Origin of the sequence: Acinetobacter sp. AR_0276 (genome assembly GCF_003000705.1) — a bacterium.
Classification (GTDB): domain Bacteria; phylum Pseudomonadota; class Gammaproteobacteria; order Pseudomonadales; family Moraxellaceae; genus Acinetobacter; species Acinetobacter nosocomialis.
On record NZ_PSQO01000004.1, the window covers coordinates 1,614,450 to 2,075,822 of the forward strand.

Sequence of the window (461,373 nt, forward strand, 5' to 3'; positions counted from 1 at the left end):
GGTTCAATTCATCTACTGGATAATCTTTGCTATGAGACAAATCAAGAATTAAGGTACGGGCCTGAATAAGAGGCTCAAATACCCGCCTCTTTGCATAAATTAAGGTAAGTAAAGCAGCTGCTAACGATATGCTAGAAATAAGCAAAGTAAGAAAGAATTTCTTTTTTGCCAAATAGTTTTCTTGAGATGCAATCAAGACACTTTTATTAAGTAGAAAATTTTGTAAATCAATAACTGTTGTAAATTTATCAACGATTTGGTCTGTAAGTTCAGTTCCATTTAAATGGTAAGCCTCATGCTTCTGGCTTTCTTCTAAAAGTTGACCAACAATAGGCACACCTTTATCTAAAAATTCAGTTTTAACTCTTGCATAAAGGCGATGATATTCAGGAGTCTTGGCCTGCTCAGACTGTAGCGTATCTACAAGTGCCCATAAGTAACGGGCTTGCTGTTGAGTCTGTAAAGAACGCGCCCGATTATCATTAGGAATCGTTTCTTTAAACGTCACTGGCGCAATAACATTAGATGCGGTACGACCGGCCTGATCACGCATGTCAGTTAAAACCACAATCAAAGTAAAATAGTTATTAATTTGGCTATCTTTACTTTTTAGCTGCAACATAAGCTTTTGCAAAATTTCCCGACAACTATCCCAAGCACCAAACATACCCAAAATGGCATTATCAAATTGCACAGAGGTTCTTGCCTGTTCAGGTGTTGCGGCATAATAGTCGACTACAGTCCGCGCCTGTTTCAAATCATCTTTAAATTTAGTATCTAAAATACGTGCTAAATCGGAATAACCCTCTTCTTCTAAAATACGAATAGTTTCATTAATTTGCTGATCGACAGTAAGCCGATACTCTAATAACTTCTTCTGATTTTTTAAAAAGTCGGCAGCGTTACTCGACATTAATTTATTTGCTGGCGCACGTTCTTTAGATACTTTATTTGCAACTTCAGCAATCGACTTTAAGCTTTTGATTTCAACCAACGCTTGTTTAGTTTTTAAATATTCTTGATAACTGCTGACAATAAGAGGCACAGCCATAAACAGTAAGGACAGAATAATGACCAACATAAAGAAAAATAGTCGATTACTGATATGTTCTGAACGTAATCCTGACATTTCTAGCTGGTACTCCGTAAATGCCCTACCATCATCACTACTATAAAATGAAGTAATTAACCCGCATCCTAGCACTTTAATGAGCAGAAGTTCAGCAACAAAGTTTGAATAACGCAATATAGGTCTTCATCGTTTGTATTTCATGAAAATCTGATCGAAAGAGCAAATGATGGCTATAGCAAAACTCCATTTTACAGCTGAAGTAAATTTCGCAATTCTATAGTTAACTTCTTTTTCCTCTTGGATGCCTCTCCCAGCATCCGAAACCCAGCTTAGAGCTGGGTTCTTTTTTATACAAACCAAAAAGAAGAAATTTCATGTAATTTTTTTAATAAATGTTAATGTTTTCTTATAGATAAAAAAAAGCTCAACCTTGGGGAAAGCTGAGCTCGTAAAGTCTGATGTGATAACACATCGTATCTGGGAAAGTACTACCAACTATAAAAATGTTAGATAGTGAACTTTGCAATTGAATTGTGTGACTTATCTCTAATTTTGTAAAGTTGATTAAATTGATCAGAATTAATTTTTTAATCGTTTTTTTGATTTAAAAATGTTTTTTTTTAGCCTTATTCAATTATATAATTATTTTAAATAGATAGATTATTTAGATAAACTTATCAAAATAATGATAACTATTCCTCAAAATATATGAAAATTGAAACAAGAATAATATTCGAACGACTATTTATTAAACGAATCGACAAATTTATGAACGTTAAATCCGATCAATAAAATCATTTTTTCCAATTATAAATGTAATTATTTTGAAACTATTTAAAGCCAAATCCTTATGAATCTTAAGGTTTAGCTTCTTGTTAATGTTCATTTTTTTAGCAGGTTGACATAAGACACTCTGATTGTTTATTTTTTAAACATTTTTAACATAAGTGTCAAATTTCCTTAACATTACGTTTCATCTATTATTGACTTCATAAATTGTTACAATACAATGACCCCAGCTTTATCTCTTGTTAATGCTGGAAATGATTATGAAAAAACTTGGTTTAGCCACTGCTGTATTATTAGCCATGACCGGTGCTCATGCTTATCAATTTGAAGTTCAAGGTCAATCTGAATATGTTGACACAACTGCAAACGATAAGAACTACACTGGTGACGTTGCTGGTACATTCTATTTGAAAAATGTTGATACAGCTAAGGGTCCTTTAGCTGAAGCAGCTTTCTTAAACCAAGCTTCTAGCGTGTCTTTAGGTTACAGCTATCAACAATATGACCAAAACAACGGTTTAAACTACCGTGTAGGTACATACGGCGTTAAAGGTGAGGCTTACGTTCCAACTCCTTATCTTCCTGTATACGCTAGCGCTACTTATAACCACACTGACGTTGACGGTAAAAACGCGATTTCTCGTGATGACCAAGGCGACCGTTATGCTTTAGAAGTTGGTGCAATGTTGTTACCTAACTTCTTGATGGCTGTTGGTTATACAAGCGTAGCTAACCAATTTGCTTTAGATAACTTCGGTATCATGAGCAACGGTATCTACTCTGCTGTTAACCAAACTGCTGCAATCCAAAACGATCAAGATGCTGTTACAGCTCGTGCTAAATATGTAGGTCCAATCGACGGAACTAACATGGCAATCGGTTTTGAAGCTGCTGGTGCTTTCGGTCAAGAAAACCAATACGGTTTAAAAACTGACCTTTACTTAACTCCTAAGTTAAGCGTTGGTGCTGCATTCATCGGTAACGACGGCGTAGCAAACATCAAAGGTAATGACCTTGGTGAATTCCGCCAAGCTTGGGGTGGTAACGTAAACTACTTCATCACTCCTGCTCTTGCAGTTGGTGCGTCTTACATGAAAGCTGACGTTAAAAAGTCTAGCTACGACACACAAACTATCGGCTTAAATGCTAAATTCCGTTTCTAATTTAATTTAGAAATTGAATTAAAAAAAAGGACTCAATTGAGTCCTTTTTTATGGCTATTAACTACGTACGATATTTAAGAAATGTAAATGACGTTCGTACTGATCAATAATATCCTGAATCAAATCTTCCTGCGTCCAGTCCATTACATCGTAGTTCTGCCCACCCTCTCTCAAAAATACTTCGGCTTGGAAATATTGACCATCTTCTGCTTCCGTACGACCAATTAAAAAACTTGGTGGTACTGTTTCACGTGAAACAACTTTATAAATAAAATTAATTTCATGATGATGATCGACTCGAAGCTGCATACCATCTTCAACTTCACTAATTGAAACTTCAAGATGACGACGTCTAAACTCATGCTGAATATTTTCAAAAGCACGTGAAACCTGCTTTTCAATATATTGCTTCACCTCTTCTTCACTATGAGGATAGTGCATGATCAAACCTAATCGTTGTTGCCAACTTCTCGGGTTATGAATAGCACGTGGGGTAATACGAGCTTCCTGAATTGCTTGCATTTTCGTGACATCAAGATGCAAAGCTTTTATTAACCCCCAACTCATCAAGAGCATGACTACAGTAAACGGCAACGCACTCATAATAATTGAAGACTGCAGTGCAGCAAGACCGCCAACCAAGAGTAAAATAATAGCCAGCACAGCCATCAATACTGTCCAGAACAGGCGCTGCCAAGTTGGTGAATTTTCAGTTTTTGCTGTTAAGTAGTCAGTAACGAGTGCTCCCGAGTCTGCTGAAGTCACAAAAAATAAAACCACTAAAATAGTAGCCAGAATATTCATGACACCTGACCATGGCAAGTGCCCTAAAAACTCAAATAGAGCAACTGAAGAGTCTTGCTGGACAGCCTGAATGAGAGTGGTTTGATGTTCATGGATAATGCTAAATAACGCGGCATTTCCTAAAAAGCCCATCCAAATGATGGTAAAGCCTGTCGGAATAAGAAGAACACCTACAATAAACTCTCGAATGGTACGACCACGGGAAACCCTTGCGATAAACATACCCACAAATGGTGACCATGAAATCCACCAAGCCCAATATAAAATGGTCCATCCCCCAATCCATCCATTTGGCTGATAAGCATATAAATTGAATGTCATGGTGAAAAGGTTAGATATATATTGCCCAGTATTTTGAATAGTGGTCTGAAGTAAATAAATACTAGGGCCAGCGATAAAAACAAATACTAATAATATTAAAGCTAAGACTAAGTTTAGCTCTGATAAGCGTTTAACCCCTTTATCTAAACCTAAGAACACAGATAATGAGGCTAAAATACTCACAAAAATAATAAGTAGAACTTGAATATTGGTACTTTGCTCGACACCAAATAAATAATGTAAACCAGAGTTAATTTGGGTGACACCAAATCCGAGAGAAGTCGCTACACCAAATACCGTACCAATGGTCGCAAATATATCGATACTGTCGCCCCACGGCCCATAAATCTTTTTACCAATGAGGGGGTAAAGGGCTGAGCGGGTCTTTAACGGTAAATTATGACGATAAGCAAAATAAGCTAATGCTAAACCGACCACAGCATAAATTGCCCATGCGTGTAAGCCCCAGTGGAAAAAAGTCACACGTAGAGCTTGCTGAGCTGCATCAATTGTCTGCGCATCTCCACTTGGTGGATTTACATAGTGCATGACAGGTTCAGCAACACCGAAGAACATTAAGCCAATACCCATACCGGCAGTAAACAGCATGGCAAACCATGAACCATTACTATATTCAGGCTGGCTATGGTCAGGACCTAATTTAATCCGACCTATCGCAGAACAGGCAATATAAATGAGTAAAATAAGAAAGAATGCAACTGATAGAACATAGAACCAGCTAAATGAATCGGTGATCCACTGCTTTAACTGTTGCGTTAAAAGTTCAAAAGAACTCGGAGCGATCACGACAACTGCTAGGAACAAAGCAATAATAATGACCGTACCCAAAAAGACATTGGGATTAACATTTGCGAACCAACTCGTTTGTTTGGAAGGCATAAATCCTCCATGTTATTTTAATGAAAAGTGACAGGCATGAAGCCAATAAAGACATTCAGGAATGAACAAAGTTATATCTTTCAATAGAGAAAGCCGATCATACTGTAAACAAACTTAATTAATATTGCAGTTACAAAGGTGTAAATAAATTAAAACACCTCGTTCTTTATTTATCAGAATTCTTTTTAGGAGCGTGTGAAATATACTGTAAAGCGATCAAACGCGTAACAATTAATGCCAAATACATAACACCACAAAACATTTGTAACATCGCTAGAACACGTGCTGGTGGACTAAGGGGCATGAGGTCAGACAACCCTGTCGCTGACTGCAAACTAAAGCTTAAAAATAATAAATCTAGCCAAGTTTGTAAGTGATAAACATGGTTTGGATTTTGGAAGCTATTTGGAATTAACAACTGACAAATGTTGTATAAAAAAGCAAATCCCCAAGCAATTAAGGTAAAAACAGCTGCTGCTGCAAACAGCTCATCTCGTGTCAAATATCGGTCAGCAAACATATAACGAAATAACCCATAAGCTGCCGAGAAGTAAGCTAAAGCTTCACAGCTGTGAGCAAAAATCTGGATAGTTAAATTGCTGTAGCCTAATAAAATAAACACTGACGATATAATTGCGCCACTTACAAAGGTAAGTCCTAAAAAGGTAAACATAGGTGTTTGACGAATCACTTTAGCAATAATGAGTAAAGCAAGTACTCCTAATGCCCAAGTTAAGGTTCTATAAACCTCATTATCAAAAGTCAGCATAGCCAGAATAAGTAAAATAAATTGCACAAACAGCAACCATGCAGAAGGCAATAATCGAAAGCTCGCCCAGAACTCGATAATAGATCGCATTTAATTATTTTCCATTTTTTCATTATGTTTTGAATTATAGAAAATCATACTGTACAAAAAATAGGATAAACAAGTTGTTCTTTATTAAGGAGCTTCTTTTCAATAACCTTTAGGAGAAAATCAAAAAAGCCCCGTAGGGCTTTTTATGACATGTTTAATATATTTTGATTAGTGGTCTGATGCACCAGAAGCACCAATACCTGTCATTGAACGTACATATTGTGCGTCGAAAGCAGCACGTTCTTTTTTCGCACGTGCTGAGTTATCAGTCACTGAGAAGAACCAACAGCAAAGGAACGACAATGGCATCGCAAACAATGCAGGACCATTGAACGGGTTAATTGGTGTATCTGAGATTTTTAAAGTATCAACCCATACCGCTTTAGATAAGATGATCAGTACAACAGCTGTTACCAAACCAACCACTCCACCAATCACAGCGCCACGTGTGGTTAAACCTTTCCAGAACATTGAAAGAACAAGTACCGGGAAGTTCGCACAACAAGCCACAGAGAACGCTAAACCTACCATGAATGCTACGTTTTGCTTTTCAAACAAAATACCCAAGATCATGGCAAAAACTGCTAAACCAAGCGTCGCGATTTTTGACATACGAAGTTCAGAAGCAGGAGTCGTTTGACCCTTTTTAAATACGTTAGCGTATAAGTCGTGTGAAATTGCAGATGCACCTGAAAGTGTTAAACCAGCAACAACAGCAAGAATCGTTGCGAACGCTACTGCTGAAATGAAGCCCATGAACAAGTCACCGCCTAAAGCGTCACTTAAATGCACAGCTGCCATGTTGTTACCGCCAACCAGCTCAAGCTTTCCTGTCATTGCCATTTTCGCAACATCAAGGAATTGCGGGTTGTTTGATACAAAAAGGATCGCACCGAAACCAATAATGAAAGTTAAAAGGTAGAAGTAACCAATAAAACCTGTTGCAACGACTACCGATTTACGTGCTTCTTTTGCGTCTTTTACAGTGAAGAAACGCATAAGAATGTGTGGAAGACCCGCTGTACCAAACATGAGTGCTAAACCAAGAGACAAGGCATCAATTGGGTTTGCAGCAAGTTTACCAGGACCCATAATTTTTGCAGCGTCGGCAAGGCTTATGTTATGGACTTTACTGAACACTTCAATAGATTGGGTGAACATATTGCTGAAACTGAAACCTACAGCTTTCATGACCATAAATGCCATAAAGGTTGCACCGCTCAGTAACATGACCGCTTTAATGATTTGTACCCATGTGGTTGCCAACATGCCACCAAAAATTACGTATGCCATCATTAATAGACCAACGATGACTACAGCAATGTTGTAGTTCAAACCAAATAGCAATTTAATCAGCTGACCTGCACCCACCATTTGCGCAATTAAATAAAATGCAACAACTACAAGTGAGCTAAAAGCAGCTAAAGTACGAACTGGTTTTTCTTCAAGACGGAATGACACTACGTCGGAAAGGTTATATTTACCGAGGTTACGTAAACGCTCTGCTACCAAGAATAAAACGATTGGCCAACCGACCATGAATCCCAGAGAATAAAGTAAGCCATCAAAACCAGAGCTAAACACCATTGCAGAAATACCAAGGAATGACGCCGCTGACATAAAGTCACCCGCAATTGCCAAACCATTTTGGAAACCACTAATTCCGCCACCAGCCGTATAGAAATCTTGTGCTGATTGAGTTTGTTTTGCAGCCCATTTAGTAATGAACAATGTGAAACCAACAAAGATGACAAACATGATGATGGCATGCCAGTTGGTTGCTTGCTGCTCAGCTTCACCTAAATCCGGGCCTGCCATAGCAACAGTTGAATATAGCGATGCTGCCGCCAATAAGGCTTTCGCTTTTAATGAATTCCATTTCATATTAGTGTAATCCTTTCTCGTGCGTGATGGCCTCGACTTCCTTCAACGCTTCTTCACTCAACTGATCAAGGGTGTTATTCGCGATGTAGGAATACACGCCACAAAGTACGAAAGATAAAATGATAATTCCTATTCCAAGAGGAATCCCCCATGTCGTTACACCGCCACTAAATGAACTCATCAAGAATTCTTTGTTGTAGCCTACAAGTAGCATAAAGCCCACGTAGAGAATTAACATGATGATGGTGAGGGTCCAACTTAATGCACTTTTTGTCTTGACCATTTTTTGAAACTTTGGATTACGTAGAATCTGTTCCACTTGGCTTTGATCCATAACCAAACTCCTTACATAGTGCCCAACCTTGGTCACTTTTTTTTAATGTATTTTTTCATTATTAAAGTTAGCAAGATTACCTCTAAGTCGTAACTTAGACTTTGGTCGTTAAAATTTAATCAATTTATAGCTTTGTATCGGCATAGGTTATGATAGACACACGGTTTCACTTATGTAGGTCATATGAACAGCTGGCTGATTATTGGGGTGCTCACTCTTTATATTGCGCTTTTATTTGTCTGTGCTTTTTTTGGTGAGAAGCATGCCAGTCGTCTTGGCACCCGTGGCCGCATGTTTTTATTTAGTTTAACTTTAGGTGTCTATTGCTCATCATGGACATTTTATGGGGCAACCGGTGCAGCCGTACGTGAAGGTGTCATCTTCTTGCCTATTTATTTAGGCCCACTGTTATTTGTCTGGTTTGGTTATGATATCTGGCGGCGTTTAGGTCGAGTACGGCAACACCATGCGATTTCGTCAATCGCTGACTTCGTCGCAGCGCGCTATGGTAAAAGTGGTGTACTCGCCTCTCTAGTCACTATTCTGGCGGTTATCGCGATTATCCCCTACCTCGCGTTACAGCTCCGTGCAATCGCTTTAAGTACCTCGGTCATTATGGAGCAAAGCTCGCATATTCATACGACGACCAACAGTGTGTTATTGCTCACCAGTGTGCTTGCGATTTTAGCCATGATTTTTGGTACACGACAGATCGCAAATACGGAACAGCATGGCGGCCTCATGCTTGCAGTTGCATTTGAGTCATTTGTGAAGTTATTTGCCTTACTTTGCGTCGCTTTATTTTTTATTTTTGAATCACCAGCTAACCTCAGCCAAATGACCTCTGATGTAAACCAGACTTTTCAGGAGGTTCAGCTCTTTGGTGTACCTGAAACTTTCTGGATTCAAACTTTACTGGCAGGCTTAGCCATTATTTGTTTACCACGCCAGTTTCACGTGGCGGTGGTCGAGCTACGCGATGAAAAGCATATTCGCGGTGCCCGTAAATGGTTCGCGGTTTATCTCATTTTAACTATTTTAGCTATTATCCCAATTGCAAGCTGGGCTTTGCATGCCGCGCCGAAATTCCTAACTGTACCCGATGTGGCTGTACTGTCACTGCCGTTAAGTTACAACCAAGAATGGCTCGCTTTACTGGCCTTTTTAGGTGGCTTTTCAGCTTCGACAGGTATGTTACTGGTTTCATCAGTTGCATTGTCTATCATGCTCAGTAACGACTTGATTATGCCTGCCTTATGGCGTTTTAAATTGCTGTCGCGTCATGATAAACATTTACCTAAAGTTCTGAAGTTCAGCCGTCGTATCAGTATTGTCGCAGTGATGCTACTTGGCTTTTTATTTTTCCATTTCTTTAATGATATTAACCAGCTTTCAGTTTTTGGTTTATTGGCGTTTAGTGCTGTAGCGCAGTTTGCTCCGGCACTGATTGGTGGTTTGTACTGGCGTGGCGGAAGCCGCCAAGGTGTCTATGCAGGTCTGATTGTTGGATTTTTAATGTGGAGTTATACCTTACTCTTTCCAACAATTTTGCGTAGCTTGCCTGAAGCCTATCAGGATGCTGCTCAAAGTATTTTGCTTTTTGGTCCTTTTGGCATTAATGCCTTACGTCCGGAATCTTTATTTGGTTTTGAGTCATTTGCACCTTTAACTCACGGTGTCATTTGGTCACTTGGTTTAAATATTGTTTTATATATCTGGATTTCAAAAATTTATCGACCAAGTGTGGCAGAACAAATTCAGGCAGAAAGCTTCTTCTACTATGAAACTAAGCCTTTACCATCACCGCACACATCTACTGATTTAACCTATCTTCCTCATGACGCGGCCCGTTTAAAAGTAGGTGATTTATTTGCCTTGGCAAAAAGAATTACAGGTGAGCAACCCACTACACAAGCGTTCGAGAACTTTTGTGAGCAAAATCATCTCACACTCAATCCAAATACAATTGCCAATGGTATGTGGTGGCGTTTTACCGAGCAATATCTGGCCGGTATTATCGGTGCTGCTTCTGCACGTACTTTGCTCACGACAGCCATGATTAATAACGGCCTTGCTTTGGGTCAAGTCGCTAATATTTTAGACCAAGCATCTCAGTGGCAACGTTTTAATCAAAATCTGCTTATGACCATGATTGACCACATGACCCAAGGGGTAAGTGTGGTCGATAAAAATATGTGTCTAGTCGCGTGGAACAACCAATATTTAAAACTATTTGGTTATCCAAAAGACCTTGTTTATGTCGGCTGCCCAATTGCCGACCTGATTCGTTATAACGCTGAACGCGGCGAATGTGGCCCCGGTTCAGTCGAAGAGCATGTACGCAAACGTCTTCACTGGATGAAAGTCGGCAGCGCCCACGAGTTTGAACGTATCCGTAAAGACGGCCGCGTTATTCAAATGCGAGGTAATCCAATTTCAGGCGGTGGTTTCGTCACGACATTTGCCGATATTACGGCCTTCCGTGCGAACGAAGCAGTACTTGAAGCTCGCGTAAAAGATCGGACTCAACAGCTTGCTGATGCCTTAACTGAACAACAGCTTGCACGTGAGCAAGCTGATATGGCCAATATGTCCAAGAGCCGATTTATTGCTGCGGCAAGTCACGATCTATTACAGCCTATGCATGCTGCTCGTCTGTTTAGTACTGTTCTTGAGCAAAGCATTTCGACTGAAGAAGACCGCCAAACCTTACAACAACTTGACCGAGCACTCTATGGTGCAGAAAGTATGTTGTCTGCCCTACTCGATATTGCACGTTTGGAAGGCGGCACCATACAACCAAAAAGACAACCTTATCCGTTGCATGATTTACTCAGTGACCTTGAGTTGCAGTTTAAATCGATTGCCGCTCAGCGGAATATTTCACTAAAAGTCCACGATGTATCTTTCTGGATCGATACTGACCCGCAGTGGATTCGTCGTATTATTCAAAACTTTGTTAGCAATGCCCTACGCTATACCGCCAAAGGTCGAGTGGTAGTAGGCGTACTTCGTTCTGCACAGCAATCTGGTCATATTCGAATTGGGGTTTGGGATACTGGACCTGGTATTGCTGAAGAACAACGAATTAAGCTATTCCAAGAGTTTGAACGTTGCGGGCATTTATCACCTTGGGGTGAACAAGGTTTAGGATTAGGTCTCGCCATCGTACAACGTATGACAGGTTTGCTAAATTACCCTGTTCATGTTTACTCGGAGTTGGGCAAAGGCTCATGCTTTATGATTGAGGTGCCTATTGTCGAGCCACCAAAAGTAGCAACACCAACTGTACAGGCCGTGCCTTTAAAAACAAAAGCCTATCGTATTTTGTGCCTAGACAATGATGAAACGATTCTGGAAGGTATGAGTAGTTTATTAGGCCGATGGGGTTATCAAGTTTTTAAAGCCACTGAACCTGAGCAAGCTCTAGACATTATTCAAAAAGAGAATATTCAGGTTTGGCTCATTGACCAGCACTTGAATAACAATCAGCTTGGCGTTGATTTTATTAATCAAAATCGTCAAGAAGATGTTCCAGTTGCCTTAATTACAGCGGACTCCCACCCCGAGTTACCACAGCAATTAAAAGAACTAAATATAGTTCTACTTAAAAAACCACTAAAACCGGCCTCATTAAGAGCTTGGTTATCTGGTCTTAAAATTGCTAGTACGACAGACTAATCATTTATCGCTTCCCAACTTTTGATAAGTTTGGGGAGCGATGCTTGGCAAAAATGTTTAACTAAATTTAAGCCAATAGGCAGAACTGCTCAAAATGCCTACTTTTACCCAATAAATTATTGACCAAAATTTCCAAAGATTCTTTTTCTATGGCAAAGCTCACCTTTTTTGTAAGTGAACACTTGTACACTTAGTTACAATTTAATAAGTTATTGTTTTTATAATTATTTATTTGCTAAAAATCACCATATACGACTTTAGTCGTATTCTACTTGCATTCTGCATGACACATAAATATTCAAAACGCATTTTATTCGTCTGACGATTTATTTGAACTTATTTTGCCTGATCGCACCCCTGCTCATGAATTAACGCAAAGGACCACTGCCATGAATATTTCTGATAACAGCCCGCAAGGCCAACTTTCTTCTCAACAGTTTTATCGCCAATACAGTGCCAATGCCTTACTTCCAGAGTTAGATTGGCAAAGTATTTTTCCGCACAGCAAGCTGAGCGAAGCACATATCAAAGCTCTTAATACAATTTATCAGTGTGCTGTGCCCCTCGCACTTAATGTATTTCATGATTTAAATTTTGATGTATTTGCACCTGCTGCTTATCATCCGCAAGGTTTGGGCTTATTTGACAAGTTAGCGCAACAAGAAGAGAACTTCTTAAAAGTCCTCACTGCTGAAAGTGAAAATCTTGATCATGACACACGCCATCAAATCTGGAGCATGTTACTCCGCGGTGGTGCTGTTCTGGTTTTCAAGGCTTGGCTTGGCCATGTCAAACTCGGAGAAAACCAGTTAGATATGACTCAGCTTGATGAACTTTCTGACTTGCTCTTTATTAAGACACCTCCACATCAACTTGCTGAGCGTTTGCATGTAGATGAAAAAGCAAAACTTGACCATATCTTCTTAATGTATGGCAATGATATTTTTCTTGATCGGTTCAACAGCCTAGAAACCGCAGCTCTCTTTGTTGATTTAGGTGTTTATGATGCGGCGTTCTTAAGCTTGCGTGATGACCGCGTGGCTGAATATTTAAAAAGCAAAGGCTACGTAACTCAAGAACAAATTGATGATTTGCAATGTGCTCTTAACCCACTTTACTGCGACAGCCTAACACCTAAGCAAGATTGCCTTGCTTAAGTGGAACATATAAAAAAGACCTCAATGGAGGTCTTTTTTATTTTAGATTTTTTTATCTTCAATATTTAATGCGCTGATTGCCAATACAGCCTGTGTACGATTTTGTACGCCTAATTTTCTAAAAATAGCGGTTACGTGCGCTTTAATGGTGGCTTCTGAAACATCAAGCTCGTAAGCGATCTGTTTATTCAACAAACCTTCCGCAACCATCATCAAAACACGGAATTGTTGAGGCGTTAACGACTGAATACGTTCAGCCAAAGCAGTTTCATCTGCCGCTCTAGGGTCAAGATTAATATTTGATGGAAGGTTTGGTGGTAACCAGATTTCGCCATCTAGAACTTGACGAATCGCTTCACCAATATGACTTGGATGAGCAGATTTAGGAATATAACCCATTGCACCATGTGCAATCGCACGTTGAATAATTGACGCTTCTTCGTGTGCAGAAACCACAATAATTGGAATAGAGGGATATTGTGCTCTTACATAGACCAGAGCAGAAAAGCCTGAAGCACCTGGTAAGTTTAAATCAAGTAATACCAGATCAGGTTCTGCCCCATTTTCCAAACGCTCATAAAACTCATCAACCGAAGCTGTTTCATGAATTTGTGCCTGTGGCAGGCTATAACGTACTGCTTGAATCAAAGCATGACGAAACAAAGGATGATCATCAACGATTAAAATATTCATAAGCGATTAAAGTAATCTTGAGCATAAGTATGGCCTATTGTAACCCTACTATTTAGATGAAAGATATGCTCATCTTATCCATTTTTATGCAAAATGTTGTTAAATACAGACCTTTGCTTCGTTTTTCCGTTGTTTTTTACCTTTTAATCAAAATTAATCTATTTTTTATATAAGCTTCATTTTTATTCTAAAAAAGATATCACCAATAATTATATAAAATAAAAACAATTGCTTAACTTACTATTAAATTATAAAAATCAACTATTCGGGTTTTATATTTAAAACTGATAAGGTTGACCAATTTCGTTATTTTACAGTTTGCCGTCATTGTTGATTAATAAGTCCAATGTTGTTTTTTAGGCTTAGGAACCAAATCATGACTGGTATCGCATCATCAAAACCTTTAAATATTGTTGCTGTTTCTGGTGGCTTAAATACCCCATCTAAAACCGAAAGTCTGGTTCAGGCCATTCTTGATGAGTTATCTGAAGCAATTGATATTCAAGTTCACTTTATTAAATTAAGTGAAATCGGACCATTATTAGGCGGTGCATTTTATCGAAATCAACTTCCGCAACGTGTACAAGATGACCTTGCTGCAGTTGAAGCAGCAGATGCCTTGATTGTGGGTACACCTGTCTACCGTGCCTCTTTTACCGGTCTTTTCAAACACTTCTTTGACTTCGTTGAACAAACTGCATTAGTCGATGTACCTGTACTTTTAGCTGCGTCAGGTGGTAGTGATCGCCATGCTCTGGTACTCGAACACCAACTTCGCCCATTGTTCAGCTTCTTCCAAGCACAAACTTTACCAATTGGCGTATACGCAACAGATCGTGACTTTACTCCTGAATATACAGTGAAAAGTGAGCAACTAGCTGACCGTATTACACTGGCCGTAGCGCGTGCATTGCCAATTCTAGAATGGGCGCCAGCAAAAGGTAAACGTGCTGAGGTGGTTAAACCTAAATCTCAGCAAGCGAATCAAGAGCTTGGTATTAATAAGCAAATTGAGCAAGAAGAAGTATTACCTTCAGCAGCTGTACCAAACCTTGATGCAGCAGAATCTCGTTTGCATCACAAGTCCGGTAAATCATTAACGCATGTTGCCTAAGCGCAATATAGCTAAATAAAAATAACGAATGGGGAGAGAGCACCATGACGCAATTACAACAACCAATTAAATTTGCTTATTGGGTACCAAACGTAAGCGGTGGCCTTGTAGTGAGTAACATCGAACAGCGTACAGACTGGAGTTATGACTACAATGTTCGACTTGCACAGGCTGCCGAAAACAATGGTTTTGAATATGCGCTCACTCAAATTCGTTTTACGGCGGGCTATGGGGCAGAAAACCAGCATGAGTCTGTGAGTTTCAGTCATGCATTACTTGCAAAAACTGAGAAACTTAAAGTGATTGCGGCGATTCTGCCCGGCCCTTGGAAACCGGCACTTGCAGCTAAACAGCTGGCTACGATTGATTATCTAACCGAAGGCCGCATTGCTATTAATGTGGTAAGTGGTTGGTTTAGAGGCGAGTTTGATGCGATTGGTGAAGAGTGGCCTGAGCATGATGAGCGTTATGTCCGCTCTGAAGAGTTTATTCGCACGCTAAAAGGAATCTGGACCACAGATAACTATAGTTTCGATGGTAAGTATTACCAATTCCAGAACTACACACTTAAGCCAAAACCTCTGCAAAAACCACATATTGAAGTCTTTCAGGGCGGCAGTTCACGTGCAGCAAGAGATATGGCGTCTCGTGTATCCGACTGGTATTTCACCAATGGTAATACTGTAGAAGAAATTCAAAAACAAGTCGAAGATATTCGCACCAAAGCAAAAGCCAATAATCACCATGTCAAAATTGGGGTAAATGCGTTCATTATTGCCAGAGATACCGAAGAAGAAGCTAAAGCAGTACTTCAAGAAATTATTGATAAAGCCAATACTGAAGCAGTCAATGCATTTGGCGATGCAACTCGTGAAGCGGGTGCGGCTTCACCAGAACAAGAAGGCAACTGGGCAAAATCAACTTTTGAAGATTTAGTTCAATATAACGATGGCTTTAAAACCAATTTAATTGGTACACCTCAGCAAATTGCAGAGCGTATTGTGGCGCTTAAAAATGTAGGTGTCGATTTGGTTCTTTCCGGTTTCTTACACTTTATTGAAGAGGTGGAATATTTCGGAGAAAAGGTTCTGCCGCTTGTTCGTCAGCTAGAACTTCAACAGGAAAAGGAGGTAGAAATCCCAGCTAAATCAGCCTAAAAAACTCCAGTTAAACAGCGCAAGATAATAAAAACAACAAATTAAAATAAAGTTTTATTGGCTCCAAGACTCGGCTTGGAGCTTTTATTTTTTAAGATTTCTCAACTTCTCGAACGACTGTTTCAACCGAATATCGGCACCATTTTGAAAGAACCTCAATAAATTCATTTAATGCTGCAGGTTCAAAATGACTGACAATCATATAACAAGCATTGCCCATGACTTTAAAGCATTCATCGATTTGTTCGTATTGCTTCACTAAATTTTCAATTTCTTCAAAAGCGCGTTGTTCATTTAAATGCAAATGAATAAATTGTTTATACGAATAGTGAACGGCAATGGTGTAGTTTTTGATAACTCCTGCATCCATCAACTGGGCTATTCGAGCACCCACAGCCTGCCCCGTCCGGTGAACACGCTGCCCGATTTCTTTATTTGTCAGACGAGAATCTTGTTTGAGCAATGCAATAATTTTTAGATCAATCGGGTCTAATTCAATATTCATTTTTCATGGCGAAAGAAAACTAGCGTTAATGCTTTCATAGGACTATAGCCGATTTTGCGGGCAGAGAATAACCTTGTTTTATCTTATAAAAACAAGAGTGTTCTCATGAAACAAGCACTGTTAGTTATCGATGTTCAAAATGATTATTTTAAAAATGGCAAAATGGAATTGGTTGGGCCAGATCAAGCGCTCGATAAAATAAAGCAGCTTGAACAATATTTTAACGAGAAAAATTTACCAATCATTTATGTACAACATATTAACCCACCACAAGCGAGTTTCTTCCAAGAAAATACAGATGGGGTTTTACTTCATCCTGAACTTAGTGTCGGTAGTGATTCATTAATCGTGACAAAGCATTATCCAAATAGTTTTTTAGAGACCAATTTAGAAGAACTTTTAAAAGCGCATCAAATTGAGCAACTCGTGATTACAGGCATGATGACACATATGTGTATTGACTCAGGGACACGTGCGGCTAAAGAACTGGGTTATCAACCCATCTTAATTGCAGATGCAACAGCAACTCGTGATTTAAGCTATGCTGGAAAGACTGCAAAAGCTGAAGATGTACAAACTGCTTTTTTAACTGCGCTGAGTACTTTCGCAAATGTACAAAATACTGCTGACTTTTTAGCAAACGCTTAATAAAGCTTAATAAAAAAGCCCCAAATGGGGCTTTTCTTAGAGATTATTTTTGTCTATCGGGATAAACCGTTGCAATTAACTGCTCTACTACAGCAGGTTCAGCTAAGGTTGAGGTATCGCCCAAACTATCAAGCTCGTTTGCCGCAATTTTTCTTAAAATACGGCGCATGATTTTGCCAGAGCGCGTTTTAGGTAATGCTGGTGCCCAATGCAATGCATCTGGTGAAGCTACTGGCCCAAGTACTTTACGTACCCAGTTAATTAACTCTTTACGCAGCTCTTCCGATTCTGGAACACCCGCCTGTAAGGTCACGAAAGTACAAATACCTTGTCCTTTAATATCATGCGGCATACCTACCACGGCTGCTTCTGCTACTGATTCATGCGAAACAAGAGCACTTTCAATTTCAGCCGTACCTAGACGGTGGCCTGAAACGTTTAAGACATCGTCAACACGACCTGTAATCCAGTAATAACCATCTTCATCACGGCGGGCGCCATCACCTGTAAAATAAGTATTTTTGAAGGTTGAGAAATACGCCTCAATAAAGCGGTCTGGGTCCCCCCAAATGGTACGCATCTGACCTGGCCATGAATCTTTAATCACAAGGTTACCTTCAGCTGCACCTTCTAACTCGTTACCTTCACCATCTACAATGGCTGGTTGAATACCAAATAAAGGACGCGTTGCCGAACCTGGTTTTAAAGCTGTTGCACCCGGTAATGGCGCAATCAAAATACCACCTGTCTCAGTTTGCCACCATGTATCAACAATCGGGCAACGGCCTTCGCCAACAACATTGTAGTACCAGTTCCAAGCCTCTGGGTTAATAGGTTCACCAACCGAACCAAGTAAACGTAAACTGCTACGATTACTTTCACGTACATACGAATCACCTTCTCGCATCATGGCACGAATCGCAGTTGGCGCTGTATACAAGATAGAAACTTTATGTTTATCGACCACATGACCAAGACGTGCCCATGTTGGATATTGAGGTACACCTTCGAACATTAAGGTGGTCGTACCATTTGCCAACGGACCATAAATCAGATAACTATGCCCTGTAATCCAACCAATATCGGCTGTACACCAATACACATCGTCTTGTTTTAAATCGAAGACTTCTTTGAAAGTACTGGTTACATAGACCAGATAACCGCCTGTGGTATGCAACACACCTTTGGGTTTACCTGTTGAGCCTGAGGTATAAAGAATAAATAAAGGGTCTTCTGCCTTCATTGGTTCTGGAGGACAGTCAGCATCCACCTCCATAATAATAAGGTGATACCACAAATCACGGCCTGGCTTCATTTCGATTGGATTTGCATTACGGTAAACCACAATCACATTTTCAACACATTCGGTACCCGGCAATGCTAAAGCCAAATCGACATTTTCTTTAAGTGGTAACAGCTTACCGGCACGTAGGCTTGAGTCTGCGGTAATTACAAGTTTAGCTTGGCTGTCTTCAATACGGCTTGCCAAAGAGTCTGGCGAGAAGCCACCAAATACCACACAGTGAACTGCACCAATACGGGCACAGGCTAACATGGCAATTGCAGCCTCAGTCACCATTGGCATATACAGCACAACGCGGTCACCTTTACCAATGCCATATTTCTTCAAAACGTTGGCAAAGCGGCAGACTTCATCGTGTAATTCTTTATAAGAAACGATTTTATGACGAGAAGGATGGTCACCTTCCCAAATAATGGCAGGTTTATGTGGATGTTCTTTAAGATGCCTGTCCAAACAGTTTGCTGACACGTTCAACTCACCATCAGCAAACCACTCAATTTTGAAATTGTCTTTGTCAAAACTGGTATTTTTAACTTGGGTAAATGGCTTTATCCAATCGACAATTTTAGCTTGCTCTGCCCAGAATTCATCTGGGTTTTCGATAGAGTGTTGATAACGTTTAAAGTAGTCTGCTTCAACAGTACGAGCTGTTTTTTTAAATTCATCTGGTACTGGATAGATCTCATTCATACGCAACTTCCTTGATCTTGTGCATCCCATCTCGAGACTGTGGCTATTATTTTACTGGATCTTATTTGTATGCCTTTTCAGTATGATGACTCTCTCAAAGTCAAAACAATCCGACTTTGGTCATATATTAATCACTTACTCAAACATACGAAATTGTGAACATTTTTATAAAATTAAGTTGATTTAAAACATTTGTCTATAGCTTTTACTTTTATAATTTTTTTAAGTTTTGATGGTTTTGACCATCAACAAAGTTTATTTTAGCTTTTAGAAGCAGTGCAGGAATAAAATAAGATGTTTGCCGAAACTCCCTCTTCACGACCACCAGAGCTTCCGTTTAAAGATAATATTCTAGTTAATTTATTAACCAAGTTTAATATTTGACTAATATATAGTTTATAAATTCAATAAGAATTTTCTTATAGATTTTTAATTAAATAATATAATTTTCAGAATTTTATAAAAATATATAATTTTTATTTTAAATATAACGAAATCCAAATAAAACCCTAATACCCCTTATTAAATAAATTTATTTAATACAAAGAAATTCTGTTAAAAATTTATTCTTATATTCAAATCTGTAAGTATTAATATTATCTAAACTATAACCTCTTAAGGATTTATCAAGTAAAATTTTTAGGGAAATAGTATGAGGTCGGATTATTGGTATATGAAATATAAATTTATTATATTTATAGATAGTAATATTAGATATATATGCACCATAAGTTCCTTTAAACCACAAACTTAATAAAGCCTTCCATATTATATTTGAAGAGCAAACTTGAAAATTCTCATTAAATCTATCAAAAACTTGTAATGGATAACTATTTATCTCTTCAAACATATTTATAGGGTATAAATTTGGGGAGCGTTGATGTTTTGACACATGTTTAAACCCATATTTTTTTTTATCAGTTTCTATGCTATAGTTCTCTAATAAAGCTTTATGAAATGGCAGTTTTAGATTTTTAAATGTATTAATTTCTTTACTCATATCTTCTAGTTGAGGTGAATTACGTACAGAAGTTTCAATAGACGGCTCAGCATCACCATCCCAAATAAAAACCCCTAAACTTCCACTGCTTACTTTAGCAAATATTTTTGAAGTTTTTACAACTCTATTTAATGGTGCTCCATTCACATATTTAAATCCCATTACAACTGGAATAATTCGTGCGTGATATTGTTTTTTGTATAAATCAAATGTTACTAGCATTTTACGCAAATCTTTTTGAGTGGCATCTTCATCTTTTAAGTCCATATTTGAATCATTATAGATATCCAAAAAAATAATATCGTAATTATTAGATAATCTCTTTTTTAAAGGATCTACTGTAAATTCAACAGTTGTAAGTAACTTATTGGTTATCCCTCTAAGTAAAGCTATTTTTGCATTTTGTTCTGTGACACTTATTCCGTTGTGAACTGGCTCATCAAATACACTATAGCCAATAATAGCAGGGTGAGAATCTATACTCTTCACCCATGATACTAAGTTTGCTCTAGCGCCTGGATCATTTTGTGTTCCTACAATTACTTTTAAACCAGCACTTTTAGCGTTATCGAGCATATTTTGGACATTTCCGTCATTGTCCCAACCCTGAATATGCATACCTGAATAGTGCTGTAATACATTGAACCCTAGAGATTTAATATATAAAAACTCTGATAAATCATAAGCTGTAGCAACATACAACATTCTAATTATTTTTGTATTTACTTCAGGTTCATCTACGGTTGAGACTGTTTTTTCCCATATACCAACACGGGAGGTACTCTTCCTTGAATGAATTTTCCAACCTCCGATTAATCGCTGACCTTTAGTTCTTAGATTCTTAGTTACATAATATGTTTTATCAGGAGTACTATAAATATCTTTACCTGTGGCAAAAGCTGCATTTAAAGCATTCGTATTGTCAAAATTTGGATTATTAGCTTTTGCTCCAAAAGCTTCAGGTCTAACAAAATTTTCTCTACTAGTATTTATTTTAAGGTTAATTTGAGCATTTTGCCTGAAAGTAGCACTTAGAACATTTGCGTTTATTTGGTCGTAATAATCCATACTAAGTTATCATCTTTTAGGTATAATTTATATTATGTATTTCCTCAATCATAAAGTTAAGAGTCAATATTGTACTAATTCCGTTAGTAATATACTTCTTTGATACAAAGTATTCTGTTTTTTCTACCTTCATAGTTAGTTTAGGAAAAAAATACTATACAAGTGGCGTTTTAAACGCTTTTAAATTCATCTGGTACTGGATAGATCTCATTCATACGCAACTTCCTTGATCTTGTGCATCCCATCTCGAGACTGTGGCTATTATTTTACTGGATCTTATTTGTATGCCTTTTCAGTATGATGACTCTCTCAAAGTCAAAACAATCCGACTTTGGTCATATATTAATCACTTACTCAAACATACGAAATTGTGAACATTTTTATAAAATTAAGTTGATTTAAAACATTTGTCTATAGCTTTTACTTTTATAATTTTTTTAAGTTTTGATGGTTTTGACCATCAACAAAGTTTATTTTAGCTTTTAGAAGCAGTGCAGGAATAAAATAAGATGTTTGCCGAAACTCCCTCTTCACGACCACCAGAGCTTCCGTTTAAAGATAGTCCTTTTTCAATTCGTGGTCGCTTTAACCGCATGAGTTATTTGGGTGGTTATGGCCTAATTTATTTAGTCACCCTCATAGGTTATTTCATTTTGGCCTCATTTCTTGGAAGTTTTCAGCTTTCAAGTAATCTATTTAATTTTGAGTTTTACAGTTCTCTTTCTGGCGTAAGTGCTTTAGTGGTCTGGGCTTTTTGGCTATTTTTGATCTACCTCAATATTATTCTGGTCGTTCGGCGCTTACACGATTTAAATAAAAGTGGCTGGATGGGCCTGCTGTTATTTATTCCGGTGGTTCAGTTCTTTTTTATGATCTATTTATTACTTGCTTCTGGTACTGCAGGCCCAAATCAGTATGGCCCTGTTCGGCCTTCAACCTTTATCGAGAAACTGATGGCTTGGCTTATTTTAATCGCTATTTTAATTAGCCTTATTTCTACCGCAGGCTTTTTTTACTACTTCTCTGGTACCGATACTATCCAAACCCCAACACAAATTTTACAAAAAGGAACGCAATACTTTTAATTAAAAAACACTTTATTATTTAGATGAACTCATTATAGTAGGCGCACATTTTATCTCCTACTATGATGAAAGCTAAAAAAGCTTTCATGAATTTATTTAATTAGAGACTTGTCGTGGCTGATGAACAAAAATCCTTAACGGATGTTGCAAAAAATACAGGCGAACTTTTGCAAGAAGCAGGTACTAAAACCACTCAAACGGTTTTAGCACATACCGAGAAATATCATGATGCCTATACTACTATCGACAAAATCGTAGATAGTTTTTGGGAACGTGTACCTTATATCTGCATTGCGATTACCGTTTTTATTATTTTTTGGCTACTGACCAAATTATTTAAATTCTTTGTGCGTAAGACTTTAGAAAATCGTTCTTATACTCGCCAAAATTTGGTTCTTGTTTTAAACCGTGTCGGTAGTACAGCAATCTTATTCTTTGGTTTCTTAATTGCTTTAGTCATTATGATTCCAGGGTTTACGCCAGGCCAACTCATGAGTGCATTGGGTATTGGTTCGGTCGCAATTGGTTTTGCATTTAAAGATATTTTCCAAAACCTGCTTTCAGGTATTTTGATTTTATTGAGCGAGCCATTCCGTATTGGCGATTCGATTGTAGTGAATTCACTTGAAGGAACTGTAGAAGATATTCAGATTCGTGCAACGTTCCTGCGCTCACCGGATGGCCGTCGTATCGTTATTCCAAATGCAACCGTTTATACGAGTGCTTTAACGGTAAATACGGCTTACCATCAACGTCGCTGTGAGTTCGTAGTCGGTATTGGTTATGATGACGATGAGCAAAAAGCGAAACAAATTATTTTAGATATTCTCAACAATGACCGTAATGTACTCAGCCAACCTGCTTTCTCGGTTAACGTGACAGCTCTAGCAGACTTCTCGGTTAACCTTACGGTACGTTGGTGGATTAATACCACTGAGACAGATATTTCGTCATCTACAAGCACTATTCAAGCTGAAGTAAAACAAGCCTTCAATGCAAATGGCATTAATATTCCTTACCCTATTCAGGAATTAAAAATGGCCGCTAATCATTCGCCATTGAATGCTGAGAACTCAGCTAAATAAACGCCCTAAAATATAAGAAATAGACGTTTCGGTTCTTAAAATACGGTTGCCTAAGCTCATCGCTTGGCAGCCGTTTTTTATGAGTAAATCAACTTCATAAGGAATAAATCCCCCTTCCGGCCCAACCACTACACTACAAGCATGGCTAATATTAATTGGCATACGTTGCTCGGCATAAGGGTGAGCCACGTAGGCAGGAGATTCTTCTGAAATTAGGGTTGGCAAAACGTCTTCAACAAAAGGTTTAAAACGTTTATACATTTGAATTTCAGGAACAATTGTGTCGCCTGCTTGCTCAAGTCCAAGCGTAACGTATTGATCAATTTGCTGTAAAAATGGCGTTTGCCAATAGCTTTTATCAACGCGATAACTATGAATTAGGCTTATCTTTTCAACACCTAAAGTCACACTATCCATAATTAAACGGCGTAAAACTTTTGGTCTTGGCAAAGCCACAATTAAATGAGCTGGAAGTTTTGCTGGTACTGCTTCTTCACGAATAGGCCGTATACGGACTTCGTGCTCATTCATTGAAACAATTTCAGTGATATAACGGACGCCGTTGCGAATACCAACTTTTAGGTTCTGGCCGACCGTGATATCAAGATGTTCACGCAAATGCTGTAATTGACGTTTTGAATGGATAGACCATGTATCCGATTGAACATCTTCAGGCTCTAGTAAAACAATATTCATGATTTTTCGGCCAGATAGCGATTAATCACCCCAATATGTTTTTGTAATGAACCTTGATTACGATGCAATACTTTATGCGCCTGTGCCACTAGCTGTTCAGTCGCCTCAGGTTCTGCCAGACACGCTAGCCAGATATCAACGACCTGCTGTGCATCTTGAGCGATAAGCACAGCATTTTCATCAATAAATTCATCAACAATCGTTTGAAAGTTAAAGTAACGGGGTCCAACCACTGTAGGTACATTTAAAACCATCGGTTCTAAAATATTATGTCCGCCACCCGGCTCATTTAAAGAACCACCTACAAAGCACACCTGACTTAAGGCATACCATAACCAAAGCTCACCCATGCTGTCGGCTAAATAAACCTGTGTGCTCGCATGGATACTCTGTCCCATACTTCTACGATGCGTAACTAAATTTAAATTTTGGCAAATTTCAAATACTTCGTCGAAACGTTCAGGATGACGAGGCACCACAATACACACCAACTCACGGTCTGAATTTAAATGAGGCGCAAGTGCTTCTAAAATTTGTTGTTCTTCAGGTGCATGTGTACTGGCAATCGTCACAACCTGACGGTTTTCCAAATACCACTGCTGATGCAATTGGGCAGCTTGCTTAATAAAAGCCTCAGGTGCATGAATATCAAATTTAATATTTCCAACAACCTGACTTTTATGCTCGTCTAAACCAAGCTCGACATAACGCTGACGGGTTGCACTATCTTGCGCTAATACCCAATCGATTTGCTTTAACATACCAGCAGTTAAACTTGAGACTTTACTATAACTCTTTGCTGACTTTTCAGATAAACGAGCATTAAGTAATAAGCATGGTACATGCTGTAATTTGGCTTGATCAATTAAATTGGGCCAAAGCTCAGTTTCAACTAATGCTAAAAGTCTCGGTTTGTATGATTCGAAAAATTGTTTTAAAAGAGGCTTTTGATCTACAGGCAAATAAACTGCTTGGAATAAATCTAAATATGGCTCTTTTAAAAAAAGTGACTTAGCGCGTGCCTGACCGGTTTTTGTAGTATTGGTCACTAAAACTGGCTGCCCAAGTTTGAGATAGTGCTCAATAAGTGGCTGCGCAGCATTGGTTTCTCCAACTGAAACCGCATGAAACCAGATGGCTTTTACATTTTTCGGATCTTCAAACGGCCCAAATCGTTCCAGACATTCCTGATGATATAATTCCAGACTTTCTGCACGTCTTTTTATTCGCCAACGATAAAAAGGTTTTAATAAATGGAGTGCTGTGTTGTACCAAAATGGGGTCGCCAAGCGGTTTGCCTCAAATAGTCAAAATTTAAAAACTGGGGAAAATATAACATAGATAAAAAAAATGGCAGAGTTTCGATACCTAAACTCTACCATATACAAGAAAAGTCATTGACTGAACTCACAAAAGAGCAAGTTCAGCACATAGTAAATCTAAATAAAATAATGATTTTAAGAAGCTTCTAAAGCAGGATAGTCCGTATAACCTTCAGCGCCTTTAGCATATAAAGTCGTTGGTTGAAGCTCATTTAATGGTAGACCATGCTCTAAACGTTGTAATAGATCAGGGTTAGCAATATAAGCCTTACCAAAAGATACAGCATCTGCCTGACCTTCACGCAAAATACGTTTTGCTGACTCTGGTGTCAGGTTTTCATTGGCAATCCACACGCCATTAAATTTTTGACGTAATTGTGGACCGATACTATCGGCTGCTTCATATTCACGAGAGAAAATGAAAGCAACATTACGTTGACTTAATTGTTCAACCACATAACCGAATGTCGCTAGCGGATTTTCATCACCCATATCATGAGAGTCGCCACGCGGTGCAATATGTACACCTACTCGGCCAGCGCCCCACACTTCAATAAATGCATCAACCACTTCCAATAACAAGCGGGCGCGGTTTTCAACTGGACCGCCATACTCATCATCACGTTGGTTGGTATTACTTTGAAGGAACTGGTCAATTAAATAACCATTTGCAGCGTGTAATTCAACACCATCAAAACCTGCTACTTTAGCTAGTTCTGCTGAATGTTTATATTGAGCAACAACTTCTTTAATTTCTTCAATCGAAAGCGCACGTGGTTTTACATATGGGCGTTTAGGGCGTAATAAACTCACTTCACCGGCAGGTTGAATTGCACTTGGAGCAACAGGAATATCACCATCCAAGAGTTCAGGATCGGAAATACGACCCACATGCCAAAGTTGAACTACAATTTTTGAACCTTGTGCATGAACTGCTTCAATAATCTTATTCCACGCTTGTGCCTGCTCTTGTGACCATAGTCCAGGGGTATCTGCATAACCCACAGTTTTTGAACCAATCACTGTTGCTTCAGTGAGAATGAGACCAGCATTTGCACGTTGCTGATAATATTCCACCATTAAGTCGTTTGGAACACGACTTTCTCCACTACGTGCACGTGTTAATGGGGCCATTACCAGTCGATTTTTAATTTCAAAATCACCAACTGTTAAGGGAGTATTGAGTTCAGCCATGATCGCCTCGACTTACACTTTATTTGTTTTAAAGTGTTTGTTTTAAATGTTCGATATATTGCTGAATCAAAGCTTCGTTACGTGAAAAATAAGACCATTGTCCATATTTTTGGACCTGAATGAGACCAGCCTGCTGTAATACAGACAAATGATTGGACATTGTAGACTGAGCTACTTTACCCAAACGTTCAATATGACCTGCGCAAACCCCTTTTTCAAAACTACCACCACATTCTTCTACCGGTAAATAATGCGCAGGTTCCTTTAACCATTGCAGAATCTGCCGACGAAGAGGATTGGCTAGGGCTTTGCTAATTGCATCAATATCCATAGGCTCAACACGTCTTTTAAACGAACAAAGCTTTGTTCAGCATTTCGAAAACATAATATCGCATTTTTTCGATATTCATATCCATTTTTTTCGATATTCATATCGTATTTTTCCGATTAACTTCCGATCACTGAACTGCTTTGCCGTTTTAATCGCTAAAAATTTAATAGTTTAAAAGAACTAAAAGTTCAAAAGACTCTTATAACCCCTGCTTTAAACTCGCTTCAATGAAGCGATCAAGATCACCGTCAAGAACTGCACCAGTATTTGAGTTTTCAACACCTGTACGTAAGTCCTTAATACGAGAGTCATCAAGTACATAAGAACGAATTTGGCTACCCCAACCAATATCAGACTTCGAGTCTTCAAGTGCTTGAGCTGCTTCATTACGTTTTTGCATTTCTAGTTCATACAATTTTGCACGTAACTGTTTCCATGCATGATCACGGTTCGCATGTTGTGAACGTTGGTTCTGACATGCAACCACAATACCTGATGGAATGTGCGTCAAACGAACTGCTGAATCTGTTTTGTTAATGTGCTGACCACCTGCACCAGATGCACGGTAAGTATCGGTACGAACATCAGAAGGATTAATATCGATTTCGATATTGTCATCAACTTCTGGTGAAATAAATACCGCAGAGAATGAAGTATGACGACGGTTACCACTGTCAAATGGTGACTTACGCACTAAACGGTGTACACCAGATTCTGTACGTAACCAGCCATATGCATATTCACCTTCAACGCGAATCGTTGCAGATTTGATACCTGCTACATCACCATCAGATACTTCCATAAGTTCTGCTTTAAAACCGTGACGTTCAATCCAGCGCATATACATACGTAATAACATTGAAGCCCAATCTTGTGCTTCTGTACCGCCTGAACCTGCTTGAATCTCGACATAGCAAGGATTCGGATCCATTGGGTTGCTAAACATACGGCGGAATTCAAGTTTTGCTAATTCTTCTTCGGCAGCGCCAAGCTCAGATTGTACATCTACCAGCAAGCTTTCATCATCAGCTTCAACAGCTAAATCCAGCATTGCTTTTGCATCTTCAAGCTGTGTAGATAAACCATCTAAAACGTTAATAACGTTTTCTAGTTCGCCCTTTTCTTTTGCCATTGCCTGAGCACGGTTTTGATCATTCCAGATCGCAGGGTCTTCTAACTCACGTAAAACTTCTTCTAAACGTTCTTTTTTCAGATCGTAGTCAAAGATACCCCCGTAGTGTTTGGCTACGATCAGTTAAGTCTTTCAATTGGTTTAGATAAGGATTAATTTCCACGCGAGTGTTCCCATAAAAACAGATAAACAGTCGAATATTTTATCATAGCTATGGTTATCTTCGAACCTGCTTTAATTTATAACTGTCATTTCAATTTATAAATTTTTTAATTTTCTTTCAGAAGATTTTAAGCTTTATTCGTAACATCCCCATACAAAATTGGGTACTTTTCCAGCATTTTTGAATTTCTACACAAAATCTCCTCAATTTTAATAAAATAAAACATTATGTTTTTATGTTTTAAAATCAATATCTTAAATTAAATATAGTTACAGAAAAAGCACATGGTTACAGTCCGGTTACTTGCCCAAGATTGACGGTAAATGTTTTTGCTCTAGACTAAAAGTTGTAACAAAACATTTATAAAATCGTTTTTAGAGGGGAGAGATTCCATGAAAAAACTAGCAATTGCATCAGCTCTTTTATCTGCACTTGCAGTAAGTGGCGCAGCAAACGCTTACCAAGCTGAAGTTGGTGGTTCTTACACTTATCTTGATCCAGATAACGGCAGCAGCGTAAGTAAATTTGGTGTTGATGGGACTTATTATTTCAACCCTGTTCAAACACGTAATGCACCGCTTGCTGAAGCAGCATTCTTAAACCGTGCAAGCAACGTTAACGCACACGTTAACTATGGCGATAACAGCGGTACTAAAGATACTCAATATGGCGTAGGCGTTGAATACTATGTTCCTAACACTGACTTCTACCTTAGCGGTGATGTAGGCAGAAATGAACGTGAAATCGACAACACAAACTACGACCAAAAAGTTACAACTTATGCTGCAGAAGTAGGTTACTTACCAGCACCAGGTTTGTTACTTGCTTTGGGTGTTAAAGGTTATGATGAAAAAGACGGTAAAGACGGCGCAGATCCTACCGTTCGTGCGAAATACGTAACTCAAGTTGGTCAACATGACGTAAACCTTGAAGCGTATGGCGCGTTTGGTGACCTTGACGAATATAAAGTTCGTGGTGACTACTACATCGATAAAACTTTAAGTTTAGGTGTGGACTACTACAACAATGACTTAACTGATAAAGACGAATGGGGCATTAATGCTAAAAAATTCTTAAATCAGCAAGTAAGTCTTGAAGGTCGTATTGGTTTCGGTGATAACGACAACACTTATGGTGTTCGTGCAGCATACCGCTTCTAATCTTACCTAGATTTAAAAAATCCGCTCAATTGAGCGGATTTTTTTATTGATTTAAATGCACAATTCGTAGCTGTAAGCTCACATTGCCATTAAAAACGTTACGGTCTATTTCATAAACTAAATGTACATGGTCACGCATTGGATCAAACTCGAAGCGGCCGGCTGCGTTAAAAGCAATCGCATCGAAACTGTATTGATCTATCGCTAGTCTAAGTTTCAGGTGTGTCTCTTTGAGCCAACGGAAATCGATAACTTTAAAATGTCCCTCAAATTGAGGCAGTGGAAATTTTTGTCCCCAGGGCCCTAACTGCTCAATCCAGTTCAAGGTATCTAACTGCAAAGCAGAGACAGGTAACTCACCATCAGTCCATAATGTCGCTTGAAAGATTGATTCATCCATCGCAGCGACACAATCATTAAATACTGTCTTAAAAGCTTCAAAGTTTTCTTTACGAATCGTAAGGCCGGCTGCCGCAGCATGTCCACCAAAATGGCTGACCAACTCAGGATGTTGTTCAGCAACTTGCTCAATAGTATCTCGAATGTGAACACCATCGATTGAACGTGCTGAGCCCTTAATATGAACGCCATCCTCATCGGGTGCAAAAACAATCGTTGGCCGATGGAATTGCTCTTTCAAACGCCCCGCGACAATCCCGATGACACCTTGGTGCCAGTTTTCTTCAAACAGAACAAGCGCTGCTGGAATATCTTGCTGTGAAAGCTGCAAATTATCTAAAGCCGATAAAGCTTGTTGCTTCATCTCCCCTTCAACTTGGCGGCGGTCTATATTTAGCTGATTTAATTGTTGAGCAATTGGATAAGCAGTTTCCATCGAATCTGCTAATAAACACTCGATCCCAATGCGCATGCTCTCCATGCGCCCTGCTGCATTAATGCGTGGTCCAAGCACAAAACCTAAGTCTTGCGCACGTATTGAAGTTGCTTCCCGACCAGCAATATCGAGTAAAGCTAAAATCCCTACTCGACACTGATGCTGCTGAATACGTTTTACACCGGCATCAACCAAAATACGGTTGTTATAATCCAAAACAGCAACATCGGCATAAGTTCCCAAAGCGACTAAATCTAAATATTGAGTCACTTTACTTGTGCTTTTGCCTTGTCTATTGCGTAGACTCGCCAAATTGGCAAGTACATAAAAAGCAACGCCAACACCGGCAAGCGCCTTACTTGGAAACTCACATCCTAATTGGTTCGGGTTTACTACCGCCTCAGCAAGCGGGGTTTCTTTGGTCGTTAAATGATGATCGGTAATAATTACTTGCATGCCTAAGGCATGTGCTGCATCAACACCAGCATGGCTGGAAATTCCATTATCTACCGTAATTAATAGATCGGGTTTATAAGTTTGATAAGCAAGCTCAGCAATGGCTGGAGTAAGGCCATAACCATATTTGAAACGATCTGGTACCAGATAGTCGACTTGTGCTCCCATATCGCGAAGCACGAGCATCATTAAAGCAGTGCTAGTTGCACCATCAGCATCATAGTCTCCTACAATGACAATTTTTTTCTGCTCATCGATGGCTTGGTCCATTAATGCGACAGCAGCGTCCAACCCTTTGAGCTCTGGAGCAAGCAGGTTCTTAAGTTTTAGCTCTAATTCTTGTTCAGATTGCACCCCACGTCTTGCCAAAATCTCGGCAATAAACGGAGGCACGCCCTGAAACTGTTCAGGGCGCGTCAATAAAGGTCTTTGTTTAATTTGTATTTTTGTCATTTAAGGCATCAGTCGGTGCAATGTCCATTGACCGTCGATTTTTTCATAACTCAAGCGGTCATGTAAACGATTTGGTCGTCCTTGCCAGAATTCATAATAGTCCGGTTGCAGACGATATCCGCCCCAGAACTCTGGCTTATCGAGTACTTCACGGCTTTGAACTTGTTGTTGCAAGTCTTGAAAACGCTGTTGCAACAACTCTCGGCTTTCTATCTTACCGCTTTGAGGTGTACTGATATGAGCTGCGATCTGGCTATCACGTGGACGCTTATGATAATAGTCGGTAGATTCCTGTTCAGGAATTTTGACGACATGACCACCCACTCGTACCTGACGCTCTAAGCTAGGCCAATAAAATAACAGTTCAGCATATGGATTTTCTGCCAAATCTGCCCCTTTCTGGCTGTCATAGTTGGTATAGAAATCATAACCTGCTTCTGTCGCACCGCGTAACAAGACAGTTCTGACATGCGGACGACCGCTAGCGTTCGCAGTTGCTAAAGACATCGCATATGGTTCGTGCAAGTTGGCGGCTAAGGCATGATTAAACCAACCTAAGAATTGTTCGTGCGGATTACTCGCGACTTGTGTTTCGTACAATTCACCTTGTTCATAGCTTAAACGTAATTCACTTAAGTCTTTAATGACATCACTCATGCCATACACCTTATGCAACTTGCGCTTGTGAACGGACTGCATTTGCTAAATGTTCAGCCAAAGCATTCACTTCTTGTTCGTCATCACCTTCAACCATGACACGAATGACTGGCTCAGTTCCAGACTTACGAACTAAAATACGTCCACGTCCTTTAAGCTGTTCTTCTGCTTTATTGAACTCAGTCACTAATGCTGGAATAGAGTATGGATCAAGCATTTGTTCTAAACGTATATTTACAAGCACTTGTGGGAATAATTTAAAGTCCTGAACCAATTCATGAAGCGCTTTATTTTGCTCAACCATTACAGTTAACACTTGAAGTGCTGCAATAATCGCATCACCTGTTGTGCTCTTATCTAACGTTAAAATATGTCCAGATGGTTCTCCACCTGTGACCCATCCATTTTCATCTAATGCTTGTAATACATAGCGGTCGCCAACTTTTGCACGAACAAAGCCAACGTTTGCTTTTTCAAGTGCAATTTCAAGCGCCATATTACTCATGACAGTACCAACAATACCTACTGGCTTGTTTTTCGCTTGAGTCGCCAAAATATATAAGATGTGGTCACCATCAATTAAGTTCCCAAACTTATCAACCATCACGACACGGTCGGCATCGCCATCAAAGGCAATTCCTAGATCAGCTTCTTGCTCAACTACTGCTTTTTGTAAACTTTCTGGGTGAGTCGAACCACAGTTTTCATTAATATTTAAACCATCTGGTTCGTTGTACAGAGCAACAACTTTGGCACCTAACTCACGGAAAACTGATGGACCAACGCTATAAGCTGCACCATGTGCACAATCCACAACAATTTTTAAATTATTTAAATCGAAGTGATATGGAAATGTAGACTTACAAAATTCAATGTAACGACCATTTGCATCATTTACACGAACACTTTTACCTAAGTTCGCAGTATCATCAATAAATAACTCTTTTTCTAATTCTTTATTAATTTCTTCCTGTAATGAATCTGGTAATTTTTTACCTTCACTTGAGAAAAATTTAATTCCATTATCAAAATAAGGATTATGTGATGCAGAAATAACAATACCTGCATGCGCATGTAAAGCACGGGTAAGATGTGCAATAGCCGGTGTCGGCAATGGTCCAAGTAAGTGAACATATACGCCAGCAGCGTTTAATCCCGCCTGCAAAGCAGACTCTAAAATATAGCCAGATAAACGTGTATCTTTTCCTAATACCACAAGCGGTTTATTTTTTGGACTCGTTCGTTTTAATACCTTCCCTGCGGCGAACCCGAGTTTTAAAGCAAACTCTGGTGTAATCGGCATTTGCCCAAATTTTCCACGAATACCATCCGTTCCAAAATAACTCATAGCTTATCTCATTTTACGCCACTTCAGCCGTGGCTCATTTCATATATGGCTATTCTGCCATATCTATTTTCATCAGATTTACTTTACACCAAAAACAAAAAGCCGTCAGTGTACTGACGGCTTTCTTATTTGATTTGGTTACTAAAATCTAACCAACACGATAGTTCGGAGCTTCTTTAGTAATCGTTACATCATGAACATGTGACTCTGACATACCCGCTGAAGTAATTTTCACAAATTTTGCATTTTGGCGAAGGTCTTCAATTACTGATGAACCTGTATAACCCATAGATGAACGTAAACCACCCATCATTTGATGAACGATGTTACCCATTGGGCCTTTATATGGAACACGACCTTCAATTCCTTCTGGTACTAACTTTTCAGCACCTGCTTTTGAATCCTGGAAGTAGCGGTCAGCAGAACCTGTCGCTCCAGCCATTGCACCTAATGAGCCCATACCACGATATGCTTTGTAGTAACGGCCTTGGAAGAATTCAACCTCACCAGGCGCTTCTTCAGTACCCGCTAGAAGTGAACCAACCATGATTGTGCTTGCACCCGCACCGATCGCTTTTGCCATATCGCCAGAGAAACGGATACCGCCATCTGCGATTAGAGGAATTTGATCTTTCAGTGCATTAGCAACGCTGTCAATCGCAGAAATTTGTGGCATACCAATACCTGCCACAATACGTGTCGTACAGATAGAACCAGGACCAATACCTACTTTTACAGCATCTGCGCCTGCATCTAATAATGCCAATGCAGCATCACCAGTTGCAATATTACCGCCAATCACTTGGACTTGAGGGAAGTTTTGTTTTACCCAACGTACACGTTCAATAACACCAGCAGAGTGGCCGTGTGCTGTATCAACAACAATGACGTCAACACCAGCTTCAACCAATGCTTCTACACGACTTGGTGTTTCAACGCCTGTACCTACCGCAGCACCAACACGTAAACGACCAAGATCATCTTTACAACTATTTGGATAACTCTCAGCTTTACGGAAGTCAGTTACCGTAATTAAACCTTTAAGTTCGTTGTTTTCGCCAACGACCAAAACTTTTTCAATGCGATGCTTTTGCAATAATGCTTGAATATTTTCTTTAGACTCGCCTTCACGCACAGTCACCAAACGATCTTGGCCTGTCATGATGTTGCTAACAGGTTGTTCCAAGTTAGTTTCAAAACGTGTATCACGGCCTGTCACAATACCAACAACCTTGCCGTCTTTAACAACAGGTACACCGCTAATGTTATTAGCGCTGGTAATTGCAATAAGTTCACGTACTGTGGTTTCTGGGGTTACAGTGATTGGATCTTTCACCATACCCGCTTCGAATTTTTTCACACGGCGTACTTCTGCAGCTTGAGCAGCAATATCCATGTTTTTGTGCAAAATCCCGATACCACCATTTTGCGCCATTGCAATCGCCATACGTGACTCAGTCACCGTATCCATTGCAGCTGAAACTAATGGGATATTTAAATGAATGCCGCGAGTTAAACGTGTCTTTAAAGAGACATCTTTTGGGAGAACAGTAGAGTAGGCAGGAAGTAATAAGACATCATCGAAGGTTAGCGCTTCTTGAACGATGGTCAGCATAACAATCTCACTGGTAAATTCCGTGAGCTATTATAAACAAATTTCAATGCAATTTTCATATTATCTTTGCCTTTTTCAGCAATAGATATTTACCTACTCTAAATATTTCTCACTTATTATCGTGTTAGCTCATATTTAACTCACCTGATCATAATCATGATCATTTTCTGAATCTGCTGGGCTTACCTCAATCAAAGGAATCAATTGGTGCGCCAAGCGTGCTTTATTACACTGTTCATCTGCAATCTGTACTTCTTTACAGGTAGAACTACGCACAGCATAAATAGAACAACCTACCTCTTTACCAATTTCACCTGTTAAAGCCTGACATCGTGGCTGAGCTTGATTGGTTCCACGCATACACGAATAAACGGGTGTTAAAGGTTCAACGAGATGTTCATCCATTAACTCGGCCTCAGCCCAATAAAATGAAACCCGAAAATGTGCACAACACGCCCCACAGCGTAGGCACTCATCTGGAGTCGCAACTTGAGATAACATTTTTATTCAAATTCTCGTCATCAAAAATTTTTTCTATCGCGCAAAATCCTAAAAAAATTTCAAATTGGACTCAAGATATTGAAGATAACTTTTTATGTCGGACAGCTAAAAATTTGCTCAGTCATTAAATCTACGCCGCATGGTAAGGTCTCAATCCAGTCTAAAAACTGATTAATTATTTCTTTACCAATAAATGGAGTACCATGCTGAGGTACAATCATCTCAATATCCATTTGACGGACCATGTTGACCCATAAACGAATAACTTTATTGGAGCACATATAGCGCTGATGAAAAGCCTTCATTTTCATCACATGGGCATCAAAATCTTTGAGAGGCTGACTTGCATCCTCCACAATAGAAGCCCCCATATCACCAGAAAATAAAATCTTGGCAACTGGATCATAAAACTGAAAATTACCTACCGAATGTAGGAAATGGGCCGGAACCATGACAAGCTTTGATTCGCCTAGTTGAATCACTTGACCACGATCTGGTAGCTCAATCAGACGATCTTCCCAATTTCCTTTCATACGCTCACTCATAAATGATGAATTTAAGTGAGGTAAAAATCGTGCCCACAATTTAGAGGCCACCACCTTAGCATCGGTATAAACCAGCCAACGAGGCATTGAAGTAATAATATCTGGGTCCTGATGTGAAGCGATTACATAGTCCAAATTTTTAAGACGAGTATATTTATTAAGTTCCATCGTCAATGGAACATAGGTCAAGTCACCACCTGGGTCAATAACGGCTGCTCGTTCATGATCAATAATTAAAAATTGATTGGCTTGTATGCCTTCCCCTTTGACCAAACTGGTAAAACTAATACATTTATGTACGCCATTATCAAATAATATCTGTGATGTTGTTTTTTCAAACCCCATACAATTCCCCAAAAAAATTTTAAATATTAGATATTTTTATATCCCTACTAAAATAAAGGGATTCTAAAATGCTTGCAATGAATTAATTGATATTTCTCATAATATTTTAAAATAGATTTTACTTTTCTTATTCTAGAAATGAATCATCAAGAAATTGAGTAATCCTCTAACATTTCTTAAATAAGCTATATCGTAAAGTTTAACTTCTTCAAAGCTCAAAAAAACGCACTCTTCATGAATGCGTTTTTATACAAATTGAAAATAACTTAGAAGAAATAATGCTGTACTAGCGTAGAAACACCTACAACGAAGAAAATAGCTGCACCAATTTTATGAATCAGTGAGATAGAGAGACGTTCAGCTAATTTATTACCAATAAATACAGCTGGTGCATTGGCAATCATCATACCTAATGTTGTACCTAGCATCACCCAGAAAATACTGTCATAGCGTGCAGCTAAAGCGACTGTCGCAATTTGGGTTTTATCACCAATTTCTGCTAAGAAAAATAAAATAAAGGTTGCCCCAAAAACACCAAATTTTTGCCATTTATTAATACTATCGGTTTCATCATCGAGCTTATCCGGAATAAGCATCCAGAATGCCATACCAATGAAACCAACAGCGAGTACCCAGACTAAAATTTCAGGGCTTAGAACTGTGGTAATCCATTGCCCAAGCACAGCAGAAATACCATGATTAATAAGTGTTGCTAAAAGAATCGCAATTAAAATAGGAATTGGCTTACGGAAACGCGCAGATAGTAAAAGTGCCAACAATTGAGTTTTATCGCCCATTTCAGCGAGGGCAACAATCGAGGTAGAAATCAGAAATTCTTGCATGTCGGTTCTCTGGCTAGCATAAATGCCTATGACCTACCCCTCCTGCTAGCCAAATATCATAAAATGATTGCAGAGTGGTAAATCAAAGGTCTTGCCAACTCAGAAACGATGAGACGTTTAAGCTATGATGACCATGTTCTGTTGAACAATTATGTTGACCATCACCTATTCACCTTTGCTGTGAATAGCGGCTACTCCCCAATGAAGTATGCGTTTATTATATTCAAGTCACTCGATTTTTCAAACTTTCAAGTAACAAATTTTATCCACGCCCACACGACTAATCGTGCAATACCTAATATCACTGCAAAATAAGCACTTATATGAATAAAACCAATAGGGCTACTGCTCGTTCCAGCCTGATATTCAAAGGGCAAAATCAAAGTAGCAACAAACACCTCAAAACCCATCACCACATAAGTCATCCATTCCCATGGGAAGTGTAAAATACTGACCCATAATCCCATCAATAAAAACACAATCAATAGTAAGGGCAACATAATTTTCAGAAAACCTAACATTTACTACTTCTCCTTTATGTAATAACGAGAAATTTCTCCTCACTCTCGATAAATCCTGCTTAATCTGTAGATTAACCTAAAAATTAAGTCAAATAGACATTAAAACAAAACCCCGCCGAAGCGAGGTTTAGTATGTTCTTTCAAAGCATTAGATTAATAAAGTACGAATATCTTTAAGAAGTTTCGTAAGTTTATTTGTAAAGCGAGCTGCATCCGCACCATTAATTACGCGGTGGTCATAAGACAATGACAACGGCAACATTAAGCGTGGATCAAAGTCTTTACCATTCCATACAGGCTGCATCGTTGCAGGTGAAATACCCAAAATTGCAACTTGTGGCCAGTTAACTAGTGGGGTAAATGCTGTACCGCCAATTGAACCTAAGCTTGTAATCGTGAAGTTAGCACCTTGTAAATCTTTCGGTGTTAATTTCTTATCACGCGCTTTTTTACTGAGCTCACCCAATTCAACAGCAATTTGCTTAATTGATTTTTGGTCAGGATTACGTAGTACAGGTACTGTCAAACCATCTGGAGTTGCAACCGCAATACCCATATGGATTTCATTACGGAGCAATACAGATTTCTGATCATCTGCTAAGTGACCCGCGAAATAAGGCTCTTCTTTCAACAAGTGTGCTACAGCTTTTGCAATAAATGCCAAAATTGTTAGGCTTACACCTTGTTTCTTAAAGCCGTCTTTCAACTCACCACGCCAAGCTTCTAGCTCAGTAATATCCGCAAGGTCAAACTGAGTTACTTGTGGAATGTAGTTATTTAAAGACAACTGCGGAATTGATACTTGCTGCAAACGCGTCAGTACTTTTTCTTCCACGCCACCAAATGCAGTAAAGTCAGGAAGCTTTGGTAAACCCGAAACTGCTGGTGCAGCCGCAGCAACTGGTGCCGCTTGTGGTGCCGTTAAACGACTCTTCACATAAGCAAAGATATCTTCTTTAACAACACGGCCATGCTCACCAGAAGTTTTAACTTGTGACAAAATCACGCCAAGTTCACGAGCAAGCTTACGAACAGCAGGACCTGCATATACTTTAGCGTTTTCTGCTTCTTGCTCTTTCGTTAACTTATCAGTGCCAGATGTAGGCGCCGCAGGTGCAGACTGTGTTGTAGCAGGAGCAGCTGCTTTAGGTGCTGCTGCCTGTGGAGCTGGGGCTGCTTCTGCTTTTGCCGCTGGTGCAGCAGCAGGTGCTTGGCCTTCAGCTTCAATTGTTGCAAGCAATATACCTTGTGAAACTTGTTGGCCTGCTTGCAAGTGAATTGCTTTTACAACACCAGCAACGGTACTTGGAACTTCCACAGTTGCTTTATCAGATTCAACCACAACAAGGCTTTGGTCTACATCAACTTTATCGCCAACTTGTACTAAGATTTCAGCAACAACTGCTTTATCTACGCCCAAGTCAGGAACATTGATATCAACTGGACCAGATTGAGTAGCAGCTGCCGCAACAGTTTCTTGCTTTGTAGCAACTGGTTCAGCGGCTGCAGCTGGAGCTGGTGTAGTAGCAGGAGCTTCTGCTTGTGCACTTGATGCAGCTGCTGTTTTCACTTGAATAAGAACAACACCTTCTTTAACGGTATCGCCTTCTTTCACTTGAATACTTTCTACAGTACCAGCAACGCTACTTGGAACTTCCACAGTTGCTTTATCTGACTCTACAACAACAATACTTTGTTCAACATCGATCTGGTCACCCACTTTAACGAGGATTTCACCAACCAATGCTTTTTCAACGCCAATGTCAGGTACAGTCACTTCAACAGTAGAAGTTGATGTAGAGGCAGCAGGTTGAGTTGAAGCTTGAGTTTGCTGTGCAGGTGCTGGAGCAGCTGGTTTTTCAGCCGCAGGAGCTGGTGTTGGTTCCGGAGCTGCTTGTGCCGCACCTTCTGCTTCGATCTCAATCAAAGCAACACCTTCAGTCACATCATCACCTTGATTAATCAAGATGCTTTTTACGACACCTGCTGAAGTGCTAGGCACTTCAACAGTTGCTTTATCAGACTCAAGCACAACGATACTGTCGTCAACTTCAACACGGTCGCCAACTTTTACTAAAATTTCAGCGACGTTTGCTTTATCTACACCAATATCAGGGGTCTTAATTTGCATGCTTAGTTCCCCTCACCTGTTTGCGTTTCATTGTATTCAGCAACTGGCTGAACTTCCGGATGTGCTTGTGGAGCCCATGCAACCGGACGGTCAGTATCTAACTCAAAGTTAGAAATTGCATCTTTCACTAAACGTGCGTCTACTTCACCTTCGTCAGCTAATTTTTTCAAAGTAGCAACAACAATGTGTGCAGCATCAACACCAAAGAAACTACGTAAGTTCGCGCGTGTATCTGAACGGCCGTAACCATCTGTACCTAATGCAACAAATGGGCGACCATCTGGAAGATAGGCACGGATTTGTTCGCTATAAGCACGCATATGGTCGGTAGCAGAAACTACGATACCTTCCGTACCACGTAATTGTTTAGATACCCAAGATTCTTTAACTTCTTCAGCAAGTGGGTGTAGGCGGTTGTATTCTTCACATGCCATACCATCACGTGCTAACTCATTGAAGCTTGTTACACTCCAAACGTTTGAATGGATTTGGTATTCATCACGTAAGATTTTCGCAGCTTTAATCACTTCGCGAAGGATTACACCTGAACCAAGTAACTGGACAGTTGCTTTTTCATCTTTCTCGAATAAATACATACCACGTTTAATGCCTTCTTCAACGCCCTCTGGCATTTCAGGATGCTCGTAGTTCTCATTCATTACTGTTAAGTAATAGAACACACGCTCTTGGTTCACATACATACGTTGTAAACCATCATGTACGATTACCGCTAACTCATAACCAAAACATGGGTCATAAGACACGCAGTTTGGAATCGTGTTTGCCAAGATATGTGAATGACCGTCTTGGTGCTGTAAACCTTCACCGTTCAATGTCGTACGGCCTGCAGTCGCGCCTAACAAGAAACCTTGAGCTTGTGCGTCACCCGCAGCCCATGCAATATCACCAATACGTTGGAAACCAAACATTGAGTAATACATGTACATTGGAATCATTGGCAAGTTATTAGTTGAATAACTTGTCGCTAACGCAGCCCATGCACTCATCGCACCTGCTTCGTTAATCCCTTCTTGTAACATGTGACCGTCTTTTGCTTCACGGTAATGCATTAACTGTTCTTGGTCTTCTGGCGTGTATTTTTGGCCGTGAGCAGCATAAATACCAAGCTGACGGAACATACCTTCTAAACCAAAAGTACGTGCTTCATCTGGAACGATTGGCACTACGCGGTCTTTAATCGCTTTTTCTTTAAGTAAAGCAGCAATTAAACGAACCATCACCATAGTAGTTGATTGCTCTTTGCCACCCGAACCTTTCAACACTGCATCAAATACAGATAATTCAGGAATCGCTAAAGATTCACTCTCACGACGACGTGCAGGCAGGTATCCACCTAAAGCTTCACGACGTGCTTTCATATATTTCATTTCTGGAGAGTTTTCACTTGGGCGATAGAATGGAAGCTCTTCTAATTGCTCATCTGAAAATGGAAGATTGAAACGGTCACGTACATATCTTAAAGAGTCAATTTGCATCTTTTTGATTTGGTGAGTTTTGTTTACCGCTTCAATTTCTTCAGACAAACCATAACCTTTAATGGTTTTCGCCAAGATCACTGTTGGTTGGCCTTTTGCTTTCATCGCTTCTGCATATGCAGCAAAAACTTTGTAAGGGTCATGACCACCACGGTTTAACGCATCAATATCTTCATCACTTAAATCTTTTACAAGTTCCGCAGCTTCTGGGTACTTACCAAAGAATTTTTCACGTGTATACGCGCCACCTTTTACTTGATAACGCTGATAGTCACCATCAACAGCTTCTTCCATACGTGCTTTTAATGCACCGCTTGTATCTTTAGCAAGTAGTGGATCCCAATGACGGCCCCATACTACTTTAATGACACGCCAGCCTGCGCCACGGAAGATCGATTCAAGTTCTTGAATAATTTTACCGTTACCACGCACAGGTCCATCTAGACGCTGTAAGTTACAGTTCACTACCCAAATTAAGTTATCAAGCTTCTCACGACCAGCAAGTGAGATCGCACCTAAGCTTTCTGGCTCATCCATCTCGCCATCGCCGAGGTATGCCCAAACTTTACGATCTTCTTCTTTGATCAGGCCACGGTTCATCAAATATTTTTGAATGTGCGCTTGATAAATCGACATGATTGGACCAAGACCCATTGATACAGTTGGGAACTGCCAATAGTCCGGCATTAAATACGGATGTGGATAGCTTGGTAAACCGTTACCGCCAACTTCACGGCGGAAATTACTTAACTGTTCTTCAGTTAAACGTCCTTCAAGGAATGAACGTGCATAAATACCAGGAGCACAGTGTCCTTGGTAATAAATCATATCTCCGCCAAAGTTATCGCTGTTTGCGCGGAAGAAATGGTTAAAACCTACGTCATATAATGTTGCACTTGATGCGAAGCTCGCCAAGTGACCACCTAAATCATCACCTGTTTTATTCGCGCGAAGTACCATTGCTAAGGCATTCCAACGAATCAATGCACGAATACGGCGTTCCATATCTTGGTCGCCTGGCATTGCAGGTTGTTCTTCAACAGAAATTGTATTTAAGTAAGGTGTATTGAGACGTTGAATTGGAACATGCTTAGCAATTGCTTGTTGGTAAAGTTTTTCCAACAAGAATGCCGCTCGCTCAGTTCCCATATGTTGTAAAACTGAATCGAATGCATCTTGCCATTCTTGGGTTTCTTGTGCGTCGGAGTCACCGTAAAACGCCATAATTCACCTGTTCCTTGTTCTCTAATCTACTTTGTATTTTTACCACGTTTTGCCCCTCTCAAGTTATTGCCACGGGTGAATGTGAGGGGGCTCTATTATTTTCTGAATGAATAGTCATTGACCGAGCAGTAAACAAAATAACAAAAAAACGCCAATATTGGCGTTTTTTTATACGATCATTGCGTTAAGAAAGGTTTATGTTCATTTCAGATTCATAAATTTAATAACCTTGAACTTTTATGAAACTCTATTAAGGCAACATTGCTAAGTAAGTTGATGGATTCTTACGTTGACCATCTTTAACTACTTCATAATGTAAATGCGGTCCTGTACAACGACCTGTACAGCCCACGTTAGCAATATGATCACCAGCAGAAACCTGGTCACCTACACGAACTAATAAACGTGAAGCGTGTGCATAGCGTGTTAAATAACCATTACCGTGGTTGATTTCAACATATTGTCCATAACCTGTACCCCAACCTGATTTAGTTACAATACCAGGACCAGTTGCATAGATCGGTGTACCACTTGGTGCCGACATGTCTAAACCACCATGATGCTCTGCACGACCACCCATGGTACGGCCACCAAAGTTAGAAGAAACACGTACGCTATCTGGAAGAGGATGAGAAACTAACCAAGAATAAGGATTTGAAGAAGAGGCATTAAAAGAATTTTTTGCAGTCGTATGACCATATTTTTTGGCCAGTGAGTCATTATTGAGCTCAACTGTTTTAGGACGTAAAGTGACTGAAACTTTAGCACTCGCCGGAAGATCTAAATCATCAGGATGTGTATATGAACCTTGAGATAATGTTTTTGATAACTGTTCCAATCGATCTGAATCAGTAGATTGGTTAATATTTTGATAATCTGCAAAAGCAACCGATGCAGCCGAAGCGGCAAGTGAAAACGCTAATAAAATACGACGCGTGTGCATAAAAACCTCTTGAAACTGTTCTTACTCAAGTTCCTTATGATCTCTTCCTTGATATCAGTTGAAATGAACGCTTAAGATTAGGACAAGAAATCATTCGAGAACGATCAATGTCTAAACCCGATAACGTTTTTCAACAATCCGGAAAACACATAAAAACAGGAAACCTTACGTTTCTAACAACGCAAGTCGCGCAATGGCAAAGACTTACGAAAATAATCCAACCCTTATTGCCCCAACCGGAACAATGGCAGGTTGTGTGTTATCAAAATGGCACTTTAATTATTACTGGTGAAAATCAGGCAATGATTAGTCAACTCAGCTATTTACAGAGCCAATATATATCTAAATTATCTCAACTCGAAGGACTAAAAGACCTACAAAGAATTCAAGTTCGCTTAAGAAATAAAACTATTCCTACAGCGCCCCCATCTGAGCCTTCTAAATCCATCCCCCCGGAAACACAAGAAATGTTACGTAGTGCTGCCGACTTCGTGAGCGACCCTAAGCTTAGCCAAGCTTTACTACGTTTGGCAAGCAATAAAAAATGATGAGCTTTCTATTCCTTAATTAGAATCGTTCTTATTATGTGATTAAAATCACAGTTTTTATTGTTACATTATAACATAGCCAAATAAAGACAATGACTTATGTCACACTCACGTATGGAATTGGACAGTCTTTCTCGTCATTAAATGTTACAATTTCATAATTACTCGGATCACTTTGAACATTGCGTAATAGCTGATTATTTAAAGCATGTCCTGATTTATAGCCATCGAACTTGGCAATAATTTGATGACCAAGTAAATACAAATCACCTACTGCATCTAAAATTTTGTGACGAACAAACTCATCGGCAAATCGTAGGCCTTCTTCGTTCACAACACCTGTATCATCTACACCAATGGCATTGTCTAGACTTGCCCCTAAAGCTAAATTATTTGCTTTGAGGTAATCTAAATCCTTCATAAAACCAAAAGTACGTGCCTCACTGACTTCATACACAAAGGTTTCAGTAGAAAAATCGATAGTCGCAGATTGATATTCTTTTGCAAAGGCAGGATGATCAAAATCAATCGTAAAGTTGAGTTGAAAACCATTATGTGGTCTAAAAATCGCTTTTTTATCATCAATTAAAGCTTCAACTGGCTTTAATATTCTTATAAATTTTTTCGGTGCATCTTGTTCACGCAAGCCACCTTGCATTAACAAATAAATAAATGGTCCAGCACTACCATCCATAATGGGGACTTCAGATGCTGACACTTCCACGATTAAATTATCAATTCCTAAACCGGCAATCGCACTCATGACATGCTCAATTGTCCCTACCTTAATATCACCAGTGACAAGGTTTGAACACATAAATGCTTCTTGAATGAGCAATGCATTGGCAGGAATATCGACAGGTGGATCCAAATCGATACGGCGAAATACAATACCTCCATCCACGGTATGTGGAATGAAATTGATCATCACTTTTTGACCGCTATGAAGACCTATTCCACTCGCTTTTACCACACGACTGAGAGTACGTTGTTTCACCATGCTTTGTAACTTCTTTTTTAAAACCGCTATACGTTAGCATATTTAGTCATTGATCAAAAATAAAAAAAGGCAGTGTTTATACACTGCCTTTTAATAGATTGAACGCTATATTACTTACGTTGCTGATTTTTCAAGTAATCTTGAATGCTCATTGGAGAAGAACGCGGTGATGAACTTGGTGCATTATTCACATCATTTTCAGCATTTTGACGCTTATTAATTGCTGGAACGTCATCTTCATCTACAGATTGTGCAGATTGAGTTGCTGTATGACTTACAGTATTACGCTTTCTTGGTTCTGCATCAGCGGCATTACGTGTTAAACCAGTTGCAATCACAGTTACACGTAATTCATCACGCGCATCTGGGTCAAATACTGTACCGTAGAAAATCTCGCCTTCATCAAGGTCAACAATTTGGTTAACCACATCAGTAATGATTTCAGTTTCACGTAACGTGATGTCATCACCACCTGTAATGTTAATTAACACGCCTTTTGCATTAATAATATTCACATTATCAAGTAGTGGACTACGGATGGCTTGTTCAGCAGCTTGACGAGCACGGTCTTCACCACGGCCTAAACCAGCACCCATCATTGCATAACCGCGGGTACTCATTGCAGTTTTCAAATCGGCGAAGTCAAGGTTAATGTGACCACGGTTAACCACAAGGTCAAAGATACTACGCACAGCGTTTAACAATACATCATCTGCCTTTTTATAGGCATCTTTCATTGAAATATCACCATACACGCTTAATAAGCGTTGGTTAGGAATAATAATCAATGAATCAACATGTGCTTCAAGCGCTTCAATACCACGCTCAGCAGATTTTTGACGACGACGACCTTCAAAGTTAAATGGCGTTGTTACAACACCAACAGTCAAAATCCCCATTTCTTTAGCAACTTCGGCAACAACCGGAGCTGCACCAGTACCTGTACCACCACCCATACCAGCGGTTACAAATACCATGTCAGTTCCTTCAAGGTGCTGACGAATAATTTCACGGCTTTCTTCTGCGGCAACCTGACCTACTTCAGGGTTAGCACCAGCACCTAGACCACGTGTACTTTGCTCACCTAACTGAATTTTGAAAGGGGCATTCATACAGTCAAGTGCTTGTTTATCTGTATTGGCACAAACGAATTTAACACCCTGAATATCAGACTGTACCATGTGCTGAACGGCATTACCGCCACCGCCACCTACACCAAATACAGTGAAACGGGCTTGACCGTTGCCATCGTTTAGTTCATCTTCTATAAATTCAAATGAGGCCATGACCTTTAGGGTTCCTAATACATTATGGCAGTCACTTCAGCCCGTATACTGCCTTGATTTTCAAAAATAACTAATTTTAAGAATGCTGTGCAATACAAACCTTGTCAAGTACAGTGGTTTTCTCTTACAACTTCCTAACAATTCTACCAATAAATCCATACATCCTAAAAAATGGCTTTAAGTTTGCTATTAAACGCATTCCAGCCATTCACCATTCGTTCCCATACCGAACGGTCATTCCCCTCTTCAGGTTCCTCAACAGCTTCTTGTAATTCGCTTTGGCTAAACATAAGCAAACCAGCTGCTGTCGCATACATTGATCGGCGTAATGCAGCCTGATGCTGATCATCAGCATACACCTGTAATGGTGGATTACCTAAATGAGCAGACACACCCAGCATACGACGAGCCAAACTCACCATACCTTCGATTTGACAAGCATCGCCTGTCAACACTACACCATGATACAGGCCATGGATTGCACCGCTTTGTTCGAGTTCTTCGCGAATCTGGCTAAAAATCTCTTCATAACGCGCAATAATAATTTCTGATAACTCAATACGACTAATCGTTTGAGGGCCATCAATACCCTGAACTTGAATCATATGGTCAGGCTTAACAGCACTTAGATCAACACAGCCATGCAGAATTTTAATGCGTTCAGCTTCTTCAGTAGTTGTTTGCAACACAGCAGCAATGTCACGTGTCACATGCTCACCACCACGTTGTAATGTACGTGCTAAAGCCAAACGGCCATCTAAATAAACTGCTAGGTTGGTAATACCTGCACCGATATCAACAAGACAGACACCATATTCTTTTTCATCTTTCAGCAAACTTGCTTCAGCCGTAGCCAAGCAAGAAACTACCATTTTCTCAACACCAATGTTCGCACCTTTCATAGCACGATCAAGGTTTTGCATAGTGGCAATCGGCATCATCATGAGCTGATAATGACCAGTCATGCTGTGAGCAGTCATATTGATTGGGTTTTGGACCCATTCTGCAGAATCACCTAACTCAAACCCGAGTGGCACTGCACTCGCTAGATAGTAGTCTGAAGTCACATGACTTGCTTTTGCTAACTCTAATGCACGGACAACTTCATTGGTTGTAATCACATGTGCTGGGTTAGCAACAGGTGTGCGTCCAGAAGCATAGAAACTTTGCAACTCGGTACTCGGAATAGAGACCCACGCACTATGAATGCGACATTCGGCCATATTTTCCGCTTCAGCAACGGCGTTTTTAATCGCAGCAATGACTTTATCGAGACTTACAATTTTTCCTTTGTTCATGCCTCGATTGCGAGCAGTTGCCATACCGATAACCTGAATGTTATCCGGCGCATGAATTTTTCCAATCAAAACTGAAACTTTATGCGTCCCAATGTCAATCGCAACAACTGAGGGAACAGCTTCACTCATCACTCATACCATTTCTTTGTTGTCTAATACCAGGCAAATTGCCTATTTTAAAGCCACGTATTATGGCTTTGCTTTTGCACCACCTGCAATGCTTGTGTCATCACTCGTTACAACAAACTGACCATTCACAATTTTAGGTGGGGTTGCATTCTTCCATTGAATAGATAATCCATTACGATATCGCAAATCAATGGCTGAGATTTTCGTCCACACAGGTTTTAGGTCAGATTGTGCCAAATGACTTAAACGTTGCAATTTATTCATTGTTTGATCTTGGTCAACAATAATTCGTAAACCAGAATCAAACTGCATAAACCAAGTCATTCGCTCTGTTAGATATAACTCTTTTAAACGCAAATTAACAGGATGGAATAACTGATTAATTTCATTATAGCGTCGCATCATCATTTTAGACTGGCTTACCGGACCATGTAACAGCGGAAGCTCAGGATGAAGTCTCGGTTCTGCCTCACTAAATACGTCACCACCATCGCTTAATAAGCGACCTGTTCCCCAACGGGCGATCGCATGTCGAGGCATCACACGAACACGAATACCATTTGGCCAGGCACGAGATACGACAACTCGGTCTACCCATGAAATTTCTAATGCTTTATCACGAATCTGCTCTAAGTCAGACGTAAAGTAATTATCTTTTACAATCGGCTGCACATATCGCATCACTTGCTGATTCTCAACCGGAGTTGTTGAACCTACCACCTCAAGCTTTGCGACAGTTGCATCAGTAATAACTTTATATAGACCGTAAATTCCGACCGCCAAGACTAAAAAGGCAATAACCAACAGCACCCATCCGCCAGCATTGGCAAGCTTTTGCTTGCGCGTAGGCGGTTTTTCATGAATGGAGGTAATCGCCGCACGTTTACGGCGCATGGAAGCCGGAAGTTGTGCCATATTTAAGCCGTACCTTCCAATGTTTGCTCAAGAATTGCAACACACAATTCATCAAAGCTATAGCCCACGGCTTTAGCAGCTTTTGGCACAAGTGAATGGCTGGTCATACCCGGCACAGTATTTACTTCTAGAAGCCAGAAATTACCTTGCTCATCCTGCATTGCATCAATACGGCCCCAACCTTCTGCACCTACAGCCTGAAAAGCGCGTAAGCATAAGGCTTGTAGTTTTTTCTCTTCGGTTTCGCTAAGACCGCAAGGAATGCCATATTCGACATCATTGCGTTGATATTTTGCTTCATAATCATAAAAAGCAACATCTGCTGGTGGCTGCAAACGAATAACAGGTAACGGCTGGCCATTTAAGAATGAAATCGTAAATTCGCGTCCCGTAATCCATTTTTCTGCCATGACAACAGCGTCGTGCTGAGTTGCCTTTTCAATTGCTGCTGCAAAGTCTTCAGCTTTTTCAACCTTACTCATGCCTACACTTGAACCCTCATGTACAGGCTTGATAATGACAGGTAAACCTAATTCAGCAATGACTGAGTCTAGATCTGTTTCTTTAGTAATAATGCGATACGGTGCAGTTGGTAAATCACTACCTTGCCAGATTTGCTTGGTTTTGACCTTATCCATGCCTATTGCAGAACCTTGTACACCCGTTCCTGTATAAGGGATGTTCAACCACTCAAGCACACCTTGGATTTGACCGTCTTCGCCACCACGACCATGCAATACAATAAATGCACGGTCATAGTTTACAAGTTCAGTCACGCTACGGTCTTGCGGATCAAATGCCTCAGCCTGAACACCTGAACGTAACAAAGCGTCCAGAACTGCCTGACCACTATCTAAAGACACAGCACGCTCAGCCGATTTTCCACCAAGTAACACAGCAACTTTGCCGAATTTTGTAGCATTTGACACGTTTAAATCCTTAACCCGATAATTCAATACTTTTTGTTTATTTCACATACAAATGGTGCTGTGCAAGTTCTACTGAAATTGCTCCAACGTTACCTGCACCTTGCGTTAATAACAAGTCATTTGGTTGTAACACATTTTGCATGATGTTTTGCAAATTACCTTCAACCGGATCAATTAAAATCGGCTCAACCTGACCACGCAAGCGAATACTACGCGCCAAAGTACGGCTATCTGCGCCAACAATTGGTTTTTCTCCAGCCGGATAAACTTCTAGTAATAATAATTGGTCGACTTGAGATAAAACTTCAATAAAGTCATCAAAACAATCACGAGTACGAGAGTAACGGTGTGGTTGGAAAAGCATCACTAAACGACGGTCAGGATGGCTTTGACGAGCAGCTTTAATCGTAGCTTCCACTTCTTTAGGGTGATGTCCATAGTCATCGACTAATTTCACATTACCTTCACCAAGCTCAAATTCACCTTGTACTTGGAAGCGACGTCCAACACCACTAAAGCCTTTTAATGCACGGCTAATTGCTTCATCGGAAACACCTTCATCAGTTGCAACACCAATCGCAGCCAAAGCATTTAAAACATTATGTAAACCAGGCTGATTAATGGTTAAACGCAACGGCTCACGGCCTTTACGCAATACCGTAAAGTGCGAACGCATGCCATCTTGTTCTACATCAATTGCACGGATGTCATTATCTTCGTTAAAACCATAAGTAATAACTGGACGACCTACACGCGGCAAAATCTCACGAATATTTGCGTCATCACCACAAACTACAGCTAAGCCATAGAATGGCAAATTATGAAGGAACTGTACGAAAGTATCTTTTAATTTATCAAAACTGCCTTCATAGGTGTCCATATGGTCAGCATCGATGTTGGTAACAATCGCTGCCATTGGCTGCAAATAAAGGAAAGATGCATCCGATTCGTCAGCCTCAGCAACAATAAAACGGCTTTCACCAAGTGCCGCATTTACGCCTGTACTGTTAAGTAAACCACCGATCACATAAGTTGGATCAAGATTTTCTTCAGCCAACATTGTAGTTAATAAACTCGTTGTCGTGGTTTTACCGTGTGTGCCTGCTACCGCAATACCATGACGGTAACGCATAAGCTCACCGAGCATTTCTGCACGGCGTACGATTGGGGTACGTTGCTCAATTGCGGCTTTCACTTCCGGGTTTTCTGGATCAATAGCCGTTGACACAACAAGCACATTGGCGTTCTTAATATTTTCTGCTTCGTGTCCAATATAGACCTTAATGCCATTTTCTTCTAATTGTTGCGTGGTTTTTGAAGCTTTAATATCTGAACCGGAAATTTTATATCCTTGGTTAGCTAACACCTCAGCAATACCACACATACCTGCACCGCCAATACCCACAAAATGAATATGTTTGATACGGCGCATTTCAGGCACTTTAATCAATTTTTTTGCTTGGTTTGCAGCTGTTGTTGGAGACATAGTAAATCCGATTACATTTTTTGAATAAGATCAACCACATGCTGAGTTGCATTTGGTTGGGCATGTTGACGCGCTTTCACTGCCATTTCTGTAAGCAATTGGCGGTTCATCAACGTAGTAAACAATTGATTTAAAACTTCTGGTGTCATGGTCGATTGCTGGCAAATTTTTGCAGCTCCGACATCGGCCAGAAATTTGGCATTTGCTGTTTGGTGGTCATCTACCGCGATTGGAAGCGGCACAAAAACTGCTGCAACTCCAGCGGTAGCAACTTCTGTCACAGTTAAAGCGCCCGCACGGCAAATAATCAGGTCTGCTTCGCTATAGGCTTTTGCCATATCTTCAATAAAAGGCAAAACCTGTACAGTTAAATTTGCTGGCGCATCTGCGTACAAAGCTTGAGTTGCCTCAACCTGTTGCTGACCACATTGATGGAAAATATTCAGTGGCACTTGAAGTTGTTTTAATGCCGGAGGTAAACGTTCATTAAGTGCTTTTGCACCTAAAGACCCACCCACAATTAAAATATTTAACGGCTTACCCGCTTGCTCACGCTCATCGTAGCGCCATTTGGGGCTTAAAATATCTGTAATTTCGCGGCGTACCGGATTTCCGGTAGTGACCACTTTTTCGCTCGCAGGAAAAGTATTTGGGAATGCTTCGCATACTACTTTAGCTACACGTGACAACTGTGCATTGGTAAAACCGGCAACTGCATTTTGCTCATGAATGAGAACAGGAATACCTAATAAGCGAGCAGCCAGACCACCCGGTCCTGCAACATAGCCACCAAAGCCAGCTACTGCATCAACTTTAAGCTGTTTCATATAGCGCATCGCGCTAAAAGTTGCTTTTAAAATTTTAAAAGGCGCAGCAAGTTTACGGATGACCCCGTTGCCACGTACACCTTGAATATCAATTTGATATATTGGAATATTTTGATCTTTTAATAACCGATTTTCCATACCTGTTGGCGTGGCTAACCATGAAACTTGACAACCTTGCTGTTGAAGTTGTTTGGCTACGGCGAGGGCTGGAAAAACATGTCCACCAGTACCGGCAGCCATCATCATGACATGTTTAGGTTTGCTTTGCTGTGAATCTGTCACGGTCTAATTCTTCAACTCAAAAAACAATGGAAATTGTCATCTATTTTTGTAGCCGTTTATTTTAATCCTAAAGCTTCATTAACGAAAAGCGAATTTCACTCGTTTATAACAGAAAGATGTGCTTTTTTGAAAATATGCCTACAAAGCGCTAGCGTATTTCATATTGTGGTTTTATTAATTGATATATTTTTAGGTGATTTCCCAGCATTCGCTTAGGAAATCACTCAAACTGGATTATTGAGCAGGACGACCCGCTTCTAATACGTCGAATAGATCATCGGCAATTGATGTACCAAATTGAGCATCAATTTCACGAATACAGGTTGGGCTAGTCACATTAATTTCAGTCACATAATTACCAATCACATCAAGCCCAACAAATACCAATCCTTTTTCACGTAAGAAAGGCCCGATTTTCGCTGCAATGAATTTGTCATTTTCAGTAAGTGGACGCGCTTGGCCTAAACCACCTGCTGCCAAGTTACCGCGCACTTCACCATTTTGTGGAATACGAGCTAGACAGTACGGAACAGGTTCACCATTCACCATTAGAATTCGTTTATCCCCTTCTACAATTTCAGGAATATAACGCTGAGCCATAATTGGACGAGTGCCTAATTCTGTCAACATTTCCAATGTAGAACCAATATTTACACCGTCTTGGTATAAACGGAAAATACCCATCCCGCCCATACCATCAAGTGGCTTAACAATCACATCGCCATGTTCTTTAATAAATTCACGAATCAGGCTCTGCTGTGATGTCACAAGTGTAGGCACTTGTAGCTCTGGAAACTGCGTAGCAAAAAGTTTTTCATTGCAATCACGCAGTGATTGAGGCTTATTAATAATCCATGCGCCTTCACGCTCAGCTTGCTCAAGCACATAAGTCGTGTAGACAAAGTTCATGTCAAAAGGCGGATCTTTACGCATGAGTACAACATCATAAGCCGCGATTGATTCTTTTTTCTTTTCGCCTAACTCATAATAATGGCTGTAATCTTCAAAAACTTTTAACGGAGAGATGAGACCGTAAGCCTTACCTTGATCGATATATAAATCTTGTTGTAATGCATAACCTAACTCATGTCCACGACGGCTCGCCGCCCACAACATTGCCATGGTTGAATCCTTTTTCAGATTTACGGTTTCAATCGGATCCATGACGACAAGTACACGCATGCTCAAGCTCTTCTTAAAATTTAAATTAGCATGAGTATAGCTGAGATTTTTCACTCGTTTTTCTTAATTTTAGTAAAACCTTATCGGTTATTTCTTTATCTTGAATTCAGATAAACTCAGTTAAACTAAGGTCATAAAATATTATTTTTTAAAGGCTAAAGATGAAACTTTATCGCTATTTAACAGGCCCTGATGACTCTGCTTTTTGCGCACGAGTGACTAAAGCGCTCAATCATGGCTGGGAATTATATGAAGCACCAACCATGACCTTTAATGGTACTCAAGTGATTGTGGGCCAAGCAATTTGCAAAACGATTGATAAAAACTATGATCCAGAAATGGATATTGTAGATGTGCTCAAAAACAATGCTTAACTCTAAGGGTGTTTTTTAATAATGAAGCACCCTCTTCAAACCTCTATTCATAAATAAAACTAATCATTTCAATCAAGCAATTATTCGTCACATAAATTATATTTTTAAAATCAACAATTAAAAATCTATCACGATAATTTTATAAGCAATAGTTCTTTTATTCTAAACAATTAAATGATTATAATTATCATTTATACTTTTATTTTTGTTAATTGACTTTATTTTTATGTTAAAAATTTCTATATCATCTCCCCAAATTAAAAGCTCGTTCCCACTTAGCCTACTCAGTTTAATGATCTTGAATATTCAAGGTGCCTACGCAGAGGAATTAGCGGACTCATCTTCAAAAGTTGCAGCAGTCATGCCAACTATAAAAATTGAAGCGATGAGTGAACTCGATCCCATCAAAAGTTATATCGACTATGACAAAGCCAATGTCACACGTAATGGTTTAGACAAAAAAGATATTCCGCAAACTATTGATACTATCGATGTTCAAAAATATAAAATTTATGGATCAAATGATTTAAGCGTCATGCTGCAAGGTACACCAGGCGTATCAACCAGTTACGATATGCGCGGCGATGGGATCACGATTCGTGGTTTTGGTGCAGACACAGGCGATATTTACCGCGACGGTATACGTGAAAGCGGACAAGTACGCCGCAGTACAGCCAATATTGAACGTATTGAAATTTTAAAAGGCCCTGCTTCAGTTTTGTATGGTCGTAGCGCTGGTGGTGGGGTTGTAAATATGGTGAGTAAGTTTGCCAATTTTGACTCTAAAAGTTCAGTTGGCGCATATGCGGGTTCATACGATAATTACGGAACAACGGCTGACATCAACCAAGTACTTAACGACAATTTAGCAATACGTTTGACTGGAGAATATGGCGAGGCAGGCAGCTTCCGCTCAGGTATCAAAAATAAAATTGAGATGCTCTCTCCAAGCTTTACCTATAAAAATGACGATGGAACACTCACTTGGACCACACAATATACCTATGACAAATTAGGTCGAGTTCCTGACCGTGGGCCAACGCGTGAAAATCTACCTGCAGGTACATCTATCAAAACAGGATTTGCTCAAGATGGCGATTATGTTGATGATATTTTGCAAGTGGTCCGCACCGATGTAAATTATGAATATGCACCTGACTGGAACTTCCACTGGGCAGCGAGTTACCGTCAAGCAGAACAGAACTTTGACCACTTTTATTTTGGGACTTATTGTGGGTTAGATGGCAAAGATTTAAAAGGCAAAACCTGTACAACAAAAAAAGGCTATATCAATCAAATTTACTATTGGCAACAAACTAGCAATAAGACCACAACCAATACCTTTGATATTAAGGGCAAATTCAAAACAGGCTCGCTTGAGCACCAAATTATGGTCGGTACAGACTGGACCTATGAGCAACGAGAACCACGTCTAGCCAATAAGACTCAAAACGGTTCAGCCATTTATGGTTACGTTAATCCGCTCACTGGTGAACGTGAATATAGTCGTGGCAATGGCCCTCTTTTAATTAGCCAACATAACTACAATGAAGGTACCACTTATGGTGTATTTGTTCAGGATTTAATTGGTCTAAATGACCAACTTAAACTCATGATGGGCCTACGTTATGATTACTTTGACTTTTCAACTACCAATAAACTTAATAATGATCATCGTAATGTAAAAGACAGTAGTCTTAGTCCAAATGTGGGTTTAGTCTGGCAACCCGTTCCAGAACATAGCTTTTATACGTCTTACTCTAAGAGTTTTGCACCATTTGGCGGACAAATGGGTGTTAACCAAGTTACTGGGAGCACCGATGTCACAAAAATGGATAAAGAGCCTCAATATAATGAGCAATATGAAGTGGGTGTAAAAAGTGAATGGTTAGATAATCGGTTAAATACTCAATTTTCTGTCTTTGATATTCGTAAAAATAATATTCGCTATAAACCAAACCCAGACAGTGAGCCCGATGTATGGGCAACTGCGGGTCAACATCAATCTCGTGGTCTCGAATTTAGCTTTATTGGGCGTGTACTTGATAATGTCTTTGTTCGCGGTGGGTATGGCTACACAGATGCAAAAGTAAAAGAAGACAAGCAAAATCCTGATCGTGAAGGCAACTATTTAGCAAACACATCTAAGAACACAGGTAATTTATTTGTTCGTTATTTACCAACCGAGCAGTGGTATACCGAAGTGGGCGTAACCTATGTCGGTTCTTATTATCCAAATATTAATAATCAAGTAAAAATGGAAGGCTTCAATCGTGTCGATGCAGCAATTGGCTATAGTGCCGACCCGTGGAATGTCACACTTGCAGTAAATAACCTAACCAATAAAGAGTACTGGCGTTCAGACAGCATGCCAGGCACACCACGTAATGTGTTATTGCGTTTAAATTATCAGTTCTAAGTAAAAATATTAAAAAGGCATACCCCTATTTTAGAGGTATGCCTTTTTATTTTTAGATGCCGTATTTTTCACGGTAAGCTTGCATATTAGCTAGTGCTTCTTTTTCGCCTTTCGCTTCTAAATAATCCATTAAGTCCTTCATAGTAATCAGTGCATGCACAGGAATTTCTAATTCTTTTTGAACTTCCTGAATTGCAGAAAGTTCACCTTGACCACGTTCTTGACGATCTAGCGCAACCAAAACACCCGCAATAGTTGCACCGGCATTTTTCAAAATCGTTACCACTTCGCGAATCGCTGTACCTGCGGTAATTACGTCATCAATAATCCAGACTTTTTTACCTTCAACCGCAGCACCAACTAAAACACCACCTTCGCCATGATCTTTCGCTTCTTTACGGTTAAAGCCCCATGGCACGCTCTTGTTATGTGTTTGCGACAAAGCAACAGCAGTCGCAGCTACAAATGGAATACCTTTATAAGCTGGTCCAAAAATCACATCAACATTTTCGCATTGTGTTAATTTATCGGCATAGCCTTGCGCTAAAAGAGATAAAGCTTCACCATCGTTGAGTAGGCCTGCATTAAAAAAATAAGGACTCACGCGTCCAGATTTTAAAGTAAACTCACCAAATTTAAGCACACCGCGTGATAATGCGAGTTCGATAAATGCTTGCGGGTGAAATGACACAGGCGTTGTCATGAGGTGCTCCAAATTCACAATTGAGGTTAAATTTTCGCATGATACCAAAGGATCAGTATCCAAGTGATGTAAAAATTCTTCGAGTCGTTTCCATTAACGTAAATGGCTTACGTTCTTCAGTGACGAAAGGCTTACTTGAATGGTTAGAACAATCCGATGCCGATGTCGTATGCATGCAGGAAAGCCGCATTACCCATGAACAATGGACTGAGAAATTTAGACCCGAGGGATGGCATACCCATCTCTTTCCAGCAGAGCGTGCAGGCTACGCAGGTACTGCAATTTATAGCCGCTTACCCTTTGTCTCTATTAAAGATGGTTTAGGGTTTGAATTGGCCGATAGTCAAGGCCGCTTCATTTCTGCCGAATTCGATTTAGGTTTGTCACATCCCGTACATATTGCATCATTATACTTACCTTCGGGCTCAAGTGGTGAAGAAGCGCAGGCACGTAAAGATTTATTTTTGGGTGAATACGCAAAAATCTTAAAACAATGGCGTGATGAGAATAAGTCCATCATTATTTGTGGCGATTACAACATCGTTCATAAACGGATTGATATTAAAAACTGGTCGGGCAACCAAAAGTCGTCTGGCTGTTTACCACATGAGCGTGCATGGCTTGACCATATTTATGATGAACTTGGCTATGTAGACACCTTCCGTGTGGTAAGAACAGAAGCCGAATTGTACTCATGGTGGTCAAATCGCGGACAAGCACGTGCGAAAAATGTAGGTTGGCGTATTGACTACCAAGCATGTTCACCGGACTGGAAAGCGCGCACTGTAAATGCATGGGTCTATAAAGATCAATGGTTTAGTGACCATGCTCCAGTTATTATCGACTATAAAATTCAAGAATAAGTGAACATATGTTCACTTACATTGTCGTTTTTGCTTACAACACATGTCGCTTTTGAGTATTTTTCTTACACATGTTTAACGGCATTATAGCCCCACGGCACAGGGAAGCAGTCAGGATGACGCAAAAGGATAGGACGCCGTAGGAAGATAAAATAAACTTAAGATAAGTTTATTTGCAAGGATGTGACAATGGACGTTGAAATGAGACCCGCATGATCAGGATGATTAAATGCGGGTTTTCTCTTTTATATCTCTTATTTTTTGCGCTAAGTTCTTTTAGTTTTCTAGATTCTTCTTATTGAGTTCATTATTACCTTGTCTTATGACAATAACATGACATTCTTTATTGTTTTAATCATTATTTTTCATTTGTTTTAAAAGTATCGGTATAAAGTAGTGCCCAAATGCATTTTGGGTTAGGCTGTGTGTTCTCTCTTTTTGACATGGTCCGATAAAATGTTAAAAATTTATGGTATTAAAAACTGTAACTCGATGAAAAAAGCATTTGATGCTTTACAAGCAAAAGGTTTGAGCTACGAATTTCACGATTATAAAAAACAAGGGATTGATGCCGATACCTTGAAAATCTGGTTAAAAGAAATTGGACAAGATACGGTGCTCAACAAGAAAGGTACTACGTGGAAAAAACTATCTGAAGAAGAACAAACGCGTGCTTTAAGCAGTGAAGATCATCTTATTGAAGCGCTAATTGCTCAGCCAAGCTTAATCAAACGACCAGTTCTACAGACCTCTAAAGGGTTTCTTGTAGGCTTTGATGAAACAGCCTATCAAAACTTAAGCGCATAAAAAAACGAGCCTAATGGCTCGTTTTTTTATTTAGGCTTTTAGTTCGCACGAATCCAAGTTTGGTTACGGCCCAATGCTGAAACACCAATATAGCCACGTAATTTAAGCTTCTTACCACCCTCAGCCAACTCACCTTTTAATTTGTAAGTTTTGCCAGATTTAGGGTCTAAAATTGTACCGTTTTCATAACTGGTACCACCTACATTTTTTAGATTATGTACAATGGTCACACCTTTAAGCGGTTTGTTTTTATACGGACCTTCACATTTTGTACAAGAGTTTTCTTCACCTGGTGTCAAAATGCTTTGAATGGTTGCAGTTAAGGTTCCATCCTTCTGTTCCGTAAACTTTACTACGGCTTTGGGCTTATTGGTTTGGTCATCAATCGTTTTCCATACCGTTCCGTTTAGTGGGTCAGCCGCATTGGCAAATGCAGCCATACCAACAAGTCCTAAAGCTAAAGCAATCTTTTTCATTTTTGTAATATCCTTGGGTCTTTCAAGACTTCAGTATTCAAAACTCGCAACGATATTGCAATTTTTGAATGTGACTGTTTCGTGTAACCTTGTAACCTTGAAAAATAAAATTTATAGGGAAACAAGTTATTAACATAAGCGGATACTATATGAATATACCAAACGTTTTAAAATATTATTTAACAGAAACATTTCTTAAAACAGCAATTCGCAAACCAAGTCAGTTGAATTTACCTCCAACTGCTTTACGCCCTATGCTTGAACAACTTTGCCGAGCATTTCCAAAACAAAAAAATGTAAGTGTTCGTCCGATCCGACTTGCTGGTGTAAAAGGTGAGGAAATTAAAGCTCAGGATTCAGCAACCCAGCTTATTTTTCATATTCACGGCGGCGCTTTTTTTCTGGGCAGTGTAAAAACCCATCATGCATTTATGACGGATTTAGCTGCCCGCACCCAAATGCAAATCATTCATGTGGACTATCCACTTGCACCGGAACATCCATATCCTGAAGCGATCGAAGCATTATATGACGTATATCAATCATTATTAGTTCAAGGTATTCAGCCCAAAGATATTATTTTATCGGGCGATTCATGCGGGGCTAATTTAGCTTTGGCACTTTGCTTGCGTTTAAAAGAACAACCCGAACTCATGCCAAGCGGTCTAATTTTATTGTCACCTTTCTTAGATTTAACCTTAACCAGTGAATCTTTAAGATTTAACCAAAAACATGATGCCTTGCTTTCTCTTGAAGCTCTGCAAATAGGTATTCAACATTATATTGGCAACCATATTGCAGCAGATGACCCACGTGTTTCGCCTATTTTTGATAACTTAGAAGGTTTGCCACCGACTTTAGTACAGGTGGGTTCTAAAGAAATTTTATTAGACGATGCAAAACGCTTTAGAGAAAAAGCTGAAGAAGCAGGTGTCAAAGTACATTTTAAACTTTATACAGGCATGTGGCATAACTTCCAGATGTTTAATGCTTGGTTCGACGAAGCAAAACATGCGATGGCAGATATTGCCGAATTTGCTCATGAACTTGATAAAACTTAATTAAAATGAATGAAGTGATGAGTTTGAAATACCTCTCACTTCATCTTATTTATAAAAACTTTAATCTTAAGGTTTAATGAGTGAATCATGGTATGTTTAGGTTATGAATCATTCAAACTCCCCCATTTTAGGATGATCTGAAGAAGAGATATCACTATTTAGGAGTTCCTTTATTATTATGAAAATTCGTTTAATCACTCATCCTATAAATAAAATAAAACAGGTGATTCTCGAATTCATCCATAACAATCATATTATTAATTGGACCCCGTTACAAAAAAGTGCACTGATGCTGACCCTCGCCTGTGCAATGAATTTCAGTTGGATTTTATGGAAAGGCTATATCTTAATAACGCCTAGTGTCTGGCAATGGTCAAATTTACCTTTAGTCGAATCACAGCTCTGGCTCAACTTATTGACCTTATTTTTATTAGCTTTGCTGATTATTCCGTGTTACCGCTATAAAGACCAAGACTGGGCTCAAAAAATTGTTCCTCTTATTAGCGTGCAAGCCTTTATGCTCATGCTGTGTCACGATGGTTATTTAATAGGAAGTATCAGCCCAGCCACAATGGTCGGTTATGTAGGTACGATTGGCGTAGGTTTAGTTTTATTTGAAAGAAAAATTGTTTATAGCGCTTTTATACCAGCAACAATTATTTTAGCCGTGTGTACTTATTTAAGTATGAATGGGGTTATACCCTACGCTCCACTATTTAACTTCACGGCTATCCGACATGCTCAAACCAATCCATTTTGGTTAGGGAGTATGCTTTTTTTTATTATGCCGATTTTAGTGGCGTGCTTTATTTTATTTGAAATTCTACTAACTCAATGGCGCCAAAGAGAAACTTATATTCAACGCTTAAGCCAGATCGACCCATTAACTAATGTATTAAATAGACGCAGTTTAAATGCTCATCTTGAAACACTGCACGAGCAACAATTCGATTATGCTTTAGTCCTTCTCGACATAGACCATTTTAAAAAAATTAATGATGTATATGGACATCATCAGGGCGATCAGGTCCTGATTAAAATTGCTCAATGTCTTTCTGAAAATTTACGTAATGAAGACATCATTGGTCGATTTGGTGGAGAAGAATTCATTTTATTACTCCCTCATACCGACATTATTCAAGCGGAAAAAATTGCGGAACGTTGCCGACTTGCCTTACAAGGGTTATCTATTTTCAATAATCAGAATATTCAGATTCATGTGAGTGCAAGCTTTGGAATTAGTAGCTCTGCTTTTGCAAACGATCCCTACATTGTGATTCGACAGGCCGATGAGGCACTTTATGCGGTAAAAGCTTCAGGGCGTAATCAAGTCCGCACTTTTCAACAAATACCACATATAAAATCAATTTGACTATTTAGCTTTCGATAAGCTTGCAAGCTGTTGCAAAAGCTCTTGCTTACTAAAGGCACCTGTTAAACGCAAAGAACGAATTTCTTGTTGTTGCTTATTTAAAAAGAGATACGTTGGTGGTCCAAGAATATTCCACTGCTTGAGTAGAGCTTCATGTGACTGATCATAATGGCTCAAATCAAGCTTAATGAGGTAGTAAGGCGCAAGAGCTGACTGAACTTCTGGTGCTTTTAAAATACGATGTTCAATAGGCTGACAAGCCACACACCAGTCTGCATAGACATCAACGACAATAGCCCGATCAGCAGGCGCTGCTGCTAAAATTTTCTGAAAGTCTGCGGCTGTAGTTGCAACATGCCATTCAGCCATATGGTCGGAACTTTGCAAACTTCGATTTTGAAAATGCTGATACTGGTTATAAGCAACAAAGGGCGTTACCAATAAAAGTAGTAAGGCATATAGCCACTGTAACTGCCCTTTTTTCCAAAAGAACTGATACAGCGCATAAATAATAAAAGCCAGCCCTAGCAATAAACTAAGCACTTGCATGCCCCAATCTGGCAATAAAGGGCGAATAAAATAAAGACTTAATCCTAACATCAGAAAAGCAAAAATTACTTTAATCTGATGCATCCAGTCACCTGCTTTAGGTAAGAACTTTGCACCTAAAACACTGGCAATGAGTAAAGGAATTCCCATCCCAAAACCTAGACAGAATAAAAGCAAAGCACCTTGCCATTGGTTCTGGGTTTGAGAAATAAATAATAAGGTTCCAGCTAAAGGTGCAGTCATACATGGACCAACCAAGAGCGCAGAAACTACACCCATGACCCCGGCACCAACCAAAGTACCACCTTGTTGCATAGACTGAATACGATCAAGCCGATTTAACCACGTTTGCGGTAAACGAAGCTCAAACAATCCAAATAGATTCAGCGCAAAAACTACAAACAGTAAACTAAACGCGATAAGCGTAGCAGGCTGTTGTAACCAGCGTTGGAAATTTAGCCCTGCTGAAGAAGCAATTAAACCTAGACCTGCATAAACCAATGCCATACTACACACAAAGGTAAGTGCAATGGTCCAAGCCTTTAAACCCTTATGCTCTCGAATAATCAGTGAGGTTAAAATTGGCAACATTGGTAAAGAACATGGCGTAAATGCAAGCAGCATGCCTAAACCTAAAAACAATAAAACACCATACCAAAGTGAGTGTTCAATTAATTTAGCTGACCAAATCTGGTCTTGTGCAATTTGGGGAGCGGCCGCTTCAGCTTTATTTTCTGAACTTGTCTGATCTTCTAAAGGTTCTTGAGATACTGGTTTATTTGCCAAATCTAATAAGCGTTTCTGTGCTGTTCCTGCTTGATTTTGTACACCAACCAGACCATCTGCATCGGTTTGAAACTCAATAGTTTGTGGGGGATAACAAATACGGTCTTTGGCACAGCCTTGCCAAGTTACAGTGTAGTGCTCTGAAGGTTTAGTCTTAATCTGAAAGTTGACTTGATGGTAATAAACCTGACTTTGCCCATAGTTCTCATCATATTGAGAAACGGCTTTAGGCAAATTTAAAGCTAAAGGTTGATTACCCTGCTGGACAGTAAATTTATGCTGATACAAATAATAATTTGGCTGAATCTGCCACGATAACTTTGCGGTATGCGATTGTGGCGATTCAACCGAAAATGAAAAAGCCTGTTCGGGTGAAAGTAGCTTATCTTCTGCAAAAACAAACTGGCTCAATACAAAACTAGCAGCTGCTAGAAAATAAATAATTCCCTGAGAAATAAGCTTTTTCATTAACATCAATTCAAGTTGGTTTTATCAAAATAAGAATGCCATGCCCAAGCCACCATGGTAGCCTTTATCTTGACCCTCTAAATCGACACCTACACTTGCATCAAGTTGAGTACGTTTATTAACTGCATACACTAAGCCTGTACCTAAACCATATTGGTAGTCTTGGCTTTCAGCTTTACGGTAAACAAATTCAGAATAGCCAGAAAGTTTGCCAGCAATTTTATAATTGATTGTTGGAATAGCTGTTACAGCCCAGTTGCTGTTTTGCACTTCGTAACGCATCGTAATTGCAGTATTGATTAAATCATTATACTGATAAGCCACTGCTGAACTTAAACTATAAATATCGTCATGTTCAGTAAACTCATCATTACCCGTTGCAATAAGCGCTTGAGCCAACACAGCCATTGTTAAATTTTCATCATTTAAATCAATCGCTTTTTTTAAGCCGATGCTTACATCACCTAAACCAGAGGTATCTGTCTTTTTACCAGCGCGCTTGGTTTGAGTCCAACCCGGACCTTGCCAACCCAATTGTAATTCTAAGTCTTTCGCCAAACCTGTACGGAATAACATATCGCCATGTACAGTTACGGTTTTTTCTTTCACGCCATCAACAGTTGCTTCTGTATAAGTTGCACTTGGCAAACCTTGTTCCCAAGCTAACTGCCCCACTGGAGTGATACCTGTTCCGAAGCCCGAACCTGGACGGTCAAACGAGAACTCTGCGGCAAAACTACTTCCTGCGGCAACAGTGGTCAGAGCAAAAGTTAAAATTTGAAATGTTCTCATTCTATATTCCAATCAAGTAGTTAGTTCTTTTGACATTTTTGCTCCATGATGGCGCAATAACTCTAGTGTTTCACGCTCTTCTTGAAGCGCTTCTGACCAATCTATTTCATCAAAATCACAATCAAAGAACAACTGACTGATTGAAGATAAAATGGTGAGTCCTTCTTCATCACGTGTGTTTGGATCAACTTTTTCATCAAGTAAACGTTGAACCGCTGGTGCGCATGCCGAACTTGCTGCATCCCATAGTGGACCATAAAATTCTTCTGCATCCCAAAGATGAACATTTGCCTTTGCCTGAATTAAGGCTTCAAGGATATCGAGATAAACTTGTAATGCTTGATCTTTTTCTTCTTTTGATAAGGGAGTGCCTGCTTCATACGCTTCCGAAACATCTTCCCACCATTTAAAAATTCCATCACAAATAATTGATACAGGTGGCCCTTGTTCCGGATCAATGAAATTCGGATCAAGCCCCTCAGCAAGTAATTTTTGTACTTGCGTAAGTTCTAATTCTTCTATGGCTTTAATTAAAGCCTGCTGCTGGGTGGTTAACATGACCATCTCTCAAAAATATATTAGGGCTATTATGCCTAATCTCTGATGAAGATTTTAGAGGTCAATGCTATTGCATTGCAAACCAAAAGTTGTGAAGAGTTTTTATCCGTCTTTTTTATTTTTCATAAAAAAAGCCCCGAAGGGCTTTTTAGCAATTTTTAAACTTCATCATCAATGAATTCTGGTTGACCACCTCTCGGGTGTTCCTTTTTCTCAAAAGTATGTTCAAGGCTACGTTTTAGTTTTTCAATCGCACCGTGAATTGAGGCATCAATATTTCCTGCTTTATGGTGCACTGCCACTGGTTTCAAGCCAGCAGGACGTGCTTCGATCATACAATGGATATCTTTATCGCCACCTTTGTCCCCATTTTCATCACTAAAATGAACCGAGAAATGTGTAATACGTTCGCTATGACGTTGGAATTCTTGAGTAAGTTCTGCACGTACATAAGTAATTAAACGTTCACTATTATGGATGTTTTTATCTGTGCGGATTTCAATATTCATAAATACCATCCTCTCTTTCTTACTGTGGATCTTTTCTATGCAAAACTTTTTTATGTTGGCATGTTTTAAGCATGCATGAACTGACTTTAATTGTACATTTTGATGGTGTAATGGTTTGTTATCTCCTGACTTAAACGTACTGCTTTTAATTTATTTTGAAGATCTTCATACCTTCAATATCAGTCCATCTATAAAAATATGCAAGCTGATTTTTTAAATTTTTATGAAAAATTGAACAAAAGGAGAGCAATTGTGACCGAATCTTATCTATCTGGAGCAGAACTCATTGAGCAGATTCAAAAGTCTCCTTATTCACGTGATTTAATCGGTTATCACGGACAGCCTCCAGAGGTGAAATGGCCCAACAATGCTAAGATTGCCGTGCAATTTGTGTTGAATTATGAAGAAGGTGGCGAAAAGCATATTGAACACGGCGACGCAGGTTCGGAGCAATTTTTATCAGAAATTATTGGTGCTGCAAGCTATCCAGCTAAGCATATGTCGATGGACTCTATGTACGAATATGGTTCACGTGCTGGTTTTTGGCGCATCCATAGTGAGTTCCAACGGCGCAAGCTTCCTATGACTATCTTCGGCGTTGCCATGGCGCTGGCCCGTAACCCTTATATTGTCGAAGCAATTAAAGAAGCTGATTATGATGTCGTTTCTCATGGCTACCGCTGGCTTCACTATCAAGATACCGACATTGAAGTCGAAAAACAGCACATGGAACAAGCCTTATCAGTTTTAGAAAACTTGTTTGGAAATAAGACTATAGGTTGGTATACCGGACGTGATAGTCCTAATACCCGTCATTTACTCGCAGAGTTTTCACAAATACAATACGACTCTGATTATTATGGTGATGATCTGCCTTTTTGGACCACACTGACCGATACGGCTGGTGCATCACGTCCTCATCTCATTATTCCTTATACGCTCGAATGTAACGACATGAAATTCTGCTCACCGGGCGGATTTAATAGCTCAGAGCAGTTTTTCCAATATTTAAAAGATAGTTTTGATGTTCTGTATGCAGAAGGTGAAACTGCACCAAAAATGATGTCTATTGGAATGCACTGCCGTATTTTAGGGCGTCCGGGTCGTTTTAAAGCCTTACAAAGATTCCTCGACTATATTCAAATGCACGATCGTGTCTGGGTGTGTCGTCGTCAGGATATTGCAGAATATTGGTTTAAAAATCACATAACTCGTTAGTTGGTTATTAATTTTCCAAATTCATTAGTGAAAGATTAACCACTCTTGGCACTGTTATTGCTAAAACTCTATATCATGATAACGAGTTTAGGAATAACAGTGTTTTTAGCCGAGTTTAATCAAGCCCCATCCGAGCAACTCAAGACTCTGTTAAACAACTGCGTCCATATTCCTGCTTGGGCCGAAAAAATTATTTCAGAACGTCCCTACTCTTCAACATCAGTTCTTTTAGGGTATGCAGAACAATTAAGCCACACATGGTCATGGCAAGAAATTCAGGCCGCTTTAGCAACCCATCCAAAAATTGGGGAACGACAGGCAAAAAAACAACTCAATGCAAAAGAGCAAGATTTTTCAGTTAAAGAACAAGCTGGTATCTCGTTGGATGAGCAAACACAACAAGCTCTGCTGCAAGGTAATCTTGAGTATGAACAGAAGTTTGGTTTTATTTTTTTAATTAAAGCAGCCGGCCTCAGTAGCGAAGATATTTTAAAAAAACTCCATCAACGTCTTCAAAACAACTTAGCTATAGAAAAAGTCATTGTACATGAGCAACTCGCAGCAATTGCTCTATTACGTCTATCACAGGAAGTACAAACATGATCAGCACTCATATTTTAGATACGAATTTAGGTAAACCGGCTGCACAGGTCGAAGTGAAATTGTTTCATGCAGCAACTCACGAACTAATTGCGACCGCAACCACTAATCAAGATGGGCGAGTGAGTGATTTTGAAATAAACGACTTGAGTGAAGGTGCTTATCAACTTGAATTTGAAATTGCTCCTTATTTTGCCTCGCAAGAAGTCAAAACTTTTTTCCCGCGTGTTTGTATTCAATTTTTTATAGAAGACATCAATCAGCATTATCACATTCCATTACTAATCAGCCCCTTTGCCTACTCCACTTATCGCGGCAGCTAATTCAAATATAAATAGGAGAAAAATATGAATCATCGACAAAAGAATGCGATTTCTCCAGAGCATGAATATTTAGGAATTTCAAAAAGTTTTGCTTATGGCTTACAGCATGTACTTACCATGTATGGCGGCATTGTAGCACCGCCACTTATTATTGGAATGGCAGCTGGTTTAAGCTCGGCACAAGTCGGAATGCTCATTGCAGCAGCGCTATTTGTGGGCGGATTGGCAACTCTCATACAAACCATGGGAACAAAATATCTAGGCGCAAAACTACCTTTAGTTCAGGGGGTGTCTTTTGCAGGTGTGGCGACCATGGTTGCCATTATCACCACAGGCGGTGGTCTACCTGCAGTTTACGGGGCAGTCATTGTAGCCTCTCTAGTTGGGCTTTGCCTTGCGCCCTACTTTTCAAAAATCATTCGTTTTTTCCCACCTGTTGTAACCGGATGCGTCATCACGATTATTGGGCTATCTCTATTACCTGTTGCAATTCGTTGGATGATGGGTGGTAACGAGAAAGCACCCAACTGGGGAAGTGTAGAAAATATTTCTTTGGCACTACTGACCTTAGGTATTGTGATTATTCTGAATATGCTACCTCAAGCCGGTATTCGTCGCTTATCCATATTATTGGCGATCACGGCTGGTAGTATATTGGCCTACTTCATGGGTTTTGGTGATTTTAGTCACGTGAGCTCAGGTGCATGGCTGCAATTCCCTCATCTATTTGCATTTGGTTTACCGACTTTTGAGCTCAGTGCGATCTTATCGATGCTGATTGTTACCTTAGTAATTATGACGGAAACCACTGCTGACATTATTGCGGTCGGAGACATTGTAGGAACTGAAGTCGATTCAAAACGTATTGCCAATGGCGTTCGTGCAGATATGTTCTCGAGTGCTATTGCACCTATTTTTGGTTCATTCATGCAAAGTGCTTTTGCACAAAATGTAGGATTGGTAGCAATTACAGGGATTAAGAGCCGTTTTGTCGTAGCGGCTGGTGGGGTTATTCTCATCATTTTAGGTCTATTGCCTGTTATGGGTCGCCTTATTGCAGCAATTCCTATGCCTGTACTTGGTGGTGCAGGTCTGGTCTTGTTTGGATCAGTTGCAGCGAGCGGAATCCGTACTTTGGCAAAAATTAATTATAACGATCAGAAAAATTTGATTATTGTCGCGACTGCTTTATCAGCAGGGATGATTCCTATTATTAACCATGAATTCTATGCTCACTTTCCAGTTTGGGTACAAACTTTGTTCCATTCGGGTATTAGTTCAACTTGTATCTTTGCTATCTTATTGAATTTGTTATTTAATCATTTACCTTCATTTCGTAGCTCATCTGCCCCTCAATTGAGCCAAACCATAAATACACGAAATACACATTAATGAATTCGTTTTTAGCGCCCCACTTCGGTGGGCTTTTTTTTAACCGTTGATCAAATTTGGCTTCATTTTTGCTTAAGACCCTGTATCCTTAGCGTGCTTTATTTGGGGGGAGATCATTTAAATGCAATTAAAGCAACTTGCGGCTACTTGTGCCTTGTTATCTGCAACAGCCATGGTTCAGGCAAAACCAATTTGGCAAGATTTTAGTGTGACTGGTCTTTATGGTGAAAACTATGAAGTTGTAGACGCAAAAGAAACTACCATCACTTTGGAATATGCAGCAAAAGTTAAATATGCTGATGTGTTCTTCTTCATGGACCGTATGCGCGGTGAAGATGATCATAAAAGTACATATTTTGAGTTATCACCACGTTTAAGCTTAGGTGAAATATCTGGCAAAAAATTGGCTTATGGCCCAATTAAAGATGTGCTCATTAGTACCACTTGGGAAAGTAATAGCGAAAACGGCAACAATTTCGATAACTTCTTATATGGTTTTGCTGTTGATTTAGATATTCCATATTTTAAATATGCGAATTTAAATTTCTACCGTGCAAACAACGAGAAAACTGATGACGATTATCAAATGACATTCGTCTATGGAATTCCATTTAATATTGCATCTGAAGAATTCTTGGTTGATGGTTTCCTAGATTGGTCAACTGCTGAAGGTGACCATGCCAGTGAGTTGAACTGGACAACTCAATGGAAATGGAATGTAGGTAAACACATTTCTCCTGACACACGCCTGTACCTTGGTATTGAGCACTCTGTGTGGAATAATAAATTTGGTCTACAAGGCCGAGACGAAAATAACGTCAGTGCTTTGGTTAAATACCACTTCTAAAATTTTTATTTAGAAGCATAAAACAGCAAGGAAAAATTCCTTGCTGTTTTTGTTTTAGTCGAGTGGATTACCGACAATATTACTAATAATACCCTGCATAATATGTCCGCCTTGTTCACGGCGTAATTCTGCATACCAAGCTTGGGTAACCGTTTCATCTTTCATATGGGTTACATCACAACGTTTGCGTGCACGAAGCACCAATTCATTGGCACGTTCATTACGTTTGTTTTGATAGCGGCGTAAAGCATCTTCTAGTCCCAAAGTATTAATTTGCAAAGAGCGCGCTAAATAAATCGCATCTTCCATGGCTTGGCAACCGCCCTGTCCAATATCAGGTGTGGTGCTATGAGCGGCATCACCTAAAATCACCACGCGACCTTTATAAAATTGGCTAAACGGTTCAATATCATGTATTTCTACCCGATTGGTCTTTTGCGGGTCTAAGCGTTCAATGAGCTGCTGTACAGGCTGGCACCAATCAGCAAAATATTGTTTTAAAAGTTTTTTATATTCATTCCGATTATTCTCTAAGCCTGCTGGCAAAGGCACATCTAAAAAGAAATAAAAACGTCCATCGGCAACTGGCATCAGAGATGCACGTTTACCCTCTCCTACATAAGTCGTCCATTGCTGAGCTGGCGCTAAATCTTCGGATATTTCAACCAGACCATTCCAGTTCACATAACCTGCATAACGGCGCTGTACCTGCTGACCTAACACATAGGCACGAGTCATTGAATGCGTACCATCAGCCCCAATCAGTAAGTCGGCTTGTGTTGAACTACCATCTGCAAAATGCACTTCGACATAATCAGCTTTATCCTCAAGGCTTACCATTTTTTTGCCTAAATAAATCTGATCTCGACCAAACTCATCCATCAGCATATTTTGTAAATCGGCACGTGCGACCGGATAAGGGCGTTGTCCCACTTCTTCAATTAATGGCCGTAAACTGAATTGTGTCATCACGTCTCCAGTTAAACCATCTACATAGGCCAAGTCATCCATTTGCCCACCAAGTTTGGCGATTTTCTCGGTTAATCCCAGATAATTTAGACATTTCACACCATTCGACCACAGCGAAATTGCAGCGCCGACTGGAAGAATCTTTTCAGTTTGCTCAAAAATACGAACTTGGTGACCAAATTTCTTTAATGCAATGCCTGTGGTTAGACCTCCCATTCCCGCACCAATAATCACCACATTCATAACACGCTCCTATAGATATTCACCTATAGGGTGCTTATGCTAAAAACATGCCATCGTTCAAAATTTATTGAGCTTTTCCACCAAACTGGCATGCACCATGCTTATATATTTAAGTATAGAACTGGTCTCAACACGCTCAGTGTGAGTGCAGTTTTAAATGAAAAATCATGTTTTTAACAAGAAATACGGATACTCCATTATGGCAACATTGCACGCTCCAGCTTTTGAACTTCCTGAGATTTTGAATACTAAAACTAATTTGGCGGATGCCCGAATTGGTGCACAAGTGATTGAGTGTTCAGATGATTTCTTTGCAGAAGCAAAGCGTATGCTGCAATTTGAAGCACCTATTTTTGTTGAAGATAAATTCGATGATAACGGCAAATGGATGGACGGTTGGGAGACCCGCCGTAAGCGTCATGCAGGCTATGACTGGTGTATTGTGAAGTTAGGGGTAAGTGGAAAAATCAGTGCACTTGATATCGACACCACGTTTTTCACAGGAAATTATCCTGCATCTGCCTCATTGGAAGCATGTTATGCACCAAATGGTGACCTTACAGGGGCAAAATGGCAGAGTATTTTGGAAAATACCGAGCTAGGACCGAGTCAACATCATATTTTTATGGTCAATAATGATGCAATTTTCACGCATATACGCCTCAATATTTTCCCAGATGGTGGTGTCGCCCGTTTACGCGTTTATGGGGATGTTCATATTCAGGTGTCTGATACAGAGCAAACACTCGATTTATTGGCTCTTGAAAATGGCGGTCGCGTAATTGCCTATAGCGATGCGCACTTTGGACACCCGCGTAATTTGATTAACCCAGGCCGTGGCGTCAATATGGGCGATGGATGGGAAACCAAACGCCGCCGCGCACCAGGTTATGACTGGTGTATTCTTGCGTTGGGTAAAAGCGGAAAAATTGAAAAAATTGAAATTGATACGGCACACTTTAAAGGGAACTTTCCTGCCCAAGTATCGATACAAGCGGTCTACCTTGAAAATGCAACCGATGCACAGTTAATTCCACAAAGTATGTTTTGGTCTTATTTACTAGAAGCCCAACCTATGCAAATGGACCATATTCATGAATATGTGAATGAGATTTTACAGCATGAAAAAATCTCACATATCCGTATTAACATGATTCCGGATGGTGGCATTAGTCGTGTCCGTTTATGGGGGAAAATTGCCAAGTCATGATCATAGATACTGTTCAGATTCAGCCCTTAACTATTGAGAACTTTCAGCCCTTCGGAGAAGTTATTTGTTGTGATGGGCATGATTTTTTTCATATTAATGATGCCCACACCGAACGCTACCATGCGCTCGTTGAAACTGAAATTGAGGGTGAAGCAAAAGCAGGGATCAGTATTTTCCGTAACATCAAGGCCAGTGTCTTGCCTATGGAAATTTCCATGCTAGAGCGACATCCGAAAGGTTCTCAAGCATTTATTCCATTACAGCAACAAAAGTTTTTAATTATTGTCGCACCCGCTTTAGATGAAAATACTCCCGATATTTCCAAGCTCTGTGCTTTCATCTCGAATGGTAAGCAAAGTATTAATTATCGGGTAGGCACATGGCATCACCCTTTGCTTACCTTTGAGACACCCAGTGATTTTGTAGTAATAGATCGAATTGGAGGGGGTGCAAATTGCGATGTTTTTCAATTTCCACAACCTATAGAAGTTAGGTTTTAAATAAAGAATAATTTATACAGACTTGTCTGTTTAAGTCTGGTTATTTAAATACTGCATACTATTGTGTAATTAAAATAAAAAATCCCCGCCTATTGTGCGGGGATTTTTTTTAATTCTTTTTAAACCGTGATATCAGCTAAGTTACCCTTTTGCTCAAGCCACTGCTTACGATCTGCTGCACGTTTTTTCGCAAGGAGCTTGTCGAGTAAACCTGCTGTTAAATGTGCATCATCTAGATCGAGCTGAACCAAACGACGGGTGTTCGGATCCATGGTTGTTTCACGTAGTTGAATTGCATTCATCTCGCCCAATCCTTTGAATCGGGTAATTTGCGGATTCTTATTACCTTTAACATTTTTTAAAATGGTTTCAAGCTCTTCATCATCTAGCGCGTAATGAACATCTTTACCAATGTCGATACGGAACAATGGCGGCATTGCTACAAATAAATGACCTTCTTCAACCAATGCTGGAAAGTGTTTAACGAATAAAGCACAAAGCAGAGTCGCAATGTGCAGACCGTCTGAGTCGGCATCGGCCAAAATACAGATTTTGCCATAGCGCAGTTCTGACAAATCATCACTGCCCGGGTCTACACCAATCGCAATCGCAATATCGTGAACTTCTTGAGAAGCAAGTACTTCATCAGAAGAAACCTCCCATGTATTTAAGATTTTTCCACGAATTGGCATGATAGCCTGAAAGTTCTTGTCGCGCGCCTGTTTGGCACTACCACCAGCCGAGTCACCCTCGACAATGAATAACTCACTTTCTTCGCGTGTTTGGCCCACGCAGTCTGCCAATTTACCCGGTAAAGCCGGACCAGAAACAATCTTTTTACGCTCAACTTTTTTCGCAGCTTTTAAACGTCGACCTGCTTTAGAAATTGCCATTTCGGCAAGTTGCATAGCAATTTCAGCATGTTGGTTGAGCCAGAGTGCAAACGCATCTTTAGCAATATTTAAAACAATATTGGCAGCTTCACGACTCGAAAGACGCTCTTTGGTTTGACCAGAGAACTGTGGTTCTTGGAACTTAAGCGATAAAATGTAATTCACGCCATCCCAAACATCTTCAGCCGAAAGTTTAAGATTACGTGGTAATAAATTACGTAACTCACAGAATTCACGTAACGCTTCGGTCACCCCAGAACGTAAACCGTTTACATGCGTACCGCCTTGTGCGGTCGGAATCAAGTTGACGTAACTTTCTTGAACCTGCTCACCGCCTTCTACATTCCAGCAAATTGCAAACTCACAGGCTGCGCGGTCTGCTTGCCCACTACTTACAAATGCAGGGTTTGGCAAAATTTCGCGGTCTTGCAATTCATCCATCAAATAATCGACAAGGCCATTTTCAAATTGCCATTCGATTTTTTCATCATTAATTTGATCGATATAAGTGATTTTTAAACCAGCTGCTAAAACAGCTTTGGCTTTTAAATTATGTTTAAGTGCTTTTAAAGCAAATTTTGGACTATCAAAATATTTAGCTTCAGGCCAGAAACGTACCGTAGTTCCTGTCGCACGTTTTGGTGCTTTACCTTCTAACACCGCTAAAGGAGCAACAGGTTCACCTTGCTCAAATGCCATCTGGTATAAATTACCCTGACGCTGAACTTCTACCTCAACACGTGTAGATAAAGCGTTTACAACCGAAATCCCGACACCATGTAAACCACCTGAAAACTGATAGTTATCAGTACTAAACTTACCACCAGCATGCAGCTTGGTTAAAATGATTTCGATACCTCTTTGGCCATATTCAGGATGAATATCAACTGGCATACCACGGCCATTATCTTCAACTGACAATGAACCATCTTTATAAACCGTGACACAGATTTTGTCGGCATGACCGGCTAATGCTTCATCGACAGCATTATCAATAACTTCTTGGGCTAAATGGTTAGGACGAGAAGTATCGGTATACATCCCCGGACGACGACGAACAGGGTCTAAACCGGAAAGAACTTCAAGCGATTGAGCCGTATATTGTGTCACGTTGTACGTTTTCCTTATTTGATGGTGTGCGCAAAGAATTCGATCACTAAGGGTAATTTTTCTTCAAAATCTTCCATGGCATGATTGCCATGAGCATCCGTCAAAATCAATGAGGATGGTGTTGCAGCACTATAATAGCGTTGTGCTTGACGATAATCCAAAATTTCGTCGCCTTGTTGCAATAAGACGAGTATTTTGTCAGCATTTTCAGGTTGTTTCAGTTCCAGTTGTTCTAACTGTCGTAACTGAACATGATCAATTGACCATAGATCATTCACCTTATAAGGCATGCTTTCAACTTGAAATAACTCATCAAACAGCTTCCATGGTTGCATAGCAGGGTTAATCAGTACAGCCGGAACATTATATTTCGCGACAAAATATGTCGCAAAAAATCCACCAAGACTACTGCCGACTAAAGCTACCTTTTCTAAAGACTGAATCATTTCTGAAACTTGTGCTACGACCTGATCTGGAGATCTATTTAAATCTGGCAAATGCACATTTATGCCCAATTCGCTACAATATTGCTTAAGGCTCAGCCCTTTAATCGAAGAAGAGCTGCTATTAAAGCCATGGAGGTAGATAATATTCATATATTTCCCTCTTAAATTGAGAATAAACTCACATTTTTGTTCTCAGTTTGTATATAAAAACCCTATTGTCAGACAAGAAAAACGTCTCAACTTACCATTCATCAGTATTTTAAAAACATGTGTTATTTAAACTACTAAGATGGAAACGTTAGCTGCCGTTCATAAAAAGTACAGCTTAAAACGTCGGTTATAACGTAAATGGGGAAAAGATATGCCGAGCTTAACACCGTTACATGAAACTTATTGTAAATGGGATCGTACGCCACCAAGTCAGGCCGACGTACTAGAAGGTTTAGCTCAACTGTTCAGCACCAGCTTAAATGGTGTACATGAATTAATACAAGTCATTAATATTGAAGTGTTAAAAAATGCTTTTGGTATTAGTGCTCAAAATGCTAATAATTTTCAAAAACGCCCATCTGTGCAAAAGGTCTACCAGTTTTCCTATGGTGCCTTACAAAAATATGGTCGTTATTTTTTAGCGCCGGGTTTACGTCGTATTATTGAAAAGTTTCCGACCCTTCATGAAAAGCCGTTAACACCCGCACTTCATTTTTTGGTGGGTATTTTAAATGGTATCTTCGGAGACTATCTGCTTAAGCAACATAGTCCACTTGCCTTGCCGATGGTGCTATATGATCACTACGGTGCAATACAACAAGGCGAACTTGCAGGGCGTATCGTAATTTTAGTTCATGGTTTGTGTATGAACCATCTTACTTGGTCAAATGCACACTATGGTGGCATTGGTGAGCGTCTGTTAGCACAGCGTGACCATAACACCATGCTATATTTAAATTACAACACAGGTCGCCGCATTTCAGCCAATGGGCGCAGTTTTTCAAACTTATTAGAAGATTTAGTACAGCGCAATCCAAGAATTACTAGTATTGATTTAATTGGTCACAGTATGGGTGGCCTGGTTTCCCGTAGCGCACTGTTTTACGGTAAACAAAATATGTACCAATGGATTCATATGGTCGAAAACCTCGTCTGTATTGGTTCTCCACACCATGGTGCAGTACTTGAGCGTTTTGGATTTGCTATACAAGATAAGCTCGGAGCTTTTCCATTTGTTGGATTACTGGGTCAGCTAGTTAATATCCGTAGTAATGGCATTTTAGACTTACGTCATGGTAGCGTTCGTGATGATGACTGGGAATATATGGATGCCCGTATTGGCATGATGGATGACAACCGTGCGCCGGCTCCACTACCCTCCCATATCAATACCTTTTTAGTGGCAGGAACACTCGAGTTTGAAAAGGTGCGTAATAAAGCGCTTACCGTGATTGGTGATTACTTAGTGAGTGTGAAAAGCGCACTGGGCGAACACCCAAATCCACGTTTTCAGCTTAAAGTTCCAGACTCACATAAAGCGGTGTTTTATGGCTTAAATCACTTTGAAATTCAGTATCACTCAAGTGTTGCCGAACAGATTACTCGCTGGTTATATCCTCATGTGAATGATTATGTGCAAGACGGTATTCAAACCCATATTATTGATATGCCGAACTATACGCTTGAAGATTTAGAAGGAATTGTAGAGACGTAAAAAAAAGCCCAACTTATGTTGGGCTTTTTACACTAATTAGCTTTTGTAGCAGGAAGAACCCCTATTGTCTCACATCCTAAAGTAGATGAAATACACTTTAAATTACTATTAAAAATAGTTTTTATAGATTGAGTTTTTCCTGTTTTATAAGATTTTATATTTGCTAAATAAATATATTGCCCTTTTTTTGAATCATATGTTAATTGATCTCCTTGTAAGATATCGGTCGACTTACTTTTATCCTCACTATCTGAATTCAAAACTGGTACTTCAATAAAATTATTATTTATCAAATTATAAAAATATGCATTTGCAGTGAAATTCTTATATGGTTCTTTCACATAATCTATATTACTATTTTCCCGAATCCTAAAAGCCACAATATTTTTATCATTATATAACAATGTAAAGTCAACATCAGATTTTAAAGGAACTTTACTTTCAAAAATATTGTAAACCGCTTTCCGATTTAAAATTTGAACTCCATATTTTTTTAAAGAATATTTAATCTCTTTTTTAGTTTTATTGATATTACCAAAGTCTACTAATTTAATTTTTAAATTAGGATTTACAACTGTATATTTATTATAAGAATCTATATATTCTATAGGTGAATTTATTTGGGTAGAATCTTGTAAATAATCATTCCATTCGCTATTTTCTTTTGCATAACAAATATTGAAAGAAATACTGCAAGCTATCATCGCTGCAAAAGAATTTAAAACTTTCATAAGTACCTCAAAATTAATATGGTAAATTTGCATTTATAAATAGGATTGGGTCAATTCTTCCATCTAACCCATCCCTAATAATGGAGCGCTTCTGGCTTCAAAATGAAGATGAGCACCTTTGAAGGTGTTAGTTAACTTATTCATATTATCTATTATAGTATTTTAACTAATTAACTCTTCAGTATCGTTTATTTTATAACAGAATATGCATCATTTAGATCATGCTCACTATTACTATATATGGTTTTCTCATCTAACCGTGGTGATTTATGATCTGCAGCATTTGAGGAAATACATATGTTGAAAAACAATAAAAAACCAATTCTCATTATATGGCATCTATAAAATCAATACTATTATTTTAAAATTCTAATAAAATATTAAAATTAAATAAGCCTAAAAGTAAGTTAGACTTATTTAATACAAATAAAAATATTTAATAAAGATAAAATAATAACTATTATTTATCCTTAAAGAAAAAGTTTTTTCTACCATCTATAACATAATGGGAATAAAGGTAATAATTTCCTTTTCTAAAGATAATTTTTCCAAATTTCTCATGGCTGTTAGCATCAAACAAGTATAGATCTTTATTTTTTTCTTCCACCTTACATGAATAAGTTTTATCCATTTGAAAACCAAAAATAGAGAAAATACACTTTTCTGATGTTAGTGTTAAAATTACTTCCCTAGTTGCAACATTATCTCCTAGAAGTTTTTCTGAGCCATAATAATGATAGGTACCATTCCAATTATCGCTATATGCAAAAGTATTACTAGAGATCACTATCAGCAATAGTAAATATAATACCTTCATATTACTTCCTCAAAAGATCTAATAAGTTTGCATTATTATATTGTATATTTTTAACAACTTTACATTCTCCTTTGCTTTCTATCAAAAAATCAATAAATTCACCATGTGTAGGCGTATCAAATTTAACAGTAACTATATTGTTAGTCGCTTGCAATATATTAAATTCCCCTAAATCATCTTGAGAATTATTTAATATATTAAAATCTATATTACACACTCCATTTGATTTACCTCTACATTTATAATCATTTAACAGCATAGTAGTTAGTTGATTATTAAAAAATTTAGAGATAGTTTTTTTATCAGCACTCTCAACAATTTTATTTCCATTTACAGGAAAAGTTTTATATAAGTTTGTAATTAAACTTTTTGAGTCTTTAAAACATTTCTCATCATTATTTGCACTTACGCAACCAGATAATATTCCTAAAGAAATAAGCACAAATATTTTAAGTTGCATTTAACACCTCTAATTAACATCACTGAATTCTAAAGTATCTATAATTAACTTTATCCTTATAGATAACTTGACTTTTTTGTCTAAAATCTGAAATCCACTGTGTACCATCATAACCTGCAATATGCCCATATTGATGACTAGCAGTTTTAGTAATTATGTAAATATCACCTTTTTGTGGATGATCAAAAGCAGGAGTAACCTCTTTATAACCATTTTTTATTAAAGTTGGGCCCCAATCTGATGCGGGAACAGGATGTCCAGTTGTATCTGCACCAGCAGCCTCAAGAGCTATTCGTACATATTTTGCACACTTCCCTTGGCTTTTTGATTCCGCCCTTTTTCTTAATGTTTTTGCAAAAATATCCATATCAAGATTTGTTTTTTTGTTACTTTGACTAATTTGTTCATAAGCACACGTAAAATCCGTAGCTTTATTTTCTTGCTTCATACCATCATTATAGTGTTTTTCTATTTCTCTCTGTACTTCCCACACCTTGGTCGAGCCATTTTTAATACCTTGGTTGACAATTTTCTTGCCATTCCTTTTAAATTCCCCATCCTCTTTCATAAAAATAGGATTTTGATAATATGGACTTTCTAAAAATTTTACAGAAGTTACTTCTGCATCTTTAGGCGCCGCATAAACAATATCGTCATTCCCTAATCTATTTTCTCTAACATTCTTAGGATAATTTACCCATAAATATAATCCAGTTAGAGTCTTAATCTTTGTATGAGCCGAACTTAATTGATAAAATTTTTCTACATAATCTAATTGCTGTATTGCTGTCATTTTTGCTAAATCAGATCTTTTAACTTTTAAATCAATTGCAGCACCTTTACCAAATTGTATGAGTCCAACATAACCACCGTCGGCACTATCTGTTAAATTCTTTCTTGTAAAAGTACCAACTTTGGGGCTGAATGTACCGGTAGTTTCTAAATGCATAACAGCCATTAATTGGCTTGCCATATTCTCTGAATCATTAGGCCACAAATTTTGTGCTATTTTTATAACTCTTTTCCTAAATTCACAACTAACTTTAGATCCCCAAGCCAAATTATATTGCTTACAAATACATGGTGAAGTTGCATTAGTAGCAACTTTCATTGGTTTTCCTGACTCTTTTGTATATTCATCAGTTATATCTTTTGACTCTATTCTTTTTTGAGGTTTATCTGAGGTATTTTTATTATTATTTTCATGTGAATTTACTTTCTGAGTAGAAGATGATTTATTATTTTCATGCTTAGATTGTTTGTTATCAGGACTTTTCTTAGAATCACTTGATGCACCTTTATATGGAATTTTAATAATTTGTCCGACATCTATATGATCAGGATTTTTTAATTTATTTAAATGTACAATTTCACTAACTTTACAATTAAATCGATGAGAAATTGAAGATAAGTTTTCTCCTTTTTTTACTTTATGCGTTAAATATCTATAATTACCAGGTTTATTCGTTGATTTTGCTAAGGTAATATTATCTAATAGTATTTTTGATGATGTTACTCTTACTATCTCCTTCTTATAAATAACAGTGTGTCTAACTTTTTCTTTCAAATCACCTGTTATAATATTTTTTAAATATACATAAAGAGTATCGCCTACATCTCTACTTATCATTACTGTTAAGCCATTACTATTTGTCATTCCAGAAGCAATAGTTGTGCCCTTTTCATTCTTAATAACATGATATAAATTAGGTATATTATTACCAGTAAATAATTCAACAAACCTAAACTGAATTAAACCTTTCTTATTCATTTCCTCTCCCCCTAATTAGAATTATTATTTAAATTAGAATCATTGTTGGTTTCATAGTCATCAAAATCCTCAAACTCTTCTGTTTCTTTATGCCATTTATCAGCACTATATCCCACTAAAACCTTCATTTTGTCAGGCGTACTACTCTTGAATCTTTCTGTTCTTCCTAATTCATCTAAATTCCCTTGCGTAACTCTTTGATTTTCAAAAATTGCACTATATTTAATACTTTCGAAATCACTCCATTGAAAAATCTTATACAAATCAATTCTATTACTATAATCAAAAGAACTAGGTAACTCAGGAACCTCATAAGAAACCTTTGCCCCACCCGTAAATAAATGCTGCCCAGCTTTACTTTCAAACTTACCGCCTGTTGTTGAAAATACGCCATTGGCATTAATTTTGAGCTGTGACCCACCTGCCGTTAATACAATTTCTTTTGGACTGGTAAGCTCGATTTTTTCTTCAGTAGAAATGAGCTTAATGACTTTCTTGGCAATTGCTTCAATAGCATCATCTTGTGCTTGTAGTTCGAGCTTTCCTTTTGCTGCATAAGCACGCAAACCCTTTTGAGCAGCGAACAAACTGATTTTGTCTTGTGCATGCCCAATAATATTTTTCTGTGCACTCAAATTAATTGAACCGCTAGCACTTTCGGCAATATCTTGCGACGCTTGCAAAATAATATTTTCAGGTGTTGTCAAAGCAATGCCATTTGGCGATGCTAATAACATAAGCGCTTGTCTAAAGATTTTGCCTTGTTCTTGCTGTTTAGTATCGGAACTACTTTCTAAACCTTGGGTATAACCCTCCATAAAGCCTTGTAAAGAACTCAATGCTTTAGAAGGTGATACTTCCAATTTACTGCCTTTACTAAAAGTTCCGCATACACTCATTAGGTCAAAGTCCTTAGTCTCGACATTCGCTAAGACTTTTCCGACCTCTTTAATACTCTCAAATGGATTTTTATGAATGCGATCTTTAATGCTTGCAAGCTTACCTTTAACGATGTCGGCACCATGTTCTTCAACGTTTTCGATGAATGCTTTTAAGTTTTCCACCGCATCTTTGGCATCGCTAAAGAAAGCATTAAATTCATCTACAACGCCTTTTGCGTTTCCGCCTAGAGCACCAATATCCTCAATAAAGCCGCCACAGCTTTTGAGTGCATGAATAGGGTCGTTATTAATGCCTTCCTTAAACAGATTTACCGTACTATTTAATGCTTGTCCTGTGGTTTTTAGCTCAAGCGACTGGATGAATTTGGGTAAGCGATTAATCACGTTTAAAGCATCAGTTTGTTGCTTGGCTGCAACTTCACTGAGCATTTTCATGCTTTCATAGCCTTGTGAAAGTAAAGATTGTGCTTGTGCAGCCTCTAAATGATCTGCAATCGCTTGCTCTTGTGCATAGGTACTAATGAGCATGCCTTTACCCGCACGCACAGCTCCCCAAGCATCTGTTCTGAGTTCAAAGCCTTCACCTCGGCCTTGGCTCGTCTCTTGTTCTTTTGGATGGCTTAAATTACCCAAATTCAGCTGTGTTGCTGCATGACTACTTTGGAGTTGAGTACTGATTTGTCCGGTTGTGTCATCAAAGCGTAATTGGTTGAAGCCACTGCCATTGATTTCTTGACTGCGAATCCCGCTCAATTTTTTAGTCGCAGGAAGTTGCCCTTTTACATCGAACTTGGTGGGTGAGCGCTGCGCTTCATGGATGCGCCCAGTCACAAATGGACGGTCAATATTGCCGTCAAAGAAGTCAATGACAACCACTTCTCCAATACGTGGTAAGAAACGTGCGCCATAGCCTTCTCCTGCCCAAGGAGTCAGTACATCCACCCAAGCCGAGTCGGTATCATTGTCATTGCTACCTGCACCACCGTCATGGCCATGATCATCACTACGGGTAAATAGAAAACGTACCTTAATGCGTCCCCACTCATCGACATGAATGGTTTCTCCCTCTGGTCCCACGACTTTCGCTCGTTGTGGGTAGGCAATGGGGCGGTGCTGTTCTGGATTATATTCAGGCGCAGTTTTGATTTGACGGCGTATTAGAGTCAGCTCATTACCTTGACGTTCGATGTCATCATAACCATGTTGATCCCAACGACTTTGGGTTAATAACTGGCTAACTTGCTGATGTAAATCTTTAGGTAAGTTATTTTGGTTATAGAAATTTTTAGCAATGATCAAGAACTCTTGATCTGCCCCTTCATGCTGATCAATTTCAGGGTGCTCGCGTAGATTAAACCAATACCCGACTTGGCTATCGCGGACACTACTATAGGCTTTAAAGTATTTAGCCCGACTCGCATGCATATCGGTGAAGTGTTGATTTAGTTTTTCTAATTGACTACTGCCTGAAGCGGTTGCCTGATCTTCCCCTTTTAAATCTTGCATCCAAGCCGGGCTTACGTGCCATGCTTGTTCAAGACTTAAAGTGGCTGAGTCGAAGTTGTCTGAATGTGTATGTGTAGTAACAACCGAACCATTACCCTCTTCTTGTGCAAGGGCATCGGGTTGCCAGCGCTGCACATGTACCGCGGTTGGTTGTAAACTCCGCACTGCAACAAAGCCAGTAATACTATCTTGATATTCGGTTGCGCTACTTCTGTGATAGCGAATACTACGACGCTCTAAAGCCTGATACTGGCTATTGTCATCAATTAATCTTAGTTTTTGAGTTTGTATTGGCGCAGTAAAATGCGGAACAAAAAGCTCTGTTTCATCAATGAGCCAACTAATACCTTCACTTCGCCATAAGCGTGTAAGAAAGTCATAGTCAGACTCATTATGCTGCATAGTAAAAGGTCGAATATCATAGTTTTGACCTAAGCCACTCAAGTCAAGACTTAAACTCGCAGCAAACAGTGGACTTTTTTCTTGCCACTCTTTAAATAAAACTTCGGTAATTTCTACGATACTTTTATTCATAAAAACACGACTATTACGGCGTTTGTGCCATAAATTTGTCGCATCTTCTATAGTCAGCTTATAAAGCGTTAAAGCACCATCACTTTGTCCATAACTGGCTTCAGTCACAATACCTGTGGTTCGGAACAATTGGCCCGAATCTGTGACCTGATCAACAGCGACCTGAACGCCAATAAATTGCTTCAATGCAATTTGGGCATTGGTTGAAAGGCAGATCAATTCCGCCACTAGGCCACCATTCAACTGATGTTGACCTTCTATACGTTGTAAGAATATTTGGTTATTGAGTAGTTCATTAGAAAATTGTACATGGATAGCACGTTTCTGAGCATTTAGCCCTATTTTTTCCAAGACACTAAATATATTAAAAACCATTTTTTTATAATCATTAGGATATACAAACGGCTGCACTTTATAAAAAACAGAACTATCTGTCTACAAAATTATGCGTTATTTCTATCAATTTTTCTTATATTTTCACTTGTTCGAATATGATTAAAAAAAGCCCAACTTAAGTTGGGCTTTTTTTAATCATATTAAATTCACTTTTTAGCAGTCTTAAATGCCGGATAAAAACGGAATAACTGCCATAAACAAACCAGTAAAAGTAAAAGGAAATAAACCAAAGACCATACTGGTAAAGACTGACCTAAAAAAGTCCAGTCAATTGCAGCACACTCACCTGAACCAGAAAGCACTTCTTGTAAAACTGCTTTCATGGGTAATGCATCGATTAAATAATTTAAACCTGGTCCACAACTTGGTACTTGGTCTGGTGGTAAATGCTGTAACCAAACATGACGGCCTGCCACGCCCACTGACCATAAAATTGCAATGCCTGCTAAAAATGCATAGAAGCGTTTAATCGCATTAGAAACTGGGTTATGCAAAAATGCAATGAGCGCCACAAACCCCATTGCCATTAAGCCAACACGTTGAAAAATACAGAGCGGACATGGCTCTAACCCTTTTACATGTTCCAAATATAACGCAAAAGACATGCCGACAATGCTTGCCAGTACAAGCAGTCCACTCACCAAACGGTAACTTAATCGCATGTAAAACCTCATTTTTATCTATATTGTTCAAGATATTGATCAAAACTGATCTGACTATCTTGTTCAAGTTGTTCTTGCTGCTGTAAAGATTGTGCAGCCAATTGTTCAAAATATTGCAAAGTCTCTGCACTGATTTCATGCTTTTCATAACTTTCAGCATGCATCTGTGCCATATGACTGCCAAAGCTCCAGGTTCCACCATGCTTTAACGTGTCATCAATCACATGCGCAGATAGTGTTTCATCTACTTCATCAATACGTTCTTGCATCACGGTCAAAGCCGAGCTGTACAGATCTGTCGCATAGGTCTGATCGAGTAACTTGGCACAGTCCTGCATATTAGAAATGTGCTGACGTGCCCAATCTTCAATATGGTAAGACCCGTTTAAATCAGTAATCGTCGCATTTGGCGCTCGGCCACGATTGACCACTTCTGTCTGGTTCTTCTCAATCAAATCTTGCTCGGGACATAACAACTCAGGGCTATCACTGAGCAAGCAATAAAGCGCCAGAGCCTCAAGAAAACCAGCTGTTGTTTCATTTACACCAATTGGTGAATATGGATTTACATCCACTGCACGAAGTTCAACATAACCCACTCCTCGATTTTTCAAGGCTTGAGACGGTGTTTCTCCCGCGTGCGGGACCTGTTTTGGACGCACGAGACTGTAATATTCATTCTCGATCTGTAAAACATGATCATTAATTTGCAACGGTTCACCAGAGGCATCATTTAACCCTAAACGGCTAAATGGCGGGTAAGGAGAATGTACTGCTTTTTGTAAACCAGCCAGATAACCAGATAAGTTGTTGTAATGGATACCTAAACTTTTTTGTGCCGAGTTCTGGTAGCCTAAACGTCCCATCCGTAATGCTGTAGCATACGGTAAATAGTATGACCCTTTGATTAAAGGCAACAAATGATGTTCATGTCCGGTCAAGAAACAACGACAAACCGATGGACTCGCCCCGACTAAGAACATAACCAGTGGCGTTAAACGAATAAAGTTACGAATAAGCCCAAAATAACGGTGGCTACGATAATCTTGCAGACTGAGTGCTTTTAATTTTTCGTCAGTTTCATGTTCCTGCAAGGCAGAAAAAAGTGAATCAGGGAAAGATAAATTATAGTGGACGCCCGAAATGGTCTGCATACGGCGACCATAACGAATACCCAAACCACGGCGATAAAGTGTCTTAAAACGACCAATATTAGAAGTACCGTATTGAGCTAATCGAATTCGTTCTTCATTGTCATCTAGCATACATGGCATAGACAAGGGCCAAAGCTTTTCACCATTTTCTAAATGACGATGCACAACGGCATGAATATCGGTGAGCTCATGTAGGGCATCCTCAATGGTTGGCTGTGGTGAGGTAATAAACTCCATTAACGCTTCAGAATAATCTGTGGTGATTTTCGGATGTGTTAAAGCTGAACCTAATGCCTTTGGATGTAACTCTTGTGATAAGAACCCATTACTTTGCATACGTAGGCTTTCACGTTCTATTCCACGTAACATGCCTTGTAGTAGCGACGAATCCACCCAAGCAGGAATAACTGATTGAGATGGTGTAGTGGGTTGACTCATGCATTTGCTCGCTTATAAAAGATCACTATATACAAAATCGTGACATGATATGGATATTGATATGATCACATCATTTCGGTTTGGCAATTTTTATCACAATCTTGTTATTTAAGACACGAAAGAATTGTGATTTTATTGAAGAATAATTGCTAAAGAGTTGTCAATATCATGAACGATCAAGACATTTTAAACTTCTGGTTTTCACCTGAACACCGTTCACTTTGGTTTGCAAAAAGTGATGATTTTGACAAAAAAATCCGTGATCAATTTGCAGATGTTCATCGGCAGGCAACTCGAGCAGAACTTTGGTCTTGGCGGAAAACCCCAGAAGGTCGTCTTGCAGAGATTATTGTGCTAGATCAGTTTTCTCGCAACATTTATCGTGATCAACCTGAATCTTTTGCATATGACAGCCTCGCTTTAGCTCTGTCACAAGAAGCAATTAGCTTACAACTCGATGCACAGCTTAATCCTGACCAGCGCTCATTTTTGTATATGCCATTTATGCATAGTGAATCAAAATTGATCCATGAGTTTGCTTTAAAATTATTTCAACGCCTCGGCAATGAAATTAATTTAAGCTTTGAGAAAAAGCATAAAGTGATTATTGATCGCTTTGGACGTTATCCTCATCGCAATGCCATCCTTGGACGTGTTTCAACACCAGAGGAAACCGAATTTTTACTAGAACCGAACAGTAGTTTTTAAGACTTCTCTTTTTTAATGCTGAGTCATCCATTCTTCCATGCTCAGCTGGGAGTTCACCATGAAATATCTCTCTCTTTGTTTAGCTTTAGGCACTGCCTTAACTCTAAGTGCTTGTTCAACTATACCAAGCAAACCAAAAACCTTCGATCAGCTTGGCCAGTTTTCAGCCTATCCGTTAAATGCTCAAACGTTTCGAATCAGTTTCCAAGCTGACTCAAACATGAGCTATGGAACAGCTGAAGAAATTACTTTAGTGAAATCAGCACAAACGACCGTACAAAAAGGCTTCCGCTTTTTTAAAGTACAAAATGACCCAAGTAATCAAAGCCAAAAACCACCTCGTCAGGCTGTGGTTTATCCAGCTGCACCGAGTTTTTATCCGTATGGTTATGGGCGTCGTTATCCGGGTTTCTGGCATGATCCGTTCTATGATTTCCCACAAGTGGTCAATATCGACCCTGTTCAAGTGTCGTATACTATTGAATGTTATCGGGATCAAAAGCAGGCCCCTCAAGACGCTTTTGATGCAACGTTAATTCTCAAATCCATCGGACAAAAATATGGCTTAAGTCCGACAGGAGAGTTGTTACCACCGCCTGAACCGCCAGTAAAACAAAAATGAATAGGATGACTGTATGAATATGGCAGAAGAAGTACACCATGCACCCAATCTGAAGCGCAGCAAATATTTCGCTACCATGGCGCTTGTTATTGTAGTAGTGCTGTGGATTGGGTTATTGATTGCCAATCGCTTTCTGCCTGAGTATACAAACTTAATTCATATTTTGATGTTAGGTGCGGAAGCTGGCGTAGTGGGTGGACTAGCAGACTGGTATGCGATTACCGTTTTGTTTCGAAACCCATTTGGTAAGCTTCCTATCCCTAAATTTTTGCGGGATCATACCGAAATTATTCCGCGCAATAAGGCCCGTATTGCAGAGTCAATGGGCCGCTTTGTGCAGGAAAACTTTCTGTCACCTCAAGTGGTAGAGCGAAGCTTAGAAAAAACTGACCTAAGCCTTGCCATTGGTCAATGGCTAGCAAGCCCACAAAACAATACGCAAGTGGTACAGCTTATTCAGCAAACTGTACCTAAAGTTTTTGAATTTGTGAGCCAAGAACAAATTGCCAATTTCGTGCAAAACAACAGTGTGCAATGGGTGCGTAACACTCAAGTCAATAAACTTGCGAGTGAAATGCTGCGTGCAGTATTGGAGAATGATTTCCACCAAGATGTATTGCAGCGTGGTCTCGATATCGCGCATGAGTGGGTGGTACAAAACCCAGATAAAACTCGTGAATTAACCCGAAAAATGTTTAAAGCACTGGGTGTCTGGTCACTTGCAAAAGGTGCAAGCTGGATTGGTATTGATGTTCAGCAGCGCACCATCGATTCATTGGTGGAAAAAGTAGAATCCATGCTGGCCGACCACGAGCACCCATGGCGACAGGAAATTGAAACTATTGCCCATTCGCTTATGCTGGAGCTAGCAAATCCTGATAGTGTTGCCAGTCAACGTTTAAATAGCGGTAAAGATGCGCTACTAGATAGCCCTCAAGTTCTAAATTTCATTAGTGGTGCTGTCACTATTTTGTGTGATGCCATTAAAGAAGATTTAATGAAAGAAGACTCTGGTATTGCAATGAACCTCAGAGCTGCCATTCAGCAGTTGGGTGAAAACCTTGTCCAAAATGTAAAAGTTCGTGAAGTTCTCAACAAAGAAATGACAGGACTTGCCATGAACTTTACGGACCAATATAGCCATAAAATCATACGCTATGTGAGTGAGCGCATTCATGAATGGGACTCACGTGAAATGATTGGAAAAATTGAAAACGAAGTCGGTGGTGACTTACACATGATTCGTGTCAACGGTGTTGTGGTCGGTGCATTTATCGGTTTAACTCTAGGTGTAATTCGCGCAGCGATTGAATCGATTTTATAACGTTAATAATTATCTTAAGAGAATAACATGCTACAGCTTCAGTCAAAATTGCCCGCACAAGGGGTAACTATTTTTAGTACCATGACGGCAATGGCACAGCGCTTAGGTGCACTTAACCTTTCACAAGGTTTCCCGGATTTTCCTGCACCGCCTGCTTTGCTCGAAGCTTTAGCTCAGGCAACTTTGGCTGGACATAACCAGTACCCACCTGGTGATGGCATTCTCGCGCTACGTGAACAGCTCGCTTTACAGTTTCAGCAGCGTGATCAAATTCAACTTGACCCTATCACAGAAATCACAATCACCCCTGGCGCGACCATAGCAATTTTCTGTGCCATACAAGCCTGCATCAATGCAGGTGATGAAGTCATTATTTTTGATCCGAGTTATGACAGCTATGGACCTTCTGTCGAGTTAGCAGGCGGTAAAGCTGTTCGTATTGCTCTACAAGCACCTGACTTTAAAGTGAACTGGCAACAAGTTAAAGATTTGATTAACGATAAAACCCGTATGATTGTGGTGAATACACCCCACAATCCAACTGGCACCATTTGGGAAAAACAGGACTGGTTAGAACTTATTGAACTGATTCAAGATAAAAATATTTTGGTTTTATCCGACGAAGTCTATGAACACTTAGTTTTTGATGGTCAACAGCACTTTAGCGCGTTGCATTTTCCAGAGCTTAGAGAACGTAGTTTTGTGATTGGCTCTTTTGGAAAAACCTTTCATGTGACAGGCTGGAAAACCGGTTACTGTGTTGCTGCACCTGAATTAATGCGTCTATTCCGGCAAATTTATCAATATGCAAATTTCTGTGGTACGACCCCTTGTCAGATTGCGCTTGCGCAATATATGCAGCAACATCCAGAACATATTCAGGAACTTTCACAGTTTTATCAGACTAAACGAGATCGTTTTAATCAGGCAATTCACAATAGTCGTTTTTTATTTAAACCATCTCAAGGGACTTATTTCCAAAACCTTGATTACAGTCAGATTAGACCCGACTTAAACGATGTTGAAATGTGCCAGTTTCTTGCCGAGCAACATAAAATTGTGGCTATTCCTGTTTCAGTGTTTTACCAACAAGCACCTGAGTCTTTACGCCTGATTCGTTTCTGCTTTGCTAAAAATGATGAAACATTGCAAAAAGCAGGAGAAATCTTGAATGAATGTTAATAAATTTAGAAACTTAGCATAGTAAAACACTACAAGAAATTTCAACTAAATATGCTAAGTTGAATGTCCGCCCCGCTCATCAAAGAGATGGGCGATGGAGAACACATGCCACCAAGACAGTCTTTAATACATCAGCAAAATCTATGGAAAACATTTTTTGTTTTCTTATTGCCGCTCATTGCTACCAATATCTTGCAAAATTTATCTGGCACCATTAATACCATCTTCGTTGGACAAATGATGGGTGTCGATGCAATTGCCGCAGTCTCTGTTTTTTTCCCTATTTTATTCTTGCTGCTCGCTTTTATTATCGGAATTTCGACAGGTACCACCGTGTTAGTAGGGCAAGCATGGGGTGCTCAAAATATTGAAAAAGTTCAAAGTGTGGTGGGTTCTACTCTTTTTATGACCATCATTGGTGGAATCATTACAGCGATTATTGGTGTATTTTTTGCCCATGATATTTTAGAGCTTTTAGGCACTGATCCAAAGGTAATGCATCTGTCTTTACCTTATGTGCAATGGATGCTCGCAGGTAGCCCACTTCTATTTGTTTATATTATCTATACCTCAATTTTACGTGGTGTAGGTGACAGCACTACCCCTTTACTGGCGCTGGCTTTAACCAGTGTAATTGGTTTAGTGATTACACCGATCTTACTTAAAGGTTATTTTGGTTTACCCGCTCTAGGGATTATTGCTCCAGCAATCGCAACAATTACGGGTTATGTAGCTATCTTAATTTTTCTTGCGATTTATCTAAATAAGAAAAAGCACCCACTTCGACCGAACCGCCAACTTTTGCAGCATATCCGCCACAACCCAGAATTGAGCAAAATTATTTTACGTCTGGGTGTGCCAACTGGTATTCAAATGATTACCACCTCTATGGCGGGACTCGTGATTGTAGGTTTAGTTAACCGCTTTGGTGCTCATGCCACAGCTGCCTATGGTGCCGTGAACCAAGTACTCAACTATATTCAGTTCCCTGCTTTGTCTATCTCAATTGCTGCTTCAATTTTTGCAGCTCAAGCAATTGGTGCAGGTAAGTCAGACTTAGTCGCACGTGTTACCCGCACAGCTTTAGGCATGAACTTTTTATTCACAGGTGTGTTAATTGCACTTGGCTATCTATTTTCAAAATATTTGATGGCCTTATTCATTACCGACCCAACTGTGGTGGTATTAGGACAGCAGCTCTTATTTATTGTACTTTGGGCAATTTTATTTTTTGGTGCAGGTGCTATTTTTGCATCAATCATGCGGGCCAGCGGTACAGTTACCGTCCCAATGCTGTTAAATATCTCGGCTATTTTGTTAATTGAAATCCCATGCGCTTACTGGTTTAGCTCAATGTGGGGGCTTAAAGGAATCTGGATTGCTTATGCCTTGGCATTTGTGAGCCTTTGTATCGTTCAAGGCTTGTATTACCAGTTTATCTGGAAGAAAAAGAAGATCAAAGTTCTTATTTAAAACAGCTTAAGCCTTATAAAAAAGCCATCAATTGATGGCTTTTTTAATTTAAATCTTATTTCATCCATTTGGTTACCACGGTTGAAGCACGTTGATATCCAGTTGGGAACAAACGCTGAAGTGCATCAAGAAATTTTGCATCACTACCAATCAATAAACGACGTTTATTTTTCAAAACGGCATCTAGAATTTGACGAGCTGCTTCTTCTGGTGGAGTACGTAGGAATTTATCAAAGTTTTGAATAGATTTAGCTGGGTCCATACCCAAACTACTCAAACTGTCATTCATTTTTGCAGCTTTAGCAATATTGGTGCGAATGCCTCCCGGATGTACACATAGCGAACTTACGCCACATTTTTCAATGTCTAACTCTTGGCGTAACGATTCGGTAAATCCACGCACCGCAAATTTGGTTGCATTATAGCCAGACTGAGTTGGCTGAGCTGTTAAACCAAATAAGCTCGAAATGTTAATAATGTGCCCATCTTGAGTTTGCTTAATGAACGGTAAAAATTCTTTGGTACCGTAAACCACGCCCCAAAAATTAATTCCAACAATCCACTCTAAATCTTCGTAGCTTGCGCCTTCTACAGTTGAACCTAAAGCGACACCAGCATTGTTAAAAATGAGATTAACAGAGCCATGATCTTGAACGGTTTCCTGTGCCCACTGCTTTACCGCTTCACGATCAGAAACATCCAACTTTTTAGTTGTTACAGTAATATTACTGTACGGTTTTAATAGCTCAACAGTTTTCTCTAAACCCTTTTCATTAATATCACTTAATGAAAGATGGCAGCCTTGTTTCGCCAACAGAATTGCTAATTGTTGCCCAATGCCAGAACCTGCACCTGTGATTGCAGCGACTTTGTTTTTAAAATTTTTCATTGTCCATCCTTTGTTTTTCGATTTGCACAACCGGTTCATTGCATGTGCACTTTAGACTCTTTTAATATAATTTTGACAATATTCATTGTCAATATAGTACACTGTAATTTCAGATAGATTGGCACAATTCTGCTGACGGCTTTATCATAAGCCTCAAACTTGCTGAAAAACCGAAAAATCAGGAAACCATTTATTTATGGCGACAAACGACTCAACCAATAAAAAGAAAACAAAAACTGCGGGTAAAGAACGCCAGTTCAAAGGATTATCTCTTTCTGAGCGTAAAGAGGCACGCCGCGAAAAACTCATTGAAGCCGGTATTGCGACTTATGGAACCCTTGGCTTTTTTTCAGTGACGGTAAAAGATGTCTGCCAAGAAGCAAAACTCACTGAACGTTATTTTTATGAATCATTTAAAAAGAGTGAGGATTTATTCCAAACTATCTTTTTAAAAATGATTGAAGAATTACAGCAAAACTTAATGCAAGCTGTGATTAAGGCTGCACCAGATCCAGAAAAAATGGTCGATGCAGGGTTGAGAGCGCTACTGACAACCTTAAAAGATGACCCTCGTTTAGCTCGTATCGTCTATGTGGATGCCGTTTTGGTTCAGGAATTACATAATCAGGCCACCATTCAGGAAACCCTTGCCCAGTTTGACCGTATGATTCAAGCGTTCGTTATGCTGACCATGCCGCAAATACAGCACAAGGAAAATGAGCTCTCTTTAATTGCAACGGGCTTAAACGGATATGTGACTCAAATTGCGATTCGATGGGTCATGGGTGGCTTTGAGCAGTCTCTTGAACAAGTTTTAACAGCCTGCCGTATCGTTTTCTTGTCTTTGTTGGCACAAGTTTCAAAATAATATTAAAGTTTTTTGACACTGCTTTCAGGCTAAAAACCTAGCAGGAAGCAAACTGTTAACATATTGAATGGCTTTAAGAAAATTTATGCATCCCTGTCATCATTCGGTCATGTGCTTGCCGTATTTTTGTCACAAATTATTGCTAAATTCGATTTTATAGACTTTTCTGCAATGAAATTGTCATAATTAATCTTTGTAATAAGCCTGTCATAACTACAAAACGGTTCACCGTTAAAATCTACAAGGTATTACGCTGTGAAAGATGACTATATTTTAATTGTCGATGATGAGCTTCCTATTCGTGAAATGATCCATACTTCTTTGGATATGGCAGGCTTTCAATGTTTACAGGCTGAAGATGCCAAACAGGCCCATCAAATTATCGTCGACCAACGTCCAGCACTTATCTTGCTTGATTGGATGTTACCTGGAGGCGTAAGTGGTGTGGATTTATGCCGCCGCTTAAAACGCGATGAAAACCTAGCAGAAATTCCAGTCATTATGCTGACTGCGCGCGGTGAGGAAGACCACAAAGTACAAGGTCTAGATGCCGGTGCAGACGATTATATGACTAAGCCATTTTCAACACGTGAACTGGTTTCTCGTATTAAAGCTGTTTTACGCCGTGCAAATGCGCTAAGCGGTGAAAAAACCATTGATGCCAATGGTTTAATTCTTGATCCTGTAAGCCAACGCGTGAGCTTTGGTAACAGCATTTTAGATATGGGGCCAACAGAATATCGCTTGCTTGCATTTTTTATGACCCATCCAGAACGTGCATATACACGTGCCCAGTTGCTCGATCAGGTGTGGGGCGGTAATGTATACATCGAAGACCGTACCATCGATGTACATATCCGTCGTTTGCGTAAAGTGTTAGAACCTTTTGGTGTTGACCGATTTGTTCAAACCGTACGTGGTACAGGTTATCGTTTCTCTACACGTGCAGATTTAGCCGCAGGTTAACCAAAATTTATGTATGAACCTTACCCCGTCCCTGAACAGGTACGTGAACAAAAGCTTTCCCGTTACAGTAGTTTGTGGACGTTTGCTAAACAAGATTTACGACTTTTATTATTTTTCCTGATTATTGCAGGTTTAGTCGGTTTAGGGGTTGGGTATTTCTGGAGCTGTATTTTTATCGCTTTCGTGGTGTTTTTTGCGCTCCAGTTACGTTCTTTATATTTGGTGAATGACTGGATTGCCAACAATCCTTACGATGTTCCTCCCAACCTAAGTGGTATTTGGGGGGCATTATTATTTAATGTGTATCGTGCTCAGCGTCAGGAACGAATTGTTCAGGCCGAAATGGTTGGGCTAATTGACCGTGCCCAATCTTCTTTAGTTGCCCTAGCTGAGGCAGTTGTTTTAATTGATGATCAACATCAAATCGAATGGTGGAACCCAGCCGCAGAGCGTTTACTGGGAATTAGTCCACTTGACCGTGGTCGCAACTTATTAACTATTTTGCGTCAGCCTACTTTTATTGAATATTTTAACAATATTGATCAAGCGCCCGATGGGATTAAACTCCATTCTAATCTTGATGATGACCGTTATGTACAGGTTAAGCTCACACGGTTCGGTGGAGAAAGTCGCTTACTTGTAGCTTACGACGTAACGCGTATGCACAACCTTGAGCAAATGCGTAAAGACTTCGTCGATAATATTTCGCATGAGCTTCGCACCCCCTTAACTGTACTGAGCGGCTATATCGAAACATTTACCGACCAAGAAGATATCAGCCCACGCTGGAAACGTGCATTTGACCAAATGCAATCACAAACAAAACGTATGAATGCGTTAGTGAATGATTTATTGCTGTTATCAAATTTAGAAAACAACAAAAAAATTGCAAAAAATCAGATTATTGAAATGCCGAGCTTAATGAATCAACTGTTTGATGATGCTCAGGCCTACAATGCCGATTATGGCCACACACTCAATTTGCATATTGATAGCCACTGTGACCTGATTGGTTCCGACATGGAAATTGCCAGCGCATTTAGTAATTTAATTACCAATGCCATTAAATACACACCCAAAGGTGGAACCATTACCATTGGCTGGCATGATGACGGTGAACATGCTTACTTTAGCGTACAAGATACCGGTATCGGGATTAACCCGAAACATTTACCGCGTCTGACCGAACGCTTTTATCGCGTAGATAGTGACCGTAGTCGCCAAACAGGTGGAACGGGTTTAGGCCTTGCGATTGTAAAACATGTACTGATGCAGCACGGTGCTTATTTAGATGTGCAATCTAAAGAAAATGAAGGGTCAACCTTTACCGCAGTTTTTCCAAAAGAAAGACTATATAACATGACCTAAAGTTGCCTTCTCACATATAAAAAGCCGACTCTTGAAAAGTCGGCTTTTTTGTCACATTTCAAACTATTTATTTAAAATTAAAGCAATAAGATTTAGTCTGATTTTTCTCTATAACATTTAAAAAGTTGGTGGCAAAAGTACTACTCTGACGCAGTGCATCGCGATGATCTCCCCCATCAATTGTTTGATAAATAGTTGGCTTTTTTGATTTGCATAGCTGTTGGTAATAAGCATATGTCCCTCTCGGGTCAACCAAATGATCTTTAGAACCTTGTACGATCATTAATGGTACGGTAGGCACCATATTTTCAATGGACTGTTGCTTCAGATAAGTCAAAAGAGGTCTTAAATCTGCATTAGCTTTAAATATACTAGAAGGAGATTTCTTCAAGTCAGATTGAAGTTCAGATAAACAGCGGCTACGTGCTTGCGTTAGCACAGTGTTCATTTCGGGACTAACTAAATTTTCAGGGACAATACTTGGTTCTGCTGCTTGCGCTCCCAATAACACAATCGGGAAGAAAGCTGCCACGCTAGGTTCTGGGTTTGGATTAGTTTTTACATACTCTGCAATGCCTTCATATTGATAGCCACCTGGCGCAAGCGCAATCGCTCCTTTTAAATCTAGTTCAGGTGCATCTTTTTGCCCATAAGCCGCCACGGCAATAGCAGCAGCTCCGCCTTGGCTATGGCCCATCACTAGCCATTGTTTATTAAAATCTTTTGGCTTAACTGCATGTAACGCTCGTACGGCATCTACCACCGTGTGCAGTTGGCTCTTGGCATTCATATAAGGATGTGCACCTAGCGTACCTAATCCCTGATAATCGGGTGCAACGACCGCATAGCCGCGTGCAAGCCAAGAATCTAAAGCTTTGGAAGCAACTTCTTGATAAGAATGAACAGGGCCACCTACATAGTCACCAGAAGGTGCACAGGTGTCAGCAACTCCGGTCGTGCCATGCGCCCAAGCCAGTATAGGCCAGCCATTTTTTGGAGGCGTTCCTTTTGGTAATAAAATAAATGCTGAGGCAACGATAGGTTCACCATTCACACCTCGACTACGATAATTGACCAGCAAACGTTGATCTGCATGAGGAAATAAACTCGTCACATCTTGTTGTTCGATGGACAGTATAGAACCCGGTTTTTCACTCACTATTTGCTTACTCAAATTTGTCATTGGAGTAGCCATAGCAGAACCGGATGCCAAACAAATACTGCTCAATAAAAATTTTAATAAAGAATTACTTTTTCTAATCAAGGGATTACTCCTCTACTTTCTAATCATCATTTCAAATTGAACTTATAAAGAATATGCCCCTATTGCATATAACGAACCCAACAAGAGGCAAATGAAAGAACTCACATACCAAAATAGATCACTATTTCCACTAAATCTAGCCTTTAACCATGGAAATGCCAAACCACGCAAAATAAATGGAATGGCAACTAGAGAAATAATCATTTTTTCAAATGGTAAATTCATAAAACGAGTTGCTGCGCAAAAAGCATAAAAAGAAAAAATACAAAGAATAAAACCTACAGCTATAGCCATAAAATTTGGGTACCAATGCCCTTTTTCGACCATCTGAACAATACTTTTCCCAGCCCCCAAAAACCGAAAACCATTTGCTCCCCAAAACACACAAATAAAATGAAGTAACGCGGCCACAAAAGTCAAAACCGAAGCAAAATATAGGCTAATGATAGGAGTTGGGGACATTTTATTCTCTTAGTAAGTATTTATAATGAGTTGAAAATTTATTTACTGATAAACATTATATTTAAAAATATAGTTAATTATAAAAATGTGTATAAAAAAAGAGAGCAGATGCTCTCTTTTTTATATTATTTATGAGTTAAATCGTGTGGCCCATACGTTCGCCCATCACAACAACTGACTCGGCTTTAAAACGTTTTTCCCACTCGATTTTATCTTTTTCAAATAAAATAATAGCAGTAGAACCCAAATAAAAACGACCAAGCTCCGCACCTTTCTCTAGCTTCAACTGATGATGTTGTAATTCGATACGACCCGATGGTTTTACTTTACCTGTTGCTACAGTTTCAATACCTGCAACAATCATAGCGCCGACCAAAACAACGGCCATACGACCAAGCTCAGTATCAAACAAGCAAACCATACGCTCATTACGGGCAAATAAACCCGGTACATTTTCAGCAGTCACCTGATTTACTGAAAATAACTCACCCGGTACATATAAAGTTTCAGTTAATGTGCCTGAAAATGGCATATGAACACGGTGATAATCGCGTGGAGACAAATAAACCGTTGCAAACTCACCTTCTTGGAAAGGTTGAGCAAGTTGTGGGTCACCAATTAATTTTTCTACAGAGAAACTTTGGCCTTTTGCCTGAAAAACTTCGCCAGCAGTAATTTTACCAATTTGTGAAATTGCGCCATCTGCTGGTGAAACAATACTATCTGGGTTTTCATCAACCAGTCGTACGCCATCTTTCAATGCACGAGTAAAGAAATCATTAAAAGATTTATATTTAAGTGCATTGCCTTGTTCAGCAATCGACAAGTCAATACCGTATTTGGTTTTAAATGCATGAATAACCGCAGCTTTTAATACCGGATTTTCACTTGCAGCAACTTTACCCACCACACGGCTTAACTGATGCTGAGGAACAAGATTTTGTGCCTTAATAAATAATTCTTTTTTTAAGCGAGATGTAAAACTCAAGACGGCGATTCTCCAGTAATGATAGGACTATCGAGGCGATTGCCCCATTCACTCCACGCACCATCATAGGCTTTTGCTTCCCAACCCAAAAGTCTAGCCAAAATATAGGCCAAACCAGAACGGTGATGTGACTGGCAGTATACGACTACAGGTTGTTTTAAATCGAACCCAAGTTGTTCAAGACGCTGCCGCGTGCGTTCAAGCGGATGCAATTTTAGATGATTTTGTCGATTAAGTGCAGTACTCCATTCAAAATGGAGTGCATTTGGGATGTGACCACCGCGTCGCGCTGCTAAACGAACACCGCTGTACTCATCAATCGTTCTGCAATCCCACAATTGAATGCTTTCTTGTTCAACCTGTTTACGTAATTCTTCATAGTTCACTCGGAACTGTGCAGCATGTGATAAATCAATCTGGATTAAATCATCAACTCGAGGCAGTTCTTCAACCTCAGCTGTAGTCGGTAAACCTGCCCCAAGCCATGCATGAATACCGCCATTAATTAAACTCGTACGTGTAAATCCTAAGCAATGCAAATTCCAGATTAAACGTCCTGCCCATGCTCCACCTTCATCATCGTAGACCACCACATGGTGATTTGGTGAAATATTTAATTTTTCAATGAGGGCTTGTAAACCTGCTTCATCTGGCAAAATACCAGTGGCTTCTTCATGCTGAACGACCAACCATTTAGGCTGTAAATGAATTGCATGTGGAATATGGAGCTGCTCATAAACTGATGCACGGCTCAAATCTACAATACGGATATATTCATTGCCTAAATAAGGCACTAACTCTTCTGCTTCTATTAATAAATCGAGTTTAAAATCAGGGAGTGTCATCGTCATGGTTACTTTTTATACCAGCTTAATTTCATCTTAGCATAAGCTTATATCTATCAAACTCTGATTTTCTGCTACCGTTTAGCAGAAAATCAGATATAAACATTCACAAGCGTTAAGTAGCTGCCAAACTGTCAGACTACATTGTGATTAAACAGCTTCATCAAGTTCTTCAATTTGGAAAACCTGACGTAAATAAGCCAAGAACGTATCGTTATCAGTCATGGTTTTGCCAGGGCTATCCGAAATTTTGGCAACCGACTGACCATTACACTCAACCAGTTTCAATACAATATTGAGCGGTGTTTGGCCCATGTCATTGGTCAAATTCGTACCAATACCGAAACTCACCTGAAAACGGTCTTTGAAATATTGATGTAGCTCCCAAGCCTTTGGCAAATTAAGGCCATCACTAAAAGTCAACATTTTGGTTTTGGTGTCAATTTTTAATTTACGGTAGTGCGCATAAGCCTTATCACCCCATTCATATGGGTCACCACTGTCATGACGTAAGCCATCAAATAGTTTGGCAAAATACAGGTCAAAATCACGTAAGAAAGCGTCCATACCAACAACGTCGGTCAAAGCGATTCCCAAGTCTCCACGATATTCTTGAACCCATGTTTCTAAAGCAGCTTTTTGAAAATCACGTAAACGGACATCAAGCGCCTGAAACGCCTGCAAGAATTCATGTGCCATGGTTCCAATTGGCGTGATATTTAATTCTTTAGCCAGCAAAACATTACTTGTTCCACGGAATACATTTGGCACAGTTTTATGAAATGCAGCAACTACATGTTTTTGCCATTCAAAACTATAGCGACGGCGTGTACCAAAATCAGAAACTAAAAATGGAGGGTCATTCGGCTGTTGAGATTTTTCGTACTGCTGAATCAATTCAAGCTTTGCTTGTAAACGTCGTTCGCCTTCCGCCCAAACTTCGTCTGTTTTAATGCGGCTAAAATATAATTCATTTACAATCGCTAAAACAAAAATCTCAAACATCATGGCCTGAACCATTGGCCCTTCAATCCGAATATCTAGTCGACCTTCATTATCAATACTGGCCTGAATAAAACGTCGTTTAAGTTGGAATAATTCTAAATAATCGACAAAGTCGCTTTTAATAAAGCGTAATTTTCTTAAATATTGTAATTCGTCTTCTTTATATTTGAGATTACATAAATGGTCGAGTTGCTCGTTTAAGCCATCCAAAATATCCACTAATGGATAAACAGTATCTTCTAAATTTCTGCAACGAAAATGGTAGACACTATGTGTTTGCGGGAATTTATGCAAAACCACTTGTAGCATCGTAAATTTGTACAAGTCTGTATCAAGTAAAGAATGGATAATTGGAGACATAGTCAATGATTATTCGCTTGCTTCTTAGCATTAAAGCATATTTTTATAGATGAATTATGAGCTTTTATACCATTGTTGCAACTCCATGAAATTTCCTTTTAAAAATCATTTAAATTAATTTCTGCTAAACTGCATCAATTCAAATAATTGCAGAAACTCTCTCTAACAATGCGCGCTTTAATACAACGAGTTCTTGAAGCTAAAGTGGTGGTAGACGGTGAAACGACCGGTGAAATCCAGAATGGCTTATTGGTTTTTTTAGGAATTGGCCGAGACGATACTTTAGCCATAGGTCAAAAGCTTATCGATAAGATTTTGAAATATCGTATTTTTGATGATGAGCAAGGCAAAATGGGCTGGAATGTATCTCAAGCAAATGGCGGAGTCCTGCTTGTCTCTCAGTTCACGCTCATGGCACAAACCCAAAAAGGCTTACGTCCAGACTTTGGTCCAGCCATGCCACCGAGCGACGCAAAAGCACTCTATGAACAGTTGGTTGAATATACCCGTTCACAGTTTGAAAATGTTCAAACAGGTATTTTTGCTGCTGATATGAAAGTACACCTCATTAATGATGGACCAGTTACTTTCAATTTAGAAGTTGAAGCATAGATATAAAAAAACTCCCGATCGGGAGTTTTTTTTTTAAGTCCTAACGACCAGTCTTTTCTTTAATAAAGGCACGCGCCTGACGTACTTTATCTTTTACTGGTTTAGGTAATTTTGGTGGAATCAATTTAGCTGCCTGGTTAAACCAAACAAGTAGGCTGAAATCGCCTTCCATTTTGATACTACCCTCTTGCATACCCGTCATGAATGCAGTTGGGTCGCCTTTGAGTAAGGTTTTTACACCTTGTTTACTATCTGCAAACTGCAAAATAAAGTCAGCTTTTTCAGGTGAGCCAGCGACTGTATCGATATGGCCATGATTAATAATAATTTGGCGAGCCACACCTAAATCAGTACCAATTTGAATGCGGAATGCGCGGTCATGCACTAGCTCAATAAACTTAGGACTTGTACGTGCCAACTGTTTCATACGCAGTGCCAAACCTGCTACCAATAAATCTAACGGGTCTGTACTGACATCAACAAGTGGTAACTTGACTACAGGTATAGAAGAAAGTTTCATGAACATTCACGCCTATTGTATTTTTATGAAAACCTTGGGGCAAAACTCAGCAAGGGCTCCCCATTGCCTGTTTTGTGCATCGACTGATGATATTCTAATTGGCAACGCAATCTATATATGAAACGTCAACAGACCAGCCTATCGTAGCATAACTGGCTATTTTTTAATAAATGCTTTGTATAATAAAAATCATGTTTTCGTAAATAAAAAAGGCATGCTGTGCATACCTTTTTACCGTTAGATAACAATTTAATTATCGGCTAGAACATTGCTGCTGATCATCTTCATATACTGGCGTATGTTCTATATATTGGCGATTTGCCAAAGCCTTCTGTGCCTGTTTATCCTCACGTAATAAAATAAATGTGACCATTACCATCGCTAGACTTAGTGCAGTTAAATAACTATATGTGACTGGCATTTCAAAAGTGACTTGAACTCCAAAACGGACCACTTCCAATAGCCCCCAAAAAAACATCCCTGCAAGCATAAAACCAAGCCAACGACGGTAAGGAGAAAAGAACACAGCAACAAGCGCGACAGCAATTAAGCTGAGTCCGGCGATAGCGGCAAAATTCGCTGTTACCATAGAAACCTCCGTCTTAATGAAAACGTCTAAAAACATTCGGTCTGAACACCAGACCTCATTCCAAAAACAACTTTAATTCATGATTTGTGTTGAAGCTTAGAAAGCATTATGGATGTTTTTTTTTAGAAAAAAAGACCTGTTATTTGTCGAAGCGACATACTTTGTCGCAACATTCTTTTGTCATTACATTTTTGCAAATTTAAAAAAGTTCTACTTCCTATATGGCGTCAATTCTGGCGTGTCATTACAAAAAACTATGCTGTTTTTTTTGCCTCAAAATAAGTTTTTTTCAGTTTTTTTTATTGCCTTTTTTCTGTGCATCATTTTGTCATAACTTGCTTGTTTTTATGACTATTCTGCATAAAAAAAGCGCTACTCTTGAGCAGCGCTTAATGATTGTTCAGTATTATTTAGGCACGGCTTAAATCTTTGTCATGCATACCGAGTAAATACAAGACACCATCTAACCCAACGCTTGAAATCGCCTGATTGGCATTTTGACGAACAAGCGGTTTAGCACGATATGCCACGCCAAGACCCGCAATCGCAAGCATCGGTAAATCATTTGCGCCATCGCCGACAGCCATTGCCTGTTCTAGTGAAATACCAAGTTTGTTGGCAAGCTCACGCAGCAACTCTGCTTTACGCGCACCATCAACAATTACACCTTTTACTTCACCTGTTACAACGCCATCTTGTACATCTAAAACGTTGGCATGAACTTCATCAATACCTAATTTAGCTTGTAAATATTCAGCAAAATACTGGAAACCACCAGATAAAATTGCCGTTTTATATCCAAGTGCTTTTAAAGTCGAAATAAGGCGTTCCGCACCTTCAGTAATGGTCAAACGCTCAGCGATTTTAGGTAAAACAGATGCATCAAGACCCTTTAATAATGCAACACGTGCACGGAAACTTTGTTGGAAGTCCAACTCACCTTGCATTGCTCTTTCAGTAATTTCAGCAACTTGCGCGCCTACCCCTGCTTCAAGCGCCAATTCATCAATCACTTCTTGTTCAATTAAAGTTGAATCCATATCGAAACACACTAAACGGCGATTACGTCGATAAGCGTTGTCTTCTTGAACAGCAACATCAATATTTAATTCGCTTGAAAGAAGTAAACAAGCAGCACGCATCGCTTGTGCATCTAAAGTTGGACCACTGCTTAAACCAAACTGTACGCAAGCACGACGAGGCAAGGTACTGTCTTTTTCAAGGTCTACACGGCCCGATAAACGGGTGACAGTTTCAATGTTAAAGCCTTGTGTAGACACAATTTGTGTAACTGCTTGTAAATGTGCAGCAGTCAGTTCAGGCGCTAAAGCAGTGACGATATAACGGGTTCGTCCACCTTCGCTTACCCATTGATCGTATTCTGTGCCCGAGATTGGTTTAAAGCGCACTGTTAAGCCAATATCATGTGCTAAAATCAAAATCTCTTTCATTGCCAACGCTGTCGCAGTTTCATTTTCAGAGGCGACCACGATGCCCAATGTCAGTTGATTATGAATAACGGCCTGACCTACATCCAGTATTTGCAATGAATGTACGGATAGTACTTGCATTAATCGGGTAAACTGGTTTGGTTGGTCCGGTCCTAAAAAGGATATAAGAATGATTTCTCGCATGAATTGACTCTAGTCTGAGTGACAACTATTGTAAGAATCATAATCGAATTTCAATATAATTGCCTTGGAAGTTTAACTTGATTGCGCCTAGACAAGGGCTATTTGCTAGCCTACTGATCATTAGTTTTGCATTGCATACCTTTTTATTGGTGATTGCAACGACACACCAGCTCAATGAAAACCGTGCGAGTCAAGGTCAGCTCATGACCAGTCAACTCGTAGCAGACAGCTTATCTGAGCTTGAGCCTGCCAATACGGTATCTTTGGCGCTTATTGCCAATCGCTATGCGACCAATCCAAGTGTGGCATCTATCCGTATTCTTGATGCCAATAAACAAGTTTTGGCAACAAGCGGCATGTCAAAAACTCGCGAAGGTGAAATTTTTGTTCGTGATGCTCTTCAAAACGAGAAGAAAGTCGGTTCTATTGAAATTACGCTTATTCAACCAAGTATTGGGGAAATTCTTCGTACCCAATGGCTTGCGATTTTAGCTTCACTGTTCCTACATATTTTATTATGGCTTGCTTACCGTGCTATCGCTCGTCCAACCCGTAGCGAATACTTGGCCCGTATTAACGAAGAAAATCGTTTAAAACATGAGATTCAAGAGTTAACTCAAGCACTCGCACTAGAAAAGCAAAATACAGTGACCTTGGTCGCACAAGCTCAGCAGCAAGCTAAAGCTAAACCACTGGTTCGTACACAACCAGAAAAAAGCGCTGAGTCTCCAGATCAAGATACCTTGGCACTTAATATTCAGTTTTATGACCCTAAACAGTTGTTAAGTAGCGTTAACCAGTCTGTTTCTGTTCCTTACTTTAAACTTTGTCAGCTCTTTTTAAATAAAAGTATTGAGCTATGCACGAAGCATTATCATTTAAAGTCTACAGATATTGAGGTAGTAGATGAGTTCCATGCCGAAGGCGCAACACTCGCAATCTCAACTTCACATGCACACGCTGTAGAGTGCCTACTTATGGTAGGTACAGTGTTCCAATTACTGTCAGACGTTTTATATAAGCGTTACCGTGAAGATAAACGCTTTGCACTGCAAACCCGTAGTGCCGTGTGTCATGCTGTAGAAGCAATGCAAATTGATGCTAAAGAAGCTGCTCAGCGTTTAGCACAACATCTTCATGCGAAAGAGTCTGCACTTTATCTTGATAATGATCAGCTTAAAGCGATTCAAGACAGCTATCAGCTTGTTGCTATGCCAAACCCAAGTAATGTCATGACTCGCCATGCATTTATGATTAACGGCATGAATGCTGAATGTGCAGAGCTTGCGCAAAATATTCGAACTGAAATTTTGATGGGCAAAAAATCAATTCCACAAAATGATAGCCCAAGTAGTGCAGCTTCTTAAAAGTCATTGTGCGCATTTAAACCTAGCCAAAAGGCTAGGTTTTTTTTATTTAAATTCATGGTATTTAGTTTAAATAATTTTATTCTCTTATGATTTATTCAGATAAATAAATCCAGATCTATTATGTCTCGTTATAAATTTGGATAAATCAGAATCATAGGCAAAATTCTATAAACAGCGTAAACTATGCGAAATTTATTCAATAGAAATTGTCTTACGACAAAAAAAGGTGAAAGCGAATGCCGCTGAGTCGTGTTGAAGATCTTGTCGCCGATATTCGTGCAGGCAAAATGGTTATTTTGATGGATGACGAAGATCGCGAAAATGAAGGTGATCTTGTCATGGCAGCAACGCATGTTCGTCCTGAAGATATTAACTTCATGATTACACATGCACGTGGTCTAGTTTGCCTAACGTTAAGCCGTGAGCGCTGTAAACAGTTAAATCTTCCTTTGATGGTTGATCAAAATGGCGCTCAGCATAGTACAAACTTTACGTTATCGATCGAAGCAGCTGAAGGTATTACAACGGGTATTTCAGCAGCAGAGCGTGCACATACAATTCAAACGGCTGTTGCAGCGCATGCAAAACCAAGCGATATCGTACAACCGGGCCACATTTTCCCACTCATGGCTCAGCCAGGTGGTGTATTACACCGCGCAGGTCATACCGAAGCAGGCTGTGATTTAACACGTCTAGCGGGCTTTGAACCTGCATCTGTCATTTGTGAAATCATCAATGAAGATGGCACAATGGCACGCCGTGCAGATTTAGAAATTTTTGCCGAGAAGCATGGCCTAAAAATTGGTACAATTGCCGACTTAATTCACTACCGTATGACGAATGAGCAAACTGTAGAACGTCTGGATCAAAAAACGATTCAAACAGAATACGGATCATTTGAGCTCTATCGCTATCGCGAGATCGGTAACCCGGACATTCATTTGGCTTTAGTTAAAGGCGAGCCAAAAGAAGGTGTTACAACGGTACGTGTACACGGTTTCAGCCCAATTCGTGATTTGCTTAAGCTGAATAAGGCTGACGGCGAACCTGCTTGGAATCTTGACCGTGCACTACAGACAATCGCAGCAAGTGACCGCGGCGTTTTAGTCTGGATCGGACAAGATCATTTGCAAGACTTGGGACCAGCGTTGGATGATTTAAACAAGCCAAAACCGGTGAAATCCAATGCAGCACTTTCACATCAATATCAAACGATTGGTGTAGGTGCTCAAATTTTGCGTGATTTAGGTGTTGAAAAAATGAAGCTTCTGAGCTCACCATTACGTTTCAATGCCTTATCTGGCTTTAATTTAGAAGTAGTGGAATATGTCACTGCTGATCAAATCACAACGAAATAATCGAGGTTGCTATGGCAATTCGCCGTATTGAAGGTTTATTACATCTCGCAAGCGAAGGTCGTTATGCGATTTTAGTGGGTCGTTTCAACAGCTTTGTTGTTGAACACTTATTGGAAGGCGCGATCGACACATTAAAACGTCACGGCGTAAATGAAGATAACATTACTGTTATTCACGCTCCTGGCGCTTGGGAACTCCCGATCGTTGCTAAAAAATTAGCTACATCAAACCAGTTTGACGCCATCATTGCTCTTGGTGCAGTGATTCGCGGTAGCACACCTCACTTTGACTTTGTTGCTGGTGAATGTGCAAAAGGTTTAGGTGTAGTTGCGTTAGAAAGCAGCTTGCCTGTTATCAATGGTGTATTAACTACTGACAGCATCGAGCAAGCAATCGAACGCTCAGGTACAAAAGCAGGAAACAAAGGTAGCGAAGCTGCTTTAACTGCAATTGAAATGGTTAATTTATTAAAGGCAATTTAAAGCATGTCTCAAACACTGCAAGCCGCTTATGCAGCAAAACGTAAAGCACGTCGTTTTGCTGTACAAGGTATTTATGAATGGCAAATGAGTCACAACCCTGTACACGAAATTGAAGCACGTACCCGTGCTGAAAATGCAATGCACAAGGTCGACTTAAGCTATTATCACGAACTACTTACTCAAGTCATCGCTCAGCACGAAGACCTTGATGCGTTACTTATTCCGGTACTTGACCGTGAAATTGACGCACTTGATGGTGTAGAGCTTGCGACTTTACGTTTAGGTGCTTACGAGTTACGTGATCATTTAGAAATTCCATATCGTGTGGTACTTGATGAAGCAATCGAACTCGCTAAACATTTTGGCGGAGCAGACAGTCATAAATACATCAATGGTGTATTAGACCGCCTAAGTTCGACACTGCGTAGCGCAGAAAAACAACAAGCAAACTAATAGGCTTGGTGTTCTATGGCTGAGTTTTCAATTATTGACCAGTACTTTAATCGGCAGTCAAACTCCGATGTCGCGCTTGGTATTGGTGATGACTCAGCCTTAATTACTCCTCCTCCAAATCAACAACTGGTGATCTGTGCAGATACACTTGTTGCTGGACGTCATTTCCCTCTTGAAACCTCACCTCATGCGATTGGCTGGAAAAGTGTTGCTGTAAATCTTTCAGATATTGCTGCAATGGGTGCCAAACCGCACAGTATCTTACTAGCAATCAGCTTGCCTCAAGTTGACCATGAATGGCTTAAAGGGTTTAGTCAGGGAATCTATGACTGTTGTAATCAATTTGGTGTTGCCTTAATTGGTGGAGATACCACTCAAGGCCCACATCTCACCATTACCGTTACCGCAATGGGCTGGATTGAAACCGGAAAAGCCGTGTTACGTTCAGGCGCAAAAGTTGGTGATTATGTTTGTGTGAGCGGTCAGGTGGGCGATGCAGCCTACGGTTTACAGCACTTGGGCCATCCTCTACAGCAAAGACTCGACTATCCGACACCACGCTGTCAGCTTGGACAAGAGCTAAAAGGCCTTGCCTCTAGCATGATTGATGTGTCAGATGGCTTAGCGCAAGATTTAGGACATATTTTAAAAGCATCCAAGGTTGGAGCCCGACTCGTCTTGGAAGAATTACCTGTTGACCCTGTATTGCAACAACTAAAAGAACAACAACGTTGGCAGTATGCACTTGCAGGTGGTGATGACTACGAATTATGTTTTACAATAACACCGCAAAATTATGGAAAACTTTTGCAAAAACAACTGGACGTTAAGATTACAATGATCGGACAGATCGTTGAGCAAACAAAACTAACTTTTGAGCATTTGGGTTCAGATTACCCATTGCAAATTCATGGATACCAACACTTTGCATAAACCGCCGATTCATTTTAAGAACATGTCTTGGTTCAACCGCTGCATCGTTTTCTGTGGGGTTGGTTTTGGATCTGGTCTCGCTCCTAAAGCACCCGGTACTTTTGGTTCTGCTTTTGCCTTACTTTTCATTCCTATCTGGTTATCTCTCGGATTTACCTTAAGTTTAATCGCTATTCTCATCATGTCCTTGGTGGGAATTTATATTTGTGGTCAAACGGCAAAAGTCCTTGATGTTCATGATGATGGGCGAATTGTTTGGGATGAATTTGCAGGACAATCAATTACTCTTCTGCCTTTAATATTTTTTAATATAATGTCGTTACAATGGGCACTAATTGGTTTTTGCTTATTCCGCCTGTTTGATGTTTGGAAACCTTGGCCAATCCGTGTTGCCGACCAGAAAGTTGCTGGCGGTTTCGGAATTATGCTGGATGACATCATTGCAGGGCTTTGGGCGGCACTCTGTATCATCATATTTATTACTTTCTGGGGCGTAACGCCATTTAAGTAGGTTTACTCATGTCAACTACCGTCATTATCCTAGCTGCAGGCAAAGGAACGCGAATGCGTTCACAACTACCTAAAGTATTGCAACCTTTAGCTGGTCGCCCACTCCTAGGACATGTTATTAAGACAGCAAAACAACTATTAGCAAAAAATATCATTACCATTTATGGACATGGCGGCGATCACGTAAAACAGACGTTTGCACAAGAAAACATTCAATGGGTTGAACAAGCAGAACAATTAGGTACAGGTCATGCTGTACAAATGACTTTACCAGTACTTCCTAAAGACGGTATTTCATTAATTTTATACGGTGATGTTCCTTTAGTCCGTCAAACAACGCTAGAGCAACTTGTTGAAGTATCAAGTAAAACCGGTATTGGGATGATTACTTTACATGTCGATAACCCAACAGGTTATGGCCGTATTGTTCGCCAAGACGGAAAAATTCAAGCGATTGTTGAACATAAAGATGCAACTGATGCTCAGCGCCAAATTCAAGAAATCAACACAGGTATTTACTGTGTAAGCAATGCAAAACTTCATGAATGGTTACCTAAGCTTTCTAATGAAAACGCGCAAGGCGAATACTATTTAACTGACATCGTTGCGATGGCAGTTGCAGATGGCTTAGAAATTGCCTCTATTCAACCAGAACTTGCTTTTGAAGTTGAAGGGGTTAATGACCGCTTACAACTTGCGGCACTTGAGCGCGATTTTCAGCAACAGCAAGCAAAAGAACTTATGCAACAAGGCGTAACTTTTGCCGACCCTGCTCGTTTCGATTTACGTGGTTCTGTGAAAGTTGGACACGATGTCCGTATTGACGTAAATGTCATTATTGAAGGTGACTGTGAACTCGGTGACTTTGTAGAAATCGGTGCTGGTTGTATTTTGAAAAATACAAAAATTGCAGCGGGAACCAAAGTTCAGCCTTATAGTGTTTTTGATGGTGCAATTGTTGGTGAAAACACCCAAATTGGCCCATTTGCACGCTTACGCCCAGGCGCTAAATTGGCAAACGAAGTACACATTGGTAACTTCGTTGAAGTCAAAAACACAACCATTGGTCTTGGCAGTAAAGCCAATCATTTCACTTACTTAGGTGATGCCGAGATCGGTGCCGATTCAAATATTGGGGCAGGTACAATTACCTGCAATTATGATGGTGCAAATAAACACAAAACCACTATTGGCGATGCAGTCTTTATCGGTTCTAATAGCTCGCTGGTTGCGCCTGTGACTATTGGAAATGGAGCAACAGTCGGTGCGGGTTCTGTGATTACGAAAGATGTGGCTGAACAAAGTCTCTCCTTTGAACGTGCTCAACAAATTTCTAAGGCAAATTATCAACGTCCCCAAAAGCGTGAAAAATAAGAGGATTGAATTATGTGTGGTATCGTCGGAGGCGTTGCAGAGCGTTGTGTAACCGAAATTTTAATTGAAGGTTTAAAACGTCTTGAATATCGCGGTTATGATTCAGCAGGCGTTGCTGTACTGAATAATGAAGAAGTTTTACGTGAGCGTCGTGTAGGTAAGGTGATTAATCTTGCCGATGCAGTTGCTGATCAGCAGCTCACTGGGGTAGTTGGTATTGCTCATACACGTTGGGCAACACATGGTAAACCAACTGAAAATAATGCTCACCCGCACATGTCGGGTAAAGTGGCAGTCGTTCACAACGGTATTATCGAAAACTATCAAGAGCTTAAAGATGACCTTCAAGCTTTAGGATATGTATTTACCTCTCAAACAGATACAGAAGTTGTCGCTCACTTAGTTGCAGAAGCACTAAAAAGCACTGACAGCTTACTTGAAGCAGTACAATCTGTTGTTCCTCAGCTTAAAGGTGCATATGCACTGGGTATTATTCATAGCGATTACCCAGATGAGTTAATCACTGTACGCGAAGGTTCACCACTGGTGATTGGTGTAGGTATTGGTGAGAACTTTATTAGTTCAGACCAACTTGCGCTTTTACCTGTGACTAACCGTTTTATGTATTTAGAAGAAGGTGATATTGCTCGCCTGACTCGTACTTCAATTGAAGTATTTGCAAACGGTGAACTTGTTGAACGTCCAGTGAAAGAGCTTGACGCAACGGTAAGCAATGCTTCAAAAGGTGAATACAAGCACTACATGCTCAAAGAGATTTATGAGCAACCAGAAGCAATTAAACAAACAATTTCTCAAGCACTGGATGGCAACAGCTTACGCGAAGACTTCTTGCAAAATGCTGAAGCAGACTTTAGCAAAGTTCAAAGCGTACAGATTATTGCATGTGGTACAAGCTATCACTCAGGCATGATCGCGAAATATTGGTTTGAACAACTGATTGGCGTGCCTTGCCAAGTTGAAATCGCAAGTGAATTCCGCTATCGCACACCTGTGATTGTTGAAAATACACTCTATATCTGTATTTCTCAATCAGGTGAAACAGCCGATACTTTAGCTGCATTACGTGAAACTCAAAAACGTGCCAAAGCAAACAATATCGATATTCAAACTTTGACTATCTGTAACGTTGCGACGTCTTCAATGGTACGTGAAACTGATCACCACTTATTGACCCTTGCTGGGCCCGAAATTGGTGTTGCATCAACTAAAGCGTTCACGACTCAGCTTGCTGCACTTATGCTACTCGTCTTAAAAATTGGACAAGTAAAACAGCGTATTAGCAATGTCATGGTTGAAGAGATTGCTCGTGAATTGTGGCACAGCCCGAAAGTAATTCTTGATACGCTTAAGAATGATGCTGAAATTTTACGTTTATCAGAATTGTTTGTTGAAAAACAACACTGTTTATTCTTAGGCCGTGGCACACACTATCCAATCGCTTTGGAAGGTGCGTTAAAGCTTAAAGAAATTTCATATATTCACGCAGAAGGTTATGCGGCTGGTGAGTTAAAACATGGGCCATTGGCACTTGTTGATACTGAAATGCCAATCGTGATTCTTGCGCCAAATGACGAAATGCTTGATAAGCTTAAGTCGAATATGGAAGAAGTTCAGGCGCGTGGCGGTGAATTATTCGTATTCGCTGATGAAAATAGCGGCGTAGTTGAAAAAGATCGTCAACACGTTGTACAAATTCCGGCAGTAAACGAATGGCTCGCTCCAATCATTTATAGCGTACCAGTTCAGTTGTTGTCTTATCACGTTGCTGTATTACGTGGTACAGACGTTGACCAGCCACGTAACTTGGCGAAATCAGTAACTGTAGAGTAATTCAAAAAAGATCATTATTAAGGCATCACTTGCTTTAATAACTGATTGATTAAGCCCGATATGTAACGCATATCGGGCTTTTTTATTGCGTTCATACCAAAACATAACGGACACTCCCCTAGGCCCCTATGTCACAACGGACTTTTTACTTTTGCGCTGATTTAAAGCTTGAGACATCATTGCGACACAGAGATAAAGGAGCTAAGCGAACTTAGCCCATTTCAGTTTTGTTGCAGTGTTGAATGCTGCTAAACAAGTTAGGGGCAAAGTCCTGTGGGAGAACAGGACTTTGCAAACTGGTGTGTTTTAAACGTTGCATGGTTTGAGGTGAATACACCTGTGCAAGCTGTTGGCAAACACAATTACAACTGGCTTGCATGTGTTCACCTGATAAACAAATTCTTTTAAATTCCTGCTGAGCATTGGCATCATCATTGGTAATACTGTAAGCACCGACCACAAGGTTTAAAATCAATATAAATTTATGAAATTTCATATTATTCTCATGAATATTTATATCCTTAACGGCTTTGTTGCACAAAGCTATTCTTGAAGGCTTCTTCAGTAATATAATTTCCAGATGAAGAAGCCTACACCTAAAATCTATCGTACAACCAATTGGTCCTCGTATAACCAAGCTTTAATCAAGCGAGGAAATATTTCAATCTGGTTTGATCCTAAGACGCAATGGTATGCACAACCACAAGGCAAGCAAGGACGAAATCAAACTTATTCCGATACAGCGATTCAATGCTGTTTAATGATCAAATCTCTATTCCGTCTTTCTTTACGTATGGTTACTGGCTTTGTTCAAAGCCTGATTAAACTCTGTGGCTTGAATTGGACAGTACCAGATTACTCCACCCTTTGTAGACGACAAAAGCATATTGATATTGCGATAAGCTATCAGAAAAGTCATGATGGGTTACACCTACTTGTCGACTCTACGGGTTTAAAGTTTTTAGGTGAAGGCGAATGGAAGCGTAAAAAACATCAGCCTGAATACCGTCGGCAATGGCGTAAACTGCATATTGGTATAGATGCTGAAACACTGCAAATACGTGCCGTTCAGCTTACTACAAATAATGTCAGTGATTCACAAGTACTAGGTGATTTACTGGATCAAATTCCACTAGATGAGCGAATAGATTCTGTCTATACCGATGGCGCGTACGACACGAAGTGCTGCAGAAAAGTGATTTCAGATCGTCAAGCACATGCAGTAATTCCACCCAGAAAGAATGCCAAGCCCTGGAAAGATTCTAAAATAAGTTCAATAGAACGAAATGAGTTACTTCAAACGGTTAAACATTTAGGCAGAACCCTATGGAAAAAATGGTCGGGTTATCACCGTCGTAGTTTGGTGGAAACCAAGATGCATTGCATCAAATTATTAGGTGATAGGCTGACGGCAAGACATTTTCAAAGTCAGGTCAATGAAATTCATGCGCGTGTGGCAGTTCTGAATAGATTTACGGAATTAGGTAGACCTCGCACCCAAGTTGTGTCTTAAATTTGAATGGATTGGGGAGAACTCAGCTTTTGAATGTTTATGCAACAAAGCCAAGAAAAAGTAACGTCCGCAACTTCCAACGGGTCTGAACTGGTCCAAATAATATGGTTCCCTTCATTTGGACTTTCAGAACTTAAATGATATTGATTGAGCTGCCGAATTAATTGCGCTGTTACAGCTTCGGAAGGCTCAATAATTTGAATATCACGCCCTACAATTTCCTGAATCGTGTCTGAGACAAATGGATAGTGCGTGCATCCTAAAATAATCGTATCGACTTTTTGCTCGACCAACGGTGCCAAAATATTTTTTAAATAATCCTTAACCTCCGCGGTATGGGCTTTGCCCGTTTCAATTTTTTCAGCCAAACCAATACACGGCACCAAAGACACTTTAATATCTTGCGCATACGTTTCAATTAAACTTTTTAAGTTTTTGCCCTTCACCGTGGTTGCCGTTGCCAAAACAGCAATATGCTTGCTCATGGTCATGGCCACAGCAGGTTTTACCGCTGGTTCTATCGCAATAAGTGGCACATTAATTTGCGCTCTAATGGTTTCAACCGCTACAGCTGTCATAGTATTACAAGCAATCACGATCGCTTTGCATTTACCTTGAGCAACTAGGTTTGAAATTAAATGCGTGGTTCGTGAAACAATCCAGTCGCTTTCTCTGTCTCCATAAGGGACATATTTCGAGTCGGCGAAATAGATAATGTCTTCATTCGGAAGAGCCTGCCGAATATGCTTAAAGAGAGACAACCCACCTAAACCAGAGTCAATCATTCCAATCGGGTTGTTATTGTTATTCATGGTTTGTCCTGCATTTCATATATTTAGAAAAATTCTTTCATGGTTGCCAAGTCTGTTAGCACAACTTTGGGTTGAATGGTTTTTAATTTTTCGGCCGATGTATAACCCCAACCTACCGCAGCAAAATCAATGCCTGCTTTATGTGCAGCTTCGCCATCGGTGGTTTGGTCGCCGACATAAATGGCATGGTTTTTACTTACATCCAAAATGTTGAGAACACGCGTTATCCGCTTCGCTTTGCCAAATATAGACGAGCCGCCATCAATATGACTAAAAAGCTCACAGAGTTCTTTACCCAGTACATTTTGACAGTTTTCTTTAGAGTTTGAAGTAATAATTGCGAGCGTATATCCACGCTTATGCAGTTCAATTAAGTGGTCCCGCATACCTTCAAACAAATGAATTTCTTCATCTCTTTCTTTCATTAACTGAATAAAATCTTTCGCAATCCAAGGCAGTTTCCACCGAGAGACATTCATCTCTTTCATAATTTCTCTAGGCGTAAGTTGTTTGTAGTACTCGACTTCGTGAAGGCTTACCGATTTGAACTTATACTTTGCGGAAAGTTGATTTAAAACGCTTAGAAAAAAATGAAAGGAGTCAGCTAAAGTGCCATCTAAATCAAAAATAATCGCTTGATATTGTTTTAGGTTTTTTTCCATTTCTAGTTTCGAAAATATATTTTTTATTATTATATTATGTTTTCTATTGGTTTTTAAATCAGGCCCAACGAGGACCTGACCTAAATTTCAAATTTTATTTTAAGCTGCCGCTTTTTGTTCCTTTATCCAATTTTTAATACGGGCATCAAGTATATTTAAAGGCAGTGTTCCTGCATTTAAAACCATGTCATGGAAGGCTTTGATATCAAAACGATCTCCAAGCTCCTGTTTGGCGAGCTCTCGTAGCTCTAAAATTTTGAGTTGGCCCATCTTGTAAGCTAATGCTTGGGCAGGAATAGCAATATAGCGGTCTGCCTCTGCCTGAATATCTGGTTCATCTAAAGCAGAATGTTCTCGCATAAAATCAATCATTTGCTGACGCGTCCATTTTTTATAATGTACGCCAGTGTCAACCACTAGACGACAGGCACGGAACAACTCACTCGATAGTCTTCCATAGTCTGAAAGTGGGTCTTTATAGAAACCAACATCTTTACCCAATTGCTCTGCGTAAAGTGCCCATCCTTCTATATAGGCAGTATGGTTAGGCTGCTTTCGGAACATCGGCAAATTTGGCAGGTTTTGGGCAATATCAATCTGCATATGGTGGCCGGGAATTGCCTCATGGTAAGCAGTCGCTTCCATTGATATTTTAGAACGTTCAGAGAAGTCCCCCGTATTTACATACACTTGTCCGGGACGTGAACCATCAGGTGTTCCTTGGTGATACTCCGCTCCTGCCGCTTCTTTTTCTCGATATTGCTCTACAGGTAAAACTTCGACTTTATTTTTAGGTAATAAACCAAACAGCTTCGGCAACTCCGGTTGCATTTGGGCAATATACCCGCGATAAATCTCTAAAATTTCTTCACGAGATTTTGGGAAAACAGCAGGATTTGTTTTTAAAGATTGTTGGAAACTTTTTAAGTCATTGAAACCTTGTGCTTTGGCAATTTTCAGCATTTCCGCTTCTATACGCGCAACTTCTTTTAACCCGAGCTGATGAATAGTTTCAGGGCTTTCCGAGGTGGTTGTATTGTTTTCTACATAAAAACGATAGAGCTCGTCACCGTTTGGCAAGCTCCATATACCCTCATGTTGTCGTCCATGGGGTAAGTAATCTTTCTGAATAAATGCCCCAAGTTTTTGATAAGCGGGTCGAACATTCTGATCTATGGCCTGTAGGATTTCACGGCTTAAACGCTCTTGTTCTGCTTTAGAAATATTATTTGGAAATTGCTTTAATGGAGAAGCAAATACACTGTCTTTCCCTGCTGGAGCTGCAATGCTATTAATTTGCTTTGCCACCTTTTCAATTAAATATTTCGGTGGCATCAACCCGTCTTTTTGCCCTTGTTTCGCTAACTGAATACCGTGATCAAGAATAAGAGGAATTTGTTTTAAACGAGCAATATAGTCTTGATATTGCTTAGTATTATTAAATGGAATCGAACTAATAAATCCCGGAAATTGTAAATGCAGCCCCCACATTTGATTGAAAGGCATCTCATACAATTTCAAATCATAACTTTTAAGTGTCTCTTTTAACTGATAAATCATTAAATCTTTATTTAATTGATCAGTTGCTGAAAAACCTGTGCTATCGATTGCTTCAAAACGTTTTAAAAAATTTTGAGTAGTTTTTTTATCTTTCTCAATCTGATTTTTTGAAGACTCGGTCCATCGATCGTTGTAGCGTAAATCGCCTAAAGTCGTTGCAGTTTCAGGGTTATTTTTCAAAGTATATTCCCATTGTTCTTGTAAAAGCTGATTTAAAGCTTTCACCCGAACAGAGACATTAGTGTTTTGCTTAGATTGTGATTTTTCGATGGTATTTGTATTTATTTCGGGGGTTGTAGCATTAGACGAATGAGACATCCAAAATAAAACACTGATACAAGCAAAATGTAAGGTTCTGTTTTTCATTTAATTATCCAAACATATTTAACGAAGTTTAAAATATAGACAAAACAAATTACGTGCCAAGCAGCCTATAAAATAGTGTAAAAATCGAGTATTTTTTTAACTCAATGATTTTATAAATTAATTTTCTTTTTAATTAAATTATTTATAGTTGCTATCTATATTCCCTATTTGACTTTAATTTACCAGAAAGTCAAAAAAAGCGCACATGAGCGATCTCAGTGCACTTTTTCATTTCTACATTAAAAACTTTTTCTTAAGAAAATAAATATTGATAAACAATATACGCAGCCAGTTTTGCTGTTCGATTGTCCAAATCAAATTTTGGATTGCACTCGGCAATATCTAGAAGTTTGATTTTGCCAGTCTCTTGAATATGCTTAAAAATTACTTCAAAAGTAGCTAAATCAATTCCTTTTACGGCTGGCGCACTGACCCCCGGTGCAACCGCAGCCGCGAAGACATCTAAATCAATCGTAACGTACAAGCAGTCTACTTTTTCAATAAAAGCGTCAACCGCCGCGAGCACGTTTGGTAGGTTAAAAATATTAACCTCATGATCGCGTAAATATGAACAATTTAACGCATCGGCTGTATCAAACAAAACTTTAGTATTGGCATGGTTAGCAACCCCAATACATAAATAATTAAATTGTTTTTGATGCTGTTCTGAAAGACGAGCTGCCTGTAAAAAAGGTGTTCCAGAGGTGGCATGCTCTGCTTCACGCAAATCAAAATGGGCATCAAAATTAATAATGCCTATTTTTTTATCTGGCGCGTGGGCTTGTACATATTGGAACAGACCACTAAAGCTACCAAATGCAACTTCATGTCCACCGCCCAACACAATCGGCTTTAAACCATTTTGTAGGCTGTTTGCGACTTGTTCAGCTAACTCGCTTTGTGCTTGCTCTAAATTCTCATATTCGCAAGTCACTGTACCCAAATCGACCAGGCTCACTGGGCGATGAATCGGTAAGTTAGCCAGTTGTGTACGAATCGCATCTGGCGCATCGGCAGCACCAACTCGGCCTTTGTTACGTTTCACGCCTTCATCAGAGCTAAAACCAATCAGGGCAAATTCGGCATGTTGATTTTTGTTCACAATATGGTGAATACGTTGATGTGCCTCACCATCGCCATCATGACGGCCTTGCCATTTAAATGTGTGATTCATATGCCACCGTCTAAAAAATAACTTCTTGTCCATGCTGAACGACTCGCTTAGGCAAATCTCCGCCAAGCCAGTAAACAATTTCAGATGGATGTTCAATATCCCAAGCTACAAAGTCAGCGACTTTACCCTGCTCCAAACTGCCGTGTGTTTGCTCTAAACCGAGCGCTTGTGCAGCATGAATGGTGACACCCGCTAAAGCTTGCTCAGGTGTTAAACGGAATAACGTACTGCCCATATTCAGCATTAAACGTACAGAAAGTGCTGGAGATGTACCCGGATTTAAATCACTCGACAGCGCAATACGCACGCCATGCTTAATCAGACTTTCAATTGGTGGGTATTGTGTTTCACGCAATAAATAAAAGGCACCCGGCAATAACACAGCAACCGTACCCGACTCTGCCATGGCTTTGACATCATCTTCGGTCATATACTCTAAATGGTCAGCCGACAAAGCATGATAACGTGCTGCCAAGCTTGAGCCGCCTAGTGATGAAAGCTGTTCAGCATGAAGCTTAACGGGTAGACCCAATGATTGTGCCGTTTTAAAAACACGTTCGACCTGAGCGGGTGAAAAGGCTAAATGCTCGCAAAACGCATCTACTGCATCGACTAAACCTTCAGCATGTAGTTTAGGCAACATTTCTGTACAGATATGCTCGATATAAGCATCGCTTTGATCTTTGTACTCTGGCGGTAACGCATGGGCAGCCAAACAGGTACTTTTGACCGTCATCGGTAATTTTTCACCAATTTGACGGATTACACGCAGCATTTTGCGCTCGTTTTCGTAATTGAGTCCGTAGCCAGACTTAATTTCAATGGTGGTGACACCGTCTTGCTGCATACAGCGAATACGTTTAAGTGCCGAATTTAATAATTGTTCTTCACTTGCTTCACGGGTTGCACGCACTGTGCTAGCAATGCCGCCACCACTTGCTGCAATTTCAGCATAGCTCACGCCTTGTAAGCGCTTTTCAAACTCAACACTACGGTTGCCACCAAAAACACTATGCGTATGACAGTCGATGAAACCTGGAGTCACCCAAGCACCATTTAAGTCAACTGTTTCGGAATAAGTGTCGGTAGGAAGTTGTTGTTGTTTTCCAATCCAGTGGATGAGATGCCCTTCGGTAACAATTGCAGCATCTTCGATATAAGAATATTGCCCATTTTGCATGGTCGCAATATGGCAGTTTTGCCAAAGTTTTTTCATTAGCCTATCCTCGAAACTGCCCAACAGTAAAACTATTGGGCAGTTGATTTGTTAGCTTTCCATTTCTATATTTTGCTGGACAGGCTCACTTTCCTTTCCCAAGCTTTGCTCTGGTTTTACCCAAATGCGATACGCAATGGTTAAGAGAGCAAGCCAAGTGATTCCTACATAAATTGCAGGACGCGAGTCTGGGAAGTAGCCCATCATGACTAAAATGAACACCATAAAACCGATTGCAAAAGCAGGTGCATATGGCCAGCCAAATACAGGGAAATCTAGTGCCTTAATTTCAGCAGTAGATAATTTACGGCGCATCGCCACTTGCGAAAGCAAGATCATGAGCCATACCCAAACAGTTGCAAACGTTGCAATTGAAGCAATGATGACAAATACATTTTCAGGAATCAGGTAGTTCAGCACCACACCAATTAACAGCACGCCAGCCATAACCACAACAGTCATCCAAGGCACACCATTACGTGAAAGTTTCTTAAACACTTGCGGTGCTTGACCACGATTTGCCATACCGTACAACATACGGCCTGCACCAAATACATCACTATTAATTGCTGAAATTGCTGCTGTCACCACCACAATATTTAAAATATTTGCAGCAGATTTAATGCCTAAGTTTTCAAAAATTTGTACAAACGGGCTGCCTTGGCTACCAATCTGGTTCCATGGGAAAATCGACATAAGTACAAAAATAGTGAGTACATAGAACAGTAAGATACGGACTGGAACGGCATTAATTGCTTTTGGTAGAGTCGTTTTCGGGTCTTGTGACTCACCTGCGGTTAAACCAATAATTTCGATCCCGCCAAAAGCGAATACCACTACAGATAAACATGCCACTAAACCTGCAATACCATGCGGCATGAAACCATCATAAATCCATAGGTTTTGAAGCCCTGGTACAACATTGCTGTGGTCAACATGGAAACCGTAGAACATTAAACCCAAGCCACCTAAAATCATGGCAACAATGGCACTGACTTTCACAATAGAAAGCCAAAATTCGAGTTCACCAAACACTTTTACATGAATAAGGTTAATTGCGCCTAGGAACATGATGAGAGACAAAATCCAGATCCACCGTGGTACATCGGGATACCAGAACCCCATATAAATACCAAATGCAGTGACATCGGCAATTGCAACAATCACCATCTCAAAAACATAGGTCCAACCTGTGGTAAAACCCGCCAATGGACCAATGTACTGAGATGCATAGTGGCTGAATGAGCCAGAGACAGGGTTATGGACAGCCATCTCACCCAGTGCGCGCATAACGATATAAATTGCAATCCCTGCAACGATATACGCGAGTAATACTGAAGGCCCTGCCATTTTGATGGCAGTCGCCGAACCATAGAAAAGCCCAGTTCCAATTGCTGAGCCCAATGCCAAGAAACGAATATGGCGGGTGTTCAAACCCCGCTGTAGTGTGGAGTTTTGTGACATTTTAATCTCCAATCCTTGAGGAAATTTAGTTGGATTCGGCCACTCCATGTGACCGTTTTATCAATCACACTTCAGATAAACTAGGGAGTAGTTTTGGAATGAGTAACTCGTTTAGGCAACCACTCGCAAGCAATTCGCTAGCCTGTTCGATATCAGGAGCAAAGAAACGATCTTCACTGTAGTAAGGAACTTGATCGCGCAAGATTTTACGAGCTTGTTCAAGTTTAGGCGAGCTTTTTAAACCTTCACGGAAGTCTAAACCCTGACAAGCGCCTAACCATTCAACAGCTAAAATGCCACGAACGTTGTCAGCCATGTACCAAAGACGCTTACCGGCATTCGGAGCCATCGATACGTGGTCTTCCTGATTGGCAGAAGTTGGTAAGCTATCGACACTTGCAGGATGCGCAAGTGCTTTATTATCGCTCGCAAGTGCAGCAGCTGTCACTTGTGCAATCATAAAGCCTGAGTTAACACCGCCATTTGCAACCAAGAATGGTGGAAGTTGTGACATGTGGCGGTCCATCATCATCGAAATACGACGTTCAGACAGTGAACCAATTTCAGCGATCGCCAATGCTAAATTATCTGCCGCCATTGCAACAGGCTCTGCGTGGAAGTTACCACCAGAAATCACGTCACCTTGTTCAGCAAAAACAAGCGGGTTATCCGATACAGCATTTGCTTCAATTTCTAATACTTCAGCAGCCTGACGGATTTGGGTTAAACATGCACCCATGACCTGTGGCTGGCAACGTAAAGAGTATGGGTCTTGAACTTTGCTACAGTCTTCATGTGAATGTGCAATTTCACTTGAGTCTGTTAATAGGTCACGATAAGCCGCAGCTACATCAATTTGACCACGTTGGCCACGTACTTCGTGAATACGCGCATCAAATGGTGCACGTGAACCCAACATTGCTTCAACACTTAAGCCACCACAAACCGTTGCAGCAGCAAACAAGTCTTCAGCTTCAAACAAGCCACGTAACGCATAAGCAGTTGACACTTGTGTACCGTTTAAAAGTGCCAAACCTTCTTTAGCAGCTAAAGAAATTGGTTCTAAACCTGCAACTTTTAAAGCTTCAACAGCTGTTAACCATTCACCCTTATAACGTGCCTTACCTTCACCAAGTAAAACTAAAGACATGTGTGCAAGTGGTGCCAAGTCACCTGAAGCACCTACTGAACCTTTAAGTGGAATGTGTGGGTAAACTTCGGCATTAATTAAAGCCAACAAAGCATCAATTACTTTACGACGGATACCTGAGAAACCACGCGCCAAGCTATTTGCTTTTAACAGAATAATTAAACGAACCATTGCATCATCAAGTGCTTCACCTACACCTGCTGCATGTGACAGAACCAATGAACGTTGTAACTTTTCTAAATCTTCAGGAGCAATTTTGGTTGACGCGAGTAAGCCAAAGCCTGTGTTAATACCGTAAGCTGTACGCCCTTCATTTACAATTTTCTCAACGCAAGCCACACTTGCATCAATTGCAGATGAGGCACTTTCATCCAATTTAACTTTGATCGGGTTGAGGTACGCTTGACGTAAATCGGCTAAGGTCAGTTTTCCCGGTTGGATAAGTAATTCCATGTTGGCTTCCTAATTTTTTGCACTATATTCTGCTGAGACGGTGCTTTTCACAATTGCAAAAAGCACCGCTAGTTCTTCCATGTATTTTTATTGCGTGATCATTGGCAAGTGTAAGCCTTGCTCTTTGGCACAGTTAATCGCAATTTCATAACCTGCATCGGCATGACGCATAACACCTGTTGCAGGGTCATTGGTCAATACGCGAGCAATACGTGCAGCAGCTTCATCTGTACCATCACACACAATCACAACGCCTGAGTGTTGAGAGAAGCCCATACCTACACCACCACCGTGATGTAAAGACACCCAAGTTGCGCCGCCTGCTGTATTGAGCAACGCGTTTAATAAAGGCCAGTCTGATACTGCGTCTGAACCGTCTTGCATTGCTTCAGTTTCACGGTTAGGACTTGCAACCGAACCTGAGTCTAAGTGGTCACGACCAATCACAACTGGTGCAGACAATTCACCGCTACGAACCATTTCGTTAAATGCCAAACCAAGTTTTGCACGTAAGCCTAAACCAACCCAGCAAATACGCGCTGGTAAGCCTTGGAAGCTAATGCGTTCACGAGCCATGTCTAACCAGTGATGTAAATGTTCATCATCAGGAATTAACTCTTTAACTTTGGCATCTGTTTTATAAATGTCTTCTGGGTCACCAGAAAGCGCTGCCCAACGGAATGGACCAATACCGCGGCAGAACAATGGACGGATATAAGCAGGTACGAAGCCTGGGAAATCAAAAGCGTTTGCTACGCCTTCATCTTTCGCCATTTGACGAATGTTATTACCATAGTCAAATGTTGGAACACCCATTTTCTGGAAATCAAGCATTGCTTGTACGTGTTTTGCCATCGACTGTTTTGCTGCTTTTACAACAGCTTCCGGTTCAGTTTTCGCACGTTCACGATATTCGTCCCAAGTCCAACCTACTGGTAAATAACCATTGAGTGGATCGTGTGCACTTGTCTGGTCAGTCACCATGTCTGGACGTACACCACGGCGAACAAGCTCAGGTAAAATTTCAGCAGCATTACCATGAAGCGCAATTGAAATTGCTTTGCCTTCTTTTGTATAGCGGTTAATACGCGCTAAAGCGTCGTCTAAATCAGTTGCTTGTTCGTCTACATAACGAGTACGTAAACGGAAATCGATACTTGCTTGTTGGCATTCAATGTTTAAAGAGCATGCACCTGCAAGTGTTGCAGCTAAAGGCTGAGCACCACCCATACCACCTAAACCGGCAGTAAGAACCCAACGACCTTTTAAGTCACCGTTGTAGTGTTGGCGGCCTGCTTCAACGAAAGTTTCATATGTACCTTGTACAATGCCTTGGCTACCAATGTAGATCCATGAACCTGCTGTCATTTGACCGTACATTGCAAGTGCTTTTGCGTCTAACTCGTTGAAGTGTTCCCAGTTTGCCCAGTGTGGTACAAGGTTTGAGTTTGCAATTAAAACGCGTGGTGCATCTTTATGAGTTTTAAAGACACCAACTGGTTTGCCTGATTGAACCAATAAAGTTTCGTCAGTTTCAAGATTTTTTAGCGTATCTACAATTTTGTCGAAACATTCCCAGTTTCGTGCTGCACGACCAATACCACCGTATACAACTAACTCTTTCGGGTTTTCTGCAACGTCCGGATCAAGGTTATTCATCAACATACGCAATGGGGCTTCAGTTAACCAACTCTTAGCCGTTAATTCAGTGCCGCGTGGTGCACGAATTTCTACATCACGAAATTTTGTTGTCGTTGTTGTCACAGTCGGACTCCTTCCTTTGAGCTTACATCAGCAGAACATCACTTGTTTCTGCATTTGTATAGTAATGTATTAACTTGTATATACATCCATATACTACACAAATATTTTTCGGCGTGAAGAGGGTGACTCATATTTTTTTAATAAAATTGAATAAGCTTTTGAATTAAATTAATTTATTTTTATATCTAGCATAAAAAAAGCACATATCCTCTAATAAGACATGTGCTTTTTAAGACGTAAATGATGTCTTTTTATCGTTGAATTAACTCAATGACATAGCAGCTTTTAAGTTGTTTTTTGGGAAAATTGATTGATGTGACACCAGATTTTTTCTCAATTTTTAGTGTCTCATGAGCAGCAATCTGAACGGAATGATCATCCACATTTACTTGTGTTTCACTACCCTGATTAAAAATAAAAATCAGATCTGCCGAACTTATAAATGCATGCTCCGCTGCATCATTCAACCACTGAAAACGGGCATGAAACTTTGCAGGATCATAAATTAAATTTAAATCTCGAATTGCACCGTTGACCAGTTCACTTTGAACCTGACTCTCACCATGAAAAGCAAAAATATCGCCTTGGTTTAGCGTTTTGGCAGGAAGCTCATCGACATGCAGTACTATGCCCTGTCCATCGAGTACGCTAATAATGCGCTGCTTATTGGGAAATAACGAAAATGGTCCGGAAGTGGTCACATCTGCCATCGAAATGCGCCAATCGAAATCGGCTTCACCTTGGCTTCTGGCAATTTCTAAAGTGAAACCCGCACCGTTTTTCCAAAGCATTTTTGTATATTGATCCGCCCTGATCAATTCAATCATGGATTAAATTTCCCTTCGAGATAATAACGACTACCCGGATAAATCAGACGTGCACTTGAAATGAGCTGTTTGTTTGACCATGTACGGCGACGGATCAATAAACACGGTTCAGCTTTAGTAATCTTCAACCATTTACACTCTTGAGCAGATGCTAAAACCGCCTCAACAATGTGTTCACCTTCCGTCACTGGCGCTTTCGCCATGAGATAAGCATTCGGCGTAATGGTTTTAAAATCTTGTTCTAAATAATCTGGAATCAGCGCTGCATCGACTAAACGATCTTCGACCTGAACAGGTACATCATTTTCATAATGCACAATAATCGAGTGAAATAATCTTTGACCTTCGCGAGTTTGCATTAACACGCTTTGCTCTGCATTTGCATAAATTTGTTCTAAGACTAAAACTTCAGCGTGGTGCTTATGGTTTCGTGCAATAATCTCATCGGCGATATTATTAATTTGAAAAAGTGCAGTTCTGCCTTGCCCTTCAGCAACGAAAGAACCAACGCCCTGAATTCGAACGAGCAAACCCTCAGTCGTTAATTCACGTAGCGCACGGTTTACCGTCATACGGCTACAACCGAGTTGATTAACCAGTTCACTTTCCGAAGGAATTTTTTTATTTACAGCCCAAGTACCTTCATAAATCTTTTGTGAAATCAGCTGTTTTACGCGTTGATATAAAGGAACTGGACTATCAGCTTCAATCGAAAGCTCAGTATGTTCTTGTTTTGATGTTCTGGGCATAACAAATACTCAAAAAGGCAGCAGGCAAAAAGGTATTTTAGTTGACATGCTATGTATATACAACCACATACAACATGTTAATTTATGAATTAAATATATTTTAATAAGTCTAAAAAACAAACATAGTTCGGTAAAAGCTAATTTAAAGTTTTATGTAGAAAAATTCAAATATATAAAGGCTTTATCAATATTTATTTAATAGTTATTTCTGCTATGCCTGTGCTCAATTCAAGTAAGTAAATTTCTGGTTTACGAAATGCTGCTTAAAATTTTTATTTAAAATAACTGATCGATAGTATTCTTCTGCCACACAGTATATTAATAAAGCTGGAAGCACACCGAATGCGTAATTATAAAATAGATATTCTTCGAGGAATGTCTATCCTTTTGGTTCTTTTACACCATTTTAATATTCCTTATAAACTTAAAGATACATGGTTAGGTTTTGATTTTTTAGGTGAAGCATTTAGCACGGTCATCGCAAGAAATGGAAATTATGGCGTCACTATGTTTTTTGTGATTTCGGGTTTTTTAATTACCCATCACACTTTAAAACGAGAAAAACAATTTTCCGCAATTAACCTCAAGCATTTTTTATCCGACGGGCAGCGCGTATTTTGCCGTGTTTGGTATTACTCATTTTAGGGGTAAGCATACTTGGTTCATTTGACTTAAAACCCTTTATGAACCAAGCTCCGAATGGCATTGAGGTTTCCTATCCCTTAACCATATTTGCAGCTTTAACCTTCTGGATGAATATCCTGATTATTAAATTCGGTTGGGTAAACTACGCCTTGGGCGTGTTGTGGTCACTCTCTGTGGAAGAAGTTTTCTATTTTGTTTTTCCATTATTGTGCTTGCTTACGCGTAGTAATAAGGTCTTTATTGCTGTATTGATTGGGGTAATTATTTACGGGCCTTATTTTAGATCTCTACATTTTGGAGAAGAAAGCGGAGCTTATTTATATCATTATTTTTCGAGTTTTGATGGCATAGCAGTTGGTTGTTTAACTGCCATTTTTTCTCATAAATATCAGCCAAATTGGCACTATAAAAAACTTCTTTCATGGCTAATCATTTTAAGTATGACCGCTCTATATTTATATGCTCCAATTAAAGAAGTCAGCACATGGGGTATTAGCTTATTTGCTTTTGCCACAGGCTTACTGATTTTGTGTTTTCAGCATCCTTCCGAAACACAGGCGCATAACCTATTGACCAAGGTGATGGTCTGGTTGGGGCAACGAAGTTACGAAACTTATTTGTTTCATCTGGTTGTGCTGGGCCTTATGAAGGTTGCTTTTGTTCCGGCTCAAACCGACGCTAGCATTAAAATTATGCTTTTAATTGGTTATCTAGTTCTAACTTTTGTTATTAGCGCAGCAATTGAAAAATATTATTCCACCCCGCTTAACAGCTATATTCGAAAGATTTTTATTAAAGATAAATCATAAAAATAAGCCCCTTTAAAATAGGGGCTTTTGTTTTATTAAGCGATCAACATAGTTTCATCATCTTGCTTAAAAGGGTTCGACCAGTTCTGCCAAGCTTGTGGTCCTAAAGCCATTTCTTCATCACTTAATAAACAACGGTCTAAGCGTTCTATTAAAGCTTGCTCATCCATTTGCATACCAATTAAAACCAATTCCTGACGCGCATCACCTGTGCGAGCGTCCCAGTTTTTCTTAATTTGTTCAATACTGGCGAGGTCACTCGGCCAATCTTCTTCTGAAACAGCAGCCCACCAATAACCTGCTAAACCGTGTCGAGCCATTGCACCCGCTTGCGACCATGAATAAGCCAAGTTAGGGTCAGCAGCCAACCAGAAAAAGCCTTTAGAACGCACGACACCTGGCCATTCAGCCTGCACCAAATCATAAAAACGTTCTGGATGGAAAGGTCGACGTGCGCGGTAAACAAAGCTACTAATACCATACTCTTCAGTCTCTGGCGTATGCTCGCCACGTAACTCTTTTAACCAGCCCGGTGCTTGCGCGGCTTCATCAAAATCAAATAGCTGTGTATTTAAGATTTTATCTAAGGCAATTTTTCCAAATTGAGCAATTTCAATTCGAGCACGCGGGTTTAGAGTTTTTAAAATGGCGATAAGCTGGTCTTGCTGCGCCTGATCAATCAAATCAATTTTATTCAGCACAATCACATCACAAAACTCAATCTGATCAATAAGCAAATCGACCACAGTTCTCTCATCTTGCTCGCCTAATGACTCTCCGCGTTGTTGCAGTGAGTCAACTGAACTGTAGTCTTTAAGAAAGTTAAAAGCATCGACTACCGTGACCATAGTGTCGAGTCGAGCAAACTCATTGAGAGAGTTTCCATTTTCATCTTCAAAGGTAAAAGTTTCTGCTACTGGTAATGGTTCTGAAATACCCGTTGACTCAATCACCAATTGGTCAAAGCGCCCTTCATCGGCTAAGCGTCTCACCTCAACCAGTAAATCTTCTCGTAGCGTGCAACAGATACAGCCGTTACTCATTTCAACCAGCTTTTCATCTGTTCTTGAAAGCTCTGCCCCACCTTCACGTACCAATGCTGCATCAATATTTACCTCAGACATATCATTAACAATCACGGCAATACGGCGGCCTTCACGATTATTTAAAATATGGTTGAGTAATGTGGTCTTTCCTGCACCCAAAAAGCCAGATAAAACGGTAACAGGAAGCTTGGCAAATGAGTTGGCGATTGCAGTGTGCATGGCTTGATCTCTTTGAATAATATTTAAACTGATCATGGCTGGCCAATTAAATATGGCCAGATCACAGGCGTAACCTATTTCTAAACCCTATTAATGTTATGTTATAACATAACTGTTGATCAAGTTTTTATTCCAGTTTTATCTAAGCCAATTTACTTAGTCTTTGAAAAAATTGCTTTTATAGTCACTGACAAATCGAGGTTCTATAGTGATGGTCAGGTCCCCATGAACGGAATCCTTGGCTATCAATATGAATTTGTCCCGAGGCATAAACACCAAGCCCCATGTTAAGTGCTTGTCCTTTGGTTTCCCAGAACTGACAAAGTTTAGTTTTGGTTTGTTGAATATTGAACTGGTCTAAGTCGCTAGGCTGTTCTGGTCCAATTCGAAAATCAAGCGCTGCATTAAAGACATGTCGGGAAGCATCTGCCCCACCTGCACAGCGGTTTAAAGATAAAGCTCGATAGGCCGATGTCACTTCAAAATCGTTAATTACACCATCGTCAACCAATGCTTTTAAGATACTAAGCGTTGGTACAATATTAGACCAAATCTCGCGTGGTGGCACGGCATAAGGCTCCACTCCACATTTTTGCCAGTCACGAGCTGAACGCAATAACTCATAATCTGAAACTAAATTGGCAAGCCCTTTTTGCTTAAGAAATTGCTTATAAGCTTGTACAGACTGCGCATGATCTGCGGTTGCAATCCAGGCAATATAATCTTCGGGTTGTTGTTTTATTCTTACTACCGTTTTAGATGGCTGAGGCAAAGAGTGAGGATGTTTAGAAACGGTTGGCTTAGGTGTTTGAGTGGTACACGCAGTCAGAGAAAGTAAGATTAAACCTAAATAGGAATATTTCATAAATATGTTGTTCCTCCCTCAACATCGGGAGCCTTAGTTATTCATTCAACAAATGTTATAATATAACAATTATAAAGTCCTTTAATTTCTGTTGTAAATTTTAAAAATAAAAAAAGGGCGTATGCGATACGTCCCTTTTCGTTCCTAATTAAGGTCTAATTACACATCTGCTTCTAAAGCATGTACAGGCTGCTCAGCTTTTAACTTACGGCGTTTAAACTGATAAGCCACCATCAAACACAAAATCCATCCCGGAATCATCATAACCGCCACACGCATATCTGGTGTTAGCGACATGACAACTAAAATTCCAAGCATAAACGCCATGCAAAGGTAGTTGCTAAATGGATACATAAAGCTTGGGAATTTAGTGGTTTGACCTTGGCGCGTCATGAATTTACGGAATTTTAAATGTGTCCATGAAATTACGACCCAGTTAATCACAATTGCCGCAACCACAAGCATCATGAGTAAGCCAAACGCTTTTTCTGGGAAAATGTAATTTAACAACACACATAAAATAGTGACTGCCGCAGAAAGGATCACTGCATTGGTTGGAATACCGCGTTTATTAATACGAGCAAATACTTTTGGTGCATTTCCTTGCTGAGCAAGGCCGAGCAACATACGGCTACTGCAATAACTTGTGCCGTTATAGACCGAAACCGCAGCAGTCAAAATCACGAAGTTGAGTAAAGTTGCAACACCTTGGCTGTCTAAAGAAGCAAACACCATTACAAAAGGGCTGCCACCTTGTGCCATTTGATTCCAAGGAAATAATGAGAATAAAACAAGAAGCGTCGCAATATAGAAAATCAAAATACGATAGATAATCTGGTTTACCGCTTTAGGTAAAGTTTTATCTGGGTCTCGTGCTTCTGCCGCAGTAATACCAAAAAGCTCGATACCACCAAAAGCAAAAATAATGACCGCCATTGCCATGACCAAACCTTTAATCCCAAATGGGAAGAAACCACCCAATGCCCAAAGGTTTGAAATGCTGGCCTGTGGCCCTGCTGTACCGGTTGCAAGTAAATACGAGCCGAAACCGATCATAGCTAAAATAGCTAAGATTTTGACAATGGAAAACCAAAACTCCATTTCGCCAAAAAACTTAACATGCAGTAAATTAATACCATTAATGAGAATAAAGAACGTTAGAGCGGATGCCCACGTTGGGATTTGCGGCCACCAATATTGAATATAAAGACCAATTGCACTTAACTCTGCCATACATACCAGTACGTTGAGTACCCAGTAGTTCCATCCTGACATGAAGCCTGCAAAAGGTCCCCAATATTTATAAGCAAAATGACTAAAAGAACCACTTACTGGCTCTTCGACCACCATTTCACCGAGCTGGCGCATCATTAAAAAAGCAATAAATCCGGCAATCGCATAACCCAAGATTACCGATGGACCTGCCAATTTAATCGATTGTGATATACCAAGAAACAGCCCTGTACCAATCGCTCCACCCAATGCAATCAGCTGGATGTGACGATTACTCAAACCGTGTTTCAGGTTTCCTTGCTCTTGTGTTGACATATGATTATTCTCATCCTTGTAACGTAATTTTTTTCCAATAAATTACGTATATCATAAATTGATCAGATTTTCATAGGGATTGATGAAAAAATAATTGCGTTACTTTTCTCACAACCGCGCATGAAAACAGAAAATGCAAGAAATAACAATTATTATGCAATGTGTAATCAAATTATGTATTGCGTAATTTGATGAATTCAGTATTATAAGAACCATGAAGTAATTGGTTGTTCTCGGTCTCTATCAAACTCATAAGTAAAAAATGACCTGAATAAAGGTTAAAACTTACTGAGTAGCTCAGTCCCTAGACCGAACTTTTATTTGTATAAGACGCGAGATGAAGACAAGGAAGCGAAAATGGAACAAAAACTAAACTCTTTTATTGAAGTTTCACCTCAATCTGATTTCACTATTCATAATTTGCCTTATGGTATTTTTAGTAGAACAGCCGAAGGCGAGCGTCAGGTCGGTGTAGCTATCGGTGATTGGGTGATTGATCTCGCTGCTCTTGAAAAGCATGGTCTTTTAAAACTTTCAGATCAAGACACATACTTTAATCAATCTACACTCAATAAATTTATTGAATCTGGCAAAGCCAACTGGTCTGAAGTTCGTAAAACGCTACAGTCTCTTCTTTCAGTTGAAAACTCAACGCTTCAAGAAAATGAAGCATTACGTCAGGAAGTTTTAGTTAAGCAAGACAGCGTGACTTTACATTTGCCTGTCCAAGTTCCTGGCTATACCGATTTTTATTCTTCTAAAGAACATGCAACTAATGTGGGCTGTATGTTCCGTGACCCTAAAAATGCTTTGCTTCCAAACTGGAGCGAGTTGCCCGTTGGTTATAACGGCCGTGCTAGCTCTGTTGTCGTCAGCGGAACTCACGTCGTACGTCCTTCTGGTCAGATTAAGCTTCCAAATGAAGAACGTCCGGTTTTCTCAGCAACTCGCAAACTCGATTTTGAACTTGAGACTGCATTTATTGTGGGCAAACCAACTCAATTAGGCCAGCCAATTGCAATTGAAGATGCATGGGATCATATTTTTGGCATGGTTTTGCTAAATGACTGGTCAGCACGCGATATCCAGCAATGGGAATATGTTCCACTTGGACCTTTCAACGCTAAAACATTTGCAAGCTCGATTTCACCTTGGGTGGTTACACTTGAAGCACTTGAGCCATTTAAAGTTGAAGGGCCAAAACAAGAACCGAAGCCTCTCGCTTACTTACAAGAAAATATAGCGAATAGTTACGACATTAATTTGAGTGTTGAAATTCAAAGCCCAAATTCAGCACAAACTGATGTGATCTGTAAAACCAATTTCAAATATATGTATTGGTCTATGGCTCAGCAGCTGACTCACCACACGATTGCTGGTTGTAACGTTCAGGTCGGCGATTTAATGGGTTCAGGTACTATTTCAGGTTCTACACCTGACTCTTATGGTAGCTTGCTTGAGCTGACGTGGAACACCACCAAACCGTTAACACTTGCGAATGGTGAAACTCGTGGTTTCTTACAAGATGGGGATACGCTCATTATGAAAGGACACTGTGAGAAAAATGGTATTCGTGTTGGCTTTGGTGAAGTTCGAAATACGGTACTTCCTGCATTAGCTTTTGATTTTGCAGAAACTTCGGAGCCAGACTATGAAGCTGTATAGTTACTTTCGTAGCTCTGCAGCTTACAGAGTACGGATTGGCCTCAATCTTAAAAATCTCGCTTATGAAACTGTACCAGTTCATTTGGTTAAAAACGAGCAGCAAAGTGAAGACTATTTAAAGTTAAATCGCAGTGCCTTAGTGCCAACTTTAGTAGATGGCGATTTAACTTTGTCACAGTCATTAAGTATTTTGGAATATCTAGATGAACAATATCCGGAAACCAAATTACTCCCAAATGATGTGAAAGAGAGAGCCAAAATCCGTGCTTTTGCACAGGCAATCGCTTGTGATATTCATCCGTTAAATAACTTACGTGTGCTGAAATATTTAAAAAATGACTTAAATGTTTCGGACGAACAAAAAAATTATTGGTATCAGCACTGGATTCTTGAAGGCTTTCAAACGCTTGAACAGCAACTTCAAGATTCAAATGGACAATTTTGCTTTGGGCACGAAGCAACGATTGCCGATTGCTGCCTCATTCCACAGGTCTATAACGCGAAACGCTTCAAAATCGATTTATCTGCGTTTCCAAAAATTGAATCAATTTATCAACATTGTTTGTCTATCCCAGCCTTCTATAACGCGGCGCCAGAACAACAACCAGATTGGGAATAGTAAAAGGAGTTTCAACATGACATTTGCCATTAAAAAAATACATCACGTTGCATATCGCTGTAAGGATGCGAAAGAAACTGTTGAGTGGTATAAAAAAATGCTCAACATGGACTTTATCTTAGCTTTTGCTGAAGACCATGTACCTTCAACGAAAGCCTTTGATCCTTATATGCATTTATTCCTAGATGCTGGTCAGGGCAATGTGTTGGCATTTTTTGAATTACCAACCCAACCAGAAATGGGCCGAGATGAAAACACGCCTCAATGGGTACAACATATTGCCTTTGAAGTTGAAGATTTAAATGCCCTTTTAGCTGCCAAAAAACATTTGGAAGACAACGGCGTTAAAGTGCTAGGTATTACCAACCATGGTATCTTCCATTCAATTTATTTCTTTGACCCAAATGGCCATCGTTTAGAACTGACTTATAACGATGTACATGCTGAAGAGAAAATTGCAAAAATTACTGAAGAAATGAAAACTGAAATGTTAGATGAATGGAGCAAAACCAAACGTGCGCCACACCATACTCATTTCTTGCATGAAGAAGAATTAGGCGCATAATTCTTTCAAAGCAATCGTTTTAAAAGTCGGCATTGGTGGGAATAGTTTGAATGAACTGTTCTATATCAATGCCGATTTATATTGTTTAAATCTACTAAACTTCTATCAATTTACGCTATAAATGAAAGATGAAGGTGTTTGTAAGAATTGTTGATTATTAAACATGTGAATTTCGCTAATAGAAAAAGGTGATTTCTATTTTTCTATAGGCTCAGGCATGATGTAAATCGCATCAATTCCAATTTATGTTTATACGTAACTGTTTAACTGCTGAAGTAAATCAATTAAGGGTATTTAAATGATTGAAGAAAAAATATCTGGGGGGGTTCAATCACTTGAAGTTGGCTTATCCGTACTAAATGCCCTTTTAGAGCACAATCAACCGATTATTCTCAAAGACTTATCGAGTAAGCTTGAGATGCATCCTGCCAAAGTACACCGTTATTTGGTGAGCTTAATTCGCATGGATTACGCCAAACAGCTTGAAGACGGTCAATATGCTCTAGGCGATCAGGCATGGCGTTTAGGCTTAAACTGCATTCAGCACAGTGACACTTTACAGTTGGTACAACATCTAATTTACGACCTACAAAGCAAAATTGGCTGTGGCATTCAAATTAGTAAGTGGTCGCCAAAAGGCCCTGTGGTGGTTCAATCTATTGAATCTAATCACCCTATTTCGATTGTGACCAAAGTCGGTTCAATTATGCCTTTAGTCAATTCTGCTGCAGGACGTTTATTTGCTTCTTACCTTCCGGAGCATTTTATTCGTCCATTACTAGAAGCTGAATGGCAAAAACATCAAGAACTTGGGCTAAACATTGCACCACATAATTGGGAAGAGTTTTTAGAACTTAAAGAGACGATTCGCCAGCAACAAATGTCTGCGGCTAAAGGTGATTTACTTACGGGTATTAACGCTGTAGGTCTGCCGGTATTTAACTCAAACCAAGGGATTGAGTTTTGTATTGTGGCGCTTGATAGCGAAATGTTTTTACCCGTTGACCCACAAAGTAAAATTATTGAAACACTTAAAAATGAGATTAATTCGATTAATCAATACATTAAAAGCCGCTAAATCAATAGCTATAAAAAAACCAAGAGCATTGCTCTTGGTTTTTTTAGATTAGAGACAAAGCAAAACTTATTTTGCTTCGAGAACACCACGGCGGATTTGGTCACGTTCAATCGATTCAAACAATGCCTTGAAGTTACCTTCACCAAAACCATCGTCATCTTTACGTTGAATAAATTCGAAGAAAACTGGCCCAATCATATTTTGAGAGAAGATTTGCAATAAAAGCTTCTTCTGACCATCTTTAGTATTACCATCAAGCAAAATACCGCGCTGTTTTAATTCATCAGTCGGTTCGCCATGCTCAGGTAAGCGATCTTCCAACATTTCATAATACGTGTTTGGCGGTGGAGTCATAAATTGCAGACCCAAGCCTTTTAACTTATCCCAAGTCGAAATTAAGTCATCACAAATAAATGCAATATGCTGAATACCTTCGCCATTAAAATCAGCTAAGAATTCTGCAATTTGGCCGTTACCTTTGTCTAAATCTTCATTTAAAGGAATACGGATCATGCCATCTGGAGCAGTTAATGCTTTAGATGTTAAACCTGTATATTCACCTTTAATGTCGAAGTAACGAATTTCTTGGAAGTTAAAAATCTTCTCGTAGAAGTTCGCCCAGTACTCCATACGGCCTTTGTAGACGTTATGAGTTAAGTGGTCAATTTCTTTTAAGCCCGCACCTTCAGGGTTACGCTGGGTATCATCAAAGAAAATAAAGTCATTTTCATAAATGTCGCGGTCAACTAAGAAGATTGGCATGCCACCAATACCTTTAATTGCCGGAATGTTAAGCTCCATTGGCCCAACATTCGAATACATTGGTTCTGCACCAAGTTCAACAGCCTTTTTAAAAGCTTTTGCCGCATCACGAGTTTTGAATCCCATTGCGCAAGCAGATGGACCATGCTCATTAAAAAAGAATGAAGCATAAGATTCTGGCTGATAATTCAGGATAATATTGATATTTCCTTGACGCCATAAGTACGCTTTTTTCGATTTATGCTTGGCTACTTTTGAAAAGCCGATTGTTTCAAAAATTGGATCTAATTCATTTTCTTTTGAAACAAACTCAATAAATGCAAAACCGCATAGTTCTAATGGGTTCTCTAAAATATCCATCTAGTTTCCCTCTGGTAATTACCTGATCCGTTTACTTCTCATGCTGATCTGGTCAGCTCCTTTCTCTATAGAATACGTATTTGCTGGGAGAGTGTTTGAACCGTCAAAATGCCTTAGCCCAACGCATCCTATGAGAAAAAAACCAATAACTAAAACGAAGATTGAATGAGCGCAAAGCCGATGATTAATTTCCCTTCTATATGGTCTTTGTTTTCCATACACACTGTCCTTTCTTATCTAAAAGTACGATTGAGATTTTTCAATAATCCTTTAAAAATCGTCTTTTCCTAAAGTCATTCCTAGATTTATGGAGGCCAACATCCTTGTTGGTCCTCCAATGGCCATTTACCTTAAAACAGATGCTACTAAAAACAATTAAATTATGCAATACATAATTTAATTATGAATTGTGTAATTTATTAATCAAATTACGCCATTTGTTTGTACTTGTTTTAGATTTCATATTTTATAAATCATTGGGTACACTCACATGGCTTTTAAAGTTCTAATGACGGAAAACCCATGCTTTTAATCAGTGCCTGTTTAATTGGGGAGCCTGTACGCTACGATGGGCGCTCTTGCTTGCACACAACGCTTCAGCAGTTATTTTTAAATAAAAAAGCCCATGCACTTTGCCCAGAGTTATTAGGTGGATTTAGCACCCCTCGTCTACCCGCAGAAATTGTGGGAGGAACAGGTCAAGATGTACTTGATGGCAACGCAAAAATCGCGGATTCATCTGGTTTAGATGTAACTGAGCTATATTTAAAAGGCGCCTACCGTACTTTAGAAATTGCACGGCAAATACAAGCAACTTGCGTGGTTTTAAAAGAAAATAGTCCGTCTTGCGGTAGCCAAAAAATTTATAACGGTACTTTTCAAGGTGAGAGAATTACAGGTGTGGGGATTACCACAGCACTGTTACAGCGCCATGGCTTTAAAGTAATTTCTGAAAATGAGATTGAAGAATGGTTAGCAACACATCCTCTTTAAGGTTGTGTTGATTTACCTAATCAAAAACCTCTTAATTGCTTTCTAAAACGGAAACAGAAAGCACTCAATACACAAGCTACTAAATAGCTTATGGCTGCCATACTCCAAAAACCATAAATTCCCATTGCAGAAATCGAGTGACTCCCCCAATGCAGCCCTTTATAAGCCATCCACCAACCACCACCCAATCCGAAACATAGCACCATGACTAAAAAAATCAGCATGGGTAAAATCGACACATCCCAACAACGCAGCAAAGAGGTTAGTAAAGACATTAAGCCATCTAGAAAATGAGACATGCAGACAATCAACAGCAGTGATGCTGCCAAAATCTGTACAGCCAAATCATCTGAATAGAACGTGACAATTAAGTCCCGCTCCAACCATAAACACAGGGACAGACTGCCACTCACTGCCATAATTACCCATATACTTTGTCTGGCAATTTTGTTTGCTTCGTCCATGTTCCCACTGCCCATAGACCTCGACACCAAAATGCTATAAGCCGAGGCAATTGAGGAAGGAAAAATAAACATGAAGCCGCCCGTACTCGCGACAATTTGATGGGCTGCAGACACCACACTCCCGAAAGGCAAAATTAAAATAGCAACCGAACAAAATGCAACAACATCCATCAACGCCATGATCGCGGTAGGTATCCCTATTTTTAAAATCATACGCAGACTTTGTCGGCTATCTTCAACCGACCACTCTGGATGTTCAATAAAGATGTATCCTTTCTCCAAGAAAAACAGGTAATAAACAGCCAACATAAACCACCGAACAATAATAGTGGCTAATAAAGCTCCTATCGCACCGAGTGGCGGAATTGAAAATGAAGCAACACCATAAATCAAAAGATAGGACAAAATAATTTTAAGAATGAAGAAAAGACTATCTGATAATAAAACCTTGTGCGCATTTTCAGTGACCTGAGACAAAGCTGTAAATAAACGCATCACTAAATGCGCAGGTAAAATAAATACCAAAGCCCAAATACAGTTTTTAGTAATTGAAACGACATGTTCAGACGCACCAAATAATTTTGGTAAATCACGGAATACGTAAAGCAGGCCAATACTGATCAATGCCGAACATAACATTAGCCAAATGCCTTGAATAAAAATCTGACGTATACGCGGTAAATCATGGCAACCATAGGCTTCTGAAAGCTTGAGTATCACACCTTGCAGAATTCCCATCCCAATGACATAAATCACTGTATATAAAGATAAGGTTACCGATAATGCGGCGACATGGTCATTGCTAAAATGCCCTACATACGCAATATCAACCAATCCACTTAAAACTACAATTAAATTGCTAGAAAGCATGGGTATAAATAATTTAAAAATCTGGTTCATCAAAAAAAGCCTTATCTTTTTCTTTGCGATTTATGTTGATATTCACGTTATTTTTAATGCATCAATTCAAAGCAAAAGACATACCAGTTCTAAATTCAGCTCTTCCTAAAATGTTCTTTAAATAAAAAAGCCAAACTATTCGTTTGGCCTTTTTTAATGTGTGTTGTATACAGTTATTCCTGTTTGTGTTTACTTGCCCAATAAGTCGCTAGTGCAGGCCCAGAAATATTGTGCCAAAGACTGAAAATCGCGCTTGGTACGGCAGTAATCGGGGAAGCCGCAAAATGCACTGCTGCAAGCGCTACGCCTAAGCCTGAGTTTTGCATACCGACTTCTACCGCAATTGCTTTACTGTCTGCATAAGGCAATTTAAAGAAACGCGCTGCGGTAAAACCTAATAAATAACCCAGCCCGTTATGTAATACCACTACCGCCAAAATGAGCAAACCCGACTGTAAAATAGCTGCTTTACTGCCGCCAATAATGGCTGCCACAATCGCAACAATTGCAATCACCGAAACTAAAGGCATGACTTGAATATAAGATTCGACCTGACGTTTAAGCCAAGTTCGTAAAATCAGACCAATCACAATCGGAAGTAGCACCACCTGCAAAATTGAAATAAACATCGAAGCTGCATCAATCTTTAACCATTGGCTGGCAAGCAGATAGAAAATTGCAGGCGTTAATACAGGAGCTAAAAGTGTTGATACCGATGTACAAGCGACCGATAAAGCCACATTGCCTTTAGCCATATAGGTAATCACGTTTGAAGCTGTTCCGCCTGGGCAACAACCTACCAAAATAACGCCGACTGCAATTTCAGGAGGCAAATTAAATAATTTACACAGAACAAATGCCAAACCGGGCATCACCACAAACTGTGCTACTACCCCAATTAATACCGCTTTAGGGCTTTGTAAAACCCCTTTAAAGTCATCAACGGTCATGGTCATTCCCATGCCGAGCATAATAATGCCCAAGATCCATGGAATATAAGCTTTAAGCCAGACAAAAAACTCAGGTTGCCAGAGTGCCAATGCCGCAAAAACGATGACCCATAAAGCAAACGTTTTCTGAACAAAGTGAGTAAAACGTAATAATGCAGACATGCTGTTCATCCATATCAAATTGCAATTAAAGCCCAAACAACATGGACACTATCTCTAGCATTCACTCAACAAATCAGTTGATTGAATACGGACAACGCCTTGCTGCTGCATGGCTTGCCATGCCTGCTCTAAAGAGCCATTGAGATTAATGCCTTTACAGGCATCTTCAATCACTAAAGTTTTAAAGCCTAGTTGAATGGCATCTAAAGCAGTCCATACGACACAAAAGTCTGTAGCTATACCGACCACATAAACCGTATCAATGCCGCGCTCTTTTAAGTAACCCGTTAAACCCGTCATGGTGGTGTGGTCTGCTTCCACAAAAGCCGAGTAACTATCAATATGAGCATGAAAACCTTTTCGGATAATCAGTTGAGCTGACGGGATATTTAAATCCGGATGAAACTCGGCATCATGCGTGCCTTGTACACAATGCTTAGGCCAAAGCACTTGTGATCCATAGTCAAGTTCAATGGTTTCAAATGGCTGCTTACCCGAGTGGTTAGCTGCAAAAGAAATATGATTATCTGGATGCCAGTCTTGTGTAAGAATTACATTTTCAAAACAACCCGCCAATTGGTTAATAGTTGGAATAATTGTATCGGCGTCGGCAACTGCTAAGTTCCCACCTGGCGTAAAACCATTTTGTACATCAACTACGACTAAAGCCGCATTTTGTGGTTGTTTATTCATTTTCATGCCATCTTAAGTCCCATTCGGGAGAAATATGCATTTTATCTTGCCATAAAAAAGACAGTGTTAAGTAGAAACTGGAAGAATTGCACCATATTGTCATCTTTACTGTCTTTTACTTGAAATGATCAAATTGGCATTCTATGTTTCGCTCAAGTTTACATAGGGTTTATCAGTTAAGCATATTGTTCTTATGCGTCTGATCAGTCATAATTTGCATAATTGTCATTCAACAATCTGTTATTGTTAGAACTGGACAATCAAAATACTGCAACCATCCCACATTTTGTTTTTCTTACCTCAGATTCGGATGGATAAATAGGATATTTTTTAAAATGACTCAGCAAGCACAGACCATTCAAGGCTCAATCGTCGCAATTGTCACTCCCATGTTGAAAGATGGCGATGTAGATTGGAAGGGTCTTGAGAAGCTGGTTGAGTGGCACATAGAACAAGGTACAAACAGTATTGTAGCCGTCGGTACAACCGGCGAAGCCTCAACATTGAGCATGGAAGAGCACACACAGGTTATTAAAGAAATTATTCGTGTAGCCAATAAACGTATTCCAATTATTGCCGGTACTGGTGCAAACTCAACCCGTGAAGCAATCGAATTAACTAAAGCTGCTAAAGACCTCGGTGCTGATGCAGCTTTACTTGTAACGCCATACTATAACAAACCAACCCAAGAAGGCCTTTACCAGCACTACAAGGCAGTTGCTGAAGCTGTTGAATTACCTCTTATTCTCTATAACGTACCTGGTCGTACAGGCGTAGACTTGTCAAACGATACAGCAGTACGTTTAGCAGAGATTCCTAACATTGTGGGTATTAAAGACGCTACAGGTGACGTACCTCGTGGTAAAGCCTTAATTGAAGCTTTAAACGGCAAAATGGCTGTTTACTCAGGTGACGATGAAACTGCATGGGAACTTATGCTTCTTGGCGCAGACGGTAATATCTCGGTTACTGCAAATATTGCACCTAAGGCAATGAGTGAAGTATGCGCGGTTGCAATTGCTAAAGATGAGCCACAAGCGAAGACGCTTAACAATAAGATTGCAAATTTACACAATATTCTATTTTGCGAATCAAACCCAATTCCTGTGAAATGGGCACTACATGAGATGGGACTGATTGATACTGGTATTCGTTTACCACTCACTCCTCTCGCTGAGCAATATCGCGAACCTCTCCGCAATGCCCTAAAAGATGCGGGAATTATTTAATAAGAGCAATTTATGATGCAATTACGTCTTGGTTTAGTCCTTGCAGTTTCAGCCTTAAGTTTAGCTGGCTGTGGTCGCTTCGCACTCAATAATCACTCTTTAGATTATAAAAAAGCAAAGCAACTCGCCCCGCTTGAGTACCCTGCCGATGCAACTGTACGACCAGCGACTCCTTTGTATCCTGCACCAACAGTAGACCAGCTCGCTATCGATCATGCGCCGAAGTTTGAAAACAAGCGTGGCAACCGTTTTGCATTGCCACGCCCTGAACAAACCCAAGCTGATACAGCAGATACATCTGCTCAATCAGGTAGCGCGCTTAGTCGCCCTCAACTTGTAACAGATGGTAATAAGAATCCACTGTTAAAAATTGATGGAAGTACTGCCGAGATTTGGCAATACACCAAAGCAACCTTAAGCACGTTAAATTACAATATTATCGCTCAAGGCAGTAATCAAGCGACGATTAAAGTAAATGACAAAACTTATGTGCTTAAACTGACTGGTGTTGGCTCTAGTCATAGCCTTGCTCTCTTTAATCCAGACAACACTTTTGCAAGCCCTGATGTTGCTGCGGAAGTGTTAAACCAGATTTACCAAAATTGGCCAGCCTAGTCGTTTACTAGGCATTTTTTTTTAAAAGGTTCCCTCATGTTAAAACAAACCTTGCTCTATACTGGTAAAGCAAAATCTGTATATGAAACAGACAATGCCGACCATCTGATTTTAGTCTTTCGTGATGATGCCTCTGCGTTCAATGGCGAAAAAATCGAACAACTAGATCGTAAAGGCAAGGTGAACAACCGTTTTAACGCCTTCATCATGGAAAAGCTTGCTGAAGCGGGTATCGAAACGCATTTTGAAAAATTGCTTTCTCCGACTGAAGTTCTTGTTAAAAAACTTCAAATGATTCCTGTTGAATGTGTAATCCGTAACTACGCAGCTGGTTCTTTATGCCGTCGTTTAGGTGTAGAAGAAGGTAAAGAGCTTACTCCTCCTACATTTGAATTGTTCTACAAAGATGATGGCCTAGGCGATCCAATGGTTAACGAATCTCAAGCGATTGCTTTAGGTTGGGCGACTGCTGAACAGTTAGAACAAATGAAGGTGTTAACTTATAAAGTAAATGATGTATTAAAAGCATTATTTGCTGAAGGCAACATGATTTTGGTGGACTTCAAACTTGAATTTGGTGTTTTCCATGACCGTATCGTACTTGGTGATGAATTCTCTCCAGACGGTTGCCGTTTATGGGATAAAGACACTAAGAAGAAACTCGACAAAGACCGTTTCCGTCAAGGTTTAGGCGGTGTTGTTGAAGCTTATGAAGAAGTTGCTGCTCGTTTAGGCGTAGATTTATCTGACATCTAATTCGTCAGCTTCATTAAAAAAACCGGGCATTTCAGCTCGGTTTTTTTATTTCCAGCACCCAAGAATTTAAGGAAAGTAGACAGATTTGTATATTTAATTAAATTATGACTTGCACAATCTAAAAACAAAGCACTAAAATCTAAAAAAACATTAATTGCATCACAATAATTAAATTTAAAGTATGGTGAATCCAATGAAACTATTTAAGCCTGAAAAGAAATTAATGAATCACTCGATACATTTTGGTGAAAACCCATTAGTGATTTTATCTAATTTTAGCGATTCTGCTTTGAAACAAGGTTGGAGCCAAGCTGAAGTAGAAACCGTTATTTCTGAAGCTTCTCAAGGTGACTATATGAAGCTCATACGTACATTGAGAACATATACATTACTTTAATTCTCTGCGTTGCTATAAGCGCTCAATCTCAAACCTAACTAGTTTATAGAGAACGCTCGCCTTTCACTCGGGCGGTAAATAGTCTTGCCATACGATACTCTCAATCTCTTTTTATACTTAATGGTCTTATCTGGTTAATTACGTTCATCCGTATATTATTTTGCTTACTGCCGTACCCTTCAATTTATAAAAAGACACATAAAGCTGGTAGGAATAAACTGGATTTATCCCGAATGCTGCCTTAACAATGAATAAAAATAATAAGTAAAAAAATATTTATTCAGTGAGGAGCAAATCTGATGGATCATGAAATAGAGGAAAAAAAGGTCGAGCAAACCTTAAGCTGGCGTGAAAAAATGGCAGTAGAAGAACACGAGAAACTGTCACCCCGTTTAGTCTATGAAATTATCCGCCGTGATGGTGCGGAAGAACTGGATCGCCCGACAGCTGCACTGATCTTTTCAGGAATTGCTGCTGGTTTGGTCATTAGTTTCTCATTTGTATTTAAAGCGATTATTGCTTCTTATATCCCAACTGATGCCATCTGGACCGATTTAATCACCAATTTTGGTTATACCATTGGGTTCCTGATTGCTATTTTGGGCCACATGCAACTCTTTACCGAAAATACCATTACTACAGTTGTGCCCTTATTTAAACCTTTTAGTTTGGACAAATTACGAGCTGTGGGGCGTTTATGGGGAATTGTGATTCTATGCAATATCATTGGAACAGCTTTGGCGAGTTTATTTTTCCTGACCACAGACCTGTTTACTCCAGACATTGATAAAGCACTAGATGAGCTGGCGCATCATGTTGCATCTTTTTCTGCAATCCAGAACCTGCTTAAAGGGGTTATGTCGGGACTTTTAATTGCCGCATTGGTGTGGATGCTGCCTTCGGTCAGCAATAAATTCCTAGTCATCTTTTTCATGACTTATCTGATAGGACTAGGCGACTTTACCCACGTTGTGGTTGGTTCTACCGAAATGTCCTATCTGGTCTGGCAAGGAGAGGCTTCTATTGGCGAATATCTATTTAATTTTCTAATTCCAACTACTATTGGAAACATTATTGGTGGTACAGGTGTGTTTACCCTACTAATTTACGGTCACGTCACTGAAGAATTGGATTAGCAAGAAGCAATAGAGAACTATTGCTCCTGCTGCCATCGGCGTTGCTGGAGGCGCTCACCTTCAACTTCACGCTTGTTTCTCGCCGACTCATAAAGTTTAGTTCCCTTCAACTCAGGTGGTAAGTAGTCTTGCAGCACAAAGTGCTCTGGGTAGTCATGAGGATAGAGATAATTAATTCCATAACCTTGCTGTTTCATCAGTTTGGTCGGTGCATTTCTCAAGTGTAAAGGCACTGGTAAATTTGCCGTTTTCTCAGCAAGTTCTAAGGCCTTATTAATCGCCAAATAAGTACTGTTACTTTTCGCGCTGGTTGCTAGGTAAACCGCGGTTTGACCCAAAATAATTCGCGCCTCAGGCATTCCAACTGCCTGTACAGAACGGAAACATTCACCAGCAAGCAATAGCGCATTTGGATTCGAATTTCCAATATCTTCTGAGGCAGCAATCAGCATACGTCTTGCAATAAAAACCGGATCTTCCCCGCCTTTGAGCATACGAGCCATCCAGTACAGAGCAGCATCTGGATCACTACCACGAATCGATTTAATAAAAGCAGAAACGAGGTCGTAATGCTGTTCACCCGATTTGTCATAACGCGCAATATTTTGCTGAGCGACTTTTACAACCACAGCATTGGTAATGGTATTTTCAACTTCTGGCTCTAAAGTACTTGCAATTAAGTCTAGTAAATTTAGTGCTTTACGGGCATCACCTGCTGCAAACTGTAAAAGAGCATCATACTCTTCAATATGAATGTAGCGTTCTTTTAAGAATTTATCGTTTTGAAGTGCATTGTTAAGTAAAGTCTGAATTGCCTCACTGTCTAAACTGTTTAAGGTATAGACCTGACAGCGCGATAAAAGTGCACTATTGACTTCAAAAGACGGGTTTTCAGTGGTCGCACCTATTAAGGTGATTTTTCCTTTTTCCACGGCACCTAATAATGCATCTTGCTGTGATTTATTAAAGCGATGGATTTCGTCAATAAAAACTACAGGTGTGAGTAAATCACCACTTTCCGCAATCACTTCACGTAATTCTTTTACGCCCGTATTCAGCGCAGATAAGCTCACAAACGGACGATCTATTGCCTGAGCTAAAAGCAAAGCAATTGTCGTTTTACCGACGCCTGGAGGCCCCCAAAAAATAATAGAAGGCAAATGTCCCTGATCAATCATTTGACGTAAGGGTGCATGTTCACCTAACAAATGATCTTGCCCAATAATTTCAGACAAGTCTCTCGGGCGCAGGCGTTCAGGAAGTGGAATATGGGTGTCTGACATCTCAAATAGCTTTATCGTCTTTTCACTATAGTCTATTGTGTCTCACAGAAATCTACAATTTGAATCTATGAGACCCATCCTTTATTTATAGGCTAACTCAAGGCCTTAAGAGAGTTTCTTACTCAGCTTGAGTAAGCGAGCATTGGGGCCATCTTCAATTATCCAAATTGAACCGTCTTGTGCTTCATGTAACCCACGAATACGTTGCTTCATCTCTAATCTTTGCACTTCTTTTACGGGCTTATGCTCTAAATCTACAACTACAATGGCTTGTGAAGACAACCCACCAATTAAGGCTTTATTTTGCCATGCCGGAAATTGTTGCCCGCGATAAATAATTAAGCTCGACGGTGAGATTACAGGAGTCCAGTCTATCTCGGGTGCTTTAAACTCTGGGCGAGTGTTATGGTCTGGAATAGGCTGACCTGAATAATGGTCGCCATTTGAAACAACCGGATACCCATAGTTTTCACCTTTGGTAATAATATTAAGCTCATCACCACCTTTAGGCCCCATCTCAACCACCCATAGCTGTCCTTGGCGGTCAAAGGCCATGCCTAATGGGTTACGATGTCCAAGTGACCATATTTCAGCAGTGACACCGCCTTGCTTATAAAAAGGGTTACCTACAGCTGCTGAACCGTCATCATTTAAACGTAGAATTTTACCCAAATTACTTTTCATGTCTTGGGCAGGGTCAAACTTTTGGCGCTCACCTGAACTGATCCAAAGCTTACCATCTGCGCCAAAAAGCATACGATGCCCATAATGACCCTGTCCTGAAACTTTAGGTACTTGCTGCCAAATCTGCTTTATATGGTTAAGTTTTGGCTGATTAGGGTTAGATAAATCTAATTTTGCACGTGAAATCACCGCACCAGATCCACCCTGCCCTTTGGCCGCAAAACTGAGATATATCCAGTGATTTTTGGCAAAATCTGGATGCAAAGCGACATCTCCTAAACCACCTTGGCCACCATAGTTCACTGCTGGAACACCCTGAACATCTTGTACTTGTTTATTTTGGGGATTAAAAATTTTTAATTTACCTTGCCGTTCAGTGACTAATAAACGTTGGTCCGGCAAAGTGGTAATTGCCCAAGGCTCATTAAAATGTGCGACTGCCTCGACCTGATAAACTTGTTTGGCACCACTAGTTTGCTCTGTTTTTGCAGTTGTATTTTGTTCAGGACTTTTTGAATTAGTATTGTTAGAACCACAAGCCATTAACAAGAAAAAGCTACTACATAATAAGGGGGCTGCTAGTCGTTTCATCATTTTTATCTCCTTCTCTTTTATTTTTTATATAACGGAGATAGTTAAAAAATTTACGATAAAAATGTTACTTTATTATACGCTGTAATTAAAAATGCCCATCGGGAGCGTATTAACGCACCCAACGCACTACATAATCTTCTAAGTCATCTTCATGTACATCGGTTTCAGGAATACATCGTCCTGCAACCGACTTTTTCGCCTTAACCACGCTTTGTCTCGTACCCGTATTTAAATAGTGCCAAGAAGGTAAATTCTTGCCTTCATTCAAACGTTTATAGGCACAGCTCGATGGTAACCAGTGTATGGTTTTTAAACTTTCCGGCGTCAACTGTAAACAGTCAGGAACTTGCTGCTGACGATTTGAATAGTCTGAACAACGTCCGGTAGAGCAATCCAGCAATTTACACGCTACCTTGGTGTAAGCTACTTCATGGGTATCTTCATCTTCTAGCTTGACCAGACAACATAAACCACACCCATCACACAAAGCTTCCCACTCAGGCGGTGTAAGCTGCTCAAGCGTATAATTTTTCCAAAACAATGGACGAAGTGAGGTCTCGGTAGACATAGGTTTTAACAGCTATATACATAAAGCAAACTCAGATTATAGCATTGAAGTAATCTCTGCTTAAGGAAAGAAACCGTATTTTTAGCATCACAAAATGATTGTTTAATATACATTTCAACCACATAAACGACACATTCCGTGTAAAAAACACGCTATATAGTAAAAACACAATGAAAAATAAGGAGGACAGCATATGTTCCGTTGGGCAATAATTTTTGCAGTGATTGCACTCATTGCCAGTCTATTAGGGTTTGGTGGTGTTGCAGGGTTATCTAAAGACTTTGCCGTGATTTTATTAGTTGTGGCTGTAATTCTCGCTGTTATTGGTTTTATTTCGCGAGGCCGAACCTAATTTAATTATGACCATATAAAAAAGAAGGAACCTGTTCCTTCTTTTTTATTGCCCAAATGTTTCTATGTTTTTCTTTTGATGTAGATTTTTACATAGTTATTTATATAGCTTTTATTTTTTATGCTTTAATCAAGTGTATTTAAACCAAGTTAAATTTCAGGATTAATGTCATGAGTACAGCAATTAAAACCCGTGAAATTCAATACACTGCACCAGATGGCAGCCATTTAATTGGTTACTTTGCAGCTCCAGAAAGTGAGCCCCCTGTACCCGGTGTCATTATTGGTCCTGAGTGGTGGGGACGTAACGAATACACTGAACAACGTGCGCGTGAACTTGCTGAACACGGCTATGCTGCACTTGCAATTGATATGTATGGCGATAAAAAAGTGACGACGACTGCTGCTCAAGCTTACGAATGGATGATGCAGACATTTGAAGAGTTAGACACAGTGACTGATCGTGCTAGTGCTGGGCTTCAAACTTTGGCTGCTCAACCAGAAGTAAATAGTGAAAAACTTGCAGCAGTAGGTTTTTGCTATGGCGGCAAAGTGGTACTCGATTTAGCTCGCTCAGGTGCTCCCCTCAAAGCAACAGCGACATTCCATGGTACATTAACTCCTAAGGCACCTGCTCAAAAAGGCAACATTCAAGGTGAAGTTTTGGTTCTACATGGTGAACTAGACAGCATGGTCACCTTAGAAGATGTTGCTAATTTTGAAAAAGAGATGCAAGCTGCTGAGGTTAAACATGAGGTAGTGGTTTTAAAGGATGCTAAACATGGCTTTAGTAACCCGCTTGCAGATGAAAGAGCTAAAGCGAACGGCGTAGATCTTGGCTACAACAGCGAAGCGGAAAAACAAGGCCTTGCTAAAATGTACGCTTTATTAGAACGTACTTTAAAATAAAAGAAGCAAATTTGGAGCAAATGGTTCTTTTTTCGCATTTGCTCCCTTAAATCTTTATGACTTTGCAATATTTTTCCTGTATTTTTTAAACCATACTTCAATAACTATACTCCCGTTGAGCTAGAGCAAAGCCTAGTCTTATTTCCCGCACTCGGGGTTTAATGGAATAACATGAGAGGATACAACAATGACTGACAAGAAATGTCCGTATTGCAATTTTGATGAATATGACATCATTGATAAGAATGAATTTGCTGTAATTTTACCTGACCCAAATCCGTTGTCTAAAGGCCACTGTGTAGTGACTCCACTGCGCCATGTAAGTTCGTTTTTTGACATTACCTCTAAAGAGCATGAAAGCTTACTGACACTTCTTGAAATTGCCCGTCATGAAACACAGCTTCGTCATCAACCAGCTGGTTTCCATATTGGCTTTAATGATGGTGAAGTGTTTGGACAAACTTCTGACCATTTCCATATTCATGTCATTCCTTACTATAAAAACCAACCGTTGAAACTTGATCAACGTTGGGGCGTAAAAGAGGATTAATCCTTTTTTATGCTTGAAGCAGAGACTACTCGTTTTAAAGTAGTCTCTGTTTTAACAGGCTCGTTCTGATTGCTTGCTTTAAACAAAACTTAACCCAAATTTCAGCTATAATTTAACCCTTACTTTTCTTCTATAGCTGTTCATGCCTGAATTTTCTTTTTCTGATGCCCTCTTAAACTGGTTCGATCAACATGGTCGTCATGATTTGCCTTGGCAAGTCGCAGATGATCCATACAAAGTCTGGGTTTCTGAAATTATGTTACAGCAAACTCAGGTAAAAACAGTTCTGCAATATTTTGATCGCTTTATGGAGCGCTTCCCAACTGTAGAAGCTTTAGGCCATGCAACTTGGGATGAAGTAGCCCCTTTTTGGGCAGGTCTTGGCTATTACGCTCGTGCACGCAATTTGCATAAAGCTGCCAGACTTGTAGCACAGCAAGGCAAATTTCCTGAAACCCTAGAAGAATGGATTGCACTACCCGGCATTGGTCGCTCGACCGCAGGCGCGCTTATGTCTTTAGGTTTACGTCAGTACGGCGTGATTATGGATGGCAATGTGAAACGCGTTTTAGCTCGTTTCTTTGCCATTGAGGATGACTTAAGCAAGCCACAACACGAACGTGAAATGTGGAAACTCGCTGAAGAGCTATGCCCAACCCAACGCAACCATGACTACACACAAGCGATTATGGACTTGGGTGCAACCATCTGCACACCTAAAAAGCCTCTTTGTTTATATTGTCCAATGCAATCTCATTGTCAGGCTTATCAGCAAGGTTTAGAACAAGAATTACCTTTTAAAAAACCGAAAAAAACACCGCCTGTTAAAACGGCAGATGTTCTTATTATTCAGTGCGAAGATGAATGGTTCTGGCAGCAACGCCAAGCTCATGGTCTATGGGGCGGTTTATTTTGTTTACCTATTTTAGAAAATGAACATGAACGCTTAAAATTAAGTCAGCAATTTAAACTACAACCTCAAGCACAAACCTTTCAGATCAGTCATAGCTTTACTCACTTCACATGGTTACTTAATGCTCATGTGTTCCACGTGGAACCTGATCAGAAAGAACATCTGGCGATTGAACTTGAAGGCCAATGGCTGAGTCCGGAACAAGCTGTCGCTAAAGGTGTTCCAACTGCTATGAAAAAATTGATCTCGACAAGCCGTTCATGACATAGTGAGCAAAATAATTTTGATATGGCTGTGACAGGGAGTATTTTGTGCGACGTTTAGTTTCCCATCTCTCACTTGGTTTTCTCATTATTCTATTAGCAGCCTGTGCCAGTGCGCCTAAAAAGCCTGCTCCGCTTTCACCAGCCCAAGTTAGCAAACTCAAGAGTATGCAGCTTCCAAGTCGGCTTCCTGTTCCGGTAAAAGGTGTCGATCGAGATGAGTTAAAAGACACATGGGGCGCTGCTCGGAGTCAGGGTCGTAGCCACGAAGGAATTGATATTTTGGCTCCACGTGGAACCAAAGTGTACAGTACAACCGAAGGGCTGGTGGCAGATCTTCGTAATAATAACCTCGGTGGCAAAGTCATCTGGATTTTAGGCCCGGCAGGAACATGGCATTATTATGCTCATCTTGATGGACATAAACGTGGCTTAAACGTGGGTGACTATGTCAAAAAGGGCGATCTGATTGGCTATGTCGGCAATACGGGAAATGCACGTTATACTTCACCTCATCTTCATTATGGTTTTTACTTAGATGGTAAAGGTCGTGGTGCTGTTAATCCTTATTCATATTTACGCTAGGAACATTTTATGTCGGAAGCGCTGATCAATCGCTTAGTAGAGTTTGCCGAGTCTGGCAACCAGCAAAAGATCATTCTAAATGGCAATAGCTATCAAGGCTGGATCATGGAAATCAGCGATGATGCCCTACTGATCAGTACCGGTTTTTCAGATAAAGTCGGCAAAGATTTTTGGCTAAAGTTTGAAGACTTAACCCAAGCCGAACTATATTATTGGGATACTCGCCCAAATGAATGGGTACCATTCAAACTCTAAAATACTAAGATAAATATAAGGAGCATCATCATGAAAATTCAACGCTGCGGATGGTGTTCCAACGATCCACTCTATATTGCTTACCATGATGAAGAATGGGGCAAACCAGAACACAACGAAGCCCGATTATTTGAAATGCTCTGTCTTGAAGGGCAACAAGCAGGTCTATCTTGGATTACCGTACTCAAAAAAAGAGAAAGCTACCGCCAGCACTTTTTTAATCATCCTATTGCTGACATTGCCGCATTTACGGATGACTTTTTAGAAAAAAAACTATCCGATGCAGGCTTAATTCGTCACTTAGGCAAACTCAAAGCCATTCGCGATAATGCGATTGCTTGGCAAGCCCTTAAAGCCCAAGTTGGTGATGTTCCTGCATGGCTTTGGCAGTTTGTAGATGCCACTCCTCAGCACAATGATGTTATAGATTATCGTAAGGCCCCTGCTCAAACTGAGCTCAGTGTAAAGCTATCTAAAACGCTTAAAAAAAATGGTTTCAAATTTGTTGGTCCAACCACCTGCTATGCGTTTATGCAGGCAGTGGGTATGGTCAATGATCATGAAAACGATTGTCAATTTAAAGCTTCATAACCCACCAGAACGGTTCAAATCCGCTTAAGGAGTTTCCGATGAGCAATAATACGATTCAGGCTTATGCAGCAATGCAGGCAGGTGAAAAACTGGTTCCTTACCAATTTGATGCAGGTGAATTACAACCACATCAGGTTGAAGTAAAAGTTGAATACTGTGGTTTGTGTCATTCCGATATTTCAGTTCTGAACAATGAGTGGCGCTCAACCGTCTACCCCGTAGTTGCAGGCCATGAAATTATTGGAAGAATTGTAGCTTTGGGTTCAGAAGCCAAAGGTTTACAAATTGGGCAACGTGTTGGTATTGGCTGGACTGCTGAAAGTTGCCAAGCGTGTGATGAATGTATTGGCGGTCAGCAAGTTCTTTGTACGGGCGAAAATGTCGCAACAATCGTGGGTCATGCAGGTGGCTTTGCCGATAAAGTCCGTGCAGGCTGGCAATGGGCCATTCCCCTTCCAGATGATTTAGATGCTGAAAGTGCTGGTCCCCTACTTTGCGGCGGAATTACCGTTTTTGACCCACTCCTCAAACACAAAATACAAGCAACGCATCATGTGGGTGTGATTGGTATTGGCGGTTTAGGTCATATCGCCATTAAGCTACTCAAAGCTTGGGGCTGTGAAATCACTGCTTTTAGTTCTAACCCAGATAAAACTGAAGAACTCAAAGCAATGGGAGCCGACCATGTAGTAAATAGCCGCGATACAGAAGCGGTAAAAGCTCAAAAAGGTAAATTTGATTTATTGCTGAGTACCGTAAATGTGACTTTAAATTGGCGAGCTTTTATTTCTACGTTAGCACCAAACGGTTCGTTGCACTTCTTAGGGCTGACTTTAGAACCTGTTCCTGTTTCTGTCGGCTCACTTATTGATGGTGCCAAATCAGTAACAGGCTCACCTACTGGTTCACCTGCTGCTCTACGCCAACTTTTAAAGTTTGCCGCACGCAAAAAAATTGCCCCTCAAATTGAGCTATTTCCAATGTCACAGCTCAATGAAGCAATTGAACGTCTACACTCAGGTCAGGCACGCTACCGTATTGTGCTTAAAGCAGACTTTGCAGAATAAAACTAACTCACTGTTTTCATCTGTTGTCGCGACCAGTCTGCCAAGCTCATAATTGCTTGGCGGACATCGGCAGTTAACTCATGGCCTGCGTTTAAACGAATGAAATGTCGATAGCGTTCATCCTCACCAAAAACATGACCCGGTACCACCGTAATTCCCTGAGCTTGAGCAGTGTAATAGAGCGCTAAACTATCTACACTCTTAGGTAACTGTATCCATAATGCATATCCGCCTTCGGGCTGGCTCAATGCAATTGGTATACCTTCAAAAGCTTTTAAAATACAGCTACGGTATTCTTCGACTTGTCGCATCAAGTTGGGTCTTAACTGCTCTAAATGCTCTCGATAACCACGACTATAAATAAAATCAGCTAGACCTAACTGCAAGGGTGTATTCACGCCAATATTACTTACCAGCAGTTCAAGTTTTAAATGTTCTAGCTTTGTTGTTAAACAAAACCACCCTACCCGATATGCGCTCGACAAGGACTTAGAAACCGAACCACACCAAACCACATAACCTTCACGGTCCCAATATCGAATGGGTAATGGCCGCTCACTACTGTAGCCACATTCACCAAAAATATCGTCTTCAATAATAAAACACTGATACTTTGCAGCTAACTCAGCAATCTTCTGTTTCTCTGCATTACTAAAACAATATCCCAATGGATTTTGATAGTTGGCTGTCATTAAGCAAACCTTCACCAAACCTTGCTGCATTAAAGACTCTAAGCGCTCAAGATCAATGCCACGATGATCTGCCGGAATCTCAACAATTTGTCGTTTTAAACTTGCTAATAACTGTAAATGACCATTGTAGGTGGGTGTAGGTATAAGAATACTATCGCCCACTTCAGTGAGTTTCTGAATTATTAAAGACAAAGCCGGCATACAGCCATTGGTAATAAAAATATCTTCCGGAGCGATATAAATACCATCTTCACGCCAATGATCAGATAGCGCTTTTCTTAATTGTTCATGGCCTTGTTTATTACAATAAAGAAAATCTTGAGGCTGACAATTTTTTAAAGCACGTTGAATAGAACGACGTAACCCCTCTACAGGAATAAAGTGGGGCGTTAACTGAATCGATCCTAAAGGTACAAGGTGGCTTTGTAAGGCAGCTTCCTGAATTTGGTTATGCAGTTCCAGATTTGAGACATGCCGAGGCAAAGATAAGAAATCCGGACTATCCGGAATAGGGCTAGATGGGGTGCGAGCAACCACAAAATAACCTGACTTCGGCTTTACATAAATAAGCCCCCTCGCCTCAAGCAATTCATAGCAACTTTTTGCGGTACTTAAGCTAATACCATGTTGACGGGCAAAATCTCGTAAGGAAATAAGCCTCTGATGAGGTTTCAGTTCATCTTGATAAATACGGTGTGCTAACTGATTGGCAAGAACCTGATATTGGAAAGTCATTCTGTGCTGCTTTTTTAAAAATTTCTGTATCTGTATTGATTTATAGAACACCTTTAGGCTATGGAAATCAACTCAAAGAGTAGCAAACTAATGAAATTAAAAGCTATATTGTTATTTACTATTGTTTTAGCAGGTTGCCAACCACAGCCCAAAAATGAGCAGCACAGACACACGATTTGCCAAAGTTTGATTGAAGGTTATTTAAAAATGACCAACCAACAAGACTATAAAATGGAACAGCGAACTGATGACGAGACCAGTGCGATTTCTCATTATCAATATAAACGAAATAGCTCAAATGAAGTTGTCATGGTGAATTCAGTTTATTCGAACTTATATTTTAGCTGCCGAGACCAGCAAAAAAGCTATTTTCTTTCCCAACATTCAGCAGAAGGACAAACAATTCCCATTTTAGAAGTTCATTTTCCAAGTGATATCTATGGAACTTTTAGAGACAGGTTTTAAAACCATCTTTTAACTGTTCTGCCAAAAACTCAATAAATAAGCGTATTCGTTTTGGTAGATGCTCTTGTTGATAATACACAGCATGGATGCTTTGATATTGATGTTCAATTTGATCTTCAAATAATGTAATCAATCTCCCTTCTTCCATATCTTTCCAAATTTCAAATTCAGATAGCCGTGCAATACCATGTCCTCTAATCGTCAGCTGGCGCACAGTCTCACCACTAGAAGCTTTAATGTTTGCTTGTGCGAAAAAATATTCGTCACCGATTTTAATTGGCCAGCTATTGATATATGTCGGTCTGGTAAAACCAATCAAATCATGCTGCTTAAGTTCTTCAGGTTGTGTTGGTGTTCCCTTAAAAGCTAGATAGTCAGGACTTGCCACAATATATAAACGGCTCTTACATACCAATTTGGCGTGCAGACTAGAGTCATTAAGCTCCCCAAATCGAAATGCGACATCGGTTTTATGCTGAAGTAAGTCAATCACCTGATCATTACTATTTAACTCGATTTCAATATCGGGATAGCACGCACGAAACTTATGCATTAATGGTGCAATCACGTGCAAAACAAACGGTGTGGCGGAATCAACACGAATAAGGCCAGCAGTCCCCTGATCAGACTTTTGTAGTTCTTCTTCGGCCGCATTCAGTTCATTTAAAATTTTTCGAGCCTTCGTAAGGAACTGTTGCCCTTCTTGAGTGAGTTTTAGTTTACGCGTTGTTCGTTCTAACAATGTTACATCTAACTTCGCTTCCAAACGTGTTAAAGATCGACTCACCCCTGAAGGTGTTTGCTTTAAATGTTCTGCTGCCGCCACAAATGAACCTGTATCAACAATTGTGATAAAGGCAATAAGTTCTTCAATTGTTGATTTCATGGTTTATTCTATTATTGACTAAACTTCAAAGATATTTTGCTTATTCATCTATTTTTTCGCAACAATAAAAAAAGCAAAATGCATCTCAAGTTAAACAATTATTTAATTCCAGGTGAATACATGAATATCCCACGTTTTGGTCTAGGAACTTTCCGCCTTAAAGAACAAGCTGTGATTGATTCTGTTAAAAATGCGCTAGATGTCGGTTATCGTGCAATTGATACTGCTCAAATTTATGAAAATGAAGCAGCAATTGGTCAAGCGATTGCTGAAAGTGGCGTATCACGTCAGGACTTATTTTTAACTACAAAAATCTGGGTAGATAATTTTGCCCAAGAGAAGTTTATTCCAAGCTTAAAAGAGAGCTTACAAAAGCTTCGTACTGACCATGTCGATTTAACTTTGATTCACTGGCCAGCACCGGACTTAGGCGTTTCGATTCCTGAAGTCATGCAGCTTTTACTTGAAGCAAAACAACAAGGCTTAACCAAACAAATTGGTATTTCGAACTTTAATATTGCACTTACTCAACAAGCAATTGACACAATTGGTGTAGAGCATATTGCAACAAATCAGATTGAGCTGAGTCCTTATCTTCAAAACCATAAACTTGTAAATTTCTTACAAGAGAAGAATATTGATGTCACTTCATACATGACGCTTGCATACGGCAAAGTGCTTCACGATCCTGTTTTAGCTGAAATTGCGGCAGCAAATAAAGCGTCAACAGCACAAATTGCACTGGCATGGGCATTGCAACGTGGTTTTGCAGTTATTCCATCTTCGACTAAACGTGAAAACCTGATTAGCAACTTAAAAGCACAGGATATCGAGTTAACTTCAGCTGAAATGCAAATGATTGCTGAGCTCGACCGTAATGGCCGTGAAGTTAGCCCAGAGCCATGGGCACCTGTTTGGGACTAAACTCATGAACACTCAATCAAATACGGCGTTCTCGTTATTGGCCTTGGCAATTGGTGCCTTTGCCATTGGTACCACGGAATTTTCTCCAATGGGATTGCTACCGAATATCGCTCATGATTTAGGTATTTCAATTCCAACAGCCGGAATGTTAATTACAGGCTATGCACTTGGTGTAATGCTCGGTGCCCCCTTCATGACCCTATGGTTTGGTGGTTTTGCACGACGTAATGCGCTTATTTTTTTGATGGCGATCTTTACGGTGGGTAACCTGATTGCAGCGTTTTCACCAAGCTATATGAGCTTATTAGGTGCACGTCTCATTACAAGCCTGAACCACGGTGCCTTTTTCGGGATTGGCTCTGTTGTGGCAGCGAGTATTGTACCTGCGCACAAACAAGCCAGTGCTGTAGCAACCATGTTTATGGGTTTAACCATTGCCAATATTGGTGGTGTACCTTTGGCAACATGGGTTGGGCAAAATATTGGCTGGCGTATGTCTTTCCTTGCAATCTCCGTGCTCGGCGTTATTACTATGCTCGCTTTATGGAAAGCACTACCGCAAGGTATGGTTGCCCAAAAACCTAATGTAAAGGCCGAGTTGAAGGTATTAACGCGTACTCCTGTGGTGCTTGCATTACTCACAACCGTACTTGGTGCAGGAGCAATGTTTACGCTCTATACCTATATTGCGCCAAGTTTGACTGAGTTTACCCATGCTTCACCGACCTTCATTACGTTCATGTTAGTGTTGATTGGTGTCGGTTTCTCGATTGGTAACCATTTAGGTGGCCGTTTTGCAGACTTGTCCATCAACAAAACTCTGATTGGTTTCTTGGTGCTGTTGATCGTGATGATGGTGACTTTCCCAATTCTTGCCCAAAGCCAGATTGGAGCAGCCATTGCGTTGGTGATTTGGGGTGCAGCAACCTTTGCTTTAGTACCGCCCTTACAAATGCGTGTCATGTCAGTGGCTCACGAAGCTCCAGGGCTTGCCTCTTCAGTAAATATCGGTGCGTTTAACCTAGGTAACGCAGTCGGTGCCGCCGCAGGTGCGTTAGTACTCGATTTAGGTTGGGGTTATAGCGCAGTATCATTTGCTGGTGCATTATTGGCGGGGTTAGGTTTGTTACTGGTTCTATTCCAAATCAAACGTGAAAGCAGCCCGACACAAGCTTTGCAACAGTGTTCAGATTAATAAAAAAAGCGCCTGATCTCAGGCGCTTTTTTTCACTTACTTATTTTAAAATATCGGGTAATTTAGGTTGCTCATAAATCGGGTTCATTACTTCCCGCTTCATTTTAAGCAGCATCTGATAAGGTTGCTGTTGAACAAACATATTTACGAAGCTTAAAGGAATTGAACCTGCAGGATCAGCATAACCACTCGTGGTTACTTTAACTTTGTTATTCGCTAATTTCTGGAACGTCCATTCACCTTCATAACGGGTTAAACGAACCACATCAGGTTGAGTCGGATAGTTACTATTAATCGCTGTGTTCTTAATCGTAATAACACCATTAGCAGCTTTACTCATTTTTCCTTTAACGACTACATCGCGATCTTTTAGGGGAAAAGGAAAATCTAATACCATATATAAAGTAAATTCACCCTTCTTCTCATCTTGAGAGAGCATTTCAACTTTACCCATATAAGGAACCCATTGCGCTGCGCGATTTACATCTAAAATTACTGCAACAGCACGCTCAATGGGTACATCAAAGGTTGTTTCAGCTTTGTATTGAAAGACTGGATTATCGGCCTTTTGATAGGTCCAGACTTTAATATGATTACGGTCTAGACTGAGTTTAGCCTTGTCTGTAGGGGCAGCCCCTACACAGAGGCTGCTTAAGCAAAGAAGAGTGGTTAAAGCAATTTGTTTTTTATTCATGTTCTGCTCTATCTTGTTTTTCTCGCCACATATAGGACGTGTACAGATGGTTTACACCTGTACGTCGTTCAACCCTAACACATCTTTCATGTCGTATTTGTGCGCTTCACGACCTACAACCCATGCAGCAGCTCGTACTGCGCCAGCAGCAAAGTTCATACGGTTAGTGGCTTTATGAGTCACTTCAACGCGCTCACCCTCACCAATAAACATGACAGTATGTTCACCAACAATATCGCCACCACGGATGGTCTCAAACCCAATGGTTTGGCGATCACGTGGACCGGTATGCCCTTCACGACCATAAACAGCAACTTCTTTTAAGTTACGGCCTAAAGTATCAGCAATCGCCTCACCCATCATGAGTGCTGTACCAGATGGTGCATCTACTTTATGACGGTGATGAGCCTCAATCACTTCAATATCTACTGTATCGCCAAATACTTTTGCTGCAAGCTCAAGTAACTTGATTGATACATTTACGCCAACAGAATAGTTTGCCGCATATACAACAGGTATGTGTTTTGCCGTTTCATCAAGCTCAGCTTTTTGTTCATCGGACATACCCGTTGTTCCAATCACTATAGCTACCCCAGCTTCACGACATAACTTTAGGTGCTCAGATGTCGCAGCAGGAGTCGAAAAGTCAATTACAACGTCACAGTCTTTAAGAACCTCAGCCAAGCTTCCGGTAAGCTTCACTCCAATTGAACCAATTCCTGCAAGTTCACCAGCATCAGCACCGATTAAAGTACTTTCTGGGCGTACAACAGCAGCTCCCAATTGATAACCTGCTTGTTGAACTGCCTGAATAAGTATACGACCCATACGGCCGCCTGCACCCAAAATACCAATGCGTGGAGCTGCTGACATAATCCTTCCCAATCTTGTGTTTTACGTAATTGGCTTACTATATCAAAACTCTTTGCTCACAATAAAAAGTAAAAAATATTTTTTAAGATGAACCGAAATTTAAACAGTTTTCACAAAAGTTAAAGAATTGATCTGCACACTACTGAGCCACGAATGAAAAAAAGATGACTATAAGGAGTTCAGCATGCATTCGAAAATTATGGGCTTAATAGCCGTTATGGGGATGATGAGTTCAGTGGCATTTGCAGAACCTGCAATCCAACCTGGGGACACACTAGAAAGCTTATCTAAAGCACGCATTACCACAAATGTAAATTCTCAGGCAGCAACACCTACACCTCAAAAAAGTCTGGCAAGCAATACTAATGCTGAAGTTAAAGTCGAGGATATCGACCCGATCATTGAAGAAAAAACCGCAGAAGTAGAAACAGTAAAAGTAGCTGTACAACCAGTGACTCAAGCTACTGTCGAGGCTGTAGTAGCTCCAGTTGCATCAAACGAACTTATTGTAAGTGTTGACGATATTGATGTCGCTCATCCTACAGAGTAATCGCTAGTCATTTTCTTTTAAGCAGAATAACAATAATAAGATAAATCAGCGCAATAAAAAGGCGGATATTTTTGAATATCCGCCTTCTTTTTAATTTCTGATCTAATCAATCATTAATCAAATAAGCGATCAAAGAATGATTTTTTCTTTGGTGAAGAGGCACTGTCTTCGCCATCAAAAGATGCTTGTAATTCTTTAAGCAATTCACGTTGACGAGAGGTTAAGTTGACTGGTGTTTCTACCACGATACGGCAAAGTAGATCACCCACCATACTGCTACGTACAGGGCGCACACCTTTACCACGTAAACGGAATAATTTACCTGTTTGAGTACCCTCAGGAATCTTCAAGCTAACGCGGCCTTCCAACGTTGGGATTTCAATTTCTTTACCAAGTGCAGCATCCGCAATGCTTACTGGTACGTCCATATATAAATCGGCGCCATCACGTTGGAAAATTTCGTGTTCACGAACCACCACTTCAACGTATAAGTCACCAGCTTGACCATCACGGATCGCCTCGCCTTTACCACTTAAACGAACGCGGTCACCGTTGTCGACACCCGCTGGAATAGTGACTTCTAATGTTTGCTGACGATCAGCTACACCTGAACCATGACATGCATGGCATGGGTTCTTAATAATTTTGCCTTGGCCACGACATGTGCCGCAAGTTTGTTGTACAGAGAAGAAACCTTGCTGCATACGCACTTGTCCTGAACCATGACAAGTTTTACAAGTTTCCACATCTTTTGGATTTTTAGAGCCTTTACCATCACACACGTCACATGGTGCCGGAGCAGTAAAGGTAATTGTTTTCTTAACCCCTTTTACAGCTTCCTCAAGGGTAAGTTCCATTACATAGCGTAAATCTGAACCGCGACGTTGGCGTTGCTGACGTCCGCCGCCACCAAACGCTCCACCAAAGATATCACCGAACTGGCTAAAAATATCTTCTGCACTGAAACCGCCAAAGCCACCACCAGCGCCACCAAAGCCACCTTCAAACGCATTATGTCCCATACGGTCATACATGCTGCGTTTTTCGCTGTCCGATAAAATCTCATAAGCTTCTGAAGCTTCTTTAAATTTTTCTTCAGCCTCGGCATTGTCAGGGTTTCTGTCAGGATGATATTTCATCGCCAATTTACGATAGGCTTTTTTGATCTCATCATCACTTGCGGTTTTTGAAACGCCTAAAACCTCATAATAATCACGTTTAGCCATGTTTGGCGGTGCTCCTCACGGAAATTTTATCAATACTCTATTGCCGACTAAATGGGGGGCTTTAGCCGAATTTACAAGGGGAAAACTTTCAAAAAACAGATATATTAAAAAACTGCCTTATTTTTTAAATATTTAGACAAGCCTTTTAACCATGCATTTAATAAAAATAACCAAGCAATAGCGCTAAAAACAACACCAGCAACTGTTGATGCCGTTACCCAAAGGTTACTGTTCCATGCAAAAAAGAAAAGAGGAATAAACCAAACAACAGCAAAAACTGACATGAAGAGGAATAGAATACCATTGCGCATAATCCAGAGCGCATGAGCATGAATCCAAACTTCCGCATCATCCACAACAGCTACTTTACGAGCGACCAGATAAGCAAAGGCCGCAAAAATAACCGTAAACAATGCAAGAAACATGAACGCATAAGAAATCACAATATAACGGCGATGCTGTTCGATATGGTCTTGCCCCATCTGTATTTCACCTCAATTCACTGCACTGTGCCTATTTTTTATGCAGTGAAATAATCCTGTATTTTTTGTGTAAAGACAGGTGCTACTATATTGGAGTTTTCAATATTTCGCACCTTTATTCACAAAAAATTTATGTATTTTATGCTGTTTTTTTCACCTTAAACCACGCAGCATACAATGCAGGCAGGAAAAATAATGTCAGCAAGGTGGCTACAATCAGTCCACCCATAATTGCAACGGCCATTGGACCGAAGAAAATACTTCGTGAAAGTGGGATCATTGCTAATACCGCTGCCAAGGCTGTCAGAATAATTGGACGGAAACGGCGTACGGTTGCGTCAATAATCGCTTCCCATGTTGGATGCCCTGCTTGCCGGTCTTGTTCAATCTGATCAATCAGAATGAGTGAGTTACGCATAATCATTCCGGATAAAGCAATGGTTCCCAGCATAGCCACAAAACCAAATGGCTTATTAAATAAAAGTAAGAACAAAACTACTCCAATTAAACCTAATGGTGCAGTCAAAAATACAATAGTTGCTCTCGATAGACTCTTAAGCTGAATCATGAGTAATGTCATGACCACTGCCAAAAATAATGGCATACCAGCATTGACCGAACTTTGTCCTCGTGCTGACTCTTCGACAGTTCCCCCCACTTCAATGAGGTAACCACTTGGTAACTCAGCACGTAACTTATCCATTGATTCGGCTAACTCGCCAACAACAGTCGCTGGCTGTAATTTGGTACGAATATCTGCACGTACGGTAATTGTTGGTAAGCGGTTACGATGCCAGATCAGGCCATCTTCAAATCTATATTCAATTTTAGCAATCTGAGCTAAAGGCACTGTCGTACCATTTGCAGTTGGGACTGCTAAACTTGCAAGAGAAGCGACTTCAACACGCTCAGCTTGATCACCACGTAAACGGATTTCGATCAGCTCACGCTTTTCACGATACTGTTCAATCGCACTACCTGTAATTGAAGCATTCAGGAAGTTTGCCAAATCCACACTTGAGACACCCATTTGTCGAGCACGATCTTGATCAATCTGAATCGCAATGATTTTGCTCGGCTCACCCCAGTCCAAATGTACATTGGTAGTATTTGGGTTTTCACCAATCACCTTCGCAACCTGCTGTGCTTCTTTACGTACCAGATTGAGATCTTCACCTGACACACGATACTGCAATGGATAACCTACAGGCGGACCATTTTCCAGTAATGACACACGGGTACGAACTTGTGGGAGCAACTGTTTAATTTGAGTTTCTAGCGAGCGACGAATTTCATCACGGTCATCAAGTGAGGTCGCTAAAACAACAAACTGTGCAAAGCTCGCTTGTGGTAATTGCTGGTCTAACGGTAAATAAAAACGTGGTGAGCCTGTACCCACATAGGCCACATAGTTATCAATACCTTTTTGTTTAGACAGGAACTGTTCAACCTTTTTCACCGCTTGTTCTGTAGCAGTTAAAGAAGCGCCTTCTTCAAGTTTTAGATCAACTAAAATTTCGGTACGGTTTGATGGCGGGAAAAACTGCTGAGGAACCATTTTAAACATCAGTACAGAGAGCACGAATATCCCAACCGTTGTCGCAATTACAGTCTTACGATAGGTCACACAAAACTCGACCATTTTCCTAAAACGTAAATAGAAACTAGATTGATAAGGATCGTAATGATGGTCCTGTGAAATCTCGATCGTTTGTGGTTGCGGTTTTTTCGTTAATCTTGCCCATAAACGAACATACCAAGGAGCTTGATGCCCAGTCTTGGTAAAATCAGGCAGTAGTTTTTCACCCAAATAAGGCACAAATAAAACTGCAGCAACCCAAGACACCAATAAGGCAATGGTCACCACCTGAAAGATTGAACGTGTATATTCACCCGTACTGGACTGTGCCGTAGCGATAGGTAAAAAACCTGCCGCGGTAATCAATGTTCCTGTCAGCATTGGAAAGGCCGTTGTTTTCCATGCAAATCCAGCAGCCTTAATTCGGCTATAGCCCTGTTCCATCTTAATTGCCATCATCTCGACTGCAATAATGGCGTCATCAACCAGTAGACCTAAAGCTAAAATCAGAGCACCGAGAGAAATTTTATGTAACCCGACATCGAATACATTCATGCCGGCAAAAGTCATTGCTAAAACTAAAGGAATGGAAAAAGCGACTACCAATCCGGTACGGAAACCTAAAGAGAAAAAGCTCACTAACAAGACAATAATGATTGCTTCAGCGAGTACTTTTACAAATTCATGAATACTACGTTGTACTGCTACAGGTTGATCAGATACCTTCTGTAGTTTCATGCCTAAAGGTAAGGTTTTTTGGAGCTGGGCAAATTCGGACTCTAGATTTTTGCCCAAGGCAATAATATCCCCGCCTTTACGCATAGACACGGCGAGACCAATACCATTTTCCCCCATAAAACGCATACGTGGCTGAGCCGGTTGACTAAAACCACGGTAGACATCAGCAACATCACCAAGCTGGATGGTTTTATTGCCGACTAATAAAGGAATTTTTTTAATTTCATCAACGCTGTTTAAATGCCCACTTACACGTATTTGAATACGGTCTGTACCGGTTTCAAAGAAACCTGCGCTTGCCATACTATTTTGCTTTTGTAAGGCTTCTTGAATTGCAGAAAGAGGAATACCGAGTTGGACTGCTTTTGTATTTGAAATCTCAATCCAGATTTTTTGATCTTGTAAGCCAATCAATTCAACTTTACTAACATCCTTGACTCTTTGTAGTTGTAATTGCAAACGATCTGCATATTCTTTGAGAAGTGCATAGTCAAAGTCTTTGCCTGTCAGTACATAAATATTACCGAAAGTATCCCCGAACTCATCATTGAAAAAAGGACCCTGTACACCACTTGGCAGTTCAGTACGAATGTCATTAACCTTTTTACGAACGTTGTACCAAACATCAGGAATTTGTGCAGAAGTGAGCGAGTCCTTAGCAACAAATGTAACCATCGACTCACCTGGACGGGAGTAGGCCATAATCTTTTCATACTGCCCAGTTGTCATCAGTTCCTTTTCAATACGATCAGTCACTAACGTTGAAACTTCTTTGGCAGTCGCTCCAGGCCAGAATGTTTTGACAACCATCACTTTAAAGGTAAATGGCGGATCTTCACTTTGAGATAATTTGGAATAGGAAATTGCACCGATAATGGCAAGCAACAACATAAAATAAAGGACGATACCTTTATTGTTCAGTGCCCATTCCGAGAGATTGAATTTCATGGCTTTGTTGCCCCCTGAATTTTCACCGCGCGGTTTTCACGGTCAATCGGATGGATCTTCTGCTTATCACGTAGTAAATGGACACCACCAATCACAACCCAATCATTTGGTGTTAACCCCGTTAATACAGGCACACTGTCTCGGCCATAAGCTCCCACGGTTACAGGTACTTTGCGTAAAGTTTGATTTGCATTTACGACCCATACATAGGGCTGATTATCTGTGGCAGAAACACTCGAAAGTGGCACACTCATGACATTGGTTTGAGTCGAGCTAAAAAATACCCGAGCACTTTGTCCAAGCTGAATAGCAGATTGGCCTTCTTTGAGTGCTACTTTGACTGTAAAAGTACGAGACTGGTCAGCCGCTGGAGAAACTTCACGTACATATCCGGCAAATTTTTCATTCGGTTTAGACCACAAGGTAATCCAAGCTGCTTGACCAACCTTGATCTCGGTAACTGCTTGTTCTGGTACGCCTATAACCACTTCACGTTCGCCATCAATAGCCAATTGATAAGCTGCTTGTCCTGCTGAAACGACTTGTCCAATTTCAATATTACGCGCGGTAATCACTCCGTTTTTATTAGAAATAAGTTGGTTATAACCAGTTTGATTTGCAGAAACTTCATAGTTAGAGCGGGCTTGTTGTAACGCTGCTTGCGCTGCGTCGTATTGATTTTTTACCGTATCAAATTGTGAACGGCTAACTGCATTTACAGGTAATAATTGTTGGAAACGTTTAAGTTCATCTGATGCTGTTTTCGCTGCTGCCTGTGCATTTTGTAATTGAGCTTTGGCCGCATTTAATTGTAACTGTGCATCTGCTACATCGAGTTTCGCTAAAACTTGTCCAACTTTAACTCGGTCACCTACATCGACATAGCGAGCCGTAACTTGTCCACCTACTCGAAATGCCAAGGCAGTTTGTTGTCGAGCCTGTACATCTCCTGCATAGCTTTTTAATTCGTTTAGTGTGGTCGAAGGCTGCGTTACCATCACGTAGGGTATTTCTTCTGTTTTGGGTGCCTCTTTACTACACCCCATTAATGTGACCGTGCAAACAATCACCATACTCATGATGAGAGGTTTTAACAGATTCATATCTTATCGCTCTTATTCAAACTGATTTTTAAGGCACAATATGCTTGCATCATAGTTTGTTTGTTTTTTAATTAATATACCCATGGGTACATTAATTAAAAAAAACTTATAAATATTTATTTTTTTAATCTTTTATTAGAGGGTTTTGTGCAAACAGTTAATCAAAGTGGTCGCCCCAAAGATCTAGAAAAGCGTGCTCGTATCCTACAAGCTGCTAAAGCTATTTTTTTAAAATCTGGTTATCACAGTACCAGCATGAACCAGATTGCGCAGGAAGCAGGCGTTACCAAACTTACGGTTTATAACCACTTTCAAGACAAAGCCAATCTATTTATCTGTGCGATTACGGAAACATGTGAAGAGACACTCGGCACTAAACAATTTGAATTAGATGCTTCCGTAGACTTTTATCAAGCACTTTTTAGTGTGTGTTCACGCGCCTTACAAATTATTTATTCACCTGAGGCACTAAAACTTGAACATGTATTATTTGAACTCGCAGCGGAACAAAGCCCATTAGCTGAACAATTTTTTACGGCATCTCATACTCGCCTGCAAAATGAGTTAGCTGCGTTCTTCCAAAAGGCAGCCGAATTAGGCTTTATTCAATCCGATGATCCGATTTATCAAACAGAACTTCTTTTAACTTTATTGCTTGGTGTACGCCACCATAAGGTTTTACTTGGAATTATTACTGTACCCAATGCTCAAGAACTAAATCAGATTATTCGAGATGCTCTTGACTTATTTTTCCTCAAATATCGGAATTAAACCAAAGTCCGATTGCCAAAATTTGCATCAGGTGCATGCCATCTTTTGAAGCGTTATAAGCGATTTAAATGTTATTTTTTAAGCAAAAATTCACATTTTCTTACGCTCAAAGCTTGGAATGTTCGTTAATCGCGCTATATTCGATAAGAATAAGAACAGGAGAAAATAGCATGGTTCAGCAAATCGATGCGCCACTGCGTGAGGATGTCCGCTTACTTGGCAATTTGTTAGGTGAAACCCTAAAACAACATGCAGGACAAGAACTGTTTAATCAGATCGAGCAAATCCGTGCTCTTGCCAAAGGTGCACGTGATGGTCAAGCTGAAGCCGAAAAGCAATTAGAACAATTATTTTTAGAACTGCCCGATGAAGAGCTATTACCTCTTACCCGCGCTTTCTCTCATTTTCTGAATTTTGCCAATATTGCCGAGCAATATCATGTGGTACGTAGCCGCAGACAGGCAGAGTTTGATTCGGAGGCTAATTCTCCAAATCCACTTGTTCACTTATTTCAAAAGTTTAAAGATAAAAGTATTTCGACAGAAAAACTATTCCAGCAAATTTGTGATCTTAAGATCGAATTGGTACTTACAGCACACCCAACCGAAGTAAGCCGTCGTACCCTCATTCAAAAATATGACGATATTAATGCTTGTCTTTCACAACTCGATCAGCAAAAACTTACTCCACGCGAACGTCAAAATGCGCTTGCCAACTTAAAACAACAAATTAGTTCAGCTTGGCAGACAGATGAAATCAGACAGCACCGCCCGACTCCTGTCGATGAAGCAAAATGGGGCTTTGCAACCATTGAGCAAACGCTTTGGAATGCCGTACCTAAGTTTATTCGTGAATTAAATGAGTTAGTTCAAGACAATTGCCAACAAAACTTACCACTCAATATTGCACCAGTCCGCTTCGCATCTTGGATGGGCGGCGACCGTGATGGTAACCCGAACGTTACTCATCAAATCACTCAAGAAGTATTATGGTTATCACGCTGGCAAGCTGCCGACCTTTACCTAAGAGATATTGAGAATTTACGTTGGGAGCTTTCAATTCAGGCTTGTTCTGAAGAGATGATCCAAGCGATTGGTAGTCCACACCCAGAACCTTATCGCGAGTATTTACGTGCAACACGAGAGCGTTTAAAAGCAACTCGTCATTGGTTAGCCCAGCGCCTACAAGGTTTAGAAGCAGACGATAGCAATGTCATTAAAAGTAAAGATGAGCTATTACAACCATTATTACTGTGCTATCGCTCTTTAATTGATAGTAATCTGCCTGAAATCGCAAATGGTCAACTTCTCGACTTTATCTACCGTGTGAACTGTTTTGGTATTGAACTACTTAAACTTGATATTCGCCAAGAATCGGGCCGTCATCGCCAAGCCATTTCAGCCATTACCGAATACTTAGGTTTGGGTAATTTTGAGTCATGGACTGAACAAGCCCGTCAAAACTTCCTGATTCAGGAGCTCCAAAGCAAACGTCCGTTGCTACCGAAATATATTAATGAGCCTGAAGGTAGTTTGATTGGCCACCCAGATGTAGAGGAAGTATTTGCAACTATGCGTACTTTGGCAGACCAACCACCAGAGTCGTTAGGGGCTTATATTATTTCGATGGCTGAATATCCGAGTGATGTTTTAGCTGTATTGTTATTGCAAAAAGAAGCCGGTATTCAGCATCCTTTACGTGTGGTGCCTCTATTTGAAACTTTAAAAGATTTAGATGGCGCTGCAACTACCATGAATACGCTGTTCAATATGCATTGGTATAAGCAGCACATTCAGGGCAAACACGAAGTGATGATCGGTTACTCCGACTCAGCAAAAGATGCTGGCTTCATGTCTGCTAACTGGGCACAATACCGTGCTCAAGAAGAGCTGACTGCAATTGCTAGTAAACACGGCGTACAGTTGACTCTGTTCCACGGTCGTGGCGGCTCAATTAGCCGTGGTGGTGCTCCAACTCAACAGGCACTATTCTCACAACCGCCAGGTTCAATCTCTGGTGCAATTCGTGTAACAGAACAAGGTGAAATGATCCGCTTCAAATTCGGTCTAGAAGGTATTGCCATGCAAAACCTTGAAATCTATACCGCAGCAACACTTGAAGCGACATTATTGCCACCACCAGAGCCTAAGGCCGAATGGCGTGAACTCATGAACCGTATGACAGATCATTCCGTGAAGGTTTATCGTCAAACAGTGCGTGAAAACCCACATTTTGTGAAGTATTTACGTACCGTCACGCCTGAGCTTGAGTTACAAATGTTGCCACTAGGCTCGCGTCCGGCAAAACGTAAAGTGAGTGGTGGCATCGAATCTTTACGTGCTATTCCATGGGTATTTGCGTGGACTCAAATCCGCTTGATGTTACCAGCATGGTTAGGTACAGGCGCTGCCATTAATGAAGTAATTGCCGATCAGCAAAAAGCAACACTTGATGAAATGCTCCAGCAATGGCCTTATTTCCAAACGCTCATTGATATGTTGGAAATGGTATTGTCTAAAGCCGATGCCAACATTGCACTCTACTACGAGTCTCATTTAACTGAAGATGAAGATTTAAAAGTGCTCGGTAACCAATTACGTCAGCGCTTAAAAGATGCTGTTGAAACGTTACTTAAATTGAAAGATGAATCAAAGCTTCTTAGCAATAACGAGGTTCTGGATCAATCTATGCAGGTCCGTAAACCATATTTACTTCCTTTGCATCTTTTACAAGCTGAACTCATGAAACGCCGCCGTGATTATCTCGCGGAGCGTCAGGCAGAACATACCCCTGTTGACCATGCACTGATGGTGAGTATTGCAGGTATTGCTGCTGGTTTACGTAATACGGGCTAAGCTGTTTTTACCAATTGTTTGACAAAGCAGTACATCGGTGATGTGCTGCTTTTTACTTGCAAAGTTCCCCATTTTTTATAAATTTTCCACGATTTATTATTTTTTTAAATATTTTTTAAAAATCATAAAATTAATTTTTATAATAAAAAAATAACTAATTCCTTATATTTAGAATTCTTTAAATTATACCAATCGTTAAAAAATAATTACTTTTCACTCACATACTGCTCTCTAGAGATTAAATGCATTCCCAAGAAAGAGTATCATTGCACCAATTAAAGAATAACGAGCTCATTTTATGTCCAACTGGTTTCCAAAATGGCAGCCTTACCAAGGTGATGTTGACCATCGACCGGTCTCTACCAATGAATATCTCCCCCCAGTTCAAAGTGCCATTTTAGGCATCCAACATGCATTTGCCATGTTCGGAGCCACCGTTTTAGCACCATTACTCATGGGCTTTAATCCTAACCTTGCTATTTTAATGTCTGGTATCTGTACCATCCTGTTCTTCTTAATTACAGGTGGACGTGTTCCAAGTTATTTAGGATCGAGTTTTGCCTTTATTGGTGTTGTTGCAGCAGCTACGGGGCATATCACAGGTTCAGGGGCCAATCCAAATCTTTCAATTGCGTTAGGCGGAATCGTAGCCTGCGGTATCTTTTATGCACTCATCGGTTTTATTGTGATGCTTACTGGTACACGCTGGATTGAAAAACTCATGCCACCTGTGGTGACTGGTGCAATCGTGATGATTATTGGTCTAAACCTTGCACCTGTCACCATTAAAGGTGTTGCAGGCCAACCCTTTGAAATGTGGATGGCTTTAATTACCGTACTTTGTATGGGCAGTATTGCGGTCTTTACGCGTGGTTTATTACAACGTTTACTTCTATTAGTTGGTTTAATTTTGGCTTATGCAATTTATGCCATCACGACTAATGGGTTAGGTTTAGGTAAACCAATCGATTTTAGCCAGATCTCACAGGCTGCATGGTTCGGTATTCCAAGCTTTTCACATCCTACTTTTGATACCAAGGCTATTTTAATTATCGCGCCGGTTGCACTCATTTTAGTGGCAGAAAACTTGGGCCATATTAAAGCAGTAGGTGCAATGACTGGTGAAAACCTGACGCCACAATTAGGCAAAGCATTTGTTGCAGATGGTTTAGCGACTACACTTTCTGGTAGTGTTGGCGCACCAGGCATGACCACTTACGGTGAAAACATTGGTGTGATGGCGGTTACTCGTGTGTACTCAACGATTGTATTTGTGATTGCAGGTATCTTCGCTATTTTCTTAGGGCTATCCCCAAAATTTGGTGCTGTCATTAGCACTATTCCCAGTGCAGTCCTCACAGGTGCATCTATTGTGGTATTTGGTTTAATTACCATTGCTGGTACAAAAATCTGGATCGAAAACAAAGTTGATTTTTCTAACAATAAAAATCTGATTGTGGCTTCAGTAACCATTATTTTGGGTGCTGGTAATTTTGAATTATTGTTCGGTAATTTCAATTTAGGCGGTATTGGCACCGCAACATTTGCAGCCATTATTCTAAACTGGTTGTTTAGTTTAAAAGATAAAACTTAAATTCAAAAAGGCAGCGTAAGCTGCCTTTTTTCATTGCGATTTAGTATGATGAATTTTTGCATTTCAATACGTTCCTATCATGCGTTTTGATTTTTTTGATTTACAGCTAGTTCTTCATATTGTCTCGACTGGTAGTCTAACCAAAGGTGCTGACCGTTCTGCAATTTCACTTCAAGCAGCGAGTGAGCGTATAAAAAAACTCGAACAGTATTTTGAAACACCCTTATTTATTCGCCAAACCACAGGCGTAGAACTCACCACAGCTGGACATGCATTTGTAGAGCATGCTCGTCAGCTTTTAGCTCAAAAAGATCAACTCGAACAAGAAATGCAGCGCTTTAAGTCTTCTACAACTCAAGCATTAACACTTTGGTGTAACTCTTCTGCTCAAAGCGAATATTTGCCTCCGTTATTACCGCAATATCTGGTGCTTCATCCCGAAATGAGTATCGATTTGCACGAAGCAGAAAGTTCAGAAATTGTAGATGCATTAACCCAAGGAATTGCGAGCCTTGGCTTGGTCTCAAGCTTTTTTGATACTCGACATTTGCAAACAAAAGAATTTGCGAGTGATCCTTTAGTTTTGATTTGTCCTGCTACACATGAGTTAGCTCAATATCAAAAGCTAAATTTGGTAGAGGCTTTAAGCTATGGTTTTATTGGCCTTAAAGCCCATCACTCTTTGCAACAGTCCATTGAAACTCAAGCGAAATTAGTAGGATTTAACATACAGTACCGTTTACGCTTACCTAACTTTAGTGCAATTGCTGAGGTTGTTGCCAAAGGCGTGGGTATTGCGATTATGCCTGCCCGTGCGGCGCAGCGCTTGCAATCGGACTATGATTTTCATTCCATCCAATTACTCGGCGCATGGGCAAACCGAAAACTACTTTTGGCAACACAAAATTTCAGCCAACTGTCTAGTAGTTATAAGCAATTTGCAGATTTCCTATTAGAGCATCGCCCTTAGAAATTTGGCTTAGTGCAAAATCATATAAAGTCCTAATGACACTAAACCTATAAAAAAGATACGGCGAAATAACTGCTCATTGAGTCGATAACGAATTCTTTTACCGATCCACATTCCAACGAGTGCCGCCAACAAAGCAGCAAAAGATAAACGATAGTCCAGTGTTACTCCCGACATCGGGTTATGATGTAAAAACACTGCAAGGCAAATGGTAGAGACGGTAAATGTTAATCCCAAGGCTTGTACCAGTTCGTCACGTTTTAAATGTAAAGACTGCAAATATGGCACGATAGGAATAATAATAACGCCTGTTGCTACTGTCACTGCCCCACCAATATATCCAATAATCGGCGATAACCAGCGCTCATGTTTACCTAAGTGTGGAAGTTTCTTGACACATAATCCATAAAGCCCATATAAGGCCAACATACTTCCTAATAAAATCTCACTACTGTGCCCATGGCTTTGACTTAAAGTCGGCAAAAAGCTCCATATTGAACCAGCAACAATGCCTATAAGCAAAGTCCAGAAACGGCGAATAAAAGTCCAAACATGCCCCTCAGCAAAAAGTTGCCAGACATTGGTGACCATTGAAGGAACAATGAGTAGGGATGCTGCCTGAAAAGGACTCATTGCGATGGTAAGTAAGCCCATTGAGACCGCGGGCAATCCTAAGCCGATCATGCCTTTAATCATGCCCGCAAAGACAAATACCATCATAATAATAGCTAGAAATGTCACTGTTTATCTCCGATTCCCTACATGGTTATGCTACGGAAAAAACAGGTTTTGCCCTATTCTTGTTTTTTGGAGTAGGCCTCAATTAGAAGTTGAGGCTGTTTTATATTTTTCTTCTAAAACATTGCTAAAAATGCTTTCAATCATCCAAACCCGATACAAACTATTAAATACATAACTTTGCCCATCAATACGCAACTCTAAAACTGGTAAATCAGGCTGATGTTTATTCTTGCAAAGCGCATCATTTTGCTCCAAAACAGACGGTACATCCTGTTCGGTTAAATGCTCAATGCCAAGTTGTTGCTGTAACTGTTGGAAATGCTTCTGGAAAGATGGATCTTTTCCTTTAGTCCAAACGGCCTGCAAAATAGTAAAAATTGCATCGAGTTGCTGATTTTCTGGCACACTATAAAAAAGCTTTGCCATCTCAAGCGTACTTTCTTCTGTAGGGCGGCAAAAAGGAGTAAAAGCCACTTCAGTACGTTTAGAAACACGGGTTGCCAAGCTCCAGTCAAACCAGTCTCTGCCCCGATAACTCAGCGGATAGACTTTTAACTGAATATCATAATAGTCTGCGAGTTCTTCTTTAATATATGCAAGAAGTAACCAGCTCATTGGATCTTCTAAAGCAATAAATACATCAAGCTCAGGGTGAAGAGCCTGAATTTCATTAAGTGCTTCAGCATCATTAATCAAATGTTCACGCCATTCGATATGATTAATTAAAAAAATCGGAATACCTGTCAGTAACTTTTGTTGTTTTAAACGACGGGTTAGACGTAATAAATCATCCACTGCGTGATATTTACGTCCACCAAACTCAAAATACGCTGCCTGTACAGGCTCATCTGTAAAAATACGTTCTGGGAAGTGCTGTGGCATCTGATGCTTCACCGCCATGGCATGTAAAGTACGTAACTTTCCATATTGCTGTTGCCAAAGCATGTGAAAGATATCTTCAAGTAAATGGAAGAAGTTCTGACCTTGTAATGGGGTTCTTTTTAGTATGACAGCGGCTTGTTTTAAAGCTTCTTGGCTTGGGATTTCTGGGAACTCATCAAAAGCAAATCGATGCTGATTTGCTAAAATCTTGGCATCATTTAAACAATAATGCTGCCACTCCTCATGCGTCATGCTGTTTGGAGGTTCAGAAGCTGTATGAGAAATAATAATTTTTAAAGGTTTAAGCTCATCACTTAAAATTTCATCAAGCTGAGACAATTGCTGAACAGCCAGATAGCTATACACATCATCAAGTCGTAAATAAATACTTAAACCATTTTCCGTGGGTAACACCGCTTGACGAGAAGGCTTTTGGTAAAACCAGCTCGATCGGATAGGGTCAAACCAACGGCGTAGCAATGACATGAGTAGTGCCTCTAAAAATAAATCCTAAGCGAGATCAAAAGTTATTTTGATCATAGTGCAAGGTGAAACAGTAGTCGAGATGGAAAAATGACTACCTAAGTTCGCGCAGAAAATATGTCATGTTATTTCGCGAATTTCTGCGTAGGTGAAGATTTTATCACCATTTTATGGCAAACCCATAGAATGATCTGAAAACACCTTTTTCTACAAGCGGATTTTTTTTACCAGACATAAAAAATGCACCCTTAACATGATAACAATTCATCGTGTTAATGGGTGCATGTTTCCTACTCAATTATTAAAATTGAATATTTTATAGAACGCGTACCGCTCCTTTTGCTGCACTTGTGGTATGCATTGCATAAACTTTTAACGCTTTTGATACCTTACGTTTACGTTCTTCCTTCGGATGCCAACCTTTCGCTTCCTGAACTGTACGACGGTGTGCCAAAGTCGCATCATCAATATTCAAGTGAATGGTACGGTTTGGAATATCAATTTCGATGGTATCGCCATCTTCAACTAAACCAATTGCACCGCCTTCAGCAGCTTCTGGCGAAACGTGACCAATTGAAAGACCTGATGAACCACCAGAGAAACGACCATCTGTAACCAAGGCACAGTCTTTTCCTAAACCTTTAGATTTAAGATAGCTGGTTGGATAAAGCATTTCTTGCATGCCTGGACCACCACGTGGACCTTCGTAGCGAATAACAACAACATCGCCAGCTTTAATCTCATTGCCTAAAATTGCTTCTACAGCTGCATCTTGGCTCTCAAAAACGCGTGCTGTACCAGTGAATTTTAAAATAGATTCATCTACACCCGCAGTTTTTACGATACAACCATCAAGTGCGATGTTGCCGTATAAAACAGCTAAACCACCATCTTTAGAAAATGCATGTTCTGCATTACGAATTACGCCCTTTTCACGGTCGCCATCTAAAGTTGAGTAGTAACGGTTTTGTGAGAATGCAACTTGAGTCGGAACACCACCCGGAGATGAACGATAGAACTCATAAACCTCTGCATTTTCAGTACGGATAATATCCCACTTATCTAACGCATCTTTTAATGTTTTCTCATGTACAGTTGGTACAGATACATCAAGTAGATTCGCACGATCAAGCTCGCCTAAAATGGCCATGATACCGCCTGCACGATGTACATCTTCCATATGTACGTCTTGTTTTGCTGGCGCTACTTTTGAAAGTACTGGTACTCGACGTGACAATTCATCAATATCGTCCATTGTAAAATCAACTTCAGCTTCATTTGCCGCAGCTAATAAATGAAGAACTGTATTGGTTGAACCGCCCATTGCAATATCAAGTGTCATCGCATTTTTAAAGGCAGCTTTAGTGGCAATTGAACGAGGCAAAATACTTGCATCTTCTTGTTCGTAATAGCGCTTAGCCAATTCAACAATAAGCTGACCTGCTTTTAAGAATAATTTTTTACGGTTTGCATGCGTTGCAACGATAGAACCATTGCCCGGTAAAGATAAACCTAAAGCTTCGGTTAAACAGTTCATTGAGTTTGCAGTAAACATACCTGAACATGAACCACAAGTTGGGCATGCTGAACGTTCAAACTCTGCAACTTCTTCGTCGGTGTAACTATCATCAGCAGCAACAACCATCGCATCTACAAGGTCAATGGCCTTTTCATCACCACGGAATTTAACCTTACCTGCTTCCATTGGTCCGCCAGACACAAACACCACAGGAATATTTAGACGCATCGCAGCCATCAACATTCCCGGAGTAATTTTGTCACAGTTCGAAATACATACCATCGCATCGGCGCAATGAGCATTCACCATATATTCAACTGAATCCGCAATTAAATCACGTGATGGTAATGAATAAAGCATGCCGTCATGCCCCATCGCGATACCATCATCCACCGCAATTGTATTGAACTCTTTAGCAACACCACCTGCTGCCTGAATTTCTGCTGCGACAAGCTGCCCTAAATCTTTTAGATGGACATGGCCCGGAACAAATTGAGTAAATGAATTGACCACTGCAATAATTGGTTTGCCGAAATCTTCATCTTTCATTCCTGTTGCACGCCATAAGCCACGTGCGCCAGCCATATTTCTTCCGTGTGTCGATGTTTTTGAACGATAGTCAGGCATTTGTATTTCCAACAAGTTGTGCTTGAGTGAAATGACTTCCACTCTGGCTGAATGATACTGATATAGCGTTAGATCAGTCGGAATATTGACTCATCATCATAATTTGATCATTCTCCATTCTATAGAAGCAAATAATATAGGGAAAGCCAAGAACGATAATACTCAGTCAATATTTAGCAAAACTTACATGAATAATTTTTTATTTTTTTATAACCTTTTTTTATCAATAAAATTTTTTCAATAATTTTTTGTTCACTATTTAAAAACTAAAATGCTCAATCGCCATGAGTTTAGGGCTTCAAACGTTTTTCACGTATACTACTCATAAACTCTTTTTGGATTGCATTTGTGAAAATTATTTTTGCTGGCACCCCCGAATTTGCTGCAACAGCATTGGCGGCTTTATTAAAAACTTCCCATGAAATTATCGCGGTTTATACTCAACCAGACCGTAAAGCAGGCCGTGGACAAAAACTAACACCGTCTCCTGTCAAACAGCTTGCACTGGAACATAATATTCCTGTTTATCAACCGCTTCACTTCAAAGCTTCAACTGAAGAAGGCTTGGCTGCTCAACAAGAACTGGCTGCTTTAGGCGCTGATGTCATGGTGGTTGCAGCATATGGTTTAATTCTTCCACAAGCTGTGCTCGATACACCTAAATATGGCTGTTTAAATATTCACGGCTCGCTATTACCACGTTGGCGTGGTGCAGCGCCAATTCAACGCGCGATTGCAACAGGTGATGAAGAAACCGGCATTACCATCATGCAAATGGCGGCAGGTTTAGATACAGGCGATATGATGTATAAAACCTATTGTCCGATCACTACCGAAGATACTTCTGCGACTTTACATGACAAGTTAGCAGCACAAGGAGCAACAGCAATTTGTGCGGTACTCGAGTCAGAAGAAACTCTGCAAAAATATTTGGCAGAACGCGAAGTCCAAGACGAAAGCTTAACGGTCTATGCTCATAAACTCGTGAAGTCAGAAGCTCGTATTGATTGGTCTATGAATGCAGTTCAAGTAGATCGCAATATCCGTGCATTCAACCCTTGGCCAGTCGCTTTTGTTCAACTTGATGAAAATAATGCACTGCGTGTTTGGAATTCTCTAGTTTCTAGCCAAAGCAAAGCACATGCTCAAGCTGGTGAAATTATTGCAATTGATAAACAAGGCGTACATGTTGCTTGCGGTGAAAATACATTTATTTGTCTAACGAGCGTACAGTGGCCAGGTGGTAAAGCATTAAATGCTCAACAAATTGCACAAACTCAAAAACTTCATGTAGGACAGATTCTGCCATGAGTCAGGTTACTTCAAACTCATCACGTTTTAACCTGCGCGCTCAAGTCGTCCAAACGTTACTCAAAGTTCAGCAGGGCCAATCATTGGCTAGTATTTTAAATACACAGCTGAATCAAGTCGCAGAGCGTGATCGTGCGTTATTTCATGAACTTGTTCTAGGTACTTTACGCCAATGGTTCGCACTTAAGTCAATTAGTCTGCCTTTGCTCAGCAAACCTTTAAACAATGAGACAGTAGAAACTTGTTTATACGTTGGTCTTTATCAAGTTTTATGCACGCGTATTGCAGCGCACGCTGCCATCTCAGAAACAGTAGATGCGACTAAACAACTTGGTTTCCCTGCACTCAGCGGTATTGTGAATGCAATTTTGCGCCGAGCAACTCGCGAAACTGAGGACTTTCAACAAGGTTTACAGCAAGCCCATGGCTTACCAAGTTGGCTTTTTAAGCGTTTAAAAAAGGATTGGGGAGAACAAACAGAAGCTCTCTGCCAATCGTTAAAGCAAGCCGCACCTTTGACTTTACGAGTAAACCAACGCCATATTGGTCGCGATGCTTATTTAGCAAAACTACAAAGTTTAGATATTCAGGCACGTGCGTGTACTCTATCTGACGCGGGTATTATTCTTGAACAATCTGTACAAATCACACAGTTACCGGGTTTTGAACAGGGCTGGTTTTCTGTACAAGATGAACATGCACAGCTATGTGCAACCTTATTGCCTGATTTAAACAATAAAACAGTTATTGATGCGTGTGCGGCTCCAGGTGGAAAAACGGCTCATTTGCTTGAAAAATTTAAACCAGCCCAGTTAATCGCCATTGATCAGGATCCAAGTCGTTTAGTCCGTGTAACTGAAAACCTAAACCGACTAGCACTAGATCAAAGCCATACTGAAATTCTGGCAGCCGATGCAACCAAGTGGACTCCAGCCCAACCTGTGGATTGTATCGTGCTTGATGCACCTTGTTCTGCGACAGGTGTAATTCGACGTCATCCTGACATACGTCTATTGCGCCAATCTAGTGACATAGCCCAAACCATTGAGCTACAAAAGCAGATCTTAGAGCACATGTGGCAGCAACTTAAAGTTGGAGGCACCCTGCTTTACATCACCTGTTCAATTTTAAAAGCTGAAAATGAACAGCAGATGACTAGCTTCTTTGCAAAGCATACCGATGTAAAAGAAGTAAAAATTGAAGCAGATTGGGGAATTGAACAAACTCATGGTAGACAACTGTTGCCAGAAGCACAATCTGGTGATGGTTTCTATTATTGTAAAATTCAAAAAATTGCATAAAAAAAGCAGGCTTTTAAGCCTGCTTTTTTACTAGATCAGTATTAAAGAGTGTGCTGGTCTTTGACTTCTTCTAAGACTTCATCTAACTCTTCAGGATGTCTTGATAAATGTAAAATGGATAAAGCTAGTCCACCCCATACAAATACCATTGAAATTATCATCATCACGATTGCCGAAGTATTCATTATTTTATCCTCCTAGCGATCTTTCATTTTACTTAACACGATAGCAACGACTGCACAGAAAATAACACTGCCCCAGCCAAATACACCTTGTAAGCTCATACTATAAGTATCATAGCCATTTTTGATCAAATTAAAAACAGTCATAGTGAGTGTTGTTAATAGGATAAAAGTAGTAATCACGGTTAAGGTGAAATCCCATCCCTTACCCAATTGAATGGTTGAGATACGATTGACATGATCACGAAGCTCTCTAAGAGCTGAGCGCTTAAACCAAGCTACGCTAATAATTGATATCAATGCTCCCCCAATAATGCCAATGTTATTGATAAAATGGTCGACAATATCAACGAGCTTAATTGCATTTACACTTGAGAATAAAATAATTGAGACTAGAGCACTACCACCACCAATAATGGTTACCGCTTTCTTACGACTCCACTTCAACTTATCTTGCATCGCTGCAATAGGTACTTCCAAAATACTAACCATTGAAGAAATACCAGCTACAAATAATGAAGAGAAGAATAAAAGGCCGAATAGATCAGCACCAGAACCTAAACTTGAAATAATTTTAGGGAAGGCAATAAATGCGAGACCAATACCACCACTCACCACATCTTTAACTTCAGTACCTGCAGCATGTGCCATAAAGCCAAGCGCTGCAAAAATACCGATACCCGCTAAAATCTCTGTCGATGCATTCGCAAATCCAACAATAAGACCTGAGCCAGTTAAATTGGTTTTTGGTTTTAAGTAAGATGCATAGGTCACCATAATCCCGAAACCAACAGAGAGTGAGAAGAAAGTATGACCATAGGCTGCTAACCAAACTTTATAGTCCATCATGGCAGACCAGTTTGGAGTAAAGAAAGCATTTAAACCTTGTACTGCACCCGGTAAACGTAATGACTGAATCACTAAAATCGTAAATAAGATGAATAATAAAGGCATGAAAATCTTATTAGATAATTCAACACCTTTTTTCACTCCACCATATAAAATGATTAAAGTCAGTGCCCAAATTCCAACAATTGGCCAGAATAAATGGCCTACAAACTGCAAATCAAAGCCAGTCGCTTTTGTGGTTTGTAAATAGGTATTGAAGAAGAAGCCTTCCGGGTCACTTCCCCACATTTGGCCAATAGAAAAATAAATGTAGCTACCAGCCCAAGTCAGAACACTTGCGTAATACAAACCAATAATGATACAGACGCAAACCTGCCACCATCCTAGAGTTTCTCCGCCTTTAAACAAAGCTCTATACGCTTTAGGAGGCGATCCTGTACTACGATGACCTACTGCATAATCTAAAAATAGTAATGGTAAACCTGCCGTAATAAGTGCAAGTAAGTAAGGAATAAGGAACGCACCACCACCATTTTCATAAGCAACGTAGGGGAAACGCCAAATATTACCTAAACCAACAGCCGAACCAACGGCTGCGATAATAAAACCAGATCGTGACGTCCAGTTTTCACGAGAATCTGTCATAGAACACCTAATGTTAAAAGATTACTTATTTTTACTGCTTTTGTTGATTGTTATTCCGCACGCAAAAAAAGAACCAAAGAATACTTTTGTGTTTGATAGAGAATAAAAGGCACCTTTTGAGTATTTTTATTTTCATGTCAAACAAGCAAAAATAGAAAATTCTTCCTTAAAGATTTTTGTCCATTTTTTGCCCCTATATAGTTGAACAATACCCGTTTTTATTTATTTTTACTGTAATTTCCGTCTGAAATTTTACGTTTTTTAGAGATTTTGATTTAGATTGGTTATTTTTTAGCTAATATTCATGTTCTAAAACATATTATTAGAGAATATAAGCAATGATATTTTCTACCATTTAAATTATTTTCTACTTTATAAAGTAGATATATCAACCAATTTTAGATGAGTAAAATCACAGAATCTTACCGACGTATTACACAAAATTTATACTAAAATTTTTCCTAACAAGCTCCACTTAAAATCTATATTTTAATAATAAAATCAAAAACATAAATTAATAAAAATAATTATAATTCTAAAAGTTTTATATTCACCATTTTTCATCAATGCATAACTTCTCAGATGTCTATATCATGCGCTCAAAGATTTCTTTTCTTAGGATATGATGATGAAGATATTAAAAATGTCTTTTTTGACACTCGGGATGAGTCTTAGCGGATTTGCTCAAGCGGATTTTATAGGAGTTAAAGGGGACGTGGGCTATTGGTTTTACGATGGTAAAGCAAACATGTCTACACAATTGCCAGATGACCAAGACTTAGATCGAAAAGGCAGTGCACAACTTTCATTAGCATTCGAGCACCCAATCCCATTTATTCCAAATGCAAAAATTCGTTACGTTAATCTAGATACTCAAACTAAATCAGAGACCTTAGGTCAAGCTAACTATAAGATTAATTTAGATCATAGTGATTTTATTCTTTATTATGAATTACTAGATAATATTGTGAGTGTGGATGCGGGTCTGGGTGCAACCGTATTAAATGGTGATATCACCGCCTATACAGGTAAACGTGTAGATATTGATAAAACATATCCTATTGCTTATTTGTCGGGAGAAGTAAAACTTCCATTCACAGGTTTAAGTGCTAAAGGTGAAGCAACTTATACAAACTTTAATGATGCAAAAATCACAGATGCATTGGCAGAAGTAAAGTATAAATTTGTCGATAATTTAGTAGTCGATTTAGGCCTTAAAGCAGGCTATCGCGTACTTAATATTGACTTAGATGATTATGATAACAATGACCTTAAATTTGAGTTTAAAGGCCCTTATGTTGGCTTAGAAGCACATTTTTAGACTCAATGAGGGTGAGAGAAATATCCTTTCACCCTATTTTTTTATAATTAGAAATTACCGTCTCAATTCGACTTAAAATTTGTGGCCAACCTTTTCTCATACCCATAAAAGCTTGTTGTCCCACAGAAGAATTCTCATTAAATCCCGAATGTTTAAGCTGCAAAAGTGTGCCCTCTCCTTGAGGAATTAATTGCCATCTTAGAGTTGTATCAAGTACACCAATTGCAAAGTCATATTCAAATAAAATTTCTTTATCAGCCACCTTAACTAGGCAATGTTGTACTCCAAAACTACCCATATCTAAAGTAAATTGATGACCAGCTTTAGGCTGAATATCTCCTTTAACCCACCATTGTTGAATGAGTTCAGGTGTGGTCAATGCTTCCCATACTTTCTTAGGTGGATATGGAATATATTGAGATAACTCAATTGCCTTCATCATTTTGTATTTTTCCATATTTTATCGAATTTATATTATTCTTGAAGTAATCATATGACAAATAAAAAAACACCCCAATCTCTTTTGAGATTGGGGTGTTTAGAATAATGAGCTGGCGATGACTTACTCTCACATGGGTAACCCCACACTACCATCAGCGCTAAGAGGTTTCACTTCTGAGTTCGGGAAGGGATCAGGTGGTTCACTCTTGCTATGGTCGCCAGCACAACTGTTTATGGATACTTGCTTTGGTCTTATTGACTGCCGAAGTGTTTTCCAAATCTTTACAGATTGGGCTGATTGAATCTGATTGTGTTCATTTTATCTAGTGGAATAACTAAATCAAGTTTGTTTGTAGATTTATGAATCGATTGATGCTTTGTATACAACTGCTTGGGTGTTGTATAGTCAAGCCTCACGAGCAATTAGTATTGGTCAGCTTCACATATCACTATGCTTCCACATCCAACCTATCAACGTCCTAGTCTCGAACGGCTCTTTAGAGGAATAAATTCCTAGGGAAATCTTATCTTGAGGTAGGCTTCCCGCTTAGATGCTTTCAGCGGTTATCCCTTCCGAACATAGCTACCCGGCGATGCGACTGGCGTCACAACCGGTACACCAGAGGTTCGTCCACTCTGGTCCTCTCGTACTAGGAGCAGATCCTCTCAAATTTCCAGCGCCCACGGTAGATAGGGACCGAACTGTCTCACGACGTTCTAAACCCAGCTCGCGTACCTCTTTAAATGGCGAACAGCCATACCCTTGGGACCTGCTTCAGCCCCAGGATGAGATGAGCCGACATCGAGGTGCCAAACACCGCCGTCGATATGAACTCTTGGGCGGTATCAGCCTGTTATCCCCAGAGTACCTTTTATCCGTTGAGCGATGGCCCTTCCATACAGAACCACCGGATCACTAAGACCTACTTTCGTACCTGCTCGACTTGTGGGTCTCGCAGTTAAGCGCGCTTTTGCCTTTATACTCTACGCGTGATTTCCGACCACGCTGAGCGCACCTTCGTACTCCTCCGTTACTCTTTAGGAGGAGACCGCCCCAGTCAAACTACCCACCAGACACGGTCCTCGTCCCGGATAACGGGACAGAGTTAGAACCTCAACATTACCAGGGTGGTATTTCAAGGACGGCTCCATTGGAACTAGCGTTCCAACTTCAAAGCCTCCCACCTATCCTACACAAGTAAGGTCAAAGTTCAGTGTCAAGCTGCAGTAAAGGTTCACGGGGTCTTTCCGTCTAGCCGCGGGTACACTGCATCTTCACAGCGATTTCGATTTCACTGAGCCTCTGCTGGAGACAGCGCCGCCATCATTATGCCATTCGTGCAGGTCGGAACTTACCCGACAAGGAATTTCGCTACCTTAGGACCGTTATAGTTACGGCCGCCGTTTACTGGGGCTTCGATCAAGAGCTTCGCTTACGCTAACCCCATCAATTAACCTTCCAGCACCGGGCAGGCATCACACCCTATACGTCCACTTTCGTGTTTGCAGAGTGCTATGTTTTTAATAAACAGTTGCAGCGGCCTGGTTTCTGCGGCTGTCATCAGCTCAGGAAGCAAGTTCCATCACCAACAACAGCGTACCTTCTCCCGAAGTTACGGTACCATTTTGCCTAGTTCCTTCAGCAGAGTTCTCTCAAGCGCCTTGGTCTACTCGACCTGACCACCTGTGTCGGTTTCGGGTACGATTCCTGTGTAACTGAAGCTTAGAGACTTTTCCTGGAAGCATGGTATCAGCCACTTCGCTGTACAAGTACAGCTTGCTATCGGATCTCAGTATAGAGTACCCCGGATTTGCCTAAGATACATACCTACATCCTTCCACCTGGACAACCAACGCCAGGCTGACTTAACCTTCTCCGTCCTCTCATCGCATTACACAGAAGTATTGGAATATTAACCAATTTCCCATCGACTACGCCTTTCGGCCTCGCCTTAGGGGTCGACTCACCCAGCCCCGATTAACGTTGGACTGGAACCCTTGGTCTTTCGGCGAACGGGTTTTTCACCCGTTTTGTCGTTACTCACGTCAGCATTCGCACTTCTGATACCTCCAGCATACTTCTCAATACACCTTCATCGGCTTACAGAACGCTCCCCTACCACTTGACTAATGTCAAATCCGCAGCTTCGGCACATAGTTTTAGCCCCGTTACATCTTCCGCGCAGGCCGACTCGACTAGTGAGCTATTACGCTTTCTTTAAAGGGTGGCTGCTTCTAAGCCAACCTCCTAGCTGTCTATGCCTTCCCACATCGTTTCCCACTTAACTATGATTTTGGGGCCTTAGCTGGCGGTCTGGATTGTTTTCCTCTTGACTACGGACGTTAGCACCCGCAGTCTGTCTCCCGGATAGTACTCATAGGTATTCGGAGTTTGCATCGGTTTGGTAAGTCGGGATGACCCCCTAGCCGAAACAGTGCTCTACCCCCTATGGTATTCGTCCGAGGCGCTACCTAAATAGCTTTCGGGGAGAACCAGCTATCACCAGGCTTGATTAGCCTTTCACCCCTATCCACAAGTCATCCCCTGGCTTTTCAACGACAGTGGGTTCGGTCCTCCAGTTAGTGTTACCCAACCTTCAACCTGCTCATGGATAGATCGCCTGGTTTCGGGTCTATACCCAGCAACTAAACGCCCTATTAAGACTCGATTTCTCTACGGCTCCCCTATACGGTTAACCTCGCTACTGAATATAAGTCGCTGACCCATTATACAAAAGGTACGCAGTCACACCACGAAGGTGCTCCCACTGCTTGTATGCATGCGGTTTCAGGATCTATTTCACTCCCCTCACAGGGGTTCTTTTCGCCTTTCCCTCACGGTACTGGTTCACTATCGGTCAGTCAGGAGTATTTAGCCTTGGAGGATGGTCCCCCCATATTCAGACAAGGTTTCACGTGCCTCGCCCTACTCGTCATCATTATGTGTGCCCTTTCGTGTACGGGAATATCACCCTCTACGTTCGCACTTCCCAGAGCGTTCCACTAAAACACACATAACTTAATGGGCTGATCCCCGTTCGCTCGCCGCTACTGAGGGAATCTCAATTGATTTCTTTTCCTAAGGGTACTGAGATGTTTCACTTCCCCTCGTTCGCCTTGCAACACTATGTATTCATGTTGCAATACCTACCTTAAAGTAGGTGGGTTCCCCCATTCAGACATCTCCGGATCAAAGGATATTTGCCGCCTCCCCGGAGCTTTTCGCAGGCTATCACGTCTTTCATCGCCTCTGACTGCCAAGGCATCCACCACATGCACTTAATTACTTGACTATACAACCCCAAACAGTCGACGTTACCTACAAGTTAGTAACTTCAACATTTCAGTTTAGAGCACTGTGTATTTAAACACTGTACAGCTTCAATCTAAATTCATATACCAAAACGCTTGATTCAGTTAATTTGCTAGTTCTCAATTCATTCAGATTAATTGCTTAATCTAAACTCTTGAGTGAACAATTTATTTCAGACTCAATTTTGCCAATCTGTTAATGAATAAACATGCCTTCGTCAGGTCATGCTTAATACCGTGATACTTAAATCACAGAAGTTAATAAACCAAGACCGAAATCTCTATTTACTAATTTCTGTAATCCGAACTTATCTTAAGTTCTGGTGGAGACTAGGAGAGTCGAACTCCTGACCTCCTGCGTGCAAAGCAGGCGCTCTACCAACTAAGCTAAGTCCCCAGCTTACATCATCAGTCATGTATCTTTTATCTATAACTTTAACCAGTCAAAGTCATGGTGGGTCTGACAAGACTTGAACTTGTGACCCCACGCTTATCAAGCGTGTGCTCTAACCAACTGAGCTACAGACCCTCAGATACATCTATGAAGAACAACTTGTTGTGGATTCTTACCAATCGTCAATCTTTCGTTAAGGAGGTGATCCAGCCGCAGGTTCCCCTACGGCTACCTTGTTACGACTTCACCCCAGTCATCGGCCACACCGTGGTAACCGCCCTCTTTGCAGTTAGGCTAGCTACTTCTGGTGCAACAAACTCCCATGGTGTGACGGGCGGTGTGTACAAGGCCCGGGAACGTATTCACCGCGGCATTCTGATCCGCGATTACTAGCGATTCCGACTTCATGGAGTCGAGTTGCAGACTCCAATCCGGACTACGATCGGCTTTTTGAGATTAGCATCACATCGCTGTGTAGCAACCCTTTGTACCGACCATTGTAGCACGTGTGTAGCCCTGGCCGTAAGGGCCATGATGACTTGACGTCGTCCCCGCCTTCCTCCAGTTTGTCACTGGCAGTATCCTTAAAGTTCCCGACATTACTCGCTGGCAAATAAGGAAAAGGGTTGCGCTCGTTGCGGGACTTAACCCAACATCTCACGACACGAGCTGACGACAGCCATGCAGCACCTGTATGTAAGTTCCCGAAGGCACCAATCCATCTCTGGAAAGTTCTTACTATGTCAAGGCCAGGTAAGGTTCTTCGCGTTGCATCGAATTAAACCACATGCTCCACCGCTTGTGCGGGCCCCCGTCAATTCATTTGAGTTTTAGTCTTGCGACCGTACTCCCCAGGCGGTCTACTTATCGCGTTAGCTGCGCCACTAAAGCCTCAAAGGCCCCAACGGCTAGTAGACATCGTTTACGGCATGGACTACCAGGGTATCTAATCCTGTTTGCTCCCCATGCTTTCGCACCTCAGCGTCAGTGTTAGGCCAGATGGCTGCCTTCGCCATCGGTATTCCTCCAGATCTCTACGCATTTCACCGCTACACCTGGAATTCTACCATCCTCTCCCACACTCTAGCTAACCAGTATCGAATGCAATTCCCAAGTTAAGCTCGGGGATTTCACATTTGACTTAATTAGCCGCCTACGCGCGCTTTACGCCCAGTAAATCCGATTAACGCTTGCACCCTCTGTATTACCGCGGCTGCTGGCACAGAGTTAGCCGGTGCTTATTCTGCGAGTAACGTCCACTATCTCTAGGTATTATCTAAAGTAGCCTCCTCCTCGCTTAAAGTGCTTTACAACCATAAGGCCTTCTTCACACACGCGGCATGGCTGGATCAGGCTTGCGCCCATTGTCCAATATTCCCCACTGCTGCCTCCCGTAGGAGTCTGGGCCGTGTCTCAGTCCCAGTGTGGCGGATCATCCTCTCAGACCCGCTACAGATCGTCGCCTTGGTAGGCCTTTACCCCACCAACTAGCTAATCCGACTTAGGCTCATCTATTAGCGCAAGGTCCGAAGATCCCCTGCTTTCTCCCGTAGGACGTATGCGGTATTAGCATCCCTTTCGAGATGTTGTCCCCCACTAATAGGCAGATTCCTAAGCATTACTCACCCGTCCGCCGCTAGGTCCGGTAGCAAGCTACCTTCCCCCGCTCGACTTGCATGTGTTAAGCCTGCCGCCAGCGTTCAATCTGAGCCATGATCAAACTCTTCAGTTAAAATCATTTTGCACCTTATTTATAGACAAGGTGCCAATTCTGGCTCATCAATTACTGACTTAAATTTCGCTCAAATAAACTTCGAGTAATTTAAACCAATCAATCAATGAAAATTATTTCGATTAATCAATCAGTAAAAATCCACACAAGTTGTTCTTCAATTCTCTTAATGATTTTTCTGCTCCTCGTCAGAGACAGATCCAACACAATACTAAGCTTTTATCTTAACCCTGTAAGCTAAGATATTCTTGTGTATCGCGTCGGGATGAGTGCATTATAGGGAAAAAAAACCGGTACGCAAGCACTTTTATAAATATCCATGCTCGACCGGTTCTTTTTCAGTCAAATAAATTTAAAAAATAATTTAAGTTATTGATTCATATATTTAATTTATTTTCCCATTGTTTTGATCTTTATATCTACAATCTTTATAGGCTGTTTTGGTACGTTTTGATGCATGCCATAGTTTGATGTAGGAACCTGAACAATACGGTCTACTACATCCATTCCTTTTACAACTTTACCAAAAACGGCATATCCCGGATTTCCCGGTGAACGGTTAAGAAATTTATTATCTGCGACATTTATAAAAAATTGGCTAGTAGCTGAATCTGGATCTGATGTACGAGCCATCGCTAAAGTACCACGTGTATTTGCAATACCATTTCCTGCTTCGTTCTTAATAGGTGCTCGTGTTGTCTTTTCCTGCATATTTGCAGTCATGCCACCCCCTTGTGCCATGAAACCAGGAATCACACGATGAAAAATTGTTTCTTTATAAAAACCAGACTTTATATAGCTTTTAAAGTTATTCACACTAATCGGTGCTTTATCGTCATACAACTCTATTTCGATGTTGCCTAAATTTGTTTGCATCTCAACTAAGCTATTAGCCCATACTGAGTGACTACTTAGACCTAGACAAAACAACATCAATAACTTTTTCATATTTTCCTACAATAAGTTTTATAAAAAGATAATTATTAAATTTAATCATCTACAGCGAAGAATTCTAGTGACTATTTATTAAGAATTTTTAAGTCTATTTGTTTATTTAATCCATGTTCCACGTGAAACATGGATTATTGAATTTACTTAACTATTTTTATCCCAAAATTTTCTGAAGTTTTTACTAATTTCGATAGTATGACGTTTGGCTTTTCTAGAAATTGGAGTCAGGTTAATAAAACCATGAGTCTGTTCCGGAAACTCTTCGTAATACATTTTTACGCCATTTTGTCTTAATTTATGACTATATATTTTCGCTTCATCATGTAGGACATCATGTCCAGCTGTAATCACAAAAGCTGGTGGATTTTTCTTTAGGTTGCCATAGGTGGGTGAAATAATTGGATCATCAAGTTCTACATTATGCTGAGTTGCATAATATTGTGTGACGTAATCAATATCGGTATTTGTTAAAACCAATCCTTCGTTATAGGCATAAAAAGAAGGATGTCTGCTTTTAAAATCTACTGTTGGATAGATAAGTAATTGTGCTTGTGGTGCATAAGCTTTATTTACTGATCTTTGCGCTACAACAGTACTAATATTTCCTCCTGCACTGTCCCCTGCAACCGCAATTCTATTTTTTAATATTTTTAATTGTCTGCGATTTTGATAAACCCATGCTAATGCATCTTCACATGACTGAATTAAATGTTGTGGTGAAACTTCCGGAGCAAGAGGATAGTCGATACTGAGGACCTGTACTTTTGCATATTTTGCTAATAAACGACAAACTTCATCATGAGTATCTAAACCACCTACAACAAAACCACCCCCGTGATAAAACACGATTAATGGCAGTTTCTTATTAGGAGTCGGATGATAATGTCTGGCAAAGATTGTGCCGCTTTGTAGTGGAAGACGAATATCTTCTACTGATTCAATATAAGTTGGTTTTTGACGTATGGCCTGCATTTGTGCATCAAACATTCTTCTTGATTGAATCGGATCAGAGCCAATGAAACCCACTCTCCCCTGTTTGATTTGCACAGCCATCATGCATTTCGTAAATGAATCGAGATCTGGGTATTGATAAGAATATCCTAAAATTTTAGCGAGAGACTCTTGGGCTAGTCGGGGTAACCTATCAAGTGCTCGAGCAGCAGGGCCTTGTCCCTTATCTAGCAATGTTTGAATTTTTTGATTAAATGCTGTCATGCCTGTCTCCTTGAATCCCTCTTATCCTTCATATTTTCTACAGAATTCTTTGTTGTTTGACTATATTCGCATACAACTCATGCAATCAAGATACAAAGGTAAAAACCAATCTACGCTAATCTGATTTATAGCAAATGTCATTAACAAATCTGTCGATTAAAACAGGACTTTTTTGCCAATTATTGTTAACAGACAAAAAGAGGGACTGCTATGTCAGCAAAACTAGTTGTTACTATGTTAGCAACCAGTCTTTTAACTGTAGGCTGTGTTGCTTATCCAGATGATCCTTATTATCGTGGTGGCGGATATGGTTACCATGATCATGATCGTCGCTATGATCGTGATGATCAACGTCGATATAATGATTGGGAACGAAAACGTTGGGAAGAGCGTCAACGAGTATATGAACAACAACGTAAAGACATTCGTGAACAAGAAAAAAATCGTCGTGAATGGGAAAAAAGGCACCGTGATTGGGATAAAAAACGGGTAGAAAATCGAGATCATGATCGTCGAGATTATCGTCACGATGATTAAACTCACTAAGATATAAAAAGCCCCAAAGAGATAAGTCTTCTGGGGCTTTTTTGAGGAATATAAATTCTCTCTAATTTATAGAAAAATGAGTAGCAGCTCATTTCATATATGTATCGGCATCATGAATATATATGTTCTATAAACTCATATCTCTTATTTTTAGCAGTGTATTACTGAGCAGTTGCAGAACCTGAAACTGAACCAGAAGCACCAGCGTCTACTTGACCAGGTTGTGCTTGACCAGAAACACCTGCATCGATACCAGCACCAGCATGTACGCCAGATGGGCTAGCACTTGTTTGAGCAGAACCAGAAGCGTTTAAACCAGCTTCTGATGCACAACCAACAGCTGTAAGAGCAACACCAGCAAGTACTACAGAGATAAGACCTAATTTTTTCATGATTGCTTTCCTTTCATTACGACAAACGTTTAAATGCAAAGTTCATCTTCGCGCTGCCTATAATTCACAATTTTTTTTTCTGACGTGCGTATCATTGGTTGTCTTTTGTAGTAATAGAAGTACAAATTCTGCAATTTTTTATTAAATTCATTTTTTTAATATGACCAACCTAATTTATAAATTAAACCATAGATAAACGATTGTTTAATTTTATCAATTTTTTCTTTTCATTCTGCTTGGCCGTTATATTTAAAATTTTTCCATTTATAGAAACGCTATATAAGGTACATAGACTGTTACAGAGCTTTTTGGCCCTTAAAAGTGGTTTTTCATAAAAAAGCCGCGAATGATCACGGCTCTTTTAAAAGTGAATACGGCTTAAATGTTAAATTATGGCCACTGCATTTCACCTTTTACGACCTTAGCCCCTAACTCTAAGCTATCCACGCTTTGAAGTGTTGGATATTGCTTTTGCATGAGTTTGCTCAACTCAGTAGCATTTTTAGTTGCTTTAGCTGCTTTTTCATAGCTATTTAAATAATTAATTGAAAAGTTAACAGCATCTAGGCCTTGTGGTGCGCCTTCTACCATATGAGCAGGTACGACAATTTTAGGTTGAAGGGCTTTAATGCTTTCTAAAGATTGAATGACTTCCACACGATCTTTGGTTTTAGGGGTATCGGCCATCCATAAATGAATGCCTGAAGATACCGGAATACCACCCACAACTGCTTTTGCAGAAGGAACCCATAAATAAGTAAGCTCTTTTTTACCTTTAATCTCGATTGATTCATTCTCAAGTTTTAAAGTTTTAGCAGTGTAAGCTTGAGGCACAATAATTTGGCTAGGTGCATTTGCACCCATTTGTGGCCCCCAATATTTAACTTTAAGCGCTTGAGTATCCTGAATATGCTTTACTGTTTCCGGCGTAGCAATGATCTGTACATTCGGGAAATACTGTTTAAATACGTCTAAGCCGAAATAATAGTCCGGGTCACCATAGCTTACAAAAATAGTTTTTAATGTTTTACCGCTATCAAGAATATTTGCAGCAATACGTAAAGCTTCAGATTTTGAAAATTGTGCATTAACCAATAAAACTTCCTTATCCCCTTCTATTAAGGTTGAAGTCACACCGAAGTGTTCTGGTTTAGCAAGAAAACTCTGAATTTTCAATTCTTGAGCAAAAGCTGACTGAGCCATGGTTAATGCTGTAGCAGTAGCCAGTGCGGAAGCGGTTAATTTAAATAATTTCATTAGGTATTCTCCTGTTTCATGAAGAACACTTTAAATTGCAATTTATGTAAGATAAACGCACTAATTTAAGATAAACTGTTGCATATATTGTAATAATAGCTAGACATATGGATACTTTAAAAGCGATTCAGGTCTTTGTTTCTATTGCACAACATGGCAATTTGACCAAAGCAGCCGAGCATCTTAATTATTCTCGTGCCATGGTTTCGCGTTATCTTGAACACCTTGAGCATACGTTCTCAACTCGACTTTTCCAAAGAAATACCCGAAAAATATCTCTTACTCCAGCAGGTGAGAAAGCTCTACTCTACTGTGAAAATATTTTACAACAGCAGTTACTCTTACAAGAACTCGCTGCACCTGAGCAGCATAATGGAACAATTCGTTTTACGTGCGGTTTATTTTTGTTTGAACTGGGGGTAGCAGAATGTATTCGACAGTTTAAACGTCAACATCCACATATTGATTTTGATGTTTACTTAACTGAAAACACCATGGATCTTATCGATGCACAAGTAGACTTGGCGTTACGTATCACTCAAAAGGTGGCCGATGGTTTAATTGCACGACCCGTTTGTCAAATCGAGTCTGTGTTCTGTGCTCATCCTGATTATTTGAAACAGCACAGTCCCCTGCTCCATCCTCGTCAACTTATTCAACATGAATGTATTGCTCATCACAGCCAACATCAATACTGGACACTTTTTGATAATGAACAACAGCCTCAGAACTATCCTTTAAATGTCACTTTTAAAAGTAATGATGTGAATGCGCTTTACGATATGTGCTTACACGCACAGGGAGTCGCAATGTTACCTACTTTATTAGTGGAGAAGGATTTAAAAGAAAAACGTCTAACTCCTTTATTTAAAAACTTTACGGCCCCTGAGTTAAGTTTGTCGGTCGTGTATGCTTCTAGACAGCATTTACCTCGAATTACTCAAGAATTTATAGCTTTTATGATTGAAAAGCTGGATTTTTACTTAAAACCGCAAAATTAAAGCTTTAAATTGCCGTGTACGCTTGAATTTTTAGGCAATGCCCATACTTCATCCCTATTAATGAATTACAGCATATGCATGGCAGTTCAGGTTTTACGCAGTAAATACTGATGCCAAAAAGGACTGTACATGTTTAAAAACCCATTTAAACGGAGATCATCAATGGCTAATGAGCAAAATGAGCAAGCTCAAGACATTCAAAATGAGCAAGCTGAGCAATCTAACGAGCAAACTCAGGCTGAAAGTGTAGAGCAAGCAAACGACGTTACCGTTGAATCTTTACAAGCGCAAATCACCAAACTAGAAGAAAATCTTAAGCTTGAAAAAGCTCGTACTGCTAATGCAGTTTACGAAGCACAAAAAAGCGTAGAGCGTATTCAACGTGAGTCTGAGAAACATAAAGAGACTGTACTTGAAAAATTTGCCAAAGAATTGTTGGACTCTGTCGACAATTTAGAACGTGCAATTCAGGCAGCTGGTGGTGAAGAAACACCTGTACTTGAAGGTGTTAAGTTAACCTTAAAGTCACTGTTAACGACTCTTGAGAAATTTGGTGTTGTAGAAGCTGATACTCAAAATGGTTTCAATGCAGATTTACACCAAGCTGTTGGCATTGACCCAAATGCCAAAGCCAATGAAATCGGCACCGTTTTACAAAAAGGCTATACCTTAAATGGTCGCTTGTTGCGCCCTGCTATGGTTATGGTTGGTCAATAAAATGAGCAAAAGCGAAGCATCGCTTCGCTAAAAGCACAAAATTTGAGAGTTTTTTGATTTTTTTTCATAAAAATGCTTGAAAAAAACCGATTGACTCTCATATCGAATAACAAGCAAAAACATTGCAACAGAATTTTAGAGGAACACACCAAATGGCGAAAATTATTGGTATTGACTTAGGTACTACCAACTCATGTGTTGCTGTACTTGAAGGCGATAAAGTAAAAGTAATCGAAAACGCTGAAGGCGCACGTACAACTCCATCGATCATTGCTTATAAAGATGGCGAGATCTTAGTTGGCCAAAGTGCTAAGCGTCAGGCAGTAACAAACCCTAAAAATACATTATTCGCGATCAAGCGTTTAATTGGTCGTCGTTATGAAGATCAAGCAGTACAAAAAGACATCGGTCTTGTACCATATAAAATCATTAAAGCAGATAATGGTGATGCTTGGGTTGAAGTAAACGATAAAAAATTAGCACCTCAACAAATCTCTGCAGAAATCTTGAAAAAGATGAAGAAAACAGCAGAAGATTACTTAGGTGAAACAGTAACTGAAGCGGTAATTACCGTTCCTGCTTACTTTAACGATGCTCAACGTCAAGCAACTAAAGATGCGGGTAAAATCGCTGGTTTAGATGTTAAACGTATCATTAACGAACCAACTGCTGCTGCACTTGCGTTCGGTATGGATAAAAAAGAAGGCGACCGTAAAGTTGCAGTTTACGACTTAGGTGGTGGTACATTCGACGTATCTATCATTGAAATCGCGGATCTTGATGGCGACCAACAAATTGAAGTGTTATCAACTAATGGTGATACTTTCCTTGGTGGTGAAGACTTTGATAACGCATTAATTGAATACTTGGTTGAAGAATTCAAGAAAGAACAAAGTGTGAACTTGAAAAATGATCCACTTGCGTTACAACGTTTGAAAGAAGCTGCTGAAAAAGCAAAAATCGAGCTTTCTTCATCAAATGCAACTGAAATCAACCTTCCATACATCACTGCTGATGCTTCTGGTCCTAAACACTTAGTGATCAACGTAACACGTGCAAAACTTGAAGGTTTAGTTGCTGATTTAGTTGCTCGTACGATTGAACCTTGTAAGATTGCACTTAAAGATGCTGGTCTTTCGACTTCTGACATCTCTGACGTAATCTTGGTTGGTGGTCAGTCTCGTATGCCGCTTGTACAACAAAAAGTACAAGAATTCTTCGGTAAAGAGCCACGTAAAGACGTGAACCCTGACGAAGCAGTTGCTATCGGTGCTGCAATTCAAGGTGCTGTATTATCTGGTGACAAGAATGACGTATTACTTCTTGACGTAACACCATTAACTTTAGGTATTGAAACAATGGGCGGTGTATTAACACCAATCATTGAGAAAAACACTACGATTCCTGCGAAGAAATCACAAGTGTTCTCTACTGCTGCTGATAACCAACCAGCTGTAGATATTTCAGTTTACCAAGGTGAACGTAAGATGGCTCAACAAAACAAATTGTTGGGTAACTTCCAATTAGGCGATATCCCACCTGCTCCACGTGGTGTGCCGCAAATTGAAGTATCGTTTGACATCAACGCTGACGGTATCTTGAAAGTATCTGCGAAAGATAAGAGCACTGGTAAAGAGCAATCGATTCAGATTAAAGCAAACTCAGGTTTGTCTGATGCTGAAATCGAAGCAATGATTAAAGATGCTGAAGCGAATGCTGAAGAAGACCGTAAGTTTGAAGAACTTGCAAAAGCTCGTAACGAAGCTGATGCATTAATTTCAAGCTCGAACAAAGCTGTTAAAGATCTTGGTGACAAAGTGACTGAAGATGAAAAAACAGCGGTAAGCACAGCAGTTTCTGAACTTGAAGCAGCAACTAAAGAAAATGACGTTGACGCAATTAAAGCGAAAACTGAAGCTTTACAAAACATTTTGATGCCGATCACTCAACGTGCTTATGAACAAGCACAACAAGCTGGTGGTGCTGAAGGTTTTGATCCTAATGCATTCCAAGGCGGTGATGCTGGTCAACAAAAAGCTGATGATGGCGTTGTAGATGCTGAATTTACAGAAGTAAAAGATGACAAAAAATAATTTGTCTCTTTAAAAAGACCGCGCGAAAGCGCGGTTTTTTATGAGTTACAAAAAGAAACAATTATTGTTTTTATATCAATTTGGTTATTTTGCAGTCAAAATAGTCAATTATTAAAATTAACTTTTTATTATTTATAATTATTTTAAAAAATTAAAATCACTGTTATTAAATCCATTAAATTTTCCATTAGTGCCAAATAAATAGATTTATCCCTTCCCTTTCTTTAGCAAGATCACAAAATGATCGCCTCCTTTGGTCTCCTTTATCACTTTGACGGATCCGAATTACTTACTAACAATAAGAATTTATTTGTATTTTTATTTTTGCCATGAAAAAATTTCTATGGTGGGGAATGAGCTTTTACTTAAGTATGAGCTTACACACAGTTGCTTTAGCTCAAAGCCATTTATCAACTATTTCTTTTAATCAACCTCTAAAATACAAGATTGATTATATAGATCCACGCTTTCATATTACCAAGGAACAATTTGTTCAAATTGGCAAAGAAGCTGCTGAAATTTGGCAGAAAGAAACTGGAAAAACTTATTTTATTTATGACTCACAAGCAGAGCTTACAATTAATTTAGTATTTGATGATTATCAAACTGCTCAAAATGAAAGAAAAATTAATATAAATAAGTTATTACAGCAGCAGGAAGAATGGCGGGAGAAAAATAAAGCTGTTCTTTTATCTAAACAACAAATAGAGGAGGAAACTACTCTTTTGAATGAAGCCAAAGTCCAGCTTAATAATAGATTTGAACAATATCAAAAGGATGTAACTATCTTTAACCAAGGAAATGTTGGGAAATTTAATCAAGCTGATTTAATTAAACGTCAAGCTGAGCTAACCAGATTATCATTAGATTTAAAAACAAAATTTTCTCATCATAGTAATAAAATAGAAACTCTTAATGCGCAAATTAAGCAAATAAATCAACAACAAAACATGCTTAATCAAGCTATCAAGGAATTTAATTTAAGCACAACTGATCGTCCTGAGACTTTTCATAAAGGCTTATTTAGTCAAAATCAAATTCAGATTTATGGCTTTAATTCATTTGATGATTTGCGTTTAACACTTGCCCATGAATTTGGACATGCATTGGGACTAAAACACACTACTGACCCTAAATCTTTGATGTACCCTCGTTTAAAGGAACAAGATATTCATAACTTCAAATTAACACATTCAGATTTAGATTTACTGAGTTCAACTTATAGTTCAAATGACAAAAATCATTAAAACTAACTGATTAAATAAACTAAATAAAATAAAAACTGTTCAAATTTTACTAACAAATAATTTGGCAAATGGTAAAAAATAATGAGACCAAAGTCTCATTTATTTATCGAAATTGTATATTTTTTGATTGATTTTTCATTTTATCTTCTTATAATACGTTTTTTTTAAAATCTCCCCCCTGACGACTCTGCGCTTAACATCTTTGTTATTAGGCTTGGCTTTTGCTTTTTCTAATTTTCAGGCCAATGCTCATCTTGCAACTCCTGTAAACACTCAAGTTCAGCAAAAAAATGCTCAACATTTAACATATAGAATTGCTGAAGTTGATCCTCGTTTTGGTTTAAGTCAAGATCAATTGATTCAGATTACTCAGCAAGCTGCTGATATCTGGAAAGAAGGTACAGGTAAAAATTACTTTACTTATGACCCAAATGCAAAGTTAGAAATTCGTCTTGTATACGATGATAGCCAAAATCGTTCAGCAGAGCGTCAAAAAATTTCTGCTCAGTTTAAGCAAGATCAACAACGTGTAATTGATGAACAGCAGCAAATTAAGCAGTTGAAGCAAAATTTTAGTCAAACTCAATCTGATCTTGAAAACAAAAAACAGATCTTAAATGAGAAGTTGAAAAATTTTGATCAACAAATGATGCAGTTTAACGAAGGTAAATTAGCACCTGAATACACAGCAAAATCTCTTGCGAAGACTCAGAAAGATTTACAGAAGCAAACTGTTTCTTTGAAGAAAGATATTGCCGCTTATAATCAGCAAGCTGCAGATTTAAACAAAAAGGTTAATCACTTTAATCAGATTAACGATCAGTTCAATCAATCTTTAAATCAGTTTAAGCAAAATGCCCAAGCTGATGTATTTAAGAAAGGGATTTATAACGGTAAACAAATCACAATTTATGAGTATAGCTCAATTGATGATTTACGTTTAACGATTGCTCATGAATTAGGCCATGCACTAGGCTTAAAACATAGCGATCAACCGGGTGCCCTAATGTACTCAGTTCGCAAAGACAGCGATAAAAAAAGTAATGTTTTAACTGATGCTGATCGTGATCTATTAAACGCTTTACCTCAATAATTAGTTATGAGACATAACGATGTATCTATTTTATAAATAGATACATCGAAATTCATGTCAAAGTCATGTTATTGTGGTTGTAAGAGCCGTCTAAAATAGAATGGAGATCAAGATGAGTTATTATCATATCCTGATTGAAGTAAATGACCACATTAGTACGATTGAACAAACTCGAGATATCGAACTATTTGATATTATTGAACTTAAACCGTACCTTCATTCTATTTTGTTGCCTTACTTTAACGAGCAAGAAATTGAGCTTGAAGATGAAAATATTGAATATAAAGATATTTTACATCTTGAAGTTAAACAGACTTTACTGCCTATCGAACATTTAATTGAAGAAGAACAGAAGCAATTACCAAGTGACACTGATGTCACTATTACTGCTTATGAAATCTTTAATGATCGCGACCTAAGCCAAGATGTCACTTCAGTTATTTTTGATATTTTAGAAGCAGTAAAGCTAGATCAATCCATAATTTAGTTATTCAATAAAAAAGGTCTGCATATGCAGACCTTTTTATTTAATGCCTTATTGCATCATTTTTCGTGCTTGTTCCTGACGGAATGCACGTAAAATTTGTTGCCCTGCCCGTCCTGTTGGATTTAAACCTAAACGGGTTTGCTCCTGACGTATAGCAACACGGGTTTTATCTCCAATCAGTCCATCAACAGCACCAATATCATAACCACGATTAATCAAAAATTGCTGAATCTCACGACGCTCTGCGCGAGAAGTACCAGGGTCATCTGTTGGCCAAGAAGCAACGAATGGTTTCCCACCTTTTAAACGATCAGATAAATGTGCAATTGCAAGTCCATAACTTTCTGCTGCGTTATAGCTATAAATAGCATCAAAATTTTTAAATACTAAAAAGATTGGACCACTTGCTCCTGCAGGCGCCATTAACCCAGCTGGTGTGCTACCAGATAATGCACCTTGAATTAATGGTGTACCATCAATTCGGGTTACCCCACGTGAACTCCAGCTACTCAATGGCTTTTTAGAGCGACGCCCTTCTCCATCAATTGACATACCTGATGGAATTTTGACTTCAAAGCCCCAAGGCATACCAGTTTGCCATCCAGCTTTATTCAAGAAATTAGCCGTAGATGCCAATGCATCTGCTGTGCTAGATACTAAATCACGACGACCATCACCATCAAAATCAACAGCTAAGCGTTCATAAGTTGATGGCATAAACTGTGTATGTCCAAAAGCGCCAGCCCATGAACCTTTAAGTTGATCTTCGGTTAAATCACCGCGTTGCAAAATACGCATAGTGGCAAAAAATTCTGTCCGGAAATAACTTTGCCGGCGCCCTTCACAACTTAATGTTCCAAGTGCCTGCAATAAAGGATATTTTCCAGAAATATCGCCAAAATTACTTTCAACGCCCCACACTGCCACAATTGTTTCAGGCGGTACGCCATAAACTTGAGAGGCACGATTTAAAACATCACGATATTGCGCTAATTTTTGTTTCCCAAGCTCAACACGTTCTTCATCTACAAGACCAGATAAATAGTCCCAAATTGGTGTCGAAAACTCTGGCTGATAATTTAACTTATCAATTACTGAGTAGTCCGGCGTTAAATTTTGTGTATAACGGTCATACGTGCTACCCGAAACACCCGCAGCAATCGCTTGCGAACGTAAATTTGCCAAACAACTCTGAAAATTATTATTAGGCGTGTAAGTATTGCTATTCGTTACAGGAACTGTTGCATTACTAGATATTGTAGAAGTAGAACCATTAATTATCAGCTCTGCTTGAGCCTGAGTCATTGTCAAAAATATAGACCCAACAATACAAGAAAAACGTCGCATATTATCCTAGTTCAATTTTTAAATTTAAATTTGTCTTTACCATACCATTATGGACTCAAAATTTTCAGAGAGAAATCGTAAATTTGAATTCATAATTCCTTCTTTAAATTCATTTCCGGAGTTTTAAATTCAAATTTTGCATCCAGTTTTAAATTTAAAACTTCCAACATCAGATTAATTATTTTTAAATTCAAAAATCGCGTCCATACTTTAAATTCAAAACATCAGTTTAAATTTAAATATTCAAACCATAAACCAACTGTGGATAACTTATAAAACCACACACTAAAACTGCCGAAATCCCTATATTCTCTGTATCTTTCATCATCTTTATACGCTACAAGCCCCTCACCACTCATGGATACATGTTTTAAATTTAAAAGTTAGATATAGTTTTGAATTCAAAATACCACTCAGATAACATGCATCTTTTTAAATTCAAAACGCACATAAGCTAGAGACCCGATTTAAATTCAAACTTTAGGTATTGGGGATAACTTATTTTAAATTCAAAATCAGGACCTTCATTTAAATTTAAAAGCTCAACAAAAGTTATCCACAGTGAGCAAATAACAGGTTTTTAATATTTTTTAAATTTAAAAGACAAAAAAAGCGATCCGAAGATCGCTTTTTTGCAAATTTTAACTGAATTAAATGGTCATATCAGCTGTTAATGCGAGTGGTTCTGGCAAAATTTTCGCTAATTGACGGCATAAATTCGTCAATTCATTACTATCCACAGGCATTAACGTAATGTGGCCTAACTTACGGCCAGCACGTTCTGATTTGTTATAAAGGTGCAGATGAGCGCCATTTAGTGCTAAAACATCTTCAGTTTTAGGATGCTGACCAATAATATTGATCATGACCGTTGGTCGAACAACGTCTGTTGAACCTAATGGTAACCCTGCAACAGCTCGAACATGGTTTTCAAACTGCGAACATACAGCGCCTTCAATTGACCAGTGACCTGAGTTATGCACACGTGGTGCCATCTCATTTGCACATAGGCCTTGTTCTGTCACAAATAGCTCGAGAGTTAACACGCCAACGTAGTTGAGATGATTCAACAAACGCGTAATGTAGTCTTGAGCAACTGGTTGTAGAGCTTCACTGTTCGGTGCAGGCACGATTGAGTGCGACAAAATACCGTTGTGATGGTGGTTTTCAGCTAATGGCCAAGTCTTCACTTCACCATTTTGACCACGTACTGCAATAATCGAAACTTCGCGAGAAAACTTCACAAAGCTTTCAGCAACTAAGCTTTTTGCAGGACCAAGCTCTGCCCAAGCTGTATCAATTTGGTCTTCTGAACGAAGTACAAACTGACCTTTGCCGTCATATCCACCAGTTGCTGTCTTGAGCACAATTGGTAAACCAAGCTCAGCAACAGCTTTTTTTAAGCTTTCTAGGCTGTCTACAGCACGATACGGCGCAACAGGAATCGCAAGTTCATCAAATAATGCTTTTTCTGACAAACGATTTTGTGCAGTTGCTAAAGCAATACGGGGAGGGTGCAATGTTTTGGTTTGTGTTAAAACATCTACGTCCGCAACCGGCGTATTTTCAAACTCAAGACTGAAAACATCAGCACTTTCAATAAACTGCTTTAAACCTTGTTCATCTTGGCTAGAAAAAACTTGGCCTAAAACACCTGCTGGACAATCTGTATTTGCTTCAAAAAAAGTACATTGAATATTTAATGGTAAAGCTGCTTGCGCCATCATACGGCCCAATTGCCCACCACCAAAAATACCGATAGTTTTATCCATTTCAGCCTCTTAAACCTGTCCCGGAATATTGTTGCTTGCAACTTTATCAGTTTGCGCAGCACGGAAATCTGCAACATTTTTTGCAATTTCAGGACGAGTTAAACCTAAGATTTGAGCAGCCATAATCGCAGCATTAGTCGCACCAGCTGGGCCAATTGCCAAAGTACCGACTGCAATACCTGCTGGCATTTGTACGATTGAAAGTAATGAATCTACACCATTTAAAATTGATGATTTAACTGGTACACCCAACACAGGTAAGTCAGTTTTTGCCGCACACATACCCGGTAAATGCGCAGCGCCACCAGCGCCTGCAATAATCACTTGAATACCGCGATCACGCGCAGTTTCTGCGTATTCAAATAAACGGTCTGGCGTACGGTGAGCAGATACCACTTCCGCTTCAAATGGGACACCAAGCTGTTTAAGCATATTGGCAGTATGTTCAAGCGTTGCCCAATCGGACTGGGAACCCATGATAATTCCGACTAAAGGTTGGGTATCTGTTGCGACCGCGTTCATTGGCATTTCCAAAGCGTAAAAATGGTAAAAACTCGACTTGTACCAAGCCAAGCATGAGAGAAAAAGATGAGGCCAATATTATAGCTGTTTTTTCACTCACCCCAAAGCCCAAGTTTATGAGGAAAAAGCGTGAATCCGATGGATTTAACAACGATCTGTCTGAAAACCCAATTTCAAATAATTTTACTGGCTTCTAAATACAAAATAGACACAACCAAACAAGCATAACATGGCCCAAACATAGTCTAATTTAAACGGCTGCTTAAACAGCAACACCATAAATGGTACAAATACAATGAGGGTAACCACTTCTTGGGTAATTTTCATTTCACCCAAAGTCCAGTTTTGATCACTCAAGATTCGAGTTGCTGGAATCATAAAACTATATTCCAGTAGGGCAATAATCCAACCGAATAAAATCGCTTGCCAGAATGGAGCATGGTGCAAAAACTTAAGATGCCCATACCATGCAAGTGTCATAAAACAGTTCGAAATAATTAATAGCACAAAAGCTAAAACCGTTGGGCTCAAAGGCACATCCTTCATCGTCACGATGATTTAAGTATTAATATGGATCAAAAACATTATAAAAGATAAAACTATAATTCAGCTTAAATCTAAAAAATAAAGCTGTACTTTTATGAGTGCCTCAAACACATAGAACAACAACGAATTTTGACTATCTTTTCCAGTTGAGCCTTGCTATCGTTGCTGGCAAATTTATCAATAATGAAAACACAGTAATTCACATTAATACTGTGTACAAAAGCAGTGGAGAAGGCGAGCAATGCATCTGCATATCTTGGGTATTTGTGGCACTTTTATGGGCTCTTTAGCACTTTTAGCTCGTGATTTAGGACATAAGGTAACAGGTTCCGATTCAAATGTTTACCCGCCAATGTCTACCCAGTTAGAAAATGCAGGTATTGAACTCATGCAAGGCTATGACCGTAGTCATTTACAGCCTCATCCAGATTTGGTCATTGTCGGCAACGCTATGAAACGTGGTATTGATGCCGTCGAATACATGCTCAATGAAGGCCTGCCATATATTTCTGGTCCACAGTTCCTTGCTGACCACGTTTTACAAGGCAAACATGTCCTTGGGGTGGCGGGTACTCATGGAAAAACAACCACAACAACCATGTTGGCTTGGGTACTTGATCAGGCTGGTTTAAACCCAGGCTTTTTAATTGGTGGTGTGCCACTTGGTTTTAGTGAAAGTGCTCGTTTAGGCGGTGGCAAATACTTCTGCGTTGAAGCCGACGAATATGACTCAGCTTTCTTCGATAAACGTTCTAAGTTTGTTCATTATCACCCAAAAACGGCGATTTTAAATAACCTTGAATTTGACCATGCCGATATTTTTGATGACCTAGCAGCAATTCAAAAACAGTTCCATCATCTGGTTCGTACTATTCCAAGTGAAGGCCGTATTATTGCTCCAATTACCGAAACTCATATTGATGAAGTACTTGAAATGGGCTGCTGGACACCAGTGATTCGTACAAGTTTAGAAGCAAATGAAAAAGCTGCTTTATCTGCCGAATTAATTTCAATTGATGGCAGCCATTTTAAAGTCCTCGAAAATGGTCATGTTGTTGGTGAAGTGAAATGGAACATGACAGGGCAACACAGCGTAGCAAATGCTTTGGCAACCATTGCAGCCGCTCAACATGTGGGTGTTTCGCTTGAAAAGGCTTGTGACGCTTTATCTAACTTTGGCGGTGTAAAACGCCGTATGGAGTTACTCGGTACAGTGAATGGTATTGAGGTTTATGATGACTTCGCTCACCATCCAACAGCAATTGACACGACTTTGGATGGCGCACGTAAACGTTTAGGCGAACGTCGTTTATGGGCCATTATTGAACCGCGTTCAAATACCATGCGCATGGGTAGCCATAAAGATGGCTTGGCACATTCAGCACGCTTAGCAGATGACGTTATCTGGTACCAGCCAGAAGGTTTAGACTGGGATTTACAACCTGTAATTGAAGCTGCTTCAAACCGTGCTCAAGTCAGCCGTTCACTTGATGAAATTATTGACCGTATTGTCAATGAAGCAGGTGAGGGCGATGCTGTGGTGATTATGTCTAATGGCGGCTTTGGTGGCTTACATCAAAAACTTATAAGCGCATTAAAAGCAAAAGCTGCTTAACTTTCGCTCTAGATGATTCAATAAAAAACGGGTTTCAAATTGAAACCCGTTTTTTTAGTTTAATGGTTTTTAAACCTGCTTTGGCTCTATATCTTCTATAAATTTATTCGAGATGAATAAACGTAAGGTATAGACGATACCCATTGCAAACACGCTATATCCCACGTTATTACAAATGAATGGAATACATAAAATAATAAGCGCGGTAATAGGATAAAACCATTTAGAAATTCCAGCTAAACACTCAAACTCGTATAACATCCAGATACAGGTGGTATAAAGCACCACACTCACAGCAACAATCACACCCATATATAAATCAGAGATATGTGCATGATGGGTCGTGACATCCACGGCGGCGGCAAGCGCAGCACCCACCGCAGCAATACTTACAAAAACAAAATAATGGCCATAACCCCATACAAATGGGCGTACACCTTTAAAATGATGATGCTGTTCACTACGATCAAAGTAAGCCCACCACATTGCGAACATGAGCATCAATCCACCAATCATTAAGAAAACGGCTGGAATATTGATAGATTGAGCCGCAAGCGCATCACGTATGGCATTAAAACTACCTACGATTGATTCGCCCAAAACAATAATAGTGAGGAGAGCATAGCGCTCTACAATATGATGAGGATGCCACGGCGTAGGCGAATGTTTTTCTGCATAGATGGGAACAAATAACTCGAACACAACTAGACATAAAAATAGAGGTATAGAAAGGACATGAGCAAAGTTAGCTACAAGCCAGCCAATTTGTACTAAGACTATACCTATCGCATAGCGGTAAGCCGTAACTCGCCGTTCAGGATCATGTTTTGCTGCTCGGAGCCACTGGGTGACTAAAGCCAAGCGCATAATCACATAGCCCACAATAATGATGTCAAAGTCCTGACTACGAAACACATCAGGTATACCTGCGGCCATCACCAATGAACCTACAATCTGTACAAAAGTAAGGCACCGATACAATGCATCATCATTATCGTAAGCTGAAGCGAACCATGAAAAATTCATCCATGCCCACCACAGTGCAAAAAATACCATCAGGTAGCTTGGCAGAGCATGCCATAGATGATTTTCAATAATCGCATGATGTAACTGCTGACCCGCTGTGGCAATCGCAACCACAAAAATTAAATCGAACAATAATTAAAGGGAGTCGCTGCTCTATGCGGCTGTTTTGGATCTCTTGGAGATAAAGGCCTCAAACTTAATTTTTTCTGTTTTTCTTGAGTAGTCATAAAATTAACGTTCTCGAATAAAGTGCCAACACGTTAACACTTTAATATTAACGTCCAGATCACGCATTAAAAATTATTCAGGTCTGATGATTAATCTTTACTCATCAATAAACTATATTTCATTTTTGTGACAATTCTTTATCAAGACAATAGGCTTAATTCTTTATCATAGCCCACGTTTTATTGTTCTCGTTTGGAATATGAATGTCTTTAGAACCACTCAACCTTAGCTTATTCCATGTCATCAATGGTGCTCAGGATGCGAGTCAATTTATCATTCGTCTTGCTATCTTTTTTGCTAATGATCTCCTGTATATTCTTTTATTCATACTTACATTTTTATGGTTTTATGGCGATCAAGATTTAAAAAATAGGGTCATTAAATCTGTCTTTTTAACCTGCATATCACTTTTGGTGGGTTATATTATTTCTCTGTTTTATCACCATCCAAGACCGTTTGTGATGGGTGTGGGCACCACGTTTATTGAACATGCACCAACAGCGTCTTTTCCAAGTAATCATATGCTAATTTTTAGCACCATCTCGCTATCTTATTTGTTTGCTCAGCGCAAAATAATTGGAATGATTCTTTTATTTTTGTCATTTGTGGTGGCGTGGTCACGTATTTATTTAGGTGTGCATTTCCCTTTAGATATGTTGGGTGCTTTTATTGTCGCGCTATTGGTCAATACAGCAGGTTATTACTTTTGGAATGCTTACGGTACAAGTTTGACCGCATTCTTTATTCACCTTTACCAGATTATATGTAAACCACTTTTAGATCGTGGTTTGATTAAATAATCCATAGAACTTTTGGTATTCACGCTACGACATTAAGTTCAGTTGCGTAATACAAAAAAATCTGCCATTCTATGTGAAATTGGATAGGTTTTATCCAATACAGAATTTAGTTTGACAAGGGGAGTAGCCTCCTCCAAACATAACAGCAATGTTATGTGTCAGATATCGTCAATACACTTTTATTAAAAAGTCGGTATCTGAGCATCGTGAAATTCATGATGTAGGCAAGACCTTGATCATGTTGATACAGATGTTTAATTCATCTGGCAACTGGTCGAGGTTTTTTTATGCCCAATTGCCGGATGTAGGGAGGATTTATGGAAACAATCGGCAATTTATGGCTGTACGTAGCATTCTTTGGCATAGTCATTGTCATGCTCCTAATTGATTTCTTGGGCTTTAAACAAAAGCAGGGCCAGGATGTCTCAATTAAGCAAGCTGCCTACTGGAGTGTGGCGTGGGTAAGCGTCGCGGTCTTATTTGGTGGCGGTTTATGGCTTTATCTTCAACAAACGGTTGGGGTGATCTTAGCAAACCAAAAAACCATGGAATACTTTGCAGGTTACTTACTTGAAAAGTCCCTCGCGATTGACAACGTTTTCGTCTGGTTAATGATTTTTGCGGCATTTGCTATTCCAGCGGCACTACAACGTAAAATTTTGCTCTACGGCGTATTAGGCGCAATCGTACTGCGTACTCTCTTTATTTTCATTGGTGCATGGTTCGTTCAAGAGTTCTCTTGGGTGCTTTATATTTTCGGTGCGTTCTTGGTATATACAGGCTTCAAGTTCTTAAAAGGCCAAGAAGAAGAAACCAATATCGAAGATATCAAAGTTTTAAAGTGGCTACGTAAGCACATGCGTATTACGCCGCAGCTTGAAGGTGACAAATTCTTTGTACGTCAAAATGGTTTATTGTGGGCAACGCCGTTATTTCTAGTTTTAATTTTAGTTGAAGCTTCAGACGTAATTTTCGCGGTAGACTCTATTCCTGCTATTTTCGCGGTAACGAGTGATCCATTTATTGTTTTAACGGCAAACTTAATGGCAATTTTAGGTTTACGCGCAATGTTCTTCTTACTTGCTGGCGCTGCTTCTAAACTGCATTATTTACCGTATGGCTTAGGCATTATCTTATTGTTCATTGGTGCAAAAATGTTGTTGCTTGATGTATTCCATATGCCAATCTGGATCTCGTTAAGCTTTATTGTCATAGTATTAGCAATCACTGCTTACCTCTCTTTACGACACAATAAGCGACACATCTCATAGAATCTTTACTTACATAATATTAAAGGGCTTTCATAGAAAGCCCTTTTTAAATTAGGAATTGACTATTTTTAATTTTGGCCATTGTTGTAACCAATTTTTGCTTTCTACACGATTTTTGAAAGTCTGATAACTAACTAGAGCTGAATTCCAACGTAAATTCAATTCAAATAAATCTGATAAGCCAAAAGGTGCAATTATTTCTAAATTACCGAATGTGTCGAAACGTATTGCTATAGCTGTTGCTGTTTCTGACCATAATGATAATGCTTCCTCAATCGAAGTTAATGGTTGAATTTTTTCACCATTATCTTTACGGTACCATGTATGTACCAAAGCCTGATTAACAACATCCCAATCTTGATTTGGAAATTTGCTTTTTAAATCACTTTGCAACTTTTTTTGATAACTATCATCATATTCATTAGCATTATAATAAATCACATCCATATCACTTGTATTTAAATCATAAGTTTTGCCATGTAAATATGACCAAACAGTGTTTCTCACCGCACCAGCACTTAAATAAACTTTTGGATGCAATTGAGAAATGATAGCTAATATCTTTAATAAACAAGGAGATTTCATCACCAAATCAATAAAATCTTGTTGATAATTATTATATATATTTGTCATATTTTGAAAAATGCTAAAGACATCCACCATGTAATAGTACATAGAAGCTCTGTACTTTAAAAGCGCTGATCAATATCATATGCCAACTAAAAATTTATCTTTCCTAATCAGAAACATAATAGATAACAGCAATTCGGTATTTCATGCCGAACATATTTATTAAAATGTGTGGAGTCTCATGCGTTCTAAAAAAATTAATCTTGTCGTGGTCCCTTTATTACTCACGGCATGTAGCCATAAAGATGGTCCTTTAGTACAAGATGTATATAACAACCAATATGACTGTGCTCGCGACTGGAATAACGAAACATGTAAACAAGAAAATAGCTCAAGTGGACATGGTTCTAGCTATGTTGGTAGCCGCTATTTAGGTCCCGCGTATTATCGAAACAATCGGGAAGTTTCTTATCACGGCAATACCTTACATCCTTACAGCAATTTGAGTGTAGGTCACCCCATTATTTCAAGTACGGCGAAAAGCGCATCTTCTTCATCCCCAATTCGTGGTGGTTTTGGTCGTAGCGGCTTCTCTTTCGGCGGCTAACTCCTCAGGCATTCACTGAATATGAAAAGAAAAATATTTACTCCACGTCCAGACTGGCAAGTGGAGCATCAACATATTGGTTTCGATTATTTTAATTTACCTTCTCTCGATGGCTCAATTTACTGGTCTGAAGGGGTTGCTTATGAATTTACGCTTAAGCAGATTGAACAACTTGAAGATGCAGCAAATGAACTGCATCAGATGTGTTTATCGATAGTAGGAGATCTCATTCAACGGGGTGACTATCCTGCTTACTTTCAAATTCCCGAAACCGCTATAAGCCATATTGAATACTCATGGAAACAAAATGCTCCGATGCTGTATGGCCGTTTTGATTTCGCTTACGATGGGCGAAATATCAAAATGCTGGAATATAACGCCGACACACCGACTGGCTTACTTGAAGCTTCTGTAGCGCAGTGGCTGTGGATAGAACAAGTCTCGGGCATTGCAAACCGGGACCAGTTCAATAGCATTCATGAAGACCTGATTAAACGCTGGAAGACAATTTTACCGCGTGGTAGCCACGTGCATTTTGCTGCCAGTCAGGAAGCGGGAAGGGAAGACTGGGGCAATTTAGAGTACTTGATGGATACCGCTTATCAAGCTCATCTACAAGTTTCCGAGCTTTCTATGGAGAACATAGGCTGGAATGGGCAAGATTTTGTTGACCTTCATAACCAACCCATTCAAAACATATTTAAACTCTATCCATGGGAATGGATCTGGGAAGAAGCATTTTCTCAATATATTCACCCACAAACACAATGGATTGAACCTTGCTGGAAAATGCTACTTTCAAATAAAGCAATTCTGGTTGAGCTTTGGAAGCGTTATCCAAACCATCCATTATTGGTCGAAACCCATACCTATGACCCGCAACAAGCTTTGTCTGGCAAATGGGTGAAAAAGCCGATTTTGGCAAGGGAAGGTGCCAATATTCGGGTTTTACAAGACGGCCATGACCAAGGTGCAGCTTCTGGTAGCTTTTATTTTGATGACTATGACAAATATGGTTATGTCGTACAGAAATGGGTAGATACCCCATTATTTTCAGGACAACTGCCTACACTCGGTTTATGGATGGTCGGACATCAATGTGCCGGCATGTCTATTCGTGAAGATTGCTATGACATTATTGGTAATGACGCCCATTTTGCAGCGCATTATTTTGTCGATTAATAAACACCTAGACAGATATAAAAAAGCACTTTTTAGGTGCTTTTTTATTGTGCCCTCAACGCAATCAATCAGTGCATTCTAAGTACATAGCGAATAATAAACTTTAGCTTTTAAAGCTAAATTAGAACAAAAATTCAAAAAAAATATTAATTAACCACATGTATTTTAAAATTTTTATCTAATTTATTTTCTTAAAAGTCAATATTGGCAAGCTCTTTGCATCTCCAAAAAAGAAAAAAGCCTAGATTTTAGGGGCTCGTGAGAGCCCTGATTTTTTTAAGGAGTGATGCCATGAATGCGATTCCAACTTTAACACCCCTTGCCATGCCATGTAACAGCAGTTTTGATGCAAAAGATTGGGAAATTTTATCGAGCCATTGGTATCCGGTAGCGCGTATTCAAGATGTCTCTACTGCGCCTCAACGAGTCACACTACTAGACGTCAATATGGCACTCTACCAGACAGAAAGTGGTGAAATTCATCTGGTCCGAGATATTTGTCCCCATCGTGGCGTGCCTTTAACCAAAGGTTGGGTTGATGGTGAGGAGATTGTGTGTCCTTATCACGGTCTACGTTACAACACCGAAGGGAAATGTACCCAAATACCAGCTCAACCTGAGCTAACCAAAATTTCTGATCGTTTTTCTCTAACTAAATTTCCGGTTGTGCAAAGATACGGTCTCATTTGGACCAGTATTCATGGTCGTGATATTACTCAAGCCAATATTCCTGTATTAGATACTTGGGATGATGCAGAGCATCAAGCAATTTTGCCACCTTTTGTGGATATTGGTGGCTCTAGCGGTCGTCAGCTTGAAGGGTTTATCGATGTCGCTCATTTTGCATGGGTGCATCACAACGCCTTTGCGAATCGTGATAATCCCATCGTCCCTAAATATCACACTGAACGTACCAACTACGGCTTAAAAACGGTCTATATCAGCAATGTCAGTAATTATCCGCATGAGCTAAAACATCTCGAACCAGAAGGCTTTTTGTGGAAGCGTACTTTTGAGGTTTATCCGCCATTTTCTGCCGTGCTTACTGTCAATTTCCCAGAAAGTGGAGTCTTAAAAATTTTGAACGTCTGTTGTCCTATCTCAAGTAATAAGACCCGTTTATTTGTTCCACTCACACGTAACTTTGACCAAACAGGTGATTTAGAAAAAGTATATGCATTTAATGCGCAAATTTTTGCCGAAGACCAAGACATGGTCGAATCACAAAAACCAGAAGAACTACCGCTCGATCTAATGATGGAAGCACATTTTGAAGCAGACCGTTCATCAACGACTTATCGACGGATTTTGGCTGAATGGGGACTAAGTAAACGTTATACCGTTTAAATCTTGGCTAACTGGGGTACAATCAATCGAAAAAAGTGAAAATATATAGGCTATCCATGTCATTGATCGCAAATACCACCGTTGTGCGTGGTCGTTTTTTAGATATTCAACAAACTGTCTCTGAGCCAACTGATATTCCAAATCAAGTACGTTATTTGGAAGATGGTGTATTGATTAGTGAACATGGAAAGATCAAATGGTTTGGTGCATGGGAAGATGCAGAGCAGCATCTACCTGCTGGAGTTGAGGTTCAACATTATCCAGAACAATTGATTGTACCTGGCTTTATTGATACGCATATTCACTTCCCGCAAACCGAAATGGTTGGAGCTTACGGCGAACAACTTTTAAGCTGGCTCAACACCTATACGTTCCCAACCGAAATCCAGTTTCAAGACAAAGCATATGCAAGCGAAATTGCCCAGTTCTTTATTCAGGAACTCTTAAAACACGGCACAACCACAGCACTGGTGTTCTGTACTGTTCATCCCGAGTCTGTTGATGCCTTATTTGAAGCCGCAGAGCGCGTTCAGATGCGTTTAATTGCCGGTAAGGTACTCATGGACCGTAATGCCCCTGAAGCGCTGTGTGACACGCCAGAAACAGCTTACAGCGATACTAAAGCACTCATTAAAAAATGGCATGGTAAAGGCCGTGCTCTGTATGCGATTACGCCACGATTTGCACCGACTTCTACACCTGAGCAATTAGAAAGAGCAGGGCAGCTAAAACAAGAATTTCCAGATGTTTATGTCCATACACATTTAAGTGAAAACAAAGATGAAATCGCTTGGGTGAAATCTTTATTTCCGGAACAAGCTGGCTATTTAGATGTTTATCAACACTATGGCCTAACTGGTAAACGTTCTGTGTTTGCGCATTGTGTTCACTTAGAAGATGAAGAATGGCAATGTATGCATGATACACAATCGGCTATCGCATTTTGCCCAACTTCAAATCTTTTCTTAGGTAGTGGTTTATTCCCATTGAAAAAAACTTGGGAAAAGCAAGTCAAAGTAGGTTTGGGGACAGACATTGGTGCAGGTACTTCGTTTAGCTTACTGCAAACTGTTAACGAAGCTTATAAGGTTCAGCAATTACAAGGTGATAAACTTTCAGCTTATGAAGCGCTTTATCATGCAACCCTAGGCGGAGCAAAAGCACTCGATTTGCAGGATCAGTTAGGCAACTTCAACGTCGGTAAAGAAGCAGACTTTGTGGTACTCAACCTAAAGCCAACAGCATTACAGGAACTTCGCCAGTCTAAATCTAAGTCTGTTGAAGATTCGCTGTTTGCATTATTCACTTTAGGTGATGACCGTAATATTGAGGCGACTTATATTTATGGAAACCGTGCTTATCAAAAAGAAACAGCCAAATAAAAAAGGCATTGTTAAGTTTTTGTTATTATTTGGAATATGTGCTATTGCGTTAAAGCGTGATCGACATAATCCGCAAAATGATAAAATTTCACAGCCATCAAAGGGTGCATGAAACGTCATTTTGCTTTAAAATTTTACCATTAACTCAGATTTTCGAGGTGTTGCAGGTCAACACCTTTTTTATTTTTTCTTTTATATCTTGTAGGAATCTGCCATGACTGTTGCAATGAGCATCATGATTTCAACCGAAGAAATTCAAGCAAAAGTCAAAGAGCTCGGCGAGCAAATCAATTCTCATTATGCAAATAGTGACAAAGAATTGGTTCTGATTGGTCTACTTCGTGGTTCTGTTATTTTCATGGCAGACTTATGCCGTACCATTACCAAACCGCACGAACTCGATTTCATGACAGTGTCTAGTTACGGCGGCGGTACCACTTCAAGTCGAGACGTTAAAATCTTAAAAGATCTTGACGGTGAAATTCGTGGTAAAGATGTGCTGGTGGTTGAAGATATTATTGACTCTGGCAACACCTTAAGCAAAGTTGTGGAAATGTTGCAAACTCGCGAACCAAATTCGATTCAATTATGCACATTAGTGAGTAAACCATCACGCCGTGAAATTGATCTCGAAGTTAAGTTTTTAGGTTTTGAAGTTGAAGATCGGTTTATTGTAGGCTATGGCTTAGACTACGACCAGAAATATCGTCACTTGCCATTTATTGGTGAGATTGGTTTATAAATTTCATAAAAATGGCACCATAAGGTGCTATTTTTTTATATAACGTTTTAGCTTTGAACAAAAAAGACACAAAAAGTCGCAATCTGCTACAGACAAAACAGTTGGCTCTGTCGCACGATAGAATATGAAGCAAAATCATTAACTTCATCAAAAAAACAACTGGAGAACAAATATGTGGTCACTTATTGTTGCTATTGTGGTTGGTTTCTTCGCAGGCTTAATTGCACGTGCTTTACATCCTGGTGATGATAAAGCAGGTTTTATCGTTACTACTTTAATTGGTATCGCAGGTTCACTTTTAGCCACTTATGGTGGTCGTTTACTTGGTCTTTACGGAGAAAATTCAGCTGCGGGCTTTATCGCTTCCGTAATTGGTGCAGTCATCATTTTGTTTATTTACAACTTGATTGTACGAAAAAGCTAAACTTCAGTTCATTCATAAAAAAAGCACCTAATGGTGCTTTTTTTATTTACAGGCCTAGCTCTTTCCAAACTTCCTGAATTTCTTCAGCAGACCTTGCACCTACTAGTTTAAAACCGTTTGCAAAAATTAGGGTAGGAGTAGCATTAAAACCTAATTTTCTTCCAAGTTCCAAGTTCCGATCAATTGGGTTTGCGCAGCTCGCAACTGTTGGTTTTACACCTTGTTCAATCAGTTTCTTCCAAGAGTATGACTGGCTCGGTGCACACCAAACTTGTCTAGAAACCACAATAGACTGAGGTTTTAAAGGGTAAATAAACGTGTAAATTGTTACATCTTTAAGTTTATCGAGTTCAGGTTCAAGTTTTTTACAATAAGGGCAATTCGGATCGGAGAATACCGCTAAAACATGCTGACCATTACCTTTGACCGTTTTAATGGCATCTTTTAAAGGTAATTGCTTCCAATCAATTGAGTTTTGTCCTAGAACTAAGTCTTTGGTTAAATTCTTCTGGTCCTTTAAGCGGATCATAGAGCCTACCAGCATATGCTGACCATCTTCACCAAGATAAATGATTTGTTGATCTAGATTGGCGCTATATAACCCAGGCATTTCGGTTTTCTGAATATTGCTAATTTTTAAATTAGGATATTGTTTTTTAATATTTTCCCGAACTGTATCTACATTAGCGAAACTCAAACTTGTTGTTAGACTAAATAATGCCAATATTCCTAATTTTTTAAGCATAAAACCGACTCGAGGACAGGAGAGTGAACATTTTAGTCAGTTCCGTTAATGAAAACAGAACTGATTACCGAGATATAACCAAACTTCTACCCAGTTATGCTAATGTTTCACGTGGAACATAAATAGGTTTTAAAGTATTAATTTCTACCGATATATGCACGATTTCATCATGAATCGATAAAGCATGACGAATCTGGTCTGCATTCAAAGAAATATCATCAGTTTCTAGCGCTAAAATACAAGAAAATTTACCTTTCGCGACTTTCCAGACATGAATATCTGTAATTTCAACATGTTTTGGAAATTCGGCTATTACTTCCCGAATTTCTTCAACTACTGGATGATCCATTTCAGCATCTAGAAGAGTTTTTCCTGTCTCTTTCATTAAACCAAATGACCACTTTGCAACTAAAATAGCACCTAAAATCCCTAAAAGGGCATCTAAAAAATCCCATCCAAAATATTTACCTGCGAAAAGCGCAACAATTGCAAAAACAGAAGTTACAGCGTCTGCAACCACATGTAAAAATGCAGCTTTTTGGTTCAAATCATGGTGATGAGGCCGATGCTCATGCTCATGCTCATGCTCATGCTCATGCTGATGGTGATGGTGATGGTGATGGTGATGGTGATGGTGATGGTGATGGTGATGGTGACCATCATCATGAAGTAACCAGGCACAAATCAAGTTAATAACTAAACCTAAAATTGCAATTGGAATAGCTTCATTATAAAAAATTTCCACCGGGTTAAATAAACGTTGAACTGACTGAAAAGCCATAAAAATAGCCACAACCATCAGCAAAATTGCGCTGCTATAGCCGGCTAAAATCTCAATCTTCCACGTCCCAAAACTAAAACGATGGTCTTTTGAATAATATTGAGCTGCACGATAGGCAAAGTAAGCTAAACCAAGGGCCAACATATGTGAACTCATATGCCAACCGTCGGCCAATAGTGCCATTGAATTGAAGAACCATCCACCAAATACTTCCAGTACCATCATGGACGCCGTTAAAATGGTTGCAATCAAAATCCGTTTTTGTGCTAAGGGATTTCCTTCATCAAACTGATGTTGATGATGACGTGATACACTATGATCCTGCATAAAATTTAAACCCAATATACTCCCTACCAGTATATTAAATTCTACAAGAGAAAACAGATGAGTCACATTGGTCAGGATAAAAAAATTCTTAATCGTGTAAAACGGTTAAAAGGACAAATCAACAGCATTGAAAATGCGATAGAACAAGCAGAATCTTCATGTATCGATATTTTGCAGCAAGTTGCAGCCATAAAAGGTGCTATAAACGGTTTAATGAGTGAATTAATGGAACAGCACTTACATCATCATGTGCTTAAAGGTGCAGAAATCGATCAAAATGAGCTAGAAGAATTTTTAAAAGTTTTAAAAAGATATGGCTAAAAGAAAGTTCTGGATGACACAACAATATGTATCATCCAGATTATTTAAAATTATTTTCCAATGCAGAAAGAACCGAAGATTTTGCCTAATAGATCATCGGCACTAAAGTCTCCAGTAATTTCACCTAAAGCATTTTGAGCAAGACGTAGTGATTCAGCAACGAGTTCACCAGCGTTAAATACAACAAGTTGCTCACGTGCCTCTGCCAAATAGAGCTGAGTGCGCTTCATTGCGTCTAAATGACGAGTTCTCGCAATAAATGTATCTTCCTCAGGGTGAAAGCCTGCATGCGCTGTAATCGCATCTACGAGGCCTTGTACACCCATCTCTTGTTTTGCTGAAACTGTAATATGACGGAATCCTTGATAATCGCCTATTTCGGCAGATTGACCAGTTAAATCACATTTATTGCCGATTAATATGAGACGACGCGGTTCAATATGTTCAGCAAAGTATTCTTGAGCAAGTTGTAATGGGTCATCACCTTGATTTAAATCGTAGACCAATAACAGCAAATCGGCCTGCTCAATTTCTTTGATTGCACGGCGAATACCTTCTTTCTCGACCACATCTCCAGTTTCACGAAGACCTGCTGTATCAGTTAAGGTAATTGGTAAACCATTTAAGCTAATTTTTTCATGCAAAACATCACGAGTCGTACCAGCAATGTCCGTTACAATCGCTCGTTCTACACCAGCAAGCGCATTTAACAAGCTCGATTTACCGGCATTTGGTTTACCCGCAATAACAACCTGTAGACCTTCACGGAGTAATTGTCCTTGTCGTGCAGAAGTTTGAACGGCATGCACCGACTGTTTAACATCTTCCAGTAAAGCTAAAATTTTGCCATCAGCCAAAAAATCAATTTCTTCTTCTGGAAAATCAATCGCAGCTTCTACGTGCAAACGTAAATGAATCAGTTTTTCTAAAACTGTATTAATTTTTGTTGAAAATGCACCTTGCAGAGAACGAACTGCCGAACGAGCCGCAGCTTGAGAGGTGGCATCAATTAAATCGGCAATAGCTTCCGCTTGTACCAAATCCATTTTGCCATTTTCAAAAGCTCGCATGGAGAATTCCCCAGCTTTCGCAGCAATTGCACCTAGCTCAAATAAACGGCCAAGGAGAGCATTTTGAATGATGGGACCGCCGTGCCCCTGTAATTCGACAACATCTTCACCAGTAAACGAATGCGGATTTGGAAAGCATAGGACAATGCCTTCATCCATAATGCTTCCATCAGCATCATAAAACTTACGAAAACCTGCCATACGCGCTTCAGGCAAGTTTTTTTGTGTCAGATTCTGAGCAATATCATAGGCCTTAGGTCCAGATAAGCGAATCACGCCCACTCCACCACGCCCTGGTGGCGTTGCAATTGCAGCAATTGTGGTTTGACTTTGCATATTATTCACCTAAAAAACCTAAAATACAGCCAAAGAAAAATCCGCCTAAGATTACCATCTTAAGCGGATTGATTCAGCAAAAGTTCAACGATTAAGATGCTGATTCAGTCTTGTTTAGACGACTTTTCTCAACACTCTTGTTAATAAACCATTGCTGTAAAATAGTAATACTGTTGTTCACAATCCAGTACAACACTAGACCCGCAGGGAAGAACAACATAAATACCGTGAACATAATCGGCATAATGCGGAATACTTTCGCTTGCATTGGATCAGCTGGTTGCGGGTTCAACATTTGCTGAGCAAACATTGTCGCACCCATAATTAACGGCAAGATGAACCAAGGATCCATTGCAGATAAGTCTTGAATCCAGCCTAACCATGGTGCATGACGTAATTCCACACTTTCCATGAGTACCCAGTACAACGCAAGGAAAATTGGCATTTGTAGCAATAACGGCAAACAACCAGACAATGGGTTCACTTGTTCACGTTTATAAAGCGCCATCATTTCTTGCGAGAAGCGCATACGGTCTTCACCGAACTCTTCTTTCATGCGTTGCATTTCTGGTGCAATCACACGCATTTTCGCCATAGAACGATAACTTTTTGAAGATAAAGGCCACAAGATCATCTTCACCATAATGGTAAGTAAGATGATTGACCATCCCCAGTTGCCTACAATGCTATGGAAGAATTGAAGACCTAAGAACAATAACTTCGCAATTGGCCATAACCAACCATAGTCCACAGTCTGGTTCAGACCGACAGCTAAATCTTTTAATTCAGATTGTACTTTAGGACCTGAATAAAGCTTTGCATCTACTTCCATTGAAGTGCCAGCTGGAACATTAATTACTGGCGAAGTAAAGCCAATAATATTCATATGATCCGCAGACTGACGTGATTCAAGCTTAGCAACATAAGGCTGACCATTTGCTTGAGTCAGTTTAAGGTTTCCTGGAATCCAAGCACTTACAAAATAGTGCTGAACAATCGCAACCCACCCACCTTTAGCATCAGCATTTAATTTTTCTTCTGAGAAATTAGCAAACTTAAGCTTGTTATAGTGTGAATCAGGCGTACCCCAAGCTCCCCCTAAGAACGTCCCTAGAGTAAAAATACCTTGAGAAGACTTACCAGGATCCTCAGAGTTATCACGCTTTAACTGTCCAAACATCTGACCTTGCCAGTTTTGTTGGCTACGGTTAATCACTTGATGGCTTACAACAATCGGGTATTGACCTTGGGTAAAGGTGAAAGTTTTAATAATTTCAACGCCTTCTGGTGTTTTAAATACCATTGGTACGCTTAAAACTTTTTCAGACTGTCCCTTTTGATCCTGCACACCCTTAGCATCAGCCAAAGTATATGATGTTTTTTCAACCGCATATAACGGACGACCACCACGACTACTATCTGGTCCATTCAAACCAATTAAGCCAGACTGAGCAACATATGTACGCTTGGCATCATTTTCAAGCATAACAAAAGGTTGATTACTGTCTTTGCTTTTGTCGTGAGAGAGTAATTCAATACGAACAATATCACCACCTTTTGGATTAATCCAAAGATGATAAAGGTCAGTTTGTACTGAAATAAGCTGTTGATTCACAGGTGCTGTCGCATCTGTGGTTTGTGACTGCGCAATATTTGCTTGTGGCACATCGGAAGCCACTGTTGCAGTTTTAGCATTTGGCAAATCAGCAGATATTTCATGTGAACTTACAGCCGCCGCTTGTTGTTGCGGTGCAGTTGCAGCATTTCCATAATCTTTTTGCCAAGCCAAAATGAGCAAATATGCGGTGACAAACATGGCCCCGAGAATTGCAAACCTGGCCCATTGTTGCATATCTATTACCCCAAATGGTTAGAGAGATTTTGCTTCATTAAACGATCACGAAAGGGTACAGCAACATGATGCGTTTGAGAATCTATTTGATGAAACGAAATAAAACGAATTGCTTTTGGCGGTACCGGATCATATCCGGAGCCTCCCCATGGATGACATCTGCAAATACGTTTAGAAGATAGCCAAACGCCTTTGATTGCACCATGAGTTTGTAATGCTTCTATCGCATATTGGGAACAAGTTGGGATATAACGACAACGGGGTCCAAGAAGCGGACTAATCGCAATTTGATACAGTCGAATGAACCAACGCAAAATACGAACCATTGGTCATCTCTTAATTTTGCGAGGTTGGGACAACTTTAGAATGTTTTTTTGCCAAGCGTTGTAATTTTTGCCAAGCAAAATCTAATTGTTGATATAGCTCAGCGTTCGTAATCGTTTCTATACCAACTTTAGGCATTACAACAACATCTATGTCTAACCCAAATTTCGGCTGATTTAGACGAAAGCTCTCACGAGCAAGACGCTTTATTCGATTTCTTTCATGCGCACGGCGCACTTTTTTCTTAGCAACAACAATACCCAAACGGCTATTAGGCTGTTCGGTGAATTTTGCAAGAAATAAAAAATGGGGTTGATGCACTTTAAAAAGCGCACCATCAAATACACTTTTATAATCTGCAGCACAGCGTACACGACGATCTGTGCTAAAACTGTAAAGTGCCATCACACCCAAGTCTGGTCAGCGTAACAGTAATTAAACAGTTAAGCTATGACGACCTTTTGCACGACGACGAGCTAATACTTGACGACCAGCTTTAGTTGCCATACGAGCACGGAAACCATGAACGCGTTTACGCTTTAATTCAGATGGTTGGAAAGTACGTTTCATATCGAAACTCCCAAAAATGATCTTTCTATAAAGGTCCGCGATTTTATTGTGCAATGTTTACTCTGTCAATGATAAACAGAGAAAGTTTTGTATTTAAGTCAAATTTTTAGTTCTTCATCCTCTCTTTATATTAAGTCAATTTTTATCATTTAAAAGTTATACACAAAGTAATTGTTTATTTTTATTATGACTTTTAAGATATACACTTCTTATTTACATACTTATCAACAAACCTTGATGTGGAATGAGTTTGGATTTGGTATATTTGAATTTAAATTCATATTTTTTAGTTATCCACAATTGGGAGTGACCCTATTAAATAAATTCAAATTTTAAAATTTAAATTTATTCTTATTAGTGTGGACTTTTTCTGTGGATTTGATGGTTTTAAATTTAAAAAACATATATTTGAACTGTTGATAACTCTGTTTTTATTATCTTTATGGATTGTGGATAAGTTTATGTGATAATTTATCCACAGGATGTGCAAAAAGTTATACACAATTGGTTTTGAATTTAAATTTATTCACAAGAGATTTCTTTTTAGTCAAAATCAACCGAATTCGTCATGACAGATGTGGATAACTTGGGTAGAATGGCGACCCCTTCTCATCAGGAAGGGTTAATCTTTAAATGATTTGAATTTAAAACGCAGACATAGGGGATACACATGCTTTGGACAGACTGCTTAACTCGCTTGCGACAAGAGCTCTCTGATAACGTCTTTGCGATGTGGATTCGCCCTTTAGTAGCTGAAGAAGTAGAGGGTATCCTACGTCTATATGCCCCTAATCCTTATTGGACACGTTATATTCAAGAGAATCATTTAGAGTTAATATCTATATTGGCGGAACAATTGTCTGAGGGACGTGTACGTCAGGTTGAAATCTTGGTCGATTCGCGTCCTGGTAGTATTTTGTCTTCTAATGAACAACCAGCAACAACTACAGCTGCTTTACAAAGTGCACCAGTTTCACAACCTACTAAGGTTAAAAGAGAACCAGAACCTGTTGCTAACCCTGCAGTTAGTTCGAAAACTTCAAAAAAGAAACTATTAAACCCACAATTTACTTTTTCGTTATTTGTTGAAGGCCGTTCTAACCAAATGGCAGCGGAAACTTGTAGAAAAGTATTAACACAATTAGGTGCTTCTCAACATAACCCTTTGTTTTTATATGGTCCAACGGGTCTTGGTAAAACTCACTTAATGCAAGCGGTTGGTAATGCTTTACTGCAAGCTAAGCCGAATGCGAGAGTCATGTATATGACTTCGGAAAGTTTTGTACAAGATTTTGTGAGTTCATTACAAAAAGGAAAGGTTGAAGAGTTTAAGAAAAATTGTCGTTCTTTAGATTTGTTATTAGTGGATGATATTCACCTTTTGGCTGGTAAAGAAGCTAGTCTTGTTGAATTCTTTTATACATTTAACGCCTTACTTGATGAATCTAAACAAATTATTTTAACGTCTGATCGATATCCTAAAGAATTAACAGAACTTGATCCACGATTGGTTTCTCGTTTTTCATGGGGACTATCAGTAGGTGTTGAGCCACCAGATATTGAAACCCGAATCGAAATTCTACTTAAAAAAGCTGAGAATAGTGGCGTTGATTTGCCTAGAAACTGCGCATTATTTATTGCACAACAAGTGGTAGCAAACGTACGTGAACTTGAAGGTGCTCTTAATAAAGTTGTCGCAATTTCACGTTTTAAAGGTGCTCCAATCGACCTTGATGTTGTGCGAGAGTCTTTAAAAGATGTATTGGCAATCCGTGCTCGTACAATCAGTGTGGAAAATATCCAACGTGTAGTGAGTGAATATTTCCGTATTCCTCTAAAAGAACTGGTAGGTCCAAAACGGACACGAATTTATGCTCGACCACGCCAATTGGCAATGGGGCTTGCCCGTGAGTTGACTGGTGATAGTTTTCCGGAAATTGGAATGGCTTTTGGTGGGCGAGACCATAGTACCGTGATGCATGCTTGTGAAAAAGTGGTCAGTTTGCGGGAAGAAGATCCTATCTTTGACGAAGATTATAAGAATTTACTACGTCTTCTTCAGAGTTAATGAAATCATAAGACGTTGTTGCAAAGTCTCCATAAGTGCAGCATAGTACACAGCTAAAAAATGAAATGTTTGCTCCAAGTTGCTAGAGGAATGAATCGTGCGTTTGAAAATCGCTAAAGAAAGTTTACTCAATGTTTTATCGCATGTTGTCGGTGCGGTAGAACGTCGTCATACCTTGAATATTCTTTCAAACGTCAAAATTCAGACTAATGGTCAAGCACTCACCATTACTGGTTCGGATTTAGAAGTTGAACTGGTGGCGAGCACTGCTTTATCAGAAGGGGCGTGTCTTGAAGCAGGTGAAACGACTGTTCCTGCTCGTAAGTTAATGGACATTTGTAAATCTTTGCCTACCGCTGCATTGATTGATTTACAAATTACTGAAGATCAAAGATGTATTTTAAAGTCTGGTAATAGCCGTTTTGTATTAGGTACTTTACCAGCAGAAGATTACCCGTTGTTAAATACTGAGAATAGCCAAGGTACGCAAGTACAGGTGACTCAACGTGAACTAAAGCGTTTATTTGAAAAAACTGCTTTTGCAATGGCTGTACAAGATGTACGTTTTTATTTAACTGGTACTTTGTTAGAAATTGATGAAAATCAATTGCGTGCAGTCACAACTGATGGCCACCGTCTTGCCCTATGTGAAATTTTGGCCTCTTCTAGTTCGTCTCAATTAGTACAAGCAATTGTGCCTCGTAAAGCTGTTGGTGAACTACAACGCTTACTTAGTATTGAAGATGAGCAACTCACTTTGCTTATTGGTCGTGAATTATTAAATGTAACGATTAATACGCCAAGCCGTGATAAAGAACAAGGTGATATTACAGTTCGTTTTACGACAAAATTGATTGATGGGAAATTCCCAGACTACCGCCGTGTGATTCCACGTGGTGGTGATAAACATGTTTTGATTGGTCATGACGTATTTAAACAATCATTACAACGTGTCGCAATTTTAAGTAATGAGAAATTACGTGGTGTGTTCTTAAACTTTAATCAGGATTCTTTACAGCTTCGTGCAAATAACCCTGAACAAGATGAAGCGATTGAGGATTTAGCAATCCAATATCAAAATACGCCATTAGAAATGTCATTTAATGCTCAATATTTACTTGATGTGTTGGGTGTATTAGATGGCGATGATGTAAATATGAGCATGACTGAAGCGAACCAATCAGTATTAGTACAAGATCCTGCTCATCCTGACCAGACTTATGTTGTTATGCCGATGCGTGTCTAAACTGGTTTAATTCTATGCATCTTACGCGCTTAAACATAGAACGCGTGCGTAATTTAAAAACGGTTGCACTCCATGGTTTGCAACCGTTTAATGTTTTTTATGGCGCTAACGGTTCGGGTAAAACATCAATTTTGGAAGCGATCCATTTACTTGCAACAGGTCGCTCATTCCGCACACATATCCCAAAAAACTATATTCAATATGAGGCTGACGACGCGATTGTGTTTGCTCAGTCAGCAACTGAAAAAATTGGTATGCAGAAACTCGCTTCTGGCGAGCAGTTGATGAAAGTAAATGGAGATACAGTTGCAACCCAAGGTCAACTCGCCAAATTACTCCCTTTACAGCATATTGATCCACAAAGTACAGATATTATTGACCATGGTGCTAAGCCAAGACGTCAGCTTTTAGATTGGCTAATGTTCCACGTGGAACCTGAGTTTTATTTTGCTTGGCAGTATTACTCTCGAGCTTTAAAACAGCGAAATACCTTACTCAAAACAAGACGCAATCTTTCTTTGGCTGACTTAGAGCCGTGGAACAAAATGTTGAGTGATTATGGTGAAATTTTACACTCACAGCGTTTAAGTATCGTAGAACAATGGAATGTATATTTCCAAAATGATTTAAGACAGTTACTGCCTGATTTAGAGATTGAGCTGGAATATAGCCCCGGTTTTCATACAGAGCAGGGGCTCATGCAAGACTTGCTGAATCAGCATCAAAAAGACATTGAAAGACGTTATACAGAGTATGGTCCACATCGGGCAGATTTGCGCTTAAAAACACCTTTTGGACACGCCGATGATGTTTTATCAAGAGGTCAGAAAAAACTCCTGATTATTGCCTTAAAACTGTCACAAATTGCAATGTTGCATGCGAGTAATAAGGAAACTGTGGTATTATTAGATGATCTGACAGCAGAATTAGACTTAACCGCACAACAACGTTTAATTGAACGATTAAGCCAACTTGGTAGCCAGGTTTTTATGACAACTTTAGATCATGCATCGGTAAAAAAACATTTACGTGATCTGTCTATTTCATATCAATTATTCAGTGTTGAATCCGGTCAAGTTAGTCTTGCTTCACCATAATTTTTTGATGTTAACCATCTTTGAATAAACCTATATTTGCTAGGGAGAAACCATGAGTTCAGAGTCTCAATCAGCCTCTCAAACAGAACAAACCAATGAAAAGGCTTATGATTCCTCTAGTATTAAAGTATTACGTGGATTAGATGCAGTTCGTAAACGTCCGGGCATGTATATTGGGGATACAGACGACGGTACCGGTTTACACCATATGGTATTCGAGGTTGTCGATAACGCAATCGATGAAGCCTTAGCGGGTCACTGTGACGAAATTATTGTCACGATTCACGAAGATGAATCGGTGAGTGTTTCAGATAATGGCCGTGGTATTCCAACTGATATTCACCCTGAAGAAGGTGTATCTGCAGCAGAAGTTATTCTTACCATTCTGCATGCAGGCGGTAAGTTTGATGATAACAGCTATAAAGTTTCAGGTGGTTTGCACGGTGTAGGTGTATCAGTCGTAAACGCACTGTCTAGTAAATTACATTTAATTATTAATCGTGCTGGCCAAATTCATGAACAAGAATACCATCATGGTGATCCGCAATATCCATTACGTGTGATTGGTGAAACGGATAACACAGGTACGATTGTACGCTTCTGGCCAAGTGCAGAAACTTTTAGTCAAACCATTTTTAACGTTGAAATTTTAGCGCGCCGCTTACGTGAACTTTCTTTCTTAAATGCTGGTGTACGTATCGTTTTACGTGATGAGCGTATTAATCTTGAACATGTTTATGACTATGAAGGTGGTTTATCTGAGTTTGTTAAATACATTAACGAAGGTAAAAATCATCTGAACGAAATTTTCCATTTCACGGCTGATGCAGATAACGGCATTGCTGTAGAAGTTGCATTGCAGTGGAATGATAGTTATCAAGAAAATGTTCGTTGTTTCACAAACAACATTCCACAAAAAGATGGTGGTACACACTTAGCAGGTTTCCGTGCGGCATTAACGCGTGGCTTAAACCAATACCTTGAAAATGAAAACATTCTCAAGAAAGAAAAAGTGAATGTGACTGGTGATGATGCGCGTGAAGGTTTAACTGCTATTATTTCGGTTAAAGTTCCTGATCCAAAATTCTCTTCTCAAACGAAAGAAAAATTGGTATCGAGTGAGGTAAAACCAGCAGTAGAGCAGGCAATGAACAAAGAGTTCTCTGCTTACTTACTAGAAAACCCGCAAGCTGCAAAATCAATTGCTGGTAAGATTATTGACGCTGCTCGTGCACGTGATGCTGCGCGTAAAGCGCGTGAAATGACACGTCGTAAGAGTGCATTAGATATCGCAGGCTTGCCAGGTAAATTGGCTGACTGTCAGGAAAAAGATCCGGCACTTTCTGAATTATATCTTGTCGAGGGTGACTCTGCGGGTGGTAGTGCTAAGCAAGGTCGTAACCGTAAAATGCAAGCTATTTTACCTTTGAAAGGTAAAATCTTGAACGTTGAACGTGCCCGCTTTGACAAAATGATTTCGAGTCAGGAAGTCGGTACATTAATTACAGCACTTGGCTGTGGTATTGGCCGTGAAGAATATAACCCTGACAAGCTTCGTTATCATAAAATTATTATTATGACCGATGCCGACGTCGATGGTTCGCACATCCGTACATTGTTATTAACGTTCTTCTTCCGTCAAATGCCGGAGTTAGTTGAACGTGGTCATATCTATATTGCACAGCCACCTTTGTATAAACTGAAAAAAGGTAAGCAAGAGCAATATATTAAAGATAATGATGCTTTGGAAACTTATTTAATTTCAAATGCAATTGATGAGCTTGCTTTGCATATTAGTGCAGAAGCACCTGCAATTACAGGCGAAGCATTAGCAAAAGTGATCCAAGACTATCAAGTTTCACAAAAGAGCTTACAACGTTTAACGTTGCGTTATCCAGCAAGCTTACTTGATGCATTACTTGAAGTAGATGCCTTTAAAGCTGATCAGAACCATGACCAGGCTTATGTACAGCAATGGGCAGATCAAGTACGCGAAGCTGTACAAAGACTACAGCCAAGTTTGCGCCCTGAAATTACGCTTGAAACCTTCGAACGTGAAAATGCTCAAGGCGAGAAAACAGCACATTATTGGCCACGTGTGACTGTATATGTCCATAACTTGCCACATGCTTACTTACTTGATGCTGGCCTATTAAACTCAGCAGAATATGCGCGTTTATTGAAGAACTCTAAGAGTTGGTTCAATTTAATTGAAGATGGTGCATATTTACAGAAGGGTGATCGTCGTATTCAAGTGGTTAACTTCCATCAGGTATGGCAGCACATTCTGCAAGATTCGCGTCGCGGTATGATGATCCAGCGCTATAAAGGTCTGGGTGAGATGAATGCTGAACAGCTTTGGGAAACCACAATGGACCCTGAAAACCGTAATATGTTACAGGTGACTATTGATGATGCAATCGAAGCCGATCGTATGTTCTCATGCTTAATGGGTGATGACGTTGAACCACGTCGTGCCTTCATTGAAGAAAATGCATTAAATGCAGATATTGATGCTTAATTGATAGCTAGATTCTAAATCAGTCTAAGGAGAGAAGATGATGAGTCAAAAGTTTATAGCAAGTATGTTGATTTCATGTGCAGCTTTAGTGAGTCATTCTGCATTTGCAGCTGACTTGGAAGCTGACATGAAAACTTTAGCAAAGAGCACAAAAGCCTTTGCTGAAGCGAAAGATCTCAATAACGCAAAACAGCAGCTTGTGATTATGCGTCAGGCTGCATTATCTTCAAAAAAATCTTTACCTCATAAGTTAGAAGGTTTACCGCCGGAAAATGTACAGGTAAAGCAATATCAAGCGGGTTTAGATCAGTTGGTTGCTGAAATTGATCGCGTTACTGTATTGGTTGATAAAGGTCAATTAGACCAAGCCAAAACTGAAGCAATAAATCTGGTTAATATTCGTAATGAAAACCATAAAAAATTTAGATAGATTCATTTTGATCTAAATAAAATAAAGGGAATGATTGATTCATTCCCTTTATTTTTTTGGTTTATTTGAGTGGATTAACTTGAAAAAGATTAATTTTCTACTAAGTCTGTAACTTGAATGAGTGCGTGGCCAAACAAATATCCAGCAGTTAACAAAAGGCAGATCCACAAAATAGCTCCAGCGACATTATAGATTAAAAACTTTCCATAACTCATATTGCTAGAGCCAGCAGCTAATGGTGCAAAAGAGCGTGCAAAAGGAATAAAGCGTGCCAGAAGAATGGTTTTGCCACCGTGTTGTAAGAAATAACGGTTGGTTTTATTTAAATACTCTTTCTTAATAAAACGTGATTTTGCTTCAAAAATACGGTTACCAAAATGACGCCCAATAGAGTAGTTCACAATATAGCCTAGGGTGGCAGCTATGGTAAGCAAAGTAATCATATAACCCAGATGCATCATTTCAATTACTGAGCAAAGTGCCCCTACAGTTAGAAGTAAACTATCTCCTGGTAAAAAGAACATAAAAACAAAAGCTGTCTCAGAAAAAATGATCAAAAAGAGTATGGCATAGACCCATGCGCCATACTCCTGAATTAAAATAGGTAAAAAATGTTCAAAATTAGTAATAAAATCAATAAAATTCATTCAGTTTGTCTGATCCCGAATTAAATACCTACTCAAGAAGGGTAAAAACGAAGTTACAGAATTTAGTTAAATTATCTGTATATGGCAACCCTTAAGATGTAGCTTAAGTTTTATATGTTATCAAATTTGAATCTATCTCAAAAATTTAACAGCTGAATGAAATATTATTAGAAGTCATTCAAATTTTTATATAGTAGTGCAAATAAAGCTCTAATTTGAACTAAAAGCCAGTACTGGTACTTAAAAATACCAGTACTGGTAAGAACTTAGTTTTCGAAAGAAGCTTCCATTTCCTCAAGTTCCATCATGAGTTCTAAAAGTTGCTCTTCATGTTGTTCAAGCTTCGCCTTCAACTCAGTCTGTTCATTCATCAGCTTAAGCAAATCATCTTTACGATTCGCTTCATATAATGAGCTATCTGCTAAAGCTTCTTCAATTTCAGCAAGTCGCGGTTGAAGTTTTTCAATTTGTGACTCAACTTTTTCAATATTTTTACGAATAGGACGAGTCTGTTCGCGACGGCGTGCGGCTTCCTTACGCTGTGCTTCTTTATCAACTTTAGTTGGAGCAGGGGCAGCAGCAGATGAGTTATTTGCTGCTATAGCAGTCTGAGCATTGATCTGCTGCTGACGCGCTTCACGTAGCCATTTAGCATAATCCTGCAAATCACCTTCAAATTCGGTACATTTGCCGCCGTGTACTAAAAGAAGCTCATCACACACACTGGCAATAAGTTGACGTTCGTGGGAAACCAGAACAACAGCACCTTCAAAATCTTGTAAAGCCATGCTCAGTGCATGACGCATATCAAGATCTAAATGGTTTGTTGGCTCATCGAGAATTAAAACATTTGGACGCTGCCATACAATCAGTGCTAGGGCCAAACGAGCGCGCTCACCGCCAGAAAAGCTTTCACATGGTGTATCCATGCGTTCACCACTAAACCCGAAACTCCCCAGAAATGAACGTAAAGTGGCTTCACTAATTTGTTTATCTGCCAAACGGGCAAGTTGAAGCATCGGGCTGGCATGGCCGTCTAAAGCATCCATTTGGTGCTGTGCAAAGTAACCAATATTAAGTAACTCTGAAGCTTTACGTTCACCTGCTAGAAGTGGTAAATCACCGACCAAGCTCTTAATCAAAGTTGATTTACCTGCGCCGTTCATACCAAGTAAACCAATACGCGAATTTGGTGTAATTTGTAATCTGATTTTTTCAGCAATTAGCTTTTCACCATAACCTATGCTGGCATTATCTAACGTCAGCAACGGTGAACTCATTTTGGTCGGTTCACGAAAACTAAAAGTAAACGGTGTATCTACATGAGCAGGTGCGAGTTGCTGCATACGCTCAAGTTGTTTTATACGACTTTGTGCCTGACGAGCTTTAGTTGCTTTTGCTTTGAAACGGTCAATAAATTTTTGTAGGTGAGCACGTGTTTCTTGTTGCTTTTCAAAAGCTTGCTGTTGTTGTGCTAAACGTTCACTTCGAGTTGTTTCAAATGTGGAGTAATTACCGGTGTAAAGCGTGAGTTCCTGATTCTCAATATGGAGAATATGGTCTGTAATTGCATCTAAAAAGTCGCGGTCATGCGAAATGAGGATGAGGGTACCTTCATAGGCTTTAAGCCAGTCTTCTAACCACAAAATTGCATCTAAATCTAAGTGGTTTGTTGGTTCATCTAGTAACAGTAGATCAGAACGACTCATTAATGTACGCGCCAAGTTTAAGCGCATACGCCATCCACCAGAAAAGCTAGCAACGTTTAAACGTAATTGATGTTCTAAAAAACCTAAGCCAGCCATAAGCTGGGCAGCTTTAGATGGTGCTGAATAACCGTGAATTTCATCAAAGCGGCCATGTAGTTTAGCCAAGTCTGAATCTGTGAGTTGATCTGGATGAGCAAGCTTATTTTGAATATCCCAATATTCTTCATCACCAGAAAGAACAAAATCGATGGCAGGCATGTCTAGAGCTTTAACTTCTTGTGCCATATGCGCCACTGTCCAGACCGAAGGGCGAGTAAGAGTACCTTCATCTGCGCCTAAACTGCCTAGTAATGCTGCAAATAATGTTGATTTACCTGCACCATTGACCCCAGTCAGACCAATCTTCCAACCTGGGTGTAATTGCATAGACGCTTTTTGAAAGAGAACACGTCCACCGCGGCGTAAAGAAACTTGGTCAAATTGAATCATCTTGTCTTATCGAGGTGAGTTAGGGATGCTGTATTTTAAAGAGAACTGAACCTGAAAACAAAACTTTCAGAGTTTTAGTTTCTAAATGTTGAGATTGCATGGCTTAACCTATCTTTATTAAAGCTATTCGTCTGAAAATATCTAAATTTTTAACGAGATAGACCACATTCTAAAAAATATGGCTAAAATAAAAACAATTTAAAACTTGGTTGATAAATGAACTCCTAATAAAACTAGACTAAGGAAAGTCAAATGAAAAAAGGATTGGGGATAATTGGTGCAGTATTTTGCTGTGCTATGGGAACAGCACATGCTGGGCAAAATGTATGTGTATTCGATTTATTGGGAAAATCAGGTGAATCCTACAAAATGATGGAAGAGTGGGCACTGGCAGCGAAAAGTTGGCAGGCCGACATTACTTTAATTCCATTTCAAGACGAAGCTTTGGTAGATCGTAGACTGCGTGAGGGCAAATGTGACGCAGCTTATATGACCTCAATGCGAGCGCGAAATTACAATAAATTTGCAGGTTCGATTGATGCTATTGGTGGGGTGACAAGTAATGCAATTGCTCAAAAGGCAATTAGTTACGTTTTAGACCAACGTAATAAACATCGTATGGTAACTGCACAAAATGGAACAAACTACGAGGTGGTGGGGATTGTCCAGATTGGTTTGGCTTATTTGTTTGTAAGAGATAAAAGCCTCAACTCAATTGAAAAAGTACGCGGTACTAAATTTGCTATTTTACAATATGACGCAGCCCAAAAAATTATGGTGGAAAGTGTAGGTGCGCATCCTATCCCATCAGAAATTACAGATTTTGTGAAAAAATTTAATAATGGCCAAGTCGATGCCATTGCCGCTCCTGCTTATGCGTATAAACCATTAGAAATAGGCAAAGGTATTGGAACAAATGGGGCAATGTTTACTTTTCCCGTAGTCAACGTTACAGGGGACTTAATTGCAAGAAGTGATAGGTTTCCAGCCAATTTTGGAATGAAGTCTCGTGACTGGTTCATTAAGCAATTACCGCAAAATTTTGCGATGGTGAAACGGTTGGAAGCTGGAGTACCCTCTAAAATTAAAATCAATTTTTCAGTTGAAGATAAACTGAAATATCAAAAAATATTACGAGAAGGTCGCCTTGGCCTTACAAAGCAAGGAGTATATGACGCAACCATGATGAGTGTACTAAAACGTGCACGATGTACCATTGAACGAACAAATTTTGAATGTACGCTCAATGGTGAGTAGTTTGTTTTTTAATCACAAAATCGCTACACATATTTCAAAGCTGAATATGGGTATGAAAATTGTGAATATAAAAAGTAACTTACGGAAAATTAGTAGTTTTTAATTTTGATAAATAATTTAAATAGCACAAACAATGATCCAATGAGATAAAAATATTTGAGTAAAAGCTCTATTTTTTTCTAAAAAACATGATTAATATCTGTGTTTGAAAGGAAACTTCAAACAAAAAATCTGTTCCGTGGAAGGATGAAGAAAATGAAAAAAATCGTACTTGCTATGGCTGCCGCTTCTGTTGTTGGTTTTTCTGCTTCAGCGCAAGCAGCGAGTACCGTGTGTGTATTCGACCTCTTAGGAAAAGCAGGCGACTCATATAAAATGATGGAAGAATGGGCTCTAGCTGCAAAAGGCTGGGGTACTGAAATTAACTTGGTTCCTCGTCAGGACGAGGCTGTTGCAGATAATGATTTCAAAGCTGGTAAATGTGATGCTGTAGCAATGACTGCTATGCGTGCACGCCAATATAACAAATTCGCAGGATCAATCGACTCGCTTGGTGGTGTTCCTAATAACCAAATCGCGCAACGTGCTATTACTTATGTATTAGATGCACGTAATGCTGCCAAAATGACAACTAACCTTGGTGGTAAAAAATACGAAGTTGCTGGTATCTCTCCGCTAGGTTCAGCATTCATTTTCGTACGTGACAAAAACATCAACTCTGTTGAAAAAGCTGCGGGTAAAAAATTCGCCGTGTTAGGCTATGACGATGCACAAAAAATTATGGTGCAGCGTGTAGGTGCTCAGGCGGTTCTTTCTGATATTTCAAACTTTGCTGCTAAATTTAACAATGGTCAGGTAGATATGGTAGGTGCGCCTGCTTATGCATACAAACCATTAGAATTAAACAAAGGTTTGGGTGCAAATGGTGTAATGTGGAACTTCCCCGTATTACATGTAACTGCTGACCTAGTATTACGTGCTGATAAATTCCCTGCTGGCTTTGGCCAAAAGTCTCGTGACTGGTTCGTGAAACAATTACCTAAAAACTTTGCAATGATTAACCGTTTAGAAGCGCAAATTCCAGGTAAATATAAAATGAACCTAAGTGCTGAAGACAAACTTAAGTATCAAAAAATGTTACGTGATGGCCGTATGGACTTAACTAAACGTGGTATTTACGATGCTGGTATGATGTCTGTATTGAAAAAAGCACGTTGTTCTGTAGACAAAGCTAACTTTGAATGTTCAATGCCTGGTGAATAATTCATATTGATCTTAAAAGCCTAGACTTAGTTCTAGGCTTTTTTGCTTTATATAGGCTGTCAATTCAGCCATTGTGGTGAATTGAAAAGTCGCTAATCTAATTTGAAGATAAAACTTCATCTGGATATATGAAGGTATAAAAACTGAACAAGGATGTGAGTGATCAAAGAAGTACTATCGATATTTAAATATCTATTTTTCTTTAATTGAGCTCATATAAACAGAATTGCTCGTAAAAATATCTTAAACGCAAATTTTAGATGAAGCATATCTCATGAGAATCATGCCGACCAGCGTGAAATTTCTTGATGCTAAAAACAAAAAATCTACAAGGAAAGGAAAAGAATATGCGATTTTCCAAAACGCTTTTACTTGCGATGGGACTCACAACAATTTCATTTGCAGCCGAAGCCAAACAAACTATTTGTGTTTTTGACTTCGTTGGTAAAAATGGTGACGTCTATGCACTCATGAAAGATTATCAGCTTGCAGCGAAAAACTGGGGAGCTGATATCGAACTCAAAGTAAATCAAAACGAAGCAGTGATTGCTGAAGATTTTAAAGCTGGTAAGTGTGATGGCATTAGCGTATCGGGTATGCGTGGGCGTCAATTCAACTCATTTACAGGTTCATTAGATGCTATTGGTGCGATTCCCGATCTCAAACTTGCTGTTAAAGTCATGCAAGGTTTGGCGAGTCCAACCTTTAGTAAATATATGGTGAATGGGCGCTATGAAGTCGTTGGTGTTATTCCGGTAGGGGACGCTTACCTTTTAGTAAACGACCGTAGTATTAATACAGTGGCGAAAGCTGCGGGTAAAAAAATTGCTGTACTAGATTACGATGAAGCGCAAAAAATTATGGTTCAGCAGGTAGGGGCACAGGCTGTGAGTGCTGATGTGACTAACTTTGGAGCTAAATTTAATAATCATCAGGTTGATATTATTGGTGCCCCAGCAGCAGCTTTTAAACCTTTAGAACTACAAAAAGGCTTAGGTACGAAAGGAGCAATCGTTAACTATCCAATCTTACAGGTGACTGGAAATATTATTATCCGTCCAGATAAATTCCCAACTGGATTTGGTCAAAAATCTAGAGAGTGGGTGGCAGGCCAGTTACCACGTGCCTTTACTATCTTAGGTAAAATGAAAGCGGATATTCCGCAAAAATACTGGATGGATGTACCTGCTGCGGATAAACCAGGCTATCAAAAGCTTATGCGTGAATCACGAATTAACCTTACAAAGCGCGGCGTTTATGATAAACGGATGATGAAACTATTATGGCAATTCCGTTGTAAGCAAGACGCGAAAAACTTTGAATGTGGCTTACAAGATGAGAATTACAAATAATCTTGATAAAAATACTCAAGATTCGCTTTAAACTTCGAAGACAGACCCTATATTGATTATGCTATACTCAATATAGGGTCTTTTTTATTTTGAAAGGCACAGCAAAATCCGAGGAACAATCATCATGAATGCCCAAGCTCTAGTTTTGACAGATAATGCTGCCAATAAGGTACGCCAACTCCGTGATAGTGAAGGGAATGACGATCTCATGTTACGTGTATATGTAACCGGAGGCGGGTGTTCAGGGTTTTCATACGGCTTCAATTTCGCCGAAAGCGTAAATGAAGATGATGCTGAATTTGTAAATGGCGATGTAAAGATGCTGGTTGACTCGCTCAGCTATCAATATTTAGTTGGCTCAGTGGTTGATTATGTTGAAGGCCTTGAAGGTTCACGCTTTATTGTGCAAAACCCGAATGCGACAACAACCTGTGGTTGTGGTTCTTCGTTCTCGATTTAAAAAGAATTTTAAATAAAAAGACCTCTCATTATAGAGAGGTTTTTTTATTTATAAGATTATGCTTGATCATGTATAGATTCTAAAAAGTATTGTACGAGTTCAGGTGCATTTTGATAAGGAATCCAATGAGAGGCATCCATAAAAATAGCCTTATAATTATTTTTAAAATAGCCTGAATTTAACTTGGCACTTTTTTCTGTTACTGCAATATCATGCTTACCCCAAATAAAAAGAGTGGGGACGTCTATTGATTTAAAAGGATTTTCAGGCTTGTCCCAAAAAAAGCCCCGATACCAGTTTAACGCCGTAGTTAGCCTATTTTCTTTTATAAACTCAGTCTCGAATATTTCAATTTGCTGTTCGGTCATGTCTGATGACTTTAGAAACTTACGGCCTAATTTCGGTATCTTTTTAAATAAAAGTTCGGGCAGAATCGGGAGCTGAAAAATTGCAAAATAATAAGATTTAAAAAGTTGTCTGCTGCTTAAACAAGCTTTTAAAAAAGCAGCTTGATGAGGTACAGAAACTAAAGTGAGATGTTGAATATATTGTGGATACTTCATGGTTACACTAGACGCAATTACAGAACCCCAATCGTGCCCAATTAAATAAACTGGTTGACCAAGCCCCTTAATAAAAACTGCGACATCTTCAGTTAGTTCACTTAAAGCGTAATGAAAGCGGCTTTGTGGTCTAGCGTTTAGACTATAACCACGTTGATGAATCGCAAGTGTTCTAAATCCATGCTGATGCAATAGTTCAGAAGTTTGCACCCAACTATGTGCAGTTTCTGGAAAGCCATGCAATAAAACCACGAGAGGGCCATCTATAGGGCCTGAATCAATCACATCGAATGTCCAAGCCCCACGAGTATATTGATGAATACGGTTGGTCAAATCCATAACAACATGCCTTACTTATTTTTGTTGGCATTTATCATGAGTTTTTATGCACATTTAAATAACAGCATTTCGGGTCAGTAAATGTGCTATAAGGTCGAATCTAGGTAAAAGAACTTATAAAAAATCTTATACCGCCGTGATTGTTCCTAAAATTCTAAAATCAGACGCACCAGTTACTGCTGGTAAATTACCACTTAAACTATTCACAAAACGCATTGCTAACCATGCAAATGCTGTAGCCTCGACCCAGGTAGGGGAGAGTCCTAAAACATCTGTGGTTTGAACTGACCAATTGTGCTTACGTAAACGCCAGCGTAATTGTTCTAATAAATAAGAGTTATAAGCCCCACCACCACATACATATACTTCGCCTGTTTCCATATCAGAACGATAAATCGCTTTTTGAATAGCACGCACAGTAAGTTTTAATAAGGTTGCTTGAATATTTTCTGGTGTATCTTCTAACTCATCGTAAGTTAAATCATTACGCCAATCGATTAACTGATCATCTAGCCAGTCAATATTGAAATCTTCACGTCCCGTACTTTTAGGTGGCTCTTTAGAAAAATATTCATGCGCATGAAGACGGTCGAGTAAAGAGCGAATAGGATGCCCATAAGCAGCCCAATCACCATTTTCATCATATGGATGACCCGTATGGCGATGACACCATGCATCCATCAAAATATTCGCAGGTCCCGTATCAAAACCGAATACACCGTCAGGATTATTGGCAGGTAACATACTTACATTGGCAATGCCGCCTAAATTCAAAATCACACGATGAATGCTTGGATGTTGAAATAATGCTTGATGAAAAGCTGGGACTAATGGAGCACCTTGTCCGCCTGCAGCCATATCTCTACGACGGAAATCTGAAACAACCGGGATTTGAGTGATTTCAGTAATAATGTTTGGGTCGCCAATTTGTAACGTAAAGCCATGCTCTGGACGATGACGAATAGTTTGCCCATGCGAACCGATCGCTTTAATTTGGCTACGGTCTAATTGATGCTTTTCAATTAAGCTATTAATCCCATGACCAATCATTTTGGCTAGAGCAACATCAGCTTTACCCATACGGTCAATTTCATTGTCATCGGGTAAAGTTAATGCCATAAGCTCATCACGTAACTCGGGTTCGAAAGGAACTGTAAGAGTGGCATGAAGCTGTAGTGGCTCAAATGAAGCCGCAACAATATCTACACCATCCATACTAGTGCCAGTCATTACGCCGATATAGATTGCGCTCATATGCAACTTCCCCTGCAAGACGCTGAAAAAATGTTAGTATATCGCACAAATTGAATAACTGATGTGTTTAGGTTTTGTGATGTCAAATTTCTTGCCCGCCGAAGAACAGCTTGCCCTCATCCAACGAGGCACGCACGAAATTATTTCAGAAGAAGATTTACTGAAAAAGCTTAAAGAGAATCGTCCTCTTAAAATTAAAGCTGGTTTTGACCCTACAGCACCAGATTTACATTTAGGACATACGGTTCTTATTAACAAACTAAAAACGTTCCAAGACTTGGGCCATGAAGTTACCTTCTTGATTGGTGACTATACAGCGATGATTGGTGACCCAACTGGTAAAAGTGCAACTCGTCCGCCGTTGTCACGTGAACAAGTTGAAGCCAATGCTAAAACTTATCAAGAACAAGTTTTTAAAATCTTAGACCCGAATAAAACAAAAGTACGTTTTAACTCAGAATGGTTTAACCAAAAGTCTGCTGCTGACCTTATCCAGTTAGCGAGTCAACAAACCGTATCGCGCATGTTAGAGCGTGATGACTTTACTAAGCGTTATAGCAACCATCAGCCAATTGCGATTCATGAGTTCTTATATCCTTTAGTTCAAGGCTATGACTCAATTGCGCTTGAAGCTGACGTTGAGTTAGGTGGTACAGACCAAACCTTTAACTTACTTATGGGTCGTACTTTACAAAGCCGTTATGGCCAAGAATCACAAGTGTGTATCACTGTGCCGATTCTAGAAGGTTTAGATGGCGTAAATAAAATGTCTAAATCTTTAGGTAACTATATTGGTGTTTTTGATGCGCCAGGTGCTATGTACCAAAAAGTATTATCAATGCCTGACTCTTTAATCGAACGTTATTTCGATTTATTAAGTTTTAAATCTCTTGATGAGATCAAAGCTTTATTAGATGAAATCGCGGCTGGTCGTAATCCACAAGAAGTAAAACGTATTCTTGCACTCGAGTTGGTTGAACGCTTCCATGATGCTGAAGCAGCTGCCAATGCTCATAAGAGTGCAGGTAACCGTATTACAGAAGGTGAGGTGCCAGAAGATACACCTGAAGTGACTATTTCACGTGGTGAGTTTGGAGGCGAAATCTTTATTGCTACGATTTTACGTGTAGCAGGCCTAAACCCGAATGCAGCAGCTGCAAAAGATGCTGTAGCACGTGGTGCAGTAAAAGTTGACTGGAATGTAGTAGATGCAGGTTTCTCTGTAAAAGAAAATGGCACTTTCATTATTCAGTCAGGTAAAAAGGCAATTGCACGTGTAACTTTCACTGATTAAGAAAGTTATATAGTGAAAAGCAGGAGTAATCCTGCTTTTTTTATTTCTGAAACTCAAAATTAATTAAGGGTTCCACGTGGAACAATTTGTAATTAACTTAATAAGTAGAAAAATAGAATAAGAAAAAATAGAAAGTATGAATCAATAAATAGAGTATTTGCTCTAGTTTATCTTTGGAATCTTTGGAATCTTTGGAATCTTTGGAATCTTTGGAATCTTTGGAATCTTTGGAATCTTTGGAATCTTTGGAATCTTTGGAATCTTTGGAATCTTTGGAATCTTTGGAATCTTTGGAATCTTTGGAATCTTTGGAATCTTTGGAATCTTTGGAATCTTTGGAATCTTTGGAATCTTTGGAATCTTTGGAATCTTTGGAATCTTTGGAATCTTTGGAATCTTTGGAATCTTTGGAATCTTTGGAATCTTTGGAATCTTTGGAATAGAAAATGCTATATATGCCTATAACCTCTATAAGAAGACATCAAAAATCTAAGGTGAACTGTATTTTCCTAAAATAAAAATGAATAAAAGTAGTGAAAATGCCTAAAAAAAAGCCATATATATCACTTTTTCCGCAAAATAGTAGAAAAAAACGGCACTCAAGAGAAAAAGGCTGAAATACCCCTTGCAAAGGTAAGTTAATGGTCTATAATGCACATCCATCGGCGGTGATGCAGATAGAAACTTGTTGAAAAACAGTTACTTGAGATTAAGTTGGTTGCTTTAAGTGATGAATTTGATGTTAAGTTGGTTTAAAAGATAAGTTTTAAAAATATCGAAATTACCTGTTGACTTTTAAGAGATTAAGAGTAATATAGCCGACCTAGCTTGCTGGTGACGAACCAGGAAGAAGATCATTAAGAGAATTGAAGAACAACTTGTGTGGATTTTTACTGGTTGATTAATCGAAATAATTTTCATTGATTGATTGGTTTAAATTACTCGAAGTTTATTTGAGCGAAATTTAAGTCAGTAATTGATGAGCCAGAATTGGCACCTTGTCTATAAATAAGGTGCAAAATGATTTTAACTGAAGAGTTTGATCATGGCTCAGATTGAACGCTGGCGGCAGGCTTAACACATGCAAGTCGAGCGGGGGAAGGTAGCTTGCTACCGGACCTAGCGGCGGACGGGTGAGTAATGCTTAGGAATCTGCCTATTAGTGGGGGACAACATCTCGAAAGGGATGCTAATACCGCATACGTCCTACGGGAGAAAGCAGGGGATCTTCGGACCTTGCGCTAATAGATGAGCCTAAGTCGGATTAGCTAGTTGGTGGGGTAAAGGCCTACCAAGGCGACGATCTGTAGCGGGTCTGAGAGGATGATCCGCCACACTGGGACTGAGACACGGCCCAGACTCCTACGGGAGGCAGCAGTGGGGAATATTGGACAATGGGCGCAAGCCTGATCCAGCCATGCCGCGTGTGTGAAGAAGGCCTTATGGTTGTAAAGCACTTTAAGCGAGGAGGAGGCTACTTTAGATAATACCTAGAGATAGTGGACGTTACTCGCAGAATAAGCACCGGCTAACTCTGTGCCAGCAGCCGCGGTAATACAGAGGGTGCAAGCGTTAATCGGATTTACTGGGCGTAAAGCGCGCGTAGGCGGCTAATTAAGTCAAATGTGAAATCCCCGAGCTTAACTTGGGAATTGCATTCGATACTGGTTAGCTAGAGTGTGGGAGAGGATGGTAGAATTCCAGGTGTAGCGGTGAAATGCGTAGAGATCTGGAGGAATACCGATGGCGAAGGCAGCCATCTGGCCTAACACTGACGCTGAGGTGCGAAAGCATGGGGAGCAAACAGGATTAGATACCCTGGTAGTCCATGCCGTAAACGATGTCTACTAGCCGTTGGGGCCTTTGAGGCTTTAGTGGCGCAGCTAACGCGATAAGTAGACCGCCTGGGGAGTACGGTCGCAAGACTAAAACTCAAATGAATTGACGGGGGCCCGCACAAGCGGTGGAGCATGTGGTTTAATTCGATGCAACGCGAAGAACCTTACCTGGCCTTGACATAGTAAGAACTTTCCAGAGATGGATTGGTGCCTTCGGGAACTTACATACAGGTGCTGCATGGCTGTCGTCAGCTCGTGTCGTGAGATGTTGGGTTAAGTCCCGCAACGAGCGCAACCCTTTTCCTTATTTGCCAGCGAGTAATGTCGGGAACTTTAAGGATACTGCCAGTGACAAACTGGAGGAAGGCGGGGACGACGTCAAGTCATCATGGCCCTTACGGCCAGGGCTACACACGTGCTACAATGGTCGGTACAAAGGGTTGCTACACAGCGATGTGATGCTAATCTCAAAAAGCCGATCGTAGTCCGGATTGGAGTCTGCAACTCGACTCCATGAAGTCGGAATCGCTAGTAATCGCGGATCAGAATGCCGCGGTGAATACGTTCCCGGGCCTTGTACACACCGCCCGTCACACCATGGGAGTTTGTTGCACCAGAAGTAGCTAGCCTAACTGCAAAGAGGGCGGTTACCACGGTGTGGCCGATGACTGGGGTGAAGTCGTAACAAGGTAGCCGTAGGGGAACCTGCGGCTGGATCACCTCCTTAACGAAAGATTGACGATTGGTAAGAATCCACAACAAGTTGTTCTTCATAGATGTATCTGAGGGTCTGTAGCTCAGTTGGTTAGAGCACACGCTTGATAAGCGTGGGGTCACAAGTTCAAGTCTTGTCAGACCCACCATGACTTTGACTGGTTAAAGTTATAGATAAAAGATACATGACTGATGATGTAAGCTGGGGACTTAGCTTAGTTGGTAGAGCGCCTGCTTTGCACGCAGGAGGTCAGGAGTTCGACTCTCCTAGTCTCCACCAGAACTTAAGATAAGTTCGGATTACAGAAATTAGTAAATAGAGATTTCGGTCTTGGTTTATTAACTTCTGTGATTTAAGTATCACGGTATTAAGCATGACCTGACGAAGGCATGTTTATTCATTAACAGATTGGCAAAATTGAGTCTGAAATAAATTGTTCACTCAAGAGTTTAGATTAAGCAATTAATCTGAATGAATTGAGAACTAGCAAATTAACTGAATCAAGCGTTTTGGTATATGAATTTAGATTGAAGCTGTACAGTGTTTAAATACACAGTGCTCTAAACTGAAATGTTGAAGTTACTAACTTGTAGGTAACGTCGACTGTTTGGGGTTGTATAGTCAAGTAATTAAGTGCATGTGGTGGATGCCTTGGCAGTCAGAGGCGATGAAAGACGTGATAGCCTGCGAAAAGCTCCGGGGAGGCGGCAAATATCCTTTGATCCGGAGATGTCTGAATGGGGGAACCCACCTACTTTAAGGTAGGTATTGCAACATGAATACATAGTGTTGCAAGGCGAACGAGGGGAAGTGAAACATCTCAGTACCCTTAGGAAAAGAAATCAATTGAGATTCCCTCAGTAGCGGCGAGCGAACGGGGATCAGCCCATTAAGTTATGTGTGTTTTAGTGGAACGCTCTGGGAAGTGCGAACGTAGAGGGTGATATTCCCGTACACGAAAGGGCACACATAATGATGACGAGTAGGGCGAGGCACGTGAAACCTTGTCTGAATATGGGGGGACCATCCTCCAAGGCTAAATACTCCTGACTGACCGATAGTGAACCAGTACCGTGAGGGAAAGGCGAAAAGAACCCCTGTGAGGGGAGTGAAATAGATCCTGAAACCGCATGCATACAAGCAGTGGGAGCACCTTCGTGGTGTGACTGCGTACCTTTTGTATAATGGGTCAGCGACTTATATTCAGTAGCGAGGTTAACCGTATAGGGGAGCCGTAGAGAAATCGAGTCTTAATAGGGCGTTTAGTTGCTGGGTATAGACCCGAAACCAGGCGATCTATCCATGAGCAGGTTGAAGGTTGGGTAACACTAACTGGAGGACCGAACCCACTGTCGTTGAAAAGCCAGGGGATGACTTGTGGATAGGGGTGAAAGGCTAATCAAGCCTGGTGATAGCTGGTTCTCCCCGAAAGCTATTTAGGTAGCGCCTCGGACGAATACCATAGGGGGTAGAGCACTGTTTCGGCTAGGGGGTCATCCCGACTTACCAAACCGATGCAAACTCCGAATACCTATGAGTACTATCCGGGAGACAGACTGCGGGTGCTAACGTCCGTAGTCAAGAGGAAAACAATCCAGACCGCCAGCTAAGGCCCCAAAATCATAGTTAAGTGGGAAACGATGTGGGAAGGCATAGACAGCTAGGAGGTTGGCTTAGAAGCAGCCACCCTTTAAAGAAAGCGTAATAGCTCACTAGTCGAGTCGGCCTGCGCGGAAGATGTAACGGGGCTAAAACTATGTGCCGAAGCTGCGGATTTGACATTAGTCAAGTGGTAGGGGAGCGTTCTGTAAGCCGATGAAGGTGTATTGAGAAGTATGCTGGAGGTATCAGAAGTGCGAATGCTGACGTGAGTAACGACAAAACGGGTGAAAAACCCGTTCGCCGAAAGACCAAGGGTTCCAGTCCAACGTTAATCGGGGCTGGGTGAGTCGACCCCTAAGGCGAGGCCGAAAGGCGTAGTCGATGGGAAATTGGTTAATATTCCAATACTTCTGTGTAATGCGATGAGAGGACGGAGAAGGTTAAGTCAGCCTGGCGTTGGTTGTCCAGGTGGAAGGATGTAGGTATGTATCTTAGGCAAATCCGGGGTACTCTATACTGAGATCCGATAGCAAGCTGTACTTGTACAGCGAAGTGGCTGATACCATGCTTCCAGGAAAAGTCTCTAAGCTTCAGTTACACAGGAATCGTACCCGAAACCGACACAGGTGGTCAGGTCGAGTAGACCAAGGCGCTTGAGAGAACTCTGCTGAAGGAACTAGGCAAAATGGTACCGTAACTTCGGGAGAAGGTACGCTGTTGTTGGTGATGGAACTTGCTTCCTGAGCTGATGACAGCCGCAGAAACCAGGCCGCTGCAACTGTTTATTAAAAACATAGCACTCTGCAAACACGAAAGTGGACGTATAGGGTGTGATGCCTGCCCGGTGCTGGAAGGTTAATTGATGGGGTTAGCGTAAGCGAAGCTCTTGATCGAAGCCCCAGTAAACGGCGGCCGTAACTATAACGGTCCTAAGGTAGCGAAATTCCTTGTCGGGTAAGTTCCGACCTGCACGAATGGCATAATGATGGCGGCGCTGTCTCCAGCAGAGGCTCAGTGAAATCGAAATCGCTGTGAAGATGCAGTGTACCCGCGGCTAGACGGAAAGACCCCGTGAACCTTTACTGCAGCTTGACACTGAACTTTGACCTTACTTGTGTAGGATAGGTGGGAGGCTTTGAAGTTGGAACGCTAGTTCCAATGGAGCCGTCCTTGAAATACCACCCTGGTAATGTTGAGGTTCTAACTCTGTCCCGTTATCCGGGACGAGGACCGTGTCTGGTGGGTAGTTTGACTGGGGCGGTCTCCTCCTAAAGAGTAACGGAGGAGTACGAAGGTGCGCTCAGCGTGGTCGGAAATCACGCGTAGAGTATAAAGGCAAAAGCGCGCTTAACTGCGAGACCCACAAGTCGAGCAGGTACGAAAGTAGGTCTTAGTGATCCGGTGGTTCTGTATGGAAGGGCCATCGCTCAACGGATAAAAGGTACTCTGGGGATAACAGGCTGATACCGCCCAAGAGTTCATATCGACGGCGGTGTTTGGCACCTCGATGTCGGCTCATCTCATCCTGGGGCTGAAGCAGGTCCCAAGGGTATGGCTGTTCGCCATTTAAAGAGGTACGCGAGCTGGGTTTAGAACGTCGTGAGACAGTTCGGTCCCTATCTACCGTGGGCGCTGGAAATTTGAGAGGATCTGCTCCTAGTACGAGAGGACCAGAGTGGACGAACCTCTGGTGTACCGGTTGTGACGCCAGTCGCATCGCCGGGTAGCTATGTTCGGAAGGGATAACCGCTGAAAGCATCTAAGCGGGAAGCCTACCTCAAGATAAGATTTCCCTAGGAATTTATTCCTCTAAAGAGCCGTTCGAGACTAGGACGTTGATAGGTTGGATGTGGAAGCATAGTGATATGTGAAGCTGACCAATACTAATTGCTCGTGAGGCTTGACTATACAACACCCAAGCAGTTGTATATAAAGCATCAATCGATTCATAAATCTACAAAGCAACTTGATTTAGTTATTCCACTAGATAAAATGAACACAATCAGATTCAATCAGCCCAATCTGTAAAGATTTGGAAAACGCTTCGGCAGTCAATAAGACCAAAGCAAGTATCCATAAACAGTTGTGCTGGCGACCATAGCAAGAGTGAACCACCTGATCCCTTCCCGAACTCAGAAGTGAAACCTCTTAGCGCTGATGGTAGTGTGGGGTTACCCATGTGAGAGTAAGTCATCGCCAGCTCATTATTCTAAACACCCCAATCTCAAAAGAGGTCGGGGTGTTGCTTTATGGGCGGTAAATCAATCAGAAAAGAAATATTTAAATATAGAGCTACAAATCATTTTGGATGCTTACTCGGTTCTATGGATATAATGAGGAAGTTTTTTATTTTTGGTGTCCCCGTGAAAATTAATTCTTTCTCTCCCATATCTGAAGACGATGAAGAACTTTCTCTTCCAGAGTTGATCTATTGGGCATCTTTAGGTGATCTAGAACAAGTAAAACAATTATTAATAGATGGAGAAGACCCTAATCAGACTGATGATGAAGGGTATACTGCTCTACAAGCAGCGGCTGAGAATGATCATTTAGAGATAGTGAAGCTCTTAGTTGAAAAAGGGGCGCATGTCACTTATAAAAGCGAATATACAGCACTACAGCTTGCAGAAATGGCGGGTAATACTGACATAGTGAATTATTTAAAAAGTTTATAAAATTAAAAAGCCCCTTTTATTTGAAAAAGAGGCTTTTTGTTCAATTTAAGACAAATGATATTTCTGTAGTTTCTCGACAATTGATTGAAGCCCTTTTACTTCAAATTCATTGGCTTCGAACTTTTCATCTTTATTGCGTTTAAAGATATCTCGTATTTCTATTACAGCATTTGGGTCAACAATACTTAAACTTGAAGTGACTTGGCGTATTTGGCTAATAGAACGAGAGCCATTTGTTGAGCCATAGCCAATAAATGCGGCTGGTTTGCCACTCCATTCTTTACCAACATAGTCGAGTGCATTTTTTAAAGCTGGACTGTAACCATGGTTGTACTCTGGGCTAATAAAGATAAATGCATCAGCTTTGGCAATTTTATCTGCCCATTCTTGTTGTTTAGGTTGATCATAAATACCTGTTGCAGGTGGGTGAGAGCCTGAAAATAACGGTAAATTCCACTCTTTTAAATCAATTACTTCTGTCTGGAAATCTTCTAGATTAAATGATGGAATTGCTGTTTCTAACCAATTGGCAATTTTAATAGCTGTGCGTCCTTCACGAACACTTCCTACGATGATATAGACCAGCATATATTTTTCCTACGGATTTTTATCTTTATAACTTAATTCATTACCTAGAACGTGAGAATATAGAATTTGTAAGGATTCTTATGACCCATAAAAGTTAAATAATAAAAAAGCCCTCAATCGAGGGCTTTTTTTACATCAACTTAATGCCTTGCTGGCCAGCTGGAGTTACTTTGAATATCTCTACTTCAAAAGTAATATTTTTGCCAGCTAAAGGGTGGTTGAAATCAATTTCAGTAATATCATCATTCACTGACTTCACGACACCAAATAAAGTTGCTTTTGCTTTATCTTCAAACTCGATCATGTGACCAGGAATAGGTCGTTGTTCAAATTTAACTGTATCAAAAGTTTGTATATTTTCAGGGTTCCAAGGACCAAAAGCATCTTCTGGTGGAAGATGTACAGTACGTCGATCACCTGCACGTAAGCCGAATAAGGCTTTCTCAAAACCTGGTAACAAGTTACCGTCGCCAATAGTCAAGCTAACAGGTTCTTCACGGCTCCGTGTATTGTCAATTTCTACGCCATTTTCAAGAGCAACAGAAAAGTGTAGGTCAACTTTAGAACCGTCAGTAATACGAATTTCTTCATTAGGTTGAATAATTTCGGTCATATTATGCATCCGAATTTTTAGGTCTTTGCTTCTCAAGGAAGAATGTATCGATGAGTAGCAAAATGGTACCTAGAGTAATGGCACTGTCCGCTATATTAAAAGCTGGAAAGTGATGATTTTGGTAATAAACATGAATGAAATCGACCACATACCCTAAAGTAATACGGTCAATTAAATTACCTAATGCTCCACCTAAAATTAAAGCGATAGCTACAGGTAGCACCACCATTTTTTTAGGCATACGTAGCAACCAAAATACAAAAAGTATTGAAACTAAGCCTGCCAAAGATGTGAAGAAATAGCGTTGCCATCCTCCAGCATCAGATAAAAAGCTAAAAGCTGCACCATAGTTATGTAATAGTGTCCAGTTTAAAAATGGAAGTACAGGTACAGGATCTGCGTAGTTCAGATGTGTACTTGCAATCCATTTTGTCCATTGATCCAACACAATGGCAAGGACAGAAAGTCCAAGCCAAATGAGGTTGTGCGGATAAAACTGGAATAAGCCTTTTTTAGCTTGTGAATTAGGCATATTTTCTCACTTCGCCACGACCAGTGACGTTCACAATACAACGACCACATAAACCAGGATGATCGGCGTGTGTATTCACATCAGGAAGGACATGCCAGCAACGTGCACATTTTTCACCTTCAGCTGCAGATACTTGTACACGTAAGCCTTCCATTTCAGTTGCTTCACCTTGTTCAGCAAATGGATGTACTACTACTTGCGAAGTAATAAGAACAAAACGGAGTTCATCAGCCAGTTGGTTTAAAACTGTTTGTAATGATTCATTTGCCCAAAGTTCAACTTTGGCTGAAAGATTACTACCGACAAGTTTAGCGTTACGAGCTGCTTCAATCTGTTTATTTACTGCAGATTTTACGCTAATCAATGTTTGCCAATCTTCTTCAGAAAGCAAGTTTGCTTTTGATGAAACAGGTAGATCATACCATTCAGCTGTAAATACATACTTTTCAGTTTGTTCTGGAATAAGTGGCCAAGCTTCTTGAGCAGTGAAGCTTAAGATAGGGCTCATCCAGCGCACAAATGCTTGTACGATATGGTAAAGCGCTGTTTGTGCAGAACGACGTGCTTGTGAGTCAGCCTTAGTGGTGTATTGACGGTCTTTGATAATGTCTAGGTAGAAACCACCTAAGTCATTAATACAGAAGCTTGTTAATGCGCTACACACGACATGGAAGTTCATTTCTTCATAGGCCGCGATAATAGTTTGTTGTACTTCATTCGCACGTTGTAAGATGTATTGATCAAGAGCAATAAGGTCATCTACTGCCAGAGCATCTGTACTTGGTTTGAAACCATTTAAGTTTGCAAGCAAGAAGCGGAGCGTATTACGAATACGACGGTAGCTATCACTTACACGGCTAAAGATTTCTTTTGATGCTGCAATTTCATAGCGATAGTCGCTAGATGCTACATATAAACGTAAGCCATCTGCACCCAGTTGTTTGATAATTTCTTCAAGCGGAATATAGTTGCCTAAAGATTTCGACAATTTACGGCCATTTTCATCCACTGTAAAACCATGAGTTAACAAGGCTTTATATGGCGCACGGTTATGAATTGCCATAGAGGTTAATAAAGAAGATTGGAACCAGCCACGGTGTTGGTCTGAACCTTCTAAATATAAGTCAGCAGGGCTTTCTAATTCTTCACGTTGCTCAAGTACAGCGTAATGTGTTGTTCCAGAGTCAAACCATACATCAAGCGTATCACGAACAGCATTGTACTGTTCAGCATCTTCACCAATGAAGTCTTTTGCATCACGGTTAAACCATGCATCGATACCTTCTTGTTCGATAAGTTTTGCAACTTCTTCAATGAGTTCAGGCGTACGAGGGTGCAATTCATTCGTATCTTTATGAACGAAGAAAGGAATTGGCACACCCCAAGTACGTTGACGTGAGATACACCAGTCCGGACGGCCTTCGATCATTGATTCAATACGGTTTTTACCCCAGTTCGGTACAAACTCGATATCGTTTTCAATCGCGTTAAGCGCACCATCACGTAAACCTTTTTGATCCATGCTGATAAACCATTGTGGTGTAGCACGGAAAATAATCGGAGTTTTATGGCGCCAGCAGTGTGGGTAGCTGTGTTTAATTGGTTGATGAGCCCATAAGCGACCTACAGCACCTAAAGCTTCGATAATCTTTGGATTGGCTTTATAGATGTGCTCACCAGCAAAGATTGGTGCAGTTGGTAAGTAAACTCCGTTACCACCCACTGGATTTTCAACTTTCAGGTTGTATTGAAGACCTACTTTATAGTCGTCTGCACCGTGGCCAGGCGCAGTGTGTACCGCACCTGTACCGCTTGTTGCGATAACGTGTTCACCTAAAATAACCGGAACTTGACGATCGGTAAGTAAAGGATGTTGTAAAGTAAGGTTTTCAAGAACTGAACCAGTGAAGTCAGCTAAAACAACTGGGTTTTCAAGCTTGTAACGCTCAATTGCAGAAGCAACTAAGTCTTTAGCAAGAACAAAGTTTTGCTTACCGCGTTCAGTAGTCACTTGTACCAATTGATATTCAATTTCGGCATGCAATGCAACTGCTTGGTTCGCTGGTAATGTCCAAGGAGTAGTGGTCCAGATCACGATATCAGTTGGATCTTGAACATCTACATTTACACGAGCGCTTAAGTCTTTTAAATCTACAACGCCAAAACCAACGTCAATTGCGTCAGACTTTTTATCTTCGTATTCAACTTCAGCTTCAGCAAGTGCTGAACCACAGTCCATACACCAGTTCACTGGCTTTAAGCCCGGCTGGATATGACCATTTTTTTGGATTAAACCTAAAGCACGAACGATATCGGCTTCTTGTTTGTAGTTCATGGTGAGGTAAGGATTATCCCAGTCACCTAAAATACCAAGACGTTTAAAGTCAGTACGCTGTAAATCAATTTGCTTTAGCGCATATTCACGGCAGTGTTTACGGAAAGTGGCTGCATCAACTTTTTCGCCCACTTTACCTACTTTTTCTTCAACTTTTAGTTCGATTGGCAAACCGTGACAGTCCCAACCTGGTACATATGGCGCATCGAAACCTGCCAAAGTACGGCTTTTTACGATGACGTCTTTGAGTACTTTGTTAACCGCATGACCCAAGTGAATTGTACCGTTCGCATATGGAGGGCCATCATGCAAAATATATTTTTTCTTGCCAATACGCGATGCACGAATCTGCTGATAAATGTTGTCGGTATACCACTCTTCTAACCATTTCACTTCACGTACTGCCAAATTTGCTTTCATTGCAAATTGAGTATTCGGCAGGTTTAGCGTGGCTTTGTAGTCCACTGCATTTTCAGTAGTTTGCTTATCGCTCATGCAAGTTGTCTTCCAGTTTAATCAGCTTGGGAGCCGACATGTTTTACAATCAAAATTCGAATTAAAAAGGAAATTGTGTCGTGTCGTTACGATATTGTCGTAATTGCTGCACGTCATTATCAATTCCTGCCTTAAGTGCCTCAAGCGAAGGGTAGTTCAATTCACCATGAAGATAGTGAAGAAAAGTCACCCGCATAAATAAGCCATACAGATTAGCAGAAACATCAGGGAAATGTACTTCTAATCTCCACTCTGGATGCTCTTGCTGGATGGCCGGACGAGTACCGACATGACCTGCACCATAGAGGCTGTTTTCATGATATCCGGCAATTCCCGGTTTTTCAGGATCATCCTGAAGCACTTTTTGAGTTAGCGAAGTTGTTTCGCAAATGACTTCAACGCCATAAATACCATTTAAACAAGGCTTATGGCGGTTTAGACGAACATTAATCGTTGGAAAATCTAAAGTTCGTCCAATTTGGTCGCCATATTGAACACGTCCGGTAATACTGTACGGACGGCCTAATAATTTAGCTGCTAAAGCGAGATTGCCCACTTGAAGCACTTGGCGAATACGAGTTGAACTGACGCGTTCACCTTCGAGTTCAATCGTATGTAAATTTGTGACTTGAAATCCGTAATTCTTTAAAAATTCGCTGTTACCTTGACGGTCTTTGCCGAAATGAAAGTCATCTCCTAAAACCAAAGCTTGAGCATTTAATTTGTCTTTTAATAAATCTGCAAACTCAGAAGCACTCATGCTACGGAAATGCTGGTCAAACTTGGCAACCGCAATGTAATCCACCCCATGTTCAGCTAGATATTCAACTTTTTCCCGTAAGGAATTAATACGAGGCGGGGCATCGTAGCCTTTAAAGAACTCAAGCGGTTGGGGCTCAAAAATCATGACCAATGTTTTTAAGCCTTGTGCTGCAGCAATTTTTTTCAGTTGAGCAATCATCGCTTGGTGACCTAAATGGACACCATCAAAATTACCAATAGTTACCGCTGTTTGCGGCAACTGGAAATTGGGCGATAACGCATTAAGACGTAGCAGTTTCATGAACTTAAAATATGGCTATTTTTGCAAGGGCTATATATTGCCATAATCTCACAGATTCGTCTTGTTGTTGTGTTTTTACTCAGGTATTTTTCAATATGAATATCTTTTATATCTAAAAAATTGATGAATTAAATAAAAATAAATCAGTTTTTCTTATTATTAATTTATCCTACTATAGTTTCATCCACTCTTTGATTAGAGACTTAAGATGAAAAGACCCTTTTACCAATTAAATCAAAGTAAAGATGTTATACGGCATTTTACCCCAAATTGGTTTACAGCAACTATGGGTACTGGTGTGGTGAGTATGATTTTAATTCAGCTTCCATTTGCCAAAACATTTTTATTTATGCTGGCGACACTGTTATGGCAATTTAATATTGTTCTATTTAGTGTTTTTTCAGGTCTTTATTTATTGCGATGGTTTCTTTTCCCTCATGAAGCGAAGCAAGTATTTAATCATCCAAATATGAGCTTGTTTTTAGGCGCTATACCGATGGGACTTGCAACCATACTAAATTGCTTTTTAAGCTTCGGAATCGGGCTTTATGGTGAAGTAGCAATCCATATTGCCCAAGCTTTATGGTACATCGATGTCTTTTTAGCGTTAGCAATTGCGTGGATCGTACCATTTTGCATGTTTAGCCGTCAGAATCATCAGCTACATACCATGACTGCAATTTGGTTGTTACCTGTTGTTGCTTGTGAAGTCGCTGCAAGCTCTGCGGGCATGTTGGTTGCACATTTACCAACAGATTTTCACAGCTTTCATTTATTGTTAGCGGGATATGTACTCTGGGGAATTTCTGTATTACCTGCATTTGCCATTTTAACGATTTTAATGTTGCGTATGGCTTTGCATCAGTTACCAGAAAAAGAAGTCGCAATTTCTAGCTGGTTATCTTTAGGCCCAATTGGCACAGGTGCTTTAGGTCTATTGTTGCTAGGTGAACAGGCAAAAAGAGTATTGGTAAATGTTGACTTTTCTGAGTTTGCCCATGTATTTCAAGCATTAGGCGTTGTGGGTAGTCTGGTACTTTTAGGGTTCGGGTTATGGTGGCTAGGTCTTGCGATTTTAACAACACTTCGTCATGCAAAAACAGGTATTCCGTTTAACTTGGGTTGGTGGGGTTTAACTTTCCCATTTGGTGTGTTTATTTTGGCTTTATTTAATCTAAGTCATCAGATTGAAGTTATATTTCTACAATACGTTGCTGTGGCATTCAGTATTTTATTACTTGTAATGTGGAGCGTAGTAATGAAGAAAACCCTAGCTGGCGCATATAGTGGCAAGCTGTTCTTTTCTCCATGTTTGGTAGCTTTACAAGAAAGAATGCAGTAATGGTGAAAAGGTGCAAAAAAGCTTTTGCACCTGATTTATACTTATTTTCTAATTTATTAATCTTGAATTGAGCCTTTTTGAATGAACAAAGATATCGCTTTAATTATGGCACTTCCTAATGAATCTAAAGGTTTATTTGAGCAAGCAGGTATTGAAGTCCATTACAGTGGTATCGGTAAAATCAACGCTGCCTTTAAAGCATTTGAAGTTATTCAAAAAACAGGCTGTAAAACTCTAATTAACTTAGGTACAGCTGGAAGTTCGTCTTTTAATCGACATGATTTAGTTGAAGTAAAAACCTTTGTACAACGTGATATGGATGTTTCACCATTAGGGTTTGAAGTAGGTGTAACGCCGTTAGATGATCATTTACCGGCAGAGATTCATCTTCAACCACATTTTGCTGATTTGCCAAAAGGAATTTGCGGGACAGGGGATTCATTTGAAACTGGCCAGCCAAAAGTCGCGTGTGATGTGGTGGATATGGAAGGGTATGCTTTAGCCAAAGTTTGCCACAAGCTAGGTGTACGCCTAATTTCGGTGAAATATATTACTGATGGCGCAGACGATACCGCTCATTTAGATTGGGAAGAAAATTTATTATTGGGTGCGCAAAAGCTCTTGGCTCTTTATCAAAATCATTTTTAAAAAAGATCGGCAAATTTGCCGATCTTTTTTATTTTAGCGAGGTAATACGCCGTAGAGCATCATATGTACTGTATGCTCAATCGAGCGTTGGAACATACTGCGGTTACGAAGCGTTTTCCCGGTTACCATTTCCATTTGAGTCGCAAAATCGGCATAATTTTGTGTAAGCCCCCAAATATTGAGAATTAAAAGCTCCGGGTCGATATCCGGTGAAATTTTTCCTTCTTCTTGCCATGTCTGAATAACCTTAGCTTTGCGCTTAAATAGCTTTTTCAAAGGCCCTTTCAGTATAGGCAAAATGTGCGGTGCCCCTTGGATAATTTCCAAAGCAAATAATCGCGAAGCTTTTGGTTGGCTACGAGAAAGTTCGATTTTTTGTATTAAGTAGTGAGACAAAGCTTCGGCTGGTTCTAACTCAGCTTCTAAAGTTTGTAAGGGAGCAAGCCATTTTTGTAAAACTGTGGTCAGCACTTCCACATATAAAGACTCTTTATTTTCATAGTAATAGAAAATATTCGACTTATGCATGTCAGCGAGTTGGGCAATTTCATCCAGACTTGCACCACTGAACCCATATAGTGAAAACACATCAAGGGCGGCAGCAAGAAGCTGATTGCGCTTTTGAGTACTCTTCTTTTGTTCCATTTGCTGCATAAATTAAAAAGATAGTGCTCCCATTGTAAGGTAAATCGTTTGATTTGTGCACAGGTGTCTCACTTTTTTAGTGAAAAAACGGATAGTTATTTGAGCAATAGATATACTATTGTGCAAAAAATAGAGAGATTCACTAGTTTATTGTTATTCTTAAAAATATTTTTTTATATTCGCCCCAAAAAAGAGCAATAAATCATCAGTTTTATTGCTCATTAAGTGGGCATTTTGTTGTTGAAATGGTTCTCATTACTCATCTCAACCTTAAGTTGCTAAGACTGCGTCGAGTACTTGTTGTTCAAGCTGGGCAAAAGTGATGCTCTTTTTACGCGGACGTGGCAAATTCACTTGAAAACTTTGGGCAATTTGGCCCTTATCTAATAGGATAATACGGTCGGCCAGTTGCACTGCTTCACTTACATCGTGTGTGACCAAAATGGCAGTAAAACCTTGCTCTTTCCATAAACGTTCAATCAAGCTTTGCATCTCAAGGCGGGTGAGCGCATCTAATGCACCCAAAGGTTCATCTAGCAGTAAAATACGGGGAGTATGAGATAACGCACGAGCTAGGGCGGTACGTTGTCGTTGTCCACCAGAGAGCTGTGAAGGCCATTGTCCCGCTTTTTCTTTTAAACCTACTTTCTCTAATAATTCTTCTGCTAAAGCATGTTGCGATTTTGGTAGCCCAAGTTGAACATTTTGAAGAATATTTCGCCAAGGAAGTAGGCGTGGGTCTTGGAACATAACCCGAATATCATCGTTAGTAATTCCTTCACGTAAATGTCGGGCAGATTTAAACTTGATCTCACCAAAACTTGCTTTTTCAAGTTGGGCAATTAAGCGTAGTAAGGTACTTTTACCGCAGCCACTACGACCAACAATAGCTAAAAATTCGCCCGGTTGAATATGTAGGTTAAGATCTTCAAGAACTTTAACCTCACTATAAAACTTATAAAGCTGTTCAATCAGAATCTCTGCACCTACTACGGGTTCTTGTGACTCTGGATGATTTTCTGGAATGAGCTCTACGTCATTCTGATTAATATTTAAATTCAGATTTGTCATATTTTAAGCTCCTTTATTTTTGATAACCGGCATGCCAGCGTAGTAAATAACGTTCCAAAAGTTGTGCTAAAACATCGGCTAACTTACCTAATAGGGCATAAAGAAGAATACCGACGAGTACCACATCTGTTTGCAAAAACTCACGCGCATTCATGGTCATGTAACCGATACCTGCTTGTGCTGAAATAGTCTCAGCTACAATGAGTAACACCCAAACCAAACCTAATGCAAAACGTAAACCAACTAAAATAGAAGGCATCGCACCCGGTAGAATAATTTCTCTGTAAAGCTGCAAACGGGAAAGGCCATAGCTTTTACCCATCTCAATCAATTGGGGGTCGACTGAACGAATACCGTGATAGGTGTTGATATAAATAGGGAAGAAAACACCAACTGCCACCAAGAATAATTTTGCTGTTTCATCAATACCGAACCACAAAATCACCAATGGAATAAGTGCAAGAGCCGGAATATTACGAATCATTTGCAAGGTCGTATCGAGCAGGGTAGAAGCGAAACGTGAAGATCCATTGAGCAGACCTAATAGCAAACCTAAACCGCCGCCGATTAGAAGGCCAAGCAGTGCACGACCAGCACTTACTTTAACGTGATGCCATAGTTCCCCACTCACCAAAAGATGCCAAAATGCCGAAACGACAGCAGTCGGGGCGGGCAAAATACGGCTTTCTAAAAGACCCGAAGTTGAGGCAATTTGCCAAACAACCAATAGAAGAATAGGGAAAATCCAAGGCAGCAAACGCTGCCCGATTTGTTTTGTTCCACGTGAAACCACACTTTCAGCTTTACTCATGCAGGCTCCTTGACGGAACTATTTTGTTTCTTCTCGTCTGGAACGTAGTTGTTGGCAATAATTTCACCGAATGGACCGGTTAAATTTGGCTGAGCAAGTTTAGCGCGAGTTTCAATTGGTAATAACGGGAATACTAACTCTGCAAAACGGATTGATTCTTCAAGGTGTGGATAGCCTGAGAAAATGAAGGTATCAATACCAAGGTCTGCATACTCTTGAATACGAGCAGCAACTGTTTCTGGGTCACCTACAAGTGCCGTACCTGCACCACCACGAACTAAACCAATACCTGCCCAAAGGTTCGGAGAGACTTCTAGCTTGTCTCGGTTGCCGCCATGTAACGCGGCCATACGTTGTTGGCCTACAGAGTCCATTTGTGCAAATTTTTTCTGTGCTGCAGCAATAGTTGCATCGTCTAGATACTGAATAAGTTCGTTAGCAGCTGCCCATGCTTGTTCGTTGGTTTCACGAACAATGACATGTAAGCGAATGCCATAAGTTAAATTACGGCCTTTAGCCTCCGCTTTTGCACGAACATGTTCGATCTTTTCTTTCACGGCCGCTGGCGGTTCACCCCAAGTGAGGTAAGTGTCCACTTGCTCAGCCGCAAGGTCGACCGCGACGTCTGAAGAACCGCCAAACCAAAGAGGTGGGTAAGGTTTTTGAACAGGTGGATAAAGTAGTTTTGCATCATCGACTTGTAAGCGTTCGCCGTGGAATGTAAAAGCTTCACCTGTATGTGAACGCGTCAAAATTTCGCGCCAGATTTTTACGTATTCATTGGCAGTTTGATAACGCGTTGAGTGATCTTCATATAAACCGTCACCGCGTAGTTCTGCTTCATCGCCACCTGTTACCAAGTTGAGTAACACACGACCATTGGACAAGCGGTCAAAAGTTGCAGCCATACGCGCAGCTAAAGCTGGTGTTGTTACACCCGGACGTAACGCAACTAAAAATTTAAGGTGCTGAGTTGCATCAATTAGGCTCGCCGCCGTAATCCATGGGTCTTCACATGAACGGCCCGTTGGAATAAGTACACCTTCATAACCCAAATTATCTACTGCCACAGCAATTTGCTTCATATAGGCATGGTCAACCTGACGAGCGCCTTTACTTGTACCTAAATAGCGACTATCACCGTGGGTAGGAATAAACCAGAAAATTTTCATGTGCATTACCTATATGTCTATTGAAATTACTTGGCACCCCAAACAGCTTGTTTAATGCTGATTGGTTTTGGAATGATGCCTTGTTGAGTAAAGATGTCTGCAAGCTGCTGCTGTTCAGCAATAACTTTGCTGTTAAGAGGAGCTGCTGCTGATGGACGTGGACGACGTTTAATGAATAAGTCACTGGTTGCAGGTTTTAAGCCTGTACTTTGGCCAATCGCACTTGCTGTTTCTGCTTGATGGCTTTGAACCCATTTGTCAGCTTGATTGATCTGCTTGATGAGTCCTGGAACAGCTTTTGGATATTGCTTAACAAAATTTGGAGCGGCTAAGTAAAAGGTGTAGTTCGGGCTTAGGCCTTTACCAGATGCAAGAACACGAGCTTGGTCTTCTAATTGTGCTGAAGCGTAGTAAGGATCCCAAATTGCCCATGCATCAACGGCACCTTTTTGGAATGCAGCGCGAGCATCGGCAGGTGTGAGCCAAATTGGCGTAATGTCGCTCCATTTTAAGCCCGCTTTCCGCACAGCCTGTACAAGTAGGTAATGTGAGCTAGAACCTTTTTGTAGCGCAATACGTTTGCCTTTCAGGTCTTTAAGTTGAGTAAGCTGTGAGTTTTTTGGAACTAAAATTGCCGACGCTAAAGGTTTAGCTGCTTCATAAGCAATATAATATAAAGGCTTGCCAGCGGCTTGAGCATAGACTGGTGGCGTGTCTCCAGTAACGCCAACATCGAGTGAGCCAACAGCCAAAGCTTCTAAAATTTGAGGGCCAGCGGGAAATTCATTCCAAGTGATTTTGGCATTCGGAAATTCTTGTTCAAATAGTTTTTGTTGCTTGGCAATCGCGAAGTTAATCGAGCTTTTTTGGAAACCGATACGCAGTTCTTTTACAGTTGGGTCAATTGCCCAAGCAGGCGCTGCGATTGTTAAACCAAATACAGCGAGCGCGCTAAAGCGCTTAACTAAATGAGTCCACTGACTCTTCTTAAATAATGACTGATCTTGCATATTGATACCCTTGTTCCCTTAAGGCAAGGCACAGCATTTATATCGTTATTTAAGCTGTGCCAAAGCCAGGTTTATTTCAGTTTTAAAATGGCTTCTTGTATGGTGAGCTTGTTGGGAATGAGCTTTTGCGCGTAGAAGGCATCAGCTACATATTGTTGTTCTTGGGCGACCTTGTCAGATATTGGCTGAACTCCAAAACCCATTCGCGAAATGGACGTTTTGAGTACATCAAACTCAAGTGCCGTAGGTTTTTCGAGTAATTTGGCAGCCTCATCTTGGTGTGTGCTGACCCATTCAGTTGTCTGATTTAACGTTTGCACAACAGTGTTGAGTACTTTCGGATTACTTTCTGCAAATTTACGATCAGCCAAGTAAAACTGATGATTGCTCACCAAATTTTCACCAGTCGCTAAAACACGAGCTTGAATTTGATGTTCAGCTGCTGCAAAGAACGGGTCCCAAATCACCCACGCATCGACAGCGCCTTTTTCAAAGGCAGCACGTGCATCTGATGGAGGTAAATAAACAGGTTGAATATCACTTAAGTTCAAGTGATTTGCTTCTAAAACTTTTAATAAAAGATAGTGAACATTCGAACCTTTATTCAGTGCGACACGTTTGCCTTTTAAATCCTGAATAGAGTGAATAGGAGAGTCCTTTTGTACCAATAATGCTTCTGCTTTTGGTGCAGCCGGTTGGTTTGCAATATAGACTAAATTGGGATTGGCCGCTTGAGCAAAAATAGGAGGTGCTTCGCCTGCTTCACCCAATGAAACGCTTCCGACATTTAGACCTTCAAGTAATTGAGGTCCCGCAGGAAACTCAACCCATTTCACTTGTACACCTTGGTCTTTTAGTGCTTTTTCCAAGTCACCACGTGCTTTTAGAATAGGAAGGATGCCATATTTCTGGTATCCAATATTTAGAGTTGTGGTGGTGTGTTCCTCTTTTTTGGCACAACCACCTAGCATCATCACTCCCGCAAGGCTGGCAGCAATGACTGAATATTTTGCCCATGAAGTGGAATTAAAAAGTGCCATGTGGTTTTGTGCTCCCCGAAAGAGAAAAAGAAAAATAATTGGATGAGCAGATACCCTATAGGGATTTTTATTCCATAAAAAATAAGTATTCGGTCTTTATTTATGCAAAAAAAAGCTAAAAACTTTCGGCGATAAACTTATGCAAAAAAAAGATTTATTAAATAAAATAATATTTAGAAAATTGTGTTTAAGGCTTTGTAAATAAAAAGAAAAATATTAAAAGAATAAAATTTAATGATTTAAAAAAAGTACAACCATACATTAATCGTATTTATGGTTGTACTTTTTGGACTAAGCTTATCTGAAATAAGAATATCTTAAAAAATGCAAAGACTAAGGAAGCAGTTTTTTAAAGACTAAAGAATTTCTTTGATAGTTATAAAGTGCTTGACGGGCATTTGGTAACTCATCAACGGTGACTTGGTGAAAACCATGTTCTAAAAACCAGTGTGCAGTTCGGGTTGTTAAAACAAATAATTGACGAATGCCTTGTTGTTTTGCCTTTTCTTCAAGGAATTGCAAAATTTGGCTACCACGGTTCGATTTACGATAACTTGGGTGTACTGCTACACAAGCAATTTCCGCTGAACGAGTTTCGTTAAACTCCGTCGGAATCGGATAAAGGGCAGCACAGGCCAAAATCATACCGTCTCGTTCAATAACCGCAAACTGGCTAATTTCTTGCTCTAAACGTTCACGTGAACGATAAACCAAAATACCTTCTTCTTCTAACGGGCGTAATAAGTTCATTAAGCCGCCAACATCTTGAATATGCGCCATACGAACTTCTTCATAATGTGCATCGGTAATCATAGTACCTACACCATCACGTGTGAACAGTTCTTCAATAAGTGCGCCATCATAGGCATATGAAATTAAATGAACACGATGTACACCCGACAGAGAAGCTTTTTTTGCTTCTTCTAAATGTAGAGTTAGAGTTGGACTGGTGGTTTGGTATTGTTGAATATAGTAGTCAAGTTGATGCGGACTTAATTCACGCAATAATTGTCCTTCTTCATTGAGCAAACCTTGTTGCTCACCTAAAAATATTAATTTATCTGCTTTTAAATAGGTTGCAGTTTTCGTTGCAACTTCTTCAGCTCTTAAATTAAATACTTCACCTGTGGTTGAATAACCAGTTGGACCAAGTAAAACAATATTATCGTTATCAAGATGGCGTTCAATCGCGTCGGTGTCTATGGAACGAACCTCTCCTGTAAGCTGAAAATCCATACCATCACGAATACCATAAGGTTTAGCTGTTACGAAGTTTCCTGATACGACGTCTATGCGAGCACCGTACATTGGAGAGTTAGCTAAGCCCATAGATAACAATGCTTCGATTTCTAAACGAATAGACCCAACAGCACTCATGACACAGCTTAATGATTCGCGTGTGGTAATACGACTATTGTCATAAAAAGGTGTTTCGATACCTTTATCTTTAAGGTTTTGATTAATCTGTGGACGTGCGCCATGGACTAAAATTAAGCGAATACCAAGTGAATGCAATAAAGCAATATCATGGATAATGTGTTCAAAATTAGGATCGCGGACTGCTTCACCGCCAAACATTAAAACAAAAGTTTTATCGCGATGGGCATTAATATAAGGTGCTGAATGTCGGAACCAATGTACATAATGTTGGGTGTTATTATGTGATTTCTCTAAAGACTTAGTTGGCATACCGATCTCGAATCAACAGCAAAAAGATATAAAGATGATTCTAAACAAAAAAGCTTAAAGTCGCATGTATTAGATAGAAAAACACCCAAATTACATTTGGGTGTTTGTTGATTTATTAAATTAACGAATCACTTTAATAATTTTATGACTTTGCTCATTTACGAGTACGTAGTTACCGTTCACTTTATACCATTTTTGAAAACGTCCAGGCTTAGTCAATTTATCATGCGTGCGATAGTCGATGACATAACGTGGGTGCTGATATTCATGTGATACGACTTGGCCTTCTCGCCAGATATTGGCACGATCATCTTTATGAATTACTTTGACTGGTCTGACGTCATGGTTTCGGTAGTTATCATGATGGTCATGATCATTTGGTGCAGCCATCGCTGTTGATGCGATTAAACCACTCATTGAAAGAACAATTGCTGTTGTTAGTTTTTTCATAATGAACCTCGAATGATAAATTAAATTTCGATAATTGAAGATTAGTGAAGAATTACAGATAAATCGTGAAGACTAAGAACAATAAATGTGAAAAATATCTAGGAAATAAGAAGAAATTTAGAATATATAAATTTTTAATATCTTATTGATATAAAAATAAAAAAAGGATAAAACCAATGGGCTTTATCCTTTTTTACTAACTGATGAGTGAGGAGCTATCAGTTTTATAAACCACGAATGCTAACAATGCTATTAGAATCTGTGTCGACTAAAATATAGTCATTATTGATTTTGTACCATTGTTGATTACGGTCTGGTTTAGGTAAGTTATTGTCTCTATAGTCGACCTTATAGCCATTACCGCGATAATGCTGTGGCATAACATAGCCTGGCTGCCAGCGATGTTGTTTTAGACGCTCAAAACCGCGTTCTTCGCGCATACGACGCTCATCGCGAAAACGATCTTCATGATCGTCACGGTCATGTTTATGCCCACGATCATTCCATTCACCACGAGGCCCACCTTTAGGTCCTTTCTGGCCATGTCCTCGGTCAAATGGAGGATCAGCAAAGCTTGCCATACTGGTGGTCAGTACAGTTATGCTAAGGGCTAAGATGGTGAACAACTTTTTCATGATGCATCCTCGTTTACATCTGATGTCTCTCATGTTGAATACTGTACGCGCAAAATGCAGAGAAACTGTGAAGATCATTTAATGCTTCAATTAAAATTACGGATAAATCCAGTGTTTTATCAATAATAAAAAAGGCTTGTATATATCTTTTCAGGTATAGCCAAGCCAGATGTGATGATCGGCCGTAATTTATTTTAGCTTTTCATCTATAGTTATTTAGTCCTGTGCATCAATACTTTGACCATTGAGCGTCAGGCTATCTTCACCCATTAAATAGAGATAAGCTGGCATGATTGACTCTGGTGTTGGTAATGTTTTTGGATCTTCTTCAGGATAAGCTTTAGCACGCATTGCAGTACGTGTTGCACCTGGGTTAATGCAGTTAAAGCGAATATTTGGATAAGTATGCTCAGCTGCAAAAATCTTGCTCACAGCTTCAATCGCGACTTTAGATACTGAATAAGCACCCCAAAGTGCACGTGCTTCGCGACCTACGCCAGAGCTGGTAAACACAACAGAAGCGTTATCTGATTTTTGTAAAAGTGGGAGTAAGGCTTGAGTAAGCGCAAAAGGTGCACGTAAATTGACTGCCATCACATCATCCCACACTTCTGCTGGGTAATGGGCAAGTTCTACTCGATCACCTAAAATACCGGCATTATGCAAAATACCATCTAGACGTCCAAATTGCTTTTCTAACGTATTGACTAAAAAGTCATAATCACGATCAGAAGCACTCGAAAGCTGGAGTGGTAAAATTGCAGGTTGAGGGGCGCCTAAACCTTCAATTTCATCATAAATTACTTCAAGTTTATTTAAGGTTCTACCATGCAAAACCACAGTTGCACCGTGTAAAGCATAACTGAGGGCCGCAGCTCGCCCGATTCCATCACCTGCACCGGTGATTAAAATAATTCGATCTTTGAGTAGATCTGGACGAGGTTGATATTCTGAATATTTCATTGGTAAACCTCCTTCTTTTTATACTGATATAAATAACCGTTAAAAAAGCCTGTAAAACTCTTGTGTTAACTTATCATACGCTGATTTTCCTGTAGAGCAGGAAGCTTTTGACGTAACATCTCGTGTAATTCTGTCACCGTATTTACAATCGAATCGGCTTGCCACGCGGCTAAATCATCACGATGTTCGATAGGTAAATAGCCGTATGCTGCCAAGATGGTATACATATTGGCATTGCGACCAGCATCAATATCACGTGGGTGATCGCCCACATAAATAATTTCATCTGCTGGAATATTTAACTGCTTTGCAGCCAAATACATCGGTTCTGGGTCTGGTTTAGTTTTAGAAACATCTTCCGGACACACTAAAACTGCACAGCGTTCAGTCAGGTTTAGCTTTTCTAGAAGAGATTCACTTAAACCACGTGGTTTATTGGTGACAATACCCCACGGAATTTGCTGAGCTTCTAACTCTTCTAAAAGTGGATACATCCCTTCAAACAGGTCAGTATCGACGACAATATTATTGCCATACATATCTAAAAAATTTTGTAGATGTGCCAAGAAGATTGGATTGGTTACATCCAGCTCTGGATAGACCAATTTGACCATGGCACGTGCACCTTCAGACACCTGAGTGCGAATAAGGTCTGCTTCTACAACAGGGCGTCTTGCATCACGACACATTTGTTGAATAATGCGAATAAAGTCGGCAGCGGTATCGATGAGAGTGCCGTCTAAATCAAATAAAACAGCTTTCATCATGCACCTGTCTTTACTGTATGAACCATATAGTTAACATCAACATTTGGTGCTAACCAATAACGCTTCGTAATTGGGTTGTAGTGCAAACCTGTCATTTCTTTTAAAGTTAAACCTGCATTACGAATGTCATGTGCCATTTCTGACGGGCGAATAAACTTGTGATAATCATGCGTACCTTTTGGTAGCATACGCAGTACGTATTCAGCACCAATAATGGCAAATAAATATGATTTTGGGTTACGGTTAATGGTGGAGAAGAACACATGGCCACCTGGCTTAACCAAAGCCTGACATGCTTTAACAATAGATGCAGGGTCTGGAACGTGTTCCATCATTTCCATGCAAGTGACCACATCATATTGACCTGCTTGTTCTTGAGCCAACTCTTCAACTGGAATTTGGCGATATTCAATATTTTGAACATTTTCTTGTTGAGCATGTAAACGACCTACTGCTAAAGGCGCTTCTCCCATATCGATGCCGAGTACGTCTGCACCGCGGCGCGCCATGCTTTCAGCTAAAATACCGCCACCACAGCCAACATCAAGCACCTTTTTACCAGCAAGACCACCGGCACGTTCATCAATCCAATTTAAACGTAATGGGTTAATTTGATGGAGTGGGCGAAATTCAGAATGTTGATCCCACCATTTGGCAGCAAGAGCTTCAAATTTTGCGATTTCTTGTAAATCAACATTCAATTGCGACATGGTGCTACCTCTAAACTTGGGTTATCTTTTTGATGTAGTTCGCTGTTAGTGTAGCGATTATTGGGAAAAAAGCGATAAACCCAATAAAAAACTTCACAGAAGCAAAACGAATTTAGCATATTTGTTTTATATTTAGGGCATAAGCTAATGCATAACAACTTAGAGGAAAAGCTGTAACAATGAAAAAATTGGTTTTGGGTGGTTTGAGTGCAGCAATTATGGCCATATCGGGTAGTGCAATGGCAGCAGATTTCGTTGCTGGTAAAGACTATACCGTAATTGCCAATCCAGGCAAAGTGGAAGTACCGGGGAAAATCGAAGTTCGTGAGTTCTTTTGGTATGGTTGTCCGCACTGTTTTAAACTTGAACCGCATATGCAAGCGTGGTTAAAACAGATTCCGAGCGATGTACGTTTTGTACGTACACCAGCTGCTATGAACAAAGTATGGGAACAAGGGGCGCGTACTTACTATACATCTGAGGCATTAGGCGTACGTAAGCGCACGCATTTACCATTATTCCATGCAATTCAGGTAAATGGTCAGCAGATTTTTGACCAGGCTTCTGCGGCTAAATTCTTTACTCGTTACGGTGTGCCTGAACAAAAATTTAATAGCACTTACAACTCATTTGCAGTAACTGCGAAAGTTGCCGAGTCAAATAAACTTGCTCAACAGTACCAATTAACAGGCGTTCCTGCTGTAGTGGTAAATGGTAAATATGTTGTACAGGGTGAAGATGGTAAAGTTACTCAAGTACTTAACTACTTAATTGAGAAAGAACGTAAAGCAAAATAATTTTGAGTGCGTTAAAAAAAGGGCTTCATTAGAAGCCCTTTTTTTATAAAATTTATTTCATAATCACGAAATCATTCAATTAATTTTGATGATTTTCTTCTTCAATCTGAAAATTTAGCGCATCAAAATTGGTGGTTTGGGTGGGTAACGACAACGCCTGATTAATATATAAATTAATCAATTTTTGGCGAGAACCAATCGAACGCTGATAATAAGTCGAATTTAAAAGTAGTGATGCGCCGTAAGTCAGTGACCAGATATAAGATAAATAGTCACGAATCGACATGTCATAATTTAATGATTTTAAATAACTTTCGGTAATATCCTTAATTGCTAAAATGCGTTGCTGGCGAATTTCATAAAGCTCTTCAAAAAGGTGCTTCAACTTAGACACTGTCATGGTCAGATTTTCTTCAAGCTGATGCAATAAAATTGTTTTTCCCGGTGTGAGCAAATGATGGAGCATGTAACGCGGAGCATACTCTTTGAAATCAGTATTATATTTTTGAGAAATTTCTAAAATTTGTTTTTCATTTTGAATAATGAGTTCAAGCAGAAGTTCATTTTTACTTCTAAAGTGTTTATAAAGCGTACCTTTTGCGATATCTAGCTCGGCCACTAATTCATCTAGAGTAATTTCCTGATTGTTTTCTAGTAACAATTTTTCTGCAACGCTTAGAATTTTTTCTTTGCGCATCAAAAATTGTGTATGACGATCAAGATTCATAGGTATTCCCACACCAGTTTGGCCTAACGAATAGTTTACTTCCTGTAAAAAGAAAAGACTTTTCTCGAAATTTTAGCCTTTTTCTTTCACTCTTTACGTATTAACACATAACCTGTTTTTTGTCATTTGCCAGTTTTACCGTTCCCAGTTAGCAATGCCTCTAAACAGTAAGCGAACTTGTGTAGACGCATTTTCAATAAATGCGGTTTGTTGCTGTTTAAGTTGCTCACCTTGATATTGTTTGGCGAGGTTGAGCCACGTCATTGCCCATGTAAATGACATATTGGTCAAAATGGTAGATAAGACATTTAAGTCTTGAGGGTTTTGAATATGTTTAAAATTTTCGAGTTTAGTCAGATCTGTTGTTAGATCTTCAATTAAAAATTCAATTTCTCTAGCAATGGCTGCACGAACGGTTTCGGAACCTCCCCAACGTTCAGCAATCATGAATTGCCACTGTTTAGGGCTATGGTTCACTGCCTGCACAAATAGCTCAATGCTGGTTTGGGTTTTAGCAGATTTGTGCTGTAAATAACTTTGGCCGAGTTGATGTAAAACGCTTTTTAAATGTAGGGCAACTTGGTCAACCAATTCTTTCCCAAGTTCATCCATGTCTTGAAAATGACGATAGAACGCAGTTGGCACTAAACCTACTTCACGTGCAACTTCACGCAAACTAATACTACTGAACGAACGCCCAGACGTGCTTAGATGCAAGGCTGCATCGAGAAGTGCCTGACGACTTTGCTGTTTTCGTTCATCCCGTATCGACATTAAAAAAACCTATTTAAACCGTGAGCCAAAGTCTAACAAAAAAGAGCAAACTTTCATAAAAAAAATAGTGAACAAGTGTTGACTGAGTGAACACTTATAAATATAGTGTACATATGTTCACTATACGAACATGTGTTCACTCAAATAAATAGCCAGAAACAAAAGAGGAACGTATGAACGCAACACTTAACTATCAACCACATTGGGTTCGAGAAGATTTCGTTGATTTTGTTTTGCAGAAAATTAACGCGACTTGGGCTTGGAAAAGGGTACTTGCAGAAGTTACCGCTGTTCAGCCGCTTCATACCGATATGGTGCTCATTAGACTTAAACCAAATCGTAATTTTAATTTCGATCAGGTTTGTGCGGGACAAAGTATTCTATTGACGTTGCTTATCGATGGCGTTTATCAACAACGTAGCTATTCGATTATTGAAGTAACCACTCAAGGTGAAATCACTTTAGGTATTAAAGTACAAGGCTTGGTGTCTCGTGCAGCTCAACTGTTACATGTGGGTGAGTGTGTTGAGATTTCACAGCCACAAGGTGATTTTACTTTGCATGAAGGTCAGCAGCCTGCAATTTTAATTGCATCAGGAAGTGGTATTACTGCAATTTATTCACTCTTGCAGCAAGCTTTAAAACAGCAGCTTGAACAAATCCATGTCATTTATTTTAATCGTGCGGAAATTTTTCATGCTGCATTAAAAGCTTTGGCAGAGCAGTACCCACAGCTTCAGTATCATTTTTTTAATACTACCGAGCAAAAGCAGCATTTAACTGAAAGCTTACTGCAAAAGCTAGTTCCTGACTTTGAGCAAACAGCAACGTATGTTTGTGGTCATCACGGCATGATGCAACAGGCAAATGAAATTTATGCTCAAAAAGGTGCTCAGTCTCAGCTTCATCAAGAGTATTTCCAACCACTTCAAGTGACTGGTACACATGCAGCACAGCCTGTTATTTTCCGCCGTGCTCAACATGAATTTTTAGCTGAAACAAATTTACTGAGCAGTGCAGAGCAGGCGGGACTACGTCCGCAACATGGCTGCCGTATGGGTGTTTGCAATAAATGCAGTTGTACCAAAGTGAGCGGAGTCACTCAAAACCTGTTAACAGGTGAAATTGAAGACCAACCGAATCGTCCAATTAAACTATGCGTGAGCCAGGCATTAAGCCCAGTCACGATTGATCTATAAAAAGAATTACAGAGGATTAACCCTATGAATATGGCATTAGAATTTTCTACAGTTTCTAAATCTGCTCATTTAACACCGGAACAAACTGAAGAATTTGGCCACCGTGTTGAACAGATTCGACAAGATGTTATGAAAAGTCTTGGTGAGCAAGATGCAAAATATATCTACAAAGTCCGTAACTTTGTTCGCTATACCGAAATCGCATCACGTGGCATGTTGATGTTTGGTGGCTGGATTCCTCCTGTCTGGTTATTGGGTACAGGTTTACTGGGTATTTCTAAAATTGTAGAAAACATGGAGCTTGATCATAACGTTATGCACGGTCAGTTTGACTGGTTAAATGAACCAAGTCTGAATGGTAATACCTATGATTGGGATACCATTGCCTCTGGTGATGACTGGCGTGAAACACACAACTATGTACACCACACCTACACCAATATTGTCGGTAAAGACCACGATGTCGGATATGGAATTTTACGAGTAAGTGATCAACAGAAGTGGGAACCTCGTCACCTGTTTAATATTCCACTCGGTCTACAGTTAATGTTTTTCTTTGAATGGTATGTAGGCGTGCAAAACTTACATCTTGAAGATGCATTAGTTTATAAAACCAAGAGTTGGAAACAGGTTTGGAAAGATTCTGCTAAAGTCCGTAAAAAAGCCACACGCCAAGTTTTAAAAGACTATGTATTTTTCCCTGTGATCTCTGGTCCTATGTTTTTACCGGTTTTTGTAGGCAATGTAGTTGCCAATATTATTCGTAATTTATGGTCATCTGCGGTGATTTTTAATGGTCACTTTACTGAAGATGCAGAAACATTTGAGCCTGATAATACCGACACTGAAACTAAGGCAGAGTGGTATTTACGTCAGATTCGTGGTTCAAGTAATTTTAGTGGTACAGAATGGCTTCATTTTATGAGTGGTAATTTAAGCCATCAAATTGAACACCATTTATTTCCAGATATGCCTGCTAACCGCTATAAAGAAGTAGCACCGAAAATTAAGGCACTCTGTGCAGAATATGGTATTCACTACAACGAAGCTAATTTCATGCGTCAGTTCTGGAGTGTATGGGTGCGTTTAGCAAAATGCTCATTACCAAACCATACAACTGCAAAAGTGATGCAGACATTAGAAAAATTAAAAGCAAAATTCAAATTTGCTTAATAGATAGACCAGTAAATAGCTCCTAAAAAGGGGCTATTTTTATTTTTAAGTCATGAAAAGTGCAGACTTACATTTCAAAGTAGGGAATAAACTCAACCTGTCAAAATCCTTTGCTATACTATGCCCAAGTTTGTATTTAAGAGAATTTAGGAAGGATTATGCGTATTGACCAACGTGCATTAGACCAATTACGTGAAGTGAAAATTACACGAAACTACACCCGTTATGCTGAAGGTTCTGTGCTGGTCGAATTTGGTCACACCAAAGTCCTTTGTACTGCAAGCATTGATAACTCAGTGCCACGCTTTTTAAAAGGCCAGGGTCAAGGCTGGGTAACAGCAGAATATGGCATGTTACCGCGTTCAACACACTCACGTTGTGACCGTGAAGCGGCTCGTGGTAAACAAACTGGTCGTACTCAAGAGATCCAACGTCTCATCGGTCGTAGCTTACGTGCGATGGTTGATTTGAAAAAGCTGGGTGAAAATACCATTACCATCGACTGTGATGTCATTCAGGCAGATGGCGGTACACGTACTGCTTCAATCACTGGTGCTGCTGTAGCATTGGTTGATGCGATGAATGTTTTACTTGCACAGAAAAAAATTAAGCAAGATCCACTTAAAGGCTTAGTTGCTGCAATTTCTGTAGGCATGTATCAAGACGAAGTATTGCTTGATCTTTGCTATGAAGAAGACTCGAACTGTCAAACTGACTTAAACGTCGTGATGACACAAGCTGGCGAGTTTATTGAAATTCAAGGTACAGCGGAAGACAAACCTTTTACCCGTGCTCAAAGCAATGCCATGTTAGAAATGGCTGAAAAAGGAATTGCCGAGCTGATTAAAAAGCAACAAGAAGCTTTAGGCTGGTAATTTCAAGTTATCTAAAAAACGCATCTTCGGATGCGTTTTTTTATGCCTTCATCAAATCGACATAAAAACATCACTTGTCTGTCACCTTTTCACTTTATTAGTAGTTCGCATTTAAACCGTTTGGAAAAAATCAATGCGAAAATTTTCACTTTTATTAATTACATCTTTAGCGCTTATGCTCAGTGCTTGTAACGATGACAACAACTCAGATAATTCATCGCCAACACCACCAACCAGCAATTGCAAAATGCACTGTGCACCATAATAAAAATTAAGGATGAAAAAATGAATCGTCGCGAATTTCTTTTAAATTCTACAAAAACTATGTTTGGGACAACTGCTCTGGCAAGTTTTCCGCTAAGTATTCAAAAAGCGCTGGCTATTGATGCGAAAGTTGAAAGTGGAACTATTCAAGATGTTAAACATATCGTGATTTTGACTCAGGAAAACCGTTCTTTCGATAATTATTTCGGAACATTAAAAGGTGTACGTGGTTTTGGTGACCGTTTTACCATTCCTATGACAGAAAGCCGCAAGGTATGGGAACAATACGATGCTAAGAAAAATAAAGTACTGCCTTACCATCTCGACAGCCGTTTAGGAAATGCTCAGCGTGTTTCAGGTACACCTCACTCATGGTCAGATGGCCAAGCTGCTTGGGATAATGGGCGTATGAGTGATTGGGTGGCATATAAAAAACCGCAGTCGATGGGCTATTACAAAAAGCAAGAAGTTGAATATCAATTTGCCTTAGCAAATGCTTTTACGATTTGTGACGCGTACCACTGCGCTATGCATGCGGGAACCAACCCGAACCGTAAATTTATTTGGACGGGAACCAATGGACCTACAGGGGCAGGTGTTGCGAGTGTGGTCAACGAATTTGATGGCATTGGACCATCAACAGAAGGTTATGAATGGACGACTTATCCTGAGCGTTTACAGCAAGCTGGCGTGACATGGAAAGTTTATCAAAACATGCCGGATAACTTTACCGATAACCCCTTAGCTGGTTTCAAACAGTATCGCCGTGCAAATGAGCAATCTGGTCAGCCTGTCAGTAACGATACCCTCACTTGTCCAGCATATGATGAAAAAATCGATGCGACTCAACCACTTTATAAAGGTATTGCCAATACCATGCCAGACGGTGGTTTTTTAGGAACTTTTAAAGCTGATATTGCGCAAGGTAAATTACCGCAAGTGAGTTGGTTAGTTGCTCCTGCAACTTACAGTGAACATCCAGGGCCATCTAGTCCTGTGCAAGGCGCTTGGTATATTCAGGAAATATTAAATGCGTTAACTGAAAATGCTGAGTTGTGGAGTCAAACCGTTTTATTGGTGAACTTCGATGAAAATGACGGTTTCTTTGACCATGTTCCTTCACCAGGTGCACCGTCTAAAGATGCAAATGGTGTTGTATATGGAAAAACCACTTTAACGGATCAGCAAGTATCTTATGAGTACTTTAACCATCCAGCAGTAGCGACTTCGAAATCTCAACCTAAGCCAGATGGTCGAGTGTATGGTCCGGGTGTACGTGTTCCAATGTACGTGATTTCACCATGGAGCCGTGGAGGATGGGTAAATTCTCAAGTCTTTGACCATACTTCTATTTTACAGTTCTTGGAAAAACGCTTTGGTGTGCAAGAGCCGAATATTAGCCCATACCGCCGTGCTGTATGTGGTGATTTAACGACAGCATTTAATTTTAAAACACCGAATCTTTTGCCTGTTGCTGAACTAGACGGAAAGAAAACTAAAGCCGAAGCCGATGCGATTCGTGTTGCTCAAGCTTTATTGCCACAAGTTCCTGTTCCGAGCCAGCAGCAATTTCCGCAGCAGGAAATGGGGATTCGACCATCACGTGCTTTGCCATATATTTTGCACACCAGTGCCAAAGTTGATGCCACTCAAAAAACAGTTAAATTGATGTTCTCTAATACGGGTAAACAGGCAGCCGTTTTCCATGTGTATAACCGATTGGACCTAACGTCAATTCCACGCCGTTATATGGTTGAAGCGGGTAAACAGCTTGATGATGTGTGGAATACTACAAATGGACAGTACGATTTATGGGTACTCGGACCAAATGGTTTCCACCGTGCGTTTAAAGGTAATTTGAGCCAAGTTAACCAAACTCAAGCGTTACCGGAAATTAGAGTATGTGTGGAAGAGTGTGATGCGAATTTGTATTTAAAAGTGCGTCATGATGGCAGTAAGTCAGTCAAGCTCACAGTCAAAGCAAATGCTTATCTACCAAATAAAACATGGACTATAGAAACGAATAGTTCTGAAAAAGAATTGGTTTGGGATATGTCTGAATTTGGTGGTTGGTATGACTTTACGGTGACATTAGCGGATGATGCAACGTTTAGTCGCCGTTTTGCAGGACATATAGAAACTCAAGAAGATTCAATTTCTGATCCATATATGGGTTATTTAGAGTCTTAAGTTGCTCTAATGGATGAATGATTAAGATGAAGTCTTAAGTTAATCATATTTTAAATTAGCTAGCACGACGGAGTCTTATCATTTATTCATCCAGTGGAAGTAGCTAATTCGTTACTTTGGTTTCGCCCAAAGTAACATACGTAATAAAGATTAATTAATCTTTATTACGTACCGAAAGACAACAGTTGGCTTAATAACATTCTTGCGCTTCGACAAAGCTATAATCGCTTTGTCTTGCTCAGGTTGTAGATGACATCTCGCACAATCTAATGTTGGGAAATATAAATGAAGGGAAGTAATATCTTATTATGTAGATGAATAATAAAAATAAAGGATTACCTTTTGTAACAGAATCTCCTAAGCCTAGTCATATTTATCTTTTACCTTGAAACCCTAAATTTTTAAAAGTGATGGGGAAAATTTATGCTACAAGGTTTTATTGTATTATTAGCAGTAGTTACTTTTGTTTTAATGGCTGCCGACCCACGAGATAATGGGGCACAAGCGACTCAGTCAGCATGGCAAAAAACACAAGCAGCAGACATGACTAAGTCGCAAAAAAATACCAATAATGATGCTGATTTTATTTAAGCATTAAAACGCATTGATAAATCAACGGCTTTGACGTCTTTAGTCAATACGCCCATAGAAATATAGTCGACACCAGTAGTCGCTACTTCGCGTAAGTTTTCAATAGTGATATTGCCCGAAGCTTCGAGTTTACAACGTCCAGCCACATGTTTTACGGCATCAATCATTTGTTGTTGGCTAAAGTTGTCGAGCATGACAATGTCCGCACCTGCTTCAAGTGCTTGGTTTAGCTCATCCCAAGTTTCAACTTCGACTTCAACAGGTTTGCCTGGGGCAATTTGGTGTGCTTTTGCAATTGCTTGAGCAATACCGCCCGCTGCCATAATATGGTTTTCTTTAATTAAAAACGCATCAAATAAACCGAGGCGGTGATTTTGTCCGCCGCCAACGGTTACTGCGTATTTTTGTGCAATACGTAAGCCCGGTAAAGTTTTACGTGTATCGAGAAGTTTTGTATTTAAACCTTCAAGATGCTGAACATATTCAGCAGTTTTTGTTGCAACAGCAGATAAGGTTTGAATAAAGTTTAAAGCAGGGCGCTCTACAGTCAGTAAGCTACGTGCAGAACCAGCAAGCTTTAAAAAGGCTTCATTTGCAGCAACACGGTCACCTTCTTGTTTTAACCAAGTCACCTGTACAGTGTTGTCATAAGCTGAGATGAGTGCGTTTACCCATGGTTGTCCAGCTAAAACCATATCTTCCCGGCTAATGATGATTGCAGTTGCCTGTTCATTTTCCGGTGTGAGCATGGCGGTAATGTCACCGTCCCCAATATCTTCTTGTAATGCTTGTTGAATATTGATTTGAATTGACTGTTCAAGCAAAGACTGAGGTATGCTCATACGGTTTCCATTTTGTCGATGACCCTAAAACTTGCGATATATTAGCACCGTCGACTTTAAAAATAAGCTGTTTTATTCGCTTAATCGCGATAAACAATCGTACTGGCTACTCTGAAAAGCATATAACTGTTTTAAACTAAAACAATTGGCAAGCAATTTATTGGCATCTCAATGAAGCAAATCACACCGTATGAAGTTATAGATGGGCATTTAAAAGGGGCGAGACAAGTCCCTTCTCCAAATTTTAACCAGCGTCCGGCTGGTACCGAAATTCAAATGATTGTGGTTCATAATATTAGCTTGCCACCTTCTCAATTTGGGGGAGACTATATTGAGCAGTTTTTCCAAAATAAATTAGATTGGTCCGTACATCCCTATTTTCAGACTATTGAAGGGATGCAGGTCTCTACGCACCTGTTAATTTTACGAACAGGTGAGGTCCTACAGTTTGTTAATTTTAATGATCGTGCATGGCACGCAGGGCGTTCGAGCTATTTAGCCAAAGTTGAATGCAATGATTATTCAATTGGTATTGAGCTTGAAGGAAGTGATGATTTACCTTTTGAAGAAATACAGTACAGCATACTAACAGATGTGGTTAGGGCTATTCGCCAAGCTTATCCTGAAATTAAGAATCATATTGCAGGGCATTCAGACATTGCACCGGGCCGAAAAACCGATCCGGGTCCTTATTTTAAATGGCAGCATTTTAGACAACTGTTAACACAGAAAAAAACTTGAGTTCATTCATCATTTCACAACGAAAAGATTTTCTAGTTTCATTACAATAGCGACTTTCGAATATATAGCTGTAGGTGAGTACGATGGCATTATGGCGATCGACTTTTATTGTCAGTGCGATGACGATGTTGTCACGTGTGTTGGGGTTGGTACGAGATGTCGTATTGCTCAACGTGTTTGGTGCGGGTAAAGATTTCGATACCTTCGTTGTGGCTTTTCGTATTCCCAATTTCTTTCGACGATTGTTTGCCGAAGGAGCTTTTTCTCAGGCTTTTATTCCAGTACTAACAGAATATAAAACAGGCCGAGCACATGCTGAAGTTCAAATCCTGATTAGTCGGGTATTTGGTTGTTTACTCACGGTCATGACCTTACTCACTTTTGTGGCTATGGTGTTAGCTCCGGCGATCATCTATATGTATGCGCCGGGCTTCCATAATGACCCTGAAAAGTTCGATTTAGCGGTCAGTATGTTCCGTCTGACTATTCCATATTTAATGTTTATGTCATTGACTGCTTTTGCTAGCAGTATCTTAAACAGTTATGGTTCTTTTGCTTCCCCAGCTTTTTCACCTGTATTGCTCAATGTAGCAATGATTGCTGGCGCATGGTGGCTTACGCCGTATATGGCTGAGCCAATTAAAGCATTAGGATGGTCAGTTGTAGCAGCGGGTATTTTACAGTTAGCTGTACAAATTCCTGAGTTATGGCGTAAAAACCTCCTAATTCCACCTAAAGTTGATTTTAAACACGAGGGTGTAGAACGTATTTTAAAATTAATGCTTCCTGCATTATTTGGCGTATCTGTAACTCAGATTAACCTGTTGTTAAATACAATTTGGGCATCTTTCATGCAAGATGGTTCGGTATCTTGGCTCTATAGTGCTGAGCGTATGACAGAACTACCTTTAGGTTTAATTGGAGTTGCGATTGGTACAGTGATTTTACCTTCGCTTTCAGCACGCCATGCTGAGCAAGATCAAGAAAAGTTCCGCGATATGATCGACTGGGCAGCAAAAGTTATTGTATTGGTGGGATTACCAGCAAGTATTGCCTTATTTATGCTTTCTACACCGATTATTCAGGCTCTATTCCAACGTGGTGAGTTTGACCTACATGACACTCAAATGACTGCACTTGCATTGCAATGTATGAGTGCTGGTGTAATTTCCTTTATGTTAATTAAGGTATTTGCACCGGGTTTCTATGCTCAGCAAGATACGAAAACACCAGTTCGTGTGGGTTTAATGTCTGTTGCCGCAAATGCTATTTTAAACGTTGTATTTATTGGATTCTTTAAACTAATCCATTGGCAGGCTGAACATATGGCGCTTGCGTTGGCATCTTCTGGTTCAGCTTTGGTAAATGCTGGTTTGCTCTACTTCTATCTACATAAGCGTAATATTTTTCGATTCGGCTCACATTGGAAAAAACTGATTCTTCAATATGGATTGGCAAACCTTGCCATGATCGCAGCGCTTTGGTTTGGGTTAAATTGGTATAACGGCGAGCTTTCTCAATGGATCCGTATTGCTGAGGTCGCAGGTCTATGTGTAGTAGGCGTAATCGCTTACTTAATTGGCTTATTGATTAGTGGCTTTAGACCAAGAGATTTAAAACACTAAAATAAAAAGCGATCAATTTAGATCGCTTTTTTTATATTTTAGAGGATTACTTTGGCAAAACTTGTAGCAATTCAATATCAAAAATTAACGTACTATTTGGACCGATACTATCACCAGCACCTACTTCACCATAAGCAAGTTTAGCTGGAATGAAGAAACGGGTTTTACCACCTTCTTTCATTGTTTGTAAGCCTTCTGTCCAGCCGGCAATAACCTGATTTAATTGGAAATCTACAGGATGATTGCGTGCAATTGAGCTATCAAAAACAGTCCCGTCAAGTAAACGACCTTCATAGTTGACTTTTACGCGAGAAGTAGCTTTAGGTATTTTACCAGAACCTTCTTTTAATACCTGATATTGTAAACCCGATTTAGTTGTAATCACACCAGATTTTTTCGCATTTTCAGCGAGAAAAGCAGCGCCAGCCTGAGCATTTTGTTGCCCTAGTTTTTGAAACTCAACGAGCTGCTTAGCTTCTAAAGTTTTCTTATACTCATTAATTGCTTTAGCCATTTCTTCGTCTGTCAAGCGTGCAGTTTTTTTCTGTGCACCTTCTTGAAGACCTTGATAAAAGATATCAAGATTTAAATCTGTTAATGCATCAGTATTATTACGACCCATTAAATAGCCATAACTATAACTAAACTGATCTTTTGCTGGACTTTTATTTGTTACAGGTGTCGCAGCAATAACCGATAAACTCATTGTTGATGCAGCAATAACCAAACTGATTTTTTTCATGTCATTTTCCAAAAAAAACAGGAGAGTATAACGACTCTCCTGGATTGTTATTATTTCACTGAAATGAGTTCTACATCAAAAATCAGTGTACTGTTTGCTGGAATTCCAGGAAGCTCTTGTGGGCCATATGCAAGATTTGATGGTATGAAGAAAGTCGCTTTTCCACCTTCTTTCATGAGTTGAAGACCTTCAGTCCAACCCGGAATGACCTGATTAAGCGGGAATTCTACTGGTTGACCACGCTTATAAGAACTATCGAAAACCTGTCCATTAATTAAGCGACCTTCATAATGTACTTTGACAACAGACTGAGCAGTTGGCTGTTTACCAGTACCTTCTTTAGTAATGATATATTGCAAACCTGATGCAGTGGTTTTTACGCCAGCTTTCGTTTTGTTTTCTGCAAGGAACTGTGCATCTGCAGAGTCAGTAGCTGTACCCGCTTGCTCAGGCTTATCTTGATGCTGCATTTTTTGTTGTAACTCTTTTTCATAAGCAGCAACGGCAGCTTTTAAATCTTCTTGAGTATAAGCACTAGGCTGCTTATTACGCGCATCATGGATCCCTTGAACAAATGCTTTGGTATCCAGTTCAGGAGGAGTTTGCTGAGCAACTTCATACCCAAGAACGTAACTGATTTTTTGAATTGGAGAAGCATTTTTGTCTGCTTTACGTCCGACTTCTGTGGTCGGATGTTGAGTTGCATAATATACAGGTACAAGTGCAGCACCGCCTAAAACTACAGCGACAGCAATGGGTAAGGCTTTACTCATAAAAGGTTCCAAAAATAATCATTTGAGTCTAAAAGGCTGCTTCGATCTTAGCATGCTTCGACTTAAGCATAGAATGTTTAAGAAAAAAAACGAGTGGTTTTTTTATATATTTTAGTTAGTTTTAATATGGCAAAACTTAAAAAGCAAATAAAAAAACCGGATCATATGATCCGGTTTTATGGAGAGTTTTAATTAGTCTTCTTTTTGTGCCTTATAGGCATAAGCATAGTTATAACCATACCCACCCCCACTAGAGCGTTGAATATCGTTAAGGATAAAGCCATTCACCTTAACACCTGCTTGTTCAAAACGGTTAACGGTTAATTCAAGCTCTTTCATATGTGACTTGGCGTAGCGTGCAACGATCAAGTTTACACCAGTGTACTGAGAAATAATAATACCATCGGTTACCGCAAGCACTGGTGGAGTATCAATAATGATATGGTCATATTGAGTCTGGAACTTTTCTAGTAAGTCTTTGAACTGGGTAGAGCTCAACATTTCTGAAGGGTTGGTTGGACTCTTACCACGGGTAATCACGTCGAGATTCGCAACTTGCGTTTTATGTAAAACTTGTGTCAAGTCAGCTTGGCCACTTAGTAATTCAGAAAGACCAGGTTTCACGTCAACATCGAAGTATTTATGCATATAACCACGACGCATATCAGCATCAATCAGTAATACACGTTTATTCCCTTGTGCGAAAATAGTCGCTAAGTTAGTTGAAATAAATGATTTACCGACTTCTGGAGACGGGCCAGCAATCATAATAATATTATTTTTTGCTGAGGTTAAAGCGAAGTGAATGGCTGTACGAATACTACGCAAACTTTCAATCGCAATATCATCACTACTTTTAACTGCCAAAATAGGAATACTCTTTTTCTTTTTCAAGATATTCATACGAGTTTCTTGAATAGGAGAACGAGGTACAGTCGCATAAACTGGTAAATCTAATTCATTTTCAATTTGAGTTGAATCATTAACTCCGCTACGCATCATATTGCGTAATAATGCAATTAATACACCGATAAAACCACCAACAAAAATAGAAAGTATTAGAACAATTAATTTCTTAGGTTTAATAGGTTTAACAGGTTCTACAGCAGTATCAATAATGCGAACATTACCAATCTCACCTGCATTAGCAATTTTAAGCTGTTGATAACTGTTTAGTAACGACGTATAGAGCTCTGTGTTTACTTTTACATCACGATATAGTTGTAAATATAAACGTTGTGTTTCAGGAAGTTGAGTTAAACGATTATTAAGATCAGCAATCTTTTTATTAATCTCTGTAATTTGTGCATCGATTTGACGGATTAATGGATGATCATTGGTATATTTAGCAGAAAGCTCAGCTTGTTTCTGTTGTAGCTCGATTTTAAGCTTTTCTAAATCAATATTTTGCTTAAGTAATAGCTCCGACTCAGCATTTACATCGACTGTTTTATACTTTTCACGAAATTGGTTAAACTTGATCTCAGAATCTTCTAGCTGCTTTCGAAGCTCTGGTAATTGTTTCTCAAGAAAAGCTAAAGTTTGTTTAGATTCTAAAGACTTTCGCTCAATGTTTTGTTGGTGATAAACAGTTAGAACATTATTTAGTACTTGTGTAATGTGCTCAGGATCTTGACCTAGATAATTTAAACCAATAACACCAGTCACTTTACCTTTTTCAGCAACACTATAGATATCATTAAAATTTTTAACGGCTGTTGGTAGAGCGAGTTTAGTTAAAGTATAGCTTTGTTCTTTCAGGTTACCTTGAGCATTAAGTTGTACCTGCCAAAGACCTCTATTTGTATTTAGTATATTTTTTTTGTTTAATTGACCATTAAATACAACTTGATCTTTGTATGTTAAAGTGAATTGATTTGCACCTTTGAACTCTAACTTTAAGGGTTTATCTAAATAATATTCAGGTACTTTAAGTTCTCGTATAATCAAATTATTATTTTGATTACTGTACAGTACAGATTCATGACGATACTCAAGTCTACTCTTATCTTGTGAAATTAACTTGTCGATCAATCCTGATTGGTTATCTTTGACGTTAATATCAAGATTAAGGTTCTGAATGACTTGTCCTAAAACCATTCTAGAACGAAGAATCTCTATTTCTGGATCAGCTGGTGATTTTTGAGATAGACCTCCACTGACTTTAGAAAGGTCACCAAGCAAAGCAGCAGAGGCAGCGCCTTTACTGTCCTCAACTTGTACCATTGCATCTACAGAATAAGTATCTGGCGTTATCCGTAAGTATAGCAAGGCACAAATTAAACTTAAGACCACGCAGCATGCTATGATTTTCCACTGTGCAATCAATGAAAAGAATAACTCTTTTAAATCGATGCTATCTTCGCTAGTTTTAGAGTTTTGGTTCATAAATTTACAACTAATATACAATTATAATTGAGTGCGCCAATCTTGCACATAGCTTTGAATGTTGCGGCAAGTCTGATCAAAAAAAGCTTGGTCATGCTGATAGGGGTCGGGTATATTTTGCCCTTGCCAATGGCCAAGCCTAAAAATTTTACCCTTAGCAAATGGCCAAGTTTGTTCAATATGCTTTTGCTGATTATTGCTCATTACTAAAATCAAATCATTTTGTTTGATCAATTCAGCACTGAGCTGGCGAGCCACGTGTGGTCTCATATCAATATTCAACTGATCCATACAATGAATCGCTTTGTCATCTGCAGTATGACCTACTAGGGCTGAAATACCAGCAGATGAGATATTTAATGTAGGATGTTGGGCCTTTAAAAAGTATTCTGCCATTGGACTGCGGCAAATATTACCTACACAGACTACTAAGATATTTTGTAACTGCATTCTAGTTTTTACCCAATTGATCAAATGTATAGAGTGCACTTGAGAATGGTACAATCTGGTTCATAATACGCTGCCAGCGTGTTAAGCCAGTTGCATCAATATAAACAATATCATTTTTTTGCATTTGGAATTGATTAGATAATGCAAGGTTACCAATACTACTCAAATTGAGCTGATAGATTGTTGATCTTTTTGTTTGTAAATCTGTACGCATGACATAAATACGAGCTGCACTTGCCGAGTATGGATTAACACCTTCACTCTCGCCCAATACATCACTTAGGGTCATTCCCTGATCTCGTAATGGAATTGCTGAACTTTTATTAGACTCACCCATAACATAGAGTTTTTGATTTTGTTTAGTATTTACATAAATTGTATCATTGGGTTGGACTAATAATTTGTGTAGTGAATAACCTTGTTTCTCAAGTGCAACGACATTTAAATTATAAACTTCGCCATTACGAATGAGTTGAATATCAGTATTATCACCAGACTCTTGATTTACACCTCCAGCCATACTTAAGGCTGTATAAATACTAATTGGTTGATCATCTAAAGTGTATTGTCCACTTTTCATAACCTGACCATTAACAAAATAGCGTTTAGCTTGATATGACAACACGCGAACTACAACATCAGGTGTTTTTAAATACTTAGCAAATTGACTTCGTAAATATTTATTGGTCTCAGCCAGTGTTTTCCCTGCAATGTGAACTTGGCCTACAAGTGGTAACTGTACATTTCCTGCAGAATCAATAGGGTATCCAAATGCTTTAATATCAGTAGAGGCACCTTGAATAGGAGGAGTAATTTCAGGATAAGCCCAAAGCTGAATAGATAAAACATCCCCAGCACTTAAGCGGTATTGATAAAAAGGAGTATTAAATAAGGCGCTTATATTTCCTTGTGGACGCAAAGCCTCAGAACTAATCTTTGGAATATTGTTTTGGGTGAGTTGAACAACAGAAACCTCTGCGCCTTGTTCTGTTTTAAAAGTACCTTGTTCAGGTAAGTCGTAAGTTTGTAAGCCTGAGGTGACTGCACATCCTGTAAACGAAAGTGAAATGGCTAAAAATAATAATGTGCTTTGGTGCTTCACATTCAAACCCTTTATTGTTTGTAATCCAATGATACTTTGCATGAAGACATTGGATTGTAGTCTATAATTAACCCAAATCATACTTTATTTGCCAAGCAGTGATTGTATATTTCGAGAAAATTTTGTTTAAAGTCTGCTATATTAACGTAGTAGGTCGTATCCATGATGTTTCTCCATTTAAAATTAAATGGTTAGGTTTTATATATGTTTCAACTTGAGCAACTAAAAATAGCAATTATCGGCTTAGGGTATGTTGGATTACCTTTGGCAGTTGAATTTGGTAAACATAAACCTACAATCGGATTTGATATAAATGAAAATCGGATATTAGAGTTAAAAAACGGATATGACCATACATTAGAAGTGACTTCTGATGAGTTAAAACACGTACAGCATTTGTCGTATACAGCACATATTCAAGACTTACAGAATATAAACTTTTTCATTGTCACTGTGCCAACACCCATTGACGATTTTAAACAACCTGACTTGACCCCTCTCATAAAAGCATCCCAAAGCATTGCTAAAGTTCTAAAAAAAGGCGATATCGTTGTTTATGAGTCAACGGTTTATCCTGGTGCGACAGAAGAGGTTTGTATACCCGAATTAGAAAAACATTCCGGTTTAAATTTTAATAAAGATTTCTTTGTTGGTTATAGTCCAGAACGTATTAATCCTGGTGATAAACAACGACGTGTCACTAATATTTTAAAAATTACCTCAGGTTCGACTCCAGAGGTCACTGACTATGTTGATCAAGTATATAATTTAATTATTGAGGCGGGTACACATAAGGCCCCGAGTATCAAAGTCGCTGAGGCTGCTAAAGTCATTGAAAATACACAAAGAGATGTGAATATCGCTTTAATCAATGAGTTGGCTCTGATTTTTAATAAAATGGGTATCGATACAGAAGATGTACTCAAGGCAGCAGGTACAAAATGGAATTTTTTAAACTTTAGACCTGGTTTAGTTGGTGGTCATTGTATTGGTGTTGATCCGTATTATTTAACGCATAAAGCAGAGTCAATTGGTTTACATCCAGAAATTATTTTGGCAGCTCGTCGCTTAAATGATCGTATGGGTGAATATGTTGCAACCCAATTGATCAAAGAAATGGTAAAGAAACGTATCCAAGTTGTTGGTGCTCGTATATTAATTTTAGGTTTGAGTTTTAAAGAGAACTGCCCAGATATACGAAATACTAAGATTGTAGATATGGTTAAAGCACTAAAAGAATACGATTTAGATCTTGATATCTATGATCCTTGGGTAGATAGTGCTGAGGTTGAAGCAGAGTATGGGTTAGCTCCAATCATGGAATTAAAACAAGGTCGGTATGACGCTATCGTAATTGCAGTTGCACATGATCAGTTTAAGGTAATGAGTACTGAAGACTTTCATTCTTTAGGTAAAAAAAAGCATGTCCTTTATGATTTAAAGCATGTTCTTAATAAAGTAGATGCAGATTTAAGACTATAGCAATGGTATTGATTGGGAAGTTAAAGAACAAAGTATTTGCCAATTCTGTTTGGATGATGTCTGAAAAACTAATTTCAATTTTTGGTTTAATCTTTGTTACCTCATTTGTTGCAAAGTATATAGGTCCTGAAAACTTTGGAAAGCTAACCTTTGCAAGTTCAATTTTTGCGATCATTCAAACAATTGCAATGTTTGGATCGGAAAATATTATTTTTCAAAAAACATCTAAAAACAAAAAAATAGGTGAATATATAATTGATTCCACAAAAATAATTAGAGATATTCTGTATCTTGGCTTTTCATCACTTACATTGTTTTATATTTATTATGCTACTGATTATCTAACTTTTGTATTTTCACTTGCGACAAGTGTGGCGATTTATTTTGCTGTTCACGATGTATATTTAATATATTTTAATGCAATTTTGCAATCTAAAATAAATGCATATTGTAATATTTTAGCTTTGATTATTTCACTAATTATAAGATATTGTATCGCAAAATTTCAGTTAGCAATAGAGTTATTATGTATTCCGATAATAATGATTACCTTGGTACCTTTTTTTATTAGAAAGTATTTGTATGCACAGAAAAAAGTGAGTGAAAGTGATATTGTAGTAGAAAAATTTAAGCGTTATCGAAAATTTATGTTGGGTGTGGGGCGTAAACTTGCTTTCTACTCACTTTCAGTTGCAATTTTTACAAAAACATCGCAGTTATTTCTAGGTATTAAGTCCCAATATGATTTGGGTATTTATACTGTAGCAATGACATTGGGGAATAGTTTCTATTTTGTTTTGGTTGCAATAATTTCTTCATATTTTACACAAGTTTATGTTGAGAAGGATTTTGAAAAAAGCCAAAATATGGTTGCTAAGCTAAGTTTGGTTATCATTTTAATCTGTCTGTTAGTAATGGTTATTTTTTCTTTAACAGGACATTATATTATTGAATGGTTATATGGTAAGCAATATGCAAGTGTAAATAATATTCTAATATTTACAGTATTTGTTACGTTATTTTCAGGGCTTTCCACAATTGCGGAGAAGTATTTGTTGAAATTTAATGCATATGACTATTTGAAGAAAAAAACACTTTATTTAGTTGTCTTTAATATCATACTAACAGCTTTTTTTGTTCATTTTTGGGGTTTAAATGGTGCAGTTTTTGCCATTTTAACTACAGAAATTATGTCATTTTCTATATTTAATTATTTTTATAAAGATAGAATCATACTCGATGTTCAAAAGAGAATTTTTTTACCTTCCACTTATAGAAAAGAGTACAACTAATGATAATTTTAAGTATAATTGTTCCTATATATAAAGTAGAAGAATATATTGTTGAGTGTATTGAGAGTATATGTAATCAATTGATCAGTGGCGTAGAGATTATTTTGATTAATGATGGTACGCCTGATAGATCTATGGCTTTAGCACGTAATTATATTGCTCAGAAATATCCTCATTTTGAAAAACAATTTGTTTTTATTGATCAAAAAAACCAAGGACAAAGCGTTGCTAGAAATAATGCATTAAAAATAGCAAAGGGTGAGTATGTTGGATTTTTGGATTCAGACGATTATTTATTACCAAACTATTTTTATGAATTAATAAAAGTTATAAATGAGAAAAAAGTAGAAATAATTCATTTTAATGCTAAACAATATGATACAGATAAAGGTTATGTTGAGAATATTTGTTTTGTTACACATAGTAAAATTTCAATAAATGATGAATCCTATAGAGAAAAGTTGTTTTTACAGTCTTATTGGTATCCTTGGTTAAGAGTTATCAAAAAAGACATTCTAAGTAAATTTGCTTTTGATATTAATGTGTATATGGAAGATAAGCTGTATTTTCCAAAAATTTATTACTTTGCAAATGGTCTAGAAATTTTTGAATTGCAAAAAGAACTTATTTGCTACAGACATAGAGAGGGTAGTTCAATTAGAAGTGGGTATCCAGCACCTCTTCTAAATGGAATTGACTTAGGGATAAAGAAATTTATACCAACAAATAAATATCCTCTTTATTCTATTATTTATAATCAATTTTTATCTCAAAAAATATCAATAATGATAGATAGAGGGCAAAGTTTGTCTACAGTCTATTCATTTGTTATTAGTGAGGAGGCAAATATTAAGCTAAATTATAGAGTTAGTTATAAGATTTTTTTGTTAAAGTATTTTCCTTTTATCTATCTAGTGTTATTAAAGTTAAAAAAGAAATGGGTGTGAAAGAATATGGATATGGTTTTTAAAAATAATAAAATAATAGCAACTGTAATTTTTTTAACATTTAATATTGTTTGTATTTTATTTTACTTTTTTGGAATTTTTAATGACTTAAGTGATAGCTTCTATCATAAGTTTTGTGAATTTTTATATATATTAAACTTTGCCCTAATCCCCTTTTTGTTTTATATTTATAGGGTGAAAATATTTTCTCCTCAAGGCTTGTTTTATATATCAAGTTGTTTGTTTGCTTTAGGTAGAGTTTTTTTAAGTTTTTTTGGTTTATATCGAGATTACTATGAATTGTATTGGGGGCAGCTTTTTTATTTTAATAATTTAGATTTTTTTGAGAGTTTAATTTTTTGGCAATTATCGTTATCTTCTTTTATATTAGGTAGCTTGATTTTTTCTACTCGGTTAGAGTTTAATATACAATTAAGCAATTTGAATTATAAAAAAACATTTTATATTTTAAACTTTTTAAGTGCAACTATACTTTTTATTTTATGGTTTCCAATATCCTATGAAATGATTTCAATGTTTATGGTAGCTGGTTATGAAGGGTTGTATACAGGTCAGGCGGATTATAGTTTTGGTGCTCAACGTATAGCAAGTTTACTTCTCCCTATAATGGTAGCAACCGGTGTTTTATGCAATAATAAAAGAAGTTTATATTTTTCTTTATTTATTCTGTTTTTGTATATATTAGTAAATCTATTTGTTGGTCAAAGAGCACTTTTATTTGTTTGGGTATTAATTTGTTTATGGATGTATAATTTAATAACAAAAAGAGTTTTACCTTTTTTTAAAATTTCATTACTGGGTATTTCTTTAATGATTTTTGCACAATTTTTAGAAAGCTTTAGAGGAGGTCGAAGCGACTTTGGTTTAGAAAATCCTCTATCAAAATTTATTTATGTACAAAGTCTAACTTATATATTGCCATCAATAGTAAATAGTTTACATGCAGAATGGCCTCCATTGACTTATGTAACAATGTTTTTTCCTGTAGCTGGTTTGTTTTCATCGTTAGGTTTAGTGACAGGAAGCCAAAATTATAATTCAGGCGCTTTTTTTGCTTATACATTAAATAACTCTTTATTTGATAATGGGTTTGGTTTAGGGTGGTCTGTTTTTTTAGACTTGTATATTTTAAGTGGACGTAATTATTTGTTATTAAGTTTTTTTTCTTTTATATTAGGATTAGTTTTTTGTTATTTAATAGAAAAATCTAAAAAAAATGTATTGTTTTTATACGTATTATTGTCTTCGCTTCCTGCTTTTATGTTCGCACCACGGAGTTTGATGTATTCTATTAGTTCTGGTTTAATTTATTCATTTGTCTGTTTCCTCCTTATTTTTATTTTTGTTATTGTTATTAAAAAGAGATAGTTAAATGACTTTTGAGCAGCCTTTAATAAGTGTTTTGATTCCAGTTTACAATGTTGAAGCTTTTGTTAAAGAAGCAGTCTTTTCAATTTGTAATCAAACATATAAAAATATTGAAATAATAGTAGTTGATGACTGCTCTACTGATAATACATACAATATAGTTGCTGAATTAGCTATGATTGATCCAAGAATTAGACTTTATAAAAATGATAAAAACTTAAAAATAGTAAAAACTTTAAATTTCGCATTAGAACAGGCAAAAGGAGAATTCATTGCAAGAATGGATGGCGATGACATAAGTACGCCAGAAAGACTAGAAAAACAGTTAGAATTTTTGTTAAAAAATCCTCAATATTATTTAGTGGGTTGTCATGTTAATACTATAGACCCTAATAATAGAATAATTGGTAAGCAAGAAATGCCAATCAATGATAATATTATTAATAAAACAATAAAGTATAGTTCGCCAGTTCTACATATTTGGTTAGCTAAGCGAGAAGTCTATACTAAACTTAAAGGATATAGAGAAATTCCTGGTGCTGAAGACTATGATTTTTTATTAAGAATGCATTCATTAGGTTTACTCTTTACTAATCTAAATAGTTATGAATATTCAGTTCGTATTCGTGACGGGAATACTACCTCTACAATTGGTTTTAATCAGAGATTGATGTCAAATTATGTGCTTGATCTATATGAGATGAGGCTAAAAACTGGAAAAGATGATTTTAGTGAATTGAATGTTTCACAATATTTAGAAAAATATTCTAAATATAAAGCGGATTTTGATCAGTCAAATATTTTTTTAAAATCTGCATTTATGGCAAAGGCTGATAAAAAGTTTTTGAAAATGTTATTTTTTATAGGCTTATGCGTCATGAAATCCAGATTTCAATTGCAATATCTTTTAAAGCGATTGGTTTTTAAAATAATTACGATAGGCTAAGCTATGAAAATTCTTTTTGTAATTAATTCTTTAAAGAACAAATCTGGAACTGAACGTGTTGCCATTGAACTGGCAAACAAATTATCACTCATGGCTAATTATGATGTTACTCTCTTAAATAGAGAGTCGATTAAAAATAATACAGCTTATCCAGTTTCTGATAATGTAAATGTAGTGGCAATATCAGGTAATTTCTTTGAATTTTATAAAAAATTAAAGATACATATTTCTCTTCATTCTTATGATATGGTGATTGTACATAATATGGGTAAGTTATCTTTATTATGTTCTCTTTTACCTAAAATCAAAAAATTGGTTACATTAGAGCATGTCTCTTTTGTTAGTCGGCCGAAAAAAGTTCAAATCTTAAGTAAATTCTTTTACAAGTGGGTTGATCAGGTTGTTACCTTAACCCAAAAGGATAAAGAACAATTTGATAAATTTCATTCTAAAGTTATTGTTATTCCCAATTTTTCACCCTTCCCTATTGTCTCAGAATCTCCGCTGAGTAGTAAACAAATTGTAACCATAGGTCGTTTAACCGATCAGAAAAATTATCTTCATTTATTGAAAGCTTGGAAAAAAATATATCAAATGATACCAGAGTGGCACCTTAATATTTATGGTGAAGGTGAACACAAAAAAATGCTACAAGATTATATTGAGGAGAACTCTCTACAGCGCGTGATTTTGAAAGGAAGTACATCAAATGTGCAAGAGGTATATAGACAATCAGACTTTTTTGTAATGTCGTCTAAGTATGAAGGTTTACCTATGGTTTTAGTAGAGGCGCAGAGTTTCGGGTTACCGATTGTTTCTTATGATTGTCCTTTTGGACCAAGTGATGTTATTCAAAATCATAAAAATGGCTTGTTGGTTGAGAACCAAAATATTGAGGCATTGGCAGATGCGATTTTACAACTTGCTTCTTCTCCAGATATGTTGGCGCAATTCTCACAAAATTCATTGATCAATGCTAAAAAATATCAGCCTGAACAGATCTTAAAAGTTTGGATTGAAAAGGTTTTGGAAGGTTAAAATTGTATGTTTTCGGTTCTATTATCTCTATATCATAAAGAAAAACCTGAATATCTAGAAAAGTGTTTTGAAAGCATTTGGGATAATCAGAGCTTGAAGCCAAGTGAAATAGTTTTAGTTTTAGATGGACCTATTGGAGAGCAACTCACAACTTCTGTACAGGAGTGGCAAGTTAAAATCGGTGAAAAACTAAAAGTAGTTGCGTTACCGAAAAACGTAGGGCTTGGCAAGGCATTAAACGAAGGGCTAAAACAGTGTAGTGCTGATTGGGTTTTTCGTATGGATACTGATGATATTTGTACATCTGATCGGTTTGAAAAACAACTTGCTTTCATAAAACAAAACCCCGATGTTGTTCTGTTTAGTTCTCAAGTAATGGAATTTAATAAAGATATTACTGATGCCGATGTAATCAAGTCTGTGCCTTTAAAACATGACGAGATTAAAAAATTTGCACAAAAACGTTGTCCCTTTAACCATATGACCGTCGTGTACAAGCGTGATGTTATTTTATCTCTCGGAGGTTATCAGCATCATTTATTTATGGAAGACTACAACTTATGGTTACGTGTAATTGGGAATAATTATAAAGTTGCGAACTTACCTGACATCCTTCTATATGCTCGTGTTGGTAATGGTATGCACGCACGACGTAAAGGTTTCCAATATATTAAAAGTGAAAAACAGTTACTAGATTTAAAAAAACAACTAAAGTTACAAAATCCTGTATATGCTAATATGCTGTTTCTGATACGGTCTGCGTTTAGACTGTTGCCAGCAAATATGCTAGGTAAAATTTATAATACCTTTCTTCGTAAAGATATTAAAAAATGAGTGAATGAAAATATGAAACGTTTAGTAGACATAGTCATTTCTTTAATAGCTCTAACCGTACTGTCGCCAATATTTTTGATAGTTGCTTATAAGGTCCGTAAAAATTTAGGTTCACCCATATTCTTTTATCAAGAAAGACCTGGGAAGGACGGAAAATTATTTAAAATGATTAAGTTCCGTTCGATGAAGGATGCTTTTGATGCGCAGGGGAATCCATTGCCAGATGAGGCTCGTATTACTCCATTTGGGCAGAAGTTGCGTTCTACTAGCTTAGATGAAATGCCACAGCTTATTAATGTCTTAAAAGGTGATATGAGTGTGGTGGGTCCTCGTCCAATGTTAAAAGACTTTGTTTCTTTATATTCTCCAGAACAAGCACGTCGCTTAGAAGTCCGTCCTGGAATGACTGGTTTAGCTCAGGTCAGTGGGCGTAATGAACTGGATTATGAAGAACGGTTTAAATGTGACGTTTGGTATGTAGACAATCATAGTGTTTGGGTTGATTTTAAAATCATGTTTAAAACAGTTAAAGTGATGTTAAGACGCGAAGGTATTAATGCACCAGGACATGTAGGACCATCTTTATTTAAAGGTAATGACGTCCAAGAAAATGTCGACTCATCTGTAAAGTAAATTTTATATCTTGAAATATTTCTTATGATCAAAAAAGCAGTTTTACCAGTAGCCGGTTTAGGAACGCGTTTTTTACCTGCAAGTAAGTCAATTCCAAAGGAAATGGTTACCGTTGTTGATCGCCCAGCTATTGAATATGTAGTGCGTGAAGCGGTGGAAGCAGGAATTGAACAGATTATTTTAGTGACTCACTCTTCAAAAGCTTCGATTGAAAATTATTTTGATCGAAACTTTGAATTAGAAACAATATTAAATGAAAAGAAGAAATTGGATTTGCTTGCAGAGATTACGCAAATTGTTCCTTCTCATGTGAGTGTTGTGAGTGTACGACAGCCTCAACCTCTAGGCTTGGGGCATGCTGTTTTATGTGCGAAAAGTGTAGTAGGACAAGATGATTTTGCTGTGCTATTACCAGATGTATTGGTGAAAGATAGTTCGGGGCAGAATGATTTATCGCGTATGATTTCTCGTTATGATGAAAGTAACGCGGCACAGATAATGGTAGAAGCGGTGCCTGATCACTTGGTAGATCAATATGGTATTGTTGATGTTGCACAAAGTCCAAATGAAGGCGAAAGCATTGCTATGCAGGGTATTGTTGAAAAACCTGCTGTAGGTTCTGCACCGTCTAATTTATCTGTTGTTGGTCGCTACGTTTTACCTGCAAGAATTATGGAACTACTCGAAAATACACCAAAAGGTGCGGGTAATGAAATTCAACTAACAGATGCAATTGCGATGCTGCAACAGACTGATGTAGTTGAAGCCTATCGTATGCAAGGTCAAACCTTTGACTGTGGTAGTAAGCTTGGTTATTTAAAAGCTGTTCTACACTATGGTGTTGAACATCCTAAATTAGGAAATGATTTTAAACAGTTGATTCAAGAACTTAAATTATAAAATTTTGTAGCTCAACTTAAGTGTTTGTAAAAAACAATGAATATGTGAGCTGTTCAATATATTCTCTTCCCAGTACGGGAAGAGAATTCTATAGAATATTAAAATCAGGTGTACAATGAAAATCGCGGTATTTGGAACCACCTTGCACGCCGGTGTAATGGCAGCGTTACTAGCTGAATATGGTAATCAGATCTATTGGTGTACAAGTGTCACCTGTGAAGAAAATATATCTGTACTTTCATATCAAGATCAAGAAGTTAATCATTATTTAAATAAACAAAGAAAGGCAGGTTTTTTAACAGAAAGTCCTTTTTCTCAAATTCCTTTAGATATTGAAGTTTATTTATTTTGTTTTAGCCCAACACAAATAGAACTTGCCTTAAAAACGGTTGAGAAGTTAAGTGAACGTCCAATTGTTCATCCAAGGTTAATGGTTAATGGCTCAACTTTTGGTTTACATGGTACAGAAAAATTAAAGCAACATTTACCTAAAGACGAGTGGGTCTATTTCCCTGACGTGATTCAAGAGGGTAATGCGATTAATAGTGTACTCAATGTAAAACATGTCATTGTTGGTGTTGAATCAAGCTATGCTCAAGACATAATGCAAGAGTTATTACGTCCATTTTTCCGTTTTAGTTATCAATATTTATTTATGCCGATTTTAGATGCCGAATTTACTAAGCTCAGCATTTCAGGCATGTTGGCGACTAGAATTAGTTATATGAATGATCTTGCTCTAGTTGCGGAAAAGTTAGGTATTGATATTGCCAATGTAAAGCATGGCATTGCTGCAGATACACGTATTGGCGCAGCTTATTTATCAGCAGGTGTTGGATTTGGCGGTGAAAATTTTTCACATGATATTTTAACACTCTCCAGTACGGTTTCTGAAACAGGTGCGAAAAGCCGTCTTCTAGAACAAGTGTGGGCGATTAATGAACAACAAAAAGAAATTTTATTCCGTAAATTATGGAACTATTATCATTGTGACTTGAGTGGAAAGACAGTTGCAATTTGGGGGGCTTCATTTAAAGAGAACACTCCAAGCACACATAACTCACCTATTCATATCTTATTGGCTGCTTTATGGGCCCAAGGTGTAAAAGTACGGTTACATGACCCGCAAGCTCTTGATGAAATTGCAGCTTTATATGGCAGTCGAGAAGACCTGATTTTATGTGCTGATCAATATGAAGCAGCACAAGGAGCACATGCTTTATGCTTAGTCACGGCATGGAAGCAGTATTGGAGTCCTGATTTTAAACAGTTACAACAATTGATGCAGCATCCTCTTATTTTGGATGGGCGTAATATTTATGATCCAGCATATGTGAAATCTAAAGGTTTTGCTTATGAAGGAGTAGGTCGATTATGAGTAAATCTATCGAGAAGTTTCCCAAAGAGCTAGTTTCCCCTATCGCGCAGCTTCATTCTTTGGTTGAGAAAAATTCAAATTTAAATATAAAAGAATTATTTGCATCAGAGCCCGATCGATTTCAGCAATACTCTGTAAAGTTCGATCAACTGGTTTTTGATTATAGTAAGCACCGTGTGACTAAAAGTGTGTTAGAGCAATTGGTGGCTTTAGCAAAAACTAAACAATTGACTCACTGGATTGAACGATTATTTTCTCAAGATAAAGTCAACTGTACCGAACAGCGTGCTGCAATGCATTGGGCTTTACGTTTACCATTAGAATATTCTAAATTTCCGGAATTAACTGAAAAGGTCCATAGCCAATTGCAGCGTATGTATGCGTTGGTTGAAAAAATCCATGCTGGACAATACCGTGGCGCCACGGGTGAAGTCATTCAAGATGTCGTTAATATTGGGGTAGGGGGATCTGATTTAGGGCCTCAAATGGTGACCCATGCATTATCGGATTTTAAAGTAAAAACAGCTAAACCACTCAATGTTCATTTCGTATCAACAATGGATGGTAGCCAGTTGTCGGAATTGCTTCATCAACTGCGTCCAGAAACAACGTTATTTATTATTTCTTCGAAGTCATTTGGCACTATTGATACTTTATCCAATGCACAAACTGTTCGACAGTGGCTTGAGAAAGCGTTAGGGAAACACGAACGGGTGGTAAAAAGCCATTTTATTGGTGTTTCTACAAAAGCTAACAAAATGTCAGAGTGGGGGATTGCTCCTGAAAATCAATTATTACTTTGGGATTGGGTGGGTGGACGTTATTCTCTTTGGTCGTGTATTGGGTTACCTATCGCATTGTCGGTTGGAGTTGAAGGTTTCCAACAGCTTTTAGCTGGTGCCCATGCTGTTGATGAACATTTCCAAAATACAAGTTTTGAGCAGAACATACCTGTGCTTATGGCATTATTAGGCGTCTGGAATAATAACTTTTTAAATATTCAGACCCATGCTGTATTACCTTATGATGGCCGTTTAAAATATTTTGCAGCTTATTTGCAACAGCTCGAAATGGAGTCTAATGGTAAATCGGTACAACGTGGTGGACAAAAAGTTGAATTAGATACTTGCCCAATTGTATGGGGTGAAGTTGGGCCAAATGCTCAACATGCCTTTTATCAGTTACTCCATCAAGGAACTCAGGCAGTAAGTTGTGATTTTATTGCCCCTATACAACGTTATAATGCAGATCATTTTACCTATGTAGAAAATGCTGAAGCATTAGTTGAGCAACATCATCTTGCGCTTTCAAACTGTTTAGCACAATCACGTTTATTGGCTTTTGGTAATGAAGCTCTAGATACAAAAGAACTGGAGAGTTTACCTATTTATAAGCAATATGAAGGAAACCAGCCAAGTTCAACATTACTTTTAAAAGAGCTTAATCCTTATAGTTTAGGGATGTTGATTGCTTTATATGAGCATAAAGTATTTGTTCAGTCTGTAATCTGGAACATTAATCCCTTTGATCAGTGGGGAGTGGAAAAAGGTAAGCAGATTGCTGACCAGTTACTCCCGATTTTAAATGGTGTTCAAAACGATCTTTCAACACTCGATGCTTCAACGCGTGGATTAATTAAAATTTTATTAGGAAAAATAGATGGCTAAAATTCTGGTGACTGGCGGTGCTGGCTATATTGGTTCACATACCTGTGTAGAGCTTTTGAATGCTGGCCATGAAGTTATTGTTTATGACAATCTTTCAAATAGTTCAGAAGAGTCTTTAAATAGAGTTCAAGAACTCACTCAAAAAAGCTTAACTTTTGTAGAGGGTGATATTCGTAATGCAGATGAGCTTGATCAGGTATTTCAAAATCATACCATCGATGCAGTTATTCATTTTGCAGGTCTAAAAGCGGTTGGTGAAAGCCAGGAAAAACCCCTTATTTATTTTGATAATAATATTGCAGGTAGTATCCAACTGGTTAAGTCAATGGAGAAAGCAGGTGTTTATACACTTGTGTTTAGCTCATCTGCAACAGTATATGATGAAGCGAATACGTCACCTTTAAATGAAGAAATGCCCACAGGTATGCCAAGTAATAATTATGGTTATACTAAATTGATTGTTGAGCAATTATTACAAAAATTGTCTGTTTCTAGTTCTAAATGGTCGATTGCTTTACTTCGTTATTTTAACCCGGTAGGTGCACATAAAAGTGGGCGTATTGGCGAAGATCCACAAGGTATTCCAAATAATTTAATGCCTTACGTTACACAAGTTGCTGTTGGCCGCCGTGAAAAACTTTCTATTTATGGTAATGATTACGATACAGTAGATGGTACAGGTGTACGTGATTATATCCATGTTGTTGACTTAGCTAATGCACATTTATGCGCTCTCAATAACCGTTTAAAAGCGCAAGGTTGCCGTGCATGGAATATTGGAACGGGTAATGGCTCATCAGTATTACAGGTTAAAAATACCTTTGAACAGGTCAATGGCGTATCTGTTGCTTTCGAATTCGCACCACGCCGAGCAGGTGATGTAGCGACTTCATTTGCAGATAATGCCCGTGCTGTAGCTGAGCTGGGCTGGCAGCCTCAATATGATTTAGAAGATATGTTGCAAGACAGCTGGAAATGGCAAAAACAGAATCCAGAGGGATATAAAAATTGATTATTTAATTTTTCTAAATATCAAACACCTATTGTTATAATACTCAGATAAAGCTCTTTTCTAAATAGAGGCTACAGTTGTAGTGATTACTTTCATGCTAGTATTCGCCACAATCCTGTTAGCCTCTTTTTTGTCGTCATGGTTTTTCTACGTCAACAATTGTTATTTATTTTTATTGCTTTTTTATCCACCTGTCTAGGTGTATATGTTGCGTGGGATATGAATCTGAGTTTAAGTAAATTTTATACTTATTTCAGTTTGCACCGAGCATGTTTTTCTTTGCTCTTTAATTATACAGTGATTCAACTATTTTTTATTTTACTGGGACGAAAGTATGCAGCACTGATCCTCAGCCAACTTGTTGTTATTTTTCTTAATTTTATTAATCAAAAGAAACAGCAGTATTTGTTTAGCAACTTAAGTCCAGAAGATATTTTCTTGGTGCCTGAAGCCATGAAGGCATCGCCATGGTTATTGCAATTGGTCTTTTTTGCCCTCATTGTGGTTTTCATGGTGGTGTTACTGGTTGCCGTTCGTAAAGAAAGTAAAGCGACATTTCATACATATGTACCAAATATTATAATTTTTAGTCTATTATGCTGTAGTTTGGTCTACATAAACTTTATTAAAAACCCCAATGGAGCATGTACCAGCGAAAGCAAACCGACTTTTTGTATATATTTAAATTCATTTCCTAATACCCGAAATAATTGGGTTGGTGATTATCGAAATATTCAAGACTATGGTTTTACGACCTTTTATGTTTCTAAACTGTTAGATAATGTCACCAGTATTTTGTTGCCTAGTCGAAAAGTATCTGAACAGACCATTCAGCAGTTAATGAAACAATATAATAAGCCAGAAGAAGTAGTGCAACCGAATAAATCACAGCGGTATCCGAATATTGTGGTGGTGATGGAAGAGTCGTATTGGGATGCTCGGCTGTTAGATACTCAGTTACCTCAAGATATGGCTCCATTTTTTGATAAAAATCAGGTTACACATTTATTATCACCTTCGTTTGGAGGAGGAACGGCCAACGTCGAATTTGAGGTATTGACCAGTTTAAACACTACTTTTTTTCCCAATGAATTGCTATATGTGTCTAAGCTGAAAAAAACAGTTTATGCTTTACCGTTTTACTTAAATACCTTGGGTTATCAAACAGTTGCCATGCATAATAACTATGGAGACTACTACAATCGTAACACGGTTTATCCAAATTTGGGTTTTCAAAAGTTCATTTCATTGGAGAATATGGTTGCGAAAAGAGATCAGGGGCAACTGTTTAATGCAGGTGGCTGGGCAAGCGATGATGTGATTTTTAAATCTCTTCAAGATACACTGAAGCAGAATCCAGACCAGCCAAAATTTATTTATGCAATCACGGTGGAAAATCACCCGATGTATAATGATGAGCGTTATGGTAAACAAGACTTTAAGTTTAGTCAGACTTTATCAGAAACTGATCGGCGGAAATTGAGTACTTATACAGCAGGTACTATACGTGCCAATCAAAAATTGCTTGAGTTAAAGCAGTTTTTAAAGACATTAAATCAACCAACAATTTTATTGGTATTTGGTGATCATTTACCAAATCTACAAGGAGTATATGATACTTATAATTTTTTTAAAGATGACCCCGAGCGGAATAATTTAAAAAATTATCAAACACCTTTTGCAGTGTGGAGCAACTACAAGCTTAGTAAAAAAGTGTTTAAACAGCCGTACGTTGCTGCGAGTTTTGTAGCACCGAAATTACTGCAAATGTCGGGTATACCGCTCTCAAATTATTATCAATTTATTCAGCAAGTTTCACAGTGTTATAACGCAGTTCATCAAAAGTTTCTATTGTCTGGGGAAAACTGTGATGTCGATCAAAAGGCGCTGTTAGAACAGTATAAAAATCTAAATTATGATGTGCTAGATGGCAACAATCATACTTATCAACTATTGAAGAATTAGTAAAAAAAGGATGGCAATAAGCCATCCTTTTTTATGTTTTGAAAATTATGACTGAATCAACCCAGTTAATTCATCTACATAATGCTGCATTGGCTGAGCTTGACGATCTGCACGGCTTTCAATGTTGAGACGCAGTAAAGGCTCAGTGTTTGAAGCACGGACATTAAAACGCCATGCACCAAAGTCGAGGCTTACACCATCGGTACGATCAATTTCCGGGTTTTGAGCAGCATAGAAATCAAAAATCTTTTGAATCGTAGTTTGTGTATCAGTTACTTTAAAGTTGATTTCACCACTACAAGGAAACTTGGTAATCATATTTTCAACGAGTGTTGAAAGTGATTGCCCTGTTTCAGAAAGCAGGGCAACCGTAAGTAACCATGGAATCATACCGCTGTCACAGTAAGCAAAGTCACGGAAATAATGATGAGCACTCATTTCGCCGCCATATACAGCATTGTGTTCACGCATAACGTCTTTAATGAACGCATGACCAGATTTTGACTGTACAGCAACACCTTTATATTCGTCGACGATATCAAATGTGTTCCACACTAAACGTGGGTCATGCACAATTTTTTCGCCTGACTGTTTAATCAAGAAAGCTTGGGCCAATAGACCAACAATATAGTAGCCTTCAATAAACTGTCCCTTCTCATCAAACAAAAAACAGCGGTCAAAGTCGCCGTCCCATGCAATACCCATATCTGCTTTATGCTCAAGAACAGCATTTCGGGTACTGTCACGGTTTTCAATTAAAATTGGGTTAGGGATGCCATTTGGGAAAGTACCATCTGCTTCATGATGAATTTTAATAAATTCAACCGGTACATTAAGCGCTTTAAATTTTTCTTCAATGGCATCAATTACATGACCAGCTGCACCATTACCCGCGTTTACCACTAACTTTAATGGACGGATTTTTGCAGGTTCAATATAAGTAATTAAGTGATCAACGAACTCAGGCAAAATGTTATAGCTTTGCGTTGTACCTTTTTGGCTAACTTCTTCAAAGTTATTAGTTTCTGCTAAAGCCTGAATTTCTTTTAGACCCGTATCTGCACTAATTGGACGAGCATTTTCGCGAACCAATTTCATACCGTTATAGTCCATTGGATTATGACTTGCAGTAACTTCAATACCACCTTGGACATCTAGATGGAAAGCGGCGAAGTAGACTTCTTCAGTACCTGTCATGCCTAAATCAAGGACATTGACACCCGCATCATTTAACCCGCGGATGGTCGCTTGTTTTAAACCCTCACTGCTTAGACGAATATCACAACCTACAACCACAGTCTTTGGTTTATAGATTTGTCCGTAAGCGCGGCCAATTTTATAGGCGATTTCTTCATTCAATTCGGTGCCGAGTTTGCCTCGGATATCATAAGCTTTAAAACACGTTAAAGTAGTCATTATTCAATTCAATACATGTGGTTTGAGTTGTGTGCACATTATACATAGATCATGAAACAGGTATGTTTATAGTTTTATATTCAAATTTTTCACTTCATTTCTGTAGTTCATATTTAAGTTTATAAGAAAGTATTTTTACAACTTTAGTCTAATAAATAAATTTCTAAATTAGAAATTGCTTGATTTTACTCAGCCTTATTGGTCTTACCAATTATGATGGTTATTTAATGATTGATCTTACCAATATCTGTGTTTATGATGCGATCTGTGGTTTAAGGAACAACATTTGCACTTAAATTTTAATTGGTCATACCAATTGTGTTGAATGTTTAAAGATTTAAGGTAAAAAAATTCGCCCCGGCATTTCAAGGAGATGACAATGCTCAATATGTGGCAACAACTTTATGACCCTTTAAATAATATTTGGCTGTCTAGTGCGGTTGCGTTAATCCCGATTATTTTCTTCTTTTTGGCATTGGCTGTTTTTCGTTTAAAAGGCAGTATCGCGGGTACGGGCACAGTTATTATTGCATTATTGATTGCTCTCTTTTTCTATCAAATGCCGGGTCAAATGGCCTTTGCATCCATTATCTATGGTTTCTTCTATGGTCTATGGCCAATTTCGTGGATCATTATCGGGGCAGTGTTTCTATACAAGATTTCGGTAAAAACAGGCCAGTTTGAAGTTATCCGTTCAAGTATTTTGTCGATTACTGAAGACCAACGTCTGCAAATGTTACTGGTTGGTTTTGCATTTGGTACTTTCCTTGAGGGGGCGGCGGGCTTTGGTGCTCCTGTTGCAATAACCGCTGCACTACTTGTCGGTTTAGGCTTTAAACCACTTTATGCTGCTGGTTTATGTTTGATCGTAAATACAGCACCAGTTGCGTTCGGTGCAATGGGTATTCCAATTATTGTGGCTGGGCAGGTGTCAGGTGTAGACACTATGGAAATTAGCCAGATGGTAGGTCGTCAGTTGCCATTCTTAACGCTAATTGTGCTGTTCTGGATTATGGCGATTATGGATGGCTGGCGCGGCGTAAAGGAAACTTGGCCTGCGGTGTTGGTCGGTGGTGGTTCGTTTGCGATTGCCCAATATCTTACATCTAACTTTATTGGTCCTGAGTTACCAGACATTACCGCAGCAATTGCTTCATTGGTCAGCCTGACTTTGTTATTCCGTGTGTGGAAACCAAAACATATTTTCCGTTTTGAACCTGAAGCGGGTCAGACTTTGACTCAGCAACCTACAACAGTTCAACGTTATAGCATTGGAAAAATTGCTAAGGCGTGGTCTCCATTTGCTATTTTAACAGTCATGGTCACGATCTGGAGTATTAAGCCATTTAAAGCATTATTTGCAAAAGACGGTGCTCTTGAACACTGGATTTTTAAGCTTGAAGTGCCGTATTTGCATAGATTGGTCGAAAAAATGCCGCCAATTGTGGCAGAGATGAAACCATACGAAGCGATTTATAAGTTTGACTGGTTCTCTGCAACAGGTACTGCAATTTTTATTGCTGCAATCATCACTGCTATTTTCTTAAAAATGAAAGCAAGTGAGGCTGTAACAACCTTTGGTGAAACAATTAATGAGTTGAAAACACCGATTTACTCGATTGGTATGGTGTTGGCATTTGCTTTTATCGCGAACTATTCAGGTTTATCTGCAACTTTAGCTTTGGCTCTAGCACATACAGGGCATGCGTTTACTTTCTTCTCACCATTTTTGGGGTGGCTTGGTGTGTTCCTTACAGGTTCAGACACCTCTTCAAATGCCTTGTTCTCGGCACTACAGGCAACTACAGCACAGCAAATTGGTATTCCGGAGGTGTTATTGGTTGCTGCTAATACCAGCGGTGGTGTGACTGGTAAGATGATTTCTCCGCAGTCGATTGCGATTGCTTGTGCCGCAGTAGGCTTAGTTGGGAAAGAGTCTGACTTGTTCCGTTTCACGGTAAAACATAGCATCATATTCACTGTCTTTGTTGGCATCATTATTACGGTTCAAGCTTATCTTGTTCCGTGGATGATTCCATAACTCCAGTGAAGGAAACGCGATGAGAATCTCCGATCAAGTGGTCATGAAATTGCAGGCATTAATTGAAGAGCGTCACATGAAAAAAGGTGACCGTTTGCCTGCCGAGCGCCAGCTTGCAACTAGCTTAGGGGTTTCTCGTCCGTCTTTGCGCGAAGCGATTCAACAGCTCAATAGTCAAGGTGTGCTCAGTAGCCGCCGTGGCGATGGGACTTATATTCAGCAGTTACCTGAACAGTGGCCACAGCAACTCATTGTGAACCCAATTAGTAACTTGATTGAAGAAGATCCGCTGTACCGTTTTGATGTGCAAGAGGCGCGGTTATTACTTGAAGGTGGCACGGCATGGTATGCCGCATTGCGCTCAACTCCTGAAGACCGCGCCAAAATCCATCATTATTTTAATGAAATTAGTCGCCACCAAAATGCGGGTGACTCAGCACAGGCTGCTGTGGCTGATGCTGAATTCCACTTAGCAATTGCTGAAGCATCTCACAATGTGGTGCTGATTCAAATGATGCGTAGTCTATTTGATTTGTTGCAATACAACGTCTTGTTAGGACGTAAAAAGGTTTATAACGACCCCATAAATGGTGACTTGCTCAGCGAGCAGCATTTTCAGGTGATGGATGCTATTGATCGTAAAGATCCCGAGGCCGCACGCCAAGCTGTTTGCGGTCATATTGAATTTGTGATTAATCATGTACGTTCTCTGAATGAAGACGAAGCTCGTCAGAAACGTGCGAACCGTTTAAATAGAGTTGATTCAAAATGATTATTTCTTCTGGCAATGATTACCGTGCTGCGGCACAACGTCGCTTACCTCCATTTTTATTTCATTACATTGATGGTGGAGCGTATTCGGAATATACCTTAAAGCGTAACGTACAAGATTTGTCAGAAATTGCATTGCGTCAACGTGTGCTCAACGACATGTCAGCGTTAAGTTTAGAGACAAAACTGTTTAATGAAACGCTGTCGATGCCAGTTGCTTTGGCGCCTGTAGGCTTAACAGGTATGTATGCACGCCGCGGTGAAGTGCAGGCCGCGATGGCAGCCGATAAAAAGGGCATTCCATTTACTTTATCGACGGTTTCAGTGTGTCCGATTGAAGAAGTTGCACCTGCGATTAACCGCCCGATGTGGTTCCAGCTTTATGTATTACGTGACCGTGGTTTTATGCGTAATGCTTTGGAACGTGCAAAAGCGGCAGGCTGTTCAACACTGGTGTTTACTGTAGATATGCCTGTACCGGGTGCGCGTTACCGTGATGCACACTCAGGTATGAGTGGGCCAAATGCAGCGATGCGTCGATATATGCAGTCTATGTTCCATCCGCACTGGTCATGGAATGTCGGCTTAATGGGGCGTCCGCATGACTTGGGCAATATCTCTAAATATTTAGGTAAACCGACTGGCCTTGAAGATTATATCGGCTGGTTAGGCTCGAACTTTGACCCATCTATTTCATGGAAAGACCTTGAGTGGATTCGTGAGTTTTGGGATGGCCCAATGGTGATTAAGGGTATTTTAGATCCTGAAGATGCCAAAGATGCTGTGCGTTTTGGTGCTGACGGGATTGTGGTATCGAATCATGGCGGTCGTCAGTTAGATGGCGTGATGTCATCTGCTCGTGCATTGCCTGCAATTGCTGATGCAGTGAAAGGTGATTTGGCGATTTTGGCCGACTCAGGCATTCGTAATGGTTTAGATGTGGTGCGGATGTTGGCACTCGGTGCTGATACAGTGTTACTTGGCCGTGCCTTTGTGTATGCTTTGGCAGCAGCAGGTGGTCAAGGAGTATCGAACTTGCTTGATTTGATTGATAAAGAAATGCGCGTTGCGATGACGCTCACGGGTGCTAAGTCGATTTCGGATATTAACGCGGATTGTTTAGTACAGGCGATTAAACAAGGTCTTTAGAAATAGTAAGTGAAGCAGTAAGCACAGCCTCAAAATTTGGTGATTTGCTAATGTTTTATGTATAGGCATTTGACACTTTTGAAAGGTCAAAAGTAACCAAAAACCCTTTGTTTCGATAACGGTACGTCCTTGCTACCGCATCGAAACAGCGGCATCCCTGCCGCCAACGCGTAGCCAATTTGAATTAAATCTAACACCTAGAGATTAGCTGCTAGTGCTAAGTGAAATGGTTTTGATCTTGCGTAGCTTTAGTCGCTACTCATGCCAAAACAAAAGTAATGGAATTAGCTACTTTAAATATTAGTTCTAAATGGAAAAACTCCCTTGAGCTTTTCTGATTTTTAAAAAACTATGTGGTAGGGATGACCAAAAGGAAACCATCATGCAAACACTTTCTCCTCAAGCAGTGATCGAACGTTTACAAAACATTGTAGGGCGTTCTTATGTTTTGACCGATGATCAAAGTACACGTCAGTACCGCCAAGGTCGTCGTTTTGGTGAGGGAAAAGTGCTTGCAGTGCTTGTACCAGGGACCTTACTAGAGCAATGGCAAGTGTTGCAGGCTGCAATTGAGGCAGACTGTATTGTGATTATGCAGGCGGCCAATACAGGACTTACTGGTGGTTCAACTCCGTATGGCGATGATTATGATCGTCCTGTTTTAGTCATGAGTACGCGCCGCTTAAAGGGCATTCAGGTCATTCATGACGGTAAGCAAGTGATTTGTTTACCGGGTGCAACCTTAGATAATTTAGAGCAAATTTTAAAAGGCTATAATCGAGAGCCTCATTCAGTCATTGGTTCATCTTGTATTGGGGCATCGGTACTGGGCGGGGTGTGTAATAACTCTGGCGGTGCCTTGGTACGCCGTGGTCCTGCTTATACGGAACTAGCTTTATATGCTCAGGTGAATGCTGCTGGTCAGTTAGAACTGGTAAATCATTTAGGGGTGAATTTAGGTTCGACTCCCGAAGAAATTTTGACTCGTTTAGAAAAACAGCAGTACCAAGCCGTAGATATTTTAGATGACAGCGAAAAGCAGGCATCGGACCATCGCTATGCGCACGATGTGACTCAAGTTGATGAAGATACGCCTGCCCGTTTTAATGCAGATCCGTCACGTTTGTTTGAAGCATCGGGTTCGGCTGGTAAAGTCTGTGTATTTGCTGTACGCCTTGATACCTATGAAAAAGTAGAGAGTAATGTCTTTTATGTTGGGACTAATGATGCTGATGACTTAACAGCCATCCGTCGTTATTTACTCACTTCATTGCCAAGCCTACCGATAGCGGGCGAATATATTCACCGCGATGCTTATTTAATTGGTGAAAAGTACGGGAAAGACACGTTCTTATTTATTGAAAAGTTTGGTACAGCCAATGTTCCAAAAGCCTTCGCCATGAAAGATAAAATCGATGGCTTTTTAGAAAAATTTAAAATTAAAGGTTTAACGGATCATATTTTACAGGCCATTACCTTCTTTTTACCGAGCCATTTGCCTAAGCGTATGACCGAGTATCGAGATCGTTATGAACACCATTTAGTGCTGCGTGTCGAAAATAATTCAAAAGCTCAGACCGAGCAGTTTTTAAAAGAATATTTTGCTGTGCACCAGTCAGGCGGTTATTTCGTATGTAGTGAAGAGGAAGGACGAAAGGCGTTCTTACACCGTTTTGCAATTGCGGGGGCGGCTATTCGTTATCGTGATACACACCGTAGTGAAGTTGAAGATATTGTGGCGCTTGATATTGCGTTACGTCGTAATGACCGCGAATGGGTAGAGCAACTGCCAGCCGAGATGGAAAATAAAATTCTCCATAAACTCTATTATGGACATTTCTTTTGTCATGTGTTCCATCAAGACTATATTCTTAAAAAGGGCAATGACCCGTTAGAGATGGAACATCAAATGTGGAAGTTGTTAGACGCGCGCCGTGCTGAGTATCCGGCAGAGCATAATGTCGGGCATCTCTACATTGCCAAGCCTGCATTGGCCAATTTCTATCAAAAACTCGACCCAACCAACAGCTTTAACGTAGGTATTGGTCATACCTCAAAACTAAAATATTGGGGCAAAGCTAAACCCTAAGATGGAGACATAAAAAAAGGCGCCGAAGCGCCTTTTTTAGTAGATGTCTTATGCTACTTCTACTGATTTAGCAAGCACTTCAGCCATCGCTTTAGCAACAGTGTAAACATTGTTCATGTTTAAACCTGCTACACAAATACGGCCACTACGTACTAAGTAGATTGCATATTCTTCACGCAAGATATCAACCTGTTCAGCAGTTAAACCTGTGTAGCTGAACATACCTTTTTGGTTTACAAGGTAGCTAAAGTCGCGGTCTGGTAATGCTTTAGTAAGTTCGTCTTTCAAGATGCTACGCATTTTAATAATACGCTCACGCATCTCTTTCACTTCACCTTGCCATTGTTGGTTAAGTTCAGCGTCATTTAACACTTCATCAACTAACCAAGCACCAGTTGTAGGAGGGCTAGAGTAAATACGGCGTACAGTCGCTTTTAACTGACCGAATGTGCACTGAGCAGCTTCTGCATCGTCACATACGAAAGTTAAGCCGCCAACGCGCTCGCCATATAAAGAGAAGATTTTAGAGAACGAGTTGCTCACAATGAAGTCTAGACCTGCTTGGTCTAAAGCACGGATTGCATACGCATCTTCTTCCATACCGTCACCAAAACCTTGGTAAGCGATGTCTAGGAAAGGAATAAGGTTACGATCTTTTAATACTGCAATTACTTGGTCCCATTGCGCTGGGTTTAAGTCAGCACCCGTTGGGTTATGGCAGCATGGGTGCAACAACACAATGCTTTGCTCAGGCAAAGTTTTAAGTGTAGAAAGCATACCGTCAAAATCTACACCACGCGTTTCTGCATCGAAATATGGGTAGAAATGAGTCTTAATGCCAGCGCCATTGAAAATCGCAACGTGGTTGTCCCAGGTTGGTTGGCTTACCCAAACGTCAGAATTTGGGAAATAAGTTTTTAAGAAATCCGCACCAACTTTCAATGCACCTGAACCACCCAGTGTTTGGATGGTTACAGCACGGCCAGCTTTAACTGCTGGGCTGTTTGCACCAAATAAAAGTGCTTGAATTGCTTCACGGTAAGGTTTGAAGCCTTCCATTGGCAAATAAAGTTTGGTTTTACCGTTCTTAGGCTCAATACGCTTTTGCGCCTCGATAATGGTCTCTAACTGAGGAACAATGCTGTCTTCGTTATAATAAAGACCAATACTCAAGTTTACTTTTTCAGAACGAGTATCAGCATTGAACTGTTCCATTAAAGAGAGAATTGGATCGCCTGCGTATGGGGGGATATGTTGAAACATCAAAAAAGTCCTTTCATTCAACAATATGCATAGTGCTGGGTTTTTTCTGTCTCGAAAAATACGCCACAACTATGTCGATGCTCAATAATGTATCAATAAAGCTACCGTGAAGCACCTGATAATTTCACTAATATCGATATTTTCTGGCTGAAAATGATAAAAAGATTTAAAAGAAATTACGGTAAATAGAAACTAATTTCTAACTCATGCTTTCATTCAAGCAGATTGTCTACAATCTTGCTGTAATACATTGGTTGTAGACTAAAGTTTGAAACAAAAGATTAGAGGTCGAAAAGCAACTAAAAAAGTACCATAAATTTATAGGTAAAATAATATTAAATAACTGTTTTATAAAGACTAATTATCAAGTAGTGGAATGCTATAAATATAAGGTGAGATAACAGGTTAAGCTATAAAAATTGACCTGATGCGTTCTGTAAAGTGTCAACAATCACCTTGATTTTTTTCATTCATCCCGCTATAAAACACATAATTGATTAAAAATTGTCGACAATATGCAAGATTTGACTTTCGCACCAGAGCCACTACAAAGTCAGGGAAGAACACTGACCGAGAATGTATTTAAACAAATACAGACGGCGATTGTTTTGGGTCAAATTCCGGCAGGTAGCAAAATTTCTGAACCTGAACTGGCGCGGACTTATGGCATTAGCCGTGGGCCTTTGCGTGAAGCGATTCATCGCCTTGAAGGGCAACGTTTGGTTGAGCGTACTGCACATGTGGGCGCGCGCGTGGTTTCGTTATCCTTGCAACAGTTCAAAGAGCTTTACCAGATTCGTGCGTCATTAGAAGGTTTAGCTTGCAAACTTGCTGCACAGCATATTGATAAAAAGCAAATTTTGGCGCTACGTGATGTCTTACGTATGCATGCCGAAGATGAAAACTTTAAAGCAGGTAAAGGATATTACTTGCAAGAAGGGCAGGACGATTTTCACTACTGCATTATCAAAAGTAGTGGCAATAAAACCCTAGAAAAAATGCTATGTGATGAGCTTTATCACCTCATCCGTATGTACCGAATTCAGTTTTCAAACACACCCGATCGACCGAGTAAAGCTTGGGACGAACATATCCGTATTTTAGATGCAATTGCAGAAGGTGATGGTGAACTTGCCGAGCTGCTGATGCATCGACATATCAATGCTTCTTACAAAATTATTGAGCAAACACTGCTACAAGCACAAGGAGAACATAACAATGGCTAAACAATCCGCAGGTCAGCTATTTCGCGATGCAGTAGCCCAAGAAAAGCCATTACAAGTGGTTGGAACCATTAACGCCAATCATGCACTTTTGGCAAAACGTGCAGGTTATAAAGCGATTTACTTATCAGGTGGTGGTGTAGCAGCTGGTTCTTTAGGCTTACCTGATTTGGGAATTAGTAACCTTGATGATGTGTTGACAGACGTACGCCGTATTACCGATGTATGTGATCTTCCATTATTGGTCGATGCGGACACAGGCTTTGGTGCTTCTGCATTTAATATTGCCCGTACTACAAAAGCACTTATCAAGTTTGGTGCTGCGGCAATGCACATTGAAGACCAAGTGGGCGCAAAACGTTGTGGTCACCGTCCGAATAAAGCCATTGTGACTCAAGAAGAAATGGTTGACCGTATTAAAGCAGCGGTTGATGCGCGTGGTGACGACAGCTTCGTGATCATGGCGCGTACCGATGCGTTAGCGGTTGAAGGCTTACAAGCGGCAATTGACCGTGCGGGTGCCTACATTGAGGCAGGTGCAGACATGTTGTTCCCTGAAGCAATTACCGAGCTTGATATGTACAAGCAATTTGCTCAGAAGACAGGCGTACCAATTTTGGCAAACATCACAGAGTTTGGTTCTACCCCACTGTTTACCACTGAAGAGTTGGCATCTGCCGATGTAAGCCTTGCGCTTTATCCACTTTCTGCTTTCCGTGCCATGAACAAGGCAGCCGAAACTGTGTATGAAACCTTGCGTAAAGAAGGCACGCAAAAGAATGTGGTTGATATTATGCAAACGCGTAAAGAGTTATATGAACGCATTAACTACTATGCGTTTGAAGACTACTTAGACAACGCATTTGCTAAAAAGAAATAAACCAACCCTCTTTAAAAAGAAGGGGGGAAACGATGGTCTTGGCTATCGTGAGGGCGGCATGGATGCCGCTACGTTGGACTGCGATATAGGGATATATCGTCAGACCAACAAGGATTTTTGCTTACTTTTCATCCGTGAAAAGTAAGGCGAACGGCAGGTTAATCCAAAAAATGGATGAAAACTCGGCAAGACGCTGTCGCGTTTTTACCCAAGTAAAAATTGAACAAACAACAAATTCTGGTTGATATAAAGGATGATTCTATGAGCTCAAATGAAACAACAACAGGCTTCAAACCAAAAAAATCAGTTGCACTTAGTGGACAAGTTGCAGGCAACACAGCACTTTGTACCGTAGGACGTAGCGGTAACGACTTGCACTATCGTGGCTATGACATTCTTGACCTTGCAGCGGGTAGCCAGTTTGAAGAAGTTGCTCACTTGCTCGTACATGGCAAATTACCAAACAAAGCTGAACTCAAAGCCTATAAAGCAAAATTAAAAGCGCTTCGTGGCTTACCAGCAGCACTTAAAACTGCACTTGAACAATTACCACCGTCTGCTCACCCAATGGATGTAATGCGTACAGGTGTTTCAGTGCTAGGTTGCTTAACGCCAGAACACGAAGACCACAACGAAGCTGGTGCAAAAGACATTGCTGACAAATTAATGGCAAGCTTAGGCTCAATGCTGCTTTATTGGTACCACTTCAGCAACAACGGTCGTCGTATTGAAGTTGAAACTGATGACGACTCAATTGCAGCGCATTTCTTACATTTACTGCATGGCGAAAAACCATCTGAAGAATGGATTCAAGCAATGCATACCTCTCTGATTTTGTATGCTGAGCACGAATTCAACGCATCAACATTTACATCACGTGTGGTTGCAGGTACAGGCTCTGACATGTACTCGGCAATTACAGGCGGTATTGGTGCACTTCGCGGACCTAAACATGGCGGTGCAAACGAAGTTGCATTCGTGATTCAACAACGTTATGACAATCCAGATGAAGCAGAAGCTGACATCCGTAAACGTGTTGAAAATAAAGAAGTCGTAATCGGTTTTGGTCACCCTGTATATACAGTTTCTGACCCACGTAACGAAGTGATCAAGAAAGTTGCACACGACTTAGCACAAGCACAAGAGAACACCAAAATGTACCTCATCGCTGAGCGTTTAGAAGCAGTAATGAAAGAAGTGAAAAACATGTTCCCGAACCTCGACTGGTTCAGTGCGGTGAGCTATCACTTAATGGGCGTTCCAACTGCAATGTTCACGCCGTTATTTGTGATTGCACGTACGGCAGGTTGGTCAGCGCACGTGATTGAACAACGCCAAGACGGCAAAATCATTCGTCCAAGCGCGAACTACACAGGCCCTGAAAACCTCGAATTTAAACCATTGGCGGAGCGTGGTTAATGAACACAAAATACCGTAAACCGCTGGCAGGCACCCAGCTTGAATATTACGACGTGCGTCAAGCCGTTGAAGATATTCAGCCAGGCGCATACGAAAAACTGCCTTACACCTCTAAAGTACTTGCAGAGCAATTGGTACGCCGTGCCGATGCCGAGAACTTAACTGCTTATTTAACGCAGTTGATTGAACGCCGTCAGGACTTAGACTTTCCTTGGTACCCTGCGCGTGTGGTGTGTCATGATATTTTGGGTCAAACTGCATTGGTTGACCTTGCAGGTTTGCGTGATGCGATTGCTGAGAAGGGCGGTGACCCATCTAAAGTTAACCCGGTTGTACCGACTCAGCTCATTGTCGACCACTCTTTAGCAGTGGAATATGGTGGTGCTGACCCAGACGCTTTTGCAAAAAACCGTGCTGTTGAAGACCGCCGTAACGAAGACCGTTTCCACTTTATTGAGTGGACCAAAACTGCATTTAAAAATGTCGATGTGATCCCTGCGGGGAACGGCATTATGCACCAGATTAACCTAGAGAAAATGTCTCCGGTCATTCAGGCGCGTGATGGCGTAGCATTCCCAGACACATGCGTCGGTACAGACTCACACACACCACATACAGACGCTTTGGGCGTAATTTCTGTGGGTGTAGGTGGTTTAGAAGCTGAAAACGTAATGTTGGGCCGTGCATCTTGGATGCGTCTGCCAGACATTATTGGTGTTGAGTTGGTTGGCCAACGTCAGGCAGGCATTACTGCAACAGATATCGTACTTGCTCTAACAGAGTTCTTGCGTAAAGAACGTGTAGTGGGTGCTTACCTTGAGTTCTTTGGTGAAGGCGCTGACAGTATGTCTGTGGGCGACCGTGCAACCATTTCGAATATGACACCAGAATATGGCGCTACGGCTGCGATGTTCTACATTGACCAAAACACAATCGACTACTTACGCCTAACAGGCCGTGAAGATGCTCAAGTGGCATTGGTTGAACAGTACGCAAAAGAAATTGGTCTTTGGGCATCTGAAATGACCAAAGCAGAGTACCCACGTGTACTACGTTTTGATCTATCGACAGTAACACGTAACATTGCTGGTCCATCAAATCCACATGCACGTGTTTCAACCAGTGACCTAAAAGAAAAAGGTATTGCGGGTGTTGTTGAAAACCGTTCTGACGGCTTAATGCCAGATGGCGCAATCATTATTGCTGCCATTACTTCGTGTACCAATACTTCTAACCCACGTAACACTGTGGCGGCAGGCTTGTTGGCACGTAAGGCAAATGAACTTGGCCTAACACGTAAACCGTGGGTGAAAACCTCATTTGCACCAGGTTCAAAAGCGGCTGCACTTTACCTTGAAGAAGCAGGTGTTCTAAAAGACTTAGAAAAACTTGGTTTTGGTATTGTGGCTTACGCTTGTACGACGTGTAACGGTATGTCGGGTGCGTTAGATCCAGTCATTCAACAAGAAATTATTGACCGTGACTTGTACGCAACAGCAGTACTCTCTGGTAACCGTAACTTCGATGGCCGTATTCATCCATATGCAAAACAAGCGTTCTTGGCATCTCCGCCACTAGTTGTGGCGTATGCGATTGCAGGTACGATTCGTTTTGATATCGAAAAAGATGCGTTAGGTCATGACAAAGAAGGTAACCCGATTTACCTCAAAGACATTTGGCCATCTGACGCTGAAATTGATGCCTTAGTTAAAGAAGCTGTGAAGCCTGAACAGTTCCGTAAAGTCTATATTCCAATGTTTGATTTGGGCGAAGTTGAGCAAGCGAAAAGCCCACTTTACGACTGGCGTCCGCAAAGTACTTACATCCGCCGTCCACCATACTGGGAAGGGGCGTTGGCTGCACCACGTACTTTGACGAATATGCGTCCACTTGCGATTTTGGGTGATAACATCACCACCGACCACTTGTCGCCTTCAAATGCGATTTTGATGGACTCGGCTGCGGGTGAATACCTTCACAAAATGGGCGTACCAGAAGAAGACTTCAACTCATACGCAACGCACCGTGGTGACCACTTGACCGCACAACGTGCAACATTTGCCAACCCGAAACTCTATAACGAAATGGTGGTTCGTTCAGACGGTACCATTAAGCAAGGTTCGAAAGCGCGTGTGGAGCCAGAAGGTGAAGTGATGCGTATGTGGGAAGCGATTGAAACCTACATGAACCGTAAGCAGCCGTTAATTATTATTGCGGGTGCCGACTACGGTCAGGGTTCAAGCCGTGACTGGGCTGCAAAAGGTGTACGCCTTGCAGGTGTTGAAGCGATTGTGGCAGAAGGTTTTGAGCGTATTCACCGTACTAACTTGGTGGGTATGGGCGTGTTACCACTTGAGTTTAAACCGGGTGTAAACCGCAAGACTTTAAAGCTAGATGGTACAGAGCTTTATAGCGTGATTGGTAATATCGCGCCGCGTTCGACTTTAACTTTAGTGATTGAACGTGCCACAGCGGACGGTAAAGAAGAAATTCTTGAAGTGCCTGTGACGTGTCGTTTAGATACAGAAGAAGAAGTTTCTGTATATGAAGCGGGTGGTGTATTACAGCGTTTTGCGCAAGACTTTTTAGAAGGCCAAGTGGCTTGATACTTTAGTTAGATATTGTTGATATTGTTCAAAAAAAGCCCTATCTTGATGATGGGGTTTTTATTTTAGGGTAGTTGGATGTTAAATGGTCAACGAGCAGCAATTTTTTTGCAAAACATGGAGCAAAGAGTTAAGCCATCTTATAAAAAGGATAATACCGATAAAGTACGTTGTTATGTAATAACTAAAGCTCAAAGCAAAATCCAAGAGCCTGTAAATTATTTTGTGTAAGTTCCATTTTTTATAAATGATCTTTTAATCGATCATCGAACTGAATCGTAAACCAATTCATTGCTAAACGCCAATTTTGAATTGGCATCGTCCATTTCTTCGCAGCATTTGATGTTGCTAAGTAAATGACCTTCTTTACTGAGTCATCAGATGAAAAGATTTTCCTTTTCTTCGTTGAATGGCGTATTACGCTATTCAACGACTCAATCGCATTTGTTGTATAAATTGCATGACGTATTTCGGCTGGATAGCTAAAGATCGTTCGGATATTTTCCCAATTGGCCCGCCAGGATTCTCCAATTTTGGGATACTGGTGATTCCATTGATCACAGAAGATGTCTAGGGATTTTAAAGCATTTTCCTCTGTACTTGCCTGATAAATCGCTTTCAGACCCGACGTAACAGCTTTGTAGTCTTTCCAGCTTACAAATCTCAGGCTATTGCGTACAACATGCACGATACACAGTTGAATATCAGTATGAGGGTAAACAGAGGCTATCGCGTCAGGGAAGCCTTTTAATCCATCTACACAGGCAACAAGAATGTCCTGTACTCCTCGATTTTTTAGCTCTGTCATGACTGACAGCCAGAATTTGGCACCTTCTGTCTGAGCAATCCACATACCCAGTAATTCTTTTTGCCCATCCATATTGATGCCTAAAGCAAGGTATACGGACTTGTTAATCACATTGGAGTGCTGACGGACTTTGACAACAATACAGTCAAGATAGACAACAGGATAAAGGCTATCTAAGGCTCTATTTTGCCACTCAGTCACTTGCTCAATCACAGCATCGGTAACTTTGCTGATGAGAGATGCTGACACATCGGCATCGTACATTTCTTTGAAGAAGGCTACAATTTCCCTATTAGTCATTCCTTTTGCATACAGTGAGAGGATTTGGTCATCCATACTGGTGATGCGTGTTTGGTGCTTTTTGATAATTTGTGGCTCAAATGAACCTTCTCGATCACGGGGAATATCTAAAGCCAGTTGTCCATCTTGAGTTGTAATGGTTTTAGAACTAAACCCATTACGGCTATTTGAGCCTTTCTTGGGCTGATGCTTTTCATAACCGAGATGGTCTGAAAGTTCAGTATTGAGTGCAGTTTCAATCATGAATTTTTTAAAGACTGCTGTCATTTGGTTTAAGTCTTCTGGTGTTTTTAGACCTTTAGCCAATTCGGCAGCCATACTTTTGATTGTTGCTTCATCCATGTGAAGTACCTTTTGTAATTATCCTCTGAAGGATAAATGAAAATTAAGTACTTACACAAAATTTAGAACAGTCCCAAATCCAAATTTTTTTTGATGCCAAAACTAGCAAGAAATGCCTTTTTAAATTTGACCATGAAATACCTAACAGTATTCATGGAGTAACTGATATCCAAGTTATAAGTGAATATTCAACTGCTATCGAAAGAACAGCAATTGCTCCTATTACTCTTCTTTACCAATGTTATTTGTATGATGAAAATACTTTGAATGAGCTATTAGAATATTTTGAAAATATGGTAACGATAATATAAAAAAAGCCCGACATCCTGTCGGGCTTTTTCGTATTTGGTTGCTAGATATGACTCCTGTCGTATCTCACGATCCTGATGCATGAACCTATTATTGTTGTTTTATGTTCCGGAACATCCTGTTCCTGTATGAACTCATCATAGAAAAAAAGCATGGGACAGCCAATCCGCTAAATCCCTAAATCTGTGTAAGATAAATCGTACAAATAACATTTTTTGCATTTATGCCATCATCATCGGGCGAAATGGACAATTGACATTCACTTTAAGTGGGTTATATTCCTGTTTAATATATATACGATTATAGGAATGTAATCATGGTAACAGCTGGCGAAAAACCCGGAACAGGCTTCTATTTCTGTGCTCAGTGCGGACATAGAGTGTTTTTAGAAATTAACACAGACCCTTTACCACCTTGCACTAAATGCTACTGCACGCAATTTAAACGTTAAGAATGAAATAATATTTGCGTTCGCATTTAACAAAAAGCCCTGTCACCCGATGGGGCTTTTTTGTTAATTTAAAAATAAGACTTACATAACAAGACCCGTGATGGGCATGTAAAAGGAAACCGTTATGGAAACAATATTGGGTTTATGTATTGGCGTGGGCCTGAGCGCTGCCTGCGGTTTTCGCGTGTTTGTGCCGCTACTGGTCATGAGCATTGCCACCATGATGGGATGGTTTGAGCCATCGAAAGGCTTTGAGTGGTTAGCTCTACCATCGGTGTGTTTGGCTTTAGGTGTGGCAACGGTGTGTGAAATTGCAGCTTACTATATACCGTGGGTGGATAACGCCTTAGACACGGTCGCAACTCCTGCGGCGATGATTGCGGGTACGCTTACCACAATGGCTGTGAGTAGTGGGGAAATGTCTCAGTTTGCTACTTGGGCAGCAGCGATTATTGTCGGTGGTGGCACAGCAGGTGTGGTGCAAATGAGTACCGTTGCTGCACGTGGTGTTTCAACTGCAACCACAGGTGGTTTAGGGAATTTTGTCGTTGCGACAGGTGAGTGGATTGGCGCAATCTTACTTTCGGTTTCAGCTATGCTGGTGCCTGCGCTTGTTGCAATTGTAGTGCTGATTGCGGTTATTTGGGTGGTGCGTTGGATTCGCCATAAAAAGCAAGAACAGGCGCATAGTCCCTTGTAGGTTCGTCTAAATACCAGTTTTAAATAAGCATAAAAAAAGCCCGACGTCCTGTCGGGCTTTCTTGTATTTGGTGATTAGATATGACTCCTGTCGTATCTCACGCTCCTGGTGCTTGAACGTATTATTGTTGTTTTATGTTCCGGAACATCCTGTTCCTGTATGACTTCATATTAGGAAAAAAGTAGGGCGTCGCCAATCCGCAAAATCCCTAAAAGTTTGTAGGATAAAACGTACAAGATCGTCTTTTAATTTATCATTATGTTCTCGTGGTATTGTTTGAATCGAGATATATTCATGCTGAATGGTTGTGAAAAATGTGATGAATGCGGAAGTCTGTATTTAAAAAGTAAATCTAGTATGGCTTCGTTGTGTCCTGAATGCGCTTCTATAATTTATGGATGTGCAAATTGTGAGCATGTTTTTAAAGAGGGGCGTTGTATACATTGTTACTGGGATGGCAGCACAACCACTTATATTGAAGACTTAAAGAAAAACTCATAAATATTCAGATATAAAAAAAGCCCAACATCCTGTTGGGCTTTTTCGTATTTGGGTACTAGATATGACTCCTGTCGTATCTCACGATCCTGATGCATGAACCTATTATTGTTGTTTTATGTTCCGGAACATCCTGTTCCTGTATGAGTTCATATTAGGAAAAAAGAAGGGTGCCGCCAATCCGCAAAAACCCTAAAAGTTTGTAGGTTAAAACGTACAAGCTACTATTTGTCTTGAGGCAAAGGCCAAAGAATATCGTTGTTTTGCTTGAATTTTTTATACCAATATTGGCTTATCAGCGCTTTGTCATCTCTATCGAAATGATAAACGAATATATCTAAAGCTTCGTTTAAGTCGAGGTCATAGCGAAACTTGGCAGTAGCTAAATGATCTTGTATTTCATATAACTGATTAAATATAGGTAAAGATTCTTCATAAGTTAATAATTGAATTTGTTGAAGAAGTTCTTTTATTTGAAGCTCATACGCATCTAAGACTCTTGCCAGATCAATCCTTACATCTCTATAGGTGATAAGTCTTTGCTCAAATTCATCCCATGTGTAGTTCATTCTAATAAATGTTTAAAAGTTGAATGTAAGCACAGCATAACTTGATTGGTTATAAAATTGATCTGATTTTTCAAAATGCTAGATCGGCAAATCAAACAACTTTGGCCTCTGTGCCACAACAGACTTTAATTTTTTGCGCTGATTTAAAGTACAACACCATTGCGACACAGAGTTAAAGAGCTAAGCCAACGCTTAGCCCAGACTACTTTTGTCACACCGCTGCATGGTGCTTAAAAAAGTAGGGGCAAAGTCCCGTGGGAGAACAGGACTTTGCAAACTGACATGTTCTAGGCGCTGCATCATTTTCGGGGAATAAGCTTTTTCAAGTTGCTGGTAAATACAGTCACAACTGGCCTCGCTATGCCCACCTGACAGGCAAATTTTTTCAAACTCCTGTTGGGCATGAAGGCTACAACCTGCAACACTTAAGCTACCGACTATGAAACTTAAAGCCAAAAAGGGTTTATAAATTTTCATATTATTCTCATGAGTATTTATACGTATAACTAAAATAAAAAATATAATTGCTTGGGAAATTAAAATAATTTTTTAAATAAAAGTTAATCCTCCTATAAATACAGGAAAATAAAATAATTAAAATTTTAAAATAAAATTAGTTTATAAATTTAAAAAAATAAGGCGTAAAAAACCAAATTTTAAATAAATAAAATAGTTAAAAAACAGAGAAAACGAGATTAAAAAATGTCATGGTCAACTCCTTAAAAAATGGAGTTCTACCACCAGATTACCGCGAATTAATTAGGGTGGTAGAACGAAAGGGGGTTGACAGACTGGAGCTCATGGACCAGCACGCGCGGGGCGTCCCCCTCCCGTCCTACCGCAAAGAAGGGGGACGCAAGGGTCTAACGAATTATAGTAGAACTACGATTCGCTATGAGCTTACGGTCTGTCAAAACCGTCTGGCAATGTAGGCCAGCAACGAGATAATAATCGGTGATTTTAAATACGTCAATTTAATATTTAAAATATTTTTGATTTAATAATAAAACTAAATATATTTTTAAAATAACAGAATTATTATTAACTTTTTATTTATATTTGATGAGAAAAAATAATAAATATAGAAATATTTTGCCAGTTCCAAAAAAGAACTTGATTGTTAAGATCTATGTTTGTCGTTTTTATAGAGATAAGAATGGAACGAGTTGTCATCACAGGTATGGGAATTAATTCCTGTATTGGAAATACATTAGAGACAGTAACCGAGTCCTTAAAAGCAGGCCGCTCAGGCATTCGCTATAACGATGTCTATGCAAAACTGAACTTTCGGAGTCATGTGAGCGCCACTGCCGAAATGAATTTTGAAAACATTGATCCAGATCTAAAAAAACACATGGGCGTTTGCGCGATGTACGCCTACAACTCGGCACTCGATGCACTACAACACGCCAAGCTTGATGTAAATGACATTGCCAACAACTCAAAATATGGCGTGATTGGGGGAACAGGCGGCACCTCAACAGCGTCTATCATCGACATGCTGCACACCTTAAAAGAAAAAGGCGCAAGCGAGGTATCGCCCGATTTAGCGCCACGCTATCTGACAAATACCATTAGCGCTAACCTGTCGCGTGCTTTCAACTTAAAAGGCGTATCTCAATCGATCGCAAGTGCCTGCGCGACTTCAGCCGACGCAATCGGCTATGCATATCACCTTATTGCGGCTGGTAAACAAGATCTGATGCTGGCGGGTGGCGGTGAAGAAGACCATTGGTCGCAAACGGCAATATTTGATGCGATGGGCGCCTTATGCTCTAAATATAACGATGCGCCTGAAACTGCTTCACGCCCATATTCAGTCGATAACGATGGTTTTGTGATCGCTGGCGGTGGCGGCATGGTGGTTTTGGAGTCTTTAAGCCATGCCCAAAAGCGCGGAGCAAAAATTTTGGCAGAAGTGGTTGGCTACGCTGCCAATAGCGATGGTGTCGATATGGTAGCCCCGAGCGGTGAAGGCGCGACCCGTTGCATCAAACTGGCACTCGCAGAAGCCAAACAAAACGGCTCTGAAACCATCGACTATATCAACACGCATGGCACTTCAACACCAGCAGGAGACATTCCCGAACTATTGGCCATAGAGCGAGCTTTTGGCAGTGAAAAAGTCCCGCCACTGAGTTCGACCAAGTCGATGACTGGACATAGTTTGGGGGCAGCAGGCGTACACGAAGCCATTTATTCTATTTTAATGCTGCAAAATAACTTTATCGCGCCGAGTATTAATATTACCGAACTGCGCGAAGAAGCTAAAAAGTTCGATATTGTTCAAACAAGCCGAGAAACTGAACTCAAAACAGTCATGAGTAATAGCTTTGGTTTTGGTGGGGTAAATACCTGTCTGGTTTTTAGAAAATGGGAAGGGTAGTTTAAATATGAAATATATAGGCTTTAGAAAAGAATAAATTTAAAAAATTAAGAAAAGCGTAATGGATTACGCTTTTTCTCTTATAAGACATAGTTTAAGCAGCTTGAATGGCTTCACCACAAAAAGAAACCGTTTCTTGTTTATGCTGGTGTAAGTACCAGAACTGATCTGCAACTGTTTCTGGATGTACCGCGTAGGTTTTATCCTTCGCTTCAGGGGTTCCATCTACAAAGCCATTTACAATGACTTGGCTCACGTAAACATTTGAGTCAGCAAGACTATGGGCAAGCAAATTGGTGGCTTTATATTGAGCGGCAGCGGTAGTTGCTAACGATGAGTACTCTTTGGCAACCAAGTCGATGCCCACTGCATCGAAAGCAAAAATTCCGTTTGTCGATAAAATGCTACCGTGGTTCTTCTCTAAATCACCTAAGCAAGCTTGTACCGTCGCAATATAGCTCGAAACACGAATATGAAAGCTTTTAGTAAGCTCTAGTGGAGGGGTTTTTAAGATATTGCCTTCAATATCATGGAAAGCATTCCAATGAATATTTTTAATCTCTCCTAATTGATCTTTAATGCGTTTAATTAGGTTTGGTATATCTTCAAGAACCGCTAAATCACATGTAAAAGCGTAAGCTTCAATACCTTGTGCCTTAAGTTCTAAAATGGCTTTTTCGAGTTTTTCAGCATTACGTGCCACTAAACCGATTTTATAGCCTTCTTTACCAAACTTATGTGCCACGGCTTTGGAAATACCTGTTCCATAACCAAAAATTATAATATTGTTGTTCATTATAAAGTTCCAAAAAACCAATTATTTGGTTAGAAATAATTTATAATATGTTTTTATAATGTATTCAAGCGAAAAAATTAAATCTAAAAATAATGCAGAAAGAACAAGACAAAAATATGAAAAACATTAATTAAGTCAGTTGGTTTTGAATGGTCTGGATGGGATACTTATTTAGAGAATGAAAAATTTATCTTTTTTCACTATAGCTAAAAGTAAGGTTAAGAATATTGTGAGTGTAGGTGTTTGTAAATGAGGATTATTTTCTTATATTTTTTATTGGTTTTTCCTAGTCTTTCTTTTGGTAATACTGTGAATGAGTTTTTTTCAAAGTTTCAAGCAAGGAATAATTATTATATTTATAAAGATAAACCAGAGAAATGGATCTATGACTGTAATGTGCAGGCGAATTGGGAAAAAAATTCAACTAACATCAATTCTGTAAGTTTTGATCAAAAGAATCAGTCAATTAAATTCTCATTTGATACTCCTGATCATCCATTTTATAAAGTAACTAAAATATTAAAAATTAAACCTAATGAGTATGAAGTGTATTTCCAAGATAAGGATATGGGAGTTAGTTTTAACTTTGAGGTTATTTTAAAAAGTAATGGTATTTCAGAGTGGATTTTTCATACTTCTAATGAAGATACAGAAAACTTCATCGATAGAAGCTTTACCTTAGTGAGTTTCAATGAATCTCCAAAGTTTAATATAACGAATAAGTGTAAATAGCCAGAATGAAAAGTAGAGTTCTCTTGTGGTTTAAACGCAAGAGATTCTACATAGACAAATCATACTTCACTGGCGTTAGATTCTTTTTATAGTCTTGGTGCCTAATTGCTCAAAACAGTTAATGATTTGGTAAAATAAACCGAAAAATACAAATAAAGTGGAATTTAAATATAACTAATTATAGGTAAATGGGAATAAATTCTTTTAAATTTGTCTAATCACGTAAAAATTCCCAAAAATATTAAAAATTCGCTTTTCTTAGAAAAACAATCCCGCAGGGTGCTGGCTAAACTATATCTCAAGGGTGTGATAGGGATCGAAAAGAGTAGCATGCACCAAAACGTATAACGTTAGTGTGTACTCACCCAAAAGGTCTCGATTCGGCTTAGGACGCTATAGATCAAAAGTTTATAGGCACAAGGTTATAACTTACAAAGTTATGATTGTTGAAGTAAACCATAGATGTTTTCCCTTGACACCCTAAAAAATTCTCTATAATAAAAACGATACTTTACAAGAATATAATTTAATGAATAAGCCTTATCTTTCTGTGCTACCTACCGACAGTCAAATCTCATCTCAATTGAACAATGCCTACTTCCACGACTCGTGGAGTATTGTGCTTGGTCAGCCCGACCTGAATGTATTTGGGCAACTTATTAAGCTATTTCAACACACTCCAGCGTGGATAGAGTGGAGCATGAATATGCGTAATAAAATTACTTCAAAAATTGGGCTTAAAGACTTAGGAAGTTTTAAGCAAATTGATTCGAATAAAAAAGAAAATGAGTATGTCGCAGGTGACCGAATTGGAATTTTTACCTTACGGCAACGTACCGAAAATGAATTAGTGATTGGAGACGATGACAAGCACTTAAATGTGACTTTATCTGTTTATAAGAATGAAAAGACTCAAGTACTCACCATAACTACAGTGGTACATATTAAAAATTGGCTTGGGAGACTCTACATGGTGCCAGTGATTCCTGCACATCGAAAAATAGTGCCAGCAACTTTACAAATATTGGGTTAAAGCATTATTTTTATTTACGATGTGGTCGCCTGAAATCATTTATATAATATCCTTATTATTATAATTGCGAGCTGAATAAGATGGAGAATAAAAACCAGTGTCGCCAATGCGCCGTATGCGGAAAGAATGTCCCGTTAAAAGATCTGGTTTCGGGTGAAGTCATTCGAAATGTGATTAGCGATGAAATTATCCAAGATCATCCAGATTGGAATTACTCAAGCTTTATTTGTCGAGCCGATCTGGCAGATTATCGAATTAAATACGTGCAATCATTATTACGTTCCGAAAAGGGCGAACTCTCTAATTTAGAAAATGAAGTGATTGGCAGTATGCAACGCCATGAATTAATTAGCCGAAATACCGAATCTGATTTTGATCAAAAGTGGACGTTTGGAGAAAAGTTAGCAGATAAGATTGCATCATTTGGCGGAAGTTGGTCTTTCCTTATTTGTTTTGCGATCTTTTTAACAGGTTGGATAGTATTAAATACAGTCGTGATGGTAGTCCGTCCTGTCGACCCTTATCCTTTTATTTTACTGAATTTAGTGCTGTCATGTTTAGCTGCAATTCAGGCACCTATTATTATGATGAGTCAAAATCGTCAAGAAGCCAAAGACCGTTTGCGCTCTCAACATGACTATCAAATTAATTTAAAAGCTGAGCTTGAGATTCGCCATTTGCATGAAAAAATGGATCATCTTTTATCGCATCAGTGGGAAAGGCTTGCACATATTCAAGAAATTCAGCTCGATCTTTTAGCTGAAATGAATAAAAAGCGATAAAGATTTTTCGAGTTTCACGTGGAACATGATGATAGCTTATAGATTGTTTTGCGGTAGGTCTGAAATTTCTTTATGATTTGCCGCCATGCTCCATTGCTGTTTCTACGACCATGCCTTTAAACGACAACTTTGTTTACGCTCCACCACAAGATCCGCTTTCAATTTTATTTGAAGATGACGATTTGATTGTGGTTGATAAACCTGCGGGTTTGTTGTCGGTTATGGGACGGTTACCTGAGCATCATGACAGTGCTTATTTAAGGGTGCTGGAAAAGTTCCCTTTGGCTAAAGTGACGCATCGTTTAGATATGGCAACCTCGGGTTTGCTTATGTTTGCCAAGCATCGTGACGCAGAAGTCGCGGTAAGTAAAATGTTTCAGGCCAGAACAGTTAAAAAGCATTATATTGCTTTGGTGCAAGGCCAAGTCGCACAAGAGGGTAGTGTTGAAGTTCCACTCATTACCGACTGGGAAAATCGCCCAAGACAAATTGTACATTTTGAATTAGGCAAACATGCCAAAACCTTATTTCAACCTCTCACCTATGATGAAAACACTGATCAAACTCGGGTTTTACTTGAACCAGTCACAGGGCGTTCACATCAGCTACGTGTGCACATGATGCATATTGGCCATCCGATTATGGGCGACAAGTTATATCACCCTGAACCTAAACGTTTTCATTTAAGCCGTATGGCCTTACATGCTGCGTATTTGGCTTTTCAACATCCATTGAAAGGAACCGATGTCGTGATTGAATCGCAAGTGCCTTTTTAAAAAATTAAGATTTGATGCAATTCGCAACTGAATACATATCCAAACTGCAATAAAAGTCGGTTATTCTTGATGTCGAATAATACAAATTAGAGCAACAACAAGGACAATCTAATGAATCGCGACTACGAACAATTTCCCGATGACGATAACGGCAATGTACTTTGGCAAATGGTTGAAGATGGGGATGACTTAACAGAGCTGCATGAAATTGAATTTTCAATTGCTTTTCATGATCAAAAAAATGCAGAGCAATGTGCACTTTATTTACTTTACCAAGAACAAAAAGTTTCTCTTTTCCAAGATGACTCTGTTGAGCCGAATGAATGGGTAATTACCATCTTTGTTAATATGGAACCTGAGTATTCAGATATTGTTGACTTGGAACAATGGTTTGCCAGCATCGCTGAAAAATTTCAGGGTGAATATGATGGTTGGGGCTGCATGGCCTATGTCTTCGAAGAAGAGAGTGAGGAAGATGACCTGTTACAGTAAGGTCTAAAATAGTAGGAGATAATCATGAGCTTATCTCAGAAACAAATTGCGGTACGGTTTCTAGAACTTGCCGCAGCAGGCGAAGTCGATGAAGCCTATAGCAATTACACTGCGCCTAACTTCAAGCATCACAATCCTTATTATGCGGGTGATGCGACTTCTTTGAAGGAAGGGATGCGTGAAAGCGCGGCTGAAAATCTCAACAAAGTCTTTAATGTTCAACACGTCATTGAAGATGGGACTTTGGTCGCCGTGCATTCGAAACTTGAAATGCAAATGAATGACAAAGCCACCATTTTGGCTGTGGTTCATATTTGCCGTTTTGAAAATGGAAAAATTGCGGAGCTTTGGGATATCGGGCAAATACAGCCCGAACAGCTTGTAAATGAAAATGGCATGTTCTAATAAAAAAGCCCGAAAATAATTCGGGCTTTTTTATTTTATAGATAAATTAAAACTTCCACTGTGCCGAAATTGAAGCATTCAATGGTTCACCCGGCTGAACCCATAAATCGCTATAGCTTGAGACATAGTAGGTTTTATCAAATAGGTTGTTTACGTTCAGTTGATAGCGTAAGCGGTCAGATGGAGCATAGTAAGCATTTAAGTTTACGAGGGTATAGCTTGGTAAATTAAAGCCATTATCAAGGTTATGTCCACTGCGTTCACCCACATAGGTAAGGTTGGCACCTACACCTGCTTTTGTTGAGCCTTCTTGTAGAAACTCATAATTGGTACTTACAGCACCTTGGTGTTTTGGAACATTACTTAGACGTGCACCTTTTGCCAAGTCTTGGTCTTTTTCAATTTGAGCATCAGTATAACTATAGTTGGCATTGACGAACCAGCGGTCAGTGATTTGGCTATTTAAGTCAAACTCGATTCCTTTACTGCTGACTTCGCCTGCTGCGGTTTGAAAGTTACTGTCGATTGGGTCGGTTGTGAGTACATTTCGCTTTTTCATTTTAAACAGGGCGAGACTCAGCACACTTTGGTCATTCACTTTATATTTGGTGCCGACCTCATAACTTTCACCTTTTTCAGGAGCAAAAGTCTGGCCATTGCGGTTCATACCACTATTCATGGCAAATGAGCGACCATAGTTGGTATAAAACGCCCATTGGTCAGAGGCTTTAAAATTTATTCCGAAACGCGGACTATTCTGGTGAAGCGTCTGGTTGCTTTCAGTCTGACTCAGGTGATTTTTAAAGTCTTGTTCGACCTGATCAAAACGGTTGCCAAATAGCACACTCCACTGGTCATTAAAAAAGATCTGATCTTGTACATTAAGCGCAAAGTAACGCTGCTGTTCTTTTGTATTGGTAAATGGTGCAAGGTTTGGTAAATATTTGCCATATTCAGGTTGGTAAATATCAATTGTGTTTGGTGAGCTTGTGCTGTGGTTGCGACGAAGCTGGTTTTGTTTGTAGTCGAGTTGACCAAGTTCGGTTGAAAGTAAAATTTCATGACGTGCCCAAGACGTATCAAGCTTGCCCAGTAACTCGGTCTGAGCCAGCACATCTTCACTTGTATAATCACGATAGCGACGTTGACGCTCTAAAGTACGTCCATCGGCTTGCATACGACGAGGTTCGGTTGCAAAACCCACCATTTTGGCATCTTTATAACTGACTGCACTATTTAGCTTCCAGTCAGGGTTAAACTCGTGGCTCAGACGTAATTGGTAAAAGTAATCTTTTATTTTCAAATCGCCATCATCAGGTTCACCTGTAAAGGTTTTCGGGTCCATCACAAACTGGTGATTGACTGTGCTGACACCACGGTCAAAGGTTCCTTTATGCTCTGTAAATTCACTGTCAAAGTCGAGTTGCGTTTGGTCTGAAATTTTCCATGTGAGCTGTGGAGAAAAGAACCAGCGTTCACTGCTGACATGATCACGAAAGCTTTGATTATCTTCATGAGCCACTGCTACACGATAGGCCAGTTCATCGTTTATAGGCGCCGTGTGTTCCAGACTAATTCGATATTGTTCTTGGGTATTGGCACGTAGGTTAACTTCACTTTCGCTTTCCCACTGTGGTTTTTTACTGTTGAGGTTAAGCAAACCACCTGTTTCACCGCGTCCATATAAAGCCGCCATAGGCCCTTTTAAAAACTCTAAAGATTCAATATTTACGACATCTTTAGGAGCGCTAATCCCTCGGTTGACACTCAAGCCGTTTCGAATCATGGATGCACCTAAATTGGGGTCGGTACTAAAACCACGGAAAGAGTAGTTATCCCAAAAGCCGCCACCAAAACTGTTTTGATGAAAAACCCCACTCACTAAGCTTAATGCGTCATCAATCCGTTGAACGTCTTGTTGTTCCATCATTTGTTTTGAAACATAAGCACGGTTAAAAGGGACATCTAAAACATCGTGAGAAAATTTAGTCGCCGAGCTATTTTGACTCACACTTTCTTGGGTGCTTTCAGCCTGAACGCGTATGGTCTTAAGTACCGTTGACGTTTCTTCTGCCCAAGTGAATGTCGATATAAATGATAGACCCAACGAAGACAACAATCCTAATTTGTGTTGCATAAATAATCAGCCATAAAAGACAAAAGAACTATAATGTAATAGTATAACGTTACATTATTTTGTTGATTACCGCTATGCCTATAGAAAAAAATATTGAACGTTTACAGTCGATTGATGCATTGCGTGGTTTGGTTATCCTCATTATGTTGCTCGACCATGTAAGAGAAACTTTCTATTTACATAAACAGGTTACCGATCCAATGGACGTAACAGTAACAGAACCAGCATTATTTGGCAGTCGTTTATTGGCCCATATTTGTGCTCCGGTTTTTGTACTTTTAACCGGTATTTCTGCATTTTTATTTCAATCAAAAAAACAGGACTTACAACAAACGCGTGCCTTTCTATTAAAACGCGGCTTATTTTTAATTGTATTAGAGCTTACCCTTGTGAATTTTGCATGGACAGCGACTTTTCCACCCGAAGTCATTTATTTACAGGTGATTTGGGCGATTGGTATTAGCATGGTGGTGCTAGCTTATTGTGTAAGTTTGCCTTTGCCAATTCTTGCTGGTGTAGCGTTGGTGATTATTTTTGGGCACAACTTATTAGATTCTGTGCACTTCTCACCAGACATCCTACAAAATATATGGTTCGTTTTACACGAACGTGGCTGGCTTGAGTTTGCGGGCATTAAGCTTCGTACAAGTTACCCTGTTTTACCTTGGATTGGGGTAATTTTATTAGGCTACGTTTTAGGCCAGTTGTTTAGTTCAAAATATACAGCAAAGCAAAGAGGCCTCACTTTACTTAGTCTAGGTTTCGCAAGTATTGGGTTGTTTGTTTTACTACGTTTGATCAATGTTTATGGTGACCAGCCGTGGCAGCATTTTGAGTCATTACAACTAAGCTTCATGAGCTTTTTAAACCTCACCAAGTATCCGCCGTCTTTATTGTTTATTTTGCTAAATGTTGGGATCGGATTAATTGTACTGACTGCTTTTGAACGTATGCAGCAATATTCATTTCTAAAACCATTGGTCGTGTTTGGCTCGGTGCCGATGTTCTTTTATTTACTGCATTTATATGTGCTGAAACTGATGTATGTATTTGCGCTAAATATGTGGGGAGCTAACTATGGGAGCTATTTGTCGGTCGGCCATGTATGGATGCTGTGGCTAATCACGATTGTACTGTCTTTTGCACTCTATCCAGCAGTTAAATGGTTCTCTAAGTTTAAACATCAAAACAAACATATTTCAATTTTAAAATATTTCTAATTTCTAAAATGTGAGTAAAGCGAGTTCAATAATGCTCGCTTTACTTGCTTACATCTAAATATAGAGTTTCTTTCACTTCTTCCATGACCACATAACTGTGTGAAGATGCCGAAGCGGGAAGTTTTTTTAATAGATCTCCCAATAAGCGGCGGTATGCGCTCATTTCTTTTAAACGCGCTTTTACAAGGTAGTCAAATTCACCTGAAATAAGGTGACATTCAAGCACTTCAGGAATCTCAACTAAATCTCTAGCCACCTGATCAAATACATCGCCTGATTTGGCAGATAACTTAATTTCTAAAAAGACAAGCAAGTTACGGTCTACATAGGCTGGGTTTAGCCGAGCGTAATAACCCATGATAATGCCATCGCGTTCAAGACGCTTTACACGCTCTGAACAGGGGGTGGTAGAGAGGTTGACTCTCGATGCCAATTCACTAATCGCAATTCGTCCTTCACGCTGCAAAATATCCAGAATCATGCGATCTATACGATCTAAGGGGCGCATAGATATTTCCTCTTTTTTTAAAATTCTCGCGAGAAAAACATAAATTTACCTAGATTATAGCCTGAAAAACAGTGAAATAAACTATTGAAGCAGAAATATACTAGTGAAATAAACTGGTGTGCGTGAGGGAATGGAAATGCGCGTAATTGTTTTAGGTAGCGGCGTTATTGGAGTGGCAAGTGCCTATTATCTAGCTCGTCAAGGAGCTGAGGTCACTGTTCTTGATCGCCAGTCAGGTCCTGCTGAAGAAACTAGCTTTGGTAATGCAGGCCAAATTTCGCCTGGGTATTCGACCCCTTGGGCAGCACCAGGAATTCCTTTTAAAGCTGTGAAATGGATGTTCCAACATCACGCACCGCTTGCGATTAATTTAGATGGTAGTATGTGGCAGTTACAGTGGATGGCGCAAATGCTGAAAAACTGTAATCCGCAAAGTTATGCCGTGAATAAAGAACGCATGATGCGTGTGGCTGAATACAGCCGTGACTGTTTACGTGAACTCAGAAAAGATACGGGTATTCACTACGAAAACCGCGCTAAAGGTACGTTGCAGCTATTCCGTAAAGAAGCACAAATGGAAGCGGTTCAACGCGACATTAGTGTGCTTGAAGAATGCGGCGTAAGCTACGAATTATTAAATGGTAACGAGCTTGGTCGTGTAGAACCAGCTTTAGCAAATGCACAAGATAAACTCGTTGGTGGTTTACACTTACCAAATGATGAAACAGGTGACTGTTATTTATTTACCAATGCCTTAGCTCAAATTGCTAAAGAGCTAGGTGTTAACTTCCAGTTTAATCAGAACGTAGAAAAATTGATTGTTGAAGGTGACCAAATTAAGGGCGTTCAAGTTAATGGTAAAGTTTTAACAGCAGATCGTTATGTCTTAGCGTTTGGTAGCTATTCACGTGATTTCTTGAAACCACTTGATCTACAGTTGCCTGTATATCCTGTGAAAGGTTACTCGTTGACGATTCCTATTGTTGACCCAGCTTTTGCTCCGCAATCTACAGTGCTGGATGAAACCTATAAAATCGCGATTACTCGTTTTGACCAACGTATTCGTGTAGGTGGAATGGCAGAGTTAAGCGGTTTCAATTTGGGTCTAAACGAAGACCGCCGTGCAACCTTGCAAATGGTGACTCAAGACTTGTTCCCAGGCGGCGATATGGCACAGGCGTCTTTCTGGACAGGTTTACGTCCAATGACACCAGACAGTACTCCAATTATTGGTGCGACTCGCTTTAAAAATCTGTTCTTGAATACAGGTCACGGTACTTTAGGTTGGACCATGGCGTGTGGTTCAGGAAAATTAATCAGTGACATCGTATTGAATCATAAGACTGATATCAGTACCGATGGCCTTTCAATTCAGCGTTATTCACACGCGCACGCAGCTTAACGGACGTTAGGAAAGTAATCATGCCTCGTCCTATTACCGCAGTGATCCACCGTCAAGCTTTACAAAATAACTTGGCGGTGGTGCGCAAGGCTATGCCAAACAGTAAGGTCTTTGCCGTTGTAAAAGCCAATGCTTACGGACACGGAATTGAACGTGTTTATGAAGCATTTAAAGCAGCAGATGGCTTTGCCTTACTTGATCTTGATGAAGCAAAACGAATTCGTGCTCTAGGTTGGACAGGTCCAATTTTATTGCTCGAAGGAGTTTTCTCTCCTCAAGATTTATTTGATTGTGTGCAGTATCAGCTTAGTTTCACCGTTCATAGTGAAGCGCAAATCGAGTGGGTAGAAAAGCATCCTTATCCGGCTCAATTTGATGTTTTCTTGAAAATGAACAGTGGTATGAACCGTCTTGGTTTTAAACCACAGCATTATGTGCAGGCTTGGGAACGTTTAAATAACTTGGCAAATGTGTCCAAGATTACGCACATGACGCATTTTTCAGATGCAGATGGCGAGCGTTTCGGTCAGCAGGGTATTGATTATCAAATTACTGCCTTTGAAGAAATTGTAAAAGATTTACCGGGTGAAAGATCGGTAAGCAATAGTGCAGCAATTTTGCGTTATCAAGACCAGCTCAAATCAGATTATGCCCGCAGTGGCATCATGCTCTATGGCAGCTCGCCAGATTACCCAACGCATAGTATTGCAGATTGGGGCTTGCAGCCGACCATGAGCTTACGCAGTGAGATTATTTCCGTTCAGCATTTAGAACCGAATGAAAGCGTAGGTTATGGTTCAAACTTTGTGGCAGAGCAACCCATGACGATTGGGATTGTCGCTTGCGGCTATGCCGATGGTTATCAACGTATTTCACCAACAGGCACGCCAGTTTTAGTGGACTCAGTACGCACGCGTACAGTTGGCCGCGTCAGTATGGATATGTTGGCAGTCGATTTAACGGGTATTGAGAGTGCCAAAGTCGGTAGTGAAGTGGTGCTCTGGGGCCAGTCAAGTACAGGCGTCGTTCTACCTATTGACGATGTTGCAGTTTCATCCGGTACGGTGGGTTATGAACTGATGTGTGCTGTCACCGCCCGTGTTCAATTTATTAATCAGGTATAAGGAAATCCGAATGTCTAATTCAGATATACAAAAGATTAACACCAACGAAGTCATGAGCGCCGTGACTGTTTTTAACAAAGTGGTTTATCTGTCAGGTCAGGTGCCTAAAAATACCGAACAAGATGTGGCAGGCCAAACTCGTGAAATTCTTGCAACAATTGATGAACTTTTGGCATTAGCCAATACTGACAAATCTCGCTTGCTCTCTGCGCAGCTCTATTTGAAAAATCTTTCTGACTTTTCAACCGTAAATGCAATTTGGGTTGACTGGTTAAAAGGGTGTGTTGCTCCATCGCGTGCCACAATTCAGGCCGATTTGGTCAATCCGGATTGGCTCATTGAAATTGCCGTGACGGCAGCACAAAAGTAATTCGTTTTTACTCCAAAAATGATGATGTATCTAACAGAAGGAAGATAGATACGGTTTATCCAGTCATTTTTTGGTGAACAGATTCAGTGACCTATGGCATACGGTTCAATTTTCGCCATAGGTTGCTGATCTTAACAAAGGAATTCAAAAAGGAATTTTAATATGACAACGGCTCGTCATTCAGATACGGAAAATTCTCCTGATCATCTGCAACGAAAACTGTCTAACCGTCATTTACAACTGATTGCTATTGGCGGTGCAATTGGAACTGGCCTATTTATGGGCTCAGGTAAAACCATCTCCCTCGCAGGTCCTTCAATTCTCTTTATTTATATGATTATTGGAGGCATGTTCTTTTTCTTAATGCGTGCAATGGGGGAACTACTCCTTGCAAATCTGCATTACAAATCTTTTGTTGATATGGCTCATGACCTGATTGGTCCTTGGGCTGGCTACTATTTGGGCTGGACTTATTGGTTAGGCTGGGTGCTGGTGGGTATTGCGGACCTTTCAGCAGTCATTAACTATTTGAGTTTCTGGCTGCCAGATGGTGCAAGTTTCTCTCCAATACAGCAGGCTATGATTAGTGCTGGCTGTGTGTTGTTTGTGATGGGTCTTAACCTCCTAACAGTGCGCCTATTTGGTGAAATTGAGTTTTGGTTTGCCCTTATTAAGATTCTGGCAATTATTGGCCTGATCGGCGTGGGTGGCTATATGATTTTCAGCCATTTTCAAGCTCCGCAAGGCGCTGTTGCCAGTATTAGTAATGTTTGGTCACATGGCGGTTTATTTCCGAAAGGTACAGAAGGCTTTTTGGCAGGATTCCAGATTGCCGTTTTTGCTTTTGTCGGTGTTGAGTTGGTTGGTACGACAGCTGCTGAAACCAAAGACCCGCAGAAGAACTTACCAAAAGCAATTAACGCGATTCCGGTACGTATTATCCTCTTCTACGTGCTAGCACTATTTATTGTGATGTCAGTAACCCCATGGGACCACATTCGTGCCGATAAAAGCCCATTTGTTGAGTTATTCTTAAATGCGGGTATTCCGGTTTCTGCAATCATCATGAACTTGGTGGTGCTGTCTTCGGTAATGTCTTCAATGAACAGCGGTGTGTTTTCAACCAGTCGTATGCTGTTCGGTTTATCAAAAGATGGTCAGGCACCGGGTGCTTTTGGTCGTTTATCAAAACGTGCAGTACCGTCAAATGGTTTGATTTTCTCTTGTACTTTCATTATGGGTGGGGCAGTGCTTCAGTACTTTGTTCCAAACACGATGGAGGCATTTACTTTGGCAAGTTCACTTTGTGTGATTCTATTCATTAGTGTATGGAGTCTCATTATGGTGTGCTATTTACGCTATCGTAAATTACGTCCTGAATTACATGAAAAATCGACATTTAAAATGCCGGGTGGCATTTTGATGAGTTATGTTGTTTTGGCATTTATGCTTTTTACTTTAGTCATCTTGGCATTAGAGCCAGATACTTTGAAAGCTTTATATGTCAGTCCGGTATGGCTAGTAATCTTGGGTGTTACCTATCATGTGTTGTATAAACCACGCATGAAAAAGCTAGGACGTGAACTCGTTAACGATCATTAAGTTTTATTAAAAAGCCAATCAATCATGATTGGCTTTTTTTATTTTCATCAGTTTTTTTATCGGAATAATATTGTTTATTTTTGAATCAATAGCACAGTTTTGAGGGGGGGAGTAAAGCGACATCTAGCATTATCACATGCTAAACTCCGGCTAATCTGGTGAATCGAGATTGGATAATTAAAATTGCCGTGAAGGCAGTACATAAATAATGCAACTTAAAAAATAGGGACAAAAGATAGATCAATTAAGGAAAAAATATACTTGAACATCTTGTCCTGAGGTATAGACTCAGCAACCCACGATATACGGTTCGTTTTCTCCCTATAGGTTGCTGATTTAAATTAAGCAAAATATAAAAAGGACTTCTAATATGACAATGGTTCATCATTCAGATGAGGCAGGCTCCCCTGATCATTTACAACGGAAATTAAGTAATCGCCACTTACAGCTCATTGCAATTGGCGGCGCAATTGGTACCGGTCTATTTATGGGCTCGGGCAAAACCATCTCTCTCGCAGGTCCTTCAATTCTTGTAATCTACATGTTAATTGGTGGAATGTTCTTCTTCCTTATGCGCGCATTGGGTGAATTACTACTTGCTAATTTACATTACAAGTCATTTGTCGACATGGCGTATGACCTAATTGGTCCGTGGGCTGGCTACTATATAGGTTGGACCTATTGGTTAGGCTGGGTACTGGTCGGTATTGCCGATCTTTCTGCGGTTATTAACTATTTAAGTTTCTGGTTACCCGAAGGCGCCAGTTTTTCACCCATGCAACAAGCGATGATTAGTGCGGGCTGTGTACTATTCGTCTTAAGCCTTAACCTTCTTACAGTGAAGTTGTTTGGTGAGGTTGAGTTCTGGTTTGCGCTTATTAAGATTTTAGCCATTATCGGTTTGATTGGTGTGGGCGGCTACATGATTTTAACCCACTTCCAAGCTCCTCATGGTGACGTGGTAAGCATCAGTAACGTCTGGTCACATGGTGGTATATTTCCAAAAGGTGTAAGCGGGTTTTTGGCAGGTTTCCAGATCGCCGTATTTGCCTTTATTGGTGTTGAGCTGATTGGTACAACTGCTGCTGAAACGAAAGATCCAGAAAAGAACCTACCAAAAGCAATTAACGCGATTCCGGTACGTATTATCCTGTTTTATGTGTTAGCACTTTTTGTGGTGATGTCTGTAACACCTTGGGATCATATTCGTGCCGATAAAAGCCCATTTGTTGAGTTGTTCTTAAATGCAGGTATTCCTATTTCTGCAATTATTATGAACTTGGTTGTGCTGTCGTCGGTCATGTCTTCAATGAACAGTGGCGTGTTTTCAACAAGCCGTATGTTGTTCGGTTTATCAAAAGATGGTCAAGCGCCGGGTATATTAGGACGTTTATCAAAACGTGCCGTACCTTCAAATGGTTTAATCTTCTCATGTATTTTCATTATGGGTGGGGCAGTGCTTCAGTACTTTGTTCCAAACACAATGGAAGCATTTACTCTGGCAAGTTCACTCTGTGTAATCTTGTTCATTAGTGTGTGGATTTTGATCATGGCGTGCTATTTACGTTATCGTAAAACTCGTCCTGAACTTCACGCTGCATCAACCTTTAAAATGCCGGGCGGCGTATTAATGGCGTATGCAGTTATTGCCTTTTTCTTGTTTACTTTAGTGATTTTGGCATTAGAGCCAGATACATTAAAAGCGCTCTACGTCAGTCCGGTATGGGTGGTGGTTTTAGGTGTGACTTACTATGCATTCTATAAGCCGCGCATGAAAAAATTAGGCCGAGAAATCTTTTAATTATCCTTTCTCGATTTACCAAAAAGCCAATCATCATTGATTGGCTTTTTTATTAAAAGATTAATCGACTAGCAAATGTTGATATTTATCAGCTTGTTTACGCAAATAGTCCCAGACCAGTTTAATGCGAGGTTCATGCTGTAAATCGACGAAGGTCAGCATCCAGAAGGTATGGGTAAAACGAACTTGTTGCTCTAATACCTCTTCGAGCTCAGGTTTGTCATCTGCTAAAAACTTCGGCAAAATTGCAAGCCCTGCGCCAGCACTCACTGCAATTTGTTGGGCCAAAATACTGCTACTACGAAAGTTAGCATTCAGTTTTAAAGGTAAACGTTCTAGACAATACAGCTCCGGGCTATACACCAGATCATCAATATAATTTACAAAGCGATGCTGAGTTAAATCTTCTAAACCACGAATCGGTGGATTTTGTGCTAGATAGCTCTGGCTGCCATAAATTTTTAAACAATAATCAGACAAGCGCGTAATGATATAAGGCCCCGAGGTTGGGCGTTCAATGGATACCACAATATCTGCTTCACGGTGTGAGAGCTTAATCATTTTTGGTACGGGTATTAGGTCAATAGTAAGCAGTGGATACTGAATAGAGAACTCAGCCAGTAAGCGGGCTAAAAATGCGGTTCCAAAGCCCTCAGGTGTGCCAATTCGCACACGTCCTTGTAAAGGTTGATGCGGTTTTTCAATTTGTAAGAAAGCTTGTTCCATTTGCTCAACTCGAGGGACAAGTGCCATGCCTTCGAGAGTTAACTCATAGCCCGTTGCTTCACGCTTAAATAGCGTCGTACCCAGAGCAAGTTCTAGGGCCTGAATCCGTCTAGCTACCGTACTATGTTCAACACCAATAATACGTGCAGCATTGGTTAGAGTTTTAGTGCGTGCTAAAACCAGAAAAAACTGTAGATGATCCCAATCCACTTTCATTTTTGTTATTGTCCCTGTGCATATTTGCACAACAATCGTGCATGAATTTGCGTTGGTGGTCAAAGATTTCTTTGTTAGTCTCAAATAAAACCTGAATAAAGAAAATACGTAGAAAAGTATTTTCTAATAACTGAACACAATAAAAATATGACCTACGGAGAGGTTATGAACACAATCCAGAAAATCGAATTGGACACCGCTAAATTACTTATTAACGGACAGTTTATCGAATCTAAAACCCAAGAATGGCAAGACATTATTAACCCTGCAACTCAGGAAGTGATTGGCCGCGTGCCTTTTGCAACGGTTGAAGAAGTCGACGCTGCTATTCAAGCTGCACAAGATGCTTTTATTTCTTGGCGCCAAACCCCAATTCAGGCACGTATGCGCATCATGCTCAAGCTACAAGACTTGATTCGTGCCAACATGAAAGAAATTGCACAAGTATTGACGGCTGAACAAGGTAAAACCTTGGCAGATGCTGAAGGCGATATTCAACGTGGTCTAGAAGTGGTTGAACATGCCTGTTCAGTTGGTACTTTACAAATGGGCGAGTACGTCGAAGGTGTAGCACGTGGTGTAGATACGTATACCTTGCAACAACCTTTGGGTGTTTGTGCGGGTATTACGCCGTTTAATTTTCCTGCCATGATTCCACTTTGGATGTTCCCAATGGCAATCGTGTACGGCAATACCTTCGTTTTAAAACCATCAGAACAAGATCCTTTATCAACCATGATGCTGGTTGAACTTGCGATTCAAGCAGGTATTCCGGCAGGTGTCTTAAACGTTGTGCATGGTGGCAAAGAAGTGGTTGACCGTTTGTGTACCCATAAAGACATTAAAGCGATTTCATTTGTAGGTTCAACTGCGGTTGGAACACATGTTTATAACCTTGCAGGGCAACATGGTAAACGTGTGCAAGCCATGATGGGGGCAAAAAACCATGTGGTTGTCATGCCAGATGCCAATAAAGAACAAACCTTAAACGCTTTAGTGGGTGCAGCGTTTGGTGCTGCTGGGCAACGTTGTATGGCATTGTCGGTTGCAGTGATGGTTGGCGACAGTAAACAGTGGATTCAAGAATTAGTCGAAAAAGCCAAAACCCTAAAAGTAAATGCAGGTCATGAACCAAATACTGACATTGGTCCAGTGATTTCAAAACGTGCCAAAGCGCGTGTAATTGACTTGATTAATAGCGGTGTTGAGCAAGGTGCAGAACTTCTACTCGATGGTCGCAATGTTCAAGTACAAGGTTATGAGTCAGGTAACTTCGTGGGCGCCACGATTTTTAGTGGCGTAAATACCGACATGCGTATTTATAAAGAAGAAATCTTTGGGCCGGTACTTTCAATTATTTGTGTCGATACACTCGATGAAGCAATTGCTTTGATCAATGCCAACCCATTTGGTAATGGTGTGGGCCTATTCACTCAAAGCGGTGCCATTGCACGTACTTTCCAAAACTTGATTGATATCGGCCAAGTCGGTATCAACATTCCAATTCCTGTACCTGTGCCGTTCTTTAGTTTTACCGGCTCAAGAGGATCAAAACTTGGCGACTTGGGGCCATACGGCAAACAGGCTGTCCAGTTCTATACCCAAACTAAAACCATTACCAGTCGCTGGTTTGAAGATAGCCATGAAGTTGGCGGTGTAAATACAACCATTAGTTTACGTTAAGGGGATCACGGATGAATATCGCCTTTATCGGTCTAGGGAATATGGGCGGCAGAATGGCCCATAACCTACTTAAAGCCGGAATTAAAGTTTACGGTTATGACCTCAGTGAAGTTGCTATTCAGCACTTCGCCGAGGCAGGTGGCATAGTCTGCGACAGCCCGCAGGCAGCAGCAAAACAAGCTGATGTAGTCATTACCATGTTGCCTGCAGCAAAGCATGTGAAAGAAGTTTACTTGGGTGAAAATGGTGTCTTGGAAGTGCTAAAAGCAGGTAGCTTATGCATTGATAGCAGTACCATTGACCCGCAAACCATTAAAGAGATTGCCGCTGTTGCGCACAGTAAAAATATTAAAATCTGTGATGCACCAGTTTCAGGTGGAACCATTGGTGCTCAAGCAGGAACCTTAACCTTTATGGTGGGTGCCGATGAACAAACCTTTAACGAAGTAAAACCTGTGCTCAGCCATATGGGCAAAAATATTGTTCATTGTGGTGATGTGGGTGCAGGACAAATTGCCAAAATTTGCAATAACCTGATTTTAGGCATTTCAATGGCTGCGGTGGCCGAAGGCATGGCACTCGGTGTGAAGCTAGGCATCGACCCACAAGCATTGGCAGGGGTAATTAACACCTCAAGTGGTCGTTGTTGGAGTTCGGATGTATGTAACCCATGGCCACACATTAATGAAAATGCGCCTGCATCTCGAGGCTATCAAGACGGTTTTGCAACTCAGCTAATGCTAAAAGATTTAGGACTCGCTGTAGAAGCCGCAGGCCAAGTCAAACAGCCTGTTGTATTAGGTGGTATGGTGCAACAGCTTTATCAGCAAATGTGCATGCGTGGTAATGCCAATCTCGATTTTTCGAGCATTATTCAGCAATACCTACCACAAGAGGCATAACGGTAAAGCCAAAGGATGGCTTTAAACTAATAAATCAAACCCTGTCGTGAATAACAACAAATCCGGACTGAGGGAAAAGATATGATGGATTATCAAAATGCTGTACAGGCTTTCGATTTGGAAAGCACTGCTAAACAGATGTTGTCAGGTTCACTCGATGCACTGAACGCTTGTTATGAATGCTGTGATCGACATGCAGATGGCGACAAAATTGCGCTGTATTGGCAAGGAAAAGACGGTCGCAAAGAGCAATATACCTTCCGTGAGCTAAAAGAATGGTCGAGTCAATTTGCTAACTTTTTAAAAGCTCAAGGTGTAAAAGCAGGCGACCGTATTTCAGGCTTATTGCCAAGAACACCTGAACTGATTGTAACCATTTTGGCGGCTTGGCGAATTGGTGCTGTTTACCAGCCTTTATTTACTGCCTTTGGCCCAAAAGCGATTGAGCACCGTATTCAGCTTGCACAAAGCAAGTTGGTGGTGACCGATATGGGTAACCGTAGCAAGCTCGACGAAATTGAAAAGTGTCCTGCAATTATGACGGTGGCCGATGCTCAAGGTACTGCGCTTAAAGCAGGGGATTTTAATTTTTGGAATGAAGTGAAACAGCAGTCCGATCAATGTGATCTAGTCATGCGTAACATTCAAGATCCTTTCTTGCTCATGTTTACTTCAGGCACAACAGGGCCTGCTAAACCCTTGGAAGTGCCATTAAAAGCACTCATTGCCTTTGGGCGATATATGCAAGATGCCATTGGTTTAACCGAAGAGGACTCGTTTTGGAATATTGCCGACCCAGGTTGGGCGTATGGCCTGTACTATGCGATTACTGGACCGTTATTTTTAGGCCATGCCACTTTGTTTTATGAAGGTGGTTTCAGTACAGATAGCCTATGCCAAATTGTGAAAGATTATAAAGTTAACAACTTGGCAGGTGCACCAACAGCTTACCGTATGATGATGGCAGCAGATCCGGTACAAATGGCACCATTAAAAGGCCAATTTCGCGTGGTGAGTAGTGCAGGTGAACCGCTTAATCCGGAAGTGATTCGCTGGTTTAAACAAGTCTTAGACGCTCCAATTTATGACCATTACGGACAAACCGAAGTCGGCATGGTGGTGTGTAATCATCATGGTTTAAAACATGAAATTCATGCTGGCTCAGCAGGTTTCCCAAGTCCGGGCTATCGTGTTGCGATTGTTAATGAACAAGGTGAAGAACTTCCGCCAGACACACCGGGAATTTTAGCAGTCGACATTAGCCAGTCTCCAATGATGTGGTTTGGTGGCTATAAAGAAAGCCGTAAATCACCTTTCGTCAGTCATTACTACTTGACGGGTGATACTGCCGAACTTCATGCCGATGGCAGTATGAGTTTTGTCGGCCGTAGCGATGATGTAATCACCACATCAGGCTATCGTATTGGGCCCTTTGATGTAGAAAGCGCACTGCTTGAACATGATGCTGTGATTGAAGCCGCAGTAATAGGCGTGCCTGATCCAGATCGTACTGAAGTCGTTAAGGCTTTTGTAATTTTAGCTGCGGGCGTACAACCTTCAGATGCACTTGCTGAAGAACTCAGCCAGTTTGTGAAAAGACGACTTTCTGCACATGCTTACCCAAGATTAGTTGAATTTGTGAGTGAATTACCTAAAACTCCAAGTGGCAAAATTCAGCGCTTTTTATTGCGTAATCAAGAAATTGCTAAACAACAAGCTAAAGCAGGGTAAAGGAAATAATAATGCAATTTACCGAAGAACAATTACTCATTCGTGATATGGCGAAAAGTTTCGCCCAAGAACAAATCAAGCCTAATGCCAGCGATTGGGACCGAGACGGGACTTTCCCAAAAGAAACTCTGACTCAAATGGGACAACTCGGTTTTATGGGAATGCTTGTTTCAGAGCAATGGGGCGGTTCAGACACGGGTAACTTAGCCTATGTACTGGCACTCGAGGAAGTTGCGGCAGCAGATGGTGCAACCTCGACCATCATGAGTGTTCATAACTCGGTTGGTTGTGTACCTATTTTAAAATTTGGGACCGACGAGCAAAAAGAGCGCTTTTTAAAGCCTTTGGCACAAGGTGAAATGATTGGAGCTTTTGCCTTAACCGAACCGCATACTGGCTCAGATGCAGCAGCCATCAAAACCCGTGCGGTGAAAGATGGCGACGATTACATTTTAAATGGTGCCAAGCAATTTATTACCTCGGGTAATAATGCTGGCGTCATTATCGTGTTTGCCGTGACCGATCCGAGCGCAGGTAAAAAGGGCATTAGTGCATTTTTAGTCCCACGCGAAACACCGGGTTATGAAGTGATTCGTGTTGAAGAAAAACTGGGTCTGCATGCTTCAGATACGTGTCAGATTGCTCTGACAGATGTACGCATCCATAAAAGTCTCATGCTAGGTAAAGAAGGTGAGGGTCTGAAAATTGCTCTTGCCAATTTAGAAGGTGGGCGTATTGGTATTGCTGCACAAGCAGTCGGTCTAGCACGTGCGGCACTCGAAGAAGCAACTCGTTATGCCAAAGAGCGTATTACTTTTGGAAAACCAATTTTTGAGCATCAAACCATCGCATTTCGCCTTGCCAGTATGGCAACCGAAATTGAAGCAGCGAGACAACTGGTTCACTACGCTGCGCGTCTCAAAGAAGCAGGCCAACCGTGTCTCAACGAAGCCTCAATGGCTAAGTTATTTGCTTCAGAAATGACTGAACGTGTGTGCTCAAGTGCCCTACAAGTGTTTGGTGGCTATGGCTATCTCAGAGACTTCCCAATTGAACGTATTTATCGTGATGCGCGTATTTGTCAAATTTACGAAGGCACGAGTGATATTCAACGTTTAGTCATCGCACGTAGTCTATAAAACCAGAACAAGGAATAAATAATGCAGTGGCAAAGTATTTTATTAGAAAAGCGTAATGGGGTTGGATTGATTACCTTAAATCGCCCTCAAGCGCTCAATGCCTTAAACAGTGAATTAATTAGTGAAATTAATCAGGCATTAGATCAACTCGAAAAAGATCGTGAAATTGGCTGTATCGTATTGGCAGGCTCTGAAAAAGCTTTTGCCGCAGGGGCTGACATTAAAGAAATGGCTGATTTGGAATTTCCTGATATTTATTTAGATGATTTTTTTCATCTTGCAGACCGTATTGCACAGCGCCGTAAACCTTTAATTGCTGCGGTGAGTGGCTATGCATTGGGTGGTGGCTGTGAATTAGCACTCATGTGTGACTTTATTTACTGTGCTGACAATGCCAAGTTTGGTTTACCCGAAGTCACTTTAGGGGTAATTCCGGGTATTGGTGGGACACAACGATTAACCCATGCTATTGGTAAAGCTAAAGCAATGGAAATGTGCCTTACCGCTCGCCAAATGGGCGCAGTAGAGGCAGAACAAAGTGGTTTGGTTGCACGTGTGTTTAGTAAAGAAGAATTACTTGAACAAACCTTGCAAGCCGCTGAAAAAATCGCAGCACGGTCTTTAACTGCAAACGTGATGCTCAAAGAAACCATTAACCGAGCTTTTGAGGTGAACCTCACCGAAGGTTTACGTTTTGAACGCCGCATGTTCCACTCCATTTTTGCAACTGCGGACCAAAAAGAAGGCATGCAGGCCTTTGTTGAAAAACGGCAGGCAAATTTTAAAAATCAGTAAGAGATCAATAAAATGAATACAGAAAATCACTTAATGATTGAGCGACAAGGTAAGCTCGGCATGATTACCTTAGACCGTGTGACTCATCTTAATGCATTGTCGCTAGATATGATTGAAGGGATTGGTGCCCAATTGGAACTGTGGTGAAATGATGCTGCTGTTCAGGCGATCTTAATCAAATCAAATAGCCCAAAAGCCTTCTGTGCAGGGGGCGATATCCGCTATCTCTACGACAGTTATAAAAATGGCACAGCCGATTACAAAGGCTACTTTAGTGCCGAATATAAAATGCTCAATACACTGCGCGAATATGAAAAGCCAATCATCGTTGTGCTTGATGGCTATGTATTAGGCGGTGGTTTTGGCTTGGCTCAGGCGTGTCACATTGTGGTAAGCAGTGAAAAGTCCAGATTTGCTATGCCTGAAACAGCGATTGGTTTTTTCCCGGACGTTGGCGCAACTCATTTCCTGTCTCGCCTTGATGATATTGGCGTTTATATGGCAATTACGGGTGAGCAGATTAGTAGTAGCGATGCGCTCTATCTCGACTTAATTGACTACCATGTACCAAGCGAGCAGTTACAAGATTTACAAAACGCTCTCGTCGAAGCACCAAGCTTAAGCAAAGAGGGAATTGAACGCATCATTACCCGATTTATTACTCGGCCTGCCGAAAGTGAGCTTAAACAACTTGCCGAAGGCATCCGTAAACATTTTGGATTTCAGCATTTAGATGAGATTGAGCAAAGCCTTGAAAATGAACAGGATGAAAGCTTAAAGGCTTGGGCGAGTAAGATGCTTAGTATTTTGCAGCAGCGTTCATTTATTGCCAAACAAACCAGCTTGAAACTGCAATATTTAGGGCGCGGCCTTTCACTACAGCAGTGTATGCAGCTTGAGCGTGATTTACAGGATATCTGGTTTGAGCATGGTGACTTTATTGAGGGCGTTCGTGCGCTCATTGTTGATAAAGATAAACAACCACGGTGGCAAGAACGTAATCCGGAGCTAGAGCAAATTTTAGAAAAACTAAGCTAACCCCATTTTAAAAACACACAAAAAGCTTAAGGAGATCAAGCGAGACCTGAACATGCTTATGGTCAGGACAGATCATAAGCATAAAAAGACAAAACAAGAAAATCTAAAAAGGACATTACGATGCAAACAATACATGGAAACGGTTCACATCCTAAAAAGTCGTCACATCGATTAGCAGGCATCTCTAGCATGGTCGGTACCACCATTGAGTGGTATGACTTTTTTGTTTACGGTGCGGCGGCGGCACTCATTTTTAACAAGTTATTTTTCCCCAATCTGGACCCACTTACAGGTGTACTTGCGGCATTTGCAACCTATGCCGTTGGGTTTATTGGGCGGCCCTTAGGTGGCTTAGTCTTTGGTCATTTTGGTGACAAGATTGGCCGTAAGTCGATGCTGTTGTTGACACTTATGCTCATGGGAATTCCAACGGTACTGATTGGACTCTTACCAACCTACGAATCAATTGGATATTGGGCTGCAATTGGCTTGGTGATCTTACGATTTATTCAAGGTATGGCCATGGGTGGTGAATGGGGCGGTGCCGTGCTTATGGCCGTTGAACATGCACCCGAAGGTGGTAAAGGGTTTTGGGGAAGTTTGCCACAGGCGAGTACAGGTGGTGGCTTAATGCTCGCCTCAATCGCGCTAGGACTGGTGTCGTTATTACCTGAGCAAGCACTGTTTAGCTGGGGCTGGCGTTTACCATTTCTTGCCAGCATTATTTTACTGGCAGTGGGCTGGTATATTCGTGTAAAAGTGCCTGAGTCACCAGATTTTGAAAAAGTAAAACAGCAGTCTGAAGAAGTCAAAGTTCCTGCCTTTCAGGTTTTTAAAAACCATCCAAAACAACTTATCACCATTATTTTGGCGAGAGCTGCTGAAAATGCATGGTTTTATATTGCGTCAACATTTACGCTAGCTTATACCACTGCACAACTTGGTATTCCCCGCCAAGATATTTTATTTGCCACCATTTGTGGTGCAGCCGTGATTTTATTTATGACGCCGTTATGCGGACATTTGTCCGATAAAGTCGGTCAACGCAATATGTTTATGTTTGGCTTATGCGTATTAGCACTTTACTGCTATCCATTTTTTAGCATGCTCAATACCAAAGATCCGGTACTGGTCTGGACTGCAATTGTTTTGGCAATTGGTGTGGTGTTTCCAATTATGTATGCGCCACAAGCTCAGCTTTTTGCGCGTCAATTTCCTGCTGAAATTCGTTATAGCGGTATCTCGATTTCAGTACAGTTGGCAGGTGTTTTGGGTGGTGGTTTAGCCCCTATGATTGCCACCAAGCTGCTCAGTATTGGGCAAGGTAACCCATATTTAATTATGCTTTATATTGGCAGTATGGCTGTCGTTGCAATTATATCGACCTCATTTATGCCGCGTGATAGAAACCCTAAAACGGATGAGGCTTATTATAAAAAGACAAACCTAAATTTAAAAACTAAGATTGATTGATACGCGTTATTTATTCTTCGCAATAAGCGTATTTCTTGATTATAAAAAAACCAGGTTAACTCATGTCCGAGAGACAAGAGTTAACCTTTAAACCATTACACATCAATTAAACAGGCAAACATAGAATAGCCATCAATCGTCATTGGTGGGCCTGCACGATGGGCGCGAAAACCAGCAGCACGTAATAAACGCTCTACACCCAGAGGAGAGGTCGTAATAAGTTGTTTGGCCCCTTGTTCTCTTGCATAGTTAATCGCTTCTTGCAGAATTGCAATTGAAACCGGTGATGATACTGCTTGGCTTGTTGTTGCAGGCGGATTTGAAAAATCTACGGCTGAAAATCTTGATAATTCCCAAATTTCTGGGGAACACGGGAGAGGTATTCCATTCAGTAATTGAGGAAATATTTCACCAAGTAAATACGGTTGAGTCGTAGGTAGTAATCTGGCACAGCCAATAATATTAGAGTCTCTATCTTGAGCGACCACATAAGCTGTATCGACTTTATCAAATTGATCGAGTTCTTCATTATGTGGGCAGTTTAACTCCCATCCTAAATGCTCAACAAATACCTTATAACGGTAACTTTTAAATTTGCTATATAAGCCTTCTGAAAAATTGTTTTGAAATCCAGCAATAATATTCACTACAAGTGCTTCCACTTATTTTTGATGTGACTTTACTGAACAGCTGGAAAGGCGGTAACTGTAAAAATTTACAGGTTTCTAAGAGAAATTCAGACTTACTTTAGACTTGATTAAGCTTGTATTGATTTGAGCATAAATGAACTGTTCCCAGAACAAAGTATCTATCTTCCTTTTGATTAATGTTTCAGTGCTATCAAATCCAATATCTGTACCAGATATATCAACAATCATAATATTGCTTCTAGGCAGACCAGTTCGTTTTAAAGTAACAAAACCGTTTTGTTCAACGAATTCCCAGTCCCATCCTGTACTTAAAGCAGGAGTTTTTAATGTCGCCCATTCAGTAAAACCATAATAAACAATTTGAGATTTTTCAATTTGGGTTGATTCAACGATAGATACAACGTCTTGAAAAGGGTAATTCATGAGTTGGTTCTCATTCATACGAATAAAACCATCTGTCGAAATTGAAAAATGAGGGGTAATGTTGGCCATGCTACCTGTTCAAGTACCCTGAAATAGAAATCTTTTGATAAATACCATAAATTATTGCCAATTAAATACTGTTATGTTTAACAGGTTAAATATAATTTGATGCTCTATATCGTTAAGCTATTCTTATTGGAAGATTATTCAAGTATTAAGGTTGGCTAAAGTAAAAAATGATTATCTTGTAGTTATAATATAAAAAATGCTTTTGATAATGCTCAATTGACTTACTTTTTTTAGCTTTTTTAGGTGGCTTTTATACTTGTTATTAAAACAATAGTTTTAACTAAAATAAGCCACCATGTAATTATTTGATTTGCTAAATAATTATTTATTTTTTTAGTTTGAATATATAATGATTGGTAAAATTATATTTCTTGGATCATTGTTGAAATGTATTATTTAATTAAATTAATAAAATATAATTTCAAGATTAAATAATGAGCATTGTTTTTTTATTTTAAAAACTATATTTTTTGGAATAAAATGCATCCTGTAAAATTTAATTTTTTCAAGCATAATCTGTATATTGAATATAACAACCTTAAAGGCTTTCAGAAATTTAGTTTATCTGAATAATTTACAAACATTTGGGCTTAAAAGTGTTGTTAATTGGATGATGAGTTCAAAATCTGCAATTGAGAAAGTAATAAAAGAAGATGAAGTAGTGGAAATATTTTAACAGCCTCATAATCTTTTAGATTTTTGTAGAGTTCTATTGAAATAAAGGTAAAAAAAATAGCCCTACGCTTCAATTTAATTATTTGGATTCACAAGAGATAACTGAACAAAAAATAATTTCTGAATGGAGCCTAATGAGAGCAAATGGAAAGTTGGCAAGAGGATTTATTATCAGCATTTTTGGTCGTAAAAAATGAAGATGAATTGTTTGAAGTAGTCAAATCTACAGCGTCAAAGCTTGGATTTGATTATTGTGCTTATGGTATGCAGTCACCGCTGTCTATTGCTGAACCAAAAACAATTATGTTGAATAATTATCCTCAGGCATGGCAAAAGCGCTATATAGAACAACGTTACGTGAAGGTAGACCCTACTGTGCAGCATTGTATGGTATCACTTCAACCTCTTGTCTGGTCGAGTCAAAATGCAAAAACACAAGAAGAAAAAGATTTCTGGGAAGAGGCGCGTTCTTATGGTTTAAATGTCGGTTGGGCTCAGTCAAGTCGTGATTTTATTGGGACGAGAGGGATGTTAACACTAGCAAGATCCACCGATCAATTATCAGAAAAAGAGCAAAAAGCACAATATACAAATATGTATTGGTTGACCCAAACAGTGCATTCCAGCATTGCTAAAATTGTCAATGATGTAGAATTCTCTCAGTTCAACCTTTATTTAACGAACCGAGAAAAAGAAGCTTTACGTTGGACAGCAGAGGGTAAAACCTCAGCAGAGATTGCTCAGATTATTGGGGTTACTGAAAGAACTGTAAATTTTCATCTTTGTAACTCGATGCAAAAATTAAATGTAAATAATAAAATTTCAGCAGCTATTCGAGCAGTAATGCTGGGACTTTTGTAAAAAGATATATAAAGAATATAGAGTATTATAAAATAAATAATTATATGATATTTGTTTAAATATTTTTATAATGTGTATTTTAAGTTTTTATTTTAAAAAGTTAATCTATGAATTTAAAATAATGAGTAAGTTTATTATTTTTAAATAAAATTATTTATAGTTTATTATAATAATGTATAAATTAAATTTTAATTATCTGAAATAAAATTAAATAGGCGGTATTAGTAATTTAATCTTAAAAGTAAAATTATATGAGAGTTGATATTATTTGATAATTTATCTTTAAAAGAACTATAAATTATATCTCATATAGAAACTAAAAAAATTAAAACAAACGCAGCAGAAGAAAAACTGAGTAATGATCTGAAGATTAAAAAATTTTACTTAAGAGTATCTAAAAGTAGATCAAAGAATGGTCGCTTTTTTAATTATTTAAAAGTTCTTAACTATATAACTGAATAAAAATAATTTTTAAAAATATTTTAGCTTCTTATTTTTCAATAAGTAACATCTAACCTGTAAACCCTTACAGGTGTAATAAAGGACACTTGTGAATAAAATATAATGTGAATTTATATTTTAAAGAAAAAGTATATTCATTTTTATTAAAACCCCCAACTAGAAATTAATTTCTGAATCAGCAGGTTTTAAGGGTTAATTATAATTAATCGGAGTAAGTTATGGCTGTAATGTGTACGGATAATATCATTGCAACTTTGGAATCCCACGCGAACCTAAATGGGGGTAAGACTGCTTTTGAGTATTTGGGACGCCAATCTGGTGGGATTCAATCTCTAACGTATGCAGATCTGAATAAGCGAGTTCAACACCAAGCTCAGATATTAATGAACCTTGTAGACAGTGGTGATCGTGCAGTGTTGCTGTTCGAACCGGGCCTAGACTTTATCGTATCGTTCTTTGCTTGTCTGAAAGCTAAAATTATCGCAGTACCAGTTAGCCTGCCGTTTAATCGCAATGGTTTTTCTAATATTTTGAATATTATGAATGACTGTGAGCCAAAAATCGTGCTCACAACAAAAAAGATTCTTGAGTTATCCGGCCTAATTACATTAAAAGCTCAAAATGAAAGTTTAATACTACATGCTGTTGATACGGAATTTCAGCGGGACTTGGTGGAAAAGGATTTTCCTTATATTGATGCAGATGATGTTTGTTTCCTTCAATACACTTCAGGATCGACCGGTTGGCCTAAAGGTGTAATTGTCACCCACAAAAATATTATGGCAAATGAAGCCATGATTACGGAAGCTTTTTGTACACAACCTGATGATATCGGCCTTACATGGTTGCCTGTTTATCATGATATGGGATTGATCGGCTCGGTTTTGCAGAGCGTGTATGTGGGGCTAACTTGTTATGTAATGTCGCCTCTGGACTTCATACGTAAGCCGCTTAAATGGCTACAATTTATTAGTGAAAAAGGCGTCACGATCAGTGGTGGTCCAAACTTTGCGTATGAGTTGTGCTTGCATCGTATTTCAGATGAAGACGCAGCAACGCTTGATCTGAGCCGCGTACGTGTACTATTTAACGGTGCGGAACCAATCAAAGCGCATGTTATGCAGCGTTTCATGGAGAAGTTCAATACTCAGTCCAAACTGAAACTAGATACTTTCTTGCCATGCTATGGCTTGGCGGAAGTGACGCTCTTAGTCAGTGGTGTGACTGGCCCTCTCAATGCAATTTCTCTTGATCGTGATAAGTTGAATGCCCACTTGGTACAAACCAGTCAGGATCAGACCGCGGTGCAAGTGGTGAGCTGCGGCAAGATCTCGGCGCACATTGATTGCCGTATAGTTAATCCACATACCCATAAAGAAGTAGCAGCTCATGAAGTTGGTGAAATCTGGCTAGCAGGAGAGAGTGTCACAGCAGGCTACTGGCAGAAGCCAGAGATCAATCAGGAAACCTTTGAAGCAACGATCCTTGATGAAGCAGGTCAGCCAAGTAAAGAATATTACTTAAGAACGGGTGATATGGGCTTTATCAAAGATGGAGACCTGTATGTAACTGGCCGTCTTAAGGATGTAATTATTATCCGTGGCAAAAACTATTACCCACAAGATATCGAATGCTCTGTTGAAATGGCACATCCTGCTGTTCGTAAAGGCTGTGTTGCAGCAGTAAATTTTGCTGATTCTGAGGGTGTTACGGTTGTACTTGAGATCAAGAAGAAATCATTAAACAAGACTCTTAATTTTGAAAACATCAGGACTCAGGTTAAAGAACAAGTGGCGGCTGATATTGGCTTACCTGTAGATGGTGTCTATTTACTGCATCAAGGCCGAATAAATAAAACGACTAGCGGCAAAATTAGAAGAAGAAAAATTAAAGAACAGATCGAGCGAGGTCAGCTGGTCTGTTTGACCCATCCAAACCGTAGAACGGTGATTGCTCGAAATTATATCAAGAACGGCTTAGACGTCATCCGTGATCGTGAGCAGCGGGGGCAGTTGATTCGTTATAGCTCCAATCTACTCAACTCAATGATCAAGGAACGTGAAGTGCGCACGCTGATTTTTAATCGTCTGAAAAGTGCTTTGTTTTAACCCTTACCCTTTAATCATTTGAGTGAAAATTCATGTCACTTACTTCCAATTTGCGGCAGTTTCAATCTGCTGCTCGTCTGGAGCAAATTTTAGGCTCCGTACATGATACCAACAATGATTTTTCTTGGTCCGCTGCCATCGAGCGTGATGAAAAGGAACAGTATCCTCAGCGTGCTGTTGATTTTCTGAATGCGGTGGGCATGAACCGTTTCTATGTACCTTCAGAACTTGGGGGGCGCATGGAAATTGGTGAAGAGTTGTTATATCTGCATCGTGTGTTAGCACGACGCGATCTAACCATCAATTCGACCTATAGTACGAATGCTTGGTCTGTGATCGTATGGATCGGTGGTAATGCGAATCAATGTCAAAACATCGCTAACCGAATTTTAAGTGGTGCTGCGCCAGCACTAGCTTATAGTGAAAAAGCACATGGTGCAGATCTGTTATCTAGTGAAGTGACTGCACAATCTGGTGAAAGCAAGTATGTCTTAAATGGCGAAAAATGGTCGATCAATCGCGCCACTTTAGGTGACTCTTTAAGTCTGATTGCTAAAACATCGAATGATCGTGGACCGCGTAGTTTGAGTGCATTCTGGCTCGATAAGCGTCAAATGGCTTCCAAAGGAACGTATAGCCTGAACCGTCTGCCAACAGTGGGTATGCGTGGTCTAGATATTAGCGGTATTGGTTTTAATAATGCTGAAATTCACAAAGACGCTCTAATCGGTGAAGAAGGCCAGGGCTTGGAGCTTGGTCTCAAGACACTACAGGTAACACGTGCATATTGCAGTAGTTTCTCGCTCGGAGCGGGTGACACGATGCTACGTATCGCGACCGAATTTGCTATTGAGCGCGAGTTATATAACAAAAAAGTGATAAACATTCCGCTAGTGCGTGAGCAACTCGCCACCGCCTATGCTTATCTTTTAGCGGCTGAGGTGTTATCACTCGTTGGTGCGCGTGGATTACATGTTTGTATCAATCAATTCAGTACATGGTCACCAATCGTCAAGGTCGTAGTACCTGAGTATGTAGAGTCGCTTGCCAAGATCACTTCTTCAGTGCTTGGCTCACGTTTTTTCTTAAGAAATGCATATGCTGATGGAATGTACCAAAAAGCATTCAGAGACCATCTGATTGTTAGTGTATTTGATGGTAGCAGTACCGTCTGTCTAGACAGCCTGAGTTTTCAGCTCAAGTCTGCCAATAAAGGTCGTAGTAAAAAAGCCGATCAACTCAATCAAGCCGAAGCTAAAGCACGCTATCGCCAGTTGTATGACTTGCAGGTAGAGACAGGGGCTATTGATTTTCGTGAGCTTGAGATTTTTAACCGAGATGGTGACTTGGTAATGGAGTCGCTCGGGACAATCATCGAAATGCTCAACAATACCGATGTCACAGCAGGATTGTCTACCCAAACGCTTTCTACACTACGTGAGCGAGCAAACCAGTTGCTTGTTGAACAGCGCTCATTGGATCAAAAAATTCAGGATTACTTTTCAAACTCTGAGCAAAGCAACGAATTTGAAACGCTGCGCTTTAGCCTTGCCCGTGGCTACGCCGAGCTGTTTGCCCGCATTGCTGTGCTGGGTTTCTGGGTTTTTAACCGTCATGGTTTAAGGCCTGCTTTGCAGGATGGTGCATGGCTGATCATTTTCTTAAATACCGCTGAAGGAGAGACATCTCCTCCTATGGCATCAGTACGTGAAAGCACATTGGCAGATTTGCTAGACCGAATTTCAACTAACCATATGTTATCTGTTATCGATTTTGCATTGGCACCGCGCGATGCCAAACCAGTTAAAGAGGAGATTACCCCATGAATAAGGATAAAGCTTACTGGAGCGCGATCATTCGTACACTAGTAGCCAAAGAAATGCGTGTAGAGCCTGAGACGATTGATCCAGAGCAAAAATTTACCAGTTATGGTCTTGATTCGATCGTTGCTTTGTCTGTCTCTGGGGATTTAGAAGATCTGACAAAACTGGAGCTTGAGCCGACATTACTATGGGATTACCCAACAATTAATACATTGGCCGAATATCTTGTTTCTGAGTTGCAACAGGGGGTTGCTTCATGAATAACATTGCACACCTAGAGCCAAAAATTCTGTCACGTCACGCGATTTCTGCAGAGCAGCTTGGTATTTGGTATATCCAACGTTTTGAGCCAACTTGCAGTGCCTACAATATGGTGGTGGCCTTTGATGTAAAGGTCAATCAACCATTAGGCAACAAACCGATGGAGATTTTGGAAGCGGTGATGGATGATTACCCGCTATTGCGTGTAAGCATGCCTGCCAATGAACAGGGGATTGAGCAACTTATCTGGGATCGCGTGTATCCTAATATTATTTTCACTGATGCTCGACATGTTGAAGCTTCTGATTTGACGCAATTGGTTGAACAAGATACCAAGCAACCATTTGACCTGACTCAACCACCATTGTGGCGTATTCATTGTTATGAACGTGGTCAGAATCATTATGTGGTTGCAGTTGTGATTCATCATGCCTTAATGGATTTCTGGTCAATTGGTCTGTTGCTGCGTGATGTCTGCAAGCGCTTTGGACTAATTACAGAGTCAAATGCAGTAGACGGAATTGAGTTCGCACAGTATGCGGATAAGCAGAAGAACAATGCGACCGACGATGCTGATGAAAGCCTACTTTTCTGGAAAAATGCGTTACAGCACGCACCACATGTGCATAGTATTCCGCTTGATTACCCACGTCCAGCTGTGCAGCAACATAAAGGTAGCTCGGTGATTTTCCGTGTGCCTGAGTCAGTATCATCTGGGCTTGTGAGCTTGGCGAAAGATTATGATATCACATTGTTTGGTCTTGTACTATCTGGCTTTTATATCCTACTGAACAAACTATCAAATGAAAATAATCTAGTTATTGCCACAGCAGTAGCAGGTAGGCTTGAGCGTTCTTTGCGTAATGCGCTTGGGCAATTTGTCAATACAATAGCTCTTCATGTAGACATTGATGCTGATCAAACCTTACGCCAATTTACGCAACAGGTCCAAGAACAATTAAAACAAAGCCTAAAACATCAAAAAGTTGCCTTTTCTAGAGTAGTTGAGGCTGTCTCACCAAAGCGCGATGGCAGTATTAACCCATTGGCTCAGGTGGGAATGTTCTGGGAACGTCTAGGCGGCATGGATGAGTTTAAGGAACTACTCTTACCAATCCAGAATCCAGCTACATTAGTTGGTCAAGACCTGACTTTAGGAAGCTTTCCAGTTCGCCAGCAAGAAGGTCAATTAGACATTATGCTGGAAATGGGGGGTGAATATCAGGGTGAACTGGTTGGTGTACTGAAATACAATTCCGAAATATTCTCTGCAGAGTCTGCCGAGAATATGGTGCAACTGCTGCAAATCATACTATCGGAGATGGTGACCCATCCTGAGCGTAAGCTCATTGAGTTAGATATTGCTCCTAGTTATGCGAATAACATCCAGCTAGGCTATCTACATGGTCAGGTTACGGACTATTCTAAGCATGATTTATTGGCAATGATTCTGAAGCAGATTGACGAGCGTGGTGACAACTATGCTACGACCTGCAGAGATCATGCTGTCAGCTATCATGAGTTAGGTCAGCATATCGCTGGTATCGCTGAATATTTGCGTGCACACAATATTACCAATGGTGATCGTGTAGGTCTGATGTTAGACCGTACTACGCTATTGCCTGCTGCAATCCTCGGAATTTGGGCGGCAGGAGCAGCATATGTGCCATTAGATCCTAGTTTCCCAAGAGAACGTCTGCATAACATCGTAGAAGACGCTGAACCTAAAGTCATCTTGACTCAAGCCGAGTTAATGGATGCTGTTAATGTTTCTGTGCCTCGTTTAGATATTAATCGAGCTGGTGTTGTACCTCTTGAGCAAGTGCGTGAGACACTTGCCTTTGGAGATACCGCTTATGTGATGTACACCTCAGGTTCGACAGGGAAGCCTAAAGGTGTGCGTATTGGGCATCCTTCAATGGCTAATTTCTTGCTGTCTGTGAATGATAGGCTGCAAGCAACGCCAGATATGCAGTTATTGGCGATTACGACTTATGCCTTTGATATTTCTGTTGTTGAGCTATTGATTCCGTTGATGTACGGCGGTGTGGTACACGTCTGCCCACGTGAGGTATCGCTAGATGGTAACTTGCTGGTGGACTATATGCAGGCGAAGTCGATCAATATTATGCAGGCAACACCAGCCTCTTGGAAAATGCTTTTAGATAGCGACTGGAACGGTATTCCGGGTATGACTGCAATTAGTGGCGGCGAGGCACTCGATCCTATACTTGCAGAAAAACTTTTGGGCAAAGTAAGTTGTCTCTGGAATATCTATGGTCCGACCGAAACTACAGTATGGTCCAGTGCAGCTCACATTACCGATGCAAAATTGATTGATTTAGGCCAGCCAATGGCGAACACCCAGCTCTATGTTCTTGATGAACAACAGCGGTTGGTCCCACGCGGTGTTATGGGAGAGCTCTGGATTGGAGGCGATGGTCTAGCAATTGATTACTGGCATCGACCTGAGCTCACAAATACACAATTCAGAACCTTACCATCTCTACCAAATGCTGGTCGACTTTATCGTACTGGAGATAAAGTCTGTTTGCGTATGGATGGGCGTTTGACCCATCACGGACGTCTGGACTTCCAAGTCAAGATCCGTGGATTCCGTATTGAACTGGGTGAAATCGAGAATGTTCTCAAACAGATCGATGGTATTACAGATGCAGTAGTGTTGGTTAAGACCACTGCCGACAACGATCAGAAATTAGTAGCTTATGTGACTGGACATGACATTGACATGGCAGGTTTGAAAAAGACCCTGCAACTCCATCTCCCAGCTTATATGGTGCCAAGTACGTTTATCCGATTGGATGAATTTCCAATGACGGGTAGTAACAAAATAGATCGTAAGGCGTTCCCTGAGCAAGTGTTTGAGCAGAGCAATGATTATGTTGCACCACGAGATTCGATCGAAATCGAGCTATGTACTACCTTTGAGCAGATTTTGTCAGTTAAGCGAGTGGGTATACATGATGATTTCTTTGAGTTAGGCGGGCATTCATTACTTGCGGTGAAGCTTGTCAATCATCTCAAGAAGGTATTTGGTACCGAATTATCAGTTGCCTTACTAGCACAGTACTCCACTGTAGAAAGTTTAGGCGAGATCATCCGTGAAAATAAAGAAATCAAACCTTCCATCGTAATCGAATTACGTCGTGGAACCTATGAACAACCGTTGTGGCTGTTCCATCCGATTGGTGGTAGTACTTTCTGTTATATGGAGCTTTCGCGTCATCTCAATCCGAATCGTACTTTACGTGCTATTCAGTCTCCAGGATTGATTGAAGCAGATGCCGCTGAAGTAGCCATTGAAGAAATGGCGACACTCTATATTGCTGAAATGCAAAAGATGCAGCCTCAGGGGCCTTATTTGCTCGGTGGATGGTGCTTTGGTGGTGCGATTGCATACGAGATCAGTCGTCAGTTGCGTCAAATGGGGCAGCAGGTCACAGGGATTGTCATGATCGATACTCGTGCTCCAATTCCAGAAAATGTACCTGAAGATGCCGATGATGCCATGCTCTTGTCTTGGTTTGCTCGTGATTTAGCTGTCCCTTATGGGAAAAAGTTGACGATCCCAGCGCAATACTTGCGCGAATTAAGTTCAGATCACATGTTTGATCATGTGCTTAAAGAAGCTAAAGCTATCAATGTTATACCTTTGGATGCTAATCCATCAGATTTCCGACTTTACTTTGACACTTATTTGGCTAATGGCGTCGCACTCCAGACCTATTTCCCAGAACCTGAAGATTTTCCGATCCTCTTGGTCAAGGCTAAAGATGAGATGGAAGATTTCGGGGAAAGCCTCGGTTGGGATCAACTGATCAAAGATACGCTTACACAAGTGGATCTGCCTGGTGACCATTCATCGATTATGTTCGCTGAGAACGTGGCGGCTGTGGCCCAGACAATTGATCAGATGTATCCAGTTCCTGCATAAAAAATATAAGAAGGTAGAACCACTATGGTGACCATAGAACATGCTTTCCTCATACCAGGCGATATTGACAAGGTCTTTAAATATCTTGCCAACCCGGGTCATGATGCAAGCTGGCAATTGTCATGTAAGCATTCTGAGCTACTAGATAATACTCCGCGTGTGGGCAGTAGGTATGAAATCGGTTTGACCTTTGCTGGTCGTGAGTTGGCCTTTAAAGGTGAAATTACCCATCTGGTACCCAACAAATTATATGCCTTTCAAGTGCTAGAAGGCCCTTTTCTTTATACGGGTACTTACCACTTTAAACCGCATCCAGAAGGTACATGGATTGAGTGGCTTTTTGTGGCGGAACCAGGCGGCTTTTTTGGTGTCTTTCCCGATGCACTGCTAAAAAAGATGGTTCTTGCCCAGTTCAAGAAAGATCTTATTAATCTCCAAGCACTGGCCAAAAAGGGTGGAACCTATGAGGCAGTGAGTCAGCAAGCACAGGAGATCGAAGAACCGTCGCAAGAGATCGAGAAGCCATCACAAGAGATTGAAGAGCCAGCACAAGAGGCCGATAAAAAATCACACGAGATCGAAACACCACTTCAAAAGACTCATCCAGTGATGGAAAAATATGCGCGTTGGATTCTCAGCCATCGCCGTATTGTGCTGACCGTAGTCATGCTCTTAACGATTGTCTTGGCATATCTCGCATCGGGCGTAAAAATTATTATTGATCCGGGCGCACTTGCACCTAATGGGCATCCTTATATCACCTCGACCAAACTGATCGAAAAGAAATTCGGTTCCAAGTATATGGTCGTGATCGGCATTACACCGAAACAAGGTGATATTTATCAGCCGCAAGTATTAGAAAAAGTTAAACATATTACCGAAGAAGTTGACAATGCACCTGGCGTAGTTCGTTCTACGATGATGAGTCTGGCTGCACGCCAAGCCAAAGGGATCATGGCTAATTCGGAAGGGTTTGATGCCAAGAAATTATTGCCAACCAGTTCTGTAATTCAGGACGATATCGATCATTTGAAAAAAATGTTGGCAATGAACCCGACCTATATGAATTCAGTCGTATCTAAAGATCAAAGAACTGCTGCAATTTTGCTTGAGCTTGAGGAAAGCCCGGAAGGCTTCCAGAAGATGATGGCTCCAATCAACAAAATTGTAGAGAGCGAACAATCCAAAGATATGACCATCAGTGTTGGTGGCAATCCCGTCTATCTCGATAAAGCTGAAGATTATTCTAAGCGTATCAATATCTTGTTCCCAATTGCTGTGTTGGTGATCGGTTTATTGCACTTTGAAGCATTTCGCAGTAAGCAGGGGTTGATCTTGCCACTCGTTACAGCTTTGCTGTCTGTGGCATGGGGTATGGGCATGATGGGCCTATTTAAACAGCCGATGGATATTTTTAACTCACCTACACCAATTTTGATTTTGGCCATCGCAGCAGGTCATGCCGTACAGTTGTTAAAGCGGTACTACGAAGACTTTGACCGCTTGCTTGCTCAAGGGATGGAGCCTAAAGCTGCCAATAGTGAAGCTGTTGTTCAATCTCTGGTCCGTGTGGGTCCGGTTATGATATTGGCTGGCGGAATTGCAGCAGCCGGGTTCTTCTCTCTGTTAACTTTCAATATTCCGACTATTCGTTCATTCGGTATTTTTACTGGGATCGGGATCATTAGTACACTCGTGATTGAGATGACTTTTATTCCGGCACTGCGCTCGATGTTGCCACCACCTTCTGCTACGAAGGTCAAACGTAAAGGTCTACCGATATGGGATTGGATTCCAAACCGTATTGGTGATGCTATTTTGTCAGTTCGTCCGCGAATGATGTTAATGACTGCGATTGCGGTAGTAGGTGCCTTACTTGCTATCGGTACCAGCCGTATTGTAGTAGATAACGATAGTCGAAATTTCTTCTCGCGTGACCTACCAATGCAGCAAGACGACAGATTTTTGAATCAGTCTCTTGGTGGAACAAATAGCCTATACATTATGGTCGATACTAAAGTTCGTGATGGTATCGAAAACCCTGAAATTCTCAAAGCAATTGATAATACAGAAAAGTTCGCGAATTCAATTCCAGAGGTCGGTAAAACAATCTCTATTGTGGACTATATCAAACGGATGAATCAGGCCATGAATGCCGATCAGCCACAGGCATTTCAGGTTCCTGCAACCAAAGATGTTGTCGCTCAGTATTTACTGTTGTATTCAATGTCTGGTGAGCCGACGGATTTTGATTCCTACATTGATACCACTCAGCGCTATGCCAAGATTACGATTCTGATGAAAACAGGTAGTAATCATCGCATTACAGAAATCCTTGAATCGTTAAAAACTTATATGGCAGGTCAGTTCGGTGATAAAGCTGTAGTAAGTTTTGGTGGTGACGTGACTCAGACTATTGCTTTAACTGAAACAATGGTTCACGGCAAACTCATGAATATTCTACAAATTTCATTTGCTGTCTTCTTTATATCAGCTTTGGTCTTCCGTTCACTTTCAGCTGGGCTGATCGTTCTGACACCCCTTCTATTCTCAATTCTTGCGATCTTTGGAGTAATGGGTTGGCTCAATATTCCCCTCAATATTCCAAACTCTCTCATCTCGGCCATGGCTGTTGGTATCGGTGCGGATTACGCCATCTACTTCCTCTATCGCTTGCGTGAAATCTTGCGTGAAGAAGGCGGAGATATCAAAGATGCTGTTCGTAAAACCTTAAGTACAGCTGGTAAGGCTTCTCTTTTCGTCGCGACTGCGGTTGCTGGTGGTTATGGTGTACTGTCCTTATCACAGGGCTTCCACGTACATCAATGGCTAGCGCTGTTTATTGTGATTGCGATGCTTTTCAGTGTATTTGCAACCTTAATTATGGTACCTACAATGATTTTGATGCTAAAACCACGTTTTATCTTTTCTTCAAATAAGAAGAGCATTCCTGTTGCACAAACTGTCGTGACAAGCCTTTTGTTGGGTACGGCACTTACTTTTTCACTACCTAAAACATCACATGCAGATGAGGCTCAAGATATTGTTAATCGTAGTGATGATGCCTCTAAGTTCTTGTCTTCAACTGCTAGCGCCAAATTTATTTTGACGTCTAAAAATGGTGAGCAACGTGTACGTATGACTAAAAATATGACCAAGCTTGCTGGAAATACTCAGAACAATATGCGTTTGACTGAGTTCATCTCGCCAGCGGATGTCCAAGGAACTACGACACTGTTGATTGAAAATGCAAAAGGCAGTGATAGCATGTTTGTCTATTTGCCTGCATTGAAAAAAGTACGTCGACTAGCATCAGCGAATAAGGGCGATGCTTTTATTGGTACCGATTTTAGTTATGGTGATGTACTTGGCTATAAGCTCAGTGACTGGAAGTACACTAAACTGGCAGATGGTAAATTTAATGGTAAAGATTGCTACATGATTGAAGCAACGCCAATCAATAATACGGTGAAGAGTGACTTTGGTTATAGCAAACGTCGCATGTGCATACTCAAAGACAACTTTGTTACAGCAACCATCGACATTTGGGATACCGCAGGTAAGCCGTTAAAGCACATTGAGTTCACCGATATCCGTCCTTACGGCAAAGTGAAACCAAGATGGCAGGCTATGAAATCTATGGCGAAAAACTTGCAAACTCAACATATGACGCAAGTGATCGTCAATGATTTTGTCGCAGAAAAAACTTTATCCGATAAGCTTTTCTCACCGCAGAGCCTTGAAAAATGACGCAAGGTGCCTATTGGGTATTTGCATGCTGTAGTAGCTTTATGCTACTGCAATATGCTTATGCAGATGACAGCGAAATTAGTTTTGTAAGCCAGAACTCGGTCAGACTCGATGTGTGGTCATCAGATCGTGATTTAAGTTCGTTAAAAAATATTGGGCAAGCAAGTTTCTGGTCCAATGGTACGCTTAAGTTTAACCCAGCGTTTAAGATCCATTACGATATAAATATTGGAGACGAAACGGACCATACTGTAAATCCGGATCAGGTGAGTAAGGTGAATCGCAACTTACGTGAGTTGTATGCATCTTATAACTGGGATCAAACGTTTTATTTCGACTTTGGTCGCCAGATTGTGGTCTGGGGGAGAGCTGATGGGATTAACCCAACGGATAATCTATCACCTCGTGACTATACGCGTTTAGTACCAGATGAGACAGATCAGCGTCTTGGAAATGATGCACTCAAATTGACGTATATTCCTGAATCTGGAACTAATAAATGGACGGCATTATGGTATCCGCGTAGCCGTTCAGATGTGATTCCATTGCGTCAGATTGCTGGTGTTCAGTATGACATAGACCGTAAGAGCCGTCCTGCGTTTGCAGTGCGTTGGGATTATTCCGTAGATGGTCTAGATGTAGGTGCATCGTATTTTTCAGGTTTAGATCACATGCCTGATCTGTCATTGCAGTCGTTATCTCCAACAGGAGCAACGTTACAATTGAAAAATAATCCTATGTCTGTCTATGGGATTGATTTCAGTTATAACCGTAACGATATCGTGTGGCGTGGTGAAGCTGCATATACAAAGACTGACTCGGATGGCAGCGAAGATCTTACACATAAGAAAAATAATTTAACCGTGGTCATGGGACCAGAATGGTCATTAAAAAATACTACGCTAAGCTTAATGGGTGTGTACAAACATACAGAGGACGTAAGGTCTGCCGATAGCTTGACAGATCCATTATTAAGAGAAGTTTACCGTTATCAGCAAACAATTAGTGATCAATATCAGCAAAATCAGTATGGAGCTATGCTGCGCTATGCACTTAACCTGCTGAATGATAATTTAAAATTAGAAGTAACAGGGTTCTATTTTTCGCCCAAACCGAATGAGTTACTAAGAGTACGTATTAATTACAACCTCAATGATCACTGGCAGCTGAATGCAGGTGGCGATCGATTCTGGGGCAGAAATGATACGGTGTTAGGACAATTTAGAGATAACAGTCTGGTGTATGCCCAGGTTCGATATAACTTTTAAGATAATTCGCTCCAAAACAATGCTGGAGTTTGCAGTCCCTAATTAAGGTGATTTATGAATAATTTAAATAATGCAAAAAAAGATAATTTTTCACGGAAGACCATATTAGTAACAGGTGCAGCAGGTTTTATTGGCAGTAGATTGATCGTTGAACTTCTACGAGAAGGTCATCAGGTGATTGCTGCACTACGCAATGCGGCAACTAAGAAAGAAAAGCTATTAGGTTTCATTGCAACACAAGGGCTGACAGATCCATCTATTTCTTTTGTTGAGTATGATTTAAGTCATGACTTTAAGTTGGACTCTCTACTAACGGATGCTCAAAAAAAGATCCATGTTGTTTATCATCTTGCAGCATCATTTAATTGGGGCATTAGCAAAGTTGAAGCTCAGCGTACGAATGTTAAATCAGGACTTGCTCTGATTGAATGGGCTGCGACATTGAAACAGCTTGAGCGATTTATCTGGATTGGTGGATATCGTGTCGCTACCCCGCCGCAAGAGTCTGCTGATGATTTGTATTATAAATATGGTGGTTACGAAGCTTCGAAAATTTTAGGGCATCAAGCTTTTATTGAGACATGTAAGCGTTTAAATGTGCCATGGACCGCAATAAATCCGGCGACAGTCATTGATGGTTTTTATACTTATGGTGATATGCAATATATTGGTATTGCCGAAATGATTGATAAGTTATATCAAGGACGTCTGCTGGCGCTGCCTGGTGGGAGTGATACATTCCTGCCACTGTGCAATATGCAATATATCGTGAGCTTTCTCATCCGAACGATATCTTTTCCTGAGACTATTGCTCAGGAGTATGTATTACTTGATCCTGCGACACCTAAATGTCATCGTCTAGTTAACCTAGCTGCCGAGCACTTAGGGGTTAGCGCACCACATTTGCAAATACCTAAAGTTCTGCTCGAGAAATTACCTGAGGTATTGCTTGGTGGCTCAAAAGAGCAGCTCGCTTTTATTTCTAATGAAAACTATCATGTCGCTGAGACAGAAAAGATAGCTGTTAAGATGGGTATCGCAGACCTAATAAATACCAGTCCTTATTTTTCTCGTTGGATTGATCGTCTGGTACTTACACGTTTTGGTCGTATGCAAGCTCCAACGCCTAGCTGTTTCAGCTATCAGAATCGATATTGGACAGAAATCTATACTAAACAACCAGTTGGTTCAGAAAAATCTTCTGCATTATTTTTACACGGTATTCCATTCGATAGCACATGTTGGCTCCCAATCATTAATAAAATCACCTATGATCAGGTCGCTATGATGGACCTACCTGGACTTGGGCGTTCAGGTAGTTATGAGATAATGGAAGATAACAACCATCAATTTATTGATGTTGCTTCAAAGCTTTTAGCACCAAATAGTGTTGTGATTGCTCACTCGTTAGGGTGTCTTTTCGCATTAAATCTTGCAAAGAAATATCCAGATAAAGTTGCTCGCCTTATCCTGATATCACCTTATTTTGTTCAGGCGCGGGCTGCTAAAATATTCCAAATACAGGCCATCTCTAATTTAATTTTCCGTTTTGTGCCGAAAGATATCATTGCTAAAGATCTGCATCCAGATGGACAAAAAAATCCGTCAGTGGGCTATGCGATGGATTCATTATGCCGTGTACCAGTATCTAAGCATATTAGCGAGTATATGCATCTCGTTAATTTGCCACAGCAACGAGCCGCTCAAACTACTCTGCTCAATGAGCTTCGATCTAAAGTCGAGATTATTATTGGAGAGAAAAATCCAATTGTTACCCCAATAAGTCCTGATATTCCTGTACATATCATTGCTGGCGCAGGTCATAATCCACACATTACCCATGTAGAAGCGGTTTATGATTACCTCACACCGGTTCTGACAAAGTATATCAGTACTACAGCACAACTTAGTGATGTCTGATATACCCCAAGTGCAGGTTTATATTTGCCCAGTTTCACGGGTACCAGATAACCATCTCATATTGAGTCATTATCTCAGCTTTCTCAATGCCGCAGAAAAGTTGAGATATGATCAATATCTTCCTCAGGCAGCACGTCTTTTCTTAATTTCTCGTGTCTTAACGAAGTCTGTTCTAGCAGATAAGCTGGGTATTTCAGCCCATCAAGTCAATATTCAATTACAACCGAACGGCAAACCTTTTGTACAAGGTAGTAAGACGATTTATTTTAATCTTAGTCATTCATCGGACGTTATTGTCCTTGCTGTGACTGAAGAAGGGGAAATCGGTGTTGATGTTGAACGAGTGAATCGAGAGTTCCAATGGAAGCGGGTTGATAGCGTTTTAGCGGCGAGTGAAATGGAGTGGATTCAGAAAAATGAACCGATTGACCCATTCAGCGTATATCAGCGGTTTTTTCAAATATGGACCTTGAAAGAAGCCTATATTAAATGTACTGGTCAAGGAATGAGTAGCCATTTAAAGAAGCTTAATTTCCATGTCTTTTCTGAATATATAAAGTTTTTTGATGCAACTAAGGATACTCAAAACACAGAACAATATCATTTTCAAAGCTATGTTTATGATTGCAATTTTATCTTTTCCATATGTTTACAGCAGAGCCACCATATAGAACGCTTTAATATGGACTGTTTCCAATTATTGCCGTGTATATCTATGCATCCAATGAAGCCGACACCTTGTAGATATAACTAAATTAAATGGATATAACTGACAATTTAAAAAGGTGAATCGGGTAGAAGCTAGAAAGTCTTTCGTTGGACTTGAACCGGGTTCTTCTCAGTAAGTTATGCTGTGAATTGATAAAGTAAAAAATAAGGATCGATAAAAAGAAAAAAGCCCCAGTCTTTTGACTAGGGCTTTTTAAATTTGGAGCGGGAAACGAGACTCGAACTCGCGACCCCAACCTTGGCAAGGTTATGCTCTACCAACTGAGCTATTCCCGCATATATGAGCAGTTTTTACTAAAACTTTCTCAAAAAAAACCAATTTGGAGCGGGAAACGAGACTCGAACTCGCGACCCCAACCTTGGCAAGGTTATGCTCTACCAACTGAGCTATTCCCGCGTGCCGCTTATAATACATTAAGCAAAACAAGGGTCAACAACTTTATGCAAATAATTATGCTGATTGCATAAAATAAAAACAGAAATGAGTATTTAGAGCCGTTTTTATTGATAAGTTGCCGAATAAATAGACATTTTGTTTGAAGTCAAAGCGTACAAGAGCAACTTTTGTTTGTGTGTAGACAGGGTATACTAGGTCTAAATATACGAATAATCGTAAAAGGAAAAGCTATGAGCCTTGAACAACAGTTGATTGAACGGTTACAAACCCTTGCACCTAGCCATTTAGAAGTCATTAATGAGTCTGCTGGCCACGGTGGATATTTTCCAGGTAAAGAATCACATTTTAAAGTGATTGTAGTGAGTGAAGAGTTTAACGGCTTGCGTTTGGTTCAACGTCATCAAAAAGTTTATGCCTTGGCTTCTGATTTAATGAATCCGGGACAAATCCATGCTTTAGCAATTCACGCTTATTTACCAAGTGAGTGGCAAGGTCAAGCGCCAGCGAGTCCAGAATGTGCACATGCACCTAAGAGCTAAGGGCTTAGTTTATGGACGCACATTTACTCACTAAAATTATTCATATGACTGCGGTAGCAGCCGCACTTATGGTTTTTGTATTACGCGCTTCTACACTGTTTATTGGTGTACAAGGTCAACAACCTAACCCAGCAGGGCGTAAAGTGTTAGTTGCTTTACAGCATTTGTCATTTACTGTGGTTTTTATTACTGGCGCAATTTTACTGGTGATGAAGAACTTTCAGGTCCAGCCGTGGTTTTACGCTAAAATTATCTTATTTTTAGTGCTCTTATCATCATTAATGAAAGCCTTTAAAAAGGATGACACTATTTTATTAGCCCAGCGCCGTGCGGGTTTGGTTATTAGTGCAATCGCATTTGTTGCCATTATTATTTTGGTCATCGTGAAACCGGTTTTTGCTTAATTGTTCTACATTCTTTGCCTTTTTGCTTAAGCTCTAGGTTAAACTGCATACAGTAAAAAAAATATGTAGAGGGAAACATGTTAACTCGTGTGGTGTTTAACCAAAAAGGCGGTGTAGGGAAATCAAGTATTACTGTAAATTTGGCTGCAATTAGTGCCAAACATGGCTTAAGGACCTTGGTGATCGACCTTGATCCTCAAGCCAACTCTAGCCAATACCTTTTAGGTGAAGAGGCAACATACGCTGCTGATAAAGCAGTTTTAGAACCAAATATTGAAAACTTCTTTGAAGATGTGCTGGGGAATAATCAACAAAAAGGTCTAATTGGTAATGCTATAGGCTCAATTTTAAAAGCCCCTCGTAATAAAGATCTCGACAGTTTTGTACACTCAACATCTTTTGCAAAACTAGATGTGCTTCCGGCTAGCCCTACGCTCGGTGCTCTTGAACATGCACTTGAAAGCAAACATAAAATTTATAAATTACGTGATTCAATTCAAAGCTTAATTGGACGATATGACCGCATTTATATTGATACACCACCAGCTTTTAACTTTTTCACCTTGTCTGCTTTAATTGCTGCAGATAAAGTTCTGATTCCTTTCGACTGTGATGTATTTTCAAAGCGTGCGTTACAAACATTGATTGAAAATGTTCTCGAAACGCAAGATGATCATAATGACCGCTTGGAAATTGAGGGAATTGTGGTGAATCAGTTCCAGTCCCAAGCAAAACTACCGCGGGAAGTGGTTCAACAGTTAAAAGATGAAGGTTTACCTGTACTTAATAGCATGTTACCACCATCAATTTTAATGAAAGAATCACATCAGAAAAATTTACCTTTGGCTCACTTGGCGCCAGAACACAAATTGACTCAATCTTATGAGGCATTGTTCAGCGAAATTGAACCAAAACGATAAGAGAAAAATGATGAAAGGCTTATATCTTGTGCCTTTGGCAGCAGCCACTTTACTATTGGGCGCTTGTGCCACGACGGTAAAACCGACTTATGTGTCTCCGACACAGTATCAATCTTTGAGTTGCCAACAACTGCAAAGTGAATATAACCGTATTCAACAATATATCGACAATGGTGTACAGACTCCAAAAAGTACAGGTATGGGTGTTGGCGTTGGACTTGGTGGCGGCTGGGGACGAGGCGGTTGGGGATTCGGTCCATCCATCTCTGTCAACATGGGGCAATCTTCTTCAACCAAGAACACTGAACTTTCACGTGTAATGGGTCAACAAGAGGCAATTGTTCAGGCTGCTCAGTTTAAGAATTGTCCAATTATTATTCGTAAAAAGGCGAAATAATAGTCAATTTTGAATCACAATATGCTAATCAAAGCATATTGTGATGAATAAAGTTTAGCAAAATGTTTCATAATAAAATCAATATAAATCAAAAGCTTTTTTAAAATATAACTTTAAAGTGGCTGTATTTTTTCTAGTCAATATACTCACTAAACTTGCTATATTTTGCCTATTTCGTTTAAGGTTGCCGCATCTTTATCAATGTGGAAACTTTATGATTGAAAGCTGGTTTTTTGTATTAGCAATGTTGGCTGTTTTGCTTATCCCTGGTCCGACAAATGCATTACTTGCAACCGCAGCTCACTCACAAGGTTTATCTAAAACATTCTGGCTTATTCCAATGCAATGGTTAGGCTATGCCTATGGCATCAGCTTTTGGGCCGTATTTATTCATTTAGCAGCTCCAGTCTGGCCAGCGCTGCTACTCATTTTGCATATTACGAGTGTGCTATATGTATTCTGGATGGCATTCCGTTTATGGAAAACCACACATTTACAACAGTTTAGCCAGAACCATCGCAATATTCGCCCACGTCAACTATTCTTCTCAACTTTAAAGAATCCTAAGTCCTTACTGTTTGCAGCTGGTATTTTCCCAGCTGAAACATGGAATTCGCCCGAAAATTTTCTTATGGTCTTTGCTGCTTTTACTTTGACTCTTATTCCTGCTGCGAGTTTCTGGATGATTTTTGGACGTGCTTTATTAACGGGTTCAATGCAGAAAATAAAAGCCGATCATTTATATAAAGGATCGGCTATGTTACTTATTTTGTGTATGCTTCCGGTGGTATTTCGTTTCTTCTAAAGGAACTCTTAAACGTTAGCTTTACGGTTCTTTAATTTTTCGCGGATAAATCCAATAATACCTGGTAGAACACTAATAATAATGATGCCGAAAATAAGATGGGTAAAGTTATCTTTTACAACTGGCATATTTCCAAATAAATACCCTAACGTTACAAAAGAAGCCACCCAACAGAATGCTCCAATTAAGTTGTATGTCAGGAAAAACTTATAATTCATACTACCAGCACCGGCAACAAAAGGGGCGAAGGTGCGGGCAAATGGAATGAATCGAGCAAAAATAATTGTTTTGCCACCATGACGGGCAAAGAATTCTTGAGTTTTTGTTAAATGCTGTTTGTTAATGAGTCGGGAATTCATTTCAAACACACGTGGACCGATAAAACGACCAATATGATAGTTCACAGTGTCGCCTAAAACTGCTGCAATAAAAAGTAGAGTACCCAGTAACCATGGATCCATCTTACCCGTAGATGCCGCTAAAGCACCTGCTGCAAACAATAAACTATCTCCCGGTAAGAACGGCATGACCACTAGACCGGTTTCGACAAAAATAATTAAAAATAAAATGCCATAAATCCAGACTCCGTAATTTGTAATAAATTCGGCGAGATGCTGGTCAACGTGTAGAATAAAATCAAGAAGTTCCATGAGATGATTAAGTGGTAAACCGTGCTCAAATCCTAGCAGTGAGCCTATCGAAAGTCAGTATAAAACATCAAAAATATACAAATTGATCATCCTATTTGTGCAACGATATATATGGATTTTGAGTATTTAATTATCAATGTCCCAAACCTAGAATGAGTTCATCAACAAATAAGCATTTAAATAAAGGTGGCTGTATGTTTAATCCAAATGTGGTGGTCAAAAATATCGTAACGCAACCAGGCGCGGATAGTTTCATTAGCCTTGTTGCTCGTCTTCTTATCGCTTACATCTTTCTTGTTGCTGGTTGGGGGAAAATTACCGGTTATGCAGCAACTGTAGGTTATATGGAAGCTATGGGTGTTCCAGGTGGAATTCTACCATTAGTCATTTTGGTTGAGTTCGGTGGTGGTTTAGCTTTGTTATTTGGTTTCCAAGCGCGTTTTGCAGCTTTTGGTCTAGGAATCTTTAGTATCTTGACTGCATTCTTGTTTCACCAAGGTGGTGCTGATGCAGCAGCGCAATATAATAATGGCATCCATTTTATGAAAAACTTTGCAATGGCAGGTGGTTTGTTCTTCTTGATGCTTCATGGTGCTGGACGTATTAGCTTAGACCATGCAATTGAAAAATAATATTCAAGACAAAATAAAACCGGATGAGCAATTCATCCGGTTTTTTTATATTTAAAAATTAGAGCATAAACTGGATTTGTAATTCTCCAACAACAAAACCAAGTACGGCTCCTACTGCAATGAGTGCCCACTCATCTTCTTTGAACGCGGGACGCAACATCCCTTCAAATTCGGATGGTGTTAATTTTTGCATACGTTCAATTAAAGTGCTGCGAATATTCATTGCATCTTCCGCATACGACTCAACATATTTCATCGTTTCTGGTAGCTGTTGCATAATACGTTCAGCAACCTGTGTTTTCATATTTTGGTATTTTTCGCCGCCAATTGCATAAACAACAAGTGGGCGAATCACACCTGCCTGCATATCAATTTCCTGTTTAACATGGCGGTTAACTAACTCAATTACACGCGCAGAGTGAGTACCTGAAAACAACTCTTCCATCATATGACGTGAAGTTAAAAGCTGTTTGGAAATTAAGGCTGCGTAGTCAGCTGCTACTTCATTTTGTCGTTTAATAAATAGACCTTGCCATGTATAGCCCAATATCTTTTTCGGATAGAGCGGTCTAAACATCATTTGTAGGGCAATCCAGTCACTAAAGAACCCTACAAATCCGCCAAACATCGGTAGCATCCAAGGGTATTTGCCTTGTGTGATAATCCAGCACAACATTTGGATTACACCAATTCCAAAACCGAATACAAAACCAACGTTACTGAAGAATTTAAATTCTTGTTTGCCTACACGCTTAAAAATATTGTTGAGTAGACGTTTATCTTTAAGCAAGTTGCTAATCACCAAATGCTTAATATCAAAATATCGATTTACGTCACGTTGCACTTCACTCATGATGTGCTCGACAATTTCCGGTGCTTTTGATTGCACTCTACGGATCAGTCTTTGGCGGGCAAACTCAGGCATACCTTCCCATAAACCGGGTTGATACTCTTGCGCGACTTCACGCGTAATATCTTCTGCTGCTGCCATTAATGGTTTTTCAATTTCTTTGGCAATACGCTTTGGGTCAAGGCGAGCAAAAATTTCTTCGGGTTTAATCAGCTTAGCTGTCATGAGTTCAACAGCAATGGTTGCCATTTTTTCAGCTTTACGAGGCACGATACCTTGCCAGCCAAAAAACGGTTTAATACCTTTAAATTCAAGTGGTGAGAACATCATTTGAATGGCAATCACTTTAGTGACATAGCCAATTAAACCACTCATGAAAGGAATAGAGACATACAACCAAAAATGTTGCTGGAAATCTGCAATCATAGTTTGAAGCATTGTTGTTCCTTAGATTTCTATTGATTTTGATATGGGGCAACAAGCCATAAAAAAACGGATAACTGTTCAAGGACAGACAAATATCGCTAATGGTATTTACCTTTCCATGGTAATGCCTGTTTTATCGGGTCATCTTAACATCAAATTCACGACGATGTTGCATAGAATGTGATGAATTTATCAATGTGTATGAAGTTTTTAAGGGGTATACAGTATATTGATAAATATCAATAAATTTTAATTTACATTGATCAATCCCAATATAGAAATGATTCTGATATGAAAAAAATAAGATATATGATGATTTGCGGTGCGCCGAAGCGTGAAAAATGTTAAAATGGCGCGCTTAATTCTTTTGCCATTTAGTGGTTTGTCATGACTACCAATACTCAAATTACTGAAGATCGTATCCTGATCCTGGATTTCGGCTCTCAATATAGTCAGCTCATTGCACGTCGTGTACGTGAAGCTGGTGTTTACTCTGAAATGTATGCCTTTGATATGTCTGAAGAAGACATCCGTGCTTTTAAGCCAAACGGTATCATTTTATCAGGTGGACCTGAGAGTGTGCATGAAGAGGGCAGCCCGCGAGCACCGCAAGTGGTGTTTGAATTAGGTGTTCCAGTATTGGGTATTTGCTATGGTTTACAAACCATGTCTGAACAGTTAGGCGGTAAAGTTGAGCCGGGTACTGTACATGAGTTTGGTTATGCCGAAGTTGATATCGTTAAACGTGACCAACTTATTGGCAACTTACAAGACCGCGAAAACCAGTTACACGTTTGGATGAGCCACGGCGACAAAGTGAGCAAAATTCCAGAAGGCTTTACAATTACTGCAAGCACACCAAGTTGTCCAGTTGCTGCTGTAAGTGATGAAGCACGTCGTTTCTATGGCGTGCAATTCCACCCAGAAGTAACGCACACGGCAAAAGGTGAAGAGTTACTTGCAAACTTCGTTCATAAAATTTGTGGATGTGGTGGCCTTTGGACACCTGAACACATTATCGATTTACGTGTAGAACAATTACGTGAACAAATCGGTAATGAAAAGGTTCTTTTGGGTCTTTCTGGTGGTGTTGACTCATCTGTTGTTGCTGCACTTTTGCACAAAGCAATTGGCGATCAGTTAACATGTGTATTTGTTGATAATGGTTTACTTCGTTTAAACGAAGGCGATCAAGTGATGCAAATGTTTGCTGAAAACATGGGTATCCGTGTTATTCGTGCAGATGCTGAACAACGTTTCTTAACTGCATTGGCCGGTGAAGTTGATCCAGAGAAAAAACGTAAAATCATTGGTCGTGAATTCATCGAAGTATTTGCTGAAGAAGCACGTAAACTTGATGGCGTGAAATTCTTGGCACAAGGTACGATTTACCCAGACGTAATCGAATCTGCTGCAAGCAAACAAGGTAAAGCACACGTTATTAAATCTCACCACAACGTAGGTGGTTTACCAGACGATTTAGCATTTGAATTGGTTGAACCTTTACGTGACTTGTTTAAAGATGAAGTACGTAAATTAGGTACTACACTTGGTTTACCGCATAGCATGATCTACCGTCATCCATTCCCGGGCCCTGGTTTAGGTGTTCGTATTTTGGGTGAGGTGAAAAAAGAATATGCAGATATTCTTCGTCTTGCTGATGACATCTTTATGCAAGAGCTTCGTGACAGCGGTTGGTATGACAAAACTGCTCAAGCATTTGCTGTGTTCCAGCCAGTTAAGTCAGTTGGTGTAGTAGGTGATGGCCGTCGTTATGCTTGGGTAATTGCGCTTCGTGCAGTTGAAACAGTTGACTTTATGACAGCTCGTTTTGCACATTTACCATACGAATTGGTTGATAAAATCTCAACGCGTATTATGAATGAAATTAAAGATGTATCACGTGTGGTATACGACGTGTCATCTAAACCACCAGCAACGATTGAGTGGGAATAAGCAAATGAAAAGGCAGGATTTAATCCTGCCTTTTTTATGTCTATTGATAAAAGCATTATTTATGTTTATCGATATACTGGTGATTAGTAATAAAAAAAATACTTTGATTTGAACCAAAACGTTCTACTGATTTCTCAAAAACCATTCCAACACGTTCTAGTAATTTGATTGATGCTTTGTTCTGTGTTTGAGTCTCAGCTATTACTTTCTTAAGATTTAATTCATTAAATGAATAATTTAAAACAAATTCAAGTGCTTGAGTTGCATATCCATATCCCATATATTCCGGCAGCAATTCATATGATACTTCGATATCTGAGCCGTCATGATGAGTATCCAGAGATATAATTCCTAGAAAATTATGATCAGTAGAAGATCGAATTGCCCAAATAGGTAATTTACTTGGAGTATTAATATCAGTATGTGCTCGCATTTGAGCTAGAGATACTTCCAAGGGTCCACCTAAATACTTTCTAGTCGTATCATTTGTATAAAGTCTAACTAAATTAGACGCATCTGCTAATGTTAAATCGCTTACATAACACAAGTGCATATTATTTATGATTAAAGAGAAAAATTAACATATTACATTTTATAAGAAATTCATCATAAATATTCTTTTCTTTCGTCAGCTTAAACTTCTTCTCAGAAAACGATCTAGTAAGATGCTTAAGCACTCTTTTTTATTGCTTAACTTTTAAAGCTAAAAATTAATCCTAATAAATATCAATACAATAGTTCGTATTCTATTACTTATACTTGATAAAAGATATATTAAGATATATCTTAATATGCATAAATTAAACATATTAGAGAATCTTTAAAGATGAAACAACAATCAGAACATCATCATACTGAGCACAATGAACATCACCACGGACATCACCGTTCAGGTCGCCGTGGAAGACTTTTTGAAGCGGGACGTATGAAACTTCTGGTACTCCACCTTATTCAGCAAAGTCCTAAGCATGGTTATGAAATTATAAAAGAAATCAGTGATTTGGTCGGTGATGGCTATACGCCTAGTGCGGGAACAATTTATCCGACTTTAACCAGTCTGGAAGAAATGAACCTAATTAACTTGTTAGATATAGAGCGCAAGCAATATCAAATTACGGAGTTTGGTGAGGCTTATTTAACTGAACAAAAAGATAAGTTAAATGCACTGTTAGAAAAATTACGTTTAAGACGTGAAATTCACAGTAATGATCAATTAATTGAAATTCACCGCGCCATGGAAAATTTGAAAACAGCCTTACGTTTGAAATTGAATACTACTGACTTAAAGCAAGAGCAAATCTATCAAATTGCCGAAAAAATTGATCAGGCTGCGGTTGCAATCGGGCGTCTATAAGTTGAGATAAGCCATGCTAGAGCTACAGCAAAAAATCAAAGAAGCGGGCCTAAAAGTCACTCATCCAAGACTTGTTGTTTTATCTTTAATTCAACAGCAAGCGGAAGATCTAACGGTTAAACAAATTTATCAAAAGCTCTATACCCAAAAACAGAAATTGAGCTTGGCAACAGTTTATCGGGTGGTCAGTGATTTGGAAGGAGCAGGCCTAATCTCAAATACTCAATTTCAGCGTGGTGAAGCGAAATTTAATTTATCAGAGTTAGCCAATAATCAACTTCTACAAATTTATTGTGCAGAGTTGACACAAGCGAAACAAGAACAATTTCTAGCGAGTTTGCAATCTGTATTTACTCAATTTCAAGTTGACTTGAAGCAGATTGAAATTATCCAAAACCATTAATTTGTAATAGAGAATTTATATATGAAACAGCATCAATATCACGTTACTGTACAACATTTAAAAGATGCCAAAGGCGAAGTTTCTAACTATACGGAAAGGCTCGAGTTCTATACCGGTAATCATGACGACATTTTTGAGATTGTTGAAAAGTTAAAGAATGCAGAATTTTTCGATGATCAAACTACGAAATCTTTTGGAGTTGGTCTAAAACTTTTTAGTGAAGTCATGTTGGAAAATCGGGACCATCCACTGTTTCAAGAGTTCTTTCCCCAGTTCGGGCAATTTATGAAAAATCTAAAACAGCTTGTTAAAACTCAATCATCTTAAGCTGCTTTAAGCAGCTTTAATTATTTTCTATTTTATAATTAAAAATCGATTGTCTCATTGATAGCACCCTGTGTATTACTAAAAGACTATATTGAATAATGAGTGTATTGTTAAGATCAGTATAACAACTCATTGCAAAAGCATAGGTAAAAGAGAGTAATATCATGAGCAATAATAACGATTACGATATTTCTGATTCAAAGGATTGCGAGAAATTTGCCAATCAATTCATTCAGGAATTTCCAATTCGCTCTGCTGAAATTGGACAGGGGACGGTGATTAAGCGGGCTTTACCTAGTCGACAAAAGCGAATGATTGGGGCGTGGTGTTTTCTGGATCATGCAGGCCCAGTAACATTTCCTGCAGGTAATGGTTTAGATGTGGGTCCGCACCCGCATATTGGTTTGCAAACCTTCACGTGGATGATTGAAGGCACCATGATGCATACCGATAGTTTGGGTTCAAAACAATTAATTCGTCCTAAACAAGTTAATTTAATGACAGCGGGTCATGGTATCTCTCATACAGAAGTTGCACCTGATACTGAAACTCAAATGCATGCTGCGCAGCTCTGGATTGCTTTACCTGATCATAAGCGCAATATGGATCCGAAATTTGAACATTATCCTGAGTTGCCTGTTGTTGAAAAAGATGGTCTAGAATTTACAGTTCTTGTCGGTGAATATTTGGCAACGACTTCTCCAGTTGTGGTGCATACACCGTTAGTAGGTGTGGACCTTATTGCAACCCACGATACTAAAACACGTATTCCATTAAATCCTGAGTTTGAATATGGTTTCATGGCATTAGATGGCGTTGCTCATGTGAATGGTCATGAACTCACTGCCGACAACATGGTTGTATTAGATACGGGTTTAAGTGAAATTGAGATTGAAATCAAAAAAGGTAACCGTGTGCTGTTAATTGGCGGTGAACCGTTTGAAACTCCAATTTTGCTATGGTGGAACTTTGTTGCACGTACTATGGATGATTTAAAAGAAGCACGTGAACAGTGGATTAATCATGATGTACGTTTTGGTGAAATTCCAGATTATGTTGGTGCACGTTTAGAGGCTCCAGTTCTTCCAGATCAAATGAGAGCATCAAAATGACAGTAGTAATCGCGAGTAGTAAGGCAAAACCTCTTGCCGAACAGTGGAAAGGTGAAATTACCAGTGGCCGTCATCAATATTTTTGTGATGAACCGGAAAAGTTAGAAGGTCATGATGAGGGGCCCGCACCCTATGATTTGCTGACTGGAAGTCTGGCAGCTTGCACACTCATTACATTAAGAATGTATGCAAAGCATAAAGAATATGATTTTGGTGAGTTCTCGGTTGAAATTGATTTTCATACCAATCGTGAGCATGAAGAACATATCGAGCGTCGTATTGTTTTTAAAGAGTTGCCAAACGAAGAGCTTCAACAGAAAATTTTAACGGTATGTAGTAAAACGCCAGTAACTAAAACTTTGTTACGTAGTTTAGACATTCATACTGTGCTTGTTACAGCATAAAAATGCTATTTTGTTGAGGTGGATGACTTTATATCCATCCCACAAATGGAATAAAACAGCATGTTCACATGCTGTTTTTTATGTAAAAAAGAAAAATAAAAGTAGGCAATAACATGATTAGTGTACACCACCTGGAATGTTCGCGATCGTTTCGGATTTTATGGGCTTTAGAAGAGTTAGGCTTAGATTATGATATTCATTATTATCAACGCTTACCTAACTATTCGGCACCGGAAACGTTGAAATGTATCCATCCGCTCGGCAAGGCGCCAATTTTGACAGATGATGAGCAAGTCATTACAGAATCCGCTGTTATTTTAGAATATTTGCAGCAGCGCTATGATCAAAAACAGCAATTTAAACCTAAGCAAGCTCAGGATTTACAGCAGTATATTTACTGGATGCACTATGCTGAAGGTTCACTTATGCCGTTATTAGTGATGACTTTGGTTATGAATAATGTGAACAAACATGTACCTTGGTTAATTCAACCTGTAGCAAAGAAAATTACAGAAGGGGTGAAGGCAAATTTTGTTCGCCCACGTATGAAAGATCATATTAGTTTTTTAGAAAACTACTTGTCTGAACATGAATATTTTGCAGGGGATTTTTCATTTGCCGATATTCAAATGAGCTTTCCATTAGAGGCTCTACAGTCACGTCTTCAAGGCAAATATCCGCATATTCAAGCATTTTTACATCGGATTCAGCAAAGACCAGCTTTCCAGAAAGCAAGACAGAAAGGTTTGGGGTCAAACGAAAGAAATTGTGCTGATATTTAAAAGAAAAGGAACAAATATTTGTTCCTTTTTTTATTACTTATGCTTTATTTGCGTTTAATTACGATAGAGTCAATGCCGCTATGCTGTAATGTTTGCTGAGCAGCAAGCGCAGCTTCTTGGGTATCGTATGGACCAGAAATAACACGGTACCACGTCTTTCCATTTTCAGAGCTTCTAATTACATCAGCAGATAAGCCATTTAAAATGATCTCTGCGCGTCGAGCATCTGCTTGATCCGGATCGGCATAGCTACGGACCTGTAAAATGTAATTTGGTTGTTGAGGTGCAGCAGCTGTAGAGTCCGTATTATCATCAGTACTAGCAACAGCTTCTGAGGCAGCAGGTTGAGCTGTGCTAGGTGCCTCTACAATCATAGCGGTACCTTGGTTTTTGCTCTCTGGAACTGCCTGTTCTGGAATAGGGGTAACTTGCTGTTGAGGCAATAAATCGTAAAAGCGGTAATCTTTATTGGTTTCTTCTTCTTTGTAGTGATCAGAAGTAATCTGATTTTTTGAAGAAACTGGTTGCCACGGTTTCCAAAGCATGAGCACTACTGCGATACATAAGACCGCTAAAATAGCGACAAGTGTCCCTAACCATTTAGGAATTAAAGGCTTTTTAGGCTTATTAGGTCTTTCAGATACACCGCGTTGCGTTTTGCCAAACACGTGGATTATTCCTCTGTCTTTTGATTGTTTTATTTCGAGTTTAGTTCTCGTTTACTTTAAAACATCGCTTTGCATGGGTGGATTTCCTTACAAAGCGTTATTCCTTACAACACGAAGGGGTATATGACTTTGCCAAATACCCCAACAGTAAATTACATGGCTTCAGGTGCAGAAACACCGAGTAATTCTAAGCCATTGCGCAGTACTTGTTGTACATTGATTGAAAGTAATAAGCGTGCTTGTGTAAGTTCAGCATCATCACTTAAAACTTTATGCTCATTGTACCAACCGTGGAATAGCGCAGCTAATTCTTTTAAGTAGTTACCTACTTGGTGCGGTTCATACGCATTAGCAGCACGCAACACAACGTCTGGATATGCAGCCAGTTTAGCAAGAATTTCAGTTTCTGCATCAAGTGATAAACGCGCAGCATGTGAACGAGCAGCATCCACTTCAAACTGTAAGCCAGTGCTTGCTGCTTTTTCTAACATACGGCAGATACGTGCATGAGCGTATTGAATATAATAAACCGCATTGTCTTTACTTTGTGATACAGCAAGATCTAAGTCAAAGTCAATGTGTTGTTCGCTCTTACGCATTACATAGTAAAAACGAGCAGCATCGTTCCCAACTTCTTTACGTAAGTCGCGTAAAGTCACGAATTGACCTGAACGAGATGACATTTGAACCATCTCGCCACCGCGCCACAAACTTACGAACTGAACTAAAAGAACAGTCAATTTTTTCGAGTCATAACCCATTGCATCAATCGCAGCTTTTACGCGAGAGATATAACCGTGGTGGTCAGAACCCCAAATATCAACAAGGTCGGTATAACCACGTTGTAGTTTATTTAAGTGATATGCAATGTCAGATGCAAAGTAAGTCGTTTGACCATTACGACGTTTAACAACACGGTCTTTTTCATCGCCAAATTCAGTCGATTTAAACCAGATGTTGCCCTCTTTTTCATACAGGAAGCCGCGTTGATCAAGTGTTTCCAACGCTTCGTCAATTTTTGCGCTAAGAGACGCTTCGCTAAACCATTGGTTAAAGGTTACGCCGAAGTCAGCAAGGTCATCTTTAATATCATCTAAAATGGCATGAAGAGCTGCTTGATGGAATACGCGGTAGCCTTCACCTAATAACTGCTGTGAGTTGGCAATAAGGCCATCAATATGCTTTTCTTTATCACCAGATAACACGACTTTGTTGCCTTCGCTATCTAGCTCTTCAGCATATTGCACATCTTCTGGTACATCTTTATAGACGTCTGCTACATCACGAACATATGCATTGTTATCTTTGTCGATAATGCTTTGGGCGATCTCTTTAACGTAGTCGCCTTGATAAGCATTTTTTGGGAATACAAGATTTTGACCCAATAATTCTAAATAACGTAAATAGGTAGAAGTCGCCAAAATATCCATTTGACGGCCAGCATCATTCACGTAGTACTCACGGTCAACTTTTGCACCTGTTGCTTCAAGTAAGTTTGCAACAGTCATACCATAAGCAGCACCGCGACCGTGACCTACGTGTAGGCTAGATGTCGGGTTTGCAGAAACAAATTCAACCTGAATCTTTTTAGCTGCATTTGATTGGCTACGACCAAAGCTTTCTTTTTGAGCTTGAATTTGGTCAAGAATCGCAAAACGTTGGTCTGCATTTAAAAAGAAATTGATAAAACCAGGACCTGCGATTTCAGCTTTGCTGATATCTGCAACTTCTGGTAGCGCTGCGAGAATTTTCTCAGCTAAATCGCGTGGTTTCATACCAGCAGCTTTAGAGCCAATCATGGCAATATTAGAAGCAAAGTCGCCATGGCTTCGGTCTTTGGTGCGCGTTAAATTGCTTGAATTATTCCAATCCGAAGGAAGCACACCTTCTTGCTGAAGGGTTTGCACTGCATGGTCGAGAGCTGCTTGTATTGCCGTATTCATATCAATCGAAAATAGATGTCGCAGAAAAACGTCAAATATAGCAAATTTCCTATGAGTTAGGGGAGTGCATTTAACGCTTTCATTTAATTTCTTTCTTGAAGTTCCATATAACTATTTTTTTTGTAAATATTAAAAAATAAATGTGATTCAATTCTGAAAATACGTAAATACAGGCTTTATAGGCAATATTTTTTAAATTATAAGATAGTAAAACACTTGGTATTTTTTATGAAAATGTAAGGTGGTAAGTAAATATAAGATTTTAAGTCAGATATACAGTTAATTAAGAATAATTTTAAAAAAGATGAAAAATGTAAGTAATTAATTTTTAATATTAATTTTGTTGTATGTTTTTTCTAAATAGTATTCAATTTCAATATCACGGTTTAAAATACCTATTTTGTATTAAATAGTCTTAAGCTTACGCATACAACGAGCTTTAGAGAGTGCTGAAACTGTACTTTTCGGAGTTCTAAGCTGGAAAATGAGATAGGCAATGATATCAGGACACCCAAGTAAACACCCACTTTATATCCCTTATGCAGGCTATACACTTTTAGAGTTACCCCTTTTAAATAAAGGGTCCGCTTTCACTCAAGAAGAAAGAAGTAACTTTAACTTACACGGGTTACTTCCACATATTATTGAGACTATTGAAGAGCAAAGCCAGCGCTCTTATCAGCAATATTGCGCTTTCAATGATGATATTAATAAGCACATCTATTTACGTAATATCCAAGATACTAACGAAACTCTGTTCTACCATTTAATTGAAAATCATCTTGAAGAGATGATGCCAATTATTTACACACCAACCGTAGGTGAGGCATGTCAACGTTTCTCTGATATCTATCGCCGTCATCGTGGTGTTTTTATTTCATATCCAGATCGCGATGTGATTGATGATATTTTGCAGAACGTTAATAAAAACAACGTTAAAGTCATCGTGATTACGGATGGTGAACGTATTTTAGGTCTTGGTGATCAAGGCATTGGCGGCATGGGTATTCCAATTGGGAAACTTTCGCTTTATACCGCATGTGGTGGTATTAGCCCTGCGTACACATTGCCAATCACAATCGATGTAGGGACGAATAACCCTCAATTATTAAATGACCCGATCTACATGGGATGGCGTCAACCACGTATTAGTGGTGATGAGTATTATGAGTTTGTAGATATGGTGATTGAAGCTGTAAAACGTCGTTGGCCAAAAGCACTCATCCAGTTTGAAGATTTCGCACAAAAAAATGCGATGCCACTTTTAGAAAAATATCGCGATAAAATTTGTTGTTTCAATGATGATATTCAAGGAACAGCAGCGGTTTCTGTTGGTAGTTTGATTGCTGCAAGCCGTGCAGCAGGTAAACAGTTAAAAGACCAAACAATTGCTTTCTTGGGGGCGGGTTCAGCGGGTTGTGGTATTGCAGAGCAAATCGTTGCACAAATGGTTTCAGAAGGTCTAACCGATGCTGAAGCACGTGCTCGTGTTTACATGGTAGACCGTTTTGGTTTAATCACTGAAAACCAGCCGAACCTATTAGACTTCCAACGTAAGTTAGCTCAAAAAGCTGAAGTAGTAGATCAGTGGGGCAACATTGAAGAAGTAATTTCACTACTTGATGTTGTTAAAAATGCCAAGCCTACAGTGTTAATCGGTGTTTCTGGTCAGCCAGGCCTATTCACCGAAGAAATTATTAAGACCATGGCTGCCAATTGTGAACGACCAATTGTGATGCCGTTATCTAACCCGACTTCACGTGTGGAAGCTGTGCCGGCTGATATTGTGGAGTGGACTGAAGGTAAAGCATTAATTGCAACGGGTAGTCCATTTACGCCTGTAAATCATCACGGCAAGCTTTACAATATTTCGCAGTGCAATAACTCATACATCTTCCCTGGTATTGGTTTAGGTGTAGTAGCATCAGGTGCTAAACGTGTTACAGAAAACATGCTTATGGCATCAAGTAGTGCATTAGCAGACTGTTCACCGTTGCTGAAAGATCCACAAGCTGACTTATTGCCACCTTTAGGCGAAATTCAACAAGTATCTAAAGTGATTGCATTTGAAGTGGCAAAAGCTGCAATGGCAGATGGTGTGGCTGTAACCATTAGTGATGATTTACTTAAGCAGAAAATTGATCAGTCATTCTGGAAACCAGAATACCGTAAATATAAGCGTATTCCTTTCTAAGAATGAGAATATAAAAAGAGGAGCTTAAGCTCCACTACTGTCCCATAGTTTGCTCTAAATAAAAAAACCTGAGTCTAAATAGTTAAAATATGAGTGCAAACAAACACTTTAACTATAAAGGACTCAGGTTTTGTCACATCAGAATACCGTATTTCATCAATTACTCAAACCCATTCTAAGACAAGATTTTGAACGTCTGGCTAAACTGCACCACTCTGGGCAAAAATTAAGATCAGCCACCCGCTGGGATCAGTTTGTTGCCATATTGATGTCCCAACTTTCTTGTCGGCAAAGCTTAAGAGACATTCAATCCAATCTCGAATCCCAGCAGGAAAAGCTCTATCATCTTGGCGCGAAGAGAATTGCGCGAAGCACCTTAGCAAGACTCAACGAAGAACAGCCCGCCAGCCTGTATCAGCAATTGTTCACACAGCTGCTTCAGCGCTGTGAAAACTCTAAAACTGCACATAAATTTAGATTCAAAAATCCGCTGTATTCACTAGATGCCAGTCATATTGATCTTTCACTGTCATTGTGCGCATGGGCAAAAGTGCATGAATCCAAAGCCAGTATTAAACTCAGTGTTGGCTTAAATCACAGCAATACCATTCCTGAATTTGTAGCGCTTGGGGATGGTATTGAAAATGATATGGTGCAAGGCAGAGCATTTAAATTTCCTGCTGGCAGCATTATCGTCTTTGATAAAGGATATGTTGATTATCAATGGTTTGCTCAGTTGACACTTCAGAACGTCAGCTTTGTAACCCGGCTACGCCCAAAGACAGTTTATCAAGTTAAATCAAGCCGCAGCGTATTAGCGACTAAAGGGATTATTGCGGATGAATGTATTGAATTGAGCAGTGCGTATGCCAAGAAAAGAGGCGCACCTGAATTATTAAGACGTATAGAGTTTTATGATACAGATAAGAAAAGAACATTCGAATTTCTGAGCAACAACTTTCATCTGGCAGCATCCACCATTGCTGCAATTTATAAAGACCGCTGGAAGATTGAGTTATTCTTTAAAGCCATCAAGCAGAATTTAAAACTGAAGTCATTTCTAGGTCGAAGCCGCAATGCGATACAAACGCAAATATGGATTGCATTAATTGCCTATTTGCTGGTGAACTTCGCTAAACACATGGCACAAGAAGGATGGAGTGTTCAGCGTTTACTGAGAATTATTCAGGTCAATTTATTTGAAAGGAAACTTTTAAGGTCACTCTTTGTGCCTGATAAAAAATGGCGAAAACAAGAAGAACCTCAATTGAGGTTCTTCTTGTGATATTTGTGGGACAGCAGTGGCTTAAGCTCCTCTTTTTATCTTTTAAGCCTCTAAAATTTCTTCTAGCAATTCTTCACTTGGTGCAAAGTAATATGCGCCGTCTAGTGGTGTCACGAAGTGCAGTAAGCGGTCATGGATGCCATCCCCACTTGTACCAAACATACGCTTTAACATCGCATCAATAATGTTCAGGTCTTTGGTGTAGGCAATGAAGAATAGGCCTTGATCACCTCGACCATCACCGTAAGGTAAGCTATGACGTAAAATTTCCATTTCTTCGCCTTCATCATCTTCAACGACAGTACGAGCGACATGGGCATTTTCCGGTTTAACATCATCATCTAATTCAATAGATTCAAGCTTGGTACGGCCCATGACATTTTCTTGTGCGTCGACTTTAAGTTTTTTCCATTTTTCCAAGTCGTGTGCATAGCGCTGCGCAAAGATGAAACTACCATCTGCAAATACTCCAGCACTTTCTGGGAGGAGAGCGGTTTCTGCGCGGTCGTCTGGAAATTGAGGATTTTCAGTGCCATCTATAAAGCCAGTAATATCTCGACCATCGAAGTAACGGAAACAAACACGCTCATCCAGAACCTCAACTTTATCTTTAATACCTTCAAAAAATGCTTGGCTTAAAGCAAAACAAATATCAGAACGCATACTGGCAATGTGGATAAGCACATCAGCTGGTACGACGGGCATGTTGAATGCACCATTTTCTGGTTCAAGTTGTTTAAAGCCAGCAGGAGATTGACTGTAAAGCTGTTTCCAAAGTTCTGGACCAAAAGCGACTGCTGTTTTAATTTGCGCGTCTGAATGCTGAGTAATGAGACGGTCACGTGTTTCGAATAAAGCTTCGAGTTGTTCTTTTAATTCAGCAATTGTTAGATCTTTTAAACGAAGAACAATAAAACGGGCATGATCAGATGGTAATGGCAAAATGACAGATTGAGCAGTCATTAGAAGATCTCTCCTCAATTATAATTTAGTATGAGCTTTAATTATTGTGCCTGATGCGAAGAGCTGTTAGTAGTCTATTTATTGATTTTATTGTTTGAATTATCGCCGCGATAGTTTTATAAAACGGTATAATTCCACTTTTATTGTCTATTTTCGCTATGTCTTTGCAAGTTTGGTTTGCTTATGTGTTGGCCTGTTGGGTCATTAGTATTTCTCCGGGAGCAGGGGCTATTGCTTCTATGTCGAGCGGCTTAAATTATGGATTTAGACATGGCTACTGGAATGCAATTGGCTTGCAAATCGCCTTGTTAATTCAAATCATGATTGTGGCGGCAGGTGTAGGTGTTTTATTTGCAACGACCCCATTAGCTTTTCAGGCTGTTAAGTGGTTTGGGGTAGCTTATTTGCTGTATTTAGCTTATTTGCAGTGGACTGCACCAGTAAAAGACATAGAAATTCAACACGAAAAAAAGGATAAAACTGTTTCTGCTCTGCTGTTAAATGGATTTGTGGTCAATATCAGTAACCCTAAAGCGATTGTATTTTTATTGGCAGTTTTGCCTCAGTTCTTAGATTTAAATAAACCTCAATGGATACAATATCTAATTATGGCAGTCACTATGGTTACGATTGATTTGATTGTCATGGCTGGTTATACAGGGCTGGCTTCAAAAGTTTTAAGATTACTACGTTCTCCTAAGCAACAAAAATATTTGAACCGTGGTTTTGCTGTCATGTTTAGTTGCGCAGCATTATTGTTAAGTACGGTTCATCAAGCAGCCTGATTTAGGCCGCTTGAGTTTGATTTTTGATTTTTTGAACCATAAAAATGAGAGCAAAACTCAAAGCCATACATAAAACAATACTGAGGCCAGTCGAGATATTAAGTGCTGCGCTTGACCATAGGCCAACACTGACACCGAGTTGAGCTAAAACAAAAGCCCAAATAACCATTTGCTTTGGTGAGTGAGCGAGTAATCGGGCGCTCAATGCTGGAATAACCAGTAGTGCTCCCATTAAAAGTGAACCAACTGCACGTAAAGCTAATACTGTAAATAAGGCTAGCAGTAACATGAAGATAAGACGCTGCCATTTCGCATTTACACCTTCACTAATCGCAATGTCCGGATCAATTGCAATTTGAATTTGAGGTTGCCAAAAGCGATAAAGAATTGCCAGTGATATAGCAATAATTAATGTGAAAACAGGTAGGTCTGGCCAGTCAATACTCAGTAAGTCACCGAATAAATAACTTAAAAGCTCCGGTCTTAAACTTGGAACATGCTGAATAAACAGGAGGCCACTACATAGTAATGTTGCTGAACATAGGGCAAGCAAAGCATCGTTTGGTAAACGATTGTCATGTAGTGCCCATAAAATAGCGACTAATAAAATAGCCGTACCTGCCACGCCAAACCAGAGGGGAAGGCTTAAAGCACCAGCAATTGCTACCCCAAGTAAGGTTCCATGTGCCATGGTGTCTGCAAAAAAAGACATACGTCTCCATAGCATGAGACAACCAAGTGGTGCGGTCAAAAAGACCAATAGGGTTCCCATAATCCATGCGGGCAACAATAATTGTAACCATTCCATCATGGCTTAAGCTTCCGGTTCTGGGTGGATGTGAGGTCTACTATTGTGAGGGCAGGGGTGTGCCGCATCACCATGCGCACAGTGGTCATGATGGTGTTGATAAAAGACTCGCTGGGTGCCAAATATTGCCTGATATTCAGGATGCTGCTGAATATTTTCGGGTAATCCACTACAACATATATGTTTATTTAAACAAACAACTCTATGCGTGCCTTGCATAACCCATTGTAAGTCATGGGAAACAATTAAGATGGCGCATCCATAACGCTCCGGCAGACTACGTACATATTCATAAAGCTCAGCTTCAGATTGAATATCTAGACCTTGCATCGGTTCATCAAGAACGAGAATATCTGGTTTTCTAAGTAAAGCGCGTGCCAATAGTACGCGTTGACGTTCACCACCGGAAAGTTGTTGAACTTTTGATTGTTGTAACTTTGCAATACCGGTGTCTTGAATAATTTCCTGACGAAGGGTAGGGCTACACTTTTCAAGATTTAATAAATCTTGAACACGTAAAGGAAGACTATGAGAGGGATTAAATTTTTGAGGGACATAAGCCATTTTTAGTTTTTTATCGCTTATGACACGTCCGCTACTTGGCTTTAAAATACCAAGTAGAACTTTAATTAAAGTCGACTTACCCGCACCATTCGGACCAATTAAGGTCACAATTTCATTTTGATGCAGATCAAAGTCGACTTTTTTTAATATATCCCGATCATCACGGCGAACAGAAACCTGTTCAAGTTGTATTAATACAGGATTTAGCGAGCTGTGCGGCACTGCTGGCATTTCCCCGAAATTTCAATAATGCTGTGTTGTGCTGTGAAATCATCTAAAGCTGCAAGTTGGTCGAGTTGTTGAGTTAGACCTTGTGAAGATGCTTCTTTAACAGTGTGACATTCGGTGCAAATTAGGAATGCAGCTTGATGTCCTTCACGTGGATGACAGCATGGAATATAAGCATTAATAGATGTTAAGCGATGGATTAGACCTTTTTCTAATAAGAAGTCTAAAGTTCTATAAACAGTTGGAGGAGCGGCAGGGCGATCTGTCTGACTTTTAATACGTGCTAATAAGTCATACGCACCCATTGGACCTGAAGCATTTAAAATGAGCTCAAGAACTTCTTTACGTAAAGGCGTAAGACGTGCGCCAACTGCAGAACATAAAGTTTCTGCTTCAGCTAAACGACTTGCGACATTATGGTGATCATGTACACCATGCAAAGAATCATGATGTTCATGCGTGCAAGAACTCATAGACATAACCTCAAATTTTTAATGGAATATTAGCATGAAGCGATGCTTCATTCGATTAATCTTAGGTATTTTTGTAACTTTGTTATATTATAACATGCTTCGAGCTATTACTAATTGATGGTCTGTCATGTTCCGCGTTTTTGTTTTCAGTATGTTCTCTCTTTTGAGTACGCTAGGTTGGAGTCAGGGTTTGGTTGTCTCTACACACCCAATCTATTTGATTGCAAAAGAAATTACCAAAGGTGTTGAAGAACCTCAATTATTGCTTCAGGGCCAAAGTGGACATGACGTACAACTCACCCCGGCACATCGTAAAGCAATCAATGATGCCTCTTTGGTGATTTGGTTAGGAAAGGCTCATGAAGCTCCGCTAAACAAACTGCTGAGTAACAATAAGAAAGCAATTTCTTTATTAGACAGTGGTATTCTTTCTATTTTGCCGCAGCGTAATACGCGTGGTGCTGCTTTACCAAATACTGTGGATACGCATGTGTGGTTGGAGCCAAACAATGCAGTACGGATTGGCTTTTTTATTGCAGCTTTGCGTTCACAGCAGCATCCTGAAAACAAAGCAAAGTATTGGAATAATGCCAATATATTTGCCCGGAATATGTTACAGGCAGCTCAAGCTTACGATAGCTCAAGTAATGGGAAACCATATTGGTCTTATCATGATGCTTATCAGTATTTGGAACGCTCGCTTAATTTAAAGTTTGCAGGTGCTTTAACGGATGACCCGCATGTTGCACCTACAGCAGCTCAAATTAAGTATCTTAATGATAATCGACCAAAACCTCAGATGTGTTTACTTGCAGAAAGTTTCACAACAAAAGGTCAATATCAGAAACTGGGCAGTATTACCTTCCAACCCGTTGATGAAAGTATGAATAATGAGGACGATTTTGTAACAGCATGGAAGAAACTGGCGATAAAAACCGATAAATGTGTATTAAATACGCAAAAGTAAGATAAAAAGTAAACAAAGGCTGACTGTAGCGTCAGCACCACCTGTCACGAAAAACCCCGACTAAAGTCGGGAAAAGATTGCATGTTCAGGGGTGTAACTCTATAATGCCTGCGATTAAAAGCGATCATCAGCTAAACTTGTCAAGCATTTATGCTGTGAGTGGATAAATAATGAGCCAAACTAGTCGCTTGATTGACCGACGATTAGCAAAAGCTTTGGTCTTCTTACAAGCATGCATGATCCCTGTTTCCGCACTTGTGGCGTGGAGCATAAAAGACATGACAGCAGCATTAAGTGCGGCACTTGGTGCATTGGTCTGCTGGCTTGCTACCAGTTATTTTGCGTGGCAATCCTTCAGGACGGCAGGTGCGAGAGCATCTAAACAAGTGCTGTCTAACATGTATAGGGGCATGTTAGGCAAATTTGCAATTATGATCGTTGGATTTATTTTGATTTTGAGCAATGTTAAACCTTTATCACCGTTAGCATTGCTGTTTGGTTTTATCCTCGTTCAAGCGATGTCGTGGGTTGCTCCTTTTTGGGTTTCACGTCTACAAAAACGAGTATAGAAACAAGAAGAATTGAAGATTTTTTGGAGGGTGGCGAGATATCGACAGTACGCCGATGTTCGTTTCCCTTCTTTTTAGTAATTGACATTGACCAGGTGTGATTTATGGCTGCTGAAGAACATGCCCTCACTTCGACAGAGTATATCAAGCATCACTTGACCAATATGACCTATGGCAAAATGCCAGACGGTACATGGAAATTGGCTGAGACTGCTGAAGAAGCTCATTCGATGGGGTTCACTGCAATTCACTTGGATTCAATGGGTTGGTCAATTGGCCTTGGTGTGATTTTCTGTTTGTTGTTTTGGATGGTTGCGAAAACTGCGAAAGCTGGCGTTCCAACAAAATTCCAATCTGCAATTGAAATGATCATTGAGTTTGTTGACTCAAGTGTCCGTGATACTTTTCATGGCAAATCACGTTTAATTGCTCCACTTGCACTCACTATTTTCGTGTGGATTTTCCTCATGAACTTAATGGACTTGATTCCAGTTGACTGGATTCCTCAAGTTGCTGCATTTGTTGGTGCTCACGTATTTGGCATGGACCCTCACCACGTTTACTTCAAGATCGTTCCATCTACAGATCCAAACATTACCCTTGGTATGTCTTTATCTGTATTTGTACTTATCTTGTTCTACAGCATCCGCGAGAAGGGTGTTGGTGGTTTCGTAGGCGAGTTGGCACTTAACCCATTTAACCCAAGTAATCCAGTTGCAAAAGCGTTGCTTATTCCAGTGAACTTGATTTTGGAATTGGTAACATTCCTTGCTCGTCCTATTTCATTGGCTCTCCGACTGTTCGGTAACATGTATGCCGGTGAGTTAATCTTTATCCTGATCGCATTATTGCCGTTCTGGATTCAATGGGCGTTATCTGTGCCTTGGGCGATCTTCCACATTCTTGTAATCACGTTGCAGGCATTCATCTTTATGATGCTTACCATCGTTTACTTGAGCATGGCAAGCGAAAAACATTAATGGTATTGCCTAACTATCAAATGATGGTTGGGCTGAATTTTTTTAATTTAATTTGGTAATAACCTAACCTCTGAGGAATTTTTCATGGAACTCACTTTAGGTCTAGTTGCAATTGCATCTGCTATCTTGATCGCTTTCGGTGCTTTGGGTACTGCGATTGGTTTTGGTCTTTTGGGTGGTCGCTTTTTAGAAGCTGTAGCTCGTCAACCAGAATTAGCTCCACAACTTCAAACTCGTATGTTCTTAATCGCGGGTCTTCTTGATGCTGTGCCTATGATCGGTGTTGGTATTGGCTTGTTCTTCATCTTCGCTAATCCATTTGTAGGTTAATCAGCTTAATTCCGAAATCCACTATTTGAGGAATTGCAATGAATATCAACCTCACATTGATTGGTCAAGCGATTGCGTTTGCGTTTTTTGTCGCATTCTGCATGAAGTTTGTTTGGCCACCACTAATCAATGCGATTAGTGAGCGTCAGCGTAAAATCGCTGATGGCTTAAATGCAGCAGAAAAAGCGAAAGCTGACCTTGCCGATGCACAAGCGCAAGTGAAGCAAGAGCTTGATGCAGCTAAAGCACAAGCGGCTCAATTGATCGAACAAGCGAACCGTCGTGCAGCGCAATTGATCGAAGAAGCTCGTACTCAAGCTGCGGCTGAAGGTGAGCGTATTCGTCAACAAGCTAAAGAAGTTGTTGATCAAGAGATCAATTCTGCTCGCGAAGAATTACGTCAACAAGTAGCTGCCTTGGCAGTGACTGGTGCAGAAAAGATCCTGAACCAACAAGTTGATGCAGAAGCTCATAACGCCATGCTGTCTCAGCTGGCTGCTAAACTTTAAGCGAGGCGAATTATGGCTGAACTCTTGACGTTGGCACGTCCGTATGCCAAAGCAGCATTTGCTTATGCTTCTGAGCAAGGTGCAACAGACAATTGGTCGAATGCGTTACAAGTGCTCAGTGCTGCGGTGCAAGACGAAGCATTTTCCGCTTATTTAAATCGCCCTGAACTTACTCCTGCGGAGCAAGTGAAGCTTTTTGCTAAAGTTTTAGGTGAAGATCAATCTCAAGCAGTGTCTAACTTTTTGACACTTCTTGCAGATAACGATCGATTAGTGTTGTTACCTGAAATTGCAGCAGAATATGAACAGCTTAAATCACAGAATAACAATACGGTTGATGTCGTGATTGAATCGGCGTTTCCGTTAACTTCTGTTCAGGAACAATTGCTTGCACATGCGTTAGAAAAACGCTTCAAGGCAGCAGTTAATGTTTCTGTCGAAGTTAATCCTGCTTTGATTGCAGGTGTGGTTATTCGTGCAGGCGATCAAGTGATAGATGATTCTGCGCTTAACAAGCTTGAAAAAATGCGTACTCGTCTTCTTGCATAATGCAAATGATGAAGACTGAACTAATAAAAGATTGAGGAATAGCGCAATGCAACAACTGAATCCATCCGAGATCAGTGCGCTCATTAAACAGCGTATCGGAGATCTGGACACCAGCGCGACCGCTAAAAACGAAGGTACCATTGTTATGGTATCCGACGGTATCGTGCGTATTCACGGTCTTGCTGATGCAATGTACGGTGAAATGATCGAATTCGACGGCGGCTTATTTGGTATGGCACTGAACCTAGAACAGGATTCAGTGGGTGCCGTTGTTTTAGGTAACTACCTAAGCCTTCAAGAAGGCCAAAAAGCTCGTTGTACAGGTCGTGTTTTAGAAGTTCCAGTTGGTCCTGAACTTCTTGGCCGTGTAGTAGATGCTTTGGGTAACCCAATTGATGGTAAAGGCCCAATTGATGCAAAATTAACTGATGCTGTTGAAAAAGTAGCACCAGGCGTAATTTGGCGTCAATCTGTAGACGAGCCTGTTCAAACTGGTTATAAATCAGTTGATACCATGATTCCTGTGGGTCGTGGTCAGCGTGAGTTGATTATTGGTGACCGTCAAACTGGTAAAACAGCAATGGCGATCGATGCGATTATCGCTCAGAAAAACTCTGGCATTAAGTGTGTATACGTTGCGATTGGTCAAAAACAATCAACAATTGCAAACGTTGTACGTAAGCTAGAAGAAACTGGCGCTATGGCGTATACAACTGTTGTCGCTGCTGCGGCTGCTGATCCTGCTGCAATGCAGTACTTAGCTCCGTACTCTGGCTGTACAATGGGTGAATACTTCCGTGACCGCGGTGAAGACGCTCTTATCATTTATGATGATTTGTCTAAGCAAGCTGTTGCTTACCGTCAAATTTCATTGCTTTTACGTCGTCCACCAGGTCGTGAAGCGTATCCAGGTGACGTATTCTATCTTCACTCACGTCTTCTTGAACGTGCTTCTCGTGTATCTGCTGAATACGTTGAGAAATTCACTAATGGCGCAGTAACTGGTCAAACTGGTTCTTTAACTGCATTGCCAATTATTGAAACTCAAGCAGGTGACGTATCTGCATTCGTACCAACGAACGTAATTTCGATTACTGACGGTCAGATCTTCTTAGAAACATCATTATTCAACGCAGGTATCCGTCCTGCTGTGAACGCGGGTATCTCTGTATCTCGTGTTGGTGGTTCTGCTCAAACTAAGATCATCAAAAAATTGTCTGGTGGTATCCGTACTGCTTTAGCACAATACCGTGAATTGGCTGCGTTTGCTCAGTTTGCTTCTGACCTTGACGAAGCAACTCGTAAGCAACTTGAACATGGTCAACGCGTAACTGAGTTAATGAAGCAAAAACAATATGCTCCTTACTCAATTGCTGACCAAGCTGTTTCTGTTTATGCATCTAACGAAGGCTATATGGCTGACGTAGAAGTTAAGAAAATCGTAGACTTTGATGCTGCGTTAATTGCTTACTTCCGTTCTGAATATGCTCCGTTGATGAAACAAATCGATGAAACTGGTGATTACAACAAAGACATCGAAGCAGCAATCAAAGCAGGTATTGAAAGCTTTAAAGCGACTCAAACTTACTAAGTTCAGTTTTAGTTAAGTTTGGTTCACGGATCAACCTTCGGAAGCTCGAAAGGGCTTTCGAATACTAGGTTAAGCGTATGGCAAATTTAAAAGAAATTCGCGCCAAAGTAGCTAGTATCAAGAGCACGCAAAAGATTACTCGCGCGATGCAAATGGTAGCTGCTTCTAAAATGCGTCGTGCGCAAGAGCGCATGGCTCAAGGCCGTCCGTATGCCGATAATATGCGCCGTGTAATTGCTCACTTGGTACAAGCAAACCCTGAATATAAACACCGTTATATGGTTGACCGCCCAGTTAAGCGTGTTGGCTATATCGTAGTGTCTTCAGATCGTGGTTTGGCAGGTGGCTTGAACATTAACTTGTTCAAGAAAGTTGTGCAGCATGTCAAAGCACAACAACAGCAGTCAATTGAAGTTGAATTTGCTTTAATTGGTCAAAAAGCGGTTTCGTTTTTTAAGAATTACGGCGGTAAAGTGCTTGGTGCAACTACCCAACTTGGCGATGCGCCGAGTTTGGAACAGTTAACTGGCTCAGTGCAAGTTATGCTTGATGCATTTGATAAGGGCGAATTAGATCGTATCTATCTCGTATCAAATGGCTTCGTTAATGCAATGACTCAGCAGCCTAAAGTAGAACAACTTGTTCCTTTAGCACCAGCAGAAGAAGGCGATGACCTCAACCGTACTTATGGTTGGGATTATATCTACGAACCAGAAGCAGAAGAATTGTTAAATGGTTTGTTGGTTCGCTATATCGAGTCTATGGTTTATCAAGGTGTGATTGAAAACGTTGCATGTGAGCAGTCAGCTCGTATGGTCGCGATGAAAGCAGCGACAGACAACGCAGGACAATTGATTAAAGACCTACAACTCATTTACAACAAGCTGCGTCAAGCCGCGATTACTCAGGAAATTTCCGAGATCGTTGGCGGTGCCGCTGCCGTTTAACATTATTAAGTTTGAATTGAGGAGACAGCAATGAGTAGCGGTCGTATCATTCAGATCATCGGCGCGGTTATCGACGTCGAGTTTGAGCGCACAAGCGTTCCTAAGATCTATGACGCTCTCCAAGTTGACGGTACTGAAACTACTTTAGAAGTTCAGCAACAACTTGGTGATGGTGTTGTTCGTACCATCGCAATGGGTTCTACAGAAGGTCTTAAACGTGGTCTTACTGTAACTAGCACAAACGCACCGATCTCTGTTCCAGTTGGTACAGCCACTCTTGGCCGTATCATGGACGTTTTAGGTCGTCCTATCGATGAAGCAGGTCCTGTTGCGACTGAAGAACGTTTGCCGATTCACCGTCAAGCGCCTTCTTATGCTGAACAAGCAGCTTCTACTGATCTTTTAGAAACTGGTATTAAAGTAATTGACTTACTTTGCCCGTTCGCAAAAGGTGGTAAAGTTGGTTTATTCGGTGGTGCGGGTGTTGGTAAAACCGTTAACATGATGGAATTGATCAACAACATCGCAAAAGCACACTCAGGTTTATCTGTGTTTGCTGGTGTTGGTGAGCGTACTCGTGAAGGTAACGACTTCTATCACGAAATGAAAGATTCTAACGTTCTTGACAAAGTAGCAATGGTCTACGGTCAGATGAACGAGCCACCAGGTAACCGTTTACGCGTAGCGTTAACTGGTTTGACTATGGCTGAATACTTCCGTGATCAAAAAGACGAAAATGGTAAAGGTCGTGACGTATTATTATTCGTCGACAACATCTACCGTTATACACTTGCGGGTACTGAAGTATCAGCATTGTTAGGTCGTATGCCATCTGCGGTAGGTTACCAACCTACACTTGCAGAAGAAATGGGTGTTCTTCAAGAGCGTATTACGTCTACTAAATCTGGTTCGATCACTTCGATCCAAGCAGTATACGTACCTGCCGATGACTTAACAGACCCATCGCCTGCAACTACATTTGCTCACTTAGATGCAACAGTAGTATTGAGCCGTGACATCGCATCTTCTGGTATTTATCCAGCGATCGATCCACTTGACTCAACTTCACGTCAGTTAGACCCATTAGTTGTTGGTCAAGAGCACTATGAAATTGCGCGCGCAGTACAAAACGTATTGCAACGCTATAAAGAGCTTAAAGACATCATCGCAATCTTGGGTATGGATGAATTGGCAGAAGAAGATAAATTGGTTGTTTACCGTGCGCGTAAAATCCAACGTTTCTTCTCTCAACCATTCCACGTAGCTGAAGTATTTACTGGTGCTCCTGGTAAATTAGTACCACTTAAAGAAACGATTCGTGGCTTTAAAGGTCTATTAGCTGGTGAATACGATCACATCCCAGAACAAGCGTTCTATATGGTTGGTGGTATTGACGAAGTGATTGCTAAAGCTGAGAAACTCTAATTTAAGGAGATCATCTCATGGCGACTATGCAATGTGATGTCGTAAGTGTTAAAGAGTCTATTTACTCTGGCGCAGTGACGATGTTAATCGCGAAAGGTGCAGGTGGTGAACTTGGTATTTTGCCAGGTCACGCTCCACTTGTAACTTTGCTTCAACCGGGCCCGATTCGTGTTCTGTTGGAAAATGGTACAGAAGAAATCGTCTATGTATCTGGCGGTGTTTTAGAAGTTCAACCTCATGTTGTAACGGTTCTTGCAGATACTGCAATCCGTGCTGACAATTTGGATGAAGCTGCAATTTTAGAAGCACGTAAAAATGCTGAACAATTGCTTGCAAACCAAAAGAGTGATTTGGACTCAGCTGCTGCTTTGGCATCTCTTTCAGAGATCTCAGGCCAGCTTGAAACAATCCGTAAAATCAAAAACCGCGCTCAATAAGACGCGGTTCGAGATTGAAAAAGCCACCTTACGGTGGCTTTTTTTATTGTTAGAAAGAAAATTAAGAATCAGTTTTTGAATCAGACTTTTCATCTCCTGCCATAATCAGTGCAGCAAGTTTGACCATATCCATTTGGATGGTATTGAGTTGCTTCTCAATTTGGTCGAAATCAATTTGTTCTAATTTTCCATTTAATAAAGGCATACTTAAAGCTTGTTGGTTTGCTTGTAGTAGGTTTTGACGAATATTTTCAACTTCCTGACTTCTTATATCTAAAGTCAATAGTACTTGATTTAAGCCTTTTAACTGCTGTTTTAAAGTGGTCACAGTTGTTTTTAGTTCTTGTTGATCTTTATCTTGGATGGCTTGTTCAACATCAAGTTGAGTGTCTTTAAGCTTTTCAATATAGTCGCCTGCCTTTAACTGTAAGTTAGCTGCATCACGAACGATATAAAAAACATTACCGCTTTTTAACTCAGCTTTATTTTTAGTAGGTGCGATTTCTTGTTGAGAATCATCTGCTTGTTCTGATACTTCGTCATTGGTTTGAGCAGATTCTTGTTCCTTAGCATGGTCTTGTGCCTGATCGCATCCAAGTAACAACATACCGGAAGCAAAAATCACAAATGGAAAAAATGCGCCTTGTAAAACTTTTTTCATAACTACAAACAATACCAAGTAAAGCAAGTGCGTACTATATGCATAAAATATGTAGAAATAAGGTATTGTTGCAAATGAACAACATTTTGACCAGACAATAAAAAAAGAGTGCCGTAGCACTCTTTTTTCTTAAATTGCGCTAAAAATTATTTAGCGAGTTCAGCTTCAACTGCTTTTACAATTTGTTCATCGTCTGCTGTTAAGTTTGGCGCAAAACGAGCAACAACTTCACCATTTTTATTGATGAGGAATTTCTCAAAGTTCCATAATACTTCTGGAGCAGGGTTTGTTGGAATGCCTAAACCTTCTAAACGCTCACGGAAAGGACCATCACCAATGCGTTCTGGTTGAGCTGTTGTCAGTGCCTGATAAAGAGGATGTTTATCTGCACCTGCTACAGAAATTTTAGAGAAAAGCGGGAAATGAACATCGTAGTTTAATGAACAGAATTGTTGGATTTCTTCATCTGAACCAGGCTCTTGTTCTTTGAAGTTATTTGCAGGGAAACCTAAGATTTCAAGACCTTGATCTTTTTTCGCTTGATAAAGCTTTTCTAAACCTTCGTATTGTGGAGTTAAACCACATTTAGATGCTGTGTTTACGATTAATAAAACCTTACCTTTATATTGGTCAAGGTCAACCGTTTCGCCTGAAATAGCTTTTACTGGAATATGGTATACAGATTGAGTCATGTGTCTTTCCTGAAGATTGTAATTGATATCAAGTAACGCATTTGTTTTAACTGCTATTCTTGAGGAGTGCAATAATATTCGTGTTCAAAAAATAAAAAGAGAAGAAAAAGCAGTGTATGATCTAATTATTTCTGATTTGAACAGGTGTTTGACCTGTATATCTTTTAAAAAATTCAATAAAACTGGAACTGTGTTGGTAACCTAAATCGTATGCTAAACGTTTAATGGGTATACCTTGTCGAATTTGATGGATGGCATAAACAATTTTAGCTCTATTACGCCATTCCGATAAAGAAAGTTGTAATTCTTGTTGGCTTAAGCGCAATAAATGGCGATCACTGACAGAAAAATTCTGCAGTAATTGTTGTAAAGATTGATTAAAAAACAAGGGGTCTGAAAGCTTTTCCAAAATTGGCAATAAAACAGGATGTCGTGTTTGTGGCAAATAATGAGAATATGCGGTGGCTTGCTGTAATTGATCGAATAAAACTTGCAGAAGGTGTACTAAATATTCAGGTTTTCCATTTTGTTTTTGCTGTTCCAGAATTTGTAAAACTAGAGTTCGAAAGAAAGGCTGAATGCTAAAGCACTTACAGACATTACCTAAAATAGAACATAAACGAGGGTGGAGGCGGATACAAATATAGTGAATTTCATGATCGATATGAGTAGATTGATGAACAGTTTGAGGTGGAATCCAAAGTCCATAGCTTGGAGGTGACAAATAAATTTGTTCTTCTACCTGCATTTCCAAAATACCATTCAAACTGAAATTAAAATCTCCCCAAAGTGAAGCATGAGGACGAACAATATCTTCTTTTTCATATAGAAATTCATGAACTTCTATATCATTCAATAAAGAAAATTGTTGGTCCTCATTTTTCATCTACTTACTCTGAATAATATTTTAGTTTTCACAAGTCGCTTTAGGATTATTTAAGCCTTTGGCAAAGGTAAATGTACTAATTAATGCTAAAGCAACGAAGCTTAATACACCATAAATTAAAGTATTTTCATTGAAATGATCAACTACATAACCACCTAATAATGAACCTGTAGCAATCATGACTTGAAACATGCCAACAAAAAGAGGCATACCTTTTTCTACGGCATGGGGTGCATGTACAAACATCCAAATATTGGCAGAGGTAGGAAAGGCACCAAATGCGAAGCCCCATAGTGCAGTAAGAACGATGGCACCAAATTCATGAATAGCAAAGATAGGGAAGCCAAAAAATACGATTGCAAAACATGTCCCAACAAATGCGAGTGTGTAACGAACATTTAAGTTGCCACTATATCCTGCAAATGCATTTCCAAAGATACCAACAATTCCGTAAAGCAATAATAATGAACTAATAGTGGTGCCATTGAACCCTGCAATATTCTTAAAAAAAGGCGCCAAATAACTATAGGCACAGAAATGAGCAAGACCAATTAATAAAACAATAAGCATACCGCTACGTGCTTTGGGCGTACGTAATAGAGCAGGTAAATCACGAATATGAATGGCTGATTCTGGTAAAAGTTTTGGTAAGAAAATAAGCTGAAGGACGAGTACAACAAGGCCGATCGCAGCGGTAATACCAAATGCACTACGCCATCCATAAAACTCGCTTAGCCAAGTTCCAATCGGAACCCCTAATACAGTCGCAAAGGTTACACCAGCCATGACTACGGCAGTTGCTTTAGCAATAGGCAAATGTGCAGGTGCTAGCTTGCCGCTTAACGCAATAGCTGTGGCCCAAAAGCCACCGATTGAGATACCTAAAATTAAGCGGCTCAGTAATAAAACATGAAAGTTTTCAGCAAAAGCAGTAATGGTATTGGCAATGACCATAATTGCAGTCAGTAAAATAAGCACGTAACGACGGTCAAGTTGTTTGACTGAAACAGGTAATAGAGGGGCTGCAATGGCTGCCATAATGCCAGGTACAGTAATAATAAGACCAGCGGTACCGACAGAAATATGTAAGTCAGCTGCAACGCTATTTAAAACACCAACCGGTAAAAATTCACTTGTTACTAATGCAAATGCTGCAATGGCAACCGCCAAAATAGCAAACCAGCTCCCTTGTGTGGAAGTCATGGGTCGCGGTTTAGAGGTAGTTGATTGGTCCATAATAAATCCTTACTTGGCTAAATTTAGAGTGAAGAAAGGCAATTTTTAATTAACTAACGATCATTATGAAAATAAAATAGTTGATAAAAAATCGAACGTCAATTAATTTAATAACGATTGTTATAAAAATAGATGTGATCTTTATGACAAATAGGCATGAAACAGATCTTATGGTTAATGAAGATATGCTGAAAAAGAAGCGTGGACGCCCTAAATGCTTTGATGAACAGCAAGTTTTAGAGAAGGCTATGTTGCTTTTTTGGGAACATGGTTATGAAGCAACGTCTATTAGTGACTTAACGCAGGCTTTAGAAATTACGGCGCCTAGTTTATACAGTACTTTTGGCGATAAGGCAGGCTTGTTTTATAAAAGTATTGATTATTACTTAGCTCATGAAGCATGTCCTATTGAAACGATCTTTCTAGAAGCAAAAACTGCAAAAATTGCTTTTGAGTTGTATCTTTATGACAATGTAAAACGATTGGTTCAACCCAATAAACCAGCAGGTTGTATGTTGGTGGTTGCAGCTATGAATTGCTCTGATGCGACACAAGAGGTCCAACAAAATCTATTAGATAAGCGTATAAAAACTAAAGAAAAATTATTAAAACGTTTGGAACAAGGTGTAGAGCAGGGTGATTTGTCAGCTAATGCTCCTCTACAAGAAATGACAGACTTCTATGCTACTGTTATTCAAGGACTGACTATTCAAGCGAGAGATGGCGCGACCACTGATCAACTACATAAAGTGGTAGAACATGCCATGAAAGCTTGGACATTATTTTAAAAAATTAATGATGTCCTAAGTTCAATATCAATGTCGGAAATGCGATATTTCAATTTATTAAGACATTCTTCAAAATAAAATCTCTTTTGTAGATGGTGTATTACTATGAGTCAGGTCATGAAATATCACAAATGGGCATTTATTTTTCCCATTCTGGCAGTACTGATTTGGTCTTTAAATATTGTAGTCACCCGCTACGTCTCGGATTATATTTCTCCAGTTAGCATTAGTTTTTATCGGTGGTTAATTGCCTTTATTATTTTGACTCCATTTATGTTTATATCTGTTTGGAGACAAAGACGAATAGTAATACCCTATTTACCTAAGCTTGCTGTGTTAAGTGCATTTGGGATGGTGCTTTATCAAGGCTTGGCTTATACGGCGGCTCATTATACCAGTGCAACTAATATGGGTATTGTTAATGCCTTTATTCCGATTTTTACTATTTTTGTTTCTCTTGCGATTTTAAAAGATGTACCTAATCGTTTTGCTGTTTTTGGTAGTATTTTATCTTTTGCGGGTTTGCTATATGTCATGTCCCAAGGAAATATTAATAAGCTATTAAGTGGTGGAGGGCATCTTGGTGATGCGCTCATGATTGTTGCTGTATTCTTCTATGCATTTTATGGGGTTTTCTTAAAGAAATGGCAGCTTCCACTTCCAATTATGACGAGCTTATATGTCCAGATTGGGTTTTCTGTGCTGTTCCATTTACCTTTAATTTTCTGGTTTGGTCTTGATGGCTTAAATGCACAAAATGCGCCAAGTGCAATTTATGCCGGTGTATTTGCTTCTTTAATTGCGCCGTTAGTTTGGATGTTGGCTGTACAACAAATCGGGCCAAATAGAACCAGTATATTTATGAACCTTGTACCAGTGTTCACAGCCATTATTGCAAGCCTCTGGTTATCTGAGCAGTGGACGATCTATCATACTTTCGGTGGGATTATGATTCTCGTGGGTATTATCATGGCACAAAAGAAGGTTAAATCTAAAAAATCAGATCTCCTGCCAGAGCAAAATTAAGAATAATAAAAAAACTATGGCATATTTTTAAAAAAAGTAATGAAAATATGCCAATTTTTTTGTTAATCCAAGCTTTTCTATATGATTTATAAATATATTTATAAAAATATTGTGTAATATAAATATTAAAAAAGACCAATAAAAATATTAATATAATTTTAACTTAATTGCTAAAAACGCCAAATTCCCTACACTTTTCATGCTTTTTTTAGAGAAATAATATATTTCTCTCATTTAGTCTCTTACCACATAATAGCGACCACTACGAAAGATGCTCTTTTAAGCAATTTTTCTTTCGTTCCAGAGATATCCAAACCCTCTGGATGTGGTATATACCCATCCTTTTTTATGCTCAGTTATCCCTATATAACTGAGCTTTTTTTTGTCTGGAATTAAGGACGAATGACTTCACCAGTTAAGGCGTTAATGATGCGGCTTGGCTGTTGGCTTTGACCTAAATCACCATTGAGATAGTTTAATTGTGAACCAAAGTATTGGCAGGCATCTTGTAAAGAATGGGCTGGTTCTTGTCCACTAGGGTTGGCACTCGTCGAGACAATAAATCCATGAAAAGCATTGCATAAAGCGACACATAAAGGATGTGTCGTTACACGGACTGCAACAAGAGGATGCTCGCCTTTAATCCATGAAGGAATGTGTTGATCGGCTGGCAATAGCCAAGTTGTGGCTCTTTCTGATGGTTGGTGGTTCGTCCAGCAATCAATAATTTCTTGCTGAGTCGTTTGCGGTAAGGAAGTTAGTAGATGTTCTACTTGACTAATATGGCCAGCCAATAAAATGACGCCCTTTTCAATAGGGCGCTGTTTCAATTCAAGAATCTTTTGAAAAGCTTGTTCATTAAATGGATCACAGCCTAGTCCCCAGACTGCCTCAGTTGGATATGCCAAAACTTGACCTTGTTGTAAACATTCGGCTGCTTCGGTCACTGAGGTCGTAATCATGGTAATACTTTCCTTTCAATCAAACAGAATCGCTATTGTGCGCTCTAATACTAAGAACGACAACGTAAATACAGCCCTGATTGTTGCATACATAAACCGAGTAGTTCTAGTTCCATTAGTGAAGAGGTCAGTTCAGAAACCGAAACATTATGATGAATTACAAGCTGGTCAATATTTTGTCCTACCCAGTCTAAAGACTGATAAAGATCAATCAAATGCTCAGGAATTTCTGAAGTATACGTATTAGTTTCTTCATTTTGACTTTGTTGCTGGCTTTGCCATTGAGTTGGTAAGGCGAGGTCTTCAATAATTTGTTCGGGATGATCAACTAAAATTGCTCCCTCACGAATAAGTTGATGGCATCCTTGATGGAACTCACTATAAATATGGCCCGGAATGGCGAATACGGTTTTGCCTTGTTCAGCAGCTTTATTGGCCGTGATGAGCGAGCCACTTTTTAATGTCGCTTCTACCACCAAAACGCCTAAACTCAAACCACTAACAATTCGGTTTCTACGTGGAAAATGCTGTTGTAATGGCGGTGTACCAGGTAAAAACTCAGTAATAATGGCGCCGTTCTGAGCCAAAATATGTTCTGCCAGTTTTTTATTTTGAGCTGGATAGGTAGTGTCTAGGCCCGTACCAGTGACTGCAATTGTACGTTGATGAGCGGATGCACCTTGATGAGCTGCTTCATCAATGCCATAAGCCAGACCACTACTAATAAAAAAGCCCTTTTCACTTAAGTAGTAGGCAAAATCATAAGCCACCTGACGTCCATGTGGGCTTGGTTTTCGGCTACCGACAATCGCAATTTGCGGTTGCAATAATGCCTGTGCCTGACCTTTTCCAAAAATAACAGGTGGATGATCTGTATAAGGGAGTAATTGAGTAGGGTAGCCAGAGTCATCGGGCGTCAAAATAAAATCAGTATGCTGCTGAACTTGTTGTATAAGCTGTTCGAACTGAGCTTGGCCTTGTGCCGTTTGAAATTCGTTTACACGCTTTAAGTGATTAGCATGTAACCCCAAAGAGGACCACTTTGCTAAACCATCAGGTTGAGTTGCTTTTTCACAAGTTCCAAAATAATCGATAATTTTTTTAAAACTAACTAATGAGTGCTGCACCAAATACCACACTTTAAGCGTGTGGTAATGGTGTGAAGAAAGTTGGGTGAGCATTGTAGAAGGTACATCCAACATTAATCATTAAAGCGAGGTGGCTGAATGCTTGAGCCGACTTTAATAGGCAAATCGCTTTCTAGAACATAGGCATAACTCAGCTGATCAAAAGTTCTAAAAACCATCAGACTCCCAATTTGTTGACCAGGAAGTTGAATCGCTTCTTTAGTTTTAGGATCGCGAATTGTCTCGCCTTGTTGTGTAATATCAAAAACTTGACCTACCTGAACACCTTGTGCTGTACCGCGGTCCAAAGTCACTACACTATGTTTTGCAGCTCTACCGATTGAACCCATGACACGAATAATTTTGCCACCATTAGTCACTTGTTTGGCATCTACTGGGTAAAATAAGGTTGGCAAAGTAGCTTGTTCTTCAGGCATAACACGATCGCCACGACGTACTTCAGCGTTATAACTATCTGTTAGCTCTAATGTAGTAATGTCTTTTTCAGAAGATACCGCAACACCTGAAGCAACCTGTAGTAGCTCAATACCAAGGCTATGCTTTTTACCTTTACTATCTGTGAAATAGTAAGGTTCACCTTCTCGATAGACTGCATAACGCTGACCATTAACTAGACCTTTTCCTCTTGCATAAATAGTTTGACCTTTTCCTGCAAGTACACGTTGGTCGGCTGTACCAACAACGTAAGGTGTGTTGGTAATTGAATCGGCGGGTAAAATAGTGCTGTTCTCTAACCACTGTTTAATATGTTCAAGTGGAATAACTGGCACACTATTATTTAATGCTTCTACGCGAACTTGTGGTTGTAAGTTTGTGGTTTGACCTGTGTAACGACGAATAATGCCTACACAGCCATCCCCTTCATCTTTGCCCACAAGTGGACGTCCATCTAAGCTACATAACAGTAATCGATCGCCCGGATAAATCCAGTGAGGGTTTTTAACATGTTGATTACTTGCCCAAATTTCAGGCCAACGCCATGGCTTATTGAGAAAATGGCCGGAAATATCCCATAGGGTATCCCCACGTTTTACAACATACACATTCGGTGCATTGCTTTTAAGAGAAGGTGGATTATGGTTTGGGCTGGCAGCATGAACCTCCGCTACCGTACCAAGCGCAACTCCTGTACAGAGTGCTAAAGCAAGTAAATGCTTTTTTATCCCCAAAGCATGAAATTGAACCATGCCGTCAAAAACCTTTTTCATTATGATAATTCCTAAAAATTATGCGTGCAGATGCGTTATAATAGGCGGCTTACACACAATTTTTCGATGAAGTATTTCCTTCATTTGGTTTTTCAATCAATGGCATAAGTGAGGACGTCAGTATGGCCTTATTACCTATTTTAAGTTTTCCTGATCCCCGTCTTCGTACCATTGCTAAGCCTGTTGAAGAAGTTACTGATGAAATTCGTCAACTTGCAGCAGATATGTTTGAAACCATGTATGCGGCACCCGGTATTGGTTTAGCAGCTTCTCAGGTCGATCGTCATATTCAGCTTATCGTCATGGATTTGTCTGAATCTAAAGATGAACCTATGGTTTTCATTAACCCCAAAATAACTCCACTGACTGAAGAGACGCAGCCGTACGAAGAAGGCTGTCTATCAGTGCCACAAATATACGATAAAGTTGACCGTCCGTCACGTGTGAAAATCGAGGCAATTAACCTTGAAGGTCAAGCATTTGAGATAGAAGCTGACGGACTTCTCGCTGTTTGTATCCAACATGAAATGGATCACTTAAAAGGCAAATTGTTTGTGGATTATTTGTCGCCACTTAAACGTCAGCGTGCACGTGAAAAAGTCGAAAAGATTGTTCGCCAACGCGAGCGTGAAAAAGTTGCGGTAAAACGTTAAAAGTTTTCAAACATCAATATAGCGTGGATGTGATTTTTGGTTTTTCGTAGTGGTCTGTTGCTCGCATGTGCAGCAGTGTTTTTACAGATTGCGGTATTTCTACAGCCGCTATTACCGAAGCAATATCAAATTGCTCCGGTCTGTGAAACTATTACCCGTGCTTTGCTTAAACCTAAGGCACAGATGGAAACCATGTCACATGCCATGCATCATTCACATCACGACCACCATATTGGACAGGCACAAGTACCTGAACATCATGACCACCATGATGCAAATCACCAGTGCCAATATTGTACCGTCTATGCCAATCTGGTTTTACCACCTGAATTTGGCGTAAAAGAGGTACTTGTTCGTATACAAGTTCGCTTAGTCGCTTATCAACAAGCATTTAGACATGTTTATTTTGCGCTACAGCGACTCTTCTTACTCCCGCAAGGGCGTGCACCGCCTCTATTTGCATAAATAAAAGCAATTTTTGTTGGGGTCTTTATTGACTTCGATATCACTTTATTTATGTTTTAGAGCGTATAAAAATGCCACATTCTAAATTTTTACTACAACCTTTATGGGTTGCGATGCTTGCTGTTTCTCATTCAGGCTTAGCTTTTGCCGATTCAGAGAAAAAAGATGCTGATACCAACACACTTCATTCATTAGCACCTATTGTTGTTACAGCACAGCAAGGCAACGATGGAAATGGTCTGATTGTACATGCGGACCCGAAACAGCCAATTCAGCCAGTACCTGCTACAGATGGCGCAGACTATTTACAAAGTATTATGGGTTTTAACTCAATACAAAGCGGTGGAACAAATGGTGATGTGACATTCCGAGGGATGTTTGGTTCACGTATTAAAATTCTAACAGACGGTACGGAGAACCTAGGTGCATGCCCAAACCGTATGGATGCTCCAACTTCTTATATTTCACCAGAAAGTTATGATCGTATTTCTGTGATTAAAGGTCCGCAAACGGTTCAATATGCCAATACTGGTTCGGCAGCAACAGTCCTGTTTGAACGTCAGCCTGAGAAACTTACCTCCGAAAAACCTTATCGTGGGCAAGCAAGTGTTTTACTAGGTTCATATGGACGTATCGACCATAATGTTGAAGCAGCAGTTGGCGATGAGAAAAAATATATTCGTTTAAATGCCAACCGTTCAGAGTCCAATAGTTATCAAGACGGTGATGGTAATACTGTACCTTCAGCATGGAAGAAGTGGAATGCTGATGTAGCACTTGGCTTTACTCCAGATGAAAACACGTGGATCGAACTCACAGGTGGAAAATCTGATGGTGAGTCGCTTTATGCTGGACGTTCAATGGATGGTTCTCAGTTTGCGCGTGAAAGTTTAGGGCTGCGTTTTGAAAAGAAAAATATCACCGATGTCATTAAAAAAATCGAAGGGCAGGTGAACTATAGCTATAACGACCATATTATGGATAACTTTAGCTTGCGTACACCGCCATTAGTTGAAATGAATCATGGTGGTATGACCATGCTCATGCCAAACGCGATGGCCATGCAAGTAACGCGCCGTACACTAAATTCTCGCTTAGCCATGACCTCTGAATGGGATAAATGGAGTTTGATCACAGGCGTTGACTCTCAATTTAATAAACATGGCGGTAGCATGTCATCGCCAACAATGCCTTCTATGAATGTTCCATATCGACAAGATATGCGTTTTCAATCATATGGAGCTTTCGGTGAACTCGGCTATCAATGGAATGATAAAAACAAGTTAGTGACAGGTGCACGTTTAGATCGGGTAACAGTTGAAGATGAGCGAGCCGATTCTAAAGCCCAAGGCTTTAATACGAAGCTTGAGAAGACTTTGCCAAACGCATTTGTTCGCTGGGAAAACCAACATACTGAGCATGACTTCAAAAGCTATATCGGTTTAGGTTATGTAGAGCGTATACCTGATTATTGGGAGCTTTTCTCTCCTAAACATGGTAATGCTGGCTCAACCAATACCTTTAACGGTGTGAATCCTGAGAAAACATTGCAGTTAGATCTAGGCTTCCAACAACAACATGGTGCTTTAAACACATGGGCTTCTGCTTATGCAGGCTTAGTAGATGACTACATATTAATGAGTTATCACCATCACCCGAGTATGGGAATGGGTGGGCATGATATGAGCCATGATATTACTGCAGGTGCCAAGAATGTTGATGCAACTATTGCTGGTGCAGAAGCAGGTATTGGATATCAATTTACCGATCATATTCAGGCAGATTTGAGTGCTATGTATGCGTGGGGTAAAAACACCACAGATGACAAACCGTTACCTCAAATTTCCCCGTTAGAAGGTCGATTAAATATTCGCTATGTAGCCGACAAATATAACTTAGGCCTGTTGTGGCGAGCTGTTGCTGAGCAAAACCGTGTGAGTCTACATCAAGGTAATATCGTGGGATATGATCTAAAACCAAGTAAAGGTTTCTCAACACTTTCTTTAAACGGAAGTTATAACCTTCGTAAAGATATTGATGTCTCTGTTGGCATTGATAACGTATTAGATAAGACCTATACCGAACACTTAAATAAAGCTGGTAGTGCAGGCTTTGGATTTGCGAGTGAAGAGCAGTTTAACAATATCGGAAGAAATTACTGGGTTCGTATGAGCATGAAGTTTTGATCAGCTTAACGAATTAAATGAATTAATTTAAGAGAGAAATGAAATGACTAATAAATTATCGCCTGAACAGTCTTGGTGGGGATGGAAGTTACTTATTCTGGCTTCTATCTTGAGTGTATTGTTTATGATTGTTTTTTACTTGGCCATTAACAATGAACCTGACTATATGCCTAGTCAAAAAAATAAGCAGATGATGGAAACGCATGAGCAAATGAATCACGCTGAAATGCACAGTTCATCAGCTCAATAAGGTTTTTAATATTTGAAAATGGAAGTCCGGATAACGGGCTTCCATTTTTTATTTTTAGGTTTTAATAATTATTGATGCATACTTGCTAAGGTTTTTATCTTGCCTTTATTTTCATAAAGACGTAGACCAAGTTTTTGTAAATTACGACCCGATTGAGTTAAAAACCTTTCAACTTTTGGTGAAAATTTTGCGCCGTTAAAAAGTACTGAATTACGCAAAATCAGATAATAAGCAAACCATGAAGCAGACTGCTGAGGCAATCCGAGTAGTTTCATCCTTTTCTTACCAATAAAAAATTGGGTAAGTTCTAAATGTTGCCGATAAGCAAGTTTCTGCTGTAAAGAACGCAAATGCAGATATTGTCTCTCAAAAGGCTCTTTAGATAAGCTTGATCCTAATTCAATACTGCTGTGATCGGGACGAGGGTGTGCAAACTGCATCCAGTAAAGTAATCGCCAGCCTTCAGTTTCAGATTGAATAAGCCACTTTTCATCAATTCCCATTAACCAACCAACATAACGCCAGAAATGTAAAAAACTCTTTGCCTCTTGTTTTGTTGGCCATATACCTAAAGCTCTAATACCGAGTAAAACTACACTACTAAAAGCCAAATTAGTCATGGCTAAATCAAATTGATTAAGAGGAATTCCCCAAACCCCACTATCCCAACGATCAGACTTTTTTAATTGCCGGCGAACGAGTGCATGAATAAAGCGAACATAAATCGTTGACGTAAAACCTGCACTCAAACGACAAAGCCCTTGAGGCTCAGTAATATCAACCCACCATTTTGTAGTTTCTGCTAAACGAGTACCCGCTTGTTTCTTTAATGCCCCGGTTAAAATTAGGGGTTGATTAAATCCCGGATATAAATATCCGCCCATTAAAGATAAATCTCTAAGAATAAAACCATTATTTATTCCTAAACGATGAGTAAATTTAATAGCCTCATCAATTTGTTGCTGGTCTAGCCATTCAGGCTTTTGTTCAATGTAATTAAAGAAATTTTCTAACTCAGTAGGTAGCGACTCAGATAGATCATCGCGGCCTTGAAATAATATTTTCTCAAAAATTATTCGGTGATCTTTGGAATTTTGCATAACCCAATCAATCAGCTTATCCATTTCAACGTCCCCTTCGCAAAGAGCACGTTGTAAAGATACATATTCTGTATAGTTTGGTTGTACTGGTTTTTCACAGCAGATATTTAAAAACTGAGTAAAGAAATTACTGTCTTGCATATCATTAAAAGAAGCAAGTCGAGTCGGGTTAATCATTTGCATATCTTTACTTGCGTATTGAACTGAATAATAAATAGGCTAATATGAATAATTATTCGCATTCAATTCGCATTTAATGAATTCAAACTAATGAGAAAAGCTCCACAGCAACAGCGTTCAAAACTTATTGTTGACCATATTTTAGAAGCGACACAGCAATGTATTGCCCAATATGGATTGCTTCATACTACTACTCCTAAAATTGCAGAGAAATCTGGAGTGAGTGTAGGTTCGATTTACCAATACTTTGAGAATAAAGATCAAATCATAGAAGAACTATTACGCCGTAAAAGCGAATTATTAGGGCAGCAACTTAAAGAATTAGTTATGCAGCAGGGGAATATTCCTTTAGATCTGCTTATCCCCTTGGCAATAGAGCTAGGATTTAATGCATTAAAAGCTGATCAAGGCTTTTTTATAGAAGTACTGAAACATTGGCATGACTACAGTCATTCGCAAGCTGCTCAGATTTTAGAAAAGCATTTTTTTGAAGTAGGTTTATATACATTTAGTAGAAATCCTCATCAGTGGGACTTCGAGCAGGTAAAGCATAAATCCTTTGTAATTATTAATAGTACGCTTTTTACGATGATGCGTTACGTGAGCCAGAACAATTTTCTTATCTCAGAACAACAACTTAAACGAGAATTATCAAGCATGATACTGGCTTATTTAGGCCAAAAATAAGGAATAAAAATAATTATCTATATAAAACAAATACTTGATTTGTATTTTGGTTTAAAATTGAACGCTCAAGTCATTAATTTCTAATTTCCGCTTGCAAAGGGATTTGGATGGTCTATAATGCACATCCATCGGCGGTGATGCAGATAGAAACTTGTTGAAAAACAGTTACTTGAGATTAAGTTGATTGCTTTAAGTAATGAATTTGATGTTAAGTTGGTTTGAAAGATAAGTTTTAAAAATATCGAAATTACCTGTTGACTTTTAAGAGATTAAGAGTAATATAGCCGACCTAGCTTGCTGGTGACGAACCAGGAAGAAGATCATTAAGAGAATTGAAGAACAACTTGTGTGGATTTTTACTGATTGATTAATCGAAATAATTTTCATTGATTGATTGGTTTAAATTACTCGAAGTTTATTTGAGCGAAATTTAAGTCAGTAATTGATGAGCCAGAATTGGCACCTTGTCTATAAATAAGGTGCAAAATGATTTTAACTGAAGAGTTTGATCATGGCTCAGATTGAACGCTGGCGGCAGGCTTAACACATGCAAGTCGAGCGGGGAAAGGTAGCTTGCTACTGGACCTAGCGGCGGACGGGTGAGTAATGCTTAGGAATCTGCCTATTAGTGGGGGACAACATCTCGAAAGGGATGCTAATACCGCATACGTCCTACGGGAGAAAGCAGGGGATCTTCGGACCTTGCGCTAATAGATGAGCCTAAGTCGGATTAGCTAGTTGGTGGGGTAAAGGCCTACCAAGGCGACGATCTGTAGCGGGTCTGAGAGGATGATCCGCCACACTGGGACTGAGACACGGCCCAGACTCCTACGGGAGGCAGCAGTGGGGAATATTGGACAATGGGCGCAAGCCTGATCCAGCCATGCCGCGTGTGTGAAGAAGGCCTTATGGTTGTAAAGCACTTTAAGCGAGGAGGAGGCTACTTTAGATAATACCTAGAGATAGTGGACGTTACTCGCAGAATAAGCACCGGCTAACTCTGTGCCAGCAGCCGCGGTAATACAGAGGGTGCAAGCGTTAATCGGATTTACTGGGCGTAAAGCGCGCGTAGGCGGCTAATTAAGTCAAATGTGAAATCCCCGAGCTTAACTTGGGAATTGCATTCGATACTGGTTAGCTAGAGTGTGGGAGAGGATGGTAGAATTCCAGGTGTAGCGGTGAAATGCGTAGAGATCTGGAGGAATACCGATGGCGAAGGCAGCCATCTGGCCTAACACTGACGCTGAGGTGCGAAAGCATGGGGAGCAAACAGGATTAGATACCCTGGTAGTCCATGCCGTAAACGATGTCTACTAGCCGTTGGGGCCTTTGAGGCTTTAGTGGCGCAGCTAACGCGATAAGTAGACCGCCTGGGGAGTACGGTCGCAAGACTAAAACTCAAATGAATTGACGGGGGCCCGCACAAGCGGTGGAGCATGTGGTTTAATTCGATGCAACGCGAAGAACCTTACCTGGCCTTGACATAGTAAGAACTTTCCAGAGATGGATTGGTGCCTTCGGGAACTTACATACAGGTGCTGCATGGCTGTCGTCAGCTCGTGTCGTGAGATGTTGGGTTAAGTCCCGCAACGAGCGCAACCCTTTTCCTTATTTGCCAGCGAGTAATGTCGGGAACTTTAAGGATACTGCCAGTGACAAACTGGAGGAAGGCGGGGACGACGTCAAGTCATCATGGCCCTTACGGCCAGGGCTACACACGTGCTACAATGGTCGGTACAAAGGGTTGCTACACAGCGATGTGATGCTAATCTCAAAAAGCCGATCGTAGTCCGGATTGGAGTCTGCAACTCGACTCCATGAAGTCGGAATCGCTAGTAATCGCGGATCAGAATGCCGCGGTGAATACGTTCCCGGGCCTTGTACACACCGCCCGTCACACCATGGGAGTTTGTTGCACCAGAAGTAGCTAGCCTAACTGCAAAGAGGGCGGTTACCACGGTGTGGCCGATGACTGGGGTGAAGTCGTAACAAGGTAGCCGTAGGGGAACCTGCGGCTGGATCACCTCCTTAACGAAAGATTGACGATTGGTAAGAATCCACAACAAGTTGTTCTTCATAGATGTATCTGAGGGTCTGTAGCTCAGTTGGTTAGAGCACACGCTTGATAAGCGTGGGGTCACAAGTTCAAGTCTTGTCAGACCCACCATGACTTTGACTGGTTAAAGTTATAGATAAAAGATACATGACTGATGATGTAAGCTGGGGACTTAGCTTAGTTGGTAGAGCGCCTGCTTTGCACGCAGGAGGTCAGGAGTTCGACTCTCCTAGTCTCCACCAGAACTTAAGATAAGTTCGGATTACAGAAATTAGTAAATAGAGATTTCGGTCTTGGTTTATTAACTTCTGTGATTTAAGTATCACGGTATTAAGCATGACCTGACGAAGGCGTGTTTATTCATTAACAGATTGGCAAAATTGAGTCTGAAATAAATTGTTCACTCAATAACAAAGAGAGACGAAGTAATTCTGATCTTGGAGTTAATTGAGAACTAGCAAATTAACTGAATCAAGCGTTTTGGTATATGAATTTAGATTGAAGCTGTACAGTGTTTAAATACACAGTGCTCTAAACTGAAATGTTGAAGTTACTAACTTGTAGGTAACGTCGACTGTTTGGGGTTGTATAGTCAAGTAATTAAGTGCATGTGGTGGATGCCTTGGCAGTCAGAGGCGATGAAAGACGTGATAGCCTGCGAAAAGCTCCGGGGAGGCGGCAAATATCCTTTGATCCGGAGATGTCTGAATGGGGGAACCCACCTACTTTAAGGTAGGTATTGCAACATGAATACATAGTGTTGCAAGGCGAACGAGGGGAAGTGAAACATCTCAGTACCCTTAGGAAAAGAAATCAATTGAGATTCCCTCAGTAGCGGCGAGCGAACGGGGATCAGCCCATTAAGTTATGTGTGTTTTAGTGGAACGCTCTGGGAAGTGCGAACGTAGAGGGTGATATTCCCGTACACGAAAGGGCACACATAATGATGACGAGTAGGGCGAGGCACGTGAAACCTTGTCTGAATATGGGGGGACCATCCTCCAAGGCTAAATACTCCTGACTGACCGATAGTGAACCAGTACCGTGAGGGAAAGGCGAAAAGAACCCCTGTGAGGGGAGTGAAATAGATCCTGAAACCGCATGCATACAAGCAGTGGGAGCACCTTCGTGGTGTGACTGCGTACCTTTTGTATAATGGGTCAGCGACTTATATTCAGTAGCGAGGTTAACCGTATAGGGGAGCCGTAGAGAAATCGAGTCTTAATAGGGCGTTTAGTTGCTGGGTATAGACCCGAAACCAGGCGATCTATCCATGAGCAGGTTGAAGGTTGGGTAACACTAACTGGAGGACCGAACCCACTGTCGTTGAAAAGCCAGGGGATGACTTGTGGATAGGGGTGAAAGGCTAATCAAGCCTGGTGATAGCTGGTTCTCCCCGAAAGCTATTTAGGTAGCGCCTCGGACGAATACCATAGGGGGTAGAGCACTGTTTCGGCTAGGGGGTCATCCCGACTTACCAAACCGATGCAAACTCCGAATACCTATGAGTACTATCCGGGAGACAGACTGCGGGTGCTAACGTCCGTAGTCAAGAGGAAAACAATCCAGACCGCCAGCTAAGGCCCCAAAATCATAGTTAAGTGGGAAACGATGTGGGAAGGCATAGACAGCTAGGAGGTTGGCTTAGAAGCAGCCACCCTTTAAAGAAAGCGTAATAGCTCACTAGTCGAGTCGGCCTGCGCGGAAGATGTAACGGGGCTAAAACTATGTGCCGAAGCTGCGGATTTGACATTAGTCAAGTGGTAGGGGAGCGTTCTGTAAGCCGATGAAGGTGTATTGAGAAGTATGCTGGAGGTATCAGAAGTGCGAATGCTGACGTGAGTAACGACAAAACGGGTGAAAAACCCGTTCGCCGAAAGACCAAGGGTTCCAGTCCAACGTTAATCGGGGCTGGGTGAGTCGACCCCTAAGGCGAGGCCGAAAGGCGTAGTCGATGGGAAATTGGTTAATATTCCAATACTTCTGTGTAATGCGATGAGAGGACGGAGAAGGTTAAGTCAGCCTGGCGTTGGTTGTCCAGGTGGAAGGATGTAGGTATGTATCTTAGGCAAATCCGGGGTACTCTATACTGAGATCCGATAGCAAGCTGTACTTGTACAGCGAAGTGGCTGATACCATGCTTCCAGGAAAAGTCTCTAAGCTTCAGTTACACAGGAATCGTACCCGAAACCGACACAGGTGGTCAGGTCGAGTAGACCAAGGCGCTTGAGAGAACTCTGCTGAAGGAACTAGGCAAAATGGTACCGTAACTTCGGGAGAAGGTACGCTGTTGTTGGTGATGGAACTTGCTTCCTGAGCTGATGACAGCCGCAGAAACCAGGCCGCTGCAACTGTTTATTAAAAACATAGCACTCTGCAAACACGAAAGTGGACGTATAGGGTGTGATGCCTGCCCGGTGCTGGAAGGTTAATTGATGGGGTTAGCGTAAGCGAAGCTCTTGATCGAAGCCCCAGTAAACGGCGGCCGTAACTATAACGGTCCTAAGGTAGCGAAATTCCTTGTCGGGTAAGTTCCGACCTGCACGAATGGCATAATGATGGCGGCGCTGTCTCCAGCAGAGGCTCAGTGAAATCGAAATCGCTGTGAAGATGCAGTGTACCCGCGGCTAGACGGAAAGACCCCGTGAACCTTTACTGCAGCTTGACACTGAACTTTGACCTTACTTGTGTAGGATAGGTGGGAGGCTTTGAAGTTGGAACGCTAGTTCCAATGGAGCCGTCCTTGAAATACCACCCTGGTAATGTTGAGGTTCTAACTCTGTCCCGTTATCCGGGACGAGGACCGTGTCTGGTGGGTAGTTTGACTGGGGCGGTCTCCTCCTAAAGAGTAACGGAGGAGTACGAAGGTGCGCTCAGCGTGGTCGGAAATCACGCATAGAGTATAAAGGCAAAAGCGCGCTTAACTGCGAGACCCACAAGTCGAGCAGGTACGAAAGTAGGTCTTAGTGATCCGGTGGTTCTGTATGGAAGGGCCATCGCTCAACGGATAAAAGGTACTCTGGGGATAACAGGCTGATACCGCCCAAGAGTTCATATCGACGGCGGTGTTTGGCACCTCGATGTCGGCTCATCTCATCCTGGGGCTGAAGCAGGTCCCAAGGGTATGGCTGTTCGCCATTTAAAGAGGTACGCGAGCTGGGTTTAGAACGTCGTGAGACAGTTCGGTCCCTATCTACCGTGGGCGCTGGAAATTTGAGAGGATCTGCTCCTAGTACGAGAGGACCAGAGTGGACGAACCTCTGGTGTACCGGTTGTGACGCCAGTCGCATCGCCGGGTAGCTATGTTCGGAAGGGATAACCGCTGAAAGCATCTAAGCGGGAAGCCTACCTCAAGATAAGATTTCCCTAGGAATTTATTCCTCTAAAGAGCCGTTCGAGACTAGGACGTTGATAGGTTGGATGTGGAAGCATAGTGATATGTGAAGCTGACCAATACTAATTGCTCGTGAGGCTTGACTATACAACACCCAAGCAGTTGTATATAAAGCATCAATCGATTCATAAATCTACAAAGCAACTTGATTTAGTTATTCCACTAGATAAAATGAACACAGTCAGATTCAATCAGCCCAATCTGTAAAGATTTGGAAAACGCTTCGGCAGTCAATAAGACCAAAGCAAGTATCCATAAACAGTTGTGCTGGCGACCATAGCAAGAGTGAACCACCTGATCCCTTCCCGAACTCAGAAGTGAAACCTCTTAGCGCTGATGGTAGTGTGGGGTTACCCATGTGAGAGTAAGTCATCGCCAGCTCATTATTCTAAACACCCCCAACTAAAATTGGGGGTGTTTTTTATTGCGCGAAGAAATAAATAGAAAACACATAACTAAAAATCAGATTTGCACAGCTGCTCTGTTTCAGAGATATAGGGTCTTAGTTCAATGTAATAAAAAACATTTCATAATATTCCAATCTTTGCTTAATCTATAAATAATTAAATTTGAGTTTTCATCTATGCAGTTCAAAATTATCGCAGCCCAAGATCTAGATAAAAATCAATGCAATCAAATTGCTGAATTGTGTTTTGCTGCTTTTGATGAAGATCCTTGGAGCCAATATGCTTTCATGCAAAAAGCATTTCATGTCGTGGGTATATTAGATAATCAAATTGTTTCACATGCCTTATGGACGGATAGAGTTTTTAGTATAAATGGTAGCTTCGATGTAAAAACTGCTTATGTAGAGTATGTGACCACTGATTACACCATGAGAGGTAAGGGGCTTGCATCACAATTACTAAAATATTTAGTTGAAGCATTAACTGATTTGGAATATGAACTTGCTGCATTACAACCAGAAGATGAAGCGTTTTATAAAAAATTAGGTTGGACTACTTGGTGGGGAGATTTGTACATCAAACAAGATACATCTACTTATCTGACTGATGACTATGAAATTATGCTATATCCTTTGAGTATCTCTATGAAAGATCTACTATTGCATCGCTCCCAGGGCGATAGTATTTGCGCAGAATGGCGAGAGGGTGAGGTTTGGTAGTTAGAATGGTCTAATAATTTTATTATTTTTTTCTAAGTCTAATTTAGATGTAGCTGTCATTTTTTTATATTACTTAACTTTTTCTACTTTCCTGTTTATTAGACAAGCCTATAATGATTCAGAATCATTCCAAATCTAATAAGGATATAACATGTCTACCGATCAGCAATTTCCAACTCCCAACAATTTAGGTATCGCGGTATATTCCAATAATGCCGAAGCTATTGGTAATACACCTTTAGTACGTATTAACCGTTTGATTAAACCGGGCGCAACCGTATTAGCAAAAGTGGAAAGCCGTAACCCTGCATTTTCTGTGAAATGCCGCATCGGAGCGGCACTTATTGCAGATGCAGAGAAACGTGGTGTATTAAAAGAAGGTATGCACATTGTTGAGCCAACCAGTGGTAATACTGGTATTGCATTGGCGTTTGTTGCTGCGGCAAAAGGATATCCAATAACTTTAACTATGCCTGCAAGTATGAGCCTTGAGCGTAGAAAAGTATTAAAAGCTTTAGGTGCTAATTTGGTATTAACTGAACCCGCAAAAGGAATGAAAGGTGCAGTTGATGAGGCTATACGATTAGCAACTGAACAGCCAGATCTTTATTTCTTGCCACAACAATTTGAAAACCCAGCGAATCCACAAATTCATGTAGACACAACTGGTCCTGAAATTTGGCAAGCTACAGGTGGGCAGGTCGATATTTTAGTTGCGGGCGTTGGTACTGGCGGTACGATTACAGGTATTTCTCGTTACTTTGAACAGGTTCAAAATAAACCTTTGTATTCAGTAGCAGTTGAACCTGCTGAGTCTCCAATTATTACTCAAACCAAAAATGGTGAAAACATTACACCTGCACCGCATAAAATCCAGGGAATTGGTGCGAACTTTATTCCAAAGAATCTTGATTTGAACCTTGTAGATGAAGTCTTACCCGTGACTAGCGAAGAAGCAATTCAATGGGCGAGAAACTGTGCAACTCAAGAAGGTATTTTAGTGGGTATTTCAAGTGGAGCTGCATTAGCAGCCGCTGCAAAAATTGCAGAACGTCCTGAAAATGCTGGTAAAACCATTGTTGTTATTCTGCCAGACAGTGGGGAGCGTTATTTGTCTTCTGTTTTATTTGAAGGTTTATTTGACGAATAAAATTAACCGCATAAAAAAGCCCATCCATTGATGGGCTTTTGTTTAAGTTTTTTATAGAGCACTTTTTAAATTTTTTTGATGATGCTTAATAGATCGAGCATATTTTTTCGCTTTGTGACGGGTCCAGAAGCTTCTCTCATATCCTGTTGGCCCAACATTATAATAAGCTGTAGCTTTAAACCAGCTATCTGCGGTTTGATAGTAATGATTTAAAATATAAGCACCACATTGGATATTTGTAGATTCATCATACAAATTACCAGCACAAGTTTGTTGCCAATAGCTTGGAATAATTTGAGTTAAACCAACAGCTCCAGTCGGAGAGCGGGCATTACTATTATAGTTCGACTCTTGTCTGATAACTGCCGCGAGTAAAAGTGGAGGAACATTATATTTGTCAGCACTTTGAATAATCATAGGAGATAATCGATTGGCTGTACTCGGTGGAACGGAATAAGCTTTTTGTAAACCAGATGATAGCTTATTTGAACGCCAAGTAAATGAGCCACTATTAGGGCCTAAGCTTGTACATCCTGTCATTATGATCATCAAGAAAATTATGAAAAATTTCAGACCAAGGATGTGTAATTGTGATGGTTCAAAATGATTTTGGGTTAAAGATGGGGTAAGCAAAATACAAAACCAATAATGAAGTTTCAAATAAAATAATGGTATTTAGCCGTACTTATAGGATCAATGTTAGTTCTGTTGCTCAGCACATCTAAAAAGTAAGAATTTTGTATAATTGAAATGAAAAAAACCCGACATCCTGTCGAGGTTCCTTCGTATTCAGCTTTATGTAGCTAACTCCTGTCAACTACCGCTTCCTGCGTTCTTATTCTTCTTCAATGAGACATCCTGTCTCTCTATGATTCATATATTATGAAATAATACTAAAGCTGAATATCCGCAAATCACCGCAACTTTTGTACGTTTTAACTTACAGACGTACTTTTTTAACTTTCTTAAATACAAGGTCAACGAGTTTCTGAGCTATAGGAGCACAAATCAATACACTTGGGAAAGCCAGTATCCATGCAATAATCCAAGCTGATATCCACAATGAAACGAAGTAATGATTTAGTCCTACTACTTTAAAAGTTGAAATACCTGAAACGATAAAAGACATCATTCCCGATAAAATTAAGAGGAATAAAAGTTTCTGTGCTTTCATGGGTTTATAGTCCTTGATAAGCATTCAAGGTTAATGCAAAATTTTCTCCAAATTGTTGAGCAGTTTTAATATCTCCTTCATCAAACCTATCGGCATTACTGCCGTGTTCAGCCTGAGCCATTAAGCCTGACCATGAACCGAGACGGTTGGCTGCTTGAGCATAAGGAATACCTTGATGTTGCTCGGGCATAATCGGGTTGCCGACCCAGAGCATGCCGTGTTGCATACAAAAGGTAAAAAGTGAAATTAGTGTCGATTGTTTATCACCCGCGGGAAGAGAAGAAACGGTAAATCCAGCTGCTAATTTTCCTTTAAAATTCTGTTTTTTCTATAATGGCCCTGTTGCATCCATGAGTTGTTTTAATTTGGAAGATACGCCACCTAAATAAGTAGGAGATCCCCAAATTAAGCCATCATATTGGATAAGAGTCTCTGGGTTCTCGATAAGATCTTCAGCATTAAGTAAGTCTACTTCAATATCTTGATGGCTTAAAATACCAGTTTGAATTTGCTGAGCAATAAATTGGGTATGTCCTTGGCGACTATAGTAAATAATGGCAACAGTTTTCATGAGTATTTTCCTCTTTATCTAAATTTGAAATATTTTTGCAGTGAGATATAAACCACAGCCAAAGACACTATGGTTCAGTAAGCTTTTTAAGCAGTTCAGAAAAGGGTGCGGGGTTTTTGACGAAGCAAAACCACTACCCATGGCCGGTTGCATAATAAAAAAGGGAATTAGAACAGTGACTACACCAAATATTAGTGCTGAGTAAAACTGAGGATGAATGAGCCAATCTGAGCCGACAATGACAAGAAAGCTCAATGCAAAGATAATCCCAACACTATAATGAGTAATCCAGCCCAATAAATATTCACCCTGAATTTGAGGGCTTTGAGCGATAGATTGATGGATGAGTTTTCCTTGAACTATCCAACCTACCCAGCGTCCAAGAAAGGAAAAATTTAAAGTCGGGATCTTAAATATTTTTAGTATTAACAGCCATATATCCATAATAACTGTTGCACCAACACCAAGACATAAAGCTTGAAAGAATAATGTGGAGGTATTCATTTTTACACCTTGCTTTTATACGTATGAAACGTGATAAATTTATTGTGCAAGTTCAAGTTCACTTGAAGTCAAGAGGGTGTTATGGATATTGGTGAAGTTTCTAAGAAGGCAAAAGTCACAACCGCTACACTACGTTTTTATGAAGAGAAGGGGTTAATTAAACCGATAGGGCGGCAAGGTTTACGTCGGCAGTATGGTAAGCAGGTACTTGATCAACTGGCACTTATTGCTTTAGGACGTGCTGCGGGATTTTCTTTAAATGAGATCGCTACTATGTTTGGACAAGATGGTAAGCCTGATCTTGATCGTCAGAAACTAAAAAATAAAGCTGAACAACTAGAGCAAATGGCAAAGCGATTACATTTTATTAGTCAAGGATTACAACATGCAGCTGTCTGTCCAGCCGAAAATCATATGGAATGCCCAACCTTTCAGAACTTTTTGAAAGCAGCAATTGCTGGAGAATATCAGCCAACAAAACTTTAATTTTTTTGATGAAGTTATTTAGTTTGTGACTGTATTGAATAGTTGGGTTTGTCATATATTCGCCATAAAGATTTCATCTTTTTGAAGCAAAAACTTCATATAAGCTTGATTAAATTTGCTTAATTTTTTACCAAATGTATAAAATCATGAGCAAAAAAACTTTAGTCGCATTATTATGCTGTGCCAGTTTAGGATTGACGGCATGTAATGATGATAACGATCAAGAACAAACTTCACCTGCAGAAAACGTTACCGAACCAACTTTAATTTCTTTTGCCAAATTGCCTGTAGAAACCTATGCTGCTGGGCCAGACTCTGGTGCATATGTAAAAGGTGCAAATGGAATTTATCCGCCATTTAAAGGCCAGCCTGTACAAGGTTTTTCGGCTGCATTAAAAAATGAAGATGGTAGCTATATGGCAATGGCCGATAATGGTTTTGGTACCCAAGATAATTCTTCTGACTTTTTGCTTCGTATTTATAAATTAAAACCTGATTTTAAAACTAAAGCCAAAGGTACAGGGCAAGTTACTGTACAAAGCTTTATTCAATTGCGTGATCCAAACAAGTTAATTCCTTTTAATATCGTAAATGGTAATACACCTGAGCGTTTATTAACGGGTGCTGATTTTGACCCAGAGTCAATGCAACGGACTAGCGATGGTACTTACTGGATTGGAGATGAATTCGGTCCATATTTACTCCATTTCTCAGCAGATGGCGTACTTTTAGACGCTCCGATTCCCTTACCAAATCCATTAAATCCGACTCAAGAATTACGTTCACCACAAAATCAATTTAATAAAGCACAAATTAATTTTGTAGAACCTCTTGTTCAACAAAGTGGCGGTTTTGAAGGAATGGCGATTTCGCCAGATGGGCAGTATCTTTACCCTCTTATAGAAAAGCCAATTAAATCAATTCGGGAAACGGAAAGACAATTACTGATTTCTCAATTCGATATTAAGAAAAAAGCCTATACAGGAAAATATTATTGGTTCCAGCTAGATAGTAAGGCAACCAACATTGGAGATTTCCAACTCTTTAATGATAAAGAAGGCATTATTATTGAGCGTGATGCAACTCAGAATAATTTAGGCGGATATAAAAAATTAATTCGTATTAAATTGAATGAGTCAGGCCAGCTAGTAAGCCGTGAAGATTTAGCCGATTTAATTAAAATTGCTAACCCGAATATGTTGTATGGCACAGCAAGAGCAGGGGATATTGGTACGGGACAAGTTTTTGCTTTCCCGTTTGAAACCATTGAAGATGTGATTATTGAAAATGGCACAACGCTTACAGTACTAAATGACAATAACTTCCCAGGGTCGACTGGGCGTAACGCAAAACTGGCTGATGATAATGAGATTATTCAAATTCGTTTGCCAAAAGCTTTGTTCTAATGCCTATAAATAAATTGTGTTAAGACTACGGCGGATTTTATTCCGCCGTATTTATTCCGAGAATAAAATATTGGATAAACTTTAATCAAATTAATTTCTATATTATTGTTTTCGTATGTTTTATAAACAAGGAAAATGAATGAAATTCATGTTAAAATGATCGGCTTTCATCTTTAGATGTCTCTCCTTCATCTGCTAGCCGAGATTCGCAAGCCATGTCTACCGCTTATACCATGCAAACTGCGCCAAAAGCGTTGTTTGATTACGACAAATATTGGGCGTCGTGTTTTGAACCAGCGCCATTTTTGCCGATGTCACGAGAAGAAATGGACCAACTCGGCTGGGATGCGTGTGACTTTATTTTAGTCTGTGGTGATGCTTATATTGACCACCCATCATTTGTATCGGGTGTGATTGGGCGTGTACTTGAAGCACAAGGTTTCCGTGTCGGAATTATTGCGCAACCCGACTGGACCAACGTTGAAAGCTTCCGTGTTTTAGGTAAGCCAACGATTGCTTGGGGTGTAACCGCAGGTAATATGGATTCGATGATTAACCGTTATACGGCAGATCGTAAAATCCGTTCGGATGATGCTTATTCCCCAAATAATGAACCAAATAAACGTCCTGACCGTGCTGCAACAGTATATTGCCAACGTTGTCGTGAAGCTTTCCCAGAGGTACCAGTATTATTAGGTGGGATTGAGGGCAGTTTACGTCGTATCGCGCACTATGATTATTGGTCAGATAAAGTGCGTCGTTCAATTTTAATGGACTCAAAAGCCGATATGCTTATGTATGGTAATGGTGAGCGTGCCATTATTGACGTAATGCACCGTTTGGCTAAAGGCGAAAAAATCCACGAGATTACTGATGTTCGTGGGACAGCATTTATTATTAATAAAAATAACAGAGCATCTAAAGCAAAATTTGTTGAAATTGCCAGTAATGACGTAGATACGATTGGGCGTGTTGATCCAATTATTAACCCTTATGTCATGACTGAAGATATTGATGGCTGTGAGGTTGAGAAAGAAAAAGGTAACTCTTTAGCTCAATATCAAAATTTCCAAAAAGAGATTGTTGCAAATCCGATTGTACGTGAAGGCGATAAACTAGATGACGACACTCAAATTGTTCAACTAAAGCCTGCGCAATCAAAAGCAATTAAACACAAATTACCACCACGAGAGTTGGCGGTCATTCGCTTACCTTCTTTTGAAGAAGTGGCAAATGATCAAGTGCTTTACGCGCATGCAAACCGTATTTTGCACCTTGAAACTAATCCCGGTAATGCCCGTGCATTGGTGCAACGCCATGGTGAACGTGATGTATGGATTAACCCACCTCCAATTCCTTTAACGACTGAGGAAATGGATTATGTATTTGATTTACCTTATGCACGGTTGCCACATCCTACTTATGGTGATGCTCGTTTTCCTGCATTTGATATGATCAAATTCTCGGTCAACATTATGCGTGGCTGTTTTGGTGGTTGTACGTTCTGTTCAATTACAGAACATGAAGGTCGTATTATTCAAAATCGTTCGGAAGATTCAATCTTACGTGAGATTGAAAAAATCCGTGATACGGCACCAAATTTCACCGGCATTATTTCAGACTTAGGTGGTCCAACAGCAAACATGTACCGTTTGCACTGTAAAGATCCAGAAATTGAGAAGAACTGTCGTAAACCTTCTTGCGTTTATCCGGGCGTTTGTCAAAACTTGCATACCGATCATGCGCCATTAGTGCAGCTTTACCGTAAAGCGCGCGCAATTAAAGGTGTGAAGAAGATTCTGATTGGTTCAGGTTTACGTTATGACCTTGCAGTATTGAACCCTGAATATGTCAAAGAGTTGGTACAACATCACGTGGGTGGTTATTTAAAAATTGCTCCTGAACATACTGAGCAAGGCCCGCTATCTAAGATGATGAAACCGGGTATTGGTACGTATGATCGTTTTAAACAAATGTTTGACCGTTTCAGTAAAGAAGCAGGAAAAGAGCAATATCTAATTCCTTACTTTATTGCTGCGCATCCGGGTACTTCAGATTATGACATGATGCACCTTGCTATTTGGTTGAAAAAGAATGGTTTCCGTGCCGATCAGGTACAGACTTTCTATCCTTCACCAATGGCAACTGCAACAACGATGTATTATTCGGGTAAAAACCCGCTTGCTAAAGTCGCTCGCTATACTGAAAAAGTTGATATTGTAAAAGGTGAAAAACGTCGTCGTTTGCATAAAGCATTCTTACGTTACCATGATCCAAATAACTGGCCATTACTTCGTGAAGCCTTAAAAGAAATGGGCCGTGCCGATTTAATTGGTAATTCAAAGCAGCATTTAATTCCGACTTATCAGCCAAAAGGTACTGAAGGGGAATATAAATCTGCCCGTAAGAAAAATTCGTCTACAGCAGGTGACTCAGTTAAACGAAATAACCAGCAAACGAATAATCATTCAAATCACAAGCGTCCACAAAAAGGTCAGGTACTTACTCAACATACGGGTTTACCTCCTCGTGAAACAGGTGAGAAGAGACCATTTGGTGGCAAAAGTAAACCAAAATCCAAAGCTCGTGGATAATGATAAAAAAGGCTCTTAAACAGAGCCTTTTTTATTTTTGAAGAGGGGATTTAAATCGTATAGTGAGATTTTTGAGAATTTTTAACCTAAAAAATGTAATGAAAAATGATAAATTCTAAAAATCTGACGAACTGCACTTGATTGTTGCTGACTCTATGATTATAAATAATGTGAGGGTGGCTAAATTTAAGCCAAGCTTGATAACTACAAGTGAAATTACTAAGTGAACCTTTTAAAAAAACGGCTATGTCGTTATCAATTAAAACAAAGCGTGATCTAGCAAAATCATTATAAAAACTTAAAGGATTGGACCCATGTACTATTTAATTACGATCTTATTACTCTTTTTGACTGTCGTGATGGCAGTGAAAAGTCTCTCAAGAAAGCACCAGCAAGACAGTGCTTTAAAGCGTCGCGCCGTGTTAAGTAGTCATGAACAAATGACACTAACCCGCTTACAAACAGTATTGCCTAAATTTACTGTATTAGCTCATGTTTCATTTGATGCCTTATTAACGACTAAATATGCTCATACTCGCCGCAAATATCAGAATATGACGGCTGACTTTGTTGTACTTGATCAAAATTATCAGGTTTTTGTGGTGGTTATGCTTGAGGAAAATGGGCTACGTCGAGCACATCAGCAATATGAGCGCCGTTTATTACAACTTGCAGGGTATCGTGTACTTCGTTATAGCAGTGTGCCTGATTATCATGACTTAAGAAGAGATTTATTAACTCCTGAATCTGAGATGGCAACTTTAACTGCCACACCTCAGTTAGAGAGAATTTCAAATGCTTTCGTGAAGTCTTAAAAGTTATAACTAGGTGTTATAGCAATTTAATTTTAGGGCTCATTAAAGAAGATTTGAATAAAATGCTGAAATTAAAATTTCTAAAAACATAAAAAACTGAGCACTATCTTAATCAATATTGCTCAGTTTTTTTATTAATTAAAATCAAAGAGAATTAAGGAAGTACTGCAACGACAGTCATTTCTACCAGTACATCAGGTGCATAAAGTTTAGACTCCACACAAGTACGAGCAGGCGGATGCTCTTTGCTAATCCATGCATCCCATACAGCATTCATAGCCGCATAATCCGTTTCAATATCTTTTAGAAAAATCATGACAGAAAGAATATGACTCTTGTCCGTACCAGCTTCAGCAAGTAAGCGATCAATATTGTCTAAAGTTTGTTGGGTCTGCGCTGTAATGTCCACACTGGTATCATCAGCGAGCTGTCCTGCTAAATGAACCAAATTACCCGAAATCGCCACTTCACAATATCTTGAAGTCACGTGTAAGCGTTTTACCGTCATAAAAATGCTCTAAAGTTTCTTTATGGAATAGTTCGATTTTATGAAGAGTTAGTAGGCAGGTGCAAGCAAGTGCAAAAGAATTTGGGTAGATTATTGTTGTGATTTATAAGGATGGGCAAGCTCCATGTATTTTAAGTGCCCTGTAATATTCGGATTTGGTCGTCGCGCCAATCACAGGACGATATGCCAAAAATAAAGGTTGTTTTTGACATGTTGCAAATACATGGGTAATGAATATGCGCTGATTAGATTACTTCAAACTTTGAGCAAAAGGGAATAGATTTTGTTTAAAAGTTGTTCTTTTGTATAAAAAAACAACACTTACCATAATGACAACTGAAAGTCGTCAGCTTTGGTCTGTAATTGATAAACTCCAATACCAATCAGCCGAAATTGGAAGTTTTCAGGAATATGCATCTCATTTAAAAGTAAGAATAGAACTTGAATGAGGTCTTGTTGAGAATGAATTGGGTTCTTAAAACTTTTACTGTGTTGCAAAGTCTGGAAATTCTTAAGTTTGAGCTTAATATTTACACCACGAGCATTAAGTTGCTTTTTCTCTAAGCTTTGCCAGACTTTTTCGGCTAGGCCATGCCAGTAGGGTTGGCACTGGGCTAAAGTAAAGTCACTATCAAATGTGGTTTCTTTTGAAATTTGCTGACGAGCACGTTCAGCTTGAACAGGGCGGTTGTCGATGCCTTGGGCATATAAATAAAGCTGTTGCCCATATTTACCAAAGTGGTGAACCAAAACAGCTTCTTCAATTTTTTGTAAGTCACCCAGCGTATGTAACTCAAGCTGTTGGAGTTTTTCTTGGGTAACTTTACCGACCCCCGGAATTTTTTTTAAGGGTAAGTCCTGAATGAAACTGGCCACCTGAGAGGGTTTTATAACAAAAAGGCCATTCGGTTTATTCCAGTCAGATGCGACTTTTGCCAAGAATTTATTGGGTGCTACACCAGCTGAAGCTGTTAGTCCTGTTAGCCTAAAAATATCTTCCCGAATATGCATGGCCACTTCGGTTGCACTCGCGATTTGTTTTAAATTTTCAGTAACATCGAGGTAGGCTTCATCTAAAGATAAAGGTTCAATAAGAGTGGTGTATTGTTGAAAAATACTATGAATTTGAGCCGAGATAGCACGATATTTTTCAAAATTAGGTTCAATAATAACAACGTGAGGACATAGTTTTCTTGCTTGGCTCATAGACATAGCAGAGCGTAAACCGAACTCACGAGCAGGATAAGAAGCTGCCGCAATAACAGCGCGCGGATGATGTGAAGATATAACGACGGGCAGATGCTTTAGATCAGGACGTTCTCGCAATTCGACCGATGCATAAAAGGCATCCATATCGATATGAATGATTTTGCGCATATTATTGTGCTTTCACGATGCCTTGCTGCTGTAAAAATTGGTGCCATTCTTTGACTGAACCCTCATAAACATTTAAGTCTACTGGCTTGGTCATACCTTCAATTTTACCTTGATTACTATGTTGCCAAAAGAGCCATTTTCTTTTGTCTTTAAGCTCAGGTTTTCCTTCGTAATCTCTGACCCACAGAGGTGTATTAGGGAAACTACCTATTAATACAATGTGGTAAAAAGTTTTGGAAATATAAAAGATAGGCTGTTTACCATAATGCTGTTTTAAGCGGTCATGCATGATGCCTATTTCTTTAAGTAGTTGTTCTTTGGTGTGCGCATTAATACAGTTGCCGTCATATTCCAAATCAATAACAGGGGGAAGGGCATCGGTCTTGTTGGGCACAGTGGCAATAAAATTTTCAGCTTGTGTTTTACCATCACGGCATAAACGATAAAAATGATAAGCCCCGACATGAAATCCATGTTCGCGTGCTTTTAGCCAGTTTTCTTGAAATTTTGGGTCTTTATAATCACCGCCTTCAGTTGCTTTTAAATAAACAAATTGGAATTTTTTTTGGGATATTTTTTTCCAGTTGATATCGTCTTGATGATGAGAAATATCAAAGCCTTGAACAGGGTAATCTTGAGCGATTGCTTTTTGTTGGTAGAACAGACCGAAGTAAGTCAGAACCCCCATAACACAAGCTAAAACAATCCCAATTAGGGTATTGTAGCGTGGTGCAGAAAAGGTTTTTGCCAGCTTGGTCATGCAAAACTCTGTATTGATATGAAGCCCACATCATAGCGTGATTTAAGAAATATAAACCATGCTAAAAATGCAACTGCTTACACAGGCGTATTTTTTGGAATTTGCCAAAAGATAAGCGCAGTAATGACATTAATACACCCTAAACAAATAAGAGTGACATGGAACGCTGTTGTTACATGGGCTGTACCATAGTAATTGGTAAATACATTGATGAGTGTACCTGCTAGCGCAACACCAATACTCATTGAAAGCATCATAATCATTGATAAGAAACTATTCCCACTACTCGCATCTTGCTGAGGCAAATCTTTTAAGGTGAGCGTATTCATTCCTACGAATTGTAATGAGTTTAATGTACCAAATAAGAAGAAGTGTAAAGCTCTAAACCAAGTTGGGGTGTCGACAGTCATAATTGCAAAAGACGCAATACATAGTCCCACTAAAGTTGTGTTAATTAACAGAAAACGACGATAACCCAGTTTCTGAATGATCGGTCTAACAATCGGCTTGGAGAAAAGCGAGCCTAACACTAGCGGAATCATCATTAATCCCGCAATGAATGGCTCAAAACCAAAAGCGACCTGTAGCATGAGTGGTAAAACAAAAGGTAGGGCATTACCACCAAAGCGGGCGAAGAAATTACCTAAAATACCAATCGCATAAATTTTATTTCTAAAGAGACGGCTACGGAATAATGCATTTTGATGTGTATGTGAATGATAGGCATACCAAAGCGTTGCTATTACTCCTACCACTAACAGTGAAATACTGAACCATTTGGAGTATTCAGGCGAGGCAATATGTTCAATACCTAAAGACCAGCCAATCATTGCAACGACTAAGAGCACAAAACCAATAAGATCAAAGGATTTTACTGTAGGCTCTTTTACATTTGGCATGACTTTTAATGTCATTAATATACCGAGTATACCCATTGGAATATTAATAAGAAAAATCCAGTGCCATGTTGCCACTTCAACGAGCCAGCCTCCGAGTGTGGGACCTGCTAAAGGGCCAAGTAAACCTGCCAGACTCATAAGACTCATGGCAGCTAGGAACTGAGTTCGGGGAATAATTTTTAAAAGTGATAAACGACCAACGGGGAGTAATAATGCCCCCCCAACGCCCTGAATGACACGGAAAAATAGAAGTTCATTAAGGCTTTGAGAAAGACCACAACCTAAAGATGCAAGCGTAAAAATAACAATTGCTGATAAAAACGTATTTCTAACACCAAAGCGGTCGGCCAACCATCCACTTAAAGGAATACAGGCCGCCACAGATAAAACATAAGCTACCACCACGCTATGCATACGTAATGGATCTTCATTTAAATGATGTGCCATTGCAGGAATAGCTGTATTTACAATTGTTGTATCTAATGCCTGCATAAAAAAGCCAATGGAAACCAAAAGAACCAATAGGCGATATTCAGGTTGCAAAGCTTGATGAGTCGGCGTGGCATTCATAACATTTGAAAATTAACGTTTTCGCTTAGTGTAAAACAAATTGAAAGTAAAAAGAGTAAGGCAATGTTGAGTACCCCTTTACTAAATCTAATTGCTTTTGAAGGCAATCGTGAAAATAGTTAAAACAAAAAAAGCGGAAGAACCGCTTTTTTATTGAGATAGGAGAGTTTACACAACAAATCTTTTTGGCATTTTTAAATTTTTAATGACGTTATAAATTTGATCGATTTCTTCACATACAATTAATTTAGCTCGATGCTGAAGAGGGAGGAAGCCTTCTTGTACAGCATGGTCTAACTGAGCAATTAATGCATTATAAAAACCATTTACGTTATATAAAATCATAGGTTTTTGATGCTGATTGAGTTGACCCCACGTCGCAATTTCCAAAATTTCTTCGAATGTTCCCAAACCACCAGGTAGTGCGATAAAAGCACTCGCACGCTCTGCCATCATGGCTTTACGTTCATGCATGGTTTCGACCACATGCAGTTCGGTCAATCCTGCATGAGCCACTTCATAATCAAGCATAAATTCAGGAATGACACCTACAGCTTCTCCACCATGCGCAAGTACGCTTTCTGCAACTTGTCCCATTAGACCAATGCTGGCACCGCCGTAGACCAAACCAAAACCTTGTTCAGCAATTCCGCTGGCTAACTCAATTGCCTTTTCGCGATAAATCGGGTTATTTCCTGCTCGTGAGCCACAATATAATGCAATAAGAGGTTGTGTTGTTTTTACAGATGTTATTGGTGAATCATTTACTGCCATTGTTAATACGCTATTCATTGCTTTATTTTCACCTTATCACGTTCATATTTCTTGTCTACAGTAAGCAAAAAATATGACAACTTTATAAGCAGTTTTATAGGAAAGATTCATGTTTTGTATGGGTTTGGTGAATACATATAATGATCAAATAAAAATGATGAATTTATGTTAAATCTTGCCTATACTGAAAATTCGTTTAACAACATATGAACAAATATGGGTAGTGGTTGTAGTCGCTCCGTTTTAATTTCTTGTCCTAAAAAAACATTATTCCCCCTTTGTCTAGGCACGCCTGTTGTGTTGCCCAATAAAGATAAAATCCACCCAGCACAGGAGCAGGATCAATGATCTTTGAATGGATGTCTGATCCGTCTGCTTGGGTAGGCTTAGCTACATTAATTGTTCTTGAAATCGTACTAGGGATCGATAACCTCGTCTTTATTGCTATTTTGGCTGAAAAGTTACCGCCAGAACAACGTACTAAGGCACGTATAGTGGGTTTAATACTCGCTTTGGGAATGCGTCTTATTCTGTTAGCTTCAATTGCTTGGGTTGTGACACTCACCCAACCACTTTTCCATATTTTTGACCATCCATTCTCTGGCCGTGATTTGATCTTGTTATTCGGTGGTGTGTTCTTGTTATTTAAAGGCACCATGGAATTGCATGAGCGCATGGAAGGTAAACAGCTTCATAAAGAAGATAATCCAGTTCATGCTGCGTTCTGGATGGTGATTGTCCAGATTGTAGTGCTTGATGCCGTATTCTCACTAGACAGCGTAATTACTGCTGTAGGTATGGTCAAAGAGCTTTCAATCATGATGGTTGCTGTTGTGATTGCTGTGGGTATTATGCTGTGGGCTTCAAGACCACTCATGGACTTTGTAAATAAGCACCCAACAGTCGTTATTCTGTGTCTTGGCTTCTTAATGATGATTGGTTTCTCGTTGGTGGTGGAAGGTTTTGGTTTCCATATTCCGAAGGGTTACTTATATGCTGCGATTGGTTTCTCGATTTTAGTCGAAATGATCAACCAAACCATGCGTCGCAATCAAGAAAAGCTAGTGACGACTACAGATTTACGTTATCGCACAGCTTCTGCGGTTTTACGTATGTTAGGCAGTAAAAATAGCGGTTCTACTTCAGATGCCCAAACGGCTGATAAAGAAGATGTATTGGCTACTCAAGCTTTTGCCGATGAAGTCTTTGATGAAGAAAATGGTGCTTACCATAGTGTGCTTGTACAAGGCGTACTTGGGTTATCTGAACGCCCAGTAAAGTCGGTGATGACTCCACGACCTGAGCTTGAATGGATTGACTTAGATGATGAACCAGAAGTTTTGAAAGAACGCTTAATGTCGATGACACATTCACGTTTAATTGTTGCTCGTGGTGAACTTGATAATATTGAAGGTATCGCGCTTACGCATAAAGTTCTAAATGGCTTCATTGAAACAGGTGTTGTTGATTTTCAAAAGTACTTACGTGAGCCAGTCATTGTGCATGAAAATGCTCAAGTGCTTATGGTGATGGAACAATTACGTCAGGCTCCTTTGCAAATGGCGATTGTTCTAAATGAATATGGTTCAATTGAAGGTATTGCGACACCAATTGATATTTTAGAAGCAATTGCGGGTGAGTTCCCTGATGAAGATGAGCTAGATGCAGCAGCTGAAAGCTTAGAAGATGGTTCGTTAATACTTGAAGGTTCAACCGATATTCGCCATGTATCGCTTTTACTCGGTCGTGATTTGGTAGATGAAAGTGAACAGTATTCTACTTTATCGGGTTATTTGTTATTCCATTTAGGTCGCTTACCTGAAAATGGTGAAACTGTTGAAGCGGATGGTTATCGCTTTGAAGTTGTAACCATGGAAGGCCATAAAATCGAGAAAGTTCATATTGTTTCTATTGAACAAGATGAATCAAAAGATTAAATGACATTTTAAGTCTAGAAACATCATAAAATAGCTCAACTCTGAGCTATTTTTTTATTTGAGAAACACAGAATGACTCAACACACTTGTCCATGTGGAAAAGGCAGCTATTCAGAATGTTGTGAGCCTTTACATTTAGGCACAGCGAAAGCTCTCACGGCGGAGCAGCTTATGCGTTCACGGTATAGTGCATTTGCATTACAGCAAATCGATTATATTGTTCAAACAACAGCATTAGGTCAACAAGCTGCTCTTGATAAAGAGGCGATTGCAGATTGGAGTAAACAAAATCAATGGCTCGGTTTGGAAGTCATCCAAGCCAAAGAAAAGTTGGATAAGACCCATGCACAGGTGGAGTTCAAGGCTCATTATCATGATGGAAAAAGTGCTCAAATCCATCATGAAGTTTCACATTTTGTATATCACCAGCAGCAATGGTTTTTCCTTGATCCAACAGTCGATATGCAGGTCACCATGAAACAGCCGTGTATATGCGGTTCAGGAAAAAAATTTAAGCAATGCTGTGCACAATTCCTATAACTTTATCTTAAAATACGCCCACCGTTTGGCCTGAAGGAAAGGGCAATGTTACTCACCGTTATTTATATTATTGCAATTACTGCTGAAGCCATGACTGGTGCATTGTCTGCTGGGCGACGGAGTATGGACTGGTTCGGTGTCGTACTGATTGCCTGTGTAACGGCCTTGGGTGGTGGTTCTGTACGTGATGTACTACTTGGGCACTATCCCTTAACGTGGGTAAAGCATCCTGAATACTTAGTTTTAACGTGTTGTGCTGCCTTTGTTACCATCATCATTGCCAAGTGGATGCGCCATTTACATAACATTTTCTTAGTGCTCGATGCTTTAGGTTTGATTGGATTTACCATTATTGGTTGCCAAATTGCCTTACAAATGGGACATGGCTTTGTCGTGTCGGCTGTAGCAGGCGTTTTAACGGGAGTATCTGGCGGTATTTTACGTGACATCTTATGTAACGATGTCCCGTTTGTTTTCCGCCGTGAGCTCTATGCAAGTATTTCTTTTGTTGCCGTTATTTGCTATTGGGTCTGTCTAGACTTAGGTTTAAGTCTAGAACTTACTGTTATTTCAACCTTGGTATTTGGTTTTACGCTTCGTTTAATTGCCATTTATTTTGGTTTGGAAATGCCTAAATTTATTTATAAAGATGATGATGCAGAGTCGGCTTCTTCAACCGACGAACATTAATCATGCAGAACTTCATGTGGGCATGATATAACAATTCTATATATGGTCTTGTCCACTTATTCTTTCCAGTAGAGTTGTTCCTATGGATCTGGTTTCACGTATACAAAATCTTCCAATTGGCAAATTTCACTACACGCTTTTATGGGTAGTGGGCTTAGGTTGGATGTTTGATGCGATGGATACCGGTATTATCGCTTTTATTATGACGACCCTTGTTAAAGACTGGTCATTAACGCCAGTTGAAAGTGGCTGGATTGTCAGTATTGGCTTTGTGGGAATGGCCATAGGTGCAGTTTGTTCTGGTGCCTTGGCAGATCGTTTTGGCCGAAAAACTGTATTTGCGATGACTATGGCCATCTATAGTATTGCGACTGCCTTATGTGCTTTTGCTCCAGATCTCAAGTGGCTATTAATTTTTCGTTTTATTGTGGGACTAGGGCTAGGTGGACAGTTACCTGTAGCAGTTACATTGGTCAGTGAATATGTTCCTGCTCATGTTCGTGGACGGTTTATTGTTCTGCTTGAAAGCTTTTGGGGATTAGGCTGGCTAGTCGCAGCACTTATTTCTTATTTTATTATTCCTAAATTTGGCTGGCATATTGCCTTTCTTGTGGGCGGTCTTCCACTTATTTATATTTTAGTGATTTGGAAAAAAGTCCCTGAATCGATACCGTATTTGATTAACCGTGGTCGTATTGAAGAAGCGCATGTACTTGTACAAAAACTAGAAGCTAAAGCAGGTGTGCAAATTGTTCACCATATTGAAGTCGTACCTGTAGCCATGCGACAAAAAGTTTCATTTAAACAGCTCTGGAGTGGCCAATTTGCTCGAAGAAGTTTAATGCTCTGGCTAATTTGGTTTGGTATTGTTTATTCCTACTACGGTATTTTTACGTGGTTGCCGAGTTTATTGGTGAAACAAGGCTACGACATTGTCAAATCATTTGAATATGTATTGCTTATGATTTTGGCGCAGTTACCAGGCTACTTGGCGGCCGCTTGGTTTGTCGAACGTTTAGGTCGAAAAATCACACTTGCTGCATTTATCGGTTTTTGTGCCTTGTCAGCATATTTCTTTGGACAAGCCGACAGTGTAAATAGCATTATGTTTTGGGGCTGTCTCATGTCATTCTTTAATTTGGGTGCATGGGGAGTGTTATATACCTACACACCAGAACAATATCCAGCCAACATTCGGGCCTTTGGTTCGGGTTGGGCATCGGCAATGGGGCGTATCGGTGGAATTGTTGCGCCAATGGTCGTGACACATATGATGGTTGCCAAAAACGGCTTTAATCACGTTTTTATGATGTTTACTGTTGTTTTACTTGCTGTGGCCTTAGTTATTTTGGTATTAGGTGAAGAGACTCAAGGTAAAAGGTTAGAGTCGATTGGCCTATAGTTTTTGCCTAACTTTATAGCAAGTAACTAAAAATATAGAGAGATAAGACACAATTTGACGCTCAGGTGACAGAGTCCCTCTTGTGTCTGTAACATAGCCCACTTAGCATAATACACACTTAAAATAACGACTGATTTGGAAGATAAGCTGACTATGACCAGCCTTGCGCATCATGCGACAGAAAACCGCTCTGTAGCCGAATTTACTGAACAGGCTTACTTGAATTATGCCATGTACGTCATTATGGACCGTGCATTGCCGCATATCAGTGATGGCTTAAAGCCTGTACAGCGCCGTATTGTCTATGCTATGAGCGAACTAGGCTTAAAAAGCAGTGGCAAGCCAAAAAAATCAGCGCGTACGGTGGGTGATGTACTGGGTAAATACCATCCACATGGTGACTCGGCTTGTTATGAAGCCATGGTCTTAATGGCCCAGCCATTTAGTTACCGCTATCCTTTAATTGAAGGTCAGGGGAACTGGGGTTCACCAGATGATCCTAAGTCTTTTGCTGCGATGCGTTATACCGAAGCCAAACTCTCAGCCTATAGTGAATTGTTGCTGAGCGAATTAGGTCAGGGCACCAGCGAATGGCAAGATAACTTTGATGGTTCGTTAAAAGAACCGATCACTTTACCTGCACGTGTACCTAATATTCTTCTCAATGGTACAACTGGTATTGCTGTGGGTATGGCCACCGATATTCCACCGCATAATTTGCGTGAAGTGGTAAAAGGAACGATTGCCTTAATCCGTAATCCACAAACCTCAGATGAAAAATTAGCTGAATATATTCCGGCTCCAGACTTACCAACCAAAGCTGAAATTATTACTCCGCCAGAAGAGTTACTTAAAATCCAGACGACTGGTCGTGGTAGCTACCGCATGAGAGCGGTTTATTCTGTTGAAAAGCATGAAATTGTGATTACTGAGCTGCCATATCAAGTATCTGGTTCTAAGGTGATTACTCAAATTGCTGACCAGATGCAGGCTAAAAAGCTGCCATTGGTCGTTGATGTGCGTGATGAGTCGGATCATGAAAACCCGACACGACTCGTGATTGTGCTGCGTTCTAACCGTATTGATGCGGAAGCAGTGATGAGTCACTTATTTGCGACCACCGATTTAGAGTCGAGTTATCGTGTCAACTTGAACATGATTGGTGAAGATGGCCGCCCTCAAGTTAAATCGATTCGTCGTATTTTGCTGGAATGGATTGAGATCCGTAAAAAAACGGTAACTCGCCGTTTGCAGTATCATTTAAACCGGATTGAAAAGCGTCTGCATATTTTGGCAGGTCTTTTAATTGCTTATCTCGATATTGATACTGTTATTCGTATTATTCGTGAAGAAGATCAGCCTAAACCAGTGTTGATGGAACACTTCAATATTGATGAGATACAGGCCGAAGCAATTTTAGAGCTTAAATTACGTCATTTGGCAAAACTTGAAGAGATGGAAATCCGTCATGAACAAGATGAGCTTTCGGCGAAAGCTGCCATTATTCGTGAACAACTCGAAAATCCTGAATCTCTAAAAAATCTGATTATTGGTGAACTAAAAGAAGATGCTAAAAAGTTCGGTGATGAGCGCCGTTCTCCAATTGTTGCACGTGCTGAAGCGGTTCAAATTAAAGAACAGGATTTAATGCCAGCCGAAACGGTAACAGTTGTGTTGTCTGAAGCGGGTTGGGTTCGTGCGGCAAAAGGTGCGGATGTGGATGCTGAAAATCTGAACTACCGCGCAGGGGACCAATATTTAAGTCATGCTGTCGGTAAAACCAATCAGCGAGTTTATTTCCTTGATGAAACAGGGCGTAGTTATGCCTTACCGATTAGTAATTTACCTTCAGCCAGAGGCCTGGGGGATCCATTGAGTTCTAAGCTTTCTCCAGCAAGTGGGGTATCGTTTATTCAGGTTTATTTAGATGATGATGAGTCTGAATTGATTGCTGCAAGTTCAGCAGGTTACGGTTTTAAAACTCAAACTAAGCAATTAGATACCAATGCGAAAGCTGGTAAGACATTCTTAACGGTACCAGAGAAGTCAAAAGCTTTACCACTCATTTCTGCCCAAAACATGACGCATTTGGCTGTACTGAGCTCAGCAGGGCGTTTGTTAATTTTAGATTTGGCCGAGCTGCCAAATTTAAATAAAGGTAAAGGTAATAAGTTGATACAACTTGAAGCCAAAGAGCAAATTTTATCCATGACAACCCTGAACTTAGATGAAATAATTCAGGTGGTTGCAGGTCAACAACATCTCAAATTAAAAGGTGATGATCTACAAAAATACATGGGTAAACGTGCTTCGAAAGGTCAGCTCTTACCACGTGGATATCAAAAAGCAAATAAACTGTTGATTCAGAGATAAAGCTAGCGTCTGGCAACATAAATACGCTATATATGGCAACAAGTTCAAGCAGTGAACTGAACTTGTTGGTATGGAATAATGATTAAAAGGGCAGCAATTTGGAGTACATAATTTGTACTCCATGCAAAAAATTTGGCAGGGTCAAATTGTCAAAACTTCTGTCTCATAATCTTGTTCGAAAGTGTCATGAATGTGCCAATAAGTTTTAAATATGTTCTGGCACCAAGAAGCTAAAGAATAGCTGGGGCATTGAATAACAGTTATTACTAAGGATTACGAATCGGAGATAATGGCATTATGGAAAAGATTTGGTTTGCAGAATACCAAAAGACAGGGATTCCAGAAACAGTAGCATTGCCTGCAGAAAATACCTCACTTGTTGATATTTTTGAGCGTAATTTCCAAAAATTTGGTTCTCGTGATGCCTTTATCTTTATGGATAAAGCCATGTCATTTAACGAGTTGGAACTTGCAAGCCGTAAGTTCGCGACCTATTTGCAAAATTTGGGGTTAGCAAAAGGTACGCGTGTTGCAGTAATGATGCCAAACGTATTGCAGTACCCTGTAGTGGCATTGGCAGTCTTCCGTGCTGGCTTGATTTTAGTGAATGTTAACCCGCTATACACAGCACGTGAGCTTGAACATCAGTTAAATGACTCAGGTGCTGAAGTTCTCGTCATTATTGAAAACTTTGCGAGTGTTTATCAAAGTATTTTAGGTAAAACTCCAGTCAAGCATGTTGTAGTTGCTTCTGTTGGAGACATGTTAGGTACACTAAAAGGTACTTTAGTGAACTTTGTTTTACGTAAAGTGCGTAAACAAATTCCAGCTTGGAATATTCCTGGCCATGTTAAATTTAATAGCGCATTAAATAAAGAAAACCCAAGCAATTATAAACGCCCGACTTTAACTTTAAGTGATACTGCTGTGCTTCAATATACCGGTGGTACAACAGGCGTTTCAAAAGGTGCTGAGCTGACGCATCGTAATTTGGTTGCTAACCTTTTACAGTGTGACGGTATTTTCCAAAGTAAATTTGGTGCAAATGATGGTGCTAAAGGCGATCGTATCGTTTGTGCATTACCGCTTTATCATATTTTTGCATTCATGGTTTGTGCGATGTACGGCATGTACAAAGGACAGGCAAATATCCTGATTCCGAACCCGCGTGATTTACCAGCCGTGATTAAGGAATTACGTAAATATCAACCTTCTTTCTTCCCAGCAGTAAATACATTGTTTAATGCCTTGGTAAATAATGAAGAGTTCAAACAACTTGACCATAGCAATTTAAAAATGGCAATGGGCGGTGGTATGGCAGTTTTACCTTCTACAGCAGAAGCTTGGAAGAAAATTACTGGCACTACCATTATTGAAGGTTACGGTTTATCAGAAACTTCTCCGGTAGCGACTGCAAACCCTCCAGCTTCTACTGAATTTAGCGGCACCATTGGTATTCCATTACCTTTAACAGAAGTTGCTATTTTAGATGATGACGGTAAAGAATTACCTTTAGGTGAACAAGGTGAAATCTCAATCCGTGGTCCTCAAGTGATGAAAGGCTATTGGAACCGTCCAGATGAGACAGCTAAAGTGATGACAGCTGACGGCTTCTTCCGTACTGGTGACATTGGTGTAATGGACAGCCGTGGATATACAAAAATTGTAGACCGTAAAAAAGATATGATTTTGGTTTCAGGCTTTAACGTTTATCCAAGTGAAATTGAAGAAGTTATTGCTAAACATCCAAAAGTGTTGGAAGTTGCTGCAATTGGTGTTCCAGATGAAAAATCAGGTGAAGTACCAAAACTCTTTATTGTGAAAAAAGATCCAAGCTTGACCACAGAAGAAATTTTGAACTTTGCTAAAGAAAACTTAACAGGTTATAAACGTCCTCGTTATGTTGAGTTTATGGATGAATTACCAAAATCAAATGTAGGTAAAATTTTACGTAAGGACTTACGTAAGCCTGCTTAATAGTTAGTGCATAAAAAAGCGCCGTAGGGCGCTTTTTTATTTAATGGCTTTTCATAAACCAGCGATCTACATAAGGACGGCCGATTCCAACCATACCCACAAAAACAATCATTGTGCCGAGTTGTAAGCGTAAGTGAGACAAGTCAAGTTGGCCATAACTAAGGTAATTATCTATCAGACAATACACGGTAATTACAATCAGCCAATGCCATAAAGGAAGTCTTTTGACACCTACTGCAATAAAAGTGATTGTCAAAATGACAAAGGTACCCAGTGTCGATTGCCAATTAAAATTCGCACAAATCACACTCAGTAAAAAAGCGACAATGGGTAATACAATTTTGAAGATAAGATCTACCTGAAGCTGGTTCTTCTTTTGCTTTTCTAAGACCTCGAGCAATTCTTTTTGATCAGGTTGTTGCATACATAGCCCTATAAATCAGTGATGACATGCGATTGCATAAAATTTCAGGTAAAAACGATGAGTTATGATAGCATGATCAACAGTATTTTCAGTGATGGATGGCACTATGCACGGCATCAGCAGCATTATCTATATTATTTTAGTGGCATGTTTGCTGCCATACGCATTTACCGTAATTGCAAAATTTAAGGGTGGTTTTCAGCCCTCTGATAATCAGAACCCAAGAGATTTTCTTGCTAATACAAAGGGGATCGCTGCTCGGGCAAATGCAGTACAACAAAACAGTTTTGAAAGTTTACCTTTATTTTTAACAGCTATTCTGATGGCTGAATATATGGTGGTGCCTGAGTACTTTATTTTGAGACTGGGCTGGGCATATATTATTTTGCGCGTGATTTATGGCATTTGTTACTTGAGTAATTGGGCAACTTTACGCTCGATTGTCTGGTTTTTATCATTGTTATGCCCAATATTCTTGTTGATCGTGACAATTAAGTTGACTTGAGTGTCATTCTGTCACCATTCATATCAACTTTCGCGTGTGCGCATTGTATAATCGGCATCATTTTGATGATATCCACGTTATAATCGAGTGGATTTTACATCTGACTTCATAACTAAAGAGTATTGATATGAGTTACAGCAATATCCCAGCAGGTAAAGATGCACCAAATGACATCTATGTCATCATTGAAATTCCTGCAAATGCAGCGCCAATTAAATATGAAATTGACAAAGATTCTGATGCATTGTTTGTAGACCGTTTCATGGGCACAGCAATGTTCTATCCAGCAAACTATGGTTATGTACCAAATACTTTGTCTGAAGATGGCGACCCATTAGATGTACTTGTTGTAACTCCGCATCCTGTTGCTGCTGGCTCTGTAATTCGTTGCCGTCCAGTGGGTAAATTAAACATGGAAGATGACGGTGGTATCGACGCGAAATTAATCGCGGTTCCACATGAGAAATTATCTCCACTTTACAAAGATGTGAAGGAATATACAGATCTTCCTCCATTGTTGATTAGCCAAGTTGAGCATTTCTTCAGCCACTATAAAGATTTAGAACCAGGCAAATGGGTAAAAATCAGCGGTTGGGAAGGTGCGGACGTTGCTAAAGCTGAAGTATTGAAAGCAATCGAAGCTGCTAAAAAATAAGTTCTGATTTTATGAGTCTAGTGTGTCTCAATTGATATTCTAGACTCAATAAAAAACCTACCTGTGTTACCAGAGGTAGGTTTTTTATGCTTGATAGATCTATGAATTAGAATAATTTCACAGGGATATCAAGGAAGATACGCCATTCGTTTGTATCACCGATGTACGCATTAGATTGGTAAGCATCGCTCGCACGGTAGTAAGAGTTACGAATACGAAGACTTGCATCTTTAGCAAAACCACTTTGAACTGTGTATTTCACTTGGTTAAAGAATTCGCGCTCTTGAGCATCGTCAGTTACATTACGAACTTTGATGTCCCAACCGTATACAAATGCAGTTGTCCAGTTCAAGCCAGGTAATACACCTAATTTACCGAAATCAACGTTGTATTGAATTTGTGCAGATTTCTCGTGGTTACCGATGAAATCAGACATATAAGAGTTTGGTAAATAAATACTTTGGAAACCATCAGCATTTTGACCATAGTCATAACCAACATTACCAGTGTTTTGTTGGTAAGCAAGCATCACACTATGTGGACCAGTAGCATAAGTTCCTGAAATTGCCCAAATGTTGTTGGTTTTTTCTTCACCAGCTACACCAGTGTTACCATAATTTGGTGCTACAGCTCCAGTCGCTGAATAAGTATGTGCATTTGCATCAAACTTAGTATGGTAGCCACTAAAGTCATAAGTTAATGAGCTGTCATTTGTTAAAGGCTGTTTAAAGTTCACATTAGCGTAATGACGTTCAAGTGCATTTTTGCTGTCTAAGCCATAGTAAGATGCATTTAAGTTGTCATTAAACTTATATTTACCGCCCCAAACGATTGCACGATCAAGACCTCTGCCAGACGCATCGGCATCGGTATTAATTTGATCAGACATTTGGTCTTTAGTGAATTTACCAGCTACTAATTCAAGGTTCTTGATTTCATGGCTTGTTAATAAAGTACCTGTAAAATATTCAGGAACCATACGGCCAGTGTTACTTGCTAAAACTGGTAAATCGAGTACTTGAGTACCATAACGTACAGTCGTATTTGAGAAACGAGCTTTAACGCTACCGCCACCACGGCCCCAATGATCGTAAGCTGAACCATCATTGTGCTTAGGAATCATTTGGTTACCGGCATTATTATTTTCACCGATTTTAAATGAACCGTCACCAACAACGCCTACACCGAAACCAACAATACCAGGGGTAAAGCCAGATTCAAGATTTACAATTGCCGATTGAGCAAATGAACTAGTATCTTTCGCGCCTTGTTTTTTGTCGCGAGTTAGATAACCTGTACGGAAGAGAATAGAACCGCTCGCATCTTCAACAAATCCTTTTGCCTCACTTTGCTCGCTTGCCTGAGCTGAGGAAATTATTGCCGCAGAAATGAGAACTGCTAATGTAAGTTTTTGTGCATTTAGCATATTTAAAGAACCTCATAAAAACGATAAATCCTGTGCCTTGTTATAGTTCAGGGCCTAGGATTTCCATCAATTGTATAAGTAATCTATAAAAAAGATATATTTTTGTTGATTTTATTTTATATATGCTATGCAGAAATTGATTAATGTGCTACCGGTTATTTAGTAAATTTACTCATAGCTTTTTGTACTTAATGTATTGTTTAAAATAAAAAAAGTAATTTATTTTTTAGTTGATTTTTACCATTTATTTTATAGTCAAACTTCAAAAAATACGTGATTCTTGTGTTCATTTTTTATCCTTTTTTGCTGGATATGTTTACTTTTTAACCTTGCTTTGAGTTGATTTTTTCAACGATTTATTTTAAGCCTACTTATAAATTGTTACTGTATAACATTATTTTTAGAAGTACTGTATATATGAATCGATTGTTATAATAAGCCAATAGAATTTAATTGAACTGATCAAATCTAGTGCGATATTTTGCATAAATTCTGTGCAGTACTTTTTTTATTTATATTGTTGCCTAAAAAAGACCCAAAATAGTTCATCGACTTTAACTCAGAAATAAATACAGAAATGAAGTAAGCAAAAATGCTCAATCACAGATCATTTCATCTAACGCCTTCAATAATTTACATACTTTTTATATCTCAGCTTTAGAACTAAATAGAAAATTTACGCGTATCAAAGGAATACTTCTTACCTCGGTTACTAATTTCCGATAAGGGGTTTTTGTATGTTGAGTATTTTTAGATTTGTAATAAATCTATTTTATATATTTGTTTTTTATAAATATATTTCTATGAACGTTAGGCGATATTTTCATTTTAAAAAGAATTTGATTTCAAAACTTATGCAGCCCAGCGATACGAAATATGGACTTGGCACAGCAATTGCTAAAGCTTAAGTAACAAAATTTGTTTAATTCAATTAAATCGTGCGTTCATTGTGGGGGAGATCAAAATGATGAAATTTGCACTTAAAGCAGTAGCAGTCGGCGTACTCACAGCAGGTTCAACCATGGTTATGGCTGAAAGTGCTCCATCTTTCTATGGAATCACGACAACAGGTAGTGTAGCAGCAACTACAGATTATCGTTTCCGTGGTGTTACACAATCTTCAAATAACCCTGCCATTCAAGGTGGTTTTACTTTTTCTCATAAATCAGGTGCTTATTTATCACTTTGGGGTTCAAGTGTTGATTTTGGTGTAACAGGTAACTCAACTGAAACAGATGTCGCTTTGGGTTATACCAATACATTAAAATTATCCGATAAGCTTGCGCCAACTTATGATGTAGGTGTTATCCATTATGGTTACATTGGTTCGGGCCATAGTTTTGACCGTAACGGTATTGGTTACGATGGCAAAAATGGATTAGATTTTAATGAAGTTTACGGTAAGTTAACGTTTGCCGACTCTTTATTTAAAGGCGATGCACTCAGTGTGGGCGTTAACTATTCAAATGACTACTGGGCGAACTCTAAACAGTTCTGGTATTTTAACGTAGGTTATTCGGCACCAATTGCAAACACTGGATTTACTGGACTTGCATCAGTTGGTTATAACAAATTCAAAAACAAAGAGGCTTTAGCCGTAGTTGCGGGCGGCCCTGGTACAGACGACAGCTATATCGATTATAAAGTTGGTGTAAACCGTAACATTTTAGGTATTTTGGCTGAATTAGACGTAGTGGGTACCGATGTGAGTACTTCTGGTATGACTGATGCTCAGAAAAAGCCTTATGACGCTGGCCTAGTATTTAGTTTAACTAAAACTTTCTAAGTTTATGTTGTAAAAAAGCGGGTAAATCAACCCGCTTTTTTATTAGTTTTCTATTTCAGAAAGTAGTTGTTTTAACTGATTAAGCTCAATATTTGTGGCTTTAGACAAAGGCTTACGTGGTGACCCCGCAGAAATACCTTTTAACTGTAAACCTGCTTTAATCGTTTTAGGCAAACCACCAGTTACGATAAAACGTAGGACAGGAAGTTGTTGGTAAAATGACTTCTGAGCTTGCTCTAATTCACCATTTTTGATGTGTTGAATAAGCTGTTGAGGTTGTTGACCTAGCAAGTTTGGTGCTGCTGTACACCAACCGCTTGCTCCCGCACATATGGCCTCTAAAGCTAGAGGATTACAACCGTTATAAAACGGAAGTTCACCTTTTGATAGTTCATAAATTTTATGCATGCGCTGAATATCGCCGCTGCTTTCTTTTACCATCGTGATATTTGCGATGTTATTAAACATACGCACAATTAACTCTGGAGACATATCAACGCCACTGGTTGCAGGGTTGTTATACACCATAATCGGTAAACTCGTGGCCTGAGCAATTGCTTGATAATATTCAAAAATCTCTTGATCAGTTAGTTTCCAATAAGATACAGGAATCACCATAAGTGCATCTGCACCATAGCTTTGCGCGATCTGGGCTTTTTTGATGGCTTGATCAGTGGTGAGTTCTGAAATTCCAATAATGACAGGCACGCGCTTATTAATGCTTTCAATTGAGGTTTTTGCGACTAAGCACCATTCATCCCATTCAAGATAAGCGCTTTCGCCTGTACTGCCTAAAGGTGCAATTGCATCGCAACCATTTTCAATAAGCAAATTCAGCATTTGTTTTAGAACAGGAAGATTAATGGTGTTGTCATCAGAAAATGAAGTAACAGGGTAGCCAATAATGCCTTTTAGTTTCATGGTCGAAGTCTCTTTTTAAATACAGTCAGAATGGTTTTTCAAAGCTTTACGTGCGTAGTAAGCAAAGTTCACTTTGTTGCGTTTATCGTTAGATACCCAGTCATGTGCTTCTGTTGCTAGACTGTGGGGGATAGGCTGAATTTGCCCGGCAGACATTGCCAGTAGTTGCAGTTGGGCTGCGCGTTCAATTAAAAGAGCCAAGTTACATGCTTCTTCAATGGTTTTTCCTGTGACCAGTTGGCCGTGGTGAGACAACAAAACAGCGCGGTTTTTACCCAGAGCAGAGGAAATCAAAATGCCTTCTTCATTACCTACAGGAACACCTGGCCAATGACCTACAAATGAGCAGTCCTCGTAAAGTGCACAGACGTCCATTTGAGAAATCATGAGTGGAATCTGTAGCATAGATAAAGCAGCTACATGGGTGGGATGTGTGTGAATAATGCAATTCACCTCTGGATGTTCTTTATAAATCCAAGTGTGAAAACGGTTGGCTGGGTTTGCCATTCCTTCTTGATTGATGGGTTCTAGATCTTGATTTACTTCAAGTAAGTTTGAAGCAGTAATTTCATCAAAACCTAATCCGAAACGCTGAGTAATAAAAGTTTCTTTATTTTCACTACGGCAAGTAATTTGTCCCGCTAAACCAGCATCATGACCATGATCAAATAAAATACGACAAGTGAGTGCAAGCTTTTGACGATCAGTTAAATCTGAGTCGCTTATCCACTTTTGCATGTTTTGCTGTGCGTGTTGCATCAGCTCTTGTTTATTTACAGAAACAGTCTTCATCTTTTCTCCAGTCCAGTTGACCAAATTAAGTAGGTGGAGGCAGAATAGAAAACAACTGGATGAATCAATACATCCAGTTTTAATAAGTTATATGGTCCAGATGGGGCGAATATGCTAAGACCTTGGCAAGTACATTTTCGTATCGATGAAAGAGAAGAAAAAACGGTTTTCCTAAAACTAACTAACTTGATTAGTCAGGAAATTTTAAGTGGCCGTTTAGGGCAGGGGACTATGTTGCCGGGGTCTCGTAGCTTGTCAAAAGAACTAGGAATTAATCGGAAAACCGTACAAGCAGTCTATGAGGAACTAGAGGCACAAGGATGGTTGGTGACTCGGCCCCGAAAAGGCACATTTGTGGCAGATGTTTTGCCTGAAAAACAGCTTCAAATAGAGTCAGTAGCTGAGCGAAAAGTTAATGAGAAGCCAATTATTCAAGAAGTGATTCAACGTCCACATAACGATGGTGTACCAGATCCACGTCTTATTCCATACGAATTATTTTCGAGGGCCTATCGGCATGCACTGATTAAAATTACGCAAAACCAGTACATGGGCTATGGCGACCCGCGGGGAATGATTGAGCTAAGACAAGCCTTACAACAAATGTTATCGATGGAACGCTTTATGAATGTTGCTGAAGATGAAATTTGTATTGTACGTGGTAGTCAGATGGGAATTTTTCTTGCATCTCGTGCATTACCTAATCGGCAGGGTGTTATTGTTGTTGAAGAGCTTTACTACCCATCTGCTTTTAAAGCGTTCCAATCAAATGGTTTTCAGGTCGTTTCTGTCAAATTAGATGAACAAGGTATTGTCCTTGAAGATTTAGAACGGATTTTAAACGAACACTCGGTTGCAGCAATTTATACAACGCCACATCATCAGTACCCTACAACCGTTACTATGCCAATGAGCCGTCGTCTCCAACTCTTAGAGCTTTCAAAAAAATGGGGTTTTTATATTATTGAAGATGACTATGACCATGAATTTCACTATGACAGTCGGCCTATGCCACCTTTAGCAAGTTTGCCTCATTCTGAATTAGTCATTCATGTGGGTTCATTGTCTAAAGTTTTTGCACCCGGTATTCGCTTGGGTTACATCGTGGCATCTTCACCAATCATTCAATCCATTACTGAAGATATTTTATTGATTGATCGGCAAGGTAATAACATTACGGAACTTGCGTTAGCAGATTTAATGCAGCGAGGGGAGATCAAACGACACATCCGTAAAATGAAAAAAATATATCAACTACGCCGTGACCATGCCTTAGCTGAGTTTCAGCGAGTTTTTGCTGAGTCTGTTCAGATACAACCACCTGCGGGCGGAATGGCTTTATGGGTGAAGTTCCAGAAACCATTTACTCAAGATCAGCTTATAAAGTTAAAAGAACTCAATATTGATACAGAGCATAAGTTTAAACAGGGAGAACACCCTAATCATAGTATCCGCTTCGGTTTTGCAGCTTTATCAGAGAAAGAAATTACGGCTTTAATTGAAAACTTAAACAATATTCTTAATAGAAATAAATGAACAGCGGACACATAATCCGCTGTTTTATTTTAAGAATTGTCATTTCCAAAGAACTATGCGACAATATGATCTAGGGTCAACGACTTAGACCACCTTTTATAAAGAACTATGCGACAAATTTTATAAAGAACTATGCAACGGAATCTAGAATGAACAATCAATCATGCGACACCGTTAACATCGTACCAGCTCGAAGAAAAATTGGTAATACACGGATTAGTGTATCTGGTTTATACCCTTTTAAAAAAGATTCCGCAGTGGCCTTTGAATCAACATTGGAGCGCGATTTTCTCATTCGATTAGAGGTTGACCCTAATGTTCTTGCTGTTGAATCTCAACCCTTTACCATTGAGTATTTTGATAATGGACAGAAACGAGTTTACACCCCTGACTACCTGGTAACTTATAAGCATGATGATTTTCTTCCATTTATTGCACCTAAACTGGTTGAAGTAAAACCTACAGATGAATTGCAACTTAATTTGCATCTATGGAAAGCTAGATATCGTGCTGCCATGAGGGTATGCAAAGAAGAGGGTTGGAAATTTCATATTGCACATGAGGGTCGTATTCGGGACCAGTTATGGTCGAATGCCATGTTTTTACAAAAGTACCGAAAGATGGAATTTCCCCCTGCTGATTCAAAGCACTTATTGGATTATGTGAGAGATCGAGGAGCAGTAACTTTTGAGACTCTATTAGCCAGACATTTTCTTGGAAAATGGGACAGAGCCAATGGAATTAGTCAAATCTGGTATTTAGTTGCTCATGGTTATCTGGTTTGCGATTTAAGTATGCCTTTACAGCCATCTACTGAACTTTGGGTAAATGGGAGTTGTTATGAATGATAGACGTGTGAATATCAAAATAGCTGCTGGGGAGCCGGTTCAGATAAAAGGGATTCCCCATACGATTATTGAAGTCATTGACCTAAAATCGGTTTTTGTTGAAAACAATAATACTGGCAGGAAAAGTATCGCGGCTATCAGTGAATTAAGGCCATCAATAGCTGTGGAACAGTATGAAGATCTAGAGCTCATCGCTGATAAAGACTGGATTGAGGCTGAAAGACGTTTCAACATCATCCGACCTTTCATTGAGGGAGGCGTGAGTGGTCGTAAGGAAGTAGAGTTACGAGCCCAAGAACATAATATTAATCCAGCCACTATCTATAGATGGTTAAAAATCTATAAGGCATATGGAACTATTGATGGATTGCGGCCCAGAAAAGAGGGATTGCCACAAGGCAAGAAGATAATTAATAAACATGCTGAAGCAATCATTGAAAAAGCCATCAAGGATTTATACCTAACTAATCAAAGAATAAGTGTTCAAAAAGTTGTACTTGAAGTGAAACGCTTATGTCATGAATACCATATCCTAGAGGTGCCTCATGCCAATACAGTAAGAAATCGTATTGCAGCGATTAGCCAGAGAGACTCTCTTCGTAAGAGGGGACATAAGGAAAAGGCCGATAACAAATTTACACCTGCCGCAGGGAAATTCCCTCATGCTGATTATCCACTTGCTGTCGTGCAGATTGACCATACGCCTGTTGATCTTATTCTGGTTGATGATTTTAGCAGGTGTCCTATAGGACGACCTTTTCTTACGTTGGCAATTGATGTGCGTTCAAGGGTAGTTGTGGGATATTACTTATCATTAGATGCCCCCTCTGTTATGTCTATTGCAATGAGCGTTTCTCAAGCTGTACTGCCCAAAGAGAAATGGCTAGCTTCGCGCAAGATTCAAGCTGAATGGCCTGTCTGGGGAATTATGAACACCATTCATGTCGATAATGGACCTGAGTTTCACTCAGAAACTTTCAGAAATGCTTGTATGGCACATGATATTCGTCTGGAATACCGACCAGTTAAAAAACCACGTTTTGGCGGGCACATTGAACGTTTGATGGGAACATTTGCAACCGATATTCACGCAGTTCCAGGAACAACTTTTTCAAATATTTTTGAAAGAAAAGGCTATAACTCAGATGCGGAAGCAGTTTTCACATTCTCCGAATTTGAGGACTGGCTGATTGATTTTATCTGTAATGTTTACCACAAAAGGAAACACTCTGCTTTAGGTACTTCTCCACTACATGCTTTTGAGTTAGGTATCTTTGGTGATAAAAACACGTTAGGTTCTGGAGCTGCTAGATTGCCTGCAAATGATCATAATTTCTTTCTTGATTTTCTACCAAGTTTTGAAAGGACGATTCAAACAACAGGTGTAACAATTGATGGTCTTGCTTATTATGCTGATGTACTAAGAGGTTGGATTAATGCTGTAGACCCTGATAATCAAAAGGAAAAACGTAAATTTATCTTTAGGCGTGATCCAAGAAATATTAGTGAGATATGGTTCTTTGATCCCGAAATCAAAAATTATTTTAAGGTTCCTTTAGCGGATCAAAGTATTCCACCATTTAGTATTTGGGAACACAAAAAGATTCAGGAACTGAAAAAGGAAACTGGCGAATATCTAAAAGATCATGAACTTGGACAGGCTCTAGCGAAACTTCGGGAGCGTGTTCAGGAGGCAAGTACTAAAACTCGACGGGCTCGCAGATCACATCAGCGCAGTACCCAACATCAACAGAGTGTTAACCCTGCTTCAATTCAGGGCAAAAAACCTCAACAAGAGAGTACGATTTTGGAGCAACAGCTTGAAAACGTATATGGTTTATTGCCTCTCGATGAGCTGGAAAATGATGAGGATATTTCATGAGTAACTATTCACATGTTTTTCAAGAGTTTCGCCCTATTGTGGAACAGTCTAATGAGGACAGACTCTACTTCCTGGAAGAGGACCGATGGATTGGGTATCCAGCAGCCAATGACTTGTTAGACCAATTGAAAGGATTCCTGACACTTCCTAAGCGGAGCCGGATGCCCAACTTACTGGTATTGAGTAAGCCAAATAATGGTAAAACCTCAATTATTAACCAGTTCTTTAAGCTGTATGGGGAGGGTTATGTCAATGCAGAAAATAATGCAGTAAAACCTGTAATCATTGTACAGGCACCTGTTTCCCCTGATGAAAAAGCTCTGTATATGGCTATTCTTGATAAGTTCTGGGTTCCTTTTCGAGAAAGAGATCCCGTTGCGAAGCTACGTTACCAAGTGGTCCATTGCCTTAAACTTTATGAGGTAAAGCTCCTCATTATCGACGAAATGAATTCTCTATTATGTGGCAGTCCGATTAAGCAAAGAACAGTAATGAATGCGATTAAGTATTTGTGTAATGAAACACAGATACCCATTGTTGGGTTTGGTACAGAAGAAGCAATTAGTGTTCTGCGTACTGATCCACAGCATGTCAGCCGTTTTCGTGTGGTTAATTTGCCCTTATGGAAACTAGATAAAGACTTTCAAGCTATGGTAAATAAATTTGAGAAAGTTCTTCCCCTCAAACAGGCTTCAAAACTGGCTGAACCAGCAACAGTAAAATATCTGCATGATATTACAGATGGAAACTTAGGTAATCTGCGAACGATTTTACGGGAAGCCGCAAAGAAAGCTGTTGTTTCTGGTCAGGAGTTTATCGACCGTAGCTTGCTAGAAAGTGTGAAATAAGCGATGTGGAGGACTAGGTATGATAAGTGTAACAGAAATCCATTCATGGTTTATTCCCACGGACTTAAAGCAAGATGAGGCATTATCTTCTTGGTTGATACGTGCCGCACTTGACAGTGGTTGTGACCCATTAAGTTTAACTGGAGTACTTTGGCCCAAATGGCGAATCTGGTCTGTAGATGTAGATCGTGGTTTAAGTGCAGAGCAAGTACAGGTATTGATCAATACGACAAAAATTGATGAAAGCCAATTTAATTCTGCTACGCTTCGCAATTTTTTAATTAAATATAACCTGGATAATCAAACTCTTGATGCATGGTACTTGGTACTAGGTACAAGAAACCGTAAGCATCGAGGTGGTTGGCAATATTGTCCTGAGTGTCTATCTGAGGATAATGTTGCCTATTTCCGTCTGCCTTGGCGTTTTGCCTGGCATACAGGTTGTATAAAACATGATCAGCGTTTACATGATCAATGTCCTCATTGCCATAATGCTATTCAGCCTAGACGTCTTGAAGCCCCTGATCAGGTTATGACTTGCTGTTCAATATGTAAAAAAAGTCTATTGGAGGTTAATAAAAGCCTTGTGGATTGTCATGCCTTGGCATTCCAAAAAATCTTTGATCAATTCCTGGAACAAGGCGGTGCAACCTATCAAGATAAGTTGATTTCAGTAACTGATTGGTTAACGGTGATTAAGTTATTTTCACAATTTATTAGAAAAGCTTTAGCTGGCTCAGTAAATGGAAAAGGATGGGCTTTTCTTGAACAACTCAGAATTCAGGTGCCCCATCCTGAGCTTATATCGAATGGATTGGCTGTTAACCAACTTCCAGTTACCGAGAGAGAACGACTATTTTCCTGTATTTATCAATTACTCATTATTCCCCAGGAAAAGTTTATTGAAACAGCAAAATCTTTAAATATGAACAGGTCTTCATTTTGGGATAAGAGAAACCAGTTGCCAGCCATATTAAGGCCTGTTGAAGAACAATTAGGCTCGATTTATCGGAACTACCCTCCAAAGAGAGCATTGGTAGATACCCTTAAACCTAAAAGTAAGGAGACTGTAATACGAAAGTTTTTAAGATTAAAAAGAAAACTAGGGTAACTTTTGGGGGACAACACCATGCCTCAGTGTGATGAATGTGGTGATGCGGTTGAAAAGATACACCGACTTTATAAACAGCGTAACTATTGCCATAAGTGCTATGTACGAGTTTTTAAAAAACAGGATTGTCCGTCGTGTGGTAAAAGTTCCAGATTATATAAAGCTGATAACTTGGCCGTTTGCCAACAATGTGAAACCAATAGACCTTGCATTAGATGTCAGCGTATTGATTACCCTATAGGAAAAATAACGGAGCAAGGCCCTGTTTGTAATAGTTGTTCAGTTTATTTTAGAGAGTTTCAAGCTTGTGAACGGTGTGGTGTGGCATCACAACGCTTATCTCGTATCAGCCGTTTTGGAGATAATTTAAGAGTTTGCCCAAAGTGTGCAACCCGTGATTACCAGACATGCCAAAGTTGTAGAAGATATAGGTTGATTGAACAGGATGTTGTGTCAGGCAAAATGCTTTGTAAGAAATGTTTGACCTGTCCACCACTTCAATGTCTAACTTGCCAGCAACAGATTCCTGCTGGATATGGGAAATACTGTGAATTATGTACATGGCGAAGAATATTGGGGAATAGGATTAAGGAACTGGTTAATACATTAGTAAACCCAAGCCTCAAAGGTTACTTTAAAGATTATATGAATTGGCTTGATCATGAGGTTGGACCGCATAAGGCTGCATTACTAATTCGTAAACATATTCATTTTTTTGAAAAGACCAGTGATCTTTGGGGAGATCAGATCCCAGACAATGACTCTTTATTACATAGACTAAGAACAAGTGGTTTACGCAAATATGAGCTACCCATCCGGTGGTTGGTTGCAGTACATCACCTGCATATAGATACCCAATCTAAAGGCCACTGTTCTGAATTTGACCAACTGAGAAAACTGGCGAACTCATGTCCTGGTTCATCGCTTTCAGCCCAAATTCTTCAGAACTACTATCAGGTTTTAATAAATAAAATAGATTTAGGGAAAACGAGTATACGTTCTGCCCGTTTAGCCATGAAACCAGCATCTGCTTTAATGCTGTTGGTAAGTCAATCACGATTAGATTTACCAACAATGTGGCATGTAAAATATTACTTATTTAAGTCTCCTGGACAAGCTTCCGCTATTGTTGGCTTTCTTAATTTTTTAAACAAGAATTATGATACGAACCTTGATACGTCATGGGTACTAGATGAAAAAATAACAGAAAAAAGTAATATGAAGAAACTGGAAAAACAATTGTTGGCCATCATGAAAGCCCCAGAGGAAAATTTTAATGAACTAGAGTGGATAAAGTTAGGATTGATGTATTTTCATAATTTAGATAAATCTTTTTTTAATCAAATGGATATTATTAATTATAGGGGGCTGAATGATGGCTTTGAAGTGAGGTTTGGTGAACAGCAATATTGGATACCTAAATTGCTTGTGTAACTGGACCATATAACGCTAATGTAGCTACATAAAGTTAAAACTGAATTTTGGGCTTCCAGAGGGTATGTATGGGGCAGTTAGGTCATGAATATTGTGTTCATAATGGATTCAATAGGTCTCATGCAGGGAAATATGTTTATTCACTTGCTACGTTTATATCTTGGATATTGATTTACTTTTTACTGAAGTTCTTGGGTGGATTGTCTCCTTATTGGAATGTCATCATTTCTAGTGCTATCACTGCTTTATTATTTCTTACTTTTTATTTTCTATTTGATAAATGGATATGGAAAACAGGTTTATTTTTCAAGATTCTGAAATATCCTGATATTTCGGGAGAATGGGCATGTAAAGGCATCTCTGATTACCAAGAAGAAAATTCTGAAATGATTAGGCATAATAGAGAGTGGATTGGACAAGTAACAATTTTACAAAGTTGGGATAAAGTAAGAATCAGATTAGAAACAGAATTTTCTACATCTGACAGTATTTCTGCTGCAATCATTTATGATGAAATTGAAGAATACAAAGTTCTTTATAGTTATGAAAATAAACCAAAAGATTTGGATCATGAAGAGTTGCGTATTCATCGAGGATTTGTAGAGCTGACACTTCATAAAGATAATAAAAGTGCCAGTGCTAAATATTATAATGTTACTGGACGAAGAACGATGGGAACAATGTTATGGGAAAAATTAGATAACTAATGGATAAGAGCCAATGGTCTCGTCATATAGGTAACCCAAATCTTTACGTATTTCCGTAACGAGTTTATCTAATGCAATGCTCATTGTTGTGAGAGAGGTTTCTTTCTGATAACTATCAAATATTTTTCTGGTCATATCAGGTGTATATAGGCTATTTCTATAGTTTGGATTATGATACAGATAATCAAAAAATCTTTTTGTTTCAAGAACTATTGCTAAAGCATTTGTTCTACCTTTCTTTAAATTTTCTAGATTGGAATGATACATAATAGAGGCTAGATCAAAACTACTTAAGTAAATTACTTTGCCTTCTTCAACTAAATCGGCTTTTATTGTTTTACAAAGGCGGATAGATTTTTTCAATCCTCCCTCAGCATAGTATTTACATTTGTAATCTATATAAAAAATATGCTTGAAAGGTAAGTTCATCAATGTAGTAGGAGTTTTATTATCTAGAATATTGACTCCTCTTAAATAAAGGTGCTTTTGTTGTTGGTACTCATATGTTTCTACCCAATGAGAGGGTACAACATCTACATCTCGAGGAAGTGATCCACCTGTTAAAGTTATAGATTTAGCACCAGTAGTATCAATTGTTACGGCAGGATATGCTTGTCTTAATTCATAAGTACATGCGTTTCTGAGTTCTCTTAATATTTTTATGTCATCATGGCGTAAAGTACCTAAATAACCCTCTGTACGATAATGTGATTTGTTAAGTACAAGTAAATCAACATCACTTACACCTTTGATATGAATATTTAGGGGAACTGACCCTTGTAATCTATATTCTGTGACAATGTTATGATTATTTAGTAGTCTGGGCTCTAATTGTTTTTCAATTCTTTTAGCAGTTTCAATACTGATTTCTGTGTAACGTTTACTAACTTCTTGCATTGCTCCTACTGCATAACGGATAGATGGTTTGTCTGATACAATCTGCCATTTTTCTATTGTGCGTTTTAATTCATCAAACTCATTAAATGAAGTTACGCCTGCTGTTACACTATCAAAAGCATTGTATGTAAGGTCAGTACCTTTTCGTCTTTTCTCTAATCTGTTCAATCTATTATAAAAATCAATTTCAGACATTTAGACCTCAAAATTCCCTAAAGAAATAGTATATTATATTGATTTAAGCTTTTAATAGATAAAGTTTTTTATTTGAAATAAGCTACTTGGAGAATCTGCATCTTTGATGACAATCATAATTTTTAGATGAGATATACTTATTTTTTAGTATTATCATCCTTATAAGCAAAACTTTTTTGCAGATATTCAATAAATAATCTTATTTTGGCTGGTATTAAACGAGTCTCCGTCAAGGGAGCTTGTTCTTACGGTTCTTCTTTTAAATTAATATTGATAATTCCAATTTTTCTTAGAGCATTCAATAAGGTTGATTCGCCCTCTGACAAACCAGTAGAGTTTGAATGTCTAAAAACAAATAATTGGGTAACCATATTGGAGCCTAAGAGAGTTGTTGTATATGAGCCTTCTGATAAAGGCAAGCTTTCCATGAGATCAGAAATATACTGTTCAAATTGTTCCAAGGTCCTTGACCTAAATATTACTCCAGCATGCCCACGCTCCTTGAGAACGCTTTCTCCCTCTACAGTTGAAACATAAGTCGCTGGTTGTATATCGAAAATATAAACTGGCGGACAACCTACAAGAGATAATCGAATGACCAGTGCTCCACGGAGTGCTGTCTTGAATGAGTCAGCGTAACACCAGTTTATATGAGCTTGTTCTTCTGAACCTGTAATAAAGGCCATGAGAGTTGGTTTATCATTGTAATCAAACTCTTCTTCAAAAGTGTAATAGTGTACTGCATTCACAATACAGGGATTTAACCTGTGTGCTTTTAAGCAAGCATTCCAAAGGCCCATAATTCTTCCATGATCTGGAGCTTCAAACTCCGTTGCCTTATCTTCATCAGTGGTCGGTTTGATCTGGGAATTAAGAACGTCTTTAGAGCTATCAGGTTCCCCTGTACCAATCGTATTTGTTTCTTTTGTATTTTTCTTTCTCTGTGGCTGGGTGATGGTTCTTTCATACTTTGTTTTACTTTTTTCCCCGATAGGGCCTGAACCTAACCATGTAAATTCATGACCTAAAATAACCGATTGTGATAATGGTTTGCGCCCTCCTTGATCTTCAGATACGTTAATCTGACCAGGACCTAGTTGCAACTGAGGAGGATTAGGTGAGTTGACATCTACAGGTTTCTTAACTCGATGAATTACTTTTGGAACACGTCTGATATGTGTTTGGTCTGGTAGTTCCATTCCAAGAATAGTCAAGGCTAAAAAGGCATTGGTGTCAGGGAGACAGAAACCTGAAACCCTAATTTTTCTCGTTTCCTCATGCCACGGCATTACTTTAGGGTATATATGGTTTCTTTGAGTAAAATCATCATGTTTTGCAATACTGCTAAATAAGATCCTTACGGCATCCTGGGTATATTCGCTGTATTTATAGTAGGCAATAAATACATGATCATCTAATGTAAGACTATCACCTATAAGGATAGTCCAGATATTTTCCTCTTCTGGGTGAGGGGTGTAAAGCCGTTCATGTCTTTCGGCCTCATCATATGTCGTCAGAATTCTAGGAAGTTCTGTAGAGATACCATATCCTCTTACCAGAAATTCAAAACAAGGTACGAGAAGCTCCTTATATTCCTGATCCTTTAAAGAGAAAGAAATACAATTCTCACGTTGGCCTGGATTAATATAAAATTTATTCCTATCTGAGAAGAAATGATCTATTTTCCCTGTCTTTTCGTCTCGCTTATATGTTTGAACATAGGTATGTTTAAAATCCGTATGGTCAATATCAAATTCCCGTATTTCCAAGGGAATATATTTAACCAATCGTTCATGGTGCCAAACTGTGCCAATAGGCCAAGACACCAAATCTGTTATATTGGCATTAATAAAAATAAAATTATCTGTGGGTGTGTTATCTTCCAGAAGTTCCCTAAAAGCAACATGAACTTTAGGTTGAATAGTTCTACGATCAGTTTTTGCTAACGCCCCATACCACCAAACCATTAAGAACTTTTCAGCATTGGATTCAAGGACTTTGAATGCGGGTGATTTTTTATCTGAAGAGTTATCAGTATTTTCTTCATTAGAATGATTGTTCATGATCAACCTCTCTATTGGTAATATTATCGAATAATCAATTCTTCTTATAAGTTCAGTTCGGCTGTAGGGATATATTGCCCATCTACCCAATCGTAAAGCTGGATATCGCAAATACCATTCAAGCGATGTCCCAAGACCATTGCAAAAACTGAGGGTGCTTTAATAAAGAGGTGTAATTTAGATAACTTATTTTCGGATTTAAATGAAACTAAAGCAGATTTTGCCTCTCTCACAGCAAGATTTAGAGTCTCCATATTATCAATGGCATGAGAGCTTTCTAAATTCAATCTAGGCAAGCTCTTTACTTCATTAATCGTAGAGTCAATGTCTTTACCTATAGCTGTAGGAAATCCGATAGCGACTATGGCTTCAGTTTCACCCTGTGGTTCAACAGCTTCGATTTTAGTAAAAAATTGTCCCTCTTTCTGTTTATGGTCATCAGTGCGATAAATGAGGCCATTATGTTCTATTTCGAGTAGGAAATTACGTGTGGCACTAAAAACATAGCCAAGCATACATGCAGTGGACATTCTTTGTTTGCCATCTATAAGGAGGGTTCTACGGTCACCACTGTTATGAATGAAATCCCCAATCGATACTGCTTTTTTGATTAGGCTGTTCCAGTCGCTGGAGGTTTTTTGAGCACGATCAGGACCATTGAAATCACTAATATCTAAGTTTAAGTCTTGATACTGACTGGATGATGCTGAAAGATTAATTTTAATAGGATCTAATAGCCACTGGCTTCTATCTTCTTCAAGAGCATGGCAAATAAAATTTTCAAAGTCTTTGCGATATATTGGACCAAAAGAAGAACGAGAAATCAGGTTTTTAAACTGATCTTTTAGTTGTTTGACCTGACTCCTGAGCAGTTCAATATTTATTGTGTCTTGAATTTCACTTAGAAATATAGACTCACTATTCTCAGAATTAAAAGTTATGAAACCAACATAATCAAGAGCAAATTCAGCTAAAGAGAAATCAATTTTTTTACCAACACACCAATCAAGGTATTCCGAGCGCCCATTCACTGAAACTGAAGAGTCGTCATCATAAGAAGATCCAACCCCTCTTAATCGGTCTATTTTTGAAATTAATGGTGAGATAGCGGTGTTATAACTTGGGCATACTAAATTAAACCAAATAAAGTTTTTTGGGTGGGTATCAAAAAGACTTTTAAAACGCCTTATTTCATCCCAAAATTCCGTAGCCGTTAAGGAGTGATTTTTTGCTTCATACATTACATGTAATGACTTTTCCGAAGAAAAATAACAAACTTCTATATCACTTAATGCTTCACTCACTATATGGCTAAATGCACTTTGTGAAAGCCATAGCGGTAAGCTCCTTAATACAAATGCATCCTGATATTCAAATCCTACTCGTGCAATCGCACCACCAGTTGATTGTTTTTCTAACAGACTCGCACTCATTATTATCTCTCTAAATCTAGGGTGGATCGGTAACAGGAACCATCTGGTAGGTAGGTGTGAGCACTGCCATCAAGATGATTGTTTTTTAAATGAAAAATCAGTAAGACTACAAAATTTGCACCCACTTTTGGATCGGACACCAATTCCCTCATGGTGTGATGGTCTTTACTGCTGGGTTGTACACTGAAGAGAGGATGGCTATGCCATTCACCTAAATAGTTAAATTTTTGATAATTATTGTTTGTTGATTTATGAAAAAGACGGATTGCTTTAATAGCATCCGTAATTCCACGTACAAAGGATGCTATCGTTCCACTCTTTTGAATAGTTAATGAGTTAACTCTAAAATGGTTTGTACCAATATGCTCACCCATTAAAACACCGCCACATTCGTGGGTTCCAGACTTCAATAGGGCTTTTACCAGTAAAACTTGTATGTCAGTAGGAATGGATATTTTCAGCATCAGTATTAACCTTTCATCGGTTCAGGCTCTTCAATAGAATTGCCATTTTCCCTTTCAAATATTTCTTTATCCGTAGGAGATTCTGCTACTAAAGCACCCGAACAGTCGATAGGACGAGTATCAAAAGGACATTGAAACATCCAATATCTACGGAACCCTATTAAATATGCTGAATATGGATAAGAGGATTGCTCATCAATTGTACATAAAGTATCTAATGTGAACTGCGTCATAGATGCTGCAAGAGCTGTTACATCTGCATCTGATGCTATATATGTTTGGTTTTGTGTTTGAAAGCCGTAATTATTAACTTTGCCCTCTGGAATTGGTTCCAACGTTTGTAAGACACCATAAATATGATTGCGAAGTTCTAAGGGGGAGGCATCTAACGTTGGACGACTACGGGCCATCATTGCTCCACCACCGCCACCAAAAATTTCACCCCATACCATGGGAATGTGTTTTCTTTTAGCAATTGCAGCTAATGTTAAGAACGTATGGGTATTTGCTGTCGCATCAACAATCAGATTACATGTGGCAATGGCATTAGCGATATTGGAATTTAAATGAGGATTTTCCTGTCCACCAATTTGCATTTCATACGTTTCAACTTGTATGTCTAATGCTGTTCGTTTTAATGCTCTTTCAACAGCATAGGTTTTAGCAAAGCCAACATCTAACCAGTTGAGTTCATTACGGACAAGATTGTGGGGGAGCAGAATATCATCATCAATAAGTAGAAAGTTTTTACAACCCGACCGTGCCAGTGAAATTGCAATTTTACTTCCTAACGATCCAAGACCTACTATTGCTACCCTTATATCATTGAGATGGCTAAATTGTGCTGGCAATCTTTGGCTCTGATCATCATGTAGATTAATAGCAGGATAACTTACGAAAAGTGGTGCTGTATTATTAACCAAGAATAGTTCCAAGTTACCCTTTATGTCATATAACAATATAGGCTGTATGGAACTTGTGAATTCCTCCTGAGCAGGCCATAAATTGCCTAAAAAGGATTCTAATGAAACTCGGTCATTTACGGATTCCTTTAATTGAGGAACAGAATCAATTCGTATTGCCCATCCAGACAATTCAAATCTTTCATTAGAAAATGATGGTACGATGTCAGGTAGAGGTTTGTTCTGAATATTTGTTGGAACAATAACGGTTTTGTCTCGAAAGCTTGAGATGGCAATCTTAAAGTCCATTTTCTCGGAATCACTACCCAAGAGTATGTGACGTAACATAGGTGTTTCAATGAACCTTTCTGAAACACTTCTTAATTTTTGACCTATTGTTTCAGAATGCCTAGATGGTACAGGTTCTACATTCATCTCCAATACAGTCATTGCATCTGTTAATAAAAGAAGCTGGGCACTTCTAACTAGATCCACTCCACTGATATTGGTATTCCAATTATCTGGGCCATATTCTAGACACAGCACTCCTGAACCACCATACTGGTGCAAGATACTCCATCTTTCACCAGATTTTTGTGGGCGTATATATGCTGGTAGCTCTGGGAAAAGCTCTGGATATACTAAAACACCATTAAAATCTATAGTTCCTATCTTTAGAGAGAAGTTCAAATGCAGTTCATTTGTGTCTGTTGAGTTCCATTCCTGAATCTTAAAACTATTTTTCTCTTTCTCAAGATCAGTCAATAACTGCCGTTCTTGAGCTAGGCGTTCTAATGGTGTTTTTAGCAGTTCCATTACGCAAAGCCTCCTGGTTTATTTGGATAAACAGGGGTTGATGGAAATGTTAATCCCGCACCTAGAGCAGAACGGATTAAAGAGCTGGCCATATCAGCAGAGTTTGCACTTTTGTGTGAAGCCGAACGTGGAAAACGATTACCCAGAACCTGCCGCCATAGGGCTAATGCTTTATCATCATCTGTTTCATTTAAGGCGTTTCGTGCAATAGCAGCTTGTTCTTCTACCTTTTCAAAAAAAGTTTTGAACTCATCTGCTGTAACCGCAGAAAAAACATTATTGCCTGCAACACCAGGATCTTCTAAATGTGGAATTATGCCTAGTGACGCATAAATCCCATAAGAATCCCTGATCGTTTCTAAAAGATAAACAAACAACTTTTCATAGTTGGATTCGTAGTAATTCATATGCTTGGCAACCAGGCATTCTAAAATGAATCCTTTTGGTCTTTTTAAATCAGACAAGTTCTCACGACGCCACCATTTAAATAGCTTCACAAGAGGTTTAAATCGACCATTTGCATTTTTATTCACCTCAACAGTCCACTCGGTATGAGCTGGAGGGTTGGTAACTAGCCATTCTTCAAGATGAATGTCTGGAATCAGATAGCCGCCATATCCATCTGAAATGATAGGGACAACATCCATATCAACTTTTTTCAACTTAACATTTACTGAACGACGGTTAACGGTAAGATCGGTATATCCAATATCCTTTAATGCCGTATGTACTGCATCAAGGACAATTTGAGGGTCATCATTAATTGTGTGATTTGTAAGGGCAATAATATCTACATCTGGCCTTTGTGTGATTCCGCCTATGGTAGTCGGACGTACTGCCGTATTTCTTTTATAAGAACCTGATAAGAATGTATGCACATGTACTTTGCTGAATTCATTATGCACTTTTAAAGCATCACGAAGCGTATTATGTGCGCTTGAACAATCATTAACCGTTGTTGTAGAGGGTTCAATATCGGAAAGTAGGTCAAGAAACTGCTGTTGAGTTGTCATAATTCTCTCTGAGCCCATGTACTAAAATGGGGCATAAAATTAAGTGCGATCAGAAAAATTAAGTAACCTACTACTGTGAACTTTGTTGCATAGCAGTAGGTTATTTAACCTTGTTTACGATATTGAGTTTGAGTTATCAGGATCATCCGATTTTTTATTACGGATAGTATCCTTTTCTTCTTTCAATGGCCGAGTTCTGGGAAATTTAAAATATCCAGTTGGATGGACAATAATTTTTCCAGATTTATGGCGATAAGATTTACAAAACACGAAGTCTTGATTTTCGGTAGGCATTGTTAGCCCTCCTATTTTGGCGGCTCGTTTTTCAGGGCGCATACCAAAATAAGCGGGTAAATCTTGAGATTTACGGGCCTAAATGTTAGAATGGGGTTCTGACAGCCAGATCTAACATGAGGTATGCGTAGGGCTTAGAGCCATATGCCTTTCCTGTGTGAAAATCTATCAAGCCGACTCTACCCAATAGAGTCGGCTTTTTAATTTATGAAACCATCTCAATAGTCTCCATTGAATCTAGGTCAAAATAATATAGTTTTTTAAAGTCATCTTCATATAAGTCAAATAATTGAGATAACTCACTAATGACAGATGTTGATGTTTTTTTTGCATCTATTGCGTAGTCAAAGAGCATTGAAGCTACTCTATATGTCGGTTCTCGATCCAATTCATTTGGTTCAACTTTACGATAACCACGCATAGCCATCTGCCGCCATAAGTTGGCACTTTGACTTGAAGTTATAGTTCCTAACTCTGACGCCCTATAGATTAAGGCCGCCATTGAGGTTTTCCATTCTTTTTTAAGTCTTAGATAATGAGCTAAATTAGTTGAACCTAATTGATCAATAATTTTTTCTTCTGGCATTAAGAATTCGGCAGCAAAGTCATTTGCTTCTTTTTCCATGAACTCAGATGGCTCTTCATGGAGGACCAAATGCCCAAGTTCATGTGCTAATGTGAAGCGTATTCTGTCATTTGGCTGGTTTGCATTTAAAAATACACATGGAGATACACCATGCATTTTTAAGGATATGCCATCAACATTGTTATCTTTAAAGTCGCATAAAAAGACTAAAACCCCTGCATCTTCCACAGTGGCAGTTAGGTTTTCAATAGGGTCATTTCCTAACATCCACAATGATCTAAGCTTTTTAGCCGCTTCTTGAGGAGTGTTTACATCTAGGCCAATTTTAAAAGTTGGTAAGGCGTTTTTTCTTTTTGGAACATTTGTGAACAATTCTAATGTTTGTACATGGCCCATTTTTAACATCATTTCAGCATTCATACGGCTCAATGCTTTAGCTGTGGTAGTGCTTTTTTTTCTATATGCATGCAAACTAATTGGTAGTGCATTTAGCTTTTCAATATGTTCGAAAAATCGTATAGGGAAATGTAGGGCATTAGATAGATTTTGGATAACTTCATCGGAGGGTTTTAAGTCCCCACTCTCAATTTTAGATAATGAAGCTTGGGTAATAGTCTGTCCCATTGCAGCAATTAGTTCAGTTTGACTGAAGCCACGAAAGTTTCGTGCAATACTAAGCATATCAGGATTGAAATGAGCCATATTCACCTCCAAGATCATTGACTTACAGATCAAGTTAAATGGATGATAACTGAGCAGAAAAAGTTATGCAAATTTTTCTACAAATTATTCCTAAAATTTCACTTTCATCTTTTTGTGTACTATATATTGTGTGTTTCTGAAAATAAATACAATATGTAGTGTTTTTGAGTTTACATTTGACTGTATATCCAAACTAGAACATGGTGAGAGATTAGGTCAATAGCTTCTTAAAATAAATACATTATCAAAACTTTTGGATGGCCTCATGATTTGACCATTAATCTTATGGGCTGGATCAATTCCCCTATCCTTGGAATTGTAGGCTTTATCCATGAGCTAAGTCTGACTTGACAATAAGTCCTGTAGCACACCACCTCCTTTAAGTTAGTCTGTCCAGCATTAAGATAAAACTCTACTTTAGGTTCTATTTTTTTAGGGCGATTACCGTTCCTTTGTTTGATTAAGATTTTGACACCTCTATCAAAATGGGCAAATGTCGCTTTTTCAAGAGGAGCCATGTCGATCAAGTCTGAACTAATACAATTTAATAACTAATTTAGCCTTTAATTTATTTTTTGTATCAGTTGATACTTGTTGACAAAAAACAAACTATAAATTAGCCTGCTAAATATACAGACGGTTCTGTATATTATGTGAAATTAGTTTAATAAAATTGTCTTATTGATACGGAAATTGGGTGAAAAATGAAAGTGGGTACTCTTGGACCAGCACTAACAAATTCTGAAAAAGCTGCGGAATATTATATTTTTAAAGAGGCGAGTAATGAAGGTGAAGTGCAACTTTACACAACTCCAGAATTATCAATTGAAGGTTTAAAGAATGGTGAAGTGGATAAGGTAATTTTATGTGTGGTTTATCCTAAGCTGAACGATATTGTTTTTAAGAATCTCGATAAAATCAGAATGTCAAGTTTATTTCACTTTAATACTATGCCTATGGTTATTGCAGAAGGAGCTAAAGGTAGCCGAGCGTGTAGCCATCCTGCCCCCGTGGAGTTGTTTAAGGCGGCAGGAATAACTGATAAAGATATTACGTTAGTAGACAGCAACTCAAAAGCTGCACAACTCGTAAAAGAAAATAAATATGATTTATGTGTAACAACACTTAAAGCAGCAGAAAAATTTGATCTAAAAATCATTAAAGATTTTGGTGAAGTTCCGATGGGTTGGGCTGTTTTCGAGCGAGTTTAAAGAATGAATTTAATAGATAAAGAAATTCCATCAACATCTAATATTTCCGATGCTTTGGACAAGCTTGGAATACCATGCAAATGGCTTTCTAAGAACATGAGTTCAATGAATAGAGAAGCATTTTATGGTTATGCAGACACAGTAATGTGGGGGCCGACACGTAAAACAAATAATATACAAGATGCAGGATTGTCAACTTGGGAAGAAATTAAAGGGTTTATTGAATTTATAAAACCACATGAAACTAAAACTGTATATGTAGCGGGTTGCTTAGAGCCATCAGTTAATTATGTTCTACTTGGTGGAATGAGTATCAATTATATCAGCCAAAGTGGATATACAGGAATTATATCTAACGGTTTAATTCGGGATTATGAGGATCTACAACAAATCAATATACCTGTGTGGAACTATGGATTTGGTGTTATGGACTCACAAGGATGTATGAAGGTTGATAGCGTGGGACAAGGCTGTATAGTTAATAATCATTTTGTTAATCAAGGCGATTTAATTATTGGTGATGGATCTGGAGTTATTTCAGTTGATAGACAATACATTGATCAAGTAATTAAATTAGCTTTAGAAATCAATAAAATTGAAGAATCAATTTTATCACAAGTGAGAAGTGGAGCAAATTTATATCAACTTGTTAATAATAAAGGACACATTTAAATGACATCGATAACAATTATGCATCAGGGGAAGGTTTTAGAGGATGAAAATCAAAATTATAAACCTGATGTA

Annotated in this window: 402 protein-coding genes, 8 tRNA genes, 9 rRNA genes, 9 pseudogenes and 1 riboswitch (2 of these 429 running past the window's edge); of the genes and pseudogenes, 232 read left to right on the forward strand and 196 right to left on the reverse strand. The window is 39.7% G+C overall.

The annotated features are described in order from the left end of the window. Positions 1 to 1,129: the 5' portion of a GGDEF domain-containing protein gene (locus CSB87_RS08560; protein ID WP_031953537.1), read on the reverse strand. It extends 578 nt beyond the left edge of the window; the window shows 1,129 of its 1,707 coding nt (coding positions 1-1,129); it begins with the start codon at positions 1,127 to 1,129; the stop codon falls past the left edge of the window. 992 nt (positions 1,130 to 2,121) lie between these two features. On the opposite strand from CSB87_RS08560, the gene omp33-36 reads away from it, so the two are divergent. Beyond that, on the forward strand, positions 2,122 to 3,024 hold the full coding sequence (omp33-36, locus tag CSB87_RS08565) for a porin Omp33-36 (RefSeq protein WP_006582474.1): 903 nt from the start codon (positions 2,122 to 2,124) through the stop codon (positions 3,022 to 3,024). 57 nt (positions 3,025 to 3,081) lie between these two features. Here omp33-36 and CSB87_RS08570 read toward each other — a convergent pair whose 3' ends face one another. The 4 genes from CSB87_RS08570 to CSB87_RS08585 all read right to left on the reverse strand — a co-directional run bounded on the left by CSB87_RS08570 (position 3,082) and on the right by CSB87_RS08585 (position 8,126). After that, a complete protein-coding gene (locus tag CSB87_RS08570) occupies positions 3,082 to 5,049 on the reverse strand; it encodes a BCCT family transporter (protein WP_004711521.1) in 1,968 nt (655 codons plus the stop codon). Positions 5,050 to 5,215: 166 nt separating this feature from the next. Next, a complete protein-coding gene (locus tag CSB87_RS08575) occupies positions 5,216 to 5,908 on the reverse strand; it encodes an ion channel (protein ID WP_006580844.1) in 693 nt (230 codons plus the stop codon). 168 nt (positions 5,909 to 6,076) lie between these two features. After that, the gene (locus CSB87_RS08580; RefSeq protein WP_002053821.1) at positions 6,077 to 7,792 is read right to left on the reverse strand and encodes a cation acetate symporter; all 1,716 of its coding nucleotides are present in this window, start codon (positions 7,790 to 7,792) and stop codon (positions 6,077 to 6,079) included. Between the two features lies 1 nt (position 7,793). Continuing rightward, positions 7,794 to 8,126, reverse strand: a complete 333-nt coding sequence (locus tag CSB87_RS08585; RefSeq protein ID WP_002053967.1) for a DUF485 domain-containing protein — start codon at positions 8,124 to 8,126, stop codon at positions 7,794 to 7,796. A gap of 183 nt (positions 8,127 to 8,309) precedes the next feature. On the opposite strand from CSB87_RS08585, the gene CSB87_RS08590 reads away from it, so the two are divergent. Together CSB87_RS08590 and CSB87_RS08595 are read left to right on the forward strand one after the other, a co-directional pair. Continuing rightward, positions 8,310 to 11,807, forward strand: coding sequence for a PAS domain-containing hybrid sensor histidine kinase/response regulator (locus tag CSB87_RS08590; RefSeq protein ID WP_004884881.1), 3,498 nt, complete (start codon positions 8,310 to 8,312; stop codon positions 11,805 to 11,807). A 389-nt stretch (positions 11,808 to 12,196) separates the two neighbouring features. Continuing rightward, positions 12,197 to 12,964: a hypothetical protein gene (locus CSB87_RS08595; RefSeq protein ID WP_106105063.1), complete on the forward strand. Its 768-nt coding sequence runs from the start codon at positions 12,197 to 12,199 to the stop codon at positions 12,962 to 12,964. Between the two features lie 42 nt (positions 12,965 to 13,006). Here the strand turns inward: CSB87_RS08595 and CSB87_RS08600 are convergent, their stop codons facing one another. Continuing rightward, positions 13,007 to 13,657 carry a response regulator gene (locus tag CSB87_RS08600; RefSeq protein WP_001023261.1) on the reverse strand — a complete coding sequence of 217 codons (651 nt, stop codon included), beginning with the start codon at positions 13,655 to 13,657 and terminating at the stop codon, positions 13,007 to 13,009. Positions 13,658 to 14,033: 376 nt separating this feature from the next. Here CSB87_RS08600 and msuE point away from each other — a divergent pair, with 376 nt between their 5' ends. Further along, positions 14,034 to 14,771, forward strand: a complete 738-nt coding sequence (gene msuE / locus CSB87_RS08605; protein WP_002053935.1) for an FMN reductase — start codon at positions 14,034 to 14,036, stop codon at positions 14,769 to 14,771. Positions 14,772 to 14,815: 44 nt separating this feature from the next. Continuing rightward, positions 14,816 to 15,928, forward strand: a complete 1,113-nt coding sequence (gene sfnG, locus CSB87_RS08610) for a dimethylsulfone monooxygenase SfnG (RefSeq protein ID WP_002053823.1) — start codon at positions 14,816 to 14,818, stop codon at positions 15,926 to 15,928. Positions 15,929 to 16,019: 91 nt separating this feature from the next. Here the strand turns inward: sfnG and CSB87_RS08615 are convergent, their stop codons facing one another. Beyond that, positions 16,020 to 16,433, reverse strand: coding sequence for an Lrp/AsnC family transcriptional regulator (locus CSB87_RS08615; RefSeq protein ID WP_031953538.1), 414 nt, complete (start codon positions 16,431 to 16,433; stop codon positions 16,020 to 16,022). 105 nt (positions 16,434 to 16,538) lie between these two features. Between CSB87_RS08615 and CSB87_RS08620 the strand changes: the two genes are divergently transcribed. Beyond that, positions 16,539 to 17,081, forward strand: a complete 543-nt coding sequence (locus CSB87_RS08620; RefSeq protein WP_031953539.1) for a cysteine hydrolase family protein — start codon at positions 16,539 to 16,541, stop codon at positions 17,079 to 17,081. A 43-nt stretch (positions 17,082 to 17,124) separates the two neighbouring features. Here the strand turns inward: CSB87_RS08620 and acs are convergent, their stop codons facing one another. Continuing rightward, on the reverse strand, positions 17,125 to 19,074 hold the full coding sequence (acs, locus tag CSB87_RS08625; protein WP_031953540.1) for an acetate--CoA ligase: 1,950 nt from the start codon (positions 19,072 to 19,074) through the stop codon (positions 17,125 to 17,127). A 532-nt stretch (positions 19,075 to 19,606) separates the two neighbouring features. Then, complete coding sequence (locus tag CSB87_RS08630; protein WP_031953541.1) at positions 19,607 to 21,142, reverse strand: hypothetical protein; 1,536 nt, start codon at positions 21,140 to 21,142, stop codon at positions 19,607 to 19,609. Positions 21,143 to 21,651: 509 nt separating this feature from the next. Here CSB87_RS08630 and CSB87_RS08635 point away from each other — a divergent pair. Continuing rightward, positions 21,652 to 22,227 carry a DUF805 domain-containing protein gene (locus CSB87_RS08635; RefSeq protein ID WP_031953542.1) on the forward strand — a complete coding sequence of 192 codons (576 nt, stop codon included), beginning with the start codon at positions 21,652 to 21,654 and terminating at the stop codon, positions 22,225 to 22,227. Positions 22,228 to 22,340: 113 nt separating this feature from the next. After that, a complete protein-coding gene (locus tag CSB87_RS08640; RefSeq protein ID WP_031953543.1) occupies positions 22,341 to 23,312 on the forward strand; it encodes a mechanosensitive ion channel family protein in 972 nt (323 codons plus the stop codon). Here the strand turns inward: CSB87_RS08640 and CSB87_RS08645 are convergent. The 5 genes from CSB87_RS08645 to prfB form a co-directional block, all read right to left on the reverse strand. Further along, a complete protein-coding gene (locus CSB87_RS08645; protein ID WP_031953544.1) occupies positions 23,301 to 24,008 on the reverse strand; it encodes a 16S rRNA (uracil(1498)-N(3))-methyltransferase in 708 nt (235 codons plus the stop codon). The genes CSB87_RS08640 and CSB87_RS08645 overlap by 12 nt on opposite strands. Continuing rightward, positions 24,005 to 25,297 (reverse strand): 3-deoxy-D-manno-octulosonic acid transferase, encoded by a 1,293-nt coding sequence (locus CSB87_RS08650; protein WP_031953545.1) that lies wholly within the window; start codon positions 25,295 to 25,297, stop codon positions 24,005 to 24,007. The genes CSB87_RS08645 and CSB87_RS08650 overlap by 4 nt, the downstream gene beginning before the upstream one ends. Before the next feature lie 168 nt (positions 25,298 to 25,465). Further along, positions 25,466 to 26,524 carry an alkene reductase gene (locus tag CSB87_RS08655; RefSeq protein WP_031953546.1) on the reverse strand — a complete coding sequence of 353 codons (1,059 nt, stop codon included), beginning with the start codon at positions 26,522 to 26,524 and terminating at the stop codon, positions 25,466 to 25,468. A 28-nt stretch (positions 26,525 to 26,552) separates the two neighbouring features. Beyond that, on the reverse strand, positions 26,553 to 26,855 hold the full coding sequence (locus tag CSB87_RS08660; protein ID WP_002053977.1) for an ArsR/SmtB family transcription factor: 303 nt from the start codon (positions 26,853 to 26,855) through the stop codon (positions 26,553 to 26,555). A gap of 199 nt (positions 26,856 to 27,054) precedes the next feature. Further along, positions 27,055 to 28,150 (reverse strand): peptide chain release factor 2 gene (prfB, locus tag CSB87_RS08665; RefSeq protein ID WP_099143691.1). Its coding sequence is split into 2 segments (ribosomal slippage): positions 27,055 to 28,077 and positions 28,079 to 28,150, totalling 1,095 coding nucleotides; the frame shifts between segments, so codons are not numbered across the junction. Between the two features lie 392 nt (positions 28,151 to 28,542). On the opposite strand from prfB, the gene CSB87_RS08670 reads away from it, so the two are divergent. Beyond that, positions 28,543 to 29,310 carry a putative porin gene (locus CSB87_RS08670; protein WP_002053751.1) on the forward strand — a complete coding sequence of 256 codons (768 nt, stop codon included), beginning with the start codon at positions 28,543 to 28,545 and terminating at the stop codon, positions 29,308 to 29,310. Positions 29,311 to 29,353: 43 nt separating this feature from the next. On the opposite strand, the gene recJ is transcribed toward CSB87_RS08670, so the two are convergent. The 11 genes from recJ to CSB87_RS08725 all read right to left on the reverse strand — a co-directional run bounded on the left by recJ (position 29,354) and on the right by CSB87_RS08725 (position 43,222). Next, positions 29,354 to 31,054, reverse strand: coding sequence for a single-stranded-DNA-specific exonuclease RecJ (recJ, locus tag CSB87_RS08675; RefSeq protein WP_016803581.1), 1,701 nt, complete (start codon positions 31,052 to 31,054; stop codon positions 29,354 to 29,356). Then, positions 31,055 to 31,711, reverse strand: coding sequence for a pyridoxamine 5'-phosphate oxidase (gene pdxH, locus CSB87_RS08680; RefSeq protein ID WP_022576058.1), 657 nt, complete (start codon positions 31,709 to 31,711; stop codon positions 31,055 to 31,057). Positions 31,712 to 31,721: 10 nt separating this feature from the next. Next, entirely contained in the window at positions 31,722 to 33,059 is a 1,338-nt protein-coding gene (glmM, locus tag CSB87_RS08685; protein ID WP_002053874.1) for a phosphoglucosamine mutase, read from the reverse strand. 148 nt (positions 33,060 to 33,207) lie between these two features. Beyond that, the gene (gene guaB / locus CSB87_RS08690; RefSeq protein WP_002053986.1) at positions 33,208 to 34,674 is read right to left on the reverse strand and encodes an IMP dehydrogenase; all 1,467 of its coding nucleotides are present in this window, start codon (positions 34,672 to 34,674) and stop codon (positions 33,208 to 33,210) included. A gap of 135 nt (positions 34,675 to 34,809) precedes the next feature. Continuing rightward, entirely contained in the window at positions 34,810 to 35,175 is a 366-nt protein-coding gene (locus CSB87_RS08695) for a YkgJ family cysteine cluster protein (protein WP_002053785.1), read from the reverse strand. Between the two features lie 92 nt (positions 35,176 to 35,267). Continuing rightward, a complete protein-coding gene (locus CSB87_RS08700) occupies positions 35,268 to 36,065 on the reverse strand; it encodes an MBL fold metallo-hydrolase (protein WP_031953547.1) in 798 nt (265 codons plus the stop codon). 266 nt (positions 36,066 to 36,331) lie between these two features. Next, entirely contained in the window at positions 36,332 to 36,907 is a 576-nt protein-coding gene (locus CSB87_RS08705; protein WP_002053748.1) for a TMEM165/GDT1 family protein, read from the reverse strand. A 15-nt stretch (positions 36,908 to 36,922) separates the two neighbouring features. After that, positions 36,923 to 37,119, reverse strand: a riboswitch (yybP-ykoY riboswitch). Positions 37,120 to 37,155: 36 nt separating this feature from the next. Beyond that, on the reverse strand, positions 37,156 to 37,428 hold the full coding sequence (locus tag CSB87_RS08710; RefSeq protein ID WP_031953548.1) for a hypothetical protein: 273 nt from the start codon (positions 37,426 to 37,428) through the stop codon (positions 37,156 to 37,158). Between the two features lie 148 nt (positions 37,429 to 37,576). Next, complete coding sequence (locus CSB87_RS08715) at positions 37,577 to 39,559, reverse strand: 2-oxo acid dehydrogenase subunit E2 (protein WP_031953549.1); 1,983 nt, start codon at positions 39,557 to 39,559, stop codon at positions 37,577 to 37,579. 2 nt (positions 39,560 to 39,561) lie between these two features. Continuing rightward, positions 39,562 to 42,279 carry a pyruvate dehydrogenase (acetyl-transferring), homodimeric type gene (aceE, locus tag CSB87_RS08720; RefSeq protein ID WP_002053926.1) on the reverse strand — a complete coding sequence of 906 codons (2,718 nt, stop codon included), beginning with the start codon at positions 42,277 to 42,279 and terminating at the stop codon, positions 39,562 to 39,564. Positions 42,280 to 42,529: 250 nt separating this feature from the next. Next, complete coding sequence (locus tag CSB87_RS08725; RefSeq protein WP_002053809.1) at positions 42,530 to 43,222, reverse strand: M23 family metallopeptidase; 693 nt, start codon at positions 43,220 to 43,222, stop codon at positions 42,530 to 42,532. Positions 43,223 to 43,329: 107 nt separating this feature from the next. On the opposite strand from CSB87_RS08725, the gene CSB87_RS08730 reads away from it, so the two are divergent. Next, on the forward strand, positions 43,330 to 43,770 hold the full coding sequence (locus CSB87_RS08730) for a DciA family protein (protein ID WP_004711488.1): 441 nt from the start codon (positions 43,330 to 43,332) through the stop codon (positions 43,768 to 43,770). A 97-nt stretch (positions 43,771 to 43,867) separates the two neighbouring features. On the opposite strand, the gene lpxC is transcribed toward CSB87_RS08730, so the two are convergent. The 8 genes from lpxC to gshB form a co-directional block, all read right to left on the reverse strand. Next, entirely contained in the window at positions 43,868 to 44,770 is a 903-nt protein-coding gene (gene lpxC, locus CSB87_RS08735) for a UDP-3-O-acyl-N-acetylglucosamine deacetylase (RefSeq protein WP_004711487.1), read from the reverse strand. A gap of 110 nt (positions 44,771 to 44,880) precedes the next feature. After that, positions 44,881 to 46,056 carry a cell division protein FtsZ gene (gene ftsZ, locus CSB87_RS08740; RefSeq protein ID WP_002053783.1) on the reverse strand — a complete coding sequence of 392 codons (1,176 nt, stop codon included), beginning with the start codon at positions 46,054 to 46,056 and terminating at the stop codon, positions 44,881 to 44,883. Positions 46,057 to 46,220: 164 nt separating this feature from the next. Next, entirely contained in the window at positions 46,221 to 47,483 is a 1,263-nt protein-coding gene (ftsA, locus tag CSB87_RS08745; RefSeq protein ID WP_002053865.1) for a cell division protein FtsA, read from the reverse strand. Positions 47,484 to 47,543: 60 nt separating this feature from the next. Beyond that, on the reverse strand, positions 47,544 to 48,398 hold the full coding sequence (locus tag CSB87_RS08750) for a cell division protein FtsQ/DivIB (protein ID WP_004884912.1): 855 nt from the start codon (positions 48,396 to 48,398) through the stop codon (positions 47,544 to 47,546). 2 nt (positions 48,399 to 48,400) lie between these two features. Then, positions 48,401 to 49,327: a D-alanine--D-alanine ligase gene (locus tag CSB87_RS08755; RefSeq protein WP_000063661.1), complete on the reverse strand. Its 927-nt coding sequence runs from the start codon at positions 49,325 to 49,327 to the stop codon at positions 48,401 to 48,403. Positions 49,328 to 49,364: 37 nt separating this feature from the next. Continuing rightward, positions 49,365 to 50,813 (reverse strand): UDP-N-acetylmuramate--L-alanine ligase, encoded by a 1,449-nt coding sequence (gene murC / locus CSB87_RS08760; RefSeq protein ID WP_004884918.1) that lies wholly within the window; start codon positions 50,811 to 50,813, stop codon positions 49,365 to 49,367. A gap of 11 nt (positions 50,814 to 50,824) precedes the next feature. Further along, a complete protein-coding gene (murG, locus tag CSB87_RS08765) occupies positions 50,825 to 51,922 on the reverse strand; it encodes an undecaprenyldiphospho-muramoylpentapeptide beta-N-acetylglucosaminyltransferase (protein ID WP_000132437.1) in 1,098 nt (365 codons plus the stop codon). A 234-nt stretch (positions 51,923 to 52,156) separates the two neighbouring features. Then, the gene (gene gshB, locus CSB87_RS08775) at positions 52,157 to 53,104 is read right to left on the reverse strand and encodes a glutathione synthase (RefSeq protein WP_004884921.1); all 948 of its coding nucleotides are present in this window, start codon (positions 53,102 to 53,104) and stop codon (positions 52,157 to 52,159) included. A gap of 161 nt (positions 53,105 to 53,265) precedes the next feature. Between gshB and CSB87_RS08780 the strand changes: the two genes are divergently transcribed. Both CSB87_RS08780 and CSB87_RS08785 read left to right on the forward strand, forming a co-directional pair. Then, entirely contained in the window at positions 53,266 to 53,478 is a 213-nt protein-coding gene (locus CSB87_RS08780) for a DUF1737 domain-containing protein (RefSeq protein WP_031953550.1), read from the forward strand. A gap of 226 nt (positions 53,479 to 53,704) precedes the next feature. After that, the gene (locus CSB87_RS08785; protein WP_031959402.1) at positions 53,705 to 55,897 is read left to right on the forward strand and encodes a TonB-dependent receptor; all 2,193 of its coding nucleotides are present in this window, start codon (positions 53,705 to 53,707) and stop codon (positions 55,895 to 55,897) included. A 52-nt stretch (positions 55,898 to 55,949) separates the two neighbouring features. Here CSB87_RS08785 and pyrE read toward each other — a convergent pair whose 3' ends face one another. Further along, entirely contained in the window at positions 55,950 to 56,600 is a 651-nt protein-coding gene (pyrE, locus tag CSB87_RS08790; protein ID WP_000211303.1) for an orotate phosphoribosyltransferase, read from the reverse strand. 38 nt (positions 56,601 to 56,638) lie between these two features. Here pyrE and CSB87_RS08795 point away from each other — a divergent pair, with 38 nt between their 5' ends. Together CSB87_RS08795 and CSB87_RS08800 are read left to right on the forward strand one after the other, a co-directional pair. Next, positions 56,639 to 57,463, forward strand: coding sequence for an exodeoxyribonuclease III (locus CSB87_RS08795; protein ID WP_000612366.1), 825 nt, complete (start codon positions 56,639 to 56,641; stop codon positions 57,461 to 57,463). A gap of 456 nt (positions 57,464 to 57,919) precedes the next feature. Next, positions 57,920 to 58,270: an arsenate reductase gene (locus CSB87_RS08800; RefSeq protein ID WP_000913165.1), complete on the forward strand. Its 351-nt coding sequence runs from the start codon at positions 57,920 to 57,922 to the stop codon at positions 58,268 to 58,270. A 38-nt stretch (positions 58,271 to 58,308) separates the two neighbouring features. Here CSB87_RS08800 and CSB87_RS08805 read toward each other — a convergent pair whose 3' ends face one another. Next, positions 58,309 to 58,746 (reverse strand): DUF2147 domain-containing protein, encoded by a 438-nt coding sequence (locus tag CSB87_RS08805; protein ID WP_002053814.1) that lies wholly within the window; start codon positions 58,744 to 58,746, stop codon positions 58,309 to 58,311. Positions 58,747 to 58,895: 149 nt separating this feature from the next. On the opposite strand from CSB87_RS08805, the gene CSB87_RS08810 reads away from it, so the two are divergent. Further along, entirely contained in the window at positions 58,896 to 59,807 is a 912-nt protein-coding gene (locus CSB87_RS08810) for an alpha/beta hydrolase (protein WP_004884930.1), read from the forward strand. Between the two features lie 178 nt (positions 59,808 to 59,985). Beyond that, positions 59,986 to 61,179: a GGDEF domain-containing protein gene (locus tag CSB87_RS08815; protein ID WP_031953553.1), complete on the forward strand. Its 1,194-nt coding sequence runs from the start codon at positions 59,986 to 59,988 to the stop codon at positions 61,177 to 61,179. Here CSB87_RS08815 and dsbD read toward each other — a convergent pair whose 3' ends face one another. The 4 genes from dsbD to CSB87_RS08835 form a co-directional block, all read right to left on the reverse strand. Further along, on the reverse strand, positions 61,180 to 62,988 hold the full coding sequence (gene dsbD, locus CSB87_RS08820) for a protein-disulfide reductase DsbD (protein ID WP_031953554.1): 1,809 nt from the start codon (positions 62,986 to 62,988) through the stop codon (positions 61,180 to 61,182). A gap of 18 nt (positions 62,989 to 63,006) precedes the next feature. After that, positions 63,007 to 63,774, reverse strand: coding sequence for a transporter (locus CSB87_RS08825; RefSeq protein WP_002053755.1), 768 nt, complete (start codon positions 63,772 to 63,774; stop codon positions 63,007 to 63,009). A 12-nt stretch (positions 63,775 to 63,786) separates the two neighbouring features. Continuing rightward, a complete protein-coding gene (locus CSB87_RS08830; RefSeq protein WP_004711466.1) occupies positions 63,787 to 64,332 on the reverse strand; it encodes an ankyrin repeat domain-containing protein in 546 nt (181 codons plus the stop codon). A gap of 158 nt (positions 64,333 to 64,490) precedes the next feature. Next, positions 64,491 to 64,841 (reverse strand): HPF/RaiA family ribosome-associated protein, encoded by a 351-nt coding sequence (locus tag CSB87_RS08835; protein ID WP_002053923.1) that lies wholly within the window; start codon positions 64,839 to 64,841, stop codon positions 64,491 to 64,493. A 252-nt stretch (positions 64,842 to 65,093) separates the two neighbouring features. Between CSB87_RS08835 and puuE the strand changes: the two genes are divergently transcribed. From puuE to CSB87_RS08860, 5 genes are all read left to right on the forward strand, one after another. Then, a complete protein-coding gene (puuE, locus tag CSB87_RS08840) occupies positions 65,094 to 66,059 on the forward strand; it encodes an allantoinase PuuE (RefSeq protein ID WP_031953555.1) in 966 nt (321 codons plus the stop codon). A 99-nt stretch (positions 66,060 to 66,158) separates the two neighbouring features. After that, positions 66,159 to 66,662 carry a 2-oxo-4-hydroxy-4-carboxy-5-ureidoimidazoline decarboxylase gene (uraD, locus tag CSB87_RS08845; protein WP_006582453.1) on the forward strand — a complete coding sequence of 168 codons (504 nt, stop codon included), beginning with the start codon at positions 66,159 to 66,161 and terminating at the stop codon, positions 66,660 to 66,662. Then, positions 66,659 to 66,982, forward strand: a complete 324-nt coding sequence (uraH, locus tag CSB87_RS08850) for a hydroxyisourate hydrolase (RefSeq protein ID WP_002054028.1) — start codon at positions 66,659 to 66,661, stop codon at positions 66,980 to 66,982. The genes uraD and uraH overlap by 4 nt, the downstream gene beginning before the upstream one ends. 24 nt (positions 66,983 to 67,006) lie before the next feature. Beyond that, complete coding sequence (locus tag CSB87_RS08855; protein WP_031953556.1) at positions 67,007 to 68,374, forward strand: nucleobase:cation symporter-2 family protein; 1,368 nt, start codon at positions 67,007 to 67,009, stop codon at positions 68,372 to 68,374. A gap of 121 nt (positions 68,375 to 68,495) precedes the next feature. After that, on the forward strand, positions 68,496 to 69,221 hold the full coding sequence (locus tag CSB87_RS08860) for an outer membrane protein OmpK (protein ID WP_002053945.1): 726 nt from the start codon (positions 68,496 to 68,498) through the stop codon (positions 69,219 to 69,221). Positions 69,222 to 69,275: 54 nt separating this feature from the next. Here CSB87_RS08860 and hpxO read toward each other — a convergent pair whose 3' ends face one another. Beyond that, positions 69,276 to 70,433, reverse strand: a complete 1,158-nt coding sequence (gene hpxO, locus CSB87_RS08865) for an FAD-dependent urate hydroxylase HpxO (RefSeq protein WP_031953557.1) — start codon at positions 70,431 to 70,433, stop codon at positions 69,276 to 69,278. 199 nt (positions 70,434 to 70,632) lie between these two features. Here hpxO and alc point away from each other — a divergent pair, with 199 nt between their 5' ends. Continuing rightward, a complete protein-coding gene (alc, locus tag CSB87_RS08870; RefSeq protein WP_031953558.1) occupies positions 70,633 to 71,643 on the forward strand; it encodes an allantoicase in 1,011 nt (336 codons plus the stop codon). Next, positions 71,640 to 72,143, forward strand: a complete 504-nt coding sequence (locus CSB87_RS08875; protein WP_031953559.1) for an ureidoglycolate lyase — start codon at positions 71,640 to 71,642, stop codon at positions 72,141 to 72,143. Before alc ends, CSB87_RS08875 begins: the two co-directional genes overlap by 4 nt. A gap of 119 nt (positions 72,144 to 72,262) precedes the next feature. Here the strand turns inward: CSB87_RS08875 and parE are convergent, their stop codons facing one another. Beyond that, positions 72,263 to 74,146, reverse strand: a complete 1,884-nt coding sequence (gene parE, locus CSB87_RS08880) for a DNA topoisomerase IV subunit B (RefSeq protein ID WP_106105064.1) — start codon at positions 74,144 to 74,146, stop codon at positions 72,263 to 72,265. 14 nt (positions 74,147 to 74,160) lie between these two features. Next, positions 74,161 to 74,742, reverse strand: a complete 582-nt coding sequence (locus CSB87_RS08885) for a YqiA/YcfP family alpha/beta fold hydrolase (protein ID WP_006582448.1) — start codon at positions 74,740 to 74,742, stop codon at positions 74,161 to 74,163. Positions 74,743 to 74,953: 211 nt separating this feature from the next. Between CSB87_RS08885 and CSB87_RS08890 the strand changes: the two genes are divergently transcribed. After that, positions 74,954 to 76,297: an alpha/beta fold hydrolase gene (locus CSB87_RS08890; RefSeq protein ID WP_017393076.1), complete on the forward strand. Its 1,344-nt coding sequence runs from the start codon at positions 74,954 to 74,956 to the stop codon at positions 76,295 to 76,297. Positions 76,298 to 76,329: 32 nt separating this feature from the next. Here CSB87_RS08890 and CSB87_RS08895 read toward each other — a convergent pair whose 3' ends face one another. From CSB87_RS08895 to gshA, 8 genes and pseudogenes are all read right to left on the reverse strand, one after another. Further along, positions 76,330 to 77,061: a hypothetical protein gene (locus CSB87_RS08895; protein WP_016803563.1), complete on the reverse strand. Its 732-nt coding sequence runs from the start codon at positions 77,059 to 77,061 to the stop codon at positions 76,330 to 76,332. Between the two features lie 158 nt (positions 77,062 to 77,219). Continuing rightward, positions 77,220 to 77,357, reverse strand: a pseudogene (locus CSB87_RS20055) (DUF1311 domain-containing protein); the annotation flags it as partial. 131 nt (positions 77,358 to 77,488) lie between these two features. After that, the gene (locus CSB87_RS08905; RefSeq protein ID WP_016803562.1) at positions 77,489 to 77,845 is read right to left on the reverse strand and encodes a DUF5991 domain-containing protein; all 357 of its coding nucleotides are present in this window, start codon (positions 77,843 to 77,845) and stop codon (positions 77,489 to 77,491) included. A gap of 1 nt (position 77,846) precedes the next feature. Then, positions 77,847 to 78,305 carry a hypothetical protein gene (locus tag CSB87_RS08910; RefSeq protein ID WP_002053790.1) on the reverse strand — a complete coding sequence of 153 codons (459 nt, stop codon included), beginning with the start codon at positions 78,303 to 78,305 and terminating at the stop codon, positions 77,847 to 77,849. 19 nt (positions 78,306 to 78,324) lie between these two features. Next, the gene (locus CSB87_RS20260) at positions 78,325 to 80,076 is read right to left on the reverse strand and encodes a muramidase family protein (protein ID WP_002054054.1); all 1,752 of its coding nucleotides are present in this window, start codon (positions 80,074 to 80,076) and stop codon (positions 78,325 to 78,327) included. 11 nt (positions 80,077 to 80,087) lie between these two features. Next, positions 80,088 to 83,393 carry a type VI secretion system Vgr family protein gene (locus tag CSB87_RS08920; protein ID WP_146128707.1) on the reverse strand — a complete coding sequence of 1,102 codons (3,306 nt, stop codon included), beginning with the start codon at positions 83,391 to 83,393 and terminating at the stop codon, positions 80,088 to 80,090. 167 nt (positions 83,394 to 83,560) lie between these two features. Continuing rightward, positions 83,561 to 84,076: a disulfide bond formation protein B gene (locus CSB87_RS08925; RefSeq protein ID WP_002053747.1), complete on the reverse strand. Its 516-nt coding sequence runs from the start codon at positions 84,074 to 84,076 to the stop codon at positions 83,561 to 83,563. 14 nt (positions 84,077 to 84,090) lie between these two features. Continuing rightward, positions 84,091 to 85,668 (reverse strand): glutamate--cysteine ligase, encoded by a 1,578-nt coding sequence (gene gshA / locus CSB87_RS08930; protein ID WP_002053847.1) that lies wholly within the window; start codon positions 85,666 to 85,668, stop codon positions 84,091 to 84,093. A 168-nt stretch (positions 85,669 to 85,836) separates the two neighbouring features. On the opposite strand from gshA, the gene CSB87_RS08935 reads away from it, so the two are divergent. The 5 genes from CSB87_RS08935 (at position 85,837) to CSB87_RS08955 (ending at position 90,977) form a co-directional block, all read left to right on the forward strand. After that, entirely contained in the window at positions 85,837 to 86,376 is a 540-nt protein-coding gene (locus tag CSB87_RS08935) for a DUF924 family protein (protein WP_004884950.1), read from the forward strand. Between the two features lie 58 nt (positions 86,377 to 86,434). Beyond that, positions 86,435 to 86,998 carry a CC0125/CC1285 family lipoprotein gene (locus CSB87_RS08940; protein ID WP_004884951.1) on the forward strand — a complete coding sequence of 188 codons (564 nt, stop codon included), beginning with the start codon at positions 86,435 to 86,437 and terminating at the stop codon, positions 86,996 to 86,998. 13 nt (positions 86,999 to 87,011) lie between these two features. Continuing rightward, positions 87,012 to 88,322, forward strand: coding sequence for a DUF445 domain-containing protein (locus CSB87_RS08945; RefSeq protein WP_004884953.1), 1,311 nt, complete (start codon positions 87,012 to 87,014; stop codon positions 88,320 to 88,322). A gap of 27 nt (positions 88,323 to 88,349) precedes the next feature. Further along, a complete protein-coding gene (locus CSB87_RS08950) occupies positions 88,350 to 89,504 on the forward strand; it encodes a pyridoxal phosphate-dependent aminotransferase (RefSeq protein WP_004884954.1) in 1,155 nt (384 codons plus the stop codon). Between the two features lie 105 nt (positions 89,505 to 89,609). Then, entirely contained in the window at positions 89,610 to 90,977 is a 1,368-nt protein-coding gene (locus CSB87_RS08955; protein ID WP_004884956.1) for an MATE family efflux transporter, read from the forward strand. A gap of 55 nt (positions 90,978 to 91,032) precedes the next feature. Here CSB87_RS08955 and CSB87_RS08960 read toward each other — a convergent pair whose 3' ends face one another. Continuing rightward, on the reverse strand, positions 91,033 to 91,866 hold the full coding sequence (locus CSB87_RS08960) for an SDR family NAD(P)-dependent oxidoreductase (RefSeq protein ID WP_002053911.1): 834 nt from the start codon (positions 91,864 to 91,866) through the stop codon (positions 91,033 to 91,035). A 196-nt stretch (positions 91,867 to 92,062) separates the two neighbouring features. On the opposite strand from CSB87_RS08960, the gene CSB87_RS08965 reads away from it, so the two are divergent. The 3 genes from CSB87_RS08965 (at position 92,063) to phoR (ending at position 95,068) form a co-directional block, all read left to right on the forward strand. Further along, on the forward strand, positions 92,063 to 92,734 hold the full coding sequence (locus CSB87_RS08965; protein WP_002053829.1) for a TetR/AcrR family transcriptional regulator: 672 nt from the start codon (positions 92,063 to 92,065) through the stop codon (positions 92,732 to 92,734). Between the two features lie 255 nt (positions 92,735 to 92,989). Continuing rightward, positions 92,990 to 93,700: a phosphate regulon transcriptional regulator PhoB gene (gene phoB, locus CSB87_RS08970; RefSeq protein ID WP_000650776.1), complete on the forward strand. Its 711-nt coding sequence runs from the start codon at positions 92,990 to 92,992 to the stop codon at positions 93,698 to 93,700. Positions 93,701 to 93,709: 9 nt separating this feature from the next. After that, positions 93,710 to 95,068, forward strand: a complete 1,359-nt coding sequence (gene phoR, locus CSB87_RS08975; protein WP_002053999.1) for a phosphate regulon sensor histidine kinase PhoR — start codon at positions 93,710 to 93,712, stop codon at positions 95,066 to 95,068. 67 nt (positions 95,069 to 95,135) lie between these two features. On the opposite strand, the gene CSB87_RS08980 is transcribed toward phoR, so the two are convergent. From CSB87_RS08980 to pncB, 5 genes are all read right to left on the reverse strand, one after another. Continuing rightward, positions 95,136 to 96,332: an alpha/beta fold hydrolase gene (locus CSB87_RS08980; protein ID WP_004884960.1), complete on the reverse strand. Its 1,197-nt coding sequence runs from the start codon at positions 96,330 to 96,332 to the stop codon at positions 95,136 to 95,138. 42 nt (positions 96,333 to 96,374) lie between these two features. After that, positions 96,375 to 96,794 (reverse strand): hypothetical protein, encoded by a 420-nt coding sequence (locus CSB87_RS08985; protein ID WP_004884961.1) that lies wholly within the window; start codon positions 96,792 to 96,794, stop codon positions 96,375 to 96,377. A 136-nt stretch (positions 96,795 to 96,930) separates the two neighbouring features. Further along, positions 96,931 to 97,782, reverse strand: coding sequence for an archaetidylserine decarboxylase (gene asd, locus CSB87_RS08990; protein ID WP_004884964.1), 852 nt, complete (start codon positions 97,780 to 97,782; stop codon positions 96,931 to 96,933). Then, positions 97,779 to 98,627: a sulfurtransferase gene (locus tag CSB87_RS08995; protein WP_023188055.1), complete on the reverse strand. Its 849-nt coding sequence runs from the start codon at positions 98,625 to 98,627 to the stop codon at positions 97,779 to 97,781. The genes asd and CSB87_RS08995 overlap by 4 nt, the downstream gene beginning before the upstream one ends. A gap of 150 nt (positions 98,628 to 98,777) precedes the next feature. Next, entirely contained in the window at positions 98,778 to 99,992 is a 1,215-nt protein-coding gene (gene pncB, locus CSB87_RS09000; RefSeq protein WP_004884968.1) for a nicotinate phosphoribosyltransferase, read from the reverse strand. Between the two features lie 168 nt (positions 99,993 to 100,160). Here pncB and dtd point away from each other — a divergent pair, with 168 nt between their 5' ends. Next, the gene (gene dtd, locus CSB87_RS09005) at positions 100,161 to 100,604 is read left to right on the forward strand and encodes a D-aminoacyl-tRNA deacylase (RefSeq protein ID WP_001202028.1); all 444 of its coding nucleotides are present in this window, start codon (positions 100,161 to 100,163) and stop codon (positions 100,602 to 100,604) included. Positions 100,605 to 100,644: 40 nt separating this feature from the next. Here the strand turns inward: dtd and CSB87_RS09010 are convergent, their stop codons facing one another. The 3 genes from CSB87_RS09010 to serB all read right to left on the reverse strand — a co-directional run bounded on the left by CSB87_RS09010 (position 100,645) and on the right by serB (position 103,347). After that, positions 100,645 to 101,124 (reverse strand): hypothetical protein, encoded by a 480-nt coding sequence (locus tag CSB87_RS09010; protein ID WP_023188054.1) that lies wholly within the window; start codon positions 101,122 to 101,124, stop codon positions 100,645 to 100,647. 253 nt (positions 101,125 to 101,377) lie between these two features. Continuing rightward, entirely contained in the window at positions 101,378 to 101,713 is a 336-nt protein-coding gene (gene aciT / locus CSB87_RS09015) for a ciprofloxacin tolerance protein AciT (protein ID WP_002054010.1), read from the reverse strand. 410 nt (positions 101,714 to 102,123) lie between these two features. After that, positions 102,124 to 103,347: a phosphoserine phosphatase SerB gene (gene serB, locus CSB87_RS09025; protein ID WP_004711408.1), complete on the reverse strand. Its 1,224-nt coding sequence runs from the start codon at positions 103,345 to 103,347 to the stop codon at positions 102,124 to 102,126. A gap of 59 nt (positions 103,348 to 103,406) precedes the next feature. On the opposite strand from serB, the gene CSB87_RS09030 reads away from it, so the two are divergent. The 8 genes from CSB87_RS09030 to glmS all read left to right on the forward strand — a co-directional run bounded on the left by CSB87_RS09030 (position 103,407) and on the right by glmS (position 111,678). Then, positions 103,407 to 104,714, forward strand: a complete 1,308-nt coding sequence (locus CSB87_RS09030; RefSeq protein ID WP_079377159.1) for a hypothetical protein — start codon at positions 103,407 to 103,409, stop codon at positions 104,712 to 104,714. A 239-nt stretch (positions 104,715 to 104,953) separates the two neighbouring features. Beyond that, a complete protein-coding gene (gene ribBA / locus CSB87_RS09035) occupies positions 104,954 to 106,075 on the forward strand; it encodes a bifunctional 3,4-dihydroxy-2-butanone-4-phosphate synthase/GTP cyclohydrolase II (RefSeq protein ID WP_002053756.1) in 1,122 nt (373 codons plus the stop codon). A gap of 11 nt (positions 106,076 to 106,086) precedes the next feature. Continuing rightward, complete coding sequence (ribE, locus tag CSB87_RS09040; protein ID WP_001007829.1) at positions 106,087 to 106,557, forward strand: 6,7-dimethyl-8-ribityllumazine synthase; 471 nt, start codon at positions 106,087 to 106,089, stop codon at positions 106,555 to 106,557. A 3-nt stretch (positions 106,558 to 106,560) separates the two neighbouring features. Continuing rightward, a complete protein-coding gene (gene nusB, locus CSB87_RS09045; protein WP_002053850.1) occupies positions 106,561 to 107,010 on the forward strand; it encodes a transcription antitermination factor NusB in 450 nt (149 codons plus the stop codon). A gap of 15 nt (positions 107,011 to 107,025) precedes the next feature. Then, entirely contained in the window at positions 107,026 to 107,943 is a 918-nt protein-coding gene (gene thiL, locus CSB87_RS09050) for a thiamine-phosphate kinase (protein WP_004884974.1), read from the forward strand. Beyond that, complete coding sequence (locus CSB87_RS09055; RefSeq protein WP_004711405.1) at positions 107,921 to 108,454, forward strand: phosphatidylglycerophosphatase A; 534 nt, start codon at positions 107,921 to 107,923, stop codon at positions 108,452 to 108,454. The genes thiL and CSB87_RS09055 overlap by 23 nt, the downstream gene beginning before the upstream one ends. Before the next feature lie 8 nt (positions 108,455 to 108,462). Beyond that, positions 108,463 to 109,827 (forward strand): bifunctional UDP-N-acetylglucosamine diphosphorylase/glucosamine-1-phosphate N-acetyltransferase GlmU, encoded by a 1,365-nt coding sequence (gene glmU / locus CSB87_RS09060; protein WP_004884978.1) that lies wholly within the window; start codon positions 108,463 to 108,465, stop codon positions 109,825 to 109,827. Positions 109,828 to 109,839: 12 nt separating this feature from the next. Next, entirely contained in the window at positions 109,840 to 111,678 is a 1,839-nt protein-coding gene (glmS, locus tag CSB87_RS09065) for a glutamine--fructose-6-phosphate transaminase (isomerizing) (protein WP_004884981.1), read from the forward strand. Positions 111,679 to 111,879: 201 nt separating this feature from the next. Here glmS and CSB87_RS09070 read toward each other — a convergent pair. Beyond that, positions 111,880 to 112,174: pseudogene (locus CSB87_RS09070) on the reverse strand (hypothetical protein). An 84-nt stretch (positions 112,175 to 112,258) separates the two neighbouring features. On the opposite strand from CSB87_RS09070, the gene CSB87_RS09075 reads away from it, so the two are divergent. After that, a complete protein-coding gene (locus CSB87_RS09075; RefSeq protein ID WP_106105066.1) occupies positions 112,259 to 113,191 on the forward strand; it encodes an IS5-like element ISAha3 family transposase in 933 nt (310 codons plus the stop codon). On the opposite strand, the gene murI is transcribed toward CSB87_RS09075, so the two are convergent. The 10 genes from murI to hutC form a co-directional block, all read right to left on the reverse strand. Continuing rightward, complete coding sequence (murI, locus tag CSB87_RS09080) at positions 113,188 to 114,003, reverse strand: glutamate racemase (RefSeq protein ID WP_023188050.1); 816 nt, start codon at positions 114,001 to 114,003, stop codon at positions 113,188 to 113,190. The genes CSB87_RS09075 and murI overlap by 4 nt on opposite strands. 23 nt (positions 114,004 to 114,026) lie before the next feature. After that, complete coding sequence (locus tag CSB87_RS09085; RefSeq protein ID WP_004711385.1) at positions 114,027 to 114,665, reverse strand: HAD family hydrolase; 639 nt, start codon at positions 114,663 to 114,665, stop codon at positions 114,027 to 114,029. A gap of 99 nt (positions 114,666 to 114,764) precedes the next feature. Then, positions 114,765 to 116,591: a DUF885 domain-containing protein gene (locus tag CSB87_RS09090; protein WP_004884990.1), complete on the reverse strand. Its 1,827-nt coding sequence runs from the start codon at positions 116,589 to 116,591 to the stop codon at positions 114,765 to 114,767. Positions 116,592 to 116,844: 253 nt separating this feature from the next. After that, positions 116,845 to 117,765: a formimidoylglutamase gene (gene hutG, locus CSB87_RS09095; protein WP_023188051.1), complete on the reverse strand. Its 921-nt coding sequence runs from the start codon at positions 117,763 to 117,765 to the stop codon at positions 116,845 to 116,847. A 10-nt stretch (positions 117,766 to 117,775) separates the two neighbouring features. Then, positions 117,776 to 118,981 (reverse strand): imidazolonepropionase, encoded by a 1,206-nt coding sequence (gene hutI / locus CSB87_RS09100; RefSeq protein WP_004884994.1) that lies wholly within the window; start codon positions 118,979 to 118,981, stop codon positions 117,776 to 117,778. Positions 118,982 to 119,032: 51 nt separating this feature from the next. Then, positions 119,033 to 120,445 (reverse strand): amino acid permease, encoded by a 1,413-nt coding sequence (locus tag CSB87_RS09105; protein WP_004711375.1) that lies wholly within the window; start codon positions 120,443 to 120,445, stop codon positions 119,033 to 119,035. Positions 120,446 to 120,509: 64 nt separating this feature from the next. After that, on the reverse strand, positions 120,510 to 122,048 hold the full coding sequence (hutH, locus tag CSB87_RS09110) for a histidine ammonia-lyase (RefSeq protein WP_004884998.1): 1,539 nt from the start codon (positions 122,046 to 122,048) through the stop codon (positions 120,510 to 120,512). Between the two features lie 87 nt (positions 122,049 to 122,135). Further along, positions 122,136 to 123,812 (reverse strand): urocanate hydratase, encoded by a 1,677-nt coding sequence (hutU, locus tag CSB87_RS09115; RefSeq protein ID WP_004885000.1) that lies wholly within the window; start codon positions 123,810 to 123,812, stop codon positions 122,136 to 122,138. Between the two features lie 251 nt (positions 123,813 to 124,063). Continuing rightward, entirely contained in the window at positions 124,064 to 124,639 is a 576-nt protein-coding gene (locus CSB87_RS09120) for a HutD family protein (RefSeq protein ID WP_004885001.1), read from the reverse strand. Further along, positions 124,636 to 125,388, reverse strand: coding sequence for a histidine utilization repressor (hutC, locus tag CSB87_RS09125; protein ID WP_002132315.1), 753 nt, complete (start codon positions 125,386 to 125,388; stop codon positions 124,636 to 124,638). The genes CSB87_RS09120 and hutC overlap by 4 nt, the downstream gene beginning before the upstream one ends. A 342-nt stretch (positions 125,389 to 125,730) precedes the next feature. Between hutC and CSB87_RS09130 the strand changes: the two are divergent. Next, positions 125,731 to 126,842 (forward strand): annotated as a pseudogene (locus CSB87_RS09130) (acyltransferase family protein). Between the two features lie 35 nt (positions 126,843 to 126,877). Here CSB87_RS09130 and zigA read toward each other — a convergent pair. From zigA to CSB87_RS09145, 3 genes are all read right to left on the reverse strand, one after another. Next, positions 126,878 to 128,143, reverse strand: a complete 1,266-nt coding sequence (gene zigA / locus CSB87_RS09135) for a zinc metallochaperone GTPase ZigA (RefSeq protein ID WP_079377818.1) — start codon at positions 128,141 to 128,143, stop codon at positions 126,878 to 126,880. Between the two features lie 148 nt (positions 128,144 to 128,291). Next, positions 128,292 to 128,972, reverse strand: coding sequence for a YcbK family protein (locus CSB87_RS09140; protein WP_004885011.1), 681 nt, complete (start codon positions 128,970 to 128,972; stop codon positions 128,292 to 128,294). A gap of 159 nt (positions 128,973 to 129,131) precedes the next feature. Next, positions 129,132 to 130,520, reverse strand: a complete 1,389-nt coding sequence (locus tag CSB87_RS09145) for an amino acid permease (RefSeq protein WP_002053770.1) — start codon at positions 130,518 to 130,520, stop codon at positions 129,132 to 129,134. Between the two features lie 357 nt (positions 130,521 to 130,877). Here CSB87_RS09145 and fahA point away from each other — a divergent pair, with 357 nt between their 5' ends. The 4 genes from fahA to CSB87_RS09165 all read left to right on the forward strand — a co-directional run bounded on the left by fahA (position 130,878) and on the right by CSB87_RS09165 (position 134,447). After that, complete coding sequence (gene fahA / locus CSB87_RS09150; protein WP_031953572.1) at positions 130,878 to 132,185, forward strand: fumarylacetoacetase; 1,308 nt, start codon at positions 130,878 to 130,880, stop codon at positions 132,183 to 132,185. Next, positions 132,172 to 132,804, forward strand: coding sequence for a maleylacetoacetate isomerase (gene maiA, locus CSB87_RS09155; protein ID WP_004885015.1), 633 nt, complete (start codon positions 132,172 to 132,174; stop codon positions 132,802 to 132,804). Before fahA ends, maiA begins: the two co-directional genes overlap by 14 nt. Positions 132,805 to 132,820: 16 nt before the next feature. Then, on the forward strand, positions 132,821 to 133,369 hold the full coding sequence (locus CSB87_RS09160; protein WP_004711359.1) for a VOC family protein: 549 nt from the start codon (positions 132,821 to 132,823) through the stop codon (positions 133,367 to 133,369). A gap of 298 nt (positions 133,370 to 133,667) precedes the next feature. Further along, a complete protein-coding gene (locus CSB87_RS09165) occupies positions 133,668 to 134,447 on the forward strand; it encodes an IclR family transcriptional regulator (protein ID WP_004885016.1) in 780 nt (259 codons plus the stop codon). A 66-nt stretch (positions 134,448 to 134,513) separates the two neighbouring features. On the opposite strand, the gene hppD is transcribed toward CSB87_RS09165, so the two are convergent. Then, positions 134,514 to 135,569 (reverse strand): 4-hydroxyphenylpyruvate dioxygenase, encoded by a 1,056-nt coding sequence (hppD, locus tag CSB87_RS09170; protein ID WP_004885019.1) that lies wholly within the window; start codon positions 135,567 to 135,569, stop codon positions 134,514 to 134,516. Positions 135,570 to 136,091: 522 nt separating this feature from the next. Here hppD and CSB87_RS09175 point away from each other — a divergent pair. Continuing rightward, positions 136,092 to 136,562: a DUF523 domain-containing protein gene (locus CSB87_RS09175; protein WP_004885021.1), complete on the forward strand. Its 471-nt coding sequence runs from the start codon at positions 136,092 to 136,094 to the stop codon at positions 136,560 to 136,562. Between the two features lie 20 nt (positions 136,563 to 136,582). On the opposite strand, the gene CSB87_RS09180 is transcribed toward CSB87_RS09175, so the two are convergent. From CSB87_RS09180 to pncA, 3 genes are all read right to left on the reverse strand, one after another. Beyond that, positions 136,583 to 137,926 carry an MATE family efflux transporter gene (locus CSB87_RS09180; RefSeq protein ID WP_004885023.1) on the reverse strand — a complete coding sequence of 448 codons (1,344 nt, stop codon included), beginning with the start codon at positions 137,924 to 137,926 and terminating at the stop codon, positions 136,583 to 136,585. Between the two features lie 173 nt (positions 137,927 to 138,099). Further along, positions 138,100 to 139,038 carry a bile acid:sodium symporter family protein gene (locus tag CSB87_RS09185; RefSeq protein ID WP_004885024.1) on the reverse strand — a complete coding sequence of 313 codons (939 nt, stop codon included), beginning with the start codon at positions 139,036 to 139,038 and terminating at the stop codon, positions 138,100 to 138,102. 54 nt (positions 139,039 to 139,092) lie between these two features. Continuing rightward, positions 139,093 to 139,737: a bifunctional nicotinamidase/pyrazinamidase gene (gene pncA, locus CSB87_RS09190; protein WP_004885026.1), complete on the reverse strand. Its 645-nt coding sequence runs from the start codon at positions 139,735 to 139,737 to the stop codon at positions 139,093 to 139,095. A 329-nt stretch (positions 139,738 to 140,066) separates the two neighbouring features. Here pncA and dapA point away from each other — a divergent pair, with 329 nt between their 5' ends. From dapA to CSB87_RS09220, 5 genes are all read left to right on the forward strand, one after another. Then, positions 140,067 to 140,960, forward strand: a complete 894-nt coding sequence (gene dapA / locus CSB87_RS09195; RefSeq protein ID WP_004885028.1) for a 4-hydroxy-tetrahydrodipicolinate synthase — start codon at positions 140,067 to 140,069, stop codon at positions 140,958 to 140,960. 15 nt (positions 140,961 to 140,975) lie between these two features. Next, positions 140,976 to 141,575, forward strand: a complete 600-nt coding sequence (locus CSB87_RS09200; protein ID WP_079377873.1) for a lipoprotein-34 precursor (NlpB) — start codon at positions 140,976 to 140,978, stop codon at positions 141,573 to 141,575. A 36-nt stretch (positions 141,576 to 141,611) separates the two neighbouring features. After that, positions 141,612 to 142,331, forward strand: a complete 720-nt coding sequence (gene purC, locus CSB87_RS09205) for a phosphoribosylaminoimidazolesuccinocarboxamide synthase (protein WP_000917863.1) — start codon at positions 141,612 to 141,614, stop codon at positions 142,329 to 142,331. A gap of 193 nt (positions 142,332 to 142,524) precedes the next feature. Then, positions 142,525 to 142,728, forward strand: coding sequence for a hypothetical protein (locus tag CSB87_RS09215; protein ID WP_002053827.1), 204 nt, complete (start codon positions 142,525 to 142,527; stop codon positions 142,726 to 142,728). Positions 142,729 to 143,027: 299 nt separating this feature from the next. Next, positions 143,028 to 143,864 carry a formate/nitrite transporter family protein gene (locus CSB87_RS09220; RefSeq protein WP_004885032.1) on the forward strand — a complete coding sequence of 279 codons (837 nt, stop codon included), beginning with the start codon at positions 143,028 to 143,030 and terminating at the stop codon, positions 143,862 to 143,864. 17 nt (positions 143,865 to 143,881) lie between these two features. Here the strand turns inward: CSB87_RS09220 and CSB87_RS09225 are convergent, their stop codons facing one another. The 3 genes from CSB87_RS09225 to CSB87_RS09235 all read right to left on the reverse strand — a co-directional run bounded on the left by CSB87_RS09225 (position 143,882) and on the right by CSB87_RS09235 (position 146,993). Then, positions 143,882 to 145,147: a replication-associated recombination protein A gene (locus CSB87_RS09225; protein WP_031953573.1), complete on the reverse strand. Its 1,266-nt coding sequence runs from the start codon at positions 145,145 to 145,147 to the stop codon at positions 143,882 to 143,884. Between the two features lie 105 nt (positions 145,148 to 145,252). Further along, on the reverse strand, positions 145,253 to 146,425 hold the full coding sequence (locus tag CSB87_RS09230) for a PQQ-dependent sugar dehydrogenase (protein WP_004885036.1): 1,173 nt from the start codon (positions 146,423 to 146,425) through the stop codon (positions 145,253 to 145,255). Between the two features lie 109 nt (positions 146,426 to 146,534). Beyond that, on the reverse strand, positions 146,535 to 146,993 hold the full coding sequence (locus tag CSB87_RS09235; RefSeq protein ID WP_004711336.1) for a YcgN family cysteine cluster protein: 459 nt from the start codon (positions 146,991 to 146,993) through the stop codon (positions 146,535 to 146,537). A 193-nt stretch (positions 146,994 to 147,186) separates the two neighbouring features. Here CSB87_RS09235 and CSB87_RS09240 point away from each other — a divergent pair, with 193 nt between their 5' ends. The 8 genes from CSB87_RS09240 (at position 147,187) to ahr (ending at position 152,477) form a co-directional block, all read left to right on the forward strand. Further along, on the forward strand, positions 147,187 to 147,345 hold the full coding sequence (locus tag CSB87_RS09240) for a DUF1328 domain-containing protein (RefSeq protein ID WP_002053759.1): 159 nt from the start codon (positions 147,187 to 147,189) through the stop codon (positions 147,343 to 147,345). A 170-nt stretch (positions 147,346 to 147,515) separates the two neighbouring features. Then, on the forward strand, positions 147,516 to 148,253 hold the full coding sequence (locus CSB87_RS09245; protein ID WP_004885039.1) for a dienelactone hydrolase family protein: 738 nt from the start codon (positions 147,516 to 147,518) through the stop codon (positions 148,251 to 148,253). Positions 148,254 to 148,440: 187 nt separating this feature from the next. Beyond that, positions 148,441 to 148,803, forward strand: a complete 363-nt coding sequence (locus tag CSB87_RS09250) for an HIT family protein (protein WP_002053765.1) — start codon at positions 148,441 to 148,443, stop codon at positions 148,801 to 148,803. 142 nt (positions 148,804 to 148,945) lie between these two features. Then, positions 148,946 to 149,980: an A/G-specific adenine glycosylase gene (gene mutY, locus CSB87_RS09255; protein WP_004885042.1), complete on the forward strand. Its 1,035-nt coding sequence runs from the start codon at positions 148,946 to 148,948 to the stop codon at positions 149,978 to 149,980. Positions 149,981 to 150,027: 47 nt separating this feature from the next. Then, complete coding sequence (locus CSB87_RS09260; RefSeq protein WP_004885044.1) at positions 150,028 to 150,564, forward strand: M23 family metallopeptidase; 537 nt, start codon at positions 150,028 to 150,030, stop codon at positions 150,562 to 150,564. 9 nt (positions 150,565 to 150,573) lie between these two features. Further along, positions 150,574 to 150,819 (forward strand): hypothetical protein, encoded by a 246-nt coding sequence (locus tag CSB87_RS09265; RefSeq protein ID WP_001287365.1) that lies wholly within the window; start codon positions 150,574 to 150,576, stop codon positions 150,817 to 150,819. A 30-nt stretch (positions 150,820 to 150,849) separates the two neighbouring features. Next, complete coding sequence (locus CSB87_RS09270) at positions 150,850 to 151,410, forward strand: DNA-3-methyladenine glycosylase I (RefSeq protein WP_004711326.1); 561 nt, start codon at positions 150,850 to 150,852, stop codon at positions 151,408 to 151,410. A 38-nt stretch (positions 151,411 to 151,448) separates the two neighbouring features. Next, on the forward strand, positions 151,449 to 152,477 hold the full coding sequence (ahr, locus tag CSB87_RS09275; protein ID WP_004885048.1) for an NADPH-dependent aldehyde reductase Ahr: 1,029 nt from the start codon (positions 151,449 to 151,451) through the stop codon (positions 152,475 to 152,477). A 2-nt stretch (positions 152,478 to 152,479) separates the two neighbouring features. On the opposite strand, the gene CSB87_RS09280 is transcribed toward ahr, so the two are convergent. Next, positions 152,480 to 153,904 (reverse strand): PLP-dependent aminotransferase family protein, encoded by a 1,425-nt coding sequence (locus CSB87_RS09280; RefSeq protein WP_004885049.1) that lies wholly within the window; start codon positions 153,902 to 153,904, stop codon positions 152,480 to 152,482. A gap of 90 nt (positions 153,905 to 153,994) precedes the next feature. Between CSB87_RS09280 and CSB87_RS09290 the strand changes: the two genes are divergently transcribed. Then, positions 153,995 to 154,369, forward strand: coding sequence for a hypothetical protein (locus tag CSB87_RS09290; protein ID WP_004885051.1), 375 nt, complete (start codon positions 153,995 to 153,997; stop codon positions 154,367 to 154,369). Here CSB87_RS09290 and CSB87_RS09295 read toward each other — a convergent pair. After that, positions 154,353 to 155,255 (reverse strand): LysR family transcriptional regulator, encoded by a 903-nt coding sequence (locus CSB87_RS09295; protein WP_004885054.1) that lies wholly within the window; start codon positions 155,253 to 155,255, stop codon positions 154,353 to 154,355. The genes CSB87_RS09290 and CSB87_RS09295 overlap by 17 nt on opposite strands. A gap of 120 nt (positions 155,256 to 155,375) precedes the next feature. Here CSB87_RS09295 and dkgB point away from each other — a divergent pair, with 120 nt between their 5' ends. Both dkgB and CSB87_RS09305 read left to right on the forward strand, forming a co-directional pair. Beyond that, complete coding sequence (dkgB, locus tag CSB87_RS09300) at positions 155,376 to 156,179, forward strand: 2,5-didehydrogluconate reductase DkgB (RefSeq protein ID WP_004885055.1); 804 nt, start codon at positions 155,376 to 155,378, stop codon at positions 156,177 to 156,179. 4 nt (positions 156,180 to 156,183) lie between these two features. Continuing rightward, positions 156,184 to 157,374 (forward strand): MFS transporter, encoded by a 1,191-nt coding sequence (locus CSB87_RS09305; protein WP_016804288.1) that lies wholly within the window; start codon positions 156,184 to 156,186, stop codon positions 157,372 to 157,374. Positions 157,375 to 157,414: 40 nt separating this feature from the next. Here CSB87_RS09305 and CSB87_RS09310 read toward each other — a convergent pair whose 3' ends face one another. Both CSB87_RS09310 and dapB read right to left on the reverse strand, forming a co-directional pair. After that, positions 157,415 to 158,068, reverse strand: coding sequence for an START domain-containing protein (locus tag CSB87_RS09310; RefSeq protein ID WP_004885059.1), 654 nt, complete (start codon positions 158,066 to 158,068; stop codon positions 157,415 to 157,417). Positions 158,069 to 158,119: 51 nt separating this feature from the next. Next, positions 158,120 to 158,941 (reverse strand): 4-hydroxy-tetrahydrodipicolinate reductase, encoded by an 822-nt coding sequence (gene dapB / locus CSB87_RS09315; protein ID WP_002053870.1) that lies wholly within the window; start codon positions 158,939 to 158,941, stop codon positions 158,120 to 158,122. Positions 158,942 to 159,125: 184 nt separating this feature from the next. Here dapB and CSB87_RS09320 point away from each other — a divergent pair, with 184 nt between their 5' ends. Continuing rightward, entirely contained in the window at positions 159,126 to 159,491 is a 366-nt protein-coding gene (locus CSB87_RS09320) for a hypothetical protein (RefSeq protein ID WP_004885061.1), read from the forward strand. A 113-nt stretch (positions 159,492 to 159,604) separates the two neighbouring features. Here the strand turns inward: CSB87_RS09320 and dnaJ are convergent, their stop codons facing one another. From dnaJ to CSB87_RS09340, 4 genes are all read right to left on the reverse strand, one after another. Next, positions 159,605 to 160,717, reverse strand: a complete 1,113-nt coding sequence (gene dnaJ / locus CSB87_RS09325; protein ID WP_001119029.1) for a molecular chaperone DnaJ — start codon at positions 160,715 to 160,717, stop codon at positions 159,605 to 159,607. Between the two features lie 104 nt (positions 160,718 to 160,821). Next, positions 160,822 to 161,199 carry a hypothetical protein gene (locus CSB87_RS09330; protein ID WP_002053984.1) on the reverse strand — a complete coding sequence of 126 codons (378 nt, stop codon included), beginning with the start codon at positions 161,197 to 161,199 and terminating at the stop codon, positions 160,822 to 160,824. Positions 161,200 to 161,338: 139 nt separating this feature from the next. Then, entirely contained in the window at positions 161,339 to 164,464 is a 3,126-nt protein-coding gene (locus CSB87_RS09335) for an efflux RND transporter permease subunit (protein ID WP_004885063.1), read from the reverse strand. Beyond that, the gene (locus tag CSB87_RS09340; RefSeq protein ID WP_004885065.1) at positions 164,461 to 165,567 is read right to left on the reverse strand and encodes an efflux RND transporter periplasmic adaptor subunit; all 1,107 of its coding nucleotides are present in this window, start codon (positions 165,565 to 165,567) and stop codon (positions 164,461 to 164,463) included. Before CSB87_RS09340 ends, CSB87_RS09335 begins: the two co-directional genes overlap by 4 nt. A gap of 147 nt (positions 165,568 to 165,714) precedes the next feature. Here CSB87_RS09340 and CSB87_RS09345 point away from each other — a divergent pair, with 147 nt between their 5' ends. The 4 genes from CSB87_RS09345 to CSB87_RS09360 all read left to right on the forward strand — a co-directional run bounded on the left by CSB87_RS09345 (position 165,715) and on the right by CSB87_RS09360 (position 171,757). Then, positions 165,715 to 166,338, forward strand: a complete 624-nt coding sequence (locus tag CSB87_RS09345; RefSeq protein ID WP_031953574.1) for a TetR/AcrR family transcriptional regulator — start codon at positions 165,715 to 165,717, stop codon at positions 166,336 to 166,338. 170 nt (positions 166,339 to 166,508) lie between these two features. Next, positions 166,509 to 169,193 carry a phosphoenolpyruvate carboxylase gene (gene ppc, locus CSB87_RS09350; protein WP_004885070.1) on the forward strand — a complete coding sequence of 895 codons (2,685 nt, stop codon included), beginning with the start codon at positions 166,509 to 166,511 and terminating at the stop codon, positions 169,191 to 169,193. Between the two features lie 298 nt (positions 169,194 to 169,491). Beyond that, entirely contained in the window at positions 169,492 to 170,787 is a 1,296-nt protein-coding gene (locus CSB87_RS09355) for a solute carrier family 23 protein (protein ID WP_004885072.1), read from the forward strand. Positions 170,788 to 170,866: 79 nt separating this feature from the next. Then, positions 170,867 to 171,757: a LysR family transcriptional regulator gene (locus tag CSB87_RS09360; RefSeq protein ID WP_004885075.1), complete on the forward strand. Its 891-nt coding sequence runs from the start codon at positions 170,867 to 170,869 to the stop codon at positions 171,755 to 171,757. Positions 171,758 to 171,766: 9 nt separating this feature from the next. Here the strand turns inward: CSB87_RS09360 and CSB87_RS09365 are convergent, their stop codons facing one another. From CSB87_RS09365 to ilvD, 3 genes are all read right to left on the reverse strand, one after another. Then, the gene (locus CSB87_RS09365) at positions 171,767 to 172,498 is read right to left on the reverse strand and encodes a sulfite exporter TauE/SafE family protein (protein ID WP_004885077.1); all 732 of its coding nucleotides are present in this window, start codon (positions 172,496 to 172,498) and stop codon (positions 171,767 to 171,769) included. 78 nt (positions 172,499 to 172,576) lie between these two features. Then, positions 172,577 to 173,866 carry a hypothetical protein gene (locus tag CSB87_RS09370; protein ID WP_004885079.1) on the reverse strand — a complete coding sequence of 430 codons (1,290 nt, stop codon included), beginning with the start codon at positions 173,864 to 173,866 and terminating at the stop codon, positions 172,577 to 172,579. Between the two features lie 313 nt (positions 173,867 to 174,179). After that, on the reverse strand, positions 174,180 to 176,009 hold the full coding sequence (gene ilvD / locus CSB87_RS09375) for a dihydroxy-acid dehydratase (protein ID WP_004885081.1): 1,830 nt from the start codon (positions 176,007 to 176,009) through the stop codon (positions 174,180 to 174,182). 348 nt (positions 176,010 to 176,357) lie between these two features. Between ilvD and fmt the strand changes: the two genes are divergently transcribed. Continuing rightward, a complete protein-coding gene (gene fmt, locus CSB87_RS09380; RefSeq protein ID WP_004885083.1) occupies positions 176,358 to 177,320 on the forward strand; it encodes a methionyl-tRNA formyltransferase in 963 nt (320 codons plus the stop codon). Beyond that, the gene (gene rsmB, locus CSB87_RS09385) at positions 177,317 to 178,621 is read left to right on the forward strand and encodes a 16S rRNA (cytosine(967)-C(5))-methyltransferase RsmB (RefSeq protein WP_004885085.1); all 1,305 of its coding nucleotides are present in this window, start codon (positions 177,317 to 177,319) and stop codon (positions 178,619 to 178,621) included. Before fmt ends, rsmB begins: the two co-directional genes overlap by 4 nt. A 41-nt stretch (positions 178,622 to 178,662) precedes the next feature. Here rsmB and CSB87_RS09390 read toward each other — a convergent pair whose 3' ends face one another. Beyond that, positions 178,663 to 178,806 carry a methionine/alanine import family NSS transporter small subunit gene (locus CSB87_RS09390; RefSeq protein WP_002053803.1) on the reverse strand — a complete coding sequence of 48 codons (144 nt, stop codon included), beginning with the start codon at positions 178,804 to 178,806 and terminating at the stop codon, positions 178,663 to 178,665. Between the two features lie 12 nt (positions 178,807 to 178,818). Continuing rightward, positions 178,819 to 180,297, reverse strand: a complete 1,479-nt coding sequence (locus tag CSB87_RS09395) for a sodium-dependent transporter (protein ID WP_002053942.1) — start codon at positions 180,295 to 180,297, stop codon at positions 178,819 to 178,821. A 628-nt stretch (positions 180,298 to 180,925) separates the two neighbouring features. Here CSB87_RS09395 and CSB87_RS09400 point away from each other — a divergent pair. Beyond that, positions 180,926 to 181,618: a TIGR04219 family outer membrane beta-barrel protein gene (locus tag CSB87_RS09400; protein WP_004711287.1), complete on the forward strand. Its 693-nt coding sequence runs from the start codon at positions 180,926 to 180,928 to the stop codon at positions 181,616 to 181,618. Between the two features lie 28 nt (positions 181,619 to 181,646). On the opposite strand, the gene CSB87_RS09405 is transcribed toward CSB87_RS09400, so the two are convergent. From CSB87_RS09405 to CSB87_RS09440, 8 genes are all read right to left on the reverse strand, one after another. After that, positions 181,647 to 182,060, reverse strand: a complete 414-nt coding sequence (locus tag CSB87_RS09405; RefSeq protein ID WP_004885088.1) for an SRPBCC family protein — start codon at positions 182,058 to 182,060, stop codon at positions 181,647 to 181,649. Between the two features lie 107 nt (positions 182,061 to 182,167). After that, positions 182,168 to 182,282 (reverse strand): 5S ribosomal RNA (rrf, locus tag CSB87_RS09410). Between the two features lie 179 nt (positions 182,283 to 182,461). Continuing rightward, a 23S ribosomal RNA gene (locus CSB87_RS09415) occupies positions 182,462 to 185,352 on the reverse strand. 340 nt (positions 185,353 to 185,692) lie between these two features. Further along, a tRNA-Ala gene (locus CSB87_RS09420) sits at positions 185,693 to 185,768 on the reverse strand. 55 nt (positions 185,769 to 185,823) lie between these two features. Beyond that, a tRNA-Ile gene (locus CSB87_RS09425) sits at positions 185,824 to 185,900 on the reverse strand. 59 nt (positions 185,901 to 185,959) lie between these two features. Then, positions 185,960 to 187,497: ribosomal RNA gene (locus tag CSB87_RS09430) — 16S ribosomal RNA — on the reverse strand. 390 nt (positions 187,498 to 187,887) lie between these two features. Further along, positions 187,888 to 188,445, reverse strand: coding sequence for a peptidylprolyl isomerase (locus tag CSB87_RS09435; RefSeq protein WP_004711225.1), 558 nt, complete (start codon positions 188,443 to 188,445; stop codon positions 187,888 to 187,890). 147 nt (positions 188,446 to 188,592) lie between these two features. Continuing rightward, entirely contained in the window at positions 188,593 to 189,663 is a 1,071-nt protein-coding gene (locus CSB87_RS09440) for an alpha/beta hydrolase (RefSeq protein WP_023188037.1), read from the reverse strand. Between the two features lie 210 nt (positions 189,664 to 189,873). On the opposite strand from CSB87_RS09440, the gene CSB87_RS09445 reads away from it, so the two are divergent. Continuing rightward, positions 189,874 to 190,200, forward strand: a complete 327-nt coding sequence (locus CSB87_RS09445; RefSeq protein ID WP_002051871.1) for a hypothetical protein — start codon at positions 189,874 to 189,876, stop codon at positions 190,198 to 190,200. A gap of 170 nt (positions 190,201 to 190,370) precedes the next feature. On the opposite strand, the gene CSB87_RS09450 is transcribed toward CSB87_RS09445, so the two are convergent. Together CSB87_RS09450 and CSB87_RS09455 are read right to left on the reverse strand one after the other, a co-directional pair. Further along, positions 190,371 to 190,601 carry a hypothetical protein gene (locus CSB87_RS09450; protein WP_002051903.1) on the reverse strand — a complete coding sequence of 77 codons (231 nt, stop codon included), beginning with the start codon at positions 190,599 to 190,601 and terminating at the stop codon, positions 190,371 to 190,373. Positions 190,602 to 190,991: 390 nt separating this feature from the next. Then, the gene (locus tag CSB87_RS09455; RefSeq protein ID WP_004711232.1) at positions 190,992 to 191,858 is read right to left on the reverse strand and encodes an MBL fold metallo-hydrolase; all 867 of its coding nucleotides are present in this window, start codon (positions 191,856 to 191,858) and stop codon (positions 190,992 to 190,994) included. A gap of 107 nt (positions 191,859 to 191,965) precedes the next feature. Here CSB87_RS09455 and CSB87_RS09460 point away from each other — a divergent pair. From CSB87_RS09460 to CSB87_RS09485, 6 genes and pseudogenes are all read left to right on the forward strand, one after another. After that, positions 191,966 to 192,893, forward strand: a pseudogene (locus CSB87_RS09460) (LysR family transcriptional regulator). Between the two features lie 128 nt (positions 192,894 to 193,021). Further along, positions 193,022 to 193,576: a nucleotide exchange factor GrpE gene (gene grpE / locus CSB87_RS09465; RefSeq protein ID WP_002051954.1), complete on the forward strand. Its 555-nt coding sequence runs from the start codon at positions 193,022 to 193,024 to the stop codon at positions 193,574 to 193,576. A 152-nt stretch (positions 193,577 to 193,728) separates the two neighbouring features. Continuing rightward, on the forward strand, positions 193,729 to 195,669 hold the full coding sequence (gene dnaK / locus CSB87_RS09470) for a molecular chaperone DnaK (protein ID WP_004884231.1): 1,941 nt from the start codon (positions 193,729 to 193,731) through the stop codon (positions 195,667 to 195,669). Positions 195,670 to 195,998: 329 nt separating this feature from the next. Beyond that, positions 195,999 to 196,916: a matrixin family metalloprotease gene (locus CSB87_RS09475; RefSeq protein WP_004884233.1), complete on the forward strand. Its 918-nt coding sequence runs from the start codon at positions 195,999 to 196,001 to the stop codon at positions 196,914 to 196,916. A gap of 81 nt (positions 196,917 to 196,997) precedes the next feature. Beyond that, positions 196,998 to 198,009: pseudogene (locus CSB87_RS09480) on the forward strand (M57 family metalloprotease). 100 nt (positions 198,010 to 198,109) lie between these two features. Beyond that, positions 198,110 to 198,496: a hypothetical protein gene (locus CSB87_RS09485; protein ID WP_006581484.1), complete on the forward strand. Its 387-nt coding sequence runs from the start codon at positions 198,110 to 198,112 to the stop codon at positions 198,494 to 198,496. Between the two features lie 48 nt (positions 198,497 to 198,544). Here the strand turns inward: CSB87_RS09485 and CSB87_RS09490 are convergent, their stop codons facing one another. From CSB87_RS09490 to CSB87_RS09510, 4 genes are all read right to left on the reverse strand, one after another. Next, a complete protein-coding gene (locus CSB87_RS09490; protein WP_004711242.1) occupies positions 198,545 to 199,843 on the reverse strand; it encodes a lytic murein transglycosylase in 1,299 nt (432 codons plus the stop codon). A gap of 650 nt (positions 199,844 to 200,493) precedes the next feature. Next, positions 200,494 to 201,615, reverse strand: coding sequence for a 5-(carboxyamino)imidazole ribonucleotide synthase (locus CSB87_RS09495; RefSeq protein ID WP_004884239.1), 1,122 nt, complete (start codon positions 201,613 to 201,615; stop codon positions 200,494 to 200,496). Between the two features lie 9 nt (positions 201,616 to 201,624). Further along, positions 201,625 to 202,137, reverse strand: coding sequence for a 5-(carboxyamino)imidazole ribonucleotide mutase (purE, locus tag CSB87_RS09500; RefSeq protein WP_000994663.1), 513 nt, complete (start codon positions 202,135 to 202,137; stop codon positions 201,625 to 201,627). Positions 202,138 to 202,320: 183 nt separating this feature from the next. Then, entirely contained in the window at positions 202,321 to 202,683 is a 363-nt protein-coding gene (locus tag CSB87_RS09510) for a DMT family protein (protein WP_004711246.1), read from the reverse strand. A 241-nt stretch (positions 202,684 to 202,924) separates the two neighbouring features. Between CSB87_RS09510 and mpl the strand changes: the two genes are divergently transcribed. Further along, a complete protein-coding gene (gene mpl, locus CSB87_RS09515) occupies positions 202,925 to 204,298 on the forward strand; it encodes a UDP-N-acetylmuramate:L-alanyl-gamma-D-glutamyl-meso-diaminopimelate ligase (protein WP_004884241.1) in 1,374 nt (457 codons plus the stop codon). 69 nt (positions 204,299 to 204,367) lie between these two features. On the opposite strand, the pseudogene CSB87_RS09520 reads toward mpl, so the two are convergent. Further along, positions 204,368 to 205,618 (reverse strand): annotated as a pseudogene (locus tag CSB87_RS09520) (low temperature requirement protein A). Between the two features lie 137 nt (positions 205,619 to 205,755). Here CSB87_RS09520 and CSB87_RS09525 point away from each other — a divergent pair. Both CSB87_RS09525 and CSB87_RS09530 read left to right on the forward strand, forming a co-directional pair. Beyond that, positions 205,756 to 206,352: an undecaprenyl-diphosphatase gene (locus tag CSB87_RS09525; RefSeq protein WP_004884245.1), complete on the forward strand. Its 597-nt coding sequence runs from the start codon at positions 205,756 to 205,758 to the stop codon at positions 206,350 to 206,352. 317 nt (positions 206,353 to 206,669) lie between these two features. Continuing rightward, positions 206,670 to 207,623 carry a TerC family protein gene (locus CSB87_RS09530; protein WP_004884247.1) on the forward strand — a complete coding sequence of 318 codons (954 nt, stop codon included), beginning with the start codon at positions 206,670 to 206,672 and terminating at the stop codon, positions 207,621 to 207,623. Between the two features lie 51 nt (positions 207,624 to 207,674). On the opposite strand, the gene CSB87_RS09535 is transcribed toward CSB87_RS09530, so the two are convergent. Continuing rightward, positions 207,675 to 208,298 carry a nucleotidyltransferase family protein gene (locus CSB87_RS09535; RefSeq protein WP_004884249.1) on the reverse strand — a complete coding sequence of 208 codons (624 nt, stop codon included), beginning with the start codon at positions 208,296 to 208,298 and terminating at the stop codon, positions 207,675 to 207,677. A gap of 136 nt (positions 208,299 to 208,434) precedes the next feature. On the opposite strand from CSB87_RS09535, the gene CSB87_RS09540 reads away from it, so the two are divergent. From CSB87_RS09540 to CSB87_RS09565, 6 genes are all read left to right on the forward strand, one after another. Then, on the forward strand, positions 208,435 to 208,800 hold the full coding sequence (locus tag CSB87_RS09540; protein ID WP_004711255.1) for a hypothetical protein: 366 nt from the start codon (positions 208,435 to 208,437) through the stop codon (positions 208,798 to 208,800). Between the two features lie 21 nt (positions 208,801 to 208,821). Further along, on the forward strand, positions 208,822 to 209,982 hold the full coding sequence (locus tag CSB87_RS09545) for a glutathionylspermidine synthase family protein (protein WP_004884251.1): 1,161 nt from the start codon (positions 208,822 to 208,824) through the stop codon (positions 209,980 to 209,982). A gap of 291 nt (positions 209,983 to 210,273) precedes the next feature. Further along, a complete protein-coding gene (locus CSB87_RS09550) occupies positions 210,274 to 211,329 on the forward strand; it encodes an aromatic ring-hydroxylating oxygenase subunit alpha (RefSeq protein WP_004884253.1) in 1,056 nt (351 codons plus the stop codon). Between the two features lie 56 nt (positions 211,330 to 211,385). Then, the gene (gene guaD / locus CSB87_RS09555; RefSeq protein ID WP_004884255.1) at positions 211,386 to 212,711 is read left to right on the forward strand and encodes a guanine deaminase; all 1,326 of its coding nucleotides are present in this window, start codon (positions 211,386 to 211,388) and stop codon (positions 212,709 to 212,711) included. A gap of 214 nt (positions 212,712 to 212,925) precedes the next feature. Beyond that, entirely contained in the window at positions 212,926 to 213,453 is a 528-nt protein-coding gene (gene hpt / locus CSB87_RS09560; protein WP_002051884.1) for a hypoxanthine phosphoribosyltransferase, read from the forward strand. Between the two features lie 172 nt (positions 213,454 to 213,625). Then, on the forward strand, positions 213,626 to 213,877 hold the full coding sequence (locus tag CSB87_RS09565) for a GlsB/YeaQ/YmgE family stress response membrane protein (protein WP_004884259.1): 252 nt from the start codon (positions 213,626 to 213,628) through the stop codon (positions 213,875 to 213,877). Between the two features lie 46 nt (positions 213,878 to 213,923). On the opposite strand, the gene CSB87_RS09570 is transcribed toward CSB87_RS09565, so the two are convergent. Beyond that, a complete protein-coding gene (locus CSB87_RS09570) occupies positions 213,924 to 214,622 on the reverse strand; it encodes a DsbC family protein (RefSeq protein WP_004884261.1) in 699 nt (232 codons plus the stop codon). Positions 214,623 to 214,716: 94 nt separating this feature from the next. Beyond that, positions 214,717 to 215,730, reverse strand: a complete 1,014-nt coding sequence (gene dmeF / locus CSB87_RS09575) for a CDF family Co(II)/Ni(II) efflux transporter DmeF (RefSeq protein WP_032066838.1) — start codon at positions 215,728 to 215,730, stop codon at positions 214,717 to 214,719. Positions 215,731 to 215,787: 57 nt separating this feature from the next. Here dmeF and CSB87_RS09580 point away from each other — a divergent pair, with 57 nt between their 5' ends. After that, a complete protein-coding gene (locus tag CSB87_RS09580) occupies positions 215,788 to 216,051 on the forward strand; it encodes a metal/formaldehyde-sensitive transcriptional repressor (RefSeq protein ID WP_002051959.1) in 264 nt (87 codons plus the stop codon). 50 nt (positions 216,052 to 216,101) lie between these two features. Here the strand turns inward: CSB87_RS09580 and mnmE are convergent, their stop codons facing one another. The 5 genes from mnmE to rpmH all read right to left on the reverse strand — a co-directional run bounded on the left by mnmE (position 216,102) and on the right by rpmH (position 220,203). Next, on the reverse strand, positions 216,102 to 217,457 hold the full coding sequence (gene mnmE, locus CSB87_RS09585) for a tRNA uridine-5-carboxymethylaminomethyl(34) synthesis GTPase MnmE (RefSeq protein WP_004884265.1): 1,356 nt from the start codon (positions 217,455 to 217,457) through the stop codon (positions 216,102 to 216,104). 91 nt (positions 217,458 to 217,548) lie between these two features. Then, the gene (gene yidC / locus CSB87_RS09590; protein WP_004711270.1) at positions 217,549 to 219,309 is read right to left on the reverse strand and encodes a membrane protein insertase YidC; all 1,761 of its coding nucleotides are present in this window, start codon (positions 219,307 to 219,309) and stop codon (positions 217,549 to 217,551) included. 5 nt (positions 219,310 to 219,314) lie between these two features. Further along, complete coding sequence (yidD, locus tag CSB87_RS09595) at positions 219,315 to 219,635, reverse strand: membrane protein insertion efficiency factor YidD (protein ID WP_002051924.1); 321 nt, start codon at positions 219,633 to 219,635, stop codon at positions 219,315 to 219,317. 10 nt (positions 219,636 to 219,645) lie between these two features. Next, positions 219,646 to 220,038 carry a ribonuclease P protein component gene (rnpA, locus tag CSB87_RS09600; RefSeq protein WP_004706196.1) on the reverse strand — a complete coding sequence of 131 codons (393 nt, stop codon included), beginning with the start codon at positions 220,036 to 220,038 and terminating at the stop codon, positions 219,646 to 219,648. Positions 220,039 to 220,068: 30 nt separating this feature from the next. After that, positions 220,069 to 220,203, reverse strand: coding sequence for a 50S ribosomal protein L34 (rpmH, locus tag CSB87_RS09605; RefSeq protein WP_000831329.1), 135 nt, complete (start codon positions 220,201 to 220,203; stop codon positions 220,069 to 220,071). A gap of 670 nt (positions 220,204 to 220,873) precedes the next feature. On the opposite strand from rpmH, the gene dnaA reads away from it, so the two are divergent. The 5 genes from dnaA to cybC all read left to right on the forward strand — a co-directional run bounded on the left by dnaA (position 220,874) and on the right by cybC (position 227,565). Then, entirely contained in the window at positions 220,874 to 222,271 is a 1,398-nt protein-coding gene (dnaA, locus tag CSB87_RS09610; RefSeq protein ID WP_002051932.1) for a chromosomal replication initiator protein DnaA, read from the forward strand. A 97-nt stretch (positions 222,272 to 222,368) separates the two neighbouring features. Continuing rightward, entirely contained in the window at positions 222,369 to 223,517 is a 1,149-nt protein-coding gene (gene dnaN, locus CSB87_RS09615; RefSeq protein WP_002051938.1) for a DNA polymerase III subunit beta, read from the forward strand. A gap of 14 nt (positions 223,518 to 223,531) precedes the next feature. Then, positions 223,532 to 224,614 carry a DNA replication/repair protein RecF gene (gene recF, locus CSB87_RS09620; RefSeq protein WP_004882603.1) on the forward strand — a complete coding sequence of 361 codons (1,083 nt, stop codon included), beginning with the start codon at positions 223,532 to 223,534 and terminating at the stop codon, positions 224,612 to 224,614. Between the two features lie 52 nt (positions 224,615 to 224,666). Then, the gene (gyrB, locus tag CSB87_RS09625; protein ID WP_004882604.1) at positions 224,667 to 227,135 is read left to right on the forward strand and encodes a DNA topoisomerase (ATP-hydrolyzing) subunit B; all 2,469 of its coding nucleotides are present in this window, start codon (positions 224,667 to 224,669) and stop codon (positions 227,133 to 227,135) included. A 37-nt stretch (positions 227,136 to 227,172) separates the two neighbouring features. Next, positions 227,173 to 227,565, forward strand: a complete 393-nt coding sequence (gene cybC / locus CSB87_RS09630; RefSeq protein ID WP_004711273.1) for a cytochrome b562 — start codon at positions 227,173 to 227,175, stop codon at positions 227,563 to 227,565. Between the two features lie 89 nt (positions 227,566 to 227,654). Here the strand turns inward: cybC and CSB87_RS09635 are convergent, their stop codons facing one another. Further along, entirely contained in the window at positions 227,655 to 228,212 is a 558-nt protein-coding gene (locus tag CSB87_RS09635; protein ID WP_004711274.1) for a VTT domain-containing protein, read from the reverse strand. Between the two features lie 266 nt (positions 228,213 to 228,478). Further along, positions 228,479 to 230,410: an ATP-binding cassette domain-containing protein gene (locus CSB87_RS09640; protein WP_004882605.1), complete on the reverse strand. Its 1,932-nt coding sequence runs from the start codon at positions 230,408 to 230,410 to the stop codon at positions 228,479 to 228,481. Between the two features lie 252 nt (positions 230,411 to 230,662). On the opposite strand from CSB87_RS09640, the gene CSB87_RS09645 reads away from it, so the two are divergent. The 4 genes from CSB87_RS09645 to erpA all read left to right on the forward strand — a co-directional run bounded on the left by CSB87_RS09645 (position 230,663) and on the right by erpA (position 234,742). Continuing rightward, complete coding sequence (locus tag CSB87_RS09645) at positions 230,663 to 231,667, forward strand: putative solute-binding protein (protein WP_004882608.1); 1,005 nt, start codon at positions 230,663 to 230,665, stop codon at positions 231,665 to 231,667. A gap of 255 nt (positions 231,668 to 231,922) precedes the next feature. Then, positions 231,923 to 232,930, forward strand: coding sequence for a putative solute-binding protein (locus CSB87_RS09650; protein WP_002051905.1), 1,008 nt, complete (start codon positions 231,923 to 231,925; stop codon positions 232,928 to 232,930). 347 nt (positions 232,931 to 233,277) lie between these two features. Then, the gene (locus CSB87_RS09655) at positions 233,278 to 234,282 is read left to right on the forward strand and encodes a putative solute-binding protein (RefSeq protein ID WP_004882610.1); all 1,005 of its coding nucleotides are present in this window, start codon (positions 233,278 to 233,280) and stop codon (positions 234,280 to 234,282) included. 124 nt (positions 234,283 to 234,406) lie between these two features. Further along, positions 234,407 to 234,742 (forward strand): iron-sulfur cluster insertion protein ErpA, encoded by a 336-nt coding sequence (gene erpA / locus CSB87_RS09660; protein ID WP_000993572.1) that lies wholly within the window; start codon positions 234,407 to 234,409, stop codon positions 234,740 to 234,742. 56 nt (positions 234,743 to 234,798) lie between these two features. Here the strand turns inward: erpA and CSB87_RS09665 are convergent, their stop codons facing one another. Together CSB87_RS09665 and CSB87_RS09670 are read right to left on the reverse strand one after the other, a co-directional pair. Continuing rightward, entirely contained in the window at positions 234,799 to 235,644 is an 846-nt protein-coding gene (locus CSB87_RS09665; protein WP_004882613.1) for an alpha/beta fold hydrolase, read from the reverse strand. A 126-nt stretch (positions 235,645 to 235,770) separates the two neighbouring features. Continuing rightward, positions 235,771 to 236,898: an anhydro-N-acetylmuramic acid kinase gene (locus tag CSB87_RS09670; protein ID WP_004711281.1), complete on the reverse strand. Its 1,128-nt coding sequence runs from the start codon at positions 236,896 to 236,898 to the stop codon at positions 235,771 to 235,773. 61 nt (positions 236,899 to 236,959) lie between these two features. On the opposite strand from CSB87_RS09670, the gene tyrS reads away from it, so the two are divergent. From tyrS to CSB87_RS09705, 7 genes are all read left to right on the forward strand, one after another. Beyond that, positions 236,960 to 238,192, forward strand: coding sequence for a tyrosine--tRNA ligase (gene tyrS / locus CSB87_RS09675; RefSeq protein WP_006581460.1), 1,233 nt, complete (start codon positions 236,960 to 236,962; stop codon positions 238,190 to 238,192). A 1,027-nt stretch (positions 238,193 to 239,219) separates the two neighbouring features. Then, positions 239,220 to 240,757, forward strand: a 16S ribosomal RNA gene (locus CSB87_RS09680). A gap of 59 nt (positions 240,758 to 240,816) precedes the next feature. Further along, positions 240,817 to 240,893: transfer RNA gene (locus CSB87_RS09685), tRNA-Ile, on the forward strand. Positions 240,894 to 240,948: 55 nt separating this feature from the next. Further along, a tRNA-Ala gene (locus tag CSB87_RS09690) sits at positions 240,949 to 241,024 on the forward strand. A 340-nt stretch (positions 241,025 to 241,364) separates the two neighbouring features. After that, positions 241,365 to 244,255: ribosomal RNA gene (locus CSB87_RS09695) — 23S ribosomal RNA — on the forward strand. Positions 244,256 to 244,434: 179 nt separating this feature from the next. Continuing rightward, a 5S ribosomal RNA gene (rrf, locus tag CSB87_RS09700) occupies positions 244,435 to 244,549 on the forward strand. A gap of 122 nt (positions 244,550 to 244,671) precedes the next feature. Then, positions 244,672 to 245,022: an ankyrin repeat domain-containing protein gene (locus CSB87_RS09705; protein WP_025469575.1), complete on the forward strand. Its 351-nt coding sequence runs from the start codon at positions 244,672 to 244,674 to the stop codon at positions 245,020 to 245,022. Positions 245,023 to 245,067: 45 nt separating this feature from the next. Here the strand turns inward: CSB87_RS09705 and CSB87_RS09710 are convergent, their stop codons facing one another. The 5 genes from CSB87_RS09710 to ribF all read right to left on the reverse strand — a co-directional run bounded on the left by CSB87_RS09710 (position 245,068) and on the right by ribF (position 250,648). Continuing rightward, a complete protein-coding gene (locus tag CSB87_RS09710) occupies positions 245,068 to 245,610 on the reverse strand; it encodes an NADPH-dependent FMN reductase (RefSeq protein WP_004884038.1) in 543 nt (180 codons plus the stop codon). A gap of 130 nt (positions 245,611 to 245,740) precedes the next feature. After that, positions 245,741 to 246,223: an FKBP-type peptidyl-prolyl cis-trans isomerase gene (locus CSB87_RS09715; protein WP_004884037.1), complete on the reverse strand. Its 483-nt coding sequence runs from the start codon at positions 246,221 to 246,223 to the stop codon at positions 245,741 to 245,743. A 1-nt stretch (position 246,224) separates the two neighbouring features. After that, the gene (lspA, locus tag CSB87_RS09720; RefSeq protein ID WP_001133879.1) at positions 246,225 to 246,755 is read right to left on the reverse strand and encodes a signal peptidase II; all 531 of its coding nucleotides are present in this window, start codon (positions 246,753 to 246,755) and stop codon (positions 246,225 to 246,227) included. Continuing rightward, entirely contained in the window at positions 246,748 to 249,585 is a 2,838-nt protein-coding gene (gene ileS / locus CSB87_RS09725) for an isoleucine--tRNA ligase (protein WP_004884036.1), read from the reverse strand. Before ileS ends, lspA begins: the two co-directional genes overlap by 8 nt. A gap of 61 nt (positions 249,586 to 249,646) precedes the next feature. Continuing rightward, on the reverse strand, positions 249,647 to 250,648 hold the full coding sequence (gene ribF / locus CSB87_RS09730) for a bifunctional riboflavin kinase/FAD synthetase (protein ID WP_004884035.1): 1,002 nt from the start codon (positions 250,646 to 250,648) through the stop codon (positions 249,647 to 249,649). A 208-nt stretch (positions 250,649 to 250,856) separates the two neighbouring features. Here ribF and CSB87_RS09735 point away from each other — a divergent pair, with 208 nt between their 5' ends. Together CSB87_RS09735 and CSB87_RS09740 are read left to right on the forward strand one after the other, a co-directional pair. Beyond that, entirely contained in the window at positions 250,857 to 251,990 is a 1,134-nt protein-coding gene (locus tag CSB87_RS09735; protein ID WP_106105067.1) for a TDT family transporter, read from the forward strand. An 81-nt stretch (positions 251,991 to 252,071) separates the two neighbouring features. Then, complete coding sequence (locus CSB87_RS09740) at positions 252,072 to 252,638, forward strand: 5'-methylthioadenosine/S-adenosylhomocysteine nucleosidase (RefSeq protein WP_004884033.1); 567 nt, start codon at positions 252,072 to 252,074, stop codon at positions 252,636 to 252,638. A gap of 33 nt (positions 252,639 to 252,671) precedes the next feature. Here CSB87_RS09740 and CSB87_RS09745 read toward each other — a convergent pair whose 3' ends face one another. The 12 genes from CSB87_RS09745 to ubiG form a co-directional block, all read right to left on the reverse strand. Further along, positions 252,672 to 253,292, reverse strand: coding sequence for a TetR/AcrR family transcriptional regulator (locus CSB87_RS09745; RefSeq protein ID WP_002050490.1), 621 nt, complete (start codon positions 253,290 to 253,292; stop codon positions 252,672 to 252,674). Positions 253,293 to 253,553: 261 nt separating this feature from the next. Beyond that, entirely contained in the window at positions 253,554 to 254,354 is an 801-nt protein-coding gene (locus tag CSB87_RS09750; protein WP_004884031.1) for an ABC transporter ATP-binding protein, read from the reverse strand. 13 nt (positions 254,355 to 254,367) lie between these two features. After that, positions 254,368 to 255,165, reverse strand: a complete 798-nt coding sequence (gene ssuC, locus CSB87_RS09755; protein ID WP_004884029.1) for an aliphatic sulfonate ABC transporter permease SsuC — start codon at positions 255,163 to 255,165, stop codon at positions 254,368 to 254,370. Beyond that, complete coding sequence (ssuD, locus tag CSB87_RS09760) at positions 255,162 to 256,337, reverse strand: FMNH2-dependent alkanesulfonate monooxygenase (RefSeq protein WP_004884026.1); 1,176 nt, start codon at positions 256,335 to 256,337, stop codon at positions 255,162 to 255,164. The genes ssuC and ssuD overlap by 4 nt, the downstream gene beginning before the upstream one ends. A 26-nt stretch (positions 256,338 to 256,363) precedes the next feature. Further along, complete coding sequence (locus tag CSB87_RS09765) at positions 256,364 to 257,347, reverse strand: sulfonate ABC transporter substrate-binding protein (protein WP_004884025.1); 984 nt, start codon at positions 257,345 to 257,347, stop codon at positions 256,364 to 256,366. Positions 257,348 to 257,418: 71 nt separating this feature from the next. Then, positions 257,419 to 258,387 (reverse strand): sulfonate ABC transporter substrate-binding protein, encoded by a 969-nt coding sequence (locus CSB87_RS09770; RefSeq protein WP_004884023.1) that lies wholly within the window; start codon positions 258,385 to 258,387, stop codon positions 257,419 to 257,421. A gap of 333 nt (positions 258,388 to 258,720) precedes the next feature. Further along, a complete protein-coding gene (gene argA, locus CSB87_RS09775; RefSeq protein WP_002050496.1) occupies positions 258,721 to 260,076 on the reverse strand; it encodes an amino-acid N-acetyltransferase in 1,356 nt (451 codons plus the stop codon). A gap of 120 nt (positions 260,077 to 260,196) precedes the next feature. Then, positions 260,197 to 260,526, reverse strand: coding sequence for an RcnB family protein (locus CSB87_RS09780; RefSeq protein WP_004884021.1), 330 nt, complete (start codon positions 260,524 to 260,526; stop codon positions 260,197 to 260,199). Positions 260,527 to 260,750: 224 nt separating this feature from the next. Further along, the gene (locus tag CSB87_RS09785; RefSeq protein ID WP_004884020.1) at positions 260,751 to 261,161 is read right to left on the reverse strand and encodes an RcnB family protein; all 411 of its coding nucleotides are present in this window, start codon (positions 261,159 to 261,161) and stop codon (positions 260,751 to 260,753) included. A 216-nt stretch (positions 261,162 to 261,377) separates the two neighbouring features. Then, the gene (locus CSB87_RS09790; protein ID WP_004706106.1) at positions 261,378 to 262,124 is read right to left on the reverse strand and encodes a YciK family oxidoreductase; all 747 of its coding nucleotides are present in this window, start codon (positions 262,122 to 262,124) and stop codon (positions 261,378 to 261,380) included. A gap of 65 nt (positions 262,125 to 262,189) precedes the next feature. Next, a complete protein-coding gene (locus CSB87_RS09795; protein ID WP_079377762.1) occupies positions 262,190 to 262,891 on the reverse strand; it encodes an HAD family hydrolase in 702 nt (233 codons plus the stop codon). After that, positions 262,888 to 263,601, reverse strand: coding sequence for a bifunctional 2-polyprenyl-6-hydroxyphenol methylase/3-demethylubiquinol 3-O-methyltransferase UbiG (gene ubiG / locus CSB87_RS09800; RefSeq protein ID WP_002050579.1), 714 nt, complete (start codon positions 263,599 to 263,601; stop codon positions 262,888 to 262,890). Before ubiG ends, CSB87_RS09795 begins: the two co-directional genes overlap by 4 nt. A gap of 179 nt (positions 263,602 to 263,780) precedes the next feature. Between ubiG and CSB87_RS09805 the strand changes: the two genes are divergently transcribed. Further along, positions 263,781 to 264,398, forward strand: coding sequence for a thiol:disulfide interchange protein DsbA/DsbL (locus CSB87_RS09805; protein WP_031952021.1), 618 nt, complete (start codon positions 263,781 to 263,783; stop codon positions 264,396 to 264,398). Positions 264,399 to 264,477: 79 nt separating this feature from the next. On the opposite strand, the gene CSB87_RS09810 is transcribed toward CSB87_RS09805, so the two are convergent. Then, positions 264,478 to 265,125 (reverse strand): TetR/AcrR family transcriptional regulator, encoded by a 648-nt coding sequence (locus CSB87_RS09810; protein ID WP_031952023.1) that lies wholly within the window; start codon positions 265,123 to 265,125, stop codon positions 264,478 to 264,480. Positions 265,126 to 265,260: 135 nt separating this feature from the next. Beyond that, entirely contained in the window at positions 265,261 to 265,899 is a 639-nt protein-coding gene (locus CSB87_RS09815) for a TetR family transcriptional regulator (protein ID WP_000027529.1), read from the reverse strand. A gap of 173 nt (positions 265,900 to 266,072) precedes the next feature. Here CSB87_RS09815 and CSB87_RS09820 point away from each other — a divergent pair, with 173 nt between their 5' ends. From CSB87_RS09820 to CSB87_RS09845, 6 genes are all read left to right on the forward strand, one after another. After that, on the forward strand, positions 266,073 to 267,098 hold the full coding sequence (locus CSB87_RS09820) for a ferredoxin reductase (RefSeq protein ID WP_031952025.1): 1,026 nt from the start codon (positions 266,073 to 266,075) through the stop codon (positions 267,096 to 267,098). 30 nt (positions 267,099 to 267,128) lie between these two features. Beyond that, complete coding sequence (locus CSB87_RS09825; RefSeq protein ID WP_079377820.1) at positions 267,129 to 268,271, forward strand: fatty acid desaturase family protein; 1,143 nt, start codon at positions 267,129 to 267,131, stop codon at positions 268,269 to 268,271. 158 nt (positions 268,272 to 268,429) lie between these two features. After that, positions 268,430 to 269,146, forward strand: coding sequence for a ribonuclease PH (rph, locus tag CSB87_RS09830; protein ID WP_001217232.1), 717 nt, complete (start codon positions 268,430 to 268,432; stop codon positions 269,144 to 269,146). A 133-nt stretch (positions 269,147 to 269,279) separates the two neighbouring features. Then, positions 269,280 to 269,411: a hypothetical protein gene (locus tag CSB87_RS20155; protein WP_255210327.1), complete on the forward strand. Its 132-nt coding sequence runs from the start codon at positions 269,280 to 269,282 to the stop codon at positions 269,409 to 269,411. Between the two features lie 20 nt (positions 269,412 to 269,431). Further along, complete coding sequence (locus CSB87_RS09840; RefSeq protein WP_106105068.1) at positions 269,432 to 271,600, forward strand: phosphocholine-specific phospholipase C; 2,169 nt, start codon at positions 269,432 to 269,434, stop codon at positions 271,598 to 271,600. A 423-nt stretch (positions 271,601 to 272,023) separates the two neighbouring features. Then, positions 272,024 to 272,191, forward strand: coding sequence for a hypothetical protein (locus CSB87_RS09845; protein WP_031952031.1), 168 nt, complete (start codon positions 272,024 to 272,026; stop codon positions 272,189 to 272,191). Here CSB87_RS09845 and nadC read toward each other — a convergent pair. Then, positions 272,188 to 273,033: a carboxylating nicotinate-nucleotide diphosphorylase gene (gene nadC, locus CSB87_RS09850; protein ID WP_031952033.1), complete on the reverse strand. Its 846-nt coding sequence runs from the start codon at positions 273,031 to 273,033 to the stop codon at positions 272,188 to 272,190. The genes CSB87_RS09845 and nadC overlap by 4 nt on opposite strands. A gap of 171 nt (positions 273,034 to 273,204) precedes the next feature. Between nadC and ampD the strand changes: the two genes are divergently transcribed. Then, positions 273,205 to 273,774, forward strand: coding sequence for a 1,6-anhydro-N-acetylmuramyl-L-alanine amidase AmpD (gene ampD, locus CSB87_RS09855; RefSeq protein WP_031952035.1), 570 nt, complete (start codon positions 273,205 to 273,207; stop codon positions 273,772 to 273,774). Between the two features lie 74 nt (positions 273,775 to 273,848). After that, positions 273,849 to 275,399: a murein biosynthesis integral membrane protein MurJ gene (gene murJ, locus CSB87_RS09860; RefSeq protein ID WP_171071052.1), complete on the forward strand. Its 1,551-nt coding sequence runs from the start codon at positions 273,849 to 273,851 to the stop codon at positions 275,397 to 275,399. A 46-nt stretch (positions 275,400 to 275,445) separates the two neighbouring features. Here the strand turns inward: murJ and CSB87_RS09865 are convergent, their stop codons facing one another. The 5 genes from CSB87_RS09865 to CSB87_RS09885 form a co-directional block, all read right to left on the reverse strand. Further along, complete coding sequence (locus tag CSB87_RS09865; RefSeq protein ID WP_031952039.1) at positions 275,446 to 276,141, reverse strand: FKBP-type peptidyl-prolyl cis-trans isomerase; 696 nt, start codon at positions 276,139 to 276,141, stop codon at positions 275,446 to 275,448. A 50-nt stretch (positions 276,142 to 276,191) separates the two neighbouring features. Continuing rightward, positions 276,192 to 276,914, reverse strand: a complete 723-nt coding sequence (locus tag CSB87_RS09870) for an FKBP-type peptidyl-prolyl cis-trans isomerase (protein ID WP_000030404.1) — start codon at positions 276,912 to 276,914, stop codon at positions 276,192 to 276,194. Positions 276,915 to 277,106: 192 nt separating this feature from the next. After that, positions 277,107 to 279,302, reverse strand: a complete 2,196-nt coding sequence (locus CSB87_RS09875; RefSeq protein ID WP_031952041.1) for a polysaccharide biosynthesis tyrosine autokinase — start codon at positions 279,300 to 279,302, stop codon at positions 277,107 to 277,109. A 21-nt stretch (positions 279,303 to 279,323) separates the two neighbouring features. Then, the gene (locus CSB87_RS09880; protein WP_002050525.1) at positions 279,324 to 279,752 is read right to left on the reverse strand and encodes a low molecular weight protein-tyrosine-phosphatase; all 429 of its coding nucleotides are present in this window, start codon (positions 279,750 to 279,752) and stop codon (positions 279,324 to 279,326) included. A gap of 1 nt (position 279,753) precedes the next feature. Continuing rightward, entirely contained in the window at positions 279,754 to 280,896 is a 1,143-nt protein-coding gene (locus CSB87_RS09885; protein ID WP_001190673.1) for a polysaccharide biosynthesis/export family protein, read from the reverse strand. 162 nt (positions 280,897 to 281,058) lie between these two features. Between CSB87_RS09885 and tviB the strand changes: the two genes are divergently transcribed. The 13 genes from tviB to CSB87_RS09950 all read left to right on the forward strand — a co-directional run bounded on the left by tviB (position 281,059) and on the right by CSB87_RS09950 (position 296,337). Beyond that, positions 281,059 to 282,336 carry a Vi polysaccharide biosynthesis UDP-N-acetylglucosamine C-6 dehydrogenase TviB gene (gene tviB, locus CSB87_RS09890; RefSeq protein ID WP_000487067.1) on the forward strand — a complete coding sequence of 426 codons (1,278 nt, stop codon included), beginning with the start codon at positions 281,059 to 281,061 and terminating at the stop codon, positions 282,334 to 282,336. A 2-nt stretch (positions 282,337 to 282,338) separates the two neighbouring features. Continuing rightward, positions 282,339 to 283,628 carry an oligosaccharide flippase family protein gene (locus tag CSB87_RS09895; protein ID WP_031952043.1) on the forward strand — a complete coding sequence of 430 codons (1,290 nt, stop codon included), beginning with the start codon at positions 282,339 to 282,341 and terminating at the stop codon, positions 283,626 to 283,628. After that, positions 283,628 to 284,575 carry a glycosyltransferase family 2 protein gene (locus tag CSB87_RS09900; protein WP_000584983.1) on the forward strand — a complete coding sequence of 316 codons (948 nt, stop codon included), beginning with the start codon at positions 283,628 to 283,630 and terminating at the stop codon, positions 284,573 to 284,575. The genes CSB87_RS09895 and CSB87_RS09900 overlap by 1 nt, the downstream gene beginning before the upstream one ends. 6 nt (positions 284,576 to 284,581) lie before the next feature. Continuing rightward, positions 284,582 to 285,964 carry an O-antigen polysaccharide polymerase Wzy gene (gene wzy, locus CSB87_RS09905; protein ID WP_031952045.1) on the forward strand — a complete coding sequence of 461 codons (1,383 nt, stop codon included), beginning with the start codon at positions 284,582 to 284,584 and terminating at the stop codon, positions 285,962 to 285,964. 4 nt (positions 285,965 to 285,968) lie between these two features. Further along, positions 285,969 to 286,910 carry a glycosyltransferase family 2 protein gene (locus CSB87_RS09910; protein ID WP_000142497.1) on the forward strand — a complete coding sequence of 314 codons (942 nt, stop codon included), beginning with the start codon at positions 285,969 to 285,971 and terminating at the stop codon, positions 286,908 to 286,910. Positions 286,911 to 286,913: 3 nt separating this feature from the next. After that, positions 286,914 to 287,948 carry a glycosyltransferase family 4 protein gene (locus tag CSB87_RS09915; protein WP_031952047.1) on the forward strand — a complete coding sequence of 345 codons (1,035 nt, stop codon included), beginning with the start codon at positions 286,914 to 286,916 and terminating at the stop codon, positions 287,946 to 287,948. A 6-nt stretch (positions 287,949 to 287,954) separates the two neighbouring features. Beyond that, complete coding sequence (locus CSB87_RS09920; protein WP_031952048.1) at positions 287,955 to 288,782, forward strand: glycosyltransferase; 828 nt, start codon at positions 287,955 to 287,957, stop codon at positions 288,780 to 288,782. 12 nt (positions 288,783 to 288,794) lie between these two features. After that, a complete protein-coding gene (locus tag CSB87_RS09925; protein ID WP_031952051.1) occupies positions 288,795 to 289,415 on the forward strand; it encodes a sugar transferase in 621 nt (206 codons plus the stop codon). Positions 289,416 to 289,439: 24 nt separating this feature from the next. Beyond that, entirely contained in the window at positions 289,440 to 290,315 is an 876-nt protein-coding gene (gene galU, locus CSB87_RS09930) for a UTP--glucose-1-phosphate uridylyltransferase GalU (protein ID WP_031952053.1), read from the forward strand. A gap of 115 nt (positions 290,316 to 290,430) precedes the next feature. After that, complete coding sequence (locus tag CSB87_RS09935) at positions 290,431 to 291,693, forward strand: nucleotide sugar dehydrogenase (protein ID WP_031952056.1); 1,263 nt, start codon at positions 290,431 to 290,433, stop codon at positions 291,691 to 291,693. After that, positions 291,690 to 293,360, forward strand: a complete 1,671-nt coding sequence (pgi, locus tag CSB87_RS09940) for a glucose-6-phosphate isomerase (protein ID WP_031952058.1) — start codon at positions 291,690 to 291,692, stop codon at positions 293,358 to 293,360. The genes CSB87_RS09935 and pgi overlap by 4 nt, the downstream gene beginning before the upstream one ends. Next, positions 293,353 to 294,372, forward strand: a complete 1,020-nt coding sequence (galE, locus tag CSB87_RS09945) for a UDP-glucose 4-epimerase GalE (RefSeq protein ID WP_031952060.1) — start codon at positions 293,353 to 293,355, stop codon at positions 294,370 to 294,372. Before pgi ends, galE begins: the two co-directional genes overlap by 8 nt. Positions 294,373 to 294,510: 138 nt before the next feature. Next, on the forward strand, positions 294,511 to 296,337 hold the full coding sequence (locus CSB87_RS09950) for an LTA synthase family protein (protein ID WP_031959533.1): 1,827 nt from the start codon (positions 294,511 to 294,513) through the stop codon (positions 296,335 to 296,337). Between the two features lie 45 nt (positions 296,338 to 296,382). Here CSB87_RS09950 and CSB87_RS09955 read toward each other — a convergent pair whose 3' ends face one another. Continuing rightward, positions 296,383 to 297,753, reverse strand: coding sequence for a phosphomannomutase/phosphoglucomutase (locus CSB87_RS09955; protein ID WP_031952064.1), 1,371 nt, complete (start codon positions 297,751 to 297,753; stop codon positions 296,383 to 296,385). Positions 297,754 to 298,126: 373 nt separating this feature from the next. Between CSB87_RS09955 and lldP the strand changes: the two genes are divergently transcribed. From lldP to dld, 4 genes are all read left to right on the forward strand, one after another. Continuing rightward, complete coding sequence (gene lldP / locus CSB87_RS09960) at positions 298,127 to 299,794, forward strand: L-lactate permease (RefSeq protein WP_171071054.1); 1,668 nt, start codon at positions 298,127 to 298,129, stop codon at positions 299,792 to 299,794. 19 nt (positions 299,795 to 299,813) lie between these two features. Next, entirely contained in the window at positions 299,814 to 300,566 is a 753-nt protein-coding gene (gene lldR / locus CSB87_RS09965) for a transcriptional regulator LldR (protein ID WP_019457940.1), read from the forward strand. Next, positions 300,563 to 301,714, forward strand: a complete 1,152-nt coding sequence (gene lldD, locus CSB87_RS09970) for an FMN-dependent L-lactate dehydrogenase LldD (RefSeq protein WP_005079601.1) — start codon at positions 300,563 to 300,565, stop codon at positions 301,712 to 301,714. Before lldR ends, lldD begins: the two co-directional genes overlap by 4 nt. 382 nt (positions 301,715 to 302,096) lie before the next feature. Beyond that, positions 302,097 to 303,803 carry a D-lactate dehydrogenase gene (gene dld, locus CSB87_RS09975; protein WP_106105069.1) on the forward strand — a complete coding sequence of 569 codons (1,707 nt, stop codon included), beginning with the start codon at positions 302,097 to 302,099 and terminating at the stop codon, positions 303,801 to 303,803. 48 nt (positions 303,804 to 303,851) lie between these two features. Here the strand turns inward: dld and CSB87_RS09980 are convergent, their stop codons facing one another. Continuing rightward, the gene (locus CSB87_RS09980; protein ID WP_031952072.1) at positions 303,852 to 305,066 is read right to left on the reverse strand and encodes an aromatic amino acid transaminase; all 1,215 of its coding nucleotides are present in this window, start codon (positions 305,064 to 305,066) and stop codon (positions 303,852 to 303,854) included. A 515-nt stretch (positions 305,067 to 305,581) separates the two neighbouring features. On the opposite strand from CSB87_RS09980, the gene CSB87_RS09985 reads away from it, so the two are divergent. The 5 genes from CSB87_RS09985 to CSB87_RS19880 all read left to right on the forward strand — a co-directional run bounded on the left by CSB87_RS09985 (position 305,582) and on the right by CSB87_RS19880 (position 311,425). Further along, positions 305,582 to 306,292, forward strand: coding sequence for a GntR family transcriptional regulator (locus CSB87_RS09985; protein WP_001153627.1), 711 nt, complete (start codon positions 305,582 to 305,584; stop codon positions 306,290 to 306,292). Further along, on the forward strand, positions 306,285 to 307,169 hold the full coding sequence (gene prpB / locus CSB87_RS09990) for a methylisocitrate lyase (protein ID WP_001118922.1): 885 nt from the start codon (positions 306,285 to 306,287) through the stop codon (positions 307,167 to 307,169). The genes CSB87_RS09985 and prpB overlap by 8 nt, the downstream gene beginning before the upstream one ends. Before the next feature lie 261 nt (positions 307,170 to 307,430). Continuing rightward, positions 307,431 to 308,588 carry a 2-methylcitrate synthase gene (gene prpC / locus CSB87_RS09995; RefSeq protein WP_004711157.1) on the forward strand — a complete coding sequence of 386 codons (1,158 nt, stop codon included), beginning with the start codon at positions 307,431 to 307,433 and terminating at the stop codon, positions 308,586 to 308,588. Beyond that, positions 308,588 to 311,194, forward strand: coding sequence for a Fe/S-dependent 2-methylisocitrate dehydratase AcnD (gene acnD / locus CSB87_RS10000; RefSeq protein WP_031952075.1), 2,607 nt, complete (start codon positions 308,588 to 308,590; stop codon positions 311,192 to 311,194). Before prpC ends, acnD begins: the two co-directional genes overlap by 1 nt. Before the next feature lie 78 nt (positions 311,195 to 311,272). Continuing rightward, complete coding sequence (locus tag CSB87_RS19880; RefSeq protein ID WP_155762384.1) at positions 311,273 to 311,425, forward strand: hypothetical protein; 153 nt, start codon at positions 311,273 to 311,275, stop codon at positions 311,423 to 311,425. Between the two features lie 10 nt (positions 311,426 to 311,435). Here the strand turns inward: CSB87_RS19880 and CSB87_RS10005 are convergent, their stop codons facing one another. Beyond that, a complete protein-coding gene (locus CSB87_RS10005; RefSeq protein WP_000343018.1) occupies positions 311,436 to 312,644 on the reverse strand; it encodes an IS256-like element ISAba26 family transposase in 1,209 nt (402 codons plus the stop codon). Between the two features lie 625 nt (positions 312,645 to 313,269). On the opposite strand from CSB87_RS10005, the gene CSB87_RS19960 reads away from it, so the two are divergent. Further along, positions 313,270 to 313,404: a zinc ribbon-containing protein gene (locus CSB87_RS19960; protein ID WP_001983336.1), complete on the forward strand. Its 135-nt coding sequence runs from the start codon at positions 313,270 to 313,272 to the stop codon at positions 313,402 to 313,404. A 124-nt stretch (positions 313,405 to 313,528) separates the two neighbouring features. Then, a complete protein-coding gene (locus tag CSB87_RS10015; protein ID WP_031952078.1) occupies positions 313,529 to 314,104 on the forward strand; it encodes a DUF4126 domain-containing protein in 576 nt (191 codons plus the stop codon). A gap of 722 nt (positions 314,105 to 314,826) precedes the next feature. Here CSB87_RS10015 and CSB87_RS10025 read toward each other — a convergent pair. Next, a complete protein-coding gene (locus tag CSB87_RS10025) occupies positions 314,827 to 315,171 on the reverse strand; it encodes a hypothetical protein (protein ID WP_031952080.1) in 345 nt (114 codons plus the stop codon). A gap of 192 nt (positions 315,172 to 315,363) precedes the next feature. Beyond that, positions 315,364 to 315,648 (reverse strand): hypothetical protein, encoded by a 285-nt coding sequence (locus CSB87_RS10030; protein WP_031952083.1) that lies wholly within the window; start codon positions 315,646 to 315,648, stop codon positions 315,364 to 315,366. Positions 315,649 to 316,327: 679 nt separating this feature from the next. Between CSB87_RS10030 and CSB87_RS10035 the strand changes: the two genes are divergently transcribed. Next, the gene (locus tag CSB87_RS10035; protein WP_031952085.1) at positions 316,328 to 317,557 is read left to right on the forward strand and encodes a beta-ketoacyl synthase N-terminal-like domain-containing protein; all 1,230 of its coding nucleotides are present in this window, start codon (positions 316,328 to 316,330) and stop codon (positions 317,555 to 317,557) included. Between the two features lie 94 nt (positions 317,558 to 317,651). Here CSB87_RS10035 and CSB87_RS10040 read toward each other — a convergent pair whose 3' ends face one another. Then, positions 317,652 to 318,353, reverse strand: a complete 702-nt coding sequence (locus tag CSB87_RS10040) for an SDR family NAD(P)-dependent oxidoreductase (RefSeq protein WP_031952086.1) — start codon at positions 318,351 to 318,353, stop codon at positions 317,652 to 317,654. Positions 318,354 to 318,662: 309 nt separating this feature from the next. Here CSB87_RS10040 and CSB87_RS10045 point away from each other — a divergent pair, with 309 nt between their 5' ends. The 6 genes from CSB87_RS10045 to CSB87_RS10070 all read left to right on the forward strand — a co-directional run bounded on the left by CSB87_RS10045 (position 318,663) and on the right by CSB87_RS10070 (position 322,573). Continuing rightward, a complete protein-coding gene (locus tag CSB87_RS10045; RefSeq protein ID WP_228131587.1) occupies positions 318,663 to 319,085 on the forward strand; it encodes a hypothetical protein in 423 nt (140 codons plus the stop codon). 529 nt (positions 319,086 to 319,614) lie between these two features. Further along, a complete protein-coding gene (locus CSB87_RS10050) occupies positions 319,615 to 320,118 on the forward strand; it encodes a DUF2867 domain-containing protein (protein ID WP_031952089.1) in 504 nt (167 codons plus the stop codon). 80 nt (positions 320,119 to 320,198) lie between these two features. Next, positions 320,199 to 320,900: a DUF1003 domain-containing protein gene (locus CSB87_RS10055; protein ID WP_031952090.1), complete on the forward strand. Its 702-nt coding sequence runs from the start codon at positions 320,199 to 320,201 to the stop codon at positions 320,898 to 320,900. Positions 320,901 to 321,010: 110 nt separating this feature from the next. Further along, the gene (locus CSB87_RS10060; RefSeq protein WP_006582347.1) at positions 321,011 to 321,676 is read left to right on the forward strand and encodes an RluA family pseudouridine synthase; all 666 of its coding nucleotides are present in this window, start codon (positions 321,011 to 321,013) and stop codon (positions 321,674 to 321,676) included. 111 nt (positions 321,677 to 321,787) lie between these two features. Continuing rightward, entirely contained in the window at positions 321,788 to 322,168 is a 381-nt protein-coding gene (locus tag CSB87_RS10065) for a ribonuclease E inhibitor RraB (protein ID WP_002050544.1), read from the forward strand. A gap of 24 nt (positions 322,169 to 322,192) precedes the next feature. Continuing rightward, positions 322,193 to 322,573: a nuclear transport factor 2 family protein gene (locus tag CSB87_RS10070; protein WP_031952091.1), complete on the forward strand. Its 381-nt coding sequence runs from the start codon at positions 322,193 to 322,195 to the stop codon at positions 322,571 to 322,573. A gap of 46 nt (positions 322,574 to 322,619) precedes the next feature. Here CSB87_RS10070 and CSB87_RS10075 read toward each other — a convergent pair whose 3' ends face one another. After that, positions 322,620 to 324,710, reverse strand: coding sequence for a TonB-dependent receptor (locus tag CSB87_RS10075; protein WP_032066817.1), 2,091 nt, complete (start codon positions 324,708 to 324,710; stop codon positions 322,620 to 322,622). 74 nt (positions 324,711 to 324,784) lie between these two features. Between CSB87_RS10075 and CSB87_RS10080 the strand changes: the two genes are divergently transcribed. Continuing rightward, complete coding sequence (locus CSB87_RS10080) at positions 324,785 to 325,930, forward strand: DUF1624 domain-containing protein (RefSeq protein WP_031952095.1); 1,146 nt, start codon at positions 324,785 to 324,787, stop codon at positions 325,928 to 325,930. A gap of 40 nt (positions 325,931 to 325,970) precedes the next feature. Here the strand turns inward: CSB87_RS10080 and CSB87_RS10085 are convergent, their stop codons facing one another. Next, a complete protein-coding gene (locus CSB87_RS10085; RefSeq protein ID WP_001247568.1) occupies positions 325,971 to 326,438 on the reverse strand; it encodes an Lrp/AsnC ligand binding domain-containing protein in 468 nt (155 codons plus the stop codon). Between the two features lie 136 nt (positions 326,439 to 326,574). Here CSB87_RS10085 and CSB87_RS10090 point away from each other — a divergent pair, with 136 nt between their 5' ends. The 5 genes from CSB87_RS10090 (at position 326,575) to CSB87_RS10110 (ending at position 332,737) form a co-directional block, all read left to right on the forward strand. Next, on the forward strand, positions 326,575 to 327,840 hold the full coding sequence (locus tag CSB87_RS10090) for a D-amino acid dehydrogenase (RefSeq protein ID WP_001263980.1): 1,266 nt from the start codon (positions 326,575 to 326,577) through the stop codon (positions 327,838 to 327,840). Between the two features lie 20 nt (positions 327,841 to 327,860). Then, complete coding sequence (gene alr / locus CSB87_RS10095; RefSeq protein ID WP_031952098.1) at positions 327,861 to 328,964, forward strand: alanine racemase; 1,104 nt, start codon at positions 327,861 to 327,863, stop codon at positions 328,962 to 328,964. A gap of 10 nt (positions 328,965 to 328,974) precedes the next feature. After that, entirely contained in the window at positions 328,975 to 329,334 is a 360-nt protein-coding gene (locus CSB87_RS10100; RefSeq protein ID WP_000071347.1) for a RidA family protein, read from the forward strand. A gap of 162 nt (positions 329,335 to 329,496) precedes the next feature. After that, positions 329,497 to 330,936: an amino acid permease gene (locus tag CSB87_RS10105; RefSeq protein WP_002050482.1), complete on the forward strand. Its 1,440-nt coding sequence runs from the start codon at positions 329,497 to 329,499 to the stop codon at positions 330,934 to 330,936. A 370-nt stretch (positions 330,937 to 331,306) separates the two neighbouring features. Then, entirely contained in the window at positions 331,307 to 332,737 is a 1,431-nt protein-coding gene (locus tag CSB87_RS10110) for an amino acid permease (protein ID WP_004711113.1), read from the forward strand. A 60-nt stretch (positions 332,738 to 332,797) separates the two neighbouring features. On the opposite strand, the gene CSB87_RS10115 is transcribed toward CSB87_RS10110, so the two are convergent. Next, entirely contained in the window at positions 332,798 to 333,679 is an 882-nt protein-coding gene (locus CSB87_RS10115) for a LysR family transcriptional regulator (protein ID WP_002050510.1), read from the reverse strand. 165 nt (positions 333,680 to 333,844) lie between these two features. On the opposite strand from CSB87_RS10115, the gene CSB87_RS10120 reads away from it, so the two are divergent. The 7 genes and pseudogenes from CSB87_RS10120 (at position 333,845) to CSB87_RS10150 (ending at position 342,440) form a co-directional block, all read left to right on the forward strand. Continuing rightward, the gene (locus tag CSB87_RS10120) at positions 333,845 to 335,362 is read left to right on the forward strand and encodes a CoA-acylating methylmalonate-semialdehyde dehydrogenase (RefSeq protein ID WP_031952101.1); all 1,518 of its coding nucleotides are present in this window, start codon (positions 333,845 to 333,847) and stop codon (positions 335,360 to 335,362) included. 11 nt (positions 335,363 to 335,373) lie between these two features. After that, the gene (gene mmsB, locus CSB87_RS10125; RefSeq protein WP_031952103.1) at positions 335,374 to 336,264 is read left to right on the forward strand and encodes a 3-hydroxyisobutyrate dehydrogenase; all 891 of its coding nucleotides are present in this window, start codon (positions 335,374 to 335,376) and stop codon (positions 336,262 to 336,264) included. Positions 336,265 to 336,345: 81 nt separating this feature from the next. Next, positions 336,346 to 337,995 (forward strand): AMP-binding protein, encoded by a 1,650-nt coding sequence (locus tag CSB87_RS10130; protein ID WP_004883963.1) that lies wholly within the window; start codon positions 336,346 to 336,348, stop codon positions 337,993 to 337,995. An 11-nt stretch (positions 337,996 to 338,006) separates the two neighbouring features. Further along, entirely contained in the window at positions 338,007 to 339,134 is a 1,128-nt protein-coding gene (locus CSB87_RS10135) for an acyl-CoA dehydrogenase family protein (protein ID WP_031952106.1), read from the forward strand. Positions 339,135 to 339,155: 21 nt separating this feature from the next. Further along, entirely contained in the window at positions 339,156 to 339,929 is a 774-nt protein-coding gene (locus CSB87_RS10140; protein WP_031952108.1) for an enoyl-CoA hydratase, read from the forward strand. Positions 339,930 to 339,941: 12 nt separating this feature from the next. Next, positions 339,942 to 340,967: pseudogene (locus CSB87_RS10145) on the forward strand (enoyl-CoA hydratase/isomerase family protein). A gap of 120 nt (positions 340,968 to 341,087) precedes the next feature. Next, positions 341,088 to 342,440: an MFS transporter gene (locus CSB87_RS10150; protein ID WP_031952113.1), complete on the forward strand. Its 1,353-nt coding sequence runs from the start codon at positions 341,088 to 341,090 to the stop codon at positions 342,438 to 342,440. Between the two features lie 95 nt (positions 342,441 to 342,535). Here the strand turns inward: CSB87_RS10150 and abaI are convergent, their stop codons facing one another. Both abaI and CSB87_RS10160 read right to left on the reverse strand, forming a co-directional pair. After that, positions 342,536 to 343,102, reverse strand: a complete 567-nt coding sequence (abaI, locus tag CSB87_RS10155) for an acyl-homoserine-lactone synthase AbaI (protein ID WP_079377765.1) — start codon at positions 343,100 to 343,102, stop codon at positions 342,536 to 342,538. A 63-nt stretch (positions 343,103 to 343,165) separates the two neighbouring features. Continuing rightward, positions 343,166 to 343,582, reverse strand: coding sequence for a DUF4902 domain-containing protein (locus CSB87_RS10160; protein WP_045124629.1), 417 nt, complete (start codon positions 343,580 to 343,582; stop codon positions 343,166 to 343,168). A gap of 819 nt (positions 343,583 to 344,401) precedes the next feature. Here CSB87_RS10160 and abaR point away from each other — a divergent pair. The 9 genes from abaR to CSB87_RS10205 all read left to right on the forward strand — a co-directional run bounded on the left by abaR (position 344,402) and on the right by CSB87_RS10205 (position 361,419). Then, positions 344,402 to 345,118, forward strand: coding sequence for a LuxR family transcriptional regulator AbaR (gene abaR, locus CSB87_RS10165; RefSeq protein ID WP_004711094.1), 717 nt, complete (start codon positions 344,402 to 344,404; stop codon positions 345,116 to 345,118). Positions 345,119 to 345,798: 680 nt separating this feature from the next. After that, positions 345,799 to 347,688 (forward strand): fatty acyl-AMP ligase, encoded by a 1,890-nt coding sequence (locus tag CSB87_RS10170; protein WP_016803516.1) that lies wholly within the window; start codon positions 345,799 to 345,801, stop codon positions 347,686 to 347,688. Positions 347,689 to 347,738: 50 nt separating this feature from the next. Next, entirely contained in the window at positions 347,739 to 349,514 is a 1,776-nt protein-coding gene (locus CSB87_RS10175) for an acyl-CoA dehydrogenase (protein WP_079377824.1), read from the forward strand. Continuing rightward, the gene (locus tag CSB87_RS10180) at positions 349,511 to 349,771 is read left to right on the forward strand and encodes an acyl carrier protein (protein ID WP_002054205.1); all 261 of its coding nucleotides are present in this window, start codon (positions 349,511 to 349,513) and stop codon (positions 349,769 to 349,771) included. Before CSB87_RS10175 ends, CSB87_RS10180 begins: the two co-directional genes overlap by 4 nt. Next, a complete protein-coding gene (locus CSB87_RS10185; protein ID WP_031952121.1) occupies positions 349,768 to 353,727 on the forward strand; it encodes a non-ribosomal peptide synthetase in 3,960 nt (1,319 codons plus the stop codon). The genes CSB87_RS10180 and CSB87_RS10185 overlap by 4 nt, the downstream gene beginning before the upstream one ends. A gap of 24 nt (positions 353,728 to 353,751) precedes the next feature. Then, positions 353,752 to 357,477, forward strand: a complete 3,726-nt coding sequence (locus CSB87_RS10190) for an outer membrane lipoprotein-sorting protein (RefSeq protein WP_031952123.1) — start codon at positions 353,752 to 353,754, stop codon at positions 357,475 to 357,477. Continuing rightward, the gene (locus tag CSB87_RS10195) at positions 357,474 to 358,745 is read left to right on the forward strand and encodes a hypothetical protein (protein ID WP_031952125.1); all 1,272 of its coding nucleotides are present in this window, start codon (positions 357,474 to 357,476) and stop codon (positions 358,743 to 358,745) included. Before CSB87_RS10190 ends, CSB87_RS10195 begins: the two co-directional genes overlap by 4 nt. Positions 358,746 to 358,799: 54 nt before the next feature. Then, positions 358,800 to 360,665 (forward strand): alpha/beta fold hydrolase, encoded by a 1,866-nt coding sequence (locus CSB87_RS10200; RefSeq protein WP_031952127.1) that lies wholly within the window; start codon positions 358,800 to 358,802, stop codon positions 360,663 to 360,665. Then, entirely contained in the window at positions 360,658 to 361,419 is a 762-nt protein-coding gene (locus CSB87_RS10205; RefSeq protein WP_020992355.1) for a 4'-phosphopantetheinyl transferase family protein, read from the forward strand. The genes CSB87_RS10200 and CSB87_RS10205 overlap by 8 nt, the downstream gene beginning before the upstream one ends. A 175-nt stretch (positions 361,420 to 361,594) precedes the next feature. On the opposite strand, the gene CSB87_RS10210 is transcribed toward CSB87_RS10205, so the two are convergent. Together CSB87_RS10210 and CSB87_RS10215 are read right to left on the reverse strand one after the other, a co-directional pair. Beyond that, positions 361,595 to 361,670 (reverse strand) — tRNA-Gly (locus tag CSB87_RS10210). 45 nt (positions 361,671 to 361,715) lie between these two features. Next, positions 361,716 to 361,791: transfer RNA gene (locus CSB87_RS10215), tRNA-Gly, on the reverse strand. 230 nt (positions 361,792 to 362,021) lie between these two features. On the opposite strand from CSB87_RS10215, the gene CSB87_RS10220 reads away from it, so the two are divergent. The 5 genes from CSB87_RS10220 (at position 362,022) to CSB87_RS10240 (ending at position 364,856) form a co-directional block, all read left to right on the forward strand. Continuing rightward, positions 362,022 to 362,330, forward strand: a complete 309-nt coding sequence (locus CSB87_RS10220) for a BolA family protein (RefSeq protein ID WP_000051228.1) — start codon at positions 362,022 to 362,024, stop codon at positions 362,328 to 362,330. Positions 362,331 to 362,341: 11 nt separating this feature from the next. Next, positions 362,342 to 362,734 carry a SirB2 family protein gene (locus CSB87_RS10225; protein WP_006581265.1) on the forward strand — a complete coding sequence of 131 codons (393 nt, stop codon included), beginning with the start codon at positions 362,342 to 362,344 and terminating at the stop codon, positions 362,732 to 362,734. 77 nt (positions 362,735 to 362,811) lie between these two features. Then, positions 362,812 to 363,654 (forward strand): ParA family protein, encoded by an 843-nt coding sequence (locus CSB87_RS10230; RefSeq protein WP_002054248.1) that lies wholly within the window; start codon positions 362,812 to 362,814, stop codon positions 363,652 to 363,654. A gap of 10 nt (positions 363,655 to 363,664) precedes the next feature. Continuing rightward, the gene (locus tag CSB87_RS10235) at positions 363,665 to 364,051 is read left to right on the forward strand and encodes a hypothetical protein (RefSeq protein ID WP_002054173.1); all 387 of its coding nucleotides are present in this window, start codon (positions 363,665 to 363,667) and stop codon (positions 364,049 to 364,051) included. A gap of 214 nt (positions 364,052 to 364,265) precedes the next feature. Next, the gene (locus tag CSB87_RS10240; protein WP_004883927.1) at positions 364,266 to 364,856 is read left to right on the forward strand and encodes a LysE family translocator; all 591 of its coding nucleotides are present in this window, start codon (positions 364,266 to 364,268) and stop codon (positions 364,854 to 364,856) included. Between the two features lie 8 nt (positions 364,857 to 364,864). Here CSB87_RS10240 and CSB87_RS10245 read toward each other — a convergent pair whose 3' ends face one another. Continuing rightward, positions 364,865 to 365,506: a DedA family protein gene (locus tag CSB87_RS10245; protein ID WP_002054234.1), complete on the reverse strand. Its 642-nt coding sequence runs from the start codon at positions 365,504 to 365,506 to the stop codon at positions 364,865 to 364,867. Between the two features lie 194 nt (positions 365,507 to 365,700). Between CSB87_RS10245 and CSB87_RS10250 the strand changes: the two genes are divergently transcribed. Then, a complete protein-coding gene (locus tag CSB87_RS10250; RefSeq protein ID WP_004711072.1) occupies positions 365,701 to 366,138 on the forward strand; it encodes a DoxX family protein in 438 nt (145 codons plus the stop codon). A gap of 58 nt (positions 366,139 to 366,196) precedes the next feature. Here CSB87_RS10250 and CSB87_RS10255 read toward each other — a convergent pair whose 3' ends face one another. After that, positions 366,197 to 367,414 carry a DUF445 domain-containing protein gene (locus CSB87_RS10255; protein WP_171057494.1) on the reverse strand — a complete coding sequence of 406 codons (1,218 nt, stop codon included), beginning with the start codon at positions 367,412 to 367,414 and terminating at the stop codon, positions 366,197 to 366,199. A 387-nt stretch (positions 367,415 to 367,801) separates the two neighbouring features. Here CSB87_RS10255 and guaA point away from each other — a divergent pair, with 387 nt between their 5' ends. Then, on the forward strand, positions 367,802 to 369,370 hold the full coding sequence (gene guaA / locus CSB87_RS10260) for a glutamine-hydrolyzing GMP synthase (protein ID WP_006582315.1): 1,569 nt from the start codon (positions 367,802 to 367,804) through the stop codon (positions 369,368 to 369,370). A 55-nt stretch (positions 369,371 to 369,425) separates the two neighbouring features. On the opposite strand, the gene CSB87_RS10265 is transcribed toward guaA, so the two are convergent. Beyond that, positions 369,426 to 369,923, reverse strand: coding sequence for a GNAT family N-acetyltransferase (locus CSB87_RS10265; RefSeq protein ID WP_006582314.1), 498 nt, complete (start codon positions 369,921 to 369,923; stop codon positions 369,426 to 369,428). Between the two features lie 273 nt (positions 369,924 to 370,196). On the opposite strand from CSB87_RS10265, the gene CSB87_RS10270 reads away from it, so the two are divergent. From CSB87_RS10270 to CSB87_RS10295, 6 genes are all read left to right on the forward strand, one after another. Continuing rightward, positions 370,197 to 370,724 carry a PadR family transcriptional regulator gene (locus CSB87_RS10270; protein ID WP_006582313.1) on the forward strand — a complete coding sequence of 176 codons (528 nt, stop codon included), beginning with the start codon at positions 370,197 to 370,199 and terminating at the stop codon, positions 370,722 to 370,724. Between the two features lie 13 nt (positions 370,725 to 370,737). Next, entirely contained in the window at positions 370,738 to 371,127 is a 390-nt protein-coding gene (locus CSB87_RS10275) for a Fur family transcriptional regulator (RefSeq protein ID WP_006582312.1), read from the forward strand. 21 nt (positions 371,128 to 371,148) lie between these two features. Further along, positions 371,149 to 371,454: a DUF3861 domain-containing protein gene (locus CSB87_RS10280; protein WP_002054242.1), complete on the forward strand. Its 306-nt coding sequence runs from the start codon at positions 371,149 to 371,151 to the stop codon at positions 371,452 to 371,454. A gap of 164 nt (positions 371,455 to 371,618) precedes the next feature. After that, complete coding sequence (locus CSB87_RS10285) at positions 371,619 to 372,566, forward strand: pirin family protein (protein ID WP_006582311.1); 948 nt, start codon at positions 371,619 to 371,621, stop codon at positions 372,564 to 372,566. Beyond that, positions 372,563 to 372,970 (forward strand): OsmC family protein, encoded by a 408-nt coding sequence (locus CSB87_RS10290; RefSeq protein WP_006582310.1) that lies wholly within the window; start codon positions 372,563 to 372,565, stop codon positions 372,968 to 372,970. The genes CSB87_RS10285 and CSB87_RS10290 overlap by 4 nt, the downstream gene beginning before the upstream one ends. Before the next feature lie 113 nt (positions 372,971 to 373,083). Further along, positions 373,084 to 373,752 (forward strand): glutathione S-transferase family protein, encoded by a 669-nt coding sequence (locus tag CSB87_RS10295; protein ID WP_006582309.1) that lies wholly within the window; start codon positions 373,084 to 373,086, stop codon positions 373,750 to 373,752. 44 nt (positions 373,753 to 373,796) lie between these two features. Here the strand turns inward: CSB87_RS10295 and CSB87_RS10300 are convergent, their stop codons facing one another. Next, on the reverse strand, positions 373,797 to 374,420 hold the full coding sequence (locus CSB87_RS10300; protein ID WP_006582308.1) for an SPOR domain-containing protein: 624 nt from the start codon (positions 374,418 to 374,420) through the stop codon (positions 373,797 to 373,799). 152 nt (positions 374,421 to 374,572) lie between these two features. Beyond that, positions 374,573 to 376,363, reverse strand: a complete 1,791-nt coding sequence (gene argS / locus CSB87_RS10305; protein ID WP_031952131.1) for an arginine--tRNA ligase — start codon at positions 376,361 to 376,363, stop codon at positions 374,573 to 374,575. Between the two features lie 496 nt (positions 376,364 to 376,859). Between argS and CSB87_RS10310 the strand changes: the two genes are divergently transcribed. After that, positions 376,860 to 378,557 (forward strand): NAD-dependent malic enzyme, encoded by a 1,698-nt coding sequence (locus CSB87_RS10310; RefSeq protein ID WP_006582306.1) that lies wholly within the window; start codon positions 376,860 to 376,862, stop codon positions 378,555 to 378,557. Between the two features lie 130 nt (positions 378,558 to 378,687). Then, positions 378,688 to 379,842, forward strand: coding sequence for an IS4 family transposase (locus tag CSB87_RS10315; RefSeq protein WP_004738527.1), 1,155 nt, complete (start codon positions 378,688 to 378,690; stop codon positions 379,840 to 379,842). 42 nt (positions 379,843 to 379,884) lie between these two features. On the opposite strand, the gene CSB87_RS10320 is transcribed toward CSB87_RS10315, so the two are convergent. Further along, positions 379,885 to 380,805, reverse strand: coding sequence for a Dyp-type peroxidase (locus CSB87_RS10320; RefSeq protein ID WP_006582305.1), 921 nt, complete (start codon positions 380,803 to 380,805; stop codon positions 379,885 to 379,887). A 158-nt stretch (positions 380,806 to 380,963) separates the two neighbouring features. Here CSB87_RS10320 and CSB87_RS10325 point away from each other — a divergent pair, with 158 nt between their 5' ends. Beyond that, the gene (locus CSB87_RS10325) at positions 380,964 to 381,590 is read left to right on the forward strand and encodes a LysE family transporter (protein WP_006582304.1); all 627 of its coding nucleotides are present in this window, start codon (positions 380,964 to 380,966) and stop codon (positions 381,588 to 381,590) included. Position 381,591: 1 nt separating this feature from the next. Here the strand turns inward: CSB87_RS10325 and znuB are convergent, their stop codons facing one another. From znuB to CSB87_RS10340, 3 genes are read right to left on the reverse strand one after another with little or no spacing between them, the layout of a single operon-like run. Further along, positions 381,592 to 382,401: a zinc ABC transporter permease subunit ZnuB gene (znuB, locus tag CSB87_RS10330; protein WP_006582303.1), complete on the reverse strand. Its 810-nt coding sequence runs from the start codon at positions 382,399 to 382,401 to the stop codon at positions 381,592 to 381,594. Between the two features lie 3 nt (positions 382,402 to 382,404). Further along, the gene (gene znuC / locus CSB87_RS10335) at positions 382,405 to 383,193 is read right to left on the reverse strand and encodes a zinc ABC transporter ATP-binding protein ZnuC (RefSeq protein ID WP_025466868.1); all 789 of its coding nucleotides are present in this window, start codon (positions 383,191 to 383,193) and stop codon (positions 382,405 to 382,407) included. Further along, positions 383,166 to 383,663: a transcriptional repressor gene (locus tag CSB87_RS10340; protein ID WP_002054239.1), complete on the reverse strand. Its 498-nt coding sequence runs from the start codon at positions 383,661 to 383,663 to the stop codon at positions 383,166 to 383,168. The genes znuC and CSB87_RS10340 overlap by 28 nt, the downstream gene beginning before the upstream one ends. Before the next feature lie 127 nt (positions 383,664 to 383,790). Between CSB87_RS10340 and CSB87_RS10345 the strand changes: the two genes are divergently transcribed. The 10 genes from CSB87_RS10345 to CSB87_RS10390 all read left to right on the forward strand — a co-directional run bounded on the left by CSB87_RS10345 (position 383,791) and on the right by CSB87_RS10390 (position 391,967). Beyond that, positions 383,791 to 384,630, forward strand: a complete 840-nt coding sequence (locus CSB87_RS10345; RefSeq protein ID WP_004711044.1) for a metal ABC transporter solute-binding protein, Zn/Mn family — start codon at positions 383,791 to 383,793, stop codon at positions 384,628 to 384,630. Positions 384,631 to 384,800: 170 nt separating this feature from the next. Then, positions 384,801 to 385,199 (forward strand): ATP synthase subunit I, encoded by a 399-nt coding sequence (locus tag CSB87_RS10350; RefSeq protein ID WP_000084237.1) that lies wholly within the window; start codon positions 384,801 to 384,803, stop codon positions 385,197 to 385,199. A 104-nt stretch (positions 385,200 to 385,303) separates the two neighbouring features. Then, positions 385,304 to 386,179 carry a F0F1 ATP synthase subunit A gene (atpB, locus tag CSB87_RS10355; RefSeq protein ID WP_002054274.1) on the forward strand — a complete coding sequence of 292 codons (876 nt, stop codon included), beginning with the start codon at positions 385,304 to 385,306 and terminating at the stop codon, positions 386,177 to 386,179. Between the two features lie 84 nt (positions 386,180 to 386,263). Next, entirely contained in the window at positions 386,264 to 386,509 is a 246-nt protein-coding gene (gene atpE / locus CSB87_RS10360; RefSeq protein ID WP_000424060.1) for a F0F1 ATP synthase subunit C, read from the forward strand. A gap of 38 nt (positions 386,510 to 386,547) precedes the next feature. Next, complete coding sequence (locus tag CSB87_RS10365; protein WP_002054137.1) at positions 386,548 to 387,018, forward strand: F0F1 ATP synthase subunit B; 471 nt, start codon at positions 386,548 to 386,550, stop codon at positions 387,016 to 387,018. A 12-nt stretch (positions 387,019 to 387,030) separates the two neighbouring features. Beyond that, complete coding sequence (locus CSB87_RS10370; RefSeq protein ID WP_004705938.1) at positions 387,031 to 387,567, forward strand: F0F1 ATP synthase subunit delta; 537 nt, start codon at positions 387,031 to 387,033, stop codon at positions 387,565 to 387,567. 46 nt (positions 387,568 to 387,613) lie between these two features. Then, a complete protein-coding gene (atpA, locus tag CSB87_RS10375) occupies positions 387,614 to 389,158 on the forward strand; it encodes a F0F1 ATP synthase subunit alpha (RefSeq protein ID WP_002054271.1) in 1,545 nt (514 codons plus the stop codon). A 77-nt stretch (positions 389,159 to 389,235) separates the two neighbouring features. Continuing rightward, entirely contained in the window at positions 389,236 to 390,105 is an 870-nt protein-coding gene (atpG, locus tag CSB87_RS10380) for a F0F1 ATP synthase subunit gamma (RefSeq protein ID WP_002114131.1), read from the forward strand. A gap of 30 nt (positions 390,106 to 390,135) precedes the next feature. Then, positions 390,136 to 391,530 (forward strand): F0F1 ATP synthase subunit beta, encoded by a 1,395-nt coding sequence (gene atpD, locus CSB87_RS10385; protein ID WP_002054158.1) that lies wholly within the window; start codon positions 390,136 to 390,138, stop codon positions 391,528 to 391,530. Between the two features lie 17 nt (positions 391,531 to 391,547). Then, entirely contained in the window at positions 391,548 to 391,967 is a 420-nt protein-coding gene (locus CSB87_RS10390; protein WP_002054176.1) for a F0F1 ATP synthase subunit epsilon, read from the forward strand. 61 nt (positions 391,968 to 392,028) lie between these two features. Here CSB87_RS10390 and CSB87_RS10395 read toward each other — a convergent pair whose 3' ends face one another. The 4 genes from CSB87_RS10395 to CSB87_RS10410 all read right to left on the reverse strand — a co-directional run bounded on the left by CSB87_RS10395 (position 392,029) and on the right by CSB87_RS10410 (position 395,442). Beyond that, complete coding sequence (locus CSB87_RS10395) at positions 392,029 to 392,628, reverse strand: hypothetical protein (RefSeq protein ID WP_006582301.1); 600 nt, start codon at positions 392,626 to 392,628, stop codon at positions 392,029 to 392,031. A 146-nt stretch (positions 392,629 to 392,774) separates the two neighbouring features. Then, entirely contained in the window at positions 392,775 to 393,320 is a 546-nt protein-coding gene (locus CSB87_RS10400; RefSeq protein WP_002054204.1) for a glutathione peroxidase, read from the reverse strand. A gap of 121 nt (positions 393,321 to 393,441) precedes the next feature. Then, complete coding sequence (locus CSB87_RS10405) at positions 393,442 to 394,206, reverse strand: AraC family transcriptional regulator (protein WP_006581282.1); 765 nt, start codon at positions 394,204 to 394,206, stop codon at positions 393,442 to 393,444. Between the two features lie 21 nt (positions 394,207 to 394,227). Next, on the reverse strand, positions 394,228 to 395,442 hold the full coding sequence (locus CSB87_RS10410; RefSeq protein ID WP_006582300.1) for an MFS transporter: 1,215 nt from the start codon (positions 395,440 to 395,442) through the stop codon (positions 394,228 to 394,230). Positions 395,443 to 395,576: 134 nt separating this feature from the next. On the opposite strand from CSB87_RS10410, the gene CSB87_RS10415 reads away from it, so the two are divergent. Beyond that, complete coding sequence (locus CSB87_RS10415) at positions 395,577 to 396,230, forward strand: TetR/AcrR family transcriptional regulator (RefSeq protein ID WP_079377766.1); 654 nt, start codon at positions 395,577 to 395,579, stop codon at positions 396,228 to 396,230. A 105-nt stretch (positions 396,231 to 396,335) separates the two neighbouring features. After that, entirely contained in the window at positions 396,336 to 397,256 is a 921-nt protein-coding gene (locus CSB87_RS10420; protein WP_002054284.1) for a DMT family transporter, read from the forward strand. Between the two features lie 392 nt (positions 397,257 to 397,648). Here the strand turns inward: CSB87_RS10420 and CSB87_RS10425 are convergent, their stop codons facing one another. Genes CSB87_RS10425 through CSB87_RS10435 form a run of 3 tightly spaced genes read right to left on the reverse strand, consistent with a single transcriptional unit; the run spans position 397,649 to position 400,574 of the window. Next, complete coding sequence (locus CSB87_RS10425; RefSeq protein WP_000633612.1) at positions 397,649 to 398,218, reverse strand: L-threonylcarbamoyladenylate synthase; 570 nt, start codon at positions 398,216 to 398,218, stop codon at positions 397,649 to 397,651. A 50-nt stretch (positions 398,219 to 398,268) separates the two neighbouring features. Then, positions 398,269 to 399,399 carry a DNA-processing protein DprA gene (gene dprA, locus CSB87_RS10430; RefSeq protein ID WP_031945669.1) on the reverse strand — a complete coding sequence of 377 codons (1,131 nt, stop codon included), beginning with the start codon at positions 399,397 to 399,399 and terminating at the stop codon, positions 398,269 to 398,271. Positions 399,400 to 399,419: 20 nt separating this feature from the next. Next, a complete protein-coding gene (locus tag CSB87_RS10435; RefSeq protein ID WP_006582296.1) occupies positions 399,420 to 400,574 on the reverse strand; it encodes a LysM peptidoglycan-binding domain-containing protein in 1,155 nt (384 codons plus the stop codon). Positions 400,575 to 400,696: 122 nt separating this feature from the next. On the opposite strand from CSB87_RS10435, the gene def reads away from it, so the two are divergent. From def to CSB87_RS10455, 4 genes are all read left to right on the forward strand, one after another. Further along, positions 400,697 to 401,227 carry a peptide deformylase gene (def, locus tag CSB87_RS10440; protein WP_002054252.1) on the forward strand — a complete coding sequence of 177 codons (531 nt, stop codon included), beginning with the start codon at positions 400,697 to 400,699 and terminating at the stop codon, positions 401,225 to 401,227. Between the two features lie 36 nt (positions 401,228 to 401,263). After that, positions 401,264 to 401,692, forward strand: a complete 429-nt coding sequence (locus CSB87_RS10445) for a DUF2946 family protein (RefSeq protein WP_002054220.1) — start codon at positions 401,264 to 401,266, stop codon at positions 401,690 to 401,692. A gap of 71 nt (positions 401,693 to 401,763) precedes the next feature. After that, the gene (locus CSB87_RS10450; RefSeq protein ID WP_006582295.1) at positions 401,764 to 403,878 is read left to right on the forward strand and encodes a TonB-dependent copper receptor; all 2,115 of its coding nucleotides are present in this window, start codon (positions 401,764 to 401,766) and stop codon (positions 403,876 to 403,878) included. A gap of 43 nt (positions 403,879 to 403,921) precedes the next feature. Beyond that, a complete protein-coding gene (locus tag CSB87_RS10455; RefSeq protein ID WP_006582294.1) occupies positions 403,922 to 404,128 on the forward strand; it encodes a hypothetical protein in 207 nt (68 codons plus the stop codon). A gap of 68 nt (positions 404,129 to 404,196) precedes the next feature. On the opposite strand, the gene CSB87_RS10460 is transcribed toward CSB87_RS10455, so the two are convergent. Beyond that, on the reverse strand, positions 404,197 to 405,411 hold the full coding sequence (locus CSB87_RS10460; protein WP_006582293.1) for an oxygenase MpaB family protein: 1,215 nt from the start codon (positions 405,409 to 405,411) through the stop codon (positions 404,197 to 404,199). A gap of 87 nt (positions 405,412 to 405,498) precedes the next feature. Between CSB87_RS10460 and CSB87_RS10465 the strand changes: the two are divergent. From CSB87_RS10465 to cysK, 8 genes and pseudogenes are all read left to right on the forward strand, one after another. After that, positions 405,499 to 406,069: pseudogene (locus CSB87_RS10465) on the forward strand (TetR/AcrR family transcriptional regulator). Between the two features lie 519 nt (positions 406,070 to 406,588). Further along, positions 406,589 to 408,126, forward strand: a 16S ribosomal RNA gene (locus CSB87_RS10470). 59 nt (positions 408,127 to 408,185) lie between these two features. Next, a tRNA-Ile gene (locus CSB87_RS10475) sits at positions 408,186 to 408,262 on the forward strand. Positions 408,263 to 408,317: 55 nt separating this feature from the next. Further along, a tRNA-Ala gene (locus CSB87_RS10480) sits at positions 408,318 to 408,393 on the forward strand. A gap of 348 nt (positions 408,394 to 408,741) precedes the next feature. Continuing rightward, positions 408,742 to 411,632 (forward strand): 23S ribosomal RNA (locus CSB87_RS10485). Positions 411,633 to 411,811: 179 nt separating this feature from the next. Next, a 5S ribosomal RNA gene (rrf, locus tag CSB87_RS10490) occupies positions 411,812 to 411,926 on the forward strand. Positions 411,927 to 412,128: 202 nt separating this feature from the next. Then, entirely contained in the window at positions 412,129 to 412,671 is a 543-nt protein-coding gene (locus tag CSB87_RS10495) for a GNAT family N-acetyltransferase (protein WP_031952142.1), read from the forward strand. Between the two features lie 151 nt (positions 412,672 to 412,822). After that, the gene (cysK, locus tag CSB87_RS10500) at positions 412,823 to 413,821 is read left to right on the forward strand and encodes a cysteine synthase A (protein ID WP_031952144.1); all 999 of its coding nucleotides are present in this window, start codon (positions 412,823 to 412,825) and stop codon (positions 413,819 to 413,821) included. A 51-nt stretch (positions 413,822 to 413,872) separates the two neighbouring features. Here cysK and CSB87_RS10505 read toward each other — a convergent pair whose 3' ends face one another. The 4 genes and pseudogenes from CSB87_RS10505 to CSB87_RS10520 form a co-directional block, all read right to left on the reverse strand. Then, on the reverse strand, positions 413,873 to 414,481 hold the full coding sequence (locus CSB87_RS10505) for a lytic transglycosylase domain-containing protein (RefSeq protein WP_079377767.1): 609 nt from the start codon (positions 414,479 to 414,481) through the stop codon (positions 413,873 to 413,875). 280 nt (positions 414,482 to 414,761) lie between these two features. Continuing rightward, positions 414,762 to 414,995, reverse strand: coding sequence for a DUF2798 domain-containing protein (locus CSB87_RS10510; protein WP_025466145.1), 234 nt, complete (start codon positions 414,993 to 414,995; stop codon positions 414,762 to 414,764). Between the two features lie 4 nt (positions 414,996 to 414,999). Beyond that, positions 415,000 to 415,566 (reverse strand): annotated as a pseudogene (locus tag CSB87_RS10515) (flavodoxin family protein). A gap of 18 nt (positions 415,567 to 415,584) precedes the next feature. Beyond that, the gene (locus tag CSB87_RS10520; RefSeq protein ID WP_031952146.1) at positions 415,585 to 416,070 is read right to left on the reverse strand and encodes a DUF2938 domain-containing protein; all 486 of its coding nucleotides are present in this window, start codon (positions 416,068 to 416,070) and stop codon (positions 415,585 to 415,587) included. An 81-nt stretch (positions 416,071 to 416,151) separates the two neighbouring features. Between CSB87_RS10520 and CSB87_RS10525 the strand changes: the two genes are divergently transcribed. The 4 genes from CSB87_RS10525 (at position 416,152) to CSB87_RS10540 (ending at position 421,371) form a co-directional block, all read left to right on the forward strand. Continuing rightward, on the forward strand, positions 416,152 to 416,556 hold the full coding sequence (locus CSB87_RS10525; protein ID WP_004711008.1) for a helix-turn-helix domain-containing protein: 405 nt from the start codon (positions 416,152 to 416,154) through the stop codon (positions 416,554 to 416,556). A 146-nt stretch (positions 416,557 to 416,702) separates the two neighbouring features. After that, the gene (locus tag CSB87_RS10530) at positions 416,703 to 417,962 is read left to right on the forward strand and encodes an esterase-like activity of phytase family protein (RefSeq protein WP_031952148.1); all 1,260 of its coding nucleotides are present in this window, start codon (positions 416,703 to 416,705) and stop codon (positions 417,960 to 417,962) included. Positions 417,963 to 418,177: 215 nt separating this feature from the next. After that, the gene (locus CSB87_RS10535; RefSeq protein WP_031952150.1) at positions 418,178 to 420,556 is read left to right on the forward strand and encodes a YgiQ family radical SAM protein; all 2,379 of its coding nucleotides are present in this window, start codon (positions 418,178 to 418,180) and stop codon (positions 420,554 to 420,556) included. A gap of 314 nt (positions 420,557 to 420,870) precedes the next feature. Next, on the forward strand, positions 420,871 to 421,371 hold the full coding sequence (locus tag CSB87_RS10540; protein ID WP_031952152.1) for a DUF2726 domain-containing protein: 501 nt from the start codon (positions 420,871 to 420,873) through the stop codon (positions 421,369 to 421,371). A gap of 154 nt (positions 421,372 to 421,525) precedes the next feature. On the opposite strand, the gene CSB87_RS10545 is transcribed toward CSB87_RS10540, so the two are convergent. The 5 genes from CSB87_RS10545 to CSB87_RS10565 all read right to left on the reverse strand — a co-directional run bounded on the left by CSB87_RS10545 (position 421,526) and on the right by CSB87_RS10565 (position 426,277). Further along, a complete protein-coding gene (locus tag CSB87_RS10545) occupies positions 421,526 to 421,879 on the reverse strand; it encodes a RidA family protein (RefSeq protein ID WP_004711002.1) in 354 nt (117 codons plus the stop codon). Between the two features lie 321 nt (positions 421,880 to 422,200). Then, the gene (gene dinB / locus CSB87_RS10550; RefSeq protein WP_004883696.1) at positions 422,201 to 423,256 is read right to left on the reverse strand and encodes a DNA polymerase IV; all 1,056 of its coding nucleotides are present in this window, start codon (positions 423,254 to 423,256) and stop codon (positions 422,201 to 422,203) included. Position 423,257: 1 nt separating this feature from the next. Beyond that, positions 423,258 to 424,016: a GH25 family lysozyme gene (locus CSB87_RS10555; protein WP_004883694.1), complete on the reverse strand. Its 759-nt coding sequence runs from the start codon at positions 424,014 to 424,016 to the stop codon at positions 423,258 to 423,260. Between the two features lie 77 nt (positions 424,017 to 424,093). After that, positions 424,094 to 425,485: a multidrug transporter subunit MdtD gene (mdtD, locus tag CSB87_RS10560; RefSeq protein ID WP_006581192.1), complete on the reverse strand. Its 1,392-nt coding sequence runs from the start codon at positions 425,483 to 425,485 to the stop codon at positions 424,094 to 424,096. A gap of 168 nt (positions 425,486 to 425,653) precedes the next feature. After that, a complete protein-coding gene (locus tag CSB87_RS10565) occupies positions 425,654 to 426,277 on the reverse strand; it encodes a TIGR00730 family Rossman fold protein (RefSeq protein WP_001089658.1) in 624 nt (207 codons plus the stop codon). A 326-nt stretch (positions 426,278 to 426,603) separates the two neighbouring features. On the opposite strand from CSB87_RS10565, the gene CSB87_RS10570 reads away from it, so the two are divergent. The 6 genes from CSB87_RS10570 to CSB87_RS10595 all read left to right on the forward strand — a co-directional run bounded on the left by CSB87_RS10570 (position 426,604) and on the right by CSB87_RS10595 (position 435,178). Continuing rightward, positions 426,604 to 428,196 carry a TerC family protein gene (locus CSB87_RS10570; RefSeq protein WP_004710994.1) on the forward strand — a complete coding sequence of 531 codons (1,593 nt, stop codon included), beginning with the start codon at positions 426,604 to 426,606 and terminating at the stop codon, positions 428,194 to 428,196. Between the two features lie 72 nt (positions 428,197 to 428,268). After that, on the forward strand, positions 428,269 to 428,736 hold the full coding sequence (locus CSB87_RS10575; RefSeq protein ID WP_016803661.1) for a YchJ family protein: 468 nt from the start codon (positions 428,269 to 428,271) through the stop codon (positions 428,734 to 428,736). Between the two features lie 45 nt (positions 428,737 to 428,781). Beyond that, positions 428,782 to 429,426: a trimeric intracellular cation channel family protein gene (locus CSB87_RS10580; protein WP_002048969.1), complete on the forward strand. Its 645-nt coding sequence runs from the start codon at positions 428,782 to 428,784 to the stop codon at positions 429,424 to 429,426. A gap of 82 nt (positions 429,427 to 429,508) precedes the next feature. Beyond that, entirely contained in the window at positions 429,509 to 430,828 is a 1,320-nt protein-coding gene (locus CSB87_RS10585) for an MFS transporter (protein ID WP_031952155.1), read from the forward strand. Positions 430,829 to 430,981: 153 nt separating this feature from the next. Then, entirely contained in the window at positions 430,982 to 433,201 is a 2,220-nt protein-coding gene (gene parC, locus CSB87_RS10590; RefSeq protein WP_022575129.1) for a DNA topoisomerase IV subunit A, read from the forward strand. A 297-nt stretch (positions 433,202 to 433,498) separates the two neighbouring features. Continuing rightward, positions 433,499 to 435,178, forward strand: a complete 1,680-nt coding sequence (locus tag CSB87_RS10595; protein WP_002048927.1) for a long-chain-fatty-acid--CoA ligase — start codon at positions 433,499 to 433,501, stop codon at positions 435,176 to 435,178. A gap of 40 nt (positions 435,179 to 435,218) precedes the next feature. Here the strand turns inward: CSB87_RS10595 and CSB87_RS10600 are convergent, their stop codons facing one another. Next, the gene (locus CSB87_RS10600) at positions 435,219 to 435,602 is read right to left on the reverse strand and encodes a hypothetical protein (RefSeq protein ID WP_004883685.1); all 384 of its coding nucleotides are present in this window, start codon (positions 435,600 to 435,602) and stop codon (positions 435,219 to 435,221) included. 106 nt (positions 435,603 to 435,708) lie between these two features. On the opposite strand from CSB87_RS10600, the gene CSB87_RS10605 reads away from it, so the two are divergent. Both CSB87_RS10605 and ppa read left to right on the forward strand, forming a co-directional pair. Then, complete coding sequence (locus tag CSB87_RS10605) at positions 435,709 to 436,107, forward strand: MAPEG family protein (protein ID WP_002048944.1); 399 nt, start codon at positions 435,709 to 435,711, stop codon at positions 436,105 to 436,107. Between the two features lie 127 nt (positions 436,108 to 436,234). Next, the gene (gene ppa, locus CSB87_RS10610; protein ID WP_002048945.1) at positions 436,235 to 436,762 is read left to right on the forward strand and encodes an inorganic diphosphatase; all 528 of its coding nucleotides are present in this window, start codon (positions 436,235 to 436,237) and stop codon (positions 436,760 to 436,762) included. Between the two features lie 106 nt (positions 436,763 to 436,868). Here the strand turns inward: ppa and CSB87_RS10615 are convergent, their stop codons facing one another. Next, positions 436,869 to 438,188, reverse strand: coding sequence for an OprD family outer membrane porin (locus CSB87_RS10615; protein WP_031952158.1), 1,320 nt, complete (start codon positions 438,186 to 438,188; stop codon positions 436,869 to 436,871). A gap of 964 nt (positions 438,189 to 439,152) precedes the next feature. Here CSB87_RS10615 and CSB87_RS10620 point away from each other — a divergent pair. Next, positions 439,153 to 439,974, forward strand: coding sequence for a TorF family putative porin (locus tag CSB87_RS10620; RefSeq protein ID WP_002048960.1), 822 nt, complete (start codon positions 439,153 to 439,155; stop codon positions 439,972 to 439,974). A 42-nt stretch (positions 439,975 to 440,016) separates the two neighbouring features. On the opposite strand, the gene CSB87_RS10625 is transcribed toward CSB87_RS10620, so the two are convergent. Beyond that, positions 440,017 to 440,895, reverse strand: coding sequence for a dihydrodipicolinate synthase family protein (locus tag CSB87_RS10625; RefSeq protein WP_031952161.1), 879 nt, complete (start codon positions 440,893 to 440,895; stop codon positions 440,017 to 440,019). Positions 440,896 to 440,910: 15 nt separating this feature from the next. Then, positions 440,911 to 441,687: an aldolase gene (locus CSB87_RS10630; protein ID WP_031952163.1), complete on the reverse strand. Its 777-nt coding sequence runs from the start codon at positions 441,685 to 441,687 to the stop codon at positions 440,911 to 440,913. 111 nt (positions 441,688 to 441,798) lie between these two features. Between CSB87_RS10630 and CSB87_RS10635 the strand changes: the two genes are divergently transcribed. The 7 genes from CSB87_RS10635 (at position 441,799) to CSB87_RS10665 (ending at position 450,053) form a co-directional block, all read left to right on the forward strand. Further along, on the forward strand, positions 441,799 to 443,223 hold the full coding sequence (locus CSB87_RS10635) for a PLP-dependent aminotransferase family protein (protein WP_031952165.1): 1,425 nt from the start codon (positions 441,799 to 441,801) through the stop codon (positions 443,221 to 443,223). Positions 443,224 to 443,372: 149 nt separating this feature from the next. Further along, complete coding sequence (locus CSB87_RS10640; RefSeq protein WP_031952169.1) at positions 443,373 to 444,071, forward strand: heteromeric transposase endonuclease subunit TnsA; 699 nt, start codon at positions 443,373 to 443,375, stop codon at positions 444,069 to 444,071. Continuing rightward, complete coding sequence (locus CSB87_RS10645) at positions 444,064 to 445,953, forward strand: Mu transposase C-terminal domain-containing protein (protein WP_031952171.1); 1,890 nt, start codon at positions 444,064 to 444,066, stop codon at positions 445,951 to 445,953. The genes CSB87_RS10640 and CSB87_RS10645 overlap by 8 nt, the downstream gene beginning before the upstream one ends. Further along, positions 445,950 to 446,801, forward strand: coding sequence for a TniB family NTP-binding protein (locus CSB87_RS10650; protein ID WP_023188009.1), 852 nt, complete (start codon positions 445,950 to 445,952; stop codon positions 446,799 to 446,801). The genes CSB87_RS10645 and CSB87_RS10650 overlap by 4 nt, the downstream gene beginning before the upstream one ends. A gap of 19 nt (positions 446,802 to 446,820) precedes the next feature. Further along, positions 446,821 to 447,912, forward strand: coding sequence for a TniQ family protein (locus CSB87_RS10655; protein ID WP_031952173.1), 1,092 nt, complete (start codon positions 446,821 to 446,823; stop codon positions 447,910 to 447,912). Between the two features lie 18 nt (positions 447,913 to 447,930). After that, the gene (locus CSB87_RS10660) at positions 447,931 to 449,346 is read left to right on the forward strand and encodes a hypothetical protein (protein ID WP_031952175.1); all 1,416 of its coding nucleotides are present in this window, start codon (positions 447,931 to 447,933) and stop codon (positions 449,344 to 449,346) included. Between the two features lie 68 nt (positions 449,347 to 449,414). Continuing rightward, on the forward strand, positions 449,415 to 450,053 hold the full coding sequence (locus CSB87_RS10665; RefSeq protein WP_031952177.1) for a hypothetical protein: 639 nt from the start codon (positions 449,415 to 449,417) through the stop codon (positions 450,051 to 450,053). Here the strand turns inward: CSB87_RS10665 and CSB87_RS10670 are convergent. The 8 genes from CSB87_RS10670 to CSB87_RS10710 all read right to left on the reverse strand — a co-directional run bounded on the left by CSB87_RS10670 (position 450,042) and on the right by CSB87_RS10710 (position 459,418). Beyond that, on the reverse strand, positions 450,042 to 451,145 hold the full coding sequence (locus tag CSB87_RS10670; RefSeq protein WP_106105070.1) for a hypothetical protein: 1,104 nt from the start codon (positions 451,143 to 451,145) through the stop codon (positions 450,042 to 450,044). The two genes, CSB87_RS10665 and CSB87_RS10670, sit on opposite strands and share 12 nt — an antisense overlap. A gap of 245 nt (positions 451,146 to 451,390) precedes the next feature. Further along, entirely contained in the window at positions 451,391 to 453,208 is a 1,818-nt protein-coding gene (locus tag CSB87_RS10680) for a hypothetical protein (protein WP_031952181.1), read from the reverse strand. A gap of 44 nt (positions 453,209 to 453,252) precedes the next feature. Continuing rightward, positions 453,253 to 454,641, reverse strand: a complete 1,389-nt coding sequence (locus tag CSB87_RS10685; protein WP_001276481.1) for a dsDNA nuclease domain-containing protein — start codon at positions 454,639 to 454,641, stop codon at positions 453,253 to 453,255. 2 nt (positions 454,642 to 454,643) lie between these two features. Further along, positions 454,644 to 455,105 (reverse strand): Mov34/MPN/PAD-1 family protein, encoded by a 462-nt coding sequence (locus CSB87_RS10690; RefSeq protein WP_000913090.1) that lies wholly within the window; start codon positions 455,103 to 455,105, stop codon positions 454,644 to 454,646. Positions 455,106 to 455,110: 5 nt separating this feature from the next. Beyond that, positions 455,111 to 456,823 carry a ThiF family adenylyltransferase gene (locus CSB87_RS10695; protein WP_000421732.1) on the reverse strand — a complete coding sequence of 571 codons (1,713 nt, stop codon included), beginning with the start codon at positions 456,821 to 456,823 and terminating at the stop codon, positions 455,111 to 455,113. After that, positions 456,823 to 457,836 (reverse strand): SMODS domain-containing nucleotidyltransferase, encoded by a 1,014-nt coding sequence (locus tag CSB87_RS10700; RefSeq protein WP_000211630.1) that lies wholly within the window; start codon positions 457,834 to 457,836, stop codon positions 456,823 to 456,825. Before CSB87_RS10700 ends, CSB87_RS10695 begins: the two co-directional genes overlap by 1 nt. A 114-nt stretch (positions 457,837 to 457,950) precedes the next feature. Continuing rightward, on the reverse strand, positions 457,951 to 458,130 hold the full coding sequence (locus CSB87_RS10705; protein WP_001141891.1) for a hypothetical protein: 180 nt from the start codon (positions 458,128 to 458,130) through the stop codon (positions 457,951 to 457,953). Positions 458,131 to 458,335: 205 nt separating this feature from the next. Beyond that, positions 458,336 to 459,418: a helix-turn-helix domain-containing protein gene (locus tag CSB87_RS10710; protein ID WP_031952184.1), complete on the reverse strand. Its 1,083-nt coding sequence runs from the start codon at positions 459,416 to 459,418 to the stop codon at positions 458,336 to 458,338. A 704-nt stretch (positions 459,419 to 460,122) separates the two neighbouring features. Between CSB87_RS10710 and CSB87_RS10720 the strand changes: the two genes are divergently transcribed. The 3 genes in view from CSB87_RS10720 to CSB87_RS10730 are tightly spaced (at most 3 nt apart) and all read left to right on the forward strand, a layout consistent with a single transcriptional unit that may run on beyond the window. Next, positions 460,123 to 460,629 carry a hypothetical protein gene (locus CSB87_RS10720; protein WP_031952188.1) on the forward strand — a complete coding sequence of 169 codons (507 nt, stop codon included), beginning with the start codon at positions 460,123 to 460,125 and terminating at the stop codon, positions 460,627 to 460,629. A 3-nt stretch (positions 460,630 to 460,632) separates the two neighbouring features. Next, on the forward strand, positions 460,633 to 461,301 hold the full coding sequence (locus CSB87_RS10725; protein WP_031952191.1) for a hypothetical protein: 669 nt from the start codon (positions 460,633 to 460,635) through the stop codon (positions 461,299 to 461,301). Beyond that, on the forward strand, positions 461,302 to 461,373 hold the 5' portion of the coding sequence (locus CSB87_RS10730; RefSeq protein WP_031952192.1) for an aminotransferase class IV. It continues 732 nt past the right edge of the window; 72 of the gene's 804 nt are visible here — the first part of the coding sequence; its start codon is at positions 461,302 to 461,304; its stop codon lies beyond the right edge, outside the window.

Coding starts and splice junctions, on each gene's coding strand:
- omp33-36 (WP_006582474.1), top strand. CDS start 2,122: ATGAAAAAACTTGGTTTAGCCACTGCTGTATTATTAGCCATGACCGGT.
- CSB87_RS08570 (WP_004711521.1), bottom strand. CDS start 5,049: ATGCCTTCCAAACAAACGAGTTGGTTCGCAAATGTTAATCCCAATGTC.
- CSB87_RS08575 (WP_006580844.1), bottom strand. CDS start 5,908: ATGCGATCTATTATCGAGTTCTGGGCGAGCTTTCGATTATTGCCTTCT.
- CSB87_RS08580 (WP_002053821.1), bottom strand. CDS start 7,792: ATGAAATGGAATTCATTAAAAGCGAAAGCCTTATTGGCGGCAGCATCG.
- CSB87_RS08585 (WP_002053967.1), bottom strand. CDS start 8,126: ATGGATCAAAGCCAAGTGGAACAGATTCTACGTAATCCAAAGTTTCAA.
- CSB87_RS08590 (WP_004884881.1), top strand. CDS start 8,310: ATGAACAGCTGGCTGATTATTGGGGTGCTCACTCTTTATATTGCGCTT.
- CSB87_RS08595 (WP_106105063.1), top strand. CDS start 12,197: ATGAATATTTCTGATAACAGCCCGCAAGGCCAACTTTCTTCTCAACAG.
- CSB87_RS08600 (WP_001023261.1), bottom strand. CDS start 13,657: ATGAATATTTTAATCGTTGATGATCATCCTTTGTTTCGTCATGCTTTG.
- msuE (WP_002053935.1), top strand. CDS start 14,034: ATGACTGGTATCGCATCATCAAAACCTTTAAATATTGTTGCTGTTTCT.
- sfnG (WP_002053823.1), top strand. CDS start 14,816: ATGACGCAATTACAACAACCAATTAAATTTGCTTATTGGGTACCAAAC.
- CSB87_RS08615 (WP_031953538.1), bottom strand. CDS start 16,433: ATGAATATTGAATTAGACCCGATTGATCTAAAAATTATTGCATTGCTC.
- CSB87_RS08620 (WP_031953539.1), top strand. CDS start 16,539: ATGAAACAAGCACTGTTAGTTATCGATGTTCAAAATGATTATTTTAAA.
- acs (WP_031953540.1), bottom strand. CDS start 19,074: ATGAATGAGATCTATCCAGTACCAGATGAATTTAAAAAAACAGCTCGT.
- CSB87_RS08630 (WP_031953541.1), bottom strand. CDS start 21,142: ATGGATTATTACGACCAAATAAACGCAAATGTTCTAAGTGCTACTTTC.
- CSB87_RS08635 (WP_031953542.1), top strand. CDS start 21,652: ATGTTTGCCGAAACTCCCTCTTCACGACCACCAGAGCTTCCGTTTAAA.
- CSB87_RS08645 (WP_031953544.1), bottom strand. CDS start 24,008: ATGAATATTGTTTTACTAGAGCCTGAAGATGTTCAATCGGATACATGG.
- CSB87_RS08655 (WP_031953546.1), bottom strand. CDS start 26,524: ATGGCTGAACTCAATACTCCCTTAACAGTTGGTGATTTTGAAATTAAA.
- CSB87_RS08660 (WP_002053977.1), bottom strand. CDS start 26,855: ATGGATATTGATGCAATTAGCAAAGCCCTAGCCAATCCTCTTCGTCGG.
- CSB87_RS08670 (WP_002053751.1), top strand. CDS start 28,543: ATGAAAAAACTAGCAATTGCATCAGCTCTTTTATCTGCACTTGCAGTA.
- recJ (WP_016803581.1), bottom strand. CDS start 31,054: ATGACAAAAATACAAATTAAACAAAGACCTTTATTGACGCGCCCTGAA.
- pdxH (WP_022576058.1), bottom strand. CDS start 31,711: ATGAGTGATGTCATTAAAGACTTAAGTGAATTACGTTTAAGCTATGAA.
- glmM (WP_002053874.1), bottom strand. CDS start 33,059: ATGAGTTATTTTGGAACGGATGGTATTCGTGGAAAATTTGGGCAAATG.
- guaB (WP_002053986.1), bottom strand. CDS start 34,674: ATGCTGACCATCGTTCAAGAAGCGCTAACCTTCGATGATGTCTTATTA.
- CSB87_RS08695 (WP_002053785.1), bottom strand. CDS start 35,175: ATGTTATCTCAAGTTGCGACTCCAGATGAGTGCCTACGCTGTGGGGCG.
- CSB87_RS08700 (WP_031953547.1), bottom strand. CDS start 36,065: ATGGGGTTTGAAAAAACAACATCACAGATATTATTTGATAATGGCGTA.
- CSB87_RS08705 (WP_002053748.1), bottom strand. CDS start 36,907: ATGCAAGAATTTCTGATTTCTACCTCGATTGTTGCCCTCGCTGAAATG.
- CSB87_RS08710 (WP_031953548.1), bottom strand. CDS start 37,428: ATGTTAGGTTTTCTGAAAATTATGTTGCCCTTACTATTGATTGTGTTT.
- CSB87_RS08715 (WP_031953549.1), bottom strand. CDS start 39,559: ATGCAAATTAAGACCCCTGATATTGGTGTAGATAAAGCAAACGTCGCT.
- aceE (WP_002053926.1), bottom strand. CDS start 42,279: ATGGCGTTTTACGGTGACTCCGACGCACAAGAAACCCAAGAATGGCAA.
- CSB87_RS08725 (WP_002053809.1), bottom strand. CDS start 43,222: ATGCACACGCGTCGTATTTTATTAGCGTTTTCACTTGCCGCTTCGGCT.
- CSB87_RS08730 (WP_004711488.1), top strand. CDS start 43,330: ATGTCTAAACCCGATAACGTTTTTCAACAATCCGGAAAACACATAAAA.
- lpxC (WP_004711487.1), bottom strand. CDS start 44,770: ATGGTGAAACAACGTACTCTCAGTCGTGTGGTAAAAGCGAGTGGAATA.
- ftsZ (WP_002053783.1), bottom strand. CDS start 46,056: ATGGCCTCATTTGAATTTATAGAAGATGAACTAAACGATGGCAACGGT.
- ftsA (WP_002053865.1), bottom strand. CDS start 47,483: ATGAGTGAAGCTGTTCCCTCAGTTGTTGCGATTGACATTGGGACGCAT.
- CSB87_RS08750 (WP_004884912.1), bottom strand. CDS start 48,398: ATGGCACAACTTCCGGCTTCCATGCGCCGTAAACGTGCGGCGATTACC.
- murC (WP_004884918.1), bottom strand. CDS start 50,813: ATGTCTCCAACAACAGCTGCAAACCAAGCAAAAAAATTGATTAAAGTG.
- gshB (WP_004884921.1), bottom strand. CDS start 53,104: ATGCGTGTACTTGTCGTCATGGATCCGATTGAAACCGTAAATCTGAAA.
- CSB87_RS08780 (WP_031953550.1), top strand. CDS start 53,266: ATGAAACTTTATCGCTATTTAACAGGCCCTGATGACTCTGCTTTTTGC.
- CSB87_RS08785 (WP_031959402.1), top strand. CDS start 53,705: ATGTTAAAAATTTCTATATCATCTCCCCAAATTAAAAGCTCGTTCCCA.
- pyrE (WP_000211303.1), bottom strand. CDS start 56,600: ATGACAACGCCTGTGTCATTTCACCCGCAAGCATTTATCGAACTCGCA.
- CSB87_RS08795 (WP_000612366.1), top strand. CDS start 56,639: ATGATACCAAAGGATCAGTATCCAAGTGATGTAAAAATTCTTCGAGTC.
- CSB87_RS08800 (WP_000913165.1), top strand. CDS start 57,920: ATGTTAAAAATTTATGGTATTAAAAACTGTAACTCGATGAAAAAAGCA.
- CSB87_RS08805 (WP_002053814.1), bottom strand. CDS start 58,746: ATGAAAAAGATTGCTTTAGCTTTAGGACTTGTTGGTATGGCTGCATTT.
- CSB87_RS08810 (WP_004884930.1), top strand. CDS start 58,896: ATGAATATACCAAACGTTTTAAAATATTATTTAACAGAAACATTTCTT.
- CSB87_RS08815 (WP_031953553.1), top strand. CDS start 59,986: ATGAAAATTCGTTTAATCACTCATCCTATAAATAAAATAAAACAGGTG.
- dsbD (WP_031953554.1), bottom strand. CDS start 62,988: ATGTTAATGAAAAAGCTTATTTCTCAGGGAATTATTTATTTTCTAGCA.
- CSB87_RS08825 (WP_002053755.1), bottom strand. CDS start 63,774: ATGAGAACATTTCAAATTTTAACTTTTGCTCTGACCACTGTTGCCGCA.
- CSB87_RS08830 (WP_004711466.1), bottom strand. CDS start 64,332: ATGTTAACCACCCAGCAGCAGGCTTTAATTAAAGCCATAGAAGAATTA.
- CSB87_RS08835 (WP_002053923.1), bottom strand. CDS start 64,841: ATGAATATTGAAATCCGCACAGATAAAAACATCCATAATAGTGAACGT.
- uraH (WP_002054028.1), top strand. CDS start 66,659: ATGATCAGCACTCATATTTTAGATACGAATTTAGGTAAACCGGCTGCA.
- CSB87_RS08855 (WP_031953556.1), top strand. CDS start 67,007: ATGAATCATCGACAAAAGAATGCGATTTCTCCAGAGCATGAATATTTA.
- CSB87_RS08860 (WP_002053945.1), top strand. CDS start 68,496: ATGCAATTAAAGCAACTTGCGGCTACTTGTGCCTTGTTATCTGCAACA.
- hpxO (WP_031953557.1), bottom strand. CDS start 70,433: ATGAATGTGGTGATTATTGGTGCGGGAATGGGAGGTCTAACCACAGGC.
- alc (WP_031953558.1), top strand. CDS start 70,633: ATGGCAACATTGCACGCTCCAGCTTTTGAACTTCCTGAGATTTTGAAT.
- CSB87_RS08875 (WP_031953559.1), top strand. CDS start 71,640: ATGATCATAGATACTGTTCAGATTCAGCCCTTAACTATTGAGAACTTT.
- CSB87_RS08885 (WP_006582448.1), bottom strand. CDS start 74,742: ATGAATATTATCTACCTCCATGGCTTTAATAGCAGCTCTTCTTCGATT.
- CSB87_RS08890 (WP_017393076.1), top strand. CDS start 74,954: ATGCCGAGCTTAACACCGTTACATGAAACTTATTGTAAATGGGATCGT.
- CSB87_RS08895 (WP_016803563.1), bottom strand. CDS start 77,061: ATGCAAATTTACCATATTAATTTTGAGGTACTTATGAAAGTTTTAAAT.
- CSB87_RS08905 (WP_016803562.1), bottom strand. CDS start 77,845: ATGAAGGTATTATATTTACTATTGCTGATAGTGATCTCTAGTAATACT.
- CSB87_RS08910 (WP_002053790.1), bottom strand. CDS start 78,305: ATGCAACTTAAAATATTTGTGCTTATTTCTTTAGGAATATTATCTGGT.
- CSB87_RS20260 (WP_002054054.1), bottom strand. CDS start 80,076: ATGAATAAGAAAGGTTTAATTCAGTTTAGGTTTGTTGAATTATTTACT.
- CSB87_RS08920 (WP_146128707.1), bottom strand. CDS start 83,393: ATGGTTTTTAATATATTTAGTGTCTTGGAAAAAATAGGGCTAAATGCT.
- CSB87_RS08925 (WP_002053747.1), bottom strand. CDS start 84,076: ATGCGATTAAGTTACCGTTTGGTGAGTGGACTGCTTGTACTGGCAAGC.
- gshA (WP_002053847.1), bottom strand. CDS start 85,668: ATGAGTCAACCCACTACACCATCTCAATCAGTTATTCCTGCTTGGGTG.
- CSB87_RS08935 (WP_004884950.1), top strand. CDS start 85,837: ATGAACGATCAAGACATTTTAAACTTCTGGTTTTCACCTGAACACCGT.
- CSB87_RS08940 (WP_004884951.1), top strand. CDS start 86,435: ATGAAATATCTCTCTCTTTGTTTAGCTTTAGGCACTGCCTTAACTCTA.
- CSB87_RS08945 (WP_004884953.1), top strand. CDS start 87,012: ATGAATATGGCAGAAGAAGTACACCATGCACCCAATCTGAAGCGCAGC.
- CSB87_RS08950 (WP_004884954.1), top strand. CDS start 88,350: ATGCTACAGCTTCAGTCAAAATTGCCCGCACAAGGGGTAACTATTTTT.
- CSB87_RS08955 (WP_004884956.1), top strand. CDS start 89,610: ATGCCACCAAGACAGTCTTTAATACATCAGCAAAATCTATGGAAAACA.
- CSB87_RS08960 (WP_002053911.1), bottom strand. CDS start 91,866: ATGAAAAATTTTAAAAACAAAGTCGCTGCAATCACAGGTGCAGGTTCT.
- CSB87_RS08965 (WP_002053829.1), top strand. CDS start 92,063: ATGGCGACAAACGACTCAACCAATAAAAAGAAAACAAAAACTGCGGGT.
- phoR (WP_002053999.1), top strand. CDS start 93,710: ATGTATGAACCTTACCCCGTCCCTGAACAGGTACGTGAACAAAAGCTT.
- CSB87_RS08985 (WP_004884961.1), bottom strand. CDS start 96,794: ATGTCCCCAACTCCTATCATTAGCCTATATTTTGCTTCGGTTTTGACT.
- CSB87_RS08995 (WP_023188055.1), bottom strand. CDS start 98,627: ATGACACTCCCTGATTTTAAACTCGATTTATTAATAGAAGCAGAAGAG.
- pncB (WP_004884968.1), bottom strand. CDS start 99,992: ATGTCTCCAATTATCCATTCTTTACTTGATACAGACTTGTACAAATTT.
- dtd (WP_001202028.1), top strand. CDS start 100,161: ATGCGCGCTTTAATACAACGAGTTCTTGAAGCTAAAGTGGTGGTAGAC.
- CSB87_RS09010 (WP_023188054.1), bottom strand. CDS start 101,124: ATGAAACTTTCTTCTATACCTGTAGTCAAGTTACCACTTGTTGATGTC.
- aciT (WP_002054010.1), bottom strand. CDS start 101,713: ATGGTAACAGCGAATTTTGCCGCTATCGCCGGACTCAGCTTAATTGCT.
- serB (WP_004711408.1), bottom strand. CDS start 103,347: ATGCGAGAAATCATTCTTATATCCTTTTTAGGACCGGACCAACCAAAC.
- ribBA (WP_002053756.1), top strand. CDS start 104,954: ATGCCGCTGAGTCGTGTTGAAGATCTTGTCGCCGATATTCGTGCAGGC.
- ribE (WP_001007829.1), top strand. CDS start 106,087: ATGGCAATTCGCCGTATTGAAGGTTTATTACATCTCGCAAGCGAAGGT.
- nusB (WP_002053850.1), top strand. CDS start 106,561: ATGTCTCAAACACTGCAAGCCGCTTATGCAGCAAAACGTAAAGCACGT.
- thiL (WP_004884974.1), top strand. CDS start 107,026: ATGGCTGAGTTTTCAATTATTGACCAGTACTTTAATCGGCAGTCAAAC.
- CSB87_RS09055 (WP_004711405.1), top strand. CDS start 107,921: ATGGATACCAACACTTTGCATAAACCGCCGATTCATTTTAAGAACATG.
- glmU (WP_004884978.1), top strand. CDS start 108,463: ATGTCAACTACCGTCATTATCCTAGCTGCAGGCAAAGGAACGCGAATG.
- glmS (WP_004884981.1), top strand. CDS start 109,840: ATGTGTGGTATCGTCGGAGGCGTTGCAGAGCGTTGTGTAACCGAAATT.
- CSB87_RS09075 (WP_106105066.1), top strand. CDS start 112,259: ATGAAGAAGCCTACACCTAAAATCTATCGTACAACCAATTGGTCCTCG.
- murI (WP_023188050.1), bottom strand. CDS start 114,003: ATGAATAACAATAACAACCCGATTGGAATGATTGACTCTGGTTTAGGT.
- CSB87_RS09085 (WP_004711385.1), bottom strand. CDS start 114,665: ATGGAAAAAAACCTAAAACAATATCAAGCGATTATTTTTGATTTAGAT.
- CSB87_RS09090 (WP_004884990.1), bottom strand. CDS start 116,591: ATGAAAAACAGAACCTTACATTTTGCTTGTATCAGTGTTTTATTTTGG.
- hutG (WP_023188051.1), bottom strand. CDS start 117,765: ATGAATCACACATTTAAATGGCAAGGCCGTCATGATGGCGATGGTGAG.
- hutI (WP_004884994.1), bottom strand. CDS start 118,981: ATGAAAAAACTTTGGCAAAACTGCCATATTGCGACCATGCAAAATGGG.
- CSB87_RS09105 (WP_004711375.1), bottom strand. CDS start 120,445: ATGTCACAAAACTCCACACTACAGCGGGGTTTGAACACCCGCCATATT.
- hutH (WP_004884998.1), bottom strand. CDS start 122,048: ATGGAATTACTTATCCAACCGGGAAAACTGACCTTAGCCGATTTACGT.
- CSB87_RS09120 (WP_004885001.1), bottom strand. CDS start 124,639: ATGATTGAATTGATCAGGGCGGATCAATATACAAAAATGCTTTGGAAA.
- hutC (WP_002132315.1), bottom strand. CDS start 125,388: ATGCCCAGAACATCAAAACAAGAACATACTGAGCTTTCGATTGAAGCT.
- zigA (WP_079377818.1), bottom strand. CDS start 128,143: ATGATCAGTTTAAATATTATTCAAAGAGATCAAGCCATGCACACTGCA.
- CSB87_RS09140 (WP_004885011.1), bottom strand. CDS start 128,972: ATGAAATATTCCTATTTAGGTTTAATCTTACTTTCTCTGACTGCGTGT.
- CSB87_RS09145 (WP_002053770.1), bottom strand. CDS start 130,520: ATGTCAACACAAGAGCAAGGAAACCTGAAACACGGTTTGAGTAATCGT.
- fahA (WP_031953572.1), top strand. CDS start 130,878: ATGGAACAAAAACTAAACTCTTTTATTGAAGTTTCACCTCAATCTGAT.
- maiA (WP_004885015.1), top strand. CDS start 132,172: ATGAAGCTGTATAGTTACTTTCGTAGCTCTGCAGCTTACAGAGTACGG.
- CSB87_RS09160 (WP_004711359.1), top strand. CDS start 132,821: ATGACATTTGCCATTAAAAAAATACATCACGTTGCATATCGCTGTAAG.
- CSB87_RS09165 (WP_004885016.1), top strand. CDS start 133,668: ATGATTGAAGAAAAAATATCTGGGGGGGTTCAATCACTTGAAGTTGGC.
- hppD (WP_004885019.1), bottom strand. CDS start 135,569: ATGGATATTTTAGAGAACCCATTAGAACTATGCGGTTTTGCATTTATT.
- CSB87_RS09175 (WP_004885021.1), top strand. CDS start 136,092: ATGCTTTTAATCAGTGCCTGTTTAATTGGGGAGCCTGTACGCTACGAT.
- CSB87_RS09180 (WP_004885023.1), bottom strand. CDS start 137,926: ATGAACCAGATTTTTAAATTATTTATACCCATGCTTTCTAGCAATTTA.
- CSB87_RS09185 (WP_004885024.1), bottom strand. CDS start 139,038: ATGTCTGCATTATTACGTTTTACTCACTTTGTTCAGAAAACGTTTGCT.
- pncA (WP_004885026.1), bottom strand. CDS start 139,737: ATGAAAATGAATAAACAACCACAAAATGCGGCTTTAGTCGTAGTTGAT.
- dapA (WP_004885028.1), top strand. CDS start 140,067: ATGACTCAGCAAGCACAGACCATTCAAGGCTCAATCGTCGCAATTGTC.
- CSB87_RS09200 (WP_079377873.1), top strand. CDS start 140,976: ATGCAATTACGTCTTGGTTTAGTCCTTGCAGTTTCAGCCTTAAGTTTA.
- purC (WP_000917863.1), top strand. CDS start 141,612: ATGTTAAAACAAACCTTGCTCTATACTGGTAAAGCAAAATCTGTATAT.
- CSB87_RS09215 (WP_002053827.1), top strand. CDS start 142,525: ATGAAACTATTTAAGCCTGAAAAGAAATTAATGAATCACTCGATACAT.
- CSB87_RS09220 (WP_004885032.1), top strand. CDS start 143,028: ATGGATCATGAAATAGAGGAAAAAAAGGTCGAGCAAACCTTAAGCTGG.
- CSB87_RS09225 (WP_031953573.1), bottom strand. CDS start 145,147: ATGTCAGACACCCATATTCCACTTCCTGAACGCCTGCGCCCGAGAGAC.
- CSB87_RS09230 (WP_004885036.1), bottom strand. CDS start 146,425: ATGATGAAACGACTAGCAGCCCCCTTATTATGTAGTAGCTTTTTCTTG.
- CSB87_RS09235 (WP_004711336.1), bottom strand. CDS start 146,993: ATGTCTACCGAGACCTCACTTCGTCCATTGTTTTGGAAAAATTATACG.
- CSB87_RS09240 (WP_002053759.1), top strand. CDS start 147,187: ATGTTCCGTTGGGCAATAATTTTTGCAGTGATTGCACTCATTGCCAGT.
- CSB87_RS09245 (WP_004885039.1), top strand. CDS start 147,516: ATGAGTACAGCAATTAAAACCCGTGAAATTCAATACACTGCACCAGAT.
- CSB87_RS09250 (WP_002053765.1), top strand. CDS start 148,441: ATGACTGACAAGAAATGTCCGTATTGCAATTTTGATGAATATGACATC.
- mutY (WP_004885042.1), top strand. CDS start 148,946: ATGCCTGAATTTTCTTTTTCTGATGCCCTCTTAAACTGGTTCGATCAA.
- CSB87_RS09265 (WP_001287365.1), top strand. CDS start 150,574: ATGTCGGAAGCGCTGATCAATCGCTTAGTAGAGTTTGCCGAGTCTGGC.
- CSB87_RS09270 (WP_004711326.1), top strand. CDS start 150,850: ATGAAAATTCAACGCTGCGGATGGTGTTCCAACGATCCACTCTATATT.
- ahr (WP_004885048.1), top strand. CDS start 151,449: ATGAGCAATAATACGATTCAGGCTTATGCAGCAATGCAGGCAGGTGAA.
- CSB87_RS09280 (WP_004885049.1), bottom strand. CDS start 153,904: ATGACTTTCCAATATCAGGTTCTTGCCAATCAGTTAGCACACCGTATT.
- CSB87_RS09290 (WP_004885051.1), top strand. CDS start 153,995: ATGAAATTAAAAGCTATATTGTTATTTACTATTGTTTTAGCAGGTTGC.
- CSB87_RS09295 (WP_004885054.1), bottom strand. CDS start 155,255: ATGAAATCAACAATTGAAGAACTTATTGCCTTTATCACAATTGTTGAT.
- dkgB (WP_004885055.1), top strand. CDS start 155,376: ATGAATATCCCACGTTTTGGTCTAGGAACTTTCCGCCTTAAAGAACAA.
- CSB87_RS09305 (WP_016804288.1), top strand. CDS start 156,184: ATGAACACTCAATCAAATACGGCGTTCTCGTTATTGGCCTTGGCAATT.
- CSB87_RS09310 (WP_004885059.1), bottom strand. CDS start 158,068: ATGAATAAAAAACAAATTGCTTTAACCACTCTTCTTTGCTTAAGCAGC.
- dapB (WP_002053870.1), bottom strand. CDS start 158,941: ATGTCAGCAGCTCCACGCATTGGTATTTTGGGTGCAGGCGGCCGTATG.
- CSB87_RS09320 (WP_004885061.1), top strand. CDS start 159,126: ATGCATTCGAAAATTATGGGCTTAATAGCCGTTATGGGGATGATGAGT.
- dnaJ (WP_001119029.1), bottom strand. CDS start 160,717: ATGGCTAAACGTGATTATTATGAGGTTTTAGGCGTTTCAAAAACCGCA.
- CSB87_RS09330 (WP_002053984.1), bottom strand. CDS start 161,199: ATGGGGCAAGACCATATCGAACAGCATCGCCGTTATATTGTGATTTCT.
- CSB87_RS09335 (WP_004885063.1), bottom strand. CDS start 164,464: ATGAAATTCAATCTCTCGGAATGGGCACTGAACAATAAAGGTATCGTC.
- CSB87_RS09340 (WP_004885065.1), bottom strand. CDS start 165,567: ATGAATCTGTTAAAACCTCTCATCATGAGTATGGTGATTGTTTGCACG.
- ppc (WP_004885070.1), top strand. CDS start 166,509: ATGGTTCAGCAAATCGATGCGCCACTGCGTGAGGATGTCCGCTTACTT.
- CSB87_RS09355 (WP_004885072.1), top strand. CDS start 169,492: ATGTCCAACTGGTTTCCAAAATGGCAGCCTTACCAAGGTGATGTTGAC.
- CSB87_RS09360 (WP_004885075.1), top strand. CDS start 170,867: ATGCGTTTTGATTTTTTTGATTTACAGCTAGTTCTTCATATTGTCTCG.
- CSB87_RS09370 (WP_004885079.1), bottom strand. CDS start 173,866: ATGTCATTGCTACGCCGTTGGTTTGACCCTATCCGATCGAGCTGGTTT.
- ilvD (WP_004885081.1), bottom strand. CDS start 176,009: ATGCCTGACTATCGTTCAAAAACATCGACACACGGAAGAAATATGGCT.
- rsmB (WP_004885085.1), top strand. CDS start 177,317: ATGAGTCAGGTTACTTCAAACTCATCACGTTTTAACCTGCGCGCTCAA.
- CSB87_RS09390 (WP_002053803.1), bottom strand. CDS start 178,806: ATGAATACTTCGGCAATCGTGATGATGATAATTTCAATGGTATTTGTA.
- CSB87_RS09395 (WP_002053942.1), bottom strand. CDS start 180,297: ATGACAGATTCTCGTGAAAACTGGACGTCACGATCTGGTTTTATTATC.
- CSB87_RS09400 (WP_004711287.1), top strand. CDS start 180,926: ATGAAGATATTAAAAATGTCTTTTTTGACACTCGGGATGAGTCTTAGC.
- CSB87_RS09405 (WP_004885088.1), bottom strand. CDS start 182,060: ATGATGAAGGCAATTGAGTTATCTCAATATATTCCATATCCACCTAAG.
- CSB87_RS09435 (WP_004711225.1), bottom strand. CDS start 188,445: ATGAAAAAGTTATTGATGTTGTTTTGTCTAGGTCTAAGTAGTCACTCA.
- CSB87_RS09440 (WP_023188037.1), bottom strand. CDS start 189,663: ATGACAGCATTTAATCAAAAAATTCAAACATTGCTAGATAAGGGACAA.
- CSB87_RS09445 (WP_002051871.1), top strand. CDS start 189,874: ATGTCAGCAAAACTAGTTGTTACTATGTTAGCAACCAGTCTTTTAACT.
- CSB87_RS09450 (WP_002051903.1), bottom strand. CDS start 190,601: ATGAAAAAATTAGGTCTTATCTCTGTAGTACTTGCTGGTGTTGCTCTT.
- CSB87_RS09455 (WP_004711232.1), bottom strand. CDS start 191,858: ATGAAATTATTTAAATTAACCGCTTCCGCACTGGCTACTGCTACAGCA.
- grpE (WP_002051954.1), top strand. CDS start 193,022: ATGGCTAATGAGCAAAATGAGCAAGCTCAAGACATTCAAAATGAGCAA.
- dnaK (WP_004884231.1), top strand. CDS start 193,729: ATGGCGAAAATTATTGGTATTGACTTAGGTACTACCAACTCATGTGTT.
- CSB87_RS09475 (WP_004884233.1), top strand. CDS start 195,999: ATGAAAAAATTTCTATGGTGGGGAATGAGCTTTTACTTAAGTATGAGC.
- CSB87_RS09485 (WP_006581484.1), top strand. CDS start 198,110: ATGGAGATCAAGATGAGTTATTATCATATCCTGATTGAAGTAAATGAC.
- CSB87_RS09490 (WP_004711242.1), bottom strand. CDS start 199,843: ATGCGACGTTTTTCTTGTATTGTTGGGTCTATATTTTTGACAATGACT.
- CSB87_RS09495 (WP_004884239.1), bottom strand. CDS start 201,615: ATGGATAAAACTATCGGTATTTTTGGTGGTGGGCAATTGGGCCGTATG.
- purE (WP_000994663.1), bottom strand. CDS start 202,137: ATGAACGCGGTCGCAACAGATACCCAACCTTTAGTCGGAATTATCATG.
- CSB87_RS09510 (WP_004711246.1), bottom strand. CDS start 202,683: ATGAAGGATGTGCCTTTGAGCCCAACGGTTTTAGCTTTTGTGCTATTA.
- mpl (WP_004884241.1), top strand. CDS start 202,925: ATGCATCTGCATATCTTGGGTATTTGTGGCACTTTTATGGGCTCTTTA.
- CSB87_RS09525 (WP_004884245.1), top strand. CDS start 205,756: ATGTCTTTAGAACCACTCAACCTTAGCTTATTCCATGTCATCAATGGT.
- CSB87_RS09530 (WP_004884247.1), top strand. CDS start 206,670: ATGGAAACAATCGGCAATTTATGGCTGTACGTAGCATTCTTTGGCATA.
- CSB87_RS09535 (WP_004884249.1), bottom strand. CDS start 208,298: ATGTACTATTACATGGTGGATGTCTTTAGCATTTTTCAAAATATGACA.
- CSB87_RS09540 (WP_004711255.1), top strand. CDS start 208,435: ATGCGTTCTAAAAAAATTAATCTTGTCGTGGTCCCTTTATTACTCACG.
- CSB87_RS09545 (WP_004884251.1), top strand. CDS start 208,822: ATGAAAAGAAAAATATTTACTCCACGTCCAGACTGGCAAGTGGAGCAT.
- CSB87_RS09550 (WP_004884253.1), top strand. CDS start 210,274: ATGAATGCGATTCCAACTTTAACACCCCTTGCCATGCCATGTAACAGC.
- guaD (WP_004884255.1), top strand. CDS start 211,386: ATGTCATTGATCGCAAATACCACCGTTGTGCGTGGTCGTTTTTTAGAT.
- hpt (WP_002051884.1), top strand. CDS start 212,926: ATGACTGTTGCAATGAGCATCATGATTTCAACCGAAGAAATTCAAGCA.
- CSB87_RS09565 (WP_004884259.1), top strand. CDS start 213,626: ATGTGGTCACTTATTGTTGCTATTGTGGTTGGTTTCTTCGCAGGCTTA.
- CSB87_RS09570 (WP_004884261.1), bottom strand. CDS start 214,622: ATGCTTAAAAAATTAGGAATATTGGCATTATTTAGTCTAACAACAAGT.
- dmeF (WP_032066838.1), bottom strand. CDS start 215,730: ATGCAGGATCATAGTGTATCACGTCATCATCAACATCAGTTTGATGAA.
- CSB87_RS09580 (WP_002051959.1), top strand. CDS start 215,788: ATGAGTCACATTGGTCAGGATAAAAAAATTCTTAATCGTGTAAAACGG.
- mnmE (WP_004884265.1), bottom strand. CDS start 217,457: ATGCAAAGTCAAACCACAATTGCTGCAATTGCAACGCCACCAGGGCGT.
- yidC (WP_004711270.1), bottom strand. CDS start 219,309: ATGCAACAATGGGCCAGGTTTGCAATTCTCGGGGCCATGTTTGTCACC.
- yidD (WP_002051924.1), bottom strand. CDS start 219,635: ATGGTTCGTATTTTGCGTTGGTTCATTCGACTGTATCAAATTGCGATT.
- rnpA (WP_004706196.1), bottom strand. CDS start 220,038: ATGGCACTTTACAGTTTTAGCACAGATCGTCGTGTACGCTGTGCTGCA.
- rpmH (WP_000831329.1), bottom strand. CDS start 220,203: ATGAAACGTACTTTCCAACCATCTGAATTAAAGCGTAAACGCGTTCAT.
- dnaA (WP_002051932.1), top strand. CDS start 220,874: ATGCTTTGGACAGACTGCTTAACTCGCTTGCGACAAGAGCTCTCTGAT.
- recF (WP_004882603.1), top strand. CDS start 223,532: ATGCATCTTACGCGCTTAAACATAGAACGCGTGCGTAATTTAAAAACG.
- gyrB (WP_004882604.1), top strand. CDS start 224,667: ATGAGTTCAGAGTCTCAATCAGCCTCTCAAACAGAACAAACCAATGAA.
- cybC (WP_004711273.1), top strand. CDS start 227,173: ATGATGAGTCAAAAGTTTATAGCAAGTATGTTGATTTCATGTGCAGCT.
- CSB87_RS09635 (WP_004711274.1), bottom strand. CDS start 228,212: ATGAATTTTATTGATTTTATTACTAATTTTGAACATTTTTTACCTATT.
- CSB87_RS09640 (WP_004882605.1), bottom strand. CDS start 230,410: ATGATTCAATTTGACCAAGTTTCTTTACGCCGCGGTGGACGTGTTCTC.
- CSB87_RS09645 (WP_004882608.1), top strand. CDS start 230,663: ATGAAAAAAGGATTGGGGATAATTGGTGCAGTATTTTGCTGTGCTATG.
- CSB87_RS09650 (WP_002051905.1), top strand. CDS start 231,923: ATGAAAAAAATCGTACTTGCTATGGCTGCCGCTTCTGTTGTTGGTTTT.
- CSB87_RS09655 (WP_004882610.1), top strand. CDS start 233,278: ATGCGATTTTCCAAAACGCTTTTACTTGCGATGGGACTCACAACAATT.
- erpA (WP_000993572.1), top strand. CDS start 234,407: ATGAATGCCCAAGCTCTAGTTTTGACAGATAATGCTGCCAATAAGGTA.
- CSB87_RS09665 (WP_004882613.1), bottom strand. CDS start 235,644: ATGGATTTGACCAACCGTATTCATCAATATACTCGTGGGGCTTGGACA.
- CSB87_RS09670 (WP_004711281.1), bottom strand. CDS start 236,898: ATGAGCGCAATCTATATCGGCGTAATGACTGGCACTAGTATGGATGGT.
- tyrS (WP_006581460.1), top strand. CDS start 236,960: ATGTGTTTAGGTTTTGTGATGTCAAATTTCTTGCCCGCCGAAGAACAG.
- CSB87_RS09705 (WP_025469575.1), top strand. CDS start 244,672: ATGGATATAATGAGGAAGTTTTTTATTTTTGGTGTCCCCGTGAAAATT.
- CSB87_RS09710 (WP_004884038.1), bottom strand. CDS start 245,610: ATGCTGGTCTATATCATCGTAGGAAGTGTTCGTGAAGGACGCACAGCT.
- CSB87_RS09715 (WP_004884037.1), bottom strand. CDS start 246,223: ATGACCGAAATTATTCAACCTAATGAAGAAATTCGTATTACTGACGGT.
- lspA (WP_001133879.1), bottom strand. CDS start 246,755: ATGCCTAATTCACAAGCTAAAAAAGGCTTATTCCAGTTTTATCCGCAC.
- ileS (WP_004884036.1), bottom strand. CDS start 249,585: ATGAGCGATAAGCAAACTACTGAAAATGCAGTGGACTACAAAGCCACG.
- ribF (WP_004884035.1), bottom strand. CDS start 250,648: ATGAAACTGCTACGTCTTAATGCGTTATCGCCCAATTTCCAGTTGCCG.
- CSB87_RS09735 (WP_106105067.1), top strand. CDS start 250,857: ATGAAAAGACCCTTTTACCAATTAAATCAAAGTAAAGATGTTATACGG.
- CSB87_RS09740 (WP_004884033.1), top strand. CDS start 252,072: ATGAACAAAGATATCGCTTTAATTATGGCACTTCCTAATGAATCTAAA.
- CSB87_RS09745 (WP_002050490.1), bottom strand. CDS start 253,292: ATGCAGCAAATGGAACAAAAGAAGAGTACTCAAAAGCGCAATCAGCTT.
- CSB87_RS09750 (WP_004884031.1), bottom strand. CDS start 254,354: ATGACAAATCTGAATTTAAATATTAATCAGAATGACGTAGAGCTCATT.
- ssuC (WP_004884029.1), bottom strand. CDS start 255,165: ATGAGTAAAGCTGAAAGTGTGGTTTCACGTGGAACAAAACAAATCGGG.
- ssuD (WP_004884026.1), bottom strand. CDS start 256,337: ATGAAAATTTTCTGGTTTATTCCTACCCACGGTGATAGTCGCTATTTA.
- CSB87_RS09765 (WP_004884025.1), bottom strand. CDS start 257,347: ATGCAAGATCAGTCATTATTTAAGAAGAGTCAGTGGACTCATTTAGTT.
- CSB87_RS09770 (WP_004884023.1), bottom strand. CDS start 258,387: ATGGCACTTTTTAATTCCACTTCATGGGCAAAATATTCAGTCATTGCT.
- argA (WP_002050496.1), bottom strand. CDS start 260,076: ATGCCAACTAAGTCTTTAGAGAAATCACATAATAACACCCAACATTAT.
- CSB87_RS09780 (WP_004884021.1), bottom strand. CDS start 260,526: ATGAAAAAACTAACAACAGCAATTGTTCTTTCAATGAGTGGTTTAATC.
- CSB87_RS09785 (WP_004884020.1), bottom strand. CDS start 261,161: ATGAAAAAGTTGTTCACCATCTTAGCCCTTAGCATAACTGTACTGACC.
- CSB87_RS09790 (WP_004706106.1), bottom strand. CDS start 262,124: ATGAAATATTCAGAATATCAACCTCGTCCAGATCTACTCAAAGATCGA.
- CSB87_RS09795 (WP_079377762.1), bottom strand. CDS start 262,891: ATGATGAAAGCTGTTTTATTTGATTTAGACGGCACTCTCATCGATACC.
- ubiG (WP_002050579.1), bottom strand. CDS start 263,601: ATGTCGCAATTGAATGTTGATTTACAAGAAATCGCAAAATTTGAAGCT.
- CSB87_RS09805 (WP_031952021.1), top strand. CDS start 263,781: ATGAAAAAATTGGTTTTGGGTGGTTTGAGTGCAGCAATTATGGCCATA.
- CSB87_RS09810 (WP_031952023.1), bottom strand. CDS start 265,125: ATGAATCTTGATCGTCATACACAATTTTTGATGCGCAAAGAAAAAATT.
- CSB87_RS09815 (WP_000027529.1), bottom strand. CDS start 265,899: ATGTCGATACGGGATGAACGAAAACAGCAAAGTCGTCAGGCACTTCTC.
- CSB87_RS09820 (WP_031952025.1), top strand. CDS start 266,073: ATGAACGCAACACTTAACTATCAACCACATTGGGTTCGAGAAGATTTC.
- CSB87_RS09825 (WP_079377820.1), top strand. CDS start 267,129: ATGGCATTAGAATTTTCTACAGTTTCTAAATCTGCTCATTTAACACCG.
- rph (WP_001217232.1), top strand. CDS start 268,430: ATGCGTATTGACCAACGTGCATTAGACCAATTACGTGAAGTGAAAATT.
- CSB87_RS20155 (WP_255210327.1), top strand. CDS start 269,280: ATGCGAAAATTTTCACTTTTATTAATTACATCTTTAGCGCTTATGCTC.
- CSB87_RS09840 (WP_106105068.1), top strand. CDS start 269,432: ATGAATCGTCGCGAATTTCTTTTAAATTCTACAAAAACTATGTTTGGG.
- CSB87_RS09845 (WP_031952031.1), top strand. CDS start 272,024: ATGCTACAAGGTTTTATTGTATTATTAGCAGTAGTTACTTTTGTTTTA.
- nadC (WP_031952033.1), bottom strand. CDS start 273,033: ATGAGCATACCTCAGTCTTTGCTTGAACAGTCAATTCAAATCAATATT.
- ampD (WP_031952035.1), top strand. CDS start 273,205: ATGAAGCAAATCACACCGTATGAAGTTATAGATGGGCATTTAAAAGGG.
- CSB87_RS09865 (WP_031952039.1), bottom strand. CDS start 276,141: ATGAAAAAAATCAGTTTGGTTATTGCTGCATCAACAATGAGTTTATCG.
- CSB87_RS09870 (WP_000030404.1), bottom strand. CDS start 276,914: ATGAGTAAAGCCTTACCCATTGCTGTCGCTGTAGTTTTAGGCGGTGCT.
- CSB87_RS09875 (WP_031952041.1), bottom strand. CDS start 279,302: ATGAACCAAAACTCTAAAACTAGCGAAGATAGCATCGATTTAAAAGAG.
- CSB87_RS09880 (WP_002050525.1), bottom strand. CDS start 279,752: ATGCAGTTACAAAATATCTTAGTAGTCTGTGTAGGTAATATTTGCCGC.
- CSB87_RS09885 (WP_001190673.1), bottom strand. CDS start 280,896: ATGCAAAGTATCATTGGATTACAAACAATAAAGGGTTTGAATGTGAAG.
- tviB (WP_000487067.1), top strand. CDS start 281,059: ATGTTTCAACTTGAGCAACTAAAAATAGCAATTATCGGCTTAGGGTAT.
- CSB87_RS09895 (WP_031952043.1), top strand. CDS start 282,339: ATGGTATTGATTGGGAAGTTAAAGAACAAAGTATTTGCCAATTCTGTT.
- CSB87_RS09900 (WP_000584983.1), top strand. CDS start 283,628: ATGATAATTTTAAGTATAATTGTTCCTATATATAAAGTAGAAGAATAT.
- wzy (WP_031952045.1), top strand. CDS start 284,582: ATGGATATGGTTTTTAAAAATAATAAAATAATAGCAACTGTAATTTTT.
- CSB87_RS09910 (WP_000142497.1), top strand. CDS start 285,969: ATGACTTTTGAGCAGCCTTTAATAAGTGTTTTGATTCCAGTTTACAAT.
- CSB87_RS09915 (WP_031952047.1), top strand. CDS start 286,914: ATGAAAATTCTTTTTGTAATTAATTCTTTAAAGAACAAATCTGGAACT.
- CSB87_RS09920 (WP_031952048.1), top strand. CDS start 287,955: ATGTTTTCGGTTCTATTATCTCTATATCATAAAGAAAAACCTGAATAT.
- CSB87_RS09925 (WP_031952051.1), top strand. CDS start 288,795: ATGAAACGTTTAGTAGACATAGTCATTTCTTTAATAGCTCTAACCGTA.
- galU (WP_031952053.1), top strand. CDS start 289,440: ATGATCAAAAAAGCAGTTTTACCAGTAGCCGGTTTAGGAACGCGTTTT.
- CSB87_RS09935 (WP_031952056.1), top strand. CDS start 290,431: ATGAAAATCGCGGTATTTGGAACCACCTTGCACGCCGGTGTAATGGCA.
- pgi (WP_031952058.1), top strand. CDS start 291,690: ATGAGTAAATCTATCGAGAAGTTTCCCAAAGAGCTAGTTTCCCCTATC.
- galE (WP_031952060.1), top strand. CDS start 293,353: ATGGCTAAAATTCTGGTGACTGGCGGTGCTGGCTATATTGGTTCACAT.
- CSB87_RS09950 (WP_031959533.1), top strand. CDS start 294,511: ATGGTTTTTCTACGTCAACAATTGTTATTTATTTTTATTGCTTTTTTA.
- CSB87_RS09955 (WP_031952064.1), bottom strand. CDS start 297,753: ATGACTACTTTAACGTGTTTTAAAGCTTATGATATCCGAGGCAAACTC.
- lldP (WP_171071054.1), top strand. CDS start 298,127: ATGACAATGCTCAATATGTGGCAACAACTTTATGACCCTTTAAATAAT.
- lldR (WP_019457940.1), top strand. CDS start 299,814: ATGAGAATCTCCGATCAAGTGGTCATGAAATTGCAGGCATTAATTGAA.
- lldD (WP_005079601.1), top strand. CDS start 300,563: ATGATTATTTCTTCTGGCAATGATTACCGTGCTGCGGCACAACGTCGC.
- dld (WP_106105069.1), top strand. CDS start 302,097: ATGCAAACACTTTCTCCTCAAGCAGTGATCGAACGTTTACAAAACATT.
- CSB87_RS09980 (WP_031952072.1), bottom strand. CDS start 305,066: ATGTTTCAACATATCCCCCCATACGCAGGCGATCCAATTCTCTCTTTA.
- CSB87_RS09985 (WP_001153627.1), top strand. CDS start 305,582: ATGCAAGATTTGACTTTCGCACCAGAGCCACTACAAAGTCAGGGAAGA.
- prpB (WP_001118922.1), top strand. CDS start 306,285: ATGGCTAAACAATCCGCAGGTCAGCTATTTCGCGATGCAGTAGCCCAA.
- prpC (WP_004711157.1), top strand. CDS start 307,431: ATGAGCTCAAATGAAACAACAACAGGCTTCAAACCAAAAAAATCAGTT.
- acnD (WP_031952075.1), top strand. CDS start 308,588: ATGAACACAAAATACCGTAAACCGCTGGCAGGCACCCAGCTTGAATAT.
- CSB87_RS19880 (WP_155762384.1), top strand. CDS start 311,273: ATGTTAAATGGTCAACGAGCAGCAATTTTTTTGCAAAACATGGAGCAA.
- CSB87_RS10005 (WP_000343018.1), bottom strand. CDS start 312,644: ATGGATGAAGCAACAATCAAAAGTATGGCTGCCGAATTGGCTAAAGGT.
- CSB87_RS19960 (WP_001983336.1), top strand. CDS start 313,270: ATGGTAACAGCTGGCGAAAAACCCGGAACAGGCTTCTATTTCTGTGCT.
- CSB87_RS10015 (WP_031952078.1), top strand. CDS start 313,529: ATGGAAACAATATTGGGTTTATGTATTGGCGTGGGCCTGAGCGCTGCC.
- CSB87_RS10025 (WP_031952080.1), bottom strand. CDS start 315,171: ATGAACTACACATGGGATGAATTTGAGCAAAGACTTATCACCTATAGA.
- CSB87_RS10030 (WP_031952083.1), bottom strand. CDS start 315,648: ATGAAAATTTATAAACCCTTTTTGGCTTTAAGTTTCATAGTCGGTAGC.
- CSB87_RS10035 (WP_031952085.1), top strand. CDS start 316,328: ATGGAACGAGTTGTCATCACAGGTATGGGAATTAATTCCTGTATTGGA.
- CSB87_RS10040 (WP_031952086.1), bottom strand. CDS start 318,353: ATGAACAACAATATTATAATTTTTGGTTATGGAACAGGTATTTCCAAA.
- CSB87_RS10050 (WP_031952089.1), top strand. CDS start 319,615: ATGAATAAGCCTTATCTTTCTGTGCTACCTACCGACAGTCAAATCTCA.
- CSB87_RS10055 (WP_031952090.1), top strand. CDS start 320,199: ATGGAGAATAAAAACCAGTGTCGCCAATGCGCCGTATGCGGAAAGAAT.
- CSB87_RS10060 (WP_006582347.1), top strand. CDS start 321,011: ATGCCTTTAAACGACAACTTTGTTTACGCTCCACCACAAGATCCGCTT.
- CSB87_RS10065 (WP_002050544.1), top strand. CDS start 321,788: ATGAATCGCGACTACGAACAATTTCCCGATGACGATAACGGCAATGTA.
- CSB87_RS10070 (WP_031952091.1), top strand. CDS start 322,193: ATGAGCTTATCTCAGAAACAAATTGCGGTACGGTTTCTAGAACTTGCC.
- CSB87_RS10075 (WP_032066817.1), bottom strand. CDS start 324,710: ATGCAACACAAATTAGGATTGTTGTCTTCGTTGGGTCTATCATTTATA.
- CSB87_RS10080 (WP_031952095.1), top strand. CDS start 324,785: ATGCCTATAGAAAAAAATATTGAACGTTTACAGTCGATTGATGCATTG.
- CSB87_RS10085 (WP_001247568.1), bottom strand. CDS start 326,438: ATGCGCCCCTTAGATCGTATAGATCGCATGATTCTGGATATTTTGCAG.
- CSB87_RS10090 (WP_001263980.1), top strand. CDS start 326,575: ATGCGCGTAATTGTTTTAGGTAGCGGCGTTATTGGAGTGGCAAGTGCC.
- alr (WP_031952098.1), top strand. CDS start 327,861: ATGCCTCGTCCTATTACCGCAGTGATCCACCGTCAAGCTTTACAAAAT.
- CSB87_RS10100 (WP_000071347.1), top strand. CDS start 328,975: ATGTCTAATTCAGATATACAAAAGATTAACACCAACGAAGTCATGAGC.
- CSB87_RS10105 (WP_002050482.1), top strand. CDS start 329,497: ATGACAACGGCTCGTCATTCAGATACGGAAAATTCTCCTGATCATCTG.
- CSB87_RS10110 (WP_004711113.1), top strand. CDS start 331,307: ATGACAATGGTTCATCATTCAGATGAGGCAGGCTCCCCTGATCATTTA.
- CSB87_RS10115 (WP_002050510.1), bottom strand. CDS start 333,679: ATGAAAGTGGATTGGGATCATCTACAGTTTTTTCTGGTTTTAGCACGC.
- CSB87_RS10120 (WP_031952101.1), top strand. CDS start 333,845: ATGAACACAATCCAGAAAATCGAATTGGACACCGCTAAATTACTTATT.
- mmsB (WP_031952103.1), top strand. CDS start 335,374: ATGAATATCGCCTTTATCGGTCTAGGGAATATGGGCGGCAGAATGGCC.
- CSB87_RS10130 (WP_004883963.1), top strand. CDS start 336,346: ATGATGGATTATCAAAATGCTGTACAGGCTTTCGATTTGGAAAGCACT.
- CSB87_RS10135 (WP_031952106.1), top strand. CDS start 338,007: ATGCAATTTACCGAAGAACAATTACTCATTCGTGATATGGCGAAAAGT.
- CSB87_RS10140 (WP_031952108.1), top strand. CDS start 339,156: ATGCAGTGGCAAAGTATTTTATTAGAAAAGCGTAATGGGGTTGGATTG.
- CSB87_RS10150 (WP_031952113.1), top strand. CDS start 341,088: ATGCAAACAATACATGGAAACGGTTCACATCCTAAAAAGTCGTCACAT.
- CSB87_RS10160 (WP_045124629.1), bottom strand. CDS start 343,582: ATGGCCAACATTACCCCTCATTTTTCAATTTCGACAGATGGTTTTATT.
- abaR (WP_004711094.1), top strand. CDS start 344,402: ATGGAAAGTTGGCAAGAGGATTTATTATCAGCATTTTTGGTCGTAAAA.
- CSB87_RS10170 (WP_016803516.1), top strand. CDS start 345,799: ATGGCTGTAATGTGTACGGATAATATCATTGCAACTTTGGAATCCCAC.
- CSB87_RS10180 (WP_002054205.1), top strand. CDS start 349,511: ATGAATAAGGATAAAGCTTACTGGAGCGCGATCATTCGTACACTAGTA.
- CSB87_RS10185 (WP_031952121.1), top strand. CDS start 349,768: ATGAATAACATTGCACACCTAGAGCCAAAAATTCTGTCACGTCACGCG.
- CSB87_RS10190 (WP_031952123.1), top strand. CDS start 353,752: ATGGTGACCATAGAACATGCTTTCCTCATACCAGGCGATATTGACAAG.
- CSB87_RS10195 (WP_031952125.1), top strand. CDS start 357,474: ATGACGCAAGGTGCCTATTGGGTATTTGCATGCTGTAGTAGCTTTATG.
- CSB87_RS10200 (WP_031952127.1), top strand. CDS start 358,800: ATGAATAATTTAAATAATGCAAAAAAAGATAATTTTTCACGGAAGACC.
- CSB87_RS10205 (WP_020992355.1), top strand. CDS start 360,658: ATGTCTGATATACCCCAAGTGCAGGTTTATATTTGCCCAGTTTCACGG.
- CSB87_RS10220 (WP_000051228.1), top strand. CDS start 362,022: ATGAGCCTTGAACAACAGTTGATTGAACGGTTACAAACCCTTGCACCT.
- CSB87_RS10225 (WP_006581265.1), top strand. CDS start 362,342: ATGGACGCACATTTACTCACTAAAATTATTCATATGACTGCGGTAGCA.
- CSB87_RS10230 (WP_002054248.1), top strand. CDS start 362,812: ATGTTAACTCGTGTGGTGTTTAACCAAAAAGGCGGTGTAGGGAAATCA.
- CSB87_RS10235 (WP_002054173.1), top strand. CDS start 363,665: ATGAAAGGCTTATATCTTGTGCCTTTGGCAGCAGCCACTTTACTATTG.
- CSB87_RS10240 (WP_004883927.1), top strand. CDS start 364,266: ATGATTGAAAGCTGGTTTTTTGTATTAGCAATGTTGGCTGTTTTGCTT.
- CSB87_RS10245 (WP_002054234.1), bottom strand. CDS start 365,506: ATGGAACTTCTTGATTTTATTCTACACGTTGACCAGCATCTCGCCGAA.
- CSB87_RS10250 (WP_004711072.1), top strand. CDS start 365,701: ATGTTTAATCCAAATGTGGTGGTCAAAAATATCGTAACGCAACCAGGC.
- CSB87_RS10255 (WP_171057494.1), bottom strand. CDS start 367,414: ATGATTGCAGATTTCCAGCAACATTTTTGGTTGTATGTCTCTATTCCT.
- guaA (WP_006582315.1), top strand. CDS start 367,802: ATGACTACCAATACTCAAATTACTGAAGATCGTATCCTGATCCTGGAT.
- CSB87_RS10265 (WP_006582314.1), bottom strand. CDS start 369,923: ATGCACTTGTGTTATGTAAGCGATTTAACATTAGCAGATGCGTCTAAT.
- CSB87_RS10270 (WP_006582313.1), top strand. CDS start 370,197: ATGAAACAACAATCAGAACATCATCATACTGAGCACAATGAACATCAC.
- CSB87_RS10275 (WP_006582312.1), top strand. CDS start 370,738: ATGCTAGAGCTACAGCAAAAAATCAAAGAAGCGGGCCTAAAAGTCACT.
- CSB87_RS10280 (WP_002054242.1), top strand. CDS start 371,149: ATGAAACAGCATCAATATCACGTTACTGTACAACATTTAAAAGATGCC.
- CSB87_RS10285 (WP_006582311.1), top strand. CDS start 371,619: ATGAGCAATAATAACGATTACGATATTTCTGATTCAAAGGATTGCGAG.
- CSB87_RS10290 (WP_006582310.1), top strand. CDS start 372,563: ATGACAGTAGTAATCGCGAGTAGTAAGGCAAAACCTCTTGCCGAACAG.
- CSB87_RS10295 (WP_006582309.1), top strand. CDS start 373,084: ATGATTAGTGTACACCACCTGGAATGTTCGCGATCGTTTCGGATTTTA.
- argS (WP_031952131.1), bottom strand. CDS start 376,363: ATGAATACGGCAATACAAGCAGCTCTCGACCATGCAGTGCAAACCCTT.
- CSB87_RS10310 (WP_006582306.1), top strand. CDS start 376,860: ATGATATCAGGACACCCAAGTAAACACCCACTTTATATCCCTTATGCA.
- CSB87_RS10320 (WP_006582305.1), bottom strand. CDS start 380,805: ATGACTGCTCAATCTGTCATTTTGCCATTACCATCTGATCATGCCCGT.
- CSB87_RS10325 (WP_006582304.1), top strand. CDS start 380,964: ATGTCTTTGCAAGTTTGGTTTGCTTATGTGTTGGCCTGTTGGGTCATT.
- znuB (WP_006582303.1), bottom strand. CDS start 382,401: ATGATGGAATGGTTACAATTATTGTTGCCCGCATGGATTATGGGAACC.
- znuC (WP_025466868.1), bottom strand. CDS start 383,193: ATGCCAGCAGTGCCGCACAGCTCGCTAAATCCTGTATTAATACAACTT.
- CSB87_RS10340 (WP_002054239.1), bottom strand. CDS start 383,663: ATGAGTTCTTGCACGCATGAACATCATGATTCTTTGCATGGTGTACAT.
- CSB87_RS10345 (WP_004711044.1), top strand. CDS start 383,791: ATGTTCCGCGTTTTTGTTTTCAGTATGTTCTCTCTTTTGAGTACGCTA.
- CSB87_RS10350 (WP_000084237.1), top strand. CDS start 384,801: ATGAGCCAAACTAGTCGCTTGATTGACCGACGATTAGCAAAAGCTTTG.
- atpB (WP_002054274.1), top strand. CDS start 385,304: ATGGCTGCTGAAGAACATGCCCTCACTTCGACAGAGTATATCAAGCAT.
- atpE (WP_000424060.1), top strand. CDS start 386,264: ATGGAACTCACTTTAGGTCTAGTTGCAATTGCATCTGCTATCTTGATC.
- CSB87_RS10365 (WP_002054137.1), top strand. CDS start 386,548: ATGAATATCAACCTCACATTGATTGGTCAAGCGATTGCGTTTGCGTTT.
- CSB87_RS10370 (WP_004705938.1), top strand. CDS start 387,031: ATGGCTGAACTCTTGACGTTGGCACGTCCGTATGCCAAAGCAGCATTT.
- atpA (WP_002054271.1), top strand. CDS start 387,614: ATGCAACAACTGAATCCATCCGAGATCAGTGCGCTCATTAAACAGCGT.
- atpG (WP_002114131.1), top strand. CDS start 389,236: ATGGCAAATTTAAAAGAAATTCGCGCCAAAGTAGCTAGTATCAAGAGC.
- atpD (WP_002054158.1), top strand. CDS start 390,136: ATGAGTAGCGGTCGTATCATTCAGATCATCGGCGCGGTTATCGACGTC.
- CSB87_RS10390 (WP_002054176.1), top strand. CDS start 391,548: ATGGCGACTATGCAATGTGATGTCGTAAGTGTTAAAGAGTCTATTTAC.
- CSB87_RS10395 (WP_006582301.1), bottom strand. CDS start 392,628: ATGAAAAAAGTTTTACAAGGCGCATTTTTTCCATTTGTGATTTTTGCT.
- CSB87_RS10400 (WP_002054204.1), bottom strand. CDS start 393,320: ATGACTCAATCTGTATACCATATTCCAGTAAAAGCTATTTCAGGCGAA.
- CSB87_RS10405 (WP_006581282.1), bottom strand. CDS start 394,206: ATGAAAAATGAGGACCAACAATTTTCTTTATTGAATGATATAGAAGTT.
- CSB87_RS10410 (WP_006582300.1), bottom strand. CDS start 395,442: ATGGACCAATCAACTACCTCTAAACCGCGACCCATGACTTCCACACAA.
- CSB87_RS10420 (WP_002054284.1), top strand. CDS start 396,336: ATGAGTCAGGTCATGAAATATCACAAATGGGCATTTATTTTTCCCATT.
- CSB87_RS10425 (WP_000633612.1), bottom strand. CDS start 398,218: ATGATTACGACCTCAGTGACCGAAGCAGCCGAATGTTTACAACAAGGT.
- dprA (WP_031945669.1), bottom strand. CDS start 399,399: ATGCTCACCCAACTTTCTTCACACCATTACCACACGCTTAAAGTGTGG.
- CSB87_RS10435 (WP_006582296.1), bottom strand. CDS start 400,574: ATGAAAAAGGTTTTTGACGGCATGGTTCAATTTCATGCTTTGGGGATA.
- def (WP_002054252.1), top strand. CDS start 400,697: ATGGCCTTATTACCTATTTTAAGTTTTCCTGATCCCCGTCTTCGTACC.
- CSB87_RS10450 (WP_006582295.1), top strand. CDS start 401,764: ATGCCACATTCTAAATTTTTACTACAACCTTTATGGGTTGCGATGCTT.
- CSB87_RS10455 (WP_006582294.1), top strand. CDS start 403,922: ATGACTAATAAATTATCGCCTGAACAGTCTTGGTGGGGATGGAAGTTA.
- CSB87_RS10460 (WP_006582293.1), bottom strand. CDS start 405,411: ATGCAAATGATTAACCCGACTCGACTTGCTTCTTTTAATGATATGCAA.
- CSB87_RS10495 (WP_031952142.1), top strand. CDS start 412,129: ATGCAGTTCAAAATTATCGCAGCCCAAGATCTAGATAAAAATCAATGC.
- cysK (WP_031952144.1), top strand. CDS start 412,823: ATGTCTACCGATCAGCAATTTCCAACTCCCAACAATTTAGGTATCGCG.
- CSB87_RS10510 (WP_025466145.1), bottom strand. CDS start 414,995: ATGAAAGCACAGAAACTTTTATTCCTCTTAATTTTATCGGGAATGATG.
- CSB87_RS10520 (WP_031952146.1), bottom strand. CDS start 416,070: ATGAATACCTCCACATTATTCTTTCAAGCTTTATGTCTTGGTGTTGGT.
- CSB87_RS10525 (WP_004711008.1), top strand. CDS start 416,152: ATGGATATTGGTGAAGTTTCTAAGAAGGCAAAAGTCACAACCGCTACA.
- CSB87_RS10530 (WP_031952148.1), top strand. CDS start 416,703: ATGAGCAAAAAAACTTTAGTCGCATTATTATGCTGTGCCAGTTTAGGA.
- CSB87_RS10535 (WP_031952150.1), top strand. CDS start 418,178: ATGTCTACCGCTTATACCATGCAAACTGCGCCAAAAGCGTTGTTTGAT.
- CSB87_RS10540 (WP_031952152.1), top strand. CDS start 420,871: ATGTACTATTTAATTACGATCTTATTACTCTTTTTGACTGTCGTGATG.
- CSB87_RS10545 (WP_004711002.1), bottom strand. CDS start 421,879: ATGACGGTAAAACGCTTACACGTGACTTCAAGATATTGTGAAGTGGCG.
- dinB (WP_004883696.1), bottom strand. CDS start 423,256: ATGCGCAAAATCATTCATATCGATATGGATGCCTTTTATGCATCGGTC.
- CSB87_RS10555 (WP_004883694.1), bottom strand. CDS start 424,016: ATGACCAAGCTGGCAAAAACCTTTTCTGCACCACGCTACAATACCCTA.
- mdtD (WP_006581192.1), bottom strand. CDS start 425,485: ATGAATGCCACGCCGACTCATCAAGCTTTGCAACCTGAATATCGCCTA.
- CSB87_RS10565 (WP_001089658.1), bottom strand. CDS start 426,277: ATGAATAGCGTATTAACAATGGCAGTAAATGATTCACCAATAACATCT.
- CSB87_RS10570 (WP_004710994.1), top strand. CDS start 426,604: ATGATCTTTGAATGGATGTCTGATCCGTCTGCTTGGGTAGGCTTAGCT.
- CSB87_RS10575 (WP_016803661.1), top strand. CDS start 428,269: ATGACTCAACACACTTGTCCATGTGGAAAAGGCAGCTATTCAGAATGT.
- CSB87_RS10580 (WP_002048969.1), top strand. CDS start 428,782: ATGTTACTCACCGTTATTTATATTATTGCAATTACTGCTGAAGCCATG.
- CSB87_RS10585 (WP_031952155.1), top strand. CDS start 429,509: ATGGATCTGGTTTCACGTATACAAAATCTTCCAATTGGCAAATTTCAC.
- parC (WP_022575129.1), top strand. CDS start 430,982: ATGACCAGCCTTGCGCATCATGCGACAGAAAACCGCTCTGTAGCCGAA.
- CSB87_RS10595 (WP_002048927.1), top strand. CDS start 433,499: ATGGAAAAGATTTGGTTTGCAGAATACCAAAAGACAGGGATTCCAGAA.
- CSB87_RS10600 (WP_004883685.1), bottom strand. CDS start 435,602: ATGCAACAACCTGATCAAAAAGAATTGCTCGAGGTCTTAGAAAAGCAA.
- CSB87_RS10605 (WP_002048944.1), top strand. CDS start 435,709: ATGCACGGCATCAGCAGCATTATCTATATTATTTTAGTGGCATGTTTG.
- ppa (WP_002048945.1), top strand. CDS start 436,235: ATGAGTTACAGCAATATCCCAGCAGGTAAAGATGCACCAAATGACATC.
- CSB87_RS10615 (WP_031952158.1), bottom strand. CDS start 438,188: ATGCTAAATGCACAAAAACTTACATTAGCAGTTCTCATTTCTGCGGCA.
- CSB87_RS10620 (WP_002048960.1), top strand. CDS start 439,153: ATGATGAAATTTGCACTTAAAGCAGTAGCAGTCGGCGTACTCACAGCA.
- CSB87_RS10625 (WP_031952161.1), bottom strand. CDS start 440,895: ATGAAACTAAAAGGCATTATTGGCTACCCTGTTACTTCATTTTCTGAT.
- CSB87_RS10630 (WP_031952163.1), bottom strand. CDS start 441,687: ATGAAGACTGTTTCTGTAAATAAACAAGAGCTGATGCAACACGCACAG.
- CSB87_RS10635 (WP_031952165.1), top strand. CDS start 441,799: ATGCTAAGACCTTGGCAAGTACATTTTCGTATCGATGAAAGAGAAGAA.
- CSB87_RS10640 (WP_031952169.1), top strand. CDS start 443,373: ATGAACAATCAATCATGCGACACCGTTAACATCGTACCAGCTCGAAGA.
- CSB87_RS10645 (WP_031952171.1), top strand. CDS start 444,064: ATGAATGATAGACGTGTGAATATCAAAATAGCTGCTGGGGAGCCGGTT.
- CSB87_RS10650 (WP_023188009.1), top strand. CDS start 445,950: ATGAGTAACTATTCACATGTTTTTCAAGAGTTTCGCCCTATTGTGGAA.
- CSB87_RS10655 (WP_031952173.1), top strand. CDS start 446,821: ATGATAAGTGTAACAGAAATCCATTCATGGTTTATTCCCACGGACTTA.
- CSB87_RS10660 (WP_031952175.1), top strand. CDS start 447,931: ATGCCTCAGTGTGATGAATGTGGTGATGCGGTTGAAAAGATACACCGA.
- CSB87_RS10665 (WP_031952177.1), top strand. CDS start 449,415: ATGGGGCAGTTAGGTCATGAATATTGTGTTCATAATGGATTCAATAGG.
- CSB87_RS10670 (WP_106105070.1), bottom strand. CDS start 451,145: ATGTCTGAAATTGATTTTTATAATAGATTGAACAGATTAGAGAAAAGA.
- CSB87_RS10680 (WP_031952181.1), bottom strand. CDS start 453,208: ATGAACAATCATTCTAATGAAGAAAATACTGATAACTCTTCAGATAAA.
- CSB87_RS10685 (WP_001276481.1), bottom strand. CDS start 454,641: ATGAGTGCGAGTCTGTTAGAAAAACAATCAACTGGTGGTGCGATTGCA.
- CSB87_RS10690 (WP_000913090.1), bottom strand. CDS start 455,105: ATGCTGAAAATATCCATTCCTACTGACATACAAGTTTTACTGGTAAAA.
- CSB87_RS10695 (WP_000421732.1), bottom strand. CDS start 456,823: ATGGAACTGCTAAAAACACCATTAGAACGCCTAGCTCAAGAACGGCAG.
- CSB87_RS10700 (WP_000211630.1), bottom strand. CDS start 457,836: ATGACAACTCAACAGCAGTTTCTTGACCTACTTTCCGATATTGAACCC.
- CSB87_RS10705 (WP_001141891.1), bottom strand. CDS start 458,130: ATGCCTACCGAAAATCAAGACTTCGTGTTTTGTAAATCTTATCGCCAT.
- CSB87_RS10710 (WP_031952184.1), bottom strand. CDS start 459,418: ATGGCTCATTTCAATCCTGATATGCTTAGTATTGCACGAAACTTTCGT.
- CSB87_RS10720 (WP_031952188.1), top strand. CDS start 460,123: ATGAAAGTGGGTACTCTTGGACCAGCACTAACAAATTCTGAAAAAGCT.
- CSB87_RS10725 (WP_031952191.1), top strand. CDS start 460,633: ATGAATTTAATAGATAAAGAAATTCCATCAACATCTAATATTTCCGAT.